General features: G+C 41.3%; 322 protein-coding genes, 1 tRNA gene, 3 rRNA genes and 1 pseudogene. 147 read left to right on the forward strand and 180 right to left on the reverse strand.

The annotated features are described in order from the left end of the window. Positions 1 to 58: 58 nt before the first annotated feature. Positions 59 to 859: a response regulator gene (locus PCIT_RS05895; RefSeq protein WP_010362232.1), complete on the forward strand. Its 801-nt coding sequence runs from the start codon at positions 59 to 61 to the stop codon at positions 857 to 859. A 181-nt stretch (positions 860 to 1040) separates the two neighbouring features. Further along, on the forward strand, positions 1041 to 1295 hold the full coding sequence (locus PCIT_RS05900) for a hypothetical protein (RefSeq protein ID WP_010362233.1): 255 nt from the start codon (positions 1041 to 1043) through the stop codon (positions 1293 to 1295). Positions 1296 to 1485: 190 nt separating this feature from the next. Here the strand turns inward: PCIT_RS05900 and PCIT_RS05905 are convergent, their stop codons facing one another. Together PCIT_RS05905 and fadR are read right to left on the reverse strand one after the other, a co-directional pair. Continuing rightward, positions 1486 to 2091: a peroxiredoxin C gene (locus PCIT_RS05905; protein ID WP_010362234.1), complete on the reverse strand. Its 606-nt coding sequence runs from the start codon at positions 2089 to 2091 to the stop codon at positions 1486 to 1488. 473 nt (positions 2092 to 2564) lie between these two features. Then, the gene (gene fadR, locus PCIT_RS05910; RefSeq protein ID WP_010362235.1) at positions 2565 to 3278 is read right to left on the reverse strand and encodes a fatty acid metabolism transcriptional regulator FadR; all 714 of its coding nucleotides are present in this window, start codon (positions 3276 to 3278) and stop codon (positions 2565 to 2567) included. A gap of 182 nt (positions 3279 to 3460) precedes the next feature. Here fadR and dsbB point away from each other — a divergent pair, with 182 nt between their 5' ends. Both dsbB and PCIT_RS05920 read left to right on the forward strand, forming a co-directional pair. Next, complete coding sequence (gene dsbB, locus PCIT_RS05915) at positions 3461 to 3985, forward strand: disulfide bond formation protein DsbB (RefSeq protein WP_010362236.1); 525 nt, start codon at positions 3461 to 3463, stop codon at positions 3983 to 3985. Next, positions 3982 to 4299, forward strand: coding sequence for a hypothetical protein (locus PCIT_RS05920; protein WP_010362237.1), 318 nt, complete (start codon positions 3982 to 3984; stop codon positions 4297 to 4299). The genes dsbB and PCIT_RS05920 overlap by 4 nt, the downstream gene beginning before the upstream one ends. A gap of 22 nt (positions 4300 to 4321) precedes the next feature. On the opposite strand, the gene PCIT_RS05925 is transcribed toward PCIT_RS05920, so the two are convergent. Further along, entirely contained in the window at positions 4322 to 4633 is a 312-nt protein-coding gene (locus PCIT_RS05925; protein ID WP_010362238.1) for a ComEA family DNA-binding protein, read from the reverse strand. A gap of 276 nt (positions 4634 to 4909) precedes the next feature. Here PCIT_RS05925 and PCIT_RS05930 point away from each other — a divergent pair, with 276 nt between their 5' ends. Continuing rightward, the gene (locus PCIT_RS05930) at positions 4910 to 5215 is read left to right on the forward strand and encodes a YebG family protein (protein ID WP_010362239.1); all 306 of its coding nucleotides are present in this window, start codon (positions 4910 to 4912) and stop codon (positions 5213 to 5215) included. Between the two features lie 41 nt (positions 5216 to 5256). Here the strand turns inward: PCIT_RS05930 and PCIT_RS05935 are convergent, their stop codons facing one another. The 4 genes from PCIT_RS05935 to PCIT_RS05950 form a co-directional block, all read right to left on the reverse strand. Next, positions 5257 to 6447, reverse strand: a complete 1191-nt coding sequence (locus tag PCIT_RS05935) for an amino acid aminotransferase (protein WP_010362240.1) — start codon at positions 6445 to 6447, stop codon at positions 5257 to 5259. Between the two features lie 128 nt (positions 6448 to 6575). Beyond that, positions 6576 to 7238: a histidine kinase gene (locus tag PCIT_RS05940; protein ID WP_010362241.1), complete on the reverse strand. Its 663-nt coding sequence runs from the start codon at positions 7236 to 7238 to the stop codon at positions 6576 to 6578. A 176-nt stretch (positions 7239 to 7414) separates the two neighbouring features. Continuing rightward, positions 7415 to 9061, reverse strand: coding sequence for an ATP-binding SpoIIE family protein phosphatase (locus PCIT_RS05945; protein WP_010362242.1), 1647 nt, complete (start codon positions 9059 to 9061; stop codon positions 7415 to 7417). A 24-nt stretch (positions 9062 to 9085) separates the two neighbouring features. Continuing rightward, the gene (locus PCIT_RS05950) at positions 9086 to 9391 is read right to left on the reverse strand and encodes an STAS domain-containing protein (protein ID WP_010362243.1); all 306 of its coding nucleotides are present in this window, start codon (positions 9389 to 9391) and stop codon (positions 9086 to 9088) included. A 213-nt stretch (positions 9392 to 9604) separates the two neighbouring features. On the opposite strand from PCIT_RS05950, the gene PCIT_RS05955 reads away from it, so the two are divergent. Then, a complete protein-coding gene (locus PCIT_RS05955) occupies positions 9605 to 9934 on the forward strand; it encodes an SUI1 family translation initiation factor (RefSeq protein WP_010362244.1) in 330 nt (109 codons plus the stop codon). 3 nt (positions 9935 to 9937) lie between these two features. Here PCIT_RS05955 and PCIT_RS05960 read toward each other — a convergent pair whose 3' ends face one another. Beyond that, positions 9938 to 12922, reverse strand: a complete 2985-nt coding sequence (locus PCIT_RS05960; RefSeq protein ID WP_010362245.1) for a bifunctional diguanylate cyclase/phosphodiesterase — start codon at positions 12920 to 12922, stop codon at positions 9938 to 9940. Between the two features lie 342 nt (positions 12923 to 13264). Between PCIT_RS05960 and PCIT_RS05965 the strand changes: the two genes are divergently transcribed. Continuing rightward, positions 13265 to 14419: a chorismate mutase gene (locus tag PCIT_RS05965; protein ID WP_010362246.1), complete on the forward strand. Its 1155-nt coding sequence runs from the start codon at positions 13265 to 13267 to the stop codon at positions 14417 to 14419. 41 nt (positions 14420 to 14460) lie between these two features. On the opposite strand, the gene tyrA is transcribed toward PCIT_RS05965, so the two are convergent. From tyrA to ffh, 6 genes are all read right to left on the reverse strand, one after another. Next, entirely contained in the window at positions 14461 to 15594 is a 1134-nt protein-coding gene (gene tyrA, locus PCIT_RS05970) for a bifunctional chorismate mutase/prephenate dehydrogenase (protein WP_010362247.1), read from the reverse strand. Positions 15595 to 15758: 164 nt separating this feature from the next. After that, a complete protein-coding gene (gene rplS, locus PCIT_RS05975) occupies positions 15759 to 16118 on the reverse strand; it encodes a 50S ribosomal protein L19 (protein WP_010362248.1) in 360 nt (119 codons plus the stop codon). Between the two features lie 33 nt (positions 16119 to 16151). Beyond that, complete coding sequence (gene trmD / locus PCIT_RS05980; RefSeq protein WP_010362249.1) at positions 16152 to 16919, reverse strand: tRNA (guanosine(37)-N1)-methyltransferase TrmD; 768 nt, start codon at positions 16917 to 16919, stop codon at positions 16152 to 16154. Then, on the reverse strand, positions 16919 to 17452 hold the full coding sequence (rimM, locus tag PCIT_RS05985) for a ribosome maturation factor RimM (protein WP_010362250.1): 534 nt from the start codon (positions 17450 to 17452) through the stop codon (positions 16919 to 16921). The genes trmD and rimM overlap by 1 nt, the downstream gene beginning before the upstream one ends. Positions 17453 to 17469: 17 nt before the next feature. Next, positions 17470 to 17718, reverse strand: a complete 249-nt coding sequence (gene rpsP, locus PCIT_RS05990; RefSeq protein WP_010362251.1) for a 30S ribosomal protein S16 — start codon at positions 17716 to 17718, stop codon at positions 17470 to 17472. A 243-nt stretch (positions 17719 to 17961) separates the two neighbouring features. Continuing rightward, a complete protein-coding gene (gene ffh / locus PCIT_RS05995; protein WP_010362252.1) occupies positions 17962 to 19338 on the reverse strand; it encodes a signal recognition particle protein in 1377 nt (458 codons plus the stop codon). Between the two features lie 165 nt (positions 19339 to 19503). On the opposite strand from ffh, the gene PCIT_RS06000 reads away from it, so the two are divergent. Beyond that, the gene (locus PCIT_RS06000) at positions 19504 to 20310 is read left to right on the forward strand and encodes a cytochrome C assembly family protein (RefSeq protein WP_010362253.1); all 807 of its coding nucleotides are present in this window, start codon (positions 19504 to 19506) and stop codon (positions 20308 to 20310) included. Between the two features lie 61 nt (positions 20311 to 20371). After that, the gene (locus PCIT_RS06005) at positions 20372 to 21646 is read left to right on the forward strand and encodes an HlyC/CorC family transporter (protein WP_010362254.1); all 1275 of its coding nucleotides are present in this window, start codon (positions 20372 to 20374) and stop codon (positions 21644 to 21646) included. A gap of 158 nt (positions 21647 to 21804) precedes the next feature. On the opposite strand, the gene PCIT_RS06010 is transcribed toward PCIT_RS06005, so the two are convergent. The 3 genes from PCIT_RS06010 to PCIT_RS06020 all read right to left on the reverse strand — a co-directional run bounded on the left by PCIT_RS06010 (position 21805) and on the right by PCIT_RS06020 (position 25459). Next, positions 21805 to 22413, reverse strand: a complete 609-nt coding sequence (locus PCIT_RS06010) for a transglycosylase SLT domain-containing protein (protein ID WP_010362255.1) — start codon at positions 22411 to 22413, stop codon at positions 21805 to 21807. 469 nt (positions 22414 to 22882) lie between these two features. Further along, positions 22883 to 24460 (reverse strand): glutamate--cysteine ligase, encoded by a 1578-nt coding sequence (gene gshA, locus PCIT_RS06015; RefSeq protein ID WP_010362256.1) that lies wholly within the window; start codon positions 24458 to 24460, stop codon positions 22883 to 22885. 60 nt (positions 24461 to 24520) lie between these two features. Next, positions 24521 to 25459: an NADP-dependent oxidoreductase gene (locus PCIT_RS06020; RefSeq protein ID WP_010362257.1), complete on the reverse strand. Its 939-nt coding sequence runs from the start codon at positions 25457 to 25459 to the stop codon at positions 24521 to 24523. 79 nt (positions 25460 to 25538) lie between these two features. Between PCIT_RS06020 and PCIT_RS06025 the strand changes: the two genes are divergently transcribed. Then, the gene (locus tag PCIT_RS06025; RefSeq protein WP_010362258.1) at positions 25539 to 27086 is read left to right on the forward strand and encodes a methyl-accepting chemotaxis protein; all 1548 of its coding nucleotides are present in this window, start codon (positions 25539 to 25541) and stop codon (positions 27084 to 27086) included. Between the two features lie 117 nt (positions 27087 to 27203). On the opposite strand, the gene clpB is transcribed toward PCIT_RS06025, so the two are convergent. The 3 genes from clpB to rluD form a co-directional block, all read right to left on the reverse strand. After that, positions 27204 to 29777 (reverse strand): ATP-dependent chaperone ClpB, encoded by a 2574-nt coding sequence (clpB, locus tag PCIT_RS06030; protein WP_010362259.1) that lies wholly within the window; start codon positions 29775 to 29777, stop codon positions 27204 to 27206. 89 nt (positions 29778 to 29866) lie between these two features. Further along, positions 29867 to 30592, reverse strand: a complete 726-nt coding sequence (gene pgeF / locus PCIT_RS06035; protein ID WP_010362260.1) for a peptidoglycan editing factor PgeF — start codon at positions 30590 to 30592, stop codon at positions 29867 to 29869. A 9-nt stretch (positions 30593 to 30601) separates the two neighbouring features. After that, the gene (gene rluD, locus PCIT_RS06040) at positions 30602 to 31579 is read right to left on the reverse strand and encodes a 23S rRNA pseudouridine(1911/1915/1917) synthase RluD (RefSeq protein ID WP_010362261.1); all 978 of its coding nucleotides are present in this window, start codon (positions 31577 to 31579) and stop codon (positions 30602 to 30604) included. Positions 31580 to 31702: 123 nt separating this feature from the next. Between rluD and PCIT_RS06045 the strand changes: the two genes are divergently transcribed. Continuing rightward, a complete protein-coding gene (locus PCIT_RS06045) occupies positions 31703 to 32461 on the forward strand; it encodes an outer membrane protein assembly factor BamD (protein ID WP_010362262.1) in 759 nt (252 codons plus the stop codon). A gap of 65 nt (positions 32462 to 32526) precedes the next feature. Here PCIT_RS06045 and glnB read toward each other — a convergent pair whose 3' ends face one another. Then, positions 32527 to 32865, reverse strand: a complete 339-nt coding sequence (gene glnB, locus PCIT_RS06050; RefSeq protein ID WP_010362263.1) for a nitrogen regulatory protein P-II — start codon at positions 32863 to 32865, stop codon at positions 32527 to 32529. Positions 32866 to 33010: 145 nt separating this feature from the next. Between glnB and PCIT_RS06055 the strand changes: the two genes are divergently transcribed. Both PCIT_RS06055 and PCIT_RS06060 read left to right on the forward strand, forming a co-directional pair. Then, a complete protein-coding gene (locus tag PCIT_RS06055) occupies positions 33011 to 33547 on the forward strand; it encodes a GspH/FimT family pseudopilin (RefSeq protein WP_010362264.1) in 537 nt (178 codons plus the stop codon). A gap of 81 nt (positions 33548 to 33628) precedes the next feature. Continuing rightward, on the forward strand, positions 33629 to 34159 hold the full coding sequence (locus tag PCIT_RS06060) for a GspH/FimT family pseudopilin (protein ID WP_010362265.1): 531 nt from the start codon (positions 33629 to 33631) through the stop codon (positions 34157 to 34159). 5 nt (positions 34160 to 34164) lie between these two features. Here the strand turns inward: PCIT_RS06060 and PCIT_RS06065 are convergent, their stop codons facing one another. The 13 genes from PCIT_RS06065 to murJ all read right to left on the reverse strand — a co-directional run bounded on the left by PCIT_RS06065 (position 34165) and on the right by murJ (position 48806). Beyond that, positions 34165 to 34575, reverse strand: coding sequence for a type IV pilin protein (locus PCIT_RS06065; RefSeq protein ID WP_010362266.1), 411 nt, complete (start codon positions 34573 to 34575; stop codon positions 34165 to 34167). Continuing rightward, positions 34565 to 37624 (reverse strand): pilus assembly protein, encoded by a 3060-nt coding sequence (locus PCIT_RS06070; protein ID WP_010362267.1) that lies wholly within the window; start codon positions 37622 to 37624, stop codon positions 34565 to 34567. The genes PCIT_RS06065 and PCIT_RS06070 overlap by 11 nt, the downstream gene beginning before the upstream one ends. 1 nt (position 37625) lies before the next feature. Further along, complete coding sequence (locus tag PCIT_RS06075) at positions 37626 to 38105, reverse strand: pilus assembly PilX family protein (protein WP_010362268.1); 480 nt, start codon at positions 38103 to 38105, stop codon at positions 37626 to 37628. Continuing rightward, the gene (locus PCIT_RS06080; protein WP_010362269.1) at positions 38093 to 39073 is read right to left on the reverse strand and encodes a PilW family protein; all 981 of its coding nucleotides are present in this window, start codon (positions 39071 to 39073) and stop codon (positions 38093 to 38095) included. The genes PCIT_RS06075 and PCIT_RS06080 overlap by 13 nt, the downstream gene beginning before the upstream one ends. Beyond that, complete coding sequence (gene pilV, locus PCIT_RS06085) at positions 39073 to 39627, reverse strand: type IV pilus modification protein PilV (protein WP_040698420.1); 555 nt, start codon at positions 39625 to 39627, stop codon at positions 39073 to 39075. The genes PCIT_RS06080 and pilV overlap by 1 nt, the downstream gene beginning before the upstream one ends. A 179-nt stretch (positions 39628 to 39806) precedes the next feature. Next, the gene (locus PCIT_RS06090; protein ID WP_010362271.1) at positions 39807 to 40475 is read right to left on the reverse strand and encodes a LytR/AlgR family response regulator transcription factor; all 669 of its coding nucleotides are present in this window, start codon (positions 40473 to 40475) and stop codon (positions 39807 to 39809) included. After that, complete coding sequence (locus tag PCIT_RS06095; protein ID WP_010362272.1) at positions 40472 to 41494, reverse strand: sensor histidine kinase; 1023 nt, start codon at positions 41492 to 41494, stop codon at positions 40472 to 40474. The genes PCIT_RS06090 and PCIT_RS06095 overlap by 4 nt, the downstream gene beginning before the upstream one ends. 14 nt (positions 41495 to 41508) lie before the next feature. Next, positions 41509 to 42438, reverse strand: a complete 930-nt coding sequence (gene ispH, locus PCIT_RS06100) for a 4-hydroxy-3-methylbut-2-enyl diphosphate reductase (protein ID WP_010362273.1) — start codon at positions 42436 to 42438, stop codon at positions 41509 to 41511. Continuing rightward, complete coding sequence (fkpB, locus tag PCIT_RS06105; protein WP_010362274.1) at positions 42438 to 42878, reverse strand: FKBP-type peptidyl-prolyl cis-trans isomerase; 441 nt, start codon at positions 42876 to 42878, stop codon at positions 42438 to 42440. Before fkpB ends, ispH begins: the two co-directional genes overlap by 1 nt. Further along, positions 42875 to 43375 (reverse strand): signal peptidase II, encoded by a 501-nt coding sequence (lspA, locus tag PCIT_RS06110; RefSeq protein ID WP_010362275.1) that lies wholly within the window; start codon positions 43373 to 43375, stop codon positions 42875 to 42877. Before lspA ends, fkpB begins: the two co-directional genes overlap by 4 nt. Positions 43376 to 43384: 9 nt before the next feature. Continuing rightward, positions 43385 to 46210 (reverse strand): isoleucine--tRNA ligase, encoded by a 2826-nt coding sequence (gene ileS, locus PCIT_RS06115; RefSeq protein WP_010362276.1) that lies wholly within the window; start codon positions 46208 to 46210, stop codon positions 43385 to 43387. Positions 46211 to 46231: 21 nt separating this feature from the next. Continuing rightward, entirely contained in the window at positions 46232 to 47158 is a 927-nt protein-coding gene (ribF, locus tag PCIT_RS23005; RefSeq protein WP_010362277.1) for a bifunctional riboflavin kinase/FAD synthetase, read from the reverse strand. A gap of 79 nt (positions 47159 to 47237) precedes the next feature. Further along, entirely contained in the window at positions 47238 to 48806 is a 1569-nt protein-coding gene (gene murJ / locus PCIT_RS06120; RefSeq protein WP_010362278.1) for a murein biosynthesis integral membrane protein MurJ, read from the reverse strand. A 365-nt stretch (positions 48807 to 49171) separates the two neighbouring features. Between murJ and rpsT the strand changes: the two genes are divergently transcribed. After that, positions 49172 to 49432 (forward strand): 30S ribosomal protein S20, encoded by a 261-nt coding sequence (gene rpsT, locus PCIT_RS06125; RefSeq protein WP_010362279.1) that lies wholly within the window; start codon positions 49172 to 49174, stop codon positions 49430 to 49432. 60 nt (positions 49433 to 49492) lie between these two features. Here the strand turns inward: rpsT and PCIT_RS06130 are convergent, their stop codons facing one another. Next, positions 49493 to 49876, reverse strand: a complete 384-nt coding sequence (locus tag PCIT_RS06130) for a response regulator (protein WP_010362280.1) — start codon at positions 49874 to 49876, stop codon at positions 49493 to 49495. A gap of 93 nt (positions 49877 to 49969) precedes the next feature. On the opposite strand from PCIT_RS06130, the gene PCIT_RS06135 reads away from it, so the two are divergent. The 3 genes from PCIT_RS06135 to smrA all read left to right on the forward strand — a co-directional run bounded on the left by PCIT_RS06135 (position 49970) and on the right by smrA (position 51390). Then, on the forward strand, positions 49970 to 50407 hold the full coding sequence (locus PCIT_RS06135; protein ID WP_010362281.1) for a hypothetical protein: 438 nt from the start codon (positions 49970 to 49972) through the stop codon (positions 50405 to 50407). A gap of 100 nt (positions 50408 to 50507) precedes the next feature. After that, on the forward strand, positions 50508 to 50750 hold the full coding sequence (locus PCIT_RS23080; protein WP_010362282.1) for a hypothetical protein: 243 nt from the start codon (positions 50508 to 50510) through the stop codon (positions 50748 to 50750). 58 nt (positions 50751 to 50808) lie between these two features. Beyond that, positions 50809 to 51390 carry a DNA endonuclease SmrA gene (smrA, locus tag PCIT_RS06140; RefSeq protein ID WP_010362283.1) on the forward strand — a complete coding sequence of 194 codons (582 nt, stop codon included), beginning with the start codon at positions 50809 to 50811 and terminating at the stop codon, positions 51388 to 51390. Between the two features lie 235 nt (positions 51391 to 51625). Here the strand turns inward: smrA and PCIT_RS06145 are convergent, their stop codons facing one another. Continuing rightward, positions 51626 to 52546, reverse strand: coding sequence for a 2-hydroxyacid dehydrogenase (locus PCIT_RS06145; protein WP_010362284.1), 921 nt, complete (start codon positions 52544 to 52546; stop codon positions 51626 to 51628). Positions 52547 to 52712: 166 nt separating this feature from the next. Here PCIT_RS06145 and olsF point away from each other — a divergent pair, with 166 nt between their 5' ends. From olsF to PCIT_RS06185, 8 genes are all read left to right on the forward strand, one after another. Then, positions 52713 to 54422 carry a bifunctional ornithine lipid synthase OlsF gene (olsF, locus tag PCIT_RS06150; RefSeq protein ID WP_040698389.1) on the forward strand — a complete coding sequence of 570 codons (1710 nt, stop codon included), beginning with the start codon at positions 52713 to 52715 and terminating at the stop codon, positions 54420 to 54422. Positions 54423 to 54615: 193 nt separating this feature from the next. Further along, positions 54616 to 55101 carry a TlpA family protein disulfide reductase gene (locus PCIT_RS06155; protein ID WP_010362286.1) on the forward strand — a complete coding sequence of 162 codons (486 nt, stop codon included), beginning with the start codon at positions 54616 to 54618 and terminating at the stop codon, positions 55099 to 55101. A gap of 117 nt (positions 55102 to 55218) precedes the next feature. Further along, complete coding sequence (locus PCIT_RS06160; RefSeq protein ID WP_010362287.1) at positions 55219 to 57297, forward strand: TonB-dependent receptor plug domain-containing protein; 2079 nt, start codon at positions 55219 to 55221, stop codon at positions 57295 to 57297. A gap of 152 nt (positions 57298 to 57449) precedes the next feature. Further along, positions 57450 to 57713: a GrxA family glutaredoxin gene (locus PCIT_RS06165; protein WP_010362288.1), complete on the forward strand. Its 264-nt coding sequence runs from the start codon at positions 57450 to 57452 to the stop codon at positions 57711 to 57713. A gap of 186 nt (positions 57714 to 57899) precedes the next feature. Continuing rightward, the gene (locus PCIT_RS06170; protein ID WP_010362289.1) at positions 57900 to 59729 is read left to right on the forward strand and encodes a DEAD/DEAH box helicase; all 1830 of its coding nucleotides are present in this window, start codon (positions 57900 to 57902) and stop codon (positions 59727 to 59729) included. A 162-nt stretch (positions 59730 to 59891) separates the two neighbouring features. Beyond that, the gene (locus tag PCIT_RS06175; RefSeq protein ID WP_010362290.1) at positions 59892 to 61094 is read left to right on the forward strand and encodes an iron-containing alcohol dehydrogenase; all 1203 of its coding nucleotides are present in this window, start codon (positions 59892 to 59894) and stop codon (positions 61092 to 61094) included. Between the two features lie 134 nt (positions 61095 to 61228). After that, positions 61229 to 61720 (forward strand): HugZ family pyridoxamine 5'-phosphate oxidase, encoded by a 492-nt coding sequence (locus PCIT_RS06180; RefSeq protein ID WP_010362291.1) that lies wholly within the window; start codon positions 61229 to 61231, stop codon positions 61718 to 61720. Further along, a complete protein-coding gene (locus PCIT_RS06185) occupies positions 61701 to 62255 on the forward strand; it encodes a P-loop nucleotide/nucleoside kinase family protein (RefSeq protein WP_010362292.1) in 555 nt (184 codons plus the stop codon). The genes PCIT_RS06180 and PCIT_RS06185 overlap by 20 nt, the downstream gene beginning before the upstream one ends. 730 nt (positions 62256 to 62985) lie before the next feature. On the opposite strand, the gene PCIT_RS06190 is transcribed toward PCIT_RS06185, so the two are convergent. Next, complete coding sequence (locus tag PCIT_RS06190) at positions 62986 to 63636, reverse strand: GNAT family N-acetyltransferase (protein ID WP_010362293.1); 651 nt, start codon at positions 63634 to 63636, stop codon at positions 62986 to 62988. Between the two features lie 220 nt (positions 63637 to 63856). Here PCIT_RS06190 and PCIT_RS06195 point away from each other — a divergent pair, with 220 nt between their 5' ends. Both PCIT_RS06195 and PCIT_RS06200 read left to right on the forward strand, forming a co-directional pair. After that, a complete protein-coding gene (locus PCIT_RS06195; RefSeq protein WP_010362294.1) occupies positions 63857 to 64120 on the forward strand; it encodes a hypothetical protein in 264 nt (87 codons plus the stop codon). A gap of 4 nt (positions 64121 to 64124) precedes the next feature. Next, positions 64125 to 64898, forward strand: a complete 774-nt coding sequence (locus PCIT_RS06200) for a Zn-ribbon-containing protein (protein WP_010362295.1) — start codon at positions 64125 to 64127, stop codon at positions 64896 to 64898. A 6-nt stretch (positions 64899 to 64904) separates the two neighbouring features. Here PCIT_RS06200 and syd read toward each other — a convergent pair whose 3' ends face one another. After that, a complete protein-coding gene (gene syd, locus PCIT_RS06205) occupies positions 64905 to 65483 on the reverse strand; it encodes a SecY-interacting protein (protein ID WP_010362296.1) in 579 nt (192 codons plus the stop codon). A 21-nt stretch (positions 65484 to 65504) separates the two neighbouring features. Here syd and queF point away from each other — a divergent pair, with 21 nt between their 5' ends. Further along, a complete protein-coding gene (queF, locus tag PCIT_RS06210) occupies positions 65505 to 66350 on the forward strand; it encodes an NADPH-dependent 7-cyano-7-deazaguanine reductase QueF (protein WP_010362297.1) in 846 nt (281 codons plus the stop codon). Here queF and PCIT_RS06215 read toward each other — a convergent pair. From PCIT_RS06215 to PCIT_RS06230, 4 genes are read right to left on the reverse strand one after another with little or no spacing between them, the layout of a single operon-like run. Further along, a complete protein-coding gene (locus PCIT_RS06215; RefSeq protein WP_010362298.1) occupies positions 66337 to 67224 on the reverse strand; it encodes a peptidylprolyl isomerase in 888 nt (295 codons plus the stop codon). The two genes, queF and PCIT_RS06215, sit on opposite strands and share 14 nt — an antisense overlap. Beyond that, positions 67225 to 68058, reverse strand: coding sequence for a substrate-binding periplasmic protein (locus tag PCIT_RS06220; RefSeq protein ID WP_010362299.1), 834 nt, complete (start codon positions 68056 to 68058; stop codon positions 67225 to 67227). Continuing rightward, positions 68058 to 71771: a translocation/assembly module TamB domain-containing protein gene (locus PCIT_RS06225; protein ID WP_010362300.1), complete on the reverse strand. Its 3714-nt coding sequence runs from the start codon at positions 71769 to 71771 to the stop codon at positions 68058 to 68060. Before PCIT_RS06225 ends, PCIT_RS06220 begins: the two co-directional genes overlap by 1 nt. Further along, positions 71771 to 73513, reverse strand: a complete 1743-nt coding sequence (locus PCIT_RS06230) for an autotransporter assembly complex protein TamA (RefSeq protein WP_040698433.1) — start codon at positions 73511 to 73513, stop codon at positions 71771 to 71773. Before PCIT_RS06230 ends, PCIT_RS06225 begins: the two co-directional genes overlap by 1 nt. A 165-nt stretch (positions 73514 to 73678) precedes the next feature. Here PCIT_RS06230 and PCIT_RS06235 point away from each other — a divergent pair, with 165 nt between their 5' ends. Next, positions 73679 to 74008, forward strand: coding sequence for a ribonuclease E inhibitor RraB (locus tag PCIT_RS06235; protein ID WP_010362302.1), 330 nt, complete (start codon positions 73679 to 73681; stop codon positions 74006 to 74008). 41 nt (positions 74009 to 74049) lie between these two features. On the opposite strand, the gene radD is transcribed toward PCIT_RS06235, so the two are convergent. The 4 genes from radD to pyrC form a co-directional block, all read right to left on the reverse strand. Then, positions 74050 to 75789: a DNA repair helicase RadD gene (gene radD / locus PCIT_RS06240; protein ID WP_040698391.1), complete on the reverse strand. Its 1740-nt coding sequence runs from the start codon at positions 75787 to 75789 to the stop codon at positions 74050 to 74052. Positions 75790 to 75872: 83 nt separating this feature from the next. Next, positions 75873 to 76178, reverse strand: coding sequence for an H-NS histone family protein (locus tag PCIT_RS06245; protein WP_010362304.1), 306 nt, complete (start codon positions 76176 to 76178; stop codon positions 75873 to 75875). Positions 76179 to 76386: 208 nt separating this feature from the next. Next, positions 76387 to 76596, reverse strand: coding sequence for a cold-shock protein (locus PCIT_RS06250; protein ID WP_010362305.1), 210 nt, complete (start codon positions 76594 to 76596; stop codon positions 76387 to 76389). Positions 76597 to 76919: 323 nt separating this feature from the next. Beyond that, the gene (gene pyrC / locus PCIT_RS06255; protein ID WP_010362306.1) at positions 76920 to 77963 is read right to left on the reverse strand and encodes a dihydroorotase; all 1044 of its coding nucleotides are present in this window, start codon (positions 77961 to 77963) and stop codon (positions 76920 to 76922) included. 197 nt (positions 77964 to 78160) lie between these two features. On the opposite strand from pyrC, the gene PCIT_RS06260 reads away from it, so the two are divergent. Next, positions 78161 to 80536 carry a bifunctional diguanylate cyclase/phosphodiesterase gene (locus tag PCIT_RS06260; RefSeq protein WP_010362307.1) on the forward strand — a complete coding sequence of 792 codons (2376 nt, stop codon included), beginning with the start codon at positions 78161 to 78163 and terminating at the stop codon, positions 80534 to 80536. A gap of 78 nt (positions 80537 to 80614) precedes the next feature. On the opposite strand, the pseudogene PCIT_RS06265 reads toward PCIT_RS06260, so the two are convergent. Beyond that, a pseudogene (locus PCIT_RS06265) lies at positions 80615 to 81098 on the reverse strand (5-methyltetrahydropteroyltriglutamate--homocysteine S-methyltransferase); the annotation flags it as partial. Positions 81099 to 81368: 270 nt separating this feature from the next. On the opposite strand from PCIT_RS06265, the gene PCIT_RS06270 reads away from it, so the two are divergent. Beyond that, complete coding sequence (locus PCIT_RS06270) at positions 81369 to 82256, forward strand: LysR family transcriptional regulator (RefSeq protein WP_010362309.1); 888 nt, start codon at positions 81369 to 81371, stop codon at positions 82254 to 82256. 61 nt (positions 82257 to 82317) lie between these two features. Then, positions 82318 to 83082, forward strand: a complete 765-nt coding sequence (locus PCIT_RS06275) for a YdcF family protein (RefSeq protein ID WP_010362310.1) — start codon at positions 82318 to 82320, stop codon at positions 83080 to 83082. A gap of 29 nt (positions 83083 to 83111) precedes the next feature. On the opposite strand, the gene PCIT_RS06280 is transcribed toward PCIT_RS06275, so the two are convergent. Further along, a complete protein-coding gene (locus PCIT_RS06280; RefSeq protein WP_010362311.1) occupies positions 83112 to 83864 on the reverse strand; it encodes a Nif3-like dinuclear metal center hexameric protein in 753 nt (250 codons plus the stop codon). A 163-nt stretch (positions 83865 to 84027) separates the two neighbouring features. Between PCIT_RS06280 and PCIT_RS06285 the strand changes: the two genes are divergently transcribed. The 3 genes from PCIT_RS06285 (at position 84028) to PCIT_RS06295 (ending at position 86510) form a co-directional block, all read left to right on the forward strand. Next, positions 84028 to 84393: a hypothetical protein gene (locus PCIT_RS06285; protein ID WP_010362312.1), complete on the forward strand. Its 366-nt coding sequence runs from the start codon at positions 84028 to 84030 to the stop codon at positions 84391 to 84393. 149 nt (positions 84394 to 84542) lie between these two features. Beyond that, a complete protein-coding gene (locus tag PCIT_RS06290; protein ID WP_010362313.1) occupies positions 84543 to 85055 on the forward strand; it encodes a GNAT family N-acetyltransferase in 513 nt (170 codons plus the stop codon). Between the two features lie 240 nt (positions 85056 to 85295). Next, complete coding sequence (locus PCIT_RS06295) at positions 85296 to 86510, forward strand: glycoside hydrolase family 18 protein (protein ID WP_010362314.1); 1215 nt, start codon at positions 85296 to 85298, stop codon at positions 86508 to 86510. Positions 86511 to 86551: 41 nt separating this feature from the next. Here PCIT_RS06295 and PCIT_RS06300 read toward each other — a convergent pair whose 3' ends face one another. After that, positions 86552 to 87079: an SRPBCC family protein gene (locus PCIT_RS06300; protein ID WP_010362315.1), complete on the reverse strand. Its 528-nt coding sequence runs from the start codon at positions 87077 to 87079 to the stop codon at positions 86552 to 86554. Positions 87080 to 87119: 40 nt separating this feature from the next. Further along, complete coding sequence (locus PCIT_RS06305; protein ID WP_010362316.1) at positions 87120 to 87875, reverse strand: EAL domain-containing protein; 756 nt, start codon at positions 87873 to 87875, stop codon at positions 87120 to 87122. Between the two features lie 153 nt (positions 87876 to 88028). Here PCIT_RS06305 and PCIT_RS06310 point away from each other — a divergent pair, with 153 nt between their 5' ends. Continuing rightward, on the forward strand, positions 88029 to 89828 hold the full coding sequence (locus PCIT_RS06310) for a winged helix-turn-helix domain-containing protein (RefSeq protein WP_010362317.1): 1800 nt from the start codon (positions 88029 to 88031) through the stop codon (positions 89826 to 89828). 3 nt (positions 89829 to 89831) lie between these two features. On the opposite strand, the gene PCIT_RS06315 is transcribed toward PCIT_RS06310, so the two are convergent. Continuing rightward, on the reverse strand, positions 89832 to 91427 hold the full coding sequence (locus tag PCIT_RS06315) for a formylglycine-generating enzyme family protein (RefSeq protein ID WP_010362318.1): 1596 nt from the start codon (positions 91425 to 91427) through the stop codon (positions 89832 to 89834). 486 nt (positions 91428 to 91913) lie between these two features. Between PCIT_RS06315 and PCIT_RS06320 the strand changes: the two genes are divergently transcribed. Next, entirely contained in the window at positions 91914 to 92168 is a 255-nt protein-coding gene (locus tag PCIT_RS06320; protein WP_010362319.1) for a helix-turn-helix domain-containing protein, read from the forward strand. Then, positions 92165 to 92725, forward strand: coding sequence for a GNAT family N-acetyltransferase (locus PCIT_RS06325; protein ID WP_010362320.1), 561 nt, complete (start codon positions 92165 to 92167; stop codon positions 92723 to 92725). The genes PCIT_RS06320 and PCIT_RS06325 overlap by 4 nt, the downstream gene beginning before the upstream one ends. Here PCIT_RS06325 and PCIT_RS06330 read toward each other — a convergent pair. Then, positions 92666 to 93421, reverse strand: a complete 756-nt coding sequence (locus PCIT_RS06330; RefSeq protein ID WP_010362321.1) for an SDR family NAD(P)-dependent oxidoreductase — start codon at positions 93419 to 93421, stop codon at positions 92666 to 92668. The genes PCIT_RS06325 and PCIT_RS06330 overlap by 60 nt on opposite strands. 197 nt (positions 93422 to 93618) lie before the next feature. Next, entirely contained in the window at positions 93619 to 96828 is a 3210-nt protein-coding gene (locus PCIT_RS06335) for a S41 family peptidase (RefSeq protein WP_040698447.1), read from the reverse strand. A gap of 299 nt (positions 96829 to 97127) precedes the next feature. On the opposite strand from PCIT_RS06335, the gene PCIT_RS06340 reads away from it, so the two are divergent. Then, a complete protein-coding gene (locus tag PCIT_RS06340) occupies positions 97128 to 97538 on the forward strand; it encodes a hypothetical protein (protein ID WP_010362323.1) in 411 nt (136 codons plus the stop codon). A 91-nt stretch (positions 97539 to 97629) separates the two neighbouring features. Here the strand turns inward: PCIT_RS06340 and PCIT_RS06345 are convergent, their stop codons facing one another. From PCIT_RS06345 to PCIT_RS06355, 3 genes are all read right to left on the reverse strand, one after another. Beyond that, positions 97630 to 98112 carry an FKBP-type peptidyl-prolyl cis-trans isomerase gene (locus PCIT_RS06345; protein WP_010362325.1) on the reverse strand — a complete coding sequence of 161 codons (483 nt, stop codon included), beginning with the start codon at positions 98110 to 98112 and terminating at the stop codon, positions 97630 to 97632. Then, positions 98112 to 100526, reverse strand: coding sequence for a Lon protease family protein (locus PCIT_RS06350; protein ID WP_010362326.1), 2415 nt, complete (start codon positions 100524 to 100526; stop codon positions 98112 to 98114). The genes PCIT_RS06345 and PCIT_RS06350 overlap by 1 nt, the downstream gene beginning before the upstream one ends. A gap of 77 nt (positions 100527 to 100603) precedes the next feature. Next, positions 100604 to 101062, reverse strand: coding sequence for a zinc ribbon-containing protein (locus PCIT_RS06355; protein ID WP_010362327.1), 459 nt, complete (start codon positions 101060 to 101062; stop codon positions 100604 to 100606). Positions 101063 to 101236: 174 nt separating this feature from the next. On the opposite strand from PCIT_RS06355, the gene leuS reads away from it, so the two are divergent. The 14 genes from leuS to PCIT_RS06425 all read left to right on the forward strand — a co-directional run bounded on the left by leuS (position 101237) and on the right by PCIT_RS06425 (position 115324). Further along, the gene (gene leuS, locus PCIT_RS06360; RefSeq protein WP_010362328.1) at positions 101237 to 103825 is read left to right on the forward strand and encodes a leucine--tRNA ligase; all 2589 of its coding nucleotides are present in this window, start codon (positions 101237 to 101239) and stop codon (positions 103823 to 103825) included. Between the two features lies 1 nt (position 103826). Then, entirely contained in the window at positions 103827 to 104324 is a 498-nt protein-coding gene (locus PCIT_RS06365) for an LPS-assembly lipoprotein LptE (RefSeq protein ID WP_010362329.1), read from the forward strand. After that, entirely contained in the window at positions 104324 to 105364 is a 1041-nt protein-coding gene (holA, locus tag PCIT_RS06370) for a DNA polymerase III subunit delta (protein WP_010362330.1), read from the forward strand. Before PCIT_RS06365 ends, holA begins: the two co-directional genes overlap by 1 nt. Before the next feature lie 2 nt (positions 105365 to 105366). Then, a complete protein-coding gene (gene nadD, locus PCIT_RS06375) occupies positions 105367 to 105996 on the forward strand; it encodes a nicotinate-nucleotide adenylyltransferase (RefSeq protein WP_010362331.1) in 630 nt (209 codons plus the stop codon). Positions 105997 to 106050: 54 nt separating this feature from the next. Beyond that, a complete protein-coding gene (gene rsfS / locus PCIT_RS06380) occupies positions 106051 to 106368 on the forward strand; it encodes a ribosome silencing factor (RefSeq protein ID WP_010362332.1) in 318 nt (105 codons plus the stop codon). Positions 106369 to 106370: 2 nt separating this feature from the next. Beyond that, positions 106371 to 106841 carry a 23S rRNA (pseudouridine(1915)-N(3))-methyltransferase RlmH gene (gene rlmH / locus PCIT_RS06385; protein WP_010362333.1) on the forward strand — a complete coding sequence of 157 codons (471 nt, stop codon included), beginning with the start codon at positions 106371 to 106373 and terminating at the stop codon, positions 106839 to 106841. A 9-nt stretch (positions 106842 to 106850) separates the two neighbouring features. Next, complete coding sequence (gene mrdA, locus PCIT_RS06390) at positions 106851 to 108737, forward strand: penicillin-binding protein 2 (RefSeq protein ID WP_010362334.1); 1887 nt, start codon at positions 106851 to 106853, stop codon at positions 108735 to 108737. Then, the gene (gene rodA / locus PCIT_RS06395) at positions 108718 to 109827 is read left to right on the forward strand and encodes a rod shape-determining protein RodA (RefSeq protein ID WP_010362335.1); all 1110 of its coding nucleotides are present in this window, start codon (positions 108718 to 108720) and stop codon (positions 109825 to 109827) included. The genes mrdA and rodA overlap by 20 nt, the downstream gene beginning before the upstream one ends. Further along, positions 109824 to 110585, forward strand: coding sequence for a septal ring lytic transglycosylase RlpA family protein (locus tag PCIT_RS06400; protein WP_010362336.1), 762 nt, complete (start codon positions 109824 to 109826; stop codon positions 110583 to 110585). Before rodA ends, PCIT_RS06400 begins: the two co-directional genes overlap by 4 nt. 46 nt (positions 110586 to 110631) lie before the next feature. Further along, positions 110632 to 111795, forward strand: coding sequence for a serine hydrolase (locus tag PCIT_RS06405; RefSeq protein WP_010362337.1), 1164 nt, complete (start codon positions 110632 to 110634; stop codon positions 111793 to 111795). 143 nt (positions 111796 to 111938) lie between these two features. After that, positions 111939 to 112217 (forward strand): DUF493 family protein YbeD, encoded by a 279-nt coding sequence (ybeD, locus tag PCIT_RS06410; protein WP_010362338.1) that lies wholly within the window; start codon positions 111939 to 111941, stop codon positions 112215 to 112217. A gap of 14 nt (positions 112218 to 112231) precedes the next feature. Then, positions 112232 to 112885 (forward strand): lipoyl(octanoyl) transferase LipB, encoded by a 654-nt coding sequence (gene lipB / locus PCIT_RS06415; RefSeq protein ID WP_010362339.1) that lies wholly within the window; start codon positions 112232 to 112234, stop codon positions 112883 to 112885. After that, positions 112882 to 113847: a lipoyl synthase gene (lipA, locus tag PCIT_RS06420; RefSeq protein WP_010362340.1), complete on the forward strand. Its 966-nt coding sequence runs from the start codon at positions 112882 to 112884 to the stop codon at positions 113845 to 113847. The genes lipB and lipA overlap by 4 nt, the downstream gene beginning before the upstream one ends. Positions 113848 to 114118: 271 nt before the next feature. Continuing rightward, positions 114119 to 115324: an aromatic amino acid transport family protein gene (locus PCIT_RS06425; protein WP_010362341.1), complete on the forward strand. Its 1206-nt coding sequence runs from the start codon at positions 114119 to 114121 to the stop codon at positions 115322 to 115324. Between the two features lie 18 nt (positions 115325 to 115342). Here PCIT_RS06425 and PCIT_RS06430 read toward each other — a convergent pair whose 3' ends face one another. The 3 genes from PCIT_RS06430 to pomA all read right to left on the reverse strand — a co-directional run bounded on the left by PCIT_RS06430 (position 115343) and on the right by pomA (position 117722). Then, positions 115343 to 115864, reverse strand: a complete 522-nt coding sequence (locus PCIT_RS06430; RefSeq protein WP_010362342.1) for a hypothetical protein — start codon at positions 115862 to 115864, stop codon at positions 115343 to 115345. A gap of 158 nt (positions 115865 to 116022) precedes the next feature. After that, positions 116023 to 116952: a flagellar motor protein MotB gene (locus PCIT_RS06435; RefSeq protein ID WP_010362344.1), complete on the reverse strand. Its 930-nt coding sequence runs from the start codon at positions 116950 to 116952 to the stop codon at positions 116023 to 116025. 2 nt (positions 116953 to 116954) lie between these two features. Beyond that, positions 116955 to 117722, reverse strand: coding sequence for a flagellar motor protein PomA (gene pomA, locus PCIT_RS06440; RefSeq protein ID WP_010362345.1), 768 nt, complete (start codon positions 117720 to 117722; stop codon positions 116955 to 116957). Between the two features lie 299 nt (positions 117723 to 118021). Here pomA and PCIT_RS06445 point away from each other — a divergent pair, with 299 nt between their 5' ends. From PCIT_RS06445 to PCIT_RS06460, 4 genes are all read left to right on the forward strand, one after another. Next, a complete protein-coding gene (locus PCIT_RS06445; RefSeq protein ID WP_010362346.1) occupies positions 118022 to 118264 on the forward strand; it encodes an exodeoxyribonuclease VII small subunit in 243 nt (80 codons plus the stop codon). Positions 118265 to 118267: 3 nt separating this feature from the next. Continuing rightward, positions 118268 to 119155, forward strand: coding sequence for a (2E,6E)-farnesyl diphosphate synthase (ispA, locus tag PCIT_RS06450; protein WP_010362347.1), 888 nt, complete (start codon positions 118268 to 118270; stop codon positions 119153 to 119155). Positions 119156 to 119260: 105 nt separating this feature from the next. Further along, positions 119261 to 121126 carry a 1-deoxy-D-xylulose-5-phosphate synthase gene (gene dxs / locus PCIT_RS06455; protein WP_010362348.1) on the forward strand — a complete coding sequence of 622 codons (1866 nt, stop codon included), beginning with the start codon at positions 119261 to 119263 and terminating at the stop codon, positions 121124 to 121126. A 55-nt stretch (positions 121127 to 121181) separates the two neighbouring features. Then, the gene (locus PCIT_RS06460; protein WP_010362349.1) at positions 121182 to 121493 is read left to right on the forward strand and encodes an Mpo1-like protein; all 312 of its coding nucleotides are present in this window, start codon (positions 121182 to 121184) and stop codon (positions 121491 to 121493) included. Between the two features lie 36 nt (positions 121494 to 121529). On the opposite strand, the gene PCIT_RS06465 is transcribed toward PCIT_RS06460, so the two are convergent. The 14 genes from PCIT_RS06465 to PCIT_RS06530 all read right to left on the reverse strand — a co-directional run bounded on the left by PCIT_RS06465 (position 121530) and on the right by PCIT_RS06530 (position 137462). After that, the gene (locus tag PCIT_RS06465) at positions 121530 to 124592 is read right to left on the reverse strand and encodes a ligand-binding sensor domain-containing diguanylate cyclase (protein ID WP_040698455.1); all 3063 of its coding nucleotides are present in this window, start codon (positions 124590 to 124592) and stop codon (positions 121530 to 121532) included. 59 nt (positions 124593 to 124651) lie between these two features. Next, positions 124652 to 125131, reverse strand: a complete 480-nt coding sequence (locus PCIT_RS06470) for a phosphatidylglycerophosphatase A family protein (protein WP_010362351.1) — start codon at positions 125129 to 125131, stop codon at positions 124652 to 124654. Positions 125132 to 125139: 8 nt separating this feature from the next. After that, positions 125140 to 126102: a thiamine-phosphate kinase gene (thiL, locus tag PCIT_RS06475; RefSeq protein WP_040698393.1), complete on the reverse strand. Its 963-nt coding sequence runs from the start codon at positions 126100 to 126102 to the stop codon at positions 125140 to 125142. Positions 126103 to 126145: 43 nt separating this feature from the next. Further along, positions 126146 to 126556: a transcription antitermination factor NusB gene (gene nusB, locus PCIT_RS06480; protein ID WP_010362354.1), complete on the reverse strand. Its 411-nt coding sequence runs from the start codon at positions 126554 to 126556 to the stop codon at positions 126146 to 126148. Between the two features lie 11 nt (positions 126557 to 126567). Then, positions 126568 to 127032, reverse strand: a complete 465-nt coding sequence (gene ribH, locus PCIT_RS06485) for a 6,7-dimethyl-8-ribityllumazine synthase (RefSeq protein WP_010362355.1) — start codon at positions 127030 to 127032, stop codon at positions 126568 to 126570. Between the two features lie 151 nt (positions 127033 to 127183). Continuing rightward, a complete protein-coding gene (ribBA, locus tag PCIT_RS06490; protein WP_010362356.1) occupies positions 127184 to 128296 on the reverse strand; it encodes a bifunctional 3,4-dihydroxy-2-butanone-4-phosphate synthase/GTP cyclohydrolase II in 1113 nt (370 codons plus the stop codon). A gap of 31 nt (positions 128297 to 128327) precedes the next feature. Beyond that, complete coding sequence (locus PCIT_RS06495; RefSeq protein WP_010362357.1) at positions 128328 to 128984, reverse strand: riboflavin synthase; 657 nt, start codon at positions 128982 to 128984, stop codon at positions 128328 to 128330. A 7-nt stretch (positions 128985 to 128991) separates the two neighbouring features. Then, a complete protein-coding gene (gene ribD, locus PCIT_RS06500) occupies positions 128992 to 130104 on the reverse strand; it encodes a bifunctional diaminohydroxyphosphoribosylaminopyrimidine deaminase/5-amino-6-(5-phosphoribosylamino)uracil reductase RibD (RefSeq protein ID WP_010362358.1) in 1113 nt (370 codons plus the stop codon). After that, positions 130104 to 130553 carry a transcriptional regulator NrdR gene (gene nrdR / locus PCIT_RS06505; protein WP_010362359.1) on the reverse strand — a complete coding sequence of 150 codons (450 nt, stop codon included), beginning with the start codon at positions 130551 to 130553 and terminating at the stop codon, positions 130104 to 130106. The genes ribD and nrdR overlap by 1 nt, the downstream gene beginning before the upstream one ends. An 85-nt stretch (positions 130554 to 130638) precedes the next feature. Continuing rightward, positions 130639 to 131895 carry a serine hydroxymethyltransferase gene (glyA, locus tag PCIT_RS06510; protein WP_010362360.1) on the reverse strand — a complete coding sequence of 419 codons (1257 nt, stop codon included), beginning with the start codon at positions 131893 to 131895 and terminating at the stop codon, positions 130639 to 130641. Positions 131896 to 132154: 259 nt separating this feature from the next. After that, on the reverse strand, positions 132155 to 133441 hold the full coding sequence (gene thrC, locus PCIT_RS06515) for a threonine synthase (protein WP_010362361.1): 1287 nt from the start codon (positions 133439 to 133441) through the stop codon (positions 132155 to 132157). Next, positions 133438 to 134382, reverse strand: a complete 945-nt coding sequence (gene thrB / locus PCIT_RS06520; protein ID WP_040698457.1) for a homoserine kinase — start codon at positions 134380 to 134382, stop codon at positions 133438 to 133440. The genes thrC and thrB overlap by 4 nt, the downstream gene beginning before the upstream one ends. Positions 134383 to 134394: 12 nt before the next feature. Continuing rightward, the gene (gene thrA / locus PCIT_RS06525) at positions 134395 to 136812 is read right to left on the reverse strand and encodes a bifunctional aspartate kinase/homoserine dehydrogenase I (RefSeq protein ID WP_040698460.1); all 2418 of its coding nucleotides are present in this window, start codon (positions 136810 to 136812) and stop codon (positions 134395 to 134397) included. A 284-nt stretch (positions 136813 to 137096) separates the two neighbouring features. Continuing rightward, entirely contained in the window at positions 137097 to 137462 is a 366-nt protein-coding gene (locus tag PCIT_RS06530; RefSeq protein WP_010362364.1) for a response regulator, read from the reverse strand. A gap of 215 nt (positions 137463 to 137677) precedes the next feature. Here PCIT_RS06530 and PCIT_RS06535 point away from each other — a divergent pair, with 215 nt between their 5' ends. The 3 genes from PCIT_RS06535 to PCIT_RS06545 all read left to right on the forward strand — a co-directional run bounded on the left by PCIT_RS06535 (position 137678) and on the right by PCIT_RS06545 (position 141811). Further along, positions 137678 to 139438, forward strand: coding sequence for a sensor histidine kinase (locus PCIT_RS06535; protein WP_010362365.1), 1761 nt, complete (start codon positions 137678 to 137680; stop codon positions 139436 to 139438). A gap of 122 nt (positions 139439 to 139560) precedes the next feature. Then, positions 139561 to 140472: a recombination-associated protein RdgC gene (gene rdgC, locus PCIT_RS06540; protein ID WP_010362366.1), complete on the forward strand. Its 912-nt coding sequence runs from the start codon at positions 139561 to 139563 to the stop codon at positions 140470 to 140472. A 130-nt stretch (positions 140473 to 140602) separates the two neighbouring features. After that, complete coding sequence (locus tag PCIT_RS06545) at positions 140603 to 141811, forward strand: IS256 family transposase (protein ID WP_192992781.1); 1209 nt, start codon at positions 140603 to 140605, stop codon at positions 141809 to 141811. 40 nt (positions 141812 to 141851) lie between these two features. Here PCIT_RS06545 and PCIT_RS06550 read toward each other — a convergent pair whose 3' ends face one another. Beyond that, positions 141852 to 142691 carry an HDOD domain-containing protein gene (locus tag PCIT_RS06550; RefSeq protein WP_010363644.1) on the reverse strand — a complete coding sequence of 280 codons (840 nt, stop codon included), beginning with the start codon at positions 142689 to 142691 and terminating at the stop codon, positions 141852 to 141854. A gap of 229 nt (positions 142692 to 142920) precedes the next feature. Here PCIT_RS06550 and PCIT_RS06555 point away from each other — a divergent pair, with 229 nt between their 5' ends. Further along, entirely contained in the window at positions 142921 to 144603 is a 1683-nt protein-coding gene (locus tag PCIT_RS06555) for a dipeptidyl-peptidase 3 family protein (RefSeq protein ID WP_010363642.1), read from the forward strand. Between the two features lie 33 nt (positions 144604 to 144636). On the opposite strand, the gene PCIT_RS06560 is transcribed toward PCIT_RS06555, so the two are convergent. Then, positions 144637 to 145032, reverse strand: a complete 396-nt coding sequence (locus PCIT_RS06560) for an HIT domain-containing protein (RefSeq protein WP_010363640.1) — start codon at positions 145030 to 145032, stop codon at positions 144637 to 144639. A 106-nt stretch (positions 145033 to 145138) separates the two neighbouring features. Between PCIT_RS06560 and PCIT_RS06565 the strand changes: the two genes are divergently transcribed. Continuing rightward, positions 145139 to 147361, forward strand: a complete 2223-nt coding sequence (locus tag PCIT_RS06565; RefSeq protein ID WP_010363638.1) for a S9 family peptidase — start codon at positions 145139 to 145141, stop codon at positions 147359 to 147361. A 220-nt stretch (positions 147362 to 147581) separates the two neighbouring features. Then, on the forward strand, positions 147582 to 149216 hold the full coding sequence (locus PCIT_RS06570; RefSeq protein ID WP_010363636.1) for a methyl-accepting chemotaxis protein: 1635 nt from the start codon (positions 147582 to 147584) through the stop codon (positions 149214 to 149216). A gap of 109 nt (positions 149217 to 149325) precedes the next feature. Here PCIT_RS06570 and PCIT_RS06575 read toward each other — a convergent pair whose 3' ends face one another. From PCIT_RS06575 to dinB, 3 genes are all read right to left on the reverse strand, one after another. Then, on the reverse strand, positions 149326 to 150858 hold the full coding sequence (locus tag PCIT_RS06575) for a M17 family metallopeptidase (RefSeq protein WP_010363634.1): 1533 nt from the start codon (positions 150856 to 150858) through the stop codon (positions 149326 to 149328). A 94-nt stretch (positions 150859 to 150952) separates the two neighbouring features. Continuing rightward, positions 150953 to 152638, reverse strand: a complete 1686-nt coding sequence (locus tag PCIT_RS06580) for a carbon starvation CstA family protein (RefSeq protein ID WP_010363631.1) — start codon at positions 152636 to 152638, stop codon at positions 150953 to 150955. 109 nt (positions 152639 to 152747) lie between these two features. Beyond that, positions 152748 to 153809, reverse strand: coding sequence for a DNA polymerase IV (dinB, locus tag PCIT_RS06585; protein WP_010363629.1), 1062 nt, complete (start codon positions 153807 to 153809; stop codon positions 152748 to 152750). 141 nt (positions 153810 to 153950) lie between these two features. Here dinB and PCIT_RS06590 point away from each other — a divergent pair, with 141 nt between their 5' ends. The 4 genes from PCIT_RS06590 to PCIT_RS06605 all read left to right on the forward strand — a co-directional run bounded on the left by PCIT_RS06590 (position 153951) and on the right by PCIT_RS06605 (position 157442). Beyond that, a complete protein-coding gene (locus tag PCIT_RS06590) occupies positions 153951 to 155003 on the forward strand; it encodes an aldo/keto reductase (protein ID WP_010363628.1) in 1053 nt (350 codons plus the stop codon). A 117-nt stretch (positions 155004 to 155120) separates the two neighbouring features. Beyond that, positions 155121 to 155630, forward strand: coding sequence for an NUDIX hydrolase (locus tag PCIT_RS06595; RefSeq protein WP_010363625.1), 510 nt, complete (start codon positions 155121 to 155123; stop codon positions 155628 to 155630). A gap of 139 nt (positions 155631 to 155769) precedes the next feature. Then, positions 155770 to 156486: a hypothetical protein gene (locus tag PCIT_RS06600; protein WP_010363623.1), complete on the forward strand. Its 717-nt coding sequence runs from the start codon at positions 155770 to 155772 to the stop codon at positions 156484 to 156486. Between the two features lie 143 nt (positions 156487 to 156629). After that, positions 156630 to 157442: a substrate-binding periplasmic protein gene (locus tag PCIT_RS06605; RefSeq protein WP_010363621.1), complete on the forward strand. Its 813-nt coding sequence runs from the start codon at positions 156630 to 156632 to the stop codon at positions 157440 to 157442. Here PCIT_RS06605 and PCIT_RS06610 read toward each other — a convergent pair. Beyond that, a complete protein-coding gene (locus PCIT_RS06610) occupies positions 157393 to 158106 on the reverse strand; it encodes an SIMPL domain-containing protein (protein ID WP_010363619.1) in 714 nt (237 codons plus the stop codon). The genes PCIT_RS06605 and PCIT_RS06610 overlap by 50 nt on opposite strands. 131 nt (positions 158107 to 158237) lie before the next feature. Here PCIT_RS06610 and PCIT_RS06615 point away from each other — a divergent pair, with 131 nt between their 5' ends. Together PCIT_RS06615 and PCIT_RS06620 are read left to right on the forward strand one after the other, a co-directional pair. After that, positions 158238 to 160916, forward strand: coding sequence for a bifunctional acetate--CoA ligase family protein/GNAT family N-acetyltransferase (locus PCIT_RS06615; RefSeq protein ID WP_010363617.1), 2679 nt, complete (start codon positions 158238 to 158240; stop codon positions 160914 to 160916). After that, positions 160913 to 161857 (forward strand): ion transporter, encoded by a 945-nt coding sequence (locus PCIT_RS06620; protein WP_010363615.1) that lies wholly within the window; start codon positions 160913 to 160915, stop codon positions 161855 to 161857. Before PCIT_RS06615 ends, PCIT_RS06620 begins: the two co-directional genes overlap by 4 nt. Here PCIT_RS06620 and PCIT_RS06625 read toward each other — a convergent pair. Genes PCIT_RS06625 through PCIT_RS06635 form a run of 3 tightly spaced genes read right to left on the reverse strand, consistent with a single transcriptional unit; the run spans position 161854 to position 166965 of the window. Then, complete coding sequence (locus PCIT_RS06625) at positions 161854 to 166332, reverse strand: EAL domain-containing protein (protein ID WP_010363614.1); 4479 nt, start codon at positions 166330 to 166332, stop codon at positions 161854 to 161856. The genes PCIT_RS06620 and PCIT_RS06625 overlap by 4 nt on opposite strands. Positions 166333 to 166348: 16 nt before the next feature. Continuing rightward, a complete protein-coding gene (locus PCIT_RS06630; protein ID WP_010363613.1) occupies positions 166349 to 166756 on the reverse strand; it encodes a GNAT family N-acetyltransferase in 408 nt (135 codons plus the stop codon). Beyond that, complete coding sequence (locus PCIT_RS06635; protein WP_010363612.1) at positions 166756 to 166965, reverse strand: DUF3283 family protein; 210 nt, start codon at positions 166963 to 166965, stop codon at positions 166756 to 166758. The genes PCIT_RS06630 and PCIT_RS06635 overlap by 1 nt, the downstream gene beginning before the upstream one ends. Before the next feature lie 115 nt (positions 166966 to 167080). On the opposite strand from PCIT_RS06635, the gene PCIT_RS06640 reads away from it, so the two are divergent. After that, positions 167081 to 167767, forward strand: a complete 687-nt coding sequence (locus tag PCIT_RS06640) for a transporter substrate-binding domain-containing protein (RefSeq protein ID WP_010363611.1) — start codon at positions 167081 to 167083, stop codon at positions 167765 to 167767. Here PCIT_RS06640 and PCIT_RS06645 read toward each other — a convergent pair. From PCIT_RS06645 to zntR, 4 genes are all read right to left on the reverse strand, one after another. Further along, entirely contained in the window at positions 167764 to 168009 is a 246-nt protein-coding gene (locus PCIT_RS06645) for a DUF1289 domain-containing protein (RefSeq protein ID WP_010363610.1), read from the reverse strand. The two genes, PCIT_RS06640 and PCIT_RS06645, sit on opposite strands and share 4 nt — an antisense overlap. Positions 168010 to 168229: 220 nt before the next feature. Next, a complete protein-coding gene (locus PCIT_RS06650) occupies positions 168230 to 169324 on the reverse strand; it encodes a 1-acyl-sn-glycerol-3-phosphate acyltransferase (RefSeq protein WP_010363609.1) in 1095 nt (364 codons plus the stop codon). 109 nt (positions 169325 to 169433) lie between these two features. After that, complete coding sequence (locus tag PCIT_RS06655) at positions 169434 to 170663, reverse strand: SO_0444 family Cu/Zn efflux transporter (protein WP_010363608.1); 1230 nt, start codon at positions 170661 to 170663, stop codon at positions 169434 to 169436. Then, complete coding sequence (zntR, locus tag PCIT_RS06660) at positions 170650 to 171060, reverse strand: Zn(2+)-responsive transcriptional regulator (protein WP_010363607.1); 411 nt, start codon at positions 171058 to 171060, stop codon at positions 170650 to 170652. The genes PCIT_RS06655 and zntR overlap by 14 nt, the downstream gene beginning before the upstream one ends. A gap of 72 nt (positions 171061 to 171132) precedes the next feature. Here zntR and PCIT_RS06665 point away from each other — a divergent pair, with 72 nt between their 5' ends. Together PCIT_RS06665 and PCIT_RS06670 are read left to right on the forward strand one after the other, a co-directional pair. Then, positions 171133 to 172080: a D-2-hydroxyacid dehydrogenase gene (locus tag PCIT_RS06665; RefSeq protein WP_010363606.1), complete on the forward strand. Its 948-nt coding sequence runs from the start codon at positions 171133 to 171135 to the stop codon at positions 172078 to 172080. 150 nt (positions 172081 to 172230) lie between these two features. Next, positions 172231 to 172611, forward strand: a complete 381-nt coding sequence (locus tag PCIT_RS06670) for a DUF3192 domain-containing protein (RefSeq protein WP_010363605.1) — start codon at positions 172231 to 172233, stop codon at positions 172609 to 172611. 38 nt (positions 172612 to 172649) lie between these two features. Here the strand turns inward: PCIT_RS06670 and PCIT_RS06675 are convergent, their stop codons facing one another. The 3 genes from PCIT_RS06675 to PCIT_RS06685 form a co-directional block, all read right to left on the reverse strand. Beyond that, complete coding sequence (locus PCIT_RS06675; protein WP_010363604.1) at positions 172650 to 173552, reverse strand: diguanylate cyclase domain-containing protein; 903 nt, start codon at positions 173550 to 173552, stop codon at positions 172650 to 172652. Beyond that, on the reverse strand, positions 173553 to 177263 hold the full coding sequence (locus PCIT_RS06680; RefSeq protein WP_010363603.1) for an ATP-binding protein: 3711 nt from the start codon (positions 177261 to 177263) through the stop codon (positions 173553 to 173555). A 143-nt stretch (positions 177264 to 177406) separates the two neighbouring features. Next, on the reverse strand, positions 177407 to 178813 hold the full coding sequence (locus PCIT_RS06685; protein ID WP_010363602.1) for a PhoH family protein: 1407 nt from the start codon (positions 178811 to 178813) through the stop codon (positions 177407 to 177409). Between the two features lie 279 nt (positions 178814 to 179092). Here PCIT_RS06685 and rapA point away from each other — a divergent pair, with 279 nt between their 5' ends. Further along, positions 179093 to 181987 carry an RNA polymerase-associated protein RapA gene (gene rapA / locus PCIT_RS06690; RefSeq protein WP_010363601.1) on the forward strand — a complete coding sequence of 965 codons (2895 nt, stop codon included), beginning with the start codon at positions 179093 to 179095 and terminating at the stop codon, positions 181985 to 181987. A 121-nt stretch (positions 181988 to 182108) separates the two neighbouring features. Here the strand turns inward: rapA and PCIT_RS06695 are convergent, their stop codons facing one another. Continuing rightward, positions 182109 to 183146 carry a hypothetical protein gene (locus PCIT_RS06695; protein ID WP_010363600.1) on the reverse strand — a complete coding sequence of 346 codons (1038 nt, stop codon included), beginning with the start codon at positions 183144 to 183146 and terminating at the stop codon, positions 182109 to 182111. 322 nt (positions 183147 to 183468) lie between these two features. On the opposite strand from PCIT_RS06695, the gene PCIT_RS06700 reads away from it, so the two are divergent. Next, entirely contained in the window at positions 183469 to 184599 is a 1131-nt protein-coding gene (locus tag PCIT_RS06700; RefSeq protein WP_010363599.1) for a LamG-like jellyroll fold domain-containing protein, read from the forward strand. Between the two features lie 93 nt (positions 184600 to 184692). Further along, positions 184693 to 185346 (forward strand): bifunctional tRNA pseudouridine(32) synthase/23S rRNA pseudouridine(746) synthase RluA, encoded by a 654-nt coding sequence (gene rluA / locus PCIT_RS06705; RefSeq protein WP_010363598.1) that lies wholly within the window; start codon positions 184693 to 184695, stop codon positions 185344 to 185346. 63 nt (positions 185347 to 185409) lie between these two features. On the opposite strand, the gene PCIT_RS06710 is transcribed toward rluA, so the two are convergent. Then, a complete protein-coding gene (locus PCIT_RS06710; protein ID WP_010363597.1) occupies positions 185410 to 186732 on the reverse strand; it encodes a M20 metallopeptidase family protein in 1323 nt (440 codons plus the stop codon). A gap of 186 nt (positions 186733 to 186918) precedes the next feature. Here PCIT_RS06710 and PCIT_RS06715 point away from each other — a divergent pair, with 186 nt between their 5' ends. Further along, a complete protein-coding gene (locus tag PCIT_RS06715; RefSeq protein WP_157592842.1) occupies positions 186919 to 188862 on the forward strand; it encodes a tetratricopeptide repeat-containing diguanylate cyclase in 1944 nt (647 codons plus the stop codon). Here the strand turns inward: PCIT_RS06715 and PCIT_RS06720 are convergent. Next, positions 188841 to 189167, reverse strand: coding sequence for an HIT family protein (locus tag PCIT_RS06720; RefSeq protein ID WP_010363594.1), 327 nt, complete (start codon positions 189165 to 189167; stop codon positions 188841 to 188843). The two genes, PCIT_RS06715 and PCIT_RS06720, sit on opposite strands and share 22 nt — an antisense overlap. Before the next feature lie 61 nt (positions 189168 to 189228). Then, complete coding sequence (locus PCIT_RS06725; RefSeq protein ID WP_010363592.1) at positions 189229 to 189942, reverse strand: XRE family transcriptional regulator; 714 nt, start codon at positions 189940 to 189942, stop codon at positions 189229 to 189231. 260 nt (positions 189943 to 190202) lie between these two features. Here PCIT_RS06725 and PCIT_RS06730 point away from each other — a divergent pair, with 260 nt between their 5' ends. The 3 genes from PCIT_RS06730 (at position 190203) to PCIT_RS06740 (ending at position 192456) form a co-directional block, all read left to right on the forward strand. Further along, positions 190203 to 190454, forward strand: a complete 252-nt coding sequence (locus PCIT_RS06730; protein WP_010363590.1) for a helix-turn-helix domain-containing protein — start codon at positions 190203 to 190205, stop codon at positions 190452 to 190454. A gap of 48 nt (positions 190455 to 190502) precedes the next feature. Then, positions 190503 to 191102 (forward strand): lysophospholipid acyltransferase family protein, encoded by a 600-nt coding sequence (locus PCIT_RS06735; protein ID WP_010363588.1) that lies wholly within the window; start codon positions 190503 to 190505, stop codon positions 191100 to 191102. 88 nt (positions 191103 to 191190) lie between these two features. Continuing rightward, positions 191191 to 192456 carry a Xaa-Pro dipeptidase gene (locus tag PCIT_RS06740; protein WP_010363587.1) on the forward strand — a complete coding sequence of 422 codons (1266 nt, stop codon included), beginning with the start codon at positions 191191 to 191193 and terminating at the stop codon, positions 192454 to 192456. A 91-nt stretch (positions 192457 to 192547) separates the two neighbouring features. Here PCIT_RS06740 and PCIT_RS06745 read toward each other — a convergent pair whose 3' ends face one another. Next, positions 192548 to 194545: a S8 family serine peptidase gene (locus tag PCIT_RS06745; protein WP_010363586.1), complete on the reverse strand. Its 1998-nt coding sequence runs from the start codon at positions 194543 to 194545 to the stop codon at positions 192548 to 192550. 477 nt (positions 194546 to 195022) lie between these two features. On the opposite strand from PCIT_RS06745, the gene PCIT_RS06750 reads away from it, so the two are divergent. From PCIT_RS06750 to phaC, 5 genes are all read left to right on the forward strand, one after another. Beyond that, the gene (locus tag PCIT_RS06750; protein ID WP_010363585.1) at positions 195023 to 196807 is read left to right on the forward strand and encodes an ABC transporter transmembrane domain-containing protein; all 1785 of its coding nucleotides are present in this window, start codon (positions 195023 to 195025) and stop codon (positions 196805 to 196807) included. A 154-nt stretch (positions 196808 to 196961) separates the two neighbouring features. After that, on the forward strand, positions 196962 to 197930 hold the full coding sequence (locus PCIT_RS06755) for an LNS2 domain-containing protein (RefSeq protein WP_010363584.1): 969 nt from the start codon (positions 196962 to 196964) through the stop codon (positions 197928 to 197930). Positions 197931 to 198227: 297 nt separating this feature from the next. Beyond that, on the forward strand, positions 198228 to 198977 hold the full coding sequence (locus PCIT_RS06760; protein ID WP_010363583.1) for an SDR family oxidoreductase: 750 nt from the start codon (positions 198228 to 198230) through the stop codon (positions 198975 to 198977). Between the two features lie 80 nt (positions 198978 to 199057). Beyond that, positions 199058 to 199408, forward strand: a complete 351-nt coding sequence (locus tag PCIT_RS06765) for a phasin family protein (protein WP_010363582.1) — start codon at positions 199058 to 199060, stop codon at positions 199406 to 199408. A gap of 165 nt (positions 199409 to 199573) precedes the next feature. Next, a complete protein-coding gene (gene phaC, locus PCIT_RS06770) occupies positions 199574 to 201343 on the forward strand; it encodes a class I poly(R)-hydroxyalkanoic acid synthase (RefSeq protein WP_010363581.1) in 1770 nt (589 codons plus the stop codon). A gap of 62 nt (positions 201344 to 201405) precedes the next feature. Here phaC and PCIT_RS06775 read toward each other — a convergent pair whose 3' ends face one another. From PCIT_RS06775 to PCIT_RS06785, 3 genes are all read right to left on the reverse strand, one after another. Continuing rightward, complete coding sequence (locus PCIT_RS06775) at positions 201406 to 201708, reverse strand: AzlD domain-containing protein (protein ID WP_010363580.1); 303 nt, start codon at positions 201706 to 201708, stop codon at positions 201406 to 201408. Continuing rightward, the gene (locus tag PCIT_RS06780) at positions 201705 to 202427 is read right to left on the reverse strand and encodes an AzlC family ABC transporter permease (RefSeq protein ID WP_040697647.1); all 723 of its coding nucleotides are present in this window, start codon (positions 202425 to 202427) and stop codon (positions 201705 to 201707) included. The genes PCIT_RS06775 and PCIT_RS06780 overlap by 4 nt, the downstream gene beginning before the upstream one ends. A 65-nt stretch (positions 202428 to 202492) precedes the next feature. Next, a complete protein-coding gene (locus PCIT_RS06785) occupies positions 202493 to 203341 on the reverse strand; it encodes an AraC family transcriptional regulator (protein WP_040697650.1) in 849 nt (282 codons plus the stop codon). A gap of 413 nt (positions 203342 to 203754) precedes the next feature. Here PCIT_RS06785 and PCIT_RS06790 point away from each other — a divergent pair, with 413 nt between their 5' ends. After that, a complete protein-coding gene (locus PCIT_RS06790) occupies positions 203755 to 205044 on the forward strand; it encodes a hypothetical protein (RefSeq protein WP_010363577.1) in 1290 nt (429 codons plus the stop codon). A gap of 213 nt (positions 205045 to 205257) precedes the next feature. Here PCIT_RS06790 and PCIT_RS06795 read toward each other — a convergent pair whose 3' ends face one another. Further along, positions 205258 to 206925: an alpha/beta fold hydrolase gene (locus PCIT_RS06795; RefSeq protein WP_010363576.1), complete on the reverse strand. Its 1668-nt coding sequence runs from the start codon at positions 206923 to 206925 to the stop codon at positions 205258 to 205260. Between the two features lie 147 nt (positions 206926 to 207072). Further along, positions 207073 to 208161, reverse strand: a complete 1089-nt coding sequence (locus PCIT_RS06800) for an MBL fold metallo-hydrolase (protein WP_040697629.1) — start codon at positions 208159 to 208161, stop codon at positions 207073 to 207075. Between the two features lie 319 nt (positions 208162 to 208480). Between PCIT_RS06800 and PCIT_RS06805 the strand changes: the two genes are divergently transcribed. Continuing rightward, complete coding sequence (locus PCIT_RS06805) at positions 208481 to 209074, forward strand: TetR/AcrR family transcriptional regulator (RefSeq protein ID WP_010363573.1); 594 nt, start codon at positions 208481 to 208483, stop codon at positions 209072 to 209074. 228 nt (positions 209075 to 209302) lie between these two features. On the opposite strand, the gene PCIT_RS06810 is transcribed toward PCIT_RS06805, so the two are convergent. Next, complete coding sequence (locus PCIT_RS06810) at positions 209303 to 212005, reverse strand: Ig-like domain-containing protein (protein WP_010363572.1); 2703 nt, start codon at positions 212003 to 212005, stop codon at positions 209303 to 209305. 461 nt (positions 212006 to 212466) lie between these two features. Here PCIT_RS06810 and PCIT_RS06815 point away from each other — a divergent pair, with 461 nt between their 5' ends. Then, positions 212467 to 212643, forward strand: a complete 177-nt coding sequence (locus PCIT_RS06815) for a hypothetical protein (RefSeq protein WP_157592844.1) — start codon at positions 212467 to 212469, stop codon at positions 212641 to 212643. A gap of 312 nt (positions 212644 to 212955) precedes the next feature. Here the strand turns inward: PCIT_RS06815 and PCIT_RS06820 are convergent, their stop codons facing one another. The 5 genes from PCIT_RS06820 to PCIT_RS06840 form a co-directional block, all read right to left on the reverse strand. Continuing rightward, positions 212956 to 214068, reverse strand: coding sequence for an RNA polymerase sigma factor (locus PCIT_RS06820; protein ID WP_010363571.1), 1113 nt, complete (start codon positions 214066 to 214068; stop codon positions 212956 to 212958). A gap of 181 nt (positions 214069 to 214249) precedes the next feature. Beyond that, positions 214250 to 215260 carry a hypothetical protein gene (locus PCIT_RS06825; RefSeq protein ID WP_010363570.1) on the reverse strand — a complete coding sequence of 337 codons (1011 nt, stop codon included), beginning with the start codon at positions 215258 to 215260 and terminating at the stop codon, positions 214250 to 214252. 170 nt (positions 215261 to 215430) lie between these two features. Beyond that, entirely contained in the window at positions 215431 to 216276 is an 846-nt protein-coding gene (locus PCIT_RS06830; RefSeq protein WP_010363569.1) for an HDOD domain-containing protein, read from the reverse strand. 73 nt (positions 216277 to 216349) lie between these two features. Next, positions 216350 to 216997, reverse strand: coding sequence for an SRPBCC family protein (locus PCIT_RS06835; RefSeq protein ID WP_157592845.1), 648 nt, complete (start codon positions 216995 to 216997; stop codon positions 216350 to 216352). 5 nt (positions 216998 to 217002) lie between these two features. After that, positions 217003 to 218523 carry a CYTH and CHAD domain-containing protein gene (locus PCIT_RS06840; RefSeq protein ID WP_010363567.1) on the reverse strand — a complete coding sequence of 507 codons (1521 nt, stop codon included), beginning with the start codon at positions 218521 to 218523 and terminating at the stop codon, positions 217003 to 217005. Between the two features lie 164 nt (positions 218524 to 218687). Between PCIT_RS06840 and PCIT_RS06845 the strand changes: the two genes are divergently transcribed. Next, positions 218688 to 219323, forward strand: coding sequence for a TIGR04211 family SH3 domain-containing protein (locus PCIT_RS06845; RefSeq protein WP_010363566.1), 636 nt, complete (start codon positions 218688 to 218690; stop codon positions 219321 to 219323). 110 nt (positions 219324 to 219433) lie between these two features. Here the strand turns inward: PCIT_RS06845 and PCIT_RS06850 are convergent, their stop codons facing one another. Further along, a complete protein-coding gene (locus tag PCIT_RS06850) occupies positions 219434 to 219913 on the reverse strand; it encodes a winged helix-turn-helix transcriptional regulator (protein WP_010363565.1) in 480 nt (159 codons plus the stop codon). A 313-nt stretch (positions 219914 to 220226) separates the two neighbouring features. Here PCIT_RS06850 and putA point away from each other — a divergent pair, with 313 nt between their 5' ends. Together putA and PCIT_RS06860 are read left to right on the forward strand one after the other, a co-directional pair. Then, positions 220227 to 224030 carry a bifunctional proline dehydrogenase/L-glutamate gamma-semialdehyde dehydrogenase PutA gene (gene putA / locus PCIT_RS06855; protein ID WP_010363564.1) on the forward strand — a complete coding sequence of 1268 codons (3804 nt, stop codon included), beginning with the start codon at positions 220227 to 220229 and terminating at the stop codon, positions 224028 to 224030. A 160-nt stretch (positions 224031 to 224190) separates the two neighbouring features. Continuing rightward, positions 224191 to 225390, forward strand: a complete 1200-nt coding sequence (locus PCIT_RS06860; RefSeq protein ID WP_040697632.1) for a cyclic di-GMP phosphodiesterase — start codon at positions 224191 to 224193, stop codon at positions 225388 to 225390. Between the two features lie 24 nt (positions 225391 to 225414). On the opposite strand, the gene PCIT_RS06865 is transcribed toward PCIT_RS06860, so the two are convergent. Together PCIT_RS06865 and PCIT_RS06870 are read right to left on the reverse strand one after the other, a co-directional pair. Beyond that, positions 225415 to 226488 (reverse strand): general secretion pathway protein GspB, encoded by a 1074-nt coding sequence (locus PCIT_RS06865; protein ID WP_010363562.1) that lies wholly within the window; start codon positions 226486 to 226488, stop codon positions 225415 to 225417. Positions 226489 to 226496: 8 nt separating this feature from the next. Then, complete coding sequence (locus PCIT_RS06870) at positions 226497 to 227411, reverse strand: ExeA family protein (protein ID WP_010363561.1); 915 nt, start codon at positions 227409 to 227411, stop codon at positions 226497 to 226499. 118 nt (positions 227412 to 227529) lie between these two features. Here PCIT_RS06870 and PCIT_RS06875 point away from each other — a divergent pair, with 118 nt between their 5' ends. Both PCIT_RS06875 and PCIT_RS06880 read left to right on the forward strand, forming a co-directional pair. Further along, complete coding sequence (locus tag PCIT_RS06875; protein ID WP_010363560.1) at positions 227530 to 228636, forward strand: tRNA nucleotidyltransferase/poly(A) polymerase-related protein; 1107 nt, start codon at positions 227530 to 227532, stop codon at positions 228634 to 228636. 431 nt (positions 228637 to 229067) lie between these two features. Further along, the gene (locus PCIT_RS06880; RefSeq protein ID WP_010363559.1) at positions 229068 to 231971 is read left to right on the forward strand and encodes a TonB-dependent receptor domain-containing protein; all 2904 of its coding nucleotides are present in this window, start codon (positions 229068 to 229070) and stop codon (positions 231969 to 231971) included. A 297-nt stretch (positions 231972 to 232268) separates the two neighbouring features. On the opposite strand, the gene PCIT_RS06885 is transcribed toward PCIT_RS06880, so the two are convergent. The 3 genes from PCIT_RS06885 to folB are packed head-to-tail and all read right to left on the reverse strand — an operon-like array spanning position 232269 to position 233913. Next, positions 232269 to 233072, reverse strand: a complete 804-nt coding sequence (locus tag PCIT_RS06885; RefSeq protein WP_010363558.1) for an undecaprenyl-diphosphate phosphatase — start codon at positions 233070 to 233072, stop codon at positions 232269 to 232271. Continuing rightward, complete coding sequence (gene folK / locus PCIT_RS06890; protein WP_010363557.1) at positions 233069 to 233557, reverse strand: 2-amino-4-hydroxy-6-hydroxymethyldihydropteridine diphosphokinase; 489 nt, start codon at positions 233555 to 233557, stop codon at positions 233069 to 233071. Before folK ends, PCIT_RS06885 begins: the two co-directional genes overlap by 4 nt. Positions 233558 to 233559: 2 nt before the next feature. Next, positions 233560 to 233913 (reverse strand): dihydroneopterin aldolase, encoded by a 354-nt coding sequence (gene folB / locus PCIT_RS06895; RefSeq protein WP_010363556.1) that lies wholly within the window; start codon positions 233911 to 233913, stop codon positions 233560 to 233562. Positions 233914 to 234025: 112 nt separating this feature from the next. On the opposite strand from folB, the gene plsY reads away from it, so the two are divergent. Further along, entirely contained in the window at positions 234026 to 234613 is a 588-nt protein-coding gene (gene plsY, locus PCIT_RS06900) for a glycerol-3-phosphate 1-O-acyltransferase PlsY (RefSeq protein WP_010363555.1), read from the forward strand. Here the strand turns inward: plsY and tsaD are convergent. The 3 genes from tsaD to PCIT_RS06915 form a co-directional block, all read right to left on the reverse strand. After that, complete coding sequence (tsaD, locus tag PCIT_RS06905; RefSeq protein ID WP_010363554.1) at positions 234610 to 235623, reverse strand: tRNA (adenosine(37)-N6)-threonylcarbamoyltransferase complex transferase subunit TsaD; 1014 nt, start codon at positions 235621 to 235623, stop codon at positions 234610 to 234612. The two genes, plsY and tsaD, sit on opposite strands and share 4 nt — an antisense overlap. A gap of 80 nt (positions 235624 to 235703) precedes the next feature. Beyond that, a complete protein-coding gene (locus tag PCIT_RS06910) occupies positions 235704 to 236294 on the reverse strand; it encodes a YjaG family protein (protein WP_010363553.1) in 591 nt (196 codons plus the stop codon). Beyond that, complete coding sequence (locus PCIT_RS06915) at positions 236287 to 236649, reverse strand: putative signal transducing protein (RefSeq protein ID WP_010363552.1); 363 nt, start codon at positions 236647 to 236649, stop codon at positions 236287 to 236289. The genes PCIT_RS06910 and PCIT_RS06915 overlap by 8 nt, the downstream gene beginning before the upstream one ends. A 1-nt stretch (position 236650) precedes the next feature. Between PCIT_RS06915 and PCIT_RS06920 the strand changes: the two genes are divergently transcribed. From PCIT_RS06920 to PCIT_RS06930, 3 genes are all read left to right on the forward strand, one after another. Next, the gene (locus tag PCIT_RS06920; RefSeq protein WP_010363551.1) at positions 236651 to 237046 is read left to right on the forward strand and encodes a DUF2721 domain-containing protein; all 396 of its coding nucleotides are present in this window, start codon (positions 236651 to 236653) and stop codon (positions 237044 to 237046) included. Between the two features lie 62 nt (positions 237047 to 237108). Beyond that, positions 237109 to 238635: a DUF3369 domain-containing protein gene (locus tag PCIT_RS06925; RefSeq protein WP_010363550.1), complete on the forward strand. Its 1527-nt coding sequence runs from the start codon at positions 237109 to 237111 to the stop codon at positions 238633 to 238635. A gap of 110 nt (positions 238636 to 238745) precedes the next feature. Beyond that, the gene (locus PCIT_RS06930) at positions 238746 to 239642 is read left to right on the forward strand and encodes a LysR family transcriptional regulator (protein ID WP_010363549.1); all 897 of its coding nucleotides are present in this window, start codon (positions 238746 to 238748) and stop codon (positions 239640 to 239642) included. Between the two features lie 188 nt (positions 239643 to 239830). Here the strand turns inward: PCIT_RS06930 and ubiA are convergent, their stop codons facing one another. Both ubiA and PCIT_RS06940 read right to left on the reverse strand, forming a co-directional pair. Continuing rightward, entirely contained in the window at positions 239831 to 240703 is an 873-nt protein-coding gene (gene ubiA, locus PCIT_RS06935) for a 4-hydroxybenzoate octaprenyltransferase (protein WP_010363547.1), read from the reverse strand. Next, on the reverse strand, positions 240684 to 241235 hold the full coding sequence (locus PCIT_RS06940; RefSeq protein ID WP_162144417.1) for a chorismate--pyruvate lyase family protein: 552 nt from the start codon (positions 241233 to 241235) through the stop codon (positions 240684 to 240686). The genes ubiA and PCIT_RS06940 overlap by 20 nt, the downstream gene beginning before the upstream one ends. A gap of 174 nt (positions 241236 to 241409) precedes the next feature. On the opposite strand from PCIT_RS06940, the gene PCIT_RS06945 reads away from it, so the two are divergent. After that, positions 241410 to 241805 carry a flagellar basal body-associated protein FliL gene (locus tag PCIT_RS06945; RefSeq protein ID WP_010363543.1) on the forward strand — a complete coding sequence of 132 codons (396 nt, stop codon included), beginning with the start codon at positions 241410 to 241412 and terminating at the stop codon, positions 241803 to 241805. A gap of 4 nt (positions 241806 to 241809) precedes the next feature. Here the strand turns inward: PCIT_RS06945 and glpG are convergent, their stop codons facing one another. The 6 genes from glpG to PCIT_RS06975 all read right to left on the reverse strand — a co-directional run bounded on the left by glpG (position 241810) and on the right by PCIT_RS06975 (position 247048). Continuing rightward, positions 241810 to 242625 carry a rhomboid family intramembrane serine protease GlpG gene (gene glpG / locus PCIT_RS06950; protein ID WP_010363542.1) on the reverse strand — a complete coding sequence of 272 codons (816 nt, stop codon included), beginning with the start codon at positions 242623 to 242625 and terminating at the stop codon, positions 241810 to 241812. Beyond that, on the reverse strand, positions 242622 to 242939 hold the full coding sequence (gene glpE / locus PCIT_RS06955; protein ID WP_010363540.1) for a thiosulfate sulfurtransferase GlpE: 318 nt from the start codon (positions 242937 to 242939) through the stop codon (positions 242622 to 242624). The genes glpG and glpE overlap by 4 nt, the downstream gene beginning before the upstream one ends. Positions 242940 to 243009: 70 nt before the next feature. Then, positions 243010 to 244035 carry an L-threonine 3-dehydrogenase gene (tdh, locus tag PCIT_RS06960; RefSeq protein WP_010363537.1) on the reverse strand — a complete coding sequence of 342 codons (1026 nt, stop codon included), beginning with the start codon at positions 244033 to 244035 and terminating at the stop codon, positions 243010 to 243012. Between the two features lie 44 nt (positions 244036 to 244079). Further along, the gene (locus PCIT_RS06965; protein WP_010363535.1) at positions 244080 to 245276 is read right to left on the reverse strand and encodes a glycine C-acetyltransferase; all 1197 of its coding nucleotides are present in this window, start codon (positions 245274 to 245276) and stop codon (positions 244080 to 244082) included. Between the two features lie 157 nt (positions 245277 to 245433). Continuing rightward, positions 245434 to 245991, reverse strand: coding sequence for a D-glycero-beta-D-manno-heptose 1,7-bisphosphate 7-phosphatase (gmhB, locus tag PCIT_RS06970; RefSeq protein ID WP_040697669.1), 558 nt, complete (start codon positions 245989 to 245991; stop codon positions 245434 to 245436). Positions 245992 to 245998: 7 nt separating this feature from the next. Then, positions 245999 to 247048: a glycosyltransferase family 9 protein gene (locus PCIT_RS06975; protein WP_040697637.1), complete on the reverse strand. Its 1050-nt coding sequence runs from the start codon at positions 247046 to 247048 to the stop codon at positions 245999 to 246001. Positions 247049 to 247166: 118 nt separating this feature from the next. Between PCIT_RS06975 and PCIT_RS06980 the strand changes: the two genes are divergently transcribed. Beyond that, positions 247167 to 247901, forward strand: a complete 735-nt coding sequence (locus tag PCIT_RS06980; RefSeq protein WP_010363529.1) for a 3-deoxy-D-manno-octulosonic acid kinase — start codon at positions 247167 to 247169, stop codon at positions 247899 to 247901. 6 nt (positions 247902 to 247907) lie between these two features. On the opposite strand, the gene hldE is transcribed toward PCIT_RS06980, so the two are convergent. The 3 genes from hldE to PCIT_RS06995 are packed head-to-tail and all read right to left on the reverse strand — an operon-like array spanning position 247908 to position 251450. Next, positions 247908 to 249353, reverse strand: a complete 1446-nt coding sequence (hldE, locus tag PCIT_RS06985; RefSeq protein WP_010363527.1) for a bifunctional D-glycero-beta-D-manno-heptose-7-phosphate kinase/D-glycero-beta-D-manno-heptose 1-phosphate adenylyltransferase HldE — start codon at positions 249351 to 249353, stop codon at positions 247908 to 247910. Continuing rightward, entirely contained in the window at positions 249353 to 249943 is a 591-nt protein-coding gene (locus PCIT_RS06990) for a D-sedoheptulose-7-phosphate isomerase (RefSeq protein ID WP_010363525.1), read from the reverse strand. The genes hldE and PCIT_RS06990 overlap by 1 nt, the downstream gene beginning before the upstream one ends. Positions 249944 to 249998: 55 nt before the next feature. Further along, positions 249999 to 251450, reverse strand: a complete 1452-nt coding sequence (locus PCIT_RS06995; RefSeq protein ID WP_010363523.1) for a capsule assembly Wzi family protein — start codon at positions 251448 to 251450, stop codon at positions 249999 to 250001. Positions 251451 to 251599: 149 nt separating this feature from the next. On the opposite strand from PCIT_RS06995, the gene waaA reads away from it, so the two are divergent. Both waaA and PCIT_RS07005 read left to right on the forward strand, forming a co-directional pair. After that, entirely contained in the window at positions 251600 to 252874 is a 1275-nt protein-coding gene (waaA, locus tag PCIT_RS07000) for a lipid IV(A) 3-deoxy-D-manno-octulosonic acid transferase (RefSeq protein WP_010363521.1), read from the forward strand. Beyond that, positions 252871 to 253413, forward strand: a complete 543-nt coding sequence (locus PCIT_RS07005) for a DUF1415 domain-containing protein (protein ID WP_010363519.1) — start codon at positions 252871 to 252873, stop codon at positions 253411 to 253413. Before waaA ends, PCIT_RS07005 begins: the two co-directional genes overlap by 4 nt. Positions 253414 to 253495: 82 nt before the next feature. On the opposite strand, the gene PCIT_RS07010 is transcribed toward PCIT_RS07005, so the two are convergent. Then, positions 253496 to 255595: a TonB-dependent receptor plug domain-containing protein gene (locus PCIT_RS07010; protein ID WP_010363517.1), complete on the reverse strand. Its 2100-nt coding sequence runs from the start codon at positions 255593 to 255595 to the stop codon at positions 253496 to 253498. A 255-nt stretch (positions 255596 to 255850) separates the two neighbouring features. On the opposite strand from PCIT_RS07010, the gene PCIT_RS07015 reads away from it, so the two are divergent. The 8 genes from PCIT_RS07015 (at position 255851) to PCIT_RS07050 (ending at position 269199) form a co-directional block, all read left to right on the forward strand. Further along, a complete protein-coding gene (locus PCIT_RS07015) occupies positions 255851 to 256447 on the forward strand; it encodes an acyl-homoserine-lactone synthase (protein ID WP_010363514.1) in 597 nt (198 codons plus the stop codon). Between the two features lie 83 nt (positions 256448 to 256530). Then, on the forward strand, positions 256531 to 257277 hold the full coding sequence (locus PCIT_RS07020) for a helix-turn-helix transcriptional regulator (RefSeq protein ID WP_010363512.1): 747 nt from the start codon (positions 256531 to 256533) through the stop codon (positions 257275 to 257277). A 178-nt stretch (positions 257278 to 257455) separates the two neighbouring features. Next, positions 257456 to 263839, forward strand: coding sequence for a type I polyketide synthase (locus tag PCIT_RS07025; RefSeq protein WP_010363509.1), 6384 nt, complete (start codon positions 257456 to 257458; stop codon positions 263837 to 263839). A gap of 80 nt (positions 263840 to 263919) precedes the next feature. Continuing rightward, positions 263920 to 264342, forward strand: coding sequence for a PaaI family thioesterase (locus PCIT_RS07030; RefSeq protein ID WP_010363507.1), 423 nt, complete (start codon positions 263920 to 263922; stop codon positions 264340 to 264342). Position 264343: 1 nt separating this feature from the next. Beyond that, positions 264344 to 265135 carry a thioesterase II family protein gene (locus PCIT_RS07035; protein ID WP_010363505.1) on the forward strand — a complete coding sequence of 264 codons (792 nt, stop codon included), beginning with the start codon at positions 264344 to 264346 and terminating at the stop codon, positions 265133 to 265135. 40 nt (positions 265136 to 265175) lie between these two features. Continuing rightward, positions 265176 to 266882, forward strand: coding sequence for a GH3 auxin-responsive promoter family protein (locus PCIT_RS07040; RefSeq protein ID WP_010363504.1), 1707 nt, complete (start codon positions 265176 to 265178; stop codon positions 266880 to 266882). Next, positions 266879 to 268036 (forward strand): alpha/beta fold hydrolase, encoded by a 1158-nt coding sequence (locus PCIT_RS07045; RefSeq protein ID WP_010363502.1) that lies wholly within the window; start codon positions 266879 to 266881, stop codon positions 268034 to 268036. Before PCIT_RS07040 ends, PCIT_RS07045 begins: the two co-directional genes overlap by 4 nt. Next, positions 268033 to 269199, forward strand: a complete 1167-nt coding sequence (locus PCIT_RS07050) for a mandelate racemase/muconate lactonizing enzyme family protein (protein ID WP_010363499.1) — start codon at positions 268033 to 268035, stop codon at positions 269197 to 269199. Before PCIT_RS07045 ends, PCIT_RS07050 begins: the two co-directional genes overlap by 4 nt. Positions 269200 to 269304: 105 nt before the next feature. Here PCIT_RS07050 and PCIT_RS07055 read toward each other — a convergent pair whose 3' ends face one another. Continuing rightward, positions 269305 to 270021 (reverse strand): response regulator transcription factor, encoded by a 717-nt coding sequence (locus PCIT_RS07055; RefSeq protein ID WP_010363498.1) that lies wholly within the window; start codon positions 270019 to 270021, stop codon positions 269305 to 269307. A gap of 189 nt (positions 270022 to 270210) precedes the next feature. Here PCIT_RS07055 and PCIT_RS07060 point away from each other — a divergent pair, with 189 nt between their 5' ends. Continuing rightward, positions 270211 to 271125 carry a hypothetical protein gene (locus PCIT_RS07060; protein ID WP_010363497.1) on the forward strand — a complete coding sequence of 305 codons (915 nt, stop codon included), beginning with the start codon at positions 270211 to 270213 and terminating at the stop codon, positions 271123 to 271125. A gap of 979 nt (positions 271126 to 272104) precedes the next feature. Here the strand turns inward: PCIT_RS07060 and rrf are convergent. The 5 genes from rrf to PCIT_RS07085 form a co-directional block, all read right to left on the reverse strand. Then, a 5S ribosomal RNA gene (rrf, locus tag PCIT_RS07065) occupies positions 272105 to 272219 on the reverse strand. Between the two features lie 137 nt (positions 272220 to 272356). After that, positions 272357 to 275245, reverse strand: a 23S ribosomal RNA gene (locus PCIT_RS07070). A 268-nt stretch (positions 275246 to 275513) separates the two neighbouring features. After that, positions 275514 to 277053, reverse strand: a 16S ribosomal RNA gene (locus tag PCIT_RS07075). The 16S, 23S and 5S rRNA genes sit together here, the layout of an rRNA operon. A gap of 683 nt (positions 277054 to 277736) precedes the next feature. Next, entirely contained in the window at positions 277737 to 278594 is an 858-nt protein-coding gene (locus tag PCIT_RS07080) for a tetratricopeptide repeat protein (RefSeq protein ID WP_010365924.1), read from the reverse strand. Positions 278595 to 278652: 58 nt separating this feature from the next. Further along, positions 278653 to 280566 carry a DNA topoisomerase III gene (locus PCIT_RS07085; protein WP_010365922.1) on the reverse strand — a complete coding sequence of 638 codons (1914 nt, stop codon included), beginning with the start codon at positions 280564 to 280566 and terminating at the stop codon, positions 278653 to 278655. Positions 280567 to 280942: 376 nt separating this feature from the next. Between PCIT_RS07085 and PCIT_RS07090 the strand changes: the two genes are divergently transcribed. Both PCIT_RS07090 and PCIT_RS07095 read left to right on the forward strand, forming a co-directional pair. Next, entirely contained in the window at positions 280943 to 281200 is a 258-nt protein-coding gene (locus tag PCIT_RS07090; protein WP_010365919.1) for a helix-turn-helix domain-containing protein, read from the forward strand. A gap of 218 nt (positions 281201 to 281418) precedes the next feature. Then, entirely contained in the window at positions 281419 to 282018 is a 600-nt protein-coding gene (locus tag PCIT_RS07095) for a hypothetical protein (protein ID WP_010365916.1), read from the forward strand. A gap of 336 nt (positions 282019 to 282354) precedes the next feature. On the opposite strand, the gene PCIT_RS07100 is transcribed toward PCIT_RS07095, so the two are convergent. The 17 genes from PCIT_RS07100 to PCIT_RS07180 all read right to left on the reverse strand — a co-directional run bounded on the left by PCIT_RS07100 (position 282355) and on the right by PCIT_RS07180 (position 302018). Beyond that, on the reverse strand, positions 282355 to 284472 hold the full coding sequence (locus PCIT_RS07100) for a methyl-accepting chemotaxis protein (protein WP_010365915.1): 2118 nt from the start codon (positions 284470 to 284472) through the stop codon (positions 282355 to 282357). A gap of 198 nt (positions 284473 to 284670) precedes the next feature. Further along, positions 284671 to 285003 carry a Na+/H+ antiporter subunit G gene (locus PCIT_RS07105; protein ID WP_010365914.1) on the reverse strand — a complete coding sequence of 111 codons (333 nt, stop codon included), beginning with the start codon at positions 285001 to 285003 and terminating at the stop codon, positions 284671 to 284673. Between the two features lie 8 nt (positions 285004 to 285011). Then, entirely contained in the window at positions 285012 to 285281 is a 270-nt protein-coding gene (locus PCIT_RS07110) for a K+/H+ antiporter subunit F (RefSeq protein ID WP_010365913.1), read from the reverse strand. Further along, a complete protein-coding gene (locus PCIT_RS07115) occupies positions 285275 to 285811 on the reverse strand; it encodes a Na+/H+ antiporter subunit E (RefSeq protein WP_010365912.1) in 537 nt (178 codons plus the stop codon). Before PCIT_RS07115 ends, PCIT_RS07110 begins: the two co-directional genes overlap by 7 nt. Beyond that, positions 285812 to 287329, reverse strand: coding sequence for a monovalent cation/H+ antiporter subunit D (locus tag PCIT_RS07120; protein ID WP_010365911.1), 1518 nt, complete (start codon positions 287327 to 287329; stop codon positions 285812 to 285814). Further along, a complete protein-coding gene (locus PCIT_RS07125) occupies positions 287326 to 287673 on the reverse strand; it encodes a Na+/H+ antiporter subunit C (RefSeq protein WP_010365909.1) in 348 nt (115 codons plus the stop codon). The genes PCIT_RS07120 and PCIT_RS07125 overlap by 4 nt, the downstream gene beginning before the upstream one ends. Further along, positions 287673 to 290465: a monovalent cation/H+ antiporter subunit A gene (locus tag PCIT_RS07130; RefSeq protein WP_010365907.1), complete on the reverse strand. Its 2793-nt coding sequence runs from the start codon at positions 290463 to 290465 to the stop codon at positions 287673 to 287675. Before PCIT_RS07130 ends, PCIT_RS07125 begins: the two co-directional genes overlap by 1 nt. A 264-nt stretch (positions 290466 to 290729) precedes the next feature. Then, positions 290730 to 291815: a hypothetical protein gene (locus tag PCIT_RS07135; protein ID WP_157592756.1), complete on the reverse strand. Its 1086-nt coding sequence runs from the start codon at positions 291813 to 291815 to the stop codon at positions 290730 to 290732. Positions 291816 to 291846: 31 nt separating this feature from the next. After that, the gene (nlpI, locus tag PCIT_RS07140) at positions 291847 to 292725 is read right to left on the reverse strand and encodes a lipoprotein NlpI (RefSeq protein WP_010365902.1); all 879 of its coding nucleotides are present in this window, start codon (positions 292723 to 292725) and stop codon (positions 291847 to 291849) included. A 109-nt stretch (positions 292726 to 292834) separates the two neighbouring features. After that, positions 292835 to 294961, reverse strand: coding sequence for a polyribonucleotide nucleotidyltransferase (gene pnp, locus PCIT_RS07145; RefSeq protein WP_010365900.1), 2127 nt, complete (start codon positions 294959 to 294961; stop codon positions 292835 to 292837). A gap of 224 nt (positions 294962 to 295185) precedes the next feature. Beyond that, positions 295186 to 295455: a 30S ribosomal protein S15 gene (rpsO, locus tag PCIT_RS07150; protein WP_010365898.1), complete on the reverse strand. Its 270-nt coding sequence runs from the start codon at positions 295453 to 295455 to the stop codon at positions 295186 to 295188. 108 nt (positions 295456 to 295563) lie between these two features. Then, positions 295564 to 296499 (reverse strand): tRNA pseudouridine(55) synthase TruB, encoded by a 936-nt coding sequence (truB, locus tag PCIT_RS07155; protein ID WP_010365896.1) that lies wholly within the window; start codon positions 296497 to 296499, stop codon positions 295564 to 295566. Then, complete coding sequence (gene rbfA, locus PCIT_RS07160) at positions 296499 to 296897, reverse strand: 30S ribosome-binding factor RbfA (RefSeq protein ID WP_010365895.1); 399 nt, start codon at positions 296895 to 296897, stop codon at positions 296499 to 296501. The genes truB and rbfA overlap by 1 nt, the downstream gene beginning before the upstream one ends. A gap of 111 nt (positions 296898 to 297008) precedes the next feature. Further along, a complete protein-coding gene (gene infB / locus PCIT_RS07165; RefSeq protein WP_010365893.1) occupies positions 297009 to 299657 on the reverse strand; it encodes a translation initiation factor IF-2 in 2649 nt (882 codons plus the stop codon). 24 nt (positions 299658 to 299681) lie between these two features. Further along, positions 299682 to 301184, reverse strand: coding sequence for a transcription termination factor NusA (gene nusA, locus PCIT_RS07170; RefSeq protein ID WP_010365891.1), 1503 nt, complete (start codon positions 301182 to 301184; stop codon positions 299682 to 299684). Positions 301185 to 301224: 40 nt separating this feature from the next. Continuing rightward, positions 301225 to 301680 carry a ribosome maturation factor RimP gene (gene rimP / locus PCIT_RS07175; RefSeq protein WP_010365889.1) on the reverse strand — a complete coding sequence of 152 codons (456 nt, stop codon included), beginning with the start codon at positions 301678 to 301680 and terminating at the stop codon, positions 301225 to 301227. A 261-nt stretch (positions 301681 to 301941) separates the two neighbouring features. Next, positions 301942 to 302018: transfer RNA gene (locus PCIT_RS07180), tRNA-Met, on the reverse strand. A gap of 198 nt (positions 302019 to 302216) precedes the next feature. Between PCIT_RS07180 and PCIT_RS07185 the strand changes: the two genes are divergently transcribed. The 5 genes from PCIT_RS07185 to PCIT_RS07205 all read left to right on the forward strand — a co-directional run bounded on the left by PCIT_RS07185 (position 302217) and on the right by PCIT_RS07205 (position 307328). Further along, a complete protein-coding gene (locus tag PCIT_RS07185) occupies positions 302217 to 302996 on the forward strand; it encodes a delta-class carbonic anhydrase (protein WP_010365888.1) in 780 nt (259 codons plus the stop codon). Positions 302997 to 303291: 295 nt separating this feature from the next. Next, complete coding sequence (locus PCIT_RS07190; RefSeq protein ID WP_010365885.1) at positions 303292 to 303774, forward strand: globin; 483 nt, start codon at positions 303292 to 303294, stop codon at positions 303772 to 303774. 54 nt (positions 303775 to 303828) lie between these two features. Beyond that, a complete protein-coding gene (locus PCIT_RS07195) occupies positions 303829 to 304335 on the forward strand; it encodes a hypothetical protein (RefSeq protein ID WP_010365883.1) in 507 nt (168 codons plus the stop codon). A gap of 91 nt (positions 304336 to 304426) precedes the next feature. After that, positions 304427 to 305776 (forward strand): DASH family cryptochrome, encoded by a 1350-nt coding sequence (locus PCIT_RS07200; RefSeq protein ID WP_010365882.1) that lies wholly within the window; start codon positions 304427 to 304429, stop codon positions 305774 to 305776. 1 nt (position 305777) lies between these two features. Further along, on the forward strand, positions 305778 to 307328 hold the full coding sequence (locus tag PCIT_RS07205) for a cryptochrome/photolyase family protein (RefSeq protein WP_010365880.1): 1551 nt from the start codon (positions 305778 to 305780) through the stop codon (positions 307326 to 307328). 7 nt (positions 307329 to 307335) lie between these two features. Here the strand turns inward: PCIT_RS07205 and PCIT_RS07210 are convergent, their stop codons facing one another. Both PCIT_RS07210 and PCIT_RS07215 read right to left on the reverse strand, forming a co-directional pair. Then, complete coding sequence (locus PCIT_RS07210) at positions 307336 to 307740, reverse strand: DUF3019 domain-containing protein (RefSeq protein WP_010365878.1); 405 nt, start codon at positions 307738 to 307740, stop codon at positions 307336 to 307338. Further along, positions 307730 to 308551, reverse strand: coding sequence for a MipA/OmpV family protein (locus PCIT_RS07215; protein WP_010365876.1), 822 nt, complete (start codon positions 308549 to 308551; stop codon positions 307730 to 307732). The genes PCIT_RS07210 and PCIT_RS07215 overlap by 11 nt, the downstream gene beginning before the upstream one ends. Positions 308552 to 308736: 185 nt before the next feature. Between PCIT_RS07215 and PCIT_RS07220 the strand changes: the two genes are divergently transcribed. From PCIT_RS07220 to PCIT_RS07240, 5 genes are all read left to right on the forward strand, one after another. Next, positions 308737 to 309747, forward strand: a complete 1011-nt coding sequence (locus PCIT_RS07220; protein WP_010365875.1) for a phospholipase C/P1 nuclease family protein — start codon at positions 308737 to 308739, stop codon at positions 309745 to 309747. Continuing rightward, positions 309747 to 310934, forward strand: a complete 1188-nt coding sequence (locus PCIT_RS07225) for a peptidyl-prolyl cis-trans isomerase (protein ID WP_010365873.1) — start codon at positions 309747 to 309749, stop codon at positions 310932 to 310934. Before PCIT_RS07220 ends, PCIT_RS07225 begins: the two co-directional genes overlap by 1 nt. Continuing rightward, on the forward strand, positions 310931 to 311455 hold the full coding sequence (locus tag PCIT_RS07230) for a hypothetical protein (protein WP_010365871.1): 525 nt from the start codon (positions 310931 to 310933) through the stop codon (positions 311453 to 311455). Before PCIT_RS07225 ends, PCIT_RS07230 begins: the two co-directional genes overlap by 4 nt. A gap of 80 nt (positions 311456 to 311535) precedes the next feature. After that, on the forward strand, positions 311536 to 311901 hold the full coding sequence (locus tag PCIT_RS07235; RefSeq protein ID WP_157592757.1) for a S41 family peptidase: 366 nt from the start codon (positions 311536 to 311538) through the stop codon (positions 311899 to 311901). Positions 311902 to 311947: 46 nt separating this feature from the next. After that, positions 311948 to 312610: a hypothetical protein gene (locus PCIT_RS07240; protein WP_010365868.1), complete on the forward strand. Its 663-nt coding sequence runs from the start codon at positions 311948 to 311950 to the stop codon at positions 312608 to 312610. A 139-nt stretch (positions 312611 to 312749) separates the two neighbouring features. On the opposite strand, the gene PCIT_RS07245 is transcribed toward PCIT_RS07240, so the two are convergent. Beyond that, entirely contained in the window at positions 312750 to 314093 is a 1344-nt protein-coding gene (locus tag PCIT_RS07245) for an erythromycin esterase family protein (protein WP_010365866.1), read from the reverse strand. A 145-nt stretch (positions 314094 to 314238) separates the two neighbouring features. Continuing rightward, positions 314239 to 318123: a phosphoribosylformylglycinamidine synthase gene (gene purL, locus PCIT_RS07250; protein WP_010365864.1), complete on the reverse strand. Its 3885-nt coding sequence runs from the start codon at positions 318121 to 318123 to the stop codon at positions 314239 to 314241. A 233-nt stretch (positions 318124 to 318356) separates the two neighbouring features. On the opposite strand from purL, the gene mltF reads away from it, so the two are divergent. Further along, positions 318357 to 319718: a membrane-bound lytic murein transglycosylase MltF gene (gene mltF / locus PCIT_RS07255; RefSeq protein ID WP_010365862.1), complete on the forward strand. Its 1362-nt coding sequence runs from the start codon at positions 318357 to 318359 to the stop codon at positions 319716 to 319718. A 93-nt stretch (positions 319719 to 319811) separates the two neighbouring features. Further along, on the forward strand, positions 319812 to 319970 hold the full coding sequence (locus PCIT_RS07260; protein WP_010365860.1) for a hypothetical protein: 159 nt from the start codon (positions 319812 to 319814) through the stop codon (positions 319968 to 319970). Here PCIT_RS07260 and tadA read toward each other — a convergent pair. Further along, positions 319961 to 320464, reverse strand: a complete 504-nt coding sequence (gene tadA / locus PCIT_RS07265) for a tRNA adenosine(34) deaminase TadA (RefSeq protein ID WP_010365858.1) — start codon at positions 320462 to 320464, stop codon at positions 319961 to 319963. The genes PCIT_RS07260 and tadA overlap by 10 nt on opposite strands. A gap of 157 nt (positions 320465 to 320621) precedes the next feature. Here tadA and PCIT_RS07270 point away from each other — a divergent pair, with 157 nt between their 5' ends. Further along, entirely contained in the window at positions 320622 to 321926 is a 1305-nt protein-coding gene (locus PCIT_RS07270) for an inosine/guanosine kinase (protein ID WP_010365856.1), read from the forward strand. A 29-nt stretch (positions 321927 to 321955) separates the two neighbouring features. Here PCIT_RS07270 and glsB read toward each other — a convergent pair whose 3' ends face one another. Next, positions 321956 to 322873: a glutaminase B gene (glsB, locus tag PCIT_RS07275; protein ID WP_010365854.1), complete on the reverse strand. Its 918-nt coding sequence runs from the start codon at positions 322871 to 322873 to the stop codon at positions 321956 to 321958. 96 nt (positions 322874 to 322969) lie between these two features. After that, the gene (gene hpf / locus PCIT_RS07280) at positions 322970 to 323326 is read right to left on the reverse strand and encodes a ribosome hibernation-promoting factor, HPF/YfiA family (RefSeq protein WP_010365852.1); all 357 of its coding nucleotides are present in this window, start codon (positions 323324 to 323326) and stop codon (positions 322970 to 322972) included. 424 nt (positions 323327 to 323750) lie between these two features. Here hpf and PCIT_RS07285 point away from each other — a divergent pair, with 424 nt between their 5' ends. Further along, on the forward strand, positions 323751 to 324866 hold the full coding sequence (locus PCIT_RS07285; protein ID WP_010365850.1) for a response regulator: 1116 nt from the start codon (positions 323751 to 323753) through the stop codon (positions 324864 to 324866). Positions 324867 to 324884: 18 nt separating this feature from the next. Here PCIT_RS07285 and PCIT_RS07290 read toward each other — a convergent pair whose 3' ends face one another. Both PCIT_RS07290 and PCIT_RS07295 read right to left on the reverse strand, forming a co-directional pair. After that, positions 324885 to 326954 carry a winged helix-turn-helix domain-containing protein gene (locus tag PCIT_RS07290; protein WP_010365848.1) on the reverse strand — a complete coding sequence of 690 codons (2070 nt, stop codon included), beginning with the start codon at positions 326952 to 326954 and terminating at the stop codon, positions 324885 to 324887. A gap of 40 nt (positions 326955 to 326994) precedes the next feature. Further along, positions 326995 to 328614: an SUMF1/EgtB/PvdO family nonheme iron enzyme gene (locus PCIT_RS07295; protein ID WP_010365846.1), complete on the reverse strand. Its 1620-nt coding sequence runs from the start codon at positions 328612 to 328614 to the stop codon at positions 326995 to 326997. Between the two features lie 255 nt (positions 328615 to 328869). Between PCIT_RS07295 and PCIT_RS07300 the strand changes: the two genes are divergently transcribed. Beyond that, entirely contained in the window at positions 328870 to 329637 is a 768-nt protein-coding gene (locus PCIT_RS07300; protein ID WP_010365844.1) for an HAD-IIB family hydrolase, read from the forward strand. A gap of 61 nt (positions 329638 to 329698) precedes the next feature. On the opposite strand, the gene PCIT_RS07305 is transcribed toward PCIT_RS07300, so the two are convergent. Next, a complete protein-coding gene (locus PCIT_RS07305) occupies positions 329699 to 330076 on the reverse strand; it encodes an MmcQ/YjbR family DNA-binding protein (RefSeq protein WP_010365842.1) in 378 nt (125 codons plus the stop codon). 159 nt (positions 330077 to 330235) lie between these two features. Here PCIT_RS07305 and PCIT_RS07310 point away from each other — a divergent pair, with 159 nt between their 5' ends. The 3 genes from PCIT_RS07310 to PCIT_RS07320 are packed head-to-tail and all read left to right on the forward strand — an operon-like array spanning position 330236 to position 333259. Continuing rightward, entirely contained in the window at positions 330236 to 330625 is a 390-nt protein-coding gene (locus PCIT_RS07310) for a BlaI/MecI/CopY family transcriptional regulator (protein WP_010365840.1), read from the forward strand. Positions 330626 to 330633: 8 nt separating this feature from the next. After that, the gene (locus PCIT_RS07315; RefSeq protein ID WP_273541995.1) at positions 330634 to 331962 is read left to right on the forward strand and encodes a M23/M56 family metallopeptidase; all 1329 of its coding nucleotides are present in this window, start codon (positions 330634 to 330636) and stop codon (positions 331960 to 331962) included. A 13-nt stretch (positions 331963 to 331975) separates the two neighbouring features. After that, positions 331976 to 333259 (forward strand): M23 family metallopeptidase, encoded by a 1284-nt coding sequence (locus tag PCIT_RS07320; RefSeq protein ID WP_010365836.1) that lies wholly within the window; start codon positions 331976 to 331978, stop codon positions 333257 to 333259. A 245-nt stretch (positions 333260 to 333504) separates the two neighbouring features. On the opposite strand, the gene PCIT_RS07325 is transcribed toward PCIT_RS07320, so the two are convergent. Then, positions 333505 to 333774, reverse strand: a complete 270-nt coding sequence (locus tag PCIT_RS07325; RefSeq protein WP_010365834.1) for a ribbon-helix-helix domain-containing protein — start codon at positions 333772 to 333774, stop codon at positions 333505 to 333507. Positions 333775 to 333792: 18 nt separating this feature from the next. On the opposite strand from PCIT_RS07325, the gene PCIT_RS07330 reads away from it, so the two are divergent. Beyond that, positions 333793 to 334188, forward strand: a complete 396-nt coding sequence (locus PCIT_RS07330; protein WP_040696168.1) for a VOC family protein — start codon at positions 333793 to 333795, stop codon at positions 334186 to 334188. Between the two features lie 18 nt (positions 334189 to 334206). Here the strand turns inward: PCIT_RS07330 and PCIT_RS07335 are convergent, their stop codons facing one another. From PCIT_RS07335 to PCIT_RS07385, 11 genes are all read right to left on the reverse strand, one after another. Continuing rightward, complete coding sequence (locus tag PCIT_RS07335; RefSeq protein ID WP_010365830.1) at positions 334207 to 335226, reverse strand: substrate-binding domain-containing protein; 1020 nt, start codon at positions 335224 to 335226, stop codon at positions 334207 to 334209. Positions 335227 to 335341: 115 nt separating this feature from the next. After that, on the reverse strand, positions 335342 to 336052 hold the full coding sequence (locus tag PCIT_RS07340; RefSeq protein WP_010365828.1) for a lipoate--protein ligase family protein: 711 nt from the start codon (positions 336050 to 336052) through the stop codon (positions 335342 to 335344). A gap of 294 nt (positions 336053 to 336346) precedes the next feature. Then, the gene (locus PCIT_RS07345) at positions 336347 to 338362 is read right to left on the reverse strand and encodes a choice-of-anchor X domain-containing protein (protein WP_010365826.1); all 2016 of its coding nucleotides are present in this window, start codon (positions 338360 to 338362) and stop codon (positions 336347 to 336349) included. Positions 338363 to 338371: 9 nt separating this feature from the next. Further along, positions 338372 to 339865 (reverse strand): esterase/lipase family protein, encoded by a 1494-nt coding sequence (locus tag PCIT_RS07350; protein ID WP_010365824.1) that lies wholly within the window; start codon positions 339863 to 339865, stop codon positions 338372 to 338374. Between the two features lie 346 nt (positions 339866 to 340211). Then, positions 340212 to 340529 carry a hypothetical protein gene (locus tag PCIT_RS07355; RefSeq protein WP_010365822.1) on the reverse strand — a complete coding sequence of 106 codons (318 nt, stop codon included), beginning with the start codon at positions 340527 to 340529 and terminating at the stop codon, positions 340212 to 340214. Beyond that, complete coding sequence (locus tag PCIT_RS07360) at positions 340526 to 341164, reverse strand: hypothetical protein (RefSeq protein ID WP_010365820.1); 639 nt, start codon at positions 341162 to 341164, stop codon at positions 340526 to 340528. The genes PCIT_RS07355 and PCIT_RS07360 overlap by 4 nt, the downstream gene beginning before the upstream one ends. A 73-nt stretch (positions 341165 to 341237) precedes the next feature. Beyond that, entirely contained in the window at positions 341238 to 341927 is a 690-nt protein-coding gene (locus PCIT_RS07365) for a PspA/IM30 family protein (RefSeq protein ID WP_010365818.1), read from the reverse strand. 15 nt (positions 341928 to 341942) lie between these two features. Continuing rightward, entirely contained in the window at positions 341943 to 342356 is a 414-nt protein-coding gene (locus tag PCIT_RS07370) for a YjfI family protein (protein WP_010365816.1), read from the reverse strand. 80 nt (positions 342357 to 342436) lie between these two features. After that, positions 342437 to 344170 carry a polyamine aminopropyltransferase gene (locus PCIT_RS07375; RefSeq protein WP_010365814.1) on the reverse strand — a complete coding sequence of 578 codons (1734 nt, stop codon included), beginning with the start codon at positions 344168 to 344170 and terminating at the stop codon, positions 342437 to 342439. Positions 344171 to 344173: 3 nt separating this feature from the next. Further along, the gene (locus tag PCIT_RS07380) at positions 344174 to 345073 is read right to left on the reverse strand and encodes a DUF350 domain-containing protein (RefSeq protein ID WP_010365812.1); all 900 of its coding nucleotides are present in this window, start codon (positions 345071 to 345073) and stop codon (positions 344174 to 344176) included. Positions 345074 to 345099: 26 nt separating this feature from the next. Next, entirely contained in the window at positions 345100 to 346056 is a 957-nt protein-coding gene (locus tag PCIT_RS07385) for a hypothetical protein (protein WP_010365811.1), read from the reverse strand. Between the two features lie 436 nt (positions 346057 to 346492). Here PCIT_RS07385 and PCIT_RS07390 point away from each other — a divergent pair, with 436 nt between their 5' ends. Genes PCIT_RS07390 through PCIT_RS07400 form a run of 3 tightly spaced genes read left to right on the forward strand, consistent with a single transcriptional unit; the run spans position 346493 to position 348188 of the window. Beyond that, positions 346493 to 346918: a hypothetical protein gene (locus PCIT_RS07390; RefSeq protein WP_010365810.1), complete on the forward strand. Its 426-nt coding sequence runs from the start codon at positions 346493 to 346495 to the stop codon at positions 346916 to 346918. Further along, positions 346915 to 347598 carry a hypothetical protein gene (locus PCIT_RS07395; protein ID WP_192992782.1) on the forward strand — a complete coding sequence of 228 codons (684 nt, stop codon included), beginning with the start codon at positions 346915 to 346917 and terminating at the stop codon, positions 347596 to 347598. Before PCIT_RS07390 ends, PCIT_RS07395 begins: the two co-directional genes overlap by 4 nt. A gap of 50 nt (positions 347599 to 347648) precedes the next feature. Beyond that, positions 347649 to 348188 (forward strand): rhomboid family intramembrane serine protease, encoded by a 540-nt coding sequence (locus PCIT_RS07400; RefSeq protein ID WP_010365808.1) that lies wholly within the window; start codon positions 347649 to 347651, stop codon positions 348186 to 348188. A 58-nt stretch (positions 348189 to 348246) separates the two neighbouring features. Here the strand turns inward: PCIT_RS07400 and PCIT_RS07405 are convergent, their stop codons facing one another. Continuing rightward, positions 348247 to 349233: a zinc-dependent alcohol dehydrogenase family protein gene (locus PCIT_RS07405; RefSeq protein ID WP_010365807.1), complete on the reverse strand. Its 987-nt coding sequence runs from the start codon at positions 349231 to 349233 to the stop codon at positions 348247 to 348249. Between the two features lie 127 nt (positions 349234 to 349360). Between PCIT_RS07405 and PCIT_RS07410 the strand changes: the two genes are divergently transcribed. After that, positions 349361 to 350254, forward strand: a complete 894-nt coding sequence (locus tag PCIT_RS07410; RefSeq protein ID WP_010365806.1) for a LysR family transcriptional regulator — start codon at positions 349361 to 349363, stop codon at positions 350252 to 350254. Between the two features lie 29 nt (positions 350255 to 350283). On the opposite strand, the gene PCIT_RS07415 is transcribed toward PCIT_RS07410, so the two are convergent. Then, positions 350284 to 350463, reverse strand: a complete 180-nt coding sequence (locus PCIT_RS07415) for an alternative ribosome-rescue factor A (protein WP_010365803.1) — start codon at positions 350461 to 350463, stop codon at positions 350284 to 350286. A 212-nt stretch (positions 350464 to 350675) separates the two neighbouring features. Between PCIT_RS07415 and PCIT_RS07420 the strand changes: the two genes are divergently transcribed. From PCIT_RS07420 to PCIT_RS07430, 3 genes are read left to right on the forward strand one after another with little or no spacing between them, the layout of a single operon-like run. Further along, positions 350676 to 351179, forward strand: coding sequence for a DUF2867 domain-containing protein (locus PCIT_RS07420; protein WP_010365802.1), 504 nt, complete (start codon positions 350676 to 350678; stop codon positions 351177 to 351179). Further along, positions 351176 to 351739, forward strand: a complete 564-nt coding sequence (locus PCIT_RS07425) for a TetR/AcrR family transcriptional regulator (protein ID WP_010365801.1) — start codon at positions 351176 to 351178, stop codon at positions 351737 to 351739. The genes PCIT_RS07420 and PCIT_RS07425 overlap by 4 nt, the downstream gene beginning before the upstream one ends. Before the next feature lie 2 nt (positions 351740 to 351741). Continuing rightward, positions 351742 to 352140, forward strand: a complete 399-nt coding sequence (locus PCIT_RS07430; RefSeq protein ID WP_010365800.1) for a DUF6463 family protein — start codon at positions 351742 to 351744, stop codon at positions 352138 to 352140. Positions 352141 to 352234: 94 nt separating this feature from the next. On the opposite strand, the gene PCIT_RS07435 is transcribed toward PCIT_RS07430, so the two are convergent. Beyond that, a complete protein-coding gene (locus PCIT_RS07435) occupies positions 352235 to 352432 on the reverse strand; it encodes a carbohydrate-binding protein (protein WP_010365799.1) in 198 nt (65 codons plus the stop codon). A gap of 127 nt (positions 352433 to 352559) precedes the next feature. Between PCIT_RS07435 and PCIT_RS07440 the strand changes: the two genes are divergently transcribed. From PCIT_RS07440 to PCIT_RS07460, 5 genes are all read left to right on the forward strand, one after another. Next, positions 352560 to 353267 (forward strand): response regulator transcription factor, encoded by a 708-nt coding sequence (locus tag PCIT_RS07440; RefSeq protein ID WP_010365798.1) that lies wholly within the window; start codon positions 352560 to 352562, stop codon positions 353265 to 353267. Next, complete coding sequence (locus tag PCIT_RS07445; protein WP_010365797.1) at positions 353264 to 354511, forward strand: sensor histidine kinase; 1248 nt, start codon at positions 353264 to 353266, stop codon at positions 354509 to 354511. The genes PCIT_RS07440 and PCIT_RS07445 overlap by 4 nt, the downstream gene beginning before the upstream one ends. A 125-nt stretch (positions 354512 to 354636) precedes the next feature. After that, a complete protein-coding gene (locus tag PCIT_RS07450; RefSeq protein WP_010365796.1) occupies positions 354637 to 354846 on the forward strand; it encodes a hypothetical protein in 210 nt (69 codons plus the stop codon). Between the two features lie 24 nt (positions 354847 to 354870). After that, positions 354871 to 355071, forward strand: coding sequence for a hypothetical protein (locus PCIT_RS07455; RefSeq protein WP_010365795.1), 201 nt, complete (start codon positions 354871 to 354873; stop codon positions 355069 to 355071). Positions 355072 to 355146: 75 nt separating this feature from the next. Continuing rightward, entirely contained in the window at positions 355147 to 356355 is a 1209-nt protein-coding gene (locus PCIT_RS07460; protein ID WP_192992781.1) for an IS256 family transposase, read from the forward strand. Positions 356356 to 356522: 167 nt separating this feature from the next. Here the strand turns inward: PCIT_RS07460 and PCIT_RS07465 are convergent, their stop codons facing one another. Then, entirely contained in the window at positions 356523 to 357083 is a 561-nt protein-coding gene (locus PCIT_RS07465; RefSeq protein WP_010368010.1) for a hypothetical protein, read from the reverse strand. 138 nt (positions 357084 to 357221) lie between these two features. Further along, complete coding sequence (locus PCIT_RS07470) at positions 357222 to 358328, reverse strand: MBL fold metallo-hydrolase (RefSeq protein ID WP_010368008.1); 1107 nt, start codon at positions 358326 to 358328, stop codon at positions 357222 to 357224. A 376-nt stretch (positions 358329 to 358704) separates the two neighbouring features. Between PCIT_RS07470 and PCIT_RS07475 the strand changes: the two genes are divergently transcribed. Next, entirely contained in the window at positions 358705 to 359445 is a 741-nt protein-coding gene (locus PCIT_RS07475; RefSeq protein ID WP_010368006.1) for an alpha/beta hydrolase, read from the forward strand. A gap of 63 nt (positions 359446 to 359508) precedes the next feature. Here the strand turns inward: PCIT_RS07475 and PCIT_RS07480 are convergent, their stop codons facing one another. Next, complete coding sequence (locus PCIT_RS07480; RefSeq protein ID WP_010368005.1) at positions 359509 to 359703, reverse strand: hypothetical protein; 195 nt, start codon at positions 359701 to 359703, stop codon at positions 359509 to 359511. Positions 359704 to 359733: 30 nt separating this feature from the next. After that, positions 359734 to 360429 carry a pirin family protein gene (locus PCIT_RS07485; protein WP_010368002.1) on the reverse strand — a complete coding sequence of 232 codons (696 nt, stop codon included), beginning with the start codon at positions 360427 to 360429 and terminating at the stop codon, positions 359734 to 359736. A gap of 125 nt (positions 360430 to 360554) precedes the next feature. Here PCIT_RS07485 and PCIT_RS07490 point away from each other — a divergent pair, with 125 nt between their 5' ends. Next, entirely contained in the window at positions 360555 to 361457 is a 903-nt protein-coding gene (locus PCIT_RS07490; protein WP_010368000.1) for a LysR family transcriptional regulator, read from the forward strand. An 18-nt stretch (positions 361458 to 361475) separates the two neighbouring features. Here the strand turns inward: PCIT_RS07490 and PCIT_RS07495 are convergent, their stop codons facing one another. Continuing rightward, a complete protein-coding gene (locus PCIT_RS07495) occupies positions 361476 to 362189 on the reverse strand; it encodes a hypothetical protein (RefSeq protein WP_010367997.1) in 714 nt (237 codons plus the stop codon). A gap of 590 nt (positions 362190 to 362779) precedes the next feature. Here PCIT_RS07495 and katG point away from each other — a divergent pair. Then, entirely contained in the window at positions 362780 to 365050 is a 2271-nt protein-coding gene (gene katG, locus PCIT_RS07500; protein ID WP_010367995.1) for a catalase/peroxidase HPI, read from the forward strand. 69 nt (positions 365051 to 365119) lie between these two features. On the opposite strand, the gene PCIT_RS07505 is transcribed toward katG, so the two are convergent. Further along, a complete protein-coding gene (locus tag PCIT_RS07505; protein WP_010367994.1) occupies positions 365120 to 367351 on the reverse strand; it encodes a TonB-dependent receptor in 2232 nt (743 codons plus the stop codon). A 620-nt stretch (positions 367352 to 367971) separates the two neighbouring features. Between PCIT_RS07505 and PCIT_RS07510 the strand changes: the two genes are divergently transcribed. Both PCIT_RS07510 and PCIT_RS07515 read left to right on the forward strand, forming a co-directional pair. Then, positions 367972 to 368376, forward strand: coding sequence for an ExbD/TolR family protein (locus PCIT_RS07510; protein ID WP_010367992.1), 405 nt, complete (start codon positions 367972 to 367974; stop codon positions 368374 to 368376). 1112 nt (positions 368377 to 369488) lie between these two features. Beyond that, positions 369489 to 369827, forward strand: coding sequence for a hypothetical protein (locus PCIT_RS07515; protein WP_010367988.1), 339 nt, complete (start codon positions 369489 to 369491; stop codon positions 369825 to 369827). Positions 369828 to 370007 lie beyond the last annotated feature (180 nt).

Below are 370007 nucleotides of genomic sequence, written 5' to 3' on the forward strand. Positions count from 1 at the left end.
TGTATTCTTATTGATGTAGTACTTACTTATATTAAGTAAGCAATAAAATAGGGTTACAATGAACGAATTACTCAGTGCTGATCTAGCCATATTACTTATCGAGCCTTCCGCCACGCAAAGAAAGATTATTGCTAAAGAGCTGCAAGAAGAAGGCATCTCTAATATCGACTTTGCTGATTCACTTGAAAGCGCTAAAGCCATGTTAGCCACCAGTATTCCGGATCTCGTTATCTCTAGCCTGTATTTTAGTGATGGCACAGCTCAAGAACTGCAAGCATATATAAATACCGAGCTTAGTGAACATGGCGTCCCTTTTATGCTGGTGTCCAGTGAAACTCGAAAAGCTGAATTAGAAATATTTAAGCAGTCTGGCGTCATAGCTATCTTACCTAAGCCATTTAATAAAGTGCATTTAGGTCGAGCAATTAACGCCACATTGGACATTTTAGCACCGCAAGAGCTAGAGCTAGACCTTTATGACGTGCATGATTTACGTATTCTCATCGTTGATGATTCTCGGCTTGCGCGCAATCACATACGCAGAGTGCTTACGAATCTCGGTGCCCAGCGCTTTTGTGAAGCTGAAGATGGTGCCCATGCCCTTAAGATATTACAAGAGCATATGTTCGACCTGATAGTCACAGACTACAATATGCCCTCAGTAAATGGACAAGAACTTACTGAAACGATTCGTAACAGCGATGAGCATGCACATATTCCGGTATTAATGGTGACTTCAGAAGCTAACGATACACACTTAGCAAACATTGCACAATCTGGAGTCAATGCAATGTGCGATAAACCTTTTGAGCCTGATACGGTCAAAAAGCTCATCTACCAACTACTAGATCAAGATTAACCAATATTTAGTAAAACTGACCAGATGACTGGTTAAATTTATTAATCAGTCATCTTTACATTTAAAACAGAAATCAAATAACCCTAAAAATATCAATAACATATAAAATAAATCAAGTTTGGCACAACCTTTGTAATAGTTAATACGACTAATTAAATAACATATACAAAGGAACATCGTTATGACTATTTTCAGCAAACTTACTATCACAGCAATACTTCTAAGCGCAAGTGTATCAACTCAGGCTAACACGTTAACGTCAGAGTTATACAACGAAGTATCGAGTCAAATTAACTCTATAATTTCTACGCAAATTGAAGAAGTTAAATCAGCGACGTTACGCTCTGTGGTAGCTTCCTTATCAGAAGAATCAGAAAAGCAAAGCAATGACACTGCTAACTTTGAGCCAAGTAAAGGTGACCGCGATGACAAATGAGACCGTGCTAATTAGCTTATTTGCACTGCCAGTCATTAGTTTATTTATCGGATATGTAAGTGTTGAGTTAGTGAAGAGAATTAATTTAAGATTCACCACATTAGCGTAAAAAGTAACGAAAGCAGTAAAAAGAGACGGGTATGATATATAAAAAAACCCGCCAAATGGCGGGTTATCAAACTAAAGCGAATTATAGTGCGCTTTCGTTCTCAGATAGGAATTTAGCAACACCTTCAGGGCTTGCGTCCATACCAGCTTTACCTTCAGTCCAACCAGCAGGACATACTTCACCGTGCTCACTGTGGAATGCTAATGCATCAACCATACGTAGCATTTCATCGATGTTACGACCTAGTGGAAGGTCATTAACGACTTGGTGACGTACGCTGCCAGTTTCATCGATAAGGAATGAACCACGAAAAGCAACACCAGCTTCAGGGTGCTCTACGTCATACGCCTGACAGATTTCATGTTTAACATCTGCAACAAGTGCGTATTTAACTGGACCAATACCACCTTCGTTTACAGGTGTGTTACGCCATGCGTTATGTGAGAACTGTGAGTCAATAGAAACACCAATCACTTCAACGCCGCGCTTTTGGAACTCTTCAAAACGCTTATCAAATGCGATTAGCTCTGAAGGACATACGAAAGTGAAATCTAGTGGGTAAAAGAAGATAACGGCTTTTTTGCCTTTAATAGTCTCATGTAGGTTATAGCTATCTACAATCTCACCGTTTCCTAATACTGCTGCTGCTGTAAAATCTGGTGCCTGACGGCCTACTAATACACCCATTGTATTCTCCAAATAGTTAGGTTTATATCCAATTGAGTCGCATACATTCACACGACGTCATTACATTATTACTGCTTATATTGAGGCGTTAATCAAGAAAACAACCCCAATCAAAAATTTGCCTAAGTGTATGCGTCTGTGGGATAAATTGATAATCGATTTTAACGATAGGTGCAATCGATTTTTATGAATGTACTTTGTCTAACCCACTCTCTGTTAATTAACCTCAGGTTTGGAGAAGGGTTTTGGAATAGAAAATGTTTTGAAAACAAACTTACGTACAATCCAATGATGATATTTTACTCAATATCAAGGCGCTTTCATTTGTAATAGCGGGCTATTACAAATGAAAGCAACGCCGAGAGTGAGAAAAATAGCTTTATTGGGCAAATTCGCTTATCCAGAGCTGAGGTTAATTACAGTCGCAGATACAAAAAAGCCTCGCGGTGCGAGGCTTTCAAATCAAACAGTAATTAGTCCATTATATTTGCGGGCATATCGCCGCGTAATTGTAGCCAAATCTCACCACTTTGATGACCATACTTTCGCACCAATGAGATAGCGCCATCATGATCTTTATTTTCGGCCAATACCGTTAAATCTTTATAAAACTGACGCGCTAATTCACGAGTGCGTGCATCTGAGAAGTAATGTCCACCAATTTTAGAATACAGCCCTTTGAAACCATTCAGTACTAATACATAAATGTGATTGTTTCCAGCGGCAGCCAACTGATGATGAACGCGATAGTCATATTCAGCGAATGCATCTGCAGAGTCTTCTAATTCATCGCTCTTAGACAAAATTTCTATAACTTGCTCAGGATTAACTTTAATAGCTGCACGCGTATATATCGCGCTAATATTTGTGCGAGCAGACAACAACTGATCTGTCAGCTCTGGCATTTTATCTTCGTCAAGACGGGCTAATGTCTCAAGGATATTCAGACCAGACGTTTCCCAAAAGTTATTAACGCGTGTCGGTTTGCCATGCTGAATAGTTAACCAGCCGTCTCTCGCTAGACGCTGTAATACTTCACGTAACGTAGTTCGCGTAACACCAATTAACTCAGATAATTCACGTTCTGCAGGCAAGATAGAACCCGGTGGAAATTCACCGTTCCAAATTGATTCGACAATATATTCCTCAGCAAATCCTGCTGGGCTTTTGGCTTTGAAAATTCTCATCTAACACCACTTCGTTAAACATGCGACTGCATCATTTTGATAAGCCACTGATTGTACCAGATGCCTGCTAACTAACAAGCAAAGATCTCTAAACCAGCTTATTCATGTGTAGATTTATCTGACAACGGTTGCAGTGCTTACCTCTCATGACACATAATATATAAAAAATAATAGGAAGAATTATGAATTGGATGGCAAATTTACCCTACTCTCGTAAAGCTTGGGGGTTGCTTGCACTGAGTGCTTTTATATTTGAAGCTGTCGCCTTGTTTTTTCAATATAATATGGGGTTAGAGCCATGTATTATGTGTATTTATCAAAGAACTGCGATGTTGGGCCTTTTATTCGCAGGCGTCATTGGCTTTGCCGGGCCAAATAACCTACTAGTTAGAAGTACTGGATTAATATGTTGGGGGATCGCCAGTATCTGGGGTTGGCTCATTGCGCGTGAACATACGTATATGCAGATAACCACAGATCCTTTTGCATTTACTTGTGACATAGTACCGAACTTCCCAGCTTTTTTACCGTTACATGAGTGGCTCCCTGCTTTTTTTGCCGCAACGGGTGATTGTGGAAATATTGATTGGGAATTTTTAACTTTGAGCATGCCTAATTGGATGGAAGTGATCTTTGCTTTTTATAGTCTCAGTTTTATTGGCGTGATGGTTTGTCACCTTGTGTCACACAAAGGGCAAAAATCATGATTGCATGGAAACTTAGTCAAATCGCTGCACTCACCCCATACAAGCTAAGAGAAAAACAGCAGATCTTAGCATTGGCTATTGCTGAGCTGTCAGCCACACAAAAAGTATCTTTAAGAGTCGCAAAACTATGTGTATTGATCCCCTTTTTTATCATGTTTGCCTATATTAAAGGCTGGATACTCATTCCCTTATTACTCGTAGCTGGGCTTCTCTATCCTCTTTTAACATCACCTATTGATATCTGGTTTGCTAAACCACACCTTGAAAAAGCAATCAGAGCATTCAAAGAACAAAATACAACACAAGCCAGCTAAGGCTTGTGTTGTAAGTCATCTATTAAAAGGTAACTTTACCTTCTAATTTACCTATAATCCCCTGTCCTATCCCTTTAACTTGACTCAGTGATGCTAAATCAAAAAAATTGCCATGTTTGGTTCGATAGTCAATAATTGCCTGTGCCTTTTTCTTACCAATACCAGGTAACACGGCAAGCTCTTCTAAATGTGCTAAGTTAATATTAATGGCCCTAGCATGTTCAATATTATCTGTTTGTGATGTTGGTGTAAGAAGTGATGGTACTTTTTCTGCTGTAAAACTAGATGTACAAAAGAATAGAGAAGTGACCAGTAACATACTTTTGATATGCATATTTCCCTCCTGGAAATTATCATATGATGTAATTAGGAGCGACGCTCCTAATGTCGAGTAACCTAATATCTTTAGGTTTATTAAATAAAGTTCTTGGTCAAAGGTTTGTCAAATTAAAAACACAGAAAAAACACTAACATACTGTATATAAACAAATTTATTATAAGAATTGATTCTGTGCTGTCATATTATTAACGTTAAAACTATGATAATCTGCTTGCAAGTTACAATTTAAAATATTACTGTATAAAAAAACAGTGTTACGCAGGAGTGATCATGGCTGTTGTTATTAAGTATGTTGTAGAAAGAAATGGAGTCGAGCGCATGACCTTTACCAGTAAAAAAGAGGCTGATGCTTACGATAAAATGTTGGACGTCGCTGAATCACTTGAGCAAATGCTTAGTAAAGTAGATGTGCCGTTGAGCGAGCAACAAGTTGAATCTTTAGCACTCGAAATCGCCAAGCAAAAAGATGAATTCTTATCCGTACTTAAAGGCGCTAAACCCGACACGCCAAAAAAAGTAAAAAAAGCAGATACTGATGACACTGATGAAAAAGTAACAAAGATTAATCAGGCATAAAAAAACCGCTCATAGAGCGGTTTTTTTATGCCTAATGCTGGTTATTTTAAAACGTCAGCAATCGCATTTGAGAAATAATCTATATTTGCTTGGCTAACGCCAGCAACATTTACGCGGCTTGAGCCTACGATATAAATGGCATAGTCTTTTTGCAGGCGATCTATTTGCTCTTTATTGATACCAAGGAATGAAAACATCCCATTTTGTTGATCAATAAATGAGAAGTCCTGAGCAACACCCTTTTCTGCCAAGCTATTCTTAATCAGGCTACGTAATCCATTAATACGTGTGCGCATTTCATCTAACTCATCATGCCAAAGTTGAGTCAACTCTGTACTGCTTAGGATGGTATTAACAATATCAGCACCATGTGCTGGCGGCATTGAGTAAATACTACGGACAACACTCAATAATACTGAGTTTGATACATCTGCCGTCGCGCTATTATTAGAAATCAATGAACATGCACCAATACGTTCACGGTAAAGGCCAAAGTTCTTCGAACAAGAAGAGCAAATCAACATTTCTTCGACTGTGTCAGCCAATAAGCGTAAACCTTTTGCATCTTCATCTAAACTGCTACCAAAACCTTGATACGCAATATCTACCAGTGGCGTAAAACCAACTTCTTTTGCAAGATCAGCAACAACTTTCCACTGCGCTTCATTTAAATCCATACCACTTGGGTTATGACAACACGCGTGTATTAAAACAACATCCCCTTTTGGTACTTGTTTTAATGTATCGATCATTTCATCAAACAATAAACCCTTATTTTCATAATCATAATAAGGATATTCTTTTACTGTCAGGCCTGCTGCTTCGAATAAGCTAATATGATTAGCCCATGTAGGTGTTGTAACCCAAACAGTTGCATCTGTATTACAACGCTTTATAAACTCAGCAGCCACACGGAGTGCACCTGTACCACCTGGAGTTTGTGCTGTACGTACACGGTTTGCTAATAACGCTTTGTGCTCACCAAGAAGCAATGACTCCATTTTCTGACAAAAGTCTAAGTTACCTGCAAGGCCAATATAAGATTTCGTTGTTTCGTTTTCTAATCTAAATGCTTCCGCTTTTTTTACTGCTTTTAAAACTGGAGTATTACCTTGCTCGTCTTTATAAACACCTACGCCCAAGTCAATTTTATTCGGGTTTGTATCTTGCTTGTATGCAGCCATAAGACCAAGGATCGGATCTGTCGGTAAAGGTTTCAATGTTGAGAACATAGGTTATCTCTTTTATTAGTGTAATCTCAGCATAAAGCTAATTGGCATAACAGCTTATATGCACTGAATAAACGGGGTTAAAACTGGCTTTATAGTAACATAAATTGTCTATAACAATAGTCTAGCCCTCACGGTAAATAATGAGGAATTCTAATGCATGCCGCAATTAGTATTGCTAAAGTTTCCGCTGTAAAAAAATCATTCCGAAACGCTTCTGCATCAATAATTCCAATACATTGCATTTGTTCATTATAAAGTGGTAAGCAGCTTTCAGACTGTACTTTTGGATCGCATGTATAATACTCACCGCCATTTGCTACGTAATTTTGTACATTGTTAATAACACGGCCTAAGCCGCTCATGACAACTTGTACATTATTGCTGGTTGCAGCAAAAGTATCATTGACTGGAAACAGCGGCCGGCTAGGTGCACCACAATAAGCCAGCTTTAATAGCTGTAGCCCATCTTTTGTCGTAATATTTTGATAGATCCCAAACCAATCTACATGCGTTTTTTGCTCAATATAATAGACAATACTTTGTAATTGGCTTAGACGCTGACAGTTGTCTTCAGAACGCGCTAAATAGCTATCTAATTCAAACGGAGTCTCTTGCAGATGCCCAAATAAACTACATGCTCCACCTTCCCCTAATTCTGGGATCATAAACGACCAAACCGCTTCCTGTTTATTCGCTGTCTCAGCGATAAAACGATCCAGTTCAGACAATGCCTCTTCAATTTGAAAAACGTTGATATCCACGTTAGCACGAGTTAGGTATTTTGAAATCATTTAGCCATCTACACATCTATAAGTATATTTGGAGATTAACATGAAAATACTTTTTTGCAAATGTTCTGTTTCCCCTACCGAGGGGAGTAAAACGCTCAAAACTAGCTACTGAAAGTAATCAAATCGGAGAAAGTGGACATAAGTTACGAATAATGGAATGCAGATTGTAAGAAAAGTTATTGTAATGAATACACCATCTCTACTTCATTACCAGCATGGTTATACCTGATACTGTGTGCAATTTCAGTAAGTAAACTTAAACCCCTGCCATGTTCTCGTGATAGTTCAGTACCATGGCTTTGCTTATTGCGAAAACCATTACCGGAGTCACATATAGAAAAATAAAGGCATAAGGAATCAGGACAGTATCGTGCTGAAATGATAATTAAAGCATCATTAAGGTTGGTAAGTGCTTGCTCTCTTAATTGGTAAAACTCAAAAAAACCATCTTCTTGGTTTTTAATTTCAGAATCGAGACCCAGTACGCCATGATCGAGTGAATTGTTATACGCCTCTGACAGCAGCAAAAATATGTTAGAGCGATGTTCATTGATCCCTTCGACCTGACTTAAAACATCGACCAATTCTAGAATAGGATCGGTGCCTTTCATCTGATTTGCATTAAGGCTCATGGAAAAGTTAAATGGTAAACTTGAATATATCGGTTCTTCTAGTCGGTGCGCTTCACTAGCAATACAGTTAATAATTGCAATACTCAAATCATCTTGCTGCTCACCATGTTCTGAAAACGTATGAACCTTGTCGATTATATCTGATGTCGTTATTAACGCAGTGCTAGATAACATTTTTTTTAATAACTCTTCACCAAACATCTCACCTTGCTGGCTTTCAGTTTCAATTATCCCATCGGTGGCCATCACAAGCCGTTGATCTGGTTTTACTTCAAGATGGATTAAATTTCTTTCAAATTCGTCTTCATCTAAAATACCCAACGCCATGTGTTGCGACTCTAACGTTCTAAGTAATTTACCTTGTTGATCTATTAGATAGCAATCAGGAAGGCCGCCGAGCCAAGCTGAAATACTTTTTCCTGATTCACTCAGTTCCACAATAGCCGCGGCGCAAAACATATGGCCAGGTAATAAGCTATATAAGACATTATTTAACTCGAAGGCAATATCATTGACAGCCATTCCCTTATTAACCATGGTATAAAAAACTCTAGAAGCGGGCAATGCGCCAACAGCTGCTGCCAAACCATGACCTGTGAAATCTCCTAATAAGCAATAAAAGCCACCCATCGGACTTTTTGCCATTAAAAACATGTCACCATTAAACATCGACGCTGGAGATAAATGAAAATCACAATGTTGCGGGAACTTATTCTGTTGTGATAGCGCATTGCTGAATATATGCTCAACTATTTCATGTTCACGCTCAGTTTGATTGTAGTGATATTCAAGCTGCTTTTTTTGTAAATGGGCTTCTTGGCTCAGTTTTCTGGTGCGGGCATGCGCTTTAATCTTTGCCGATAATATTATTCTATCAAAAGGCTTATGAATAAAATCATCACCCCCTACGGCTAAACATTTTTCAAAGCTTGCATGGTCCTCTAATGCCGTGATAAATATCACGGGTAAATACACATCTCCAGCCAACTGCTTTATCTTTGGTGCGGCTTCAAAGCCATCCATCACTGGCATCATCACATCTAACAAAACAATATCTATATCTGTACTTTGCAATACATCCAGTGCCTGAACCCCATCATTCGCAACCTCTACATGATAGCTCTGCTGCTCGAGCATTGCTTTGAGTAAAGTACAGTTCAGGGGTTGGTCATCGACAACAAGAATACGCACAGGCTAAGGCCTTTTAGTAGTAAGTTAATCGATATCAAACTTTTTGTCGAAGCGCGATATTTGCAATATTTTCTTTAACTGCGGGCGGCAATTGCTAATATGGATACTACCAATTGAGTCCCCCAAAGTTTTTTTCATATTAAGTAACATACCTAGCGCAGAACTGTCCATATAGTCGGTTTCACGTAAATCAATGACTACTTTTTCAGTCTGTTCCCCCACCTCTGCATACGCTTGGCGAAATGACTGTACTAAATTAAAATCGAACTTTCCCCTGATTTGAATGGTCAATGTTTTCCCATCCGCTGAAGCATTCTTGCTCAAACTCATCTTAAGCTCCTAATATGGTTTGAATTTGTTATCCGTGCACTGATTTAAATATAACGCTTTTACATTTTTTCGCCAAAAATTAACGTTATCAAATGTAATTTATTTTTATACCCCCTCTTTTTAATCGCTCTATAACGTAAAATAAGCTTGGTATCAGGCAGTAAAATATCTAAAATAACGTGTTAATAGGACAAAAAATAAAAGTGGGATAAAATGTCAGATAACCGCTTGGTATACTCTACCGACATAGGCCGCATCAACACCGATGAGGCAAAGCCGCAAGCGCAAGCCAAACTATTTAAAGACGGTGCAGTGCGGATTGAAAAGCAAACAAAAGGCCGAAAAGGGAAAGGTGTCATGCTCGTTGTTGGCATAGATCCTCAAGAACATGACCTTAAAAAATTAGCTAAAACACTAAAAAGTAAAATGGGTCAAGGCGGTGCGCTAAAAGACAATATCATTGAAGTACAAGGTGATGACCGTACTAAGCTTAAGTTAATACTGGAATCACTTAACTTTAAAGTAAAAATTGCCGGCGGTTAATTACTAATTACCGGCACTATCTTGTAATTGAGAACGAAAGATTTCAATTTCATGCTCAGGTAAAGGTGGACTATAGTAATAGCCTTGAACTATGTAGCAATTATTGCGCTTCAAAAATGCCACCTGTTCTTTTGTTTCAACCCCTTCAGCAACAACTTGTAGGTTAAGTTTTTGAGCCATTGCTATTATCGCCGCTGTGATCTCCATATCATTTGAATCAGCTGGTATATCTTTTACAAATGATCTATCCACCTTTAGGCTATCTACAGGAAAACGCTTAAGGTAGCTTAACGAAGAGTAACCGGTGCCAAAATCATCAATCGACAAACCCACACCGAGATCTTTCATCTGATGTAATTGAGCAATGGCAGCTTCAACATCTCCCATTAACATGCTTTCCGTCAATTCCAAATGGAGTTTTTCAGCCGGCATTTGGGTTTTTTGTAACACATCAGAGATTTCATCAATTAAATGAGCGTCTTTGAACTGTCGAGCAGACAGATTAATAGACATGTTACCTGAGCGGCCTTGACGTTGTAGCCGCATCGAAAATAAACATGCTTCTTCCAATACCCACGCACCTAACTCCACAATTAAGCCGGTTGCCTCTGCAATTGGAATAAACTTCGTTGGTGGGATCATGCCTTTTTCAGGATGTTTCCATCGGATCAATGCCTCATAACCGACAATTTTTAATGTTTGGCAATCAACCTGAGGCTGATAAAACAAGGTAAATTGTTTTGCTTTTATTGCCTGCCTTAACTCATTTTCAATGTATAAACGTTCATTAGCGGCCGCATCAAGCTCCTGGGAATAAAAATGAAATGTATTACGGCCTTTGGCTTTGGCCTCATACATAGCTAAATCAGCATGTTTTAATAATTGCTCTTCTTCTTTACTATCAAATGGCGCCATGGTGATACCAATACTGGCACTGACAATTACTTCGTTATTGCCTAGCTTAATTGGTTTATTCAACGTGCGTTGAATAATATGCGCCACTTCCATCGCATTTTCACGCTTTTCAATCCCACTTAAAAGCACAGCAAATTCATCACCACCGAGCCGTGCGATAGTGTCTTCAGATCTTAACCGCAACTTGAGTCGATCAGCGACCTCGACTAACAGCCGATCACCAGCATCATGCCCTAACGTGTCATTAATGCGTTTAAATTCATCTAAATCAAAATAAAACAAGGCAAATGCATAATGTCCACGTTCAGCCAACGCCATTGATTTTCGCAGCTGCATTCTAAAGAAGGTCCTATTAGCCAAACCTGTTAATGTATCAAAATACGCTAACTCTTCCATTTTGCGCTGACTTTCTTTCACAAAGGAAATATCTTGCGCCGACGCCACATAACTAGAAATTTGCCCTCCGTCTTCTCTAATCGGGGAAATACTGAGGCTAACCCAAATCGGTTTTGGATCAGAACCAGCTAACATGGTATCGCCACGCCAGTAATTCCTACTGCGTAAATCTATATCAATGTCATCAACCACAATCGCCATATCTTTAGAAATAATGCTCAATAAAGGGGCACTCAAAAAGTGACTTTCTTCAAAGCCGGTCATTTCTAACATTTTCGGATTTACATATTCAATTTGAAAATGTTCATTGGTGATAACCACCGCAGTGCCCGAAAAGGATACTGCCTTTGACAGCCTATTTGCCGCTTTTTCTGCAATTTCTTTTTCTGTGATACGTTGATTTAAGCCTGTAACCAACTTTTTTATTTCTTCACTCATATCGTTAAATGAAGCGTTGAGTTGCCCTATTTCATCTTTACTACTGGGCATTGACGGCATATCCCATTGCCCTCGACCAAATCCAACTACTGCATTTACCAACAAGTTTATCCGCCCTAAAACCAACTGATACAACACTTGATGTAATAAAAGAGCAACAAATAATGCATAAAGTAAAAATAAACCAAAGAACTTAACTTTTAATTCTTCCAATGCAGACAATGCAGAGTCACGCTTTTTATAAACACCAATGTACCAATCGAGCTGTTTAAGCTGTTGGATATTAATAATGTGACCTTCACCCTCTAATGTAAATTCATCTTGAAACTCTGGTAATTTAACCAATAAAGCTGACTCGATAACAGTGTTCAATGCGGGTATTGAAATAGGCCTATCTGGTGAATCTGTACCTGATGCTCGCTGAGTGCCTAAATTAGGCGCTGCTATAATATGTCCTTGCTGATCAAATATCACAAACCCTTGTCGAGAGTCCGGGGCAGGCAAATGAGAGAGCAATGTCGTAAGCTCCAAATCAGTGCCTGTGAAGCCAACATACTGCTCATTATTGTAAAGTGGCACTAAAATACTTATCACCCACTTGTTCCAAACATTATCAAAATGTACTCGAGACCATATTGCCTCTCTCGTTGGGTTTAGCTCTTCTCTTAGTAACGGTAGAGCATGAGTACTGAACAATGCGTTATTTGGCGAGCTGTTCAACAAAATATTAGGCGGGGCTATTCTCACAAAATTTTCTTTAGTCACTAAATAGAAGTTAAAAAAATCTTGAAGTAAGGGTGGCGCAATAATGTTCCACAATGATTCTGACTGTGTAAATAAACGCCTATCATTTTGTGTTAAAGTAACACTCGATAAATAAGCGGCTGACAGGCCATTCTTTGAGGTGCTGCGGAACTCACCACTCCTTTCAGCTATTTGAGAAGTTAACTGTTCTGGTAACAGGGTCGGTTCGATAAACAATTGCTTGGCAACAACAATATTTGCTTGTTCAGCTAAACTCGTTTTCAAATTTAAGTACTGGCTGAACTGGTAAACCGCTTGGCTACTTACTCGTTTTAACTCTGAGTACTCTTCGTAAATCAGCTGCCTTTCTTCTGATTTAAGCATTAATGCAGCAGCAAAAACACCAGCAACTAAGCACACTGCTGATATCAACATTGATAGCTTCACACTGAGAGAGTTTGCACCAAACCTTGAAGGGGGCCGACGATTGACCACTTTTAAACCCTTATCATAATTATAATTTTTTTCATTAATCTAAAATTAATATAACAGATACAGATAACATAAGTCACGTTTGTATCACTAACTGACACTAAGAGCTATTTCGCTTAGCGAGCAATTATTCAAAATTATCACTTTAGAACTAATTTAAAGTGTGCTAATAATATATTTAATTTAATTTATTTATAACACAATATGACAATTTTGATTGCCCGCACTCCATATTTCTTTTTTGGCTTCTTCTTTAGGTGAAGAGGCTGAACTGTTTGCGTGTAACACAAATAGCTAAGCCTCCCAACTGGGAGGCTTTTTTTTGCATTGGGAATGAGAGGACCTATGACTGAAAACACATTAAATGCACTGCGTCGCGATATCAATGAAATTGATTCCGACCTAATGGTGCTACTTGCTAAGCGCCGTCGGATAAGCCACAGCGTATTAGAATACAAAATTACCAACAATAAACCGATCAGAGACGAAGAGCGAGAGCAAGTACTGCTAGAAAAGCTCATCAGCTATGGCAAGTCACTAGGCCTTGATGCATTTTATATTAATAGTGTTTTCCAAACGATCTTGGAAGACTCAGTATTAAATCAACAAGCTTTATTGCAAAAAAACCTTAACCCTGAGGCATTAGGCGATACTCATAGAGTTGCCTATTTAGGTGGCCAAGGCTCTTATAGCCAACTTGCGTGCCATAAATATTTTAGTCGTCGCCCAGGTAAAGTCGTTGAACTTGGCTGTCCAAGCTTTGACAAAATTACCGAACAGGTCGAACGTGGCCAAGCTGATTACGGTCTGCTTCCTATCGAAAATACCAGCTCTGGTAGTATCAACGAAGTTTTCGATTTGCTGCAGCATGCTCAGGTTTCTATCGTCGGTGAGGTAACGCAAACAGTAGAGCATTGTTTATTAACAAACCCTGGCACCGAATTAAAAGACATAAGTAAGATATTTGCACATCATCAGCCGTTTGCCCAATGTAGCCGTTTTTTACAGGGGCTTGGTGACATACAACACGAAACATGCGATTCAACATCCAGCGCACTGCAATCTGCACTAGAGACACCACAGAGTGCCGCAATTGCCTCAGCACAAGCTGGTAAAAATATTGGTTTAGAGGTCATCAAGACCGGTTTGGCAAATCAAGCTGAAAATCATAGTCGATTTATTGTTGTTGCACGGGAGTCATTACAGGTCTCTACGCAACTTCCTACCAAAATCAGTTTAATCATGGCAACAAAACAACAAGTCGGTTCTCTGGCTGACGCTTTGATGGTATTCAAGTGCCATAATATCAATATGGTTAAATTAGAATCAAGACCAGTACCAGGAAACCCTTGGGAAGAAGTATTCTACGTAGATTTATTAGCAAACACCGCCGAAAAACGAGTGCAACAAGCGATGGAGCAACTTAAAGAGCATACTCAATTTGTTAGAGTGTTGGGCTGCTATCAAAGTGAATCGTTACAAGCCGTTGATGTCTTATGATCTAACAAAGAAATAGCGCATTAGCGCTATTTCTCTTTCCTTTAGTCTAATACTTTTGCATCATTCGCTTTATTTAACAACCCTCGGCTTTGAGATAGGAACTGAGTTACACTGCAAGAAAAATACTCTTTTGCTTGTGCAAATGCCCCTATCAAAGCGTCTTTATCCCCTGCTTTCAATAATTCTAAGGTGCTGCTAAACGTATCCTGATAGCTTGCTAACAGCCCCTCAACATCATTATATTGTGCAAGCATTATGTCAGAATACAGTTCTGGTGATTGAGCAAACAATCTTCCCACCATCATCAGTTCAAGTTGGTAAATAGGCGAAGAACAACTTCGAAGCTCTTGTAAAGTGTGAGATTGCTTAGCTAAAAATTGACCATAAACAAACGTCGTCAAATGACGCATGACTTGAATAATTTGCATTGCTTGGTCATGTTTTTTAGCGTCGATATTGACTAACTGGCATCCCCAAATAGTTAATTGTTGCAATAGGCCTTGATAATCGCCTGTTCTTCTACCATCACATACAACCACCGTTTGCTTAACCCAATGAGATATATCTGGACCAAACATGGGATGCAACCCCACAACAGGACCTGAATGCTTATCCATTAACGTTTTTACAGGCCCCTGCTTTATCGAAGTAATATCGGCGAGAACGCAATCATCTGGTAAGGCCGGTAATTTTGCAACTACCTCTTCCAATGCATTAATAGGTACGCTGATCAGCACCAACTTTGCATCTGCTAGTATAGCTTCAGCTTGGCTAGACTGAGCTTTATCTAACACTCGCACTTCATAGCCAGAACGACGGAATTGTTTGGCAAACAACTGCCCCATAGCACCTTCACCACCTACAATAACAATAGGCGACAGTTCAGGGGCTACACAGGCTAATAAACTTTGTTGATTCTCATACGCTTCACGCATCATACGCCTGAGTATGTCTTCAATTAAATCGGGGTTAACACCACTTTCAAGCGCCTGTTCACGTCTCGCTGAAATCAACTCAGCCTCTCGTTCCGGTGCATGCAAAGGCGCCCCTGTTTGCTGCTTAACAATCCCAACTTGTTCTGTCAAAGCGCGGCGCTTCGCCAGTAATGCCACAAGTTCAGTATCACAAGCATCAATGCCTTGTCTTAATACATGTAAATCAATTCCATCAGCCATAGTGTAAACTTAAAATTACAGTGTAAAATATATAATACAGCCAGTCTAACAGGAACAAAGTGATGAGAAAAGGTATAAAATAATCAGTCACTAGAATATAGCGCACAAAACAAAACAGGCCACTCAAAGAGTGGCCTGTTTTTTCAGCGTGATAAACGCTCGTATTAATTAAGTTTTTCTTTAATACGTGCTGATTTACCTGAACGCTCGCGTAGGTAGTAAAGCTTAGCACGACGAACTGCACCGCGACGCTTAACTGTAACGCTATCGATAAGAGGGCTGTGCGTTTGGAATACACGCTCAACACCTTCACCGTTCGAGATCTTACGAACAGTGAAAGCTGAATGTAGACCGCGATTACGCTTAGCGATTACAACACCTTCAAAAGCCTGTAGACGCTCTTTGTTACCTTCTTTTACACGTACCTGTACAACTACTGTATCACCAGCGCCGAACACTGGTACGTCTTTTTTAAGCTGCTCTTCTTCAAGCGCTTTAATAATATTTTGGTTTACTTTTGCCATTATATTTCTCACATTCCTAGGTGTAACTGTCTTCTAGCCACAAGCTTCTTGGTACTCATGCTGAAATTCAGCGAGTAGTGCCGCTTGCTCCTCAGTCAGAGCTAGGTTACGCAACAAGTCTGGACGACGTAGCCAAGTTCTTCCCAATGACTGCTTTAAGCGCCATTTAGCAATTGCTTGGTGGTTTCCGCTGAGTAATACAGCAGGGACCTGTTTGTCATCCAATGTTTCTGGCCGAGTATAGTGAGGACAATCTAGCAACCCATCCGAGAATGAATCTTGCTCAGCTGACTGGTTGTGACCTAATACACCAGGCACTAATCGCGCTACAGCGTCAATTAATGTCATAGCAGGTAGTTCACCACCGCTGAGAATAAAATCGCCAATGGACCATTCTTCATCTACAAGAGATTCGATGATCCGTTCATCTATACCTTCATACCGACCAGCTACTAAAATCAATTTTTCAGATGCCGCTAACTGAGCAGCACCTTGTTGATCTAGTTTTCGCCCTTGAGGGGACATATAAATTACTTTAGCGCCTTCTCCAGCTGCAGATTTTGCAGCTAAAATAGCTTGCTGTAATGGTTGCACCATCATCAACATGCCAGGACCGCCACCATAAGGTCTGTCATCTACGGTTCTATGCTTATCAACTGCATAGTCTCGTGGATTCCAACAATTAAAATCGATTAAACCGTTTTTAACTGCACGCCCTGTAACACCTTGTTGGGTTATCGCATCAAACATTTCTGGGAACAGTGAAATCACTCCTACCCATAGTGGATTTTGCTGACTCATTAAAAGCCTGGATCCCAATCAACAGTAATTATTTTCTCTTCATGTTTAACCTCTTTAATAACTGAATCAGTTAAAAAAGGAATTAAACGTTCAGATTGACCAAATGCATCTTTTTTGTTTGCTTTCACAACCAAAACGTCATTTGAGCCTGTCTCCATCAAGTCATCAACAGTGCCTAGGTCATAACCTTTATCAGTTACAACCGACATGCCAATGAGATCTCGCCAATAAAACTCCCCAGAAGGGAGTTCCGGCAGTTGCGCTGAATCAACAGAAATTTCTGCATTGGTATACGCCATTGCTTCGTCTCTGTCGTTTACTTGCGCAAACTTGGCGATAAAGCCCTTGTTATGACGACGCCAGTCGCTCACTTCAAGGGTTTGCCATTTACCTTGTTGCCCTATTAACCATGGGCTGAAATCGAAGATCCCTTGGGGATCATCAGTAAATGAATGTACCTTAAGCCAGCCCTTAATTCCGTAAGGAGCACCAAGCTTACCTACTACAATAATCGAGGTGTTTTCTTGACTCATGGTTACACTTACGCCTATTAAGCCGCTTTACGAGCGTCTTTAACTAACTTAGCTACGCGATCTGTTAGAGATGCGCCCTGACCAACCCAGTGTTCAACACGGGCTAAGTCTAAACGAATTTTCTCTTCTTGACCTTGAGCAATAGGGTTAAAGAAACCTACTTTCTCGATGAAACGACCGTCACGCGAGAAACGGCTATCCGCAACCACAATTTGATAGAAAGGACGCTTTTTAGCGCCACCACGTTGCAAACGAATAGTTACCATACCGTCCTCTGAATAGATTGACTGTTTTCATTAATAAGATTTACTTCCCACAATAGGAAGCTGGGGAATTGTACGAGTTTTTAGCCACAATGCAAGTAAGAAGTGCGGATAAATGACACTTAGGTAGATTAAATGCTGATCTGAGGGGTAAAAAACAACCATAACATGCTGCTGCTTTTATGATCAATAAAAAAGAGGCTATCGCCTCTTTTTTATTTTATATGAAAAAAACGCTATAAAACCTTAAAACTTAGGGCCGCCGCCCATCATGCCCGGTGGCATCATGCCTTTCATACCGCGCATCATTTTTTGCATACCACCTTTACCTTTCATCTTTTTCATCATTTTTTGCATTTGAGTAAATTGCTTTAATAATTTATTGATGTCTTGGACTTGAGTTCCTGAGCCTGCTGCAATACGCTTTTTGCGAGAACCTTTAATAATATCAGGGCGTGCACGCTCTTTTGGCGTCATAGAGCTGATGATAGCTTCCATCTGTAAGAACGTCTTATCACCTACTTGGCCTTTAACTGCATCAGGTAAATTATTCATACCTGGAAGCTTCTCAAGCATCGACATCATGCCGCCCATGTTTTTCATCTGCTTTAATTGCTCAGCAAAATCTTCCAGTGTAAAACCATCACCTTTAAATACTTTCTCTGCTACTTTGGCGGCTTTATCTTTGTCGACTTTCATTTCGACTTCTTCGATAAGTGATAAAACATCACCCATACCCAAAATACGAGATGCAATACGATCTGGGTGGAACGGCTCTAACGCATCCGTTTTCTCACCCACACCCATAAACTTAATGGGTTTACCCGTAATATGACGAATAGACAGCGCAGCACCACCTCGAGCATCACCGTCAGTTTTGGTCAGAATAACACCTGTCAGGGGTAATGCCTCACCAAACGCTTTTGCTGTGTTTGCCGCATCTTGACCTGTCATAGCATCTACGACAAATAAGGTCTCTACCGGTGTGATGGCGTTATGCAGGTCTTTAATTTCGTCCATCATGTCAGTGTCAACATGCAAACGGCCCGCAGTATCAACTAGCACAACATCTATAAATTTCTTTTTCGCGTGACTGATCGCATTGTTTGCAATATCGACCGGCTTTTGCGAAATATCGCTTGGGAAAAACTCAACATCAACTTCACTGGCTAATGTTTCTAACTGTTTTATCGCTGCTGGGCGGTAAACGTCAGCACTGACAACTAAAACGGATTTCTTTTTACGCTCTTTTAAGAACTTCGCCAGCTTACCCACGCTGGTTGTCTTACCTGCACCTTGTAAACCCGCCATCATCACCACGGCTGGCGGCTGAGCTGCTAAGTTAAGCTCTTCATTTGCTTCACCCATCGCGCTTTCAAGTTCTTCACGCACAATTTTAATAAACACTTGGCCTGGGCTTAAGCTTTTTGTTACTTCCACCCCCACCGCACGTTCTTTTACTTGTTTGACAAACTCTCGAACTACAGGCAAGGCAACATCGGCTTCGAGCAATGCCATACGCACTTCACGTAAAGTGTCTTTTATATTTTCTTCGGTAAGGCGGCCTCTGCCACTGATATTTTTTAACGTTTTACCTAAGCGTTCTTGGAGGTTTTCAAACATGTATAGGTTCCAATATATCGTAATTGCTTTGCATTATACTGATATGCTCTTAACTAATACAGTATTCAAGTGCAGACAAAGATTCTTTTTAGAAACTCTATGCAAGTGGCGAGGCTTAAAATACAATAGCCTATCTAAGGAAAATAATTATTAGGCCCAAATCATATGTTGATTGTTAGCTTGTCTCTTATTGCCAGCGTTTTTTATGTGCTTGCCATGGGGCATGTATTATCCCGCCTCTTTCACAAAGAAGGGCCGAGTCATAAACTGACAATTATTCTCAGTACGCTTGCTATATTGACGCATATGCTCGTACTTGTGAACTCAGTGTTTACTACTGAAGGGCAAGATTTAAGTACTATTAACGTTGCCTTACTGACATGCTGGGTTATCGTTGTTAGTGTCACAACGGTCTCATTAAAGTTCCCTGCTACACTACTATTGCCCGTCGTGTATGGTTTTGCGGCATTGCTTTTAACTGCGAGCTTATTCGTTCCCCACCATATTGTTATGCAGTCTATCAATGTCGATATTGGCCTAGTTGTTCATATTTCACTGTCATTACTTGCTTATTGCGTGCTTATTATTGCAACATTGTATGCTATTCAGTTCTTCTTTATAGATAAGCGCTTAAAGCAAAAAGATTTAGCTATTATGCACAGCCACCTCCCTCCACTAATGCAAGTTGAACAACAACTTTATCAACTTTTGACCGTAGGTACTGCGCTGCTTACCTTAGCTTTACTCTCGGGTTTTGCATTTTTAGAAGGTATGTTTGACAAAGAGTTTATACATAAAACCGTACTCTCAATGATATCTTGGGTAATTTTTTCAGCTGTCACTGTTGGCCACCATCAATTTGGTTGGCGTGGTAAACCAGTAGTATTTACGATTATTGGTGCCTCAGGGCTTGTAACACTTGCCTATTTTGGTAGTCGATTCATTCAAGAAGTGATACTTGTTAAGTTTTAGCTTGACTAAAAATCCAAGCTAACGCCTAATACGCTTTCGTAAGTCAAAAAGGACTCCTCTGTTGGACGACATATCTACAAGCACCCTATTTATATTCTTAGGTTTGCTTATATTGATCTCGGGCTACTTTTCTAGCTCTGAAACAGGGATCATGTCAATTAACCGTATTCGGTTACGCCACCTCGAAAAGCAAAATCATAAAGCCGCGAAACGTGTAAGCAAGTTGCTGCGTCGACCGGATAGGCTGATAGGCCTAATCCTTATCGGTAATAACTTGGTTAATATTGCAGCCGCACAGGTAGCAACAATAATTGGTATCCGCTTGTATGGTGATATGGGTATTGCAATCGCGACGTTTGTACTCACACTCGTTGTGCTGATTTTTGCCGAAGTCACACCAAAAACATTGGCAGCGCTTTATCCAGAAAAAGTCGCATTTCCAAGTTCGATAATACTCAAAGGTTTGCTCAAAATTTTATTCCCTTTGGTTATTGCGGTGAATTGGATCACCAATGGCATGTTACGTATTTTTGGTATTTCAAATCAGCAAATTGAAGAGCATAGTTTAAGTAAAGAAGAACTTAAAACGGTCGTAAATGAGTCAAGTGCTCTACTGCCGTCAAATCACCAGAATATGCTAACGTCTATTCTTGATTTAGAACAAGTCACAGTCGAGGATATAATGATCCCGCGTAATGAAATTAACGCAATCGACATAAATGACGACTGGAAAGACATTTCAAAGCAACTCACCAATGCACAACATACTCGTGTCTTATTATATCGAGATCAAATTGACGATGCCGTTGGCTTTATTCATTCAAGGGATGCACTAAGATTACTTACCAAAGAGCAATTCGACAAGCCTTCGTTATTACGAGCAGTTAGAGAGATTTATTATATTCCCGAAAACACCTCGTTAAACACGCAGTTATTAAAGTTTCAACAAAGCAAAGAGCGCATTGGCCTAGTGGTAGATGAATATGGTGATATTCAAGGCCTAGTAACGCTGGAGGATATCCTCGAAGAGGTGGTTGGTGACTTTACAACTACGCAAACGCGCGCAACCAGTGATGAAGTTGACGTGCAAAGCGATGGTTCAGTATTGGTAGATGGTGCTGCTAATATTCGCGATATTAACAAAGAGATGACATGGGAATTACCGACAGAAGGACCTAAAACACTCAGTGGCTTGATTGTTGAATATTTAGAAGATATTCCTGAGACACAATTAGGTATGCGTATTGCGGGTTACCCAATAGAAATAATTGAGATCAAAGAAAACATGATCAAACAGGTCAAAGTCTTCCCACAACAAAGAAACAACCCTAAATAAAAGCGACTTTAACGATAAAAGCCGAGTCTTACTAAGCTCGGCTTTTTCATATCTAAAGTTATTCTGACCTGAAATATATTAAAAGTGTGTTGTGACAAGTACCACTATTTGTGGACATAATAATGCTTCCTCATAGTGTGTTAATCATCCAATACTTATTATGAGAACAAGCGCTCAAACCAATTTTTATCTAAATCAGCTTCACAGCGTTTAAGTTGTGCACCATATCTGCTCGCACGATGTTTTACTTTATTGGCAACGGCCATTAACCACTTTTTCTTTTTATAGGTACCACGCTTATAGCCACCCCAGCCATCATGGTAATTTAAATACTGCGCATAAGCATCCCATTTTGATATGCCATTCACCTTATGGGTTTTATAAACAAACCATGCCATAAAGTCGATGGCATCTTCAAAATCATCTCTATCCGCCCCCGAATTACCCGACTCTCTAATATAATCTTTCCAAGTCATCGTTTTCGCTTGTGAATAGCCATAGGCAGAGCTTGCTCTACCAGTCGGAATAATCCATAAAAAATACTCCATTGGTGGCGCGGCATCATGTCTAAAAGAGCTCTCTTGATACATCATAGCCATTAATACATGTTTAGGTGATCCCCATTTTTCTTGGGCATCTCTGGCATCATAATACCAATCTTCTTTTTCTGTAAATATTTTACATAAGTCATCTGGTTGCTTCGGCGGCGCCGTCGCGCAACCACCAAGCAAACAGAGCAAAGGTATGAGAAAGTATTTTTTTAGCATTTTTTTTAAACCTTAGTGAACTTTTGCAATTATCGTCTGTCATAACTTATGAATGCAGCAGTTTAGCATTGTTTCATCCCTGAATTTCAATTAGCGCAACCTTCTATGAAGTTTGCGTTTTTTTTTGCCTTCACGCTACTATATATGCAAACTTGCAAACAAAAACATATATTTTATGTCGCTGATATTAACTTAAAAACATAGGTATATTTTGCAGTTGCGTATAGAGAAATCAATAGTTTTATATTTATACTAATTTCAATTTTTTGAGACATTGGACCTGTATGAACTTAGCCATAAGCACTTTTAATAAGCTAATTTCACCTGCATACCTCAAAGTAAAATTATATTAAAAGTTTATTGAACTTAATCTCGAGTGGCGAGTCTTACTTTATGAATGCAGCAGTTTGGCATTGTTTCATCCCTGATTTATATTTAGCGTAGCCCATTGAGCTACGCTTTTTTTTATCTAGGCTTTGCTAAAGTAATCATCTAAAAAGGTTTTAAATTCCACTTTATCAGCCTCTCTAACTTCTTTTTCTTTGTTCTGAGAATCAATCGCCTGGCGATGTAAAATATCTTCGCTGTAGACTTGATAAGGATAGTCCATAGCCGCTCGCTGATATGTTTGTGCCATTTCTAACGCGATAACACCTCCATCCTGCTGTGTTTCTAACATTTGCGAAATCAAACGGCCAGAAAGTGTCTGGGTACTATCTGCAATCCAAGTCTGAATATGCTCAATAGTCTGGCTGTAATACTCAACACCATAGGCATTATCCATGTACTCAGCTACAGCGGTCAAATCATCAAAAATCTGGTTTGCCCATGTAACAATATTCACTTCACCAGAACCCTGTTCTAATTGAAGCTCAGGATCTCTGCCTTGGTTAACCACACGCTTTAAGTTAATTTGCGTTGAACGCTGCTGTTCAAAATCTAATTCCGGCGATGATTTCAACAAGCAATATGTCAAAAATACATCTAAAAAGCGAATTTGCTCTAGACTGATCCCAGTATCTGAAAATGGGTTCACATCAAGCGCCCTGATCTCAATATACTCAATCCCCCCTTTCGCTAATGCTTGAGAAGGCGTTTCACCGCTTTGACTAGTACGCTTTGGCCTAATTGGCGAATAAAACTCATTTTCGATTTGTAGAATATTTTTATTTAACTGCTTGGGGTTCTCGTCTTGATAGTCGGCTAAGTCACCATATAAATCAGAGTGGCAATGAATTGCAGCGCGTAAACCAGCAATGTACTCATCTAGGTTATTATAAGTCACCTTTAACGACGACTGTGCGCTATTGGTATAACCAAGGTCGCCCAGTCGTAAAGCTGTGCCATGCTTTAAATATAAAGTGCCCTTCCCAATGCGTTCAAATGGTAATTCGCTTTCTTTACCTTGCAAAAAAGAACTGCATAATGAAGGTGATGCGCCAAATAAATAACTGATCAACCACATTTCTCGTTTAAAGTTTCGGATCAAACCAAGATATTGCTCCGAAATAAAATCTTGCTCTGTTTGCTTATCAGCCGTTAACTCTTTTAAGCTTTTCCAGAGTGAGTCTGGAAATGAGATATTAAAGTGCACACCCGCAATGGCTTGCATCATGCTGCCATATCGGTTTTTTAAACCTTCACGGTAAAGCGTTTTCATACGACCAACATTGGAACTGCCAAATTGTGCTAATGCAATATCATCTTGATTTGAAATAAAGCATGGCATGCTCATAGGCCATAACAGCTCTTCACCCATTTGGTCCAAGGTGAATTTCTGCAAGTCTCTCAATTGGTTTAACGTTTCTTCTGCGTCCTCGCTTACCGGAGTAATAAATTCAAGTAATGATTCAGAAAAGTCTGTGGTAATACTATTATGGGTCAAAGGGTGACCCGCACCAGCTGGATGAGGTGTTTGTGCAATTTGACCACTTTTCTTTATACGCAGCGCTTCTCGCTCAATGCCACGCATAATTCCCTTAATTGCTTGTTGATGCTTAGGCTGAGATAAAGCATCTAATCGTGTTTTTAGTTCTGTAGTTATCAAAAAAGTATCCTCAAGCCATTCAGGGCAATGTCATCTCAATGGGGTCATTTGTGCAATTACTCAAGCGGTAATTATTATTTTCCCACAATAGTTATTATTTTCCATGTAATGATGCGCATCAGACACATTTTCTAAGCTGAATGACTCGTCTTGATGCACATTAATTTTTCCGCTTTTATATACGCTATACAGCCACTTTAGATCTTCGTGCACCGCATTAACCACAACACCTGTCGCATTTTGGCCTAACTCATTTGCCTTTGCGCATATCAAATCTTTGGATAGTGTCGGCACCGTCACTATCATATTCTCACGCGTAATATAATTCAGTAAATTCAAGCCGCGCTCGCCACCAACTAAATCTAACAACGCAGCATCGTGCTGCTGCTTATAAAAATCATCATACCCAAGCACTTTCACATTCAAGCTCTTCAGTAACGGGTGAGCTGGCCGAGTCGTCAACGCAATAACATCTAACCCAAGCGTTTTCGCTATCTGTATGGCCAAATGCCCGACTCCCCCTGTTGGCGCTGTAATAAAAATAGGCTTTGAATTTACATCCTCAAATAAACGCAATGCTTGCAAAGCCGTCAGCCCTGCCAAACATAGACCGGCAATCTCAGCGGTTTCTTGCGCGTTAACGACAATTAATTCACTTGGACAAACATCTAAGTAAGTGGAATAACAGCCTGGCGAATGTGCAAAGCCAACCATGCCAATAACATGTTGACCCACAGTCAAATCAGACTCTGATTCACCCACTTGTTCTATTATTCCAAAAGCATCGTAGCCTAGAGGCATAAATTGATCTTGGGCCTTCTCTTTTGCCACAAAACCCAAGCCTTGACGTGTTTTTGCATCTATCGGGTTTACACTGCTACTGATCAGCTTAATTCGAACCTTATTTACGTCAAGCTGTGATAAAGTGAGTTCAACTTTAGTCAGTGCATCGGCGTTTCCAAACTGGATAACCCCATAGGTTTGAGTTAATTGAGTCATTATGTTCCCTTACTTTTACCTACTTTTTTAACTGGCTATAATCTAACATAATTTAAGAATATCCCCTATGGAGAAAACCATGCGTCGTGGGCAGACAATAACAAATGAAGAAGTGACTTTTGACGATTCACAGCAACTTGTATCAACGACAGATTTACGAGGTGTCACCACCTACGCAAACGACGCATTTTGTAGCATCTCTGGTTTTTCTCAAGATGAACTGGTAGGAAAGAATCATAACATTGTACGCCACCCAGATATGCCAAAAGCTGCTTTTAAGGAGCTTTGGGACAAGCTTAAAGACGGTCACTCTTGGCGTGGAATTATAAAAAACCGCTGTAAAGATGGCCGCTATTATTGGGTGGATGCCTTTGTCACACCGATATTTGAGCAAGGAAAACTTGTCGGTTACCAATCGGTCCGAGTTCGCCCCTCAGCACAATTAATACAAAGAGCCCAACAGCTCTATAACGCCATTAATACGGGTAAAAAAATAGGCCATTGGCGAGAGAATACCAAAACTCGCCAAACACTCAGTATGATACTCACCGTAATCTGCTTAACTCTAATCGCAATACAAGCTGGCTGGCTCACAACACTCATCATAACAGGGTTACTATTAACGCTACTTTTTATGAATTATGATGAGCTCATAGATACGCCTGCGCAATTAGCTAAACAAAGGGCTGAGTTTGATTCTGTTTCACGATACATCTATGACGGACACACGCCATTTAGTATCGCCAAATATAATCAAGGCATGTTGCAAGCAAAACTGCGAACCGTACTTGGTCGAATGAAAGATTCAACCATTACCTTTAAAGGTATTGCTACCAGCCTAGATGAAAAATCAAACAATACCGAACAAGGCATACAGGCGCAAAGCCAGCGTTTGAGTTCAATGGCAACGGCCATGTCGCAAATGAACGCCACAATAGGGGAAATATCCAATAACACCAGTGAAACCGCAACCAAAGTAGATACAACCCAAGCCCATTGTAATGATATAAAAGCCACAATGTCTGAAAACGCCAGCATGGTTGGCACACTCGCCAGTCAAGTTGATGAAGCGGCACAAACCGCCACAACACTCGCCAATGAAGCGGATAAAATTGGCCAAGTCATGACCGAAATTGAAGGGATCGCAGAACAAACAAATCTACTTGCACTTAATGCCGCTATTGAAGCCGCCAGAGCGGGAGAGCATGGCAGAGGGTTTGCCGTCGTTGCTGACGAAGTGCGTGCGTTGTCTTCTCGTACGCAAAATGCCACCAGCCACATTTATAGTTCAATCAAAGAGATCCAGGATACCCTTCACAACTGGTCTAAGGTAATGCAGTCAACCAAAGACCGAGCAGATAACTGTGCACACGCAAGCCAAGCGAGTCAAAAAGCGCTGGAAACGATTTACCATCAAATTACTGAAATTGCGAACTCGGCGTTAGAGATTTCAGCTGCGGCAGAGCAACAGCAATCTGTTAGCCACGATATAAATAGCAACATTAATACCATTAGTCATCATGGCGAAGAAAATCTACAATTAAGCTATCGCGTAGCAGAGGATGCCGCAAAGTTGGTAAATAGTGCCGATAAAGTAAATGGGATGCTGCTTACCTTCAAAGTGTAATTATTTAGCAGTGACATCAAGTAAAGACACCGTAGACGAGGCTACTGATGCGTTACTTGATGTCGTAATTAGCCGATATCACACCTTATTCATATACCGATTAAAGTAGTGTATGTACTACTTTAAAAAAACAATGCCCTCGTCTTTTACGTCAACCACAATACTATCGCCGGTTACAAACTCTCCTGACAATAATCGCTGGGCCAATGGGTTCTCAATATACTGCTGAATTGCCCTTTTTAAAGGGCGCGCACCAAATACAGGATCAAAGCCACTTTGTGCTATTTTTTCCAATGCATCACTTGTTAAACCAAACTGAAAGCCTTTCTCATGTAGCCGTGTCGTTAACTTATCTAACTGAATAGACGCTATTTCTTTTATATGTTCAGTCACCAACGGGTGGAATACGACTGTTTCGTCGATGCGATTAATAAACTCTGGCCTAAACTGGGTCGCCAATACGCCCATTACGCGCTCTTTTAAACCCGCATAATCATTGTTGCTTGCTTGTTCTTGAACAATATCAGACCCCAGGTTTGAGGTCATAATGATCACTGTATTTTTAAAGTCTACAGTACGTCCTTGTCCATCTGTAAGGCGGCCATCATCTAATACTTGCAGTAATATATTAAACACATCAGGGTGGGCTTTTTCGACTTCATCAAGCAGTACCACTGAATAAGGTCTGCGCCTTACCGCTTCGGTTAAATATCCCCCTTCTTCATAGCCCACATACCCGGGAGGGGCGCCCACTAAACGCGCCACTGAGTGCTTTTCCATAAACTCCGACATATCGATACGCACCATGGCATCTTCGGTATCAAACATAAAGTGTGCCAAGGCTTTTGTCAGCTCAGTTTTACCGACTCCCGTTGGTCCTAAAAACAAAAATGAACCTATGGGCCTATTCGGATCAGCAAGCCCTGCTCTTGAGCGGCGTATTGCATTTGAGACTGCATGCACAGCTTCATCTTGACCAATAACCTTGTTATGCAGTTCATCTTCCATAGCAAGGAGCTTTTCACGTTCTCCTTGTAACATTTTTGCTACTGGGATCCCGGTCCAGCGCGACAGTATTTCCGCAATTTCATCTTCTCCCACTTGGTTTTTCAGTAGGTTCATCTCTTGCATTTCTGCTTGTGACGCCAAATCAAGTTTGCGCTCTAGTTCAGGGATTCTGCCATATTGTAGTTCTGACATACGCTGTAAGTCACTAGCACGTCTTGCTACTTCAAGGTCGAGACGGCTTTGCTCTAACTCAGCTTTAATCACTTGTGTGCCTTGCAAAGAGGCTTTTTCAGCATTCCATACTTCATCTAACTCGCGGTACTCGCCTTCAAGCTCATTGATCAACGCCTGCATTTCTGCTCGTCGCTTTTGACTGGCTTCATCTTTTTCTTTGGCAAGCGCATTGTCTTCAAGCTTGAGCTGAATGATCCGACGCTCAAGTTTGTCTAATTGTTCCGGCTTAGAGTCAATTTGTAGGCGAATTGAACTCCCCGCCTCATCAATTAAATCAATCGCTTTATCGGGTAATTGCCTGTCAGAGATATACCGATGTGATAAATTTGCCGCAGCAACAATGGCGGGATCGGTAATATCTACCGAGTGGTGCAATTCATAACGCTCTTTTAAGCCGCGTAAGATTGCAATGGTATCTTCGACACTGGGCTCACTAACAAATACCTTTTGAAAACGTCGCTCTAACGCGGCATCCTTTTCTATGTACTGACGATATTCATCTAATGTTGTTGCGCCAACACAATGCAGTTCACCACGTGCTAGTGCAGGTTTGAGCATGTTCCCTGCATCCATCGCGCCATCCGTTTTGCCTGCGCCAACCATAGTATGGATCTCATCAATAAATAAGATCACTTGTCCTTCTTCTTTAGAAAGCTCATTTAACACCGACTTTAAACGCTCTTCAAACTCGCCTCGGTATTTCGCACCCGCGACCAGTGCGCCTAAATCCAATGACAGTACTCGCTTGCCTTTTAACCCTTCAGGCACTTCTCCATTGATGATACGTTGCGCAAGCCCTTCAACAATGGCTGTTTTACCGACCCCTGGCTCCCCAATCAATACGGGGTTATTCTTCGTTCTACGTTGTAATACTTGAATAGTCCGACGAATTTCGTCATCTCGACCAATAACAGGGTCTAATTTACCTTGCTCTGCTCGCTCTGTTAAATCTACCGTGTACTTCTCAAGTGCTTGGCGAGTTTCTTCTGCATTTGGGTTATCAACTTTTTGACCGCCACGAATCGCTTTAATTGCGGCTTCAATTTTTGGCTGAGTTATATGAAGCGTTTTAAATATCTGCCCTAAGTCGCCTTTATCTTCACATGCAGAAAATACAAACAGCTCACTGGAAATATACTTATCTTTACGTTTTTGCGCATACTTATCACATAAATTAATTAGTCCAATCAAATTATGAGACAGCTGTACGTCGCCACCAATTCCCTCGACTTTGAATACCTTTTCGATCGCTTGCGAGAGTTTAGTATTGAGCTCATCTGCACTGATCCCAGCTTGTGCCAAAAGCGCACGCACACTGGAACCGGTTTGCTGTAATAGTGCATACATTAAATGTACAGGTTCAATAAATTGATGATCTCGGCCCAATGCCAAAGACTGCGCATCTGAGAGCGCGGCTTGAAATTTACTGGTGAATCGGTCCAAACGCATAAGGTATATACCTATTTATAACTATAACTTGTTATTAAATGGGTATGATTTGTGAAATGTTCAAGTCAAAAAGCTGAAAACTCTTCGGATTAATTACGCCAGATCACACTGGCCATACGACCTGTTTGACCGTCACGTCGATAAGAAAAAAAACGGTGAGAGTCAGAGACTGTACATAGTTTATCAGTATACACCTTAGTCACGCCCAATTCGGCTAACTGACGAGTCGCAATAGCGAATATATCTGCCAAATATTTACCCGTATTTTGTTCTACAAAGTCGCTACAATGTGCGCTATCTAAATTACAAAATTGCGCAACAACTTCAGAGCCAACCTCAAATGCTTTAGGGCCAATAGCTGGACCTAACCAAGCAAAAATATCATCTGGATCACACTTAAACTGCACCAACGTATTCGCTAAAATACCAGCAGCCAAAGGTCGCCATCCACCATGCACTGCTGCTACTTCCCCACCGCACTTGCTTGCTAATAATATAGGTAAGCAATCAGCGGTCATAATGGCAAGCGGCTGCAACCGAGCGTTAGTATATAAAGCATCGGCTTGAGGCCATTGCGTAACTGGTTTTTTTTCATTTACGACAAAAACACGGTCACCGTGTATTTGTTCAAGCCAAATGGCTTGAGCAGGTAAATAGGTGCGCAGATATTGATGATTTGCTACAACTTCGTTGCGTTCATCGCCGACATGATATCCCAAATTAAAACTTGAGAAAGAACCCGTTGATGCACCACCAGAGCGCGTGGTTGATAATGCACCAACTTTATCTTGAACCGGCCAATTAGGAAGGATCACAATAAAAAACTACAACGCCAAGTCAGGGTTTTCTTTTGTATCAGCGCGTAATGCTTCGGTGACTATTTGCATGTCATCTGGAATAGGTGCTTCCCATGTCATCACTTCACCAGTAATTGGATGCGCGATACTCAACTTAATTGCATGTAATGCTTGGCGTTTAAAGTCTCGCAACTGTGCAAACAACTCAGGCGTGGCATTACGTGGCGGACGAGGTCGGCCACCGTAAAGCTGATCACCGATTAATGGGTGGTTTAAATGCGCCATGTGCACACGGATTTGGTGAGTACGGCCTGTTTCAAGTCGCAAACGCAAACGTGTGTGCGCTCTAAACTTCTCTGCAACACGGTAATGCGTGATTGCCGGCTTACCCATTTCGTGAATAGCCATATGCGTTCGTTTGGTTGCATGACGGCCAATTGGCTTTTCAACCATACCACCGGCGGTCATTGTGCCATTACACAAGGCTTCATACTCACGGGTAAAGTTTTCGCGCGCCTGTAAATTTTTAACTAAGTGAGTTTGTGCTTGAATCGTCTTTGCCACAACCATCAACCCGGTCGTGTCTTTGTCTAGACGATGAACAATCCCCGCACGTGGAACATTAATAATATCCGGGTGATGATGCAGCAAAGCATTTAATACTGTGCCATCAGGGTTACCCGCTCCAGGGTGTACCACTAAACCCATCGACTTATTGATAACTAAAATGTCATCATCTTCATAAACAATATTTAATGGAATATCTTGGGCTTCATATTCACGCGGTGCTTCGATCAGTGTTTCAATCGCAACCACTTCACCACCGAGTAGTTTTTCCCTCGGCGTGTTAAGAACCTCACCATCAACGGTGATTTTATCATCTAAAATCCACGTTTTTATTCTTGAACGTGAAAAATCGGGGAACAATTGCGCCAAAATCTGGTCTAGACGTTTACCGCCTAGCTCAGTAGGAACTTCAGCTTGAAGAGAAATTTGCTCTGACATCTGTAACTTTACCTAAATTACCAGTGCAAGCTTTGCTCGACTGGGTTAGAATCGCATAATTGCATAGTTTACTCGGTTTTGCTCACTTGGCCTAGCCGAAGACACCAAAGGTAGTAAAATAAAATGATAATGAACTTAGGGAAGCGCGCCTTTGCTATCGTAGTAAGCGCCTCATTTTTAGGATTAGCAGCGTGTTCATCTGCACCAGAACAAGAAAATATCGAACGCGTACCAAACAAATCTGCGCAAGCGCTTTATGACGATGCTAAGCAAACTTTAGATTCAGGCCTTTACGCCAGAGCCATTGAACTTTTAAGTGCTATCAACTCTCGCTACCCATTTGGCCCTTATTCACGCCAAGTACAAATGGATTTAGTTTTTGCACACTATCAAACCGGCAATACCGAACAAGCCTTGGCAACCATTGACCGATTTATTCGCCTTAATCCTAATCACAAAAACCTCGATTATATGTATTACATGAGAGGCCTAGTAAATATTAAAGCTGATAAGAATGCATTCCAAGAATACTTTGGTGTTGACCGCGCTGACCGTGACGCCAGCCGCACCAGAGTTGCTTTTCAAGATTTATCAACGTTAGTGAAAAGTTATCCCTCTAGCCCCTATATTCCTGAAGCTAAAAAGCGTCTTGGTTGGCTATTAAATCGGATGGCACGTTATGAAATTAAAGTGGCTCAATATTACTTCGAACGTGAGGCATTTTTGGCTGCAGCGAACCGCGGTAAATATGTCTTAGAGCATTACTCACAGAGCAGTTATCTTAATGATGCGTTACTCATCATGGAGCAAAGCTATAAAAAGCTAGGCCTCAATGATTTAAGTGAAAACGCGAAGCAAACCCGTACTTTGAATAAGCGCTAAGCTCACACTCTCGATGTAAAAAAGCCGCGTTATATCGCGGCTTTTTTGTCAGTGATTGAACACAATTAAATAGCTTCTTCGTCTTCTTCACCCGTGCGAATACGCACTACACGCTCAACATCAGTGACAAATATCTTACCATCACCAATTTTGCCTGTTTGCGCAGTTTTTAATATGACGTCAATTGCTCTATCAACATCTTCATCTGCTAACACAATATCCAATTTAACTTTTGGCAAAAAATCAACCATATACTCAGCACCACGGTATAGCTCTGTATGACCTTTTTGTCGACCAAACCCCTTAACTTCACAGACGGTCATACCGGTAATACTGATATCAGAGAGTGCCTCTCTAACATCATCTAGCTTAAACGGTTTAATAATTGCTTCTATTTTCTTCATGATTCTTTAATTTTCCATTGGCAGTGTGTCGATTTTAGTCAATCCTAAAACTGTTAGCAAACAAAGTGATTGGATCTGAACAAAAAACAACGTCATAATGAATAAAACTAAAGTATGAAAATTTTTATCTCGTCTGGGGTGTGTAATGACAAGAACACGAGGCTTCACCTTACTTGAACTCATGATCGCGATTGCTATCGTAAGCATACTGGCAAGTATTGCGTTTTTTAACAACAGTAATCTCGCGCAAAGTAATAAAGCAGAAGCTTTTTTACTCGACTTAAAACGCACCCTCTCTTTTGCTCGGGCAAAAGCTACAACAAGTGATGAAATTGTCATAACATGCCCTGTTGACCCTGATGAACTCACAGCTCGGGGCACCATGTCATGCACAAGTAACTGGTCGAACAATAACATCATCGTTTTTGTAGACGTTGACAACAACGGGCAACATAACGATGGCGATACACTGGTAAGGGCAATGGACCTTGTATCAACAGGTGATACATTAACATTCAGCGGCACGGCAACCATTCGGTTTGATAGCAGCGGTAGGGTTACATCACAAACGGGTAACTTTTTATATTGCCCAGCAGGCTCAGAAGAAAATAATCAACAACTAACACTGGCATTATCAGGGAATGCGTTTTACTCAGGAGACAGCGACCAAAAGTGTTTATAATATATAAACTTTATACCGTAAGTTTGCTGATTTAATAAAATTACCTAAAATTATAAATACGCTCACCTTTGGGATCCATGGATGGAGACAAAAACAACAGTGTATCAGTATGGCTTTACACTATTCGAATTAATTATTTCAACTGCTATCGTTGGAATAATATCACTTCTTTCTTTAGCTAGTTACTCTGAGATCATGTCTAATCATGTGCCACTGCAGCACCTTCGCCTTGTAAAAAAATCGCTTAACTTGGCCAGAGGGCAAGCCGTATTACTCGGTAAAAATATTACTATATGCCCACTAGTCGATAATAAATGTAAGCATAACCAATGGCATAAACCACTTAGCATATTTATTGATAAAGGCGATTGGCGGGTATTGGAACCAAATGATGAAATAGTCTTTACCCTTGATGCAGTTCACACTACACATATGTTTACATATCCAAGAACTGCCATCACCTTTCAACCAGATGGCAGTATAAAAGGGTTTACTAATGGCACGTTCGTATACTGTACACATGCTTACAATAGTACACGTCAAGGCGCAGAGCTTACGGTAAGTTTAACGGGCCGCTCTAGGCTAAGGGCGACCGATAAATGTGAATTATAAAGTAATTATCGCTCCCAACATAAGTCAGCATCGCCACTGCCTGTATTACCTTTCAAGCCCAACTCATTTATGGTTAACGTACTACATTCTGTATCCCCCGCAACTGGGCCACTGTCAGCAGTCGCAGTCACCGTAAAACTGCTTGTGTCGGCCTCAACGCCTATCGTGAAATACCCATTTTCAGTTTCAGTCGGTACACCAAGGTCTGCAAGGTCACTGGTATATTGACGATTATCAACAAAGAACTGCTCTTGTCTATTTGCAGCATCTAATAAAATCACCATTGCATCAGCACGCGCAGCGCGGTTGACATAACTTGAATAATTTGGATACGCGATGGAGGCCAATATGCCAACAATTACAACCACTATCATCACTTCAATCAACGTAAATCCATTAACAGTGCTATTTCTCATCGTTCTCTTCCCTTTTGTAAATATAGAGCTGCTTTGTTTGTAATCCGAATTCGCCATCAACGAGATCAATTGACCCATCACCCATCCTTGGAACCGGGTCTGCGATCTCAACAGTATCGAAAATTCCATCCTCGCCTAAATCAAGGTCGGCATTAGGAGTCGATGTTAAAACAGGCCCAATCATCTTGATTTCGGTACTGCAAGAATTACTTTCATAAGTCCCAGAGGTGTTACTAGATACTTTACAAGTAAAATAAGGTTGTGGTGCTTCGGGTACTGCAGTCTGGGTCGCAAAGCTCAATTGATTATAAATTTTAGTCCCATAATGAAGGTGAAATGCGTAAAGCTTGCCAGAACCAGCTTCCACCTCACATTTATTTGAGGTGCCAGGAGGACTAAAAGATGTGTAATACGCAACACCACCAGCAACTGAGGCTTCTGATAATGATTTTTCGGACGCACTCAACTTGTATTTCCAACCTTGAAAGGAGCCTAGTTCAGCCTCTAAATCTGTAAACTTATCCAAATCGTTTAGCTGTTTAGAAAATGGATCTTGGGTCACATTAAATAAGTCACCAATTTTTATCGGCTGCGGAATGTCATCGTCTTCAAAAGACTTCGTTACTGAATTTTCATCTCGTATCATAAATAAATAGTCAATTGCGGCCGAAGATGCAGGCCTAGTTCTATTGCCAGAACCAAGTAAGATTGCTTCATACGGAGTGTCTTTTCTCGTCTTTATATTATTTGAGCTTGACTCAGTTATTGATACTTTACTGAAATAAGTACGAGCAACCATTGGGGCACTATAAAAACGTCTATCGCTTGATGCGTTATTACCTCCAAGTTGCGCTAGCTTAAAGTGCGTCCATGGCTCGCTACCGTTGCTTGGGTTAGGTCCCGGCATATCTATACGCCATACACCACCACCCGTATCAGCCATATATATCCTATCGTCATAACCATCATAATTAGAGTCAAGCGTAGTAGCGCTTCCCGCAATACTGTGCTTACCTGTAAAGCCATTTTTGCGTGTTAACGACCATACCAATTCACCAGTTAGCGCTTTGACAATATATACGCCTTGCCCGAGTGAATCATTGGTTTTTGACACATTGTCTTTATTGGTGTCATAACCTGCCGAAAAAATAACAACAGGGTCATCTCCCTCCATTTCAATGTGTGTTACTAACGGTTTTGCCCACGTTTGTCCTAACATTTCAAAGTCACCAGTGCCACCAGTTATTGGCCCTCCCCACATCAATTTAGGAGAGTCTGGATTGGTAATATCTAAAGCATAATACTGGTTTCCGCCACGGCGCAAACCAAAGAACAACCACACACTGTCACCAGAAGATACTAAGTTATCGCCATCTTTATCATCATGATAAAGTGTGGATGGCCCATCCACACCGTATAACTTCGTATCTGCTTTCTTATCTTTCTGACCTTTCAATACAGGGAGCAATCTTTCAGGAATAAACGCCCAGCTTTCCGTCATCGTATCGCCGTTATCTTTGAACATATGCATAAAGCCCGCATTGGTGCCCACTAACAACCTAATATTCGGGCTCTCTTCTGTCCCATAATTAATCGATACCACTTTAGAGTGCAGTGGATCGCCGAAAATAGTTTGCCTACGTTCATTACGATTGCTATCTCTGTCTTCATCATTAACGTCAATGCCTCTGGCCCATTGCATAATACTTGCAAGCTCACTAGCAGGAGCATTCATTTTGTCTGTAAACGTTTCTAAATTATTACCATATTGAGTGAACGCGGTTGAGTAGGTAAAGTTGTGTAGTGATGCAGTCCCAAAATCAGAGTATATATTTCGTGTTGTTTGGCGGCTTAGCTGATAATTCACACCACCTTTATCTACCGCATTGCCATCTTTTGAGCCTGGTTCAGACCAAAATGTCGTCGCATTTTTATCAATTTTTCCATCTTTATCTATGGCTGCTTTGCCACCCATATCAACTAAAGTAGTGTTATTTTTTACTTTTAATTTTTTTAGGTTACCTTTCCAAGTTGTATGAGTTTCAGGTAAAAACATGGTGTAGTATAAAGAGTCACTGCTTTTAGTTTGGTTGCCTGTATTAGCTGCTACCGGTAAGGCAAAGCTATCCGCTTCTTGGCGAATACTGTTTGTCACTGAATTTAAAGCGTCTGATAACTGTGATGACGTATTTGCTTGTAAATACTGCCCACCACCTAAATCGGCTGTTTTCTGCAAGATATTTTTACCTGAACTACTCATGCCATTACCAAAACCAATAGTGTAGACCCGCCCTGTATCTTCTTTTGTACTGGTAGTCGGATACAAATCAACTATTGTGTTACTGTCACCATAAATGGATTTAGCAAGCGCCGGCATATAGTTACCATTGTAAACGGGGGCACTACTACCAAAGCGGTTCTGGTGTAAACTTCTGATATTCCCATTTTGTTGACTATCGTTAGAGGGATCGCCATCTGTCATCAAAATGATATTAACCGCGTTATCACAACGCTCCGGCTCCCCTGCTACTTGCCTAAATGGCGAAAGGTATGAGTTGCCACTTTCTATACTGGTATCTCTGCCACGTACATTCCTTGAATAATACCGACTACCTCCCGTCAGATATAGATAAGCTTCCCATAGCGTTTCGCTCAACGGTGTCGCGCCATTAGCGACCAGGTTATTAATTTGTGATTTTACCGTTGACTGAGCCGCACCAATGCGTGCTAACACATAGCCACCACTACTGCCATTAAAACGCATTAAGCCAAAGTCTATATCTGGGTTTTTATTTACTAAATCAGTAATCGCATTTTTCGCAACGCCTAATCGGCTATCTGAGCAAAGTCTATAACGTCTTCGAGAATAATCATAACCACAGCTACGCCCAGTTCTGCTTGAAAATGCCATACTGCCTGAAGTATCAAAAATAAGCATCACTCTGGGCTTTTCGTCAATATCAATATTATGCTTAACATATAGCTCAATATCTTCTGCAAATGCTTTAACACTTATTAAGCAAACAAAAAGTAAAATAGCGTTTTTCATCTTATTTCCCCTTACTTTTGTCAATATACTGCTGCCCTACACCGACAACTACGGTGAGTCGATGACGTGTACGAGTTCCATATTCAACCGTGGTACTAATCTCTGTTAAATTACACATAACTCCCTTGGAATATTTAAAAGATCTTGGGCAATTCAGCTGCTTTGAACCACTATTCAAGGCGCGCATCTCATTGTCCGTATTATGTTCGCCTGAAAATGTCTTATTTTGTTCTATCTCTAACTGTTGCGGAGACATCAAGAAGTGGTTCGCGCTATCAGGTCTGTTATTTTCATTTTGTATGACTCTTTGCACCTCGCCAATTAACAAGTTTTCAGCTTGCTCTCTTTCTTGCGCCGCGTTGGTTATTTTTAGGTCAATACTGCTGCTACTCATAAGCGTTACTGCAACCGCAGTCACGGCTACAATCATGACCATTGCTGTTACAAGTACAATACCTTGTTGTTTCTTCACATACTCCATGACATTGCCCCGTTTAACCGTATTGTCGTCGTAAAAACCGTGCGCCGGAAGTTATCCGCAAAAGTATGAGTGCGTCTATCTGGGTCGACCCCCAACGTGTAAGTTTGACTATTTAGCTGTAAGCCAGGATCGGGTTCCAATGCCCTTACAAGTAAGTATATTTGTACTGTTAAAACGCCATCATCATTTTCCCAATCAGAAGTCGTCATATCCTGAGTACTACGGTAGGTATTCACACGGCCATCTGCGTCAGTATCTAAGCCAAAAACCAAGCGAAAATCTTCTATTCCCTCCATCACGGTTTCTACTTGCATGCCACTTGTACTCAATCTTAAACGTCTTAATATCGGTATATCTCGTGTCACATTATTAATTGTAAGCTCTTCGGTCGATATGAAGTATACATGGTGGCTGTATGGCCAAACTGTTGCGTTAACAGTAGGCAACGCAATCGTGCCAGCACCAGTTACGAACGAAGCCCTCTCTTGTTCAGCAATAAAATAATATCGATTTGAATCTGTCGCTGTAGACGCAACATCGATGGGGTTTCCTTCGAGTAGCTTTAATTGCAATACATCGGTGTCTTCAACACTATTCGAAACACACCCAAGTACATTAGAACCATCAGACACTTCCGCATAAATAGAGCGAAAATTAGAAGGCGTGGAGTCAGGAAAGCTGCCATTGTTAATACCACCAAAGCAGTCGCCACTTGGATTAGAAGGGCTCACGACGTTTGCAGCTGTAAACTCTTCGTCATAAAAAGTCCCCCAAAAACCCACTTGCTCTATATCTCGCTGTAAAATAGAGAGCGCCAGCCTGCCAGTTTCTTGCATTTCTCCAATTGCCATTGTATCTCTCGTGGTCACTTTCATACTGACATAAGTGGCTATCACCCCCCCTAAGATCAGAGCGCCAATAAACATCGAAATCATTAATTCAAGAATTGAAAAACCAGTGCGTTTCATTAAACACCTCTTGCAAAAATAAACGTAGTCAGCACAACCAAACGTCGCTTATCATCATTGGTACCACAGCTAATACCTTTAATAGCATCAGTTGCTTTAATTTCTTGTCGACCTCGCCAAGTCACAACCACCTGTACATCAATTCCTTTACCTTGCGCATCAGCATCTAAGTCTATACATACGGTTGTATCATCCAACGTTCCTGTATTTTCTCTAGCACGAATCGCGTTTTTCCACTGCTCTAAATCAAGCGCAGCAATTGCAGAACTTGTACAGTCATTGCTAAAACACCTAAGCTGGGGGATTAAGTCCGTATCACTCGAAAAAGTAAGATCATAATTGCTCACTATGTCTGCGGAGTCATTCACTCTGATCCTTTGTAAAATGTCGTTTGCCAGAGCAACTGCCGCGGCGCGCTGCATTGAATCAAAGCTAGCTTGTTTAGCTTTCGCTTGCAGTGCAACTGCACCCAATAAACCAAAGCTCAACACCATAAAGGCGATGAGTACTTCTAGCAAAGTGAAACCTGCTTGTCGCTTATAAAGTTTTGCCATTGCAAATTCTCGTGATAATCCCATACTCATTAAGAATAAAATATTCAAAAAAATAGCTCAATGCGTAATTCCTTGAACGGTCAAAAAGTCTGACAAACGGCTGTTTTTTGATTTAAATAGGGTGAAAAATTAGAAATGAGTGTGTGAAAAGGTGTAATGAAAACCGTGTGAAGTCCGAGCTAGATTAAAGCTTTTACCTCTTTGACAGCCCTTCGGCTAACGGGTAACTGTTCCGGAAACCCTTTAATCGTTACCATAGCCCCACCAGAGACTTGATGGGCAATCGAGTCAATGGCATCGCGTTTAACTAAAGTATGCCTGTGTATTTGAATAAAATCTTGTGGGTAATGTGCTAACAAGTACTTTAAGCTATGATCCACCATAGCTTCGCCTCCTTCAAACCAGATATGAGTATATTTATCATCTGCTTGCGCAACTAATACCTCTGAAATGTTTACTGAACGCGTCTCGCCCGCCAATTGGTATTGTAATTTTGGTGTATATAACCGAGACATCACTGCAGTTAGCTGCTCTAGTTGCACTGGTTTCACTAAGTAACCCGCAGCAAAAACATGAAACGCATCTAACGCGAATTCAGCATGTGCTGTCACAAACACAACTTTGACATCAGGATGTGAACCATTAAGCTGTTTCGCGACATCGATACCACTCATTCCTGGCATATCAATATCGAGCAGTAAAATCGTTGGCTTACACTTATCTACTAAATCTAAGACTTGTGTACCATGTTCAGCAGACCCCACAAACTCAAAGCCACCTAGCTTATCCATCAATCTACTAATTCTTTGGCGTGCAAGCGGCTCATCATCAGCTACTAAGTACTTCATCTTTTGGCCTCACAAGGCAATACCAAGGCAACTCGATACTGCTCATTCGTCTGTTGTACATCGAGCTTTGCACTATCACCATAAAGCAACGCTAATCGCTCTTTAATATTTCTCTGTGCAATCCCCTGACCTTTGTGTTTTGACACTCTCTCTCCAATTGAGTTAGTCACAACAATGGTTACTCGTTCAGTGGCAAACGTCACCTCAACGGTGATAATACCGCCAGCAATACTGCCTTCAATACCATAATTAACCGAGTTTTCAACCAGAGGCTGAATCGTTAACACCGGTACTTGAATATCCGGTAAGTTAGCTGGTAAAAACCAATCGACCTGCATCTTATTTGCGAATCGCCATGTCTCTAACTCAATGTACTTTTTTGATAACGCCAACTCCTCAGTCAAAGACACAAACTGATTTGGATGCAACGCACACCGAGACAAGTTTGCTAGCGTCAATACAGCCTGCTCAGCGGCATCTGAGTCTTGCTGGGTCAATTCAGCAATGGTATTTAAACTATTGTAAAGGAAGTGTGGTCGAATTCGTGCGTGTAATGCATCTAACTCTAATCGAGAAAGTGTCGCAATCGTCGTAACTTTGTCACGAAAGATAACCATGAAGTGTAAAAATAACAGCGTTACAAATAAACAAATCGCGTTATTTTTAGCGACAAATGACCAATCTAGAAGATGGCTGTTAGCAACTTCGAATAGTGTTACCCCCAAGCTCATTACGAAAGTAATAATTTGAAAGACACTAACAATAACAAGGTACTCGATTGTCCCTGTGTAGTTACTTATATATGGTCGTAACAGCGATAAAACAGTAAAACCAATTGCACTTACACAATGGACAAATAAACTAATGATCCCTAAACGAACCCAGATAGATTCATAGCTCATAGGAGAAAACGCAAGGAGTAATGCTAGGATTTGAGAGGCGACTAGCATCGCTAGCACGCCTCGCTCAGTGACTATCGCTGGGAGCAGTCCATTTGATAAATCAGGTGACTTATACATGGCTGCGTTCTTTGCTAACGTAGTTCGATAGGCACAGCAAAGACAACACTTTCTTCTTCGCCAGGGTTCTCAACCACAGTTTTACCACCCAGTTCTTTTAAACGTGTAATAACCTGTTGAACTAATACCTCAGGTGCTGACGCCCCCGCAGTAACACCTACGGTGCCAATTTTATTAAACCAACTTTCATTCATACTACTGGCATCATCAATAAGGTATGATGTGGTACCCATTTTGTCGGCAAGTTCACGTAATCGATTTGAGTTAGAGCTATTCTTTGCACCCACAACCAAAAGTACATCTACTTTATCTGCTAAGTCTCGCACTGCATCTTGTCGATTTTGTGTCGCATAGCAAATATCATCTTTACGCGGTCCATGTATCTGCGGGAACTTACTCCTGAGCGCATCGATCACATCAGCGGTATCGTCGACAGACAAAGTAGTTTGACTACAGTAAAATACATTACTCGGGTCTTTTATCTCTAGTTCGCTCACATCTTCTGGTGTCTCTACAAGATAAATACCACCGTCATCATTGGCATACTGCCCCATAGTCCCCTCAACTTCTGGGTGACCGTGGTGGCCTATCAAGATACATTCTGTGCCCTTACGACTCGCTCGTGTCACTTCCATATGAACTTTAGTTACTAATGGACACGTTGCATCAAACACTTTCAGCTCACGCCGTTTTGCTTCTTGACGTACTTGCTGAGAAACACCATGTGCACTAAAAATAACAATGCTATCATCAGGTACTTGGTGTAACTCTTCCACAAATACCGCACCACGTGCTTTTAAGCCATTTACAACATATTTATTGTGAACAACTTCATGGCGGACGTATATCGGGCTTTCAAAAATATCTAATGCGCGCTCCACGATACTTATGGCACGGTCTACGCCTGCACAAAAGCCCCTTGGGTTAGCTAACAAGATATCCATTAGTTACTCACCTCAAGAATATCCACTTCAAATGTTACTTTTTGGCCTGCCAGAGGGTGATTAAAATCAACCGTCACAGAGTCCCCTGCAACATCACGCACAAGACCAGGTAAATCAGTGCCATCAGGTTGTGTAAAGGCAATAATACTGCCTACTTCAGCAGGGGTATCAGCGCCAAACTTACTACGATCAACATAGTAGATATTATCAGGGTTAGGCTGACCAAAAGCATCTTCAGGTTCAAGTTCGAACGATTTACTGTCACCAACCACTAAGCCTAACAAACATTTTTCAAAGTTTTCAGTTAAGCTGCCATCGCCCATAAATAGCTTTGCCGGCTTGTTATGTACTTTAGTCGAGTCTGCTGCTGAGCCATCTTCAAGCTTTATTGAAAAATGAAAAAGCACCTCAGACTGAGAGCCTATAACTTGTTCACTCACGCTTTTTTCTCCTGAGAAGAATCACCCTTAAAGGCATCAAATAATAATAGACCCGCACCACCTACAATCGCCATATCCGCAACATTAAAAGCAGGATAATGCCAGTTTTGATAGTAAAAGTGCAAAAAGTCAATCACGTAACCATGCACTAATCTGTCGACTAAATTCCCAATCGCGCCAGCTAACACAAGCGAATATGCACCGCATAAAACCCAGTTGTTGGCTGGTAGCTTACGTAGCCAAAATAGCAATAGTGCACTGATTGCCACCGCAATACTGCTCAAAAACCAACGTTGCCAACCGCCCGCTTCACTTAAAAAGCTAAACGCAGCACCATAGTTATGCATATAGGTAAAGTTGAAAAAGGGTAGCAACTCGATTGATTCATAGAGCTTCATACTATCCATGACGGCTGCTTTGGTAACATAGTCTACTGCAAATAGCAGTAGACTTAGCCATAACCAAACTAAACCACTTTTTTGAGTTGAGTCGGTCACATTATACTCCTATGCAAACTGACGCTGTTCACCGTCACCTTCAACATTGGTAATACACCGACCACAAATGTCTGAGTGCGCTTCATTCGTACCAACATCATCACAGTAATGCCAACAACGTTCACATTTTTTAGCATCCGTTGCAGCAACACTAATAAACAACCCCTCAATTTCAGAGGCAATTGCATCATCAGGTTTATTCTCGACAGGTGCAACATCAACTTTTGACGTTAATAAAACAAAACGTAGTTCATCACCTAATTTATTCAACGCTTCAGCTAAATCGCCATGAGTGTAAAGCGTCACTTCTGCTTGTAGTGTTGCACCAATGACTTCTTCCTTACGCGCATTTTCTAGCACTCGGTTTACTTCATCACGAACAGCTAGCACACCCTGCCAATAATCGTTATCTAGCTTACCTTCACTGACGTCATTTAGGCCTTCATACCATACATCGGTAAATACAAATTCACTGCGTTCGCCAGGTAATGCTTGCCAAATTTCTTGTGCTGTAAAGCTCATGATAGGTGCCATCCAACGCGTCATTGCTTCTGCGATATGATAAAGCGCAGATTGACATGAACGACGTGCATGACTATCACTCTTTGCTGTGTACTGACGATCTTTAATCACATCTAGATAGAATGAACCAAGTTCACCGGTACAGAAGTTCATTAGCTTCTGAGTCACTACCAGCATTTGGTAGTTATCATACGCTTCTAAAATCTCTGTTTGCAGTTGTGCTGCACGAGAAACAATCCAACGATCCAACTCAACCATATCATCAACAGCAACTAAGTCTGTTGCTGGATTGAAGCCACTTAAATTAGACAGTAAATAACGACTGGTGTTACGGATACGACGGTAGCGATCAGCAGAACGTTTAAATATTTCATCTGATACCGTCATTTCCGCGGTGTAATCCGTTGATGCCACCCATAAGCGTAAAATATCTGCACCAAGTTTATTCATGATGTTCTGTGGTGAAATCACGTTGCCTAATGACTTTGACATTTTACGGCCATTTTCATCGACAGTGAAACCATGTGTCAGGACTTGCTTATATGGGGCATGACCATTGATCGCAACAGAAGTCATCATTGATGACATGAACCACCCTCTATGCTGATCTGAGCCTTCAAGATATAAATCAGCAGGGCCCGTCAGCTCTTCTCGTGCATCGACTACACACGCATGCGATACACCCGAGTCGAACCATACATCTAAAGTGTCTTGCACTTTCATGTATTGCTCAGCATCTTTACCTAAAAGGGTCGCCGGGTCTAAGTCATACCACGCTTGAATACCTTTGCCTTCAACCATGACCGCTACTTGCTCGATAAACGTTTCTGTATCTGGGTGTAATGCACCAGTATCTTTATCTACAAATAAAGCAATTGGCACACCCCAAGTACGCTGACGAGAAATACACCAGTCAGGACGCCCTTCGACCATATTTGCAATACGATTTTCACCCCATTCTGGCAACCACTGTGTCTTGGCGATTTCGTTTAAAGAGTCTTGGCGTAAATTAGCCTGATCCATGCTCACAAACCACTGCGGTGTTGCACGGAAAATAATTGGCGTTTTATGGCGCCAACAATGTGGGTAACTATGCTGCAATGCATGGTGGTGCATCAAAGCACCTTTTTCAGTCAGTACTTCAATTACACTCGCATTCGCTTTAAACACATGTTGACCGCCAAACAATGGCGTGTCTGGGAAGTAAACACCATTTGCACCAACAGGGTTTGCCACTTCTAACCCATATGCTAAACCTGCGCTGAAATCTTCTTGACCGTGGCCCGGGGCTGTATGTACAACACCAGTACCTGATTCTGTCGTCACATGCTCGGCTAAAATTACTGGCACATCAAAGTCATAAAATGGGTGCGCAACTCTCAGGTTCTCAATAGCTTGACCTTTCACATACCCCAGTACATGAAAATGGTTAAAACCAAAACGATCCATCGCATCTTTGACAAGCTCAGAACCTAAGATAAGGCGCTGTACTTTACCTTCATCTTCCACTTGAACAAGGGCATATTCCAATGCTTCATGTACAGCTACTGCACGGTTTGCAGGCAATGTCCAAGGCGTTGTCGTCCATATCACGGTACCGACACTGCCTTCACCTTGATGCCCTTCAGCCAAATCAAATGCAGCTACTACAGCCGCTTGATCTACAAAATCAAACTTTACATCAATCGCTGGAGACTGTTTATCTTGATACTCAACTTCTGCTTCCGCTAATGCTGAGCCACAGTCAGTACACCAATGCACTGGCTTTGCACCTTTATGTAAATGACCACTTTTGATGATACGACCTAACACACGAATTGCATTCGCTTCGAAGTCAAAGTTCATCGTCAAGTAAGGTTTGTCCCAGTCACCAAACACACCTAGGCGTTTAAAGTCAGCTTTTTGGCCTTCAACTTGCTTTTGCGCATAAGCACGGCATTTCTCTCGAAACTCAGCCGCGGTAACTTTCTTACCAGGCTTACCCACTTTTTTCTCTACCTGTAGCTCGATTGGTAGACCATGGCAGTCCCAACCAGGTACATACGGCGCATCAAAATCAGATAATGTTTTCGACTTAATAATAATATCTTTCAGAATCTTATTTACCGAGTGACCTAAGTGAATATCACCATTCGCGTACGGAGGGCCATCATGTAAAATAAATGGCTTCTTACCTTTTTTCGCGCTACGGATCTGACCATATAAGTCTTGTTCGTACCAAGTTTTCAACATTTTTGGTTCGCGTTGCGCTAAGTTACCACGCATTGGAAACTCAGTTTCCGGTAAATTCAGAGTGTGTTTGTAGTCGCTCATTTATCCTAGTTTCCGTATCGGCTACTTAAAATTAAAACATTGCTTAGCGTCAGCAACATCTGTTGCTATTTGCGCTGTTAACTGCGGCAATGTATCGAATTTTTGTTCATTACGAAGCTTTTTAACCAGCTCCACTTGCATAAAATGTCCGTAAACATCTTGATTAAAATCAAAAAGGTGCACTTCTAATAAGGCCTTTGTACCATTTAGCGTTGGCTTAGTACCAACGTTAGCAACACCTTTGTACTGCTTGCCATTTAAATTGACCCGAACAGCAAAAACCCCTTGAACAGGGATCACTTGGCGCTTTAACGCAATATTCGCAGTGCGAAAACCAAGCTCTCTGCCTTTTTTCCAACCATGAATAACACGGCCTGCTATGGCATATGTGTGACCTAGCATTTGATGTGCGGTATCTAAATCACCTTTGGCTAACGCCGCTCTTATCAAAGTACTACTTACCCGACAGTCATCGCGGCGCAAACTCGCTGTGCTTTTCACATGCATAGAGACGGACTCGCCAATCTCTTTAAGCATATTAAAGTCACCTCGACGTGCATGACCAAATTTAAAATCATCACCAACTGTTAAAGCTTTCACCCCAAGCTTTTCAGCTAATATGTGCTGAACAAAATATTCGGCGCTTTGTTGAGCAAACTGTTGCGTAAAACTCACACAAATCACACGGTCAATATTAAGTTTTGCTAATAAAGCTAACTTGTCTCTTAACCGAGTTAGCCTGGCTGGTGCTTTATCTTTGGCAAAAAACTCTTGAGGCTGACGTTCAAATAACATGACTGTGCTAGGCAAGTTGTAGCGCTTAGAATCTTGCACTAGGCCCTTTAAAACCTCAACATGCCCTAAGTGCACACCGTCAAAGTTACCTATCGTTAACACGCAACCGAAATGATGGGGTCGAATGTTATGGATGCCTCTGATCAGCTGCATTACGTCATAGCCTTAATTACGTTAATCTTCAAAGTGCCCGATTATACCCAAGTTGCTTAAAAATGCGAACACCTGCATGTCACACTCGAACATCTTTAATCGTCTTAACTCTCACACCCATCAAAAACAGGGTGAAAAAATAGAGTGTCATTGCTAATGCTAATAAAATGCAAAGCAACCCAACTTGATCAATGAAGGCCCAAGAACGCCACGCGAATTGCGCACTGAAGTACCATATGCTTAAGCCCATAATAATTGAAGAAACAAGGCACTTGAGAGCAAACCACCCTGTAAATGATGACACGATAAAGACACCTTGCTTAGCTAGCTTATTGTATAGTAAATATGCATTACAGCTTGCTGATAATGATGTTGCCAATGCTAAACCTAAATAACCAATAAAAGGGGCCAATGCAATGTTAAAAAGCATATTTAACACGAGTGTAATAATACCAATTTTAACTGGCGTCTTGGTATCTTGACGCGCATAAAACCCGGGGGCCAGTACTTTAATCAACATAAAGCTAACAAGGCCAACAGAGTATGCAGAAACACCCAAACTAACCGCTTTAACATGATCAACCTCTCCCTCTGAGAATGCGCCATGATCAAATAAAACAGTAATGATTAATGGACTGATCACTATCAGTCCTGCCATCGCAGGGAAACCTAAAAAGAGAACAAAGCGTACCCCCCAGTCTAATGTCACTTGGAAGTCATCAGCCGCATTATTGGCATGTAATTTAGATAACGCGGGTAAAATAACCGTCGCAATCCCAATGCCAAATAACCCTAATGGGAATTCAATTAAGCGATCTGAATAATAAAGCCATGCTATCGACCCTGTCACCAAAAGCGATGCTATCACAGTATCTAACAGCAAATTGATTTGGCTAATAGACACACCAAACATAGCAGGAAGCATTAGTTTTCGTACTTTAGTTACTTCTGGCGAGTGCCATGCGAAGGTGGGCTTTTGCAACATACCAATGCGTAACAAAAACGGTAATTGGAACACAAGCTGTGCGGCGCCCCCAACAAACACACCAATTGCTAATGCATATGCGCCATTATCAAAATTATCATGCAATAAGATAGCACAGCTAATAATTGCAATATTGAGAAGCACTGGCGTAAACGCCGCGGCAGCAAATTTATTGTATACATTAAGTATCGCACCACTTAATGCGACTAAGCTGACAAAAAATAAGTAGGGGAAAGTGAATTTCAATAATGTGCTGGCAAGCTCGAATTTCGCCGCTTCCTCTCCTCCTTGCCACCAATCAATAAACCAGCCAGTACCAAACAATGCGGCAATAACAGGTGAGCCAACGACCCCAAGTAATGTCACACACAACAAAATAGTGCCCAGTGTACCAGCAGCTTGACCCACAAAAACTCTCACTTTATCGTCACCATGCTGTTCTTTAATCTCAGACAGTACGGGGACAAATGCTTGCGCAAATGCACCTTCAGCAAATAATCGACGCAGAAAATTTGGGATCCGATTAGCGAATAAAAATACATCAGCGGCTAAGCCAGCCCCTAATAAGTTGGCAACCACGGCATCCCTAATCAATCCCATAACCCTTGAAATCATCGTCATGGCGCTCACTATCATGCCTGATTTAAATAACCCCTTTGCCACTGTATGCTCCAAAAATAAAAAACGCGTAAATTATGCCATAGTCTCTTGCCTATGTTGACATTATCAGTGTGAGCTTTGGCTGAATTAGAAAAATATCTATATCTAACACTAGGTGTAGTAATTAAGATTTGATACAATAAGGGCATTAATCACTGGATGCGAGAAACTCACACCGTATTTTTGTGGTTCATGTACCTGTTAAAACTGATCGCCAAACGCATTAAGCCAAGGTTTTCGTCACCACAGGTTACAATTACGAAGAGACAAAGGTCGTGGTAGTCAATATATGTTGACTTTTGCCAATAAAACAGGCATATTCCTCGGCCTTTAAATTAAGCTTATTTTAAGATTGTTAGGAGCAAACCTTGGCTAACATCAAGTCTGCAAAAAAACGCGCTATCACTAGCGAAAAACGTCGTCAACACAACGCAAGCCGTCGTTCAATGATGCGTACTTACTTCAAAAAAGTACTAGTTGCTATTGAAGCTGGTAACAAAGAAGCTGCAACTGAAGCTTTCGCTGCCGCTACACCAATCCTAGACCGTTACGCAGCTAAAGGTCTAATTCACAAAAATAAAGCAGCTCGTCATAAGAGCCGCTTAAATGCTAAAATCAAAGCTCTATAATTTTTGATTTTAATGTGAATTAAAAAAACCGACTTTCGTCGGTTTTTTTGTCTCTAATATTTAGGTTAATTCCAATTCTGGATAGAACTTCTTTAACATTGCCGCAATTTTCTTTGGTGAAAATGGCTTAACTACAAACCCTTTAGCCCCCCGCTCTATCGCATCTTTAACATTATCTACTGTTGAATGTGCTGAAACCATCACGACATTGATATCAGCGTTGATTTGATTAAGCTGCGCAATTATCTCTTTACCATCTCCATCTGGTAACTCTATATCTAAAAATACAATATCAAAATGCTGTTCTTCACACGCTTTAATACATTGGGTTGCTGTTGAAGCTTCCCTTACATGATCAATCCCCAAGTGCATGAGTGTTTGGTGCAAAAAGCTGCGAACAGTTCCTACATCATCGACGATTAAAATTGAGATTTGCTGTTCCATTATCCTTTCCCGTAGGCTGCCAAACTAAAATAAGCTATTATAAACATAATAGATCTATTATAGAGTCCTGCAACCAAAAGGCCATACACAGGAATGTCAAAGCAAGCAAAAAAACAATCATTACTTGGGCAAGCACAAGGTAAACGCCCTAATCGCCGTCCATCTCAAAAAAAAGCAAGTCCGACCGCTAATAAACCGGCCGCAGATAGCACTGCTATCATCGAAGAAAAAAGCAGTAGTAAAGTCAAATGGCTAATAATGGCAGCGCTGATACTGTTAATTATATTGTTCCCAAAACCTAAGTTACTTACCTATGAAAAGCTTGGCCTTGTAGCACAAAGTATCTATTGGCCAGGGCTTCCAGGCGTGGACCCAATTCTACTTGACTCAACCCTTTACCCACAGCCTGCATTAGATAGAAATACATTATACCTGTGTGCTGACAGAGCAAACCCAAAAACCTGTCATAAATATCAAATCATCGAGCAGAAAGGGGTTTTCTCAGCAATTTATAAATACATTTTGGATTAAAAAAACTAATCTGAAATATGTAAAAATACTCGTTTGATACTCGGTTAAAGGATCACCATAATGGCGCTCCTTTAAACAACCATGGAAAACCAAACAGACCATGCCTTACGAGTTCGACTGGCTCTTAAATACCGTATTGTTAATACTTGGCTTTGGTGCCTTTTTTATCAATCACTTAACTCTCTTACGCGTTGCCGCAGTGGCAGCATGCAGCCTTTTGTTTCTTTCGTTTAGTCTGGACTTGGTGAATACCAGTGTGGTTTCTAATTTAAGCCTAATATTAATTAATACATTTTATCTATTTAAAGTGTACACATTTGGACAATTAAATCTAAGTCAGTAGTCAAGCCAATTGAACTACGCTAAAATCATAGCCATATACAGCAGTTAAGAGGTTTCGTATGGCTATGACTGATGAAGAACTATTTTTAGCATCTATGGGTGATGTAGTTCCTTTAGCAAAAAGCAGCCAAGCTGAACTCACTCAAATAAAAATAGAACCCACCATCGCTCAGCTAGAAAAGCGCAAAGCTGCCGAGCAAGCGTTATCTCTCGATGTAAACTTCCTCTCAACAGAGTACGTTGATTTACTCAACCCGCACGATATTCTTGCTTTCAAAAAACCGGGCGTTCAAGAAGGCGTTTACAAAAAGCTTAGATTAGGGAAATACCAAATTGATGCGACAATCGACCTACACGGTCGGCGCTTCCATAACGCTCGAACTGCGTTATTTGAATTCATTGTCGATTGTCATAAAGATAATATCCGAGCGCTATTACTGCGCCATGGAATTGGTTTGCACAGCAAACCTGTACCTGCCATATTAAAAAGCTATATAAATAAGTGGCTGCAAGAGATCCCCGAAGTATTATGTTTTCACTCTGCGCTACGCTGCGACGGCGGCAACGGCTCAACTTACGTTTTGCTAAAGAAAAACGACGAGCAAAAAACACAAACAAAAGAAATTTATGCTAAACGTTAACGGGATCTCAGTTAACGTTTTTCCATAAAAGGCATTACGTTGCTTGAGTGAACATAGCAGAAACACCTAAAAGCACGACCGATAACACGACCAATGATAATTTAGCTCCGCTCTGTTTACTTTTCATCGTTAACGCCTTCTTATTATTATAATTATTTATCTACCAACAGTACTGAATGTAATCAAATGTCTCAATATGTTTTTTTATACAGTATTGTACTGTAAGAAGTACCCTTTAATACCCAGCACTTCTATCAATGATATTTTGTAATGGTCGTTGTTCATTACTTGCATTGATGTTAATCGTGATCTGCTCACATACGGATGTTAAGTCTGTAATAGCAGCACAATGTGGTGTCATTGTGATCAATGGATGGTGCCAGAAAGGATGCTCTGAGGGCAATGGCTCTTCACTAAATACGTCTAGCGTAGCACCTGCCAATTTATTATTATCCAATGCCCAAATTAGATCTTCATCTATCAAGTGTTGGCCACGAGCCACATTAATTAACACACAATGTGCCGGTACTTGTTCAAATAAAGTCCGATTTAATATTCCAGAAGTCTGCACAGTTAAAGGAAGCAAACACACGATATAATCTAAACTCTCTAGAAACTGATTAAATGCAGCTTCCCCGTGATAACTTGTTACCCCTTCTATACTTTTTTTAGTTCTTGACCAACCACTTACGATAAAGCCATTATTAAGGAACCTTTTTGCAGCAGCTTGCCCTAACTCACCTAAGCCTAAAATCCCAACATGGTTATAAGGCTTAACACGCCTTGGTTTCCATTCACATAAATGTTGCTTCAAATTATATTCTCGCAACCGAAGTTTATGGGCTAACGCATGGGTCAAGACATATTCTGCCATATCATCCGCCAGGCCTGTATCAACAATGCGAGTTACAACTACATGTGGTAGGAGGTGATCCAACTCAATACCATCAACGCCAGCCCCATATGACTGCACAACTTTCAAATTAGGTAATTGTGCCCATAGGGCTTGTGGCGCATTCCACGCAATCACAAATTCAATCTCAGATAAATTCGTACAATGTGGCCACTCAGAAATCATAACCTCTGGTAAGGATAAACGAAGTTTGTGCATTAATTTCGTATTATCACGTCCAGTAACACATATTAAAACTGACATTTATTTTTCTCTGCACTCTAAGAGGAAGCGCTATGTTAACCTTATCATTACTACTTTCATAGTAATGGCAATATGACCGTTGTCATATAAATGCCAGAACCTTGCAACAAGCTTGTCACAAGATATTTTTACTCTGTGGTTACTGCATACATTAACAGAGTCAATCATGATCAGTGTCGATAAAGTCATAGAAGCAAACTTACCACAACTAGAAAACTCCCCTAAAGTAAAAGGCTTAGTAAAAAAAGGGTTAGGGTATTTACTCCATGAACAAGAGTTTATTGCGTTTGCTGATACCTATCCTCACTTACAAGGAATAGAGTTTGTTGAGCAAGTACTTGATGAGTTAGATTTCGATGCACGCTTTAAGCCAAAACAAGTTGAACATATACCCAGTGAAGGCAGTATCGTTATTGTAGCGAATCACCCGATAGGCTCCTTAGATGCATTGGCTCTTATTCGCGTTATAGCCAAAGTAAGACCCGATCTAAAAGTCGTGGCAAATAGAATGTTAATGTCAGTAACCCCTATGCACTCTTTGTTATTACCGGTTGATAACCTGTCAGGGACCAGCCGTCGAAAAGAACTGGCAAACATTCAGCTGCATTTAAAACAAGAAGGTGCATTGCTGATTTTCCCTGCAGGTGAGGTGTCACGATTAAGTGCCACCGGGATCAAAGACTGTAAGTGGAACTCTGGATTTTTACGTATCGCAAAAAAAGCAAACTGCCCAATTTTACCAATTTTCATCAAGGCCAAAAACAGCCCTTTGTTTTACGGGACATCAATGATTTACAAGCCTTTGGCCAGCTTACTTTTAGTTAAAGAGATGTTTAAACAGCGCCAAAAATCATTAGAATTTGAAATTGGTGCGAGTATTCCGCCTGAGTCGTATTTAATTGACAATATCAAAGATAAAGAAATTGTTAGCCTAATTCGTAAACAGTTATACCGTTTAAGCAGTAAAAAATCGCTACCATTAAAAACACAAAGCCCAATAGCTGTACCAGAGTGTAAAAAAGAACTCAAAAAAGCGATTAAAGAATGCGAGTTGCTGGGCCAAACCCAAGATGGTATGCAAATTTATTTATATAATTACCAAGGCAGTTCGGTTATTTTTCGAGAGCTCGGTCGCCTACGAGAAATCGCATTTCGTGCGGTTGGCGAGGGCAGTGGCAAAAGGCGTGATATTGACCGCTACGACATGCATTATCAACATCTCGTGCTTTGGGATACAGAACAATTAGAGCTTGTTGGTGCATACCGCCTTGCCAGTGCAAAACATGTCATTGAAGAACATGGTCAGCAAGGACTATATACCGATAGCTTGTTCAGCTATAGCGAACAGATGCAACCCTACTTTGAGCGAGGCCTTGAATTGGGCAGAAGCTTTGTTCAACCTAAGTACTGGGGCAGAAAAAGCCTCGATTATTTATGGTATGGCATTGGTGCATTCGTCAAGCGTTACCCTGAGCATCGCTACCTCTTCGGCGCAGTTAGTTTATCAAACTCACTTCCTGATGAAGCAAAAGCTATGCTGGTTTATCACTATCAGCACTACTTTGCTCGACTTGATAACCATGCACAGCCTAACAACGAATATAAGTTAACCAATGCACAGCTAACCCATTACAAAAGCCTATTTCATGGCGAAGATATAAAAGAAGACTTTGCGGAGCTTAAACATATTCTGGCGAATATGGGTGCGCAAGTCCCCACGCTATTCAAGCAATATACGGAGATATGTGACTACGAGGGTGCCAATTTTCTCAGCTTTAGTATTGATCCCGATTTTAATAACTGTATTGACGGCTTAGTCTTAGTGGATCTGGAAAAGCTGAAGCCACAAAAGGCAAAACGTTATTTGGGTGAATAGCCAAGCGTTTATCCTGATGCAATGTAATAACGCCATGCGATAAATCTAAATTGACTTGGCGTTTTATATTCTATACCTCTATTGAGCTGTGAAGCATCTGGTTACACTTATAATCGAACACAATGAGAAAATAATTCGATTTGCTCGGTCTGTTTGTATTAAGCTGCCCCGAATTAATAAAAAGTGTACCGTTATGCTTAAATACATCATACAAATCGGCCTCGTGCTTTTCACCGTGACGGCTATCTCTGCATACCAAGAACTCGGCATGCTTGCAGACAATGGCAAACAAGACACGCCTTACTTCTCTCTTGCACAGCTAGATAACCCAGCACATCGCGTAGATCTCTCTTCTTTAAAAGGTCAGCAAACGGTTATCTATTTTTTTGCTCCTTGGTGCAGCATCTGTAAATACAGCATGCCAAACTTAGATAAGTTACATAAAGAAGGTGACCTTAATGCCATCGCCATTGCCTTAGACTACGCTAATGAACAAAGCGTACGCCAGTTCTCGCAAAGCTTAGAGTTATCAATGCCTGTTTTACTCGGAAACCATAGCACAGCAAAAAACTTTAAAATCAAAGCCTACCCTACCTATTACGTGATTGATGAAAACCTGAAGATAGTTGAACGCTCTGTTGGTTACTCAAGTGAACTTGGTATAAAAATTCGACTGTAAGAAACTGTAGCCCAAGGCTACAGTTTCTTACCCAAAGCTAAAACACTTATACATTCCATTTGGTTACACTGCTGCTGATATTCATCGTTGATTCATATACGGCACAGGGACCAAAACATGAAAAAAACTACTCACACAAAGCTCGCTTTTGTGTTATCTCCCATCATGATGTGCATGGTGTTTTCAAGTAATGCACAAGATAAGCAAGCCCACATAGAGCATATCGAAGTTCTGTATAAACGCAGTACTGTCACAAGTGAAATTACAGAAAACACCGAAAAGCTAGTTACAATGCCAGGGGCGATGGGAGACCCTCTACGCGCAGTCTACTCTTTACCTGGCGTTGTAGCAGCTGGTGGCTCAATGGCAGAGCCCGCCGTACGAGGCTCTTCACCCAGTGATAATATCTTTGAAGTAGACTTTATGCCTGCAGGGTATATCTTTCATGATTTTGGCAGTTCTATTTTCAATCGCCATATTATCCAAGATTTTCAACTGTATTCAGCAGGCTATGGTGCAGGTTACAGCAACGCGACAGGCGCAGTGTTTGATGTCACATTACGTAACCCAAAATATCAACCGATCACGACCACGCTGGATTTCACCATGTTTAACGCAGGTGTATTTGTCGAAGGACAAGCAACTGAGAATACTGCTTTTTACTTTTCGGCACGTAAAAGTACACTGCCGCTATTCTTTTCCGAAGGAGAAGAACTCGAAGATGATGATGGCGAACCTTCAGGCGTGACGATCAACGAAGCACCCGATGACCATGATTATCAAGGAAAATGGTTATGGGATATCAATAACAATAATACTCTGACATTTAATTTTACGGGTGCAGAGGATTCTGCTGCTGCAGGATTTAATGAACGGGCGGAACTCGCCCAGAAAACACCTGAATTTCAGGGTGATGCCGTTTATATCAGGGAGTTTAATAGCCAAAATTTATTGTGGGACCACTATAACAAACGTTTTCATTTAAGAATGGCAGTTGGCGCACTCGAGCACTCAGGTAGGCTTGAGTATGGCAAACGCGCAAGTTTAAGTAATGGTTTTTTTGAGGAAGAATCTGAAACACAATACACGTACAAAGCACAGCTGAATTATCGAATTAATAAGCAACACCGTCTGATCACTGATATGGCGTATTATGATAATGAAACATCATATAGCTACGATACGTTCCAATATTTATGTACCGAGTTTGATCCTGACTGTGATATCAAAAAAGGAGAGAGGATCACAGGAAAACAAAAGTTTGACGTCGATACTGGGTTTATTGGTTTGACGCACGTCTGGCAGATCAATGATCAATGGCAGAGTGAATTGGGTGGCCAATGGCAGCATAACAAATACACAGACGAGAGTTTTGTGACGCCGCGTCTAGCGCTAAATTACTATCTCAGCGATCAAAGCACTATTTCAGCCAAATTTGGTCGTTACAATAGAATGCAAAACATCGATCATATTGCACCGGATGTCGGCAACCCAAATTTAAAATCGCAAACATCTAATCATATCACCCTAGGGTTTAGTCAAGAGCTTGCAGATGAATGGTCATGGTCTATTGAAGGTTATCATAAAACCATGGATAACTTACCACTGGCCATTGAGGTCGACGCATATGATGCGCATCTATTGTATAGTAACCAAGTTGAAGGGGAAGCGTACGGTCTTGACTTACTCATAAATAAAAACAAGACGGACAACTGGTATGGCTGGGTATCGCTCAGTTATGCAAAAAGTGAACGAACTAATACCCGCGACCATATAACCAAAGACTATTATGCAGATACACCCGTAGTGTTTAATGCCGTATTTCAATATGAAATAAATGAGATCTGGGAAGGTGGCTTTAATTTTACCGCACGCAGCGGGCAAGCCTACACACCGATTGTTGGTGTACGTGAAAACCCGGATTTCGATAATCGCTTTTTACCCGTCTATGGGGATTCGTTTTCTGAAAGGCATGATTTGTATCATCGCTTAGATATTCGCTTTGAACGAAAAACTCAGTTATTTGGCTTAGATGGAAAATTAATTCTTGAGCTGATGAATGCTTATGGACAAAAGAACGTCAGCAGTATTGATCTTGATTACGACAAAGTAAAATCCGTCAATGACCTGTATATCGAAGAAGAAGAAGATGACTTTGAGTTGCGCCCTTCTATTGGTTTCAGTGTCACTTTTTAATTTGATCTAAAGCATTCGGGCCATAGCACGACTATGGCCCTCACCGAGCATCTATAAAACCGATTAACTCTATCGTTTTAACTGTCTTTCCAATTTTTAAAAAATCACTACACTAAAACCAATTCTGAAGAAACTTATAGAGAGTAAAGTTTATGTTTACAGTAATATTTGGCCGTGAAGGTTGCCCATTTTGTGTACGCGCGAAAGACGTCGCGGAAAAATTAAAAAGTGATCGTGACGATTTTAACTATCGTTATGTCGACATCATCAAAGAAAACGTCTCAAAGGCTGACCTAGAAAAGTCGGCGGGTAAACCTTGCCCGACTGTGCCTCAAATATTTATTGGTCAAGACCATATTGGTGGATTTACCGAGTTTGAAGCCTACGCAAAAGCAGAATTAGGGCTTTATAGCTAAAATAAGGCAAAATTCTGTGAAACCAGTAAACACGCGCATTCGTAAACGGCATGTTAAATACCCAAAAAGGGATTGATTAAAAAACATACAACATCAAGCACATATAAATTAGTTCTAATTTATACAAGCATTTGCTAGCCTTTTCCTATACAATGCGCGCCTCTTTAAAATCGTTGAGGCGCATTAATGTCAGAACCAGTCACGTTTAAATCTTTAGATCTTTCTCCTGCAATTTTAAAAGCAGTCGAAGAGCAAGGATATAAGACACCATCTGAGATCCAAGCTCAATGTATACCGTTATTGCTAGAAAGAAAGGACGTACTGGGACTAGCGCAGACGGGTACAGGTAAAACTGCAGCATTTGCATTACCACTTTTGAATAATATTGACCCGGCTACGAAGCAGCCACAAATATTGGTGTTAACACCAACACGCGAACTTGCCATTCAGGTGGCAGAGGCGTTTGAACAATATGCTAAATTTACCAAAGGTGTCGAAGTATTAGCACTTTATGGTGGCCAAAGCTATGGTATTCAACTTAGTGCTCTGCGTCGTGGTGCACAGATTATCGTTGCTACGCCAGGTCGATTAATTGACCATATTAACCGTAAAACAATCAACTTATCTGATCTTAAAGCATTAGTATTAGATGAAGCTGATGAAATGTTACGCATGGGCTTTATCGATGATGTAGAAAACATCATGGAAAAAACGCCTGAAAACAAACAAACTTGTTTGTTTTCAGCAACAATGCCTAAGCAAATACAATCTATCTGTTCTAAGTACTTAGACAATGCTGAGCAAGTGCATATCTCAGCTCGCAACTCGACAGTATCATCTGTAGAGCAGGTTTTTTGGCGTGCAAGCGTACACAAAAACAAAGCGATTGTTCGCTTTTTAGAAGCTGAACAGTATGAAGGTGCAATTGTTTTCGTTCGTACTCGTAACGATACAGTTCAACTTGCTGAGCTACTTGAGCAACAAGGTTTTTCTGCTGCACCACTTAATGGTGACATGAACCAACAAGCGCGTGAGCGTACTGTTGAGCGCCTTAAGAGTGGCTTACTAGACATCGTTATTGCAACAGACGTTGCAGCACGTGGTCTAGATGTAGATCGCTTAAGCTTAGTTATCAACTACGATATTCCACAAGACAGTGAAGCTTATGTTCACCGTATTGGACGTACTGGTCGTGCTGGCCGTACAGGTAAAGCAATCTTATTTGTTAAACATAATGAACGTTACTTACTACGTAACATTATGAAACACACAAAGTCAGAGATTGCTGAAGTTGAATTACCAAGTGCACAAGTCGTTGAAGAAAAGCGTATTGCTGCACTTCAAACTAAACTGACAAACGCACTTGAGCACAAAGATATTAACTTCTTTAACGAAGTTGCTGCTGGCCTTGCTGAAAAGCTTGAACTGTCTCAAGAGCAGTTAGCCGGTGCGATGCTTTGTTTAGCACAACAGCAAACACCGCTTAAAGTTGAAGATATTAAGATTCAACAACGTGAACGCCGTGATCGTGATGACCGTCGTGACAACAACCGTCGCGGTGAGCGAAATGACCGTCAAGGTCGTGGTCGTGAGCGCAATGGTGAGCGTCGTGAGCGTCCTGAACGCGAACGTGGCCCGCGTAACAGCAGCCAAGGCCCTATGGATACATACCGTATCGAAGTAGGCCGTGACCATGGTGTGCAAGTTAAAAACATCGTAGGCGCAATCGCAAACGAAGCTGATATTTCAAGTAAGTTCATTGGTGATATTCGCCTATTTAACGAGCACAGCACCGTACAGTTACCTCAGAACATGCCAAGTGATGTACTAAGTCACTTCAACAACGTTGTGATCTGTAAGCGTCCTATGAAGCTGACTAAAAGCGCACATACCGCTGACCAAGCAGGTTCAGAACGTCGTAACGACCGTGGTGACCGTAAACGCCCAAGTGGTGAAAAACGTGCTCCACGTCGCGAAGGCGAAAACAAAGAACGTCGCTCAGTAAGCTTTAGCTAAGCTCTAAGCTAACCGTTCATTGAAAAAAGCCGCTTCTATAAAGCGGCTTTTTGTTTTACTACACTCTCCTATACTCATTCCATAAACTCATTACTACAGCCAAGTACGCTCTATGATGTCGTGTGCTACAGTTAGTGCATCTATCTACCGCACTGAGTTGCCATGTATTTTCTATACCGTGTCTATCATTTCATTTTAAAATGCATTGTTATCTTTATCGGTATTCCCAATCCAAAACTACATAGAAACAAAAGTGGACTGACTAACGCTATAAAAGCATTACAGCTGACGGAGCAAAGTTATGTTTTACTGATCACTGACCATACATTGCAGCAACTGAGCATACCCACCTCTATCATCTCAGAGGTACAGCGCCAAAAATTAAATGTTGTGGTGTTCGATCAAGTATTGCCTAACCCGACAATCGATAATGTGCAGTTAGGCTATGAACTATATAAAGCAAACCAATGCCAAGCAATTATCAGTGTTGGCGGTGGCTCTGTTATTGACTGTGGTAAATTAATCGGTGCCAAAGCAGTCAGACCAAATAAAGCGATCACAGAATTTAAAGGGCTTTTCAAAGTACTAAAGCGACTCCCCCCAAACATTGCCATCCCCACAACGGCAGGCACTGGCTCAGAAACCACCGTTGCTGCTGTGGTGAATTGCCCACATTCACATATCAAATATGCAGCAACTGACTTTGTGTTAGTTCCACATCACGCCGTATTATTACCAGAACTCACCACCAGCTTGCCTGCCCACATTACTGCAACAACAGCAATTGATGCACTGACCCATGCGATAGAAGCACTACTGAGCATCAATTGCATGCCATTTAGCAAGCAAAGCGCCTTAGAGGCTTGCGAACTGATTTTTGATAACCTACCAACGGCTTACTCAGAAGCGACGCACAGTCATGCCCGCTCACAACTACTCACCGCTTCTTTTTACGCGGGCCAAGCATTTACACGCACTTCCGTTGGCTATATACACGCCATTTCCCATCAACTTAGTGCTAACTACAACACCCCTCATGGCCTAGCCAATGCAATATTATTAATGCCCGTCTTACAGTGGTATGGTGAAAGAATACAAAGTCATATGGCGCTGATAGCCAGGCACTGCCAACTAACTTCCCTTGATCACCCAATTGAGCGTCAGGCAGATGACGCACTCAATGCCATAGAGCACCTATTAACACAGTGCCAAATACCCAATCACTTTACGGAAATAAAAGCTGAAGATATTCAAAGTCTCGCGCGTGCAGCCCTCAATGAAGCACATCCCGACTACCCAGTTCCCGTGTTTATGAGCCATCATGAATGTGAAAATATTATCAAATCCGTTTCAACAGTCGATTAAGGTATAGATCACTTATAAATAAACGATTTTAGGTCATACACAGAACAACTTTATATGATAAACACAGCTATACCGACAGCAGACACATTATTTTTATGATAACGTATCTACACTTTTGACGAACGACGAACATCATGCGTGATCAAGCGCTTATTGAAGCAAAAAACCAATTACACTCGAGCTCTGTAGCTGTATTATCTACACATTCTCAAACCCTTGTAGGCTACCCTTTCGGCTCTACGGTACAGTTTGTGTGTAACGATGATAATAACGTCTATCTGTTTATTAGTGATATCGCACAGCATGCCAAAAACCTCACGGCCAATAGCGCCCTATCGCTGACTGTTTTCAATCAAACCAGTGATGATGATCCGCAAACAGCCAGACTCACCTTAGTTGGCGATGCAACCAAGCTCACCAAAATACAAAGTGCGCCATATTTAAATGCGTTTGTTGAGAAGTACCCTACTGCACAAGAGTATATGACCTTAAAAGACTTTAACATGTGGCGTATTTCCATCGTAAGAGCTCGTTTTATTGCAGGGTTTGGTAAAATTTTTTGGTTAGAAAAGAACGAATGGTACACACAAACACAATTGGCTCAGTTTGACTCAACAGCTGATTGAAGAGGCGTATTTGTTATATATATTTTCCGGTTTACCTGCGACAGGTAAAAGCACCTTAGCCAAGTTTTTAGTAAAACACTTAAATGCTATTTACCTACGTATTGATAGTATTGATAGTATTGATAGTATTGAACAAAGTATGCGTAATACGGGTATTACAGATATATATGACCACGGGTACCAAGTTGCTTTTCAATTGGCGAAAGATAATTTAGCGTTAGGCCAGCCTGTTGTCGCAGACTCGACTAACCCCGTCATAGAATCACGCGTGCAATGGTGGCACGTTGCAAAGCAAAGTGGCATTCCATATATTGATATTGAGATTATCTGTACCGATACCGAGCAACACCGTAACCGAGTAGAATCAAGGAAAACTGATATTCCTAACTTGGTACTGCCTAGCTGGGAAAGCGTATCACAACGCGAATACACAAAATGGAGCAGCGAAAGACTCATTATCGACACCGCCAACATCACAATTTTAGAGGCTCAAAAAAAGCTGCTTGAGGGTATCAAGCCTATCACAACAAACTAAGGGCAACTCTGTGGCTCAGGGAGTTTATACGACAGGCTCTATAAGCTGGCTAAATTATAATTCGTGGTAATTTTTTACAGAAAAAACTAAGGCGCAACCAATGTGCGCCCTAATCTGACTACATCCATGCTCGGTATCCTATACCTTGCGTGAAGCCATCCTATTCATCATCCCCTGAACGGGTATACATCCATAAAGACCCGATCTTCATCCTTGTCTTCATCCATTTACACATCCTGTGTTCCCTTAACCTACCTGGCTGTCCACTTCCCGTTATTCCGTCGGGTGTTCCTTGCACATCCTGTGCATTCCTACCTATCCTTATTGCATATTTCCTCTATGCACTGCCACCTTGGCGTCCACTTTGCCTAATCCTTTTAGCACTCCCAAACACGTCCTGTGTTTATCCTTTGTCCTTGCTATAGCTCCGCTATAAACTTACATCCTGTAAGTTCCTACTGCTTCAATCCTTGCTCCCTTTGCTCCTTGCAAATGTTACATCCTTTGTAAACGAATCCAGTTCGTAGCTTCAAGCTACTTTGCCTTCCTGACCTAATAAAGTTTACTCTGATCGCACCTTATTTAAAGAGAGTGAAAGTAATAAATTTTAGGAAACAATATTGTAAAAATATATAAACACATAATAAACATAAACTTATAATGATAATCATTGCTAATAACGTCAGGATAAAACACCTTAGCTCACAAACATGTGAGATAATGCTTACAATTACTCTTCCGTTATGTCTATGACCTTCTCTTTAAACATTAACTCTCCATTTACTTTATTAAAGCCCAGTGTTCTTAAGGAGCGGTATCCATGACTAGTAAAAAATGCTTTTTGTTCTATTTTAGTTACAAACACAGCCATACCTGATGCTGCGTCATTGGTTGCCACTAAATCATCTAAACCTGCCAATAAATAATGCCCTAACCCCTGCCCTTGAATATGTGGATCTACAGCAATAAACGCTAAAAAATAATAATGACCGTACTCCGACAACGCTAACCGTATAGTGTCTTCTTTCTCTATAAGCTGCTGTGTTTGCAGATAACCCGCGCTCATCATAAGTCGAAGTCGCCAATGCCAATAACGAGATGCTTGCAAACTGCTTTTTGCTTCAAAAACACACGCTGTTGCAACTAAATTACTGCCTTCAAACAAACCTATGATCGGTTGCTGCCCTTGTCCAAAACTCGCCAGTTCTTCACGGATCAAGGCACGCAATTTGGCTTCATAATCTTGCTCTTTTTTAGCCGTTAACATCGCTCGTAAAATAGGATCATCATGATACGCCTGATAAAGTAAACTTGCCGCCACACGTGTGTCTTCTGGTGATAAATATTTAACTACTAGTTGGTCTTGTTGTAATACTCGCATACTATCCCTTCCATTATTGTTATCTGATTGATTGGGGCTATAGAAGTTAACGCTGTAATGACTATAGTTGAGTGGCTGTTTTTTATGCAAACCCAAGATGTTGTTATAATGAGCGGAATAACTTCCCATATAAAAAAGGGTACGTTGAACACACAATAAGGTACTGCTGCAAAGTCGCAAACCATGATATAATCGCGACTTTATTCGCCGGGAGAATACGATGCATAACGCTGTGCTCAAAGCAATTGCCTCTTTATGTCAAGAAGGTAAAACACCGACCGTGGCACTGACCAAAGCGAGGTTGTCGGAACCGGTTGCCATGCCGCATATTATTGCCGGGATCACCGCCTATAAAAACAATCCTTCATGCATTCACGAGATACAAACACACGCGCCAAGCGAACAGACAAGCGAGTACGAAAGTCAACTCGACCGCATTGAAGGTAAGCTCGATTTACTCCTATCCATTTTGCAAAAGAACTGATGATATGTTTGTTGTAGATTTAACTTTTGACTGTTACCAAGACACAACGCTAGACACGGCAGAACAAGCCATTAATAGATTGGTTAATGCGCTACGTTTTAACGGCCAAATTATTGGCGATGAGTTCCCTACCGTGCTAAAAGATGGCTATTTTATCACGCGTGTTATGTGTCCATTGGAAGACTCTTTGCACCCTTTGCATCACAGTCCTTTTGTGAAACATGCAATCGACCAACTACAACAAGGTGGCTTACTTGCACCCAAAGTAAAGGTGATTGGTCAAGACATCCATGCTAATGGGGCTGATGCGTGTCAGGATCCTTCAAGTTATATTTTATACACAACCTATGTTCATACTTGTAGCCCGCTATATTGCGGTGATGATTTCTTACCGGTCCCACTTTATAACATACCCCCAATCGCTAACGGTGATTACAAAGCTCTGATAAAATGGCAAGAAGACTGGCAAGCATGCGACCAAATTCAAATCAATGGTGCCACACGATGCGAATTCCCAGCGCTTCATGAAATATCAAGCCCTGACAGTGACTTGTTTCGTCGTGGGATGGACTTAACCAAACGTATTAAGCATTTAACCAAGAAGAATGTGTATTATTATTTATATCGGGTGGGCGGGGAAAGCCTAGACGCTGAACGCAACAGAAAATGCCCGTCATGTGACGGGGAGTGGGCACTGCCAGAACCTTGGTTTGGGCTTTTTGACTTTCGCTGTGAGCAATGCCAATTAGTGTCTAATATATCTTGGGACTTTCAATAGTAGGGCTTAATAGCTAAGCCCTTGTAATAACTCCTCTATAGAAGAGGCCAAAACATGGTGAGGTTCTTTGCCTACGTATTCAAGGCATACCTCACCTGAACTAAGCTTCACCGTAATTAACAAGTCATCTTGCTCCGTTAACCCAATGAATACCGTCTCGGCTTGTTTTAGTTTGCGCTTCATTAACACATGCCCCGTAATATTCTGTTGTAGCCTTTCATAATCATCATGATTCCACGGCTGCAATAACTCAATTTGATGTCCGTCAAATTGTGCCACAATATTACCTGCGTAAAATTGGCTATAAAACACAGTTAGCTGTTCAGGAAACTCGCACTCCAAAGCATTTGCTAAAACATCGAAGTTATGTGCCTCGCTAAAAGGCGTTGCTTGCCACTGAATTTGGCCATCAGCCATCGGCTCACCTACTTCACAGGCACTTGGCCATGCTTTGTCGTAATACATACAGGGCAATGTACCATGCTTGCTTTGATACGCTTGTGCGTGATTTTTATGTACTTGCGTTAAAATCTGCTTTATCACCTTACTGCCAACTATTCTATGATCGGTTATAATAGCGCTCATTGTAACCACAAATGGTGAAACATGACAGATTACACCAACGCCCCAGAACTAAAAGCCTCTATATTGGGCAAAACAACAGACTATGCTCAACAATATGATGCCAGCTTGCTTTATCCGATCCCCCGTAAGCTCAATAGAGACCAAATCTCTGTTGATGAGGCAGACTTACCATTTTTAGGGGAAGATACTTGGACTGGCTATGAGCTATCTTGGCTTAACGCAAAAGGGAAACCGCAAGTCGCAGTTGCGACCTTTATCTTTCCTTGCCAAAGTAGCCATATTGTTGAGTCAAAGTCGTTTAAACTTTATTTAAATAGTTTTAATCAAACACGGTTTACAGATCAAAAAACCGTATTAGATACTCTTACTAAAGATTTATCAGCCGTAACGCACTCTGAAGTCGAGGTAGTGCTCTATAAAGCAAACGATCACGACTGTATTGCTTTTACGTCTATGCCGGGGCAATGCATTGATGATTTGGATATCGAGGTTGAACACTATAGTCCGATAGAGAATATGCTAAAGCAAAAGTCTTCAGACATCGTTAGCGAAACATTGCATAGCCACCTCTTAAAATCTAATTGCCTGATCACTTCACAGCCTGATTGGGCGACAATTATTATTGAATATACGGGCGTTGCGGTATGCCATGAATCTTTACTACGCTATTTAATTTCTTTTCGTAGCCATAATGAATTTCATGAACAATGTGTTGAGCGGATTTATTGTGAATTACAACGCACTTTCGCATTTGAAAAGCTTGCGGTATATGCCCGTTATACTCGCAGAGGCGGATTAGATATTAACCCATACCGCTCTAACGAGCATAACAAAACGCCTTACGCGATCAGAACTAATCGCCAGTAATTATGCGTGTCGGAATGGTAATTGAGCACACATCAGCATAATTAGGCCGCTCAACGAACCACGCTTCGGGGCGGCTTTTTCTTGCTTGAATTAAAGCTTGAAACTCTGTGTGCTCAGTATCAAATACGGCAAATTGCGTTTTATCTATTGCGCTAATATCACTGAGTACCCGCGCATGAGTAATGACATTAAAGTCCGTACCTGGCAATGGTGTACGCATTAATCGATTAACGTGTTCCATACCATGCAACACCCGCCCAAACACCGTTATATTCCTGTCTAAATAACGCACTGGCGCAAGCGCAATATAAAACTCTGTACCGCCACTGTTAACCTCGTTTCCACGCGCCATAGCAAAAATACCTGTGCAATGGGTTTGCCATGTATTTTTGCCATCAGCCGACTGCGCAACCGCAAAACCATCCAAAAAGCCTGTCACAGGGGCATAACCGTCAATCATTTTTAAAGAAGTAATAGACAAGCGGTTCTTGCTGGTATAAAAAAACTCAGCATCAACCGCCCTTTTCGCCTTGCTCAGTTTTGTAGTATCACCTTGATCACCCCCTTGCGCGACAAACCCTTCCACAAATCGATAAATGCTCAGCCCATCGTAAAATTTTTCTCGAACCAGGTTTTTGATATTTTTCACATGCTCTGGCGCGAGCTGTGAATTAAGCTCGATATAAACAGAGCCAGTAGCAAGCTCAAACTTAAGTACTTGCTCGTTATTGACAGCACGCCAGGCATCAGCAGGAGCAGCTGCGATAATTTCATGGGGAGCACGCAATCCGCTTTGTGAAGCATAATTAAAAAACGAGGCTAAACTGAGGGTGATTGATAAACATGAAACACCCGCCATTTTCATCATTGGCATTTATTGATTTCCTTCATTATTATTTTTATACCAATAAGTAGCATTACTCAATGGTGCGCTTGGCGGAAGTAAAGGGTTGACCAAATCTATGCGTTTTCGATTTGCCAAATTCGCATCTTTTAACCGAGTGGCAAAGTAGCGATTAAACAATTTGTCAAAACTACCATCTGAATGGGCTTGCTCTAAACCTGATTTTAACTTTTCATAAAGTACCACATCGTTTTTAGCGACAAAAAAATAGACCGCCGACGGGTAGTAATAAATATGGTGAGGGTCCGCCTGTATACCCGATTCAGTATCTAAATATACGCCATCAAGTACATCTGTCGGCAATACATCGAAGCGTCCTGAGCGAAGCATTTCATAGGCATTTCCCTCTCTAGGGTAAGATACTACCTTTAAATTATTTTTTTTAAAAATATCTAAATCTGGCCAATCATCCCTAAGCCCGAAGTGCACACTCTGAAAATCCCCTATTGTATTCAATTTTTCCATACGGGATACATCAGCTTTGCGTATTAGACCGAGACGATACCCCAATACACCTTTAACTAAAGGAATCCTAATCGCTCGCGCTAACTTTTCTCGTTTAGAGGATGTCACAGACCAAAAAACATCAATGCCATTGCTTTTCCCTAGTAAGCGAATTGCTCTTTTTTGCGTTGGAATATCATAAACAAACTTTAACTCAGGTGGTGATTCACCATAAGAAAGCGCAAGCTTTAAAAGAGCTTGTACATAGGGATCAGCCCCAACCGTGATCCTTACCGAACCTTGTGCGTAAACAGTATGAATAGACAAAAATAATGCCACTACAACCCATAACAACCGCATTACTCACCTCTATCAAATTTATACAGCAGGTCTATACTATCGTATAAACCGCTGGTCGCCTCAATATACATTTTCGAAAACACCCGATAACGCACCGCAATTTCACTCAAAGAATCAAATACCCCCACACGGTAACTCACTTGCACATTCGGTGTTATATAACCTGAGACTTCCACTTGAGTGCTATCACCACTGCCTTTTGCCGTTAGGTTAACGTCATTTATTCCTAATTTTTCACCCGCTTTTGCCACTACCCCCTCACTACGTTGGATACTCTGGGATAATAGAAATTGCGTCAGCATTGTGTTGTTATCACTGTTACTTTGCCCTAAAGGTTCACCATTGAGTAAATATGCCAAAGCTTGTGCCTGATCCATCGATGGTTCAGAAAATACAGTTAATACTGGTTGCGTGGCGCTGCCTGTAAGTTCTACTCCCACTTTGACATTATCCGCAGTAACCTCAGGGTTACGAATCGCACTGACATTTAAATAGGGCTTATCTGGTGAGCCATTAAAGCCAACCTGACCATGATCAATCAATAAGTCTTGCCCAAAAGCGCGGTACTTCCCTTCTCTTAAAGATAGCTCACCAGTTACTATTAATGGCGTCTCTGTTTGCTTAGTAACGTCTAAGTCTCCCGTAATATAGCTATCTAACCCCAAAGCTGTTACCCGCAGGTCATCAAGTATTTTCATTGACAGATCTAAGTCGTAATCTATTAACGAGTCGTCATTTCCTACTACTTTTGCGTCTAAAATATACTGATCATCAGAGACCTGTACGACACCTTGTGGTAATGATTCTATTGCAATACGACCATAAGGTACCACCAGCTCCCCAGAGATTTCAGCCTGATTATGAGCATATGTAATCGTTAGATCAGGCGATAAGCCCAATTCGATATCCGGTTGTGGTGAAACTAAAAAGTCTTGTCCTGATGCATTCAAAGACAGTGCCAATGACTCTTGCCAAGCGAGAGCGCCTGAGAGCGTTAAATCCCCCCCCTCTAAAGCATAAAACTGCCCTTTGATATCGGCTTGCTGTTTATTAAAAGTCACTTCAACATTCGATTTATGTATCGCAACTGGGCTAACTGGGCTTTTAACTGCAAATTGTGTTAACTGCATTGCACCGTGAAAATTGGGCGTCTCGAACCCATTTAGAACTGATACATCTGCGTTCAATATACCTGACAGCGCCATAGGCTGCTGTACCAATTGCTCCATGAATGGAGATAATTTGGCAAGGTTAACGTCATCAACTATCAGCTTAGCAGTCGCGTTACGATAGTCAGCGATAGGTACATCCATGTCACCCTTTAAGTTGCCTAATAATGACGATGTTAAATGCCAATCTAATGCCATGTGATCTTTATCGCTACGCATAACAACATTTATCGACTCAGCAGGCAAAACACGCGCTTGCTGAGCAAAATCAGCCCTTATTGAAGTATCCTTAAAATCTAATACAGCATTGGCATCAAGGAGCTCTCCTGCAAACCATTTAGCATTTATCTCTCCTTTACCTACTCCTGCCATTTGCAACTTGTCGGTCAGAATATTAAAGTCACTTAACTCCACTTTTGACAATGACATCGCCGCGTGCCCTGCTAAATCAACGGTGTGCTGTGCTTGTAAACACACTTCGCTGCGCTTAACCGCCCAACAATGAGGCATAATTTCACTTTTTTTATTAGAAACCAAAAATTGAACCGGTGAAACCAGCTCTATTGGTAAGTCTAAATAAGTTATTTTGGCGTGAGGTAGTCTCCCTTGCCACTGATCCTTTTCTAATCCACCTTGGATCTCTATCTGAGTAGCAATAGTTCCCGCTGAGTTAAGATGAATAGTATGCTGCTGCTTGTTGCCCGCCAATGACAACATGATATTTTCGAGCTGCTCATTGGCTAGACTTAAATGGGCAAAAGTCATATTAATATCACTTTCCCAGCCCTTTTCTAGATTAACATCAGCCGTGATCTTCCCATTCGATATAACTGCGTTATCATATTTGATATGAGACACATTACTTTTAACGTAAATATGCGGATGACTGTGATCTCCCTTGAGTGTTACTTCACCTGTTAAATGTGCATCAATTGCAAGTAAAGCATTATGTTTATGATCAATATAAAACCGTCCACTCAAGTCAATTTCATCCCCCATCACACCACTGAGTTGCACAATACTCTCACCATAATTGAGCTCTAACTGCTCAATAGCACCGTATCCTTGTTCATTTAGAGTCAGTTTAACTTCGGCCCCCAATGGAACATCCTGAGAGTCACCTTTTAGAGATAATTTATCTACAGCTAGCAGCCAAGCTTCACCTACTTTGTTAAATTTCGCGTGAAACTCTCCAGTTAATCGTGTCTGTATATTTTCAACTAGCATCCCTAAAGGGAGTTTTTGTAAATCTCCTTGAATAGTCGCAAACACCCCTGTGTTCCAATCGAGTTTTGCCTTAAAATTTGTGCGAGCTTCATTTATAGTTAATTTAGCCTCGTCCACATTCAGGTGAGTCATACCGCCATGCAGACTTATACGGCTGCTAAGTGTGCCTAGTTTCGTCGCACTGGCGCTTCCCTGTAACACTGCATGATATTTATTTGCATGGCCTTGGGCTTGCAATGTCAGTTCACCCGCTTCAATACTTTCGATATTTAACGCGCCCCCAGCTACCCTTGCTTTTTGTTTGAGCGCCCCTTCGACCGTAAATGGCCAATTGGGTGTCGTGAGGTCCAAGTGACTTACCACATCACCGACCACACTGCCTTGCCCACTAGTTACAACAGTTAAATTGCTGAATGTTCCCATCGTCTTTAGTGATAATAATTGCGTTGGTGTCGTCAGCGTTGTAAAGCTTTCCACCTGCCAATCTTTGGTATTGAGTTGGGCATTTGAGCGCAAATGCAGGTCTTTATACGCCATATGTACATCGCTCAATTGAAAGTGCGATCCCATTACAAACAACGACATTTCTATCTCTCGCAACACATGTTGCTGTTGTGCTTGCACAATATTTATTTCACTAACATAAGCCTTCACAACATTTACGGTAAGAGGCAAGAACACTTCCTTCGGCACCAATGCAGGTATGATTGTCTCTAATTTATTTGTCTGCGAGTCCGTCTGCTGTATTAACTCTAAGTTAACGGAACCTAGTTGTAGCGTATCAATCTGAACCGTACTTTCTTGTAAAGATGCCGACAGTTTAAAATCATCTAAAGACACTGTTTGTGTTGGCAAATTCACCATAAGTCTTTTGACGTTTAGGTATTTCAACGTTGTGCTTATCGGAAGAGTCACTGACAAGGAGGAGGTGTCATTCCCCTCTGCTACGTTGGAACCTTGTTCATCCACTACCTGTACCGGTTCATTGTTTGCTACATCAGCGATGCCATGCTGCGTGACTTCAATATGGTCTACATCGCTTTTAATACATAACGTATCGCAATCAAACCATGACATCTCTATGCGAATATTACTGCCAGTGATCGACTGCTGCTTTGATTGATAGGTAAAGTTAACCTCACCACCAGAGAACACCGTCCGATTAGTCACACTGATATCCAACTCAGGAATAACTCGACTTACCGCAGATAGTAATAACTGATTACCCGTAAGAGTAAAAAGCATCCCTAACACGAATAGAAGAAGCCCAACAAACGCATACACACCCTGTATTTTTCTTAATTTTCTGTACAACATTAAATCTCTGGACCTATTACTATGCTTAATCGCGTGCTCTTACTTGCTTTACTCAACCCCCATGCATGGTCGAGCCTAATCGGGCCTATAGGCGTGATATAACGAATACCAAAACCGCCTCCAACAGACCAGTCACTCAAAGCTTTATTATCAACGGCGCCGGCATCGATAAATACCGCTGCACGCCAATTAGGTAAAAACTGATAATTGTATTCCGCTGCAGTTGTCACCATGTATTTTCCACCCAGAAGTTCGCCTTGCTCATCACGGGGTGCAACACTTTGATAAGCAAACCCTCTGATACTTTGATCGCCCCCTGCAAAAAAACGCATATTAAATGGCACTGCCTCAATCTCATCCGCAATAATGGCGCCTAAATCAACCCTCGCAAAAAACAAATGCCGCGCTTTGTAACTTCTTAACCAAGCATTTTTCCAATTCACTTTTACCAACGATGTTGATGAGATCAGCGCTTTACTAGCAACTTCAACTGAAAAGAGTTGTTCATTTCCCCAGTAAGGTAGTGCACCGCCTTTAGAGTGTTTCTTCGCATAGCTCACACCAGGAAGTAACATCTCGGTTTTTTCAGGCCATAAATTATCTACAGCTACTCCGCGCTGAGTCGTTTGGTGCTCTCTTTTTATAAACGCAGTACGTACCCAGTCGTCATCAGTCAGCCACTGCCGCTGTAGCTGTATATTCCAAATTTTTGTTTCTACATTATCGGTTACTTGATCTTGAAATTGATAGCCACCGAGTACACGCCAAACATCATCATTGGGATTGCTCACAGGGATCGTATAACTGGCCGTAATATCTTGCTGCTGCTCTGACAAAGAGAGGTTACTTTCAATAAAGTGCCCCTGCTCACTCACCCATGGCTTTGACCATTTAAAACGCCCTCTAGCACCCAGGTCGGTACTGTAACCACCACCGACCTCATAACTATTAGCTGGCTTTTCATAGACATCAACACGGATGGGTACCAGCCCATTTTCACGCTCTTTTAATAATGGATATACTTTTATGGCAGAAAAATAAGGCGTCGCATTCAGCGATAAATTGAAGTCTGACAACAGGTCCGCTTGATAAAACGCATTATATTGAAACGGTGCTAACTGGCGAATATACGTTTTCGCTTTAACGTCTGTATTCATTACTATGCCACCAAAGCGATACCGAACACCCGCCTCTATGCGCAAAACAACACTTGCCTGTTGTCGTTTTTTATTAACCCTTAGCTGACTATCAATCCATCTAAAATCAAAATACCCCCTAGCGAGTAATGCACTTTCTAGTTGTGCTTTGGTCTTTTGGTACAGATCATGGCGAACTGGGTCATCGAGTTTAATAGGTACATTCAGCACCAACTCATCTATAAATGGATCGGCTTCACTGCGCATCAGTACATCAATATCAATGGCATTCCACTTTAAGCGCTCCTGAACAGCTATATCGACTTGCAGTGTTTGTTGATGATCCGTTAAGGTTAATTCAATCTTACTGTTATAATACCCAAATGCTTGTAACGCGGATTCAACGTCCTTACGTGCAATCGCATGATCTGCAACACTAAATCGCCGTTTTAGAAATGGCTGTAGAAAACCAGAAACATTTTGCGCCACCGCGCCTTCCACACCTTGTATTTTAAGTGTTTCAAGTTGCACATTGGTTTGGGCATTAAGGAAGTGACTCCAAAGTGCTGCAACCAGAAAAATACACCCGAAAAGTCGCTTTGACACTTGGTTGAATGCTCTTATCTTATAATTAAAAAGCAATACTAACATATGATATATCAACCCCCCATGAACAATCTCAAGACCAATCTTTTAAAATTTATCAATCCCCCTTTTTATTTGATTGCGGATCACCGACAATACCTATAATTAGTTTAAGCGGATAAAAACATGCAGTTTCCAGATGATGACAATGGCCAGCTCCTTAATGAAATAGCAGAAGCCGGTGTTGACCTAAGCCAACTTCATAATGTTGATTTCTTCATATTATTTGAGCAAAAGCCGCAAGCTGAAAAGTTTGCACATGCCATTGCAGAAGATGAATTAGCACCTGATACCGAATTACAACAATGTCCTGATACGGGCGTTTGGGAAGTGGTTACGACAGTTAAAATGGTACCGGTCCACGAGTTACTCGGTCAAACTGAACAGTATATAGAAAGTATTGCCAATACCCATGAAGGGTATGGCGACGGCTGGGGTATTATGGCACCAGAATAAATATCAAAGCTGCACGGATGCAGCTTTGACTAACCATATCCCTATGACTTATCCGCTTTGCGATAACTTCCTTCATAATCAAACAGCTTCTGAGCAACCTGCCAGCCATACTTTTTGTGCTGTTTCGCAATAACAAAATCTGGCGCACGTAATAGATGTCCTACAGCAACTACTTGTTCCGCTGAATTCCACGTGACCTTGTCAACATGCCCCTGCACCCGATAACTATAAAAGCGATGAAATACAAAACGACTTTTTTTATTCGAAAAATCAAAAACCTCATCACAACTGGCGCCATCCTCATCAAAGTAGCTTACTTTAATCAGCTGATCTTTTACTAATGAGACCGATAAACCAGAACACCGCAACACCATCGCATTTTTTAAGTTAAGCGCTGCCCGCAATTTATCATCTGGATCAGCCATAATAGCGCCACACTGATTGCATTGCCGTGCAGCTATATCATTTTCAGCACCACATTCGTCACATTCTTTAAACTTAAATCTAAAATCACACTGCTGTTGAGATTGCCCATCATCTAGTAACCCTTGGCAACGCCTGCCATAATGTTCGATTATCTGCCCGTCATCACTGAGCTTTCCCCAAAAAACATTGGCAAAGCCACAGCCTGGACACAAAACTTGGACTGGTTCACTGTCAGAATTTGGTTTCTTCTCACCGACTTCGGGATGATAAAGATTAAAATCATTTCCAGCATAATCTAAAATAATACAATCTTCTTTGTTTTCAGAGAGCCTCAAACCTCGACCAACGATTTGCTGGTATAAGCTAACTGACTCTGTTGGCCTTAAAATAGCAATTAAGTCCACATGTGGAGCATCAAAGCCTGTAGTTAATACAGAAACATTTATTAAGTATTTAATTTTCTTTTCTTTAAAATCTTTAATTATTTCATCACGTTTTATATTTTCTGTATCACCAATAATTAACCTTGTATTATTTTCTGGTAAATAACCTGTTATTTCTTTTGCATGCATAACTGTTGCTGCAAATATCATCACCCCTAATCTACTTTCACTTTTTTCGATTATGTGATCAATTATACTTTTGGTTGCTCTAGTTTGCTCAGATAAGAGCTTATTCATATCTTTTTCTGAATAATTTCCAAATGTATTAGTAATTAAAGAAGAAAAATCGTAATTGGTTGTTGCAGGGTCAATTTCATTTGGTGGTGTTAAATACCCATTTTGGATCATATACCTCAATGGTAGCTCATATATACATCGCTTAAAGGGTGACTCTAAGCTGCCACGAATAAATCCATGATAATGTTGATAGTAAATCCAACCCATGCCCAACCGATAAGGCGTTGCAGTTAAACCTAATATCTTTAAATTCGGGTTGTGTTTTCTTAATTGGTTTATAACTTGTTGATACTGGCTATCTTGATTTTCACTCACACGATGACATTCATCGATGATTATCAAGGAATAAAAGCTTTGAAGCTGCTCTAGATTGCGAGCAATAGATTGAACGCTTGCAAAGGTTACTTGCTCTGACAATGACTTCTCTTTCAACCCTGCAGAGAACAAGCTCGCCTTAAGACCAAAGCTGGTATATTTTTGCGCGTTCTGCTCTACGAGCTCTTTGACGTGTGCTAAGACCAGTATTTTATGTTTTGCTAATCGAGCGAGCTCGGCAATCACTAGGCTTTTTCCTGCACCAGTAGGGAGGATAATTACCGCGGCGTCATTACATTTTTTAAAGTGGGATATCGTATTATGAACTGCATCTCGTTGGTAGGGTCTAAGGGTGTAAATAGGTCTTCCAAACAGTTAGAGGCTTATAAAAAATAAACGCCCGCAATTAAAGCGAGCGTAGAAGATAATATAGCTCAGCTAAATTAGATCGTATAGTCGTCTAAATTAACATCAGCAAAAGCTTTTGGTGTTTTACCACGGCCAGTCCATTCAAAAACTTGCCCATCTTTTTCTATACGATATTTTGCTTTTACTTTTGCGCGCTTGTCCGATTGAGCGCCACCGACTAAATCTTCAAGGGTTAACCCTTTTTCCTTGATAAGTGCTAATACTTCGTCTTTTACTTGCTGTTGTTCACGTTGACTATCGAGAGCTTCGTTGATTAATTCAGCAGCTTTCTCTAGTTCGTTAAAACTTGCAGACTTAATAAAAGATTTAATTTCACGCATTGGCAGTTCTCTTGTATTGATAAGGATATAAAATTACCTACAAAAGGTAATATATTAATCAGATATAAACATTTACTGATCTACCTATTATTTTTACATATAAAAATAATAAAGCAAATAATTATAAGGAATTTTATATAATAAGAATATTTAAGAGGAGAAAATCAGATAAAGGAGTAACAGGGCTGTTACTCCTATTAAAGCAGGCTTATACAGCAACTACGTTTTCAGCTTCTGGACCTTTTTTGCCTTGCTTAACGTCAAAAGACACAGCTTGGCCATCAGTCAGAGTACGGAAACCGTCACCAGAAATAGCGCTGAAGTGTACGAACACGTCAGGACCATTTTCTTGTTCAATAAAACCAAAACCTTTAGATTCATTGAAAAACTTTACTTTACCTGTTTTAGAAGTAGACATACCTATTATTCCTGTAGATCAAATCAAAATTAACACTTGCCAATATGGCTTCCTCCCTGAGTTTGCTTATCAACACATCGGAATAATAAATACAGCAGATCATACTAATGCTACCAATCGTAAGTACCTAATCGGTAAGTACAAGTACATTATTCTTTACCGCAACTTTTACATCCATTGAATTGCAAAAACTCAAAGCATTAGTAGCCTAACATAGAAACTAGGTTTCTGTACAAACCAAGGCTCATTAATTCTGTAAATATTACCCAAAAACATAAAAAAAGCGCACGATATCAGTGCGCTTTTTATATCGAGTCAAACTCTTACTCTGTCACTAACCAGTCAATCATATCGCCAGCTTTAATCGGCACGACGTCAGTGCCACCTAATGGATAACTGTCTGGTACTTTCCATGGTGATTTTTTCATGGTGATGGTATCAGTATTGCGTGGTAAGTTGTAAAAATCAGGTCCAAAATGGCTTGCAAACCCTTCTAACTTATCCAAGGCATCAACTTCTTCAAATGCTTCAGCATACAGCTCTAATGCTGCGTGGGCTGTGTAGGCGCCAGCACAGCCGCATGCGGCTTCCTTCTTATCTTTGGCATGCGGTGCAGAGTCTGTGCCTAAAAAGAACTTTTTACTGCCACTGGTAGCGGCTTCAATAAGCGCTTGTTGATGAGTATTACGCTTTAATATTGGTAGACAGTAATAGTGTGGTCTGATCCCACCCGCTAGCATATGATTGCGGTTGTACAGTAAGTGATGGGCCGTTATGGTTGCTGCCACATTATCAGAGGCCCCTTTAACAAACTCGACTGCGTCTTGAGTGGTAATATGCTCTAACACTACTTTTAAGTTTGGAAAAGTATCAACTATTTTAGAAAGCTTTGTTTCAATGAAGACTTTTTCTCTGTCGAAAATATCAATAGACGAGTCTGTAACTTCACCGTGTACCAATAAAAGCATGCCAACTTCTTCCATTGCTTCAAGCGCTGGATAGACGTTTTCAATATCAGTCACACCTGAGTCAGAGTTAGTTGTTGCGCCAGCCGGGTAAAGCTTCGCCGCAACAATATGCCCTGTCGCTTTGGCTTTTTTTATCTCTTCTGGTGTTGTTTTATCAGTAAGATACAGCACCATTAGTGGTTTAAAATTACCTTGTGGCTCAGCGGCTAGAATTCGCTCTCGGTAAGAAAGCGCAGTTTCGGTGCATGTCGCAGGCGGTACCAAATTAGGCATGATGATTGCGCGCCCCATATAGCGGCTAATATCACGAACGGTATCTTTTAACTGTACGCCATCGCGTAAATGAACATGCCAATCATCTGGGCGAGTAATAGTGAGGGTCGTTACTGTGCTAGTCATTGCTCTTTTCCACTGCTGAATTTGCCCGATCATAGGCAGTTAAAGGCCGTTAGTAAAGTATTTCGCATGGTGTTTAGACAAAGATGACAAACTGTTTGCATTGTTTTACACCTACCAATGTTTTTTATTTGAAATAATATGTTGTTTCATTCTTAAGTACGTTAAGTTATGCACACTCTCAAATATGAGTGATGAGCATGCTTTCACAAAAAAAACTAGAATCAAAAACCGAACAGCTCAGCATCATCAACCAATTCTCTTCATCTTTGCTGCAAATTACTCAGTTGGATGAACTGTTTGATTATGTGACATCGCAGGTAGTGAGCCGATTGGGGTTTGTTGACTGTGTTATTTACTTAGCTGATGAACACAATGAATATTTAGAAGAAGTAGCCAGCATGGGCCTATCAAGCCAAAATGCAAACTACCAAGTTATTCAAACTCGTATTCCGATTGCTCAAGGCATCACCGGATATGTTGCTAGAACACAAACTGCGTTCGTATCTGCTGACTTATCTAATGAGCCGAGATATATTGCAGACTCCCGTCCTGCTTTATCTGAATTATGTGTTCCTTTAGTATATAAAGAGCAACTTCTTGGAGTCATTGACTGTGAACACCCTGAGCCAAATTACTTTACTGATGGGCATTTGCAGATCCTCTCAACAGTCGCACATTTGCTCAGCGCTAAAATTAATCAAGTTCGAACGCTTAATCACCTAACACAAACTGTTGATCAACTTAATCAGGCGCAACAATTAGAAAAATCGCTACTTAAAATTGCTAATATTGCCTATAAATCTCAAGAATTAGATGCATTTTATGATGATATTTACACCATTATAAATAGTCAGTTACCAGCAGAAAACTTTTTTATTGGCCTATATGATAAGCACGCTGATTTATTAGAAATAAATTACTTAGTGGAAAATGAAACTAGATGTAATGCCTCACAAAAGATTGTTAAAGCGCAATTAAAAGACACCGCCTCTTACTATATTATCAGTAACTCAAGGCCATTATTATGTGATCATGTCGACTTTGAAAGGCATATTGCACAGGGGCATTTTAAAATGATCGGCCGCTCTCCAACATCATGGTTAGGCGTGCCTTTTACTGTTAACGAGCAATACCAAGGGGTGATTGTGATGCAGAGCTATCATGATCACAAAGCATTTAACCGCCACCATTTAGCAATTTTGACTTACATTAGCAGACAAGTAAGTATGGCCATTGATCGTCAATTATCACGCCAAGCGCTTGAGCATAGAGCGCTTCATGACGAGCTAACCGGGTTGGCTAATCGCTACCTTTTATTAGAGCGCGTGAAACATGCCATTTTATCTCATGAACGGTCACAGCAAAAGAAACTACATTGTTTGCTCTATTTGGATTTAGATCGCTTTAAAAGCATCAATGATGCACTAGGCCATGATGTAGGTGATCACTTTCTGGTGGCGATAGTTAATGTTATCAAAGGCAGCATTCGACGCACTGACACCTTTGCACGACTAGGTGGAGATGAATTTGCGATTTTTATGGAAAATGTGCAAGATAAGCAACAAGTGGATATTGCGCTAGAGCGTATTAACAACGCCATTGCCAAACCTCTCCAGATAGACGGACATATATTACAAGCATCAGGCAGTATTGGCGTCGCATTTACCAGTGATGCAACTGACAATGCAATTACATTATTACAACAAGCTGATGCAGCCATGTATGAAGCTAAATCTTCTGGTAGAGGCCGGGTTCGCTACTTTAATAATGCTATGCGTAAAAAGCTTAAACGCCAAGCAGATATAGAGAATGACTTACAAAGAGGTATCAAAAACCATGAGTTTGAACTCTATTTTCAACCCATTTTTACACTTAACCAGCCTCATATAGTCAGCTTTGAGTCATTAGTTCGCTGGCATCATCCAAGCGCTGGACTTGTTCCCCCTGATGACTTTATTCCTATCGCAGAGCATACTGGGCAAATTATTGAGCTAGATTTGTACTTGCTCGACTTAGCTGCCGCACAATTACAAACTTGGCGTCGTGCTGGACACCCAACAGTGAGAATAACCGTCAATGTTTCCTCTCGACATTTTGCCAGTTTAGATTTTGTTGAGTATATGCGCTCACTTTATATAAAATATCAATTACCAAACGGTACCCTGTGCCTTGAGATCACGGAGTCTGGGTTAATTGAAAATCTCACGCTGGCAACGCGTATTATTCATGGCTTAGCGCCGCTTGGAGTGAAACTGTATCTTGATGATTTTGGCACTGGTTACTCCGCACTTGGGTATCTTCATCAACTCCCTATCCACACCTTAAAAATTGATAAAAGCTTTATCGACCAACTTACGCACAAAGAAAACCCTTTGGTTGATGCTATCTTATCTCTGGCGCAGTCACTCAAACTAAATGTCGTTGCTGAAGGTATTGAAAATCCAAAGCAATGGGCGCTGTTAAAAAGAAAAGGCTGCCAACTTGGTCAGGGTTACTTGGTCTCAAAACCACTGCCAGCCTCTCAAGCCATGGCTCTATTAATAAAGCATACTGACGTGGCACTGTCTATTTAATCACCTGCTAGTGTTTAGTCACGGAGTATCAAGATGCCAATAAAAGGTACTTTGATACTCGAACACAGCTCAGATAATTTAGCCTAATTCAATTCTCAATTCTTTCGCCGCTTTAACCATATTGCCAAGCGCCTCTCTAGTCTCTTCCCAGATTCGTGTTTTTAGACCGCAGTCTGGGTTGATCCATAAACGCTCAACGACCAACTTTTTTAACCGCTTTGTTAATGAGCGTTTTCATCCATTCAACTTTAGGCACATTCGGCGTGTGGATATCATAAACCCCAGGTCCAATCTCATTTGGGTAAGCAAAGTTTTCGAATGCATCCAGTAACGCCATATTAGAGCGAGCTGTTTTTATAGTAATAACATCTGCATCCATATCAGCAATAGCACCGATAATATCCTTAAACTCCACATAGCACATATGAGTATGAATTTGTCTCGTATCTAACACACCACTTGCTGATACCCGAAATGCATAGGAAGCCCATTCGAGATATGTTTGCCATTGGCTTGCTTTTAATGGCATCCCTTCACGAAATGCGGGCCCATCAATTTGGATGTTTAGATGTCTAAAAACCTAGATTGAGGTTGAATCGAATGCAATTGATGCTTACTCACAGCTAACATGAACAAAATTAATTTGTAATTTTTGTAAAAAAGTTAAAATAAAAATGACAACGCTGTCAAAATTGGTGCTATAGTGATTTTGTTATAAATCAATCAATGCATGCTGGTTTTATAGACGGCCAACCTCTATTATGGCGATATTTACCATGCTGCTAGGTAGTAATTTGAGTTTTACTCACTAGATAAATGAGATTTATTGAAGATGATAGACATAAAACACTTAAAAACCATCTCTACTCTGAAAGAAACAGGCTCATTAGTTAACACCGCGCGTGAATTATTTTTGACACAGTCAGCTTTGTCACACCAAATCAAAGACCTCGAAAATAAACTTGATTGTCAATTGTTCGAACGAAAAACACAGCCAGTCAGATTTACGCCACAGGGCATGCTATTATTAGAATTAGCGAGTGAAATACTGCCTCGTGTAGAAGCCACTAAATGCCGATTAAAAGAAAGTTTGAACCAGCCTATTTCACAGTTACGGCTTAGTGTAGAGTGCCATGCATGTTTTCATTGGCTTTTACCCACCATAAAAGAATTCAACAATTTTTGGCCAGACATTAAAGTCGATTATGAAAGAGGCTTTAGTTACGATGCAATTCCTGACCTTATGGAAGACGAATTAGACTTAGTGTTGACGTCTGACATTCGTGAGCCTGATAAGCTAGAATACGCTCACCTCTTTGATTTTAAATTAAAGCTTATTGTTGCACCAGATCATGAGCTTGCTAAAAAAGCCTATGTCACAGCGCTCGATTTAAAAGATGAAACCATCATCTCTTATCCTATTCCAAAAGAACGCCAAGACATATTCAAACATTTCATACAAAATGCACGTTTTGATGGCACCTTAAAAACAGTTGACCAAGGCTTACTTATTTTTCAATTAGTGAGTGCAGGAATGGGCGTTGCTGCTTTACCTGATTGGCTAGTCACCCCGTATGAAAGCCAAGGCCTAATTAAATCTATTCCACTAGGTGCATTAGGCTTGAATCGCCCCATGTATTTAGCAATGAAGAAAAATATGAAAGATAACCCTGTTTATCGCCACTTTTTAAACACTTGTAAAATAAACAACGGTCGATAGCCTGTTCATATTCATTACTCTCTAATACACTGTAACCCAACATCCAAGGTTGGGTTTTTACATGTTTGAAATAAAAAAAATTATTGGCTCAGTCCTGATGCCATTACCATTATCATTACTGTTAGTTGCTTTTTGCTTGATATTTATCAGTAAAACAAACCTCAAGTCTTTTCTTTTTAGCTGGCTATTAATACTTTTTTTATGGGCTATCAGCACTCCTTACGTTGCCAATTTCATCATTACACCACAAGAAAAAGCATTAAAACCCTTTAACGTTAGCCAGCATACTCATTTAGATAAAATTGTAATATTGGGATGTAATATTTACCCGAATAAGTCACTCCCAAGTAATGGGCAATTAGGTGGATGCGCACTATCACGGTTAGTTGAGGGTTTAAGGTTGGCTAACCATTACCCCAGAGCCGACCTAATTGTCTCTGGTGGCGGATATCGTAAAACATCGAATGCAAATCTAATGTCAAAAACGGCTCAAGCATTGGGTATATCAAGTAACCGTATAAAACAAAACCCCAAAGCGTTAGATACAAAAGACGAAGCGAGGTTGCTTGCTCCGCATTTAGTTGACCGACAAGTCGCACTTGTTACTTCTGCCAGCCATATGGCTCGAGCCAGCGATTTATTTCAAGCTCAGGGAGTAGATATAATTGCAGCCCCAACCCAGTTCTATTCACTGGGTAGCCAGCCAAAATCTCGACAATTCATAGCGCAAGCAAGCATATTAAAAGCAGTTACCTCTCACTGTCATGAATGGATAGGGAAAGTTTGGATCTCATTGCTGCGCATCCTAGACCCTGAGGCTTTATAAGTTAATTTTTCCTTGATATAGATAACCTGTTATACAGGGTTATCTATATCAATAAACCTTACATCAAAGCCATACTCATCGGCTAAATATTCCCCTAACGCTTTTATACCGTAGCGCTCAGTGGCATGGTGGCCTGCCGCAAAAAAATCAATTCCCTGTTCACGTGCACTGTGAATTGTTTGCTCTGATGCTTCACCTGTTAAATACGCATCTATCCCATGCTCTGCTGCAAGGTCGATATAACCTTGTCCACCGCCAGTACACCAAGCAATCGTCTCAATCTTTTTGCCTCTAGGAGCACATACAAGCGGTGCTCGTTTTAATACTCGCTCTATTTTCAGTGCAAATTCTTCCGCTGTTAAAGGTGCCTGTAATCGCCCTTTTACTGCAACACTATTAGAACCCGCTTCTAATCCACTTTCAAAGTCGATATCCAATAACTTAGCCAACTGTGCGTTATTGCCCAGTTCAGGATGAATATCAAGCGGTAAATGATAGCCAAATAAGTTAATGTCATTCGCTAACAAACTCGCGATTCGACGTTTTTTCATCCCGGTGATTGTTTGTGATTCACCTTTCCAAAAGTAACCATGATGGACCAATATTGTATCGGCGCCATGTGCAATTGCAGCGTCAATTAACCCTTGGCTCGCCGTCACACCAGTCACTATTTTATGCACGGTTTCAGTCCCTTCTACTTGCAGACCATTGGGTGCAAAATCTTTAATTGCATTAGGTTGAAGTAGTTGAGTTAAAATGTGGGTGAATTCTGAACGCTTCATGACGTAACCATTGTTTTGTAGAAAATAATCGCAAATTTTGGCGTCAATTCGAGCAAATTGGAAGCAAAAAACGTAAAAAATTGAAAAATTGCCCAAATATGGGTATAACTACTCTTTAAATCTTAATCCCGCATATCCGCGTATAACACGACTAGGATCTACGATGAGTAAACTAGATAAAACTGAAGTATTAAGCGCTTTTGAAGCTGCTTATGAAGCTGCCCACGGTAAAAAGCCAGAAATTGCTACTAAACCAGGCTGGTACAGCATTGATGGTGGCAAGAACATGCGTCTTGCTGATGTTGCAGCATTAACTGAAGAACTCACTTCAGGTTCAGCGACCCCTAGCGAAGCAGCTGCGCCTGCTAAAAAAGCAAAAACAAAGAAAGCAGTTGTACCAACTGCCGCTAAGAAAGCACCTTTTACCGTTATCAAAGAGAACGAGGAAGGCTACACAGCAGAAGAGCTATGGATTGTAGAGCTTGCGCGCAAAGACCATGATTGTCGTTTGCCGCGTGGTGTGGTTTAAATTTAACTACATAACCAACTACTTTCAAAAAGCCGCGATATTCGCGGCTTTTTTGTTACCAATGGCCCTTCGATAAACACATCAAGAGCCTTGCATTGTGCAACTACCCACACTATAACCACAGTATAGATACCAATATGGTGTTTTCTATGACACATATAATGAACACACAAAGGCTCACTTTGATTGAGTGCACGTTAAATAATATAGCTGGTACACCACCAAAAAAGAGCACGATACTCAACGACATAATTACTGTGCTGAGCCCAAATGTTGTTAGTCACCTCCCCGCAAATTTTCATGGTATAACCACAATAAACAATGCAAAAAACTGGCTCATCAACATGTTAGAGCAAAGCAGAGTGTTTGCCGTAAGTGATGTGCATAGTAACACCACCCTAGGCTTTGTTTTTATGCACAACAGTGATACAAATCAATACCATATTGGTTACTTGTTTGCACAAGCACATTGGGGTAAAGGCTATGCCCAGGAAGCATTATCAGCATTTATAACTTGGTGTAAAAGCACACCCAATATTAAAGAATTGATCGCTGGCGTTGAAAAGGATAACCTCGCATCAATTACCGTGCTCAAAAAAATAGGGTTCACGTTTCACTCAGAAGGTCTACATTCAATGCGGTTTTATACGCGTGTATTGTAGCGATTAATTACCCTTAAAATGCTAGTAAACACTGCCCCACTCATATATTCATCTGTGTTAACCAAACATAAGCCCGAATTCAACATCTAAATGCGACACTATGCTGAATATCAATATAACTCTATAACACCCTATATCCATTCCCACCTTAGACTAACGTCTGTACTTAAAACCATTGCCACCTGCTCAAAAAACAGCCACGCTAAAAAGGAAACAACATACATGTAAAGGAAATATACAATGATAAAAAAAAGTTTATTAGCACTATGTTTAGGTGCTGTATTTGGCGCTCACGCGACACAATGCCCACGCGTCGAAGGAGCCTATGCTACTTGGCAGTATCCACTCGGCGGAGCGTTAGCAATCGAAGAACTCAATAGCGATGCCCTCACCCACATTATACTCGCCTTTGCTTTCCCCACAGAAGGTGGTGGACTTGATACTAGTTTGGTCGATACACACATTAACAACGCGCTGCAATTTGGTCGCAGCAATAACGTCGGTATCATTTTGTCAATTGGGGGAGCTGGTGTGAATTTTTTAGATCTGACAAGGACTGATTTAGATTCGTTAGCAAAAAATATCACAGACTATGCGATACAACACAGGTTAGACGGCATAGACATAGATTGGGAGCACTTTTCGACATATGAGCAACCCAACCCAATTGAAAGTGGTAATCACCTCTACCTTTTACAGCGGCTACATGAACTATTGCCAAGCGAAATTGACTTAGGTACCGACGTCGAAGCCGGTTTTTGGAGCGGCCCAAACTACCATGAAGACTTAGATATATATGCCGACTATATCCGTTTTATGGCATATAACTTTACAGGGCGATGGCCTGGGTCGTTTATCGATCACCACAGTGCGTGGCTCTACACACAGATGGGCTTAGAGTCAGATATGCCAGGTATCAATAGTATGATGCAAAAATATCCAAAAGAGAAAACCCTATTAGGCCTGCCGTTCTATCACAAAGGATTTGTAGATGGCCAAAGTGAGCAAGTCAGCATAGTAACCACAGATCATATCGTGGAGAAGTTAGTCAAAGACCGAGGCATTGAGTTCAACTCAGGTCATGCTATTACTGATAACTTACATTGGTACTGGGAAACCTCTGAGCTCCTTAAAAAGAAATCGCAATTTATTAAAGACAATCACTACCCAGGCGTTTTTATTTGGGAGTTGCATCAAGATAGTAAAGATCCTGACTACCAACTATTAAATGCGATAGCTGAAGTACTGCCAAAATGTGATGCATGCAGCGCTCAATGGCAAAGCTACCCAACCATTTACAATCAAGGCGATACTTTTAGCTTCAAAGGAAAAAACTACCGAGTTGAATCTGGACCAATTTATGACATTACGCCAGATACTTTGGGCCATGAACATCGACTTAGTAAGTTGGGATACTGTAAAACCAACTCAACGTTTAATAAAACAGTTTTATAATAAGCCATACATGGAGAGCCTATGGCTCTCTAAACAACTCCTTATTCAAGGAGCTCCTTTAATTTATTGAGCCCTGCTTGTAAGTCACCGCCAATTTGTTTTTCAAAATCGATAAACAAAAACGTTAAATTCATTGGGTAATTCATGTGCCCTTGAAACCCCCAAATTACCTGTGTGGTATCACCAATAGGTTTAGTGAGCATATAAGCAGGCTCTGCCGCCTGAAAAGGCGCAATAAACCGCAGCTCATAGTCAATTCGCTCCAGCGGCTTTATACCGATAATCTCTTGCTCTCCAACCCCTACATCAGGATGTTCGCTACTCCATGCCGATACAAACCCAACGTGCGCATCGGTACCTCTATAGGCTTTTACCATATCAGAGTCAATATTGGCCCAACGACTATAATGATCTTGGTTTTTAAGGTATTTGATATAATCAAATACCACTTCTATCGGTTGTTCGATCACAACACTTCGCTCTACGTGATATGAGTTTTGAATAAACAATGCGAGGAGCAATGGCGCAGTTATCAAAAATAATAATATACTAAAAATTGCCTTCAACATTTTGTACCTCTAAAGTCTATGATTTTTATTTCACTCAGCTTTATAACTGTGAAAAGTCAACACTTGGCAAACACTCAAAGCCCGGTTTGGCGATAAAGTAGCCTTGAATTAAATCCACGCCTTCACTTTGTAACCACTTAAACTCTCCTGATGTTTCAACGCCCTCAGCCAAAGTTGTGATCTGTAATTTATGACACAAACTAATGCAATGTCGTAAAATAACTTGCCGTACTTTGTCTATATGAATATCTCGGATCAATCCCATATCAAATTTAATAATATCAGTTTGAAAGTCAGCCAATAAATTTAAGCCGGAATAACCCGAACCAAAATCATCCGTTGCGGTTTTAAAGCCCAAAGTACGGTAATACTCAACAACTCGCTTTATGTGCCCACTATCAGATATTTTCTCTACTTCGGTAAATTCAAACATGATCCTTTCGACCGGAAAGCCATGCTTTTCAGCAGCTGCTAAAGTAGTTCGAATACAACGCTGAGGCTGATAAATCGCATTAGGCAAAAAGTTAATACTAAGGTAAGACGACAAATCTAACTTTGCTGCTAACTCAATGGCTTTCACACGGCACATTTGGTCAAAAGCATAACGGTTTTTATCATTTACTTGCGACAGTACTGAATACGCTGGTTCATTATTGAGGCCCCGCGCCAACGCTTCATAGCCAAATATACGTTTTGATTGCGCATGAACGATAGGTTGAAAAGCCATCGTAAAATCAATATCAAGCCCCTCTAATTGAACACAGTTAGCACAACTTACCAATTCACGCCCCTTCATTTACCACTCCTTTTGTTCACGGATAATAACTAAAGCTAGTTGCTACTTGAGCGTTGTACAAGGTCACCATATTGTGATGCGGTGAATATCACTGCCATCTCTAATAAGGCTATGTAATAATATGCACTAAAATAATAAAAATAGATAAGAGTTATGGAGTTACTGTTTTCTCAATACCAGTATTCATGTCATAAACGGGTGCTGTATAAACGTGACGAACTGATTGTTTTAAAGCGAAATCAAACGTTACTACTTGAGTATTTCTTGCAAAACCCTAACGATATTCACAGTAAAGATGACATTTTGGATGTTGTTTGGCAGAACAAAGTGGTCTCTGAACAAGTTGTCTTTCAAACGATAAGTCAATTGCGGGCTATATTTGGTGAACAGTCCATCAAAACCTACTCCAAGAAAGGCTATAAATGGCAGTATCCAGTAAGCAAGGGGGGGGTCAGCGAGCCGCTTCTCTCTCCTCAAAACATCGCTAAAAATAAAAAGTCTCCTTATGTTTTATACACAGCAATAAGCAGTGTTTTCATTTTGCTTATTTTATTATTAGCATCCCAGTGGCAAACACCTTCGCCACAAATCTCTTTGCACTTAGCCATCAATGATCACGTTAGTGACTCTCAGAGCAAGTTACAACAGACCGATATCAACGCTCTTTCAAATGACGCTCTATTTTCAGTTAAACCCGTCGCCGTTCCCGAATCAAATCAGCAGCATTTTTTATCACCACAACAAGCATGGAAAAGTGCCCAACTACCACAGCAAAGTTGGCTTTTTTGGGGTGATATATACCCTTCAGAGCAAGGCGTGTTTTTACATTATGGCTTATCCAGGGACACTCGGCATTGGCAAGGTTACACCTTTGGAGAAACAGCAGAAAAAGCAATGCTGGCATTACGGGAGCAACTGAACCGACTGCACGATGTAGAGTTCTTTTCTACCAGTAAAGCAATTCGTTTAGCCGAGCTGCAAACAATGCATGCTGCAGCACCGAATAATGAAGAGGTTACACTATTACTAGCCAAACATTTGATTCACGCAAAACAACCTGATATTGCCATGGTGCATCTAGACAAGTTACTCCATAACCAAGGGTATAAACAAAAAGCGTATAGAGCACAAGCTCAATGGTTAATTGGCATGATCTATAAAATACGAAAGCAACATCAACAAAGCGCTCATCGATTGACTCTGATGAATGAGGAACTTAAACAAACAACACTGCGGCCTTTGCAACATGACTATATTAACACCAGTGCATGGCTGCATTATGAACAAGGGAACATAGACCCGATGTTTCGCGTCTTAGAGGAGGCTATCACTCTCACTAAGCAGCAAAAAGAGCCCCTAGCACAATTTGAATTCCACATGCTGTATTCAATACTGGCAAAGAAAGTAGATAATACCAGTAAACAATATGCGCAGCTAAATAAAGCCCAAGCTTTACTGATTGACCATAACTTAAGTGACTCTAATAAAGCGATTGTGTATTTTCACTTTGCATTATTTACAGAAGATAATAAACTTGCTTTGCCCTACTTAAAGCGTATTTTAAATATTCCTAGAACTGCGAGTAACTACTGGGTACTTGATCATGCCCTTGAAATGTTGGTGACATATTACATAGAAGTGGGGGATTTTAAGTCCGCACATGCTTTGTTTGATGGCGCTATAAAACAACCCGCCCACTTACTATTAAAAGCCCAAGTATTATTAGCCCAGGGTTTAATTGATGATGCTCGGCCCTTGCTTCAAGATGCGTTTAATAAAGCGCGCTTAACACACAATAAACCGGCATCACTCAATTCAGCTCTTGCGCTATACCAATTAGCATATTCAACACCTGAAATAAAAAGAGAATATTTGGCATTTTTACAAACTAACGGTTCACAGCAATGGCTGAAGCAACATGGTGTTACGTCAGCCATTGCATTGGAACACTAATTATCATAAGTGATTGGGTATAAGTTCAAACCAATCAATTAACGCCCCGTTATTACCTATTGAGCGGATCTCTAACTGATCAGCTCCTTTTATTACCGAGCCGGGTACGCTAACTTCTTTAAATTCTTTACCACCGTGACCGTTAAACCGAGCCACAAGGTGATGCCCTTGCCAAAACTCTAGCAACGTATCCTTTGCTCCTCGCATACGTACATTTACAGTAACTACGCTCGAAACCTCACTGCTCAAATCAAACTTTAACCATGCTGGTTTAAATGGGATATATCCATCCGGTGTATGATGATCTGCATTTGTAGACAAACCAACGACTTGTAACTCATCCTTTTTACTCAACATACTATGTCGTTGTGAAAAGTAATGTTCGGCCTCAACTTTTTGACCTATTGCTAATTTAGGGTATTGACCTGTATAAGCAATGTTACTGGCTTTACTTTGCATTCCCTCTTTAACTGCATGCACTTTATAGCTTATAAAATTAGAAGATGGGTTTGAATCCCGGTACTTCGCTGCGCTCAGACCGTCTTTTACAAGCTGCCACTGTCGGGTGCCCTTACCTTTGCTGTCTAAAACGCTGCGATATAATGCATACGTTACACCTTCTTCATTAGCCGCATCCCAACCAAGTTGCACTTGATGTTCAACCAGCTCTTTAGTAACAAGGCCTTTAGGTGCAGTTGGTAGAGATTTTAGCTTGTTATGCTCAACCCTTGCACGCTTTTGAGCGTGTAATAAACCCGATGTAAACTGCTCAGAGTGATCAATGGCAAGCTCCTTACCATCCAATACCAAGCGAAAGCCTTCAATGCTGCCAATAAAGTCAGCAGCAGTCCAGCGCTCTTTGACTATATCACGTGGTTGCCAATGCCAAGCAGAACCCCCTATTGCATATCGAGAACAGTGTTTATTGTCATCATTTTTATATTCTATGCAGGTTTGAGTTAACTCTCTTACATTCCCCAACATATCATGCAAACCAAAACGGTTGGGCCGATACATACCAACCACTGTGTGGTAAATTGCTCCATCATTGCAATTCACACTACGGGTATATTCAACGCCATGATGTAATTGTACAGCAGCGATGTTAGCTCTATCTTCAACATTTTCATATTCACATACGTCGCTATGTTCATAATCTTCTCCAAATGCGAATCGGCTTTTTTGGCCTGCTAAAGCGGCAAATTCATATTCTTCGATCGTCGGCAAGCGATAAAACTTTCCCGTTTCTTTTGTTAGCCACTGCGCATAATCCATTGCTCCTTGCACACCAACACACACCACTGGTCTGAATGGTTCGTTAACTAACTCGGGGCTATCCCAACTTCCAGGCTTATCTGGAGAAGGCCATTGGCTTTTAGTGAATACCATACAGTTATTAGGTACTGTATAACCCGTCGCTTGCACAAAACGTTGAAATTCAGCTACGGTAACTTCGTATTTCCCCATATAAAATTGCTGGTCTATGTCTTGATTGTCCATTGAGATCAAAACCGGTTCAATGGGTGTTACTGTAACCTGCTCATTCGCCACAACCGAGTAGCTACTCACTAATAACAATGCTGATGTATATAGTTTCATATGTATGTCTCCTTTAAGCTTGCGACTACTTTAGCTAGACAAGTCAGGACATATCTTATGTAAAAACTATTTTCTATTCGCTTAGAAAATAAATAGAATTTTCACCACTCAAAAATCATCCCACCAATAAGTATTAAGTCATTGTTATATAGTTTTTTAATTGAACATTTCAGATAAAAGACAACAAATTTCTGCGACACAGATCAATTAAAAGAAACATTGCTACAATTCAGTGCAAATGCCAGTAGATTTTCCTATAAATGGTGCAAATCAGCTAAACCGGATAACAGTTAAAATCATAACAGCATGAAAAATATACACTTTGAATCTTGGTATGGTTTTTTCTTTAAAAATTGTACGTATTTACAAGACAGTCAAACGTTATGTCCGACCTTTACCAAACTTTACACCTGCTATGGCACTTAGAGATCAGTATTTGGCAAATCCATGATGCTCACACCCCAGTCAAAAAATGGAGTGCTCATAATGCAATACAAACACAATGACAAAGAAGCAATGCGTGATGCATTGCGCGAGGTGTTAAATAAACAGTTATCTATTTGCAGTGCAGCGGATAAATACAACTTACCTCGAGTGGCTATTTACCGTGCAATTCGTGCGCATCAAGCAAATACATCATCACATGTCACCAACTTACACAACGCAAAAGCAAAATTAGAAAAACACATAGCACATATTCGAGCACAATTAACAAAACTAGAAGACCCTCAAACACCATGAACAGCCATATAAAACAACTTACTTCGCTTGCACAATACAAAGCGCAGTTAACTGACTTACTCTATAAGTGTATTAAAAGTGGTGCGTCTTTGGGATTTAACATCGATGTGGATAAACAACAGCTAAGTGCTTATTGGGAAGAAACCAACACACAACTGCAAAGCCGTATGTTCTTGGGGTATTTTATAAAAAATACACTAGTCGGTTGTGTTCACTATACTCAGTGTCAAAAGCAGAATGGATTGCATCGTGCTGAAATAGAAAAATTACTTGTTCATCCACAATATCAGCGCTTGGGGGTTGCATCAGCCCTGATGCACTCAATAGAAAATGAGGCTACTAAACAAGGCATTGAGTTACTTGTATTAGATACGCAAACAGGCGATAAATCTGAATATTTTTATCAAAAAGTAAAGTACACAAAAAGTGGAGTAACCCCTCACTTTGTATCTGACAGCAAGGGGGGTTTCTTCAGTACTAGCTATTACTTTAAAATACTACTTCCCACCAGCCAAATCAATAAAACTGCCTGTGGCGTAGCTAGCCTCATCACTTAATAACCACACAATGGCATTAGCCACTTCTAATGCCGTACCGCCCCGACCCAGTGGCAGTTGAGGTGCTAACCGAGAAACACGCTCCGCTTCTCCTCCATCACGATGTATATCTGTATAAATACATCCAGGCCTAACGCAGTTAACTCGCACACCATATTGTGCAAGCTCCAATGATAAACCTGTTGTAAACGTATCTATGGCCCCTTTTGAGGCGGCATAATCAACATACTCGTTAGCGCCACCCAGTCGCGATGCAGCTGACGACACATTTACTATTGCGCACTTCGACATATCATCCTGCATTTTAAAATGCTTAACGGCTTCTCTGGCACAAATAAAATAAGGCGTCACGTTATGTTGTAAAATATGATTGATACGCTCCGCCGTCATATTTTCGACTCGTTGCTGGTGGGCCAATATCCCAACGTTATTGACCAAATGCGTAATTGGTCCATACATCAATGCCACTGATGAAAACAGCTTCTCTACTTGATTTTCATCACTTATATCAGCTTGAAACGCAGTAGCTTGACCTCCAGCAGCGTTAATAGACCTTACCAGCTCTTTAGCCGCACTATGATTTTCTTTATAATTGATTGCGACTATGTAGTCCTGTTCTGCGAGTAATTTCACTGCGGCGGCACCAATACCACGGCTGCCACCTGTTATTAAAACAACTTTTTTACGCGTTACCATACTGTTTCACCTTTATCTCCCATGATCTTCACCAGGTAAAATGGACACCGTCCTATCAAAACTCATTTTATCTGCTCCACTCAGTGTCACACTTACTTATGAACACCTGTCGTTTTCGCGTATAAAGAAGCAAAAAAATAACGGCTAATAAGGTGCTTAGCCGTTATGTATATTCAAGTAAAAGTTAACACATGCTGCTACTGGCCAAAGTTACTCGGAGCAGCAGGTACTGTTAACGGCTTTTTCGGGTTAGCTTTTAACTCATCAAGCAATTCTTTCACCGCTCGTTCGACAGACGGGTCTTTACCCGCTTGAATTAGCTCAGGTCGGTCTATGACTTCAATATCAGGGCTTACGCCTTCATCTTCAATGATCCAATTACCTTCATTGTCTAGAATACGGAAAGTCGCAGCAATTACAGAACCACCATCAACTAATCCAGGGTTACCTGAAATACCAATTAAGCCACCCCAAGTGCGGGTACCTATCAGTTTACCAAGTCCCGCTTGTCGGAAGTAATAAGGGAGTGCATCGCCACCAGAACTCGAGTAACCATTGATCAACATCGCCTTAGGTCCATCGTGAGCAAATTGCGGTGTCTTGGTTGGTTCAACACCACGACGCTTCCAATAATTTAACGGTTTTCGCGCCAACCATGTGATCATATGCTCAGGAATAAACCCGCCACCATTATATCGATCGTCAATGATCATGGCTTCTTTGGTTGTTTGTGGTAAAAAGTTTTTAAATAATGAGCGGTTACCTGCATAGTGGGTGTTTGGTAAATGTACATACCCCACACGACCACCAGACAATTTATCAACATACTCTGCACGAGAGTTAGTCCACTCAAGGTATCTTAAACCTTGTTCACTCGCGACTGGTTTAACAGTTACTTTCCAACTACCTTCGAAACTTGGCGATTGGTTCAAAACCAATTCAACTTGTTCCCCTTGGGTATTTTCTAATAACTCATAAAAATTCAAAACCGTGTTAACTGCGCGGCCATTGACACTCAGAATATAGTCACCAACATTGGCTTTTACGCCCGTTTCATTCAACGGTGAGCGAAAGTCCTCATGCCAGTTTTCACCTTTAAAAATATTCTCAATTTTTACAAAGCCAGACTCATGTGCGCTAATTTGTGCGCCTAATAAACCATGCTTTAAACGCGTTGCCTCTGGCATATCACCGGAGTTAACATAAATATGACCTGCATTGATTTCACCCGCAATCTCACTCAGTACATAATCTAAATCCGTACGATGTGCGATTGCGTCCGCCATTGGCTGATAACGCTTTAAAATAGCATCCCAATCTTGACCATGATGATTCTCATCGTAGAACCAATCTCGTAATGTGCGCCATCCTTCTCTGTACATTTGCGCCCACTCAATTTGTGGATCGATTTTCAACATCATATCACTCAGGTCAAGCTGAGTAGACTGTAAATCCTGCTTGGCAGCGGGCTTTATCACGCTATAATTTTTGCCCGATTTCACAATAATGTGCGCCATATTGGCCGACACTTTATAGCTGCTTACCCCTTTTGCAACCGTCGCCACTTTCTCGCTTGATTTAGTAGGAACAAGTTTCAACTGGCCGTCACTGAGCGCAAGTACCCCCCCTTTTACGCCCGTAAGATTGCGATAATTTCCTGCAGGAGTATTTAATGCGACAGCACGCGTCATAAAGCCATTGCTGTCTAGTTTGATATCAACCGCTTTTTCCTCGTCACTTGCCTCTGACGTAGCACTTAGTATGCTCGCTTCATCGCTTTGCGGTGCATTTAAAGCGCTTATTTGATCATTTACAGCAACCGAATAAATACGCGTTGCTTTATTGAACATATAGTCAAATTCATAACTGCTGAACGTTAAGTTATAATCACGCTCAGAAGTGAAATAAAGGTACTGACCATCAGGCGAGAATGTAGGGTTGGTTTCGCTCATCATCTCATCGGTTAATCGAGTAACCGATTTACTATTTATATTGTAGTGCCAAAGTGATGCATAGCGGTTTTCGTTATTTTTAACAAACACCACATCTTCACTATTGGGTGACCATATATAGTGTGTTAAGCCATCTTCATCATATTTTGCGGTATCTACTTTGTGTTGCTTACCCGTTTCTATATCCAACCACCATAGCGTGTGATTTTTATCTGCAAACAATAACTTCGTATTATCTGGCGACCATAGAGGATCGAAACGCCAAATAGTCCCGTTACTCGTAAGTTGCTTCACTTCATTGTTATTGGCTCTATCACGCAAGTAAATTTCATATTCACCAGTTTCATCACTCATGTAAGCAATATAACGACCATCCGCAGACCAAGTTGCTGAGATTTCACGGCCTACTGGGGTATGACTTAAATTACGGGTTGGCCCCTGCTTCGCAGGTACACTGAATAACTCACCACGGGCACTAAATAGTGCGCGTTTACCATCATGCGACACATCCATTGAATCAATAAAGTCACTCACGTTTTTACTGTACGCCATGGTATATTCACGGCTGCCTTCAACATTTAGCGCTAACTTTTCAGTGCGTTTTGTCGCTTCATCAAACCGATATAAGAATCCTCCATTTTCATACACTATGGCGTCCGGTCCTGCTGATGGCCAAAGTACATCAAAATCTTGATGACCTGTCATCTTAACTGGCTTTTTGCCTGAACGATGCTTGTATAGGTTGAGTGTATAGTCTCTATCAGACACAAAGTAGATACTGTCGTTTACCCAAGTAGGCTGCTGATCAGTAGCGCGGTTCGTTGTTAGTTGTTCTGATGTATTATTCTCTAAATCATATACCCAAACATCTTGTGCTCGGCCACCCCGAGAACGCTTCCAAGTCCTAAACTCTCTGTCTATCGGTGTATAAACATACTTTTTCCCGTCGGGTGATAACATACCACCGCCCGTTTCTGGGATGTTCAGTGGTTGCTCGAGTCCACCAGCAACAGGCACCATAAACGGTCTACCAACTCGCTTACCATAAGGCGTACGATTCGCACGAAAAACGACATGCTGGCCGTCTGGTGTCCAATCTAATACTCGATAATCAAACCCACCACGAGGTGGCATCTTACCTACATCGTTATAGTAGGTAAGCTGCTTCAAATCAGAGCCGTCACGGTTAATTACATAAATTTGGCGGCTGCCATTATATTGAGCTGAAAACGCAATTTTAGACCCATCAGGCGAGAATTTAGGAAAAGTTTCAAAACCAACATGATCCGTTAAGCGCGTACTCTTACCTGTTTTTCTGTTAGAGACATAAATATCACCACTGTAAACAAAGGTAACATAGTCTTTGTGAATATCGGGAAAGCGTAATAGTCGCGTATCTTCTGTTTGGTATGCGGCAACCATCGGAGAAATAGCGGGCGCAATAGCGACGGCCATTGCGGTAAATAATGTACGTAGTTTCAAAGTACAATCCTTATATTGTTATTTAATCACATAATAACAATATAAGGAGAGATGTCAGCATTGTGCGATAACTAACTGCACCAGTATATAAAACATAAAAACCTCTTAACCTTTAAATAAGATTATTAAACCTTACTTTAAAGACACATTTAACACACACAAAAAACCAAAGATAAACTCAATTTAATTTAACTTTGTATTGACACAATCGATCGTACCTATAATACATACAAACCCATCAAGGGGAAAAATAAAATTATAAAGGATATATGATGAAAAAAATGTTATTGATCGCAATGATTTCTGCGCCCGCTTTCGCAGCTAACTTTGAGTCTGTGAGTGAGAGTTCTTCTATCGATACTTCAATATTTGAAGAGCTCGTTTCACCAAGCTTAGCAGAAAGCAGTTGCTCAACTGGCATGATAAAAGAAACTTATCTAGAGTGTAAAACACGCCCTATTTATTCTGAGAGACATGTAACAGTTTGCCACTATCAAGCATACAATAGCGTCGGGGAAATTAGTTATGAGCATAATTTAACGCGCTATCAATGTTTAGGTCCTGTTTACATTGGTAATCACCGCTATGACTTATCTAAAACAGAGTGGAAAGTGAAGCAAACGGTCGTCGGTACTGAAAAGTACGATTGCCAAACACGTGAAAGGTGGGTGTGTGCTTACTAAAGTTTAAAGTTATTTAAACAGTAATAAAGTAGCCCGATTACTCTAGCTTGGCACTACAGATTTAGCACCAAGCTATTTATTAAGATATAGACTAAGATTCTATTCTTAATAGCTCCACTTCAAAGATCAGTAACGAGCCTGGCTCAATTTTACCTGCGGCCTGATCTCCATACCCTAAATTCGGGTGGATAAAAAAACGGAACTTATCACCAGCTTTCATTAACTGAACTCCTTCGGTCCACCCTGAAATAACTTGATTTAACCCGAAACTAATCGGGCTATTACGCTCAACCGAGCTATCGAATACGCTACCGTCTAACATCGTGCCATGGTAATGTACATTTACTTTACTGGTTGCTGATGGGTGTACTTCCCCTTCACCTTCTACCAGCACTTCATATTGTAATCCAGACGATGTTTCGTGAATGCCTGCCTTTTTCGCATTCTCAGCCAGAAACTCTTGCGCTTTTATGCGATTTAAACCAGCCACTTCTTTTTGCTGTTGCTTATTTTTATAAATAAACCCGCCAATGACGATTATAACGACCAATAATATAATTTGTGTTGTCGACATTATTGCGACTCCTTATCACTGTCTTCTTCTTTGTCTTCACCATTTACCACATCGGCAATATGCTGCAAACGCGCTAACGCCAGTGCATTGATACTTGATTCTGGATATTGACCCTGAAGAAGCTCACCCGCTTCAACCCCCGTCAATAAATTCAATGCTTCATCCACCGTTTCCACGGCATAAATATGAAAACGACCGGCTTCACTGGCTATAATAATTTCATCATCTAGTACTAAGTTAACCAAATTAGAACGCGGAATAATGACCCCTTGCTCCCCAGTCAACCCACGCATCTTACATAATTTAAAGAACCCTTCAATCTTCTCGTTAACCCCCCCCACCGCTTGTACTTCGCCGTGCTGGTTAATAGAGCCCGTTAAGGCTAAAGATTGGTTAATCGGCAATTGCGTAATGGCAGAAATTAAACCACATAACTCAGCCAATGACGCACTATCACCATCGATATATCCGTAGCTTTGCTCAATCGCAATGTTGGCACTCAACGTTAAACTAAATTCCTGTGCGTACTTATTCCCCAAGTAACCAGTCAACAGCATCACCCCTTTCGAGTGTATGGCTTTACCGAGCTCAGCCTCACGCTCAACATCGATGACACCATCTGCACCAGCATACACCGTTGCAGTAATGCGCGCTGGTGTACCAAACGCCGTATCTCCAATATGGAGTACCGTTAAGCCATTTACCTTACCTACCGCGCTGCCTTGTGTTGCAATAAGCGTATGACCCTCTTTAATATCACTGAGCATATTTTCACTCAATTGACCGGTACGGTATTGCTTACCCACAATGGCTTCATCAATATGTTCTGCGGTGATCTCTGTTTCATTGTCTTGCTTGGTATAAAAACTCGCTTCTGCGACCAACTCCAATACATCAGCAAAACGTGCCGATAGTTTAGTTTGGTGCTCAGCTTGGCGGTAACTAAATTTCAGCAATCGCGACAAAGCGTCAGCTGTTAAAGTACACGACAAGGTTGTATCGCAATACTCTTGTACTTTACTGATAAATTGATATTGCATCTTGTCTGAGCTTGGTAAGTAATAATCAAAATCCGCCAGCACCCTAAAGAGTTCAGCAAATTCCTCATCATATTCACCAATGGTGTAATACAGGTCTCGCGAACCCAGTAAAATAATTTTGACATCTAGTGGGATCAACTGCGGCCTAAGTGTAAAGCTACTGCCTACTGAATTGTCTTGATAAGGTAAATCATTTTTTATCTGGTGTGTTTTTAATGACAGCTTTAAACCATCCCACACCTGTGGGTTCGCCAATACTTTGTCAGCGTCCATGATAAGATAACCGCCATTGGCACGGTGCAATGCACCTGCTTGAATAGAACGGTAACTGGTAATTAAATTACCTTGTGATGCCGCATATTCTACTTTACCAAAAATATTACCAAACGTTGGGTTCGGTTCGTACACGACTGGCGCAGCGTCACCATCTTTATATTCAATTAAAATGTTCGGCGCAAAAAAGTCACTCAGCATCCCTTTTGAGTCAAAGTCATCTTTCCCTTCTTCGCTCGAGATATCATCATCAAGCCATTCTAAAACAGCATCAACAATTTCTATCCGTAAATCTTTTAAATAACGAACCACGCCAATATGATTGGCATATTTGTGCTCTAGTGTTTTTATCAACGGCTTTGTGGCAATTTCAACCGTCAATTTCTTTAAGTTTCTCAGCTTTTCAGAAGACTCTCGCTTCCAACGTGGTAGCTCTATCAATGCTTCTATTAACGCATCCTCAAGCCCTTCAATGGCTTCAAAGAAATGGCTTTGCATTTTTTCATCTAACGCTGCAAACTCAGCATCATCTAGCTGTTTCCCATTCACTACTGGTGCAAAACCAACTTGATTATTTTCTTCCAGTAACGCCACACTTTTGTCAGCAGCTAATTGTTCAACCGCATTCAATGCCGTATCATATTTATTATCAAAATGGCGGTCTATGGATTTCTTTTTTCGCTGATACCCTGGGTTGTCAAATGCAGCGGGAAACGTATCAGCCACTTCATCTAAAAACTCATCAATATCATCAGCAAGCTCTTTACTTTGACCTGCTTGCATAAACATTGCGATAGGTTCTCGGTGGTCTTCATAGTTATTAACGTATAACCACTCTTTTGGCGTCTGACGTGTTTTACTATGCGCCTTTAACTTGTCTTTCACCATGGTGAAACGACCCAAAGCAGCTTCGCCCATTACAAACACGTTATAGCCTGGCAGCTCCATGCCCAAAGCGAAATCAAGCGCCGTTTGCGCACGTTTTTGTCCTATAAAGGAAAGCGACTCGGGATACGGGTTATGAATACAAGTTTGCACGTGACTTAATGACACCGTCGGTGCAAGCGCGTCTTGAGAAAGTGGGGCTAATTTTTTGGTCATTATTAACTTCTTATCATCAGCGTCAGTATAAAAACTACTGAGGTAGTGCAGCTAAACCATGCGACCTAGTCTGCTCATTATGGAGACAATGCTTTTCTTACAAACTCAGTGTGTTCACATTCAGAACAAGGTGAAATCTCACTGGCATACAGCACGTCCAATTTATGATCGCAATTCTTACATACTAATTGTCCCATTGCTATCCATTCACCCGCCTTATAAACACCATCGTGTTCAAAGTCTTGCAAAAGTGCCTGCCATTCTAATTGGGTGCGATCTTCTAGTTGCGATAATTCGTACCAAATAGAGGCTTTCATTTCTTGCCATGCTAAGTCATTGTAATGGCGTTGATGAGTACTGAAATGTTCGAGGTCACGGCTTAGGTAGTAACGATACTGCTGAATTTTTTCTTTTCCAGATTGTTGCAAAGCCTGTTGTTGCTCGACAAACTTTTCAATTAAGTCATCCAGCTCGTGATCCTTAACGTCTTTTAGCCACTCACTAAAGTGTGTTAACCATTGTTTATAACCAGACATTTTATACCCCACGTCAGTCTTCTTATTGTAACTATAGCTTACTCACGCCGTAACGCGGGGTTCACCCATACAATCGAAGCAACAAAATGGCTGCTAGATACTGTGAATCAGCCTTTATTTGGGGTATGCTAGCGAACAATTTTTTATTAATTTGCAAGAAGTCTGGAAACGTAGATGCAAGAGCAATATAACCCGCAAGACATTGAGTCAAAAGTCCAACAACACTGGGAAGAAAACAAGACATTTAAAGTCGTAGAAGACGAGAACAAAGAGAAGTACTACTGTCTCTCAATGTTCCCATACCCAAGTGGTCGACTGCACATGGGTCATGTTCGTAACTACACCATTGGTGATGTTGTATCCCGCTTCCAACGTCTGCAAGGCAAAAATGTTATGCAGCCTATGGGCTGGGATGCATTTGGTTTACCAGCAGAAAATGCGGCAATCAAAAATAACACCGCCCCTGCTAAATGGACCTACGAAAATATCGATTACATGCGTGGCCAACTAAAGCAGCTTGGCTTTGGTTACGATTGGGATCGTGAAATTGCCACATGCCACCCTGAATATTACAAGTGGGAGCAATGGTTCTTCACTAAGTTGTATGAAAAAGGCTTAGTTTACAAAAAAATGTCAACAGTAAACTGGGATCCAGTTGACCAAACTGTGCTCGCAAATGAGCAGGTTATTGACGGTAAAGGCTGGCGTTCAGGTGCAGCGGTTGAGCAGAAAGAAATTCCACAGTGGTTCATTAAAATCACTGATTATGCACAAGAATTGTTAGATGATTTAGACAAGCTAGACGACTGGCCTGAACAAGTTAAAACCATGCAACGCAATTGGATTGGTCGCTCTGAAGGGTTAGAGATTGACTTCAAGCGTGCCGATAACAGTGAAACGTTCACTGTTTATACAACGCGTCCTGATACCTTTATGGGTGTGACCTATGTGGGTGTTGCCGCAGGCCACCCAATAGCGCAAGAAGCAGCTAAAAATAATGCCGCCATTGCCGCATTTGTAGAAGAGTGCAAAAACACCAAAGTTGCAGAAGCAGATATGGCAACGATGGACAAAAAAGGCATTGATACTGGCTTTACTGCAGTACACCCATTAACAGGCAAAGAAGTACCAATTTGGGTTGCTAACTTCGTCTTGATGGATTACGGCTCAGGTGCCGTTATGGCAGTACCAGGACACGACCAACGTGACTTTGAGTTTGCTACCGCATACGGACTTGAAATCAAACAAGTGATTGCTCCTGAGCAAGGCTCAGAATTAACAGCAGATATCAGCAAAGAAGCGTTTACTGAAAAAGGTATTTTAATTAACTCTGGCGAATTTGACGGCTTAGCGTTTAAAGCTGCGTTTGATGCCATTGCAGATAAGTTAGAAGCACAAAATGCTGGTAAGCGTAAAGTTAACTTCCGTTTACGTGATTGGGGTGTAAGCCGCCAACGTTATTGGGGTTCACCAATCCCAATGCTAAGCGATGAGCAAGGCCAAGAGCTTGCGGCCAGCGAAGATATGCTGCCAGTACGTTTACCAGAAGATGTCGTCATGAATGGCGTTACCTCTCCACTTAAAGCAGACCCTGAATGGGCTAAAACCACGGTTAATGGCGTACCAGCGTTTCACGAAACAGATACCTTCGATACCTTTATGGAGTCATCTTGGTATTATGCCCGTTATTGTAGCCCACGCTACGACGAAGGCATGCTAGAGCCTGGTGCAGCAAATTATTGGTTGCCTGTGAATCAGTATATTGGCGGTATCGAACATGCCATTTTACACTTATTGTATTCTCGTTTTTTCCATAAACTATTACGTGACTTTGGACTAGTAAACTCAGATGAGCCATTTGAGCGCTTACTGTGTCAAGGTATGGTATTGGCAGAAACCTTCTACCGTAAAGATGAAAAAGGCGGTGATATCTGGATCTCTCCCACTGATGTAGAAACAGAAACCGACGACAAAGGCCGTGTTACAAAAGCATGGCACAAAGATGATGGCCAGCCGGTATTCTCATCAGGCATGAGCAAGATGTCAAAGTCGAAGAATAATGGTATTGATCCACAAACCGTTATCAAACAATACGGCGCTGATACCGTTCGCTTATTTATGATGTTTACCGCACCACCAGAGCAAACGTTAGAATGGTCAGACTCAGGCGTTGAAGGCGCACATCGCTTCCTTAAACGTGTTTGGAAATATGCAGTGGACGTTAACGCGGCGGGTAAAGCTGAGTTAGACACAAGTGCATTAAACAGCAATCAAAAAGTATTGCGTCGTGAAGTACACAAAGCCATCGCAAAAGTGACTGATGACTTATCACGTCGTCAAACATTCAATACTGCAATTGCCGCAATCATGGAGCTATCGAATAAGTTGGCTAAAGCGCCTCTTAAAGATACGCAAGATATTGCCATTGCAAATGAAGCACTGCACGCCATCGTCATTATGCTTGCCCCAATTGCACCACATATGTGTCATGAGCTTTGGGCTGAACTTGGCTTTGAGTCTGATATTCTCGATGCTGCTTGGCCAAATGTTGATGAGTCAGCATTAGTTGAAGATGAAAAGCTGATTATTGTGCAAGTTAATGGCAAGCTGCGCGCCAAACTAACTGTTGCTGCTGATGCAACACAAGAGCAGGTTGAAGCAATCGCGTTCGCAGAAGAGAACGTCACTAAGTTCACTGATGACAAAACCATTCGCAAGGTAATTTATGTACCTGGTAAGCTATTAAACGTGGTAGCAAACTAAGATGCGCTTTGCTCATTTTGTAAAACACGGAGCAGCGCTTGCGCTGTTCTGTGTTTTGTTATCAAGCTGCGGTTTTCATTTAAAAAAAGCCTCATATCTTCCTGATGACTTACGTACTATCACTTTAACAGCTGATAATTCGCGCTCTGAAATATATGAATTACTAAAACGTGATTTAGAACGTGCACAAGTTGCGTTACTCCCTAGCGATAGCTCATCACAACATACAACACTGCACTTATATAAAGATACCTTAGAACGACAGACGTTGAGCTTGTTTAAAAATGGTCAGGTGGCGCAATATGAATTAGCGTATGCCGTCACTTACCGGGTGATTAGACCGGGTAAAGAACCTGTAGAGCAAGGATTTGAACTTTATCGTAATTATCAAGATGATCCTGATAATGCACTCGCAAAAGCGAAAGAACTGGATATTATTTTACGTGAGCTTCGCCAACTGGCCAGTAAACGTATTGTTAGAGAGCTATCACAACTATAATGCGTAGTTATGCAAACCAACTCGCCAGTCACTTAAATAAAGCATTACACCCTTTTTACATGGTGTTTGGTGAAGAGCCTTTTCAAGAGGCACAATGTGTCTACGAAATAAAACAAGCAGCAAAAAAACAAGGCTTTGACGAAGTTGTTAAATTCAACTTATTACCTGGGTTTGATTGGCAAGAATTACTTGCACAATATAACAGCATGTCACTGTTTAGCGATCGCACCTTAATTGAGTTGGACTTAAACCAACTAAAACCCGGTACCCCAGGTAGCCAGGCATTCAAATCTCTCACTGAGTATCTCAACCCAGATGTCATCGTGATCATCAAAGGGTGTAAAGCGGGTCAAGACATTCAACGTAGTGCCTGGTTTAAAGCACTCGATAAGCACGGGCTATTTATCCCCTGCTATACACTCTCAGGTAACCATTTACACCGTTGGCTAGATACACAATGTAAACAATTGCAGCTTAATTTAGCCCATGAAGCAAAAACAAGCTTGCTTGAAGCCACCGAAGGCAATTTACTCGCCACGCATCAAGAACTCGAAAAGCTTTCTTTGTTGTATAAGCATCAGCCAATAGATCAAACACAAGTACTCAGTGGTCTGCTCAATCAGGCGAAGTTTGATATCTTTGACTTAAATGTGGCTTTATTACAAGGTAATGCGAATACAGCGGTTAAAGTGCTGTTAAAACTTGCAGATGACAATATTGAACCAATTAGCATCATTTGGACATTTAATAAAGAAGCCCAAACCTTACTTGCTATTAAATTAGGCATGCTAGAAGGGCAAAATATGGCGCAATTGTTTAAGCAAAATAACATTTGGAAAAATCAACAAGCCGCTACCCAGCAAGCCCTTGAACGGTTGACAATTGAACGACTCCAACAAATCATTCACTTTTTAGCTGAGTTTGATTCAGCCTATAAACGCTCAGCCATGGTTGCACCTTATCAAGCTCTTGCCCATATTGCTCTGGCATTTTGTATGCCATTGAATATACCGCTACCTTATCAATATGAAGTAACATAACCATGATTGCTTTATTCGGTGGGACATTCGATCCTATTCACAGTGGCCACCTGAATATGGCCCGAAACTGCGTCGCCCAATTGTCGTTAACGCAATTACATTTTTTACCATGTGCATTGCCAGTACATAAAGCCGCACCCGGCATTACTGAGCAACACCGTTTAGCCATGCTCAGTCTTGCAATACAAAACAACCCACACTTTGCTCTGGATACTCGCGAACTACAGCGTGAAGGCCCGTCCTACTCTCTACTTAGTATTCAAGAGTGCCGTGCTGAAAACCCAGATACGCCACTGCTTTTTTTAATGGGTATGGACTCATTTAACAACTTACCTAGCTGGTTTGAATGGCAAAAAATCACATCCTTATGCCACATTATTGTCTATCAAAGACCAGGGGAAGTTCGTTCGAGTAACGACGTACTTAGCACCTACCTGAGTAACTGCGAAATAACGGAACCGACCCTATTGCGCAGTCGTCTAGGTGGATTATGCTATTTTTTGACCGGTACTGTAGAAGATGTGTCATCCAGTGAAATTCGCGAACGCTTAAAACATCAACAACATACGGAACGTTTCTTAGAACCGAAAGTCAGAGAGTATATTCGTAAACATAACTTGTATGCTGATTAAGGTCTTTTGCTGTGCTAAAATCGCCGACTATTTTATAACTTAAGAGAAAATCAGTTGAATTCAGAGCAACTTTTAGACTTTGCATTAGACAAAGTTGATGATATGAAAGCCCGTGACGTTGTTAAATTAGACGTAAGAGATGTATCGACCGTAACAGATTACCTTGTTGTTTGTTCAGGCAATTCAAAGCGTCATGTACAATCAATCGCGGACAACGTAGCAAAAGCTGCACGCCATGCCGGTGAAGAGCCTCTTGGCCAAGAAGGGCAAGATGTAGGTGAGTGGGTACTGGTTGATTTAGGTGATGTCGTTGTTCACGTCATGCAAGACCAAACTCGTAGCCTATATGATCTAGAGAAACTTTGGGGCTAACTTTGAAAATACAATTGGTTGCCGTTGGCACAAAGATGCCAGCATGGGTCGAAACAGGATTTAAAGAATATCAACGTCGCTTTCCAAAAGACATGGCGCTAGAGCTACTAGAGATCCCTGCCGGAAAACGCGGGAAAAATGCTGATATTAAAAGGATTTTGCAAGTCGAAGGAGAGAAAACCTTGGCTGCAATCCCAAAGGGCAACCGAATTGTAACACTAGAAGTAACCGGCAAAGCATGGGATACCCATGACTTAGCCAAACATATGCAAAAATGGCAACTCGACGGCAGAGATGTAAGCCTGCTTATTGGTGGTCCTGAAGGATTAGCACCAAGCTGTATTGCTGCCTCAGAACAAAAATGGTCACTCTCTAATTTAACGCTTCCCCACCCGCTGGTTCGCATTATTGTTGCAGAAAGCTTGTATCGTGGTTGGAGCTTAAATACAAACCATCCTTACCACCGAGAGTAATTCACGCCTATGCTAAAAAAACGGCCAACCATACGCGACCATTCAGCTGAAGCAAACCTGTTTGCACGTCGAGCGTTTGTTGGCTTTATTTTTGTTGTGTTACTCATTGGTATGCTCATCATGAACGTATACCACTTACAAGTAAAAGAATATGACAAATATCAAACTCGTTCTAATGACAATCGCATAAAACTCATCCCTATAGCCCCTAACCGCGGCCTTATATACGACAGAAATGGCGTACTTCTCGCGGAAAACCGCCCGGTTTATAATTTGGAAGTGGTGCCAGAAGACGTTGATGATTTAGAACAGAACTTAACTGAAGTCTCAAAGCTACTTAATATTAGTGATGTACAACAAAGTGAGTTTTTAAAAGATATTCGTAAACAGCGCCGTTTCAAAAGCCAAGTGCTTAAAGCCCGTCTTAATGAACAAGAAGTGGCTATTTTCTCCGTTAACCAGCATAAGTTTCCCGGTTTTAGTATTGAAGCACGACTCGCACGACATTACCCGTTTGGCGATACACTTACGCATGCACTGGGCTATGTTGCCAGATTGAACAAAAAAGAATTAAGTGAGCTTGAGTCGGCAAATTTAGCCACAAATTACCGAGCTACACACGACTATGGCAAGCTTGGCATAGAGAAATTTTACGAGCGCCTCTTGCATGGCACAGTTGGGTCTCAGCGCGTTGAAGTAAATAACCGCGGCCGTATTATTCGTACACTCAATACCGTTACTCCCACCCCAGGTGAAGATTTAGTACTCACATTAGATGTGGGTCTGCAACAAATAGCCCAACATGCCCTCAAAGACGCTCGAGGTGCTATTGTCGTTATGGACCCAAAAGATGGCGGCATCCTCGCATTGTATTCAAATCCGAGTTACGACCCAAACCTGTTCGTACATGGGATCAGCGGCAAAAACTATAGAAAGCTGCTCAACCCAGACCGACCACTCATTAACCGCGCAACCCAAGGCAGTTATGCGCCAGCCTCCACCGTGAAACCCCACCTTGCTATTCTTGGCCTAGAAGAAGGGATTATTACCGAACAAACAAAAGTCTGGGACCCTGGCTTTTTTCAAATCCCAAATGTAAAACATAAATGGCGGGACTGGAAACGCTGGGGCCATGGGCATGTTGATGTATACCAAGCCATCGAAGAATCATGCGATACCTACTATTATCGCATCGCATATCGAGCAGGCATAACTAAGATCAGTAACTTCATGGCGCAATTTGGTTTTGGTGATCTATCGGGTATTGATATTCATGAAGAAACAAGCGCCATTATGCCCACAGTGGAATGGAAAAAAGAACGCTTTAAAGAAAACTGGTGGCCAGGTGACACCATTTCTGTCGGTATTGGCCAAGGTTACTGGACTGCAACGCCAATACAAATCGCCAATGCAGTGACTATTTTGGTCAATAAAGGTGTACATCGTCAGCCTCACCTAGTACAAGTGACGAAACAAGATAATGATATTAATCAGCTATTTACAGAAGAAAAAAAACCTGTAGAACTCAAAAATCCTGATCATTGGCGTATTGCCTTAAAAGCAATGCATAACACGGTTGCAAAAACCACAGGGACTGCACATAAAGCTTTTAAAGGTGTTGATTATGACCCAGCAGGTAAAACAGGTACAGCACAAGTAGTCAGCATTGCTCAAGGCGAAAAATATGATGCCTCTAAACTCAATGAACGTCATCGTGATAACGCCATATATACTGGCTTTGCACCTTACGATGATCCACGTATTGTTGTTGCTGTTGTAGTTGAAAACCAAGGTGCGGGCAGCTCTGTTGCAGCGCCTGTCGCACGCCAATTAATGGATTATTACTTTTCAGCCTACCCTTTGGATAAAACAGTTAATGACACCTCTGAATTATAAGCGTACATTTTGGCAAAAAGTACATCTAGATTGGCCATTGCTATTGGCTTTAGTCATTATGATGTTGGGTAGCTTAACTGTGGTTTATAGTGCCAGTGGTCAAAACTTGGGTATGATGACTCGTCATGCTACTCGTATGGCGGGTGCAGTGGTCGCACTGTTATTCATGGCACAGCTTTCCCCGAACACCTTAAAAAGAATTGTGATCCCCCTTTATTTACTTGGCCTTGGAATGCTGATTGCTGTGCTGTTTGTAGGCGTAAGTAGTAAAGGTGCACAACGCTGGCTGGATTTAGGCGTAACACGCTTTCAACCCTCAGAAATCATGAAAATAGCGGTTCCCATGATGGTTGCCTGGTATATCGGTCAACATCGCCTCCCGCCTTCAATTTGGAATATTTTAATTGGCTTTGCAATTGTTCTGATACCAACCATTTTAATCAAAGAACAACCCGACCTAGGGACTTCAATTCTGATCGCTAGTTCAGGGATATTTGTGTTGTTTTTATCTGGGCTAAGTTGGCGGTTGATCTCAATATCAGCCTTACTAATGGGCCCCGCAGGTTTTGCATTTTGGCATTACGGAATGCATGCATATCAAAAGCAACGCGTTTTAACGCTATTCAACCCAGAAAGCGACCCTTTGGGAGCTGGATACCATATAATTCAATCTAAAATAGCCATTGGATCCGGCGGTATTGAGGGTAAAGGTTGGCTGCAAGGAACTCAATCTCAATTAGAGTTTTTGCCAGAACGACACACTGATTTTATTTTTTCTGTATTAAGTGAAGAGTTTGGCTTGCTCGGCGTGATCCTGCTGCTCAGTGTTTACCTGTTTATTATTGGTCGCGGTCTGTATATTGCAGTCAATGCGCAAGATGCATTTAGTAAGTTGTTGGCAGGTGCTCTCACGATGACATTCTTTGTGTATATTTTTGTCAATATAGGGATGGTTTCTGGATTACTGCCCGTTGTGGGTGTTCCTTTACCACTCATTAGCTATGGCGGTACATCCATGGTCACCTTAATGGCCGGTTTTGGTATTATTATGGCGATAGCCACAGATAAGAGAATGCTACTTAAATCATGATTAAATCGAGTAAAATATTAGTAATATTATGTCTATTAACATTGCTAAATGCCTGTAGCAGCCGCTATCACATTAAACAAGACAAAGCGCCCTTGCGCGCCCCTACGGCGCTTGAAATGCAAGATGCGTTGATCACAAATGAAGCCAAAAGTGTCAGTACAGGCAGGCCTTACACAATTAGAGGCAAGCGTTACAGCCCAATGTCAGATGAGCATGGCTATAACGAAACAGGCGTCGCTTCTTGGTATGGTAGGAAGTTTCATGGTTACCACACATCCAACGGCGAAATATTCAATATGTTTGACATGAGTGCTGCGCATAAAACGCTTCCCTTACCGAGTTTTGTAAAAGTTACCAATATTGAAAATGGCAAAACAGCCATTGTCAGAGTGAACGACAGAGGACCTTTTCACGACGATCGCCTCATCGACTTGTCTTACGCTGCGGCCTACAAATTAGGATATCACTTAAATGGTACAGCGAAAGTTAAGGTAGAAGCGATTACCATTGACAGAAGTGCGCCAAGATTGACTTATATCCAAGTGGCCGCAGGAGGAAACTTAGAGAACCTTCAAGCACTGTCACAGACACTGCAACAACAATTTCAACTACAGTCACCAATTCATAATGAAAAAGGGCTGTACAAACTGCGGTTAGGGCCTATTCTTGATGACAAAACAGCCCAAGATATACTTGATAAGCTACGCAAAGGTAAATATAAACATGCCTTCTTGCTTTATAGTGAACATCAACTTTAAAATATACCGTTAACGCTGATTAAATTTAAATAAAACTGCGAGCATAATGACTTTATTAAAACCAAAACTTATTACTAAATTGTGTGGCCTTGTGTGCTCTGTATCCTTATTTGCAGCGAACGCACAAATTATACCTTCAGTCCCTCAAATTAATGCCAAAGGGTATTTTTTAGTCGACTTTACTACTGGTAAAGTTATCGCTTCTGGAGACGCTGATACTAAATTAGCACCCGCTAGCCTCACAAAAATGATGACCAGCTACGTTATCGGCACTGAAATTGTGTCAGGTAATATTGCACCAACGGATATGGTGACCATTAGCGAAAAAGCGTGGGCAAAAAACTTTCCAGAATCATCAAAGATGTTTATTGAAGTTGGAAAAAAGGTCAGTGTTGATGATCTAAATAGAGGGATCATTATTCAATCGGGTAATGACGCCTGTGTTGCACTGGCTGAGCATATCGCCGGCAGTGAAGACGCCTTTGCTGATTTGATGAATGCGCATTCTGAAAAATTAGGCATGACTAACACCCATTTTATCAATAGTCATGGCCTAGATACTGATCAGCATTATACAACACCCCGTGATATGGCGACATTGGGCGTTGCGCTTATTCGTGATGTGCCAGAAGAATATGCACTTTATAAAGAGAAGTCATTTACCTTTAACGGCATAAAGCAATATAACCGTAACTCACTATTGTGGGATGCGAGCTTAAATGTTGATGGTATTAAAACAGGGCATACCTCCGAAGCTGGCTATAGTCTAGTTACTTCTGCCACCAAAGATGATATGCGCTTGGTATCAGTCGTTATGGGCACGACCAGTGAACGTGCTCGTATGGTAGAAAGCCGCAAGCTACTTAACTATGGCTTTAGATTCTTTGAAACAATCACCCCTTACAAAGCAGGTGACAGTTTTGCAGAGCAGCGTATTTGGATGGGCAATAAAGAAACTGTCTCACTAGGCATTTTGGAAGATACCCCGATTACAATCCCACGAGGCCAGCGTAAAAACTTACAAGCTAATTTTGAGTTAGATAAAACATTAGAAGCACCGCTGGCCAAAGGCTCGAAAGTGGGCACACTCTTTTTACAGCTTGATGGCGAAGAAATCGCTAAATATCCGTTAGTTACATTAGAAGAAATTGAAGAAGGTAGCTTCTTTAGCAAAGTATACGACTACTTACGTTTACAGATCATGCAATAGTTAATAAAGCATTCGTACAACGCCCCTCTTTTGGGGCGTTTTTTTTTATTGCAAAAATGATAGAATGCCCGACATTATTGAGTATGATGCGTCAAAAGCGATTCAATCTACTCACATTTACATAAAGTAGTGAGGATACCGTCGTGGTAAAACCTGTAAAGAATACTAATTTTGATGAATTTTTAGAATTCCCATGCCCATTTACATTTAAAATCATGGGCCTTGCAAACGTTAGTTTAACCGATCAAGTAATTGCCAAATTACAAGCTATTGTGCCCGGCGATTATTCTCCTAAAGTAAAACCTAGCAGCAAAGGAACCTACGAATCTATTACCGTAGTTGCCACTGTGGGCTCTAAAGAAGACATTGAACAAATTTATACTGAGGTTGGCGGCCTAGACGACGTGCGTTACGTACTATAGTAATAGAGAGCTATATGAAGCAAAAATCAGTGATAGTACGTCAACTTGGTCGACGCAGTTATGAACCCATTTGGCATAAAATGCAGTCTTTTACTGATACTCGGGATGAACATAGCCTCGATGAAATTTGGCTCGTAGAGCATGACCCTATCTTCACTCAGGGTCAAGCAGGTAAAGCTGAGCACGTTATTGCACCTGGCAATATACCAGTGTTAAAAGTCGATAGAGGCGGCCAAGTAACTTATCATGGCCCAGGCCAACAAATGATGTATGTACTGTTTAACTTACGCCGATTAAATATCGGGGTACGGGAGCTAGTTACTTGGTTAGAAGAATGCATTGTCGATTATTTGGCGGAGCTTAATATCCAAGCCTATGCTAAAGCCGATGCACCGGGTGTTTATGTCAATGACAGCAAAATTGCGTCTTTGGGGCTAAGAGTACGTAGAGGGTGTTCGTTCCACGGATTAGCACTGAATGTCAATATGGACATGGACCCGTTCTTACGAATTAACCCCTGTGGCTACGCAGGGATGAATATGGTCCAAACAAGTGATTTAAATGGTCTATCTAACATGAAAGATGTTGGGGATGGGCTGATAAAGCATATGTTACTACGCTTACAAGTAGAGCATGTTGAGCAAATTGAAGGGTTTGAAAACGAATGAGTAAACCAGTAAAAATGGAGCCAGGGGTAAAGCTTCGTGACGCCGAAAAAATGGCACTTATCCCAGTAAAAGTTTTACCGACAGAACGGGAAGAAATGCTTCGTAAGCCTGAATGGTTAAAAATCCGCTTACCTAAATCTAGTGAGCGTATTGATGGTATTAAACAAGCAATGCGTAAACATGGCTTACATTCAGTTTGTGAAGAAGCTTCATGTCCAAACCTATCTGAATGCTTCAACCATGGTACTGCTACCTTTATGATTTTAGGTGCAATTTGTACTCGTCGCTGTCCGTTCTGTGACGTAGCGCATGGTCGCCCACTAAAGCCTGATGCTGCCGAGCCAGAGAAGTTAGCACTCACCATCAAAGATATGAAGTTAAGCTATGTGGTGATCACATCGGTTGACCGTGATGACCTCAGAGATGGCGGCGCACAACACTTTGCTGATTGTATCAAAGCAATCCGTAAACACAGCCCAAATATAACCATAGAAATACTAGTTCCGGATTTCCGAGGCCGCATGGAAAAAGCGTTGGAAATTCTTTCTGAAACCCCACCTGACGTGTTCAATCATAATTTAGAAACAGCACCTCGTTTATATAAACTAGCACGTCCAGGCGCTGACTATAAATGGTCTCTTGAACTACTTCGTCGTTTCAAAGAAGCGCACCCAGAAGTTAAAACTAAATCAGGCTTAATGGTCGGATTGGGCGAAGAAATCTCTGAAATAGAAGAAGTATTGCGTGATCTTAGAGAGCACAATGTTGACATGCTGACTGTGGGTCAATACTTACAGCCGTCAAAACACCACCTCCCTGTGAAACGTTATGTGCCACCGGTTGAGTTTGACGCACTTAAAGACTACGCTGATGAAATTGGTTTTGTACATGCAGCATCTGGGCCTTTTGTACGCTCAAGTTACCATGCAGATCAACAAGCCGCAGGCAAAGAAGTAAAATAACGACGCGCAAACTCTATTTTAAAATAAAAAACGCAGCATATTTATTGTTGCGTTTTTTAATTATTAAATTAGGCCAACCTAGCCAATTTCCAACCTATTACTGCTGAGTTAACCATCAGATATAAAAGTGTTTTTACTTTTAAAAACACCTCATATTACATTACAATAAATATTTAATTACAATCATTAACATAGATTTATAGCAAAAGTATTTCCTTTTTGTTGCAGCCGTTATATCTTCCTGTGTCTCTCACAAACAAAAGGGCAATGTGTGCTTAAAAATAAAACTATCGGGAGTATGCTGATCGTTGCAGGTACGACCATTGGTGCGGGAATGCTCGCATTACCTATCGCATCCGCAGGACTCGGCTTCAGCACCGCACTGGTGCTGTTAATACTTACTTGGGTTCTAATGACCTATACAGCACTGCTTATGTTGGAATTGCATCAATATGCCAGCGTAGACTCCACACTAAATACCTTAGCAAAATCGATACTAGGTAAAAAAGGCCAATATATTGCTAACTTTTCCATGGTATTCTTATTTTATGCCTTATGCGCGGCTTATATTGCCGGTGGTGGAGCGCAATTACAAACTAAGCTTAACAACCTACTTAATATCGACGTTGCCCCACAAGCGGGTTCAATTTTGCTTGCCATTGTTATCGCAGCCATTGTCACGGCGGGTACTAGTACCGTAGATAAACTAAACAGAGTCCTATTCAGCATTAAAATCATTGTGCTTACGAGCCTCTTCTTTGTGTTAACACCATACGTGCAAGGTGCTCACTTACTGGATATGCCTATTGAGCAAGGCTTAATAATTAGTGCAATACCTGTTATTTTTACCTCTTTCGGTTTCCATGGTTCAATTCCTTCCATCGTAAAATATGTAGGCCTAGATATTAAATCACTACGCCGAGTCATGATGTTTGGGGCCTCGTTGCCGCTCGTTATTTATATTGGCTGGCAAATTTTAAGCCAAGGCGTAATGAGTCAAGAAAGTTTACTCAGCAGTAACGGTTTACAAGGGTTTGTTCAGAGCATCGCAAGCATTGCTCATAACCCGAATGTATCTACTTTTGTCACCCTTTTTGCAGACCTTGCATTAGCAACGTCCTTTTTGGGTGTGAGTCTAGGTTTATTTGATTTTTTCGCTGATGCTTTCAAACAAGTTGATAATAAAAAGGGCCGGATCACCACGGCATTCATCACTTTCTTACCGCCTTTGGGATTTGCACTCTTTTACCCACAGGGGTTCATAATGGCGTTAGGTTATGCAGCTATTGCACTTGTGGTTTTAGCTGTATTTTTACCAGTTTCAATGGTTTGGGTACAAAGAAAAGCAGCTATTAACAATAGTGGGTATAAAGTTCGAGGGGGAACGTCCGCACTTACAGTGGCTGCCATTTGCGGTTTGGCAATTATTACTTCACAGATTTTGCAAATATTTGCTGTGATCCCCGCGTTAGGCTAAGGCTATAATGTGATGAAATTACTGAGACATCGGTGGTTTCATCACTTCAGAAGTCGAAAGCTTCTTTTTAAAAAACACGACTAGGGGTGCAAAACACAATAAAACGACAACAATGTTGACTAAGGGTAAAATAGTCTTATATAAATAAGGTGAGTACGTTAAGTCGAGTAAATGTCTATCGACTAGACGGAACAATTGTAAAAGAGGAGCAGGTAATATCACCAACTGAGCAATAATACTTTGCCAAATATAAACTTTGTCTTTTAAGGCCCAATACGCGAGGATCGCCATAAAAACAATATCATTTAGGGCCCAAATAATATAACGAAGCACGTATTTATCACCGTCTGCTTCTTTTATAATATCGTATGAGAAATACCCTACTATATAGAAGACAGCACACAAAGACGCATAACGTAAAGCAAGTTTATCTTTCAGCACAAAAAACAAAGCAACCGCTATAAATGTTACTACGGTTGCATGATCTCTTATTAGATACAGAAAAGCATTTATTTCTTCTGAAAATAGGCTAACCAACACAAATGAGCTGCTTACTTAGGTTTTTTTTCATTTTCATCTGCGCCGTCACCATTACCACCTGGTAGGTATGAATACTTACTTTTAATTGACATAATATTTCTCCTTGAGTAGTTACAATCCGTAAAATATCCCAATTTAATCTGACAATCAAGCTTTGCTTAATTTTCTCTAACTTCAATAGGTTCCGACTCTTTAGCCTTCCCTTGTAAGATAGATATTTCCACTCTTCTATTACGCCGTCTATCTGTATTATTTTCATTAGGAACCAAAGGACGAGTATCAGCATGACCGACTACAACAAGCCGATTTTTATCAAACCCTCTCGTCGTCACCATCTCACTGGCAACGGCAACCGCTCTCGTTGCCGACAAATCCCAATTATTACTGTAAAGCTCATTCGTTACTTGAAAATCATCCGTGTGGCCAGATACCGTAATTTCACCTGGTACATCTTTTAGCAACTCAGCGATATCTTGAATAACGGGCTTAAACTTAGGCTGTAAGAATGCACTACCAGAAGGAAATGAACCATTTTCTTGAATACGAATAATAATTTGCTGCCCGAGTGACTCAAGCTCAATCGCACCATCCATAATCTGCTTTTCTAACTGCTGGGCAATCTTTTTCACCAGCTCATTCACTTGCTCTTGCTCGGCTGCTGACACTGCTTGTTGCATAGATTGCTCTTGAGAGGTACTTTGTGACTCCCCTCCTCGTTTATTGCCCCTTTGTTCTTGTCGTCCCCCTGCTGAGCTTTCATCGCCCGCTTGAAATTCCAACATTTGTTGCGTCATTTCTACCGTTTGCTGCTGTATTGTTTCAATAGGGGTGGGCTCGGGCTTTCCAGGAGTGAACTCCATTGCAATTACACTGGTTCCTTTGGGGATATCTTTTACTTCAATTTTATTTTGAACACCAAATGCAAACTTCATAGAGCCTGCAATTTGTTTAAACTTGAGTACGTCCATTTCTGAGAAAGCTAATAACAGTACGAAAAAGCACATAAGTAGTGACATTAAATCAGCGAATGTCCCCATCCAAGCTGGCAGTCCTGGGGGGGGGCATTTACACTCCTGCTCATCAGACATGCTTATTCCTCTTTGTCGCTACCGCGTTTCGATTCAGCTAAGTAGTTTTTCAAAATGCCTTCGATTACTTTCGGGTTTTGCCCATCTTGGATCCCTAAAATTGCATCAAGTATTAAACGTTGATTCTGTTCTTCTTCGTCCTTTCTCAACTCTAATTTAACTTGAATAGGAATAGCGACAACGTTCGCTAAGAAAGCGCCATAAAGCGTTGTCAACAAAGCCACTGCCATCGCAGGGCCGATGGCTTTTGGGTCATCCATATTTGATAACATCGCAACCAAACCAATCAAGGTACCAATCATCCCCATTGCTGGGGCGATGTCAGCCAGTGACTTAAACAACGACGCACCTTGTTCATGACGGGATGTTGTTAAAGAAATGTCCTTTTGCAGGGTCGCCCTTACTACATCAGCATCATGCCCATCCACTAACATATCAACCCCCTTACGCATAAACGCGTTAGGTATTTCAGCCTCCTCAAGGGCCAAAAAGCCCCCTTTGCGTGCTGAATCTGCTAGTTCAACCGCTTTTTCAATGAGTTCTTCAGGTGTTTCAATTTTGAACATGAAGGCTTTACCCAACACTTTACCGATACCGAAAAATTGCGGCATGGTAAAATTAGATAAAACAATGAAAAGTGAGCCACCGAATACAATAACCGCTGAAGCGGAGTCAGCAAACATAGCGACTTCACCGTCACTACTCATAAACATAGACATGGCAATCAAACCAATCGCGCCCAATATACCTATTACGGTTGCTAAATCCACATATCCTCCAGAGAGTGTTATATACTATTCTTCTAATTTTTTCTAACGCGCTTAAGTGTAGCGCCTCGCTACTGAGTCCCACAGTCAAAATATAAACATAGTCCTTTCTCAACAACATATCGGCAAGGAACTTTATTTCTTAACTCAATTATATTAAAAAGCTATAAAATAGCTAATAAAGCTACTCACTTGATATCTAACAGTTTAGCGTAAAAAAGTGCGCTTATCTTTGACCTAGTGCGCTATTGCCCCTAAAATTGAGCTCTTTTATTTAATTTGCCCAATAAAGAGACGTCCTCATGGCAGTAAAAAAACCAGAAAACCTCAGCTTCGAAGAAGCCATTAATGAGCTCGAAGGTATTGTTAGTGCAATGGAGCATGGTGAGCTCACTTTAGAACAATCACTTAAGCAGTTTGAGCGAGGGATACAATTGGCAAATGCATCCAATCAAAAGCTCCAAAATGCTGAGCAGAAAGTCGCTATCCTCATGGGCAATGATGAAAATAGCACAACAATACCATTTACTGGAAGTTCGGAATAAGTCGTGACCCTAAAAATAGAAATAAATAACGCACAAGATCGCATCACACATTTTATGACGCACTATTTTGAACAAGATTTAGTCACTGACGAAACCGTTAAAGCTGCCACCTTTTATAGTGTTAATAATGGTGGAAAGCGACTAAGACCATTTTTAGTTTATGCAACGGGTAAGATGCTAGGTGCCAAGGATAGTGATCTAGATATTGTTGCTGCTGCAATAGAGTGTATCCATAGCTATTCACTCGTTCATGACGATTTACCTGCAATGGATGACGATGACTTACGCAGAGGTAAGCCAACTTGTCATATTAAATTTGACGAAGCTCATGCTATTTTAGCTGGTGATGCGCTGCAAAGCTTGGCATTCGAGTTAATTTCAAGCCATCGCTTTGCCGTGCCTGAGTCTCGACAAATTAGTATGATTAAGGCTCTGTCTCAAGCCGCTGGTTTACAAGGTATGGTAGGTGGCCAAGCACTTGACATAGCAGGAACTGATAGAAATATCAGTCTAGAAGAGTTAGAACAGATCCATAGACTGAAAACGGGGGCACTATTGACATGTGCCATTGAGTTAGGTGCGCTATGCGCGCCACAGCTAGATAGTTCAGATTTAGAAAACCTTGTCTTATATGGCCAACATATCGGCCTCGCATTCCAAGTACAAGACGATATACTCGACATCGAGGGCGATACACATACACTGGGTAAGCCCCAAGGCTCTGATATAAACAATAATAAATCCACTTACCCAGCTATACTCGGCCTTGAAGGAGCAAAACAAAAAGCCCAAGATCTAACAGAGCAAGCAATACAGCAACTCAATAACGTCAATGCTGATACCGAAATGCTCGCGAAACTGGCGAAATACATCATTGAACGTGACCATTAACCGCTATTCATGACGTATTAATGACTAAGTTGCATAAATAGATAAAATTAACCACTGGCTTTGTATATAATTATGCAAGGTTTGAGTAGGACATATATAAATACAATGATATTTGATAGTAGCAAGTACCCTATGTTGGCTCTAGCAGAAGAGCCTGAGCAATTGCGCCAATTACCGCAACATAAATTACCTTCTTTTAGTAAGGAATTGAGAGCATATTTACTCGATTCAGTATCACAAAGTAGTGGCCATTTTGCATCAGGTTTGGGCACAGTGGAACTAACCGTCGCACTTCATTATGTTTACAATACACCAGAAGACCGATTAATCTGGGATGTTGGTCATCAAGCATATCCACATAAAATACTTACGGGTCGTCGTGAGCAAATTCATACCATTAGACAAAAAGATGGTTTGCACCCTTTTCCATATCGAGAAGAAAGCCAATATGACACGTTTAGCGTTGGTCACTCTAGTACTTCAATTTCTGCCGCATTAGGCATGTCTATCGCTGCTAAGAAAGAGGGCCTTGGACGTAAAACTGTTGCTGTGATTGGTGATGGTGCGATCACTGCAGGTATGGCATTTGAAGCAATGAATCATGCTGGCGACATAAAATCAGATATGTTGATCATATTAAATGATAACGAAATGTCGATATCAGAAAATGTTGGCGCCCTCACTAACCACTTCGCAAAAATATTGTCAGGTAGTTTCTATACCAATATTCGCGAAGGTAGCAAAAAGCTACTTTCTGGTGTACCACCCGTAAAAGAGCTGGCCAGTAAAGTAGAAGAACATTTAAAAGGCATGGTTATCCCTGGTACCTTTTTTGAAGAACTCGGACTAAACTATATTGGACCAATTGATGGCCACGATGTAAACATGTTAGTCGATACATTACGGAACATGCGGAATCTAAAAGGGCCACAAATTCTTCATATAAAAACCCAAAAAGGCAAAGGCTACGAGCCTGCTGAAGCTGACCCTATTGGTTATCACGCAGTGCCTAAATTTGATCCGTCAGTTCATAGCTTACCTAAATCTAAGCCCGCAGCACCAACATTTTCCAAAGTGTTTGGTCAATGGTTATGCGATATGGCAGCACAAGACTCTCGTTTAATGGCGATTACTCCCGCCATGCGTGAGGGCTCAGGCATGGTGCAGTTTTCAAAGCAGTTTCCGGAGCAATACTTTGACGTCGCAATTGCAGAACAACATGCGGTGACGTTAGCGGCAGGGTTTGCTTGTGAAAACCTCAAGCCAGTCGTCGCAATTTACTCCAGTTTTTTACAGCGCGCATACGATCAACTCATTCACGACGTCGCACTTCAAAATCTTCCTGTTTTGTTTGCTATCGACCGCGCAGGTATTGTTGGAGCTGACGGTGAAACACACCAAGGAGCTTACGATTTAAGCTTTATGCGCTGCATTCCAAATATGGTTATCATGACACCAAGTGATACCAACGAATGCCGGAAAATGCTGTATACCGGATTCAACTGTGATCAGCCGGTTGCTGTTCGCTACCCAAGAGGTAGTGCAGGTACAGCTGACATAGAACAAGTAATGACCGACGTTGCTATAGGTAAAGCAAATACCATCAGAGTAGGTAAAAATGTAGCCATCCTCAGCTTTGGTACACTGCTACATAACGCGCAATGTGCAGCAGATGAGTTTAACACCACATTAGTAGATATGCGGTTTGTTAAACCTATTGATACTCAGTTATTGACTGAACTTTCACAGTCGCATACACACTTTATCACATTAGAAGATAATGCAATTGCTGGAGGCGCAGGCAGTGCAGTTAGCGAGTTTCTTGCCAGCATAAATGCGTCAGTCCATGTTAGTCACCTTGGTATTCCAGATGAATTCATCAAGCATGGTACGCAAGACGAAATGCATGATGAAATGGGCTTGTCTGCACGTGGTATTAGTGATTATGTGCGTCAGTTGTTACAAGATTGAGTGCAATAAAGAAAGGGGCTAAAGCCTCTTTCTTTAAAATATTTAGGGGGATGATATGGTTAGCGAAACAGATTCATTTCACTCTTTCAAAGACTTTTATCGTTTTTATTTAACCCAACATAGCCACCCATATTGCAGAGCATTGCATTACCTTGGTAGCTCATGTGTTATTACCACTATTATAGCATTCCTTTTAACACAGTCCGTTTGGTATTTATTATTAGCACCTCTGTTCGGCTATGGGTTAGCATGGCTCGGTCACTTTGTATTTGAACACAATCGTCCGGCCACGTTTAAATACCCAATTTATTCGTTCATGGCTGACTGGCTTATGTATTTTCGATGGTTAGCCCGTCAAAAACCATAAGTGAGGATATACAATTATACTCACTGTATCCGTGAGCTATCGCATCCATACTTTAATTTCTGCTAAACCATTATCTTGTAACGTCTGCAACTGAGATTCAATATTGCTGCTTTGCTCAAATTCAAACGCATCAAGTTGATCATCAAAGATAATCGTCGCAGAACCATCTCCACCTCGCTGTTTAACTTGATGAAGCGCTATATCAGCTAAGTTTACAGATGCTTCCCAGCCAATGACTTGTCCGCCCAATAATGGCAATGGATAAAATGACCAACCCATCGAAACCGTTAACTTCATAGATTTACCATTGGGTAAATTAAAATCAAAATCAGCGATAGCTTTACACAACTCTCCTACATACTCCTCCACTTCATCACGCTTGAAGTCTCGTAAAAGTAATAAGAACTCATCGCCGCTCCAACGAGCGACATAATCAGACCCTTGCGTGCGCATATTGAGTAATGTTGCCAGTTGTTGTAAACAACTATCCCCCCCAATAGGGCCGTACGTATCATTGATTTTACTAAAGCTATCAACATTTAAAATCATCAGCACTAGGCGCTTATTTTGTTGCTGTAAAGACTGAGCATTACGCTGATAGTGCTCGACATCTTTTGGTAGCTGATCAAACAAGAAGCGTCTACTACGTAAGCCAGTCAGTTCATCGGTATGACTCACTAACTTTAACTGCGTATTTACTTGATTGAGCTTTTCGTTGGCCTTTCGAAGCTCTGTTGTCCTATCTGCAACGAGGTTTTCTAGCGCCATTTGCTTTCTACGTTCTTGCGCCCGGAATACCCAAAATATTAGGTAGAATAAGAAAATAAAGCCACACGTGATCACTAAGCGAAAGTAAATGGTTTCATCAAAGCGTCGGGGCAAAGATATCGCCACTTGTTTGGTTCGCGCTTTTGTCCAGTTTTGCCCTCGGCGTTTCACCTCTAACTCAAATAGGTATTCACCCGGTGGTAAATTAGTGTAAATAGCTTCTTGACCTGTTGATGCATCACGCCACTCACTCTTACCTTTACCTGATAAACGATAACGGAACTCAATACTTTTCGGTGCATAGAAATCAATCGCGGTATATTTTATTGTAATATCACGCTCACCGTTACCTAACACAATCCTATCTTTTAAAGAGCCGCTGGGTATCCGTCTCTCTTTCGTATTAAGTGCTTCTAATTTAGGCTGTAAGTCGTCTGCTCCAAACAACTGAACATCTTTTGGGATCTCGACAACCCCTTGCGAACTTGGATACCAAATAGAACTTTCGGTTTCCATGACCGCATCATGACCAAAACCTGAACAGCATTGACTTGCTTTACCATCCAACTGTCGGTCAAATTGGCTTATCACTTGTTCAACTTGTAGATTATTAATACTCTGAGAAAATTGAGCTGCTGGCATGCGGTAAACGCCTTTTTTAGTGCTCACCCAAATTTGCCCAAACTTTTTATCATAATGTAATGAATTAATAGAGCCGTACGGTAACCCATTAGACGCATCTAATTGAAGCCAGTCGCCTTCCATTGTTTGATAAAAAAGGCCATGGCTACGAGAGCCTATCAACGTAGAAACGCCATCTAAATGTAATATACTGGTGATATACGCAACGTCGAGTGCCGTATGGCTTCCTAGTTTTTCGATACCACGTTCATTGTATTGATATGCGCCTTTGTTAGTACCAATAAAGCCGAAGTTAGGTAGGTCCAGTACAAAGGTAATATATTGGCTTCCCAAAAATGAGTTATATGCAAACGGCGTGAGTCCTGCATAATCTAAGCGATAAAGCCCTCTACCAGTGCCTAGCCACAGACCGCCTTTATTGGAGGTGCTGATCGAAAATACAGGGTTATCTCTCAGCTCAATAAATGGCAAGGTATACACCTGCCCTTGCTCGTATAAAAGAACACCTTTATCAGTTCCTAAATACAGGCGGTCTCCTTGAAACTCCAAATCAAATACTTGTCTGCGCTTTAATTTCTGCATCGATAACACTTGTTGAAATTCGCCAAGTTTATCGAATACGCCAACCCCTAAACGACTTGATGCCCAAACTTTATCATCTGTTGCTTGTGTGATGGCTGTCACACCTTGATTTATGGTTGGCCCTACCTGATGACGTTCAACTTTCCCTGAGTGAGCAAACCATAGCCCTTCATTCAAGCTACCCAACCAAATATTATCTTCACGATCCTTGAATATATCTGAAAACCATATGTTTTGTTCCGCTTGCGTTGGCCTCACCGACTGCCAAGATCCATTAGGCTCTCGATACATGAGTTCACTCGATGTTGAAACCCAGAAGCCACCATCTTCATCACCGAGAAACTTATAAACAGCAGTATTCCCTATTTCTCCATAGCGACGAATAACCTCATCAATATCTAAAAAATACGCGCCCAACTCAGATGCCAAATATAAACGGCCATCGATCCAAGCAAGGTCATGAATAATGGTTTGCGCTAATTGCCGAGGTAGAGACAGCTTACTCGCTAGCTTCAATCGAAATTCATTATTATTGATTGAACTCGACTCTTTAATTTTAAGTAAGTGGTGCTCATTTACCAACCAAATACCATCAGATGACAATGCCATTCGTGTCACTGAACCAACGATTTGATTGATTTTACTCGGAGAAAATTGGGCCTGTTGATGCTCACTCTGATGGAGTAACTGATCCGCTTCAGATATATAGTACAGGCCGTTCGAAGCAATCCATATACCACCATCATGATCTTCTAATAGGTCATGAACCGGACCTTGGGTATTGAAGCTTTGTGCTTCAAGTGTCTGAGGGTTTAAACGGTGTAATCCTCGTCGCGTGCCAATCCATAGCATGCCGCGCTTATCAATGAGTAACTTATGGACTGCATTTGATTGCAAAAAACGCGTATTTTGTGTCGTTAAATTGGTAAACTTGTGACCATCAAACCGGCTAAGACCGAATTGCGTCCCTAGCCAGATATAACCGTTATTATCTTGTACAATGCTAGCGATTGATTGTGACGGCAAGCCATTTTGTAAATTCCATTGTTTCACAACATAATCATTAATTGCTGAAAATGCCGACTTTGAGGTAAAAGCCAACCCCATAAATATTAACAACCAAACAGTTACTAGCGTCTTTTTATTAGTCACAAACATCGCCTAGATTAACCCGCTAAAACGCCTGTTTTTAGCAGAGCTTGCAAACAAATCAATGAAAAAATCCCGGCTAAAATATCATCTGCCATGATCCCCCATCCTCCTTTTAAGCGTTTATCTAACAACTTAATCGGTCCAGGCTTTACAATATCAAAGAAACGAAACAACAGAAACCCAGCCAGCAACGTTTGCCAACTTAATGCAGCACCTAACATTGTAATATAAAAGCCTGCAACTTCGTCCCATACTATCGCTGGATGATCATGTACTTGCACATCTTTTGCTGTTTTACCACAAGCCCATAACCCAAACACACTAATAACAATAGCGAAAACACACTGAAGCCATAATGGATACGATAAAGTAATAAAAATAAACGGTAAAGCTGCTAACGTACCTACAGTGCCTGGAGCAACTGGAGATAAGCCTAAGCCAAAACCTAGTCCAAAAAATTGGTGAGGTCGCTTTAAATTAAACTGCTTAGCCAAACTTTCTCCTAGCTAAAATGCTCAAAACCCGACTCAGGTAACAGCCAAGGTTGGTTATCATATAATAACTCAATGTCATCACTACCTGCTTGAATTTGGCCAATGCATATTGGTTCAACCCCATACTGGTGTAATTTAGATTCCATCGTTAACTTATTATCTTGTGAAACAGTGTATAACAATTCATAGTCATCGCCATACGCCAGTGCTAACTTGAGTGCTTGATCCAATGGTACATTATTACGTAGTGCGTCTGACATAGGTACTTTATCAGCATGGATCCGCGCAGTAACACCTGATCGACGTAAAATATGAGACAAGTCTGCAAGTACCCCGTCAGAAATATCAATCGCAGAAGAGGCGATCCCTCTTAATGCTTGACCAGCAGCTACACGTGGCGACGGATAATGAAACTGTTTAAGTACTGACGCAGCATCATACTCACTTAGAGGCCAGCCTTTTTTACGACTTTCAATCGCTAACCCCGCATCCCCTAAATTACCTGTGACATAAATCCAATCACCCACTTTGGCGCCTGAACGCGTCAACGCTTTACCTTTTGGCACGGTTCCTTTAGCACAAATAGTAATCGTAAGCGGCCCTTGAGTAGTATCACCACCAATAATCTGAACATTAAAGTATTCAGCTATTTCATGCATACCTTCAGTGAACTCTTCTAGCCACTCAGGGTCTATTTGAGGTAATGTTAAGCCTAAGGAAACCCAAGTTGGTTCAGCACCCATCGCCGCTAAATCACTTAAGTTAACGGCCAGTGCTCTGTGCCCCAGTGCGCGAGGGGGAATATCAGCAAAGAAGTGCACCCCTTCAACCAGTGTATCGGTTGTAATTGCCAGCTGGCAGTTATCAGGTACATTAACCAAAGCACAATCATCACCAATCCCTACATCAACATCACGTCGCGTAACACCACGACCAGTAAAGTAGCGATTAATTAATTCAAATTCCTTCATACACAAAAAAGCCGGCCAATGCCGGCTCTCCTTTTGGTTGCCTTTACTTGCGGATATCTTTTACCGCTTTATCTAGCACACCATTTACAAACTTGTGGCTGTCTTCTGCACCAAATATCTTTGCTAACTCAATACCTTCATTGATAGCAACTTTATAAGGTACATCTTCACGGAATTTCAGTTCGTAAGCACTTACACGAAGAACTGCTCGTTCAACCATATCTAAGTCATCAAAAGGACGAGATAAATGTGGGGTAACAATTTCATCAAGTTGCTTTTGATTTACTGCAACGCCACGCGCTAAGTCTTTAAAATACTCAACATCTACTTTGGTAACGTCGTTCTCAATCAACATCTGTTGTTCGATATCACCAATTGGGTTGCCACTTAATTGCCATGAATAAACGGCTTGTAGTGCTAATACGCGCGCTTTGCGTCTTGCTGCTGGTTTCACTGAAGATCCTCTTAAATTTTATCGAGTACGTTAACCATTTCTAGCGCACCAAGCGCGGCTTCGCCACCCTTGTTGCCCATTTTGGTTCCCGCACGTTCAATAGCTTGCTCGATGCTTTCGGTAGTCAACACACCAAATGCAACTGGGATATCATGATCTAATGAAACACATGCAAGTCCTTTGTTCGACTCATTTGCAACCAAATCAAAGTGCGGCGTTCCGCCACGAATAATGACACCGAGTGCAATTATCGCATCAAACTCTTTTTTCATTGCAATGCGTTTAGCCGCAAGAGGTAACTCAACAGCACCTGGTACATATACCACTGTGATATCTTCATCACTAACACCACCCGTACGCTTTAACTCATCGACAGCGCCATCTAGCAAACTGCTTCCGATGAAGTCATTAAAACGAGAAATGACAATGGCAAACTTTTTGCCTGGTGCGTACTTATTACCTTCAATAATATTCATTAGATGATCCTAATCTTGTGTAATACCACAGCAGCCCTTATATATTGCAAGCTACTTGGTATGAGCAATTGCCAAATTGGAGCGCATAATAGCACAACTTTACGTCTACCTAAACAACCTTTAATCGCGCTCAAATATGCGCTATCTACTACTATTTAGGCTCAACGTATTCCACTACTTCAAGGTGAAAGCCTGACAATGCATGATATTTTTTCGGCATACTCATCAAACGCATTTTTTGAATACCTAAATCAGCTAAAATTTGCGATCCTACACCAACAGTACGAGACGTGCCTTGAAACTTACGTAAATTAACACTTTCACCAGCATCTTCAGCTGCAAACGCTTTCACCATAGATTCGATATCAGCTGGGTTCTCTTGCTTGCCTAGAATAACAAGCACACCGTTGTTTTCACTGATATGTTTCATCGCTCCGTGTAAACTCCAGCTTCTATCAGCTCCCCGATCCGATAACAACACATCATTAAACGTGCTTTGTAAATGAACTCTTACGAGCGTAGGCTCATCAGCATTTACTTCACCACGTTTCATTACATAGTGAAGTTGGTTATCAATGGTATCTTTATATGTTACTAAATCAAACTCGCCAAACTCGGTAGGAAGCTTACATTCAGCTACTTTCTCTATGGTTGTTTCATTCAGGTTTCTATATTCAATTAAATCGGCGATAGTACCGATTTTAATATCATGTTCTTTGGCAAATACTTCTAATTGTGGGCGTCGCGCCATAGTCCCGTCAGCATTTAATATTTCAACGATGACCGACGATGCTTCAAAACCAGCCAAGCGAGCAAGGTCACACCCAGCTTCTGTATGCCCCGCGCGAGTGAGTACGCCACCAGCTTGTGCCATAATAGGAAATATATGACCTGGTTGAACAATATCCTGTGGCACGGCCCCTTTAGCGACTGCGGCTTGAACAGTACGAGCTCGGTCTGCAGCTGAAATGCCCGTTGTTACACCTTTAGCAGCTTCAATGGACATGGTAAAGTTTGTTGAAAACTGAGCACCGTTATTGCGAACCATCAGCGGTAAATCTAACTGCTGACAACGCTCTTGAGTCATTGTTAAACAAATTAAACCTCGACCGTGTGTTGCCATAAAATTAATGGCATCCGCTGAAATATGTTCAGCAGCAATGATTAAATCACCTTCATTCTCGCGGTCTTCATCATCCATTAAAATAACCATTTTACCGGCTTTTATGTCATCAATGATCTCTTGTGCGCTATTTAAATTCATAATTTACCTGCTATTTTTATTTGCTATCGGATTACTTAATAAAACCCGCTTTGGCTAACAAATTTGTTGTGAGAGTCGATTCTGTTGCTGGCGTATGAGTACCTTGTATCAGACGCTCTAAATACCGAGAAATTTGATCAACTTCTAAATTAATTTTGGTGCCAACTTGAAAGTCCACAATGGTGGTTTCTTGTGCCGTGTGCGGCACAATTGTCAGCTTAAATTTATTCTCTTTGATGTCATTGACCGTAAGGCTAATGCCATCTATTGCGACGGATCCTTTGTAAGGAATATATTTCATCAGCGCTTCAGGCGCTTTTAGCCAATATTCTGTTGCTCGTGCATTTTGGTGCACACTGTCTATCGTCGCGATCCCATCCACATGCCCTGAAACTAAATGACCGCCGAGTCTAGAGATAGGTTGTAATGCCTTTTCTAAGTTAACCTTTTGCCCTAGCTTGTAATGAGCAAACAATGTTAAATGCAGCGTTTCATTTGAGACATCAGCTTTAAAGCCATCGCTAAACTTTTCAACTACCGTAAGACAAACACCATTGGTAGCAATACTATCGCCTAACTTCACGTCGTGCATATTTAAGGTATTACTTGTCACACGGACAGTTAAATCACCTTGTTTCGAAACTAGCTCGGTCAGGGTGCCTGTTGCTTCGATTATTCCTGTAAACATAATGCCTCTATGAAACTGCTCTAAGGGTTAAACGAATATCATCACCGACTCGTTCAACACTTGTAAAATTAAGTGCTGTTATTTCATTCATGTGGGTTAATTCAGGAGTATTAAATAACCCTCTACCGTCATGACCTATAATCTTAGGCGCAAGATAAACAACAAATTCATCAATTAAATTTTGCTGATGAAAAACCCCAGCGAGCGTTGCGCCAGCTTCAAGCCAAACACGGTTCACGCCACGCTTGGCCAATAATGCCAACACGCTTTGGCAATCAATTTTTTCACCCTGTTTTGGAACAACCACTTGCTCTACAAAATGTGGCCATTGCTGCGTATTATCAAGGGATGTTCTCAAAATAATAATGGGGGATGAAAATTGAAATAACGCAAGCGCTGGCGTCAAACGGTTCTGAGAGTCAAAAATAACCCGTATTGGTTGGCGCAGTGAAGTGCCTTCAGGCAAAGTGATATCACACTCAGTTTCTCGCACATTTAACTTAGCATCATCGGCTAAAACCGTATCTGCGCCGGTTAAAATAGCACAGCTTTGCGCTCTAAAACCTTGTACATCTTGGCGTGCTTGCGATGACGTTATCCATTTACTTTCGCCATTATTTAACGCGGTTTTTCCATCCACTGATGCCGCTAGTTTGCAGGTAACAAAAGGAAGCCCGGTCTCCATTCGCTTTAAAAAGCCATCATTTAATGCTCTCGCTTGTGCTTCTAGCAAACCCGACGCAGTCTCAATACCTGCCTCTTTCAGCATTGCCAAACCTCGGCCTGCAACTTGCGGATTAGGGTCAACCATCGCAGCAACGACTCTGGCAACTCCGGCTTTTATCAGTCCTTCCGCACAAGGGGGTGTGCGGCCATAATGGCTACACGGTTCTAAGGTCACGTAAGCTGTTGCTCCGCTTGCACGGCTGCCAGCCGCTTTCAATGCGTGAACTTCAGCATGCGGCTCACCCGCTCGCTGATGAAACCCCTCACCGACGACATAACCGTCCTTTACCACAACACACCCTACATTTGGGTTAGGCGTTGTGGTATATCGACCTTGACGTGCAAGTTCAATTGCACGCGCCATAAAGTGTTTGTCTTGATCACTAAACGCCATTAATCTCCTAGCCTCGCGATTTCTTCGCCAAATTCACGTACATCCTCAAATGAACGATACACAGATGCAAAACGCACATAAGCCACTTTATCTAGCTTTTTCAGCGCTTCCATTATGCATTCACCTATCATATGACTGGGGATTTCACGCTCGCCAGTAGCCCGAATTGTAGACTTAATTTCGTGGATCACTTCATCAACTTGCTCTGTGCTTACTGGTCGTTTTTCTAATGCTCGGTGTAACCCATTGATGAGTTTATCTTCATTGAAGGGTTCTCGTGAGCCATCTTGTTTGATCACTCTAGGCATAACGAGCTCCGCCCCTTCAAAAGTAGTAAAGCGCTCATGGCATTCAATACACTCTCGACGACGACGGACCTGATGACCTGAACTCACCAGGCGCGAATCAATCACTTTAGTATCTTTGGCGGTACAAAATGGGCAATGCATAGTTGTTCACTTTTAACTGGATACAAAAAAGGCCGCTATATAGCGGCCTTAATGATATCAAAAATCTCTGTTTTTGTGAGCTAAATTATGCGTAAACAGGTAATTTAGCGCAGATAGCTTTTACTTTCTCTTTTACATCTGCCTGAACTGTCTCATCATTGATATTATCAAGTACATCACAGATCCAGCTAGCCAATTCAGCAGACTCAGCTTCTTTGAAACCGCGACGCGTAATTGCAGGTGAACCAATACGTAAACCAGACGTTACAAATGGTGAGCGTGGGTCATTTGGTACTGAGTTTTTGTTAACAGTGATATTAGCACGGCCTAATGCAGCATCCGCATCTTTACCTGTGATATCTTTATCAATCAGGTCAAGTAAGAATAAGTGGTTTTCTGTTTTACCTGATACCACTTTATAACCGCGTTCTTGCAATACAGACACCATTGTTTGTGCGTTTTTAACAACTTGTGTTTGATACGCTTTAAACTCTGGCTGTAATGCTTCTTTGAATGCTACTGCTTTCGCTGCAATAACATGACATAGAGGGCCACCTTGTCCACCAGGGAATACCGCACTATTAAGCTTTTTGTAAATAGCTTCATCTTCACAAGCAGAAATGATCAAACCACCACGAGGGCCGGCTAATGTTTTGTGTGTTGTTGTTGTCACAACATGTGCATGAGGTACAGGGCTTGGGTAAACACCCGCTGCGATTAAACCAGCTACATGCGCCATATCAACAAATAAGTAAGCACCTACTTTATCTGCAATCTCACGGAACTTAGCCCAGTCAACAATACCAGAATAAGCAGAAAAGCCACCAATGATCATTTTAGGCTTGTGTTCAAGCGCTAGCGCTTCAACTTGCTCATAATCAATTTCACCCGTTGCTTCGTTTAATCCGTACTGCACTGCATTGTACAACTTACCTGAAAAGCTCACATGTGAACCGTGCGTTAGGTGACCGCCATGAGCAAGACTCATACCCAGCACTGTATCACCCGCTTCTAATAGCGCTAAAAATACCGCTGCATTTGCTTGAGAACCAGCGTGAGGCTGCACATTTGCATAGGTAGAGCCAAACAGTTCGTTAGCACGGTCAATTGCCAATTGCTCAACAACATCTACGTGCTCACACCCGCCATAGTAACGCTTACCAGGATAACCTTCTGCGTATTTGTTTGTTAACTGTGAACCCTGCGCTTCAAGCACTCGAGGGCTACAGTAGTTTTCAGACGCGATAAGTTCAATGTGTTCTTCTTGACGAGTCGTTTCAAGCTCAATCGCGTTAAATAATTCAGGGTCAAAATCTGCAATATTCATGTTACGTTCTAACATGGGGTCTCCTAGGTGCACGTAAAGGTATAAAAGCCGTATTGTACGCTCTAATGCGTGTGATGCCTATGGTAAAGGCTTGAGCATATTTAAACAGGGATTGAATTTATTTCACAGTGTTTATGCAATGATATTTTTTTATTTAAACATTAAGAAATTAAATAAATAAAAAGCAGTGAATTAAAGTTATAAATGTAAGAGCCGATGACTTCGGCACTTACATAACGCGACATAAGGTGCTATATCGATTTTATATAGCGCCTTATGACAACAATTTTTCGAACATTGCGGCTTTTAATTGCCCATAGTCAGCGTCTAAAGGCTTCGCTAAACATTCTTTATCTAGTGCATTCTGTAACACAGTAGGCATTGATATTTGTTGTTTTAATACCTCTTCGACTGACTCTTTAAACTTAGCAGGATGTGCTGTTGCTAAAAATATACCCGTACTCGCATCACCTTGATCAAGTTTAAGTCCTTCATAGGCAATCGCAGTATGCGGTTCAGCAATGTACCCAGACTTAGCAATATCTTGCATCACATTCTCTGTTATTTGCTCAGAGACACTACGTGAATAAAAATCATGTTTATTAAATTTATTGCTGTCGAGCATGCTTTGTACGCGTGGCCAGTTATTAGGTTTGCTCACATCCATCGCATTAGAAAGAGACTCCAGCGTCGCCTTTGGATCCCATTCACCGGAAGTAACAAATCGAGGCACCGTGTCGTTCTGATTCGTCGTTGCTGACAATTTTGCAATAGGTAACCCGATCACCGAGCCAATCATTGCCGCACAGACATTACCAAAGTTGCCACTGGGCACAGAAATATGTACGTTGGCACGTTCAGCTTTAGGAAGTTGTGCCAATGCTTCAAAGTAGTAACATACTTGAGCCACTAAGCGACTAATGTTAATCGAATTAGCAGAATTTAAACCAAGCTTACTTTTTAGCTCATCGTCTAAAAAAGCTTGTTTAACTAATGCTTGGCAATCATCAAAACTGCCATTCACAGCATAACAATGAATATTACCGCCCAATGTGGTGAATAGTTTTTGTTGTGCGAGAGAAATTTTTCCTTCTGGATAAAGGATCACGACATCAACATTAGGTTTGTTATAGAACGCATGCGCTACAGCAGCCCCGGTGTCTCCACTAGTTGCAGTTAAAATTGTGACGCGTTCGCCTTGATTAAACAAACCAACACACTCGGCCATAAAGCGGCCGCCAAAATCTTTAAATGCAAGAGTGGGCCCGTGGAACAGCTCTAAGCAATAATTGTTATTATCGACCTTTTCCAAGTTAACTGGGAAGTTAAAGGCGCGATGAACCATTTCACTCAGGGTATCTTTTGGTAATTCATCGCCAATTAAGTGCGCCAAAATTTCAGTACTTCGTTCTGCAAATGGCATTTCAAGCAACGCATCAATGTTGTCCAATGGGCTTAAATCTGTTGGAAAGAAAACCCCTTGATTACGCCCTAACCCCGTTTTTACCGCTTCAATAAACGATACTTGCTGTTGTTCATCTTTTAAATTTACGAGGTTCATTCTTTATCTCCCATAGAAATAACTCGAGTACCGAGGTTATCAAGTTTACAAATATGGCTGAAGCCATGCTCATTTATATAATGCTGACGCAACCAAGTTTGACATTGCTCCGCCGCTTTTAATGTTTTACAAATCGTAAATAGAGTTGGCCCTGCACCAGAAATACTGACCAAGTCAGCCCCTAACTTTGGTAATGCCGTTTTGGCATCACTGTATCCCGCAATCAAAGATCTGCGATACGGTTCTGCTATTGTATCTTGCATTAGAGTGAGCGCTTCATCAAAGCGTTCGCTTTGCATCAATAAGCAATAACTCGACAAACGTTGAGCAAACTCTACGCTCGCATGACTGCTTATTGTGTCTGGCATCACAGCTCTGGCCTTTGCAGTATTTAAAGCAAAACCTGGATATGCAGCAACATAGTACCAAGCTTCATCAACAGGCAAACTAATCGCCTTATTCGGAGTTAACTCAGCCGTTAATTGAAGCCCACCTAAATAGCAGGGAGTAATATTGTCATAATGACGTGCCCCACTCACTTTCCCTTCAAAGTCAGCCATTAGCTCAATCAATGCCTCTTGGGAAAGCGCGGTATTTGCAAATTTATCAAGTGCAGCAAATGTTGCCACAACAGAGCACGCACTTGAGCCTAACCCAGAGCCAATTGGTAAACGCTTTTCTAACACCAAAGAGACTGGCGGCATATCTAATGCCACATGCTCGCGAAAATGTACTAAACATTGGTATGCTAAGTTTTCTTCAGCTGCTGAGGGTAATTTATCAGCATATTGGCCTGTACATAAAAACTGATCTTTATCCGCAGCCTCCACATGAACAACATCGCCTAATAACGTGCCATCAATTGGCGCAAGTGCAACACCAAGCGAATCAAAGCCAACACAAAAGTTGCCAATAGAGGCTGGAGCATATACAGAAATCATCATTCTTTACCCCTATCGTGACAGCGTTTTTAATATATCTGCGAATACACCCGCAGAGGTCACTTCAGCACCTGCACCATAACCACGAATCACAAAAGGACGAGGTTGATAATACTGACTTAAAATCGCCAAGGCATTTTCTCCATCGCGAATATCATATAACGCGTTTGATTTATCAACGGCTTCAATACCGACTCTGCAATGACCGTTATCAATACTGCCCACGTACCGTAACACTTTGCCTTGCTCTGCGGCCGCTTGAACTCTTTGTGCAAAGTCATTATCAAGTTCAGGGAGCTTAGTCATAAACTCATCTACCGAGGTGCCCGGAGCAAAAGCCTCACTCACCACTGACTCCACCTCTATATCAGACAGCTCCAACGCTAAACCTGATTCACGGGCAATGATGAGAAGCTTACGTGCTACGTCTGTGCCTGATAAATCATCTCTAGGGTCAGGCTCTGTAAAGCCATTCGCTTTGGCTTTTGCTGTGGCTTCTGACAAACTTAACCCATCCTCCAAAGCACCAAACATGTATGATAAAGAACCTGATAGCACACCATTAAAAGACAGTAGCTCGTCACCTGCGCCAAATAACAACTGTAAGTTGTCTAAAACAGGCAAGCCGGCTCCCACATTCGTTTCATATAAAAACTTACGCTGCTTTTGCTGTGCTGTATTATTTAACGCTTGATAATATGCATAACTTCCCGTGTTCGCTTTTTTATTCGCAGCCACAACGTGAAAACCGGCATTAAGGAAGTCACAATACTGATCAGCAAGCTGTTGGGAAGAGCTACAATCTACAATCACAGGGTTTATTAAGTGATTGGCTTTAACAAAGGCTTCTAGTTTATCCAGAGCAAAACCCGCTTGCTGCTGCTCCAGTTCACCATGCCAGCTATCAAACGGCACACCGTCTGCATTTAGATAGAGCTGTCGAGAATTTGCTACGCCATATAGGTTAAGTTTTATATTGCGCTTTTGTAGCCACTGTTGCTGCTTTTGCAGTTGCTTAATGAGCTCCTGCCCGACTAAACCAACACCAAGTAAGAAAACATCTATTGAAGGAACATGAGTAAAGAAATTCTCATGGCACACCTTCACCGCATCATTACATAAGCTACCATCAACAACCGCTGAAATCGCACTTTCAGTTGAATCTTGGGCAATCGCTACAATATTTACTTGAGCTTGTGCCAACGAGGCAAAAAACTTAGCCGCAAGCCCTTTATGGGCTTTCATATTATCACCCACTAACGTAACAATCGCTAAGTCTCTCTGCACTTGTACCGGCTCAATTAGACCCGCCTGAGATTCAAGTTCAAATGCCTGTTCAAGGGCTGTTAGCGCCAACGTTAAGTCCGCTTCATGAACACAAAAGCTGATGCTGAATTCACACGACGACTGCGTGATCAAAACAATCGACACATTGTCCTGTGCAAGGGCATTAAATACTCGAGATGCCATGCCTACTTTACCTTTCATACCGGGCCCAGATACCGTGAGCATTGCTAGCTCATCTAAGCTTGAAAGCGCTTTAACTTGCTCGTCTCCGCGTCGTTCATTACTAATTACCGAACCGGGTACATCAGGGTTGTGAGTATTCTTAATTTCACATGGCACGCCCGCTTTAGCGCAAGGCAAAATAGTTTTCGGATGAAGTACTTTAGCACCAAAATAAGACAGCTCCATGGCTTCTTTATACGATAACCAATCGACTTTTGTGGCTTTACTGATAAACCTTGGATCCGCGTTATAAACGCCGTCAACATCTGTCCAAATTTGACATACCTCAGCCCCTAAACAAGCCGCAGCGACAGCAGCGGAATAATCAGAACCATTACGGCCAAGCGTAGTTAATGCGCCTTGTTGATCACACCCTGTGAAACCCGGCATAATGTAGTATTTATTCGGCTTTTCACGCATTGCCAATGCAAACCGTGACTTACTTGCTTTTAAGTCCACTTCTGCATCTAAATAACCACCCGAAGTTGAAATACAGTGAGTCGCATCTAAGTAACTGGCTTGTGCACTACCTAACATCGTTTGCATAAGTGCACAGCTAACACGTTCCCCAAAGCTAATAATAAATGCTTGAACCTGAGCTGGGCAGTGTCTTAAAAGTCTTACTCCCGCCAATTTATCCGCCAGCGCCTTGAAGTCAGGCCAATAAGTGCTTGCTCCATAGAGCTTCTCTACTTGTTGACGTAAATCGTTTGCTCGCTCTTCCAAAGCCTGCCATTGACTTTCGTAAGCATTTCCCTGTTCAGCCAGTGTTACCAACTCAACCAGTTGGTCTGTCATGCCTCCAGGTGCTGAAAGGACAATTAACGCTTCTTCCCCAGATTGGGTTAATACTAGATTCTGTACTTGCCGTAAACAGTCAAAGTCGGCTAACGATGAGCCGCCAAATTTTAATACTCGCATCATGGTAATTTTCCTCATTCCAAAAACGAAAAAAGGCCTGTGTTCTTAGTGAACACAGGCCTTTTAAATACGCACCGACCTATGCCACTATCCAGATTGGATGGTGGTTGTAATAATAATGGTCGAAGTGTTAAATTTTATTTTCATGACTTAAGAGTGCCTGAAATCTAGCCGCACTGTCAACACCCAAAATAGACATTCTTTATGCAATTTGTTCAAGTTAGCGGCAGGGAATGAGTGAATGTATATTATAAATAGGTCAAATGAGGTTATTTTTACTGCTTTTATCGGATACCGTACTGTGTTAATAAATTCAATAAATACTGAGGAGTAACGGGTTTTTCAATAAAATCAATTGCACCAAGCCTAACAACTCTCTCTTTCATTTCAGGTTGTATATCAGCAGAAATTACGACGACAAATGTTTCTAGTTTCTTCGCTTTAATCGCTTCTAACACGCCAATGCCATCCAGTTCAGGCATAGTTAAATCCAAGCAGAGTAGATCTACCTGTTGGGCTTCAAGAAGCTCAAGTGCTTGCACACCATTTTCAGCTTGCATGATCTCAGCTTCTAGCGCAGAAGATAAGCAACGAACTACCTGCTTACGTGCCACCCTCGAATCATCACACACTAATATAGAATAACTCATATCAAATATTTTTATCTTTTTGCCATCAACAATGTTACAACCAACTACTTATAACATATTTAGTAGTAAATCAGTAAGTACCCAAACTATATATTCATCTAATATGCCCATTGTGTGCAATAATGTCAGATATTTATTTATTTTTAAGGCTTTATTAGCTAAGTTTAAGTACATATATCCTGATGTTGACTTAATTTAGGAGCCTGAGTTCATTCATGCTACAAAAAAGCCTATCAAAAAAGCTACTCACGAATGTGCTTTCGGTTTACTTTTTATTGACATTCGTAGTCACTTGCGGGCAAGTCATTGCTGAATACGTAAACACCAAAGACTATATTCGCAACGAATTAACCATGCTGCAAAAAACATTTAGCCGAAGCTTGACCCGTGCAATTTGGGAGCTAAACACCAAACAAACGGTAACAACTGCAGAGGGCCTGCTCGCTATTCCAATGATAGAGGGCATAATTGTACGTGATGACAGTGGTGAAATTATCTCTCAACTTGGCCGCTCTCTTGATATTCATGAACTTTATAGCCAACAGTTAGTTCAAGAAGAAGCCATCATTGAAGATACCCCCTCAGGGCTATTCGGGTACACTTTCCCGCTTATTTTTGAATTTTCTGGCAGAGCCACACAAGTGGGTGATGTGACCTTATTTTCAAGTCGTGAGGTGGTGTTTAGCCGTATCATGATTTCAATTTATTTCTTGATTGGTAATGCCATGATCAAGACTACCTTTCTCATCATTTTATTCTTGATTGCGTTTAGGCGGCTACTTACAGAGCCGTTAACTGACTTAACCGATCAAGTCGAAGACTTCGAGTTAGATAACATTGATGCTCAGCGCATAGACATAGGCACCAGTGAACGTAATGAACTTAAAGTGATGGAAGAGGCATTCAACAAACTGATTGATAAAGTTGCGGAATATCGAAAACAACTCGATCAGACTCAGAAAGAATTATTGATAAGTAATGAAAAACTTGACCAACATAACTTACAACTAGAGCAAGAGGTTGCCAGAAAAACGTCAAATCTCAGCCAAGCTATGATGGATTTACAACAGCAAAAATATGAATTAGAAAAACAAAAGCTCACACTGACTGAGGAAATTGATCTACGTCGCCAAACGGAACAAGAGCTCCTTACCAAACAAAAAGAGTTAGAGCGTTATTTAGATGAGTTGAATATGGCGCAAGAACGGTTAGTCGGTTCGGAAAAAATGGCCGCTTTAGGTGGCCTTGTTGCTGGTATTACACATGACATTAATACGCCTGTTGGCATTGGGGTGACTGCCACTTCATTCTTACAAGAGCGCTTGCATCAGTTAGAAGCTGCATATCAAGCAAAAACCTTGTCGCCGAAAGCGCTCGAGGAATTTATTAATGAAGCCAAGCAGAGCACCAGTTTATTAACCACCAACCTAGATAGAGCATCTGAATTGGTCGCCAGCTTTAAACAAATTGCGGTAGATCAAGCCAGTGAAGCTGTGCGTACTATTAACTTCAAAGAATACCTTGCTGAGGTTGTTCGGTCATTACATCCAAAAATTAAAAAGACCAAGCATGACATCAATATTTCTTGCCCTGAAGACCTCACACTCAACTTACCTGCGGGCGCGATTAGTCAGATATTTACCAACCTCATTATGAACTCTCTAATTCATGGTTTTGAAGGGATAGATAAAGGCCGTATTGATATTGAAATTACCGATGATAACGACGATGTCCGTATTTTGTATCGTGATAATGGTCGTGGAGTGAGCTCTGTGCAGTTAGAAAAGTTATTCGACCCATTCTTCACGACCAAACGAGATCAGGGCGGCAGTGGGCTTGGAACGCACATTACTTTGAACCTAGTAAAGCAAACACTCAATGGGGATATTGAAGTAACAAGCGAAGAAGGCCAAGGCCTCGTTTATGAAATTAGTTTCCCAAAAAACATGCAAGCCCCTCTCGCTATTTTTAGCTGAGTAAAATTAAACCTGAATACGGGAATCTTGTAGGATTGTCGTATTCAGGTACTTTAATTCCTTCCCTGCCGGCAAATTATTGTTATCATAGCTACCAATTTTTAGCACGGATACTGTATTTTATGTGGTTTAGTAACCTGATCTGTTATCGATTCAAACAAGATGTTTCATATAATCAAGATGATTTTGAACAAGCTTTAGAGCAAGATGTATTTCGACCATGTGGTAGTCAGGATATGAGTACCTTCGGCTGGTCAAAAGCCCTAGGAAAGCATGGTCATAGCCTGTCACACTTTTCTAAAAATAGTATTTTGGTTTGTGCTAAACGAGAAGAAAAAGTACTACCAGCGGCGGTTGTTAACGATATGGTTGCCGAAAAGGTAGAGCTGATTGAACGCGAAGAAAACCGCCCAGTAAAGAAAAAAGAAAAAGATGAATTAAAAGAAAACATACTGGCTACTTTACTACCACAAGCTTTTAAAAAGTCTAGCTTACAATTTGCTTTTATTGACCAAGAAAATGGTTGGGTCATAGTCAACAGCGCAAGTTTTAATAAAGCAGAAGAGCTTTTAGCATTATTGCGTAAATCACTTGGCACGCTACCGGTGGTACCTGCATTTGCAAATTATGATCTAGATGTGTTTCTTACTAATTGGCTTACAAACTTTGAAACACCAGAGGGCTTTGCAATTGGCACTGATGCTGAATTAGAAGAGCCCGATGACAACGGTGCTCAGGTTAAATTAAAGCAACATGATCTATCAACAGATGAGATCAAACACCACCTTGAAAGTGGGAAGCGTGTTACTAAGTTGGCCTTGGATTGGCGCGAACGGGTTAAGTTTATGCTACAAAATGATGGGTCAATAAAACGCTTGAACTATGCTGATGCACTCAAAGAACAAAATGCTGATATTCCAAAAGAAGATATGGTCGTAAAACTTGACGCTGACTTTATCTTGGTCAGTGAAGAAATCAAAGAACTTATTGAAGAGCTTACGCAAAGCTTGGGTGACGCAGAAGATATTACCTAAGATATAAATATACGATAGTAAGGTGCGACGACCTTACTATCTATTTTCTATGAAGCTGCCGCAGTTGAGCCTGTAATTTAAATTGTGTATCTGCTTATAATTAAGCCAGTAATGGCTGAGGATAAGCAATATGGATAAGAAAGCTCTAGAAGCCTTCGCTCGCGAAGCAGCTAAGTCGATTAAGACTCCTTCTGATCTTGATGACTTTAGGAAAATGTTAACCAAGGTGACGGTTGAGACAGCCTTAAATGCTGAACTTAATGAGCACCTCGGTTACGAAAAAAACTCACCAACTAACGATAGTAACAGTCGAAATGGCTACTCATCTAAACGCCTAATTACAGACGATGGTGAGATCCAGTTAGAAGTCCCTCGTGACCGTGACGCGTCCTTTGAACCCAAGCTTGTTCGTAAACATCAAACCCGATTTCAATCGATGGACGACAAGATCTTAAGCCTATATGCCAAAGGAATGACCACCCGTGAAATCGTCGCAACATTCAAAAAAATGTACGATGCGGATATCTCCGCCAGTCTAATATCTAAAGTTACAGATGCTGTTTTAGAACAAGTGGTTGAGTGGCAATCTCGCCCGCTTGATACGGTCTATCCCATCGTTTATCTCGATTGCATCGTCGTGAAAGTACGCCAGAATAAACAGGTTATCAACAAAGCCATTTATCTCGCACTTGGCGTAAATATGGAAGGTCAGAAAGAACTTCTTGGGATGTGGATGTCCGAAACCGAAGGAGCGAAGTTCTGGCTTAGCGTGCTCACCGAACTTCAAAATCGAGGCGTGAATGATATCCTCATCGCGTGTGTAGATGGCCTGAAGGGCTTTCCTGATGCCATCAACGCTGTTTATCCAAAAACTCAAATTCAGCTCTGTATCGTACACATGGTGCGAAACTCAATGAAATACGTCCCATGGAAAGACTACAAGGCAATTACCGCTGACTTAAAAGAAATCTATCAAGCAACAACGGAAGATGAAGCCCTGTTGGCGTTAGAGCACTTTGGTGATAAATGGGATGAAAAGTACCCTCAAATCAGCCGCTCCTGGACGGCTCATTGGGATAATCTCAATACTCTATTTAGCTACCCTCAAGATATTCGTAAAGCTATCTACACGACAAATGCTATTGAATCTCTGAACAGTGTGATCAGAAAAGCGACCAAGAAACGTAAACTGTTCCCGACAGATGAATCCGCTAGCAAGGTGGTGTACTTAGCGATAATGGATGCTTCCAAGAGGTGGACAATGCCTATTCATAACTGGAAGCAAGCTCTAAACCGTTTTATGATTATGTTTGAAGACCGACTAACTGAATACTTGTAACTAAGAGCAGTTACACAGAATTATTTACAGGGTCCCGCAGTTAGGCAAACATACTTTTTACGTCATCTAACGTTTCCATATATTCATCGCTGGTAAACATATCAAGTGATCGAGTCACCCCTTTTTCTTCATATGCACCAAGCGCTGCCGCTTTATCTGATACCTGCAAAATACCCTCAATGATTGCACCGACTCGAATAAAATCGACATAGCATACATGATCAGGTTTGTAATTTGGGTTTGACCAACTTTCAGCCACCTCCACAAAGTCATCGGTAAAGCCCCACTCTCTCATGATAGCTCCCCCAATCTTACCCGCAAGCTTTTGTATCGCATGCGCTAAGAAGCTTGGGTTAGCGAAAACTTCAGGGTGGCGCTCCGCCTCAGTTAAAATGGGTAAAACCCCGATATTAAACACCAAAGAGGCGAGTGTGATTGTTTCTTTATTTAAAGAGGTGTGTTTGTTCACTCGTAAATAAAAATCCATTGTGGTTATCGCTTGGCAAGCTACTTTTAACGTTTTTTGCCATGCCTTATCCATGTATGTTCTAATCAATTTATTGTTTGATACGAACAGTTGCTCCATCGCCATTGCTGTTGCAATATTTTTTATCTGCCTTAAACCAATGCGAGTTACAGCTTGATTTAATGTATTTACTTTCACAGAGCGACCCATAAAAGCACTATTCGCGACCTTAATCATACGCGCAGATAAAGCGGGATCCTGAGAAATAACATCGGCCATTTGTGCTAAATTCACTTCAGGGTCATCTGCGGCCTGTCTTACTTTTACAGCAATTTCAGGTAAAGTCGGTAGAACAAGAGTATCGTTATTAATCCTATCTATTAAAATGGTCAGTAAGGCATTTTCTGTCGACATAAGCTATATCCCTTGGGTATAAATTTTTGATGTGCACAATAAAGTACGCTTATTTTTATACCCCTTAGTATTGACTAAGTTCACGATAAAGTTAAGAAAAGTATAAAAATATTCTTATACATACTGATAAGCATAATATTTACTGCGATTACAACGCACAAGAGCAGTAATTAGCAGCGTATTCGGGTATGGTACTCGTTACAAATCAATAACAAGAAAAGAGTTCATCATGAAGCTATCAAAAATCAATTTAGCATTATTTACAGCAAGTATACTTGCACTTGGGGCATGCTCCGACAAAGTTTCACAGCCCACTCAATCGATAGCCAATGAAGCAAAAGGCACGGATCACACCTTAGTTAACATCGAAAGGTCTCGCCTTGATATTTACACAGAAGTAACCCTCACAGCTGATCTTTCTCATTTAAACGAAAACCAGAAAAAGATGCTTAGCAAGTTAATTGATGCCTCAAAAATAATGGACGATTTATTTTGGAAACAAAGCTTCGGTATGGATAAAGCTGAGTTTTTAGAGAATATTAAAGATGATAAAGCCCGTCAGTTTGCTGATATTAACTATGGTCCATGGGATAGGCTTAATGGCGACAAAGTATTTTTATCAGGCTTTACTGCCAAAACCCCTGGAGCAGAATTTTACCCACATGATATTTCAAAAGATGAGTTAAACACGTCTACTGTGAAAGACCAGCAAGGCCTATATTCGCTTATTAAACGCGACGCACAAGGCAAACTATTTAGTGTCTCATACTCTGAAGCTTTTCAGTCCGAGCTGGTCAAGGCTGCATCATTATTACGAGAAGCTAGTAACTTAGCACGTGACAAAGAGTTTGCTAATTATCTCAACCTTAGAGCAGATGCATTACTTAATAATAGTTATCAGCGTTCTGACTTCGCTTGGATGGACATGAAGAATAACCCTATCGACGTAGTGATTGGTCCAATCGAAACGTATGAAGATCAACTTTTTGGCTATCGAGCAGGGTTTGAATCATATGTCCTCGTTAAAGATTTAGCATGGAGTGAACGACTCGCTAAGTTTGCTGCGTTTTTACCCGAGTTACAGACAGGATTACCGGTAGAAGAAAAGTATAAACAGGAAGTACCGGGCTCTGATGCTGATTTAAATGCGTATGACGTTATTTATTATGCAGGTCATTCAAACGCTGGCAGCAAAACCATCGCAATAAACTTACCTAATGATGAACAGGTACAGCTAGAAAAAGGCACTCGTCGCCTGCAGTTGAAGAACGCAATGCGTGCGAAGTTCGACAAAATTATGCTACCAATTTCTGAGCAGTTAATCGTTCCAGAGCAGCGTAAACACATTACCTTTGATGCATTCTTTGCCAATACCATGTTCCATGAAGTCGCTCACGGCCTTGGTATAAAAAATACCATCACAGGAAAAGGCACCGTGCGTCAGTCCCTGCAAGAACACGCCAGTGCCCTAGAAGAAGGTAAAGCGGATATTTTAGGCCTCTATATGGTTGAACAACTTCTTAAAAAAGGCGAGATCACCGAGGGAACTTTAGAAGATTATTATACCACTTTCATGGCGGGGATCTTCCGCTCAGTCCGTTTTGGTGCATCAAGTGCCCACGGTAAAGCCAACATGATCCGATTTAACTATTTCAAAGAACAAGGTGCGTTTTCTAAAAATGAGCAAGGCCTTTATAAAGTTAATATGCAAAAGATGGCCATCGCGATGAAAAACCTCTCACAGTTAATTTTAACGCTGCAAGGTGATGGTGACTATGACAAAGTAAGCAAACTGATCGCCACCCACGGTGACATAAAGGCTGAACTACAAGCTGATTTAGCAAAACTATCCGCTGCAAATATCCCTGTAGACGTTACCTTCAAACAAGGTAAAGCGGTACTGGGCCTTTAAACCAACACCGCATTTTTAAATAAGTAAAAGGCGCTATAGTGATAGCGCCTTTTTTAGTGCAACAAGTTGCTCATCTGAATACGCGACGGGAGAAAACAAGCCCCAAACAGGCTTTGGCCATGCTATATCCGTTGTAAAACGGGCAATATGGTGCACGTGCAACTGCGGTACCATATTACCTAATGCAGCCACATTCAGTTTATCAGGGTTAAACACCTCTCGTAATAACTGACTAAGCTTCGCAGACTCCAACCAAAATGTTTTTTGCTGTTCGTCAGTCAAATCTATAATTTCTTTTAAACCGCTGACTCTCGGCACTAAAATAAACCACGGGTACTGGCTATCATTCATCAATAGCACTTTACATAAAGGCCAATCAGCCAATGTAATACAGTCTCTTTGTAGTTCTGGGGCTAACTCAAATGACATCATTCTCTCCAATATGTTTTAACCCGCACTCTATCCCAATTTATTGCCATTGCCTATGCTAGCTTATAACATCTACTCCATAAATAAACTTCAATAAGGCATTCTTGTGCGAGCAATTTTAACGTCTTTAACTTTTAGCCTGCCACTGCTATTTAGTGGTACTAGCGTTGTGGCTAAACCATTAACCCTTGAGCGTATTTTTGATGACCCAAGCTTAGCAGGTAAAGCCCCTGTTCAACTTAAATTTTCCCCTGACGGCAAACGCGTAACTTACCTGCAAGGTAAGGTAGACGATTACAACCGCTATGACCTTTGGGAATACAACCTAAAAGACAAGTCCAATCGGTTATTGGTTGATTCTGAAGCCTTATTTTCAGGGCCAGAAACTTTGTCAAATGAAGAAAAAGCTCGCCGAGAACGACAACGTATATTTGGCCGCGGCATTTTAGAGTATAAATGGTCAACGGATGGTAAAGCGCTCTTATTTCCACTGAATGGCGACCTATATCACTATCAGGTCAGTTCTGGTAAAAGTAAAAAGCTAACTAATACAGAGGCTTTTGAGACAGATGCGCGCTTTTCTCCAAAAGGCAATTATGTATCTTTTATTCGTGAACAAAACTTATATGCCCTAGAGCTTGCCTCAGGTAAAGAAATCGCCCTTAGTACGGATGGCGGTGGCGTTATAAAGAATGGAATGGCTGAGTTTGTCGCTCAAGAAGAAATGAGCAGAATGACGGGTTATTGGTGGGCTGGTGATGAATCAAAGATCGCCTTTACGCGAATAGATGAAAGCCCCGTTAAAGAAGCTATACGTAACGAAATATATGCAGATGAAGTCAAGCTATTCAATCAACGTTATCCATTTACCGGCACAGACAATGTCAAAATTGCATTGGGCGTGGTAAACATTAATGATCAGCAAGTTGATTGGGTTGACTTAGGTAAAGACAAAGACATTTATCTTGCCCGTGCAAAATGGCTTAAAGACAATAAAACACTATCATATCAATGGCAAAACCGCTCACAACAAGCCTTAGAACTGCGCTTTTATGATAGTAAAACCAAAAAGCAGTCTGTTGCTTTGACAGAACGCAGCGATACTTGGGTTAATTTACACTTTGATTTACGTTTCTTAAACGACAAAAAGCACTTTATCTGGGCTTCTGAGCGTGATGGATATAAACACCTATACCTATACCGTACCAATGGTCAATTAGTGCGCCAAATTACGCAAGGTGAGTGGATCGTTGATTCCATAAAGGGCATTGATGAACAAAAAGGTCTGGTCTACTTTGCAGGTCGCGCCGATACGCCATTAGAGCAGCACCTGTATAGTGCCAGTATATTCAAAAACAGCGACGCCAAACGTGTTACTCAATTGGGTAGCTATCATAAAGTGGTGGTTGCTAAAGATGCCAAAACATTTATTGACAACAGTTCAGCGGTTAATAAACCAAACTCGGTTGCCTTGCGTAAAGTCAATGGTGAGTTTATTACTTGGCTTGAGCAAAACCCACTGAATAAAAACCACCCCTTAACTCCTTATCTAAGTGATCTTGCAGAGCCTGAATACGGGACGATTAAAGCACAAGATGGGCAAACCTTACATTATCGTATTTTTAAACCAGCCAATATGGAAAAAGGCAAAAAACACCCTGTTATGGTTAACGTATACGGCGGTCCTCATGCGCAACGAGTAACCAATAGTTGGCGCAGTAAGAACCTATACTTTCAATATATGGCCCAACAAGGCTATGTAATCTTTCAACTTGATAATCGAGGCTCTTATAACCGAGGTAAAGCATTTGAAGCACCCATTTATAAACACCTAGGTGAAGTCGAAGTGGCAGATCAAATCAAAGGGGTTGAGTTTTTACGTACACTTGATTACGTCGACTCAACACGAATTGGTATTTATGGCCACAGTTATGGCGGATACATGGCATTGATGGCCATGTTTAAGGCGGGCGACTACTTTCAAGCTGGCGTATCCGGTGCACCAGTGACTGATTGGGCGCTGTATGACACGCACTATACAGAACGTTACTTAGGGCATCCAAAAACCAATGCCATTGGTTACGAACAAAGCGCAGTATTCCCATTTGCGGATAACTTAAATGGTCCATTAATGATTTATCATGGCATGGCCGATGATAATGTCTTGTTTACTCATGCAACCAAATTATTTAAGCAGCTACAAGACAATGCCAAGCCGTTTGAAATGATGACGTATCCTGGTTCAAAACACAGTCTGCGCGGTAAAAAAGTACAAACACATTTACATCAAACTATCACCAACTTCTTTAATCGACATTTTGAGATGTAACTAAAAATCATCTACAGTACCTATAAAGCCTACATTTGTAGGCTTTATATTAGACCAAAATCTAATTGTATTATCATCCAATTAAAAATTTACAAGCTACTGCTTTAAAAGAAAAAATATTCCAAATATTTACTGACAGCCCCTGCTAAATTATCTATCTTACGGTATTCCCCCTTTTATTTTTATGCACAGGATTGTGTATCTTTATAAGGATAGTTATATGCAGTTTCTAAGAAAGTTTACTATTTTCCAACGACTCATGATGTTGCTCATGGTAGTAATACTTGGATTAGTTTTATTAAGTATCACTAACCTAACACAGCAATACGCCACGCTTGAAAAACAACAATACGAAAAAACCAAAAATTTGGTAGAAACAGCCCATAGCCTACTGACTTTGTATCACACCCAATATCTCGAAGGTGTGTTATCAGAAGCTGATGCAAAACATGCGGCCTTAACGGCGATAAAAGGATTGAAATATGATGGAGATAACTACTTTTGGGTGAATGATTTTCACCCAACAATGATAATGCATCCACTAAAACCACAGCTTGACGGCAAAAGCTTAACCAATAGTAAAGATCCCGATGGCACACGCTTATTTGTTGAAATGGTTTCCGTCGTTAAACAACACGGTGAAGGATTTGTCCCCTACAAGTGGCCAAAACCAGGGGCGCAAACCCCCGTTGATAAAATATCGTTTGTAAAAGGGTTTACCCCTTGGCAATGGATTATAGGTTCTGGTGTTTACTTAGATACAATTGACGCCGCTTTTTCAGAACTTCGCTGGCTGATGATCATTGATGTATTGGTTATTATTATTATCTTAGCTGTACTGAGCAGTGTGATCAGTAACAGTGTTTTACACCCCATTCGCTTAGCAGCGAACATGATGAAAGACATATCGCAAGGCCAAGGTGACCTAACTCAACAACTCGATGAATACGGCAATGATGAAATATCGCGTCTTTCCAGATATTTCAATTCTTATACTGATAAAATGCGCCAATCCATCTCACAGGTAGCCGACAGTGCCAATCATGTGGAGCAGTTTGCTAATCAAGTTGACGACGCAGGAAAAGTTAACTTAACCCACATTGAGCAACAAGATGATAATAGCCGACAAGTCGCAACGGCTGTAGAACAAATGAGCACCCAAATACAGGCTGTCAGTGAAAACGCGCATGCTGCAGAAGTCGCAGCTAAAGATGCACTACAAAATAGCGAGCAAGGGAAATTGGTCGTCGCAAACACCATAACAGCCATTCAAACACTTTCAGCCAATATTCAAAGTGTGAGTAAAGTATCAGCAATTTTAGCAACCGAAAGCAATAATATTGGCTCTGTACTTGATGTCATACGTGGTATTTCAGAGCAAACAAACTTACTGGCACTCAATGCAGCCATTGAAGCGGCGAGAGCTGGAGAGCAAGGTCGAGGCTTTGCGGTTGTCGCGGATGAAGTGCGCACATTAGCGAGCCGAACAGGCCAAAGCACTGACGAAATTCAAAAAATGATAGAAAAGCTTCAAAAAAATGCTCAAGAAACCGTTAATGCAGTGCAATCATGTCAGGAAATCTCAGCCAACAGCGTAGAGCAAGCCAGTGGTGCCGATCAAGTATTAGACGAGATTGAACGCTTAATAACAGTAATAAGTGATATGAACAGCCATATCGCACGCGCAACGCAAGAACAAAGTAGCGTGGCGCAAGAGGTCAATTTAAGGATCACTGATTTATCTAATGCAACACATCAGTCTTTAGATACTACCCATACATTGACAGATGCGAGCCTTAACTTAAAACAATCGAGTCATCATTTAGGGCAAGTTGTACAACGATTTAAAATCTAATTAAATACCAGACAACGAACGTGGTTACTCGTTGTCTGGCCACTTTGAACAGTGTAAATCAATCTAGCCGCTAAAGAAATATATCACGGCCAAAACCCACCTTTAAAAGTTACAAACAGTAACGGGCAAACAAACTCGAGACTGTCGCCGCAGTCGGCTTGCCATGCTGCCAATCTCCGCCTTCAACACCACTGCCAGCAATGTCCATATGCACATAAGGAATTGGTTGCTCTGAATCACTACCATGTTTATCTAAACCACCGACTAACGCTAAAAATGCCATAGGGAATTGATGACCGCGCGCCGTAATTGCTGATGGTGCATTGTTACTTGAAATCACATCGTCTGCTAATGTGCGCGGTTTAATAAAGTCATAATCTTCACGACGACTGCGTGATAACTCAGCACCATCTGCCCACAAGTCCCCAATATCGGCCAATTGACGAGACACTTTTGCTGCTCGTGCCGGACCATTTTCAACATACGCACTATATGGACCAACCGCGCGTGCTGCATGTCCGGTGAGTGTTGCGACAGTGAATAATTCAGGGTTAATTTGAGATTGAGCCAAATCTTTCATTTCGCTCAGTAAATCACCCATCGCCAAGCGCCCTTCTGCATCTGTATTTCCAATACGTACTTTCAAGCCTTCGCGGCACGTTACAATTTCATCAGGAACAAAACAGTCTGATCCAATTGAGTTACGCACAACAGCTAAATAAGCAATGACTTTCACGCCTTTTGTCTGAAAATCAGCAACCGCTTTCATAAAGCCAGCGACTGAAGCCGCTCCCCCTTTATCGCGGCTCATTCCCGCCATAAAGCCACCTACTTTTAAATCAGCGCCGCCTGTATCGTATACCAAGCCTTTACCAACAAACATCAACGTACGTGTTACTTCGTCCGTCGGTGTGTACTCAAGCTTCACAACACGAGGGTGGTGGCGCTCAACCGCGTATGAAGCACGAGCCACCATACCAAGCATTGGATAATCACTTTCAATTCTATTAATATCCGCGATCACTTCAACGGATACAGAAGTGTTTGCAAATAGCTCAACACAGTAATCAGCAAAACGCGGTGGTGCCATTCTTTCCGGCTCTGTGCCACATAAGTCTCTCGCAGCATATTGTCCAGATGCAATCGCATTTAGTTGCTTAGCTTGTGCGTCTGTTGCACCTACTAAGTGTATTTCAGTCACCGGCTCAATACTTGCACCGCGATACTCACGTGCTTCCAGTGGCTGCCATAACGCTTGACAAGCACCTAAAAATGCAACTTCTAATGCGTTTTTATAGCGCTCATCTGATGGTAAGCCGGTAACCATTAGAGCTGGCTTCGTAACACCAGCAGCCTTCGCCTGTGCAATCGCTGATTTAGCGGCATCAAATACTCGGCGCACATCATCATAATCACGATGTAATGGACCTGTCGGTGACACAATTAAACGCTTGCCAGGTAAGTCCGTTGCCAATACGAGCGTTGCTTGATTATTGATACGCTGATCAACCGCTAAATACGGTGCCAAAGCTGCATTTAATTGAGTATGACCCAAATCATGCGTGTTAGCTGCAATCACAATAACAGCATCAGCATCTTGAGTTAAAAAATCATGACAGGGTAACGCGAGAGGAAAAGACATAAAAAGGCCCTTAAAGATTAATTTAAGGGCGCAATTATCAGCTATTTGTTTACTGTTTGCCAGTGTAGGCGATAAACCCTATAACAACACTGTATCACTGAGTTTGCTGTTGTGTAGCGTTATCTTGCCTAAGTCGGCTGATCACCGACCATGCTTCTAGCATCACTAGGACACTCACAACCAAAACAACAATATCCAAACTCACTAACAACCAATTACCTTGTTCATAATATTCAACCAGCTTGATAAGCCCAGCAAAAAACGCCATGACTAACACAAAGCTCATTGGGATCAAGGTATACTTCGCAGGTCTCCCTAACTTAATCAAATAAACCGAAATCACCAACAAAGTTAAACTGGCTAATATTTGATTCGTTGATCCAAACAGCGGCCAAATGATCATGCCACCACTGCCTGACGCGCCACCAGCACCAAACGCCAGTAACAAACAACAAGCCACTGCGATAAACGTTGCAACCATGCCATTTTTCAGTAGCTGAAGTTGATAAATATCACCCCATTCTTGAATAATATAACGTTGTAATCGTACCCCTGAATCCATAGTCGTGCCTGCAAAAAGCACCACCATTACTGCAAGCAATGTTGCCGCAATTTCGGCAGAAATTCCCCAACCGTTACTTATTAAATTAGAGCCACCCGTAATAAACGCTGAGACACTCCCTGCCCCTAAGTGGCTATATATTTCATGCCACTCCTCTGGTGACACAGCCAGCATAACCCCACTTACCGCAACTAAGGTAATTAACGCTAAACTCCCTTCACCAATAGCTCCTAAATACCCGACAAAGCGACCATCTTTTTCTTTGTTTAATTGTTTAGAGCTTGTACCAGAAGACACAATGCCATGAAAGCCAGAAACAGCGCCACACGCAATGGTTACAAACAATAAAGGAATAATACTGGGTGTATCAACAACCGTTTGCGTGTTAAATGCCGGCGCAGTAATATCAGGCATAACCACAAATACAGCGCCGTATAACAGCACTAGCCCTACCAACAGCTGCATACCATTAATAAAATCTCTTGGCTGAAGCAGCATCCACACAGGAAGCAAAGACGCCACGGCTGCATACACAAATAAAATTACAATCCAACTAGCTTTATCTGTTAAACCAAATATTTCGCTGGGCAGCGCAATCGGTGCGCCGGTGCCCACATAAATCGTGGCATAAAGTATCGCAACACCAATAAAGCACAAGGGTACTAGAGGAACTTTACGTTTTAATAGCTGACCTATTACCAACGCAACGACTATCGCAGCCCACGCGGGTAATACCGCGGTTGGATTTGCTACAAAAGAATTCGCGATAACAACACCAAATACGGCATTAACCATCAACAATACCAAAAATACCACTATCATGAATAAAGCCCGAGTGCGCTTGCCTATTACCGTTTCAGACAGTGCCCCCATTGATTTACCTTTGTGACGCGCACTTGCCCACAACGCGCCCATATCATGTACGCCGGCAAAAAATATCGTTCCTATCACCACCCATAAAACCGCAGGCACCCAACCCCAATAAACGGCTATAGCAGGCCCAACAATAGGGGCAGCCCCCGCAACAGAGGTAAAGTGATGGCCCCATAAAACCACTTTATTGGTCGGTACATAGTCCACACCATCATTGAGTTCATGAGCAGGTGTGACAAAATCATCATCCATTTTAAATATTTTTTCAGCGATAAACTTGGAGTAAACAAACCAGCCAAATATCATCCCGACAATGCCAAACAGTACAATCATAATTGATTGCATAGTGCGCTCCTGTGAATTGTTATTTTTTTGTTAGTCTCACGCTATCACAAAAATACCCAACATCACTTATCTTTTAGTCTAAAGGTATCAAAGGTATCAATTTCTCACTTTATTCACTGTCGAATAAGCCTAATTGTGGCTGGCCTTGTTTTGAATCTAATAAGCCAATTTGAATACCAATTAATCTCACTGGTTTATGTCGAAATCGTGCTAATAACTCTTTTAATAAATTGCAGAACACAACGGCATTTAGCTCATCAAATTGACACTCTTTACTCACCTGTTGAAAATCATGAAACTTAACTTTAACACCTAACTTTGCAATACCGCGCTCTTTAACATGATGCATTGCACGCTTTTCAAGCTCTGGCAATAACTCACACATTAAACGATTTTTAAGTAATTCAAACTCACTGGTGTCTTCGTTAAATGTTGTTTCAACTCCGACCGACTTCCTCACTCTGTGGGTTTCTACCCCTCGCTCGTCAATCCCTTGGCAGCGGCGCCATAATACCCCGCCAAACTTACCAAAACGCTGGATCAGGAAGTGTTCTTCACATGCTTTAACATCTTTACCGTATTCAAGTCCCATGGCGTGCAGTTTTTGCTGCGTCACTTTGCCAACACCCGGGATTTTTTTGAGGGGGAGTTTATCTATAAAGCTACACACCTCGGGTGGGGTGATCACACATTGCCCATTGGGTTTATTTTCATCACTGGCAATCTTAGCTAAAAACTTTATTGGCGCGATACCTGCTGAGGCAGTTAGCCCCGTCGCATTATAAATATCTGCACGTATTTGCTCCGCAATTAACGTGGCACTTCCTGAGCAATATTCACTGTCAGTCACATCAAGGTATGCTTCATCTAACGATAGCGGTTCAATTAACTGCGTATATTTTTCAAACACCGCCCTGATCTGTTCAGATGCGGCTTTGTACACAGCCATTCTCCCCGGCACAATCACCAGAGCTGGACATAATTTTTTTGCTTGATAATTTGACATAGCTGATCGGACGCCGTATTCCCGCGCAATATAATTCGCGGTAGAAAGTACACCCCGGTGGCTATTTCCACCGATTGCCATCGGCACATTTGCAAGTGCAGGGTTATCTCGCATTTCCACCGCAGCATAAAAACAATCCATATCAATGTGTATAAACTTACGCATGCCAAAACAACCTGTATTAATATACAGTTATTATGACCTGAAATTTTAAACTTTTGCAACTTTTCCCAACCACTCATGTAAACTACACTTAAGCTTATAGATACACTTCATAACCATAATTAATAACAACAAGGAGTTAGCATGCAATTTAGTCGTTTAGGTAGCAGCCAGCTTGATGTCTCTCGCGTTTGTCTAGGTAGTATGACTTGGGGCTTACAAAATAATCAGCATGATGCCGATGAGCAAATTAACTATGCCATCAGCAAAGGCGTTAATTTTATCGATACTGCTGAAATGTATGCAGTTCCTCCCTCCAAAGAAACCTACGGTAAAACAGAGGCCATCATTGGAGATTGGTTATCACGCCATAATGAAAAACGCGAACAGCTTGTGATTGCAACTAAAATTGCAGGTCCGGGGCTTAGCTGGGTCCGAAATGGCACGCCAATTTCAGCACAGTCAGTCGTTGAAGCTGTAGATGCATCACTCGAACGCTTAAAAACCGACTATATTGATGTGTACCAATTGCATTGGCCTAATAGAACATCGCCCCACTTTGCTAAGCACCAACCGGGTCAAATTAACTTTTCACACGTCAATGCGGCACAAGAAACCGCAGACATGCTCGATATATTACAAGGTTTAAATGAGTGTATAAAGGCAGGAAAAATACGTCACTGGGGGTTGTCTGACGACACCACATGGGGGATCAACACCTATTTAAAGCTTGCCATCGCGCATAACCTACCCAAACCAGTATCGATACAAAATGAATTTAGTTTACTGCATGCCAAAGATTGGCCATATCTTATTGAAAATTGTGTCCATGAAGACATCGCCTATTTGCCATGGTCACCACTTGCTGCTGGGTTCTTGACTGGTAAGTATCTCGATGGTGCCCGCCCAGAGGGCAGTCGTTGGACGATAACACAGCGACAAGGTTTGTTTAGAGATACCCAATATAGTAATGAAGCGACAAAACTCTATGTAGAAGTTGCCAAGCAATATGGCATTACACCCGCACAATTGGCATTAGCATGGTGCAATCAGGTCGATGGTGTCACATCAACCATCATCGGCGCTACAAACATGTCACAGCTCAAAGAAAATTTAACGGCATTCGATACACAGCTCAGTAAAGAAGCCTTAGCTAGTATCAGTAATGTGTTTAAGCAATACCCAGCCCCTTTCTAAAGCAATCCATTTTACTAAGCCAATATGTTAACGAAATAAACGTATACATATTGGTTTTGTATCTTGTTGTTCGATACGTATAATAACGCCTTTTCTCGTGATCGGTTTTTGTTTTCTATGCGCAGTCTTAACACCTCCCCCGTAGTGCCACTTGCAGGCAGTCAGTTTACTCGCCAAACCACCCGCGCGATTGTGCTCGAAGGTGACAAAGTGCTCCTGTTATACACTGCACGTTATGATGATTATACCTTACCGGGTGGCGGTGTTGATGAAGGTGAGTCACTAGAGCAGGCCTTATTGCGAGAATTACAAGAAGAAACGGGGGTAAAAGAGCTTACGAATATTCAGCCATTTGGTCGTTATGAAGAGTATCGTTTATGGCACAAACCTGACTTTGATGTGATTCACATCGTCTCAGATTGTTATATTTGTCAAATTTGTGGCCACTTTGATACGCCTAAAATGGAAGACTATGAGCGTGCCAATGGCATGGTTCCAGTATGGGTTGATATAAACGTTGCAATTGAGCACAACAAAAAGACGCTCGAAAATAGTCCAAAAAAAGGCTTGTCACTCATCAGGGAAATATCACTTCTTGAACAAATACGAGCAGCAAAGCTTACCTAACTGTGCAGTTGTTCGCCCCCATTTAAAAACCCGCTTTTGCCTGTCATGAGTACCAGATGTCTAAAAAATAGAAGTTTGAATTGAACTTTCAGCCTCCCCATACGTCATATCAGCTTATTTATAACACAGGGAGGTTTAGGTGAATTTTATAATTAAGACAGTTATTTACTCTGTGTCCTTACATGCCATAGTTTTTTATTTGCTCAAATCTCAAACCGTTAATATCCCTTCTTTACCTCATACCCAAGCGTTAAAAACCTACTTAGTAGTTGAAAGTAAACTAGAGCAAGCCCCGTCGAAAAAATTAAACGAAGTCGAGGCCGCTCCGCTCCCAAACACTGACGTAATAGACTCCACATCTGAACACCAAAAAGCCGATGAAACACCCACATCATCCAAAGCTTCAGAGGCAATACCCCCTGCAACACGTCCAATTAAAGCCAAAGCTACAGCAACGCAAACAAAAAAAGTTCAAAATGAGAAAACTTCCATTAATACTCCATCACGAAGCAAACAAAGTATTAACCCTTATGAAGTGCTGCAAAGTATCCGTGCTAAAGGACTGTCATATACAGCACCACACTCATCACCCACACAGCAAAAAAGAATTAACGTTCCTATAGATCATAAAAATACCAATAAAAGAGCAGCAAAAATTATTTCTCAAAACCAGACCTTCACGGAATATCAAAACGGTAATACTTGTTTTAAGGTATTTAATGGTGATGTTAATAATCGCGTTTCAGATAGCGGGATCACAAACCAGTGGCAGGGCTTGCCATATACATGTAACAACACTGCAATCACGCAAGCATATGATAAAGCAATGAATAAATGGCTTAGAAAAAAACCATAACTCCCAGAGCTTCATTTCCTACCCTACTGCTAAGCGCCAATTAAGTGCAAAAAAAGATCTCTATTATTTAAATAACAAATTACCACTATCCCTTCTTGGCTAAATTCCCTACAATCAGAAATCACCATTGAGGAGGTAGTTATATGCGAAGTACTCTTTATGTGTTTATGTCTCTTATGTTCTTATGGGTAAAGTGCATTGATGCGCAAACCCTCACGTTTGTTGCCGAAGACCTTCCTCCTTACCACTTCAGTGATAAAAATGGTAATGCCGCAGGGGCGCTAGTTGATATTACAAAAGCCGTGCTGCACGAAGCACAACTTAGTGGTCAATTTGAAATAATGCCCATGGCACGTGCGTATCACGTGCTACAAAATAATCCGCTGGGGCTGATGATGTCGTTGTTACAAACACCTTCTCGTAAGTCACAATTTACATGGTTAGGGCAATTATACTTTGCTGATGCCTACCTCGTAGCATTGAAAAACTCCCCCTATCAAGTGCAGTCGCTCAACGAAGCAAAACAGCACAAGGTTAGTACTATCCGAGGTTACTCTAGTGCTAATTACTTGCAACAGGCAGGCTTCAAAGAAGATAAAAACCTCCTACTTGCCAGTCACTACCAACAATTATGGCATTTACTTTTCAAACAAAGAGTCGACTTTGTAATGACCAACACGATGACATTGGAAAAAGAGCTTAAAAATTCAGGCTACAGTGTAAACAAAGTAGCCAAAGCACTACATATAAAAAACTTTCCGTCAGCCTTACACCTTGTCGCCAATAAACAGATCCCGAGTAATATTTGTCAACGCCTCGCTGATGCTTTAGAAAAGATAAAAAATACTGGCTTATATTCTCAAATACTCACCCGTTGGCAATTAGATATACCTCATCATCAATTGGCTAATCAGAAAGGTAGTACTCTACGCCTGCCACTACCCGAACAACTTTGATATGCGGTGTATTACTATCTCTATCGCGAATGCTAAATTGACCTTGACGGGCTGACTTGATTTTTCCAAGCTGAGAGTCTGAATCTTTGGCGAATTTTAGCGCAACCTCTCTGGCTTTTTGTGTTGCCAACTGCACCATTTGTGGTTTGATATCATTGAGCCCTGTGAACATAAACTCAACACGATTTTGATAATCGTCTTGGGTTATCGCTATCCCTTGCTTGGCTAATTGGCTCAACTGCGATAACGCAGTCCTTACTTTATCTGGAGAATGGCTGAAAACGGTAATGCCAGCCTTGGCAACATAGCGAAAACCACGCTCATTTTGACTATACTCCTGTGCAAACTTGTCTACGATCGAAGGGGCTGTCACACTCACTTCATCATCATTAAAACCCTGTAAAGTTAAAAATGCACGGATCGCCGCATTCTTTTTATCAACGCGCGCGATAAGAATATCTAAATCATTATCAGCATCTTTGTAAAATACTGGCCAAATAACTGTATCAGCGGGCACCTCTTGCTCCGCTAGCCCCTTTACCTGTACCGTTCTTTCCATGGCTTTTACATCTATCACAGTATTTTTGATTAGCCATGTACTACACACTAACCCAAGCGCCAGCACGGTCGCAGCTCCCACATGTTTCAGAATATCAGTACGCAAACGATTTCTCCTAAAATAAGTTGTCAGATCAAAGTCTAATGTAAATCAGCTCGATCATTGTTAAAATAATGATAGAGTGATACCTAATTGATGAGCCTAAGCTGAACTCGAAAAGAAACTAAGGAATCCCTATGAGCGTGAAACGTATAAGTCAGTTTTTCTCTCCTCGCTCTGTTGCCGTTATTGGCGCATCAAATAACCCAGCCAGGGCAGGTTATATCGTCATGCGTAACTTACTACAAGGCGGCTTTAAAGGGCCAATTATGCCAGTTAGCCCTAAACACAATGCTGTACATGGCGTATTAGCGTACTCTAACATCGACAGCTTGCCTCATACCCCTGATCTTGCTGTTATATGCACTAATAAAAGCACCTTAAATGACATTATCACACAGCTTGGTCAACGTGGATGTCAGCATGCAATTGTGATTGCTGCGGGCTTAAACATCCAACAAAAGGAATCACTAAAGCATTTAGCAAAATCGATGAATGTGACTTTACTCGGCTCAAATTGTCTTGGCTTACTGATCCCTCATTTGGGTCTTAATGCCAGTTTTTCTCATACGGTTGCAAAACCTGGCCGGCTTGCCTTTATTTCACAATCAGCAGCCGTCTGTTCCACCATTTTAGATTGGGCAAAAAATAAAAGAATTGGTTTCTCATACTTTGTGTCTGTTGGGGATTGCCTTGACATCGATTTTGATGAACTACTCGACTTTTTAGGTCGAGATGCTAAAACCAAAGCCATTTTGCTTTACATCGATAACATTGAAGATGTGAGACGGTTTATCTCCGCAGCTCGCGCAGCCGCGTTTAGTAAGCCTGTTATTGTTATCAAAACAGGCCGTACACAAGCTGGCGCAGAAGCCGCCTTTATTCATACAGGCGGAAAGACATCAGATGATGCGGTATATGATGCCATGTTTCAGCGTGCAGGCATGCTGCGTGTAAATGACTTAAGGGAGTTATTCGCAGCCACACAAACTCTCGCTCTGCACCCAAAGCTGTTACAGGTAGAGCAACTCACCATTCTGACCAATGGTGGTGGACCGGGGATCATGGCTGTTGATACATTGCTACAGCGCTCTGGTAAATTGGCACAACTTTCACAGCACACCAAAGATGCCTTAAACAAAGTGATCCCGCAATCGGATATGACCTCTAACCCTGTTGATATTTTTGGTGACTCCTCTCCACAGCGCTACCAGCAGGCACTTGATATTTTACTCAAAGCCCCTGAAGTAAAAAATTTGTTGATCATTCATACGCCTTCAGCATTAGCGCCCAGTGAAGAATATGCACAGATCATCGCGACAACACTCAATAAGATCCCAAAAATGGCGCGCCCTTATGTCATGACCAACTTTATGGGTGAAGAAGCGGCATACGAGGCGCGCTATGAGTGCGCAGAGCACGCAATTCCAACTTATCGCACGCCTGAAGGTGCCGTAGGGGCCTTTATGCATTTGGTCAGTTATCGACGCAACCAAAAGCATCTGACCCAAACACCTGAGTCCACCAGCGAAGGCACTCAAGTAGATAGCCAATCCGCAAAACAGCAAGTGGAGAATTTCCTTGAACAGGGGTTTACCCATTTATCTACTCATCTTGCCAGCCAAATCCTATGTTATTACGGTATTAATTGCATTGAGACACTCACGGCCCTCACCCCCAGTGAAGCTAAAGAGCAAGCGCAATTACTAGGCTTTCCTATTGCTTTAAAGCTCATCAGTGCATCCATTCCTTCTAAGTCCGAAGTTGGGGGAGTGGTGTTAAACCTCAATGACGCCAGTGAAGTCGAACAGACTGCTTTTGCCATGCTGCTTCGCATAAAGGAAACCTACCCTGACGCCGAAATTGAAGGGTTCTCACTACAAAAAATGGCGCCGCGTGCAGGCGTACAAGAGCTGAGAATCGCAATTAAAACTGAGCATAATTTCGGACCAGTCATCCTGTTAGGTGAAGCTGGCACTGGCCTAGAGTTTTCGCAAGCGGCTGTCTCCCTGCCACCATTGAATATGAACTTGGCGAAGTATTTAATTGCCGCAGCACAAGATAAGGGGGTATTAAAAGATCGTACTTTACCAGACAAAGTCGATAAATACCGGTTATGTGCATTGTTAACACGCGTCTCGCAATTAGTGGTCGATCAACCGAATATTTATAGTGTCGAGCTTAATCCTATACTGGCGAGTTCAGGACAGTTTTTGGTTTTAGACGCCAACATTACACTGCGCTCATACCAACCACAACAGGGTAAAAAAAGGCTTGCTATACGGCCTTATCCAAAAGAACTTGAAACTCAAATCACCTTAAAAAATGATACTATCGCTACATTGCGTCCCATAAAACCAGAAGATGAACGAGCCCATCAAGAGTTTGATCAATCACTGACAAAAGAGGACCGTTACCGACGCTTTTTCGGTGAACTGCCGCAGTTTAATCATGATCAACTCGCCAAGATGACACAAATTGACTACGATCGAGAAATGGCATTTATTGTTTCTCAACCATATAAAAGCGCGCATAGAACACTCGGCGTTTCACGAGTGCTAATGGACCCTGATAACTCGAATGCAGAGTTCTCAGTCATAGTGAGATCGGACTGTCAGGGTCTTGGACTTGGAAAAGTGTTAATGTTAGCAGCCATAAAGCACTGCCAAGCCCTTGGCGTTGCTGTTATTGAGGGCATAACGCTCCCTGAGAATAGCGGTATGATTGAACTATCAAAAAAGCTGGGGTTTACAATTACCCGTGACTTTGAAGAAGGAACCGTTAACATGCGATTATTAGTGAATACCTTGCCATGAGCTCATATCGTGTAAAGGTTGCTGCATTATTAGCTGGAAAAGCCCCTTATCAAAAGGCCGGTGGATATTTAGATGTATTCTTGATCACACTCATTATGATTAATGTCGTTGCCATTGTGTTAGAGTCTGTGCCGGAATTAACCGCCCAATACCAATCTCACTTTTTATTGTTAGAAGTAACTTCTGTTGGGATCTTTGCTTTTGAGTACTTATTAAGGCTATGGTCGAGCGTAGAACAAGCGGGCTATAAAGAACTTAGTGCCACTAACAGTAAAAAGCGCATAAAATACCTATTTTCTCCGTTAGCGCTTATCGACTTAATGGCGATCCTTCCTTCATTACTGATGATGTTTTTTGCATTTGATTTGCGCTTTTTAAGAGTTATTCGGCTATTTCGCATATTTAAGCTCACCAGATACTCTAGGGCTATGCAGCTACTACTCGCTGCATTTAGAGAGGAGGGAAGTAGTTTACTTGCTGCCTTTTTTATCATGTCTGTGGTGCTTATTATGGCGTCGTGCGGTATTTACTTACTAGAGCACGATGTACAACCTGACAAATTTGGCTCTATTCCCGAATCAATGTGGTGGGCAATGGCAACCCTTACGACTGTAGGCTATGGTGACGTTGTTCCTATTACACCTATCGGTCGCTTCTTTGGTGGGGTGATCACGTTACTCAGTATGGGCATGGTTGCCATACCAACAGGCCTACTGGCGTCGAGTTTTGCAGAACAGCTAAGAAAGCGCAGGGATGCATTTAATGAAGCCATTTTGCATAGTCTTCATGATGGAGAACTAGACGAACAAGAGCGGCAGCATCTAGAGGCTTTGCGTATTGAACTTGGGTTAAGCCTAAGTGAGGCGAATCAAGCAATCAAAATCATGACCAGTCAACGGGCGTATGCAATTTATTGCAGACATTGTGGCAACAAACTTTAAAAACGTTGTTGCCAACCATGCTTGAGCAAGTCTTCTACTTGCTCACCTAGTACTGGCTCGCTAAATAACGAACCTTGAAAGTAATCGCAGCCAAGCAAGCGCAAAAACTTCATTTGAGCGGCCTCTTCAATACCATCAGCAACACACTGGATCCCCAGATTATGAGCCAAAGACAAAATGGAGTGAATAATGATCTCATGCTCAGTATCTATGCCAATATCTTGAATAAACCCTTTATCAATTTTAAGCACATCAACTGGAAATTGCTTCAAATAGGTCAATGACGCGTAGCTAGTACCAAAGTCATCCATAAATAGTCGACAACCAAGTACTCTTAATTGATACATCCGCGCTAGTGCGTTAGGTATATCTGTCATCATGACTGGCTCTGAGACTTCAAAAACGACATACTTACCCTGTACCTGCGCACGCTTTAAAGTACTATCTATCTTACTTACAAGCTCCGGATACTGAAAATCATAAGGCGACAAGTTAATTGAAATATACAACTGTGGCGACACCAAGTGCCATTGCTTTAACTCAATCAATGCCCGCTCTAACGTATCCAACATTAATTCAGTTACCAAACCAGACTGCTGGGCAGCATCAGATAACTCACTCTGGCTATAATTGATATTTGTAGGCCACTGTAACATGACCTCAAAGCCATCTACCACTTTGCTGGTGCCACTGATGATCGGCTGATACAAGTTACTAAACTCACTTCTTTGACAGGCAACCTGCAACCTCTTCTCTATTTCAATGGTCTTTTGTACTTGTTGATTAAGTTCAGTGCGATAAAACTGATAATGATTACCGACATGCTTTGCTGCATGGCTTAAAGCAACCTTCGCATTATCATTAAGCGTAAACGCATCCATTGCGTCTTCTGGATACATCGCAACCCCTATACTTAATTGCATAATACAGCTTTGTTCTAACACTGAGATTGGGGCTTCAAAACGACGCATTAAGCAGCTCACATAACGAACCACTTGTGACACATCATCCACTTGTTCCATTAATACATAAAACTCTTTATTTACGCCAATCGCTAAACTATCTTGGTCTCGAAAGCAGCATTGTAATGTTGTCGCTAATTGTTGTAGCAATGACTCAAAATACGCTTTGTCATAGCTATCTTTATAATATTGTATACGCTTAAAACGAATCGCTAATACTGCGACAGGTTGGGTATTATGATTTTGTTCGATAGCATGATGTGTTCGATCAATAAATAGCGCCTTATTTGGTAATTGCGTTAATGCATCATAGTTAGCCAATTGATAAAGCTCTTTCTCGGTACGCTTTTGTGATGAGATATCAGTTAAAACAACAACATAATTATGTAAATCACCCTGCAAGCCATCCACTGCGCTTATTTTAATCAGAACATGACACGTTTGGTTGTTTGCTAATACCAACTGCTCTTCAGTACTAATATGTTGCCCTACTTTTAACTGAGTCATTTTACGTAAATAGCTCATCCGAGTATGGCGATTTAACCCCAAGTGTAAATTCGTGCTCGACTTTGGCTCAGCCTCAATATTAAATGCTTGCTGTAACGCGGTATTACATGCCTGAATACGTAGGTTCTTGTCCAAAATAAACACCCAGTCACGGGTTTTTTCAAATGCGGCGCCAAATAATCGAGCCCGCTCTTCAAACATGCGCTCTCGGGTTAAGTTGGTGTACGTGCCAGTTACACGTTCAGGTGTACCATCTTGCCACGCCATCACTTTGCCGAAATCTTTGTACCAACGCCAATGTCCTTTGGCATGTTTAAGACGATAAGTGCAATTGAATACGCCTTTATTTGTCGATACAAACTCCAACCATTCGAGCCTGAAAATGCCTCTGTCATGCGGATGAATAAGCTGTAAATAATCATCAAGACCAATGTTATTTTGTGCGTACTCTAACTCTGAAAACAGCCGAGGCTGATAAATTAATTGACTTTGTAAGTGCCAATCCCACACCCCTGAACCACTGCTTTCAAGCGCCAGTTTTAGCCGTGCTTCACTATTTTGGGTATCTTTGTGTGCCGCAATGATCATCTGCTCAATACGACTCTTTCGGTATAACCATAAGCCAAAAATAAACAGGATCAGCATCAAATAAATGGCCAGTGCAGGAGGCGAGCGCCAAATTGGATATTTAACCCGAATATTTAATTTAGCAGGGTTTGTGTAGTCTCCGGTAAGCGGATCTTTTGCCCACACTTTTAATTGATAGCTTCCAGGATTGAGTTTTGGGAAAGTGACGCGATTATGGCCTCGCGTCAGGATTTTTTGCCCACCCGATATTTGATATTCATACACAATGCCCTGCTGATAATTAAACACCATCGCCGAAAATGCGACCTCAAGACCAATGTCATCATGATTTAAAACAATGTCACCAAACGTTTTCAAGCCATACGAGTGTAACTTACGCGACATAAGGTCTACTGATGTAATATTTACTTGAGATAGTAGTGGTTCATGTGGGCGGTTTTTTTTCGGGTCAAAAATAGTAAAGCCTTCCAATGAGCCGTAAACGATTCGATCATCCGACAACTTTAAAGACGAACCACCGTTAAACTCATTTGTAGATAAGCCATCATTAATTGTGAATTGCTGCATGTGGAGGTTATCAGGATCCAAACGCCAAATTCCTTTATGCGAAGACATCCAAATCATCTGCGCATCGTCTTGGTGCATTCCATACATAGGAGTGCCCAACTTTAGCTTTTTTAAGTCAATCGTATGAACCACTTCAAACCCATCTAAAGACAAGCCTACTAAGCCAAAATTTGAAAATGCTAACCACAAAATATTATTTTTATCGACACTATAAGTTAATAAAGAAACGGGAAGGTTTTCATTCGCACCAGGTACAGAATAGATAATATCTAACTCACATGTATCTGGATCCATTCGATATAATACACCGCCAGAATAATACAGGGGATGGTCTGGTTTATCTGGTAGTGGGGGTGAAAAGCCATAGGACAAGAACGGATTTCTTGTTCCGATATCCCCTTCTAACTTCTGTAATGATCCTTTCTCTATGTCATAGTAAAAAAAGCCTTCACTTGGGTGTATAAAATACAGCTTCCCATTAGGCATTAATAACATACCAAACAATTGACCCTCAATTATTTTTTGTTGTTCTAGGTTCTTTACGTGAGGTCGACTTATTTCATATGTATTTGGATCAAAAATAAATAAGCCTCGGTTACTTTCGAGCCAAATCTTATCGTTATATAGGAAAGTACGAGCAATCGAAAATTCAGGCATAACGGGCTCCCCCATATACCCCTTAAGATAAGCTGTGGCCTCATTACTTGCGATATCATAACTCGTCAAACCATCATTGGTAGATGCCCAAATTTTGCCCTTATATTGTAGCAATGACCACACTGTTGCATGCGAAAACCCACTGCCCTTCACTGAATTATTATTGACGTTTTTAAATTGCGTTTTTTGTTTTGGGATATAAAAAGCACCATCACGCTTGGTAGCCAGCCATAAAGCACCATATTTATCCTCCAAGAAATCAATAATACTTTTATCAGTCAAAGTATATTGGCTGTTCGAAATACGCTCATCCCGTACCAATGAACCATCCAACAAACTGTAGTGCATTAGCCCTTTGTCTGTACCTAGTAATAAAGCATCAGTATTTACGTCTATCTTCCAAACATTCATGTCGTTTAAAAGCTGCTTACTCTGCCAAACCCGAGGACCACCTTCCAAATGAGCAATATCAATTTCATATAGCCCATTAACAGCTCCAATAAGTAGTCTATCATCGCCTAAAAATGCCAATGATTTAGTGTGCTGCTGTAAATTATCTATTGGCTTTTCAACATGTATAATTTTATTGAGGACTTGTGAGTCAAGGTTATATACGAATGCGCCTTCAGAGGTTGCGATAAACAGGTATTTATCTTTATGCAGTAATTGCCTAACAAAACCTGACCGCTTATTGATAGGGAGAGTCACCTCAATAGAAACATCGCCGGACGCAATATCCAATAAAGCAACATTGTTACCACGCCCCAACCATAGTTGCTCATCGTTTTTCGCCAACATCTGGTTTACTGACTGCTCGCGCATCTCTTCTTGGGATTTTACTGCCTGCAAATATTTATGGTATTCATCTAATGCGGGGTCATAACTGTAGAGGCCTAAGCGACGTGATGCTATCCAAATACGGTTTAATGGGTCTTGGTAAATCCGGTCGATCACCACTTCTTCAAGTTCACCTTGCGGGCCTTTGACACGCAAAACTTGATAGCCATCATACCTATTTAGGCCACCCTCTGTAGATAGCCATAGATACCCTTTATTATCGATGATGAGCGTGTTTACGTAACTTTGCGATAATCCCTCTGAAGGAGACAATCGCTTCACCTCAGAGGCGCCAATAAAAAACGAGCTAATGCCCAACAATATCAGAAAAGTATGTAAAAATACCAAAGATCTCATAGAAGACGGCTAACAATTATTTATAAATACACATCGCCACAATATCACGTTTTTGCCTAACATAATTAGCAAAACAGCATGATAAATGTTCTGGCAAAGCAGATACGCGTTCAAAACCTAGCCCGAGATAAAACGGCTCGAGGTCACGATAAGCAAACGTATATATATTACTGTACTGAGCATCTAATGCCGATTTTAGTAAGTACCTTGCAACGCCTTGAGTCCTAAATTCAGGATCTACAAATACGGTAGATAAAAAAAGTACGTCGTCTTTATTTTGTAGCCTACACGCTGCAATGATTTTGTTTGACTTAGTGACCCAACACTGGTCTTGTTTATTTGCTCGGCCCCTAACAGAAAACTGCTTATAAAACTTATTTACCAGTGGCACACTTATCGGCTCTAAACAATGAACCGAGTACACTATGAACCTGCGAGCATAATACTTAGATAATACTCAAATCGCTGTTTTAAAAATGTCTGCTCTGCAACAGGGCGACTATTAATCGTGTCGTACACCATCTCTCTCGAGCGCTTACCGCGTTTAATTTGATAGGCCCAAAATGACGATTCATATTCTAACTGGATTTGATACTTTTCATGACGGGGCAATTTACAAAGATTAAAACTCATAGTGCATTATTACAGAAGTAAACATTTAGCTAGTGTAACATAAATTATTAATTTGCTAGACTGAGATCTAAACCCTCTGTAACGAGCCTGAAATAATAATAAAACAACAGGACCTATGAAAATTATACGCCATGCTTTAACCCTATACCTTTTAATTTTTAGCGCTATTGCCAGCAGTAGCAACACCCTACTCTTTAACCGACCAGCGGATAATCCACAGTCTAGATATGCAGTCGAGTTAATGACATTAGTCTACAAACAACTGGGCTACACGTTAAAAATTGTCGATTTTGACTATCAAAGTGCATTAGTCGCAGCTAATGAGGGTGTACTAGATGGTCAATTAGGCAGAGTTAGCGATGTCTCTGAGCAATACCCTGCTTTAATTAAAATCAACATGCCTATTTTACACTCAAATCTGCAACTCCTAAGTTACTGTGAAAAGTGTTCAGTATCTGAGTCCAGCTCTATCGTTATTATTGGCTCTCACTTAGCTCCAGCTGGATATTTAAAAGCTCATGATTATAAAGGAGAACTCATAAAAGTAAAAAGCAGCTCTACCCAGTTGAACCTCCTGATACAAAAAAAAGTCAGTGCCGCCCTGGCCATTGACTTTCATATAAAAAAATATTTGGATAAGTTGCAGTCACTTGATATTACTAATCGGGCAGTACATAAAATAAACATATATCATTATGTACATAAGAAACACACAAAGCTGGTCCCTAAAATTAATCAGGTTTTAGAGAAAATGATGGAGAAAGGCACCATTAAGATGCTCAAGCAGAAATATGGTATTTAAAAGTCTAACTGTTGTTGTTTGCTCTCCAGTATAGTGATGTCGTGGCTTGATTTTCTTTTTAAGTAGCGCCGATATCTTTGCTGGCACAAAACCACAACAGCGCGCTTTTGTTGATCGGTCAACTCACCCCATGTAAAGCGCTCTTCTCTACTACGATAACACCCTTTGCAATAGCCCCTATTATTAACTTCACATATCCCTTTACAAGGGTTGGGGATCTCAAATATTTCAATTTGTTCCACATTAACTCACTGCTTGTCGGATCTATACTGATACTTAAGTCACACTACTGTGCTTAATCTGATCTCAGACCAGAGCAACCTCAATAAATCACATGTTTTTCTATTCCAAGTATAACCCCATTTTGTACAAAAAATCATCCATTCAAAAATAATCGACTGCAGATACAAAAAAAGCGCCAGACTAATATGGCGCTTTCAAAAAAACAGTAATGACTGACAATTACATCGCTTTACGCTTTAAAGGCTCAGCGTACATTTCCAAGACTTGCTTTTTAAGTTCTTCAGGCACAAGCTCTATTCGGCTCATAAAGTCATGCTGCTCCTCATGTGACACTTCATGTTCATTTCCGGCAGCAATATAGTTACTCGGATGCAAAAAATACTGTCCAATAATTTGTTTATCTATGGTTTCTGCTAACATTTCTGGAGAGTCACAGTGTTCTGTTATCGGTTGACCAAATGAAACGTGAACATGGCCTTTATCTGAACGGATCCCCTCTAGAATGCTCTCGATATCTTCCCCATCAGCTTTTACATAGCTTCCATATTGCTGCTTATGAACCAACTCTTTGGCTTTAGCTACTGCACATGGCTCATACTGATAAGAAATCGACACAGGTACTATTTTTAATTGTTTTATATACTCACTAAAAGGGAGCTTTTGCTTTCTTCCATACAACTGTAACATTTTGAGTAGCGCCGGATCAGTTTGATCCACACCATCTTTGGCACGGCCTTCTTTTTGAGCAATCCAAATAGACTGACCAGAGTCCAACGAATCAAAAATATAACTTGAAAGATGTGTGAGTGCTTTAAGCATCTCTTTTGGTGCTTTTGCAGAGCGTTTCACGATAAAGCTTTTATTTAATCGCATTAACTCAGTGATATAGGGTACTTGTAGTAAATTATCACCAATTGCAATACGTACCGTATTCATGTTGTGGCTATGTAAACCCCAATTCATTAATGCTGGGTCCAAGACAATATCACGATGATTAGAAATAAACAGATACGCAGACTCTCTGTCCAACGAGTCAAGACCAGAATAGGTCACTTTACTCGTCGTATTTTTTATCAACATTTCTAAATAGCGTGCAACTTCATCCTGCACTTGATTAACAGTATTAAACCCTCCCCATTTTCGTCGCAATTGACTCCGCACAAGAGGGCGGCACAATGCAGACCATTTACTCAACCAAGCAGGTAAAGTGTGCGTCGTTATCACATCAATGAAGCTATTATCTGCGAGCAACCGGCTTAATGCTGCGGTAACTTCCTCATCATTGTAAGGTCTTATATCTGCGTATTTATCCACTCAACGGCTCTTTTTGTCAAAAATTAAACGAAATATCGGGACTATTTTATCGTGCTATTGCCTGTTAAGCTAAGACTAACAAGTCTGACCACCATTGCAAGTACTACTACTACCTTGAAACATAATAACTTTTACCAAGTTTAATCAATACTAATCGTAACATTAATAAAGACAAGACTATTGCACAGCTAGCAGAAAACCAATGAGGCAGTATTTCATGCTGCATAATCATTGCCGAATATACTTCAAACCCATAGTCAGTAACTAAATAGTCTGTCAAAAAGCCAAATGCAATTGCCACGCCGATGACACCGAATAAATACGCAAAGACAGCTCTTGTCCCAAGCTCTTTCCCTACTACACCAAGTGTCGCAATATTTGTTGCAGGACCAGCCAACATAAAAACCAACACAGCCCCAGGAGAGACTCCAGCCATCAATAGCCCCGCCGCGATTGGTGTTGAGGCGGTGGCGCATATATACATAGGAATACTTACCAAGATCACCACCAGCATAGCAATAATGCCATTGCCCCACTGACTAAGAAAAGAAGTTGGCACGAATGTTTGCACCAATGCAGCAAAAAATAGCCCGATCATTAACCAGACCATGGTATCTGATAAGAGTTTATTAGAACTAAATTTTATTGCCTGCCATACCTTAGTTGATATGACTTGCTGCTGAGGCTTAGCAGCTTGGGAGTCACAACACGAACTTACCATGGTGGATTCATCACTCGCTTCTGCGCTTCGTTTTATAGCTTTTATTTCAGTAGGCTCCGGTAATTTTCCAACCATGACAGAGTCACAGCATGTCGTACTTTGCTGCGGCTGTGGCTTTGCCGATGAGCAGCAACTGGTTGAGGTCTTTACATTTACTTTGCCATTATCATGGGAGATTTTGTCACCAAAAACCTCTTTGCGCTCAGAGCTCATAGCCTTTGGCCTTTCACTACCCACTAAAATACCCGCCACTACGGCACTTGTTACAGCAGCTATCGGTCGAATAACGGCCATAAAAGGCCCCAATAAAACATAAGACACCGATACCGAATCAACACCCGTTTCTGGTGTTGATACCAAAAATGCCGTTGTTGCGCTCTTTGATGCACCAGCTCGTCTTAATCCTACAGCTGCGGGGATCACGCCACAGGAACACAGTGGCATCGGTGCCCCAATAAGTGCCGCTTTTATTGTGGTCCAGGCCCCTTCTTTACCTAAATGACGCTGCAAAAAGTTTGCTGGTATAAAAACATTTAGGATGCCAGCCAATAATAGCCCTAACATAAGCCACGGTGCCGATAGTAAAAACAGCGACCAAAAATTATTAATTAATATCATCTACTTCCTCTAAAGCCGTTAATATTGAACAATAATCAGCACTTTCTTTGCCGCCGCAGCAACGGTCGGCTAAAAATGTTAACGAGCGCTCAAATCGTTGTAATTCATTAATTTTTTTTTGAACTAAATTTCGCTTTTGCAATGTAATATACTTTACCTCTTCACAGCTGTGTTGATGTTTATCAATTTGAATATGCAGAAGCTCCTGAATCTCTCGTAAACTAAACCCCACGTCTTTCGCTCTGAGTATAAAATGCATTTGCTGTAAATGAATTTCAGTATAAACCCTGTAGCCAGACTCCGTTCGTGCAGAGGGAGCGAGTAGCCCATGTGCTTCATAGTAACGCAACGTATCCGTACTGACATCTAGTGCCTTTGCTAACTGACCAATTTTCATATCTCCCTCCTGAGTATGTTAAAGTATAAACCTTAGAGTAAACCCCAAGGTCAAGCATAACAAAGGTCGTTTATGAAAATAGTTCTACTCGACGCCAAAACGTTGGCAAACAATAACCTTTCCCCTATTGAATTACAGGGAGAATTGACTTCTTATTTAATCACCCGTGATGATCAAGTTATCACTCGCTGCCTAGATGCTGATGTTATTATTAGTAATAAAGTCGTCATCACCGCCGAAACATTGTCAGCATTGCCTAAACTAAAGCTTATTTGTGTTGCAGCAACAGGCACTAACAATATAGACCTCGTCGCAGCAAAAGCACAAGGTGTTGCCGTATGTAATGTGGCCGGTTATTCCACCCCTGCAGTTGTGCAACACACATTTACTTTACTCGGTAATTTGATGGGTAATATGCACCGCTACCTCAGCGATAGCCAAAATGGTTTATGGCAAAAGAGCGCTATGTTTTGTCGGTTAGATCATTCAATCAATGAGATAGCAGGTAAAAACTTCGTAATTGTTGGCTACGGTACGCTTGGTCAAGCGGTAGCAAATGTGGCTAAAGCGTTTGGCGCTAACGTCATTGTCGCAGAGCGACCGAATGAAAAGTCAATTCGTGAAGGGCGTGTCGCATTTTTAGAAGCGCTGCAATCAGCTGACATTATTTCTATACACTGTCCACTCAACGAGCAAACCAAAAACTTATTTAATGCTCAGGTATTTAAGCAACTGAAACCTTCAGCCGTGCTGCTAAACACAGCCCGTGGCGGTATCGTTAATGAACAAGCACTTGTCGATGCGCTAACACAGAAAGAAATAGCAGCTGCTGGGTTTGATGTGTTAACAGTAGAGCCAGCACAACCATCAAACCCTTTAGTAAATTACACGGGGGATAACTTACTTCTTACGCCACACAATGCCTGGGCTGCACAAGAATCAATTGACCGGTTGATAAAGTGTATTGCAGAAAATATCACGGCTTTTCACAATGGAGAGAATAATAATCGAGTTGTATAAAATACTAAATATTAGTTAAAAATACGAACAGTTTGCCATTTTTAAAAGTTATTCACTTAAGCAAAGTTCAAGTCATTGATTTTAACAATTAAAAAAGTTGGCAGCTTATTTGCAACTGTTAAAATAAAAATGACTCTCTAGGAAGAACAAATGAAAAAATTACTTATCGCCGCATTACTAGCAACCCCATTCTTATCTGGCTGTATCGTTGCTGTATCTGATGGTGAAGCTGAATATGGCTGGAACTCAAAGCACAATGGCAAGAATTGGCAAGAGCATCAAAAATCGAATAGAGAAAAAATAGCTAATTTGCCAAATGGCGCCGAATACAAGAGCGTAATTAAACAGTTCGATACACCCGATTTCTCAGAGTTAGTTAATAAAGGTGGCACCGTATTTCAAATATTATATTTTTCGACAAATAGTAAACATTCAGATGGCAAAATCACTAAAGATGAATGTACTCCCTTGGTATTCAAAGCTGGAAAACTAATTGGTATTGGTCAAAGCGCTGTAATTGAGTACCTTTAAAATATACTTTGTCAGCTAGTGATAAACAGCTGTTTTTTTTACTTGTTTATCACTACCACCCGCTCTTGATGCTGATGCGCTTGTTGTAATGCGCTATCAGCTAGTTTAAACACTTGTAGTTCATTTTCATCAAAGTCTGTCGCAATATGTACTATGCCTATACTAATACTTAAATGCGCACAAATCGGAGAAGTGCCATGTGCAATCATCAAGCGATCTATTGCTTCATGCATCTGAGATGCGACTTCTAACGCACTTTCGCTGGTGTGGCCCGTCAATATCACGGCAAAACGAACACCATCATAACGTGCAACAAAGCCCTCATGAACTTGAATCGCATCATCTAAAGCATGAGCAACTTTAACCAAGCACTCATCCCCTGCGGCATAACCATAGTGCTCATTAAATTCCTTGAAGTAATCTATATCTATTAACAATAAACTGAGCGAAGTAGCGTGTTTAGCGCACTGCTGATATTGCTGGGCCAAAGTATCATCAAGCAAACGTCTATTGGGAATTTCCGTTAAACCATCAATTGAGGCTAATTTTTCCAGCAGGTCATTTTTTTGCTTAATTGCTAAATGATTTTTTACCCTTGCTTTGACAATTAATGGACTAAAGGGCTTAGTTATATAGTCCATGGCCCCCATTTGTAATCCTTTTGCTTCATCGTTATAGCTATTACTGGCGGAAATAATGATGACAGGGATAGCGTAAGTATGCTGCTTTGCTTTGAGCCGCTCAAGTAAATCGTACCCCGACATACCCGGCATACGAATATCTGAAATAATCAAATCTACCTTATTATCAGCTAAAAATGTTAAAGCTTGCTCTGCACTTTCACATTGCGATATTTGATACTCTTCCGATAATGTATTGTCTAATACCACACGATTAAGTGGATCATCATCAACAATTAGAATACGAGCAGTCTTTTGCATTTAATCCCCTTGGCATTCAATCGCCAGATATGACTCGGTTTGTTGCAGCTTCAGTTTAAGGTTAGTTACCAGTGCCTGTTCTTTTATTTCATTCGTTTGCTTTATATGCAGCTCAAGTAACTTCGCGGCCTCAGCAAGCCTATTGAAACCTAAACCCGCTGCAGCTCCTTTTACGCTATGAGCCAATAGGCCCACATCATTTACTGACTGCGGCTCATCTAATTGCTGAATATACCCTAAACATAGCTTAGCAAACTTTTGCAACAGTGTGAGCAAAAACGCCTCTTTCCCCATAACTTGTTTCAGTGCGAATGTACGGTCAAAAAAGCTAACTTGAGACTTAGTATATTGTGCTACTGTCTGTGTAAGTAACTCTCTGGAGACAGGTTTTATCAAATAGTTATCCATTCCATGCATTATGGCTTGATCGATTTCTTGCGCTTGTTCATTGGCTGTAAGCGCTATGATTGCTACAGGCAATTCTGGGACCTGTTCACGCAATAGTCGAGTCGCTGCATAACCATCTAGCTCTGGCATGTGGACATCCATCAATATCACGTCAGGCTGGAGTTGCTTAACAAGTAATACAATATCTTTTGCGGACTGATACTTAACCACATTAGCCGCTTCTTGATTAAGTAAGTTAGCAGTAATATCTAGGTTTAATTCATTATCATCTATCACCAAACACAGCATACCTGCTATTTTGACAGGCTGAGCAGTCGCTTTTACCAAACCCTGTCTATGCGTTTCAATATCATTGCGTATACGCTGTATATATCCATCTTGTGATAACCTGACCACTCGCTCGTTTTGCTGCACAAACGCGTGAAGGCTATGGGGTACATATATTCTTTGTACCAAATTCGCCACTTCGTTGCTTACCAATATCTCCATCACTTGCGGCTCAGGCATTTCTTCGCATATTAAGTAATCAAAAGTCTGCCCTTTTAGTATCGAAGTAATTTGGGTGATGTCTGACTCAATAACGGTATGAACATCATCCAACAGTAAAGGGGGCACTGTACTTCCCATCCATAAAATCTTTACATCGCCTAAATTCGGCTCAGCTTTAGGTAACAGTAAATCAAAGTAAAATTGACTTCCTTTACCGTATTCACTCCGAAGTTTTATTTCTCCTCCAAGCAAGGCAACTTCTTGTTTAACTATTGCAAGTCCTAGCCCAATACCTTCATGTTTACGTGACAAAGAATCATCTCCCTGTGTAAAAGCATCAAACAGTCGCTCTTGGTTCTGCTCTTTTATACCTACACCGGTATCACTAACACTAAAACATAAGTGATCTTCTCTCTGTGAATCCGCTTTGCTGACCGATAAAGTAATACAGCCACTTTCCGAATACTTAACCGCATTATTAAGTAAATTAATTAATACCAATTTAAGCTTATTCATATCGCCAATACGCTTGGGTAATACTGAATTCCCTATCTGATTAACTAACACCAAACCTTTTTGATTGCACAAAGGCTTAATTAATCGTGTGCAATCATCGAGTAAACCGATTAAATTGAATTCTCTCGTAACTAAGCTATCCTGATTGCTTTCTACTTTCGCAAACTCCAAGATACTATTCAGCATATTTAATAGCTGCTGAGCAGCATAGGTAACTTGGCCCATGTATACAGTCTGCGAATCGTTAAGCCCTTGCTCCTGAATTATATCTATTAACCCAAGCACAACATTAATCGGTGTACGTATTTCATGACTCATGTTGGCAATGAAACGGCTTTTTGCCAACGTCGCACGCTCAGCATCTAATTTGGCGCGTGTTAACTGCGTAATATTCTGTATATGAATAACAAAATACTTTGGCTTGCGTTGCTTATCCCAGACCAATGAGACGCTAAGCTGCAACCAACTATAGTGTCCGCCTTGTGCCAAGGTCAGCTCAGCCATTTTCTGATCATGGGTCACTAATCTATCAAAAGTTTCCACCAGCGATTGATAACTTTCTTCAGCAAAGAGCGCGGATAAATGACTGCCAACAATAGGTGTTTCCACGGCTAAATACCGCTTCGCGGCCTTATTCAACACTAAAACATTTCTATCGATTGATGCCAAAATAACGCCATTTGGCGCGTATTCCATCGCTGCTTTAAAGTTTTCTTCAGATGTTTGTAAAGATTTCATGGTTTGCTGCTGCTCAGTGACGTCACGCGCAACCCCAAAGCTACCAATAAGTCTATCCTGCTCATTATAAAAAGGCGCGAGAGTCAACATATAGCTTTTGTCATCCATGACCAATGTTTGCGTAAGCGGGCGCTGTTGCAATCGCATGTATTGTTCAAGCGCCGTTAACTCTGAAAACCGACTCGTGACTTCATGTAATTCACGGCCAACTATTTCCTCTCTTTTTACATGCAAAAACGCCTCAAAAGCGGCATTACAGCCAATGAATGACCCATCTATATTTTTGAAGTAAATTAAGTCAGGGATATTATCCAGCATGGTATTGAGCAGCGATGCCTGACGCTCTTTTACATCTAGGGAGCGAGCAAGCGCTTTCTTTTGCTCCTGCACTTGCTCATCGAGCACAAGGTTATGTTGCTTAAGTTGCTCTAGTAATGCTTGTTTTTGCATCACTACTCGCTTAATTTGAGCAAACCATGGTTGCCAATCAATGGGAATAACATAGTCAAAGGTCGTCTTTGGTGTATGTTCTTGTAAAATCAAATACCGAACAAAATGGCTCACTGGTCGAATAAATATACGTCCACTGAGCCAAGTAACCGCTAAAAATGTAGCGATAATAAAACCAGTTAAAAACAATAGCTCTAGGGCAATTTCATACAAAATAGGGGTTCGAAAAGCCCGTTCACTTTGTTTGAATGCCAAATCAATCGGCCTAGTATCTTTTTTATTGAATAAATGCACACCACCAATCCACGGTGCCAACAAGGTCATTTCATTGAAAGGCTCGAGGTTAAATATTTTTTCAGATAATAAATTTACGTTTGATTTATTAATGAGTGTCGCTTGTGAATCTGCAAGGATCACCTTGTTTAACCAAGTTGCAACTTTTTCTGCATTGTAAATTAAAATTACATGCTCATTCGATGTACTTGAACGTCGCTGTCCAATACTGAAATAGGTTTGTCCGTTTACCTCAACTTTATTACTGCTATTGTAAGATTTTTTGGTAAAGTCGGGACTTAATTTGCCATCCAATATTGCCGTTAATAAACGACTATCATTACTTTCTCGTCGTTTAACGAAAGCAAAACCATTGTCTTTGATATAAGCCACAGCATCAACCGACTGGATCAAAGCCAAGGCAGTATTAAAGGCGGGGCCTAAAGCCATAACTTGCTGCCATTGACTAGTAGCTTGAGCACTTTGTAAAAAAAGCCCTTGCCCTATTACTTCACCAGCACCGTGAGGTAACTTACGATAATAATAGTCAGCTCGCTGATCTAATGTCGCCATAATAAATGGGTCAAAATGGTAACTTAGGGGTTGCTCTAAACTAATAAACACACTTTGGAATACACTTTCAGCAGCAGACATCGCTCGATCTACTTGCCCACTGAGGCGCTGAAAGTGCGCGACGCGTTCGTCGTAACTTCTTTCTAATTTAATATGGTAAAGGTGAAGGCATAAAATCCCAGCAAGTAGCATCGCAACACTTAAGGTTACAGCTATCGCGCGCCGGTATTTTTTGAGTGGCACAAATTCTTGTTCAAAGTCCATAAAGGATGGCTGGGTTCGTTCCTTATAGCAAACACCTTAACCAGCAACACTATGATAAGCAAGAGATTCGTTCATCTGTGAAGCAATATCAAAAAAATAAATAAAAAGCCACTGACTAAAGTGGCTTTCCTAGTACCCTTGTACTACAAATTCTCTTCCGCAAACGACGCCAAACGACTACGCACAACCCCATTTAAATTAATGGTTGCACTGCCTTCGAAGTGTTTGAAACGCTCAACAATATACGTCAAACCTGAAGTTAGGGGGGTTAAATAATTACTGTCAATTTGCGCTAGATTTCCCGTACAGATCAGCTTAGTGCCTTCTCCGCAACGAGTAATAATGGTCTTTAATTGTGATGCGGTTAAGTTTTGGCTTTCATCTAAAATCACCACCGCATTTTGAATACTACGCCCACGCATAAAGTTTACTGACTTAAACTGAATATTGGCCTTTTCCATAATATAATTACGACTTGAAATCGGACTTTCATCGTTTTTGTGCAGTACTTCTAAGGTGTCTGTAATTGCGGCAAGCCAAGGAGCCATTTTCTCTTCTTCGGTACCAGGTAAAAAGCCAATACTTTCTGCTATTTCAGGAGTATTTCGCGTGACAATGACTTTATCGTAAATCCCCTTCTCTATGATCATCTCAAGCGCACTAGCTAACGCTAATAGTGTTTTACCACACCCAGCAGGCCCAGTGAGTATTACCAACTCTATATTTGGGTCAAGTAATGCATCCATTGCCATACCTTGATAGACATTTTTTGGTTGCACCCCCCAAGCATTCTGATGCATTAGTCGCTCAACACCTAAATCTTTCAGCGTTATATTAGCGTCATCATAGCCCGTGATCCGAGCAGCAAAATGTTCACTGTCATCGACTAAATACTCGTTACAAAATACATCTGGTAAAAAACTCTTTGGCACATGGTGAGAGGTGTAACGACCCTGCTGCTCAGAGGTACAATCTCCTACACTTTGCCAAAAGTCACCACTAAATTTCTTATATCCCAAACTCAGTAACTTAATATCGTCAATAAGTTGGTCGGTACGATAATCCTCTACGAATTGCAGCCCAGCCCCTTTCGCTTTAAGGCGCATGTTAATGTCTTTTGTTACTAGCACCACCTTTTTTTGTGTATGTTGTTTTTGTAACCTCACTGCACAATTGATAATTATGTGATCATTCTCATTTCCAGGAAGACCTGAAATACTGTCTGGAAATAGGTGATCATTCACAATAATCAATTTACCTCGTGATAGCGGCCCAGACTCATTACTTGATTGCACACTCGGTAAACGCACACCGTCTAGCATCTCCTCAGGAGACGCATCCTTTAATACCCCATCTAAACTACGAATAGCGATTCTAGCATCGCGACTTACATCGCGCTTACGGTCTTTAATATGATCTAACTCTTCAAGTACAGTCATTGGAATAACCACATCATGTTCTTGAAATGAAAGATAAGCGAGGGGTTCGTGAAGTAGTACGTTGGTGTCAAGTACGTACATTTTTCTGTCGAGTTCTTGATCTTTTCCCATAGCGTATTCCTGTCGTTTGCAAATATTTATGCTATAGCCGATACTCTGATGCATCATCAAACATACAGGCTATAGTCCAAGTTTAGTCTATTTGTCATAAAAGTCCGTTTTATGACAGCAGCGAAGCAAATAAATGTTCCTAATACAAATAAATCTCAATAATTTACAATAACTACAACAAGAATCGAGATAGGCACATTCGCTTTAAATAAACAAGATTGAACAAGCTTAAATGAACGGGTAACATAGCCGCCTTTTTTCGGGTTAAACGAGACGAACATGAATTTTTCCTTAGGTCAGCGCTGGATCAGTGATACTGAATCAGATTTAGGATTGGGCACCATCGTGGCATTAGAAGGCCGCCAAGTGACTATATTATTTCCCGCCAGTGGAGAAAACCGCGTTTACTCAATGCAAGAAGCCCCTGTAACACGCGTGGTATTCAATCCCGGTGATGTTATTCGTAGTGCTGATGAATGGGAGCTGCAGGTTGAAACCGTTGAGCCTGTTGGCGATTTATTGTGTTACCACGGTATTCGTCTCGACACCGAAGAAAAAACCACATTAAAAGAAACCTTTCTTGACCATTTCATCAAATTTAATAAACCACAAGACAGGCTATTTGCCGGTCAGGTGGACCGATTTGATCGCTACACACTGCGCTATCAGACTTGGCAACATCAGTTTGCCCGCCAGCAGTCCCACTTAAAAGGCGTTGTTGGGCAAAGAGCAAGTCTGATCCCACACCAGCTGTATATCGCAGACGAAGTCGGTAAACGCTTTGCGCCTAGAGTATTGCTCTCTGATGAAGTGGGTTTGGGTAAAACCATCGAAGCCGGCATGATTTTGCATCAACAGATCTTAACTGGTCGTGCTAACCGTGTATTAATCGTGGTGCCAGAAAACCTACAGCATCAATGGTTAGTGGAAATGCTACGTCGCTTCAATTTACGTTTTTCAATATTTGATGAGGAGCGCTGTGACGAAGCCTTTGCAGATTCGCCAAACGTGTTTGAAACCGAACAGCTTATACTGGTAAGCCTTGAGTTTATCGCCAAGAAACGTCGTTGGTTTGAGCAAGCGACTTTGGCTGATTGGGATTTACTGGTTATTGATGAAGCGCACCATTTAACAATAGAAAACAACAAGCCTAGTACTGAGTATTCGCGTATGGCAGAGCTGGCACAAGATATTCCGGGGTTAATTCTCCTGACAGCCACCCCTGATCAGCTAGGCCACCGCAGCCACTTTGCACGATTGCAGTTGCTCGACCCAGATAGGTTCTACGACTACGACGCATTTGTTAACGAAGAAAGCCAATACAAAGACGTTGCAGAAGCTGCCAATCAGCTACTACAAGACGGTGCGCTGGATGAACAAGCAAAAGCGACGCTCATTAACCTACTACAAGAAACTGATATCAGTACTGTGCTTGCTAGTGCACAATCGGGTGACGAACACGCGAAACAAGAAATTTTATCTATGCTGTTAGATAGGCATGGAACAGGCCGTATTTTATTTCGTAACAGCCGCAGTGGCATCGACGGATACCCAGGTCGAAAGCTCCATAGCTACCCTGTAGAAATTCCGAAGCAATATAAAACAGCCATGTCAGTGCTTGGTAACATGGGCGGGATCCAAAGTGCCGAAAAGTCAGCTTTAAGAGCTTTATTTCCAGAGAAAATTTTCCAAGAGTTTGAAGGTGAAGGAAGTGGTTGGACAGCATTTGACCCGCGTGTTGACTGGTTAATTGAAACGTTAAAATCATTAAAACATGAAAAAGTGTTGCTGATCTGTGCTGAAGCGCAAACGGCAATTAGTCTTGAGCAGACACTACGCGAACGTGAAGCCATTAAAGCAGCGGTATTCCATGAAGGTATGTCTATCGTTGAGCGTGACCGTGCTGCTGCATTTTTCGCTGATGAGTACGACTCAGCGCAAATTTTATTGTGTTCTGAAATCGGCTCAGAAGGTAGAAATTTCCAGTTTTCCCATCACTTAGTGTTATTTGATTTACCTCTAAACCCAGATTTATTAGAGCAACGGATCGGGCGATTAGATCGAATTGGTCAAAAATACGATGTCAATATCCATGTACCATACTTCGAAAATACTGCTCAAGAAGTACTATTGCGCTGGTATAACGAAGGTCTAGACGCATTTGAAACTACGAGCACAACAGGTCAAATGCTTTATAAAGAATTTAGTGAAGATTTACTTGAGTTCATTGGTGCGCATAATTGTGATGAAGAAGAGCTGGATCCACTACTTGAGCAAGCAGCTAAGCAAAATCAAATATTACGTGCACAGATGGAACAAGGCCGTGACCGGTTGTTAGAGCTACATTCAAGTGGCCAAGGCCGAGCTGAGTCTTTGGTAGCTGAAATTGAAAAGTTAGACAATGGTGTAATATTGCCAGGCTACATGATCAATGTTTTCGACACATTTGGCGTAAATCAAGAAGATAAGGGTGAAAACACCATTATTTTAAAGCCAACCGAACACATGCTTAACCCTTCTTTTCCTTGCTTAAAAGAAGATGGCATCACCGTTACCTTTGACCGAGATACCTCTTTATCACAAGAAGATGCGCACTTTATCAGTTGGGATCACCCAATGGTTCAAGGTGCAATGGATATGATCTGTGATGATGATTTTGGGTGTGCATCGGTGGCATTATTGAAAAATAAAAAGCTACCTGCTGGTACCTTCTTCGTGGAACTTATCTACATCGCAGAGGCATCAGCACCAAAAGCATTGCAAGTTGGCCGCTTTTTACCACCAACTCCTGTTCGCGTATTACTCGATAAAGCTGGTAATAACCTTGCTGACAATGTTGCGTTCGACGCGTTCAATAGCCAACTTTCTGCTGTCGGCCGCCAAACCGCAAGCAAACTGGCAAATGCTTTACAAAGCGCAATCCACCCGCTTATAACGCAAGCAACCGAGTTGGCTAACGTACAGCTAGATTCGCTCACTGAAAACGCAATGAACAAAATGCAGTCAACTATGACTGAAGAACAAACGCGTTTAGAAGCATTGAAAGCAATTAATCCAAATATTCGTGATGAAGAAATCCATGTGTTTGCCAAGCAAAAAGCTGAATTAGGTACCTACATTGAAAAAGCACAATTAAAGCTGGACGCTATTCGCTTAATTGTTGTCTCTCACTAATATAGGCTTTTAACTTCGCGTTCAGAGCACATTGAAAAGCCCTGCAACTTAATCAAGTTGCAGGGCTTTTTGACATTACTCATGTAAAATGGGGCATATAAAATTATTCATACCACTTTAGCTAAAATTTAACGATATTATCCCACCTGTCCCAAAGTTCAAACACCGATGGGCATTCAAAAACCGTCATATTGTTTAATCCCTTTATATGCTTTACTTGTAATAACCCATATTCAAACATAAAGCTCGATGCCGCTAGATGGACGTGAGCAATTTCCATCGTGATCACTGGCTTTGCCAACAATATCATTTTTAATTCATGCCAGCCTTTAGGCATAGGCTTTGTTTGTAACACCAAGTCAAATTCAGCATTGAAAGCCTTTAATGCATTATAAATATATCGCTGCTTATCGACTAACTTCTCGAACCGACTTTCCCATGCAGACATCACATCTTCCAACCTCGAAGATGAAAATTGCTCAACCGATTCATAATGAGGTTGAATCAGCAACGGAGTTAACCAATAACCATTATCTGGGCGCAAATCACTTAACATCGCCTCTAAAAATACGCCAGCTACTCGACCATCATCTTGCTCATAACTGCGCAACAGACATAACTGTTCGTATGCCACTAACATACGTTCAATGCTGTGTGAGCGGTTAATATAATCAAACCATTCATCTAAACGCTTAGGGGAAATGTCATAATCGTGCTCTTGCTTTGCTATAGGCCACTGATCAGCATGCTCTACACAGAGCAGATCATCAACCCCTAACAACCATTCAAGCCGACGAATTGCACCATGTGGCCACTGGCCTGGATGACGATTTTGTCTTGCCCAATCAAGGGCACGACGAGTATGCTGCAATTGAAACCACAAAGCTTTCACCTGCTCTCGCTTTGAGGGTACACCCACATTATGCATTGCCAGTGCATAATGTATGCCCTGATCACATTCCGTAAGGTTTAGGTCAGTGTTTAAGTAACGTAAGAAAAAACCTTGATGGATTGAGTTTATGGCATACTTATTTAGCTGTACTAATGCATTTTGCAAACGTGATGATGCCCGCAATTTTTTTTGATTAGTGACATTCAAAAAGTCATGTTGATGACTAATATGCTGAGGGTTACGTGAACGTGATTTAAGTATTTCCATTAATTATTCGTGCTTCACCACCTTATGGTGATGCCTACACTGCTCCCTAATTCCGTTTATGAACACAGTAAAGTATTTATTATCCAGATAAATACAGCTGTCGCTATACATTCTTAATTGTATATTTATTAATAAATAAGATAAAAAGACCGAATATCTTTATCAATTAATTTAAAGGTAAATGTGACATAAAATTAGAAACTCTGCGAGTAAAAGTAAGTAAAAGTTTTACAAACTTCATAAAAACGACCAAGGTCCTATAGTAAATTTAGTTACATAATGGGTAAACTTATACTAATGCGGATAAAAAACTAAAAACCCCATGAGTGAACAAATATCAACTGCGACTAAAACACATCAGCAATATATCGGAGTCTGGGTACACGATTTATATGTTTGCTTTACAGAGCAAAAGGTGTTCCGTGACGGTGTAGATTTAAACCTCTCAGAACTATCATACAACCTATTGATTTGTCTAATAAATAAATCCCCCACACCGCTTTCATCCCGTGAGTTACTCAGCCTAGTTTGGGGAAAAGTGATCACAGCTGATGAAAATGTGAAACAACGAATAAGTATATTGCGTAAACAGCTAGAGCACCCTGAGAAATATAACTACATCAAGAATAGGCGTGGTCATGGTTACTATATTGACAGCCCTTTAAAGTGGAAAAAAAAGCATTTAATTCAATGCATTGATTTTGAAAACACAAAAATAAAAATTGCTATTGCTAGCCTGTTTTGTACCTTTTTAGGTATCATTTTACTCTCTGCATTAAGCTCAAATAACATAAATACGACACATATTGCTAAAATCACAGCAAATAGTGTGCACCTAGCAACAGAAACACAAGATCTCGCATTTTGTCTTGACGGGTTTGATGATTATGTAGAGCTTGCAGATCACGATATATTTAACGTTGAACTTGGTGACTTTTCTATCTCGACCTGGATACATACAGCAGCACTAGGTCAACACGTCATCATAGACAAACGATATGAAAACCAAGTCAGCGATGTGCGTGGCTACGCCTTTTATATTGATGATGGCTATATCGCTTTGCAACTTGCAGACGGAGGAGGTACTTGGTATTGCCAAAAGACAGACTCATCCTGCACTTTTTACGACTCTAAAGCATTTGTTGCTGACAATCAGTGGCACCATGTTGCAGTAACCATAGACAGAGATGCTGTGGATGGCATTCGCTTTTATCTTAATGGCGTTCACATTGATAGTCATAATCCAACCGATAGGCAAGGCTCACTAAGCAACGATATGCCATTAAGAATTGGCAGTCGCTCATCTTATATATCCGGGTTATTTCAAGGTGCTATTGGTGAGATAGTATTACACCACAAAGCACTTGCACCTGAAGCAATACAAACACACTTCCAAGCAGGTAATTCAAAGCACTGTTACAACATTGCGAAAAAAGGCGGGATAATGCTATAACGAGCCGCCGCTTTAATATTCCTAGATTTAACTCTTTATGATCTTTTAAAAGCCCGTTAAAATAACGCGCTTCAGATGACCTAGGGTGATTCAGTGCTTTTAAACTACGCGCCGCCGTGCGACCCATATTTAGACATATTATATCAAGATGACTTTATGCTGGTTATCAATAAGCCCAGTGAGTTATTGACAGTACCGGGCAAAGACCCTAAACACGCCGACTGTGTAATTTCACGCGTTAATAAGGTATTTCCAACTGCGCGTATTGTGCATAGGCTTGATATGGCCACATCTGGCGTCCTATGCTTAGCTATGAGCAAAGAAGCGCACCGATTTTTGAGTATTCAATTCCAAGACCGCCTTACCAATAAACATTATATTGCACGTGTTGACGGTCATGTACCACAACTAACCGGCTCTATAGATTTACCGCTCATTTGCGATTGGCCTAACAGACCAAAACAAATGGTATGCCATGATACCGGCAAGCCCTCACTAACTCACTATCAAGTACTAGAACATGAAGGCTCCTCTACCCGCGTAAAGCTTACTCCGATCACTGGTCGCTCCCATCAGCTGCGCGTCCATATGTTGTCGCTTGGCCATGCCATTCTAGGTGATCGCCTCTACGCAAAAGGCCAAGCATTGGCAGCAGCTGATCGCCTCCAACTGCATGCCGAAATGCTCCAGATCAGCCACCCTAATACAGAGCAACTCATGACATTTGAAGCCCCAGTACCATTTTAAGCTAAATTCATCGGTATTGAGGCACTAAAGTCATACTAAATGCCTCAATATTTCGTCTATAAATTAATGCGTGCTATTAAACAAATCCAGCGCACTTGATGTCATCGCCCGCACACCCGTGGTAATAGCTAGAGGATAGTCTGGTGCAAATTTACTAGAATGTAACGAAGGTAATGTCAGCCCTTTCGCAACGCTTTCTTTATAGTGTTTTGGCTCAACTCCACCAAGCCAAAAAATCGTTATCGGCAGCTTGTGCTCTGTTCGACCATACATACCAAAGTCTTCTCCTGCCATTACAGGTTCAGCCTTAACAACATTATCAGCACCCAACTCTTGTTTGATACTTTCTGTCATAGCAATTGCCAACTTTGGGTTATTATATGTCGATGGGATCGTTTCATCTTCATGCACAAATACGTCTGGCGCTAAAGCCTCTGGCAAGCCCGCACTTATCGCGATGCCTTTCGTCATACGCTTAATTGTCGCTATTTGTTGTGCTCGTACTTTGGGGTTATAGGACCGTAATGTCAGCTGGAGTTTAACCTCATTCGAGATAATATTATGTTTTGAACCGCCATGGATCGACCCTACCGTGATCACTGATGGCTCTAAAGGGGAAACCTCTCTACTGGTAATGGTTTGTAACGCTAAAACAATACGTGCAGCAACAACTACTGGGTCAATTGTGGTGTGTGGGTATGCACCATGTCCGCCCTTGCCTTTCACCGTAATATCTACAGAATCAACATTTGCCAACGCATACCCTGGCGCTATGGCAACTTTTCCAGCGGGAAGTGATGCGCTTACATGTAAGCCAAGTACGTGATCAGGTTGAGCAAACTTATCAAATAGTCCTTCTTTAATCATGGCCTTAGCACCGCCACCCACTTCTTCAGCTGGTTGTGCTACCATCATTAATGTGCCCTGCCAATGGGATTTATGCTGCACCAACTGTTGCGCTGTGCCGATAAAACTAGTCATATGAATATCATGGCCACACCCATGCATCACGCCCACTTTGTTATTGTTAGCATCAAGTGTTCTCACTGTGGACGCATAAGGTTTACCCGTTTGCTCTATTATTGGCAGCCCATCGGTATCAGCTCGGATCATAACCGTCGGCCCAGCTCCATTTTTAAAAATCCCCACAACACCAAACCCCCCCACTTTATCAGTTACGGTAAAATCTAACGCCTTAAGTTCTTCAGCTAATCGTTTTCCTGTTTGCTGCTCTTGATATGATAACTCAGGATTTTGATGTAGATGTAAATATAAGGACTCCAAGTTAGGGAGCTGTTTTGCAACTGACTGTGATAAATCTAGTGAGTTAGCACTTACATGGCTGGTAAGTAGCAAGAGTAAGTAAGAAGAAAATCTTTTCATCATTTTAATTATCGTTATTAGAGATACATCCAAAGTAGCAACTTCACCTTGTATCAGCAATAACAATTAAAAACAAAAGCCTCAATTTATTAAATAGGATGACTTATTTAACTAAAACAATATGCTAAAATATCGGCTTTGGTGGCACAAGGAAGCGCTCAAGCGTTGAATCAATATGTGTCTGGGTTTATGAAATTACTATATTCTTTAAGTCTGCTTTTGCTGGCCATCGTTCCTCACCGTGGTCAAACTGCCGTACCACAGTGGTTTATTGATTACGAAATCACACACTTAGAGTCGCCACAAGCTACCCTAAACACTTTATTACAAGCACATAAGACAATGCCAGCCGGCGTCGAGCGCATCTATTTAAGTACCATAGCCAATAAACTTGCGCAAAAATTAAAGCGCCCCCTCACAATCGAAGTGGATACAACGCATCCACTTGCACGCATCGAACAACAGATATTAAACGCAGAGAAGTTAGCACGACAAGGTAACCACCAACAAAGCCGCACCAGCTTAATTAACATTCAAACGCAAGTTAACGAGTCACAATACCCCGAGCTCAGTTTATTACTGTTAAGAAAAATAATTTGGCTTAATATCAAGCAGGGAAATTATCAGTCACTTGAGTCTTTAACCACCCAAATGAACACCCTCAGCACACAAGTTACCGACCCCATACTCGATTCAAAAGTACAGCTAAACTTATCCGCCCTCGTTGCCAGCCATTATGGTCATTACGACCAGGCCTTATTTTTGTACCAAAAAATTTTAGATACTCAGCCTACTCAATCAAGCCAAGCCGCAACATTTAATAATATCGGCTTAACCTTAATGGAAATGAGTCAATACAATGAGTCTATTAACTACTTTACTAACGCTTTAAAAATACGTGTAGAGCAAGAAGATAAGTACCGTATAGCTCTCACGTCATTAAACTTAGGTATTGCGCACAGAAAAAACCAAGCGCTTTCTCTCGCAAAGCCATATTTACTCAACGCTCAGCAGTTATTTAGTTCGCTCAATGATGACTATGGGACTGGAAATAGTAGTATTCAATTAGCAAAACTTTACTTAGCCAATGATCAACCTACCCAATCTTTAGCTTTATTGTCACAGACTATTCAAACCCTAAATTTAGAACAATATACCGAACTATACTTCGATACAAAAATTACGCTCGCAAAAAGTCATTTGCAACTACATCAGTATGACTGGGCATTAGACGCTGCGTTATCGTCACTTGAATTAATAGAGCAAAGCAATGATACCGTTCATCAACTTGGTGCCCTTATGGTGATTATAAATATACACGAAGCGCTAGCTCAGTTTGAGCAAGCGTATACCTTTCAAAAACGGTATCTATCATTATCGCAACAACATACGCAAGCACAAAACCAAAATGCTCTACTGACAATTCAAAGAGAATTAAAGCTGACTGAGCATGAATTAAACACCACCCGTCTTGAACAAAGTAACCTAAAACAACAACATAAAATCCAAGAGCTCCAATACAATCAATATCGTTTATGGTTAACAATCATTTTTGTGATATTCGTCACACTTTTGATTTGGCGTTCACGCAACAAACAACGCTACCTCGCCGAACATGACACCCTAACAGGTACACTTAACCGAGCTGCGATGTATAAAAGGCTCTCTAAGTACACCACCTCATCAAAAGCTGACTATACGCATATCATTGCACTATTTGATTTGGATCACTTTAAAAAAATAAATGATACGTTTGGCCACCCAGCAGGTGATCAGACATTAATTCACTGTTGCAATTCAATTGCAAAGGCGATTAAATCGCCCCATTTCATAGCACGAATAGGGGGAGAAGAATTTGTTTTATTTGTACCAAATATCCATCAAAAACAAGCATACGAGATCATTGAAACTGCCAGGTTAAGCCTAGTAGACGCCCCCGTCAAACTGACAGATGGTAAACAGATAGCTGTCTCAGCAAGTTTTGCATACTACACATGTCACCATAATGAACACCATGACTTCGCTACCGTATATAAACAACTCGATGACGGATTATATCAAGCCAAAAAGCAAGGGCGTAACTGTACAATATCTATTTCAGCCTCTTCACATCACGCCAAGGGGTCTCCATAATTCACATGAAAATGCAGGTGCTTTGAATCCTGATAATTACCTAAATTAGTGAGTACTCGGCACGCGCCGTGTTCAGTTTCTATCTGTTTAGCAACTTGAGTCACCAGTGCCAGTACCTTGTGAACAATCGTCACATCGTAATCAGCTAAAGAGGTCAATGAAGGAACATGGACTTTAGGAATAACCACAATATGCACAGGCCAAAATGGTTTAGTATGATGAAAGGCCATAGCATCGGCTGTTTCAGCAACGATATTCACATCCGTTTTTTTACTTAATACCTGCTCACAATAAAAATCATCCATGTTATTCACTCCCTTAGCGAATATGATAAATTAACCCTATATTAGCCTATGAATAACCACACTAGGCTAAATCTTTACCAATCCAAACCACTTTACCAATAATCTCAAGCTGATCAAGTTCATGTGCTTGCACATGCTGTTCTACGTATTCTTTGTTATCACTTATAAGGCGCACCGAGCCATCGATATATTGCTGCAAGCGTTTTGCATAAAGCTCTTCTCCTAATCGAACAACATAGATCAACCCTTCACTCAGCTTTTTATCGGACAAATCCACTAAGATAGTATTGTTGTTATGAATGGTTGGCTCCATTGAGTCACCTTTGGCAAACACAACCGCTAACTGGCTTTTATCGAGGTTTTTATAGTCAATCCACTTTTTTCTAAAAGCCAGATGACGTTCAACCAACGCAGCATCATTAAATGCGCCATAACCAGTACTTACTGAAATATGATACCCCGGAACTAACACAAACTTTTCTTGAAATTCGTCCACACTCACAACACGTTGACTCAGCAATGGTGAAGTTGAATTATCATCAGGCTGGTTCTCCTCCCCTTTAACCAACCACAAAAAGTCTGTCTTCGACTCTTGTGCTATTCGTTCGATAATACTGAGCTTAGGATCTTCCCCCTTCAATATTCTACGCAGAGTTCCTTCAGAAACACCTATTTTTGACGCAAACGTGCGTATGCTATCGGGTTTTATTGCTTGCTCAACACGCGTGGCGAATGACGCACGCTGGTGTTCATCGCTATAACTATTTTCAGACATATAGATAAAGCCTTATCAAAATTTAAGGTAATACATACAATTTTCTGAATGTAAAAAATAAAATGGCACAAAAAGTTACAAATAACATTTGCAGTGCGTAATTTTTGGATCTATAATTCAAAAAAATACGCAGCAAGACACAGTTTAAGTGGTCTTTAAAAACAACACCTGCGTATTTAATCCTGCATTATACACCTATTTATAGCACTTTTCATACTATAAATACATTAATGCGTAATAAATGAAGGAGATTATGAATTATGCAAAAAAACATACCAGCTAGAATTAACAGAACACCGAGAGGTTCAGATATCTTAAAGTTTGCACGTAAAAGTCGCGGATATACGCAAGCTGAGTCAGCAGCAAACTATGGCATTGAAGAGCGTACCCTTCGCCGCTGGGAAAATAATGAGTTTAACCCACGTTGGAATGATGTTGTTGGATTAGTCGAGGATGTCTACTTACTTGATATTACTAATATTATTATCGGAATGAAAAAACCTAACTCTTAGTCTAAATGAAGCAATTATGATACAGTGCAAATAAAAGAGCGCCACTACATGCCAAACTTAACTGAACAGCACATCCCCAAAACAATACCGAGAACACATAGTCCTATAGGTCGCTTTCTCGGCTCAACGATACTTAAAGTATTGGGCTGGCGTATTAAAGGCGCGTTTCCGAACGAGGCAAAGTTCATAGCCGCTGTTGCGCCTCATACATCGAACTGGGACTTTGTTATTGCCATTGCCGTGAAGCTGAAACTCGGTCTCAGAGTAAAGTTTTTAGGAAAGCATAGTATTTTTGTAGGCCCTTTTGGTTACCTATTAAAGAAGATGGGAGGTATTGCCATTGATAGAAGAGCTGCCCATGGTGTTGTTGAGCAGATCACCCAGCAATTTAATCAGCAAGACGCTTTAGTATTAGGGATAGCCCCAGAAGGCACACGTAAATACGCCCCGCACTGGAAAACTGGCTTTTTGCATATGGCCAACGCCGCCAATGTTCCGGTTGTTCCTATGTTGTTAGACTATCGCTCAAAAACATTTTTCGTACTGCCTGTATTGACCGTAAATAACAACATCGACTATGAGCTAACACGCGTAAAAAAACAATTTCCTAAAAATGCAGCTAAATACCCATCCCAAGTATCCGACTAATTCTGTTATTCACCTTGTACCCTTTGGCTAGTACTTTTGACTTCTTCTATACTTAAGTTCTTAAATAACGAAATAAGAATAATACCCAATGAAGCTCAAATACACGTTATTCAGCCTAGCACTCGCTGGCATCTCAACAGCAAACGCCCAAACGACTCTGCTATCAGCCAAAGCATACCTCGATGTTAAAAATGGCAAACTCGTCGAAAATCCGATTTTATTAATCGAAAACCAAAAAATAGTCAGAATTTCAACTCAAGGTCAATTACGCCCACCAAAAGGCGCTATCACCGTAAACCTGCCAAATAAAGTGTTGGTACCCGGCTTAATGGATATGCATGTACACCTTACCTCTGATGCAGCGGATAATTTTTTAGCATCACGTAATTACTCTATCCCACGTCAAACAGTTAAAGCAGTTAAAAACGCTAAAACAACCTTACTCGCTGGTTTTACCACTGTGCGTAACTTAGGCGCATCGGGGTATAGTGTCATTGCAACGCGTGATGGTATTAATGCCAATGAAATACCAGGGCCAAGGATATTTAGCGCAGGGCACTCTATCTCGATTACTGGCGGACATTGTGATGATAATTTCAGTGCACCAGAGAAAAAATCACGCTCAGCTGGGGTTGCAGATGGGCCGTGGGCTGTGCGTGCAAAGGTGCGAGAAAATATAAAATATGGTGCTAATACCATTAAAATCTGTGCAACAGGCGGCGTATTCTCAAAAGGTACCAAAGTAGGCGTACAGCAATTTAGTGAGCAAGAACTAAAAGCAGCGGCTGATGAAGCACATCTAAGAGGACTTGTCATTGCCGCGCACGCACATGGTACAAGTGGCATTAAGGCTGCGATCCGTGCTGGCATTGATAGCATTGAACACTGTAGCTTTATGGATAAAGAAGCCATTCAATTGGCTCTTAAACACGGTACTTTTTTATCGTGTGACATCTACAATACCGAATATACATTAGCCTTTGGCGAAGCAAATGGCGTACCGCAAGAAAATATAAATAAAGAAAAGCTGGTTTCAAAAGCACAGCGAGACAGCTTCAGAAAAGCGGTGAATGCAGGGGTTAAAATGGTATTTGGCTCAGATGCCGCAATTTACCCACACGGTGATAACGCAAAGCAGTTTTCTCGGATGGTTAAGTTTGGTATGACGCCTTTACAAGCGATTCAATCGTCGACCATCAATAGTGCCGCTTTGCTCAAACTAGATAATGTAGGGCAAATCAAAGCCGGCTTTATGGCTGATATCATTGCGGTCGATGACAATCCCATAAAGAATATAAGTACGCTTGAGAATGTCAGCTTTGTGATGAAAGAAGGGGTTATCTTTAAAAAATAACAAATTAAATACAAATAAAAAAGCGCCTCTATGTTTCCATAGCGGCGCTTTTATCACTTATAAACAATTAACATTGTTTGAACATTTGTGGTTATTTACAGACACCCAAGTCAGTCCAAACCTTCCAGTTGTTACCAACATTTGAGTTCTGTTCTGGGTTTTTGTTACTGTGCCACCAGTTATTACTATACTTTTTGCCATTGTATGACACTAACGTACCCGTTTTGCTGTACGTTTTACTCGCTGACCATGCTTCAATCCCATCACAACCTGCCACTACACCACCATCAGCAACCGTGATTGATTTATTAAAGCTTGCTACAGCCCCTTCATTATCAGTAACCGTTAGTTCAATCGCATAAGTACCAGCTTGGGCAAATGTGTATGATGTTGTCGAACCAGTCGCAACTTGACCTGCAATATTCCAGTCAAACTGTGTGATTTGACCATCAGTATCACGGCTGCTACTAGCATCGAATGAACAGCTCAGTGCTGTACATTGCGTATCAAATTGCGCAATGGGCGCTTGATTTTGTGCAGATCCAGCACAACCATTTTGCGTTAAATAATCTGTCGCTGCTTTCGCTTGCACTAAGCCATAACCAAACTGATGGTTGCGCCCTGCAGTGCCTAAATCAACCGCTGTTGCATTTAAAGCGTTACGAATTTCTACGTTAGTACATTGTGTATGATTACTCCAAACCAATGCAGCAACACCTGCAACGTGCGGACTTGCCATAGATGTACCCGACTTAACGTCGTAATCTGAAATGCTTTCAAGTTGCGCAGTTACCTGCTGTGATAAATATGGCTTCAAGCTGTTACCCGTAGCTTGAGTTAAAGCCAGAACAGGAATGGTTACTCCATGGTTCGCATTATCACCCAAAGTACCACCAAAAGAACCCGCAGCGTTGTTATATACTAATGCAGCAATACCGCCACCAGCTTGACAATTCAACGCTTTACTTGCGAAAGTCGCACCACCACGTTCAATTAAACAAATTTTTGCAGGGGCTGTACACGTTGTAAGTGCTTGACCACAATCCGCAAGTTCAGCGGTTAATTTGCCTTCTACTGAGTGTGTCATACCACTGGCACTAAATGCTGAACCACCGGATACCGTCACACCTGCAACAACACCCGTTCCTCTTGGTACTGTTGACAATACATCAGTACCTGGGCCTGATATTTCAACTTGTGCATTGTATTGAGATGAAACATTTTTATTGCGGTCTTTATCAATATTTGCGACTGATACAACGCTGTCATAACTTGCCGGATAGCTAAGCGTTGCGTCACCGCCATTACCAGCAGCTGCTATGATCAAAACACCTTTATCGTAAGCTGCATTTAAACGGCCTTCTAAATATTGGCTTTTTGACGCTCCACCTAAACTCATATTGATAACTTTTGCGCCATTTTCAACACAGTTGTCTACTGCACGACCAATACGAGAATTTAGACCTTGCTTGCCTTCATCATCAAATACACGAACAGAGTGAATGCCTACTTTATCACTTGGTAATACACCGACAACACCCACGCTATTGTTAATTGCAGCAATTGAACCTGCAACGTGAGTACCGTGCCCTGAGCCATCCTTGTACCATAAGCCAACAGCCGCATCAGCAAAACCGGTAGCATTTTGAGGTAAATCTGGGTGGCCTAAGTCATAGCCAGAATCAATAATACATACTTTAATTTGATCAACATTTGTATCTGAGACCAAGTTAGCTTGTACCTGAGCGATACCATACGGGCTAGTTTGTGATGTTGAAAATGGCGTGTATTCAAAATCTTCTTCAATGTAAGCAAACTGGCCAGATGCATTCATTAAAGCAACTTGCTCTTTCGTTAATGTCATCGTAACGACTTGCTCAGCTACATTTGATACTAAGGTATCAACAATATTCTGGCTCATCACATCATTGATTGCATGCTGGGCTTGTGTATTAACTTGTTGAGTTTGAGCTTGAATACCATTGTTCATTTTAACAATGTATGTTTGCTCTGCGTGGGCGAGGCCTGACACACTGCTTGCTGCGATTAATGACAAAGCCAATGTGTTTAATTTAAATTTGTTGCTCATTTTGAACATCCTTCGTGCGAATTATTATTGTTATGGCGCGTCCGCTGTGCAGGAGGTGGTCCTTTTATTCTTATTCTACAACTCTTCTTTTGTCCCCAAATATGAGCTGTCGATTTCGGTACAAGCTACCGCATTAAAATCACACATGCAATAAATATTTAACCTTGATGACTAATTATTTAAACATTACTATAAAATTTTGCATAAAAATGCTTATGAATAGCCCCGCTCTGCCTACGACTTTTCCAATAACTTCAAGACTGATAAATAATTAATTTAACTATGAAACTTTATTTTTATCAGGAAGCTGTTTGGCGGCAAATATATAATGTTACAGTAAACACAAACGGGTCGCCTTGGCAGCAATATAAAACAGGCTTAAAACAACGTAGGCTATCTAGGAATATGTTCCATATTCACCAAGTTTAACCCTAATCTCGGTTATCAGATCCCCCTTACAACATTTGGGAAATTAACGTGCATACTGACAAAAGCAAAACAACAGATACCAACCAAAGCCGTAAAAAGCTGTCAATCTTACTTGAATTGACACACTTCGTGCGTCCATATTTAGGTCGAGCAATTATGGCTGCCGCCGCACTCATAATCACCGCGGGGTTAACCCTTTCAATTGGTCAAGGTGTCAGGTTATTAATAGACCAAGGCTTTGCCCAACAATCAATAGAGCAGCTAAAGCATGCCGTCCAATTCATATTACTCATTACGGTGCTGATCTCTATCGGCACTTATGCACGATTCTATTTAGTATCTTGGATAGGTGAGCGGGTTAGCGCTGATATTCGATTAGCCGTGTTTAACCATGTTATTTCGCTCCACCCAAGCTTTTTTGAAACCACAAAAAGTGGCGATATTATGTCGCGACTCACCACTGATACCACGCTATTACAAAGTATTATTGGCTCTTCATTATCGATGGCGATCCGCAGTGCCTTGATGCTGATTGGTGCACTCTTTATGCTCTTTGCAACCAATATAAAGCTTACCCTTATCGTACTATGTGCCGTGCCATTTATATTAATTCCAATTTTAGTCTATGGCAGAAAAGTACGCGCACTGTCGCGAAAAAGCCAAGACTCCATGTCTGATGTAGGTAGTTATGCAGGTGAGGCGATTGAGCACATAAAAACAGTACAAAGCTACACACAAGAAGCCCAAGAGATGCAATCGTTTCAAGCTGAGGTAGAACAAGCCTTTACAATCGGTCGTCGTCGGATACAACAACGAGCCACATTGATTGCGGGTGTAATCATTATCGTATTTGGTGCCATTACCGGTATGCTTTGGGTTGGCGGTAGCGACGTCATCTCTGGACATATGAGCGGGGGAGATTTGGGCGCGTTCGTTTTCTATGCCATTTTGGTCGCGTCATCATTGGCCACAATTTCCGAGGTAATTGGTGAATTACAACGCGCAGCTGGCGCGACCGAACGTTTAATCGAAATATTGCAAGCGAGTAGCCTAATACAATCCCCCAATGCGACACCCGTGAAGGCAGGAACACTTGCAGCCCAAATAATGATGAAAAATGTAAACTTTCATTATCCATCAAGACCAAACCAAGCCGCAGCGGACTCATTAAGCCTAACCATAGAACAAGGAAAAGTCTTAGCCCTTGTCGGGCCTTCAGGTGCGGGAAAAAGTACCCTTTTTGAACTATTACAACGTTTTTATGACCCTCAGTCAGGTCAAATTCTCTTAGACAACGTCGATATTCGAGATCTCTGCGTACAAGATTTACGCCAGCAGATGGCCATCGTGCCACAACAACCAACACTATTTAGCAGCAACGTAATGCACAATATTCGCTACGGTAACGAACAAGCAAGTGATGAGCAAGTTATTGAAGCTGCCAAAAAAGCCCATGCTCATGAATTCATCATGGCATTACCTGATGGCTATAACAGCTTTTTAGGTGAGCGTGGTGTGAGGCTCTCTGGTGGTCAAAAGCAACGTATCGCAATTGCCCGCGCAATCTTAAAAGACCCCCATATTTTATTACTCGATGAAGCAACCAGCGCCTTAGATAGCGAAAGTGAATATCATGTACAACAAGCACTTGAAACACTGATGCATAATCGTACGACCATTATTATCGCCCACCGCTTATCGACTATCCAACACGCAGACAGAATTGCTGTACTCGATTCAGGACAACTCATTGAAATAGGAAGCCATGATCATTTAATGCAAAGCTGTGAACTATATCAACGCTTAGTTAAGCTTCAGTTTAACCCTGCTTAGTGAGCCTCTCTGAGTTAACGACTGCTTATATCAAGCAGTCGTTACTCCACACATCCACCAACCCCATTTTAAACTAAAAACGCAAAATTAAACATTATTGCAACATAAAGTATTTATTCTAAGCTTAATTAATCATCAAATTAAAGGAAGAATAATGAAAAGAGCATGCCTTTTTACTGCACTAATTTTTAGCACAATGTCAGTTAATGCGTTACCTAAGTGCCCACAGCCTGAAATTATGGAACAACCGATTGCGCCACCTAGCTTTGAACGAGCCCCTTATAAAAATACACTCAACCGCTTTATTACCTGGTTGCCTAATTATCATATGATCCACGATGAAATCGCGCCTGCGGGCCAACCATTTACAGCCACAGCCAAGTTTGATTATGGCAGTCTTGCACATAAAGATTTGGAGTTTGAAGCCGTCAATTTTTACTTACGTGGTGAGCACGATTTAAACTGGCAATTCATAACACAAGCGCTAACAAATAGTGATGGTAAGGCCAGTGTGTCGCTTCCTCCTCTTACAGCTGGCCAATATCAACTATACGCAGCAGTGCCTGCCGACGGGTCGGGCACAAAAGGGTTTATCACTGTCATTGACCCCAACACTCCAGCCGTATTATTTGATATTGATGGTACGCTCACAGAATCTGACGCTGAGCAAATTGGCGATTATACGGGTATTAAACGCGCAGAACCAAAAGAAGCCGCATACACGTTAGTACGTCGCTATCTCGATTTAGGCTATCAACCTGTTTACCTAACAGCTCGCGTATACTGGTACGCTAAAGGCACCAGAAGTTGGCTGTCTTGGATGAGTTTACCTCAAGGGTATTTACGTACATCACTGAGCAACGAAACCAGTTTATTTCGCACGGCCGAATATAAAACAGCACAAATCAATCAACTTAAAGCAAAAGGACTCAATATTGTCAGAGCCTATGGCAATGCGAAAACCGATGCACAGGCCTTTATAAACGCAGGATTAACCCCCTCAGATAGCTTTACAATTGGCGAGAATGCGGGTCACTTTGGTACCACAGCCATTCACGGTAATAGCTATCGAGCGCATATCACCGAACAAGTCGATAACTTTCAACCTGCACAATGTGAATAGAAAATTCAGGAGAAAAGCCCAGCCCTAGACTTTTTATTCAAAAAACAAGGGTTACAAATAATTAACATTTATGCTGACCATAAATTTGCGAAATGCAGCATTTTCTCTAGTTTGCATTAGGTTTATAGGCAGTTAAAGCTACGTGTATTAAAAATGAAACCATTTTGTTACTTGAGCGTCATGTTCAACATCAACAATACGGTATCACTTTAAACCTTTCTAATGTCGTACCTAGCGAGTTAGAAAACGTAGCGAAGGTTTGCAGTTAATTTGCTACAACAGATACGGAGTATCATTATGGAAAACCAACAAACAGCGATTGTCACAGGTGCTTTCGGAGGGATTGGCACGGCCATCGCTAAACAGTTAGCTAATGCTAATTACTTTATCATTGCCGTTGCAAGCGAACGCCGCACACAAGCTGATTATGATGCTTGGTTAAATCAAACTCAGATCAACCCTAATCAGGTTAAACCTCTTTTTTTAGATGTGACCAATGTACAAGACTGTGAAGCACAACTCACTGAAACAATTGTTGAGCACGGTCGAATCGATGTACTGGTTAATAACGCAGGGATCACCCGCGATACCTCCTTTAAAAAGATGTCATCCACACAATGGAATGAAGTAATAAATACTAATCTCAATTCATTGTTTAATATGACACAACCACTTTTTGCACATATGTGTAACAACAAATATGGTCGGATCATTAATATCTCTAGCGTCAATGGTCAAAAGGGTCAATTCGGTCAAGCAAATTACGCTGCCGCAAAAGCGGGCATGGTCGGGTTTACTAAGTCATTAGCCTATGAAGGGGCAAGAGCAGGCGTAACTGTCAACGTCATTGCACCAGGTTATACCGAAACACCTATGGTTGCCGCTATGCGCCAAGATGTACTAGACAACATTAAAGCTCAAGTTCCAATGCAACGCCTAGCTTCACCCGATGAGGTTGCTCATGCTGTTGTATATTTGGCATCTGAGCAAGCAGCTTACATTACAGGTGAAACACTCGCACTTAACGGCGGTTTATACATGAACTAAATCTAAGTTGGGTCATGCAATGACTCATCACGGATAACACATGCAGTATCAATTAATAAACGTTAAAAGGACCAGCAATCATGTACACAGATCTACTTAAAACATTTTCAGAACAAAACGAAAAGTTCCTATCGCCTGTACTAAAGTTCAACCAACTGGTTGCACAAAACATCGAGCAACTTGCTAGCATTCAAGTAAATGCAGTACAAAACTTTTCAAATACGTCAGTTGCACAAGTAAAAGCGGCAGCAGATGTAAAAGACGCTAAATCTTTGGTTGATTTTAATGCAAGTCAAGTAAATGTATTAAACAACATCAGCCAACAAATGATTGAAGATGGCCAAAAGTTATCTCAGCTAGGTCAAGACTTCAAAGACAACCTTGAAGAGTTAACGAAAGAGAACCTTCAAGCGGCTCAAACACCAGCTTAATAGCCTGTCGAATCGTTACACCGAATAATTACATCATGTAATTATTCGACAACTTGAGGTGCGTTAAGGAAAACCTTGTGCTCAGGTGCTGTTAAACACCTCGCGCAAAAACGCACCTACTCCTCGTTGTTATTGAAATTAACCAATGCCATTAGGACGAACGTAATGGATACTCAAGATAAAGATCTAAACCAAACTCTGAATGCATGGTGGCAATACAACCAAGACATGTACACTGCATTCAATAATTCGTTATTTAACGATAACCCAGTGCAAAAAGCACTTTCTGAACAAAGTAACCGTGATTTTAGTGCGTGGCTCGATGCCATAATACAAAAACCAGAAGCAATGCAACAAAACCAACTAGATTGGTGGCAAAACCAACTACAAATTATTCAACAAACCTTCGCGCCAATTCAAGGGGAAGCGCCCACGGATACTGTCGCCGAAGAGCGTGGAGATCGCCGCTTCAAAGCCGATGAGTGGCAAGAAAACCCGTGGTTTAATTATATAAAGCAAAGCTACTTACTATTTGGTCAGTCGCTCTTAAGCTCAATAAGAGAAACACCGGGGCTAGATGACAAACTCAAAGAGCGCTTGGAGTTCTTTGCACGCCAAACCGTTAACTCTTTGTCACCTTCTAACTTCATTTCGACCAACCCAGAACTATTGAAGCTGACGCTCGACTCTAATGGCCAAAACCTCGTTGATGGTTTTGAGCTCTTCAAAAAAGATTTAGAAAAAGGCGGCGACATGCTGAGGATCAGCATGACCGATGAAAATGCCTTTGAATTGGGCTCTGATCTAGCCACAACCCCTGGACGTGTGGTATTTCAAAACCATTTATTTGAGCTCATTCAATATAACGCCAGCAGTGATGAGGTGTATCAAGCTCCTTTATTATTCGTTCCACCATTTGTAAATAAGTACTACATTCTGGACCTACAAAGCAGTAATTCGATGGTAAAATGGGCCGTTGACCAAGGCCACACCGTATTCATGATGTCATGGAAAAACCCAGATATCAGTATGAAAGATATTGGTTTTGAGGATTATGTCGTAGATGGGGTAATTGCCGCGGTTGATGCCATAGAAAAACACACCGGTGAGAGTGACATCAATGCAATTGGTTACTGTATTGGGGGGACACTGTTAGCAACAGCCATGGCTTATTTTGTTTCAAAGCGCATGAAACAACGGATCAAAAGTGCGACATTACTGACTACCCTGCTTGATTTTTCACAACCTGGCGAATTAGGCGTCTTTGTTAACGAGCCTACCGTTAGCGCACTGGAGGCATATAACACGCAAAATGGCATTATGCACGGGCATATGCTCGGTACCTCATTTAGTATGCTGCGCGAAAACAGCCTGTATTGGAATTATTACGTTAATAATTATCTCAAAGGCAAAGCGCCAATGAGTATGGATCTATTGTATTGGAACAGCGACAGCACCAACTTAACAGCCAAAAGCCACAACTTTATGCTTCGCGAGTTGTACTTAGAAAATAAGCTTATTTGTGAAAAACAGGTCAGTATTCGTGGTACTAAAATCGACTTAAGCAAAATTAAACAACCCATTTATATGCTCTCCACAAGAGACGATCATATTGCGCTTTGGCAAGGCACATTTAAAGGCGCTCAGCAGACCAGTAAGAATGTCACTTTTGTATTAGGAGAGTCTGGTCATATCGCAGGCGTTATTAATCCACCAAAAGCCAATAAATATGGCTACTGGTTTGGCCCTGACGCAACAGGCGAACCCCAAGATTGGTTTGACAAAGCCAAGCACAGTAAAGGGTCTTGGTGGACACATTGGCAAAAATGGGTAACAAGCCACAATAATGAAAAAGTCCCTGCGCGGGCCACTCATACAGAAGATGCCCCCGGTATTTATGATGCCCCCGGTGAGTACGTCAAAGTAAAACTTTAGCCCAAAAGGTGAGGTGCTACTTTTCGCGTAGTAGCTCACCTTTTTTATATTCTTAATATGATTTATAACACAAAGAAAAATAGCCCCATACTTATCAGCACCGTAATTAAGGTATTACGAGTCACCACAATGAGCAAACATGCGGCCATTGCGCCAATAAAATAACGATTCTGCACTCCTAGATATAATTGCTCGCCATCAATAAATATTAAGGGCGCAACAATGGCACTTAATACCGCAGGCGCAGAGTATGTTAGCAACCGCTGTAACCTCGGACCCAGTACCACGGGGAGCCTAGGCTCTAAAAACACATAACGACTTATAAAAATAATCGCTGCCATAGCGAATAAAACAGCCCAGCTCATAACACCACCTTCCCATCATTTTTATACACACATTCAGCCACATACCCTGCTAACATCCCCAGTCCTGACGATAACAACAACCCAGCCTGCCACTGTACAAGTGCAAACACAGTTGCACTGTAGGCTGCAACACCGACACAGACTAATACAGGAAACGTTTTAATACTCGGCACAATCAACGCGATAAATGTCGCAACAATGGCAAAATCTAACCCGACACTATGTAATTCGGGCATTGATGTACCAAGCACAATACCCAGCGTAGTTGCCAAGTTCCATGACACGTAAAAACATCCACCAGCTCCGAGCGCAAACCATGGATTTGACTGAAAGCTTTTAAACTTCTCAGACATAACGATGGCAAACATCTCATCGGTGAGTAGAAACCCTAAAGTGATCCGCCACCGAGTAGGTAAAGTCTGTAGTGAAGGACGCAGCGATAAGCTATATAGCAAGTGGCGAGACGTGATCAAAGTGGTGGTCAGTAAAATGCCCATAACGCCAATACCAGATGCCAACATGCCCAATGCAGCGAGCTGTGCAGCACCGGCAAAAACAATGGCTGACATCGCTTGTGCTTGTAACCATGTTAAACCAACCTCAATAGCATATGAACCGGCAAGTATACCCCAAGGCACCACAGCCAGTGCCAAAGGGAAAACAGCCAAAGCACCACGCATGAGCGAAACATATTTATTATTACTTTCTGAACTTTGCATTATAAAACCAAGCATTTTCATCACTATTTACCTCATTAAATGATAGAAATACCCTACCCTATGCGCTAATAAATAACTTGTACGTTATTGCTAGTCACGGCTTTAGCATACTGCCCAGGTGCCACCCCCATCATACGTTTAAAGTGACGATGAAAATGGCTTTGATCATGAAAGCCACATGTAAGCGCGACATCAAGCTGATTATTGCCTTGACGCAACAACCCTTTAGCACGCCGCAATCGCGCTTGAATTTGATAAGTATGTGGTGGTAAACCAAACTGCTTTTGAAACTCACGTAATAAATGACATGCGCTAATGCCCGCTAATACTGAAAGTGCTTGCAAGGAAATATCAGACTCAGGGTGTTCATCCAAAAATTGCTTGACCAATAACAGCGATACTTTTCGCTTGCTCTGCAGCGCACTTTTTTTACTAGATTTACTATGGCGGGCAACCAATTTAATCAATGAGGAGTAAAGTAGAGACTCCCTGACAAGACGGTTATCTGATTTATCTAACGTCGTAAACATCTCCCTCAATAAATCTGCTAACTGTGGATCATGCACCACCGCATCAGAGAAGTAAGGCGCGCCATTCGTTACTCCAAGTTCACTACTAATGCCTTCAAATACTTCAGGAGTTGGATACATAGCTCGATATGCCCATCCTAACTCGGTCGCTGAACATCCATTGTGCACCTCATCGGCATTCACAAGTATAATGCTGTGCTGGGGGGCAATATGATTTCCACCGGTGCGATAAAAACGCTGGGCACCCGATTCAATGACACCTATCGTATACCCTTCATGACTATGTCGAGAGAAGGTTTGTTTAGTGTAATTTGCGTTAAGTAACTCAACGCCTCCTAATTCTGAAGCATAGGCAAACTCCGCAATTTCAGTTTTTTTGCTCATAATGAGTTTAACATCCCCTTTGAAATTGATAGGCCATACAGCTGCCTGCACGAGGCTTCCTACTCTATCGAAAAACGTACGATAAGTTTTGTACAAAATGCGCATCATTTTATGCACCGTATAACTATCTCTTAGCTTTGGCAAACGCATCGGTGCTTCTAATTGCAGCTTATTCTGCTTAAGTAGCTAAAGTGCCGTTTGTGCTTTGATGCTTTTTTATGCTTTCTCTGATTGCTCAATGATATTTCACACTCAAAAAAGTTAGTCACTCCACAATAATAAAAAGCATTAAAAACCCACTAAAATGTAATCAACTTGTAAAATAAAACCAAACAAATTAACTTACCTAACAGTTTTATGTGACAACAAAACCATTTCCAGCGTAAACATGCTGGACTCTTTCAAGGAATACTATGAAAATTACAAAACTTAGCGCATGCGTTTTATTACTCACTTCAACCACGGGTAGTGCATTTACTCAGTTAGGGGGTGGCGGCGCTATGCCCATGGGTCATGAGTGGTTAACCCGCACAGCGGCATTAGAAGTACTTAATGAAGAGCATATTATTGAACCAGACTTAGAGGACCCTCGCCAATATTGGCAATTTGGGTTAGCTAAAAATGTGCACATCACCAACGCATCAAGCGAGGTCAGTAGCATTAAGGCTACACCTAATAATAATAGGAAGTACCAGCCCAAATACTATGATATATACTCGGCTATTATTGGTGAACGATGGGTTGATATTGCAGGGTTCAATGTCACAAGTGCCAGTGCAGATCCCACCGGCCCAAATTGCTTTAACGCAGTATCGCAAGAACCTGCACAACTACAACAAGATCACTTTATGCGTCGCTATGATGATGTCGGTGGTCAAGGTGGGGTCAACGCAGCTCACCGTGCACAAACTCGCTTTATTAGTCACTTTGTCAACGCTGCAATGGCGGACGAGAAAAACATTGAAGTATGGGACGGTGGAGGTTACTCAGTAAAGACTGATGTTGACCATAACTACTTTTTGTTCGGCCGAGCAGTCCACCTTTTTCAAGACTCATTTAGTCCAGAGCATACTGTCCGGTTAGCTCAAGACAATTACGAAAAAATTTGGCAGGTTAAAGCCTATTTGTGCTCGCAAGGAGCTGAACAACATACGCATGATACCGCTGATATTGTGAACTTTGATAGCGGTGACGTTATTTGGAAAAAGCACACCCGTAAGCAGCTCGGCTGGTCTTCTTATAAAGCCAGTAATATGAAGCCAGTCGCTTTAGTCGCATTAGAAGCAAGTAAAGATCTATGGGCCGCTTTTATTCGCACAATGGCAGTAGAGGTTACACAACGCCAAAGCTATGCCCGCACAGAGGCACAACTATTGGTTGATAATTGGTTGTCGTTCGACACCCAAGCCATGCTCACTTGGTATCAAAACCAACAACATCGTGATCACACCTATGTGTTAGCTCCCACTGATACCGGAATAGGAAAAACACAACACGCCTGTATGACTGAATTAAAAGTGGGTACCACAGATCAGCTCGAACGCGTAGCGCAACTCACCGAAGAGCGCCGCCAATGTTTATATAATATTGAAACGCAGCGCGGTTATGAAGACGCATACGACGCTTATATAAAAATGCCCTATAACTGGCGCTGGAAGTCACTCATGTGGAAAAAACCACCTGCTGATTGGCAAATCCCGTAAGTCATTGAGAAAATCATGAATAATTCACTGACGCTGGGTGTAACCTAACCCAAGCTCAAAAACACATGTGACTGCGGTATAAAAGGCATTCAATGCTTACAAAGCAGTCACATGATTTAATGTTATAACGCCCCCTATAAATCACACAACAAAAGCGCCCTCCTTTTGTACAGCGTGTAATTTATTAAGCCAGCGAACCCCATTGCGACGCTATTATCGTGTAAAAGGAATTGTTAGCTCAGACTCTCTGCCATTACCGTATTCAATATCGATGTAATAAGCCCCTCGATTTGGCTTTTTATATTGTGGGTCTTGCGTATCAAGAGCTAGTACAACTCGATGACCTCTAGGAACATCATATGCGGTTGTTGCCATTTCAAACTCAAGTTTAACAACTTCACCCGCCTCAGCTTTAGGAAGTGTATATACGCCGTGAGTGATAAGCTTTGCCGTGCCAAGTACATTCATATCATATAAGTAAGCCACTATCTGAGCCTGCTCAGCATGCGGCTGCACATATAAACTCAATGTGGGATTACCTCTTATTTTCATCTTGGTCACAGCTTTTGGCGATTGATAGTAAATACCACGAATGTCTGACGCCGCGTATATATGACTATAAACGGGGATCTCCAATTGCTCTAATAATTGCGAGAGCACCGGAATGCTGGTGGTAAACAACGTGCCCGCCCATGCATTTAGAGTATTGTCTCTGCTTCTTGACGCACTATAGGGCGTAGCTTCTAAATCTCCATTATCAAACCAAGTTCGTGGATGTAAAAAATAACGCTGCGTTGCAATGACGGTGTCTGACAATGAAGTAAATTGATCGGTACTATCGCTAAACTTAACCTTCATATTAATGGGCTTATTACTGGGTAGCTTACTTGGCTGTTGTTTTAAATGTAGGTCAAACCAGTGGTATACGTTTTCCCATACAAGATTCTCGCCGATACCCAATAGATCAGGTAAAACCTCCGCTGTACCATGGGTTCCCGGTAGCAAATCGATGTATTTCGGGGTAGTTAACTGCTCAAAAAGAGTCACTAAACTATTTGGCTGAAATAAATTATCACCATAGCTTTTCGCTAAATAAATGGCTGTGCCATTGGCATTTAACTTATCAATATATTCAGAAGGAGAGCGCACTAATGCCCAGTCAATAACCTCCGGTAATGTACTTTCATCATGAGACTTTATTGCCTCCCAGTAACGTGGCACATTCACATCAAGATTACCGGTTAACTGGCCCGATAATGTTAAAATCTCGCCCCAAGCTAATCTAGGTGATTGATTACCATATAACGAATCAACGAGGCTGCCCCAACTACTTAATGCAGCGACAGCTTTTACTCGGCTGTCTTGTGCCGCCCCAATTAAACTAATACCTGAGCCATACGATATACCGCCCGTGCCAATCGCATTTTCATCTACGGGGTAATTATCAATAAGAAAGTCTATTGCCTTGCTGTAATCAGCAATGTCGTTGGGCCCTGCAGTATCAACTACCCCTTCAGAGCCTCCAAAACCTCGCGTTGCATAGCTCAGTACAATATATCCACGTTCAGCCAAATAAGCGGCTTGCTTAATATACTGATATTCATTAAGAGCCCAGCTATTAATAAAGATCACCGCAGGGGCTTTTTCATCTATTTGCGTCGGTACAAATATATTTGCTTTGAGGTTTAACCCATCTTCTGTTGTGATCTCAATAGAATCATCAATGGTAAAGTGTTCTGAACGGGGAAGGAGTAACTGCTGCGGCTTACTCAACCAATCAAGTATTGGCAAATGTGACGCCGCAGTAGCATGGTGGCTTATAAGCAACGTACTAAATTGAGCTACCCACAAAACCGTAAATATACGAATCATTACTTTCATTATGTGTCCTTAACTGTTGTCAATTAATCGCAACTAGTGCAAAAACACCACCAGTTACAATTAATTTACTTTAGTCGGACATACTGAAGTTGCAAACTTTCCGATAACTCTTGTGCTTGGGCAACTGCCTTTTATTGTGTAACATGCCTACAAAGTTCGCCACCAGCGAGTGCCTTGCTGTTCACAACCCCCTACGGTGATCACCGCACCTATAATCGGTGTATTTAGCACAACTGACTGTTTGTCCGCGGCACTCAGCGCTCGCTCTAATGGCTCGTACCAAGTGTGAAATGCCAAGTCGAAGGTACCATTGTGAATGGGGATCATTACCTTTCCTTGTAAATCAATGTGCGCCTGCACTGATTGCTCTGGAGTCATATGTACATCGGCCCAATCTTTATCATAAGCACCGGTTTCTATGAGGGTATAATCAAACGGCCCATATTTATCACCGATGGTTTTAAACCCTGAAAAATATCCAGAATCTCCGCTAAAATAGAGGCTTTCATCGTTCGTTTTAATCACCCACGAGCCCCATAGCGTGGTATTGGCATCGCTTAGGCCGCGTCCTGAAAAATGCTGCGTTGGCGTGAATGCCACTAACGCATCTTCAGTCTTTAGCTCTTGCCACCAGTCAAACGACGTAATTTTTTGCTTATCAATACCCCATGCAGCTAAGTCACCTTCTACCCCTAACGGTACCAAAAACTGAGCGGTTTTATGTGCCAGCGCGCGAACCGCCGCCTTATCTAAGTGATCATAATGATTATGCGAAATAATAACCTTATCTATACTCGGTAATGCGTCTATGGATATCGGCGCTGGTTGAAAGCGCTTTGGCCCCAAAAAACTAAAAGGTGACGCTCGCTCTGAAAATACCGGATCTAATAACCAGTATTCACCTTTCACCTTCAGTAAAATCGAAGAATGACCAAGTTTGATAATATGTACTTTATCGTTACTGAGCGCTGCCAACGAATCCGCTGTAATCGTTGCCATAGGGAGGCGACTTGTCGGTTCAGTATCGACTCTATTTTCAGTGATATAGCGCTTTACGATCCCGAGGGTTTTACCGATTGATTGTGGTTCAATGGCCACTAAATTATTAAACCGTTTACCATCGTACTGAGACGATGCGCGCGCGACTTCAACATTCGCGACCAAATTACTATTCACACTATACCCTCCTATCACGGCACATATTATTATGCTCAGTCCAATCCACAACACTCTCATATCACCACACCAAAAGTAAACTATACTGTGTAGTTTTTCACTAAAGTAAATAAAAGTAAACTAATTAGTGCACTTTTTTAGTGGCTTGATAAAATATCTGACAATAGAGTTAAGGTAAGTAACCTCAACTCTGGATAAGCGAATTTGCCCAATAAAGCTATTTTTCTCACTCTCGGCGTTGCTTTCATTTGTAATAGCCCGCTATTAATGCATAAAAGCGCCTTGATATTGAACAAAATATCATCATTGGATTGTACGTAAGTTTGTTTACAAAACATCTTCTATTCCAAAACCCTTATCCAAACCTGAGGTTAAGTACATGAAACTATCAGACAAAAAACGATTACAAATATTAGATGCGGCACAAGATTTATTTTATCAATACGGACTAGACCAAACCAGTATGGATACGGTGTCGAGTCATGCTGGGGTATCTAAGCGCACCGTCTATAATCATTTTGCCTCAAAAGAGGTACTGTTTCATGCGATTTTAGACCGCATGCTCGAAAAGGTCGCCAATGTCAGTGCCATAGAATTTGACAGTGCTCGTCCGATACAAGCCCAATTAACCGACATTGCCACGCAAGAAGTGGCCTTACTTACTTCAAGCGAATTTTTAAAAATCGGTAAAATTGCCTTTATGCAAATGCTGCAACAGCCTGAACTGGCCAAATCACTCTCAGCTAATTCTATCGGCTGCATGACATATTTTAGTGAGTTTTTAATGCAAGCCTCTGCCGCTGGAGCACTCAAAATCACAGATGCTGACTACGCAGCAAAGCAGTTTGTGTATCAATTAAAGTCATTCACTTTTTATCCACTACTTTATGGCTTTGAAGCGGTCAGTGACATAGCAATGAACCGAGCAATTGAAGAAACGGTGATTATGTTCGTAGCACGGTATAAGCCTTAAAAATAACAAGTAAGCGCTAGCTTTAGCCTCTAACAACTTGCTTTTTAATGAGTTCAATTAACCATTAATAACGTAATATAGTAAAATAATAAGCTAGGCTCGATTTTATTTTTTGACAATAGTGTCAAAAAAGGCATTGATTGGCCTGCCAGCAAAGTCAGTGGCAAGCCAAAATAAAAGCGTAATTCAGACCTCGGCTTTAAGCCTGAATTACTACTCAACATTAAATTAAAGTGTATAGCGTCGTTGCATACCAACGAGCAACAATCCAACTAAATAAAACCAGCTTACCGTGCCGCCGCTACTGTCATTACTGCTACCCGTCGCATCCGTTGAAACTGGCTGAGTGGAAATAGTCACATTGACTTTTTTACTTGCCGTCACCCCTACTGCATCAGATACCATCACAACAAAGCTATCTGTACCTGCGGTGCTGGTGTTAGGAGCATATGTTACAACACCTTGGCTATCAACATCAGCACTACCTAGCGTAGCTTGATCGGTAATTTCAAAGGTTAACTTATCACCATCGACATCTGTCACATCAAGTGCAACACGCTTAGTTTGGCCTAATCCAACTAACAGAGTGACAGGTTGGTCATTAAATAAAGGTGCATCATTGATGGGCTTTATATTGATTGTTAAGTTAAATTCACTCGCGCCACCGTGAGCATCCGTTACCAATAGCTTTGCGGTATCGGTACCATTGGCGTTACCTGCTCCTATATAACTTAGCGTAGTATTGTCTTGAATTGTAACAGTACCCTTTGTTGGCTCATCAAGAATACTAAACGTGACACTATCGTTTTCATTATCTGATGGCGAAAGGGCAGTCATCGTTTGACCATCTTCATCTAAATTCAGCGTCAAATCACCTTGCTTTGGCGCGAAGTTTATTTGAGAGCGTTGTAAACGCCCTGCGCTATTTATAGTTACAGTAAACAAATCATTCTCAAAACCGGCGCCAATACCATTGGTACTGATATCAAAATTCTCATCAACCAGCGCTGGCTTTTCAGGTACCGAAATATCGAGTAAAGCCCCTTGAGAGCCGATTGCTATCAAGTAATTGCCATCAATGTGTAATGTGGCAGCATCTGAACTGCGACCCACTTCAACACTTGGTAATTCCACGGGCTCAGCCGGGTTACTTATGTTATAAGGCGTGATTGCAAACCGCCCATTCTCAAGAGCTACTGGAATATAAAGATAATTATCTTTAACAGCAACATTGCCATATATTTTACCTCTGGGCGCAATGCGGGTGAGCTCAGTTACGTTTGATAAATCAGACGTATCATACACAATCACCTCTCTAGGCAATCCCATAGATATAAATAACAAGTGCTCATACGCGACCATTTCCTGAGTGTAAAAAACGCTTATTAACTCTGTTTCTATGGTCGACATTATATTTTTTGACTCATCAATAAAGCTAACCAGACCGAATACAGTAACTGCATAGCCATTTTTAAGTTTGATAATCTGGCCATCGCCATCGCTGCCACCGGTGCCCTGATCACCCATGCTGCCATGACGTGTGCCGACGTTGATATTGTTTTTTAAATTTTCAACCAAGTGAGACTCTAAGTGAGCACTATTATTAATAACAATTTCATCCCCCTCCCATACAACGCCTTGTAGGCTATACCCACCATGGTACGTTGCATTAAGCGACGCAGGGTCGGTATCGCCCATGCCCCAAAAATACAAATTACTATTAAAGGCGGCTACCGCAAGCTCATTGCCCTGCATAGCAATGTCCTCAATAACACCCGATTGAGAGAAACTGTGTAAATTGGTTAGCGTTGTGTTATCTTCAATTTTTAAAGAAGAAATGCCTTCCAAGCCCTGTGTAATAAATAATGTATCATCAACAATGAGCATATCACGGTTGAATCCAGAATCTAATACTCTTGATGTGAACCTATGCGAAATCGTTTTGTCACGACCTATTTGAAAAGCATCCATTTCTCCAAAAGTGTCTAAACCAAAAATTAAGTTACCTTTTACTTCAAGGGCGCTGTACCAAGAGTTACTTTCATGTTCAAAGATAACTTGTAACGCATCGCCTTTTAGTTGTGCTACCTGAAAACCCCAATTTTCATATGATAATAACCACAAATCTCCAGACATTTTAGAAAGGTGATACGTCGACTTTGCATTTTTAAGTGTCAGCTCGACGGCCGCTTGCGGTGAGCCATCATCTGCCAACGGCAGCTTATATAGCCCTGCAGGTGTGCCATATTGATTACTTGTAAGGTATAAGGCGTGATTGTCGTAAGAGACGCTATAAGAGTCATATGGTTTATTGGGTCTAATACCAAAATTGACTACGCTGTTGTGTTTTATTGCGCCATTATCTTCAATATTAAAGTGGACTACTGACAATCCATCTCTCGGGTTCTCCGGCTCCACTGAAGCCCACTTACTACTCACAACATACAAATTACCTTGGTTACCGGAAACAAGCTGAGCCTTTCTATTAGCACCATGAACTCTTAACTCATTAACAATGGTCAGCTTTTCATTCGTCAATGATGCAGAGACGAGATGAATACCAAAGTTATTTACAGCAAGTATCATCCAATATCCATTAACATAACTTAAGTCGAGAATACTCCAATAGAGAGAGTTATCTCTTAGGCTGCTAATTAATGGCGTTTGGCTAATAAGGTCAAACCCTTTGTCGCTATACCGCAACACATCAATATTGCCACTTGTATCGTCGCTTCTTGCGTCTGTAAGCCCAGATACGAGCAACACACCATCGTGGTAAGCCATTTTATGGTAAGGATCTGAACCAAAAGCCTCTTTTAGTATTAATGAAGCCGCTTTTTCTTGTGCATTGCCCGCAAACGCGATTAAAAATAGTGAGGTTATTAAGAACGTATTTCTCATTATTAAAGAAATACTTTTGTATATACTCATGAGTTTTCCATGTGTTTATCATCATTGCATCCAATCAGGTATTTCCTAAACTACAACTCAGTAAAGTCTGTAGTCTGTTAGTCATGTATGTTACCTGAGGTAAGAGCGCGAAATTATAATCAACTGCTAACTTTGTTTCAATAAACTCAACAAAAATTCAAAGCGCGCTCTGATCTCAGATAATAAATACCGCACACCTAACCCGCCCAAAAAAGCAACCAGTCGCTAAAATAATGCGCTCCTTTTATCAAATAAAAAGTATCAAGTGACCGATTCAATTACACTTAAACGACTCGTAGCTCACACAAAACCCACATTATATTGCAGCCCGTTTGTAACTCTCACTTTAAAGCCATATGGATATGTAAAATAACTGTAAAATCACTTCAATCTGGACTATCCCAGATTGTCATATTTATTTATAAACGTGGTTATGCTCTTTTAATAACCAAGTTAATATTATGAACAGAGGGTCACTGAGGTCGTCTTGGACTTTACAATCAAATAAAGCGTTAGTGCCTGAAACCACCAGTTACGCAGTCATACATTTAACGGGGACTCGTCATGGCGGAACAGACAATGATAGCTATTTCGATGAAGTATTTTTAGACATTAAAGTGGCCAGTAGCTGTGAGTAACTTAGCCAGTTAAGCGTATCTTAATCAGTAACGCATAAGAAGTAAGCGCTTATAAATATTGAAACAATGAGCACATGCTATCAGTGATAACTATACTACGTGCTCATGTTATTTTATATCTAGCGCGTTTTATTTCTAGAATGCTCTATATTTATGTATTCAAATTTAAAGTCTTAGGCGTTTATTATCAGCGCCTATAAAAACAAAACTATCAACTTGGTTAATGCGCCTTATCTCTCACTATCGTTAATTTGTTCTGAAAGTTAACCCAACGCCATAACACTATCCAGCCTGCTACCACATAGCATTCTTTTACATTAAATAAGCTAAGCGGCCACTGTTTTCAAGACCAAAATACAGTCCTGCACCGCCTCCTATAGCCCCAAAAATAAGGCCTAATAACCCTCCAATATACTGCACTCTTTGCTGGATTTTAGTGGCACCCGCACACAGCTTGTGGGTAATCTTGTTAAGATGCAGTGTGCTCCAAACTAGCCAACCCACGATGACCATAAAACCCAAGACAGGAATTAGCCAACCTTGTGTCAGCCCGTAACCTAGGCTCATGACGCCAGCCCCGATACCAACCGCTATAAAATTATGATTTCTTATTTGTGTTACTACTTGCCTATCGCGTTCATTATCTAACTTATTTGAAATTAAGCGGCTACTCCACCAGATAGCAAACATAGCCATAACCCCGCCAATACCAGCCCCACCTAACATCATGAACAACTTACTGTACCAAGGTGTTGGCGCAGCAACTGCACCAATCGACGCGGCAACTGGGGTTGATGATATGCTTATAGTGACAAGACTCGCCAGCTCTATTGGCGCATTAGCGAGAATAACACGGCCATAGTCATTTAATATTTGTGACTTAATTTTTTCTCGGACTCTCTGTAAGCGCTTTCTAACTGTGGCTGGTGCTAGGTCGAGTAAATGTGCTACAGCTTCACAACTTTGTTCTTCTCTATAGTACAGTAGCGTGATCTCTCGAGACTCGTCTGGGAGTTGCTCAATCAAATGTGCGATGAGTTGGCTTTGTTCAGCCTGTTGCAGCGTAGTTTCTAAATCACTGCCTTCGCAAGCTAACTTTGCCAGCAACCTTTCGGCAGACTCTGTATCTATATCAGCGTTTACAGTATTACGACGCAAACTATTCATTGCCGTATAACGGGTGATTTGTCGCACCCAAGGTAAAAAGCTGCTCGCTTCCTTAAGTTGCTTTATATCCGTCCATACTTTTATATATACCTTTTGGACTATATCTTTAGCGGCATCAATATCGCGGACAACTCCTAAGGCAATACACTCGACGACATTGCTTGAATGCTTTACTAAAGATGTAAAAGCATCCACATTGCCCGTTTGTGCCAGTCGTACTTGGGTTTTCAATTCAGTTTCAGTGAGCGTGCTAGTCATGTTTTTCTCTCATTAAATTAAGCGTACTTATAAGACACAACCCAAGCACGCAGTGTGACTATTAAACACTTATTGTTGTTAATTTATATTTTATGGAAGTAGAGATTGCAATGCTAAACACTTCATTAAACCCTAACCAACTCTAGCACCAGCTAGGGTTTATACACTTCAAAGCCTACGGCTAATTACCGTCTTGACCTGCCCATGACCAGGATGGATATAAAGTACCATTAACGATGGCATTATTTCCAAGCAAAATAGACTGTGGTTTATCGACGCTAACCCAGTTGCTGGCTGAGGAATGCTCTAGTTCAAACACCACATTACCATATAAAGAATATGGCCCCGAAATAGATGAATTACGATAGGCAGCAAACAGCGTTTGCCCTCCCATCTGCAATTGGGCAACAGAGCTTTCACGGTTAACCTCTGCCGAAGCTTTGCTCCATACCATTAGAGACTCTATATGGGTTTTATTATCTCCCAGAAAGTAAGTATTACCTGAAACCTGAACAGACTCGAATTGATTTTGGGATACAGAACGCGCTACCGAGGTATCAAGTACATTGAGAAAATGGCCGTTATTCTCACTATCAAATTGCATTACTGAGCTGCCTGAAACTTCAAAACCTGCACCTGTACTATTACTAACATACGTCGTACTGTTATCTGTAACTACAAAAGGGTAAGTCACTTTTTCAGCCGTTGGTTTTACACTACCACTGATATTATTCAGAGTGACTACACTGTTTTTTGTTACCGTTACCGCACGTGGAATATCGTTCATCTTAATAGCAATATTAGTCAGCGCGACCGTACTATTTGATATTTTTACAACTTCCGTGGTGCTTAATTCAGAACTGATATGACTTGGATTTAATGTAATAGACCCACTGTATGGCGCATCATTACTCACTTCGATATCTCGTTTATCAATGATAATAGGCCCATAGCACTCACCCGCTATAGCAAACTGACTGCGCTGTACAGACCAACGACTATTATAGATTGCCTTTTGTAATGCTTGAGGATCGTCGTGACAATTTACACTTAAAGCCCATGATGGTGCTGGCAGTAAAGTATTCAAAGCGGTTTTTTCGTCAAGTAATTCAGACATTGCTAATGTGTGACCAGTATGAAAAAACGCAATCAAAGTGCATACTGGCACCAGTTTGTGTAATTGATGTTTCATTAAATTATCCTTATTAGTTTTACATGTTGTATAAGCTATTATTTAATTCCGTTAGTAAACACACCCACACTATAAATATGTATAATGTTTTTACTAAACAAAAAAATTAATACACCAGCGAAAAAACTGCAATCGCTTGGTTAAAAAACAAACATGAAAAAACATCAAGTTTAATGAATGAAAAACTCCTCAACATCTTCTTTTATATCTGTGTACTCATCATCGCTCAGCTCAAGCGCTATCATCACATTGTCTCTAAATGCATGCCAATCCGCACAAGAACGGAAATGTTTGGCTTCAAATGCTAAATTTTCAGCCAACTTCAATGCTGCAAACGTCGCCTTGGTCACAGGGTCTAAGGTTCCATTTAAATATTCAGGATCATGATGGCGTAAAATCATCTGGCAAATAGGTTTGGGTAAATGCCAAGAAGTTGCTAAAAAATACCCCACAATAGTATGGTTAGCTGGATAAGCTTGTTCTTCATACATAACTAAGGTTTTTTCTGGCCGTTGTGTAGCTGTCGTTAAAAGCTCAGCATAATCGTCATACTTCATGGCCATAGCAGGGATACCGGCATCATGAAAGAGCCCAACTAATTGCAAATTTTCAACCGGAATTGTCGGCTTCACTTGCCTGCCAATCAACATCGCTATTTGCGAAATATCAGATGCATTGTCCCAAAAACGCTCTAATGAAATACTACAGTCATTCTGACTAAAAGCACTTTTCAGCAAGTGCCCAGTAACAAGTTGTGTTATGCAGTTAACCCCTAAAAACATCACGGCTTGTTTAATGTCTGTCACAGTACGTGACATACCATAAGCAGGGGAGTTAATGACTTTAAGCACCGCAGCCGATGTCGCCACATCTTCTAAAATCACCTTTGCTATAGCACCTAGTTCTGGCTCTTCCTGATTCAACTCTACTTGTAGCTTTTGTAATATCTCAGGTTTGGCCGGGAGACTAAACCCTGAGCGTAGATCACTCAATACTTTATCGTCAATATCAATCATAATGCCTAACTACGAGAGAGAAATATTTATTGAGTGTAGTCGAACAATACTAGACTGTCTCGGCGAATACTCGTTAAAATAACGTGCAATCTCCCATGGAAATTGCCACTTTTTGTTGCACATAGTTTCTCTTTAACAACAACTTATCAAGTTCGATAAAAGTATTCAGCGTATTCTTCAATGCTTGTTTATTTACCAGCCAATGAGGTAGTACGCCATTAGGCTGTGCAAATACACGATATTCAATATATAAATCATCTTCTCGCTGATGCAGTTGCCATATGCCGGTGACTGGGGTGATCCGTATAGCTTTACTTGGTACGTTAATATCTTCAGTATCTTTAATCTTCAACTGATAATGTGTTGGAGATAGTTGAGCAAAACATGAATGTGTGAGCATATCTCTGTCAGATACAGGCCATGGCGCACTAAAATAGGTATAGACAATACGCTCAAAGCTTGACGGACTCGCGAGTACAGATACTTGTGTACTACCACTCAACCATTGTGTAGCATTTTTTGTATCATGAAGTAGGTTAATTAAGTTTTTTACGGTGCTATTTCGGTGGGTAGAACTGACTTTAATTGAGACTAAACCTTCCTTATTTGACTTATAGCTAATACTTAAACGATCTTGACTGTACCAAAGGTGCCATGCTGGTTCGCTATGTGCCTGAGGGACCACGCTTATTACCAGTAGTCCCCCAATAATTGATTTCATAACCATCAGCGCCAATAAGGTAGCCCATTCATAGATGCATCCCGACTCTGTTCCATGGCACTCACTAAGAAGTCTGCTTTTTTCTCTAACCATGATTGAATATCTTGCAAACTATCACTGTCTTGCCCTTGGCAAAGTTGCATTAAATATGACAAAGTATCGAGTTCATAAATACCATAAACAATGTCAATCCATGGCATCCGAAATTCTTGGCGCTCTTCTTTGTCGTATAACTGACCTAAACAATTACCACTCAGTAAGGTATTTTCAAGCTGATGACGCAGTCGTAAATAATCGGTCTTAGTCAAAGCTTTATTCTCTGGAAGCTGCGCTTTTAAATTTTGCCAATCCGAGTCAAAGAAACCTCTAGCAACATCACACACAGGTTGCTCTGCAGCATTCAATGCTTTTTGATCCCAGTGCTGACGCCACTCTTTATCAACTAACCATCGGGTAAGCGTCAATATTAAGCGGTTATAACGAGGACAATGAAATAAATCTTCAATGTCTGTTGCCGTCGGTTGCACATCTTTTAAGTCATCAATCACTTGTGCAAGCTCTGGTGCACTGTTTATTTTCTTGTAATAGGCATGACGCTTTGAGGTATATGTTTTTAAATAAATAGCATTTTCAACCCATACCATTTCATCTAATAGCCACTTAAATTCACTACGTAAATGCTCAGTCGTGGTTTTGTCCACAATATCAGCAAACAAACGAAATGTATGGCGTATAAGCGTTATACCGTCGATAACCCGCTTCAGTGTTTTCAAGCTTGGCTTGTCGAAATAGCATTGTTCATGCTTTTGCACAAACTGAATACCATAGTTAACTGCCGCAACTAATGCTTGCTCTTGCGTCGCACCTGGTTGCAGTGGCACAAAGCCTATAAACTTATTAGGCTTTAAAGGCGTACTATCCGCCAAACGATAACCACGCGCAGCTTTGGAATATAAACCCAAACGCAACCCAGACATATTGATTAAGTGATCAGCTAAAAGAAACAAGTCATCTCTTGTGCCTTCAACTAATTCGATCTCAAGCTCGGATATTGGCTCTACTTTACCTTGAGCAACCACTTCCCCCTTGTCTAATACCACTTCAATTTTACTGCCTTGTTCAGTTTCAATTAACCAAGTGCGGCGAATAAAATTCGTACTGAAGATCGGGAATAGATTTTCATTTATGCTACTAACTTGCATAGCGTGTGGCCATATTTCTGGCGCAAACGCCATTAAATCAGGTTTTACTGATTGAATAGGAAGATTGTATTCTGGTCGTTGATGCAAACCACCAACTACCTCACCTGCCAGTTTTATGGTTTGTTCACAGTCATTGTCACAGCAGCGCGTTCTAAGTCCAATATCAAGCGCACGTAACTCTCTATTTGGGGTGTCGTAATATGCGTTTTTTAAATTCCGAGCAGGCTGATTAATGACTGTTTTTGCAAATTGAGTGATGAGTCCTGGAATAAGAGGAACTTCATTGTCTGAAAGTAAAAACTTTAGTTCTATTTCAGTGTCCATTATGGCAAGTTGTTACCTATCTAATTATCGAACGCCCAAAATATACAAAGCACTTGCAGTTTGCAATCTTTTTGCCGTATGTTCGAGGAAGTTTTCGCTATCTCTTGCTATTGCTCAACGAAATCCATACTATTTGAAAAAATTATTAAAACTTGGGTCGAGGGATGTTGAAACGAATTATATTACCCAGTGTATTTGCGCTCATGTCACACTTTTCAGCAGCACAAGACACTGAGCAATTACAGCTGGCTACAACCACAGTAAATACTGATGAACAGGCCTCTGATGATTCAGGGTTTATTGTAGATAACCTCTTCATATACGCGCATTCAGGTCCGGGGAAAAACTACCGCATTTTAGGATCAATTGATGCAGGGACACAGATCCGTATAATCGCACAACCGCAAAATGGTTATATTCAAATCATTGATGATAAAGCGCGCGAAGTCTGGGTAGAAGAAAAATTCATTTCTAAGCAAGCAGGGTTAAAACAACAACTTAATACAGCCAATGAAATGCTCGTTACCTTACAAAATGAACTGGACAATACTTTAGGTCAATTACCACAATTACAGCAAAGTAATGACGACCTGCAAAACGAAAATACCCTATTGCAAAATAGCATTGCTGATTTACAGTCACAATTGGCAACGCAACAACAAGAAAGCACACTGAAAAAGCAAGATGAACAACACAAACTCCTCGCCTATGGCGGTGGGATTGCATTTGCAGGGTTGTTCTTAGGCATTATATTAACGATCTTTTTATCTCGCCGTAAACGTTACGACGGTTGGGCTTAACTTAACAAATACGACAATAAAGGCTGAGACATTCAGCCTTTATTGTTTGGTATGACCTATCGTACTTTTGACGAAACACTTTTAATTTAGCGCTTGTTAATACGTCCGATTTATAAAACGGTTAGACCACTGTCGATTTTTATATGTTCAATTACCATATAAGTATGATTAGTGCTCACCCCTGGCGTTTCTACGATCTTACCCAGCACTTCTCGGTATTGCGCCATATCGGCAACCCGAATTTTAACCAAGTAATCAAAGCCACCAGCAACCATGTCGCAGCTCACGACTTGCGGTATTTTAACAATATGCTCCCTAAATACCGAGAATACCGCCTCAGTAGAACTTTTTAACGTTATTTCTACATGTGCGACCAATGCTTGGCCGAGCTTTGCAGAGTTCAAACGCGCGGAATACCCTTCTATGTACCCTTCAGATTCGAGCTTTTTCACTCTATCCAAACACGGGCTTGGACTGAGGTTAACCTCTTTTGCCAAGTTAACATTCGATATTCGACCATTTCTTTGCAATACATCTAATATTGCTAAATCAATACGGTCTAATACGCGAGTTCTAATTGGTGTTGTCATGCAGCATTTAATTCTGTTTCTGAGTTAATTCTCCCGTTAATTTACCGTATTTTGCCAAAATAAAACAGCATATACTGACTAATCTCAGATAGAATGCCTGAAAAATTTGATGCTAAACACAATGCGTACTATCTAAAATTCAAACACGCCAAAATAGTGTGGTCGTGTTTGCCCAGCGCAATGCATTAATTAACTATGTTGTAATTAATTAGGCGTTTTTCACGCCACGGTTTTGTCTGACCCAACTACCCCCTTGTCTGACTCAATACGTGTTAATTACTTGTGTTTTTGACTCCTTTCCTGAGGGTTCCTTATGCTTTACAACGGTGATTTAAATACTAACTGTCCTATCAGACAAAAAATCCGTGACTTCTATCGTATTGATGAAGAGCAAGTGATCGACCATATTTTGCCACTTGCTGAAGTAGGCGTTACGGCTCGAAGCCGTGCATGGGAACGCGCACGCCAAATCGTGGTAAATATTCGTAAAGACCAAGATGGTCAAAATGGCGTAGACGCATTATTAAATGAATTCTCACTGTCTTCAGAAGAAGGCGTAGTGTTAATGTGTTTGGCTGAAGCATTATTACGTGTACCAGACAAAGAAACTCAAGATAACCTGATTCGCGACAAATTAGCGAATGGTGACTGGAGCTCACATTTGGGGAGCAGCGACTCTTTATTCGTTAATGCATCAAGCTGGGGCTTACTCGTGACCGGTAAAATGGTTAACTACACTGACAAGAATAAAGATCAGCAGTTTGGTGTACTGAAAAAGACCATTGGCCGCTTAGGTGAGCCTGTGATCCGTAAGTCAGTCAACTATGCCATGAAAATCATGGGTAAGCAGTTCGTTATGGGTCAGAACATCGATGAAGCCATTGAACGTGCTGCTGAAAAAGAGCAAAAAGGCTATGTCTACTCTTACGATATGCTAGGTGAAGGTGCACGCACCATGGAAGATGCCGAGCGTTATTTTAATAGCTATATGAATGCCATCCATTCTATTGGTAAAGCAGCGAATGGCCGAGGCCCAATAAAAAGCCCAGGTATCTCTGTTAAGTTGTCGGCCATTCACCCTCGCTATGAATTTAGTCACCGTGAACGCGTCCTAACTGAAATTGTACCTAAACTTAAAGAGCTTGCACTCGCCGCTAAAAAATACGACATTGGTTTTACCGTAGATGCGGAAGAAGCAGACCGTTTAGATATCTCACTGGATGTCATTGAAGCCGTTTTCTCTGATGATGAGCTAGGCGATTGGCAAGGATTTGGTCTAGCAGTACAAGCCTACCAGAAACGCGCTATCTTCGTCGTTGAGTGGCTGACTGATTTAGCCCGCCGTGTTGGTCGTAAATTAATGGTGCGTTTGGTAAAAGGTGCATACTGGGATACAGAAATTAAAACCACGCAACAAGATGGTTTAGATCACTTCCCTGTATTTACACGTAAAGCAACAACTGACGTATCATACAAAGCCTGTGCAATTAAATTACTTGAAGCACGAGATGCGTTATTCCCTCAGTTCGCAACACATAACGCCTATACTGCAGCAACTATTCTTGAAGTGGCAAAAGGCAATAACAAAGGGTTTGAGTTCCAACGTTTACACGGTATGGGCGAATCTTTATTCGATCAAATAGTAGAACAAGACAAGGTACAGTGCCGAGTGTATGCGCCGGTAGGCCAACATGAAGACCTGCTTGCCTACTTAGTTCGCCGTTTACTTGAAAACGGCGCTAATTCGTCGTTTGTAAATGCGATTGTTGACGTGACTAAGCCTGTTGAGTCGCTTCTTCCTGATCCAGTTGAAACGCTACAAGGCTTGCGTAATAAATTTAATACGCAAATTAAACTGCCAATTGAACTTTATGGCAATGAGCGCGATAACTCTAAAGGCATGGATTTAACAGACATCAATGTTATTTCGCCATTAAAAGATAACCTAGACAAGTGGTTTGAAGATAACCGTATCACTGAAGCGGATGTTAAAGAGGGTTTTCTAGCAGTACGCAACCCGGCAAATCACACTGAAGTGGTTGGTCAAGTGCCGCTGCACCAGAGTAATGAAATGCATACGATGCTGGCTAACGCTGATACAGCATTCGCAAATTGGTCTGAAACGCCGGTGTCTGAGCGTGCAGAGCTATTACGCCGCATCGCCGACATACTTGAACGTCATCATGATGAGCTTGTGGCAATTTGTATTAAAGAAGCCGGTAAAATTACCCAAGACAGCATTGATGAAGTACGTGAAGCCGTTGACTTCTGTCGTTATTATGCCGCACGTGCTGAAGAGTTATCTGAAGATGAGCGTTTTGAAGCTCGTGGTGTTATTTTATGTATTAGCCCATGGAACTTCCCTCTAGCGATATTCCTAGGTCAAGTTGCCGCTGCTATCGTAACGGGTAATACGGTCATAGCAAAACCTGCTGAACAAACCAGTATGATAGCACTACGTTGTATTGAGCTAATGCAAATTGTCGGGTTACCTGAACATGTTGTACAAGCGGTTATCGCACGCGGTAGTGACGTAGGTAAGCACATAGTCCCTGATGAGCGTATCCAAGCTGTAATGTTCACCGGCTCTACAGAAACGGGTACATTGATTTCACAAATCCTAGCTGAACGAAATGACATTCAAGTACCATTGATCGCCGAAACAGGTGGCCAAAACTGTATGATCGTTGATTCTACGGCTTTGCCTGAGCAAGTGGTTGATGATGTTATTTCATCTGGTTTCCAAAGTGCCGGTCAACGTTGTTCAGCATTGCGCGTTCTATTCTTACAAGACGATGTGGCTGACGGCATTATTAAAATGCTCAAAGGTGCACTACAAGAACTGCATATAGGCGACCCAGCTCAGCTTGATACGGATGTTGGCCCAGTTATTGATGAAAAAGCGCTCAATACGCTTACTGCACATGTTGAGTATTTAAAAGCCAATGGTAAGCTGTTGTTTGAATCACCTATTCCTGATAATTCAGAAAATGGTGCATTCTTCTTCGCCCCTCGTTTGTATGAAATTGCAGACCTATCGGTATTAAAACGTGAAGTATTTGGTCCTGTCGTGCATGTTATTCGTTATAAAGCCCATGAACTAGATAATGTTATCGATCAAATCAATAACACCGGTTACGGCTTAACAATGGGGGTGCATTCACGTATTGAAGAGCGCTGTCACTACCTTGCTAAGATGTCTAGAGCCGGTAACGTTTATGTAAACCGTAATATGATTGGTGCAATTGTCGGTGTACAACCTTTTGGTGGACGCGGCTTATCGGGTACTGGCCCTAAAGCGGGTGGACCAAACTACTTATACCGTTTGGTAAAAGAAAAAGCCTCTCCGGAAAACGTACAAATGACTAACTTAACCGCTGATGAGTTAGAAACGCATAACTTCCCGGGCGCAACAGAGCAAGTTGACCGCTTAATGCGTAATTCAATGCGTGATGAAAAAATCTGGCGTGCAACTCCGTTAAACGACCGGGTTTCTGCTGTTCGCCAATTACTGGCTAAGATTGCAACCGTTGAGATCATTGACGACTTAGCCGACGATTTAGCTAAAACACTCGCAGATGCACGTAACCAGCTAAACCGTTTAGAGAAACGTATGCGCAGTCATACAACATTGCCAGGTCCGACAGGTGAATCAAATACCTTGCACCTAGAAGCGCGAGGTTGTGTGGTGTGTTATGCAGATAAGAGCACCTCATTTAACTTTTGGGCTATTTCAATCATTACGGCGCTTGCAGCAGGTAACACCGTGATCACCGTAGCATCAGAGCTGTTTTATGAAGAAGCTCAAGCGTTTAGAGATAAGTTCATTTCTACTGGCATTGCAGAAGGTGTGTTCCAAGTTGCTAAACCAAACCAGCTACACGCAGTACTCACCCATCCGCATTTAGCAGGTGCGGTTGTTGCAGCACGTTCATCACGTTTAGGTTACTTCAGTCAGCAATTAGCTGCTCGTAGCGGTGCAATTTTGCCAGTTATCAGTGCAGAATACTATGACACGCTGATCAGCCGTCTCGTTACTGAAAAAACCATCAGTATTGATACAACGGCATCAGGTGGTAATACCTCACTGATGACCCTAGTTGAAGACGACGAATAAACCGTTAAAAACATCACGGACATAAGCTACTTTTAGCTTATGTCCGCTTCCTATTCAATACCCTATCGTTATCCATTAATAAAAAGCCACCCTTTATCACTACCTTTTTTGCCGTTCTTTGCTAGGCTTATAAGTCTTATTCCTGTATTTAGGGCTCAAGATGAAAATAATAAATATCAAGGACTTGAACCCAGGTATGTTTGTGGTTGGGGTAATAAAGCAAACTGGGCATATTAAAATTAAAAACCAAGGGTGGGTAAAGACACAAAAAAGCATCGACAATTTAAAGTCTACCGGCGTGCTTGAAGTAGAAATAGACCCCACTAAAACTTTGCATGAGGAAGCTGACATTGTTGCCCCGCCTGAAGTTGCTCCCGAGGTCGTTGAAGAAACAATTAATCCATGGCACAAATCGACCAGTATTGATTCTGAATTAACCCAAGCAGCCAAGTTATACGATGAAGCCAAAGATTTACAACAAAAAGCCTTTAAAGATCTCCAATCAGGCAGCCCTATTGATATTTCAGCTTTTAAAGAGACCGCGCATGGGTTTATTGATTCGGTGTTTCGCAATCAAGATGCACTCGCCTGCATTGCCCGCATCAGAGAAAAAGATACCTACCTGTTGGAACACTCTATTAATGTATCTATTTTGATCAGTATCTTCGCTAAGCACATGGGCTTTGAGCGATCAATCATAGAACAAATGGCCACTGGCGCACTACTACACGATATTGGTAAAGTCCACATTCCAGACTCCATTTTACAAAAACCAGCCCAATTGAGTATCGACGAATTTGAAGTCATGAAGCAACACGCAAAGTATAGCTATGACATTGTCATGGATGCACAATTAGGTAAAATCGCGACTGAAATTGCAGGCTATCATCACGAGCGCCTAGATGGCTCAGGCTACCCATTTGGTTATGATGCCAAAGACCTGTCGCAATACGTTAGAATGGCGGCCATCGTTGATGTATATGACGCTTTGACTGCAGAAAGAATATACAAAGTGGGCATTACACCAGTCAAAGCATTCCGGCTGTTAAGAGAAGGCACACCACATCACTATGATACAGAACTGCTCAATGTATTTATCAATGCGATTGGCGTTTACCCCGTTGGCACACTTGTTAAGTTAACCAGTCAGCGCGTCGGAATTGTCAGTGGAAGTAATCCAGACACCCCACTGCAACCCATTGTAAAAGTATTCTACCACGCCAAACATATGCGCTACATCGAGGTAAAAGATGTTGATCTTGCTAATAAACGAGTCAACGATGATTTAGAGGCGGCAATTAAGCCGGAAGAATTTAGTTTAGACCTCTTAAAATTCTTCCGTCATTCAATGCTACCGTGAGGCGCGCGAGAGCAATCCGCTATTTTACAGAGGCCAGTCTTGCATCGCTTTTAGTGTGAATTCATAACCATCAAAGTTAAATAGTGCTTGTTCTGGTGTTATCTCTAGTAACTGTAACGCACCTATATTATCGCCTTCATATAACTCCCTGTTGTTGAGTTTTATCCAACGTTTATCTGCCTCTGTAGCATAAATATGTGCTTGATAACGCAGTCTGGGAATACTATTTTGCAACCCTGCTGGTAACAACTCTATTGGCGTTGCTTTCGCAGAGTCTTTACTTGTCGCTATCACCTCACCATTATTATTGCCTTCAGTATCAGAAACGGCCTGTGCAAACGCTTCTTTGAGCTCATCTGACACATTATCTAGTTCAGGATCAGAATAAGGCTTTATGGCGCTATTCCCGGTGTTTTCTGTATCTTGATATTGGTTACTTCCATTTACAGTTGCTATATTTGGCTGAACTAAACCTTGCTGCATTATGCCTTGCTGAACTAGTTGTGGCTGAACGTTAGGTTGCAATACCACACCCGAGCGCACTATGTTCGGCTGTAAAGCAGTTGGTTGCACAAAATGAGGCTGTGTAAACTGTTGACTAGGCACTGTCACAGGGCTACCCAAATGCTGATTGTTAACTGGCACTAGACGCTGCTCATACACAGCTTGCCCAGAAACATCGACACCAATTTGTACCGATGCCCACTGATACTGAGTAGGTTGCTGTCCCTGTGTCATAGGCTGATTAACGACACTCGCGGTATTATTAACCACACCTTGAACGGGGTTAGACGCAACGATAGGGGTTATGGTCGATTCTGTTGACTCTGCTTGTTCCGTCGCGGTTGGTTGTGTTGACGGAGTATGCTGTTCAGTTACAACTGTAGACTGTTCACTATTATGCAGCGTTGATGTTTGCACAAATTTACCAGCCACAAAGCCCGTAGCCATTGCCCCCCCAAAAAGCACAATACCACCAAGTCCAAAAGATAAGCGACGGTAAAAGTTCAACTGCTTTTGATGTTGATAAGCTAAATGAGACTGTTCTGAGTTCTCTGTTTTTTCTGATTGTTTTAGAGCATTAAATAAGTAAGACATTTTTATCACTATACGATATATGACAGGCCAAAACCTGAGAAGAACAACAGCATAAATGCTGTAACAACGCGCCACGTGTAGTTGCGTTTCGCACTTGCCTCTTGTGGCACCAAATCAAGCGGCAGAGCTTCCTGCGCTGCTTGCTGCGCTATGGCTTTATTGACAATTTGCTGTTGCGCTGAAAAAGCCCCCAACAAACAACGATCAGCAAGCAGATTTAGTAACCGAGGGATCCCCGCTGTTACTTTGTGCATAAAAGCAATAGCGTCATGATCAAACAACGTCTCATTACACCCAGCTTTACTTAAACGATGTTGGATATATGCAAAAACTTGTGCTTCGGTTAGAGGTAACAAATGATACCGCGCCGTGATCCGCTGTGCTAGTTGTCGTAATTCATTGCGCTGTAATAACTGCTGCAACTCAGGTTGCCCAACCAGCACAATTTGCAATAGCTTTTTATGATCCGTTTCTAAGTTTGTTAACAGCCTAAGCTGCTCTAGCACCTCAGGTGCCAGATGCTGAGCCTCATCAATGATCAACATGGTGTGGCCGCCTTGCTCATGATTGGCCAGCAAACGTGCCTTTATAACATCCGTTAAACGCTTAAGTGTTGCGTGTTCAGCATCATAATCAATGGCAAGTTCATCACAAATACTTGCCAATAACTCCATTTCAGATAACGCCGGGTTTAATATAAAAGCAACTTGTGTGCTGTCTGGCAATTGTGCCAGCATGCTTCGAGTTACCGTTGTTTTACCGGTACCGACCTCCCCAGTCAAAAGAACAAACCCACCGGCATCCCCCAATCCATAGGTCAAATGTGCCAAAGCTTCTTTATGCCTATCACTTAAAAATAAGTATTGCGGGTTTGGAGCAATCGAAAAGGGTTTTTCATTCAACCCAAAGTAGCGTAAATACACGTTGCGTCTCTTTATTGTTATGATGCACCCTATAATGGCAAAAAAAGCCACCAAGTTAAAACCTTGTTTCCAATTTTGTGAAATTAGTTTTACCCCTACGGTATGATTTGAGGAAAGCATGAAAGTATATTTAGTGGGAGGTGCTGTACGTGATGCACTACTGAGCCGCCCTATCGTTGAAAGAGACTATGTTGTGGTTGGGTCAACACCAGCCAAAATGATCGCCTTAGGGTACAAACAGGTAGGCAAAGATTTCCCCGTATTTTTACATCCAGTCAGTCAAGATGAATATGCCCTAGCACGAACAGAACGAAAAAGTGGCCAAGGCTACGGCGGGTTTATCTGTGATTTTGAGCCGACTATTACTCTGGAACAGGATTTATATCGACGCGATTTAACGGTTAATGCAATAGCCCAATCCGGTGACGGTACTTTAATTGACCCATATCACGGCCAACAAGATCTAAACAACAAAATACTACGGCATGTAGGCCCTGCTTTTAGTGAAGATCCGTTAAGAGTTTTGCGTGTCGCTCGGTTCGCAGCACGTTATCATCATTTAGGGTTTTATATTGCTGATGAAACAATGGCGCTAATGAAAAGCATGGTACAGCAAGGAGAACTAAAAACGCTCACACCAGAACGGGTCTGGTTAGAAATAGAAAAAAGCTTGGGTGACGGTGCTATTGAGGTTTTCACAACAGTATTGTCTCATCTAAATGCACTAAATGATGTTCAGCCATTACTAGTAAAGTGGAATGAAGAGACCCATCAAAAGCTGAATGCTCAACTAGCTCAAGTGCCAAAGGCAGATCCAAACTATAAAGTGGTCTTATTTTGCTTATGGCTTCAACACGCATGTTTAACTAAACTCACAGGAATAGAGCAAACCCTCAAAATTCCCAGTAAATATGCCATTGCGTTAAGGGATTATTGTGAGCATGCAGCCACATTGATGACATCCCCCTCGCCTAAAGACTTATTAAAGCTATTTAACAAAGTTGATCTCTGGCGACGACCAGAGCGTTTCGAATTACTTATTAATATAATGCGCTTTACATTAGGCTTTGAAATAAACCAAAGTGAAAAATTAAAGAAGGTTGCTGGAAGTACTCGCGCCATAAGTGCTCAAGCAATCATTGCCAAAGGGTTTTCTGGCTCAGAGATTAAAAACCAGCTCAATGAAGAACGATTATCTCAAATAACCCATTCGCTTCACCTATAAACTCGACTGTTTATTTAAATTAAGGGAACCTAAAAAGTTCCCTTAAATCAGAAAAAAACGTAAGCGCACAAAAAAGAAACAGCGCAATTAATCAATTGCTAACATAATGACCACATTAAAGAGGGTTAATCACCCTAATAGTTTGAGTATTCGTTTCTTTTATGGAAACTTAATTAACATTACCACTAACATACAAATGAAAAAACACCCACTGTAAACATTACAATACAAGGAAGCGCTGCTCTACAACCAGTAAAAATGCGGAAAAACCAAAAATTAAAATATTAATAAACATTATCCACAAATTAGAAACAAAACCAACAACCACCAAAGTCCCGCTTGTTACATTTAGATGTGCTAAAAATGCTGCATAAATATAACCGCACTTACAAAAGTAAGCGTGGTCCGTAACAACAATTGAAAAAGGTCTTATGTTGAAGAAGTTAAATCTATTAGCTGTGGGTATAAAAGCAGCACTATTAACTGGCGCCGTATCTGGTTCTGCTGTAATGGCAAATGATTCTGGCGAAGCTAAAAAAGTAGAACGTATTCAAGTAACGGGTTCTAAAATTAAACGCTTTAACCTAACATCACCGACTCCAGTAACCGTTATTAGTGGCGTGGAATTAGAAAACCAAGGTATCACTAACGTTAATGACTTACTGGCAGAAATGCCACAAGCGACTGTGGGACTTTCTCCAGAAACAACAACTAACTACATCTTTTCGTCTGGACTAAATACGACTGATTTACGTGGTCTTGGTTCAGAGCGTACATTAGTGTTGGTAAATGGTCGTCGCTTTGTGCCTGGTTCAGTAGGCGGAACTGCTGTCGATTTAAACAACATCCCAACTTCAATGATTGCACGTATTGAAATTGCCACAGGTGGTGCTGCTGCCGTATATGGTGCAGATGCTGTTGCTGGTGTTGTAAACATCATTACCAAAAAATCAATGGATGGTATTGAAGTAGATGTATCAACAATTCGACCTGAGCAAAGCGGTGGCGAAGAAAACTTTTTCTCAATCACAGGCGGAATGGAAGGCGACAAACTGTCATTCATTGCATCACTGAATTACACCGAGAATAAAAGCTATACACAGCTGAGCCGTGACTTTATGCGCACTCCTGTCAATAGCTATTTAAACCCAGCAAATACAAGTGGCGAAGACGGCATTCCAAATAGAGTTGTATTAGGTCAGCCAACGGCCTTAGCTTACTATTCTGAAGGCGGTGACTTCTTCACTCAAGGTGGATTTGATGACAACGCATTTAATAACCATCATTATACCTTTGACGAAAATGGCAACGTACGTGCTTTTGATTATGGTCTAGGCCGTATTCCTAACCCGGGTGTTGGCAATCCTTCTCGCCACTATATTCAAGGCGAAGGTCAACAAGGTGATGGCGTGTTTGGTCACGGCTATAAAGATTACTTCCAAACCCCTCTTGAGCGTGTTATTGCTTCAGCCTACGCGACATATCAATTGCATGATGAGCATGCATTGACATTTGACTTTACTTACTCAAATACAGAAGCAACCTCAGAAAGTAGCCCTGCGTTTTTCCGCCACACAATCCGTCGTGATAACGCCTACATGAAAGATGATATGGCTAAGCTGCTTGATGACAATGGCTTGACATCAGTAACACTGCGTCAAGCAAACGAGCATCTTTGGGGCGATCGTACATACGGACAAGAGCGAGAAGTGTTCCGTACCTCTATTGGCGCAGAAGGCTTTTTAAACGACGATTGGGGCTACAGTGCCTATGTTCAATATGGTCGTATTGAACAAGACACGCTATGGGAAGGTGAGGTTTTAACTCAAAACCAAATCAATGCAATTGACGCAGTTGAGTATAATGGCGAGATCGTATGTGCTGACCGAGATGCAGATGGCAATGTCATTGGTGCTTTAGCGGGTTGTACACCATTTAATACAATGGGTGCGACATCAGCAACTCAAGAGCAAATAGACTACATTGGCACTACCGCAACACGTTTTGCAAAGCACGACCAAGTCGTATTTGCCGTAACAGTTGATGGTTCTTTATTTGAGCTACCAGCAGGTTACGTTGCTGCAGCATTTACAGCAGAGCACCGTCGTGAATCAGCAACAACGACACCATCTGAAAATATGGAGAAAGGGCTAATTTTTGGTAACTCTAGCCTTGCTATGAATGGTGAAATTGAAGTAGACGAACTTTCTACTGAAATCTCTATTCCGCTTATTGAAGGCATGCGTTTCGCTCAAGACTTAACGCTTGAAACAGCATATCGTTACATGGATTACTCTGTAACAGGTGCAGATGATGCGTGGAAGCTTGCTTTAAACTGGGGTGTGACAGATGATTTACGTGTTCGCTTAAACCGCTCTAAGTCAGTAAGAGCACCAAACCTAGGTGACTTATTTACGCCAAACTCTAAGACGTTCGATTCTGGCCGAAAAGACATCTGTCGTGCCGATTCAATTACCGCTTCAGGAAGTGAATTTAAAGACAATGTGATCCGCAACTGTGCAGCAGACAACATGCCTGCTGGCTGGATGCCAACTGATGAGTGGTTAGCTGGTGGTAGCTTGCCTGGCTATATTCGCGGTAATGAAAGTCTAGAAAATGAAGTGTCAAACGACCATACAATTGGTGTTATCTATACACCTTCTTTCGTTGATGGCTTAGATTTCACTTTAGATTACTGGTCATTTGAAATCGATGGTGCGATAGAGTACTTTGGAAGAGATGCAGTTCAATATTGCTACGAGTCAAACTCATTAGACAATCCATTCTGTGGTAACGTAGTACGTAATGAGCAAACTCGTAACGTAGACTACTTCATAAACAAGCCAATCAATGCTGCGCAGTTTGCGCGTAAAGGCTTCGATTTCGAGTCAGCATATAGAACTGATGTGTTCAATGGTTCTCTTGCGGTTAAGTTCACAGCAACCTATTTAACTGAAGCGACTGAGAACTCAACGGGTCGATCTGATGGCCTGAGAGTGAAGTTAGGTGAAATGGAGTCTCCAAGAATTAAAGCGCGTTTATCATCAACGTATGCTCATGATGACTCTTCATATGTGTTAACTGTTAATTACCGTCACTCGACTGTAGAAAGTAACACGTGGACACTTGAAGACAACAATTACAACGATATTCCGTCGTATACTACTTTTGACTTCATGTATAAGACTTACCTAATGGATGAGTTACAATTACGTGTTGGCATAAATAACTTGCTGGATAAGGCTCCACCACGTAATCCTTTTGCATATGACGATGGCGAATTCTTCGATGTTAAAGGGCGTCGTATTTCTTTAGGTGCTAAATACACTTTCTAAATTAAGTAATAAGTAACCTATTCAACGCGCTGATCATTAATCAGCGCGTTTTTATATTGACCCACAACGCATTACCTTTACCTAAAAGACACTGTAACATTTACCCTAGGCCTTAGAGTTTCGCATCTGCAACTCCCCTGCTCCCCAATAGACAAATATCGTCACAGGCACACATATCAAAGTCAGGCTTTCTAAGCGTTTACCACATAATCAACTTTTACGGTTTTACAAGCCAATAGACATAAAAAAAGCGCTTAACGCGCCTTTTTCAGTTCAAATTGAAACCTCAGTGACATTTTATAATAGCAAAAATGCAAACAAGCCAAGTCCTAACAGTAATCTATAAATAACAAATGGCATCATGCCCATTCGCTCAATTACCTTTAGGAAAAAGTGAATACAAAAATACGCAGATACAAAAGACAATACAGAACCCAGTAGTATGGCGTTCCAATCTATGATTTCATCTGAAGATGCTAACTTAAAAATATAGTAAGAGCCTGCCGCCGCAATAACAGGGATCGACATTAAAAAAGAAAACCGCGCCGCACTCTGTTTGTTAAGGCCCATAAGCAGCCCCACAGTCATGGTGATCCCTGAACGTGATGTGCCTGGGAATAGCATCGCCACAACTTGCGATAATCCGATTAATAATGCGCTGACCCAGTTGAGTTGGTAAAGGGTTTTTATCTGCTTAGCTTTGGCATCTGCATACCATAACAACAAACCAAAGACGATGGTGGTAGTGGCAATAATGTAAGCATTACGAGAGTAAATCTCTACAAAGTCTTTGCACAAATATCCAATGATCAACGAAGGAATAGTCGCTAATAAAATCCACCAACCAAGCTGGCTATCTTCTGTTTTACCCTGCTGACCAAATGACTTGAACCACGCACTTAGTATTTCACCCACTTCTTTACGAAAATATATGATCACAGCGACAAGCGTCCCCACATGAACAGCAACATCAAATGCTGTGCCTTGATCCTGCCAACCCAATACCTGTGAAGGCAAAATTAAGTGCGCTGAACTGGATATAGGTAAAAACTCGGCAAAACCTTGCACCAAGGCCAGTACGATAATCTCAATCAAGCTCATGGTGACTCAAACTCCACTTTCCATAGTTTCTGTTGTGGGTTGTGATAACCCTGATAAATTTCTTGTATCGTTTTTTCTTCTGTTGGATGATAAAAGTCAGCGGCTATTTCTTGCAAAGGCAACAATACAAACGCATTTTTAACGACTTCATCTCGAGGTAACTGGGCAGGGCTTTCGCACACAACATCATCATAAAATAATAAGTCTAAATCTAATGTGCGAGGGCTGAACTTTTTATCTTGTCGTGTTCTGCCATTCTCTAATTCAATGCTTTTTAAAAGTCGACATACCTCATCTAACGCCATATCGGTGCGGGCACCGAGCACTGAGTTATAAAAATTACTTCCAGCAAACCCAACCGCTTCGCTTTCATAAACACTCGAATGAATACTGTTAGGAAAGTGAACTAACAGTGCATTCAAACCCACAGCTAAGTTATGTTCTTTATTGACGTTAGAGCCCAAACTAATATAAATCTGCGCCATTGTTATTTCTTTTTCCGTGTTATCTCTACACCCACTGTTTTAGCAGCAGGTACTGCAGCCGGTTTACTTACGCAAATAGACACTTGGGCTACGTTAAATTCAGCTAAAATAAGCGCTGCGAGTTGTTCTACCAATGTTTCTAATAGTTCCACAGGTTTACTGGTGGTATGCGCGATTACACGCTCACTCACTTTGGCATAATCCACTGCCAAACTAATATCATCTGATTGGGCTGCAGCCGAAATATCGGTCAACATCTCAATATCAAAGTACAAGCTTTGTTTACTTTCCTTCTCAAAGTCGTAAACTCCTATTATGGTTTCGACGTGTAGTTGTGAGATATAGACCTTATCCATTCATACTCCAGCGGTGACGTAACTCAAATTAAGGTTGTTTTAATGCTTTAAATCAACCTACAACAACGTTCGATCATAGCCCAAAACTTAGTAAGACAAAATAAGGAAACGTGTGTTAGTTAGTTTAATCTGTATTTGTGCGTACTTAATTGGCTCAATTTCGTCAGCTGTACTCGTTTGTCAGGTATTTGGTTTGGCCGATCCTCGCTTTGCAGGATCAAATAATCCAGGGGCAACAAACGTGCTCAGGCTTGGAGGGAAAGTGCCTGCAGTATTAGTACTTATTTTTGATATTTTAAAAGGGACTATTCCTGTCTGGGGTGCTTACTTTCTCGAAATAGAACCTGTTTGGTTAGGCGCCGTGGCTGTGGCTGCCTGTCTAGGTCACATTTATCCCATTTTCTTCCACTTTAATGGCGGGAAAGCCGTTGCTACCGCATTTGGGGCACTATTACCAATTGGTCTTTCTTTGGGTGGGATGCTCATTGCTACATGGTTATGTGTACTTTGGCTAACACGTTATGCCTCTTTAGCGGCGATCATTACCGTAACCGCTGCACCGCTATACACTTGGTTGATAAAACCGGTATACACCATTCCTGTGAGCTTTTTAACGGTATTGATCATCGTGCGGCATCGCGCCAACATTGCTAGGCTCTTAAAAGGTCAAGAGCCTAAAGTAGGTAAGAAAAAAGATTAAAGAGGTTTTAAGCTATCAAGTGGCCAACGTGGTTGAGTTTTCATATCTAACGGCGCAAATTGTTTCGCTTTCAAACGCTGCATGCCCGCAAAAGCAATCATTGCACCATTGTCAGTACAAAACTCCGTACGCGGATAATAGACTTTCCCCTGCATACCTTGCATGACTCGCTCCAGCTTGCCTCGCAATTCTACATTCGCGCTCACCCCACCGGCAATAACTAGACTCTTTATACCCGTTTGCTTTAGCGCCCTTTTACACTTTATTGCCAATGTGTCGATCACGGCAGTTTGGAAGGCATGCGCTATATCTGCTTTGGTTTGTAAGTCATCCCCTTCAGAACGAATGGTATTAGCAGCAGCCGTTTTTAAGCCACTAAAACTAAAATCAAGCCCCGGTTTATCAGTCATTGGTCTTGGGAAGACAAACTTCTTTGCAATACCTTGTTCAGCCAATTTAGCTAAACGTGGTCCACCAGGGTAATCAAGCCCAAGCAATTTAGCTGTTTTATCAAAAGCTTCTCCCGCGGCATCATCAACCGATTCACCTAACACTTCATACTCGCCAATACCGGTTACTTTAACCATCATGGTGTGACCACCCGATACAAGCAATGCCACAAATGGAAATTCGGGTTGCTCATCTTCTAGCATGGGCGCTAGTAAGTGCCCTTCCATATGATGCACTGCCACAGCGGGAATTCCCCAACCAAATGCCATTGAGCGGCCAATAGATGTACCCACTAACAATGCGCCCACTAGACCAGGCCCTGCGGTATAGGCCACCCCATCTAGTGATTCAGGCCCACATCCAGCTTGTTTAAATGCAGCTTCAATCAGGGGGATCGTTTTTCTAACGTGGTCACGAGAAGCAAGCTCAGGTACAACACCGCCATAATCAGCATGCACTTTGACTTGGCTATATAACTGATGTGCAAGCAAGCCTTGCTCATCGTCATAAATGGCAATCCCAGTCTCATCACATGATGATTCAATACCTAAAATTCGCAATGTACTTCTCCAACCTTATTTCAATATACTAATTTTACCTTGAGCTACTTTTACTCAGCAAGTAAAACTAAGCCTCGACCCTAAATTGTTATGCCAATGTTCGTTTGCCCATCAGCAATAGCGTGTTGCTTGAGTGCTTTAACGCTATCACTGGTGATCCGTCCCATTTGCTCTACAAAATCTATGAGCCCAGCTAGTACTTCTATTTCGTATTGCATTATTTCATGCTCTCGAACAAGACTGTTTTCAGGTTCTATATCCTCATTCTCCAACACGAACTCAACATATCGAGCGACAGTAGCTTGAGATATTTTCGCAATATCAATAAATTCTTGTTCATCTTTGGCCATTAAACCATGGAGCAAGCCTAAGAGTGCTGTGGCCGTGTCAATTGCTGGGTATGTGCCAAACATATCAAACTGCGATAACTCAGGTACATTTGCTTCAACTTTGTCAATTTGCTTCTCTAAGTTGATTTTACTCTTTGGGAAAACAATTATTTCCCAACAGACATTCAACGTACTCTTCATCGTTGCAGTGTCACCAAATCCGGTTGCATCGCTAAATAAATCGTAATTCGGTAACATACGCTCAATGACCGCAGCGGCAAGCACCGCCTTTTGTAGGTAATTTAAATCTCGGATACGTTGGAAGTTATTTGCTTTACTCATGTTGTTTCCCACATTGCCAGCAATATTGAAATGCTGGACCATTTATTTCACGGCACTGTATACAACGCCAATCTTCATGTAGTTGCGATTGTGCGTAGTTTAACAATATTTGCTGGGCATCATGTAGCTTTATCTCATAGACATAGAGACTTAATTTAGCCTGCTCGGTCGGAATTTCTCCAATAGCGCCTTGCAACGCACTACCTTCAAGGTGTGATTGAATTTTTGCCTGTGCAAAAAGACCTTGAATGATATGTGCTTCCATTAAGTTATCTGTTGTAAAAGCACATCGCCATTTAAAGCTATTTTCTGTCATACTGAACTTACCTGTTGAAAAACGCTCTGTTAGAGGCATTATGACACTCACAACACCTGGATTGCTTTTTCCTGCAATCTCACTATTACTTTTAGCATACACGAATCGATTTTTAGTGCTTGCACAATTAATTCGTGAACTCAATGCTCGCGAAGGTAATACTTTAAGGCCCCTTGTTAGAGCGCAAATCGCTAACCTCAGAAAACGCATAAAGCTAATTCGCTTTATGCAAGTTTGGGGCGTTATTTCTTTTTTGCTGTGCACACTCTCTATGTTTGCACTATTTATAGATGTGGCATTAACAGGCATTGTCCTCTTTGGAGCAAGCCTCTGCTGTCTGGCTCTTTCACTGATTATTTCTTTATATGAAATTCACATTTCTTGTGATGCAATTGAGATAGAATTGCAAAATATCGAAAAAAAGCCATCATCGTAATTAAGCACAGCCTTTTTTCATGACTATACTTATAATGAGAGTAGTCAGAAAAAGGCCCACGAGTGAATAGTTTTCTTTTTTCTAATGAAGCACTAGACGAACCAAATACCGAAGAGCAATATGCTGACTTTTGGGATATTCTGGTTGTTGATGATGAAGAAGATATTCATCAAGTTACTAAGTTAGTGCTCTCTGATTTTCAATTCGAGGAAAAAACGCTGCGCTTCCATCATGCTTATTCAGCACAACAAGCGATGGAAATCTTGCAAAGCGAGGATAAAATCTCCGTTGGCCTCATCGACGTAGTGATGGAAAGTAATCATGCAGGTCTTGATTTAATTAAATATATTAGAAATGATATCGCCAATCACGACATTAGGCTCATTTTAAGAACAGGCCAACCCGGCGAAGCGCCTGAAGAGTCTGTAATACGTGATTATGATATAAATGATTACAAGAATAAAACTGAGTTAACCGCCGTTAAACTCAAAACATTACTCTATTCTGCATTGCGCTCTCACCGAGATATACAAACCATAGAGCGCCATAAACAAGGTTTAGAGCGAATAATCAATGCCTCATCATCGTTCCTACAGTGTGATAGTGTGCGTGATTTTGCCTCTACAATTCTATCTCATGTATCGGATGTACTCGGCCTTAAAGATAATGACATTTACTGTGCAGCGGCGGTCAATAATCAAAAAGATGCAGCGACTCAGTTTAAGTTACTGGCAGCCTCAGGAGAAGGCATTGAACCTAGCTCTAATGTTATTCCTAATAGTGTTAAAAACCTTTTTATTGAGTCGCATAATCGTAAAACCTCCTGTAAAACGCATCATGAGTACATTGGTTATTTTCCATCTCGGTGTGGTGGTGAAACCATGCTATACGTCAGTAAAGAGTCGGCATTGCAACACACTGATTATCAGCTGTTAGAGTTTTTCTCAAATAATATTGCGCTTGCATATGACAATTTAAAACTAAGAGAAACCGTAAAAGAGTCGCAAAAAGAGTTATCGTACATACTTGGAGAGGCTGTTGAGAAACGTTCAAAAGAAACGGGGTCGCATGTTAGACGGGTTGCTCATTACAGCATGCTACTTGCTCAATTATACGGATTAAGTGATTATCAATCAGAAATCATAAAGTTAGCCTCACCTTTACACGATATAGGAAAAATAAGCATTCCAGACAATATATTGAACAAACCAGCGAAACTCACCGCAGATGAGTGGCAAATTATGCAAACTCATGCTCAAATCGGACATGAAATTTTACAAAATTCTGCCAATGAAATTTTACAATGTGGTGCTACAATTGCTCATCAGCATCACGAAAAGTGGGATGGTAGTGGTTATCCGCAAGGATTAACAGGCGAAAGTATTAACATTGTTGGAAGAATAACCGCACTAGCAGATGTATTTGATGCATTAGGCAGCGACCGGTGTTACAAAAAGGCTTGGCCTTTAGAAAAAGTATTAACATTGATACAATCTGAAAAAGCGAAACAGTTTGATCCTAAGCTTGTAGACTTATTTATGCAAAATATTGACCAGTTTATTGCGATAAGAGACAGTTATCCTGATTGATTTTTGTAAGCAAAATGTAAAAATTTCACTTTAAATTTTCCTGTATTTGTATTAGTATTAGGGAAAATCACACAAATTCTGTGTATTGATGAAATTAAAAGGAATTTCGAATGAGATTTGAACAACTAGAACAGTTTGTTGCGCTGGGTAGTCTGCGTCATTTTAGACAAGCGGCTGAACAAACTAAAATCAGTACCTCGGCACTGACCCGCAGCATCCAAACATTAGAAGATGAAATTGGATGTGAATTAGTTAAGCGCTCAACTCGCTCAGTAAAGTTAACAGAGCAAGGCGAGCTGTTTCTTAATTACTGTAAAGCTACTCTTTCGGAGTTAGAACTTACGAAGAAAACAATTAAGCAAAGCTTATTCGGTAGAGACCAGCACAAATTAGTGATCGGGTATACCAACAAAGCAAGCGCAATTGTACCTATGTCATGTGGTAAATTTTTAGCTGACTATCCAAATGTAAAAGTAGAAATGCAATTGCAAGACGAAAATGAGCTAACGAGAAAGTTGCAACTTGGTGAAATTGATATTAGCGTCTATCTGCAAAGCGCCAGTAATATTATGAGCGATATACATTTACCAGACCAGCTTATTTTATTTGTATCAAAACACCACCCACTTGCTAGCAAAGATAGCTTAAGGCGGTCTGAATTGTCTGAGTTTCCTATGTATGGCTGTTTCTCGCAACTGAAACAAGTACAGACCATGCTAAATGAAGCTGTAGAGGGGCTTAATAAATCCACCAGCATGAAAATTGGCAATATTGACCAAGTGATTGACGGGCTTAAAAACTCTAACCACTTTGCAATTGCCAGTATCGAACATTCTAAAACGATTGCACAAGACCCAAACCTAGTTCTCTTAAAAACAAATAAAGACGTTGATCACGAGCAACTAGTCGTGCAAACAAATCACCATGTAAATGGTGATAGTCATATCAAGCATTTACTAGAGCTAATAGAACAAACAGCACAAGCCCAATCTTGTGCTACTCAGTAATAGTCACCTATGAACACAATAAAAGCCGATTAATCATCTTTTATTGTGTTCACTCATAAGTAATGCATCCACTCACTCTTAATTTTAATCATTATTACAATGAATTCACGATGATATGTGAGTGATTCTCAACCTAAAGGGAGTTTATTCGTACCAAACGGATAAATAGCCGTTAAATTTTAACGATGCTACAGCGCCATTGATATCGCTAAACCCAAAAAAATAACCATACCTACATAATTATTATTCAAGAATGCTTTAAAACACTGAGTTCTGTCACGATTTATAATGTTTTTCTGTTGATTAATCAATAAAGCAGTAGCGCAAAATAGCCCTAGCCAATAGACTAAACCTAGCTCTAATACATATCCAATATATGACATTATTCCAATAAACGACATATTAAAAACAGCGACCCAATGTCTATCTCGCTGACCAAATAATATCGCTGTTGACTTCACTCCTATTTTTAAATCGTCTTCTCTATCCACCATTGCGTACATAGTGTCGTAAGCTACTGTCCAAAGTAAATTGGCGAGGAATAATAGCCAAGCTAGTAATGGTACCGATTCATTGCTAGCCATAAATGCCATAGGAATTGAACAACTGTAAGCAGCACCCAGGACAACTTGAGGTAAATGGGTATAACGTTTCATAAACGGGTAGCAAGCCGCGAGTGCTAAGGCGAGAAGCGATAACAAAACGGTACTAACATTTAGCTGAACGACAAGCATAAAGGCAATACCTATGAGGCAGACAAAGAGCGTTAACGCTTCACCAGGCTTAACGGCTTTGCGTGCAAGAGGCCTCTGTGATGTTCGTTGCACTGCGCCATCTACTTTGCGGTCCGCATAGTCATTAATAACACAGCCAGCACTGCGCATAATAAAGACGCCTAAGCTAAATATAATAATCAACTGTAAAGGTGGTAGCCCACTATTTGCTATCCATAAAGCACACAATGTCGGCCAGAGTAACAATAATGTACCGATGGGCTTATCTAAGCGCATTAACTGACTATACTCTGATAGATTAGTTACTCTAAGTGCATTGAGCTGCATCAGTTTCTCCGGGTAGAAATACTTCACATACCATTACCTGCGCATGGTGCTTGGTGAATGTTCTGCGCCTTGCATAAAGTGATTGTTGAGCTTGCCCATAATCCCGTATCAAGGATGATATAAATGTATGTTGACTATCAAAGTTGCAAACTTCGAGTGCAGATCGCACCCAACTATTGTCACTAAAAAGTACTTCACCTAAGGGCGTCTCACCTAGGTCTCCAACTTCACTTTGATAGGCAGCTTCCGTGATCCAGCTTTGTGCATACACAGTGGCAATATCATCACAATAGAGTAAAACTTCACGACATAAAACTCGTTGTCTTTCACTCTCAAATACCTCTGCATGGCTTGGACTTGTAGTAAGCCACTTTTCTGATAATAACTTGACTCGAAAATGTTCACACTGTGCCTTTAGCAAAGATGTTAAAGATCCTTGATCAAACAGCAACGCTGCAACTTCCGTTGATGGACAGTCGAATTTTTTAGCGCTCTGCCAACAAAAATCGATAGAAAATGGATGTTCAAACACAATAAATAAAGCCCTCATATACGACGGGCGATATCATACCACCGAGCGCTGTAGCCACAAAGTAGCTTGTATTTATAGTTCTAAATTTACAGGTTATCTGTAAATTTCTCTCAAATAAGTATACACTTACACCTTGCAAATTGATTGGTCAAACCTCTAGGATTTAGAATCATAATGAAGATACATGCTTATTTAACTTTAGCGCTGATACTGTTGTTCAGTAGTATAAATGTTAAAGCCGAATCCACTATCGGGTATTTTGGTTTTGAACCTGACATCATTACGAACTATATTGGTCAATCCAATAAAAAGCTGGGTTATGTAAGAGTGACTGTTGACTTGATGCTGAATGATGTATCAAACATCGCCATCGTTGAGCATCATACGCCCCTGCTACGAGATGCAATAGTGCAAATACTCAGTAAAGAACCCGAAGAAACGATTAAATCTCTGACGGGTCGTGAAGAAATTCGTATGCGCTGTGCTGAAAAGCTAAAAGGCCTACTGAATGATGAAACAGGCCAAGAAATTGTCAGAGAAGTGCTGTTTACTAAATACCTTTATCACTAACCACCTATTTAGAACGCCTCAGGTTTATCACTAAAGCGAGTAGCATGCCGGTTAATAAGCCAAATAAATGCGCCCAATTAGCCATACTGATAAAGAAAATCTCGGTAAAACCAAATATCATCCACAACAGCATGAAACCCACTATTGGCTTTTCCACTAGCGGCTCTTGCTCGGTATTTTTTGCACTATATATCCATGCGTAACCTAGCAGCGCATAAACCACACCGCCCAGTCCCCCGAATCTTTGGTCTACGAAAAGGTACTGAGCCCAATTGCTAATTAAACTACTTGTTAAAAAAATAACAATAAGCTGCTTAGCCCCAACTCGGTTAATAATTCTACTGCCTAAATGCAGCCACCAGCCTAAATTAAAAATAAGGTGCAATGCGCTAAAGTGCATCAAAGCGGGTGTTATCCACGTTAGTGGCGATGATGGGTCAAACTGTAACAACTTATAAACCACAGGCTCTTCGGTAATAAATAAGCTGGCAAAAATAATCAGTGTGACAACAAACACTGACTTTAAAAAGCAATGCAGCTGATGAAACCGCTTCGCTAAATTCAACGCACTGCCTTTATATAAAAACTGCGTGTCTGTGTCCCCTGTATGCCATGATGCGGTTAGGTATTTTTCATCATAGGGGTTTTCTACAAAATCATTCCAAAGCGGAATTATATTCTGTTCATCTAATTCCGGTACCCACACTTCTACGTGTCTGCCATCAATACTCTTTAAAACAGCATTAACCCCTTGGCTCTTAAAGTAATCAGCTGCGCCCTGCACGGCACGTGGGTTATCTGAGGTACCGACTAAAATCACTTTGCAACAACATCCGGTAGTTCAGTAGCCCACTGTGTAAAGCCACCATCCATGCTATATACGTCCTCAAAGCCTTGCTCTATCAGATAATTAGCAGCACCTTGAGAGCTTACACCGTGATAACACACGATAATTATTGGTTGCTCAAACTCTTTCTCTTGCATAAAGTGACCAATATTACCGTTTGATAAATGTTCAGACCCTGGAATGTGGCCACTTTCATAGCTATTCGGGTCTCGGATATCTGCAATAACGACATCATCGCGATTAAGCATTTCATGAGTTTGGGCAACTGAAATATGTTTACATGGCATAAATTTACTTCTCTAAAAATTAAAAAGACGACCGAAGCCGTCTATTACTAAACACTGCAGTCTATATATATTAGGTCCAGTTTAAAATAACTTTACCTGACTGACCAGAGATCATAGTGTCAAAACCAGTTTGAAACTCATCAATATGGAATTGGTGAGTAATTATCGGGTTCAAGTCTAAGCCGGATTGAATAAGACTTGCCATCTTATACCAAGTTTCAAACATTTCTCGACCATAAATGCCTTTAATCACCAAACCTTTAAAAATAACTTGATTCCAATCTACCGCCATATCCGATGGTGGGATCCCAAGCATGGCAATTTTACCGCCATGGTTCATGTTATTAAGCATGCCATTAAAAGCAACAGGCACACCTGACATTTCTAAACCAATATCAAAGCCTTCAGTCATCCCAAGTTCTGACATCACATCTTCAAGCTTTTCTGACGATACATTTACTGCGCGTGTTGCACCCATCTTTCTCGCCAAATCTAAGCGGTACTCGTTAACATCAGTGATCACAACATGACGTGCGCCAACATGTTTGGCAACGGCAGCAGCCATAATACCTATTGGGCCAGCACCAGTGATCAGTACATCTTCGCCAACTAAGTCAAACGATAGCGCTGTGTGAACGGCATTGCCAAAAGGGTCAAAGATAGAAGCAAGCTCATCAGAAATATTGTCAGGGATTTTAAATGCATTAAATGCAGGGATCACTAAATATTCCGCAAAAGAGCCTTCTCTGTTAACACCAACACCTGTGGTATTGCGACATAAATGTACACGACCCGCACGACAGTTACGACAGTGTCCGCAGGTGATGTGGCCTTCACCTGATACGCGGTCACCAATGTTGAAGCCGCGAACTTCTTGGCCCATCTCAACCACTTCGCCAACATATTCATGGCCAACGACCATAGGAGTTGGAATGGTATTTTGCGCCCATTCATCCCATTTATAAATATGTACATCAGTCCCACATATCGCGGTCTTGCGAATTTTGATCAGCAGATCATTATGACCCATCTCCGGTTTTGGAGCATCGGTCATCCAGATCCCTGGTTCTGCTTTTAACTTAGATAACGCTTTCATACTTTTCGCTCATAATAGAGGAGGCAAATGCCTCCTCTATTAATTTAGATTATTTCTAATTCTTTACCAATACGAATAAACGCACTGATCGCCGTGTCCAGTTGCGCTTTAGTATGCGCAGCAGAAATTTGGGTTCGAATACGTGCCTGACCTTTTGGTACGACTGGGAATGAAAAACCAGTAACGTAAATCCCTTCGCTTAGTAGTTTATCAGCCATCGCCGCGGCAACTTTTGCATCACCTAACATCACAGGTATAATCGCATGGTCTTTACCTGCACAGGTGAAACCTGCCGCTTCCATTTGCTCACGGAAATAGGCAGCATTGCTCCACAGCGTATCACGCAAAGCTTTGCCATCTTTAAGCATATCAAGCACCGCAATAGATGCAGTTACAATTGAAGGAGCAAGTGAATTAGAGAATAGATATGGACGAGAGCGCTGACGTAACCAATCAACCACTTCTTTTTTACCCGACGTATAACCACCAGATGCGCCACCTAGCGCTTTACCTAACGTACCGGTGATAATGTCAACCCGGTCTAATACACCGCAATATTCAGGCGTACCACGACCATTTTCACCAACAAATCCTACCGCGTGAGAGTCATCAACCATGACTAAGGCATCATATTTATCAGCCAAATCACATACTGCTTCTAAATTACAAATCACGCCATCCATTGAGAATACGCCATCAGTTGCGATCAGTTTGGTTTTTGCTCCAGCTTCAGTAGCAGCAATCAGTTGCTCTTCCAATGCAGCCATATCATTGTTTGCATAACGGAAACGCTTAGCTTTACATAAACGCACACCATCAATGATAGATGCATGATTTAATGCATCAGAGATAATAGCATCGTCAGGCCCTAAAATTGTTTCAAATAGCCCTGTATTCGCATCAAAACAAGATGAATATAAAATAGTATCTTCGGTTTGCAAAAACTCACTAATTTTGGCTTCCAACGTTTTATGGATATCTTGCGTACCACAAATAAAACGTACAGACGCCACCCCAAAACCATGGGCATCAAGGCCTTGTTTCGCAGCTTCTATCAAGCTTGGACTATTGGCTAAACCCAAGTAGTTATTTGCACAAAAATTTATCACTGAACTGCCAGAAGATACCGCGATTTCAGCTTGCTGAGAAGATGTGATCACTCGCTCATTTTTGTATAAACCTTCAGCTTTAACTTCTTCAAGTTGCTGCTCTAACTGGCTATAAAAGGCCGATGCTCTCATTTAGAGTCTCCATTGGTTGCACGGGTCACTCACAATCTATCAACTTGGTCTTCGTTAAATTCATTGTGAGTGATATCAAATAGAATTGTATTGTAAAAGTTTCGGGCCGCAATTGCACTAATTGTGATTATTGACTAACCCTGAGTAAAGTAAATGCTTATGAAATAGAAGACAGAATCTTTGGTACGTTTTTTAGCGATGAACAAACAAAATCAGCACACTCCATTGTTTTATCATCAAACGCCTGACCTGATTCGACTAGAATTGCCGTGTTGACTCCCGCTGCACGGGCAGCTTGAATATCAGATACTTTATCACCGACCATCACGCTTTGAGTAACATCAATATCGAACTCTTTTATCGCTTGCATTAACATGCCTGGTTGAGGTTTTCGACACGTGCATTCCATTAAATATTCAGGTAAAGCATTTTTTGGATGATGAGGACAAAAATATACCTTAGCAATAGCAACACCATAGCGCGTAAACTCTTGGCACATCCACTCGCTTAAAGCATGAAATTGCGCTTCATTGTAATAGCCACGACCAATGCCTGATTGATTTGTGACAACCACAATCAAATACCCTTGTTCAGTAAAATATTGGCATGCATCGAATACCCCTTCAATAAATTGAAAGTCTTCAATTTTATGTACGTACGCATGATCAACATTAATGACACCATCTCGATCTAAAAAAACAGCTTTTTGACTCATGGTAATTTTATAACCCTTCAGTGGTAATGACATGGTCGAACATTGTCGTAACTTCTTCGATGCTTATCTGAGACATTAACTCAGCCCCTTTCACCCGGGTACCCCATGGAAGTTGCTCTGCAGTTTTGTTTTTTTGTTTTAATAAGTTCTTGTGATACACCTCAACCACATAGTCCAAATATAAATAAGGCCCCGTTCTAGTTGGGTTAGAGTGCGCATACAAACCGATAACAGGCGTTGCGACCGTCACAGCCATATGCGCAGGCCCAGTATCAGGTGCAAGCACTAACTTTGCCTGCTTCAAAACACATAACAGCACCTTTAAATTGGTTTTACCTACCAAATTAAGCACAGGAAAAGTCGTATGCCGCAAAATGTCATCTGCCAGTGTACGCTCTAAGTCCGTTGGCCCACCCGTCAACACGACATCAAACCCTTTCGCATGTGCGTGTTCAGCTAATTTGGCGTAGCGTTCGGGTAACCAATTTCGTTCGGCTTTACTCGCAGCTGCTGCAATCACAAATACCTTACCGCATTCAGATAATAAGTCGCGTGCAGAACGCTCATCTTGTTCGGAATAAGGCATAACCCAGCTAGGCGAGCCACAGTTAACACCAATTGCTCTAGCAAAATTCTGAAACCCTTCCAATACATGAGGAGACTGCTGAGTCTCTATTTTACGATTCACAAATAAGCTGTGAAACTCTTTACTGCGGTATTTATCAAAACCAATTTTAACTTTCGCAGGAATACACCGAGCAGCTAAATTAGCACGCAGTGCTACCTGCATATGTAAAAGCACATCAAATCGGCGACCTTTAAATGCTGACTTTAATTGCTTGTAGGCTGCCGAACCTTGTTTTTTATCAAAAATGATAAACTCAACCCCCGCCAAGCCAGATAATAACATTGCTTCAACCTTACCGAGTACCCAAGTAATTTTTGCGTGGGGGTGGGCTGCTTGAATAGCTTGAACTGCAGCGACAGCATGGCAAACATCGCCGATGGCTGAGAGCCTAAGAATACAGATTGATTTATATTGAGCCGACACACATATCCCATAGGGTTAACATCAATTAGAGCCCGATTTTAAATAATTCATCGGGCTTTGCAAGTTTATAGCGAGGTAAAAAAGCGATACACTAAACCTACCTAAGTTTACTTCGTCACTTTGCATGCTAATAACTGATATTGAACAGGGCTACATCCTCACTCCTGACCACGCAAACACCGCTTTTCTTCCTGAGCACTTTGACCCGAATTACTGGCAGCAAAAAAATGCAATAGTAGGTACAAAAGAAGGTCGTGCAACCGCATGGTTTTTTCGCCATGATGACAAAATCAGTGTATTGAAACATTACTGGCGTGGTGGAATGATAGGGAAACTGTTATCTGATCAGTACTTTTACCAAGGCTTGAAAAACACCCGTGTATATAAAGAGTTTTTATTATTATGCGAACTCGAGCAGCGAGGCTTACCCGTTCCCAGTCCTGTGGCCGCAAAAGTATCTACATCTTATGGTATTTATCGTGGCGACCTAATCACCGCAGCGATTACTGGCGCCACCAGTCTATGCGAAGTACTTCAAACGAAAGATCTCTCATTCAATCAGCTCAACAAAGTTGCACAGACTATTGCTCAATTTCATAGCGTAGGCGTCTATCATGCCGATTTAAATATCAATAATATCCTCTTTGACGAGACTGGAGACGTTTATTTAATTGACTTTGACCGAGGTGAACTACGAGCCCCTGCACCTAACTGGCAAAAACAGAATATAGACAGGCTAAGGCGCTCATTTAACAAAGAGGCCGGCAAATGGCCGACCTTTTATTTTACCGATGAGAGTTGGGAACAATTTCACCTAGCTTATAAGCACGCCCTTGCGGGCCTATCAGGAGAAAAGTAGTTAAGACTACTCAGTAGCTTGTGCTTTTTTAATAATGTTCGATGTTGAACACCCATTAAGAAAATCAAGCACTTTAACCTGGCCTCCAGTACTCAAAACATGTTCAGCTCCGGCAATTTCAGAGACTTTGTAGTCTCCCCCCTTGACCAAAACATCAGGGCTTAACTGTGCAATGAGTTCTGCGGGTGTGTCACCCTGTTCTTCACTACCAAATGGGATCACCCAATCCACTGACGCAAGCGCAGATAACACCATTGCACGCTCATCTAAGGGGTTTATTGGTCTATCGGCCCCCTTTAATCGAGAGATGGACTCGTCCTTGTTCAACCCAACAACTAGCTTATCCCCCATTGCTTTTGCCTGAGCAAGATATTTGACATGACCCGCATGTAATATATCGAAGCAACCATTGGTGAACACAATGCGTTCACCATTGTTCTTGGCAAACTCTATATGCTGATGAACATCATCATAGGGCGCTTGATAATGTTCGCCATTTTTAATTAAATATTGCCCCAACTTTTGGCTTAACTCTTCAGGGGTAACCGTCGCAGCCCCTAACTTACTCACAGCAATCCCCGCTGCAATATTAGCAACTTCGACCGCGTCTTTTGCGACCATTCCAGCGCCAAGCATTGTAGTGAGTGTCGCAATAACGGTATCTCCCGCCCCGGTTACATCGCTCACCTCCCGTACTTGAGCAGGGAAGTGGTGCTTATCACTTTGAGTTATCAGTGACATGCCCTCCTCTGAGCGTGTCAGTAACATTGCATCGACACCCGCATCAGTTAAAAGCGTGCGTGCACTTGCCGTCAAGCCCTCTTCTGAATCAACTTCACCACCAGCCAGCTTAAATTCATTTAGATTAGGGGTAATAAAGTCAGCACCTTTATAGAGCGCAAAATCTGATGACTTAGGATCTACCAAGACGGTTTTCCCTGCCGCCTTTGCGACAGCTATCATATCTTGAACTGCCGATAATGCGCCTTTGTTATAATCAGAAAACAAGACATAATCATAATCACCAATAACCTGCTTTAACTTATCTAATAGCAGCCGACTGTGCGCTTGAGTAAATGTCTCTTCTAAATCTAAACGAACCACTTGTTGATGACGACTGATCACGCGCATTTTTGCTATGGTCGGGAGCCCATCCACACTGACTAACTGCGAATGGATATGTTCAGACTCTAAAATACGCTCTAGAGTTTGGCCAATATCGTCTTTTCCGATTAACCCCAGTAATCCAACCTTGCCATCAAGGTGCGCAACATTTTTGGCAACATTGGCTGCGCCACCTGCTTTGTCCTCTAAACGGCTCACTTTAACAACGGGTACTGGTGCCTCTGGCGATATACGTCCAGTATCTCCCAACCAATAACGGTCCAGCATAACATCACCAACAACTAATACGCGGGCCCTGTTTAAGTCTTGTAAGCACGCTAAATTCATTATTGCTGCTCCGCCATCAACATATCAATTGCTTCACACAACCAGTGACCAATAAACATATGCGCTTCTTGAATTCGCGCCGTTTCATCATTGCGAATAATGATCGGCAACTTTGCTATATCTTTCACTTTGCCGCCGTCTCGGCCCGTTAATGCAACCGTATACGCACCAACTTCATTAGCAGCTTGTAATGCGAGGTTAATGTTAGCGCTAGTACCAGAGGTGGTTAAACCAATTACTAAGTCTTCAGGCTTACATAATGCTTGTACTTGACGTTCAAAAACGGTGTCAAAATGATAGTCATTACTGTGCGCTGTCAAAATAGAGGTGTCCGTCGTTAATGCGATTGACGCCAAAGGGCCTCTTTCTAGTTTATATCTAACAACAAACTCCGCAGCCAAATGTTGTGCGTCTGCGGCACTACCACCATTACCAAACCAAATAACTTTACCGCCACTTGCTAAAGATTTTTGACAAGCTGCGAGCAGCTGCAGTGATTCTTCATGATAGTTCTTCATCGTATTAAAAACGTCTAAATGACGTTGTAACGAGGCCAAATAACTTTGTTCAACATGCTGATTTTGCGACATATAAATTCCTAAATTACCGCTAGTTGGGCTTTATTCTGTAAATAGTATCCGTGACTTACCAGTATACATTGACTGATAACCAAGTATAACTCTCACCAAACACATCTTTACCAACCGCCAAGGTGGTTTCAACCTGACGCTGAGATATTTTCCGACTATTACTTATTTGTAGCTCTTGAGCTACTTCATAGCTTTGGCCTTGCTGACCTAATTCATTCCAGTAATCACTCACATTGTCTATTCTCGTGTATTTGGCACGCCAAAGTGATTGAAGGCTCTCGCTATAGGTGGCTTCTAGAATATGTGCTTGAGAAGGCGCAGCATCACCAAATTGGCGCTGATCGCCTATAAAGCTTCCCACTACTGCACCATCCACTGAATTCCCATAAACAGGATAAATTTCATTCACATACCATAAGCTATGCTGATTAGAGTATTCGTAACGTAAAGTACTCTCTTTGGTCAGTTGTGGTAGATATACACCAAAGTTAGCGGCTGTGTTACCAAATTGATAGTTTTTATGGCCTTTGGTATCTTCACCACCATACTCAAAATACCACTCTGCCGGGGTAAACATGTTTGTGCGCAAAGTGCTGGTAAACGTCACCCATTGATCGCCAAGCTCTGTATCTTTACTACCAGTTAAGCCGCTATTGTCATTACCTGCAGGGTCAAAATACGCCTTAAATACATCTTTGGTCGTCACTTTTCGTGGGCCGCCACCAAATTGCATCATGCGATTCAAGCCTAACTTCCAACCAGTCACAGGTTCAAGACTAAAGTGAGTACCTGCTAACTTAGGTTTACCGCTATGCAACGTACCTTGATACAAAATTGCGTCTTCAACATGCTCACCTTCGGCGTAAAACAGTTCAAAATCAAAGTTCCACCAATTTCTCAACGGGGCTATTAAGCCCAGCGAAACGGATGGCAATGGCTTAGCGTTATTAGAATACACTTGTGCAAAGCTTTTAAATGGAGAAAACCAATGCTCTTTATACCCTAAATTAAGCTGAAAAGTGTCGCCTCCCAATGCATAAAATGTATTGTAAGCCACTAAATCACCAGCATCGACGCGATAATCAACTCCAATTTGTAACAGTGAACTGTCACTACCACGCCAAACCCCTTCTAAGGAAAGCTCAGCATATTCATCTGACGTGTTGCTTCTATCATTAGCCAGTTTAACAACTTCTCCAGAATCAGCTCTCAACTTTACACCTTGGCGAGTAATATCATCCTTACTAAAGTAAGGCTTTAGCCGTCCTCGAATGCTATTGTATAAAGGTCTATCAATCGCGCTGAGCTTACGTAGTGCCATGTTTATTTCGCTAATTCGATACGGTTTTGCCATTGGAGTTCCGTCCGTCAAGGCAAACATTTTATCAATTTGATACTCTAAAATGGCGTCTTTCCCTATGGGTAAATACGCAGTCGGTGCAGAAAAAGACTGGCTTGAGAAAAGAAACAGTGCACCAGCAAGATAATAGGTAATTTTGGACTTCATCTTTTATCATTGTTTTTTGTCAATATGGCACTATGGTAACAAAGTTATTTTGTAGGAGCACGACCCTAAAGTGTGTAAATTTGTTATTAGATTTCAATTTTTACGAGATACACAGTAAAATAGCATTTTACAATTATGATATTTAACTCATGACACGCTTTTTTTACAGCTGTTTACTTTACATTCTCAGCCCTTTAATTGTTATTTATCTTTATTTTATTAGAGGTAAGAAAAATCCAGACTATCGACAGAACTTCTCTGAACGTTTCGCCTTATCTCAAAATCACTTACCTAAAAATGCGGTCATTTTTCACTGTGCTTCAGTCGGCGAAGTACTTGCTGCAGTCCCCTTAATAACGGCATACCAGAAAAAACATCAAAACAAAAAAATTATCGTGACCTGTAATACTCCAACTGGACGTCAACAAGTCATTGATAGCTTCAAAGGGCATATACCAGTTTGCTATTTACCATTTGATTTTTGGGACTGCGCTAACCGCTTTATAAAACTTCTTAAGCCACAACAGCTTATTATTTTAGAAACCGAATTGTGGCTAAATATGATGACTACAGCCAAGCGAGCTCACTGCTCGACAATCATCATAAATGCGCGCCTTTCGCGGAAATCTTTAAGGGGTTATCAAAGAGTACCTCGACTCGCGAAGGCCATTATGGACAGCATTGACTATGTGGCAAGCCATAATCATGAAGATGTCGAGCGCTTTATTTCTTTAGGTTTACACGCTGACAGAATAACCGCTACCGGCTCAATAAAATTTGATATAAACATAGATACGGCAACACGTAAACAAGCTGAACAGTTAAAGTCTGAATTTAATCATCGACCTGTGTGGATCGCAGGGTCTAGTCACCCTAAAGAACACGAAAAACTGCTTTATGCACACCAACAGTTGCTTAAAGTATGTCCTGAAGCCCTCTTGATCATCGCACCAAGGCACCCTGAACAATTCGATGTAGTTGCCAATTTACTAACGCAACAAGCATTTACTTTTACTAAACGCAGTGAAAATTCGCCATGCACAAAACAAGTGCTTCTTGCAAATACATTAGGCGAACTAAAAATGCTCTATGGGGCGGCGGATATTGCTTATATTGGTGGTAGTCTCATCGATAGAGGTGGCCACAACCCTCTGGAGGCTGCAGCATTTAATATAGGAGTTGTTACAGGCCCTAGCACTTATAACTTTGCACACATCTATCCGGATCTGTTTTTACAGCAAGGCGCTATTTGTGTAGAGAATAAGACGGAGCTAGCCAGTCGATTGATCAGCTTGTTAGATGATCCCCACCAGCTTAAAGAGCTCGGCTCTAACGCAAGGCGCTGCCTTGACCAAAATCAGGGAGCTATCGAAAAGTCATTACAGATTTTAGAACATAATTTAATAAAAGAGACAATCTTATGAACGCGCAAATTAAAGCGATGCAGCATTGGGTGAGTGCTGTGATAGTCAAGTATAACTTTTGCCCATTTGCACGTAAGGAAGTCGAAGAAAATCGCATTCACTACAGTATATCCGAAAGTACAACACATGATGATGCTGTGATGGACATGTTAGAGCAGTGTGCTCAACTCACTTCGGATCCAGAGCGAGAAACGACATTACTCATGTTTCCAGAAGGGTTTGCATCTTTTGACGATTTTCTCGATTTAATCGATCTTGCAAACACCATGCTTCGCATTCAAAATTATGAAGGTGTATTCCAAATAGCGACATTTCACCCAGACTATGTATTTGCTGATAGTGATGACAATGACCCAGCTAATTACACCAATCGAGCGCCTTTTCCCACCCTACATTTAATTCGTGAAGCAAGCATGTCAGATGCATTAGCAACCTATGATGACCCCGAAAGTATTCCTGAAAACAATATTAAGCTTGCACACCGTAAAGGCAAAGCCTTTTGGCAACAACTGCTAAACAGCTGCCATAACCCTCAGTAAAGTAAAGTAAAAACAAAACGATACCTGAAAAAATGCCCATGTTCACTCAGTGAAACATGGGCATTGTGTTGCCATTTCTTATCTAGAAATCAATATTTATACCAATTGATGGTAAGGGCATATCAGGAAATATATAGTCTTTCTCATAATTGGAGTAATCCGCATTGTATTCAAACTCTTGAATAGAACGATTGCCGTACACGTTTAATATTTCAAAAAAGACATTCGCCTCTTGACCCCACAACTCAGTGTTATAATCAACGCGTATATCTAACCTATGGTATGCACTCAATGTGCTTTCATTAAACCCTTCGTAAATAGGTTGATATAAAACAGGCTCAGACTGCGCACCCGAGTTTGACTCATAAATAGGCGTTGACCCTGTCACTTGTGTATAACGTCGACCGCTTTGATAGCGCCATTTAGCACCGACTTGCCATTCATTACTTATATCGTAGCTGGCAACCATATTGACGACCCAAGGAAGATCAAATGCGTAATCAAATTCTTCCCCTGTAACATTGTTTGTTCTATCCGAGTGTGAATAAGCAATACTGACCCAGCCATACCACTTATCACTATAATTTTTATTAATGAGTAGCTCAGCACCATACGTCTGACCCTCACCTTCATTAAAGTAACGAGTGGTATTAGGTGCAATAACATCACCAAGTCGACTTGCTTGAGCCGCCGGGTTAGTCACAATCAGATCTTCGAGCTCTTTGTAATACAATTGTGCGCGCACAGCCCAAATTTCATCAACAACGTAATCATAACCTAGTACATATTGAGTCGACTTTTCTTGCTCTAGTTCTGGGTTACCTAAACTTTCACTGACAAATGCAAAGTCTTTAAACCCTTGGTGATGTCGGCCGACACTGAAACTCAGCTTACCTGCATCTTGTATAGGAAGTGATGCCTTAAATCGAGGCTCTAACAATGACTCATCATTGTAATCATATTTACTGCCATTAACGCCAACATTAATATCAAACTGACCAATCTCTTGACGCCACTCAACGTAGGCTGATACCTCATCAAGATCGAGTTCTTCCGATGTTGAGAATTTAGGGCTAAAGTAACTTGGCGGGCACATTTCAAAATCATCGTTACACGGGAAGTCTCGACCAGATGCGTCCATATCAACTGTTTGCAGCTGATATTCACCACCAACCATTAATACCCCCGAGTCAAAGTCATATTCTACCAAACCTTTTAAGCTCAAAATGTCGGTATCTGCCTTTAGGTTTAATATCTCCCCCTCTTTAGACATATCTTCTTTGGATAAGTGGTTTAATGCTACCTTATGGCGATACCTATCAAGCTGCCTATCCCAAATGACCCCCTGGTTGTTATAACTAAACTCATACAATTCACCACTTTCTAAATCAGGGTTTTTAGCAACATCACGACTGCCTTCATCAAACTCAGTTTCAATTTTATCGTTGGCCCCTGTCGCAACAAAAGTTAGACGGTCCTGACTATTTAAATCCCATACTAATTTAGTTTGGTAATCATTGTTTCTTGGTGGGGTTGGATAACTAAAGTCTTCATCTTCAATAAAGTTTTCAATATATAAATGCACCAACGACTCTCGAAATGATACATAGTAAGCCATATCCTCGTTGATCTGGCCTTCATGTAACAGAGAGGCTCGAATGAAGCTCAGCTCAACATTCGTATTAGACTCAGTAAAGCTTGGGTCCCGAAGCTTAGTAACTATGAGTCCCCCATTTGCATCGTTAAATTGTGCGCTCCACGCACCGGTCTCTAATGAGAAGTTTTCTATGAGTCTGGGGTTGTATGTTGATAGGCCGTCATTGTGAAATGTATACCCTACCTCTAAAAAATCGGTCTCATAGTAGTTATCCTGAGAACTTGATCCCCTAATAGCAGGTTCAGCAACAGGCCCCCCCGTGGCTGGCGGCGTTAATATTACACCCGGTAGTGCTTCAATTGCTTTTAAAGGATCATTATTCGCCCCTGGTACTTTTAAAATTTTGCTGCTCGATAGCTCTAGACCAGACCCCCTAGTTCCCAATACCTGAATTGTTTCTATTTCATTTTGTACTTTTACATCGCTCGCTTCATTAGCGTTCGCGGCCCCTACCATTGCCCCTGATATTGCAAGGGCCAACGTAGAATAAACCAAGCGATTTTGATAATTATTTCTATATGTCATGACAACACCTTAAATAGCTTAAATTGATTGTGTAAGAAAACTACGAGAATTATGGGTCTTTCAACGTATAAAAATAATATATTAAATGTGAATTTTTTGTGCAAAACCCTCTTGAACTTAAAATAAACTGCCAACCTGTAAGAAACAACAGGACAACCCGAGAGAAGCTTTCAGGTTATACATTGTTATAAAACCAAGCTCATAAAAAAACAGATTAAGGTGTAATTACTAGCATTAGATAAAAGGGATAATAAAATGCTAGATAATATAATAAAAAACACATACAACATTAATAAAATAGACACAGACACAAAAAACAAAATACACAAACTGAGATACAATGTATTTCACAAACAATTAAAATGGGACGTACCAGTTATTAATGAGCAAGAAATAGATGAGTATGATGATTTAGATCCTGTATTTGTTACTGCTAAAGATAATTCAGGAGAGCTCATTGGTTGTTTAAGAATATTAAAAACAACTAACAAGTATATGCTAAAAGATACTTTTCCTCAGCTTTTGAAAGATCAAGCGGCCCCAGAATCAAAATCGATTTTAGAAATTAGTCGCTTTGCCACGCAAAAAAGTGAACATTTATTTGATCCAAATGAAAAGCGCTACGTAACATATAGTGTGTTGCAGCAAGCATACCTGCATGCAATTGAGCAAGGAGTGGAAGAGTACGTAATGGTAACAACATGCGCAATAGAGCGTTACCTTAGGATACTGGGTGTACCGACCAGTAGATTAGGGGACGGGCTAAGTATGGATATAGGCGGAGTTAATTCTGTTGCTATTAAAATGAACGTAAATGATGAATTCAAGCGTGCTGTATTTTCAATTCATTAGTTAGCGGCCATCCACTCCGTATCGACATCGAACTATCGGAAATACCGATAGATATTAATGAAGAGCAGGATACGGAAAAAAATATGGATCACGATATAGCATTTATGATTGAGCGTTGGCTAATGCAGTGCCAACGCGCCTCTACAAAGACCCAACTAACGCAGATTTTACAGTCCATCGTCAAGCAGCTCGACATGGATTATTACCTTATGTGCGTTGTATCACCTCAACAGCTTAAATCTTCTGATATGTTTGTCATCGATAATTATCCGAGCGATTGGATGTCGCATTATGTGGGGAATGATTTAAAGAAAAACGACCCCGTTGTACTCCATGCACAAACCAGCGTTACCCCGATTTTTTGGCAAAATGCCAATATCATTAGTACTACAAACCCTCATGCAGACATAAAAATCATGCAGCAAGCTGCAGACGCAGGACTGGTTGATGGCATAACCGCACCTATCAGAGGCATGTTTGGTGAATTTGGGCTCATCAGTATTGCATCTAAGGAACTCATTGATCTTGATAAATATATAAATTTAAACCAAATATTATTAAGTATAACGCCGTATCTATATGAAGCATCTAACCGTTTAAAGATAAATAACAGCCCAGCAAATAAAATAGAATTAACAAGTAGAGAATCTGAATGTATGGAATGGGTAATTGAAGGGAAAACAGCTTGGGAAACAGCTCAAATATTGGGTATATCTGAAAGAACAACAAATTTCCATGTGAATAATGTCATAGAAAAAACAAGCTCATCAAACAGACAACAAGCAATAGCAAAATTACTTATTTCAGGGTTATTAAAACCAGTTATTTAGATAAGCAACTCATACCTGTTATAAATACTAGGTTTGATTAAAAAAACACAATAAAACTAAATATAGGCAATAATTAAACAAAAAATCGACAGTCCCGAATTTATTATTAATACCAATCAGAAACGAATAAGAATTACATTCTGATAAACTTTAATAATATAAATAATTGGGAACTGTTATGAATAAATCTAACCAAATAGCTATTATCGGTGTCGGCTGTCGATTTCCAGGGAAGGCCAACTCAGCAGAACAACTTTGGAATAACGCAAAAAAAGGAATTGATGCAATATGCGATGTGCCAGGATCTCGATGGGACGTTCGTAAATACTACAGTGAGAACAGAAAAAAACCTGGCAAAACATACGCCAAACAAGGCGGGTTTCTTTCGCAACGTTTAGACACTTTTGACCCGTTGTTTTTCAATATTTCTCCAAAAGAAGCTGATGTAGTCGACCCAATGCAGAGACTGCTGCTCGAAGTTAGCTGGGAAGCAATTGAAGATGCCGGCGTAACCTCCGACGCAATACAGAAGGTAAAGACCGGTGTATTTGTCGGCGGCTTTGCAATCGACAATAAGACTATTCAGTTAGACAGTCAAAATATCTATAACATTGACTCCCAAACACCATTTGGTGTGACACATGCACTTTTATCTAACCGACTTTCCTATGTTTATAATCTAACAGGCCCGAGCATGTCGATAGACACGGCTTGTTCAGCATCAATGACTGCGCTTCATTATGCGGTACAAAGCCTACGTCAAGGAGACTGCGAACTGGCAATGGTTGGCGGCGCAAATACAATGATGACGCCACATTACCCGCTTACCATGAGCAAAGGACAATTTTTATCTCATCATAGTCGCTGTAAAGCCTTTGATGCAGATGCTGCTGGCTATGTGCGCTCAGAAGGTGCTGCAATTTTATTGCTAAAACCGCTAGAGAAAGCCATAAGCGATGGCGATGATATTTACGCTGTAATATGCGAAACCGGTGTAAACCAAGACGGACAAACAACAGGGATCTCCCTTCCTAATCCTGAATCTCAGCAAGCTTTACTAGAAGAAGTTTATGGTAAAGCCGGTGTCACCTCTGAAGAGTTAAGTTATATAGAAGCACATGGAACTGGCACAAAAGCAGGTGATCCTCTAGAGATCAAAGCAATCAGCTCAGTATTACAAAAACGTCAGTTAGATAACCCTTGCTTCGTTGGTTCCATTAAGACCAATATAGGCCATACAGAAGCAGCATCAGGTGTTGCGGGGCTCATTAAAGCCGCAATGACAGTAAACCGCAAAGAAGTTGCACCTAACTTGCACTTCAATAACCCCAATCCAGAAATTCCATTTGACCAGCTCCCTATCGAAATCCCAACCACGGTTCGTCAATTAGATAAAGATAGAGTTCACTTTGCAGGCGTTAACTCATTCGGTTACGGCGGCAGTAACGGTCATGCCTTATTACGTTCCCTATCAGAAAAAGAACAAAAACAAACTAACCAACCAAAAAGCAGAGATAGCGACTTTATTGACGGGCCTTATATAGTGCCAATTTCCGCTAAGTCTGACAAAGCACTTTATCAAGTGGCACAGCGGTTACTCGATTTCCTAGAAGCACCAGAACGCACAGAACAGCCTGTTAGCCTCTCAGATATCATATACACTTTGTCACAAAAGCGAGACATCTTGAATATCAGAGTTGCATTTGTGGTCGCTAACTTAGATGATTTAATTGAACAGCTTGCTGATTACTTAGACGAGCAGCCTCACCCAGCTAGTGCAACCGGAACCAGCCATGAAAAATATGACGGCATAAACCTGATCTGTACAGGAATGGGACCACAATGGTGGCGTATGGGTCGACAGCTTTATGAAAATAATCATATCTTCCGCGCAAGTATTGAGCGCTGTGATACTGTCTTTAGTGAGATAGCTGGCTGGTCTGTCAAAGATGAGCTATTAAAAGATCAAGATACCTCACGAATGCATGAAACTCAGGTCGCTCAGCCTGCCAACTTTGCAATTCAAGTCGCATTATATGATGTCTTAGATGCATATGGGATCAAAGCATTAAGTGTTATTGGCCACAGTGTTGGTGAAGTAAGCGCGGCCTATATTTCAGGAGCTTTGTCATTAAAAGATGCGTGTAAAGTCAGCTATCACCGCAGTCGCTTGCAACAAACCTGTGCTAAAGAAAATGGCTCAATGCTTGCCATTGGGTGCTCAGTTGAAGAGTTTAGTACTTGGCAAACATCCTACCCTGACATCGAAATTGCAGCTGTCAATGGCCCGAAAACCATTACCGTTGCGGGTGATAAAAAACAACTAGAGCTCCTTGAAGCTCAGTTAGTATCTAAAGAGATTTTTGCTCGATTACTCGCCGTAGAAATCGCCTACCATAGCCGCTATATGGATACTATCAAAGCTGATATCTTTTCTTCTTTGAGTGATATTACACCGCGCAAAACCAATATTCCTCTTATCTCTACAGTGACAGGGCAACATATCGACGGGGAATCACTGGGTGCCGAGTACTGGTGGAAAAACGTTCGGCAAGCCGTGCTATTTGCTGATGGTTTACAAACTCTACTTCAAGTCAATGATGCACCTGTTATGGAGATTGGCCCTCACCCAGTATTAAAAAGTGCTATCAAAGAGGGGCTCGCTATTGCCGAAGACAGCCGCCAACAATTGGCTTCTCTGCATAGAAAAGAGCCTGAAGAATATTACTTCTTCAAGCAACTTGCACAGTTTATCTGTCATGGTGGACAACCCAACTGGGAAGCGCAGTTTAATGACAGTGCTCGATTTGTTCGCTTACCGACCTACCCTTGGCAACGTGATACATATTGGCGTGAAACTCAGCTTTCACTTGAAAAGCGGCACGGCCGCGCAGGCTATATTTATTTAAACGAACGTATGGACCGCTTAGAACCGACTTGGCAAGTAGAGTTAAACCCTTACCTTATTCCATATCTGCATGATCACAAAGTGCACGATACAGTCGTATACCCAGGTGCAGGACTAATTGACAGCATGCTATGTGCTGCAACAGAAGCAACGGGGGATACTGTATTAACGCTAGAAGAAATAAAAATAGAAAATATGCTGACCGTGGATGATAATCACGTAACCAGAATGGAAACTAGCTTTAACCCAACCACACAACGGCTAAACATTGCGTCTAGAAATGTAGCTGATGAAAACGATAACTGGAAGCCAATTGCATCATCGAGACGTTTAACGCAAGCGTTACCAATAATGCAAGTCAGCTTCGCCGAGATCACTCAAGCAGTTCAACAAAGTTATGATGTGCATACTTTCTACGACCAGTGCCGTAATGCTGGCTTAGATTATGGCCACTATTTTCAGTCAATACGGTCGCTTAAAGTATCTGAAGATGCGGTACTCGCTGAAGTCAGTTGTGTAGAAGAGGTCCTTAACGAAGTAGATCAATACCGGGTTCACCCAACACTGCTGGATGCTGCATTTCAGTCGCTGCTGACAATAACTGGACTTGAAAAAGCCTTTATCCCTGTTTCCATAGCAAAACTGACGCTCATACAACAAAGTGTACAAAATGGTTACTGCTACGCCGTTATGCGTAAACAATCAAAACGCAGTGTACATTGTGACATTTATCTATTTGATGAGTCACAACAGCCAGTAATGCAGATTGAAGGGTTGCATTGCATGGCAGTTGACAATAACGAGCAAAACAACGAAGTGAATAACCCTCATAATTATCACTATGAATGGTTAGCACAACACACTGAAAAACACAGAAATGCCATAAGCGTGCCTATTGCAATACTCAGCGACGGGTCTTTACTTGCACAATCTTTAAAAGCTCACGCGATTGAACAGGGTATGCAAGTGCTTACTCTTGATGCTGGTGAAACATATAAAAAGCATGGTTTTAGTCACTTTACGGTAGACCCAGCAACACAAACAAGCATTGAAAAAGCGATTGAAAACTGCCCATTTATTGAACCAAGAGTGATCATTGATTTATGGTCAAGCCACCTTGCAGATACTGAAGAGTTTAATACATTAGCGGTGAGTCAACATGCATACGCATTGCGCAATACCGTAGAAGCATTAAATAGCCACTACCCTGAGCATGAAATTGAGCTGTTTAAAGTGACTCGCAACGGTCAAATTAACGAGCTTTCAACGCATGCCGATACGTTTAATTTTTCAGCGTCGCCGATAGCAGGACTTGCACCGAGTATTGTCAACGAATACCCAAATATCTTATGTAAAAGCCTCGATTTTGGTGATGTAGAACAAGCACAGATATTAACCTACTTGTTTAATGAGCTTGAAGACACCCTCAAAGAAACAGAAATTCGTTTCGATAAAGATGGACGATTTGTTCGACGTATCACGCCCACTTCTAGTCAGCTCGATGAAGACAGTAAACTAGTCACAACGACTGATGATCCCATTAATCTTATACAAACAGAGGCCGGCCAAGCGAGTAGCTTAGAGTACAGTTTGATAGAGCGAAGCAACCCGCAAGATAATGAAGTTGAGATACGCGTCATGGCCAGCGGTATTAACTACAAAGACATTTTGAAGGTCCATAATCGTATTTCAGAATTTGTCACAGAAAATACTTATTTTGGCGATGAGCTTGGTATGGAAGTGGCTGGGGTTATAACGCAAGCAGGTAAAAATACAGCCTGGGAAGTCGGCGATGAAGTTGTCGCATTTTATGATAAAGGGGCATACCGCAGTTACATTACAACTGAAAATCAATTTATTAGCAAAAAACCAGCACATTTAAGCTTTGCCGAAAGCGTCAACTATATGGGATATGTGACCGCTTACCAAGGTCTGGTAAACCTAGCTCGATTAACGCAAGCTGATAAAGTACTTATCCATAATGCGACTGGTGGTGTTGGGTTAGCGGCTGTTCATATAGCACTAAGCTATGGTGCTGAAGTATTTGCTACGGCCGGCAGTGATGAAAAGCGTCAGTATTTGAAATCTCGTGGAGTTTCTCACGTATTTGACTCTCGCTCATTATCTTTTTTCCAAGATATTAATGCTGTAACAAATAACTATGGTGTAGATGTCGTACTAAACGCCAGAGATGGAGAGATACTACAAAAATCAGTTGAATTGCTCGCGCCATTTGGTCGCTTTGTCGAAATAGGTAAAAAAGACATTACTGACAACTCTGGCTTGGCAATGCGCTGCTTTAATGAAAACTTACAATTCAACTCATTAGATATTGACCGCATTATGGTTCAGCGTCCAACGCAATTCCAAGCTCTAATGGATGAAGTCTCTGAATTCTTGAGCAGTCAAAACAGCTTTATCGTGCCTTGTAAGTCATTCTCAGTAACTGACACTCAGGAAGCGCTAAGATACGTCGCTCAATCCCAACATATAGGAAAAGTCGCGATAGACTTTGATACCCAGTCTATTTCAGTGAGCAAACCTCAAAACAGAACATGGCTAACGAGCAACAGCACCTACTTAATCACAGGTGGTACCGCTGGGTTTGGTCTACGCCTAGCCAAACAATTAGCCGATTGGGGAGTAAAACGTCTCGTATTAGTCAGCCGCAGTGGCCGTGTTGGCGATGCTGACAAAGGGGTCATTGAGCATATAGAACAACTCGGATGTGAAGTTTATGTCGATAGCGTCGACATTACCGATATCAAGGCAGTAACAGCGCTTATTCATACTATTGATAATGCACACACCCCACTAAAAGGGATCATTCACAGTGCAGCCGTGCTTGATGATGATAATTTAGCGCAGTTAACACCTGAACGGTTCACGAAAGTGCTTGAGCCAAAGGCTTTGGGCGCGGTCAATCTGCATAAAGCAACCAGTCATTTAGCAAAAGAACAAATTGAGAGCTTTGTCATGTTCTCATCACTTTCTTCAATGATTGGTAACCCTGGCCAAGCAAATTATATTGCTGCAAATGCGTTCTTAAATACACTCGCTCAGCATAGACAAAGTTTAGGTCTGGCCGCTACTACCATAAACTGGGGTGCCCTCGCGGATGCCGGAATGGTTGCGCGAGATAATACCGTAAAACAGATACTAGCCGAGCAAGGGGTCTATGGTGTTCATAACGAATATGCCTTTAGCCAGTTAGATGAAGCGCTTAGTGCCAAAAAAGTGATGTGCGGTATTATGGACGTCGAATGGCCACTTTGGTTCAACGTCAACAAACCATCGAAAAGCTCCGCTCGATTCAGCTTACTGCTTGAGCAGTTCGCTCAAAAAGACGCGGATTCCCCAGCCCTGCGATTCCAAAAAGCACTTGATGAGCTGCCGAACTTAGAAAAGCGTGCTCTATTGGTTGAGAACCTAAAAGAGCAGATATCGGCACTGCTTAATTACCCCATTGAACAAATAGACGCAAAGGTAAGCATTACGTCGCTCGGTGTCGACTCACTGATGACCCATGAGCTCAGCAAGCGCATATTTGTCAATCTAGGTCTATCAGTGTCTGGCATGGTCTTACTGGCTGGTCCAAGCATTGAGCAACTAGCAAAACAAGCGCTGGACGAGCAATTGGCTCAAGCCGCTTAAAGCATTAGGCGGCACAGTGTGCCGCCCTACCCAAATCACTTAATAACAATACAAAATAAAATAAAATAAAGGATATAGCTATGACTGGTCTAAATCTCGTTAACCATATGCTCAACAGTGACGTAAATAAAGCAAGTATTATCGATTATTTCCCATTCAGTGATGGACGTGCTCTTCCTGGTGAAGTCTCTGTGACGGTAACCCCTACAGACGCCCACTTAAACGCAAATGGCACAGTGCATGGAGGTTATGCCGCCACAATGCTGGATTCTGTCACTGCCCTTGCAATTCAAACATTACAAGGATCAAACGCGACCGTCGGTACCGTCAGTTTAACGTTAAATTACATCAGAGCAATTCCCCCTCACACGCCGCTAAAAGCGATTGGCAAAGTATCGTCAATGACAAAGACCCATGGTTTCTCAGAAGGTCAGCTTGTTGATACTGAAGGGGAAATCTGTGCAACAGCAAAGGCTTGCTGTGTCTTGGTACATGGGAGCTAACATGACTAACTCTCTTCACTCTCGACAACATCGTCGCTGGTTTGAGTACTTTGGCTCTGACATCAATGCTGACGCGACATTATTTTGCTTTCCCTTTGTTGGAGGCAATGAGCATAACTATACAAAATGGTGCGACAAAATAAATTCACACTTTGACGTCGCAGCCCTAAAAATGCCAGGGCGTCCTAGCAGAAGCCGTGAAGGGTTCCCTGAGCAGGTAGCCGATTTAGTTAACCCAATCGTCGAACAGCTTGTGAACTACCCAAAGCCCTTTGCAATATTTGGCCACAGCATGGGAGGCTTATTAGCGTTTTTGGTGACCGCAGCATTGAATCAAAGAGGAGTCAGCACCCTAGGCACATTTATATCTGCCAGACCGGCGCCGCAACTGAGTATTTTAAAACGCCGTGCCCATTTGCCAGAGCCTGCGCTCATCAATGAACTTCGTGCGCTCGGAGGCACGCCAGAAGAAGTACTAAAAAATACTGAGCTTATGCAAAGTGTTTTACCCATTATTCGTGCGGACTATCACTTGTTAGAGCAGTTTTCATACAGTGGTCAAGCAGATGCCATAACACAACCATTAGAGATCATTGCAGCAACACAGGACAAGTTAGTCTCAGATACGCAAATAAACGCATGGCGACAACTGCCGCTTAAGCAACTCAATCAATTCGATATAGAAGGAGAACACTTTTATTTAAACCAGCACCCAGACGCGTTATTCGAATACATCAATACCAAGCTCAGCGATGCATTATCTGAGATTAACCAATTTGCATGCGCCAGCTAAACCTGACCTATTAATAACTAACTTATAAGGATGAATTAGGATGAAAACAAACACACCCAATGATGCTGCGGCTCAATTCATGGCCCAAGGTCAGGAACTGATGAATGCGTTTATGTCTGGTGCACATAACTGTAGACAAACGCAACTGGATTTACTGCGCTCAATTTTACAAAAACATGGCCACACTCAATTCGGTACTGATCATAACTTTGATGACGTTGTCACGTATGATAATTATCGTAACCAAGTGCCTCTTCAAGACTATGATTCACTGTATCCCTATATGGAAAAGCACTTGCAAGGGATACCGGATCAATTAGTCAGTGGCAACCCTTGCTATTACGCGACAACAAGCGGCTCAACTGGAGAGCCCAAATATATTCCAGTTACAACGGAGCAACGCTCTGGGGCTCATAAAGGCTCAGCAATGTTATGGTCTTATTCATTAGCCTGTAATTCACCTGAAGCAATGCAAGGTAACTGGGTCGTTATCGTCTCACCCGCAGTCGAGGGATATGCACCCGATGGCACACCGTTTGGATCGACCTCTGGGCAATACGTCAAAGATTTAGATCCGGCAATAAAAGCAAAATATTCAATCCCCTATGAAGTATACGAAATAGCAGATTATGACGCCCGCTACTACTGTATTTTACTGCTTGGTTTAGCCGACAATAACGTGAGTTTAGTCTCCTCAACCAACCCATCAACTCTAAGTCTGCTTTGCAACAAAGCCGATGACATGAAAGAACGTTTAATAAATGATATTAGACTCGGGATCCTCGATAAGACATTAGTACTGCCTGAAGCCATCAGGAAACTGGTTGAAGATAGGTTAACTCCGAATCCTGAACGCGCCAACTACCTAGAGCAATGCATTGAACAAGATGAGGAGCATAAACTTCGTCCAATCCACTACTGGCCAGACTTAGAAGTAGTTGCAACCTGGACCGGCGGTAACTCTGCCACCTTTATTGACAAAATGCAGGCATGGTATGGCAAAGTAAATATCAAAGACTTGGGATATTTGGCTTCAGAAATACGAGGTTCAGTTCCCCTAGACTTAAATAGAGGCGACGGTGTACTTACCATCGAAGACAATTTCTTTGAGTTTATCCGTACTGATGAAATTGATAATGCAAACCCCAAAACATACCTCGCTGACGAAATTGAACTCGGCAGCCAATACTACTTATTCTTTACCAATAAGGCTGGTTTATATCGTTACAATATCAATGACATAGTTCAGGTTACTGGTTTTGTTGGCAATACGCCGAAAATTGTTTTTGTACAAAAAGGCAAAGGGATCACCAATATAACGGGTGAGAAAATATATGAAAAGCAAGTTATAGGCGCCGTTAAACAGGCTGAGTTTGACTGCCAAATTCAGGTTAACTTTTATCATTGTCATGCCGATTTACAAAGCAATCAATATAAACTCTATGCCGAATTTGAACCAGGGTATAGCACGCAAGAGCATGCCGAATTTGCCGATGCATTTGAGCTTCATTTACAAAAACTCAATCTAGAATATAAAACTAAGCGAGAGTCTTTGCGTCTTCAGCCTGCAGCTGTACACAGCCTATCATTTGGGGCACTCGAAAAATTTAAACGCGCACGAATTGCCGGGGGAGTTCGTGAAGCACAATTCAAAACGGTCCCACTTAGTATGGACAAAAACCTTTTAGCCTCATTCACAGTAGAAACCATTTACCAAAGCTTAAGCATTAAGGAATCAGCAGCATGAAAATCATAACAACACAACTCAGCGCACTTATTTTAGGATTATCTATTACAGCGGCCGCGCATGTGAATGCTGCGCCAGTGAACAATGACCCATTAGCAAATAATCGTTTTATGCAGGGTGAAAGTAGCACTAGTTATGCGCCAAGCTTTTACTCACCATTTGATTTGTTAAATTTAACAGGGCAAGAACATACGTTAAAATTAAATGACATTGAACTTTCTGAACAAGCTCAACGCCCTTTAATGTATGACATTTCATACACAAAGTGGACGCCATGGCGTAGTAATGGACAAACCATTATATACAACCATGGTTTTCAATCACATAAAGACTGGTTTAATTATACAGCTGAGTATTTATCAGTATTGGGTTACACCGTTTATGCTTTTGACCGTATCGGCTCAGGCCGGTCATCAGGCGGGATCACCTTGCACACGGATCTGAACAATACAACTCAACCTGTAATACAGCCAGGCCATATAAATAACTGGAAAACATGGACATGGACACTTGACCAAGTCGTAACGCTTGCTCACCAAGATATACCTGAAAATTCGATTACAATTTGGGGTAACAGTTTTGGTGCACATATTGTCACCGCATATATGAACCAATACGCCCCAAGCAATGTGTCACAGGCCGTATTTACGACCCCTGGTTTATTCGTTGATTTACCTTTACCCTTCACGTTAGACGAGTTTGTAACGAAACAACCATACGACTACTTTCCTTCAAGCATTCCAGAAACAGAAGGCGACCAAGGGGGTAACTACTTCACACAAGATCCGATTTATTTGTGGTCTATCCGTCATGATCAGCGTTCTTTAAGAGAGGTAACGCAAAGCTTTTATTATGCAGTCGTTGGCATAGGCCAATATAATTTAAGTAGAGAAGCAATGAATAATGATCCGCTTAGCAACTACCCAAGGTTCTACTTACTTGCTGAACAAGACACCATGATGAATAACACTAAAACCCTTGCATACATTAACCGCTCACCAGAAAATGCTGTAGCAAAGTTTTATCGTGCCTTGGACAATAAACATTTCATTAGTTTCAGCAGTGATATGGAGCAAGCCGTCTTAGATATCCATGACTTTCTAAATGAGCGAGACATCGATGAACAAGAAGTATTGGAGTATATCGAGCAATGAAAATTATAGCCTGTCGCCTTCGTGAGACACATATTCCATTTAAAGTCAGCTTTAAGCATGCGTTACATACTCGTAAAGAGGTTCAAGGCATTATTTTAGAAGTTGAATTAAGCGACGGTCAGATTGGCTATGGTGAATGTCTTCCTCGTGACTATGTCACGGGGGAAACACACCAAAGTGTCATCTCTGCTCTGTCAGATATAGTTCTACCTGCACTATTAAATAAATCGTTTTCAAGTTTCGGTGAGCTCAAACAGTGGCTCCACTCATTCTTTGAAGTACATAACATAAATAACCGTCAAACATGTGTTTTGGCTATTACTGAATTAGCGCTTATTGATGCATTTGCAAAATCGACACGGTCGTCGGTTTATAAGCTATTTAGCTCAGATACCACTACCCACGCAATGCCTGATATTCGTTATAGCGGCACTTACTCATTGGGCTCCCATGAAGCATTTAAGCAATATCAAAGTGTCTATGACAAGCTATCGTTAACACAATTTAAGGTTAAAGTCGGCACAGACCTAGACGCTGAGTTAGCACTGATAGATAAAATTCGCAGTGCTAATTCAGGTGATATTGAAATACGTTTAGACGCCAATGGTGCCTGGGATTTAAACCAAGCCATTGATGCACTTAAAAAATTCGCTGACAAAGGGGTTGTTTGTTGTGAGCAGCCCATGCCCGTTGAATTAAAAGCGGCATATCCAGAATTAGTCTTGAAGCTTAAAGGCACTATGGACATATGTATAGATGAATCACTGTGTCATTATGACGATGCACTTTGGTTTGCTGAAAATGCTGGCGCAACAGTATTTAATTTAAGAGTATCGAAGCTTGGCGGCATCTCAGCGTGTTTAGCAATTGCAAAAATAGCACAAGCGCATAACATTGATTGCCAAATTGGCGCGCAAGTTGGTGAAACCGCGATTCTCACAGCCGCAGGGCATACTCTTGCACAACTTCTACCAAAGTGCCGGTTTTATGAAGGAGCATTTGGTACATACTTACTGGAACAAGATATTACACATCCAAGTGTCATGTTCGCTCATGCTGGTAAACTCCCGATGTCACTATTGAAGGAAAATGCAGGCTTTGGTATTGAGGTTGATCAAGACTTAATCTCAAAGGTTACCTATCAATCACATAACTTCTCTTAAGAAACACATAAAAAAAGAGCATGGATAACATGCTCTTTTTGCCGAGTGGTTTAATCACTCGCTCCAATCGGGCAGATTGGATTCCAGGGAAACTCTTCGTTGTAATTAATGCGCTTGCTGCAACAGTTTAAAACCATGTCCATGAATAGTATGGATAAGCGGAAATCCAAACGGCTTATCTAGCTGCCTTCTTAAATGATACATGTGAGAACGCAAGACATCTGTTGTCGGGGGCTCATCTCGCCATAGGTCCCATTCAAGCTCTTGCTTTGCAACAACGTTCGGTGAACTTTTTAATAATTTTTTTAATATTTGAAAACCAGTTTGAGTCAGCTTTACTTCTTGACCATCACGTAATACTTGACGATTTTTTATATCAAGTCTCAATGGGCCAAGAGTCAAAATGCTATGTTCATCACTTTGAGTTCTGCTCGCTATCGCATTAAGTTTTGCTAACTGCTCTCTAACGGGCGTTAATTCACAATATACGTCGTCTACGCCTTGGCGGTATAAGTTGAGTCGCTCATCTAAGTTAAGCTTGTGTGAATAACTATAAAAAATCACTAACTTTCGAGGTAAATGAGAGCGTACTTGGGTCACTAATTTAGTCCCAGTTCCGCCTATTAATTTATCTGAGACAAAAATATAATCGAACACATGTTCAGACAACAAGTGCATTGCAGTCAAAAAATTTCCTGCATAATCAACCGTTACTCCAGCAAATTCAAGCTCATTCAATAAGCTTTCTGAAAGTACGTCATCGCTATAAGCAACAAGTACTCTTGTTGCACTGCTTAAAGACCTAAAGTTTAACTCTGTCATAAGTGATATTCCCGTTGTTCCTTGGTGTGTGTCATATTTAACCGTGCCTGATAAAATACAACAATCGCTGTTCTTCCAATCACAGCCCTGTCAGTTTTAACAGGGTAAATATAGGCTGACTTTTTTAAAATTGTCATGAAATTGAAAAGTAGGTCCAATAAGGCCGAAAAAACCTGAACAGGCGAAATTATGAAGGAAACAGCTTTAAACCAAACGCAAATGTTGATTTGTCAGCGCTTATTTACCCGCGCTGCAACATTAGTCAACCGTCCAGGCTGGCGACAAGCTATGAGCATAAACAGTGCCGCAGAAACATTAACACTGTGTTCGGGTGCACAACCGAATCTATTGAACGACGTATTAAGTAGACTCCCCCTTTCGCACTCTCATTATCAGTTGTGGATGGTACTTGCTATCCCCCTGACGATGTATGATATAGAGCAGCTTAAATCTCATGGCATAAACCGTATATATGCACTTAGCCACTGGTTTAATGAATCACAAATGCAAATGAGTATAAAACTCGCAGCTCAACAAGGGATCACGTACTCCGTCTTACCTGATCCGCTATGTGAACGCCTTAACTTTGGTCGTAATCATTTAATGAAGCGCCTCAGACCTTGGTATTTGAACAGTCAAAGTATTACAGCTCAAGGTCATATCGAACCAGTCTTAGCTGCAGACAAAGGTGGATACTTTAGGCATTTCTTACAACGTTTTGATAATTGTATTCTGCCTTGGGAGTACAGACACACCATTGCGACATCTTCCCTTAATATTATGTTTGAAAGGTCTCAATCTTCACATATCAGCCTTGTCGATTCAGAGGGTAAGACAATGCTGGATATAGCGGCAACATTAACGCCAGCAGAACAAGCAGCTGCGTTAAATAACTTCCATGTTAATCAAGATTATGGAGAAGTCTGCCTCGATGGAGCATTAACATTGAGTCATATATTGGGCAGTCAAAATATGGTCGATGAATCTCAACAAGCGTTGCAATCTGAAGGGGAGCAAACAAAGTATGATGTTATTGGCCAATCCATACTTCAAACGACAACATTTACCCCAGAAAATGCATTTTATACGAGTATCGATAAGTGAAAATATGTTTTTAAAGCAATAAATAACGACTTTACAAAGCAGCCTTTTGACTAAATGGCACTCACCCTAAGTTAAAACTCCGTCTCCCTGAACTAGTTTCAGGGTCCATGGTTTTCACTTCCTTTTAGGAGTACAAAAATGTGTAAAAATAACAACGGCAAGCATGAGCGTTATGGATCCTGATCTGCGTCAGGAAGACAATGGTATGAGTACAGAAAAGTATTGGAATAGTAAAGTAGATAAGCGTGCTTGCTCTGGATCCTGACCCTCGTCAGGAAGACAACGGTGTGGGCGAAATCAAAACACCGCCTCTAAATACAAAACTCCGTCTCCCTGAACTGGTTTCAGGGTCCATGGTTTTGACTACCTTTAAGCAGTGAAAAAAGTGTACCAATCACAACAGCAAGCATGAGTGTTATGGGTCCTGACCTGCGTCAGGAAGACAACGGTCTAGGCGAAATCAAAACGCCGCCTCTAGATACAAAACTCCGTCTCCCTGAACTGGTTTCAGGGTCCATAGTTTCTCACCGCCTTTTAGGAATACAGAAATATGTAAAAATAACGATGGTAAGGGTGACTGCTCTGGATCCTGACCTACGTCAGGAAGAGAACGGTGTGAGTTCAATACATCCCTCGGTATGGCCCCTCGGTATAACCTTTCGTCTCCCTGAACTAGTTTCAGGGTCCATGGTTTCTCACTGCCTTTTATAAATACAGAAATATGTGAAAATAACAACGGTAGCATGAGTGTTTTGAATCCTGACCTTCGTCAGGAAGACAAAGGTGTGAATGTGAGGGAAATCAAAACATCGCCTCTAAATACAAAACTTCGTCTCCCTGAACTGGTTTCAGGGTCCATAGGGTTTTATTCGAAGCTTTCTCTAACCCTTTTCCCTAAGCAGCTTTCCCCAACTCCTTTTCCTAAACCCAAAATACAAAAAACCCGTCGCATCTCTGCAACGGGTTTCTCTAATTTAATGCCTGGCAATGTTCTACTTTCACATGGCAACTGCCACACTATCATCGACGCTGTTTCGTTTCACTTCTGAGTTCGGCATGGGGTCAGGTGGGTCCAAAACGCTATTGTCACCAAGCAAATTTGGTGTGTTAACTCGCTACCGCAAGCCAACTAAATCTGGAATTCTGATAAATATTAATCAATCTTACTAATTCTTGTAAAACGCTACTTTAGTAACACTAACTTCTGTCGCTTAAACCACTTTGGCGTTGTATGGTTAAGCCTCACGGGTAATTAGTACTGGTTAGCTTAACATATCACTATGCTTCCACACCCAGCCTATCAACGTTGTAGTCTCCAACGGCCCTTCAGAGAGCTTATAGCTCTAGTGAGAACTCATCTCGAGGCCTGCTTCGCGCTTAGATGCTTTCAGCGCTTATCAGTTCCGAACGTAGCTACCGGGCAATGCCATTGGCATGACAACCCGAACACCAGCGGTTCGTTCACTCCGGTCCTCTCGTACTAGGAGCAACCCCTCTCAATTCTCAAACGCCCACGGCAGATAGGGACCGAACTGTCTCACGACGTTCTAAACCCAGCTCGCGTACCACTTTAAATGGCGAACAGCCATACCCTTGGGACCGACTTCAGCCCCAGGATGTGATGAGCCGACATCGAGGTGCCAAACACCGCCGTCGATATGAACTCTTGGGCGGTATCAGCCTGTTATCCCCGGAGTACCTTTTATCCGTTGAGCGATGGCCCTTCCATTCAGAACCACCGGATCACTATGACCTACTTTCGTACCTGCTCGACGTGTCTGTCTCGCAGTTAAGCTGGCTTCTACCATTACACTAACCGTACGATGTCCGACCGTACTTAGCCAACCTTCGTGCTCCTCCGTTACTCTTTGGGAGGAGACCGCCCCAGTCAAACTACCCACCAGGCACTGTCCGCAATCCCGATCAGGGACCTACGTTAGAACATCAAAACTACAAGGGTGGTATTTCAAGGTTGACTCCACACAATCTAGCGACTGTGCTTCAAAGTCTCCCACCTATCCTACACATGTAGGTTCAATGTTCAGTGCCAAGCTGTAGTAAAGGTTCACGGGGTCTTTCCGTCTAGCCGCGGGTACACAGCATCTTCACTGCGATTTCAATTTCACTGAGTCTCGGGTGGAGACAGCGTGGCCATGGTTACACCATTCGTGCAGGTCGGAACTTACCCGACAAGGAATTTCGCTACCTTAGGACCGTTATAGTTACGGCCGCCGTTTACCGGGGCTTCGATCAAGAGCTTCGACCTAAGTCTAACCCCATCAATTAACCTTCCGGCACCGGGCAGGTGTCACACCGTATACGTCATCTTACGATTTTGCACAGTGCTGTGTTTTTAATAAACAGTCCCAGCCACCTGGTCACTGCGGCTCTCAATCGCTTAAGGAGTAAATCCCATCACAATCAAGAGCGTACCTTCTCCCGAAGTTACGGTACAATTTTGCCTAGTTCCTTCACCCGAGTTCTCTCAAGCGCCTTAGTATTCTCTACCTGACCACCTGTGTCGGTTTGGGGTACGATTCGAAATAATCTGAAGCTTAGAGGCTTTTCCTGGAAGTAAGGCATCAGCAACTTCACTACCGTAGTAGCTCGTCTCGTGTCTCAGCCTAACAACGACCCGGATTTACCTAAGTCATTAGCCTACTCACTTTCACATGGACAACCAACGCCATGCTTGCTTAGCCTGCTCCGTCCCCCCATCGCAATTATTCCAAGTACGGGAATATTAACCCGTTTCCCATCGACTACGCTCTTCAGCCTCGCCTTAGGGGTCGACTTACCCTACCCTGATTAACATGGGATAGGAACCCTTGGTCTTCCGGCGTGCGGGTTTTTCACCCGCATTATCGTTACTCATGTCAGCATTCGCACTTCTGATACGTCCAGCATACCTCCCGGTACACCTTCAACCGCTTACAGAACGCTCCCCTACCACTCAATCTAATGATTGAATCCGCAGCTTCGGTGATATGTTTAGCCCCGTTACATCTTCCGCGCAGGCCGACTCGACTAGTGAGCTATTACGCTTTCTTTAAAGGGTGGCTGCTTCTAAGCCAACCTCCTAGCTGTTTTAGCCTTCCCACATCGTTTCCCACTTAACATATACTTTGGGACCTTAGCTGGCGGTCTGGGTTGTTTCCCTCTTCACGATGGACGTTAGCACCCACCGTGTGTCTCCCGGATAGTACTTTACGGTATTCGGAGTTTGCAAAGGGTTGGTAAGTCGGGATGACCCCCTAGCCTTAACAGTGCTCTACCCCCGTAAGTATTCGTCCGAGGCTCTACCTAAATAGATTTCGGGGAGAACCAGCTATCTCCCGGTTTGATTAGCCTTTCACTCCTAGCCACAGGTCATCCCCTAACTTTTCAACGTTAGTGGGTTCGGTCCTCCAGTTGATGTTACTCAACCTTCAACCTGCCCATGGCTAGATCACCGGGTTTCGGGTCTATACCCTGCAACTAAGCGCCCAGTTAAGACTCGCTTTCGCTACGGCTACCCTAATCGGTTAACCTCGCTACAGAATATAAGTCGCTGACCCATTATACAAAAGGTACGCAGTCACATAACTAGTATGCTCCTACTGCTTGTACGTATACGGTTTCAGGTTCTATTTCACTCCCCTCACAGGGGTTCTTTTCGCCTTTCCCTCACGGTACTGGTTCACTATCGGTCAGTTGGGAGTATTTAGCCTTAGATGATGGTCCACCTATATTCAGTCAAAGTTTCACGTGCTCCGACCTACTCGATTTCACTGCTTATAAATTTTTGTGTACGGGACTATCACCCTGTATCGTGGCACTTTCCAGAGCCTTCCACTAATTACAAAACAGCTTAAGGGCTGTTCCGATTTCGCTCGCCGCTACTTTCGGAATCTCGGTTGATTTCTTTTCCTACGGGTACTTAGATGTTTCAGTTCTCCGCGTTCGCCTCATATGGCTATGTATTCACCATATGATACCTGCAAAGCAGGTGGGTTTCCCCATTCGGAAATCCTAGTCTCAAGCGCCTCTTACTGGCTCAACTAGGCTTATCGCAAGTTAGTACGTCCTTCATCGCCTCCAACTGCCAAGGCATCCACCGTATACGCTTAGTCACTTAACCATACAACCCAAAATGGTTTGTATCGTCAAAGACAGTTTAAACTTCGCCAGAAGTTAATATTGAATACTAAAGTAGATGCTAATTAATCAATGATTAATTGGCATTGTTTTACTTTTGAAAACTCTTTATAGATACGAATATCTATAAGAATTTATTTATCAGCTTTTCCAAATTTTTAAAGAGCAATATTAATTAGTTAATCCCTTAGGATAAAACTAACTAACAATCATCTGTGTGGACACTACGAACAAATAAGTTCTAAATCGTATAAGGAGGTGATCCAGCCCCAGGTTCCCCTAGGGCTACCTTGTTACGACTTCACCCCAGTCATGAATCACTCCGTGGTAAGCGCCCTCCCTAAGGTTAAGCTACCTACTTCTGGAGCAACCCACTCCCATGGTGTGACGGGCGGTGTGTACAAGGCCCGGGAACGTATTCACCGCGGCATTCTGATCCGCGATTACTAGCGATTCCGACTTCATGGAGTCGAGTTGCAGACTCCAATCCGGACTACGACGCACTTTAAGTGATTCGCTAACCTTCGCAGGCTCGCAGCACTCTGTATGCGCCATTGTAGCACGTGTGTAGCCCTACACGTAAGGGCCATGATGACTTGACGTCGTCCCCACCTTCCTCCGGTTTATCACCGGCAGTCTCCTTAGAGTTCCCACCATTATGTGCTGGCAACTAAGGATAGGGGTTGCGCTCGTTGCGGGACTTAACCCAACATCTCACAACACGAGCTGACGACAGCCATGCAGCACCTGTATCAGAGTTCCCGAAGGCACCAAACTATCTCTAGTAAGTTCTCTGTATGTCAAGTGTAGGTAAGGTTCTTCGCGTTGCATCGAATTAAACCACATGCTCCACCGCTTGTGCGGGCCCCCGTCAATTCATTTGAGTTTTAACCTTGCGGCCGTACTCCCCAGGCGGTCTACTTAATGCGTTAGCTTTGAAAAAGTTGTCCGAAGACCCCAGCTTCTAGTAGACATCGTTTACGGCGTGGACTACCGGGGTATCTAATCCCGTTTGCTCCCCACGCTTTCGTACATGAGCGTCAGTGTTGACCCAGGTGGCTGCCTTCGCCATCGGTATTCCTTCAGATCTCTACGCATTTCACCGCTACACCTGAAATTCTACCACCCTCTATCACACTCTAGTCTGCCAGTTCGAAATGCAGTTCCCAGGTTGAGCCCGGGGCTTTCACATCTCGCTTAACAAACCGCCTGCGTACGCTTTACGCCCAGTAATTCCGATTAACGCTCGCACCCTCCGTATTACCGCGGCTGCTGGCACGGAGTTAGCCGGTGCTTCTTCTGTCAGTAACGTCACAGCTAGCAGCTATTAACTACTAACCTTTCCTCCTGACTGAAAGTGCTTTACAACCCGAAGGCCTTCTTCACACACGCGGCATGGCTGCATCAGGCTTGCGCCCATTGTGCAATATTCCCCACTGCTGCCTCCCGTAGGAGTCTGGACCGTGTCTCAGTTCCAGTGTGGCTGATCATCCTCTCAAACCAGCTAGGGATCGTTGCCTTGGTAAGCCATTACCTTACCAACTAGCTAATCCCACTTGGGCTAATCTCTTGGCGTGAGGCCCGAAGGTCCCCCACTTTGGTCCGTAGACGTTATGCGGTATTAGCAGTCGTTTCCAACTGTTGTCCCCCACCAAAAGGCATATTCCCAAGCATTACTCACCCGTCCGCCGCTCGTCAGCAGATAGCAAGCTATCTCTGTTACCGCTCGACTTGCATGTGTTAGGCCTGCCGCCAGCGTTCAATCTGAGCCATGATCAAACTCTTCAATTAAAAGTTTTGTTGAAACCGAAGTTTCGTGCTCATTGAATTCTGATTTTGTTCTTGTTGCCAAGAACGAATTGACTGTGCACTATTATTTTTACTTTTAAAAAAGTAAATTAAAACCAGCTCAAGGCTGAATCTATTAATAGCTTATGGTCACTCAGTTCAATTGAGACTCTAAATTTTTTGCGTTGCTTCAATCTAAGAAAGAAGATTCGCTGTTAGAACTCAATCTGTACGAGTGCCCACACAGATGATTGCTTCATATTTTTAAAGAACATTGCGAAGATTAAGCGCTTTGCTTTATCTCGCTAGGGCTGCGAACTTTACGCTTTCCTATTTTTTTGTCAACACTTAAAGTTAAAAGTTTTTAAATTTAAGTTTTACTTGACGCTAACTCGTTTCAATTTGCTTTTCAGCGTGTTGCTCCGTGTCAGTGGGGTCGCATTATAGGGAGATGCAGAAAAAGCGCAAGCGTTTATTTCAATAAAATTACAAAAACATGCACTTCGCTTAAAAAGCATACCAAACACCTCAAAAAAGACAGAAAAAGTAACAGTAACGTCATATTTCTAGCTACTTTTCTTGCGAGGGAAGTTAAGTATTGTCTATATTTAGCAATACGCAAACATAAAAAGCAAAAAAGCCGTTAATTCTCATTAACGGCTTTTATATCTGAACTCATGTTACGACTAATATAACAAGCTATACAATTTCCTGCGGTAGGTTGCCGCCAGCGCATCACCATCAGGTAAAGAAACGACTATATCTAAATACTGTTTTTTAGCGTCACCAAAGTTTAAATCTTTTCTTAGTACACTAAACAGCAACTCAAGCGCTTGCTCTTTTTTGCCCGTATCATTAAATAGTGAGGCTAGCTCTACTTTAATGTCGTTATTATCAGGTTCTGCTTCTAACGCTTTGCTCAGAGTTTGGATTTCAGGAGACTCTTGCGCTTGCAGTGCTTGTGCTAGTTTAGCCACTAAGTTTTGGTAATATGCATCACGCTCTTCTTCTAAAATGCTATCAAGCAATGCTTGACCGTCATCTAGCTTCTGGATCTGAATGCAGATATCTGCCAATACCAATTTAACCCGCGAATTAGTTGGGTCTATTTCATACGCTTGCTTTGCAAAATTAAAGGCACTGTTTTGGTCATCACTTTGCAGTGCCTGCTTTGCTTGATCTAACAAAAGCATCTCAGGCTTTGGTAAATGGTTGGCAAGCGCCTTTTTTATGTCTTCTTCCGTTTGTGCACCCGGCAGCATTTCTACAGGCGCACCATTTTTTAGCATGACTAATGTAGGTAAAGCTTGTAAGTTTATTTGCTGCGCTAATTGACCTGCTAATGCTTGTTGTAAATCGCAGTCTACCGTCGCAACAATAATATGGTCGGTATAAGTCACAGCTAGATTAGTCAAAATTGACGCTTGGGCAACACAATCAGGGTTTTGTCCGCTGAAGAAAGTAAGCAGTATTAGTTTTTCTTGGTTTTGCTCACCCAATGTCTGTTGAATATTTTCAGGCGTTAATTGAATTTGGTTACTCATATTTGCTTTCTGTGATGTATTTTCTTCTTATATAGTGGCAAAAATCTTATTTACAAGCTTAACTTTTTGCCTTTGTACGCTTTCGAGTTTTACGCTTAAATGTTCGTGGTTTAGACAGCCCTTTCAAATTCGGGTTATTTGCGACCTTTGCATCACTGACAAATTCACCCAGTTGAGACAATAAAGGGTCCATAAACATTTGATAAGTACATTCCTTATTGGCTATTTGTGCAAGATGAGACTCCCATAACGCGGTTCTATCAGGCAGCGTGAGTGATTCAGGTAACATGGCTATCATTGCTTGCCCTAGCTCTGTCGATCTGATCTGTTTGGCATTGCGAGCTAAAAACCCACGCTTAAATAGCAGTTCGATAATACCTGCACGTGTGGCCTCTGTGCCTAAGCCATCGGTTTCTTTTAATATCTTTTTAACGTCTTTGTCTTTTACATAACGACTTATCCCCGTCATCGCTGCCAACAGTGTTGCATCGGTATAATACTGAGGTGGCTGAGTATGCTTTTCTTGTATTTGGGCATCATGACAATGTAAACGCTGCCCTTTTACCAAAGGCGGTAAATAAGTAGATAAGTTATCCTCATCATCACGGGCTTTACCAAACAATACTTTAAAACCAATCTCATTAACTTGTTTTGCCTTCGCGATGAACAACCCACCAACTATCATAATTTCAGCTTTGGTTTCATCATAGCTAAACGCAGGGTAAAACTGTGCTAAATATTGTCTGCTGATCAGGCCGTATACTTGTTGCTCTTGATGGCCAAGCTGCGCGGACTTCAACTTTTTACTAGTCGGGATAATGGCGTGGTGTGCAGCGACTTTTTTGTCATTCCAGCATTTTGATTTCAACGACAGGTTAGCTGCATCCACTTTAGATTGCTCACACCCGTTATTATTTACCATTGCTGCCACGACCGCTTCTCTTTCTTTATAATGCGCCACTGGTAAATATCGGTTATCAGAACGAGGATACGTAATAAGTTTGTGTTTTTCATATAGGCTTTGGCACACGTCAAGCACCTGTTTAGCTGACATACCAAACGCTTTACTGGCATCTATTTGTAATGCTGATAAGTTATACGGTAAAGGTGCAAGCTGCTTTTTAGGCTTTTTCTCAATCGCAGTGACTTCACCTTCTTGATCTTTTATGCGCGCGGCCACATTTTCAGCAAGCCCTTTGACTAGTACACGTTTTTCTTCATCCATATAGGGCGCACACGCGTCACTGGGCTGCCACTTGGCACAGAAGCGGCTCTTATCTTGCGTCTGTAAATGTGCAAAAACCTCATAAAATGGTTTTGATACAAACTCTGCAATTTCTGCATCTCTTCTCACCACTAAACCAAGTACGGGCGTTTGTACTCGCCCTACAGACAACACGCCTTGATACCCTGACTTTTGACCTGCAAGAGTATAAGCACGTGTTAGGTTCATACCATATAACCAATCAGCTCTGGCTCTGGCAAGGGCAGATACACTCAACGGCACAAAGTTTTGATTCGACTGCTGAGTATTGAGCGCTTTTTTAACCGCTTGAATATTTAAGTCACTAATCAGCAACCTTTGCGTCGTTTGTTTTTGTCGTTCAGATAGCCCGACATATTGCAGTACTTCATCCACAAGCAACTGCCCTTCTCTATCCGGATCGCCCGCGTGCACAATCGTCTGTGCCTTTTTTATCAGCTTTTTAAGAACACCAAGCTGCTTTTTGGTATTTGCCTTGGCTTTAAATTGCCACTCAGTTGGTATGATAGGTAAGTCTTGATGTTGCCATTTTTTATACTTAGGGTCGTAGTCGTCCGGCTGCGCTTGTTCAAGTAAGTGGCCAATACACCATGAAACAATACTGCCATCGCTGGTTTCAATAAAGCCGTCTTGCTTTTTATGTGGCTTGGGCAATGCATCAGCTATCGCTCTGCCTAACGATGGTTTTTCAGCAATATAAAGTTTCATGTGTGTCTTAATATAGAATAACTGTATAAATTAACAGTTATTCTAAGCCAAGTTTGCGGTAGATTCCAGCTTTGAGGCTCACGCCAGTTATTTTGATGATTTATCAATCTTATTGATCGGCCTAATATAGGGTTTTATCCTAATTGCTCTTTTGCTTCATAAATCTACTAACCACTTAGGTATTAAAAACTGACTGCTTTGAACAGCGCTAAAAGCACCTATATGATCATTAAACGAACTTTTTTACTCTAACTTAACGTTATAGCTGCACGAAATGTAAACACAATGTTTACTTTTCCTGTATTTGTAAATATCATGTCGACATAGAATGTGGGAGACCACCTCTTTTCTATCTATTAATAAAAAGGATAAGGATGTGATAAATGGAGATGATCTGCGGGCTATGAGAGTAAATGCGGCCATTTCTCAAGAGAAAATGGCTAAAAAGCTCGACTGTGATAGAAAAACCATCATTAATTATGAGCTTGGTGTAAGTGATATTCGTTCAAAACAGCTTTTCATGTGGCTTGTATATTGTAAGATAGACTCAGGATCACTGCTAAACGAAATTAAACAAATTCGTGATCAAGTGAATAGTACCAAAACCTCACGCTTACAGGATGAAGAACAATGAGACCTAGCCAGAAACTAAATACTTTTAGCTCTATGATTTTTTTAATGAAGAAAAATGACATACTGCATAAAAATTCTGATAAATATACTCTTTCGAGTGAGGAGAGTGCTTTTGTTTCAGGTGGAACAGTACCCGTTAAGGTTCCTAGAGCAGTGGCATTAGAGCCTCGCTTTATTAATGCACTCATAGTTACTAGTGATGACTCATAAGGATAGAGAATGAAACTTTCCCACTTAATTTTGTTCAGTATTGCCTCAATTGCAGTTTTCTACATACAACTTTGGGATGATAGTATTGTCACCCCTTTGCATTTGTCGTTATTAGCCATATGTCTCGCCTATGCCATCTACATAAAAAATATTAATATGGCGCATATTGCTGGGTTTATTTTACTCATTACAGGAGTAAACCAAGCAGTATTTGAAATAGGCCTAGTAAATAGCATTACTCCTGATAGTAGTGCATTTTTACAAGGGTTACTCATTTATGGTACGAATTTATTATTTAGTTTTGTACTCGCCTCAGTACTAATTTTTAGAGTTCAGCTTTCTCGAAAAATCTCTCATTCAAAAAATATAGAGTTGACACATTTTGATGGTATATTTCATTGGGTATTTATTTATATAGCGATAATCAACTTTTTAATTCTATTAGAACATTTGGCTTATGTTCTTTTTGACTTGAAATCTTGGACCTTTATTTATGACAACTTTGAAGGGCTTGTGTACATTGCGTGGGCTGTTAGCTGTGGTGCATTACTGACTATGATGATTTGTTCTTCTAAAGACAACCGTCGAGATGAAGCCGGCGCTTTATAATAAATGGCGGTAATTGCCTACACTTAAGCAATTACTGCACCGTTAACCATCTCTATTTGATGTAAAGGCACTGTCATCATGGACCTGTCAGCCCGTTAAACATGCCTCAAGGTTTTACGGAAAAACCTTACTCAGTTATGTTACCTTCAAAAAAAAGCTCACACCACAACGCTTAGCCTATATGGCTGCATTAATAGCGAGAAAAGTGCTTACACTGCTTGTTTGCGTAGTGCTACGCGGCGAACTTAAAAATAACCAGCCCTACTACATCTCTACATCACTACATAAAGCAAGGCTGCATATTGCTATGCAGCCCGTTACGGTGTGGCAAGGATGCTACTTTGTTTTCAGTAAATTTAACTGTGTATGCTTTTGTTCAACAATTTCCGTCATAACGCTGGCGGCCTGTTCAACTTGATCAGCAAGTTCCGATAGCTCAGCGGCTGCATCTGCAATACTGGTGGTATTGGTGTTGATCTCTTCCGTTACCATGCTTTGCTCTTCTGCTGCTGTGGCAATTTGCGTTACTTCATTAGAAATACTGGTCAATGCGGCGACCATGGTGCTCATTGCCTGAGACGACTGCTGACAGTAATCAACCGCTTGCTCTCCATGCGCGACCGAACTTTCGATGATTTTCTCAGAGCTCCCCACTTCAAACGTTAAGTTATCAATCAATTTGCTGATATCGTCGGTTGATGCCTGTGTTTTTGAGGCAAGTGCCCTGACTTCATCAGCCACGACTGCAAAGCCACGCCCTTGCTCGCCAGCTCTTGCGGCTTCAATAGCGGCATTTAATGCCAGCAAGTTTGTTTGCTCTGCAATGGCCCTAATCACATCGAGTATTTTTGAAATATCACGACTTCGTTCCGCCACCTTGTTTATTGCTTGTTTCGCTTCAAGTACTTGAGAGGCCATTTCATGGACTGTTTCAGTTGTTTTTATAATGCCGGCTTCACTTTCTTGCACTTGCTTTGTGGCATCATTGGTACTACTTGCAGCTTGTTCAGACGAACGTGCAACCTCAGCCGCTGTGGCACTGAGCTCATTAATGGCGGTAACCACACTGTCTATTTCAATATGTTGGTTTGCGACTTTATTTTTAATGTTGATTGCCACTTCAGTGGTCGAAAATGATTGCTGGTAAGATTGCTCAGCCAGTAATTTTAAATCATCAATCATATTGCGCAGTTTATTGGTAAAGGCATTAAACCCTCTACCCAGTGCAATCAATTCAGCGTGTTCACTTACCTCGAGTTCATGAGTCAAATCTCCTTCACTTGAAGCTAAATTTTCTACTCTATGTTGAATATGGGTCAATGGCCTAATAACGGTATTCACTAAAATAACCGTAATAAACACGCCAATTCCCGCGATCACGAGGCCCACGAACATCATCCGACGACCCAATGCATCCGTTGATTCTTCAAGCTCTTGTGCCAGTAAATTGGCATTACTTAATACTACCGCTTTAGGTAATTCAATGACTAACGACCAAGTTGTGCTTGCCAGTGGAATATCAATGGCAACCGCGACGGCAATATCCTCTTCGAATTCAGAAAAACCTTGATTACGGTGTAACACTTTTAAATTGTTGGCTCGGGTTTTATTAATTGATTCGCTCAATGGCCTTGCTAGCTTTTGGTAGTGGCTAGAACCAACCACAAGCCCTAATTCACTTAATAAAGTCACCTTTGCTTGGCCATTATATAAAGAACGAGAAAGCTCATCGACAAGTTCTTGAAAAATCGGCAGGTTAACATCTACCCCAACAAGCCCTTTAAATGCCCCACCACTGTTTACTGGTACAGTTAATGACGTCATCATTGTTTGTGTACCTGAACTCACCTCATATAAATAAGGTTCCATAATACAGGGAGCATTTTTATCTCTTGCACATAAGTACCACTCGGCTTCACGTAGCCCAAACTCATTTCGTTTGTCTAAGTATTTATCACTTGCTGACGCAACTTGTTGCTGTGCTATACCTGATGCATCTTGTGTAAAATAGAGTTCAAATGTCCCGGCACCTACGACTGAATGAGAGGCTCCAGTACTATACTGATCATCTAACCCGTCATAGCCATTTCTTTCAAATTGTGCATACATGGATGACACAAGCTTATTCTGTGCTAGCGCACCAGAGATGGCAAGCTGCACACTCTCCCGTGTTAACGGCTTTTCGGCACTGGTGCTATTGAGTACACCCGCAAACGTATATGGGATGCGATAAGCTTCATTGATAAAGCCAGCAACTTTCTGCCCATAGAACTGGCTTTGAGCAGTCAAGTTTTGCCGTATTTCATTAAATAGAACTTCTTGAACACGTTTGTTCTGGGAGTTATTTTCTTCTTTTAGGTGCAACCAAGTAAAAACAGTCAAGGCTGAGACCATTACTGTAACTAATACTCCGACAAAAACCAGTAACTTACTGCGAATAGAAATATGCTTCATTGTTCACCTTAACACCATATATAAGTACAATTCGTAACTGAAAATAATAAATTATTTCAAGCATAGCAAGAGTTTAAGATACAAAAATGGAGAATGGTAGTTATTTACTACAAAGACACAATGATAAGAAATAAATCATGCACAACGGATATAAAAAAAGCGAGGCTTAGATCCTCGCTTTTTAACTGAAATTAAAGACTAGACGTCGTCTTCAATATTATCTTTTCCGGTGGTACGTTCTATGCTGTCGAGCTTATGGTGGATAGCTGACTTGATCAGCATATAGCCACTAATAGGCGCTGTAAGTAGCAAGAAAATTGAAATCAATATTTCCTTTACACTTAAACCTTCGCCAGTGGTACTAAAAAACACCATTGCCGCAGTCAACAAACTAGCCATACCCAACGTCGTTGCTTTTGTAGGCCCGTGTAAACGCATAAAAAAGTCGGGCATTTTTACCAAGCCAATCGACCCGACCAATACAAAACAACCACCAATCAACAGCAGTATTGAAATGATATATTCAGCCATACTTGCCTCTATTCTATAATATCACCGCGCAGTAAGTATTTACATACTGCAACCGTGCTAACAAAACCTAACATCGCAATAAGTAGCGCTGCCTCAAAGTACAACGCCGTGCCCATGCTCATACCATATAAAATGATCAGCGCAATGCTATTAATATACATGGTATCTAACGCCAAGATCCTATCGGGTACTGAAGGACCAACCACTAAGCGCCATAAGTTAAGCAATAACGAGATCCCTATCATAGCGAAAACAATTAAAATAACAGTTTCTAGCATTCAAAGATCTCCTTTAGCGGTGCTTCGTAGCGCTGCTTTATTGTTTTGATCAACGCGTCTTCGTCTTGTAAGTTCAACACATGGATCAGTAAATAACGTTGACTTGGATCTTCCCCTTCTGGCAGAGACTCTAACCAAGGGTAAACTTCTGCACTGACAGTACCAGGCGTTAAAGACACCGTACTCGCTAAAATCGTTATTGGCATACTGTGTGTTAAATCTAAGGGGACTTTAACAAACCCAGGGTTTAACTTTTTGGTTGGCCCTAGGATCAAAATAGCCACCTGTACATTTGCGGTAATAATATCATACAGAACCAATAGTAAATGGCGTAGCGCCAATCCAGGCTTCATGATCAACGGCTGTTTAGTACGAAATGGGTACGTTGCCAGTGGAATTAATATTGCCAATACCGCCCCTAAAATAATATGCCCCAAGGATAATGTGTTATTCAACAATAACCACACTACAAATAGCAGCAAACTACGAAATGGCGTTGGTAGCCAACTAAACCGTGCTTCTAAACGCATTTACTGACCTCCCTCTAAAATAGCCGATATGGTGCCTCTGAAATCATGCAACACCGTTGCCGCATTTAAAGCGTATTCACTTGCTTGACCGGCAAATATTGCCATTAGAGGCGCACTGGAAAGTAACACGATTAATGCAGCCAATTGAGCTGGATGAACGCGCTCTTGTTCATGACTATCATTGGTGTTGCCTTTATGATGCCAAAATACAGTACTACCCGCTTTTGAAATACCCACTAATAGCGCTAAGCTAGCTAATAAATATAACGGCCAAAATACAATGCCATATTCGCTGTTGAAAGTGGCTTTTAGTAACCAGATCTTAGCGATAAAGCCCGACAATGGCGGCATACCTATGGCAGCAACGGCGGCAATCACAAATCCAAAGCCGAGTAATATAGGCTGAGTTACGGGACGACCTACGGTGATCCTATCTGCGACTTTACCGCGTTGCCTACCTATGAGGTCAGCAAGTATAAATAATGCGGCTGTGACCATGGTTGAGTGCACTAAGTAATAGATTGCTGCGGCGCTGGCTTCGACGGTTTGCACCGCAACTAAAGCCACTAACGTCCCCACAGATACAATCACCAGATTGGCGACTAACTTACGTAAATCTTGGCTAGCTAATACGCCAATAGCACCCATAACAATGGTTGCCAATGCCAGCCACCAAAGCCAGCTTTGTGCCATATGACTCAGCTCGCCCGCTTCATCACCAAAAATTAGCGTGTAAACACGCATCATCGAATACACGCCCACTTTAGTCATAATCGCAAACATGGCTGCCACAACAGGCATCGCCGTTGCGTAAGTATTGGGTAACCACAGGTGTAAGGGTAAAAGTGCGCCTTTAAGTGCAAATACGACCAGTAATAATAAGCCACCAATCTTAGCAAGGTACACATCATCACCTTCTAAGAAGGTCACTTTTTGTGCCATATCAGCCATATTCAACGTACCGAGTACACCATACAGCACACCCAAAGCGATTAAGAAAATTGCAGAGCCAACCAAGTTCATAATCACATACTGAAGCGCAGCACGCGTATTACGCTTATCACCACCATGCATCAACAATGAGTATGATGCGATAAGGAGCACTTCAAAAAATACGAATAAATTAAACGCATCTCCCGTCAAAAATGCACCGTTTACACCCAGTAATAAAAAATGAAGTAGTGGATGAAAAAAGCTTCCTTTTTCATCATCTCCGGCACATGCATAGAGCGCACAGACGGTACATAATATACTGGTCAAAGACACCAATAAGGTAGAGAGTGGATCAGCCACTAACACGATGCCGAAAGGCGCGGACCAATCACCGATGGCGTATACCGCTGTTCCGTGCTGTTGAACTTGTAATAATAGTGCTATTGATACACATGATGTGATCAAGCCCAACACAACCGAAGCGATACGACGTATAGCCACATTTTTACCACAAGGTGGCATCAGTAAAATAACTCCTGCCAACATCGGCAGTAAAACAGGTAAAGATGTCAAATGCTGGATCATGCTTTGCCCTTTTTATCTTTATCAGGAACCTGACCATTAACATGGTCATTTCCTAAATCTGCTCGGCCACGGATCGCTAAAATAACGACAAATGCGGTCATCGCAAAACCAATTACAATTGCGGTTAAAACCAATGCTTGAGGCAATGGATCAGCATAATCTGTGCTATAGCCTAATACTGCAGCTTGATTTAAGCTCAGTCTGCCTGATGAAAATAGAAATAAATTCACCGCATACGACAGCATAGTTAAACCCAAAACTACGGGGAATGTGCGTGAGCGCAAAATCAAAAACACGCCGCACGCAACCAATAAACCCACGCAAGATGCATATAATAATTCCATTAGACTTTCACCTCATCTTTATGTGCACTTGCAGTCAACTTACCTAAACTTGCAAGGATCATTAACGTGGCACCAACTACGGTAATATAAACCCCTAAGTCAAACACCAATGCACTCGCAAGCTCAATTTCACCAATCAGTGGAATATCAAAATATTCAAACCACGTGGTCATAAATGGACGACCAAAGGCCCAGCTTCCTACCCCCGTGAATAGTGCGATGGCGATACCTGAGGCAATAATTTTGCGGTAGTTAATCGTCAAGCGCTCTGCTATCCAATTCGACCCATGGGCAATGTACTGCAATATAAATGCAATCGCGGTTACTAAACCGGCAATAAACCCACCGCCAGGTAAGTTATGGCCTCGCAGGAAAATATAAAATGACACTAACAACGCCAAAGGTAATAGCGATTGTGAAATACTGGCAAGCAATAATGGATAACGCTCTTTCGCCCAAGGGCGGCCTTCACTGTCACTGCCTGGCATAAATAGTGGCAAGTTAACTAGCAGCTTATAAATCCCCAATGCAGCAATACCCAGCACACAAATTTCACCTAAGGTATCAAAACCACGGAAGTCGACCAAGATAACATTCACGACATTAGTCCCGCCGCCGCCCGTTTTGGCATTCGCTAGGAAGAAATCTGAGATAGACTCAAGTGGTCGTGTGATCAGCGCATAACAAATACTGCCCACTACCACACCGATGGCAGAGGCAATACCGAGGTCACGTAATACGCGTATTGAGCTTGATTCTTTTGGCGAACGCTGTGGTAAAAAGAACAATGCCAACATTAAGAGTATAATGGTGACTACTTCTACCGTAAGCTGTGTCAATGCGAGATCCGGCGCTGAGAAGCGTGTAAATGCCACCGAGACCATCAAGCCAACGACTGAAATCATGAGCAGCGACACCATACGTGAGCGATGCCATATTACCGTACCGATTGCACCAATCATCAATAGTGCGGCACCAATGCCATTATGAATATCAACTGGCGTAGGTTGTTTACCTCCGACCAACTGACTCATTTCAAACAACGGCCAACCAGCACTAATAAGCACCACGACCAACATCAACATTAAATAACGCTGTAACGAGCCATTTTCGATGGCACTGATCTTACGCTGACACCACTTAATCATCACATATACGCTACCATCAAATGCTTTTTTAGCATTAAGCGGCGGGAGTGACGCTTGAAATTGGAACAAATATTTACGCTGAGTATAAATTAGCAAACCACCACATACTGCAATCGCACTCATCAGCAGCGGTAAATTAAACCCATGCCAAATGGCAATTTTAAACTCAGGGACATATCCGCCAAGTACCGCTGTCGATGCAGCTTGTAAAATTCCATCTACAACAAAATGCGGGAACATACCCACAACCAAACATAAGGCCACAAGTACTTCAATAGGAATACGCATATAACGCGGCGGCTCGCTGGGCTCTTTCGGTAACCCTACCGGCTCACCATTGAAGAATACATCGTGAATAAATCGTGCAGAGTAAGCAACTGAGAATGCTGCAGCAACGGTCGCCAATACTGGCACTAACCAAGACATAGACCCTAATAACTGCTGATGGAGTGTTTCAGCAAAGAACATTTCTTTAGATAAGAAACCATTCAAGAGCGGTACACCTGCCATCGCGGCTGCCGCAACCATCGCAAGGGTGGCTGTGTAGGGCATAAATCGCCACATACCATTGAGCTTGCGCATATCTCGCGTGCCCGTTTCATGGTCGATAATACCGGTCGCCATAAACAACGACGCTTTAAAGGTTGCATGGTTAATAATATGGAAAATAGCCGCCACAGTTGCAAGCTCTGTATCTAAACCAAAGAGCAAGGTAATTAACCCTAGGTGGCTAATTGTTGAATAAGCTAGCAGCCCTTTTAAGTCATGTTTAAACAGTGCTACGTATGCTGCAAACAGCAATGTCGCAAGACCTGTTAAGCCAACTAAAATAAACCATAATTCAGTGCCTGCCAGTGCTGGGTAAAACCTTGCTAGCAGAAAAATACCCGCTTTTACCATTGTGGCTGAGTGTAAGTAAGCACTTACAGGTGTTGGTGCTGCCATCGCGTGTGGCAACCAAAAATGAAATGGGAACTGTGCTGACTTAGTAAAAGCACCTAATAGGACCAAAATAAGCGTGATTTCATACAGCGCGTGTGCTTGAATAATCTCTCGGCTTGCCAATATCGTATCTAAATCATAGCTGCCAACAATATCACCTAATAGCAATAAACCTGCTAGTAATGCTAAACCACCACCACCTGTGATGGTCAAGGCCATACGTGCGCCTTTACGGGCTTCTGATTTATGCCACCAATAGCTGATCAATAAAAATGAGCTAATACTGGTTAATTCCCAGAATAGCCATAGCTGCAAGACATTATTTGACATCACAATACCGAGCATTGCGGTCATAAATAGCATCAAATAAGCAAACAACTTAGGCATTGAATCTTTAGAGCTTAAATAATAACGGGTGTAGAAAATCACTAAGATCCCGATACCCAAAATCATAAAGACGAATAAAAGCGCCAACCCATCTAACCTAAATGATAAATTCAGGCCTAAGAGGGGCACCCATTCAGCACTATAACGGATCACCTCCCCGGCAAAGACCGCTGGGGCTAAATTCACTGTCATCGCAAGTGCAATAACTGGCATTAACAAGGTCAACCCAGTCGATTGATTACGTGTTAATTTACCCGTTAATGAAGAAATAATACTGCCGAATAAGGATAGCAAGGGTATCCAAAGCAAAGTCATAGAGTAAACCTTTTATTATTGCGTCGTCCAAGTACGACCATACACCATATTTAGTGCGCTGCTTCGTGTGGTGCGTGAAAGAAAACAACCGCCACTTTCACCACACAAAACTAACCATAGTTATACTGTATTAGTGTTTGAGTTGTCTATAGTTTCAGGTTCTAGCTGGTTCTATTTTAGACAAGATTAACAAACAATTCAGATATATTTCATATCTTATGAGAAATGTGTGCTAACTAGAATTACTCGGCCAAATCGTGGGTCTTACTTTTTCGCCCAACGCTTTGCGTGCTGTGCGTTAATGGCCTGTTGCCATAACCGCCGATACTGTTCTGTAAGTGGCCTCGTTTGATACTCCATAATGCTCCAACCCTCGCTAGGTTTGTAAGCTTGTAAAGCACCATAGTTGCACGTATTACTTTTCACCCACCCCTTGGGTGCATCGTTTAGCTCACCTACATACAAGTTAGGTGCATGACGCCCTGCACGCTGGCATAACCATTTGGCTTTTTGTTCGGGTACCGAGTATTCATCTTCAAAGCCACTAAAATGCATCAGTTCATGCATGAATACCGCATATTCGCTTTGTGTATTTAACGTCATCATATCACCGCGCACATTTGCGTTACCTTGACGCGTCATCATCACCGCTTTATCGCCTTGAGCTAGTAATTCTGGATAGGCTCGCTTAAGTGCTGCCACATCGCAGTAGGCAAACTGCGAATTATCCGGCGTGCACTGCATAGTATCACCAATGTATATCGGTTCACTAAAACAATAGCTCCAAACACTTGGCTCTGGGGCACTTGCATATCGAATTATAAACTCTTTTAATTTGCTAACAGCCGCTAAATGGTCCGTCAAAACGACCACTCGATTAATACACTCTCTCGCAAAGGTCACACTATCTAGCGGAGATAACATATTATGCGCGGCTAAACGTTCGCTATTAAATGCACTCGGCAGCACACCTCGATGCAAAGCTAGCCAGTCTAAATAATGCATCGGCAAAGGTCGCTTTAACGCAATCTGCGAAATTGCGTCAATATCTTGGGCTACTTTTAACAGTGCAACTAAGCGCGTCACCTGAGACTGTGACGCATGGTTTAAATAACGCTGCCAATAAACCCTACTTCGTGCATATAAACCTTGCCCAGCAAGCCGAACTGCCCATTCAAAAGCAATCTCGGGCTGCTCTAGTTTTGATAAAGAGCGAATGGTTGCATCTGGCAGTGCATGTAACACAACACGTGATTGTGCTTGATAAAATGAATGTGGATGCAGCGCTAAGAAAGCGGCTTGACTGTGTGAACTTAAAAGAAGGGGGTGATGGCCACTTTGGGCCATCAAAAACAAACAGCTTATAACGATTAAACTGTACTTAGCCTGCGTTTTCACGGGCTAACAAATCTAACTCTAAACGTGCATATTTATGTTCTACAAACTCAAACACGTTAGTTGCTAAGGTTAATTTGAAAAAATCAACGGCTACATCAGCCTTACCTTCACTTTGGTACAATTTTGCAAGATAAAAATACGCTTCACACAAGCGCTCTGAATACTCTTTTTGATCCTTTACGCCAGTAGAAAGCTGCTTTAGAAATTGCCCTTCAGACAACTCCCCCAAATATAGCGCAACTAACTGTGAAGACCATTCTTCACTATTTATTGCTTGCTGGTTAGCTTTGAGGGTCGCTTTTGCAGCAATAGGATCTAATTTAGATTGCGCTAAATATAACCACATTGCGCGATATGCATCTTGCGGAGAGCGTTCTAAAAATGATGTTAAATCATCAGTTGCTAGTTCAGAGCGATCGCCATAATACAACGCAATACCGCGATTTAAATACGCATATTCATGCTGTTCGTCAATCTCTAGCACAGTGTCAAACATTTCATAGGCTTTGCCAAATTCTTGCAGCAATGTATGGTGAATACCTAAAAAATTGTAAACCTCAGCCAAATCTGGCTTCATTTTAATCGCGCGATTAAAGTCAATTCTCGCCAAAGTGCTTAAGCCTAAGCTGTCGTAAAGCATACCGCGGTTATAATAAAGCTGCGCACGTTGCTCTTTGGGTAAATCAACACCCAGTAATAATTCAGAATAGCGCGCAATGGCAATCTCATTACGAAAATTAGCTTGTAAAGGAACACTCAAAGGTACATTTACAACACGTTGTTCAACTGGTTGCTCGGTAGATTGACAACCCATTAATCCAACGAGTACCAGGGGTAAAACGATGATGGATTTTAAATTCATATCCTTCCTTTGGTCAGCCTAACTCTAAATTCAATGAACTTGCATTAAAGCATAAAAAAGGGGGCCAATCAGCCCCCTTTTACATAGTAAATAACTTATTTACACAAAATTACTCAGCAGGCGCTTCTGGCGCTGGCGTAGCTGATTGCTCTAACGCTTCTTTAATGCTCAGACGTACGCGACCTTGGCGGTCTACTTCTAGTACTTTAACTTTCACTTCCTGACCAACAGTTAGGTGGTCGCCTACGCTGTTAACACGCTCAGGGCTGATCTGTGAAATATGAACTAGGCCATCTTTACCTGGTAATACGTTTACAAACGCACCGAAGTCAACGATACGTACAACTTTACCATTGTAGATAGTGCCAACTTCTAGTTCAGCAGTAAGCGCTTCAATACGAGAGATAGCATCTTTCGCACTTAGGCCGTCTGTTGCTGCAATTTTGATCGTACCATCGTCTTCAATTTCAATCGTTGTGCCCGTTTCTTCAGTTAACTGACGAATTGTAGCGCCACCTTTACCAATTACTTCAGCAATCTTCTTCGGTGGGATATTCATTGTATATATACGAGGTGCAAATTCAGAAAGCTCTTCTGAAGGTGCTGCAATTGCTTCATCCATCACTGATAGAATGTGTAAACGTGCTGCTTTAGCTTGTTTAAGTGCAATTTGCATGATTTCTTTGTTGATACCTTCAATCTTGATATCCATCTGCAATGCAGTAATACCCGCTTCAGTACCAGCTACTTTAAAGTCCATGTCACCTAAGTGATCTTCGTCACCTAAAATGTCAGAAAGAACAACAAAGTTTTCTTCTTCTTTAACTAGACCCATCGCGATACCCGCAACAGATGCTTTGATTGGTACACCAGCATTCATTAGCGCAAGTGACGTACCACATACAGAAGCCATTGAAGAAGAACCATTTGATTCTGTGATTTCAGATACCACACGGATAGAGTATGGGAAGTCTGTCAATGTTGGCATTACAGCTTGAATACCACGCTTTGCAAGGTTACCGTGGCCGATTTCACGACGCTTAGGAGAACCAACAAAACCAGTTTCGCCTACACAGAATGGAGGGAAGTTATAGTTAAGCATGAAGTGGTTTTTATGTGTACCAGTTAAATCGTCGATTAACTGTGAATCACGTTCCGTACCTAAAGTAGCTGTAACTAGCGCCTGAGTTTCACCACGAGTGAAAATAGCAGAGCCGTGAGTACGTGGTAACACACCTGTCATTACGTCAAGTGCACGAACCATATCTGGTTCACGACCATCAATACGCTTCTCGCCAGCAATGATACGGCTACGTACGATGTTCTTCTCTAATGCACCAAATAATTTACCAACTTCTTGCGTATCTAACGTTTCGCCTTCAGCTAGTTCAGCAGTAAGTGCTTCAACCACACCTTCTTTTGCTGCAGTTAGCGCTGTTTTACGCTCTACTTTGTCTGTGATCAAGTAAGCTGCGCCTACTTTATCAGCTGCTAGTGCTGCAACTTTGTCTGACGCTGCAACGTTTTTCTCTGGTGCAGTCCAATCCCAAGTAGGCTTACCTGCTTCAGCTTTAAATTCATTGATAGCAGTGATGATCGCTTGAGATTGCTCATGACCATACACAACTGCACCAAGCATTACGTCTTCTGGTAATACGTCTGCTTCAGACTCAACCATAAGTACCGCGTTTTCAGTACCTGCAACAACAAGATCAAGCTTACTTTCTTCAAGCTCTTTTAAAGTTGGGTTTAGTACATACTGGTCATCGATATAACCAACACGTGCAGCACCAATTGGGCCACTGAATGGAATACCAGAAATAGCAAGAGCGGCTGAAGTACCGATCATCGCAACCATATCAGGTTGGATTTCAGGGTTAACAGACACAACCGTAGCAATAACTTGTACTTCGTTTACAAAGCCATTCGGGAAAAGAGGACGAATTGGACGGTCAATAAGGCGTGCAATCAGTGTCTCGCCATCATTTGGACGACCTTCACGCTTCAAGAAACCACCTGGGATACGACCCGCAGCGTACATACGCTCTTGGTAGTTAACTGTTAGTGGGAAGAAGTCTTGACCCGGTTGTGCGTCACGCTTACCTACAACAGTAACAAGTACTGAAGTATCGCCGATGCTTGCTAGTACTGCACCATCTGCTTGACGAGCAATCGCGCCAGTTTCGATTGTGACCGTGTGTTGGCCTAGTTGAAATTCTTTAATAATTGCTTGCACAAATATTTCCTTAAATAAAACAAAATATAGACGCCAACTAGTACCAATTACAGTCTTAAATAGACTAAACAATCTATTTAAGCACTACAATTGGCAAAAGCGCTGGCGCTGACTTAGCCCAATGCTAAGCGGGTGTTAGTATACGTGGAGAACACCCACAAAAAAAGGGGCTTGAAAGCCCCTTTTTTAATGTTAGCTAAAAAAGCCAACAATCAATCAAAAGATTAGCGACGTAGGCCAAGCTCTTTGATTAGCGCTGAGTAACGCTCAACGTTTTTACCTTTAAGGTAATCAAGTAATTTACGACGTTGGCTAACTTTGCGAAGAAGACCACGACGTGAGTGGAAATCATGCTTATGATCAGCGAAGTGACCTTGTAGCTTGTTGATGTCGAAAGTAAGAAGTGCTACTTGTACTTCAGGTGAACCAGTGTCGCCTTCAACACGTGCAAATTTAGCAACGATTTCTACTTTTTCTTGAGTACTTAGTGACATAATAACTCCAAAATTAATTTAAATTGTGCTTAAGCCGATCACTAATTCAGCAAAAGCGAGTAAGCGGCGCGCAGTATAGCAATATTCGCCGCGTGAGACTAGAAAAAACTATTGGTTAGTTGCCAGTGCGCGTTTGGCTTTTAAATGGCCATCAGGGTTACGTTCCCCAATGCCAATAAACTGCCCATCTGCAACCACTTTAATAATACCCTCGGGTACCGTGCCGCACACTACGACCTGACCATGGCTAAATGCCACACCTTGCTCCGCCGAGATCTCCACTACGGGTAAATCGACTAAAGCAGTGTCCATCGGCAACAGTAATTCATCTAGGTATGTTGAAGGCTCTACCCCTTCTACTTTTGCCTGTTGTAGCTTTGCTTCTAGCTGTTCGATGGTAACCATTTGCTCACTTGGATAATGGCCCACTTTCGAACGATGCAACATAATGACATGCGCACCACACCCTAGCTTTTCACCTAAATCATCCACGATAGTACGAATATAGGTGCCTTTAGATACATGCGCTGTCATCTGAATTTCTTCATTCTCAGCGTCATACTCATCAAGCGTTAGGCTATATACATTTATTTTTCGACATTTGCGCGGAACTTCAATGCCCTCTCTGGCATATTTATATAAAGGCTGACCTTGATATTTTAATGCTGAGTACATTGAAGGATATTGATCAGTTTCACCCAAGAAACCTGTGATTTCTTTTTGTAAACCATCCAGCGTGATATCTACAGGGCGCGTCTCAACAACTTCACCGTCAGAATCAGAGGTGGTTGTGCGTTCGCCTAACTTGGCACGCACAACATAGGTTTTATCAGTATCTAATAAAAACTGTGTGAACTTGGTCGCTTCACCAAAACAAATGGGTAGCATGCCTGTTGCCAGTGGATCTAATGCACCGGTATGACCTGCTTTTTGCGCAAAGTAAATACCTTTCGCTTGTTGCAACGCTTTATTCGAAGAGATCCCTTCAGGTTTGTGCAAAAGCACGATGCCATCAACCGGACGACCTTTTGAACGTCTTGCCATTACTCTTGCTCATCCTCCGATGACTCAGGTCCACGCTTTTCGTTATCATCACGAATAACTGAATCAACGAGATTTGAAATACGCATACCTTCAAGTAACGAGTTGTCTACCACAAAACGTAGTTCTGGCATGATACGCGCACGAATACGCTTACCTAGAATAGAACGAATATAGCCCGTTGCATCATTTAAGATGGCAACACTTTGCTTAGTCTTATCTTCATCACTGGTATTCAATACCGTAATAAAGATTTTTGCGTAAGATAAGTCTCTTGATACTTCAACCGCGGAAACCGTCACCATGCCTAAGCGTGGGTCTTTAATTTCGCGTTGTAATATCACAGCAATCTCTTTTTGGATTTGCTGGCCAACTCTATCTGTGCGAGAAAATTCTCTCATCTTCACCACTTATAAATTTTAACTTATTGAAAAACAATAATAAGTTTAATTAGTTTTAAACGAACAAATGGGGGCTAGTGCCCCCATTTCAACCATTATTATAGCAATGGTTTACAATGTACGTTGAACTTCAACCGTCTCGAATACTTCGATTTGGTCGCCAACTTTAACATCGTTGTAGTTCTTAACACCGATACCACATTCCATGCCGTTACGCACTTCTTGTACGTCGTCTTTAAAGCGACGAAGTGACTCAAGTTCACCTTCGTAGATAACCACGTTTTCACGAAGTACACGGATTGGCGCGCTACGCTTAACGATGCCTTCTGTAACCATACAACCCGCGATTGCGCCGATTTTAGGAGACTTGAATACATCACGAACTTCAGCAAGACCAATGATCTCTTGCTTAAATTCAGGTGCTAGCATACCAGACATCGCTTGCTTAACTTCTTCAATCAAGCTGTAGATAACGCTGTAGTAACGTAAATCAAGGTTTTCAGAGTCAACCACTTTACGCGCAGATGCATCAGCACGTACGTTAAAGCCAACAATGATTGCATTTGAAGCTGCAGCAAGTGTTGCATCAGTTTCTGTGATACCACCTACGCCACTACCAACGATCTTCACTTTAACTTCATCTGTAGAGAGTTTAACAAGTGAATCTGCAATCGCCTGAATTGAACCTTGAACGTCCGCTTTCAATACAACATTTACTTCTGACACATTGCCTTCAGTCATGTTGCTGAACATGTTCTCTAGCTTCGCTTTTTGCTGACGCGCCAGTTTAACATCACGGAATTTACCTTGACGGTACAATGCAACTTCACGTGCTTTACGCTCGTCTTTAACAACAGTCGCTTCATCACCCGCAGCAGGTACACCAGACAGACCTAATACTTCTACCGGGATAGAAGGACCAGCAGTCTTGATTTCTTTACCGTTTTCGTCACGCATTGCACGAACACGACCATACTCAAGACCACAAAGCACGATATCGCCTTGCTTAAGCTGACCAGATTGAACAAGTACAGTTGCAACTGGACCACGGCCTTTATCAAGACGTGATTCAATAACAACACCTGCACCCATACCTTGTGTTGGTGCAGTTAGCTCTAATAGCTCAGATTGCATTAGAACCGCTTCTAGAAGCTCATCAACACCAGTACCCGCTTTTGCAGAGATGTGTGCAAATTGCGTATCGCCGCCCCACTCTTCTGGGATAACGTCTAGCTGTGCTAGTTCGTTCTTAACGCGATCTGGATCAGCGCCTTCTTTATCCATTTTGTTCACAGCAACAATTAAAGGTACACCCGCTGCTTTAGCGTGTTGTACAGCTTCTTTTGTTTGAGGCATTACACCATCATCTGCGGCAACAACTAGGATAACGATATCAGTTGCTTTTGCACCACGTGCACGCATTGACGTAAACGCTGCGTGTCCTGGAGTATCTAAGAAGGTGATCATGCCGCCTTCCGTTTCAACGTGATATGCACCAATGTGCTGTGTAATACCACCGGCTTCGCCAGACGCTACTTTTGCACTTCGAATGTAATCAAGCGTTGACGTTTTACCGTGGTCAACGTGACCCATTACCGTTACTACTGGTGCACGTGATTCAGTTGACTCAACTTCACTACGGTCATTCAATACTTGTACTTCTAGCTCATTTTCTTTTACTAGAACTACTTTGTGACCCATTTCTTCAGCAACTAGTTGTGCTGTTTCTTGGTCGATAACTTGGTTAATCGTAACCATGTCACCCATTTTCATCATCGTTTTAACGACTTCAGTGCCTTTTACAGCCATACGAGAAGCGAGTTCAGCAACAGCAATTGTTTCACTGATACGTACTTCTTGTTTCACATCTGCAACTGGCTTTTGGAAACCGTGCTGTAAAGATGAAGGCGCTTTTAGTTTACCTTTACGGCCTCTTGAAGGCGCCTCAGCTCTTGCAGGTGCTTTTTTCTTTTTCTTGCGACGCGCACTTTTCTCTTCGCGTGCATCTGACTCATCTTCTGCTTCACGTGCATAAGTTGATGTAGTCAGGTGATGGTCAGCCGTTTCTTCGCGACGACGGCGTTCCTCTTCTTCTTTTTTCCAACGAGCTTCATTTTCTTCAGCTAGTTTACGCGCCACTTCTGCTTGACGCTTCGCTTCTTCTTCAGCTTTTATCAATGCTGCCTCTTCTGCTTCTTTTTGCAGACGCTCCGCTTCTAGGCGGTCTTTTTCAACTTTCGCACTATCCACTTTCTTGTCCTGCGGTTGATTGGCTTTTCGCTCAGCTTCAGCTTTGCGTTTTGCCTCTTCTTTAACTTTACGCTCAGCGTCTTCTTTTGCTTTACGCTCAGCATCTTCTTTGGCCTTTTGCTCAGCTACTTGCTGTGCTTTTAATTCAGCCTCTTTACGGCTAGCTTCTTCTGCAGCTAGACGTTCTTGCTCTTTCTCTTGGTCAATAGTGCTCTTTTTCACGTAAGTACGTTTTTTACGTACTTCAACCTGAACGGCCTTGTCTTTACCCGTAGAGCCTTTCACATTTAATGTGCTTTTGCTTTTACGTTGTAAAGTCATACGTTCAGGGCCTTCAGCACCTTTACCACCGTGTTGCTTACTTAGGTGATCAAGTAACTGAGCCTTTTCAGATTCAGTAACACTATCAGTCTCGCCTTTGGTGATCCCTGCATCGTTTAATTGCTGCAGCAATTTATCAACAGTTGTATCAATAGTCTCGGCTAGTTTTTCAATGCTTACTTCTGCCATAGTGTGTGTTACTCCGTTAATAAATTATTCGTCTTCACCAAACCAACAAATGTTACGTGCAGCCATGATTAACTGCCCAGCATCTTGCTCTGATAACTCTGTAATTTCTACTAGCTCGTCAATTCCCTGCTCAGCTAAGTCTTCAAGTGTTACAACACCTTTGCTTGCCATAACAAATGCCAAATGACGCTCTAACCCTTCTAGTGCAAGCAGGTCTTCAGCAGGCTCTGCACCTTCAAGGCTTTCTTCTGTTTTAAGTGCTTTCGTTGTTAACGCATCTTTTGCACGATTACGCAGCTCTTCAACGGTGTCTTCATCAAGCCCGTCAATTTCTAAGAACTCAGCAACAGGAACATACGCAACTTCTTCAAGCGTAGAGAAACCTTCATTAATTAATAGACCAGCGAAGTCATCATCAATGTCTAGGTTCTGTGTAAACAAGTTAACTAGCTTGTCTGACTCTTCTGAGTTCTTAGCATCCATGTCTTCAACAGTCATCACGTTTAGTTCCCACCCAGTTAACTGGCTAGCTAAACGAATGTTTTGACCATTACGACCAATCGCCTGTGCAAGGTTATCTGATTCTACAGCGATATCCATTGAACGCGAATCTTCATCCATTACGATAGAAGCGACTTCCGCTGGCGCCATCGCGTTAATAACAAACTGTGCAGGGTTATCATCGTATAATACGATATCAACACGCTCTCCACCTAGTTCAGTAGAAACCGCTTGTACACGTGCACCACGCATACCAACACATGCACCAACAGGGTCAATGCGCTTGTCATTTGATTTAACTGCGATTTTTGCGCGAGAACCTGGGTCTCGTGCTGCGCCGCGAATTTCAATCATTTCTTCGCCAATTTCTGGCACCTCAATGCGGAATAACTCCATTAGCATTTCAGGCTTTGAACGCGTCACAAATAATTGTGCACCACGTGCTTCAGGTTTTACTTCATAAAGTAAACCACGAACACGGTCACCAGGGCGGAAGCTTTCGCGTGGTAACATGTCATCACGGTAAATAACAGCTTCAGCATTATTACCTAAATCAATAACAATCGCGTCACGGGTTGCTTTTTTAACAACACCCGTTACTAGCTCACCTTGTTGATCTTTGTATGCTTCAACAACTAGCGCTCTTTCAGCTTCACGTACTTTCTGTACGATAACCTGTTTTGCCATTTGCGTTGTAATACGGTCAAACTTAATTGACTCAATTTGCTCTTCAACAAAGTCACCAAGTTGCGTTTCAGGCTCTTCTACCTGTGCCGCTTCAAGCGTGATTTCTGAATACGGGTTTTCTAGTGAACCATCTTCTTGAGGGTCAACAGCCATCCAACGGCGGAAAGTATCGTACTCACCTGTTTTGCGATCGATTGATACACGTACTTCAATATCACCATCGTGTTTTTTCTTAGTTGCAGTCGCTAGAGCAAACTCTAACGCTTCAAAAATCTTTTCTTTTGGGACTGCCTTCTCATTGGAAACGGCTTCTGCCACCAATAATATCTCTTTTGCCATAAGTAATGCCTCGCTTGCCCTTGTCCTTCGCACTCAATATTTAAAATTTTGCGATGATGTTTGCACGCTCGATGTTACTGAGCATAATAAAATGTTCGTTACCATCGATCTTTAACGTGATCATATCGGCGCTAACTGCGATTAAATCGCCTTTAAAGTTGCGTCGTCCATCTTGCGGAAGTTTAGTACGTACACGTACCTCTTCACCTTGTGCCATCTCATAATGAGCCAACTTAAATAGTGGCCTATCAACGCCTGGAGAAGACACTTCCAAATCATATTCGTTTGTAATCGGGTCTTCGACGTCAAGAATCGCACTTACTTGTCTGCTTGCGTCAGCACAGTTATCTACGGTAACACCACCTTCATTTTCAATGTATACACGTAATGTAGAATGACGACCGGCTTGTACAAACTCTAGACCTAATAATTCGAAGCCAAGTGCTTCTACAGCTGGCTCTAACATTTCAGTCAAATCTTGTTCGAGTTTTGTCACAAATTTCCTCCATACAAACAAAAAAAGGGCTTAAGCCCCAATTATACTAGTTGCGTTGTACCAAGTATTACCAAAAGTAAGGTTTCAGATACAACAACGCCCCGAACCAAGCGGGGCGTCACACCTAAAACAAAACTGTGTGGCCAAAGGCCTTACTTGGTTGCGGGCTTTACAGCCAAATTAAGCCGAGGCTTAAAACGCAAAACGCGCATTACATAGAATGCGCGCTGCATCTAAAAAACATTGCTATTTTTCAGATGTTGGTTGCGGGAGCCGGATTTGAACCGACGACCTTCGGGTTATGAGCCCGACGAGCTACCAGGCTGCTCCATCCCGCGCCAATGTGCAGCAAACACTGCAAAATATGCGCAGTATTATAAGGAGTGTTCCATTAATAAGCAACCTCCCATCTACTATTTATTCGCTTAATCAATCGCCAAAAGGACCTGAAATAGGTAATTTCTTCTTTCCAGACATTACATAACGTTAAAAGCTCAGATATAATATCGCAATTTTTACATTACAGAGAAACTATTATGAAAAAAACAACAATGACCATTTTGACAGCGCTATCATTTGCATTCACTGGTCAAGCTGTCGCTGCAAGCTGTGAGGGCTATGGTCCACAAACCCCGCGCGACATTGATAATTTACTTGGTGAAAACAAACGTGTTTTTTCAAAAGCACCTGCTAGCGAGCATATGAACCTATGTAATATTCACTTCCATAAAAATGCAGAGCACAAAGCAAAAGACTTTTCTGTCTTTGCCGGTGATAGCAAGTACGGTGGGTATCAATGTAACGCAACAAGTTCACTCACTGCCGCTGAGCTTAAAGCCCCTAAAGGTAAAGTATGTAAAAATGTACAGCCTGGCGATACCATTGAAGTACACTGGGTTCACAGTTCGTGTGATGTAACACCGGGTAAAGGTCTTGGCTCATGTTTGAGTGACAAGTGTGCTAACCCACAATTACGTGTAGAAACACAAGTATTCATGGTCGTTAATGATGAGAATGCACTTGATTTCAATGACCTTGATTACGATGGCAATATGGTTAACGGTTATCACCAAGCAAAGCACATCCCAAATACAACGGGTAAACCTGTAGAATTCCTAGGTTCAACAACAGGCCCTAGCTACACAGAACAGCAGTGTTCACCACTTCAAGTTACTTGGAGCGTTCGCCCTGCTTGTGCAAAAATCGACATTAACAGCCTAGCGACATGGTGTGAAAGCAATGAGTTTGAAGAAGATCACGCACACGGTGTTCGTCCGTTAGTGACCGATCCTAAGCTACTAGCGCCAATCAATTAATCAAATACTTAGATAATTAGTATTTAAAAAGCGCTAATAAGTTTTTATTTATCAGCGCTTTTACCTGCATTAAGCTGAAATAACACATTTCCCATTCGCAATAACCCTATTCGCACCTATACTTTGCACTAAGGGTTCATTGCAAACTTAATATGAACACTGAGTAGTATCTGAGTTATGCCGTATCAAGGCTACCAAGCATATTTATTGTTCTATTACACTGTAATTTTAGGTAATTAAACAATTACTTTCCATCCGAGCAAACGGACGCGCTCTTAATCGACAAGAGGCGATTATGAGTATTTCTCCCTATCAGTATCAACTATTAACGCAATCTTTTACAACGCTTAAGCCTAACTTTCACTGTTTCTGTGTGAGTTTACATACGCAACTCAAAAACTATAACTTAGAGCTTGCCTTACCAAGTTCTTCAAAATATTTACTTAATATCGAACACAACATTCAACTATTTTTAAGTGAAGGCATTGCGCTTTTGCCACAGCAAAGTGCACTGGTTGATTTGATCAAGCGACACAAGCCGCATTTTGATGCACTCAAGCTCAGTGAGCAAGATATTGCCGTGCTGTGCCATACGATGCTAGAGACACTACAATTGCACCTAGGTCGTCAGTTTACGCTGGCTTTGCGTAATGCATGGCGCAAAGCATTGCACATGTTTGCTAACATAATTAAAAGCGTTGTTTTTCAAACGAGTAACGTTGTTAACTTACAGAGTTTTCGCCAACAAAAGCAACAGCAGTTTTCGACCATAAGATGACTTTTAGTGACAATCACAGTAAACTCGATCGCAGTTTACGCAAAGAGAATTGTTATGAAAAAAGCGTTATTTTTATCGACTATTTTACTCCTGCCATTAACAGGCTGCGATGTATTTGAATCATCAAAAAAACAGATAGAAGAGCAGTACTTATCACAAAATAGTGAATTAAAAGAGGCTGTTGAATCAATTAGAGAGCAAGGGTTAACGGCTTTCTCCGCCACGGCAGAAAAAGGCAGTGTTGCTGCTTGTGTTGCAAAACAGCTTGACGCTGACCCTATGGGTGCACTCATCGAAGTAGAGGGGGCTTTGCAGGATGGCGCCGACCTCTCAAAGCTGGCTGCAACAATCGAAAGCTTATCTGAACAAGAAATTTCACTAGAAAGCATTCCACAGCTGCTGCAGCAAGGTGCTGATACTGTAAATTACTTGAGAACTTTACTCAGTGAATACGACTTAACCGAGTTACAGGACAAAGTAAGTCAGTTGCTACAAGATGGCCAAAGTCAAAGCCAAGATATAGGTGAACATTTACGGGGCTTAATTGAACAATGCCAATAACAGGACATTCAATATAATTTAAAAAGCCCTGTTGGGCTTTTTTTGTTTTTATTCGTACAACTAATATAACTGGTTTAACGAATAAGTAATCATGAAACGAATAGGCCTCTACCTTTTTACTCAAGACTGCCGTGTGCAAGATAACGATGCGCTATATTTATTGGCTTCAAGCGTCGATACCTTGATATGTTTATACTGTGTTGCTCCCCAAACGCGTTATGATAAACAATTTAGCCAAACAACTGCCAGTGAGGCACAAAAAGGGTATCTGAAAAGTACCTTGCAGGGGTTACAAAACTCTTTGGCACAGCTCGGTCAAACATTGAATGTTGAATATGGTGACCGCAGAGGGGTTATAGCTGACTATATTAGTCGCTTTGAAATAACCCACGTCGCCTCATCTATACCCGTAGCGTATAACGAAAGCCATATGTGGCAGTGGCTTAAAAGTACTTTTTCACATGTTAATTTTCAAACAGCAAATAACAGTCAAATATATTATCGAACACAATTGCCTTTTGATTTGGCTGAGTTACCAAAGTCATTTTCCTCATTTAGAAAGTTTATAGAGCGCGATGCTCAGTGTGAACGCACAGAAACCATACCACAACGACCATGCTTTCACCTCCCTCCACCGCCTTGCCTAATGCAATTTAAACTGCCGAAATATCTAATCAATACGCAAAACAACGATTATTATGGTGGCGAAGAGAATGCACAAAAACACCTTAGGGGGTATTTTAACTCAGATGCTGCCTCTGGCTATAAACAGACTCGTAATGCATTGCATGGTAATCATTTTTCTACCTTATTTTCACCGTACCTTGCTCATGGCGCTTTGAGCCCTCAGCAAGTTTTAAGGGCACTCAATGAGTATGAAAATCAACATGGCAGTAATGAATCAACTTACTGGATTTACTTCGAGCTACTATGGCGCGAGTACTTTCATTGGTACAGCCAGTTGCATCAAAGCGCATTATTTAAGTTTACAGGTATAACGAATACCAAGCCTCTCACCAGTTTTTACCCTCAGCGGTTCGCGGCATGGTGTAATGGTAATACGCCAGAGCCCTTAATTAACGCACTGATTAACGAACTCAACAAAACAGGTTGGATATCAAACCGAGGCCGCCAAATTATCGCCAGTTATCTTGTTAATGAGCTCCAAGTAGATTGGCGCTATGGTGCTGCTTATTTTGAACAGAGGCTCATTGATTATGATGTTGCCAGTAATTGGGGAAATTGGCAGTACATTGCCGGCGTAGGTGCCGACACCAAAGGTGGCCGTCATTTTAACATCCAAAAACAAGTTAGGCTTTACGACCCAGATGGTGAATATACACGACAGTGGAGCCCTACAAAAACACAAAGTACATCCCGCAATTTAGCCGAATACACCGATATGACAGGGTGGCCGAATGAGCAATCTAGGAGCCTTTAAAATGCAGAATAAACCCATACTGCGCCTAATATTAGGTGACCAACTTGATGTGGGCCATGCTTGGTTTCAAGATAAATCCGTTCCAGCAATTTATGTTATTGCTGAGCTGCACCAAGAAACAAACTATACAACACATCATGTGCAAAAAATCTGTGGTTTTTTTGCAGCGATGGCGAGATTTGCTGATGCACTGCGACAAGCCCAATACCAAGTGTGTTATTTAACTCTCGATGACACCCTTCATGACAAAGACTTGCCCACATTAATACAACGATTATGCAACGAATTTGACTGTAAACATTTTGAGTATCAGCAACCTGATGAATACCGATTGGCTCAACAATTGTCGGAGATGGTTTTAGAAAATACGTCAATACAATGCGTACAAAGCAACCACTTCTTTCTGCCATTTGATGAAATACCTGCATATTTCACAAAAGACAAACATATTACCATGGAACATTTTTACCGAAAAATGCGTAGACGCTTCGACATTTTAATGGACGGCGACACACCTACAGGTGAAAAGTGGAATTTCGACTCTGATAACCGCGCTAAATTAAAAAAAGCAGATATGGCCCATATTCCTGAACCACTGCTATTTAGCTATGATATGAGTGACATTATTACGCGTTTAAAACGTCACAACATTGCGACGATGGGCGAACTATCACAGCCATTTATTTGGCCAACCAGTCGCACTGAAGCGCAGCAATTACTGCATTATTTTTGTGAATACCTTTTACCCCTGTTTGGTCAATTTCAAGACGCAATGACGGCAAATAGCCCACATAAATGGAGCCTATACCACAGCCGTCTGTCATTTGCTCTAAACAGTAAAATGCTGTCGCCGCAACAGGTTATCGATGCAGCTATTCATGCGTATGAAGCCAATAAAGATACAATTTCTATTGCTCAAATTGAGGGGTTTGTTCGACAGATCCTGGGCTGGAGAGAATATGTAAGAGCGGTGTACTGGATAAATATGCCTGATTACGCCACTTACAATACACTGTCAGCTCAACGTAGTCTCCCTAAACAATTCTGGGATGGACAAACAAAAATGCGGTGTATGCAACAGGCCATTTCGCAAAGCCTAGAGTTTGCTTATGCACATCACATTCAACGTTTAATGGTAACGGGTAACTTTTGTTTGCTCACCGGCATAGACCCAGATCAGGTCGATAACTGGTATCTAGGTATTTATATCGATGCGATTGAATGGGTTGAAATGCCCAACACTCGTGGTATGACACAATTTGCTGACAACGGGATCGTCGCGACTAAACCCTACGCAGCAAGTGGGAATTATATCAATAAAATGAGTGATTACTGCACTGGCTGCCATTACAACGTCAAACAAAAAACAACGACAGACGCATGTCCGCTCAATAGTTTATATTGGAATTTTATGATTGAACACAGGGAACGTTTTGCAAAAAACCCGAGGATCGGCATGATATATCGTAATTGGGACAAGCAAGATGATGTGACAAAACAGCAAACATTACAGCGAGCCCAATATTGCCTTAACAATATCGACTCGCTGTAAGTATGCGTTAAAACAAGCGCCAGCGGCGCTTTTTCGTTTGAATCTTGTGCACCCAGTTTACTTCTATCGTGGTCACCGCCAGCACATCACGCTGTGATTTTGAAATAAGCTCATAACTCATACTTTCCGCAGAACCAAACCCCAAAACAAATTCAAAGGCTTGCGATTTAGCCCAACACTGTAGAATTTTTTTAGACACACTTTCTCTAATACAGTAATCGCCCAACGCTGGAGTGTTGATAGAAAACTTAACATCTGCGTAGCACGTACGCCCTTCATTTAGAGCAACACATTTACTTGGTGCTGCATGTAAAATCTCTACTACTCCTTCGCCATTAGCCGCAACAACCTGCTGGCTAACCATCCCTGAAATAAATATTAAGGCATTAATTGAGACCAATTTAGAATACATATTTCACTCCGGCAAAAACTGCACGAGCGTGCCGAGAGTTAACAAGTGGGCTTTTCTTTGTATTGCTAGCGCCTATGATAATTGATGCGCCAGCACTAAATACCCAATCTTCTGCAATTGGATAGTTTGCCTGAACTTGCGTGAATACCGACACTGAATCACCTAATTCATAGACTGGGCGCCTTGAAGTAGCTTCATCAGCATCAACACCATAAAAATAATCTATAAAGTTAGCAGAGTAATAATTGGCACCAAAGTTTAACCATAGATCCCAATTACGTAATTCAAAATTTCGCGTTGCTTCCAAGTGCAATACCCAGCCATTTGTATCCCCAAAGGCGTCGTAAACTAGTTCAGCAACCGCTTGATAGTCACCAAGAGTTCTATAATAAGACAAGCCTATCGATTGATCCTGCTTGCGCCTTTTTATTCCACTTAGCTCAGGGACATACCCTTCGCTGCCATAGTAACCTTCTTCAGAGAAGGGTAATTGATAATTACCATATATGGCATCAACCCCCCAATCATCTTCTAGAATCAGTTGATAGCCCAAATCAGAGCCACCAAAAAAATCACCAGAGTGAGTGTTTAAATAAAAGCGCTTATATTGGATTTTGGCATCCACAAGCAGTGAAATACCGTCAAAATCAGACTGTGCCCCTTCCAGCTCGGGTAACGCTAAATCAACCCAAAAGCCGCCAAGGCTCAGCTGCCATAAAAAGCCATCGTCTTCATACTCATCTTCACTTGCTTGGGTGCTAAACGAAAAACACAGCAAGAGAGAAAATAATATTATTATTATTTTTTTCATAGTCCTTGGATACACTAATAGTGTGTTTACAATTCATCCTTGATCATACCTGAGCAAAACAACATCAACAATAACAACTTTTAACATAAGCACACACTTTTAAAGTTAACAATTAGTTAATAAAAAGTTCATCATCGTCCCGTTTAATACCCCACAAAATAGAGTGATTACTTTACGAGGACAATATGAAAAAAGCACTACTACTATGTACTTTGCCTTTACTATGTACCGATACATTGGCATTTAGCCAAGAAACCCACAAGCGTATTGTGATAGATGCGGTTAATTATATGGCCGAAAACCCAACTACAACCCAATACAATAAGCTACAGCAATACGCCTCAACAAATAATTTAACAGTGGATGCACTTGCCGAGTTACTCGGACAAGCGGCCTATGATGTCGATGACTTCGAAGATACCTTTTTTTGTGGTGCAATCTCGGGGGATTGTGTTCAGGCACCGCTGTGGGGAGCCGCACAAAGCATTGTTAAATACACCAGCTACTGGCACTTTCAAAACCACACCCAAGGCGCCGATGAACATGGGAATGATTTTGGCGGGTACAATTACGATAAGCTCACTGTCTGGGGTAATGTCGATAGCCTTGCCGCAACGTGGTTAAAAGGTGACTACCTTGATGATGGCCCAGGTGGCGAAACAGGTTGGTTTAGGGCTGATGATACTAAATACAATACCTATGGGGTAACAGAAGCTAATTATCGAGTTGATAGCCACTCAAATTACAATATGTACGATGATTTTGAAGAAATGCCTTTTCAGCCTATCGATAATTTAGGGCAATATTGGTATCAGAGCTTTTTGCAAAGTGGTCATCCGCAATTACTCGGCTTTGTATTTCACACCACCGACTTACTGCAACCTCACCATACATGGACTACATCGGCTTTAAATCATTCAAGTTGGGAGTCTTGGGTGAAAGACTACTATGATCAAGAAGACTTAAACAACCTACAACTGGTACATTCAGCAATGGCAACTTTTTCACCTGTCGCCAAAGATAGCCAAGACATACGACCTTTGTTAACACAAGGTGGTGCTTTTTCATATGCGCAAGGGGGTATTGTTCTCAATTCACAAGACCATTACGACCGCTTAACTACCGCTAAGCAAGTGATACCGCATGCGATTGCGATGGTTGTGCACCTACTCAATCACGCAATGGTGAGTCGCTAATGCGCTGGCTTTTCATTTTATTGGTAAGCTGTAACAGCTTACCAATTCTCGCTAACCCTGCTTTATTTAGTCACGCTGAAATCACTTTGATGCATAAGGCTTTTTCACAACATCAAGATAATTTCACCCGGGAGCAAACCAAAACAAGACTGGCTGAAAACCAGTTTTTGCTTGACCAAGCTCAACAACATCAATCCCACTTGCTCGCTCGCCAATCAGAAGTCGGCTATGCCACTAAGTTTCATGCTCGTCGTTATGTAATGTCATTATTAACAAGCCACTTTGTATCAACAGCTGCCCCACAAAAAGCCGTCGTTAATTGGGCTAATTACACTCAAACACAATTACAGGCTGATTTACCAAGCTACCCTAACGATAATCACTATTCGTCAGCTCAATTGAAAAAGCTCGCAAACATTGATTTAACCTCTTTTAGTGGCGCACCTCTTACTCTTGCTGATTTAATGCATGAGCAATCTATGCAAAATCGCTATAAATTACATCAGGGCGATTATACTTTGTTTAAACAACTACTTAATGAACATAGGCAATATAATCGACTGATTAAGCACCTTAAAGTGCAACTCACCCAATCTAATATATCGCTAAAAAACCTAGCGTTAATAGCAACTGGTGAACTAATTCGCTCTCCCATGCTCAGTTACTTTGGGGTGCAAACTCAAATGCATGGTGAACGAAGTGATTATGTCGAAATATTAAAAAGTAACATCACCACACAAGATATTAAGCAGTTTTACATGCAACACAAAGCTGACTTCAAACACAAAAGCACGGTCTATGCCAGTGGCGCTATATTTTCCTCTTCAAAAAACGCCGCAAGCTTCAAAAAAGCGGTGATAAAAACCAGTTTTCAGAAGGCACTCAGCCAACATGCCTTAAACAACATATTTGCTAAAACCAAAGGTATACTAACCCGCGAGCACAACAGCCAATGGGCTGCTCAAGTCGTATTTAATTTAAAAGAATCACAATTAGCAGGTCCAATCCGAAGTCCTAATGGGCAATGGCTCGTCGCACAAACGCATCAAGTTAAGTTTGACTATTACTCCGTGCAATCAGAGACAGTCAGATATCAAGCTACCCTTGCCCTTATCGAAGAGGCAGCCAAACTGGCTTATCAAAAAAATAAACTTGCTTGGTTCAAACTACATAAGTTGTCATTATGAAATATCTAAAACTGACACTTGTCACGCTTTTACTCTGTGCATTTGGCTACTTATTAGTAGCCATTATGCCTAAGTCAACAATCCCCCTAACAACACATAATAGCGCTGTAGAAAAAGAACCGATGCAAAATACGCACGTTAATGTTCCTATCATTGACGAACGGAAGTACCCAGTGCAATCTCAACGCACGACAAATATTGATAAGCCGCCACTTAAAAATATGACACCTCAACCTTCAGCTTATATTCCCCCTATAACCCAGTCACCGACTCCGATGCATTACACCGGAGACTTACACGATCACGAAGCTTATAAGCAATACCATACAAACCAAGAACGTGAACTAAAAATAGCATTTACCGACGCCTCTAAACAAAAAATAATGCGCTTGGAAGCCCTGATCGCTCGAGGAATAAAAGAGGGGATCAGTCAAGATGAAATCGCATTTGCCAAAGAGAAAGTATCAGGCCTTAAAGCGATGAACAAACAACTACAAGATGAACTTAATATGCAGAACTAACGCGTTATACTGCGGCTAATAACGTATTAATTATCGACTTCAGAGGTAACGGTGGTGGCAACTTTTACAGTGGATTAGCCTTGTCATCTTGCCTACTCCCCCTCGACCAATTCGATTGGCAGAATAAGAATGCTGTACTTATCGACCATGTCACTTTTTCAGCGGCAATGAGTAACACAGCGCAGTTTAGAGCACTTTTAAACGCACAAATAATTGGTACTCCAAGCGGGGGCGATCCTAACCAGTATAGCGAAACCTATCAGCTTTCTTTGCCACACTCACATCGCCGTTATAGCCTATCAAAACGGTATTATTCGTTTAGTAGTGTTTCATCGGATGCACTGTACCCGGACAAATTCCTCGCGCAATCATGGGATGAGTATCAACAAGGCATAGATCAACCATTGCTGAGCACGCTTTCTTTATTTAAAAATCTCCAGAGGTAGTACACATCACGCTATACTATAATGACCACTTCACATAGAGATACCAATGAGAACTTTATTACTAACACTGTGCATGCTTGTATTGGGCAATGTGTATGCTGCCGAAGAAAAGAAACAGCTCCCGCCATTAAACCCGGCCTATAAAGCAGAACATGCGATGGTCCTAATGAACCGAGGTTCTCGAATCTATGCAGCTAACTTTCCAACGTATACAACCCCACACGATGTGCAAGTGGTCTACCAAATAGATAACCCAGATGTGGCATTTTTAAATTTAGTAAGAGATGCAAACCTAATCACTATCAAGCCAAAACCCTTCAATATTGAACGCTTAATGCGTGGTGAAGAAATTACCGTGACCGCGGATATTTACGAAGGGCATTACAAACAAGGTGGCAGCTTAGTATATAGCGACCGCGCCATTGTATTTAGCAAACAGCTCTATTCTCGTAAGCTCACAGATTTGGCTGAACCCTCAAAATGGCAAGAGTACGATATGATCACGGTTAAAGGCACGGAACGCATTTACGTACACAAAATTCAAAATAAACCGAGTTTTAATCACTTGATTTTTGTAGATTTAACCGGTGCGTGTTTACAAAAGTTCAGAACATCAAAAGTGGTGCCTGCTGCAAACGAATTAATCTACAAATTCGTCAACTGCGGCACGCTAAAGCAGCTTTATTATGATAGGAGTGGTTTAGAATAAGATAAATAACGCTTTTTATTCCAAGCCATAGAAACCTGCCTGTATATAAAAGTTTGATACAGGCAAGGGGCTAAACATTTCTTACCTATATCTTTTCATGACGCCAATGGTATTTAATAATTACCATTGCTAAATACAACTATAAGTAATCCGGTAATGTGGATCTATCAACCATAATAATGCCGTCATATACTTTTGCGAGCTCAACTTGAACATTAGTCGTTCCCCAGAACTTCGTTTCATAAGGCCGATGCAACCAATCGTCCTCAAGACCAGGTTGATTTACTTTACTAAAGGGTAAATATAATACATCTTGATTTGCAATAGCCGTTAGCGACTCTAATGAGTTTACGTTATGAGGCCTTACAGATAATGACTCTCCACGATTACCCGCGCTGGCACCTTGATTCATATATAGCCCGATTGAAAATAAGTCATCCCCAAAGTATTCATTCAAGTGCATTCCCATTAACGGGTATTGGGTTCGGTGATCTGAATAATACTCAGCAATATGTGAATTGTGTGCCCAAATAGCCATTTTTTCATTAGGGTAGAGCTCAGTTGCTAACTCAATAACGTTGTCAGCCATACTCTGATCTCGACTCGCCATTCCCTCTGCAATAGATCCGCCAACTCGCACCTCTTCTAAGCGCAACATACGGGAGAATGATGTTGCTAAAAACCGTGCTGTTTTTGATGTCATAGTAGAATGAATAAATAATGCTTGAAGCCTATCCAAGGCAGCTTGTGCATCAGGCAGAGTTGACGAAATAGTATCGCATGACTGACTATTGTCTTGTATTTCACATGAATAACTCAACCGTGATATTTGTGCGATATCTAGGAATAAAGACTCTATATCTAAGGTAGTCGACACACCTTCTGCATCAATCGCACTTTCAAAGTATTCAGTCATATAATTGGGCGTATCTAATAACCCTGATAACTGAACATCAAACCCCACAACTTTTAAAGGTCTATCCGTTGATTGTGTGTTAACAATATACTCGAACAAATCAAGTACTTCATGTGAGTGCCAGATACCAAATAGGCACCCCTGTAGTAAGTCTTTGCTTGCGAGCTTTCGTCCTTGGTTTACCTCTTGATTACAAGCAAATGCAGAACTTTCAAAGGCGATAACATTAAAATCATGATTTTTATGTAAGTACTTTATTATTCTTGTTTTTATTTGACTCATTTGTCTCGAGCCATGGGTGCTTTCACCTAGCTGTACAATCCTTCGTTCTCCAATACTCGCAGCCAAAGTATGTAAATCATCTACGGTATTTTCATCGGTTAATGAAATCAAGGGAACATGGTTTTGTATTACATAACGCTGGTACGTAGCTTCCCCTCCCAAGCTTGAATCACTGTCAGTTTGTATCGCTGTGACCGAACCGCTTTCGCCTTCACTAGAACCACAACCGCTCAACACACAACTTGTAAAAATAACAGAAAATATGCCCAATAACTTAATTTTCATAAGACTTTCCTTGTTCAAAATCAACATTCCCAAAGAAAAATAGCATATTTTTCAAACAGAAAAAAGCTTTGCTATACACATAATAGAAACAAAAAAGGCCGCATCAGCGACCTTTTCCAATTAGAAATTAGAGTGTTAAATTATCTTAACCCACATTCTTTCGTGCATTGCGGAACATACGCATCCACGGGCTATCTTCTTTCCACTCATCAGGGTGCCATGAGTTTGCCACTGCGCGGAATACACGCTCTGGGTGTGGCATCATTACAGTCGCACGACCGTCAGTCGAGGTAATACCGGTAATACCTTCAACAGAACCGTTCGGGTTATTAGGGTATTGTGTGGTTGGGTTACCGTAGTTATCAACAAACTTCAATGCCACAGTACCAGAGTGAATGGCAGTATCTACCGCACTCTGATTTGCAAATTCAGCATGACCTTCACCATGAGAAACCGCGATAGGCATACGAGAACCTGCCATCCCTTTAAAGAACACTGACGGGCTTTCTTGCACTTCAACTAAGCTAAAGCGCGCTTCAAAGCGCTCTGACTTGTTCGTAACAAAACGTGGCCAGTGCTCAGTGCCAGGGATCAGCTCTTTCACCGTTGACAGCATCTGACAACCATTACACACACCTAAACTGAATGTATCTTCACGGTGGAAGAAGGTTTGGAACTGCTCACGCGCCATGTCATTGAACAAAATAGACTTCGCCCAGCCTTCACCGGCACCTAGTACGTCACCGTAAGAGAAACCACCACATGCCACTAAGCCTTTGAATTGCTCAAGTGTTAAACGGCCTTCTAAGATATCACTCATGTGTACATCAACAGCAGCAAACCCAGCACGGTTAAATGCAGCAGCCATTTCAATGTGTGAGTTAACTCCTTGCTCACGCAAGATAGCCATTTGTGGTTTTGCACCTGTTGCAATATAAGGCGCTGCAATGTCTTCGTTTAAATCGAAGCTTAACTTCACGTTTAGACCTGGGTCTTTGGCATCAAATTTAGCATCAAACTCTTGCTTAGCACACTCAGGATTATCACGAAGCGCCTGCATTTGATAGGTTGTTTCAGCCCAAATAGTGCGAAGTTCAGTACGCGTATTACTCAGTACTGCCTTACCAGCGCGGTTAAATATCACTGTGTCTTCGCTATTTAATGAGCCGATTTCATGGCTAATAGCTGTTAAACCATGTGCGGCTAGTACATCGTGTACCGCGCTCAAGTCACTGTTACGTACTTGAATCACACCGCCGAGCTCTTCATTGTAAAGCGCTTCAATGTCGCTACCTACCAAGCCATCTAGGTTTACTGTCACACCCGTGTGCCCAGCAAATGCCATTTCAGTCACGGTAGTAAATAGTCCACCGTCTGAACGGTCATGATAAGCAAGTAGCTTTTCATCAGCCACTAACGCTTGCATTGCGTTATAGAAACCTTTCAATAATTCAGGGTTATCTACATCTGGCGTTTTATCACCTAACTGCTTATAAACTTGTGCCAAGCTTGACGCGCCCATGCGGTTTTGACCAGCACCTAAATCTAATAAGATGAGTGATGTTTCACCTTTGTCAGTACGTAATTGTGGCGTCACTGTTTTACGAATGTCTTCAACACGACCAAACGCCGTAATGATCAACGACAATGGTGAAGTAACAGACTTTTCTTCGCCATTCTCATCCCACTTGGTTTTCATCGACATAGAGTCTTTACCAACCGGAATGGTTAAGCCAAGTGCCGGACACAGCTCTTCACCCACGGCCTTAACCGCTTCATAAAGACCCGCATCTTCACCTGGGTGACCGGCAGCCGCCATCCAGTTCGCTGATAGCTTGATATTCTCTAAGCTACCGATATTTGTTCCTGCGATGTTAGTCAATGACTCAGCCACTGCCAAACGTGCTGATGCACCATAGTTAAGTAGTGCCGCAGGTGTACGTTCACCCAATGACATAGCTTCACCATGATACGTATCATACGTTGCTGCTGTTACCGCACAGTTTGCAACTGGTACTTGCCACGGGCCAACCATCTGATCACGCGCAACTAAGCCTGTTACCGTGCGGTCACCAATGGTGATCAAAAAGGTTTTTTCAGCAATTGCTGGCAAACGTAATAAACGCTTTGCAGCCTCTTCTACATTGATGTTAGCAGTTTCAAGGGCACTGCCTTCAACCTGCTGAGAAGTCACATCACGGTGCATTTTAGGCGCTTTACCTAACAATACATCCAACGGTAAATCCACTGGGTTGTTGTCAAAGTGGCTATCAGCAACGGTTAGATGACGCTCTTCTGTTGCTTCACCAATTACCGCATATTGTGCACGTTCACGCTTACAAATGGCTTCAAAACGGTCAAAGTCTTCAACACCTACTGCTAATACATAACGTTCTTGCGATTCGTTACACCAGATTTCGTGTGGTGCCATGCCCGGCTCATCGTTTGGAATATTACGTAGTTGGAACTTACCACCACGGCCACCATCATCCACCAATTCAGGGAATGCATTAGATAAACCACCCGCACCCACATCATGGATAAAGGCAATTGGGTTTTCATCACCAAGCTGCCAACATTTATCGATAACTTCCTGACAACGACGTTCCATTTCAGGGTTTTCACGCTGTACAGAAGCAAAGTCTAAATCTTCGTTAGACTGGCCAGATGCCATTGATGATGCCGCACCGCCACCTAAGCCGATGTTCATAGCAGGGCCACCTAGTGCAATCAGCTTTGCACCAACTGGAATTTCACCTTTTTGGACATGATCGGTACGAATGTTACCTAATCCACCGGCCAACATAATTGGCTTATGGTAACCACGTACTTCTTCGCCGTTATGGCTGGTAACTTTTTCTTCGTAAGTACGGAAATAACCCAAAAGATTTGGACGACCAAACTCGTTGTTAAATGCCGCACCACCTAGTGGTCCTTCAGTCATAATGTCTAGTGCGTTAACAATACGCCCAGGCTTACCAAAGTCGCTTTCCCACGGCTGTTCAAAGCCCGGAATACGCAAGTTAGATACGGTAAAGCCCACTAAACCCGCTTTTGGTTTAGAACCACGGCCAGTTGCACCTTCGTCACGAATTTCACCACCAGAGCCCGTTGAAGCACCTGAGAAAGGCGCAATAGCAGTTGGGTGGTTGTGGGTTTCAACTTTCATCAAGATCTCAATGTTCTCTTGATTATAAGTGTACTCGCCCTCTTTATTTGGGAAGAAACGACCTGCTTTAGAACCCTTCATAACTGCGGCATTGTCTTTATATGCAGACAATACGTTTTCTGGGTTATTTTCAAAGGTGTTCTTAATCATTTTAAACAATGATTTAGGTTGTTCAGCACCGTCGATTGTCCAATCTGCATTGAAAATCTTATGACGACAATGCTCAGAGTTTGCTTGCGCAAACATAAATAACTCGATGTCGTTCGGATTACGCCCTAACTTTTGGAAGTTTTCTACCAAATAGTCAATTTCATCATCTGCTAATGCAAAACCTTGCTCTACGTTTGCTGTTGCTAACGCTTCACGGCCACCACCTAGAATATCAACCGATGACATTGGACTTGGCTCATCAACATTGAATAACGAGCCTGCGCTTTCTAGTTCAGAATGCACGGCTTCGGTCATGCGGTCATGTAATAGTGCCGCCGTTGCTGATAGTTGCTCAGCTGATAATTCGCCTTCAACATAATAAGCAATACCACGCTCAACGCGATGTACTTGGCTTAAGCCACAGTTGTTTGCAATATCGGTTGCTTTTGATGCCCAAGGTGAAATCGTGCCTGGACGAGGTGTAACCAAAATTAACTGACCCGCTGGCTCATGCTCAGCGATTGTCGGACCATACTCCAACAGCTTGTTTAACTTAACCAATTCGGCTTCAGATAGTTCACTTGTTAAATCAGCAAAATGCATAAATTCAGCATAAATACCTGTGATAGGTAGGTTCGCATCAGCGCAGCTTTTAAGGATTTTTTGAACTCTAAAATCAGACAGTGCAGGAGCACCACGTAAGATCAACATAGGTATTTTCATCCGGGGTTAGGGATTGAACGATATTTTGGGTCGCCATTATAGTAGAAATAGCGGTTGGGTTTAACCCAAAATTGTCAAAACTCGTAAAAAATCCGTCACCTTATTTAAGCAACAAGGTAAAATATGGCTTTGTTGTATACAAAACAAGGTACTGGGAGTTTTGCTTTCATTACACAATTTCGTTAACGTAGTTAATGATAAGGTTTTCTTAAGGCAAAAAAATGCAACAATTAATACAGCTCATAATGGTTGTTGTCATACTTTTGATAACCGGATGCGATAAGACCCCACCGAATCAATTAGAGAAAATAAAACAAAAACAAGTCATTAAAATTGGTACTTTGGTTGGCCCAAGCAACTACTTTCAATCTCAAAGAGCAGAACAAGGCTTTGAATATGAGCTCAGCCAACATTTTGCACAATATTTAGGGGTACGCCTTCAAATTGTGCCTTTTTTTAGCCTTACAGAACTTTTTGAGCGTTTAAACAGCGGCGATCTTGACTTAGCGGCATCCGGACTAAGTTATCACCCGTTACGAGAATATCGTTTTGGCCCGAGTTATCGCAATGTAAGCCAAAAATTAGTCTATAAACAGGGTCGTATTCGTCCCAGAAGCTTTGCAGATATTGATGCGCCAATCATCGTCATTGAAGGCTCTAATCATGCATTATCGTTAGAAAAAATTCAGTACGAGTACCCCAGTTTAGAATGGCAGACAACCAACAATTTAGATGAGGAAGAGTTACTACAAGCAATTATTGATGAAGAGATTGACTTTACCATTGCCGACTCACATACCCTTGCGCTATTTCGACGCTATCACCCGAATGTGAGCATTGGCTTCTCCATCACACAGGCCGATCACGTCGCTTGGGCTTTAAGAGACGATCATGATGACTCTTTATATGCGTTACTGATGCCTTTTTTTGAGAGTATGAACAACAGCGACACACTTTATGCGTTAGAAGAAAAGTACTTTGGTCATATCAATGAATTTAACTATGTAAATACGCTTGCTTTTGTTGAGGCCAGTAATGATATTTTACCCAAATACCGCGCTTGGTTTGAAGAGTATGCTGGCGAATTGGATTGGCGTTTACTGGCTGCGCTCAGTTATCAAGAGTCAATGTGGAATCCACGCGCTAAATCCCCAACTGGCGTGCGGGGCATTATGATGCTCACTCAGCCCACAGCTAAGCAGGTTGGTGTAACAAACCGGTTAAAACCAGAGCAAAATATTCGCGGTGGTGCCAAGTATTTACAAAAGCTAGTGAAGCGCATACCTAAAAATATTACTCAACCGGATAGAACCTGGTTTGCTCTTGCATCGTACAATGTAGGATGGGGCCACGTGAACGATGCAAGGAAAATAACAAAGCAACAAAAGGGCGATCCTGATAGTTGGGCTGAGGTAAAAAAACGACTACCCCTTCTTATCAAAAAACGCTACTATCGAAAAACAAGATATGGATATGCACGTGGAGATGTTGCCATCCAATATGTTGACAACATTCGTCGTTATTATGATGCCCTAATATGGTTAGATGAAAATGGGGCACTCAATACAAGCAGTGACAAATAAAATGCATCAAATAGATGTAAGTGTCATACTATTGCAATACATCCCTGTAATTCTGCCATGTGTGTTTTTTCTCTCACAAATAAGGAGGTGCCGATGCTCAGAAGACGTCGAACTCACCAATTTAAACGAAACACTCAGCATGCAAAGGCGAATCGTCGCCGTGCAATTATGAAAAGTAACCACAAAAAAGTACTGTTACGTCGCAAGTTATTTGCACTACAACAAATGGAAGAAGTCGCGGCTCAGCCCTGAGTCGCTTGTTTTGCTTTCTTTGCCGCTTTGATTTCTTTTCTACGGCGCTTAAAAAAATCAGACAATTTTTGTGCGCATTCCTCTGCCAACACCCCCTGACTTACCTCTAATTGGTGGTTTAATTTAGGCTCATTGACAATATTCATGATTGATCCCGCAGCACCGGTTTTAGCATCACTGGCACCAAACACCACCCTTTTTAACCTGCTATGTACCAACAGACCGGCGCACATTGGGCACGGTTCTAATGTGACATATAAGGTACAATCAACCAATCGATAATTCTCTAACACCTTCCCTGCTTCTCTCACAGCCAACATTTCTGCATGTGCAGACGGATCGTGATTGCAAATAGATTGATTCCACCCCGCTGCAACTATTTGATTGTCTTTAACTATTACAGCTCCGACGGGGATCTCATTTTGTTGTTCCGCTCGGTCTGCATATTCAAGCGCTTGCGCCATCCAGTATTGATCTTGTTCTATCTCAGTCATGAATTTTCTGTCGTGCTACTATTAAGAAGGGTTCGTCAAGAGTAAATATACCACATATTATTGCTAAAATTACCAAAATGACATGGCTCAACACGGCACACTTACGCTATAATTCGCCGCTTTTTTTATTTCTTGAGCTCAAACACACGGGTAAAACATGAAATTTCCGGGACGCCGTAGGCATAAACATTACTTTCCAGTGGAAGAGAAAGACCCTTTAATAAACCAATTGGGCAATGACGACAGATTAAAACGCAGTTATATATGTGGTATTGATCAAATTGTCGTAGATATTGAGGCCAAAGTAGATCAAGCTTTTCTTGATGAGTTTGGTTTACAACGTGGTATGTCACAAGTGATAGCCAGTGATATAACCAATGCCTTATATGAGCGTTTAAAGCGCGATGATATGGTCGACTACGAATTCGCTGGTGGTACTATTGGTAATACAATGCACAACTATTCTGTGCTTGCGGATGACCGCTCGGTATTGCTTGGCGTAATGAGTGAAAACATCAATATAGGGAGCTATGCATATAAGTTTTTGTGTAATACCTCTAGCCGTGTTGATTTAGATCACTTACAGCCCGTCGGAGGGCCGATTGGTCGTTGCTTTACACTCATTGACGATAGTGGCGAACGTACTTTCGCTATTAGTGCTGGCCTAATGAACTATTTGCGTCCAGAGTCTATTTCAAAGACCCTGATCCAAGAAGCATCAGCGTTGGTGATCAGTGCGTACTTAATGCGGACTACGGGTGATGAAACAATGACCCAAGCAACCATGCAAGCCGTAGAGTATGCAAATCAAGCCGGCGTACCAGTTGTACTAACACTTGGTACCAAGTTCTTAATTGAAAAAGATCCAACTTGGTGGGCTGAGTTTGTCGAAAAGCATGTCGATATTTTGGCAATGAATGAAGAAGAAGGTGAAGCGATCACTGGCTTCTCAGACCCACTACTTGCAGCTGACAAAGCGCTAGATTGGGTTGATTTAGTCATTTGTACCGCGGGCCCTAAAGGCTTGTTTATGGCCGGATATGTTGAAGATAGCGTAAAGCGTGAAACTGAATACCCACTATTGCCTGGCGCTATCCCTGAATTTAATCAATATGAATTTTCGCGAGCGATGCGCAAAGCCGATTGCCCAAACCCAATTCGGGCTTATAGCCACACAGCGCCTTATATGGGTGGTCCAGATACCATTAAAAATACCAATGGTGCCGGTGATTGTGCGCTCGCAGCTGTGCTACATGACTTATCTGCCAACGAGTATCACAAATTAAATGTGCCAAACTCAGCCAAACATGAGCAAGCGGCAATCACTTACTCATCACTGGCGCAAATAAGTAAATATGCAAATAGAGCAAGTTATGAAGTACTAGTACAGCACTCTCCACGATTATCTCGTGGCCTACCGGAACGTGAAGATTCGTTAGAAACTTCTTATTGGGATAAATAACCCCAATAAGAAGACATATTGAGCTTAAGTTAAAATATAGCCGTACCGAGTTCTTCACTTAAGAATTCGAGTGCGGCGATACCTGCTACTGAATTCCCAACTTTATCAAGCCCAGGGGAGCATACCGCAACAGTGAATTGATTCGGTAATACCGCAATAATAGCACCCGACACCCCCGATTTACCCGGCATACCTACTCGATAAGCAAAATCTCCGGCTGCATCATATAAGCCGCTGGTAAACAACAGCGAGTTTAATTGCTTGGTTTGTTTAGCACTTAATAGTTGCTGCTTACTTTGTTGACAGTAGCCTTGATTTGATAAATAAGAAAAAGTCTTAGCAAGCTCGAGGCAATCAAGTTCTATGGCGCAATAATTAAAATAAGACCAAAGCACCTCTTCAACTTCATTATTAAAATTCCCGAACGATTTCATCAAATAAGCCATCGCAGCATTTCTATAACGGTGCTCAAACTCAGACTGTGCCACACGTTTGTGTATTTTTACTTTACTATTACCCGATTGTGCACGGTAATGCTCTAACATTGTATGGATTGGAGCGCCTAAGCGTGAATATAGCGCATCACATGTCACAATGGCACCGGCATTAATAAAGGGGTTTCTAGGTACTCCATTTTCAAATTCAAGCTGAGTCAAGGAGTTAAACGCGGTACCTGAAGGCTCTTTGCCAACACGTTGCCATAATTCATCGCCATAGCGCTGCAGTGCCATCGTGAGTGTCATGACCTTCGATACCGATTGCACCGTAAAACGTGCACTCAGATCACCAGCATAGAAGCTTTGCCCATCGGTGGTTTGAATAGCAATAGAAAACTGCCCAAGGGGCTGTTCAGCCAATGCAGGAATATAGTCGGCCACTTTACCTTGAAAACGCAAAGGCTCAATGTGCTCAATGACTCGATCTAATACAGCTTGGTAATCAGTCATAGTTTTCATTTATAAATCAAAAGAAGCTGAGTCTAACATAAAAAAAGGGCCTATCTAGGCCCCTATTCGATGTTTAATTTAGCTATGCGTTAAAGCTTAGCGTAATTCCATTTCTTGGATAATTTCGTGTGCAATTTCCGGTGTCGTACTTACAGGCTTTTCGTGTAGATTTGCTTTCAATTGACCTTTACGGTGCTTAAGTGCGGCATCTAATTTCTTAGCTGCACTGGCAATCGCAGGGTACATTACTTCATTCTCACCTTTTACCGAAATACTCACGCCTGAATAGGTGGTCGTAATTTCAGTGTAATACTTTTTATGTTCGCTACTGATTATAATGTCAATCGACAACAGTGATGGAAAGTGACTCTCTATTTTGGCAAACTTTTCTTGGACGTGGCTTTTCACTGCATCAGTAACATCTACGTGGTGGCCTGAAAGATTAATTTTCATAGGGTATCCTTTTTTTTGCTTACCTCACTAATAGTATTGAGGCCATTTTAAGAATACTCAAGATCAAAATGTAAGATATTTTTAATAAATAGCAAATGTATGACATAGGTCACAAAACAGCGTTACACCTTATTAATAAAAATCATCCAGTTAGTTTTAAATTCGCAATAATCATATCACGTTTATCAGAACAACAAATTTTCATCTGGCAACTATATGGGTCACATAACACCCTAAGTAACCATAGCACTCAGGCCTTATCAAAATAAAACAAATAAGAACAATACATTGAAAGAAGAGCGCGCTTAACTTAAGTCTTTCCTATGAGTGGTTTAAAAGTTGAAATGCAAAGCAATGTGTCATTTTTTCAAGTTTACACTATATTGAAGAAATCTAAGTTCAATATGTTTTTTTGAGAGGGCTTGTGTCTGCACCGCGCATATTAATTATTGATGATGAAAAGTTTTATCGTTCTCTACTCAAAGAAACGTTTACCAACCATACCATTGAGCTAGCGCACTCTGGGGAAGAAGGGATTGAAAAAGCACAGACCTTTCAACCTGATCTGATCCTGCTTGATATCGTCATGACAGGCATATCAGGGTTCGATGTATGTATGCAACTGCGTAACCTAGAGACAATGCAACATACCCCTATTGTATTCATATCGAACCTAACATCGGTCGATGGCCGTATTAAAGCATTTGAAATTGGGGCGAATGACTTCATTTGTAAAACCGTTCACCCTGACGAAATTAAAGTTAAAATTGAGTCCCTATTAAACTCAGAGAAACAACACTTTGCAGCGCTTGAAGTCATTGATGAAACCAGCTCATTGCTTATTGATTTACAAAAGCAGAATGCCTATATGAAAGCAATTAGCTTATTTATGCAAGCTAGCCATTATTGCTCAGATATAAAAGCATTAACTCAAATACTCATGAATACGCTACACGCTCTCAATTTAAAAGCCGTGGTCTACTTTACACTAAATCAAACTGCAGTAAGTACCTCAGACCATGTCGCTAAATTGGAACAAGAGCTACTAAAACACCATAAAGATCTAGAACATATTCATAAGCTAGCGCAAGGTAGTGTGATCTTTAACTGGCGAACCACAGCGCTACTTGCTAAAAATGTGGGCGAACGTACTGATATTATCGCGCACTTAATGGACGCATTAGAAATGGCCATCACACACATAGAACGTCAATCTAGCTTAGTGGCGCAAATACTTTCAATAGAAACACACAACAAAGCGATTCTTGAAAGTATTCAAAACTCTGTTGATGACTCAAAAGTACATTTGAAATCCCAACTATTTGAGTCAGGATTAGTATCTAAGTTTGATTTACAAGATGAAGATGATTTAGACAAACTCATTGCCGATTCAGGTGAGGATTTATATCAACTTATTCATAACTTTAATGGTAATGCCGAGAAGGTAACTGCCTTACTCGGTACCTTAAAAAAACCACCACATGAACTACGTTTTCTCTTTAAAGAAAACCCACAAGATTCTAACAATGTACTGTTTTAAAAACTCCAATGGTTTAACTCACAACGCTGGTACTGCTATACCGACCTGAGCTAAACGCGCTTGACGCCGTTGTAACCAGCTAAGATTGGCATTCGACTCAATAAAAACACGATACTCAGACACCTCTATATTGTGCGTCGTATTTGCAAGCTCTAATAATAATAGGGCACTATTTAAACTGAGCCACAGTGTATGTTGTGTACGGCTAAAATTAAACGCATCTTGCGCTGACAATATTGCCAGGGAAACATCGCCATTTGCTTGATAGTATTGTGCATCTAAGTAAGCCTTTAACGCAGGTTTCTTAACTTGCTCAATCACTGTTTTTGCAGATCTAAAGTTATTTTCTCTTAGATATAGCTTACTTAAGGCTTCAACAGCACTAAAAAAAACCCATTCATTGTCTGGTGTAACCGGCATTCGTAATACTTCATGAAAAAAGTGCTGCTTCTCCTCAGTAGTCGATGCAAACAAAGCAAAGTGGTAAAAGGGCAGCATATAGTGAGAACCATCTAGTTCATATTCTGCCAATAACGTTTTGGCTTGATAAAGGTGATCATAACTGGCTTTATCAAAGCCAAATTTACGCGCCTTAATTGACAACAACGTATATGCTTGAATTTCTTGTACCGGTTTTCTTGCTAAACGCGCTAAGCTGGCTGCTGCATATAAATACGCTTTGACTTTATCATAGTCACGGTTGTCATGAGCCAAATCAGCAAGTGATTTATTCACTTCACTTTGTAAACCATATAGCAAAGTGTCTGAGAATAGCGTATTCGCCTGCTCATAGAGTGCCAGTGCCAGCGCTTGCTCCCCTTTTGTGGCAAATAACGCACCTTTTAGCCACTTGCCATAAGCATAATACAGGGCATGTTGTCGTTCCGTACTTAATGTTAAAAGCTGCTCTATGTAACCATCAGCAGCATCAAACTTGTCTTCATCGATAAACCGTTCAGCTAGTTTTTGTAGCACACTTAAGTTTTGTGGGAACTGGCCATTTAATAACACTAACTCTGCTGAAACATTCGCACTTTGCTGCTGAATAAAATAACGAGAGTTACTCAGTATACGCATTTGTTCGATGACTTTAACACTCAACTCAGTCATATCTTGCGCGTATAAATAACTGACCCATTGCCGTTCATAACCTTGTATTAAAAGCTCAAACATATAAGGCTGAAATAGCTTAGTGGCTTCATTATAATTTTTATAAAGTGTGCCCGAAAACAAAAGCGCCGTGTTATCCTTTTGCAGTGTATGATAAGTCATGTAAGGCGAGTTAAAAAACTGCCCTTCATTCACACGTTCTAGTTTATTGCTCGGTATATTAAATTCACTAATCAGTAATTGATTTAATTGCTCAGTTTCTTGAGCCAATTTTTTATTGCCTTGCAAAGTAAGTGGTAAAAATAGACTATCAAACTGAGAATCAACAAAATGCTTGCCATTAAATACGCTACTTGCTGAAATGTATATAATGAAAAACAAGCTGATACAAAGTATAACCCCAGCATAAACAAACGAATTATAAGAACGCTTCTTATAACTCGCACTCTTATGTTCACCACTTAAAGATGTTGCGTTGCTTAACTTAACTTTTATTTTGTTCGTTGCAGGTCTTGCGCTGGTTAATTCAATAGACGCAGACTCTGGTTCCGTTATTGAATGTACATTCCCTATATCTTCTAAAGGAATATTCCATTGATAACCTTTCTTAGGAAAGGTTCTAATGGCACTTTCACCCAGTAATGCACGTAACTGACTGATGTTTTGAAATATGACTTGTTCTGACACCACTTTGTGTTGCCATACTGCTGCCAGTATTTCCTCTTTACTAAACACCCTTGCAGGCTCACTGATAAGTAAAGTAAGTAACTGTATTTGGGTATGATTCAATGAAACAAACTGCTGTTCTTGGGAAAGTAAACCTTGCTCAACATCAAATTGAAAGTTTAAAAAATTAATCATTATTATTTTATAGCAACTGTCATTAGTTGATAGATTAATCTTTAAATGAGTATTTGCAAACCAAAAATAATCCAACGTTCGCTTTGCTACAGTATAAATAGATGGAAGTTCAAACAATAAGTACGTCCTTATACTTACTGTTTGACAACAATAAAAACTATAAACGCCGTATATCTATCCAATTAACCGACAACCGAGCTTCAAGCGCTTGCAATGACAATGTATGCTCACCTTTAGGTAAGTTGATGTGTACATCTTGGACAACTTGCCACCCTTGCTCAGACGAAGTCGAAAATGACGTAATCACTCGACCATTAAGCTTAACTTCAACACGCTTGCTGCTGCCCGTATGATATACCCTCGGCTTCAAAGCATATTGCCCCGCCGTTGATACATCAATTTTGTACTGTGCTTTCGCCAAGCCTAAGCTTGCAAACACGCGGTCCTCTTTCGCTTCTTGCACTGAGTTCTTAACTTCAATATCAGTACCTTGTGAAAAAGCCTCCCCTTCAATTTTACCTGGTATGGCATGTGTAATATAGGCCGATGTGTCAATAGTTTCGCTGGGTAAGCTCAGCCTATCACCATAATAAGCAACCACAGAATAACGCGCTTTACGCGGTAGAGGGTCTAAGTCTGTAACTCGCCCATTTATACCAGAGCCAACAATAACCTCTTTATGATTATTCAAAAGATCTTGTCTGAACACTTGATATGTTGGCTGTATTTCATCATTGCTTAGCTGCCAACTTAACTCGACTTTCTCTTTAAATTCAGTGAGCTTTACGTCCGTCACTTGCTTTGGATAATTTGCTACTTGTGCATGTACTCGCCTAGCTTTTACGTGTTCTTTTTTAAGCGTGTTCACAAACCAAGTAGAGCCTTCTTGCGACTCAAGCTGTTGTCCAGCGGTATCTCGCACTATCCGAAACCCTTCAATTGCCCCTAAAAAGTCTCGGTTTTTTTGAGAACGCTTCAATACATTTTGAATTCCCCAATGCCAAGCGCCACCCTTAGAAAAAAAGGCCTTGCACTCCTTTCCAGTCTTGGTGACACCTTCACTTTTCAACTTATCGGTATCACTAACATAACAATCTGCCATAATTTCGTTCGCGTTACCCACTAAATCATGCACACCATATTTATCTGCTTTATACATACCAACCATAGCGAGCGTTACCTCTTTATCGCTACAGTTCTCAACATTATAAACTGCAGTGTAAGACGCTCCGTATAATTTTTCAGACATATTTTGAGCATGTAAATCTGCCAAATTAGCCACATCGCATATTTGCTCACGCTTTTTACCCTCTGCTTTTATGTATTCTTGTAATCCGCCACTTTCAATAACATATTGCCACTGGGCTTCAGACAACAAACGATAATCTTTGCCGGTTTTACGTGATAACCACTGCGTATACGCAACGGCATTATCATAGTTAATACATACAACAGGATGAAACTCTGAGAACCGATATATATTATTGTCCCAGCTACCATCTCTCGGACCGCTAAACCACCCTGAATCAATACGATGTGAGCAATTGTTCGCACTTTCGTATCCTGTGTCAGAAATAAATCGGCTATATTCAGCAACGGTCAATTCATATTTAGCCATCTGAAATGCGGGCACCGTGACATCATAACTTTCATCATTTTCGGTTTGTACCGTAAAACTCCCTGCGGGAATACTCGCCATTGGCGGCTCAATTACGTCTGCTGCCCAAACCCGGTTACCATATAGCAGTATCAATGTAGCTAATGTTATTTTTTTCATTCCAGCTCCAATTTACTTTTTTCGAAAAGTTCCAAGGCCACTGTAGGTCGTTACTAACGCAACGTCTTATCAGTTTTATAAAAGTTTCCTATCATATTTATAATAAATAAAATCATAACGTTACAATTTACAAATAGAAAAAAACAGCTTAAAACGACAATTCAATACAGGCTGATTAAATTCAGAATAAACCTTTAGACAATAACCCTGCTTTCATTGCAAAATAGTCCTGATTTGAGATAACCAAGGAGTAACATGAAGGGTATTAAAAACTTTGTTTTCGATTTAGACGGAACACTTATTTTTGAAGGCAAACCTCTCACTAGTGCACTCAGTGACACACTCATAGAATTAGAGGCCGCAGGTATTAATACTTACTTTGCAACAGCTCGCCCATTAAGAGATACGCTACCCGTTTTACCTGAGTATTTTTGGGATCATACCTTAATTGGTTGTAATGGCGCGATGATCAGCAAGCAACAAAAAGTCACCAGTGCTAATGCCTTTAAAAAAGCACAAATAGTACAGTTACTTGAATGGCTAGATGATAAAAATATCGCCTACCTTTATGACGGGCACTATGACTACGCAGTTTCTGATAAACCACATGAATTTCATCAATCGGTGGCAAAATTAGGCACACAACCAAGCTGTAATACCACTTTACGTCAACAGCAAGTCATCAAGCTATTAATACTCGAAGGTCACCATTTCGACGAAATAAATACTTACTGCGAACAACATTTAGATTCGTTCACCTACTACCACCACAGCGGTACTAACTGCTTTGATATTGTCACACAGCACAGTAATAAACTCAGTGCACTACAAGCGTTACAACTGGATTTATCAAAAACCATTTGCTTTGGTAATGATTATAATGATGTTGCAATGTTAAATGCCGCACATAGAGCCGTGGTCGTTGGTGATGGGATCTCTCTATCACGTAACTATACATCAGTTTGCAGAGATACTATTTTAGAGCACTTAACCTCACTGTTGGCGTCGAAAGTAGCATCATAACTAACTCATAAACAATATAAGCAACCTTGCTGTGCCGCTTTGTAAAGAAGTCCATTCTAAGCTAAACATGAACCAAGACAGATGTTTGATCTTTCTTGGTCATTTTACTCACCACCAGCAAAAACGAATTATCAATCATGCGTTCAATTTCACCTTGCGGAATTGAACCGTCTAAAATCACCGTATTCCAATGGCGCTTGTTCATATGATAGCCTGGGATCACGGCTGCAAAAATATCTCGTAAAATGGCGGCCTCATCAGGGTCACATTTTAGATTTACCCACCAGTACGCACTGTTATTTTTACCCATTTTGCCAAGTGCTAACGTTGCAAACATTTTATCTTTTACTTTATATACATCAATGCCTTCACCAAATGGCTGGCTTACACTCGTGAAGGGCTTATCCAGTAAATAACGGTTTAATGCATCGTTTTCCATATTGCTCTCTCCCTCATTAAAAAGGCAAATAAAAATCCATACCCATTTTCATATATTCATACTTAGCATACAGGATTATAAGTCGTAGTAAAAAACACAAACCTGCGACTTGTGTCGCACTTTAAAACTTGATAAGGTGCGACACATGTCGCAAATTTGATGAATCAGCAAACAATGAAACCAAACACCACAGAACTTGAAATCCTTAAATTACTCTGGCAAAAAGAGCCTCGCACCGCGCGTGAGCTTCATGAAGAAATTGCCCAGCAATTTGAATGGAGCTATTCATCAACCCGTAAAACCTTAGAGCGTATGCATGATAAAGGCTTTTTAAGCATCACTCAGCAAGGTAATAAAAAAGCTTTTACTGCAACATTACTAAAAATGCCCACATTGGCACTCTATGCTAACGACTTTGCGAAAAACATTCTTGAAATTGATGGGCCACTACCCATAGCAATGTTCACAGATAGCCGCCTTATCGAGTCTGACGAACTTGATGAGCTACAGTCGCTGCTCGATGACCTTGCTGATGAGGAGAATAAATAATCATGCTGATGACACTTATTCTCAGTATAGGGGCCTGGTTATTTAGCTGCTTAGTGCTTGTTAAGTTGGGGAAATTACTGATGAGAAAAGATAGAGCGCAAGCAAACTTATGGTTTGCACTATTATCTTTATCAATCATCTCTGTACTACCTATTTCCAGTAATTTAGTTGAGCAAGCGATCCCTGAGGTACTACATACCCTGCCTAGCCATGTAGAAAGTGCGGTTGTTTCAGAGCTCACTATCAAAGCGTCTGAGGCCATAGCCATGCTAGACATCATGTTCTATGCGCTATTTACAATCTGGTTCTTAGGTGCTCTGCGTAAAGTATGGTTACTCATCAAGCTGCGACGCCATTTCATACAATTGGTAGATACCGCCCAGCCTTATAAAAGCCATCACAGCTCTCACCCAATGTTCGTTTTACCAATCGATATGTCGCCCTTCGTATTCGGGTTAAGAAACCCCAAAGTCATATTGCCACAATACTTTTTACAGTTAAAAGACCATGAACAACGCGCTTTACTATGCCATGAGCTAACCCATATCTCGTATCAAGATCACATTTCGGTCATGATATGGCGCATGTTGTCTTGCCTATTTTGGTTTAATCCGTTTATACACGAGATGGAGAAAGAGTTTATTCATGCTATGGAGCACCGCTGCGACAGGAAAACAGTGCAACACTTTAAGCTCCCACCACTACAATATGCGCAATCTTTGCTAACATGCTTAAAACGTAGCATGGTTCATCAACACCCACACCAAGGATTCGCACACTTTTCATCTTCGGCACTATCCGTTGACGAATATAAACAAAGACTCACCGATATTGTTAAACCCAAACGAATTTCTCAGGTCTCTGTTACAGTGATCTTATGCGCCGTATCCATAGGTGTGCTATTCACTAAATACATCACTAACCCCGTATTCAACGTCACTCCCCCAGACTGGCAGTACCCCGTAAAAAACATCTCTATTTCATCTCACTTTGGTCATATATCAAAAATACGCAATAACAGACCGCATGGTGGCGTTGATTTTATTGGTAAGGCAGGCACTTCAGTCTATAACGCGGCGCCAGGTAAAGTATTAATTGCTGATGCGACCAGTTTGGCCAGTAAATACGGAAACGTTGTGCTCATACAACACAGCAACGGCTATCAAACCCTTTACTCACATTTAGATGACTTTAACGTCGAGGCTGGAGATTGGCTAAAGCACCATCAAGTGATTGGCTCAATGGGGTCAACCGGTAAAGTCACAGGCGCTCATCTGCACTTTGAAATGCTCAAAAATGGCCAACGAATAGACCCACTATCAAAATATTCTAACTAATTAGTAAAAAATTATGACTTACAAAATGATACTAGTCGCATTCATTGTGACAGCGTTAGGGTGCTCAAAACCTGCCACAGAGATAAATAAAGCCGTCCCATTCACCTCCCAACAAAACGTAAAAGTACGTCAGCAGCAGATCCAAGCGCCGTTAAATAACCAAAAAAATGCGCAAAATCTTACAGCGCATATCATTGAATTTAAAAAGGGTGATACGTTAACGCATTTGTTGCGCCGATTTGGGTTCAACGCCAAAGACGCTATTTTAGTACAACGAGCACTAGGCGATACATTCACGCTCAGTAAATTTAGTGTTGGGCAGCGTATTAAAGTAATGACCTTGAACAATACAATACACTCATTCGCCTTTAGCACCGCATTTAATCTGCATGCACACCTCATCAAACATAATCAAAACTGGCAAGTTGATATTATTCAACCTCAGCTCGCCAGCCGATATCAGCAAAAGCGCATTGTGATAACAAGTAGCTTATTTCTTGCATCTCAGCGCGCAAAGCTACCCACTGATATTATCAATCAAACCATTACAGCTTTATCACATTTAATTGATTTTCAGAGAGAAATTAAAGCCGGCGATACACTTACACTCTACTACAAACAAACATATCTCGAGAGTGATGCGCAACTTAGTCGCCATCATACTCCACCAAGGGAGTTACTCTATGCAGCATTGTCGGGGGTTACGAATAATATTGAAATAACACACTTTAAAAACGCACAGGAACAACAGGCTTTTTATCTACCAGATGGCAAGCTAGCACAAAGTTTTTTAATGAAAACCCCACTCAATGGCGCTCGCCTTTCCTCCACATTTGGTAAACGAAAGCACCCAGTTTTAGGCTACAATCGCCTTCACAAAGGCCTAGATTTTGGTGCGCCAATAGGCACACCGATTATGGCAGCAGGTAATGGCACCATACAAAGTGCAAACTGGGCTGGCAGCTTTGGTAACCGCATTATTATTCGTCATGGGCAAAACTATCAAACACTCTATGCGCACTTGAAAGGTTTTGCAAAAGGCATCAAGCAAGGCGTAAAGGTTCAGCAAGGGCAAATCATCGGCTACCTTGGCAATACAGGGTTATCTCAAGCACGACACCTACACTACGAGGTGCACAAAAATGGTAAAGCCATTAACCCGCTATCGCTAAAGCAACCAAGCCAAACCCAACTGCGTGGCAAACAACTGGCCTTATTTAAACAACATCGCACTTACTTAGCTCAGCAGCTAACTCAGCACTATAATACTGAAATTCAAATAGCCTCCGCACAGTAGCGATTTTACGCAATACACACCTTCATCAAAAAAGTCGAGGATACAATGAGATCTACTTCAATATGAGAAAGTACTTAGTAGCCGTAAATACAAAGGGTTAGATTTAACAGTTACTATATTGGATGGTGCCACACATTATAGCGCGTTTGCCTTACTGTTGACCGATGGATTAATGCGCACGATCCCAAAGCAAAAATAGCGCACGGTTAATCAACAGGTAGTAATGGAGTACTACCTGCTGAACATCAAGATACTTTATGATTCATCACATAAGTGACACAGGTAACACGCAGCATTGACGCGAGGTTTTTTACCTCACCATGACGCTCAATAATTTCTTGATATAACACAGAAATAAACTCAGCAATTGAGCACTGCTGTTGCTGGGCTAACTGCTCCAACAAGTGCCACATTTGGTTTTCCAGCGCCAAGCTAGTCACAACCCCTTGAATTCGTAACGAGCGCTTAGTTGTATCGTAAAGCGATTGGGGTTGAGAGGCATATAATTCACACATACTAACTCCGAGAACAACATGGCAAAAATGATCCACAGTATGATCCGCACAACCGACGCAGACCGCTCAATAAAATTCTACCATGCATTATTTAATTTACACGAAAAGCGCCGTATCGAATTTGACACCTTTTCACTAATTTACTTAGGTAATAACGAAAGTGAGTTTGAGCTTGAATTAACCCATAACTATAACCAAAAAACGCCCTATGAACTTGGTAACGGCTATGGCCACCTCGCTTTTACAACCCCCGAACTTGCGACACTTCATGCTTTAGCAACTCAGCTTAACTACGCACCGAAAGACATCAAAGAATTTTTCAATCAAAACACCAAAGTGGCCAAGTTCTTTTTCATCACAGACCCTGATGGTTACGAAGTTGAAGTCATTGAACAGTCTGATATTTATCGCTAATAAATAGGTATTCGGTTATTAATGATTGATAGTACAGGTATCCGTATTATGACTTTGACAATAGTGAAAATCTAAAAAATAGCGTGTTTGCTTTGGCTGGGTTTTATTCATGATCGCATCATACAATAATTGCGCCCCCCTAAAACCCATCTGAAATGGATTTTGCCCCACATTCTCTGTGGCTAAACCCGCCTTGAGTGCAGCTAACTGTATTTGCTCTGTGTCTGCGGAAATAATAATGGCTTGATGGTTTTGGATCTGCTCTTTATGAGGGGTAAGTCGCGCAATATAGTTCGGGTTAAATTGGGCAAACCCCGCAACGGCTATAAAAACCGGCGGTGTTGGTGATTTGAGCATTGCCAATAATTGGTTTAAAGCATCCTCTCTGCGGCCCATAGTATACAAGGGGCAACGCTCATGCTCCATCCATTTTGTCCCTGTCTCACCTTCTCGTCGTGCCTCATTTTTAAATTCAGCTTTCACACCTTGAATACGCGCACTTAAGTTAGGAGTGGTATGATGACCCGATTGAATACAGTACTTTTGTACTCCACTTTGATTACGATACTTTTTCGCCACACGCCCAAGTGCTTTGCCAAAGTCATAATTATTAGTGCCTACATAAGCCAACCGGTAGGCATGATGCTCAGGTAATAAGTCTGAATCAAAGGTGATCACCGGAATACCTGCCTGCTGTGCCTGTTTAAGCGCGCCGTTAACCAAAAATTTAGAGTCAGTTGTGGAAATTAGCAACCCATCAATGCCTTTTTTAACCAACTCTTCAACTATTAATACTTGCGTTCGAACATCTTGATAGTCATCAGCCCCATCGTAAATGCACTCAAGCGTAGGGTATTCCTTTGCAAAGTGCTCACACCCACGAAATGACTGCTCATAAAAACTATCATTTTTTGTTTTGCCTATCACCGCAATTTTGACACTGGCAAAACAAGGATTGCCACTCACCGCTATTGAGGCAATAAGCATCCAAAATATCTCGACAAAACCCACAACTGGCTTTCTTACCTGTAAGATCATACTCATCCTAGAACGCGACTATACATAATTTTCGATTCAGTGTATTGATGGACTACGACATATTCAGCAGCATAACTTCATTGAGATTAAAACATGTAGCTGCTGTAAAGCAACATTAGACTAACTTACTATCGATAAAAGCGTGTTGAACCCTTTCAAACAACGCCTCTGTCGAAGGTCGCTCTGTAATATGTTCAAATAAAGACGTATGAACAGATGCTTCCACGCGCTCTTGCATTGCGCAGTGCTCATAGCATAGATTCACAGGGCTAATAAGCGCCTCCAACACCGCATCAATTAATATACAAGCTTGCGCCAAAACCACGTGGCCTCCGCCTTTTTTAATTACCACCCGCTGCGCAGTACCTATGATTTTTTTACCATTTATATTTAAATTATAGTCTCCATCACAGTATGAACCCGGTGTAGCGTGAATATGACTTTTGATCCCATACGACGCTAAAAAGTGCGTTAGTACCATACATAAGTTTTCATAAGCCAATACAATCGAATAGGGTTTTGAGTCTGGCCAATTATATAAGTGGGATAAATTGAGCACATTGGCAGTTTGTGGCACAGGTGCTCCGCCCGTTTTTCGTGAAAATAGCTGCCAGCCCATCGCAGATAGCTCATTAATTAGCGACGCAGTTTTAGGCCACTTTCTTCCCGCGGGTAACACTAAAGTTGGGGTGCTCGTTCGCCATAAAATTAAACTTTGCTCAAGCTGATTTGCTTGGTGCAGCTGTAATAGTTCAGCTTCTTTTTCAAACACGTTCTCGACTGAAACATCTGGGTAACGAAGTAACCTAATACGTGACTTTTCCACATAGAGTCCTTGGTATGAAGAGTTAAAAATAAAGCTAGCTTTAAGAGATTCATAAAAGTCATATCTCAAAGCGTCTTCAAGACCAAAATACTATAAATAATCAAATAAAACCATTATAAATAAGCGCTTAGGATTGACGAACGTAACATTCAGAATGTTGCGCCGCCCAGTAGTCAGTAAGCGTAACTTGATATGCAGAAATAGCGAGGTGTGCATCAAACACACCTCGAAATGTACTTCTTCGATCTACATCAGCGATAGCCTATAAAAACGTTCAACTCACACGCCGTAAACTTATTCAGGCGCATAAGTTAAATTAACTTTTACGTCTGTGATCTCAATAAAGTAACTACGCTCATGGGGCGAGGATGTAAATACAATGCCATTATTCTCACTCGGGTTGTCAATCCATGCTTGTAGCAGATTTAGCACGGCTTCCCCTTGTAACGTATAAGTTGCATTATCGCTAGTTGCATTAAATGAAGTTACGTCCGCTTTCCAAGGTGGACAAAGCGTAAATGACTGACAGAAGTGATCATAAGATACATTGCTCATATTCCAAGCTTTATCACCCACACTAAATACATCAATCTGTGTAAATGGAGTGACCAATGAGGAACTGCCTACCACCACATCAATACTGGCATCAATGAGAGTACCTTTGATATGACTCAAATCTAACGAACTCAATACTTCGTAATCATAAGGTATTGAGGCGCCGGCACGAACATAACCACCAACCCGCTTACGCCCTTGTATGACAGGTTGCGTACCTTGCCAGTTATTTCGCTCCAGACCTATCATTTCAAAAGTTAAACTCGTATTTACCTTAGGTATAAAATCTTCTTTCTTATATGCTGGAGTGTGACCTAATTCACCTAGGCGCGCCGAATGGCCCCGCGTATAGACTAACAAAGAATTTAAAGTGTACGGGCCATCATCTTTTTGAAATTTTTCACCCGAAACGGTGAATTCAAAAAAGCTATCGCCTTGCGGTAAGTGCTTACTGAAGCTCACTAAATCAATACGTTTCCCATTAACGCCACTTATATTGACAGATCCGGTGTACGAACCGGCATGTTCAACATACACTGGAAATTGAAATGTCAGGGCCGTAATATAAGCCCCATCGGCAGACATCTCCGGTGTCGTCGTTAAGTCTTTAACTATTTCAATCGCTTCTCTACAAAATTGTATACTCTCAAGTGCTAATTTGCTCTCAAAATGACGCCTTACATTCGCCAAGACATTATCATTTTGTTCTAACTGCAACACATATAATGGCTGTGGTGTTAATATTGCATCGCTTGAAAATGACTTAACAAGGTCTTCTTTTTCATACAAAATACTCACAGTTTGCGCACCTTGACTTAACGCAACTCTTTTTACTTCGCGTATACGCTCAGCACCTGAATAAATACCACTGTTAAAAGCATACTCGCCCGCAGTATGAGCGAATAATTCTACTTTTTGATTAACGTGCAAAACACATCCTGTTTCATCAAGTACAGGCTCTAGTGATACCTTATTAATATCTATACTCGCCGCTCGAACGGTGATCCGTTTACTTGACTCCCTAGTAACAGATACCCCTTCATGAACCACCTGCGCAGTTGCTTTGATGATGTGATCACCCGCACCGCTTGGCATAAATTCCTTACTATAAATTCCATCACCCGCTTGATGGTCTATATCTTGCCCTGTATCAAACGCCTCAAGGTTAATCACCGTATTACTTGGTTCAGTTACCTCAAACATCACACTGCCATTCGTCATTCCAGTTCCGTCATGTGTCAATAACGCAGCCAAAGGGATGGACTCGCCGACGACAAACTCATTCATTGCCATCGCAACGCCAAAGGCAATACTTGTTTGTTGTAACACCTTTGCTATCACAATCGTTTTATAGGTGGCTTCTGGATACGTTAAGACGATTTGCCATACGCCTTGTACAGGGTTGCTCACTGCGGGTAATATCACTGTGGCGCCAGGCAAACCTGGTTGATATTCACTACCAGGAATAATCACTGTCTCAGGATCATTTGGGTTGATAACAGTTTGACCACTGGGCTTAATTAAGCCCACACTCACGCCTTCAATTGGCGCAATTAACTCTAAAGCGAGCGTTTGAGCATGATCAATAACAATTGGAATCGTAGTCTGTGTATGACCGACCTCAATCGCCTGCGTTATCGTCTTATGTGTAGACATATTCAAGGGTACATCGTTATTTGCCGCTGCGACAAAGCATATTGATGCAGTAAGACTTATCAGAAAATACGACACTATCGCTCTGATTGTATTTATCATTGTTATTCCTTAACGTATCGTTTTTATTTTGTTTAAAAAACGTTCTAAATTTTCCCGTGTTTTCATTGTGCTATGGTTCGCACGTACATTACCTAGTGATTGCGCATAACTCGGGTTTGCACTCGCAAGTGTTACAACCACATCATTTTCTTGTGCAGCTGTCGCCGTTGCAGTATAAGTGACTAATGTCACTACTTGACCCGCCCCCATTGAGCCTGGGACAACTATCGTTTCAGTAGACACATAAGCTGCATGACTATAATTACGGAGCACTTGCCAAGCCCTCACTCCAGCCCATCGAGAAAAATAAGGAAACAACCCAACTATATCTGGGTCTTTTTGGATAACTCCATCTTGATCCAAATCAGCATTAGCACCAATAGAGAACGTATTATCAATGTTACCTCGCATACCGGTAGCAACCGCATTTGCCGCAACATCCGTAGTTAAATCTCGAATACCAGGAAGCTGTGGCCCCACAAAAGTGGGTAATGTTAAATAGGCATTCGCGTAACCATGTGGATCCGCTCCGCTGGGGTGGTAACTCGTTGCTGCGTGCTCCATCGCAATAATTGAAAAGTCAGCCGCGACACTGCCTAGGTGAGGTGTAGAAAAGGTTGATAAACTCTCAATTTCAAAGTCCACGCCTTGAGCTTGCATGTTTTGCGTATCGAGCCCGCCTTTACTGTGCGCAATAATATGGACTTTGTCTGCTTTTAGTTCATCCAACAATCCATTGATATGTGTTGCTAATTGTTTCGCATTGCCTGCTGTCGAGCCGTTTTTTCCAACTGAATATCGTTCATATCTGACCCCTAATTCATCAAGCCGAGTGATGACCCCTGGCGCATCATCATCATCCCAAGAGTCACTTTGTGAATTAATACCATGAGCTAAAACAATAGGTGTCGCTACGTCAAATTCCAAGGCAACCCAATCAACAGACATACACCATGAATCTTGAGGGTTTGCTACATCAATATCCACCGTAATTAAATTCGGCTTTAAAAAATCAACCTCTTCAATAGGTACTTCCAATCGAGTTTCAGTCCAACGCCCATTCGTCCCCTGTAATATACCAACCACCTTACCATTGAAAGATACTCTATCTATTTCGGGGTTGCGGCCAGGTACCGACGCATCTGAATCAACATCAAACACCGGCATACTAATTTGTACTTTAGCGCTAATTATTTTTTCATTGATTAATTCATTTACTTTTGAGGGGTCTATTTTACCGTTAACCAATACACTGTCATTGACAACTTTAGGCACTGGTAACTCTATAACGAGTGGACCACCGCTTTTAAATGTGCAACCAGTATCTAGCCCTGGCCCAGAATCAACAACGTAGGTCCCTAACTTTTCTTCAGGAGGGCTAATACCTGAGCCCCCTGAGAGTAGCTGTATTTGCTCTATATCTAGTCCTGTATCAGCAAAGCTTACTGTCGAGCAGCATAATATGAACGGCAGTAATATATTATGCCTTGTGTGAATTTTCATCCCTATATCCTTTTTATGGCATTCCTATCAACATTGCCTTCATATTTGCACTTTAAGATGCTTTATAAATAGCAATGAAACGCACCAGAAAACTAACATTACGAGGATAAAAAACAAACATGTATATTTTCATATTAAAATGAGTTGAAAATATAAAATACCTATAAAACAATAAGGTAAACCCAATGTGAGAATATATAAATCAATTTATGTAGAGAAAAATTCAATTTAATATTCCCGCCTATATACAAAAAGAGAAAACAAACCGAGTTGGAATAGGATAGACTGCGCAAAGAATGAAAGTAGATAATGCGAAGGTGGTGTATTACCTACTTATTTGACTAGCCTAGTTTTTTGAGAACTTTTTAATCAGAATGTCCGCAACTTGCTGTTTCACCGCTCGTTTATCATCAGCTTGCACACCAAAGCGCGCCGCCAATTCAGCAATCTCATCATCATTGAGATTAAACGAAAGTCGCTGCCGCGTCTTTTTAGATTTCACATCTAGCTGTAAAATTTTACGGATCATGTCTGATGGCGTGAGCTCTTCATCAATGGCTTGCTTCTTTATGCTTTTTTGCACGTCACTGGTCAGATCAAAAGCCATTTGCGTTGCGCGAACAGCTTGCTCTTGACGCTGCCATTTAGTGTGCTTATCACTCACGCGCCACTACCTGGAAATAAGTCAACGATATCACTGACTGGACGACTAAGGGTTAACGATACTTCGGTCTCCCCACCTTCCCAAATTTCAATATTAATGCTGTGATTTTCATCATCACTGAGCAATGAAATGATCTCGCATGGCTCGCCAGATTCATCTTGATAGCGTGGTAAGGTCGACTTTCGGTAATCCTTTTCATGGTAATAACACACGTAAGGGGCTTCGCTTTGTTTGTAATTTGTCGCTAAAAAATGACTGTATTGTTCAGGCTTAGTGATCGCCTGTATAGCACTGAGGTGTTCTTCATCAAAAATACGTGCAAATTCATCTAACGTAAAAATCGTGTCTACGTCGTCACGCTGTATCTTTACAGAAAAGTTAGCAAACTCTTCACCATCTTCGCGCTCAACTTGCAAAAAGACAACTTTTCCAGACTCACTTTCAAGTACAAATTCATATTCAGCACTGTGCTGATATTGATATGTTTGCACATCAGTAACTTTAAGTGTTTGACCCTTAAGCCAGCTTGGGTAAGCAAATGAGTCAATGAGTGTCAGCATATCACCAACCACCAATTCACTCGGGTGATTTAGCTGGCGCTCAGGTGCTTTTTTAGATTTAAAAAAACCAAACATAAGAGAACCTTACTTTTATAATGTACTTAAACAAAAAAGGAGGCGTGGGCCTCCTTTTATCATATCGTATTAATTACTGTGCTTGCTTTGCTTTAATACGCTCTAAAATATCGTTACTTTTAGCAGTTGAGCCGATGCCCGCTTCTGCCATTTTTGCTTTTAAGTCAGCCCCAGTTGCAGCGGCTTCTAACTCTTTAGCTGCACCCAATTGGTCTTGTCTGTCTTGTTGGCGTTGCTTAATACGCTCTAATGATTGACGCGCGTTTACCATAGATGAATCATTAGTATTCAATGTGCTGTTAACTGCCATCGTTGCCTTCTGCACGCTTTCAGTGGTTTTAACCATCGTCAGTTGGCGCTGGTTTTCTTTAATTGATTTTTCCGCTTCTTTTACTTGCTGTTTTAGTAAAATCACGTGCTTAGAGAAACCATCAAGTACCACTGCTAACTCTTCTTTTTCAACTTCAAAATCACTGATTTTTTCAGCAATTTCTACCGCAAGCGCTTCATTACCTTGACTTAAAGCTTGGCCTGCATAATCTTCATGCTCAGCGATGCTGCTATCTAGTGCGCTCACTTTACGCTTAGTTTGCATTTCTTTAGCCATCACTTCAGTTAGGCTTTTTTTCGCTTTGGCTAATGCGTTTTGTGCATCTGCAATCTCTTGCTCAAAAATACGAATACCGTTAGCATCGACAATAGACTCGCCAACTTCTCTAGCTCCACCACGTACCGCTGTAAATAATTTTTTTAAAATACTCATAATCAAACTCCAATATTAATCATTTAAGTACATAGTGACAGCATCAAGTGCATCAATCGCATTGTCTGCAAGCGTGACCAATTCATGGGTTATTTCATCAATCGAAGACGAAACAGCCAGCGCACCAAAAATAGCATACTGATCATCAATTTTAGCAAAAGCGCTCAATGGAACAGGTACATTCAGTCTCAATAACGCTTCATTTAATTCAGCCACTAGTTCAGCTTTCACTTCACTTTCTTTAAATAGGTAACTGATGCATACAAGTTGCTCTTCTGTTTGCGTAACAAATATTGGCAATTCATCGTTACCATCAACGATGACCTGTAATACATCTTGCTCGCCTTCATTAGCGATTACGAACGATTCAAATTGTGCACCTTCTGTTTCAAAAGACGCCAGTTTGATTGATAATTCATTTAATTCCATCTTCTATACCTTATTCACTATGACATATTATGTCTGAGTTAAGATTTGCACAGGTGACATATTATGTCAACCCTGCAATTTTAATTTTTATACAATTCGGCTTCGGTTTGCCATGCTTGGCGATAATAATCATACAATACGCCAGTTCCTAACCTGTTGACCTCTATCGCCTTATTGTTCTCAAAAAAAAGATTAGGGAAAGCAAAGGCCGCTTGCAAATAGTCTTGATTAACCCAATTGCTCGGCACCGGGAATTCCGCTATTTGTTTAATTCTTTCACTCGCCGGTTGCCCTGCACGGGTTGCGATCGTCCAACCCCATTGACCAAATGACGGAATATTTTGCTGATATTGCTCAACATGGGTAAAGCCTGCATGTTTGACTGTTTTAGCAATACTAATAAATGCATTTTTAGCATGATAAGGGGAAGTTGATTGAATAGATAACGCCCCATCAGGTGCCAGTAATTGCCTTACGTGATTGTAAAAGTAATCACTATATAACTTATTCAAATCAGGGTGATTTGGGTCTGGTAAATCAATAATGATACTGTCGAACAATCGCCCTTGATCGAGCATTTTTTCAACTTCCAAAAACGCATCCGCCACGATCACCGTGGCTCTGGGATCATTAAGCGCATCATTGTTTAATCCTGAGAGCTTTTCCGTTATATGTGGTAATGCAGGAAATGGCTGCCCTTGTAAACCAAATAATGAAAGCAGTTGCCCATCTAAGTCAATCAATGTGGCTTCTTTTACAGGCCACTTTAATACATCACGTAATGCCAGCCCATCGCCACCACCAATGATCAATACCTTATCATGACGATTTGCAGCCAACATCGCAGGGTAAACCAGCATCGTGTGGTATATTTGCTCATCTGCACTTGAAAACTGTAAGCGTCCATTCAAAAATAAATCATTAATTGGCGCCGTTTGTGTTCTACTCAAACGCTCCGTCACAACCACATGCTGATATTTGGTCGACTCTGAGTAAATCACTTTATCTTTATATAAAACGTTGCTTAAATCTTTCATCCAACTTGAGCCATAGCTCAACAAGATCACAAACAAGCCTAACAATAATAAATGACAAACTAATAACAGTTTGGCGAAGCGTACATGCTGATGATATCGCCATAAAAATATCAACCCAGCCACTATATTGAATAACGCTGTCCAGGCGGCAGCTTGCATGATAGGCAGGGCTAACATGATCATGACCCATATTGCAGCACCAATGCCCGCGCCAATATAATCAGCGCCATAAATAGTACCCGCATTGTTTTCTAAAAAACGGCCATAAACATGCTGGCGAATACGGGCGATTAAGGGAATTTCCATCCCAATAAAAATACCCAGCATCAAACCAAATATATAAGGTAAAAAGCGAGCGACTCCTTGAAAAGACTCAAATACTTGCCCATCTATCACCGCATCGGCAGGTAAGTTATATAAACTAGAAAACGTATGAGGAAGGGTGTAACTGAGCGCAATGATACTGGCGATAATCAAGATACTCGTCATGCCCAATAAGGCTATTAAGCTCTCTAGCCAAGCAAAGGCCGTAAATGGGTCTTTAAACCACCGAGCTAAAAAAGCACCAATGCCCATCGCCACTATCATGGTGCCAATCATGGCATAAATAGCACTTTCCACAGAGCCTAAAATACGCCCAGCATAATGAGAAAGTAGGTATTCATAAATCAGACCACAACCGGCTAAAATAGCCATTACGCTGATCAATAAAATATCGTGACCAAGTAACTTTATGTTACTGGTCACATTCGGTGTATTTGATGTCGTTGATGTCAAACCTTAAGCACCAAGCAACGTTGCCATTGTCATACCGATAGCAAATGAAATTGCCGCAGAAATGGTCGCAACGCCAATATTCTTTTGTCGATTCACTTCGTCAGAAATATCTTTGCCAGCCAAGATTATTTTTATCATCACTAAGTGCAATAAAATAAAGGCCACTAAGCTACCCAATGCTGAAACGCTCCAATAAATTAGACTTGAAGTAATATTATCTGCAACATAGGGGGCAATACCCGTAGCAGCGGTTAACGCTAATGCGCTGCCAATCAAAAAGCCTGAATACCGAATACCCACTGCAATATTGTTATCAAGGATCGCTTGTTGTAAGCAGTCACCACTGCGATTAGTTCGTTTAAACAACTGTACACGATACTGGCTTATTAATAACATACACACATTACCAATAATAAATGCCACCACAACGATAGGTAGCCCATACCAGCCCTCGGTCAACACCCAAATAAGCGCTGAGCGAATAACAATAGCGACACTAATCACATGACCAAAATCAATTAATGCTGCAGTGATATTACCCTTAATAATTTCGTCGTGTAAGTCTACTTTTTGCAATGCCACTTTGTCTTGAAAAAAGTGACCAACCTTGATCAAAATAATACCCACAATGCCATAGCCTGCCATTTGCGTTGCTTCGGCAAGTAAAGTGTCTGCGAACGAACCGCTGGTGATCCCTGTCAGCACGATAGCTAAGCCTGCAAGGCCTGCGGCAAAGCTTAATCCAAATGCAAAGTTGTCTTTTTCAGTTATTTCATCATTGGCGTGTAAGTTTGATACCCACCCTTTTATATATTTTAAACTGACAAACAACGCAATGATCACCATCATGTCTATCAGTAGCGCTTGTAGAGACCAAGCTGTTAATCCATTAATTTGGTACATTTTTTTAAACTCCGCTATCTAATTCGTTACTTGCCTCGGCTCACGCCGCGCGATGTTCTACTTGAGCTATTACGCACTGAGCCAGAACTAGACTTGGCATAACTACTATTTCGAGAGTAGCTACTGCGTGTTGCTGATGAAGGGGTATGGCTACTGCGACTTAACCCAGATGCGCCCGATTTCTTTTTCGCGTAAGGGCTCGTAAATTGCTTACCCTGGCTTTTATATGATTGACGGGTTCGTTGCTCTACCACTGTTTGACGTTGATACTTTTTATAGCTGGTGTATCGCTTGCGGCCATAATCGTTATAGTAACTGTACCGACGGCGTTTACTCCAACCACCATAGTCAACATCTCCCACTAAATCGCCGAGCATACGGTACATGCCATACCACACCCAAAAACTGGTGCCACTTGAATTAGTTTCCCATTGGCCATAGTTGGCATTACCAACTAGTTGATTACCCACATTGGCCTGCCCGTTGTTGGCGGCATCTTCAGCGGCTTTGCTGATTGCGCCAACTCTAGCAAGAGTGCCATTCGACATGTCGGCAAGCACATTAATAGGATCGGTTAATGCATCAGAGTATAAACTACGCGTCGCGGCTTCTTTTAATAACGTTGCTTGGGTAATAATATCGTCACTATTCATATTCGCGGCAGGTGTTTTTAGCTCGCTATAACGTGTTAATAGATTTTTATATAACGGACCCTGCGTAGAAGCGTCTTGCCCTATGAGCTGTGCAATCGCACTAAGTTGGGGGTTTTGTTGACTCAATACCCTGCTGTATTCACTGAGTAATACAGCATTGCGTATTTGTTTTTTCTCAAGCGCATCGCCCAGAGCATTAATCTCTTTAGATGCTTCTTGAAGTGTGTATTTGATTGTTTGTTGAGTCCGCTCTTCTTTCGATTCACAGCCCAGCATTAAGCTAAACAAACAAAACAGACTAATAAGTTTCCAAACTCTAAAATCGGACATTCATTGTCACCTGATCTGCTTTTATACTAAATTCCAGAACACTATTTTACATATATTGCAAAGATAACCAAGCAACTAATTTTAAAAAATAGCATTTTACTCTCTAAACTATTATTTATTACAGCGCACACAAACCAGCAATCAACGCTCAAACATAATTTATAAAACGCATCACCACTGAAACGCCTAACATTTACATAAAAAGCACCGAAACAAGCACCCCCCCTCTCTTTTTCATAAGAATTAACACCTCCTCGGGCACCCCCTCAAAACTTATAAAAACTCTATAAAATCAAAACCTCAAGAGTGAAAAACTTTACCTAAAAAAATAAAGTAGTTATATTAGAAACATCTTGATTTTATAAGTTACATTGTAGATATGAAAATACCAAAAGAAATTATTATTAAGGTGAAGAAAGGGGTAGCAGGAGTTTTTATGGCATGTAGCGCACTCACATCTTTATTAATGATCATTGTATTCATCAATACCTATAAAACCAACAAGGATACAATTACCCTATCTTTTTTATTTATTATCATCATCTCAATGGTGTTTTTGACATACAAAATCTATCGGTTTTATATGAATGCAGTCTCATCAAAAGATGTCACATTATTTAAAAAAACGCAAAAGTCACCACCACCGCTGAGCGATAAAGAGAAAGAGCACTTAATACAAGAGAAAATACGCGAGCAAGCATTAAAAGCAGATCAGGAAAACAAAAAGCAACATGAAATAAAGCAGTCAGCCGCTGCGAACCTCGATGCATTAGAATCCGTAACAGATTTATCTAGGGAAGATTTAGAAAAAATGGAACACAATATTCGTCGTACATTTAACAAAAACACGCCTAAACCATGAACTTCATTAGAAAAATAAAGAGCGCCCTGCTCAGGTTGCTTGCCATCGTGTTATTTCTATCTAGCTCTGCTTTTGCTTTAACACTCATTATTATAAGCTGGGGTGACATTGCTTCTTCTGAACATAATGTGGAAACTCTTTTGGTGCAATCGCTATTTCTGTTTTTCTTTATATGGCTCGCTGTAAAGTCAACCCATATATACGAAAATGCAAAATATAGTAAGCGTGATCAGCGCCTCCAGCATATATTGAAGCAGGGAAAGAAAGCAGGCCTATCTTCGGCGCAAATTCATCATTTACTTTTACATAAGTTAAAAAAGAACAAACATAAGAAAGCTACTGCTAGCGCTTTAGGAGCCGCTCTTTATCATAAACATCGTGAATACGATGAATACGATGAATACGATGAATACGATGAATACGATAAATACGATGAATACGATGATCAGTACTCTAAAAGCACACTAAACGACTTGTTTCAAAATGAAACTGATGAAAACGAGTTATGTCTTATACTTGAAGATATCAAGCAACACACTGAACAAGAAGCACGCACAGCATATTATGAACCGTCACATAATAATAGATCATCGACCTCAAGTTCGTCTGCACGGTGTAACAATGCTGCCGATAGCGAAGACGACGATAACACCGAAAATGATCAAAATGATGATGAGTAGCATGAGAATGAAGCCATGTATCACTACTAACGTTGCAATAGGTAGCTGTTATGCCATTTAAGCAATCTCTGCGCATTGTGACGACAATACTGTTTATCATGGTCGCCATACAATGTATCAATACCTTCACTCACGGACTTGTCTCGCAATTTGGTATCTATCCACGGACTGTAGACGGCCTTATTGGGATCCCCCTCGCACCCTGGATCCACCATAATTGGGGACATCTTGCATCCAACGCGATTCCGTTATGTATATTGTCTTTTTTGACTTTGCAAAGTGGACTGAAAAAGTTTGCTTTAGTGTTTACTTTTATTACATTAGCCGCTGGTAGCTGTGTGTGGTTATTAGGAGCAAGCGCACATCATGCGGGTGCTAGTTTAATGGTTTTTGGTCTATGGGGTTACTTGCTTGGTTTGGCTGTTTTTCAGCGTAATATGAAAAATATAGCCATCGCAATATTAGTATTTTTTATCTATGGGGGACTGGCATTTTCTCTACTTAGTTACCAACCTAATATTAGCTGGAGCAGTCATTTTTTCGGTATGGCAGCAGGCTTACTCAGTGCTTATTTATTTAAAAATAAGTAATGTATTGCTCATACTACTAGCGAATAAGGCAGCATATGTACTGCCTTTTTACAGTAGTTTAAAGCTCTACAACGACTTTGCCCATACCTTGACCACTTGATAAACGCGCATGGGCGCTACCGACTTCCTCTAAACTAAACTGTTGAGTATCTAAAATAGGCAGGAGTCCGCCCAACTCAGCTATATTCGTCAATTGCTTCAAAATATGTGCATGAGCTTCACGCTGGTGATCGTGTAACATTGGGATCAGCATAAACACAACATGTAAAGATAAACCTTTAAAGTGCGCTTGCGATAAATCTAGCTCTACCATAGAAACCGTTGACGCAACCTGACCATTCAGCGCTGCTGCGGCGAATGAATTCGCCATATTTTGCCCACCAACAGAATCAAAAACCACGTCAAACCCACCCCCTTGAGTATGTAGCTGTACATAATCTGCTACGCTCTGGGTTTTATAATTAATGGCTGTAGCACCCAATTGTTCAATTAACGCTAATTGCGCATCTCCCCCACCGGTGGCAAATACCTGTGCACCAAAGTGCTTTGCCAATTGTAATGCAACATGCCCCACCCCACCAGAGCCGCCATGGACAAGTACGTTTTGACCTGCTTTAATATTTGCGCGCATTAACCCTTCATACGCCGTAATACCAACCAAAGGTAATGCAGCTGCTTCACGCATTGATAAGTTTTTCGGCTTTAGGGCAATCAACTTCGCATCAGCAAGCATATATTCAGCAAGCGTGCCTTGTAAATCAGCAAGTCCACCAGCACAACCATAGACTTCATCACCTACGTGATAATCTAAAACGCCTTCACCAACCTCAGTGATGGTACCAGCAAAGTCCATCCCCAGTATCGCAGGTAAAGCCGGAGCCAAAGGGAGCTCATTACCCATTTGACGGATCATAGTATCCACAGTGTTTACGCTTGTGGCTGCGACTTTAATAACAACATGCCCCGCTTTAACTTGCGGATTTTCTACCTGCGTTAATACAAACTCATCTTCACTACCGAACCGATTTATCACCATGGCTTTCATGCTTAATTCCTCTGCGTTATCTCGTTATTTATTTATACTTCATTTAATAATTAGCAGTATATAAACTAGAAATTACATTGATAATAGCGCAGTATATAGAATCACTTTTTAGATTTCATTGATAATCATGCAGATAGAGCACCTTACGCTATTCATTAGAATTGCTGTCACACACAACATAAGTATGGCGGGTAATGAGCTGGGTTTATCACCTGCGGTCGCTAGTGCTCATATTAATAAGCTAGAAAGCGCACTCGGTGTTCGGTTAATACACCGCACCACACGCAAAGTGAGTCTCACTGAAGAAGGTAAAGCATTTTTACCTCATGCAGAAGATGTTATAGCCAGTGTAGAGGCGGCAAGGGCCTCGGTAGGCGCTGGAAGTTTTTCACCAAGAGGCACTTTACGTGTGGCTGCCCCCGCTTCTTTTGGCCGTATGCATTTAGTACCGATCATGGCTGACTTTTTAACACAGTACCCAGATCTAAAAGTAGATTTAAAGCTATCTGATACCATTGTTGATTTAGTGGAAGGCGGGTTCGATATTGCCATTCGTAACTCTGAACTGAAAGACTCAACACTGATCGCCCGAAAGCTCGCACCAGATCACCGTATACTATGCGCATCCCCCGCTTATATCACACAAAATGGGCAGCCTAGCTCTCCGCAAGATCTAAAAAATCACAAATGTATTTCACTGATAGGTCTAGAGAATTGGGGGTTTCATACCGACGAGGGCCAAACATTAATTAAAACAACGGGCAACTTTAGAACAGACAACGGCGAAGCAATAAGAGATGCTTGTATTAATGGTCTGGGTATTACCATCAATTCAAAATGGAGCGTCTATAAACATTTAAAATCTGGTAATTTGGTTCAAGTATTACCTGACTACCCCCTAGTATCTGACACCGCTATTTGGGCACTTTATCCAAGTTCTAGATTACTTGCGCCTAAAGTCAGGGCGTTTATCGACTACCTAGCTCAACATTTCGTAAACGCCTCTCAATGGGAGGACTAAAAACTAAAAGCCTTATTTTAAAGCTCGCACTATGCTGCCATAAGATAAGGCTCTTGGCCTGTGTGTTTAGCTTTACGTTTAAAACTTCCTTTCCCTTTCTTCGCTTTCTCTACTTTAGTTTTAAACAGCGGGCTAGTTACTAAAGCTTTAAGTGCATTATCTTTAATTTCACCGCGCTGATGCGCATAACCTATTTGTTTTTTAGACATTTAGTCTCTCCTCTTAAAATGACACAATAATGGTACGCCGTTTTCTACAGCAACACAATTAAGCACACCTAATTAGGTTCTCATTTAATTTATATATCAAGTACATTATTTATAAAAAAAACCCTCTTTACTTTTGAGTAAAAAAAGAACAGATTAAACATACCATCTGGTATGGTTTGTTTTATCACTCACCTTAAATATAAGAGGAATCTATGTGGCAAGTAACAGCTAAACCTATACCGAAGAATGATTTTTTAGCATCTCAACGCACCAAACATAGTTTTCGAGATGCGCTAAGTGCGCCTCTAAGTAAACCCACTTTAAGTGCTGCAAAAGCTCAGCTAAGTATTTTCTCTCACATGCCAAAGTGGGTAAATACATTAATGTCGATACGAAATAAGATTGTTAAATACTTTGGCTTTAAGGTCGGTACCACTACCTCTTTAGAAATGAAAAAAACAGACCTAAAACTTGGTGATGCTGCGGGGTTCATGACGGTAATTTCAGTGAAAGATCACGAAGTGATAAGCTTTGCAGAAGATAAACATATGCAATTTTACATGAGTGTAACTACAGATGATCAGCAGACTACTGTCTCGACATTAGTGAACCTTAAGACTCCCATAGGTCGATTATATATGGCGCTGATCACCCCTTTTCATTGGGTGATCGCGCGAGTTGTTATACATAACGCAGTCAAAGAGCAACGCTTATGAACTCAAAGCAGCCCCAGTATAATAAAACTCAATGGCTTGATAATGCGTTAAAGCACCTTATTCAATTCGGGCCGCAACAGCTTAAAATTGCTAACTTGTGCAATGCATTTAATGTCACAAAAGGGTCTTTTTATCATCACTTTAAAAACCGTGACGACTTTGTACATGCCTTGATGCAATACTGGTATGAGCAAACAACACTCAACTTTATTGCACAAGCAGATACACAAAGTAGTCCTCTCGAAAAGCTAAATAGACTCGATCAGGTGATAGCCACTAATAATATTGAAGCTGAAGTTCACATCAGAGCGTGGTCTTTAACCGAACCGTTCATTGCTGAGCACCTCAAAAAAATTGACACACACCGTCAAACCTACTTACAAACCTGTTATCAAGAGTTGGGACTCCCTGCTGAGTTAGCCCACAAACTTGCCATCATGTCATATGCCCAATTCTTAGGGTTATTACATTTGAAGCCACAGCCTAGTATTCATCAATGCTTAGAATTATCTACGTTATTAGCGAAATCATTTTTACAAGATATACATAAGGACATCTAGCAATGCAATTAACAAAATATTCAGGTTATATACTCTGTGCAACGGCCATACTTCATACAACTGTCGGATTAATTTTTGGGTGGTCAACACTCGCTGACATGCATCAAAGTGGATGGTTTAGCTCGACAATTATTCACGGAGAAATGAACTTTCAAAGAGAAGCCATTACTTGGTTTTTGGTCACTGGTTTTTTTTGGATGACACTCGGTTTAACACTGCAAACAGCTATAAATCAGGGTTTTTCACTCCCGAGCCAGTTAGGCTGGAGCTTTACACTAATCGGCATTGGGCTGGCATATATCATGCCTGAATCTGGCGCTTACTTGTTTATTGTACAAGGGGGATTGATACTATTTGAAAACGCGAAGCGTGGTAATAGCATATCCAGTAAAGTGACTTAAAGATATAAACCCATCCTTGCTGTAAAGTTATGCTCGCTGCATTGGTTAAGCGCCCATAACTTTACAATTGCTCCTCACATGACGAGTAAAATCATTATGGGTGCTCTGAACACATTCCTAATAACTGCCATGCTTCATTAGTATTGCTTGGTTCAGTATTTAACCACCAACGCGCCTGATGAATCATGCCCTGATGTGTGACTTTTTCACCCGCTAAGTAAACCTGCTTTGGTTGCCATAAAGGCGCATTCAGATGCTCAGCAAAATAAATCGCACGTTCATGAGCGAACATCGATGGACCCATTACGTGTAAAAAATGTAGCTGGTGAAGCACTGAAAACGCTCGCATTTCACGATTTTTTCACATAGCCTGTGTGAACCTAAATAAAGAACCTAGCAATGACTAACGTGGAGTTTTTATGGTGCGTGCAAATTTAAAAGTGTTAGTAGTTGAAGATCATAATGATATAAGTAGTAACATCGCCGATTACTTTCAAACACAAGGTGCTAGTTTAGATTTTGCCATGAATGGCGAACAAGGACTTAATATGGCGCTCAATGAGTATTTTGATTGTGTTATTTTAGACTTAATGTTGCCAAAAATAGATGGCCTGCAAGTATGTGCCAAATTACGAGAGCAAGCGTCTCGTCATATACCAGTAATTATGCTCACAGCCCGAGATACACTAGACGATAAGTTGATTGGGTTTCAGCAAGGTGCTGATGATTATTTAACAAAGCCATTTGCGCTGGAAGAACTTTGGGTTCGCTGCAATGCACTAGCACAAAGACACTTAATCAACTGTGATCATACCCTGCATATTGGCCCGTTAACTTTAAACAAGCAAACTCAGCAGGTACAGCGGGCAAACAACGATATAACTTTACAGCCTATTCCATTACAAATACTGACAATATTAATGGAAGCCCACCCCAGAGCAGTTAGTCGCTCTGAGCTATGTGATAAAATATGGGGTGAAGACATAACCGATTCAGATGCACTTAGGTCACACGTCTATCAGTTGCGAAAAGCCATCGATAAACCATTTGATGAGCCGTTAATCAAAACACTCCATGGTATTGGCTTTGCGCTAGCATGTAATGCCACAACTGGTGCTGCTTCATGAGAACTAATCAATTACGTAATCGTATTGTTACCCACTTTATTGGGCTGACACTACTGATGAGTGTACTTTACGGTATTCTTAGCTTTATATTTGCCTATAACGTAGAAGATCGGTTTTTTTATCTATTACTTAAAGATGAACAAGCCACTGTTCAAACACAAATCGCGAAAAATTTAACCCCAGATCCTAAACTCGACTTTATAAAATACTACCCAACCACTGACGTATTACCCAATACCGTTAAGTTAGCTTTAAAAAAAGCACCTAATCAGCGTGAGTTTTCAACCGAGGATGGCTTGTATTACCATTTATATTATATGGAACCCGGATACCTAGTTGCAGAAGTGAGCGACCATCTAGTTGTTAGGCAATTTAAAGAAGAAATGATCTACTTATTACTCATATTACTTTCAATATTAGTCGTTATTGCTATTGCTATTGGAACAACCTCTCACCGTTTAGCTAAGCAACTTTTAAAACCGCTAGATAAAATTATGGCTATTTTAGATAATGCGCCTGTCGAGAAGCTGCCTCAAGGGTTTGCGAAACAATTTAAAAATGACGAAATAGGTACGTTCGCTCTGACTCTCGAGTCCGCATTAGCACGTATCAAAGCATTTATAGACAGAGAACAACATTTTACTCGCGATGTATCACATGAACTAAGAACGCCAATAACGATAAGCCAAGGAGCATTGACACTATTACAGCAAACCAGCCTAGATCCTCAGCAGAAAGAACTCGTGCAGCGTATAAATAACGCACAACTGCAAATAGAGCAAAGCCTAGAGGTATTACTTGCATTAGCCCGCGAAGAGCCAAAAGCATATGAGCCTTGTAAGCTCTTGCCTTTGGTTGAGAAAAGTATTTTACAGCAATACCAATATCTAGCAGATCCTAACATTAACATTGAAGTGAGTATTGACCAAACACAACGCGTTACTGTCGATCATACCCAGCTACTTATTCTCTTAAACAACTTAATAGGTAATGCATTTAAATATACCAGTAGCGGGACAGTCGCTATTTCATATAATAATGACGTATTAAGCATTAGCGATACCGGTAAAGGGATCTGTACTTCACTCAAAAATAACGCGCTCGATGCTGGTGTAAAAGGAAAACATAGTTCAGGACTCGGTCAGGGCTTAAATATTGTAAAACGTTTATGTGAGCAGTTAAAAATAGAGTTTTCTATAACAAGTAGTAGTAATGGAACCCATGTTCAACTGAAATTTTCATAGTTCAATGACACAGTATAAATAGACAGTAAGTGCGCCTATACCATTTCAACTATATAAAAATAAAAAGCTTTATATAAATAAAAAAATATGAAACAGTAGTAGTTCAACTTTTTAAAGGAATAAAGATGATAAAATTAAATAAAAAAAGCATAAAAAAACTGAGTGGAAATAGTGTGAATTTATCACAGGGTCAGACGCCAAAAGTAGCCGGTGGTGGTAACTTCACTCGTGGTGCATGTTATAGCGTAGGGTGTGATACAGCAGTATTTGCAGGGTGTGCAACCGGTAGAAACTGCTATTCAGCCCCAGGAGAGAACTGCAATACAGTATTTTGATCAATAAGTAAAAGGACGACAAAAATGAAAATAAAGCTACAAAAGAAAAATATTAAAAAGTTAAGTAGCAATGTAACCTCGCTAAAAAACAATCAAACGCCGCAAATTGCTGGTGGACAAGGCCCAACCCAAGGGACATGTTTCAGTGCAGGCTGCGATACAGCGGTTTACCTTGGCTGTAAAACAGGCAAAGCCTGCTATTCAGGCATCAGAGAAATTTGTTGATGCCGCAGATAGAGCCTGTAATTTAAATTGTGTATCTGCTTATAATTAAGCCAGTAATGGCTGAGGATAAGCAATATGGATAAGAAAGCTCTAGAAGCCTTCGCTCGCGAAGCAGCTAAGTCGATTAAGACTCCTTCTGATCTTGATGACTTTAGGAAAATGTTAACCAAGGTGACGGTTGAGACAGCCTTAAATGCTGAACTTAATGAGCACCTCGGTTACGAAAAAAACTCACCAACTAACGATAGTAACAGTCGAAATGGCTACTCATCTAAACGCCTAATTACAGACGATGGTGAGATCCAGTTAGAAGTCCCTCGTGACCGTGACGCGTCCTTTGAACCCAAGCTTGTTCGTAAACATCAAACCCGATTTCAATCGATGGACGACAAGATCTTAAGCCTATATGCCAAAGGAATGACCACCCGTGAAATCGTCGCAACATTCAAAAAAATGTACGATGCGGATATCTCCGCCAGTCTAATATCTAAAGTTACAGATGCTGTTTTAGAACAAGTGGTTGAGTGGCAATCTCGCCCGCTTGATACGGTCTATCCCATCGTTTATCTCGATTGCATCGTCGTGAAAGTACGCCAGAATAAACAGGTTATCAACAAAGCCATTTATCTCGCACTTGGCGTAAATATGGAAGGTCAGAAAGAACTTCTTGGGATGTGGATGTCCGAAACCGAAGGAGCGAAGTTCTGGCTTAGCGTGCTCACCGAACTTCAAAATCGAGGCGTGAATGATATCCTCATCGCGTGTGTAGATGGCCTGAAGGGCTTTCCTGATGCCATCAACGCTGTTTATCCAAAAACTCAAATTCAGCTCTGTATCGTACACATGGTGCGAAACTCAATGAAATACGTCCCATGGAAAGACTACAAGGCAATTACCGCTGACTTAAAAGAAATCTATCAAGCAACAACGGAAGATGAAGCCCTGTTGGCGTTAGAGCACTTTGGTGATAAATGGGATGAAAAGTACCCTCAAATCAGCCGCTCCTGGACGGCTCATTGGGATAATCTCAATACTCTATTTAGCTACCCTCAAGATATTCGTAAAGCTATCTACACGACAAATGCTATTGAATCTCTGAACAGTGTGATCAGAAAAGCGACCAAGAAACGTAAACTGTTCCCGACAGATGAATCCGCTAGCAAGGTGGTGTACTTAGCGATAATGGATGCTTCCAAGAGGTGGACAATGCCTATTCATAACTGGAAGCAAGCTCTAAACCGTTTTATGATTATGTTTGAAGACCGACTAACTGAATACTTGTAACTAAGAGCAGTTACACAGAATTATTTACAGGGTCCGCAGATATAATCACAGCTCTCTGGGGAGGGTTAAAAAGCAGTTCCCTCCCAACTTTTATACATGTATTACAACAAATCCCTCTAGATGCTTACAGTCTTATCTGTTAGTTCAAATACCTATTTATTTTAAGGTCACAGCAGCGCCAACTCGGTGATATTCAAATTCGCAGAGCCACCGTCTTTATCAGTCAAATCTGGTACAAAATACAACGCGTTAATATTTTCTTTAATCACGCCTTTATCACTTGACCACATTGGTGTCCAACCGGGACGCGAAAAGCTTTCAAGAGAAACCGTTTTACTTATAACAATCCCAGTTTGGGGCAGTTTTATTTGATAATGTGCGTAGCTTTTATCACCCTGCCCACCATAGTCTTTTTGCGACAACTTAATAATAAGTGGTTTATCACTTTTATAGGTTAACGATATAGCTTTTACATCAGCCAATGACCCGTTCGGTAGGTCATAAATTAACTCAACCCATGAGTTATTTTTCTTATCAACGCGGGGGACACGAAAAAACTCGATACCAACTTGGCCATTTTCAACTAGTGGCCCACTTAATATCACTTTGCTTCCATGCGGATCTGTGGCATAACGCCAATCTTCTGCAATCAAATGTTCTGTATGAGCCACATTGACACAGCCGCTTAATGTAATGCCTGCTAACCAAGCTAGTCCTCGAAAAACCATAACATTTCCATACTTTTGAGTTTAAAAATATCTTATATAAGATGGCGTAAAAGAGATAGCAAAAAAGGCCACTGTATTTTCATACACTGGCCTCCAAAACCTTAGTATGTAATACTACTTTGACCTTTAGACTAGCCTTTATTTAGACGCACTTAATAGCTCAGCGTAATTTACGCCTTGTCCAACAAGTAGAGTTTTGACAATAAAGTTAGGCTTCATATCTTGAACAGCTCTTTCTAGACGGCGTAAAGGTTCATTAACATGTTCAAAACCTAATGCCCAAGTACCGTAGCCCCATGGAATAAACACTTTACAACCCAAGTCTTGTGCAGCTTGTACTGCATCTTCTGGTGACATATGCATTTTTCTTGCTCCGCGAGGGTACGCTATAATAGGCATTAAACATACATCTATATCGCCTACTTTTTGCTGTATATCTTTAAAAATAGGGCTATAACCCGTATCTCCGGCGAAATAAATTTTATGCTTACCATCATCCATTAACCAACTCCCCCACAAGCTTTCATCTGTATCGAATGCACCATGACTAGATGTATGATTGGCAGGTAAAAAGTGAAGGCCAGTATTATTATGTTGAGTTTGTGTATACCACCCCATTTCAACAATAGGGCCTTGCTGATAATTCACATCATCAGCGGTATCCAGTGGCAAGTACAAAGTGGTGCCATCATTAAAACCATTCAAAGAATCATTGTTTAAGTGGTCGTAATGGTTGTGAGACACCATGACCCCTGTTACAAACTGCAATTGGTCAGCTTTTATCGGTGCTTCACCCAAACGATTTAAGTCATCAATGACTTTACTTCCGAGCCAACCATAGCCATCAAACTCCCCAAAAACAGGATCTGTCACCAATGCATCACCATTTGTTTTCTGTATTAAAAAACTTGCATGTCCAAGCCATGTGATATGCCCGACATTCCCTTTGCTTATTTCAAAAGTAGGCGAGAGTAACTTCTCATATTCAAAGCCAAACGTCTTATCAATACCTGAGTGCGCAAAGCTGATCATGCCCTGCTCAACCACTTTCTTTTCAGTAGGTAGTACAAAATCTACCTCATCATAAGCATGGTGAGGGCCACTCCCTTGATGCGTACTAGGGTACATATTTTGATATTTCTTTCCTGTTACTGAAAACAATTCATTCTCAATACGGGTGATACTTTGCGAACAAGCACTCAAACACAAAGTACTAATAAGTGTAAGTAAAAGTCTATTTTTCATGGTTACAATACCTTTCCTAAAACATGCACTCATCGTACATTTGCGGTTCATTAAAATCTTAATCACTTTTTATTATTGTTCGAAAATAGAAAACAAAAAGAAAAACAATAAAAATAAGATTATATATCAATAGCTTAATTTAAAAACCAAACATTGCTATTTCAAAATTACGATAGGTATTGACGCATAACAACCTACCCTAGCGACACTAAATGTATTGCAACCAAGCATTAGCGCTACAGAGGTGTGATTGAGAATAATTAAACTGGCCTAACATTTTCATCTCAACGCATTTTTTGTCTAATTTAACGAAAATCACTGAAAAAGAGTAAAGTTATAGTTAATTTGAAAGAACATTCAAATTATAAGGAATATAATGAAAGATTATAAAAAGCTTGGTGTATTCACCTTTTCCCTCTATTTTTCTACCGCGCTCTATGCGCAAGAACTCACATTAACCACACAAGATAAATTCACTCTCAAAGCGGGTTTTTTTGAGTCTACAATAACAAGCCATAATGCCGTATTAATGCTTCATCAGTGCAACCATAACAGGAACATGTATAAAAGTATTGGTAATATGTTATCTCGCCAAGGTATACATGCGCTTAGCCTCGATTTTAGAGGCTTTGGAGAAAGTAAAAATCAACAATATAATATTGAGAAAATAAGAGACCTACCTGAAAACAGCCGACGTGCTGCTTGGCTAAATCTATCTAAACATTGGCCAAGTGATGTCGCGATAGGATACAATTTTTTGAAACATAAAACAGGTAAAAACGGTCAAATCGCAGTCATTGGAGCAAGCTGTGGTGGGGCTCAAGCTATAACACTCGCACAAAGCGCGCCTACTTCAGCCATGGTATTTTTTTCATCGGCTCAAAATGACGATAATATTCGCCGTTACCAAACAAGTTTAGCAAACACCCCCACCCTCATTATTGCCGCTGAACAAGATGGAAATACTTACATTAGTGCCAAAAAGCTGTTTGATAGTGCCACACACAGCAACAGTAAATTCATCAGTTACAAAGGCGCTGAACACGGGTACCCTCTATTTAAAAAAGACCCTAACTTAGAAAAACTTATAGTTAGCTGGCTAGACCAACAATTATAATTTGATTCATTAAAGCTTATATCATGACAACCCTAGAAGCCTCAGTTCACTTACACTGAGGGTTCACTCCAAAAAATATGCAGCTACAGGGTTAACAACATAAGATATGATAGGAACAATCAATCCTACAATAATACACACTTGCAGTAGTTCATTACTCGGTAAATAAGGGTCTATCCAGCCGGGAATAAAATACACCAATGGCACGAGTGCGACATAGTTAATGAAAGCAAGAAGGTGTGGATTAATCGATGCCATGGTTTTGTCCTTAAAGTATTTAATTAAATACTATACCTGTCTCGTTACCACTGTCACAACCACAACTTCAATGTCATTTTTTGCTTCAATACGAATACCATTACTACGCACTAAGCTTCCTTCATCAGCCTCACAATTATCATCACCACTTGAGACTAAAGCATTGCCTTTACTCACATAAATCAACACATCGCTGTTTTCATTGAATACCTCCCCTGTACTCAAACGTACAATATCAATCGTGGTCGAACTGTAAAACGTGTCAGTTTGCTTCTTACTACCACCATAGATCCGGGTAACCCCTTGACGTAACGTGTAATGCTTAAAAGCTGCTGGCTCTCCTAGCTCATCCGGTAAAACCCATAGCTGTAGTAATCTATTTTTGGCCTTATCAGGGTTTACTTCGTTGTGCTCAAACCCTTCTCCACCCGCTCGTTGTACCTGCGTTTCACCCGCAACAAGGCTTTGTCCATGCTCTAATGACCCTTCATGACTAATGCGTCCATCCATCATAATGGTAATAACATCAATTTCTTTGTGCGAGTGCATATGTGTTTCACCCATCGGATTAAATCGAGCATCCGCAAGGTAAACAAAATTACCAATACCTTCGAATGTGTCTGGACTTTTTCTACCAGCAAACACACGACTATCAGTCACCAAACGATGCTCTGTTAAACCCGCAAAGCCACCCAATGGTAATGAGCTTTTTGTTAATATTTGCATATTATCCCCTTCATATTGATTTATCATCTCGTTGATGTGCTCATAGTACGCCCCACAATTAGATTGATATATACACCATTGTTAGTATGATATTCTCATATTCAACAACAATATTTAATTACTGTATGCAGCATGATTTAAATGACATGATGGTTTTCTTAGCGGTGGTAGAAGCGAGAAGTTTCACTTTAGCAGCTGATCGATTGGGGATCCCCAGAGCGAACGTCAGCCGAAAATTATCACGTTTAGAAACGCAATTAGGCATCACGTTATTAGAGCGCTCAACGCGATCTCAGCACTTAACCGAGGCGGGTAAACGCTACCTAGTGCACTGCAAACGCATTCAAGAAGAGATTGATTTAGCCAACAATTCAGTCGTTGAATTACTCAATAATTACAAAGGTCAGCTTAAAGTAGGTGCATCCGTTGCAATGGGTCAGCAGGTGCTGCGTCCTGCATTGGGTCAATTCATGCACAAATACCCTGAGATCAACGTGCAACTAAATTTGGTTAATCGTCGAGTTGATTTTATTGAAGAAGGGTTCGATGTCGTAATACGTATAGGCCAGTTAGATGATTCAACGCTTATCGCCAAAAAGCTTGGCAGTATTTCCCGTAAGCTGTTTGCCAGTCCAAGTTATCTCGCGCAATACGGCACTCCAAGCGCTGTAGAGCAACTTGCAGAGCATCAGTTACTCATTATGAACCCCGCAAATAACGATACTCGATTACATTTAAGCTTAAGTAATGGTCAGTCTTTTACGCTTCTCAATAAGCCTCGCTTGCTGGTTGATGATTTTGCTTTGCTCAAACAGTCTATGCTAGATGGATTAGGTATTGCCGTACTACCTGAATATATGTGCACTACAGAAGTAAAAGCAGGATCCTTGACTCAGGTCCTGCCTGAATGGGGAATGCCGGAAGTTGATGTTTACGCACTCTACCCTCGAAACCGGGCAAAGTTGCCGAAAGTAAGTGCATTTTTAACATTTATTACTGACCTATATCAACAAGTCCTAAATCGTTAAACCTCATAGAGTTAATAACTAGAACCGATAGCTTATATACCCACCAATACCTTGTTTGTTAGCACTGTCCGCCGTAAAACCATTTTTTACTGGGTCAAAACTAGAGTAGTTAACAAACACGCCTGTATCTAAGTTTTTAGAAATTGCATAATTCATTGACACCGACGCTTCATGTGCCGTTGATTGCGTCATATCATTTAAGCTTCTGAGTGTGTAGTCAGCACTTATCACCACATCCTCAAATACTTGATGCTGTACGCCTAAATTGAACCGATATTCATCCGCATTTTTATCCGTATGCTGTACATTCCAAAACACATATTGCGCACCAAATACTAGCGCAGTATCTTGCGAGTAAACATATTTACCCATAATATCAGCACCATAACCTAGTACATCAACATTGCCTCGCCCTAACTTTTCGTACATGCCTTTTAAACCTGCACCAACAGTCAGTTCAAGGCCTAAATCACTATTTCCTCTCTCTAAAAACCGATAGCGGGTATGTCCTAAACCTAACGTCCAGTCATCGCTCAAGCCATATCGCGCATCCAACCCTATATCAATGCCGTCTTCATCACCATTTTTACCGTATCCCAAAGCGCCTATAAACTGTAATTCACTGTCTTGCACAGTTAAAGAACGAGTCACTAAATTACGGTCACTTAATTCATTCGCCTGGCTCGCACCAACACAGAATAATGCTACTAAAAAAGAAATCTTATTTAACATGTTATGTCCTATTACTTGCTCCAATGACAACGATAATACCGACACAACCTGTAATATTCGTGTACTTAGCTGTAGGAAAATGTGCGCGAATTGTGAAAAAGTGAAAGCTGGGCATTTGTATTAATACATGGGTAAATTTCTCACTTACTACCCAAATGCAGCGACTCACGCATTCCAATTCCTACTCTTTATAAAAACAGAAAGCTCTTTCGGGCGAATACACTACAGGAGTCAACTCGACTTAAAAACAGAACTCTAGCCACTTTCATACACCACTCTGCCCCAAGTTTTCGCATAAATACACATAGCCATTTATTTGTTATTTTTATGTGATAAAAATGTGATTAATTACATTTACAATTTATCGTCATTCATAAAAGACACTGACAATAATCCATGTAATACCGCTAAAACAGGAATGGACAATTAAGTACATTGAGTTTTTCGATTGCGCTAATCGTTTTAATTCAAAATACATTAAACAACATATTCATTACTCTAAATTAGTACTAAGTAATGAGAAAGCCATGCCATCTATTTGATGGCATGGCTTACAGAACGACACTATCGTTTAAACAGGAACTGGGACAATGAAAAAACAGCAAGTATTCTCCAAATCTGCAGTCACAATATTAATAGGGCTCGTATTCGCATCGAATATTGCCACCGCTCAATCAGATCAAATAAGCAAACCTAAAGGAGCAATTGGATCAGGTATTACCAAAGATGGGCATGCTAAATCAAATCAGTTCTGGTGGCCGGATCAACTCGACCTATCGGCATTACGTGATCATGATCTTCGATCAAACCCATTAGGCAATGACTTTGATTATGCCGCAGCATTTAAGAGTCTTGATTTAGCAAAAGTAAAAAGTGACATAGAAACGGTGCTCACTACCTCACAAGATTGGTGGCCTGCGGACTTTGGAAACTACGGGCCGTTCTTTATTCGTATGACATGGCATAGTGCAGGTACCTATCGTACACTTGATGGTCGAGGCGGTGCTGGTGGCGGGCAACAGCGCTTTGACCCACTCAATAGCTGGCCAGATAATGGCAACCTCGATAAAGCAAGAAGGCTACTTTGGCCGATAAAGCAAAAATACGGTGAGTCACTATCCTGGTCTGATTTAATGGTGCTTGCCGGTAACGTATCACTTGAAAGTATGGGTTTTGAAACCTATGGTTTTGCCGGTGGGCGTGCTGACGATTGGGAGCCTGACTTAGTATACTGGGGCCCTGAAGTTGAAATGCTCGCCAGTGACCGACATGAAAAAGATGGTAAATTGCAGCGCCCGTTAGGGGCAACTCACATGGGTCTTATTTATGTAAACCCTGAAGGGCCTAGAGGTAAGCCAGACCCTTTAGGTTCAGCTAAAAATATTCGCCACGCCTTTGCCCGTATGGCGATGAATGATGAAGAAACGTTAGCCCTTATAGCTGGTGGGCATACATTTGGAAAGATGCATGGTGCACACAAACCATCGAAATGCGTCGGTAAAGCGCCAGCAGCTGCAGGTCAAGAGCAGCAAGGCCTTGGCTGGAAAAACACCTGTGGTAAAGGCCACTCTGAAGACACTGTCACCAGTGGATTAGAAGGTGCGTGGACCCAACAGCCTACACGCTGGACTTCACTATACTTAAGTAATTTATTGCAATTTGAATGGCAGCAAACGCGCAGCCCAGCTGGTGCTATCCAATGGGTTCCTACTGACAAGTCACTTCATAAAATTGTTCCTGATGCACATGTTAAAGGAAAGTTTAACCCGCCAGTAATGACCACTGCAGATTTAGCCTTAAAATATGACCCGGCATATCGAAAAATAGCCGAACGCTTCTTAGCGGATCCAAAAGAATATCAATTGGCGTTTGCTAAAGCATGGTATAAATTAACGCATAGAGATATGGGCCCGACTCGTAACTTTTTAGGTAAAGAAGTGCCTAAAGAAACCCATATTTGGCAAGACCCAATCTCAGATAGCACAAAGTCACAACTTAAAAGTAAAGACATAAAAAGACTGAAAAAGAGCATCTCGAACTCAGGTTTAACCGTATCTGAAATGGTTCGTGTTGCGTGGGCCGCAGCTGCGAGCTATCGAGACTCAGATATGCGTGGTGGGGTCAATGGCGCACGTATCGCGCTAGCACCACAAAAAGAATGGACAGCCAATAACCCAGCAGAAGTAACTAAGGTATTAAATACCCTCAAAGAAATACAAACCACAGCAAACAATGGTTTTTTAAAACGCCGCCATGTGTCGTTAGCTGATTTAATCGTACTTGCAGGAGCAACCGCGATTGAACAAGCAGCAAACGATGCGGGAATGAAGGTAACAGTCCCCTTCACCGCAGGCCGGGGTGATGCCAGTCAGGCGCAAACCGATGTTAACTCGTTTAATTTGTTAACACCTCACGCTGATGGATTCCGTAACTATTTTAACACCGAGAAAAGTTATAAGTCCCCCACTGAAATGCTCATTGATAAGGCAGATCAACTTGATTTAACCGTACCAGAAATGACCGTGTTAGTCGGTGGCTTACGCGTGCTAAATGCCAATTATAAAGGCTCAGAACATGGTGTACTCACTAACAACCCTGGCATGCTTACCAATGACTTTTTTGTCAACTTATTAGATATGGCGACGCGATGGGAGAAATCTGATCAACCAGGTGTCTTTAAAGGTATGAGCCGTAGTAGCGGCCAAAAACAGTGGAGTGCAACATCAGTCGACCTCATTTTTGGCTCCAATTCAGAACTACGTGCTATTTCAGAAGTGTATGCGTTTGATAACTCGAAAGAGCGCTTTGTTGATGACTTCGTAAAAGCTTGGATTAAGGTGATGAATTTAGATCGTAAATAAAACCCTAAACCATTAAATAAGTCGCTATCAACATAGATAGCGACTTACTTTCGGTTTTACGCTAGCTAGTTAAAAAGTAGCACTGTAGCGTACACCAAATTCACTCGCATCATTGCTCTTGATAAGCAAGATATAGTCGCCAGTATTCAAACGAGCATCATCATAACGCTCATCAAATACATTACGACCATACAAAGATACAGTCCAATCAGCATTGATTGGTGCATACGAGATATCAAAATTTACTGTAGTACGTGAGTCGATTTCCGTCATACGGCGCGGGTCTGAGCTTGGCTCACCGTACATGCTATCTCGGTAAGATACATCTACACGCGTGGTAAGTAATGCATTGTTACTTAACTCAAACTCATAAGATGGGCTAATTGCCGCTGTTAACTCAGGCGTAAGTGGTGCGACCGGTTTTACACCGTTTTGCTCTTCAACATCGACATCCATATAGCCTAAGCTTGAATGTACAGTAAAATTATCAGTTACCATGTAGGTACTTTCAAACTCAATACCACGAGATGTCTGCTCAACAATCAGGTTGTTAGTATCAAAGCCTGCATCAGTTACAACATTTACTTGATAAGGTAAGTCATCATACTCTGTATTAAATAAAGCCACGCTCATACTAAAATCATTGGTTAGCTGGCCTTTAAAACCAGTTTCATAGTTTATCGCGCTGATATTTTCACTGGCCATAAATGCATTATTAGCACGTACAATTGCCGCTGCTTCAGGGTTATCAAATCCACCCGCGCCAAAAAACTGGCCGATCAAAAAATAAGGACGGGCTGGATACTGCCCAGATTGATAACCAGTCTGCACAGTCGCATACCAGTTTAAGCCATTCTCAAAAGTGTAGTTACTGGCCACTTCCCACGAAACATCATCCCACTCTCTTTGTGAATGAATTGTCCCGACAGGATCGAATACATTGGTTGACGCAGATTTTTCATCTTCGGTGTAACGTACACCGCCTGATAACCGTAAATCATCCGTTGCATCGTAACCAACGTTCACAAAAACCGCTTTACTGGTTGTTTCTTGATCTAGCTCTAATTTCGTTGGTCCGCCGTTAAAACTTGATTCGTCAGCGCTTTGACGATTGCTACCTTCTTCGTTAAACCAGTATAAACCAGTAACAAAATCAACATTCCCCAAGTAGCCAGTAAGCTGCAGCTCTACTGATGTTTGATCTGCGCTACCACGCTCTGGGTAATGATCTAACGCAACCTTGGTACCATCATCATCAAGACCAGCCATATACTCAGAAGAGCGCTTGCTAAAAATGAACTTAGTGCCTAAGTCTTCGTTAATATCGTAATCAGCGGTCAATGATAGACCATTTGCTTTATTAGATACTTTTGAGGTTGCAAGCGTGCCCGTAGCATTATCATATGGGTCAGCCGCAACATCGGTATTACGTAATCCATTTTGATATAAGCGTCCATTCGGCATTTCGTCAATTAATGTTGTGTATGGACGCGTGCCACCTTCACCGTCATTCGCATCTGCGGTGAACACAATACGTAAATCGTCGCTAGCATTATATTTTAGTGAAAAGCGACCGTGAAACTCTTGGTTTTCACCCACGTCATATTCCGCATTTGGTAGGTTAATAAATTCACCTAACCCGCCACGACGATTAAAGCCAAGATTAAAATTAAATGCAAGGTCGTCGCTCACGGCTTGGTTCGTAAAAATACTGCCCTTTAGGCGACCACGAGTACCTACCTCTGCACTCATTTTCGTAACGGCTTCTTGCCCCGGCTGCTTGGTGATAATATTTATGGCGCCACCAATTGAGTTACGACCATATAAAGTACCTTGTGGGCCTCGTAAAACTTCAATGCGCTCAATGTTTGCTAAATTCCAGTTTTGGCCAACTTGGCGGCCTAGGTATACACCATCAACGTAAACGCTCACACCAGGGTCAGTCGTGATCAAATGATCCTGAAGACCGATACCACGAATAAAGGGGTTTGCCGATGAGTTATGACCTGCCGAAAAACCGGTAATATTAAGATTAGGAACAAATTTACCCACATCAGTAATATCAGAGATACCTTGAGCAGCTAAATCATCACCTGAGAAAGCACTCATTGCGATAGGCACCTCATAAATAACTTGCGAACGTTTAGTCGCCGTTACCGTAATAGCTTCAATCTTTGACTCTTTTTTTGCTGCAACGTCTTCAGCCATAACTGGCGCTGCAACAAAACTAGCCAAAGCAAATGCTGTCGCTGCCGCTACAGGGCTTAAGTTTTGAGCTACTTTTAATTTATCGTGTGTCATATCTGTTCCTCATTAGAAACTGTTAATCTTAATCTCGTGTGTCTCGGTTTCTCGCTAAGGCGCGCCAACCAGAGTGAAAGCGACATTACGCAAATATTATTTAAAAAACACACACGCACACAAAAACGCAATCTACGAAAAGAGAACGTGGTACGTAAAAATATGAATTAATTAAAAAATAGAAATGCAGCAATAATCTGCTATTCGGTTGGGCCGATATGTTACCACCTCATGACAATTTAAAGCAATAAGCATATTTATAAAAATATCTCTTAAATCCAAATAACGGCAAGTTCATTTCAAATAAACACAATAAAAACAAAAACTAGTCAGTAAATACAATAAAAGCAGCTAACAACCCCAGAATCGAACAAATTCAAAAATAATAATAATAGCCCCCTCAATAAATACAAGACGCTCATTATTTCGCATTTTAAAACAATAAAACCTTCCTGCAGCTACCTTAAATCAAACTAGAAGTCCCACATCTTTAGCACTCAGATTGATATTAAAAGTTCTTTTCAGTAATTTGTAAGTAAATATTAATGTTCACAGTTGGTTTCCAAAAAAAGAAACAACCTTAGTTTAGGCTAACATTGAAACGTAAAAGGAGTCGTTGTATGAATAACTCAAAAAAAATACTTACCCAACAAAGTGCCAACGTAGATATGAACCCAATGTTGGATGTTGTGTTCATTTTACTTATTTTCTTTATTGTTACCGCCAGCTTTAATCGCGAGACGGCATTAGAGTTGAATCGTGCGGACAACAATATCAGTACAATACAACCAAAAATAAGCCCATCATTTACCATTAATAAGCAAAACCAAGTATATTTAAATAATCGTCAGATCACGCTTGAAAATATAAATGTGAATATTGCACGATTAGCAGCCGTAGGAGAGATCAACACAATTACCCTACGAGCACACCCGTTAAGTGAGCACAGCACGCTTGTCGCAGTGCTTAATACCATAAAAGAACAAACAGATGTACCAGTGTCACTTGGCGAAACACTGAACTGATCAAAGCTATCCTCTGTAACGGGTGAGCAACCCAGATCCGTTACAGTACCCCCAAATAAAACAACCTAAATAGGTAACTTGATATCATTGAGCAAGCTTGGAGTTGAACACGTCGATATTCTATCAATATCGAAAATGATAAAAAGATAGTCGATGAAGCGTCATGCACCTGGGAAATTCCCCCCAGAAAAAGTACATTTAAGTGATTGAGTAAAACTGAATTAATTTTTATACCCATTGGTATTGATATATAAAGTCGTTTCATACTGCATTTGATGACTCAGGATCCTGACCTACGTCAGGAAGACAACGGTGTAAGTTCAATCCCGCTTCGGTATGACTTTTTGTCTCATTATTCGTCTCCCTGAACTAGTTTCAGGGTCCATGGTTTTTACCACCTTTCAGCAGTGAAAAAAGTGTACCAATCACAACAGCAAGCATGAGTTTTATGGAACCTGACCTTCGTCAGGAAGACAACTGTGTGGGCGAAATCAAAACACCGCCTCTAGATACAAAACTCCTTCTCCCTGAACTGGTTTCAGGGTCCATAGTTTCTCACTGCCTTTTAGGAATACAGAAATATGTAAAAATAACGATGGTAAGCGTGAGTGCAATGGATCCTGACCTTCGTCAGGACGGCAGCGGTGTAAGCGAAATCAAAACATCGCCTCTAAATACAAAACTCCATCTCCCTGAACTGGTTTCAGGGTCCATAGTTTCTCACAGCCTTTTAGGAATACAGAAGTATGTGAAAATAACGACGGTAAGCGTGAGTGAGTGCAATGGATCCTGACCTTAGTCAGGAAGACAACGGTGTGGGCGAAATCAAAACATCGCCTCTAAATACAAAACTCCGTCTCCCTGAACTCGTTTCAGAGTCTATGGTTTTCAGCACCTAAGCAGTGAAAAAAGTGTACCAATCACAACAGCAAGCATGAGCGTTATGGATCCTGACCTTCGTCAGGAAGACAACGGTGTGGGCGAAATCAAAACACCGCCTCTAGATACAAAACTCCTTCTCCCTGAACTGGTTTCAGGGTCCATAGTTTCTCACAGCCTTTTAGGAATACAGAAGTATGTGAAAATAACGACGGTAAGCGTGAGTGAGTGCAATGGATCCTGACCTTAGTCAGGAAGACAACGGTCTAGGCGAAATCAAAACATCGCCTCTAAATACAAAACTCCGTCTCCCTGAACTGGTTTCAGGGTCCATAGTTTCTCACCGCCTTTTAGGAATACAGAAATATGTAAAAATAACGATGGTAAGCGTGAGAGCAATGGATCCTGACCTTCGTCAGGAAGACAGCGGTGTAGGCGAAATCAAAACATCGCCTCTAAATACAAAACTTCGTCTCCCTGAACTGGTTTCAGGGTCCAAGGTTTTCCTACATTTAAGGAATAAAAAAAGGCGTAAAAATAACAACGGCAAGCATGAGTGTTCTGGATCCTGACCTTCGTCAGGAAGACAACTGTGTGGGCGAAATCAAAACACCGCCTCTAAGTTAAAACTCCGTCTCCCTGAACTGGTTTCAGGGTCCATAGGGTTTTCACTGTACTTTAATCCTAAACTCCTTTTCCTAAACCCCAAATGCAAAAAACCCGTCGCATCTCTGCAACGGGTTTCTCTAATT

It is taken from the genome of Pseudoalteromonas citrea (genome assembly GCF_000238375.3).
GTDB lineage: Bacteria > Pseudomonadota > Gammaproteobacteria > Enterobacterales > Alteromonadaceae > Pseudoalteromonas > Pseudoalteromonas citrea.

Coding starts and splice junctions, on each gene's coding strand:
- PCIT_RS06830 (WP_010363569.1), bottom strand. CDS start 216,276: ATGATTGATATTGACGATAAAGTATTGAGTGATCTACGCTCAGGGTTT.
- PCIT_RS06655 (WP_010363608.1), bottom strand. CDS start 170,663: ATGATATTAATTAATAATTTTTGGTCGCTGTTTTTACTATCGGCACCG.
- PCIT_RS06090 (WP_010362271.1), bottom strand. CDS start 40,475: ATGAAGTACTTAGTAGCTGATGATGAGCCGCTTGCACGCCAAAGAATT.
- PCIT_RS06740 (WP_010363587.1), top strand. CDS start 191,191: ATGAAGCTCAAATACACGTTATTCAGCCTAGCACTCGCTGGCATCTCA.
- PCIT_RS06915 (WP_010363552.1), bottom strand. CDS start 236,649: ATGCCTCTAACAGAGCGTTTTTCAACAGGTAAGTTCAGTATGACAGAA.
- PCIT_RS06135 (WP_010362281.1), top strand. CDS start 49,970: ATGTCAAAGCAAGCAAAAAAACAATCATTACTTGGGCAAGCACAAGGT.
- PCIT_RS06695 (WP_010363600.1), bottom strand. CDS start 183,146: ATGGAAATACTTAAATCACGTTCACGTAACCCTCAGCATATTAGTCAT.
- PCIT_RS06800 (WP_040697629.1), bottom strand. CDS start 208,161: ATGAGAGTGTTGTGGATTGGACTGAGCATAATAATATGTGCCGTGATA.
- ribD (WP_010362358.1), bottom strand. CDS start 130,104: ATGGCGTTTAGTGATCAAGACAAACACTTTATGGCGCGTGCAATTGAA.
- PCIT_RS07315 (WP_273541995.1), top strand. CDS start 330,634: ATGACACTTATTCTCAGTATAGGGGCCTGGTTATTTAGCTGCTTAGTG.
- PCIT_RS06495 (WP_010362357.1), bottom strand. CDS start 128,984: ATGTTTACAGGAATAATCGAAGCAACAGGCACCCTGACCGAGCTAGTT.
- pyrC (WP_010362306.1), bottom strand. CDS start 77,963: ATGACTAGCACAGTAACGACCCTCACTATTACTCGCCCAGATGATTGG.
- PCIT_RS06755 (WP_010363584.1), top strand. CDS start 196,962: ATGAAAAGAGCATGCCTTTTTACTGCACTAATTTTTAGCACAATGTCA.
- PCIT_RS06590 (WP_010363628.1), top strand. CDS start 153,951: ATGCAATTTAGTCGTTTAGGTAGCAGCCAGCTTGATGTCTCTCGCGTT.
- zntR (WP_010363607.1), bottom strand. CDS start 171,060: ATGAAAATTGGTCAGTTAGCAAAGGCACTAGATGTCAGTACGGATACG.
- nusA (WP_010365891.1), bottom strand. CDS start 301,184: ATGGCAAAAGAGATATTATTGGTGGCAGAAGCCGTTTCCAATGAGAAG.
- PCIT_RS07210 (WP_010365878.1), bottom strand. CDS start 307,740: ATGTATTCTAAATTGGTCTCAATTAATGCCTTAATATTTATTTCAGGG.
- PCIT_RS06065 (WP_010362266.1), bottom strand. CDS start 34,575: ATGAGAAATAGCACTGTTAATGGATTTACGTTGATTGAAGTGATGATA.
- mrdA (WP_010362334.1), top strand. CDS start 106,851: ATGCTAAAAAAACGGCCAACCATACGCGACCATTCAGCTGAAGCAAAC.
- PCIT_RS06835 (WP_157592845.1), bottom strand. CDS start 216,997: ATGAAATCAATTATTGGGGGACTACTGGTAATAAGCGTGGTCCCTCAG.
- PCIT_RS06160 (WP_010362287.1), top strand. CDS start 55,219: ATGAAAAAAACTACTCACACAAAGCTCGCTTTTGTGTTATCTCCCATC.
- nlpI (WP_010365902.1), bottom strand. CDS start 292,725: ATGAATTTAAAATCCATCATCGTTTTACCCCTGGTACTCGTTGGATTA.
- PCIT_RS06560 (WP_010363640.1), bottom strand. CDS start 145,032: ATGTCATTTGAGTTAGCCCCAGAACTACAAAGAGACTGTATTACATTG.
- PCIT_RS06875 (WP_010363560.1), top strand. CDS start 227,530: ATGAAAGTATATTTAGTGGGAGGTGCTGTACGTGATGCACTACTGAGC.
- PCIT_RS07435 (WP_010365799.1), bottom strand. CDS start 352,432: ATGTTCGCTCATGAACGTGCGATTTATTTTGCTGAGCATCTGAATGCG.
- PCIT_RS07225 (WP_010365873.1), top strand. CDS start 309,747: ATGCGCTGGCTTTTCATTTTATTGGTAAGCTGTAACAGCTTACCAATT.
- PCIT_RS05935 (WP_010362240.1), bottom strand. CDS start 6,447: ATGTTCTCAACATTGAAACCTTTACCGACAGATCCGATCCTTGGTCTT.
- PCIT_RS07125 (WP_010365909.1), bottom strand. CDS start 287,673: ATGGAATTATTATATGCATCTTGCGTGGGTTTATTGGTTGCGTGCGGC.
- holA (WP_010362330.1), top strand. CDS start 104,324: ATGCGTAGTTATGCAAACCAACTCGCCAGTCACTTAAATAAAGCATTA.
- PCIT_RS05905 (WP_010362234.1), bottom strand. CDS start 2,091: ATGGGTGTATTAGTAGGCCGTCAGGCACCAGATTTTACAGCAGCAGCA.
- PCIT_RS07510 (WP_010367992.1), top strand. CDS start 367,972: ATGAATAACTCAAAAAAAATACTTACCCAACAAAGTGCCAACGTAGAT.
- PCIT_RS06795 (WP_010363576.1), bottom strand. CDS start 206,925: ATGAAAGTAATGATTCGTATATTTACGGTTTTGTGGGTAGCTCAATTT.
- lipB (WP_010362339.1), top strand. CDS start 112,232: ATGAAGCAAAAATCAGTGATAGTACGTCAACTTGGTCGACGCAGTTAT.
- PCIT_RS06310 (WP_010362317.1), top strand. CDS start 88,029: ATGGAGTTACTGTTTTCTCAATACCAGTATTCATGTCATAAACGGGTG.
- PCIT_RS07330 (WP_040696168.1), top strand. CDS start 333,793: ATGGCAAAAATGATCCACAGTATGATCCGCACAACCGACGCAGACCGC.
- ileS (WP_010362276.1), bottom strand. CDS start 46,210: ATGAGCGACTACAAACACACTCTGAATTTACCGGAAACTGAGTTTCCA.
- PCIT_RS07045 (WP_010363502.1), top strand. CDS start 266,879: ATGAAAATCATAACAACACAACTCAGCGCACTTATTTTAGGATTATCT.
- PCIT_RS05925 (WP_010362238.1), bottom strand. CDS start 4,633: ATGCATATCAAAAGTATGTTACTGGTCACTTCTCTATTCTTTTGTACA.
- PCIT_RS07380 (WP_010365812.1), bottom strand. CDS start 345,073: ATGTACCAAATTAATGGATTAACAGCTTGGTCTCTACAAGCGCTACTG.
- PCIT_RS06300 (WP_010362315.1), bottom strand. CDS start 87,079: ATGTTGAAGGCAATTTTTAGTATATTATTATTTTTGATAACTGCGCCA.
- PCIT_RS06710 (WP_010363597.1), bottom strand. CDS start 186,732: ATGATGAAAAGATTTTCTTCTTACTTACTCTTGCTACTTACCAGCCAT.
- PCIT_RS06820 (WP_010363571.1), bottom strand. CDS start 214,068: ATGACTAGCACGCTCACTGAAACTGAATTGAAAACCCAAGTACGACTG.
- PCIT_RS07130 (WP_010365907.1), bottom strand. CDS start 290,465: ATGACTTTGCTTTGGATACCCTTGCTATCCTTATTCGGCAGTATTATT.
- PCIT_RS07455 (WP_010365795.1), top strand. CDS start 354,871: ATGAAAATAAAGCTACAAAAGAAAAATATTAAAAAGTTAAGTAGCAAT.
- PCIT_RS07005 (WP_010363519.1), top strand. CDS start 252,871: ATGAACGCGCAAATTAAAGCGATGCAGCATTGGGTGAGTGCTGTGATA.
- PCIT_RS06865 (WP_010363562.1), bottom strand. CDS start 226,488: ATGTCTTACTTATTTAATGCTCTAAAACAATCAGAAAAAACAGAGAAC.
- PCIT_RS05940 (WP_010362241.1), bottom strand. CDS start 7,238: ATGATTTCAAAATACCTAACTCGTGCTAACGTGGATATCAACGTTTTT.
- PCIT_RS06175 (WP_010362290.1), top strand. CDS start 59,892: ATGTATTTTCTATACCGTGTCTATCATTTCATTTTAAAATGCATTGTT.
- thrA (WP_040698460.1), bottom strand. CDS start 136,812: ATGCGAGTATTAAAATTTGGCGGCTCATCGTTAGCCGACTTTGACTGT.
- PCIT_RS07115 (WP_010365912.1), bottom strand. CDS start 285,811: ATGCGTTTAGAAGCACGGTTTAGTTGGCTACCAACGCCATTTCGTAGT.
- PCIT_RS06190 (WP_010362293.1), bottom strand. CDS start 63,636: ATGCGAGTATTACAACAAGACCAACTAGTAGTTAAATATTTATCACCA.
- PCIT_RS06845 (WP_010363566.1), top strand. CDS start 218,688: ATGTTGAAACGAATTATATTACCCAGTGTATTTGCGCTCATGTCACAC.
- PCIT_RS06910 (WP_010363553.1), bottom strand. CDS start 236,294: ATGAGTAAAGCAAATAACTTCCAACGTATCCGAGATTTAAATTACCTA.
- PCIT_RS06095 (WP_010362272.1), bottom strand. CDS start 41,494: ATGTATAAGTCACCTGATTTATCAAATGGACTGCTCCCAGCGATAGTC.
- nrdR (WP_010362359.1), bottom strand. CDS start 130,553: ATGCATTGCCCATTTTGTACCGCCAAAGATACTAAAGTGATTGATTCG.
- PCIT_RS06295 (WP_010362314.1), top strand. CDS start 85,296: ATGATAAAAAAAAGTTTATTAGCACTATGTTTAGGTGCTGTATTTGGC.
- PCIT_RS07025 (WP_010363509.1), top strand. CDS start 257,456: ATGAATAAATCTAACCAAATAGCTATTATCGGTGTCGGCTGTCGATTT.
- PCIT_RS05895 (WP_010362232.1), top strand. CDS start 59: ATGAACGAATTACTCAGTGCTGATCTAGCCATATTACTTATCGAGCCT.
- rpsO (WP_010365898.1), bottom strand. CDS start 295,455: ATGTCACTAAGTACTCAAGAAAAAGTAGAAATCGTTGCTAAATTTGCA.
- PCIT_RS06350 (WP_010362326.1), bottom strand. CDS start 100,526: ATGACCAAAAAATTAGCCCCACTTTCTCAAGACGCGCTTGCACCGACG.
- ribBA (WP_010362356.1), bottom strand. CDS start 128,296: ATGAATTTAAATAGCGCACAAGAGATCATTGATGACATAAAAGCCGGT.
- nadD (WP_010362331.1), top strand. CDS start 105,367: ATGATTGCTTTATTCGGTGGGACATTCGATCCTATTCACAGTGGCCAC.
- PCIT_RS05950 (WP_010362243.1), bottom strand. CDS start 9,391: ATGAGTTTGAGCAAGAATGCTTCAGCGGATGGGAAAACATTGACCATT.
- PCIT_RS07440 (WP_010365798.1), top strand. CDS start 352,560: ATGGTGCGTGCAAATTTAAAAGTGTTAGTAGTTGAAGATCATAATGAT.
- PCIT_RS06615 (WP_010363617.1), top strand. CDS start 158,238: ATGAGCGTGAAACGTATAAGTCAGTTTTTCTCTCCTCGCTCTGTTGCC.
- thrC (WP_010362361.1), bottom strand. CDS start 133,441: ATGAACCTCGTAAATTTAAAAGATGAACAACAGCAAGTATCGTTTATT.
- ribH (WP_010362355.1), bottom strand. CDS start 127,032: ATGAATATTATTGAAGGTAATAAGTACGCACCAGGCAAAAAGTTTGCC.
- PCIT_RS06405 (WP_010362337.1), top strand. CDS start 110,632: ATGACTTTATTAAAACCAAAACTTATTACTAAATTGTGTGGCCTTGTG.
- PCIT_RS06260 (WP_010362307.1), top strand. CDS start 78,161: ATGCTTTCACAAAAAAAACTAGAATCAAAAACCGAACAGCTCAGCATC.
- PCIT_RS06325 (WP_010362320.1), top strand. CDS start 92,165: ATGAACAGCCATATAAAACAACTTACTTCGCTTGCACAATACAAAGCG.
- PCIT_RS07190 (WP_010365885.1), top strand. CDS start 303,292: ATGAGTATTTCTCCCTATCAGTATCAACTATTAACGCAATCTTTTACA.
- PCIT_RS06290 (WP_010362313.1), top strand. CDS start 84,543: ATGACACATATAATGAACACACAAAGGCTCACTTTGATTGAGTGCACG.
- PCIT_RS06730 (WP_010363590.1), top strand. CDS start 190,203: ATGCAAAAAAACATACCAGCTAGAATTAACAGAACACCGAGAGGTTCA.
- PCIT_RS06225 (WP_010362300.1), bottom strand. CDS start 71,771: ATGTTGTACAGAAAATTAAGAAAAATACAGGGTGTGTATGCGTTTGTT.
- PCIT_RS07415 (WP_010365803.1), bottom strand. CDS start 350,463: ATGTCTAAAAAACAAATAGGTTATGCGCATCAGCGCGGTGAAATTAAA.
- PCIT_RS06530 (WP_010362364.1), bottom strand. CDS start 137,462: ATGAGTTATTCTATATTAGTGTGTGATGATTCGAGGGTGGCACGTAAG.
- PCIT_RS06055 (WP_010362264.1), top strand. CDS start 33,011: ATGACAAGAACACGAGGCTTCACCTTACTTGAACTCATGATCGCGATT.
- thiL (WP_040698393.1), bottom strand. CDS start 126,102: ATGAAGGAATTTGAATTAATTAATCGCTACTTTACTGGTCGTGGTGTT.
- PCIT_RS06675 (WP_010363604.1), bottom strand. CDS start 173,552: ATGCAAAAGACTGCTCGTATTCTAATTGTTGATGATGATCCACTTAAT.
- PCIT_RS07395 (WP_192992782.1), top strand. CDS start 346,915: ATGAACTTCATTAGAAAAATAAAGAGCGCCCTGCTCAGGTTGCTTGCC.
- PCIT_RS06790 (WP_010363577.1), top strand. CDS start 203,755: ATGAAAATTACAAAACTTAGCGCATGCGTTTTATTACTCACTTCAACC.
- katG (WP_010367995.1), top strand. CDS start 362,780: ATGAAAAAACAGCAAGTATTCTCCAAATCTGCAGTCACAATATTAATA.
- PCIT_RS07505 (WP_010367994.1), bottom strand. CDS start 367,351: ATGACACACGATAAATTAAAAGTAGCTCAAAACTTAAGCCCTGTAGCG.
- PCIT_RS06805 (WP_010363573.1), top strand. CDS start 208,481: ATGAAACTATCAGACAAAAAACGATTACAAATATTAGATGCGGCACAA.
- PCIT_RS07050 (WP_010363499.1), top strand. CDS start 268,033: ATGAAAATTATAGCCTGTCGCCTTCGTGAGACACATATTCCATTTAAA.
- PCIT_RS07365 (WP_010365818.1), bottom strand. CDS start 341,927: ATGAGTATTTTAAAAAAATTATTTACAGCGGTACGTGGTGGAGCTAGA.
- PCIT_RS06155 (WP_010362286.1), top strand. CDS start 54,616: ATGCTTAAATACATCATACAAATCGGCCTCGTGCTTTTCACCGTGACG.
- PCIT_RS06715 (WP_157592842.1), top strand. CDS start 186,919: ATGAAATTACTATATTCTTTAAGTCTGCTTTTGCTGGCCATCGTTCCT.
- PCIT_RS07480 (WP_010368005.1), bottom strand. CDS start 359,703: ATGGCATCGATTAATCCACACCTTCTTGCTTTCATTAACTATGTCGCA.
- queF (WP_010362297.1), top strand. CDS start 65,505: ATGACAGATTACACCAACGCCCCAGAACTAAAAGCCTCTATATTGGGC.
- PCIT_RS05900 (WP_010362233.1), top strand. CDS start 1,041: ATGACTATTTTCAGCAAACTTACTATCACAGCAATACTTCTAAGCGCA.
- PCIT_RS06195 (WP_010362294.1), top strand. CDS start 63,857: ATGCATAACGCTGTGCTCAAAGCAATTGCCTCTTTATGTCAAGAAGGT.
- PCIT_RS06930 (WP_010363549.1), top strand. CDS start 238,746: ATGAGATTTGAACAACTAGAACAGTTTGTTGCGCTGGGTAGTCTGCGT.
- PCIT_RS07495 (WP_010367997.1), bottom strand. CDS start 362,189: ATGTTAAATAAGATTTCTTTTTTAGTAGCATTATTCTGTGTTGGTGCG.
- glnB (WP_010362263.1), bottom strand. CDS start 32,865: ATGAAGAAAATAGAAGCAATTATTAAACCGTTTAAGCTAGATGATGTT.
- PCIT_RS06275 (WP_010362310.1), top strand. CDS start 82,318: ATGTTTGAAATAAAAAAAATTATTGGCTCAGTCCTGATGCCATTACCA.
- PCIT_RS07185 (WP_010365888.1), top strand. CDS start 302,217: ATGAAAAAAACAACAATGACCATTTTGACAGCGCTATCATTTGCATTC.
- fadR (WP_010362235.1), bottom strand. CDS start 3,278: ATGAGAATTTTCAAAGCCAAAAGCCCAGCAGGATTTGCTGAGGAATAT.
- PCIT_RS06355 (WP_010362327.1), bottom strand. CDS start 101,062: ATGTCTGGTTATAAACAATGGTTAACACACTTTAGTGAGTGGCTAAAA.
- PCIT_RS07515 (WP_010367988.1), top strand. CDS start 369,489: ATGGATCCTGACCTTAGTCAGGAAGACAACGGTCTAGGCGAAATCAAA.
- PCIT_RS06885 (WP_010363558.1), bottom strand. CDS start 233,072: ATGAGCTTGATTGAGATTATCGTACTGGCCTTGGTGCAAGGTTTTGCC.
- PCIT_RS06815 (WP_157592844.1), top strand. CDS start 212,467: ATGAACAGAGGGTCACTGAGGTCGTCTTGGACTTTACAATCAAATAAA.
- PCIT_RS06180 (WP_010362291.1), top strand. CDS start 61,229: ATGCGTGATCAAGCGCTTATTGAAGCAAAAAACCAATTACACTCGAGC.
- PCIT_RS07390 (WP_010365810.1), top strand. CDS start 346,493: ATGGCATGTAGCGCACTCACATCTTTATTAATGATCATTGTATTCATC.
- PCIT_RS06580 (WP_010363631.1), bottom strand. CDS start 152,638: ATGCAATCAATTATGATTGTACTGTTTGGCATTGTCGGGATGATATTT.
- PCIT_RS07015 (WP_010363514.1), top strand. CDS start 255,851: ATGCTAGATAATATAATAAAAAACACATACAACATTAATAAAATAGAC.
- lipA (WP_010362340.1), top strand. CDS start 112,882: ATGAGTAAACCAGTAAAAATGGAGCCAGGGGTAAAGCTTCGTGACGCC.
- tyrA (WP_010362247.1), bottom strand. CDS start 15,594: ATGGCTGATGGAATTGATTTACATGTATTAAGACAAGGCATTGATGCT.
- thrB (WP_040698457.1), bottom strand. CDS start 134,382: ATGATTTCTGTATATGCTCCAGCCTCTATTGGCAACTTTTGTGTTGGC.
- PCIT_RS06965 (WP_010363535.1), bottom strand. CDS start 245,276: ATGAGAGCATCGGCCTTTTATAGCCAGTTAGAGCAGCAACTTGAAGAA.
- PCIT_RS06665 (WP_010363606.1), top strand. CDS start 171,133: ATGAAAATAGTTCTACTCGACGCCAAAACGTTGGCAAACAATAACCTT.
- PCIT_RS06130 (WP_010362280.1), bottom strand. CDS start 49,876: ATGGAACAGCAAATCTCAATTTTAATCGTCGATGATGTAGGAACTGTT.
- clpB (WP_010362259.1), bottom strand. CDS start 29,777: ATGCGTTTGGACCGATTCACCAGTAAATTTCAAGCCGCGCTCTCAGAT.
- PCIT_RS06990 (WP_010363525.1), bottom strand. CDS start 249,943: ATGTCGCAAAATCAGCATGTTGAACAAAGTTATTTGGCCTCGTTACAA.
- PCIT_RS06365 (WP_010362329.1), top strand. CDS start 103,827: ATGCGCTTTGCTCATTTTGTAAAACACGGAGCAGCGCTTGCGCTGTTC.
- PCIT_RS05920 (WP_010362237.1), top strand. CDS start 3,982: ATGATTGCATGGAAACTTAGTCAAATCGCTGCACTCACCCCATACAAG.
- PCIT_RS06335 (WP_040698447.1), bottom strand. CDS start 96,828: ATGGCCGTCGCTATTGCGCCCGCTATTTCTCCGATGGTTGCCGCATAC.
- PCIT_RS06400 (WP_010362336.1), top strand. CDS start 109,824: ATGATTAAATCGAGTAAAATATTAGTAATATTATGTCTATTAACATTG.
- PCIT_RS07350 (WP_010365824.1), bottom strand. CDS start 339,865: ATGAAAATTCACACAAGGCATAATATATTACTGCCGTTCATATTATGC.
- PCIT_RS06340 (WP_010362323.1), top strand. CDS start 97,128: ATGAAAAAAATGTTATTGATCGCAATGATTTCTGCGCCCGCTTTCGCA.
- PCIT_RS07105 (WP_010365914.1), bottom strand. CDS start 285,003: ATGGCTGAATATATCATTTCAATACTGCTGTTGATTGGTGGTTGTTTT.
- folK (WP_010363557.1), bottom strand. CDS start 233,557: ATGGCGCAGATTTATATTAGTTTGGGCTCTAACGTCAATAAAGAACAT.
- PCIT_RS07325 (WP_010365834.1), bottom strand. CDS start 333,774: ATGTGTGAATTATATGCCTCTCAACCCCAATCGCTTTACGATACAACT.
- PCIT_RS07320 (WP_010365836.1), top strand. CDS start 331,976: ATGACTTACAAAATGATACTAGTCGCATTCATTGTGACAGCGTTAGGG.
- PCIT_RS07195 (WP_010365883.1), top strand. CDS start 303,829: ATGAAAAAAGCGTTATTTTTATCGACTATTTTACTCCTGCCATTAACA.
- waaA (WP_010363521.1), top strand. CDS start 251,600: ATGACACGCTTTTTTTACAGCTGTTTACTTTACATTCTCAGCCCTTTA.
- PCIT_RS07240 (WP_010365868.1), top strand. CDS start 311,948: ATGAGAACTTTATTACTAACACTGTGCATGCTTGTATTGGGCAATGTG.
- infB (WP_010365893.1), bottom strand. CDS start 299,657: ATGGCAGAAGTAAGCATTGAAAAACTAGCCGAGACTATTGATACAACT.
- PCIT_RS06075 (WP_010362268.1), bottom strand. CDS start 38,105: ATGGAGTATGTGAAGAAACAACAAGGTATTGTACTTGTAACAGCAATG.
- PCIT_RS06200 (WP_010362295.1), top strand. CDS start 64,125: ATGTTTGTTGTAGATTTAACTTTTGACTGTTACCAAGACACAACGCTA.
- PCIT_RS07305 (WP_010365842.1), bottom strand. CDS start 330,076: ATGGAAAACGATGCATTAAACCGTTATTTACTGGATAAGCCCTTCACG.
- hpf (WP_010365852.1), bottom strand. CDS start 323,326: ATGAAAATTAATCTTTCAGGCCACCACGTAGATGTTACTGATGCAGTG.
- PCIT_RS06445 (WP_010362346.1), top strand. CDS start 118,022: ATGGCAGTAAAAAAACCAGAAAACCTCAGCTTCGAAGAAGCCATTAAT.
- PCIT_RS06840 (WP_010363567.1), bottom strand. CDS start 218,523: ATGGACACTGAAATAGAACTAAAGTTTTTACTTTCAGACAATGAAGTT.
- PCIT_RS06680 (WP_010363603.1), bottom strand. CDS start 177,263: ATGGACTTTGAACAAGAATTTGTGCCACTCAAAAAATACCGGCGCGCG.
- putA (WP_010363564.1), top strand. CDS start 220,227: ATGCTTTACAACGGTGATTTAAATACTAACTGTCCTATCAGACAAAAA.
- dxs (WP_010362348.1), top strand. CDS start 119,261: ATGATATTTGATAGTAGCAAGTACCCTATGTTGGCTCTAGCAGAAGAG.
- trmD (WP_010362249.1), bottom strand. CDS start 16,919: ATGAGTCAGCAAAATCCACTATGGGTAGGAGTGATTTCACTGTTCCCA.
- PCIT_RS07410 (WP_010365806.1), top strand. CDS start 349,361: ATGCAGATAGAGCACCTTACGCTATTCATTAGAATTGCTGTCACACAC.
- rimM (WP_010362250.1), bottom strand. CDS start 17,452: ATGAGTCAAGAAAACACCTCGATTATTGTAGTAGGTAAGCTTGGTGCT.
- PCIT_RS07035 (WP_010363505.1), top strand. CDS start 264,344: ATGACTAACTCTCTTCACTCTCGACAACATCGTCGCTGGTTTGAGTAC.
- PCIT_RS06880 (WP_010363559.1), top strand. CDS start 229,068: ATGTTGAAGAAGTTAAATCTATTAGCTGTGGGTATAAAAGCAGCACTA.
- PCIT_RS06025 (WP_010362258.1), top strand. CDS start 25,539: ATGCGTCGTGGGCAGACAATAACAAATGAAGAAGTGACTTTTGACGAT.
- PCIT_RS06550 (WP_010363644.1), bottom strand. CDS start 142,691: ATGTCGACAGAAAATGCCTTACTGACCATTTTAATAGATAGGATTAAT.
- PCIT_RS06620 (WP_010363615.1), top strand. CDS start 160,913: ATGAGCTCATATCGTGTAAAGGTTGCTGCATTATTAGCTGGAAAAGCC.
- PCIT_RS07030 (WP_010363507.1), top strand. CDS start 263,920: ATGACTGGTCTAAATCTCGTTAACCATATGCTCAACAGTGACGTAAAT.
- PCIT_RS07055 (WP_010363498.1), bottom strand. CDS start 270,021: ATGACAGAGTTAAACTTTAGGTCTTTAAGCAGTGCAACAAGAGTACTT.
- gmhB (WP_040697669.1), bottom strand. CDS start 245,991: ATGAGTCAAAAAGCTGTTTTTTTAGATCGAGATGGTGTCATTAATGTT.
- PCIT_RS07450 (WP_010365796.1), top strand. CDS start 354,637: ATGATAAAATTAAATAAAAAAAGCATAAAAAAACTGAGTGGAAATAGT.
- rdgC (WP_010362366.1), top strand. CDS start 139,561: ATGTGGTTTAGTAACCTGATCTGTTATCGATTCAAACAAGATGTTTCA.
- PCIT_RS06280 (WP_010362311.1), bottom strand. CDS start 83,864: ATGAAGCGTTCAGAATTCACCCACATTTTAACTCAACTACTTCAACCT.
- rbfA (WP_010365895.1), bottom strand. CDS start 296,897: ATGAGAGAATTTTCTCGCACAGATAGAGTTGGCCAGCAAATCCAAAAA.
- PCIT_RS07215 (WP_010365876.1), bottom strand. CDS start 308,551: ATGAAAAAAATAATAATAATATTATTTTCTCTCTTGCTGTGTTTTTCG.
- PCIT_RS06245 (WP_010362304.1), bottom strand. CDS start 76,178: ATGCGTGAAATTAAATCTTTTATTAAGTCTGCAAGTTTTAACGAACTA.
- rplS (WP_010362248.1), bottom strand. CDS start 16,118: ATGGCAAAAGTAAACCAAAATATTATTAAAGCGCTTGAAGAAGAGCAG.
- PCIT_RS06080 (WP_010362269.1), bottom strand. CDS start 39,073: ATGAAACGCACTGGTTTTTCAATTCTTGAATTAATGATTTCGATGTTT.
- PCIT_RS05955 (WP_010362244.1), top strand. CDS start 9,605: ATGTCAGATAACCGCTTGGTATACTCTACCGACATAGGCCGCATCAAC.
- PCIT_RS07405 (WP_010365807.1), bottom strand. CDS start 349,233: ATGAAAGCCATGGTGATAAATCGGTTCGGTAGTGAAGATGAGTTTGTA.
- dinB (WP_010363629.1), bottom strand. CDS start 153,809: ATGCGTAAGTTTATACACATTGATATGGATTGTTTTTATGCTGCGGTG.
- PCIT_RS06760 (WP_010363583.1), top strand. CDS start 198,228: ATGGAAAACCAACAAACAGCGATTGTCACAGGTGCTTTCGGAGGGATT.
- PCIT_RS06605 (WP_010363621.1), top strand. CDS start 156,630: ATGCGAAGTACTCTTTATGTGTTTATGTCTCTTATGTTCTTATGGGTA.
- PCIT_RS06460 (WP_010362349.1), top strand. CDS start 121,182: ATGGTTAGCGAAACAGATTCATTTCACTCTTTCAAAGACTTTTATCGT.
- PCIT_RS06920 (WP_010363551.1), top strand. CDS start 236,651: ATGACACTCACAACACCTGGATTGCTTTTTCCTGCAATCTCACTATTA.
- PCIT_RS06250 (WP_010362305.1), bottom strand. CDS start 76,596: ATGTCTACTTCTAAAACAGGTAAAGTAAAGTTTTTCAATGAATCTAAA.
- PCIT_RS06595 (WP_010363625.1), top strand. CDS start 155,121: ATGCGCAGTCTTAACACCTCCCCCGTAGTGCCACTTGCAGGCAGTCAG.
- PCIT_RS06555 (WP_010363642.1), top strand. CDS start 142,921: ATGAAGCTATCAAAAATCAATTTAGCATTATTTACAGCAAGTATACTT.
- PCIT_RS07470 (WP_010368008.1), bottom strand. CDS start 358,328: ATGAAAAATAGACTTTTACTTACACTTATTAGTACTTTGTGTTTGAGT.
- PCIT_RS07205 (WP_010365880.1), top strand. CDS start 305,778: ATGCAGAATAAACCCATACTGCGCCTAATATTAGGTGACCAACTTGAT.
- PCIT_RS06285 (WP_010362312.1), top strand. CDS start 84,028: ATGAGTAAACTAGATAAAACTGAAGTATTAAGCGCTTTTGAAGCTGCT.
- folB (WP_010363556.1), bottom strand. CDS start 233,913: ATGGATAAGGTCTATATCTCACAACTACACGTCGAAACCATAATAGGA.
- PCIT_RS06765 (WP_010363582.1), top strand. CDS start 199,058: ATGTACACAGATCTACTTAAAACATTTTCAGAACAAAACGAAAAGTTC.
- PCIT_RS07465 (WP_010368010.1), bottom strand. CDS start 357,083: ATGGTTTTTCGAGGACTAGCTTGGTTAGCAGGCATTACATTAAGCGGC.
- PCIT_RS07335 (WP_010365830.1), bottom strand. CDS start 335,226: ATGATCTTACAGGTAAGAAAGCCAGTTGTGGGTTTTGTCGAGATATTT.
- ubiA (WP_010363547.1), bottom strand. CDS start 240,703: ATGCAGCTCAATGCACTTAGAGTAACTAATCTATCAGAGTATAGTCAG.
- PCIT_RS05930 (WP_010362239.1), top strand. CDS start 4,910: ATGGCTGTTGTTATTAAGTATGTTGTAGAAAGAAATGGAGTCGAGCGC.
- leuS (WP_010362328.1), top strand. CDS start 101,237: ATGCAAGAGCAATATAACCCGCAAGACATTGAGTCAAAAGTCCAACAA.
- smrA (WP_010362283.1), top strand. CDS start 50,809: ATGGCTATGACTGATGAAGAACTATTTTTAGCATCTATGGGTGATGTA.
- PCIT_RS06995 (WP_010363523.1), bottom strand. CDS start 251,450: ATGAAGTCCAAAATTACCTATTATCTTGCTGGTGCACTGTTTCTTTTC.
- ispH (WP_010362273.1), bottom strand. CDS start 42,438: ATGGATATCTTGTTAGCTAACCCAAGGGGCTTTTGTGCAGGCGTAGAC.
- PCIT_RS05965 (WP_010362246.1), top strand. CDS start 13,265: ATGACTGAAAACACATTAAATGCACTGCGTCGCGATATCAATGAAATT.
- PCIT_RS06060 (WP_010362265.1), top strand. CDS start 33,629: ATGGAGACAAAAACAACAGTGTATCAGTATGGCTTTACACTATTCGAA.
- PCIT_RS07490 (WP_010368000.1), top strand. CDS start 360,555: ATGCAGCATGATTTAAATGACATGATGGTTTTCTTAGCGGTGGTAGAA.
- PCIT_RS06220 (WP_010362299.1), bottom strand. CDS start 68,058: ATGCGGTTGTTATGGGTTGTAGTGGCATTATTTTTGTCTATTCATACT.
- PCIT_RS06320 (WP_010362319.1), top strand. CDS start 91,914: ATGCAATACAAACACAATGACAAAGAAGCAATGCGTGATGCATTGCGC.
- PCIT_RS07345 (WP_010365826.1), bottom strand. CDS start 338,362: ATGATAAATACAATCAGAGCGATAGTGTCGTATTTTCTGATAAGTCTT.
- PCIT_RS07040 (WP_010363504.1), top strand. CDS start 265,176: ATGAAAACAAACACACCCAATGATGCTGCGGCTCAATTCATGGCCCAA.
- syd (WP_010362296.1), bottom strand. CDS start 65,483: ATGAGCGCTATTATAACCGATCATAGAATAGTTGGCAGTAAGGTGATA.
- phaC (WP_010363581.1), top strand. CDS start 199,574: ATGGATACTCAAGATAAAGATCTAAACCAAACTCTGAATGCATGGTGG.
- PCIT_RS06045 (WP_010362262.1), top strand. CDS start 31,703: ATGATAATGAACTTAGGGAAGCGCGCCTTTGCTATCGTAGTAAGCGCC.
- PCIT_RS07420 (WP_010365802.1), top strand. CDS start 350,676: ATGTGGCAAGTAACAGCTAAACCTATACCGAAGAATGATTTTTTAGCA.
- PCIT_RS07400 (WP_010365808.1), top strand. CDS start 347,649: ATGCCATTTAAGCAATCTCTGCGCATTGTGACGACAATACTGTTTATC.
- PCIT_RS07080 (WP_010365924.1), bottom strand. CDS start 278,594: ATGAGTAACCAAATTCAATTAACGCCTGAAAATATTCAACAGACATTG.
- PCIT_RS23080 (WP_010362282.1), top strand. CDS start 50,508: ATGCCTTACGAGTTCGACTGGCTCTTAAATACCGTATTGTTAATACTT.
- PCIT_RS06305 (WP_010362316.1), bottom strand. CDS start 87,875: ATGAAGGGGCGTGAATTGGTAAGTTGTGCTAACTGTGTTCAATTAGAG.
- PCIT_RS07425 (WP_010365801.1), top strand. CDS start 351,176: ATGAACTCAAAGCAGCCCCAGTATAATAAAACTCAATGGCTTGATAAT.
- dsbB (WP_010362236.1), top strand. CDS start 3,461: ATGAATTGGATGGCAAATTTACCCTACTCTCGTAAAGCTTGGGGGTTG.
- PCIT_RS07385 (WP_010365811.1), bottom strand. CDS start 346,056: ATGTCCGATTTTAGAGTTTGGAAACTTATTAGTCTGTTTTGTTTGTTT.
- PCIT_RS06435 (WP_010362344.1), bottom strand. CDS start 116,952: ATGTCTGATGAGCAGGAGTGTAAATGCCCCCCCCCAGGACTGCCAGCT.
- PCIT_RS06570 (WP_010363636.1), top strand. CDS start 147,582: ATGCAGTTTCTAAGAAAGTTTACTATTTTCCAACGACTCATGATGTTG.
- PCIT_RS06545 (WP_192992781.1), top strand. CDS start 140,603: ATGGATAAGAAAGCTCTAGAAGCCTTCGCTCGCGAAGCAGCTAAGTCG.
- pilV (WP_040698420.1), bottom strand. CDS start 39,627: ATGGCAAAACTTTATAAGCGACAAGCAGGTTTCACTTTGCTAGAAGTA.
- glsB (WP_010365854.1), bottom strand. CDS start 322,873: ATGACTGATTACCAAGCTGTATTAGATCGAGTCATTGAGCACATTGAG.
- PCIT_RS06810 (WP_010363572.1), bottom strand. CDS start 212,005: ATGAGTATATACAAAAGTATTTCTTTAATAATGAGAAATACGTTCTTA.
- PCIT_RS07245 (WP_010365866.1), bottom strand. CDS start 314,093: ATGAAAATTAAGTTATTGGGCATATTTTCTGTTATTTTTACAAGTTGT.
- PCIT_RS06825 (WP_010363570.1), bottom strand. CDS start 215,260: ATGAAACATCAATTACACAAACTGGTGCCAGTATGCACTTTGATTGCG.
- PCIT_RS06145 (WP_010362284.1), bottom strand. CDS start 52,546: ATGTCAGTTTTAATATGTGTTACTGGACGTGATAATACGAAATTAATG.
- purL (WP_010365864.1), bottom strand. CDS start 318,123: ATGTTGATCTTACGTGGTGCTCCTGCACTGTCTGATTTTAGAGTTCAA.
- glyA (WP_010362360.1), bottom strand. CDS start 131,895: ATGTTAGAACGTAACATGAATATTGCAGATTTTGACCCTGAATTATTT.
- PCIT_RS06700 (WP_010363599.1), top strand. CDS start 183,469: ATGAGTGAACAAATATCAACTGCGACTAAAACACATCAGCAATATATC.
- PCIT_RS07085 (WP_010365922.1), bottom strand. CDS start 280,566: ATGAAACTTTATATTGCTGAAAAACCATCGTTAGGCAGAGCGATAGCT.
- glpE (WP_010363540.1), bottom strand. CDS start 242,939: ATGCCATGTAAACATATTTCAGTTGCCCAAACTCATGAAATGCTTAAT.
- PCIT_RS06345 (WP_010362325.1), bottom strand. CDS start 98,112: ATGTCGACAACACAAATTATATTATTGGTCGTTATAATCGTCATTGGC.
- PCIT_RS06720 (WP_010363594.1), bottom strand. CDS start 189,167: ATGGATGATTTTTATTGTGAGCAGGTATTAAGTAAAAAAACGGATGTG.
- PCIT_RS06745 (WP_010363586.1), bottom strand. CDS start 194,545: ATGAGCAACAAATTTAAATTAAACACATTGGCTTTGTCATTAATCGCA.
- mltF (WP_010365862.1), top strand. CDS start 318,357: ATGCAACAATTAATACAGCTCATAATGGTTGTTGTCATACTTTTGATA.
- PCIT_RS06945 (WP_010363543.1), top strand. CDS start 241,410: ATGAAGATACATGCTTATTTAACTTTAGCGCTGATACTGTTGTTCAGT.
- PCIT_RS07060 (WP_010363497.1), top strand. CDS start 270,211: ATGAAGGAAACAGCTTTAAACCAAACGCAAATGTTGATTTGTCAGCGC.
- PCIT_RS06725 (WP_010363592.1), bottom strand. CDS start 189,942: ATGTCTGAAAATAGTTATAGCGATGAACACCAGCGTGCGTCATTCGCC.
- PCIT_RS06465 (WP_040698455.1), bottom strand. CDS start 124,592: ATGGGGTTGGCTTTTACCTCAAAGTCGGCATTTTCAGCAATTAATGAT.
- PCIT_RS07360 (WP_010365820.1), bottom strand. CDS start 341,164: ATGTTTGGTTTTTTTAAATCTAAAAAAGCACCTGAGCGCCAGCTAAAT.
- PCIT_RS07020 (WP_010363512.1), top strand. CDS start 256,531: ATGGATCACGATATAGCATTTATGATTGAGCGTTGGCTAATGCAGTGC.
- PCIT_RS07370 (WP_010365816.1), bottom strand. CDS start 342,356: ATGGAATTAAATGAATTATCAATCAAACTGGCGTCTTTTGAAACAGAA.
- PCIT_RS06685 (WP_010363602.1), bottom strand. CDS start 178,813: ATGGGAAAAGATCAAGAACTCGACAGAAAAATGTACGTACTTGACACC.
- PCIT_RS06170 (WP_010362289.1), top strand. CDS start 57,900: ATGTCAGAACCAGTCACGTTTAAATCTTTAGATCTTTCTCCTGCAATT.
- PCIT_RS06020 (WP_010362257.1), bottom strand. CDS start 25,459: ATGACTCAATTAACTCAAACCTATGGGGTTATCCAGTTTGGAAACGCC.
- PCIT_RS07120 (WP_010365911.1), bottom strand. CDS start 287,329: ATGATCCAGCATTTGACATCTTTACCTGTTTTACTGCCGATGTTGGCA.
- PCIT_RS06215 (WP_010362298.1), bottom strand. CDS start 67,224: ATGCCAATGATGAAAATGGCGGGTGTTTCATGTTTATCAATCACCCTC.
- PCIT_RS06635 (WP_010363612.1), bottom strand. CDS start 166,965: ATGAGTTTTAATCTTTGTAAATTGCCCCGTCATGAAAAGTATCAAATC.
- rodA (WP_010362335.1), top strand. CDS start 108,718: ATGACACCTCTGAATTATAAGCGTACATTTTGGCAAAAAGTACATCTA.
- tadA (WP_010365858.1), bottom strand. CDS start 320,464: ATGACTGAGATAGAACAAGATCAATACTGGATGGCGCAAGCGCTTGAA.
- hldE (WP_010363527.1), bottom strand. CDS start 249,353: ATGAATTTAGCGTGCTTACAAGACTTAAACAGGGCCCGCGTATTAGTT.
- PCIT_RS06775 (WP_010363580.1), bottom strand. CDS start 201,708: ATGAGCTGGGCTGTTTTATTCGCTATGGCAGCGATTATTTTTATAAGT.
- tdh (WP_010363537.1), bottom strand. CDS start 244,035: ATGAAAGCGTTATCTAAGTTAAAAGCAGAACCAGGGATCTGGATGACC.
- PCIT_RS07485 (WP_010368002.1), bottom strand. CDS start 360,429: ATGCAAATATTAACAAAAAGCTCATTACCATTGGGTGGCTTTGCGGGT.
- PCIT_RS07300 (WP_010365844.1), top strand. CDS start 328,870: ATGAAGGGTATTAAAAACTTTGTTTTCGATTTAGACGGAACACTTATT.
- PCIT_RS07460 (WP_192992781.1), top strand. CDS start 355,147: ATGGATAAGAAAGCTCTAGAAGCCTTCGCTCGCGAAGCAGCTAAGTCG.
- PCIT_RS07260 (WP_010365860.1), top strand. CDS start 319,812: ATGCTCAGAAGACGTCGAACTCACCAATTTAAACGAAACACTCAGCAT.
- PCIT_RS06785 (WP_040697650.1), bottom strand. CDS start 203,341: ATGAGCAAAAAAACTGAAATTGCGGAGTTTGCCTATGCTTCAGAATTA.
- rluD (WP_010362261.1), bottom strand. CDS start 31,579: ATGTCAGAGCAAATTTCTCTTCAAGCTGAAGTTCCTACTGAGCTAGGC.
- PCIT_RS06070 (WP_010362267.1), bottom strand. CDS start 37,624: ATGAAAAACGCTATTTTACTTTTTGTTTGCTTAATAAGTGTTAAAGCA.
- PCIT_RS06850 (WP_010363565.1), bottom strand. CDS start 219,913: ATGACAACACCAATTAGAACTCGCGTATTAGACCGTATTGATTTAGCA.
- ribF (WP_010362277.1), bottom strand. CDS start 47,158: ATGCAGCTGATCAGAGGCATCCATAACATTCGACCCCATCATTTCGGT.
- PCIT_RS07220 (WP_010365875.1), top strand. CDS start 308,737: ATGAAAAAAGCACTACTACTATGTACTTTGCCTTTACTATGTACCGAT.
- PCIT_RS07295 (WP_010365846.1), bottom strand. CDS start 328,614: ATGAAAAAAATAACATTAGCTACATTGATACTGCTATATGGTAACCGG.
- olsF (WP_040698389.1), top strand. CDS start 52,713: ATGATCAGTGTCGATAAAGTCATAGAAGCAAACTTACCACAACTAGAA.
- PCIT_RS07230 (WP_010365871.1), top strand. CDS start 310,931: ATGAAATATCTAAAACTGACACTTGTCACGCTTTTACTCTGTGCATTT.
- PCIT_RS07100 (WP_010365915.1), bottom strand. CDS start 284,472: ATGAAGCATATTTCTATTCGCAGTAAGTTACTGGTTTTTGTCGGAGTA.
- PCIT_RS07445 (WP_010365797.1), top strand. CDS start 353,264: ATGAGAACTAATCAATTACGTAATCGTATTGTTACCCACTTTATTGGG.
- PCIT_RS06270 (WP_010362309.1), top strand. CDS start 81,369: ATGATAGACATAAAACACTTAAAAACCATCTCTACTCTGAAAGAAACA.
- PCIT_RS06575 (WP_010363634.1), bottom strand. CDS start 150,858: ATGTCTTTTCCTCTCGCGTTACCCTGTCATGATTTTTTAACTCAAGAT.
- PCIT_RS06860 (WP_040697632.1), top strand. CDS start 224,191: ATGAAAATAATAAATATCAAGGACTTGAACCCAGGTATGTTTGTGGTT.
- PCIT_RS06165 (WP_010362288.1), top strand. CDS start 57,450: ATGTTTACAGTAATATTTGGCCGTGAAGGTTGCCCATTTTGTGTACGC.
- PCIT_RS07430 (WP_010365800.1), top strand. CDS start 351,742: ATGCAATTAACAAAATATTCAGGTTATATACTCTGTGCAACGGCCATA.
- rapA (WP_010363601.1), top strand. CDS start 179,093: ATGAATTTTTCCTTAGGTCAGCGCTGGATCAGTGATACTGAATCAGAT.
- truB (WP_010365896.1), bottom strand. CDS start 296,499: ATGGCAAGACGTTCAAAAGGTCGTCCGGTTGATGGCATCGTGCTTTTG.
- rpsP (WP_010362251.1), bottom strand. CDS start 17,718: ATGGTAACTATTCGTTTGCAACGTGGTGGCGCTAAAAAGCGTCCTTTC.
- PCIT_RS06535 (WP_010362365.1), top strand. CDS start 137,678: ATGCTACAAAAAAGCCTATCAAAAAAGCTACTCACGAATGTGCTTTCG.
- PCIT_RS07310 (WP_010365840.1), top strand. CDS start 330,236: ATGAATCAGCAAACAATGAAACCAAACACCACAGAACTTGAAATCCTT.
- PCIT_RS06000 (WP_010362253.1), top strand. CDS start 19,504: ATGTTGATTGTTAGCTTGTCTCTTATTGCCAGCGTTTTTTATGTGCTT.
- PCIT_RS07200 (WP_010365882.1), top strand. CDS start 304,427: ATGAAACGAATAGGCCTCTACCTTTTTACTCAAGACTGCCGTGTGCAA.
- PCIT_RS06640 (WP_010363611.1), top strand. CDS start 167,081: ATGAAAATTATACGCCATGCTTTAACCCTATACCTTTTAATTTTTAGC.
- PCIT_RS06670 (WP_010363605.1), top strand. CDS start 172,231: ATGAAAAAATTACTTATCGCCGCATTACTAGCAACCCCATTCTTATCT.
- ffh (WP_010362252.1), bottom strand. CDS start 19,338: ATGTTTGAAAACCTCCAAGAACGCTTAGGTAAAACGTTAAAAAATATC.
- PCIT_RS06735 (WP_010363588.1), top strand. CDS start 190,503: ATGCCAAACTTAACTGAACAGCACATCCCCAAAACAATACCGAGAACA.
- PCIT_RS06315 (WP_010362318.1), bottom strand. CDS start 91,427: ATGAAACTATATACATCAGCATTGTTATTAGTGAGTAGCTACTCGGTT.
- PCIT_RS06980 (WP_010363529.1), top strand. CDS start 247,167: ATGCTAATAACTGATATTGAACAGGGCTACATCCTCACTCCTGACCAC.
- PCIT_RS07475 (WP_010368006.1), top strand. CDS start 358,705: ATGAAAGATTATAAAAAGCTTGGTGTATTCACCTTTTCCCTCTATTTT.
- PCIT_RS06780 (WP_040697647.1), bottom strand. CDS start 202,427: ATGCAAAGTTCAGAAAGTAATAATAAATATGTTTCGCTCATGCGTGGT.
- PCIT_RS07095 (WP_010365916.1), top strand. CDS start 281,419: ATGAAACTTTCCCACTTAATTTTGTTCAGTATTGCCTCAATTGCAGTT.
- PCIT_RS07110 (WP_010365913.1), bottom strand. CDS start 285,281: ATGCTAGAAACTGTTATTTTAATTGTTTTCGCTATGATAGGGATCTCG.
- PCIT_RS06625 (WP_010363614.1), bottom strand. CDS start 166,332: ATGAGATCTTTGGTATTTTTACATACTTTTCTGATATTGTTGGGCATT.
- PCIT_RS06010 (WP_010362255.1), bottom strand. CDS start 22,413: ATGCTAAAAAAATACTTTCTCATACCTTTGCTCTGTTTGCTTGGTGGT.
- PCIT_RS07010 (WP_010363517.1), bottom strand. CDS start 255,595: ATGACATATAGAAATAATTATCAAAATCGCTTGGTTTATTCTACGTTG.
- PCIT_RS07270 (WP_010365856.1), top strand. CDS start 320,622: ATGAAATTTCCGGGACGCCGTAGGCATAAACATTACTTTCCAGTGGAA.
- PCIT_RS06235 (WP_010362302.1), top strand. CDS start 73,679: ATGCAGTTTCCAGATGATGACAATGGCCAGCTCCTTAATGAAATAGCA.
- PCIT_RS06330 (WP_010362321.1), bottom strand. CDS start 93,421: ATGGTAACGCGTAAAAAAGTTGTTTTAATAACAGGTGGCAGCCGTGGT.